The organism is Paraburkholderia sp. JPY419 (assembly GCF_050435705.1).
Lineage (GTDB): Bacteria > Pseudomonadota > Gammaproteobacteria > Burkholderiales > Burkholderiaceae > Paraburkholderia > Paraburkholderia youngii.
Genome location: NZ_JBNDKV010000004.1, coordinates 1322171 through 1783543, shown reverse-complemented (window position 1 = coordinate 1783543; position 461373 = coordinate 1322171). Strand labels below are relative to the sequence as shown.

Annotated in this window: 410 protein-coding genes, 3 tRNA genes and 14 pseudogenes (2 of these 427 only partly in view); 254 read left to right on the top strand and 173 right to left on the bottom strand. The window is 62.6% G+C overall.

The genetic code is table 11. The annotated features are described in order from the left end of the window. On the bottom strand, positions 1-73 hold the start of the coding sequence (locus tag QFZ91_RS36690; protein ID WP_429570267.1) for a cytochrome ubiquinol oxidase subunit I. Its footprint begins 1334 nt before the window's first position; the window shows 73 of its 1407 coding nt (coding positions 1-73); the start codon lies at positions 71-73; its stop codon lies beyond the left edge, outside the window. Positions 74-500: 427 nt separating this feature from the next. On the opposite strand from QFZ91_RS36690, the gene QFZ91_RS36685 reads away from it, so the two are divergent. Then, a complete protein-coding gene (locus tag QFZ91_RS36685; RefSeq protein WP_368598401.1) occupies positions 501-1253 on the top strand; it encodes a response regulator in 753 nt (250 codons plus the stop codon). A gap of 194 nt (positions 1254-1447) precedes the next feature. Then, the gene (locus QFZ91_RS36680; protein ID WP_429570266.1) at positions 1448-3898 is read left to right on the top strand and encodes an ATP-binding protein; all 2451 of its coding nucleotides are present in this window, start codon (positions 1448-1450) and stop codon (positions 3896-3898) included. Positions 3899-3935: 37 nt separating this feature from the next. On the opposite strand, the gene QFZ91_RS36675 is transcribed toward QFZ91_RS36680, so the two are convergent. The 10 genes from QFZ91_RS36675 to QFZ91_RS36630 all read right to left on the bottom strand — a co-directional run bounded on the left by QFZ91_RS36675 (position 3936) and on the right by QFZ91_RS36630 (position 13668). Further along, positions 3936-4325, bottom strand: coding sequence for a response regulator (locus tag QFZ91_RS36675; RefSeq protein ID WP_429570265.1), 390 nt, complete (start codon positions 4323-4325; stop codon positions 3936-3938). Between the two features lie 59 nt (positions 4326-4384). Further along, positions 4385-5164 carry a twin-arginine translocase subunit TatC gene (gene tatC / locus QFZ91_RS36670; protein ID WP_429570264.1) on the bottom strand — a complete coding sequence of 260 codons (780 nt, stop codon included), beginning with the start codon at positions 5162-5164 and terminating at the stop codon, positions 4385-4387. Positions 5165-5192: 28 nt separating this feature from the next. Further along, on the bottom strand, positions 5193-5705 hold the full coding sequence (tatB, locus tag QFZ91_RS36665) for a Sec-independent protein translocase protein TatB (protein WP_429570263.1): 513 nt from the start codon (positions 5703-5705) through the stop codon (positions 5193-5195). A gap of 51 nt (positions 5706-5756) precedes the next feature. Continuing rightward, the gene (tatA, locus tag QFZ91_RS36660) at positions 5757-5957 is read right to left on the bottom strand and encodes a Sec-independent protein translocase subunit TatA (protein WP_429570262.1); all 201 of its coding nucleotides are present in this window, start codon (positions 5955-5957) and stop codon (positions 5757-5759) included. A 70-nt stretch (positions 5958-6027) separates the two neighbouring features. Next, the gene (locus QFZ91_RS36655) at positions 6028-6696 is read right to left on the bottom strand and encodes a YoaK family protein (protein WP_429570261.1); all 669 of its coding nucleotides are present in this window, start codon (positions 6694-6696) and stop codon (positions 6028-6030) included. 88 nt (positions 6697-6784) lie between these two features. Further along, positions 6785-8296, bottom strand: coding sequence for a class II fumarate hydratase (gene fumC / locus QFZ91_RS36650; RefSeq protein ID WP_429570260.1), 1512 nt, complete (start codon positions 8294-8296; stop codon positions 6785-6787). Between the two features lie 830 nt (positions 8297-9126). Next, positions 9127-9597, bottom strand: coding sequence for an acyl-CoA thioesterase (locus QFZ91_RS36645; protein ID WP_429570259.1), 471 nt, complete (start codon positions 9595-9597; stop codon positions 9127-9129). Between the two features lie 89 nt (positions 9598-9686). Beyond that, positions 9687-11012: an NAD(P)/FAD-dependent oxidoreductase gene (locus QFZ91_RS36640; protein ID WP_429570258.1), complete on the bottom strand. Its 1326-nt coding sequence runs from the start codon at positions 11010-11012 to the stop codon at positions 9687-9689. 73 nt (positions 11013-11085) lie between these two features. Continuing rightward, a complete protein-coding gene (locus tag QFZ91_RS36635) occupies positions 11086-12738 on the bottom strand; it encodes an NAD-dependent malic enzyme (protein WP_429570257.1) in 1653 nt (550 codons plus the stop codon). Positions 12739-13353: 615 nt separating this feature from the next. After that, positions 13354-13668, bottom strand: coding sequence for a DUF4148 domain-containing protein (locus QFZ91_RS36630; RefSeq protein WP_429570256.1), 315 nt, complete (start codon positions 13666-13668; stop codon positions 13354-13356). Between the two features lie 208 nt (positions 13669-13876). Between QFZ91_RS36630 and QFZ91_RS36625 the strand changes: the two genes are divergently transcribed. After that, complete coding sequence (locus tag QFZ91_RS36625; RefSeq protein WP_368598390.1) at positions 13877-14098, top strand: hypothetical protein; 222 nt, start codon at positions 13877-13879, stop codon at positions 14096-14098. Positions 14099-14103: 5 nt separating this feature from the next. After that, entirely contained in the window at positions 14104-14244 is a 141-nt protein-coding gene (locus QFZ91_RS36620; protein ID WP_429570255.1) for a hypothetical protein, read from the top strand. Between the two features lie 433 nt (positions 14245-14677). Here the strand turns inward: QFZ91_RS36620 and QFZ91_RS36615 are convergent. The 5 genes and pseudogenes from QFZ91_RS36615 to QFZ91_RS36595 form a co-directional block, all read right to left on the bottom strand. After that, positions 14678-15085: pseudogene (locus QFZ91_RS36615) on the bottom strand (filamentous hemagglutinin N-terminal domain-containing protein); the annotation flags it as partial. A 245-nt stretch (positions 15086-15330) separates the two neighbouring features. Next, positions 15331-15846: a YMGG-like glycine zipper-containing protein gene (locus tag QFZ91_RS36610; protein WP_429570254.1), complete on the bottom strand. Its 516-nt coding sequence runs from the start codon at positions 15844-15846 to the stop codon at positions 15331-15333. A 609-nt stretch (positions 15847-16455) separates the two neighbouring features. After that, positions 16456-16770, bottom strand: a complete 315-nt coding sequence (locus QFZ91_RS36605; protein WP_429570253.1) for a hypothetical protein — start codon at positions 16768-16770, stop codon at positions 16456-16458. A gap of 222 nt (positions 16771-16992) precedes the next feature. After that, positions 16993-18090 (bottom strand): annotated as a pseudogene (locus QFZ91_RS36600) (mechanosensitive ion channel family protein); the annotation flags it as partial. 569 nt (positions 18091-18659) lie between these two features. Next, positions 18660-18971 carry a hypothetical protein gene (locus QFZ91_RS36595; RefSeq protein ID WP_368598387.1) on the bottom strand — a complete coding sequence of 104 codons (312 nt, stop codon included), beginning with the start codon at positions 18969-18971 and terminating at the stop codon, positions 18660-18662. Between the two features lie 320 nt (positions 18972-19291). Here QFZ91_RS36595 and QFZ91_RS36590 point away from each other — a divergent pair, with 320 nt between their 5' ends. From QFZ91_RS36590 to QFZ91_RS36575, 4 genes and pseudogenes are all read left to right on the top strand, one after another. Further along, a complete protein-coding gene (locus QFZ91_RS36590) occupies positions 19292-19474 on the top strand; it encodes a hypothetical protein (protein ID WP_429570252.1) in 183 nt (60 codons plus the stop codon). Between the two features lie 57 nt (positions 19475-19531). After that, on the top strand, positions 19532-19942 hold the full coding sequence (locus QFZ91_RS36585; RefSeq protein WP_176369013.1) for a hypothetical protein: 411 nt from the start codon (positions 19532-19534) through the stop codon (positions 19940-19942). A 185-nt stretch (positions 19943-20127) separates the two neighbouring features. Next, positions 20128-21561 carry a hypothetical protein gene (locus QFZ91_RS36580; RefSeq protein ID WP_429570251.1) on the top strand — a complete coding sequence of 478 codons (1434 nt, stop codon included), beginning with the start codon at positions 20128-20130 and terminating at the stop codon, positions 21559-21561. A gap of 741 nt (positions 21562-22302) precedes the next feature. Continuing rightward, positions 22303-22446: pseudogene (locus QFZ91_RS36575) on the top strand (HU family DNA-binding protein); the annotation flags it as partial. A 335-nt stretch (positions 22447-22781) separates the two neighbouring features. Here QFZ91_RS36575 and QFZ91_RS36570 read toward each other — a convergent pair. The 3 genes from QFZ91_RS36570 to QFZ91_RS36560 all read right to left on the bottom strand — a co-directional run bounded on the left by QFZ91_RS36570 (position 22782) and on the right by QFZ91_RS36560 (position 24914). Next, positions 22782-23261 (bottom strand): Lrp/AsnC family transcriptional regulator, encoded by a 480-nt coding sequence (locus QFZ91_RS36570; protein ID WP_008919388.1) that lies wholly within the window; start codon positions 23259-23261, stop codon positions 22782-22784. 76 nt (positions 23262-23337) lie between these two features. Beyond that, positions 23338-24282, bottom strand: coding sequence for a 2-hydroxyacid dehydrogenase (locus QFZ91_RS36565; RefSeq protein ID WP_429570250.1), 945 nt, complete (start codon positions 24280-24282; stop codon positions 23338-23340). Between the two features lie 41 nt (positions 24283-24323). Further along, complete coding sequence (locus QFZ91_RS36560) at positions 24324-24914, bottom strand: amino acid synthesis family protein (RefSeq protein WP_429570249.1); 591 nt, start codon at positions 24912-24914, stop codon at positions 24324-24326. 158 nt (positions 24915-25072) lie between these two features. On the opposite strand from QFZ91_RS36560, the gene QFZ91_RS36555 reads away from it, so the two are divergent. The 16 genes and pseudogenes from QFZ91_RS36555 (at position 25073) to QFZ91_RS36480 (ending at position 45778) form a co-directional block, all read left to right on the top strand. After that, a complete protein-coding gene (locus tag QFZ91_RS36555) occupies positions 25073-26854 on the top strand; it encodes a helix-turn-helix domain-containing protein (protein ID WP_368598382.1) in 1782 nt (593 codons plus the stop codon). A gap of 145 nt (positions 26855-26999) precedes the next feature. Continuing rightward, a complete protein-coding gene (locus QFZ91_RS36550) occupies positions 27000-27980 on the top strand; it encodes a flavin reductase (protein ID WP_429570248.1) in 981 nt (326 codons plus the stop codon). Positions 27981-27996: 16 nt separating this feature from the next. Continuing rightward, positions 27997-29508, top strand: coding sequence for an aldehyde dehydrogenase (locus QFZ91_RS36545; protein WP_368598380.1), 1512 nt, complete (start codon positions 27997-27999; stop codon positions 29506-29508). A 37-nt stretch (positions 29509-29545) separates the two neighbouring features. Beyond that, positions 29546-30613 (top strand): LLM class flavin-dependent oxidoreductase, encoded by a 1068-nt coding sequence (locus tag QFZ91_RS36540; protein WP_429570247.1) that lies wholly within the window; start codon positions 29546-29548, stop codon positions 30611-30613. 19 nt (positions 30614-30632) lie between these two features. Then, positions 30633-31472: an alpha/beta fold hydrolase gene (locus tag QFZ91_RS36535; protein ID WP_368598378.1), complete on the top strand. Its 840-nt coding sequence runs from the start codon at positions 30633-30635 to the stop codon at positions 31470-31472. Positions 31473-31474: 2 nt separating this feature from the next. Further along, a pseudogene (locus QFZ91_RS36530) lies at positions 31475-31832 on the top strand (NIPSNAP family protein). Continuing rightward, complete coding sequence (locus QFZ91_RS36525; RefSeq protein ID WP_368598377.1) at positions 31829-33013, top strand: glycine betaine/L-proline ABC transporter ATP-binding protein; 1185 nt, start codon at positions 31829-31831, stop codon at positions 33011-33013. The pseudogene QFZ91_RS36530 and the gene QFZ91_RS36525 overlap by 4 nt, the downstream one beginning before the upstream one ends. Then, entirely contained in the window at positions 33006-33941 is a 936-nt protein-coding gene (locus QFZ91_RS36520) for an ABC transporter permease (RefSeq protein ID WP_429570246.1), read from the top strand. The genes QFZ91_RS36525 and QFZ91_RS36520 overlap by 8 nt, the downstream gene beginning before the upstream one ends. An 85-nt stretch (positions 33942-34026) precedes the next feature. Continuing rightward, the gene (proX, locus tag QFZ91_RS36515) at positions 34027-35049 is read left to right on the top strand and encodes a glycine betaine/L-proline ABC transporter substrate-binding protein ProX (protein ID WP_429526274.1); all 1023 of its coding nucleotides are present in this window, start codon (positions 34027-34029) and stop codon (positions 35047-35049) included. Between the two features lie 114 nt (positions 35050-35163). Beyond that, positions 35164-35556, top strand: coding sequence for a 4-carboxymuconolactone decarboxylase (gene pcaC / locus QFZ91_RS36510; protein ID WP_008919376.1), 393 nt, complete (start codon positions 35164-35166; stop codon positions 35554-35556). A gap of 422 nt (positions 35557-35978) precedes the next feature. Then, positions 35979-37085 carry an S-(hydroxymethyl)glutathione dehydrogenase/class III alcohol dehydrogenase gene (locus QFZ91_RS36505; RefSeq protein WP_429570245.1) on the top strand — a complete coding sequence of 369 codons (1107 nt, stop codon included), beginning with the start codon at positions 35979-35981 and terminating at the stop codon, positions 37083-37085. 16 nt (positions 37086-37101) lie between these two features. Further along, positions 37102-37539 (top strand): annotated as a pseudogene (locus tag QFZ91_RS36500) (alpha/beta hydrolase-fold protein); the annotation flags it as partial. Between the two features lie 413 nt (positions 37540-37952). Continuing rightward, positions 37953-40379 (top strand): beta strand repeat-containing protein, encoded by a 2427-nt coding sequence (locus QFZ91_RS36495; RefSeq protein WP_429570244.1) that lies wholly within the window; start codon positions 37953-37955, stop codon positions 40377-40379. A 1757-nt stretch (positions 40380-42136) separates the two neighbouring features. Next, positions 42137-42544 (top strand): BON domain-containing protein, encoded by a 408-nt coding sequence (locus QFZ91_RS36490; RefSeq protein ID WP_429570243.1) that lies wholly within the window; start codon positions 42137-42139, stop codon positions 42542-42544. 717 nt (positions 42545-43261) lie between these two features. Then, complete coding sequence (locus QFZ91_RS36485; protein WP_429570242.1) at positions 43262-44278, top strand: alpha/beta hydrolase; 1017 nt, start codon at positions 43262-43264, stop codon at positions 44276-44278. A gap of 69 nt (positions 44279-44347) precedes the next feature. Next, positions 44348-45778 (top strand): ATP-binding protein, encoded by a 1431-nt coding sequence (locus QFZ91_RS36480; protein ID WP_429570241.1) that lies wholly within the window; start codon positions 44348-44350, stop codon positions 45776-45778. Positions 45779-45895: 117 nt separating this feature from the next. Here QFZ91_RS36480 and QFZ91_RS36475 read toward each other — a convergent pair whose 3' ends face one another. From QFZ91_RS36475 to QFZ91_RS36445, 7 genes are all read right to left on the bottom strand, one after another. Beyond that, positions 45896-47410 (bottom strand): alginate export family protein, encoded by a 1515-nt coding sequence (locus tag QFZ91_RS36475; protein WP_429570240.1) that lies wholly within the window; start codon positions 47408-47410, stop codon positions 45896-45898. A gap of 92 nt (positions 47411-47502) precedes the next feature. Then, positions 47503-48198, bottom strand: coding sequence for a YoaK family protein (locus QFZ91_RS36470; protein WP_429570239.1), 696 nt, complete (start codon positions 48196-48198; stop codon positions 47503-47505). Further along, positions 48195-49109, bottom strand: a complete 915-nt coding sequence (locus tag QFZ91_RS36465) for a glyoxalase (RefSeq protein ID WP_429570238.1) — start codon at positions 49107-49109, stop codon at positions 48195-48197. Before QFZ91_RS36465 ends, QFZ91_RS36470 begins: the two co-directional genes overlap by 4 nt. Before the next feature lie 40 nt (positions 49110-49149). Continuing rightward, positions 49150-49596, bottom strand: a complete 447-nt coding sequence (locus tag QFZ91_RS36460; RefSeq protein ID WP_176369939.1) for a DoxX family protein — start codon at positions 49594-49596, stop codon at positions 49150-49152. Position 49597: 1 nt separating this feature from the next. Continuing rightward, the gene (locus QFZ91_RS36455; protein ID WP_429570237.1) at positions 49598-51487 is read right to left on the bottom strand and encodes an amidohydrolase; all 1890 of its coding nucleotides are present in this window, start codon (positions 51485-51487) and stop codon (positions 49598-49600) included. A 27-nt stretch (positions 51488-51514) separates the two neighbouring features. Further along, positions 51515-51682, bottom strand: a complete 168-nt coding sequence (locus tag QFZ91_RS36450) for a DUF1427 family protein (RefSeq protein WP_013092658.1) — start codon at positions 51680-51682, stop codon at positions 51515-51517. Between the two features lie 166 nt (positions 51683-51848). Next, on the bottom strand, positions 51849-52535 hold the full coding sequence (locus QFZ91_RS36445) for a hydrolase (RefSeq protein WP_368718689.1): 687 nt from the start codon (positions 52533-52535) through the stop codon (positions 51849-51851). Between the two features lie 284 nt (positions 52536-52819). Between QFZ91_RS36445 and QFZ91_RS36440 the strand changes: the two genes are divergently transcribed. Beyond that, on the top strand, positions 52820-53101 hold the full coding sequence (locus QFZ91_RS36440) for a XapX domain-containing protein (RefSeq protein ID WP_176126488.1): 282 nt from the start codon (positions 52820-52822) through the stop codon (positions 53099-53101). An 83-nt stretch (positions 53102-53184) separates the two neighbouring features. Here QFZ91_RS36440 and QFZ91_RS36435 read toward each other — a convergent pair whose 3' ends face one another. Further along, positions 53185-53580, bottom strand: coding sequence for a hypothetical protein (locus QFZ91_RS36435; protein ID WP_429570236.1), 396 nt, complete (start codon positions 53578-53580; stop codon positions 53185-53187). A gap of 305 nt (positions 53581-53885) precedes the next feature. Then, positions 53886-54881 (bottom strand): alpha/beta fold hydrolase, encoded by a 996-nt coding sequence (locus QFZ91_RS36430; RefSeq protein ID WP_429570235.1) that lies wholly within the window; start codon positions 54879-54881, stop codon positions 53886-53888. A 500-nt stretch (positions 54882-55381) separates the two neighbouring features. On the opposite strand from QFZ91_RS36430, the gene QFZ91_RS36425 reads away from it, so the two are divergent. Further along, positions 55382-56926: a cation:proton antiporter gene (locus QFZ91_RS36425; RefSeq protein WP_429570234.1), complete on the top strand. Its 1545-nt coding sequence runs from the start codon at positions 55382-55384 to the stop codon at positions 56924-56926. Between the two features lie 331 nt (positions 56927-57257). Here QFZ91_RS36425 and QFZ91_RS36420 read toward each other — a convergent pair whose 3' ends face one another. Beyond that, positions 57258-58160 (bottom strand): LysR substrate-binding domain-containing protein, encoded by a 903-nt coding sequence (locus QFZ91_RS36420; protein ID WP_429570233.1) that lies wholly within the window; start codon positions 58158-58160, stop codon positions 57258-57260. Positions 58161-58459: 299 nt separating this feature from the next. Here QFZ91_RS36420 and QFZ91_RS36415 point away from each other — a divergent pair, with 299 nt between their 5' ends. The 12 genes from QFZ91_RS36415 (at position 58460) to folD (ending at position 73948) form a co-directional block, all read left to right on the top strand. Then, positions 58460-61009, top strand: coding sequence for an ATP-binding protein (locus QFZ91_RS36415; protein ID WP_429570232.1), 2550 nt, complete (start codon positions 58460-58462; stop codon positions 61007-61009). A gap of 397 nt (positions 61010-61406) precedes the next feature. Beyond that, complete coding sequence (locus tag QFZ91_RS36410) at positions 61407-62051, top strand: helix-turn-helix domain-containing protein (protein WP_176383717.1); 645 nt, start codon at positions 61407-61409, stop codon at positions 62049-62051. Positions 62052-62518: 467 nt separating this feature from the next. Continuing rightward, positions 62519-63391: a formyltetrahydrofolate deformylase gene (purU, locus tag QFZ91_RS36405; RefSeq protein ID WP_429570231.1), complete on the top strand. Its 873-nt coding sequence runs from the start codon at positions 62519-62521 to the stop codon at positions 63389-63391. 128 nt (positions 63392-63519) lie between these two features. Then, entirely contained in the window at positions 63520-64707 is a 1188-nt protein-coding gene (locus QFZ91_RS36400; RefSeq protein ID WP_255208991.1) for an FAD-dependent oxidoreductase, read from the top strand. Between the two features lie 14 nt (positions 64708-64721). Next, a complete protein-coding gene (locus tag QFZ91_RS36395) occupies positions 64722-64979 on the top strand; it encodes a sarcosine oxidase subunit delta (protein ID WP_429570230.1) in 258 nt (85 codons plus the stop codon). Then, entirely contained in the window at positions 64980-67943 is a 2964-nt protein-coding gene (locus QFZ91_RS36390) for a glycine cleavage T C-terminal barrel domain-containing protein (protein WP_429570229.1), read from the top strand. Then, positions 67940-68614, top strand: a complete 675-nt coding sequence (locus QFZ91_RS36385; RefSeq protein ID WP_429570228.1) for a hypothetical protein — start codon at positions 67940-67942, stop codon at positions 68612-68614. The genes QFZ91_RS36390 and QFZ91_RS36385 overlap by 4 nt, the downstream gene beginning before the upstream one ends. 81 nt (positions 68615-68695) lie before the next feature. Further along, on the top strand, positions 68696-70024 hold the full coding sequence (gene glnT / locus QFZ91_RS36380; RefSeq protein WP_176383709.1) for a type III glutamate--ammonia ligase: 1329 nt from the start codon (positions 68696-68698) through the stop codon (positions 70022-70024). Positions 70025-70074: 50 nt separating this feature from the next. Further along, positions 70075-70983 (top strand): amidophosphoribosyltransferase, encoded by a 909-nt coding sequence (locus QFZ91_RS36375; protein ID WP_176368160.1) that lies wholly within the window; start codon positions 70075-70077, stop codon positions 70981-70983. Beyond that, entirely contained in the window at positions 70971-71669 is a 699-nt protein-coding gene (locus QFZ91_RS36370; RefSeq protein WP_176125245.1) for a protein glxC, read from the top strand. Before QFZ91_RS36375 ends, QFZ91_RS36370 begins: the two co-directional genes overlap by 13 nt. Before the next feature lie 15 nt (positions 71670-71684). Then, positions 71685-73052, top strand: coding sequence for an FMN-binding glutamate synthase family protein (locus QFZ91_RS36365; protein ID WP_429570227.1), 1368 nt, complete (start codon positions 71685-71687; stop codon positions 73050-73052). Beyond that, a complete protein-coding gene (folD, locus tag QFZ91_RS36360) occupies positions 73049-73948 on the top strand; it encodes a bifunctional methylenetetrahydrofolate dehydrogenase/methenyltetrahydrofolate cyclohydrolase FolD (RefSeq protein ID WP_429570226.1) in 900 nt (299 codons plus the stop codon). The genes QFZ91_RS36365 and folD overlap by 4 nt, the downstream gene beginning before the upstream one ends. Before the next feature lie 86 nt (positions 73949-74034). Here the strand turns inward: folD and QFZ91_RS36355 are convergent, their stop codons facing one another. The 7 genes from QFZ91_RS36355 to glyA all read right to left on the bottom strand — a co-directional run bounded on the left by QFZ91_RS36355 (position 74035) and on the right by glyA (position 83782). Beyond that, positions 74035-75018 carry an HpcH/HpaI aldolase/citrate lyase family protein gene (locus QFZ91_RS36355; RefSeq protein ID WP_429570225.1) on the bottom strand — a complete coding sequence of 328 codons (984 nt, stop codon included), beginning with the start codon at positions 75016-75018 and terminating at the stop codon, positions 74035-74037. Positions 75019-75072: 54 nt separating this feature from the next. After that, complete coding sequence (locus QFZ91_RS36350; protein ID WP_429570224.1) at positions 75073-77985, bottom strand: phosphoenolpyruvate carboxylase; 2913 nt, start codon at positions 77983-77985, stop codon at positions 75073-75075. Beyond that, positions 77963-78868, bottom strand: a complete 906-nt coding sequence (gene sucD / locus QFZ91_RS36345) for a succinate--CoA ligase subunit alpha (protein ID WP_429570223.1) — start codon at positions 78866-78868, stop codon at positions 77963-77965. Before sucD ends, QFZ91_RS36350 begins: the two co-directional genes overlap by 23 nt. 11 nt (positions 78869-78879) lie before the next feature. Next, positions 78880-80067: a malate--CoA ligase subunit beta gene (locus tag QFZ91_RS36340; RefSeq protein WP_429570222.1), complete on the bottom strand. Its 1188-nt coding sequence runs from the start codon at positions 80065-80067 to the stop codon at positions 78880-78882. Between the two features lie 61 nt (positions 80068-80128). Then, entirely contained in the window at positions 80129-81085 is a 957-nt protein-coding gene (locus tag QFZ91_RS36335; protein WP_429570221.1) for a D-2-hydroxyacid dehydrogenase, read from the bottom strand. An 82-nt stretch (positions 81086-81167) separates the two neighbouring features. Further along, positions 81168-82415, bottom strand: coding sequence for an aminotransferase class V-fold PLP-dependent enzyme (locus tag QFZ91_RS36330; protein WP_429570220.1), 1248 nt, complete (start codon positions 82413-82415; stop codon positions 81168-81170). A gap of 44 nt (positions 82416-82459) precedes the next feature. Next, positions 82460-83782 carry a serine hydroxymethyltransferase gene (gene glyA, locus QFZ91_RS36325; protein WP_429570219.1) on the bottom strand — a complete coding sequence of 441 codons (1323 nt, stop codon included), beginning with the start codon at positions 83780-83782 and terminating at the stop codon, positions 82460-82462. A gap of 301 nt (positions 83783-84083) precedes the next feature. Between glyA and QFZ91_RS36320 the strand changes: the two genes are divergently transcribed. Both QFZ91_RS36320 and QFZ91_RS36315 read left to right on the top strand, forming a co-directional pair. Next, entirely contained in the window at positions 84084-85007 is a 924-nt protein-coding gene (locus QFZ91_RS36320; RefSeq protein ID WP_176110939.1) for a LysR family transcriptional regulator, read from the top strand. A gap of 39 nt (positions 85008-85046) precedes the next feature. Beyond that, complete coding sequence (locus tag QFZ91_RS36315; RefSeq protein ID WP_176383687.1) at positions 85047-85460, top strand: dihydroneopterin aldolase; 414 nt, start codon at positions 85047-85049, stop codon at positions 85458-85460. Positions 85461-85489: 29 nt separating this feature from the next. Here the strand turns inward: QFZ91_RS36315 and QFZ91_RS36310 are convergent, their stop codons facing one another. Further along, positions 85490-86461 carry a LysR substrate-binding domain-containing protein gene (locus tag QFZ91_RS36310; protein ID WP_429570218.1) on the bottom strand — a complete coding sequence of 324 codons (972 nt, stop codon included), beginning with the start codon at positions 86459-86461 and terminating at the stop codon, positions 85490-85492. Between the two features lie 133 nt (positions 86462-86594). Between QFZ91_RS36310 and QFZ91_RS36305 the strand changes: the two genes are divergently transcribed. The 3 genes from QFZ91_RS36305 to QFZ91_RS36295 are packed head-to-tail and all read left to right on the top strand — an operon-like array spanning position 86595 to position 89445. Beyond that, positions 86595-87746, top strand: a complete 1152-nt coding sequence (locus QFZ91_RS36305; RefSeq protein ID WP_429570217.1) for a class 1 fructose-bisphosphatase — start codon at positions 86595-86597, stop codon at positions 87744-87746. Between the two features lie 14 nt (positions 87747-87760). Continuing rightward, the gene (locus QFZ91_RS36300) at positions 87761-88633 is read left to right on the top strand and encodes a phosphoribulokinase (RefSeq protein WP_429570216.1); all 873 of its coding nucleotides are present in this window, start codon (positions 87761-87763) and stop codon (positions 88631-88633) included. Positions 88634-88677: 44 nt separating this feature from the next. Then, positions 88678-89445 carry an HAD-IA family hydrolase gene (locus QFZ91_RS36295; protein ID WP_429570215.1) on the top strand — a complete coding sequence of 256 codons (768 nt, stop codon included), beginning with the start codon at positions 88678-88680 and terminating at the stop codon, positions 89443-89445. A 60-nt stretch (positions 89446-89505) separates the two neighbouring features. On the opposite strand, the gene narL is transcribed toward QFZ91_RS36295, so the two are convergent. After that, entirely contained in the window at positions 89506-90159 is a 654-nt protein-coding gene (gene narL / locus QFZ91_RS36290) for a two-component system response regulator NarL (protein WP_176383683.1), read from the bottom strand. Between the two features lie 371 nt (positions 90160-90530). Further along, positions 90531-91913 carry a histidine kinase gene (locus QFZ91_RS36285; protein ID WP_368598340.1) on the bottom strand — a complete coding sequence of 461 codons (1383 nt, stop codon included), beginning with the start codon at positions 91911-91913 and terminating at the stop codon, positions 90531-90533. A gap of 498 nt (positions 91914-92411) precedes the next feature. On the opposite strand from QFZ91_RS36285, the gene QFZ91_RS36280 reads away from it, so the two are divergent. Beyond that, positions 92412-94292, top strand: coding sequence for a sensor domain-containing diguanylate cyclase (locus QFZ91_RS36280; RefSeq protein ID WP_429570214.1), 1881 nt, complete (start codon positions 92412-92414; stop codon positions 94290-94292). A 28-nt stretch (positions 94293-94320) separates the two neighbouring features. Here the strand turns inward: QFZ91_RS36280 and QFZ91_RS36275 are convergent, their stop codons facing one another. From QFZ91_RS36275 to QFZ91_RS36255, 5 genes are all read right to left on the bottom strand, one after another. Continuing rightward, a complete protein-coding gene (locus QFZ91_RS36275) occupies positions 94321-94617 on the bottom strand; it encodes a hypothetical protein (RefSeq protein ID WP_176125228.1) in 297 nt (98 codons plus the stop codon). Continuing rightward, positions 94604-95335 carry a hypothetical protein gene (locus QFZ91_RS36270; protein ID WP_429570213.1) on the bottom strand — a complete coding sequence of 244 codons (732 nt, stop codon included), beginning with the start codon at positions 95333-95335 and terminating at the stop codon, positions 94604-94606. The genes QFZ91_RS36275 and QFZ91_RS36270 overlap by 14 nt, the downstream gene beginning before the upstream one ends. Continuing rightward, entirely contained in the window at positions 95332-96726 is a 1395-nt protein-coding gene (locus QFZ91_RS36265; protein ID WP_176125227.1) for an APC family permease, read from the bottom strand. Before QFZ91_RS36265 ends, QFZ91_RS36270 begins: the two co-directional genes overlap by 4 nt. A gap of 181 nt (positions 96727-96907) precedes the next feature. Beyond that, entirely contained in the window at positions 96908-97288 is a 381-nt protein-coding gene (locus QFZ91_RS36260; RefSeq protein WP_368592561.1) for a hypothetical protein, read from the bottom strand. 123 nt (positions 97289-97411) lie between these two features. Next, positions 97412-97747 (bottom strand): hypothetical protein, encoded by a 336-nt coding sequence (locus QFZ91_RS36255; RefSeq protein ID WP_429570212.1) that lies wholly within the window; start codon positions 97745-97747, stop codon positions 97412-97414. 506 nt (positions 97748-98253) lie between these two features. Between QFZ91_RS36255 and QFZ91_RS36250 the strand changes: the two genes are divergently transcribed. Beyond that, positions 98254-99165 (top strand): bifunctional 5,10-methylenetetrahydrofolate dehydrogenase/5,10-methenyltetrahydrofolate cyclohydrolase, encoded by a 912-nt coding sequence (locus QFZ91_RS36250; RefSeq protein WP_176383677.1) that lies wholly within the window; start codon positions 98254-98256, stop codon positions 99163-99165. A gap of 32 nt (positions 99166-99197) precedes the next feature. Here QFZ91_RS36250 and QFZ91_RS36245 read toward each other — a convergent pair whose 3' ends face one another. Then, positions 99198-100871 carry an APC family permease gene (locus QFZ91_RS36245; RefSeq protein ID WP_429570211.1) on the bottom strand — a complete coding sequence of 558 codons (1674 nt, stop codon included), beginning with the start codon at positions 100869-100871 and terminating at the stop codon, positions 99198-99200. A gap of 770 nt (positions 100872-101641) precedes the next feature. Here QFZ91_RS36245 and QFZ91_RS36240 point away from each other — a divergent pair. The 4 genes from QFZ91_RS36240 to QFZ91_RS36225 are packed head-to-tail and all read left to right on the top strand — an operon-like array spanning position 101642 to position 105560. Next, positions 101642-102643: an ABC transporter substrate-binding protein gene (locus QFZ91_RS36240; protein ID WP_429570210.1), complete on the top strand. Its 1002-nt coding sequence runs from the start codon at positions 101642-101644 to the stop codon at positions 102641-102643. Positions 102644-102672: 29 nt separating this feature from the next. Continuing rightward, positions 102673-103698, top strand: coding sequence for an ABC transporter permease (locus tag QFZ91_RS36235; protein WP_429570209.1), 1026 nt, complete (start codon positions 102673-102675; stop codon positions 103696-103698). Then, entirely contained in the window at positions 103692-104483 is a 792-nt protein-coding gene (locus tag QFZ91_RS36230; RefSeq protein WP_429570208.1) for an ABC transporter ATP-binding protein, read from the top strand. Before QFZ91_RS36235 ends, QFZ91_RS36230 begins: the two co-directional genes overlap by 7 nt. 42 nt (positions 104484-104525) lie before the next feature. After that, complete coding sequence (locus tag QFZ91_RS36225; RefSeq protein ID WP_429570207.1) at positions 104526-105560, top strand: ABC transporter substrate-binding protein; 1035 nt, start codon at positions 104526-104528, stop codon at positions 105558-105560. Between the two features lie 60 nt (positions 105561-105620). On the opposite strand, the gene QFZ91_RS36220 is transcribed toward QFZ91_RS36225, so the two are convergent. From QFZ91_RS36220 to QFZ91_RS36210, 3 genes are read right to left on the bottom strand one after another with little or no spacing between them, the layout of a single operon-like run. Continuing rightward, on the bottom strand, positions 105621-106724 hold the full coding sequence (locus tag QFZ91_RS36220; protein ID WP_429570206.1) for an LLM class flavin-dependent oxidoreductase: 1104 nt from the start codon (positions 106722-106724) through the stop codon (positions 105621-105623). Further along, positions 106721-107947: an acyl-CoA dehydrogenase family protein gene (locus QFZ91_RS36215; RefSeq protein WP_429570205.1), complete on the bottom strand. Its 1227-nt coding sequence runs from the start codon at positions 107945-107947 to the stop codon at positions 106721-106723. The genes QFZ91_RS36220 and QFZ91_RS36215 overlap by 4 nt, the downstream gene beginning before the upstream one ends. A gap of 11 nt (positions 107948-107958) precedes the next feature. Further along, on the bottom strand, positions 107959-108915 hold the full coding sequence (locus QFZ91_RS36210; protein ID WP_429570204.1) for an ABC transporter substrate-binding protein: 957 nt from the start codon (positions 108913-108915) through the stop codon (positions 107959-107961). Between the two features lie 191 nt (positions 108916-109106). Between QFZ91_RS36210 and QFZ91_RS36205 the strand changes: the two genes are divergently transcribed. Beyond that, positions 109107-110018 carry a LysR substrate-binding domain-containing protein gene (locus QFZ91_RS36205; protein WP_429570203.1) on the top strand — a complete coding sequence of 304 codons (912 nt, stop codon included), beginning with the start codon at positions 109107-109109 and terminating at the stop codon, positions 110016-110018. Positions 110019-110025: 7 nt separating this feature from the next. On the opposite strand, the gene QFZ91_RS36200 is transcribed toward QFZ91_RS36205, so the two are convergent. From QFZ91_RS36200 to QFZ91_RS36185, 4 genes are read right to left on the bottom strand one after another with little or no spacing between them, the layout of a single operon-like run. Further along, the gene (locus QFZ91_RS36200; RefSeq protein ID WP_429570202.1) at positions 110026-111633 is read right to left on the bottom strand and encodes a rhodanese-related sulfurtransferase; all 1608 of its coding nucleotides are present in this window, start codon (positions 111631-111633) and stop codon (positions 110026-110028) included. Next, complete coding sequence (locus QFZ91_RS36195; RefSeq protein ID WP_429570201.1) at positions 111630-112226, bottom strand: cysteine dioxygenase; 597 nt, start codon at positions 112224-112226, stop codon at positions 111630-111632. The genes QFZ91_RS36200 and QFZ91_RS36195 overlap by 4 nt, the downstream gene beginning before the upstream one ends. After that, positions 112226-113041 carry a class II aldolase/adducin family protein gene (locus QFZ91_RS36190; protein WP_429570200.1) on the bottom strand — a complete coding sequence of 272 codons (816 nt, stop codon included), beginning with the start codon at positions 113039-113041 and terminating at the stop codon, positions 112226-112228. Before QFZ91_RS36190 ends, QFZ91_RS36195 begins: the two co-directional genes overlap by 1 nt. Positions 113042-113052: 11 nt before the next feature. Then, positions 113053-114129 carry an LLM class flavin-dependent oxidoreductase gene (locus tag QFZ91_RS36185; RefSeq protein ID WP_176368189.1) on the bottom strand — a complete coding sequence of 359 codons (1077 nt, stop codon included), beginning with the start codon at positions 114127-114129 and terminating at the stop codon, positions 113053-113055. A 466-nt stretch (positions 114130-114595) separates the two neighbouring features. On the opposite strand from QFZ91_RS36185, the gene QFZ91_RS36180 reads away from it, so the two are divergent. Both QFZ91_RS36180 and QFZ91_RS36175 read left to right on the top strand, forming a co-directional pair. Next, complete coding sequence (locus tag QFZ91_RS36180) at positions 114596-114817, top strand: hypothetical protein (RefSeq protein WP_429570199.1); 222 nt, start codon at positions 114596-114598, stop codon at positions 114815-114817. Between the two features lie 38 nt (positions 114818-114855). Beyond that, entirely contained in the window at positions 114856-115686 is an 831-nt protein-coding gene (locus QFZ91_RS36175) for a CmcJ/NvfI family oxidoreductase (RefSeq protein ID WP_176383650.1), read from the top strand. Between the two features lie 25 nt (positions 115687-115711). Here QFZ91_RS36175 and QFZ91_RS36170 read toward each other — a convergent pair. Further along, a pseudogene (locus QFZ91_RS36170) lies at positions 115712-115891 on the bottom strand (acyl-CoA dehydrogenase); the annotation flags it as partial. A gap of 424 nt (positions 115892-116315) precedes the next feature. On the opposite strand from QFZ91_RS36170, the gene QFZ91_RS36165 reads away from it, so the two are divergent. The 3 genes from QFZ91_RS36165 to QFZ91_RS36155 all read left to right on the top strand — a co-directional run bounded on the left by QFZ91_RS36165 (position 116316) and on the right by QFZ91_RS36155 (position 118816). Next, positions 116316-117566 (top strand): aminotransferase class I/II-fold pyridoxal phosphate-dependent enzyme, encoded by a 1251-nt coding sequence (locus QFZ91_RS36165; protein ID WP_429570198.1) that lies wholly within the window; start codon positions 116316-116318, stop codon positions 117564-117566. A gap of 261 nt (positions 117567-117827) precedes the next feature. Continuing rightward, the gene (locus QFZ91_RS36160) at positions 117828-118349 is read left to right on the top strand and encodes a hypothetical protein (protein WP_176383649.1); all 522 of its coding nucleotides are present in this window, start codon (positions 117828-117830) and stop codon (positions 118347-118349) included. Beyond that, positions 118346-118816, top strand: coding sequence for a DUF4188 domain-containing protein (locus QFZ91_RS36155; protein WP_429570197.1), 471 nt, complete (start codon positions 118346-118348; stop codon positions 118814-118816). Before QFZ91_RS36160 ends, QFZ91_RS36155 begins: the two co-directional genes overlap by 4 nt. Positions 118817-119359: 543 nt before the next feature. Here the strand turns inward: QFZ91_RS36155 and QFZ91_RS36150 are convergent. Further along, entirely contained in the window at positions 119360-119488 is a 129-nt protein-coding gene (locus QFZ91_RS36150; protein ID WP_281375003.1) for a hypothetical protein, read from the bottom strand. Positions 119489-119636: 148 nt separating this feature from the next. Between QFZ91_RS36150 and QFZ91_RS36145 the strand changes: the two genes are divergently transcribed. Then, positions 119637-119939, top strand: coding sequence for a VF_A0006 family four-cysteine protein (locus tag QFZ91_RS36145; RefSeq protein WP_303246658.1), 303 nt, complete (start codon positions 119637-119639; stop codon positions 119937-119939). A gap of 306 nt (positions 119940-120245) precedes the next feature. On the opposite strand, the gene QFZ91_RS36140 is transcribed toward QFZ91_RS36145, so the two are convergent. Beyond that, the gene (locus QFZ91_RS36140) at positions 120246-120680 is read right to left on the bottom strand and encodes a winged helix-turn-helix transcriptional regulator (RefSeq protein WP_429570196.1); all 435 of its coding nucleotides are present in this window, start codon (positions 120678-120680) and stop codon (positions 120246-120248) included. A 109-nt stretch (positions 120681-120789) separates the two neighbouring features. Here QFZ91_RS36140 and QFZ91_RS36135 point away from each other — a divergent pair, with 109 nt between their 5' ends. The 4 genes from QFZ91_RS36135 to QFZ91_RS36120 are packed head-to-tail and all read left to right on the top strand — an operon-like array spanning position 120790 to position 123671. Next, complete coding sequence (locus tag QFZ91_RS36135; RefSeq protein ID WP_429570195.1) at positions 120790-121407, top strand: FMN-dependent NADH-azoreductase; 618 nt, start codon at positions 120790-120792, stop codon at positions 121405-121407. 4 nt (positions 121408-121411) lie between these two features. Beyond that, the gene (locus QFZ91_RS36130) at positions 121412-122065 is read left to right on the top strand and encodes an NAD(P)-dependent oxidoreductase (RefSeq protein ID WP_429570194.1); all 654 of its coding nucleotides are present in this window, start codon (positions 121412-121414) and stop codon (positions 122063-122065) included. A gap of 29 nt (positions 122066-122094) precedes the next feature. Continuing rightward, a complete protein-coding gene (locus QFZ91_RS36125) occupies positions 122095-123006 on the top strand; it encodes an oxidoreductase (RefSeq protein ID WP_429570193.1) in 912 nt (303 codons plus the stop codon). Positions 123007-123035: 29 nt separating this feature from the next. Then, positions 123036-123671, top strand: a complete 636-nt coding sequence (locus tag QFZ91_RS36120; protein ID WP_429570192.1) for a DsbA family oxidoreductase — start codon at positions 123036-123038, stop codon at positions 123669-123671. A 441-nt stretch (positions 123672-124112) separates the two neighbouring features. Here the strand turns inward: QFZ91_RS36120 and QFZ91_RS36115 are convergent, their stop codons facing one another. Further along, the gene (locus QFZ91_RS36115) at positions 124113-125441 is read right to left on the bottom strand and encodes an MFS transporter (RefSeq protein ID WP_429570191.1); all 1329 of its coding nucleotides are present in this window, start codon (positions 125439-125441) and stop codon (positions 124113-124115) included. A 142-nt stretch (positions 125442-125583) separates the two neighbouring features. Between QFZ91_RS36115 and QFZ91_RS36110 the strand changes: the two genes are divergently transcribed. The 4 genes from QFZ91_RS36110 to QFZ91_RS36095 all read left to right on the top strand — a co-directional run bounded on the left by QFZ91_RS36110 (position 125584) and on the right by QFZ91_RS36095 (position 131563). Continuing rightward, positions 125584-126306, top strand: a complete 723-nt coding sequence (locus QFZ91_RS36110) for a GntR family transcriptional regulator (RefSeq protein WP_008922347.1) — start codon at positions 125584-125586, stop codon at positions 126304-126306. Positions 126307-126367: 61 nt separating this feature from the next. Then, positions 126368-127660, top strand: a complete 1293-nt coding sequence (locus QFZ91_RS36105) for an MFS transporter (RefSeq protein WP_429570190.1) — start codon at positions 126368-126370, stop codon at positions 127658-127660. A gap of 51 nt (positions 127661-127711) precedes the next feature. Beyond that, positions 127712-128587 carry an amidohydrolase family protein gene (locus QFZ91_RS36100; protein WP_429570189.1) on the top strand — a complete coding sequence of 292 codons (876 nt, stop codon included), beginning with the start codon at positions 127712-127714 and terminating at the stop codon, positions 128585-128587. 636 nt (positions 128588-129223) lie between these two features. Further along, positions 129224-131563 carry a filamentous hemagglutinin N-terminal domain-containing protein gene (locus QFZ91_RS36095; protein WP_429570188.1) on the top strand — a complete coding sequence of 780 codons (2340 nt, stop codon included), beginning with the start codon at positions 129224-129226 and terminating at the stop codon, positions 131561-131563. 467 nt (positions 131564-132030) lie between these two features. On the opposite strand, the gene QFZ91_RS36090 is transcribed toward QFZ91_RS36095, so the two are convergent. Continuing rightward, positions 132031-132423: a hypothetical protein gene (locus QFZ91_RS36090; RefSeq protein WP_429570187.1), complete on the bottom strand. Its 393-nt coding sequence runs from the start codon at positions 132421-132423 to the stop codon at positions 132031-132033. Positions 132424-132986: 563 nt separating this feature from the next. Next, positions 132987-133820: an NAD-dependent epimerase/dehydratase family protein gene (locus tag QFZ91_RS36085; RefSeq protein WP_429570186.1), complete on the bottom strand. Its 834-nt coding sequence runs from the start codon at positions 133818-133820 to the stop codon at positions 132987-132989. A 157-nt stretch (positions 133821-133977) separates the two neighbouring features. Between QFZ91_RS36085 and QFZ91_RS36080 the strand changes: the two genes are divergently transcribed. Then, the gene (locus QFZ91_RS36080; RefSeq protein WP_429570185.1) at positions 133978-134991 is read left to right on the top strand and encodes a LacI family DNA-binding transcriptional regulator; all 1014 of its coding nucleotides are present in this window, start codon (positions 133978-133980) and stop codon (positions 134989-134991) included. Positions 134992-135005: 14 nt separating this feature from the next. On the opposite strand, the gene QFZ91_RS36075 is transcribed toward QFZ91_RS36080, so the two are convergent. Next, positions 135006-136283, bottom strand: coding sequence for an MFS transporter (locus QFZ91_RS36075; RefSeq protein ID WP_429570184.1), 1278 nt, complete (start codon positions 136281-136283; stop codon positions 135006-135008). A 417-nt stretch (positions 136284-136700) separates the two neighbouring features. Here QFZ91_RS36075 and QFZ91_RS36070 point away from each other — a divergent pair, with 417 nt between their 5' ends. Continuing rightward, positions 136701-138851 carry a hypothetical protein gene (locus tag QFZ91_RS36070; protein ID WP_429570183.1) on the top strand — a complete coding sequence of 717 codons (2151 nt, stop codon included), beginning with the start codon at positions 136701-136703 and terminating at the stop codon, positions 138849-138851. Between the two features lie 1283 nt (positions 138852-140134). Here the strand turns inward: QFZ91_RS36070 and QFZ91_RS36065 are convergent. Together QFZ91_RS36065 and QFZ91_RS36060 are read right to left on the bottom strand one after the other, a co-directional pair. After that, positions 140135-141788, bottom strand: a pseudogene (locus QFZ91_RS36065) (alkaline phosphatase family protein). A 788-nt stretch (positions 141789-142576) separates the two neighbouring features. After that, entirely contained in the window at positions 142577-143536 is a 960-nt protein-coding gene (locus tag QFZ91_RS36060; RefSeq protein WP_429570182.1) for a hypothetical protein, read from the bottom strand. Between the two features lie 1109 nt (positions 143537-144645). Here QFZ91_RS36060 and QFZ91_RS36055 point away from each other — a divergent pair. After that, positions 144646-145128, top strand: coding sequence for a mucin-associated surface protein (locus tag QFZ91_RS36055; protein ID WP_429570181.1), 483 nt, complete (start codon positions 144646-144648; stop codon positions 145126-145128). A 995-nt stretch (positions 145129-146123) separates the two neighbouring features. Here QFZ91_RS36055 and QFZ91_RS36050 read toward each other — a convergent pair. Both QFZ91_RS36050 and QFZ91_RS36045 read right to left on the bottom strand, forming a co-directional pair. Continuing rightward, positions 146124-146612: a hypothetical protein gene (locus QFZ91_RS36050; protein ID WP_429570180.1), complete on the bottom strand. Its 489-nt coding sequence runs from the start codon at positions 146610-146612 to the stop codon at positions 146124-146126. Between the two features lie 483 nt (positions 146613-147095). Then, the gene (locus tag QFZ91_RS36045) at positions 147096-147896 is read right to left on the bottom strand and encodes a helix-turn-helix transcriptional regulator (RefSeq protein WP_429570179.1); all 801 of its coding nucleotides are present in this window, start codon (positions 147894-147896) and stop codon (positions 147096-147098) included. 340 nt (positions 147897-148236) lie between these two features. Here QFZ91_RS36045 and QFZ91_RS36040 point away from each other — a divergent pair, with 340 nt between their 5' ends. Then, positions 148237-149160: a DMT family transporter gene (locus QFZ91_RS36040; RefSeq protein WP_429570178.1), complete on the top strand. Its 924-nt coding sequence runs from the start codon at positions 148237-148239 to the stop codon at positions 149158-149160. A gap of 450 nt (positions 149161-149610) precedes the next feature. Here the strand turns inward: QFZ91_RS36040 and QFZ91_RS36035 are convergent, their stop codons facing one another. Next, on the bottom strand, positions 149611-150213 hold the full coding sequence (locus QFZ91_RS36035) for a phosphatase PAP2 family protein (protein WP_429570177.1): 603 nt from the start codon (positions 150211-150213) through the stop codon (positions 149611-149613). Between the two features lie 401 nt (positions 150214-150614). Between QFZ91_RS36035 and QFZ91_RS36030 the strand changes: the two genes are divergently transcribed. Beyond that, a complete protein-coding gene (locus QFZ91_RS36030) occupies positions 150615-150965 on the top strand; it encodes a NirD/YgiW/YdeI family stress tolerance protein (protein WP_429570176.1) in 351 nt (116 codons plus the stop codon). Then, a complete protein-coding gene (locus tag QFZ91_RS36025; protein ID WP_429570175.1) occupies positions 150965-151537 on the top strand; it encodes a class I SAM-dependent methyltransferase in 573 nt (190 codons plus the stop codon). The genes QFZ91_RS36030 and QFZ91_RS36025 overlap by 1 nt, the downstream gene beginning before the upstream one ends. Positions 151538-151583: 46 nt before the next feature. On the opposite strand, the gene QFZ91_RS36020 is transcribed toward QFZ91_RS36025, so the two are convergent. The 4 genes from QFZ91_RS36020 to QFZ91_RS36005 all read right to left on the bottom strand — a co-directional run bounded on the left by QFZ91_RS36020 (position 151584) and on the right by QFZ91_RS36005 (position 156227). Further along, positions 151584-153533 (bottom strand): M48 family metallopeptidase, encoded by a 1950-nt coding sequence (locus tag QFZ91_RS36020; RefSeq protein WP_429570174.1) that lies wholly within the window; start codon positions 153531-153533, stop codon positions 151584-151586. Positions 153534-153584: 51 nt separating this feature from the next. Continuing rightward, a complete protein-coding gene (locus QFZ91_RS36015) occupies positions 153585-154184 on the bottom strand; it encodes a LemA family protein (RefSeq protein ID WP_176379792.1) in 600 nt (199 codons plus the stop codon). Positions 154185-154480: 296 nt separating this feature from the next. Then, a complete protein-coding gene (locus QFZ91_RS36010; protein ID WP_429570173.1) occupies positions 154481-155227 on the bottom strand; it encodes a DUF1796 family putative cysteine peptidase in 747 nt (248 codons plus the stop codon). A gap of 157 nt (positions 155228-155384) precedes the next feature. Next, entirely contained in the window at positions 155385-156227 is an 843-nt protein-coding gene (locus QFZ91_RS36005) for a Crp/Fnr family transcriptional regulator (protein ID WP_429570172.1), read from the bottom strand. Positions 156228-156390: 163 nt separating this feature from the next. On the opposite strand from QFZ91_RS36005, the gene QFZ91_RS36000 reads away from it, so the two are divergent. The 4 genes from QFZ91_RS36000 to QFZ91_RS35985 are packed head-to-tail and all read left to right on the top strand — an operon-like array spanning position 156391 to position 161137. Further along, a complete protein-coding gene (locus QFZ91_RS36000; RefSeq protein ID WP_429570171.1) occupies positions 156391-157680 on the top strand; it encodes a FecR family protein in 1290 nt (429 codons plus the stop codon). Beyond that, complete coding sequence (locus QFZ91_RS35995; RefSeq protein ID WP_429570170.1) at positions 157668-159533, top strand: CHASE2 domain-containing protein; 1866 nt, start codon at positions 157668-157670, stop codon at positions 159531-159533. The genes QFZ91_RS36000 and QFZ91_RS35995 overlap by 13 nt, the downstream gene beginning before the upstream one ends. After that, a complete protein-coding gene (locus QFZ91_RS35990) occupies positions 159520-160836 on the top strand; it encodes a tetratricopeptide repeat protein (protein WP_429570169.1) in 1317 nt (438 codons plus the stop codon). Before QFZ91_RS35995 ends, QFZ91_RS35990 begins: the two co-directional genes overlap by 14 nt. A gap of 58 nt (positions 160837-160894) precedes the next feature. Continuing rightward, on the top strand, positions 160895-161137 hold the full coding sequence (locus tag QFZ91_RS35985) for a hypothetical protein (RefSeq protein WP_176379786.1): 243 nt from the start codon (positions 160895-160897) through the stop codon (positions 161135-161137). A gap of 40 nt (positions 161138-161177) precedes the next feature. Here the strand turns inward: QFZ91_RS35985 and QFZ91_RS35980 are convergent, their stop codons facing one another. The 6 genes from QFZ91_RS35980 to QFZ91_RS35955 are packed head-to-tail and all read right to left on the bottom strand — an operon-like array spanning position 161178 to position 169185. After that, positions 161178-163598 (bottom strand): glycosyltransferase family 4 protein, encoded by a 2421-nt coding sequence (locus tag QFZ91_RS35980; RefSeq protein WP_429570168.1) that lies wholly within the window; start codon positions 163596-163598, stop codon positions 161178-161180. A gap of 12 nt (positions 163599-163610) precedes the next feature. Then, positions 163611-164642, bottom strand: coding sequence for a glycosyltransferase family 4 protein (locus QFZ91_RS35975; RefSeq protein WP_429570167.1), 1032 nt, complete (start codon positions 164640-164642; stop codon positions 163611-163613). After that, a complete protein-coding gene (locus tag QFZ91_RS35970) occupies positions 164639-165943 on the bottom strand; it encodes a methyltransferase domain-containing protein (protein WP_429570166.1) in 1305 nt (434 codons plus the stop codon). The genes QFZ91_RS35975 and QFZ91_RS35970 overlap by 4 nt, the downstream gene beginning before the upstream one ends. After that, the gene (locus tag QFZ91_RS35965; RefSeq protein ID WP_429570165.1) at positions 165940-167193 is read right to left on the bottom strand and encodes an ABC transporter ATP-binding protein; all 1254 of its coding nucleotides are present in this window, start codon (positions 167191-167193) and stop codon (positions 165940-165942) included. The genes QFZ91_RS35970 and QFZ91_RS35965 overlap by 4 nt, the downstream gene beginning before the upstream one ends. After that, positions 167190-167972, bottom strand: a complete 783-nt coding sequence (locus QFZ91_RS35960; protein ID WP_429570164.1) for an ABC transporter permease — start codon at positions 167970-167972, stop codon at positions 167190-167192. The genes QFZ91_RS35965 and QFZ91_RS35960 overlap by 4 nt, the downstream gene beginning before the upstream one ends. Positions 167973-168018: 46 nt before the next feature. Further along, positions 168019-169185, bottom strand: coding sequence for a glycosyltransferase family 4 protein (locus tag QFZ91_RS35955; protein ID WP_429570950.1), 1167 nt, complete (start codon positions 169183-169185; stop codon positions 168019-168021). Positions 169186-169433: 248 nt separating this feature from the next. Between QFZ91_RS35955 and QFZ91_RS35950 the strand changes: the two genes are divergently transcribed. From QFZ91_RS35950 to QFZ91_RS35930, 5 genes are all read left to right on the top strand, one after another. Beyond that, positions 169434-171272, top strand: a complete 1839-nt coding sequence (locus tag QFZ91_RS35950) for a type I secretion system permease/ATPase (protein ID WP_429570163.1) — start codon at positions 169434-169436, stop codon at positions 171270-171272. A gap of 14 nt (positions 171273-171286) precedes the next feature. Further along, the gene (locus QFZ91_RS35945) at positions 171287-172651 is read left to right on the top strand and encodes an HlyD family type I secretion periplasmic adaptor subunit (protein ID WP_429570162.1); all 1365 of its coding nucleotides are present in this window, start codon (positions 171287-171289) and stop codon (positions 172649-172651) included. Positions 172652-173001: 350 nt separating this feature from the next. Beyond that, complete coding sequence (locus QFZ91_RS35940; RefSeq protein WP_429570161.1) at positions 173002-174120, top strand: TolC family outer membrane protein; 1119 nt, start codon at positions 173002-173004, stop codon at positions 174118-174120. Between the two features lie 190 nt (positions 174121-174310). Continuing rightward, positions 174311-174703, top strand: coding sequence for a hypothetical protein (locus tag QFZ91_RS35935; protein WP_429570160.1), 393 nt, complete (start codon positions 174311-174313; stop codon positions 174701-174703). A gap of 440 nt (positions 174704-175143) precedes the next feature. Then, on the top strand, positions 175144-178659 hold the full coding sequence (locus QFZ91_RS35930; RefSeq protein WP_429570159.1) for a beta strand repeat-containing protein: 3516 nt from the start codon (positions 175144-175146) through the stop codon (positions 178657-178659). 431 nt (positions 178660-179090) lie between these two features. Here the strand turns inward: QFZ91_RS35930 and QFZ91_RS35925 are convergent, their stop codons facing one another. Both QFZ91_RS35925 and QFZ91_RS35920 read right to left on the bottom strand, forming a co-directional pair. Continuing rightward, on the bottom strand, positions 179091-180299 hold the full coding sequence (locus QFZ91_RS35925) for an acyltransferase family protein (protein WP_429570158.1): 1209 nt from the start codon (positions 180297-180299) through the stop codon (positions 179091-179093). Between the two features lie 435 nt (positions 180300-180734). After that, positions 180735-181748 (bottom strand): hypothetical protein, encoded by a 1014-nt coding sequence (locus QFZ91_RS35920; RefSeq protein WP_429570157.1) that lies wholly within the window; start codon positions 181746-181748, stop codon positions 180735-180737. Positions 181749-182370: 622 nt separating this feature from the next. Between QFZ91_RS35920 and QFZ91_RS35915 the strand changes: the two genes are divergently transcribed. From QFZ91_RS35915 to QFZ91_RS35875, 9 genes and pseudogenes are all read left to right on the top strand, one after another. Next, positions 182371-184395, top strand: coding sequence for a hypothetical protein (locus tag QFZ91_RS35915; RefSeq protein ID WP_429570156.1), 2025 nt, complete (start codon positions 182371-182373; stop codon positions 184393-184395). 194 nt (positions 184396-184589) lie between these two features. After that, positions 184590-184774 (top strand): annotated as a pseudogene (locus QFZ91_RS35910) (IS6 family transposase); the annotation flags it as partial. 151 nt (positions 184775-184925) lie between these two features. Further along, positions 184926-185000 (top strand): pyrroloquinoline quinone precursor peptide PqqA, encoded by a 75-nt coding sequence (pqqA, locus tag QFZ91_RS35905; RefSeq protein ID WP_176379822.1) that lies wholly within the window; start codon positions 184926-184928, stop codon positions 184998-185000. Between the two features lie 54 nt (positions 185001-185054). Continuing rightward, positions 185055-185493 (top strand): annotated as a pseudogene (locus tag QFZ91_RS35900) (IS6 family transposase); the annotation flags it as partial. A 381-nt stretch (positions 185494-185874) separates the two neighbouring features. After that, positions 185875-187119, top strand: a complete 1245-nt coding sequence (locus QFZ91_RS35895) for a hypothetical protein (protein WP_429570155.1) — start codon at positions 185875-185877, stop codon at positions 187117-187119. Between the two features lie 150 nt (positions 187120-187269). Then, a tRNA-Asn gene (locus tag QFZ91_RS35890) sits at positions 187270-187345 on the top strand. A gap of 3 nt (positions 187346-187348) precedes the next feature. Beyond that, positions 187349-187424: transfer RNA gene (locus tag QFZ91_RS35885), tRNA-Gly, on the top strand. A gap of 19 nt (positions 187425-187443) precedes the next feature. Continuing rightward, a tRNA-Thr gene (locus QFZ91_RS35880) sits at positions 187444-187518 on the top strand. Between the two features lie 267 nt (positions 187519-187785). Next, a complete protein-coding gene (locus QFZ91_RS35875) occupies positions 187786-188088 on the top strand; it encodes a hypothetical protein (protein ID WP_429570154.1) in 303 nt (100 codons plus the stop codon). A 41-nt stretch (positions 188089-188129) separates the two neighbouring features. Here the strand turns inward: QFZ91_RS35875 and QFZ91_RS35870 are convergent, their stop codons facing one another. After that, positions 188130-188867, bottom strand: coding sequence for a Crp/Fnr family transcriptional regulator (locus QFZ91_RS35870; RefSeq protein WP_429570153.1), 738 nt, complete (start codon positions 188865-188867; stop codon positions 188130-188132). On the opposite strand from QFZ91_RS35870, the gene tnpA reads away from it, so the two are divergent. The 3 genes from tnpA to tnpC are packed head-to-tail and all read left to right on the top strand — an operon-like array spanning position 188857 to position 191231. Further along, on the top strand, positions 188857-189291 hold the full coding sequence (tnpA, locus tag QFZ91_RS35865) for an IS66-like element accessory protein TnpA (protein WP_429569022.1): 435 nt from the start codon (positions 188857-188859) through the stop codon (positions 189289-189291). The genes QFZ91_RS35870 and tnpA overlap by 11 nt on opposite strands. After that, on the top strand, positions 189288-189632 hold the full coding sequence (gene tnpB / locus QFZ91_RS35860) for an IS66 family insertion sequence element accessory protein TnpB (RefSeq protein ID WP_429568717.1): 345 nt from the start codon (positions 189288-189290) through the stop codon (positions 189630-189632). The genes tnpA and tnpB overlap by 4 nt, the downstream gene beginning before the upstream one ends. 30 nt (positions 189633-189662) lie before the next feature. Next, the gene (gene tnpC, locus QFZ91_RS35855; protein ID WP_429568745.1) at positions 189663-191231 is read left to right on the top strand and encodes an IS66 family transposase; all 1569 of its coding nucleotides are present in this window, start codon (positions 189663-189665) and stop codon (positions 191229-191231) included. 317 nt (positions 191232-191548) lie between these two features. On the opposite strand, the gene QFZ91_RS35850 is transcribed toward tnpC, so the two are convergent. Continuing rightward, complete coding sequence (locus QFZ91_RS35850) at positions 191549-193312, bottom strand: Rieske 2Fe-2S domain-containing protein (protein WP_429570152.1); 1764 nt, start codon at positions 193310-193312, stop codon at positions 191549-191551. 257 nt (positions 193313-193569) lie between these two features. On the opposite strand from QFZ91_RS35850, the gene QFZ91_RS35845 reads away from it, so the two are divergent. Further along, on the top strand, positions 193570-194499 hold the full coding sequence (locus QFZ91_RS35845) for a Ku protein (protein WP_429570151.1): 930 nt from the start codon (positions 193570-193572) through the stop codon (positions 194497-194499). Then, entirely contained in the window at positions 194496-195338 is an 843-nt protein-coding gene (locus QFZ91_RS35840) for a tetratricopeptide repeat protein (protein ID WP_176379767.1), read from the top strand. The genes QFZ91_RS35845 and QFZ91_RS35840 overlap by 4 nt, the downstream gene beginning before the upstream one ends. A gap of 28 nt (positions 195339-195366) precedes the next feature. Here QFZ91_RS35840 and QFZ91_RS35835 read toward each other — a convergent pair whose 3' ends face one another. The 3 genes from QFZ91_RS35835 to QFZ91_RS35825 all read right to left on the bottom strand — a co-directional run bounded on the left by QFZ91_RS35835 (position 195367) and on the right by QFZ91_RS35825 (position 197383). Continuing rightward, positions 195367-196512, bottom strand: a complete 1146-nt coding sequence (locus QFZ91_RS35835) for an alpha-hydroxy acid oxidase (RefSeq protein WP_429570150.1) — start codon at positions 196510-196512, stop codon at positions 195367-195369. A 52-nt stretch (positions 196513-196564) separates the two neighbouring features. Continuing rightward, complete coding sequence (locus tag QFZ91_RS35830; RefSeq protein WP_176379765.1) at positions 196565-197017, bottom strand: universal stress protein; 453 nt, start codon at positions 197015-197017, stop codon at positions 196565-196567. Between the two features lie 180 nt (positions 197018-197197). Further along, complete coding sequence (locus QFZ91_RS35825) at positions 197198-197383, bottom strand: hypothetical protein (protein ID WP_429570149.1); 186 nt, start codon at positions 197381-197383, stop codon at positions 197198-197200. 312 nt (positions 197384-197695) lie between these two features. On the opposite strand from QFZ91_RS35825, the gene QFZ91_RS35820 reads away from it, so the two are divergent. The 3 genes from QFZ91_RS35820 to QFZ91_RS35810 are packed head-to-tail and all read left to right on the top strand — an operon-like array spanning position 197696 to position 200540. Beyond that, positions 197696-198469 (top strand): ATP-binding cassette domain-containing protein, encoded by a 774-nt coding sequence (locus QFZ91_RS35820; protein ID WP_368367220.1) that lies wholly within the window; start codon positions 197696-197698, stop codon positions 198467-198469. Continuing rightward, a complete protein-coding gene (locus QFZ91_RS35815; protein ID WP_368367219.1) occupies positions 198466-199506 on the top strand; it encodes an ABC transporter permease in 1041 nt (346 codons plus the stop codon). Before QFZ91_RS35820 ends, QFZ91_RS35815 begins: the two co-directional genes overlap by 4 nt. 29 nt (positions 199507-199535) lie before the next feature. After that, entirely contained in the window at positions 199536-200540 is a 1005-nt protein-coding gene (locus tag QFZ91_RS35810; RefSeq protein WP_429570148.1) for a substrate-binding domain-containing protein, read from the top strand. Positions 200541-200637: 97 nt separating this feature from the next. On the opposite strand, the gene QFZ91_RS35805 is transcribed toward QFZ91_RS35810, so the two are convergent. The 4 genes from QFZ91_RS35805 to QFZ91_RS35790 all read right to left on the bottom strand — a co-directional run bounded on the left by QFZ91_RS35805 (position 200638) and on the right by QFZ91_RS35790 (position 204461). Beyond that, positions 200638-201486, bottom strand: coding sequence for a cation:proton antiporter (locus tag QFZ91_RS35805; RefSeq protein WP_429570147.1), 849 nt, complete (start codon positions 201484-201486; stop codon positions 200638-200640). Between the two features lie 2 nt (positions 201487-201488). Then, on the bottom strand, positions 201489-201929 hold the full coding sequence (locus tag QFZ91_RS35800) for a cation:proton antiporter (protein WP_429570146.1): 441 nt from the start codon (positions 201927-201929) through the stop codon (positions 201489-201491). 142 nt (positions 201930-202071) lie between these two features. After that, positions 202072-203079, bottom strand: a complete 1008-nt coding sequence (locus tag QFZ91_RS35795; protein WP_429570145.1) for an aldo/keto reductase — start codon at positions 203077-203079, stop codon at positions 202072-202074. 371 nt (positions 203080-203450) lie between these two features. Next, positions 203451-204461, bottom strand: a complete 1011-nt coding sequence (locus QFZ91_RS35790; protein ID WP_429570144.1) for a dienelactone hydrolase family protein — start codon at positions 204459-204461, stop codon at positions 203451-203453. 404 nt (positions 204462-204865) lie between these two features. Here QFZ91_RS35790 and QFZ91_RS35785 point away from each other — a divergent pair, with 404 nt between their 5' ends. Continuing rightward, the gene (locus QFZ91_RS35785; RefSeq protein WP_176120497.1) at positions 204866-205339 is read left to right on the top strand and encodes a carboxypeptidase regulatory-like domain-containing protein; all 474 of its coding nucleotides are present in this window, start codon (positions 204866-204868) and stop codon (positions 205337-205339) included. A 63-nt stretch (positions 205340-205402) separates the two neighbouring features. Here the strand turns inward: QFZ91_RS35785 and QFZ91_RS35780 are convergent, their stop codons facing one another. From QFZ91_RS35780 to QFZ91_RS35745, 8 genes and pseudogenes are all read right to left on the bottom strand, one after another. Beyond that, positions 205403-207703 carry a molybdopterin cofactor-binding domain-containing protein gene (locus QFZ91_RS35780; RefSeq protein ID WP_429570143.1) on the bottom strand — a complete coding sequence of 767 codons (2301 nt, stop codon included), beginning with the start codon at positions 207701-207703 and terminating at the stop codon, positions 205403-205405. Further along, positions 207700-208182 (bottom strand): (2Fe-2S)-binding protein, encoded by a 483-nt coding sequence (locus tag QFZ91_RS35775; protein WP_176379759.1) that lies wholly within the window; start codon positions 208180-208182, stop codon positions 207700-207702. The genes QFZ91_RS35780 and QFZ91_RS35775 overlap by 4 nt, the downstream gene beginning before the upstream one ends. Further along, the gene (locus QFZ91_RS35770) at positions 208179-209483 is read right to left on the bottom strand and encodes a c-type cytochrome (RefSeq protein ID WP_429570142.1); all 1305 of its coding nucleotides are present in this window, start codon (positions 209481-209483) and stop codon (positions 208179-208181) included. Before QFZ91_RS35770 ends, QFZ91_RS35775 begins: the two co-directional genes overlap by 4 nt. A gap of 108 nt (positions 209484-209591) precedes the next feature. Further along, positions 209592-211182: pseudogene (locus QFZ91_RS35765) on the bottom strand (aspartate:alanine exchanger family transporter). A gap of 25 nt (positions 211183-211207) precedes the next feature. Then, positions 211208-213001, bottom strand: coding sequence for a PTS glucose transporter subunit IIBC (gene ptsG, locus QFZ91_RS35760; RefSeq protein WP_429570141.1), 1794 nt, complete (start codon positions 212999-213001; stop codon positions 211208-211210). 22 nt (positions 213002-213023) lie between these two features. Then, complete coding sequence (ptsP, locus tag QFZ91_RS35755; RefSeq protein WP_429570140.1) at positions 213024-215570, bottom strand: phosphoenolpyruvate--protein phosphotransferase; 2547 nt, start codon at positions 215568-215570, stop codon at positions 213024-213026. A gap of 770 nt (positions 215571-216340) precedes the next feature. Beyond that, on the bottom strand, positions 216341-216559 hold the full coding sequence (locus QFZ91_RS35750; protein ID WP_246391999.1) for a hypothetical protein: 219 nt from the start codon (positions 216557-216559) through the stop codon (positions 216341-216343). A 59-nt stretch (positions 216560-216618) separates the two neighbouring features. Continuing rightward, on the bottom strand, positions 216619-217377 hold the full coding sequence (locus tag QFZ91_RS35745; RefSeq protein ID WP_429570139.1) for a hypothetical protein: 759 nt from the start codon (positions 217375-217377) through the stop codon (positions 216619-216621). A 374-nt stretch (positions 217378-217751) separates the two neighbouring features. Here QFZ91_RS35745 and QFZ91_RS35740 point away from each other — a divergent pair, with 374 nt between their 5' ends. Continuing rightward, positions 217752-218990 carry an MFS transporter gene (locus QFZ91_RS35740; RefSeq protein ID WP_429570138.1) on the top strand — a complete coding sequence of 413 codons (1239 nt, stop codon included), beginning with the start codon at positions 217752-217754 and terminating at the stop codon, positions 218988-218990. Between the two features lie 93 nt (positions 218991-219083). Here the strand turns inward: QFZ91_RS35740 and QFZ91_RS35735 are convergent, their stop codons facing one another. From QFZ91_RS35735 to QFZ91_RS35725, 3 genes are all read right to left on the bottom strand, one after another. Beyond that, a complete protein-coding gene (locus tag QFZ91_RS35735) occupies positions 219084-219422 on the bottom strand; it encodes a ribbon-helix-helix domain-containing protein (RefSeq protein WP_429570137.1) in 339 nt (112 codons plus the stop codon). A 129-nt stretch (positions 219423-219551) separates the two neighbouring features. Then, positions 219552-220130, bottom strand: a complete 579-nt coding sequence (locus QFZ91_RS35730; protein WP_429570136.1) for a DJ-1/PfpI family protein — start codon at positions 220128-220130, stop codon at positions 219552-219554. A 230-nt stretch (positions 220131-220360) separates the two neighbouring features. Further along, a complete protein-coding gene (locus QFZ91_RS35725; protein WP_176107409.1) occupies positions 220361-220846 on the bottom strand; it encodes a MarR family winged helix-turn-helix transcriptional regulator in 486 nt (161 codons plus the stop codon). Between the two features lie 223 nt (positions 220847-221069). Here QFZ91_RS35725 and mhpT point away from each other — a divergent pair, with 223 nt between their 5' ends. Beyond that, entirely contained in the window at positions 221070-222299 is a 1230-nt protein-coding gene (mhpT, locus tag QFZ91_RS35720; RefSeq protein ID WP_176120509.1) for a 3-(3-hydroxy-phenyl)propionate transporter MhpT, read from the top strand. 72 nt (positions 222300-222371) lie between these two features. Here the strand turns inward: mhpT and QFZ91_RS35715 are convergent, their stop codons facing one another. Together QFZ91_RS35715 and QFZ91_RS35710 are read right to left on the bottom strand one after the other, a co-directional pair. Continuing rightward, positions 222372-223256, bottom strand: a complete 885-nt coding sequence (locus QFZ91_RS35715) for an amidohydrolase family protein (RefSeq protein WP_176120510.1) — start codon at positions 223254-223256, stop codon at positions 222372-222374. A 33-nt stretch (positions 223257-223289) separates the two neighbouring features. Then, on the bottom strand, positions 223290-223799 hold the full coding sequence (locus QFZ91_RS35710; protein WP_429570135.1) for a MarR family winged helix-turn-helix transcriptional regulator: 510 nt from the start codon (positions 223797-223799) through the stop codon (positions 223290-223292). Between the two features lie 109 nt (positions 223800-223908). Here QFZ91_RS35710 and QFZ91_RS35705 point away from each other — a divergent pair, with 109 nt between their 5' ends. The 5 genes from QFZ91_RS35705 (at position 223909) to QFZ91_RS35685 (ending at position 230967) form a co-directional block, all read left to right on the top strand. Further along, a complete protein-coding gene (locus tag QFZ91_RS35705) occupies positions 223909-224736 on the top strand; it encodes a p-hydroxycinnamoyl CoA hydratase/lyase (RefSeq protein WP_176107413.1) in 828 nt (275 codons plus the stop codon). A 38-nt stretch (positions 224737-224774) separates the two neighbouring features. Continuing rightward, complete coding sequence (locus QFZ91_RS35700; protein WP_429570134.1) at positions 224775-226226, top strand: aldehyde dehydrogenase; 1452 nt, start codon at positions 224775-224777, stop codon at positions 226224-226226. Positions 226227-226388: 162 nt separating this feature from the next. Beyond that, positions 226389-228269, top strand: coding sequence for a feruloyl-CoA synthase (locus QFZ91_RS35695; protein ID WP_429570133.1), 1881 nt, complete (start codon positions 226389-226391; stop codon positions 228267-228269). A 17-nt stretch (positions 228270-228286) separates the two neighbouring features. Beyond that, a complete protein-coding gene (locus QFZ91_RS35690) occupies positions 228287-230071 on the top strand; it encodes an acyl-CoA dehydrogenase family protein (RefSeq protein WP_429570132.1) in 1785 nt (594 codons plus the stop codon). A 143-nt stretch (positions 230072-230214) separates the two neighbouring features. Next, positions 230215-230967, top strand: a complete 753-nt coding sequence (locus tag QFZ91_RS35685; protein ID WP_176107417.1) for an SDR family NAD(P)-dependent oxidoreductase — start codon at positions 230215-230217, stop codon at positions 230965-230967. 28 nt (positions 230968-230995) lie between these two features. Here QFZ91_RS35685 and ppk2 read toward each other — a convergent pair whose 3' ends face one another. Continuing rightward, entirely contained in the window at positions 230996-231811 is an 816-nt protein-coding gene (gene ppk2 / locus QFZ91_RS35680; RefSeq protein ID WP_429570131.1) for a polyphosphate kinase 2, read from the bottom strand. 233 nt (positions 231812-232044) lie between these two features. Here ppk2 and QFZ91_RS35675 point away from each other — a divergent pair, with 233 nt between their 5' ends. From QFZ91_RS35675 to QFZ91_RS35590, 18 genes are all read left to right on the top strand, one after another. Continuing rightward, the gene (locus QFZ91_RS35675) at positions 232045-232725 is read left to right on the top strand and encodes a hypothetical protein (protein ID WP_176120517.1); all 681 of its coding nucleotides are present in this window, start codon (positions 232045-232047) and stop codon (positions 232723-232725) included. 298 nt (positions 232726-233023) lie between these two features. Beyond that, complete coding sequence (locus QFZ91_RS35670; protein WP_373685684.1) at positions 233024-233611, top strand: BPSL1445 family SYLF domain-containing lipoprotein; 588 nt, start codon at positions 233024-233026, stop codon at positions 233609-233611. 778 nt (positions 233612-234389) lie between these two features. Then, positions 234390-235838: a PAS domain-containing sensor histidine kinase gene (locus tag QFZ91_RS35665; RefSeq protein WP_429570130.1), complete on the top strand. Its 1449-nt coding sequence runs from the start codon at positions 234390-234392 to the stop codon at positions 235836-235838. A gap of 5 nt (positions 235839-235843) precedes the next feature. Continuing rightward, entirely contained in the window at positions 235844-236467 is a 624-nt protein-coding gene (locus QFZ91_RS35660) for a response regulator transcription factor (protein ID WP_429570129.1), read from the top strand. 150 nt (positions 236468-236617) lie between these two features. Next, the gene (locus tag QFZ91_RS35655) at positions 236618-237007 is read left to right on the top strand and encodes a response regulator transcription factor (RefSeq protein WP_018437393.1); all 390 of its coding nucleotides are present in this window, start codon (positions 236618-236620) and stop codon (positions 237005-237007) included. A 155-nt stretch (positions 237008-237162) separates the two neighbouring features. After that, the gene (locus tag QFZ91_RS35650) at positions 237163-237555 is read left to right on the top strand and encodes a hypothetical protein (RefSeq protein ID WP_429570128.1); all 393 of its coding nucleotides are present in this window, start codon (positions 237163-237165) and stop codon (positions 237553-237555) included. A 16-nt stretch (positions 237556-237571) separates the two neighbouring features. Beyond that, the gene (locus QFZ91_RS35645) at positions 237572-238819 is read left to right on the top strand and encodes an efflux RND transporter periplasmic adaptor subunit (RefSeq protein ID WP_429570127.1); all 1248 of its coding nucleotides are present in this window, start codon (positions 237572-237574) and stop codon (positions 238817-238819) included. Between the two features lie 12 nt (positions 238820-238831). Continuing rightward, positions 238832-242065, top strand: a complete 3234-nt coding sequence (locus QFZ91_RS35640; protein WP_429570126.1) for an efflux RND transporter permease subunit — start codon at positions 238832-238834, stop codon at positions 242063-242065. A 1-nt stretch (position 242066) separates the two neighbouring features. Then, entirely contained in the window at positions 242067-243581 is a 1515-nt protein-coding gene (locus QFZ91_RS35635) for an efflux transporter outer membrane subunit (protein ID WP_429570125.1), read from the top strand. Further along, positions 243578-244858 carry a paraquat-inducible protein A gene (locus QFZ91_RS35630; RefSeq protein ID WP_429570124.1) on the top strand — a complete coding sequence of 427 codons (1281 nt, stop codon included), beginning with the start codon at positions 243578-243580 and terminating at the stop codon, positions 244856-244858. Before QFZ91_RS35635 ends, QFZ91_RS35630 begins: the two co-directional genes overlap by 4 nt. Then, positions 244842-246461, top strand: a complete 1620-nt coding sequence (locus tag QFZ91_RS35625) for an intermembrane transport protein PqiB (RefSeq protein WP_429570123.1) — start codon at positions 244842-244844, stop codon at positions 246459-246461. Before QFZ91_RS35630 ends, QFZ91_RS35625 begins: the two co-directional genes overlap by 17 nt. Then, on the top strand, positions 246458-247069 hold the full coding sequence (locus QFZ91_RS35620) for a PqiC family protein (RefSeq protein WP_429570122.1): 612 nt from the start codon (positions 246458-246460) through the stop codon (positions 247067-247069). The genes QFZ91_RS35625 and QFZ91_RS35620 overlap by 4 nt, the downstream gene beginning before the upstream one ends. Positions 247070-247247: 178 nt before the next feature. Beyond that, positions 247248-249584 carry a DUF3141 domain-containing protein gene (locus QFZ91_RS35615; protein ID WP_429570121.1) on the top strand — a complete coding sequence of 779 codons (2337 nt, stop codon included), beginning with the start codon at positions 247248-247250 and terminating at the stop codon, positions 249582-249584. Positions 249585-249702: 118 nt separating this feature from the next. Continuing rightward, positions 249703-250638, top strand: coding sequence for a phosphate acetyltransferase (locus QFZ91_RS35610; RefSeq protein ID WP_429570120.1), 936 nt, complete (start codon positions 249703-249705; stop codon positions 250636-250638). 4 nt (positions 250639-250642) lie between these two features. Further along, complete coding sequence (locus QFZ91_RS35605; protein WP_429570119.1) at positions 250643-251818, top strand: acetate/propionate family kinase; 1176 nt, start codon at positions 250643-250645, stop codon at positions 251816-251818. 12 nt (positions 251819-251830) lie between these two features. Next, positions 251831-252613, top strand: a complete 783-nt coding sequence (gene fabI, locus QFZ91_RS35600) for an enoyl-ACP reductase FabI (protein ID WP_176120531.1) — start codon at positions 251831-251833, stop codon at positions 252611-252613. Positions 252614-252633: 20 nt separating this feature from the next. After that, the gene (locus tag QFZ91_RS35595; protein ID WP_176107432.1) at positions 252634-252891 is read left to right on the top strand and encodes an RNA-binding protein; all 258 of its coding nucleotides are present in this window, start codon (positions 252634-252636) and stop codon (positions 252889-252891) included. A 19-nt stretch (positions 252892-252910) separates the two neighbouring features. Further along, positions 252911-253927, top strand: coding sequence for a hypothetical protein (locus tag QFZ91_RS35590; protein ID WP_429570118.1), 1017 nt, complete (start codon positions 252911-252913; stop codon positions 253925-253927). A gap of 15 nt (positions 253928-253942) precedes the next feature. On the opposite strand, the gene QFZ91_RS35585 is transcribed toward QFZ91_RS35590, so the two are convergent. Together QFZ91_RS35585 and QFZ91_RS35580 are read right to left on the bottom strand one after the other, a co-directional pair. After that, the gene (locus QFZ91_RS35585) at positions 253943-254530 is read right to left on the bottom strand and encodes a hypothetical protein (protein ID WP_429570117.1); all 588 of its coding nucleotides are present in this window, start codon (positions 254528-254530) and stop codon (positions 253943-253945) included. Positions 254531-254548: 18 nt separating this feature from the next. Next, entirely contained in the window at positions 254549-255022 is a 474-nt protein-coding gene (locus QFZ91_RS35580) for a glycine zipper family protein (RefSeq protein ID WP_176107434.1), read from the bottom strand. Between the two features lie 347 nt (positions 255023-255369). Between QFZ91_RS35580 and QFZ91_RS35575 the strand changes: the two genes are divergently transcribed. The 8 genes from QFZ91_RS35575 (at position 255370) to QFZ91_RS35540 (ending at position 264577) form a co-directional block, all read left to right on the top strand. Next, positions 255370-256851, top strand: a complete 1482-nt coding sequence (locus QFZ91_RS35575) for a DUF3300 domain-containing protein (protein ID WP_429570116.1) — start codon at positions 255370-255372, stop codon at positions 256849-256851. Between the two features lie 9 nt (positions 256852-256860). Continuing rightward, positions 256861-257820 carry a DUF2950 domain-containing protein gene (locus tag QFZ91_RS35570; RefSeq protein WP_429570115.1) on the top strand — a complete coding sequence of 320 codons (960 nt, stop codon included), beginning with the start codon at positions 256861-256863 and terminating at the stop codon, positions 257818-257820. An 82-nt stretch (positions 257821-257902) separates the two neighbouring features. Next, on the top strand, positions 257903-259654 hold the full coding sequence (locus QFZ91_RS35565) for a SulP family inorganic anion transporter (RefSeq protein WP_429570114.1): 1752 nt from the start codon (positions 257903-257905) through the stop codon (positions 259652-259654). An 18-nt stretch (positions 259655-259672) separates the two neighbouring features. Next, positions 259673-260101 carry an RT0821/Lpp0805 family surface protein gene (locus tag QFZ91_RS35560; RefSeq protein ID WP_429570113.1) on the top strand — a complete coding sequence of 143 codons (429 nt, stop codon included), beginning with the start codon at positions 259673-259675 and terminating at the stop codon, positions 260099-260101. 87 nt (positions 260102-260188) lie between these two features. Then, positions 260189-261061, top strand: a complete 873-nt coding sequence (locus tag QFZ91_RS35555) for a VOC family protein (protein WP_429570112.1) — start codon at positions 260189-260191, stop codon at positions 261059-261061. 488 nt (positions 261062-261549) lie between these two features. Then, on the top strand, positions 261550-263283 hold the full coding sequence (locus QFZ91_RS35550) for a pyrroloquinoline quinone-dependent dehydrogenase (RefSeq protein ID WP_176379727.1): 1734 nt from the start codon (positions 261550-261552) through the stop codon (positions 263281-263283). After that, positions 263280-263900, top strand: a complete 621-nt coding sequence (locus QFZ91_RS35545) for a c-type cytochrome (protein WP_429570111.1) — start codon at positions 263280-263282, stop codon at positions 263898-263900. Before QFZ91_RS35550 ends, QFZ91_RS35545 begins: the two co-directional genes overlap by 4 nt. A gap of 14 nt (positions 263901-263914) precedes the next feature. Further along, positions 263915-264577 (top strand): ankyrin repeat domain-containing protein, encoded by a 663-nt coding sequence (locus QFZ91_RS35540; RefSeq protein WP_176120541.1) that lies wholly within the window; start codon positions 263915-263917, stop codon positions 264575-264577. A 9-nt stretch (positions 264578-264586) separates the two neighbouring features. Here the strand turns inward: QFZ91_RS35540 and gph are convergent, their stop codons facing one another. The 5 genes from gph to QFZ91_RS35515 all read right to left on the bottom strand — a co-directional run bounded on the left by gph (position 264587) and on the right by QFZ91_RS35515 (position 268288). Then, the gene (gene gph, locus QFZ91_RS35535) at positions 264587-265279 is read right to left on the bottom strand and encodes a phosphoglycolate phosphatase (RefSeq protein ID WP_429570110.1); all 693 of its coding nucleotides are present in this window, start codon (positions 265277-265279) and stop codon (positions 264587-264589) included. Continuing rightward, positions 265270-266097: an HAD family hydrolase gene (locus QFZ91_RS35530; RefSeq protein WP_429570109.1), complete on the bottom strand. Its 828-nt coding sequence runs from the start codon at positions 266095-266097 to the stop codon at positions 265270-265272. Before QFZ91_RS35530 ends, gph begins: the two co-directional genes overlap by 10 nt. 148 nt (positions 266098-266245) lie before the next feature. Continuing rightward, positions 266246-266668, bottom strand: coding sequence for an ExbD/TolR family protein (locus QFZ91_RS35525; protein ID WP_176107445.1), 423 nt, complete (start codon positions 266666-266668; stop codon positions 266246-266248). Beyond that, entirely contained in the window at positions 266659-267429 is a 771-nt protein-coding gene (locus QFZ91_RS35520) for a MotA/TolQ/ExbB proton channel family protein (protein ID WP_429570108.1), read from the bottom strand. Before QFZ91_RS35520 ends, QFZ91_RS35525 begins: the two co-directional genes overlap by 10 nt. A gap of 67 nt (positions 267430-267496) precedes the next feature. Next, a complete protein-coding gene (locus tag QFZ91_RS35515; RefSeq protein ID WP_246392001.1) occupies positions 267497-268288 on the bottom strand; it encodes a TonB family protein in 792 nt (263 codons plus the stop codon). A gap of 179 nt (positions 268289-268467) precedes the next feature. Here QFZ91_RS35515 and QFZ91_RS35510 point away from each other — a divergent pair, with 179 nt between their 5' ends. The 5 genes from QFZ91_RS35510 to QFZ91_RS35490 all read left to right on the top strand — a co-directional run bounded on the left by QFZ91_RS35510 (position 268468) and on the right by QFZ91_RS35490 (position 272002). After that, positions 268468-269595: a beta-propeller fold lactonase family protein gene (locus QFZ91_RS35510; protein WP_429570107.1), complete on the top strand. Its 1128-nt coding sequence runs from the start codon at positions 268468-268470 to the stop codon at positions 269593-269595. Between the two features lie 357 nt (positions 269596-269952). Next, on the top strand, positions 269953-270384 hold the full coding sequence (locus QFZ91_RS35505) for a hypothetical protein (protein WP_176379722.1): 432 nt from the start codon (positions 269953-269955) through the stop codon (positions 270382-270384). A 39-nt stretch (positions 270385-270423) separates the two neighbouring features. Then, entirely contained in the window at positions 270424-270987 is a 564-nt protein-coding gene (locus QFZ91_RS35500) for a lysozyme (protein WP_429570106.1), read from the top strand. Next, positions 270971-271471, top strand: coding sequence for a lysozyme inhibitor LprI family protein (locus QFZ91_RS35495; RefSeq protein ID WP_429570105.1), 501 nt, complete (start codon positions 270971-270973; stop codon positions 271469-271471). The genes QFZ91_RS35500 and QFZ91_RS35495 overlap by 17 nt, the downstream gene beginning before the upstream one ends. Positions 271472-271531: 60 nt before the next feature. Then, positions 271532-272002, top strand: a complete 471-nt coding sequence (locus tag QFZ91_RS35490; protein WP_429570104.1) for a lysozyme inhibitor LprI family protein — start codon at positions 271532-271534, stop codon at positions 272000-272002. A gap of 204 nt (positions 272003-272206) precedes the next feature. Here the strand turns inward: QFZ91_RS35490 and QFZ91_RS35485 are convergent, their stop codons facing one another. Further along, positions 272207-274591 carry a TonB-dependent receptor gene (locus QFZ91_RS35485; RefSeq protein WP_429570103.1) on the bottom strand — a complete coding sequence of 795 codons (2385 nt, stop codon included), beginning with the start codon at positions 274589-274591 and terminating at the stop codon, positions 272207-272209. Between the two features lie 179 nt (positions 274592-274770). Here QFZ91_RS35485 and QFZ91_RS35480 point away from each other — a divergent pair, with 179 nt between their 5' ends. Then, entirely contained in the window at positions 274771-275769 is a 999-nt protein-coding gene (locus QFZ91_RS35480) for a histidine kinase (RefSeq protein ID WP_176107451.1), read from the top strand. On the opposite strand, the gene QFZ91_RS35475 is transcribed toward QFZ91_RS35480, so the two are convergent. The 12 genes from QFZ91_RS35475 to QFZ91_RS35420 all read right to left on the bottom strand — a co-directional run bounded on the left by QFZ91_RS35475 (position 275739) and on the right by QFZ91_RS35420 (position 287316). After that, positions 275739-276401: a response regulator gene (locus QFZ91_RS35475; protein WP_013091038.1), complete on the bottom strand. Its 663-nt coding sequence runs from the start codon at positions 276399-276401 to the stop codon at positions 275739-275741. The genes QFZ91_RS35480 and QFZ91_RS35475 overlap by 31 nt on opposite strands. After that, the gene (gene pqqE / locus QFZ91_RS35470) at positions 276398-277636 is read right to left on the bottom strand and encodes a pyrroloquinoline quinone biosynthesis protein PqqE (RefSeq protein WP_429570102.1); all 1239 of its coding nucleotides are present in this window, start codon (positions 277634-277636) and stop codon (positions 276398-276400) included. The genes QFZ91_RS35475 and pqqE overlap by 4 nt, the downstream gene beginning before the upstream one ends. 4 nt (positions 277637-277640) lie before the next feature. Continuing rightward, entirely contained in the window at positions 277641-277919 is a 279-nt protein-coding gene (pqqD, locus tag QFZ91_RS35465; RefSeq protein ID WP_429570101.1) for a pyrroloquinoline quinone biosynthesis peptide chaperone PqqD, read from the bottom strand. After that, positions 277916-278674 carry a pyrroloquinoline-quinone synthase PqqC gene (pqqC, locus tag QFZ91_RS35460; protein WP_368621895.1) on the bottom strand — a complete coding sequence of 253 codons (759 nt, stop codon included), beginning with the start codon at positions 278672-278674 and terminating at the stop codon, positions 277916-277918. Before pqqC ends, pqqD begins: the two co-directional genes overlap by 4 nt. A 76-nt stretch (positions 278675-278750) precedes the next feature. Continuing rightward, positions 278751-279665: a pyrroloquinoline quinone biosynthesis protein PqqB gene (gene pqqB / locus QFZ91_RS35455; protein ID WP_429570100.1), complete on the bottom strand. Its 915-nt coding sequence runs from the start codon at positions 279663-279665 to the stop codon at positions 278751-278753. Then, positions 279662-280702 (bottom strand): alpha/beta fold hydrolase, encoded by a 1041-nt coding sequence (locus QFZ91_RS35450; RefSeq protein ID WP_429570099.1) that lies wholly within the window; start codon positions 280700-280702, stop codon positions 279662-279664. The genes pqqB and QFZ91_RS35450 overlap by 4 nt, the downstream gene beginning before the upstream one ends. After that, complete coding sequence (locus QFZ91_RS35445) at positions 280699-281283, bottom strand: cytochrome b (protein ID WP_375792153.1); 585 nt, start codon at positions 281281-281283, stop codon at positions 280699-280701. The genes QFZ91_RS35450 and QFZ91_RS35445 overlap by 4 nt, the downstream gene beginning before the upstream one ends. Positions 281284-281362: 79 nt before the next feature. Next, positions 281363-282199: a formylmethanofuran dehydrogenase subunit C gene (locus QFZ91_RS35440; RefSeq protein WP_429570098.1), complete on the bottom strand. Its 837-nt coding sequence runs from the start codon at positions 282197-282199 to the stop codon at positions 281363-281365. Beyond that, positions 282196-283167, bottom strand: coding sequence for a formylmethanofuran--tetrahydromethanopterin N-formyltransferase (gene fhcD / locus QFZ91_RS35435; RefSeq protein WP_429570097.1), 972 nt, complete (start codon positions 283165-283167; stop codon positions 282196-282198). The genes QFZ91_RS35440 and fhcD overlap by 4 nt, the downstream gene beginning before the upstream one ends. 10 nt (positions 283168-283177) lie before the next feature. Further along, positions 283178-284887, bottom strand: coding sequence for a formylmethanofuran dehydrogenase subunit A (locus QFZ91_RS35430; protein WP_429570096.1), 1710 nt, complete (start codon positions 284885-284887; stop codon positions 283178-283180). Continuing rightward, positions 284884-286263 (bottom strand): formylmethanofuran dehydrogenase, encoded by a 1380-nt coding sequence (locus QFZ91_RS35425; RefSeq protein ID WP_429570095.1) that lies wholly within the window; start codon positions 286261-286263, stop codon positions 284884-284886. The genes QFZ91_RS35430 and QFZ91_RS35425 overlap by 4 nt, the downstream gene beginning before the upstream one ends. A gap of 294 nt (positions 286264-286557) precedes the next feature. Continuing rightward, entirely contained in the window at positions 286558-287316 is a 759-nt protein-coding gene (locus QFZ91_RS35420) for a HisA/HisF-related TIM barrel protein (RefSeq protein WP_429570094.1), read from the bottom strand. A 16-nt stretch (positions 287317-287332) separates the two neighbouring features. Here QFZ91_RS35420 and QFZ91_RS35415 point away from each other — a divergent pair, with 16 nt between their 5' ends. From QFZ91_RS35415 to QFZ91_RS35405, 3 genes are all read left to right on the top strand, one after another. Continuing rightward, on the top strand, positions 287333-288376 hold the full coding sequence (locus tag QFZ91_RS35415) for an ATP-grasp domain-containing protein (RefSeq protein ID WP_429570093.1): 1044 nt from the start codon (positions 287333-287335) through the stop codon (positions 288374-288376). After that, positions 288373-289482 carry a hydantoinase/oxoprolinase family protein gene (locus tag QFZ91_RS35410; RefSeq protein ID WP_429570092.1) on the top strand — a complete coding sequence of 370 codons (1110 nt, stop codon included), beginning with the start codon at positions 288373-288375 and terminating at the stop codon, positions 289480-289482. Before QFZ91_RS35415 ends, QFZ91_RS35410 begins: the two co-directional genes overlap by 4 nt. 162 nt (positions 289483-289644) lie before the next feature. Continuing rightward, on the top strand, positions 289645-290235 hold the full coding sequence (locus QFZ91_RS35405) for an aspartate kinase (RefSeq protein WP_368596980.1): 591 nt from the start codon (positions 289645-289647) through the stop codon (positions 290233-290235). Between the two features lie 7 nt (positions 290236-290242). On the opposite strand, the gene QFZ91_RS35400 is transcribed toward QFZ91_RS35405, so the two are convergent. The 3 genes from QFZ91_RS35400 to pqqA (QFZ91_RS35390) form a co-directional block, all read right to left on the bottom strand. Then, positions 290243-290986 (bottom strand): (5-formylfuran-3-yl)methyl phosphate synthase, encoded by a 744-nt coding sequence (locus QFZ91_RS35400; RefSeq protein ID WP_429570091.1) that lies wholly within the window; start codon positions 290984-290986, stop codon positions 290243-290245. Between the two features lie 41 nt (positions 290987-291027). Then, positions 291028-291627, bottom strand: coding sequence for a DUF447 domain-containing protein (locus tag QFZ91_RS35395; RefSeq protein ID WP_429570090.1), 600 nt, complete (start codon positions 291625-291627; stop codon positions 291028-291030). A gap of 105 nt (positions 291628-291732) precedes the next feature. Next, positions 291733-291807, bottom strand: a complete 75-nt coding sequence (gene pqqA / locus QFZ91_RS35390) for a pyrroloquinoline quinone precursor peptide PqqA (RefSeq protein WP_113062024.1) — start codon at positions 291805-291807, stop codon at positions 291733-291735. A gap of 67 nt (positions 291808-291874) precedes the next feature. On the opposite strand from pqqA (QFZ91_RS35390), the gene QFZ91_RS35385 reads away from it, so the two are divergent. The 8 genes from QFZ91_RS35385 (at position 291875) to rpe (ending at position 299327) form a co-directional block, all read left to right on the top strand. Beyond that, positions 291875-292117, top strand: a complete 243-nt coding sequence (locus QFZ91_RS35385; RefSeq protein ID WP_429570089.1) for a hypothetical protein — start codon at positions 291875-291877, stop codon at positions 292115-292117. Between the two features lie 178 nt (positions 292118-292295). Further along, on the top strand, positions 292296-293795 hold the full coding sequence (locus QFZ91_RS35380) for a form I ribulose bisphosphate carboxylase large subunit (RefSeq protein WP_176107485.1): 1500 nt from the start codon (positions 292296-292298) through the stop codon (positions 293793-293795). Between the two features lie 117 nt (positions 293796-293912). After that, on the top strand, positions 293913-294341 hold the full coding sequence (locus tag QFZ91_RS35375; protein WP_176107487.1) for a ribulose bisphosphate carboxylase small subunit: 429 nt from the start codon (positions 293913-293915) through the stop codon (positions 294339-294341). A 58-nt stretch (positions 294342-294399) separates the two neighbouring features. Next, on the top strand, positions 294400-295395 hold the full coding sequence (cbbX, locus tag QFZ91_RS35370) for a CbbX protein (RefSeq protein ID WP_429570088.1): 996 nt from the start codon (positions 294400-294402) through the stop codon (positions 295393-295395). 27 nt (positions 295396-295422) lie between these two features. Continuing rightward, positions 295423-296526 (top strand): class 1 fructose-bisphosphatase, encoded by a 1104-nt coding sequence (locus QFZ91_RS35365; RefSeq protein WP_429570087.1) that lies wholly within the window; start codon positions 295423-295425, stop codon positions 296524-296526. Between the two features lie 66 nt (positions 296527-296592). Further along, on the top strand, positions 296593-297465 hold the full coding sequence (locus tag QFZ91_RS35360) for a phosphoribulokinase (protein WP_176107493.1): 873 nt from the start codon (positions 296593-296595) through the stop codon (positions 297463-297465). A gap of 94 nt (positions 297466-297559) precedes the next feature. Further along, the gene (fba, locus tag QFZ91_RS35355) at positions 297560-298597 is read left to right on the top strand and encodes a class II fructose-bisphosphate aldolase (protein ID WP_429570086.1); all 1038 of its coding nucleotides are present in this window, start codon (positions 297560-297562) and stop codon (positions 298595-298597) included. Between the two features lie 22 nt (positions 298598-298619). After that, on the top strand, positions 298620-299327 hold the full coding sequence (gene rpe / locus QFZ91_RS35350; protein ID WP_429570085.1) for a ribulose-phosphate 3-epimerase: 708 nt from the start codon (positions 298620-298622) through the stop codon (positions 299325-299327). A gap of 13 nt (positions 299328-299340) precedes the next feature. On the opposite strand, the gene QFZ91_RS35345 is transcribed toward rpe, so the two are convergent. The 3 genes from QFZ91_RS35345 to QFZ91_RS35335 are packed head-to-tail and all read right to left on the bottom strand — an operon-like array spanning position 299341 to position 303382. Further along, positions 299341-300723, bottom strand: a complete 1383-nt coding sequence (locus QFZ91_RS35345) for a DUF6513 domain-containing protein (protein WP_429570084.1) — start codon at positions 300721-300723, stop codon at positions 299341-299343. Then, positions 300702-301322 carry a flavoprotein gene (locus QFZ91_RS35340; RefSeq protein ID WP_429570083.1) on the bottom strand — a complete coding sequence of 207 codons (621 nt, stop codon included), beginning with the start codon at positions 301320-301322 and terminating at the stop codon, positions 300702-300704. The genes QFZ91_RS35345 and QFZ91_RS35340 overlap by 22 nt, the downstream gene beginning before the upstream one ends. Next, complete coding sequence (locus QFZ91_RS35335; RefSeq protein WP_176379700.1) at positions 301319-303382, bottom strand: sigma-54-dependent Fis family transcriptional regulator; 2064 nt, start codon at positions 303380-303382, stop codon at positions 301319-301321. The genes QFZ91_RS35340 and QFZ91_RS35335 overlap by 4 nt, the downstream gene beginning before the upstream one ends. Before the next feature lie 385 nt (positions 303383-303767). Here QFZ91_RS35335 and QFZ91_RS35330 point away from each other — a divergent pair, with 385 nt between their 5' ends. After that, positions 303768-304274: a dihydroneopterin aldolase gene (locus QFZ91_RS35330; RefSeq protein ID WP_176107505.1), complete on the top strand. Its 507-nt coding sequence runs from the start codon at positions 303768-303770 to the stop codon at positions 304272-304274. 47 nt (positions 304275-304321) lie between these two features. Here QFZ91_RS35330 and QFZ91_RS35325 read toward each other — a convergent pair whose 3' ends face one another. The 9 genes from QFZ91_RS35325 to QFZ91_RS35285 form a co-directional block, all read right to left on the bottom strand. Then, positions 304322-304699 (bottom strand): hypothetical protein, encoded by a 378-nt coding sequence (locus tag QFZ91_RS35325; protein WP_368586122.1) that lies wholly within the window; start codon positions 304697-304699, stop codon positions 304322-304324. Positions 304700-304836: 137 nt separating this feature from the next. Then, positions 304837-305346, bottom strand: a complete 510-nt coding sequence (fae, locus tag QFZ91_RS35320; protein ID WP_176107508.1) for a formaldehyde-activating enzyme — start codon at positions 305344-305346, stop codon at positions 304837-304839. A gap of 185 nt (positions 305347-305531) precedes the next feature. Next, on the bottom strand, positions 305532-306434 hold the full coding sequence (locus QFZ91_RS35315; RefSeq protein WP_429570082.1) for a triphosphoribosyl-dephospho-CoA synthase: 903 nt from the start codon (positions 306432-306434) through the stop codon (positions 305532-305534). Between the two features lie 5 nt (positions 306435-306439). Further along, a complete protein-coding gene (locus QFZ91_RS35310) occupies positions 306440-307438 on the bottom strand; it encodes an ATP-grasp domain-containing protein (RefSeq protein WP_429522940.1) in 999 nt (332 codons plus the stop codon). After that, positions 307435-308472, bottom strand: a complete 1038-nt coding sequence (gene mch, locus QFZ91_RS35305) for a methenyltetrahydromethanopterin cyclohydrolase (RefSeq protein ID WP_429570081.1) — start codon at positions 308470-308472, stop codon at positions 307435-307437. Before mch ends, QFZ91_RS35310 begins: the two co-directional genes overlap by 4 nt. Then, the gene (locus QFZ91_RS35300) at positions 308438-309658 is read right to left on the bottom strand and encodes an ATP-grasp domain-containing protein (protein WP_429570080.1); all 1221 of its coding nucleotides are present in this window, start codon (positions 309656-309658) and stop codon (positions 308438-308440) included. Before QFZ91_RS35300 ends, mch begins: the two co-directional genes overlap by 35 nt. An 11-nt stretch (positions 309659-309669) precedes the next feature. After that, positions 309670-310596, bottom strand: coding sequence for an NAD(P)-dependent methylenetetrahydromethanopterin dehydrogenase (locus QFZ91_RS35295; protein WP_429570079.1), 927 nt, complete (start codon positions 310594-310596; stop codon positions 309670-309672). A 114-nt stretch (positions 310597-310710) separates the two neighbouring features. Next, positions 310711-311736, bottom strand: a complete 1026-nt coding sequence (locus QFZ91_RS35290) for a beta-ribofuranosylaminobenzene 5'-phosphate synthase family protein (RefSeq protein WP_429570078.1) — start codon at positions 311734-311736, stop codon at positions 310711-310713. A 283-nt stretch (positions 311737-312019) separates the two neighbouring features. Next, positions 312020-312418 carry a 4a-hydroxytetrahydrobiopterin dehydratase gene (locus QFZ91_RS35285; protein ID WP_429570077.1) on the bottom strand — a complete coding sequence of 133 codons (399 nt, stop codon included), beginning with the start codon at positions 312416-312418 and terminating at the stop codon, positions 312020-312022. 417 nt (positions 312419-312835) lie between these two features. Here QFZ91_RS35285 and QFZ91_RS35280 point away from each other — a divergent pair, with 417 nt between their 5' ends. From QFZ91_RS35280 to QFZ91_RS35225, 12 genes are all read left to right on the top strand, one after another. Next, positions 312836-314653, top strand: coding sequence for a methanol/ethanol family PQQ-dependent dehydrogenase (locus tag QFZ91_RS35280; protein ID WP_176107519.1), 1818 nt, complete (start codon positions 312836-312838; stop codon positions 314651-314653). 164 nt (positions 314654-314817) lie between these two features. Further along, a complete protein-coding gene (locus QFZ91_RS35275) occupies positions 314818-315237 on the top strand; it encodes a c-type cytochrome (RefSeq protein WP_176379694.1) in 420 nt (139 codons plus the stop codon). Positions 315238-315268: 31 nt separating this feature from the next. After that, positions 315269-316180, top strand: a complete 912-nt coding sequence (locus QFZ91_RS35270; RefSeq protein WP_429570076.1) for a substrate-binding domain-containing protein — start codon at positions 315269-315271, stop codon at positions 316178-316180. Then, positions 316177-316953 carry a hypothetical protein gene (locus tag QFZ91_RS35265; RefSeq protein WP_368596958.1) on the top strand — a complete coding sequence of 259 codons (777 nt, stop codon included), beginning with the start codon at positions 316177-316179 and terminating at the stop codon, positions 316951-316953. Before QFZ91_RS35270 ends, QFZ91_RS35265 begins: the two co-directional genes overlap by 4 nt. A gap of 7 nt (positions 316954-316960) precedes the next feature. Further along, the gene (locus QFZ91_RS35260) at positions 316961-317965 is read left to right on the top strand and encodes a LysR family transcriptional regulator (protein ID WP_176120585.1); all 1005 of its coding nucleotides are present in this window, start codon (positions 316961-316963) and stop codon (positions 317963-317965) included. A 261-nt stretch (positions 317966-318226) separates the two neighbouring features. Next, positions 318227-319249, top strand: coding sequence for an AAA family ATPase (locus tag QFZ91_RS35255; protein ID WP_429570075.1), 1023 nt, complete (start codon positions 318227-318229; stop codon positions 319247-319249). A 19-nt stretch (positions 319250-319268) separates the two neighbouring features. Continuing rightward, positions 319269-320168 (top strand): DUF58 domain-containing protein, encoded by a 900-nt coding sequence (locus QFZ91_RS35250; RefSeq protein ID WP_429570074.1) that lies wholly within the window; start codon positions 319269-319271, stop codon positions 320166-320168. Next, positions 320165-321091, top strand: coding sequence for a calcium incorporation protein MxaA (locus QFZ91_RS35245; RefSeq protein ID WP_429570073.1), 927 nt, complete (start codon positions 320165-320167; stop codon positions 321089-321091). The genes QFZ91_RS35250 and QFZ91_RS35245 overlap by 4 nt, the downstream gene beginning before the upstream one ends. Then, on the top strand, positions 321088-322074 hold the full coding sequence (locus QFZ91_RS35240; RefSeq protein ID WP_429570072.1) for a vWA domain-containing protein: 987 nt from the start codon (positions 321088-321090) through the stop codon (positions 322072-322074). Before QFZ91_RS35245 ends, QFZ91_RS35240 begins: the two co-directional genes overlap by 4 nt. After that, positions 322071-322616: a tetratricopeptide repeat protein gene (locus QFZ91_RS35235; protein WP_429570071.1), complete on the top strand. Its 546-nt coding sequence runs from the start codon at positions 322071-322073 to the stop codon at positions 322614-322616. The genes QFZ91_RS35240 and QFZ91_RS35235 overlap by 4 nt, the downstream gene beginning before the upstream one ends. Then, positions 322613-323608 carry an MxaL protein gene (locus QFZ91_RS35230; RefSeq protein ID WP_429570070.1) on the top strand — a complete coding sequence of 332 codons (996 nt, stop codon included), beginning with the start codon at positions 322613-322615 and terminating at the stop codon, positions 323606-323608. Before QFZ91_RS35235 ends, QFZ91_RS35230 begins: the two co-directional genes overlap by 4 nt. A 322-nt stretch (positions 323609-323930) precedes the next feature. Then, positions 323931-324461 (top strand): hypothetical protein, encoded by a 531-nt coding sequence (locus QFZ91_RS35225; protein ID WP_368716037.1) that lies wholly within the window; start codon positions 323931-323933, stop codon positions 324459-324461. Between the two features lie 32 nt (positions 324462-324493). Here the strand turns inward: QFZ91_RS35225 and QFZ91_RS35220 are convergent, their stop codons facing one another. Beyond that, the gene (locus tag QFZ91_RS35220) at positions 324494-325468 is read right to left on the bottom strand and encodes a GlxA family transcriptional regulator (protein WP_429570069.1); all 975 of its coding nucleotides are present in this window, start codon (positions 325466-325468) and stop codon (positions 324494-324496) included. A 646-nt stretch (positions 325469-326114) separates the two neighbouring features. Here QFZ91_RS35220 and QFZ91_RS35215 point away from each other — a divergent pair. The 5 genes from QFZ91_RS35215 to QFZ91_RS35195 all read left to right on the top strand — a co-directional run bounded on the left by QFZ91_RS35215 (position 326115) and on the right by QFZ91_RS35195 (position 328970). After that, positions 326115-326570 carry a hypothetical protein gene (locus QFZ91_RS35215; RefSeq protein ID WP_429570068.1) on the top strand — a complete coding sequence of 152 codons (456 nt, stop codon included), beginning with the start codon at positions 326115-326117 and terminating at the stop codon, positions 326568-326570. Continuing rightward, a complete protein-coding gene (locus QFZ91_RS35210; RefSeq protein WP_429570067.1) occupies positions 326570-327145 on the top strand; it encodes a lysozyme in 576 nt (191 codons plus the stop codon). Before QFZ91_RS35215 ends, QFZ91_RS35210 begins: the two co-directional genes overlap by 1 nt. Next, positions 327129-327572, top strand: coding sequence for a hypothetical protein (locus QFZ91_RS35205; RefSeq protein ID WP_429570066.1), 444 nt, complete (start codon positions 327129-327131; stop codon positions 327570-327572). The genes QFZ91_RS35210 and QFZ91_RS35205 overlap by 17 nt, the downstream gene beginning before the upstream one ends. A gap of 171 nt (positions 327573-327743) precedes the next feature. Further along, positions 327744-328421, top strand: coding sequence for a DJ-1/PfpI family protein (locus tag QFZ91_RS35200; RefSeq protein ID WP_429570065.1), 678 nt, complete (start codon positions 327744-327746; stop codon positions 328419-328421). 108 nt (positions 328422-328529) lie between these two features. Continuing rightward, the gene (locus tag QFZ91_RS35195) at positions 328530-328970 is read left to right on the top strand and encodes a zinc-finger-containing protein (RefSeq protein ID WP_429570064.1); all 441 of its coding nucleotides are present in this window, start codon (positions 328530-328532) and stop codon (positions 328968-328970) included. Between the two features lie 19 nt (positions 328971-328989). On the opposite strand, the gene QFZ91_RS35190 is transcribed toward QFZ91_RS35195, so the two are convergent. Genes QFZ91_RS35190 through QFZ91_RS35180 form a run of 3 tightly spaced genes read right to left on the bottom strand, consistent with a single transcriptional unit; the run spans position 328990 to position 331689 of the window. Further along, positions 328990-329727 carry an ABC transporter ATP-binding protein gene (locus QFZ91_RS35190; protein ID WP_429570063.1) on the bottom strand — a complete coding sequence of 246 codons (738 nt, stop codon included), beginning with the start codon at positions 329725-329727 and terminating at the stop codon, positions 328990-328992. Beyond that, positions 329724-330590 carry an ABC transporter permease gene (locus tag QFZ91_RS35185; protein ID WP_429570062.1) on the bottom strand — a complete coding sequence of 289 codons (867 nt, stop codon included), beginning with the start codon at positions 330588-330590 and terminating at the stop codon, positions 329724-329726. The genes QFZ91_RS35190 and QFZ91_RS35185 overlap by 4 nt, the downstream gene beginning before the upstream one ends. Before the next feature lie 28 nt (positions 330591-330618). Further along, on the bottom strand, positions 330619-331689 hold the full coding sequence (locus tag QFZ91_RS35180) for an aliphatic sulfonate ABC transporter substrate-binding protein (RefSeq protein WP_429570061.1): 1071 nt from the start codon (positions 331687-331689) through the stop codon (positions 330619-330621). A 234-nt stretch (positions 331690-331923) separates the two neighbouring features. Between QFZ91_RS35180 and tauA the strand changes: the two genes are divergently transcribed. The 24 genes from tauA to QFZ91_RS35060 all read left to right on the top strand — a co-directional run bounded on the left by tauA (position 331924) and on the right by QFZ91_RS35060 (position 354812). Next, complete coding sequence (gene tauA / locus QFZ91_RS35175; protein WP_429570060.1) at positions 331924-332973, top strand: taurine ABC transporter substrate-binding protein; 1050 nt, start codon at positions 331924-331926, stop codon at positions 332971-332973. Further along, the gene (locus tag QFZ91_RS35170) at positions 332970-333749 is read left to right on the top strand and encodes a taurine ABC transporter ATP-binding protein (protein WP_429570059.1); all 780 of its coding nucleotides are present in this window, start codon (positions 332970-332972) and stop codon (positions 333747-333749) included. Before tauA ends, QFZ91_RS35170 begins: the two co-directional genes overlap by 4 nt. After that, positions 333749-334633: an ABC transporter permease subunit gene (locus QFZ91_RS35165; protein ID WP_429570058.1), complete on the top strand. Its 885-nt coding sequence runs from the start codon at positions 333749-333751 to the stop codon at positions 334631-334633. Before QFZ91_RS35170 ends, QFZ91_RS35165 begins: the two co-directional genes overlap by 1 nt. Positions 334634-334781: 148 nt before the next feature. After that, a complete protein-coding gene (locus QFZ91_RS35160) occupies positions 334782-335600 on the top strand; it encodes an ABC transporter substrate-binding protein (RefSeq protein WP_176379673.1) in 819 nt (272 codons plus the stop codon). Positions 335601-335689: 89 nt separating this feature from the next. Then, entirely contained in the window at positions 335690-336418 is a 729-nt protein-coding gene (locus QFZ91_RS35155; protein ID WP_429570057.1) for an amino acid ABC transporter permease, read from the top strand. Next, positions 336418-337161 carry an amino acid ABC transporter permease gene (locus QFZ91_RS35150; RefSeq protein WP_429570056.1) on the top strand — a complete coding sequence of 248 codons (744 nt, stop codon included), beginning with the start codon at positions 336418-336420 and terminating at the stop codon, positions 337159-337161. The genes QFZ91_RS35155 and QFZ91_RS35150 overlap by 1 nt, the downstream gene beginning before the upstream one ends. A 27-nt stretch (positions 337162-337188) precedes the next feature. Beyond that, positions 337189-338208: a succinylglutamate desuccinylase/aspartoacylase family protein gene (locus QFZ91_RS35145; protein WP_429570055.1), complete on the top strand. Its 1020-nt coding sequence runs from the start codon at positions 337189-337191 to the stop codon at positions 338206-338208. A 289-nt stretch (positions 338209-338497) separates the two neighbouring features. After that, positions 338498-338812 (top strand): DUF4148 domain-containing protein, encoded by a 315-nt coding sequence (locus QFZ91_RS35140; RefSeq protein ID WP_368596934.1) that lies wholly within the window; start codon positions 338498-338500, stop codon positions 338810-338812. A 632-nt stretch (positions 338813-339444) separates the two neighbouring features. After that, positions 339445-339963, top strand: coding sequence for a DUF2778 domain-containing protein (locus QFZ91_RS35135; RefSeq protein WP_429570054.1), 519 nt, complete (start codon positions 339445-339447; stop codon positions 339961-339963). After that, a complete protein-coding gene (locus QFZ91_RS35130) occupies positions 339944-340198 on the top strand; it encodes a hypothetical protein (RefSeq protein ID WP_368596933.1) in 255 nt (84 codons plus the stop codon). Before QFZ91_RS35135 ends, QFZ91_RS35130 begins: the two co-directional genes overlap by 20 nt. A gap of 659 nt (positions 340199-340857) precedes the next feature. Next, complete coding sequence (locus QFZ91_RS35125) at positions 340858-341409, top strand: GNAT family N-acetyltransferase (RefSeq protein WP_429570053.1); 552 nt, start codon at positions 340858-340860, stop codon at positions 341407-341409. 40 nt (positions 341410-341449) lie between these two features. Then, complete coding sequence (locus QFZ91_RS35120; protein WP_429570052.1) at positions 341450-342379, top strand: ABC transporter substrate-binding protein; 930 nt, start codon at positions 341450-341452, stop codon at positions 342377-342379. Positions 342380-342422: 43 nt separating this feature from the next. Continuing rightward, the gene (locus tag QFZ91_RS35115; protein ID WP_429570051.1) at positions 342423-343424 is read left to right on the top strand and encodes an LLM class flavin-dependent oxidoreductase; all 1002 of its coding nucleotides are present in this window, start codon (positions 342423-342425) and stop codon (positions 343422-343424) included. A 38-nt stretch (positions 343425-343462) separates the two neighbouring features. Next, positions 343463-344824, top strand: a complete 1362-nt coding sequence (locus QFZ91_RS35110) for an LLM class flavin-dependent oxidoreductase (protein ID WP_429570050.1) — start codon at positions 343463-343465, stop codon at positions 344822-344824. A 19-nt stretch (positions 344825-344843) separates the two neighbouring features. Then, the gene (locus QFZ91_RS35105) at positions 344844-346646 is read left to right on the top strand and encodes an amino acid ABC transporter permease/ATP-binding protein (RefSeq protein WP_429570049.1); all 1803 of its coding nucleotides are present in this window, start codon (positions 344844-344846) and stop codon (positions 346644-346646) included. A gap of 20 nt (positions 346647-346666) precedes the next feature. After that, a complete protein-coding gene (locus QFZ91_RS35100) occupies positions 346667-347620 on the top strand; it encodes an ABC transporter substrate-binding protein (RefSeq protein WP_429570048.1) in 954 nt (317 codons plus the stop codon). A 152-nt stretch (positions 347621-347772) separates the two neighbouring features. After that, entirely contained in the window at positions 347773-348669 is an 897-nt protein-coding gene (locus QFZ91_RS35095; protein ID WP_429570047.1) for a TauD/TfdA dioxygenase family protein, read from the top strand. 54 nt (positions 348670-348723) lie between these two features. Continuing rightward, entirely contained in the window at positions 348724-349767 is a 1044-nt protein-coding gene (locus QFZ91_RS35090; protein WP_429570046.1) for an ABC transporter substrate-binding protein, read from the top strand. 85 nt (positions 349768-349852) lie between these two features. Further along, a complete protein-coding gene (locus tag QFZ91_RS35085; RefSeq protein WP_429570045.1) occupies positions 349853-350683 on the top strand; it encodes an ABC transporter ATP-binding protein in 831 nt (276 codons plus the stop codon). Next, positions 350680-351558, top strand: a complete 879-nt coding sequence (locus QFZ91_RS35080; protein WP_429570044.1) for an ABC transporter permease — start codon at positions 350680-350682, stop codon at positions 351556-351558. The genes QFZ91_RS35085 and QFZ91_RS35080 overlap by 4 nt, the downstream gene beginning before the upstream one ends. A 217-nt stretch (positions 351559-351775) precedes the next feature. After that, positions 351776-353182, top strand: a complete 1407-nt coding sequence (locus tag QFZ91_RS35075; protein WP_429570043.1) for a selenium-binding protein SBP56-related protein — start codon at positions 351776-351778, stop codon at positions 353180-353182. Continuing rightward, a complete protein-coding gene (locus QFZ91_RS35070; RefSeq protein WP_429570042.1) occupies positions 353179-353862 on the top strand; it encodes a hypothetical protein in 684 nt (227 codons plus the stop codon). The genes QFZ91_RS35075 and QFZ91_RS35070 overlap by 4 nt, the downstream gene beginning before the upstream one ends. Before the next feature lie 107 nt (positions 353863-353969). Further along, the gene (locus tag QFZ91_RS35065; RefSeq protein WP_368716016.1) at positions 353970-354122 is read left to right on the top strand and encodes a DUF6496 domain-containing protein; all 153 of its coding nucleotides are present in this window, start codon (positions 353970-353972) and stop codon (positions 354120-354122) included. Between the two features lie 27 nt (positions 354123-354149). Further along, positions 354150-354812, top strand: a complete 663-nt coding sequence (locus QFZ91_RS35060; protein WP_176107561.1) for a UdgX family uracil-DNA binding protein — start codon at positions 354150-354152, stop codon at positions 354810-354812. Here the strand turns inward: QFZ91_RS35060 and QFZ91_RS35055 are convergent. From QFZ91_RS35055 to QFZ91_RS35045, 3 genes are read right to left on the bottom strand one after another with little or no spacing between them, the layout of a single operon-like run. Next, complete coding sequence (locus tag QFZ91_RS35055) at positions 354804-355715, bottom strand: DUF72 domain-containing protein (RefSeq protein ID WP_429570041.1); 912 nt, start codon at positions 355713-355715, stop codon at positions 354804-354806. The two genes, QFZ91_RS35060 and QFZ91_RS35055, sit on opposite strands and share 9 nt — an antisense overlap. Beyond that, positions 355712-355912 (bottom strand): hypothetical protein, encoded by a 201-nt coding sequence (locus QFZ91_RS35050; protein ID WP_429570040.1) that lies wholly within the window; start codon positions 355910-355912, stop codon positions 355712-355714. Before QFZ91_RS35050 ends, QFZ91_RS35055 begins: the two co-directional genes overlap by 4 nt. Positions 355913-355957: 45 nt before the next feature. Continuing rightward, entirely contained in the window at positions 355958-356191 is a 234-nt protein-coding gene (locus QFZ91_RS35045; protein ID WP_176107563.1) for a DUF2795 domain-containing protein, read from the bottom strand. Between the two features lie 156 nt (positions 356192-356347). Here QFZ91_RS35045 and QFZ91_RS35040 point away from each other — a divergent pair, with 156 nt between their 5' ends. Then, positions 356348-357286, top strand: a complete 939-nt coding sequence (locus QFZ91_RS35040) for an NADP-dependent oxidoreductase (protein WP_429570039.1) — start codon at positions 356348-356350, stop codon at positions 357284-357286. Positions 357287-357314: 28 nt separating this feature from the next. Here the strand turns inward: QFZ91_RS35040 and QFZ91_RS35035 are convergent, their stop codons facing one another. Beyond that, complete coding sequence (locus QFZ91_RS35035; RefSeq protein ID WP_176107565.1) at positions 357315-357815, bottom strand: MarR family winged helix-turn-helix transcriptional regulator; 501 nt, start codon at positions 357813-357815, stop codon at positions 357315-357317. Positions 357816-358002: 187 nt separating this feature from the next. Between QFZ91_RS35035 and QFZ91_RS35030 the strand changes: the two genes are divergently transcribed. Together QFZ91_RS35030 and QFZ91_RS35025 are read left to right on the top strand one after the other, a co-directional pair. Beyond that, positions 358003-359103 carry a Rieske 2Fe-2S domain-containing protein gene (locus tag QFZ91_RS35030; protein WP_429570038.1) on the top strand — a complete coding sequence of 367 codons (1101 nt, stop codon included), beginning with the start codon at positions 358003-358005 and terminating at the stop codon, positions 359101-359103. Beyond that, positions 359100-360065 carry a PDR/VanB family oxidoreductase gene (locus tag QFZ91_RS35025; RefSeq protein WP_429570037.1) on the top strand — a complete coding sequence of 322 codons (966 nt, stop codon included), beginning with the start codon at positions 359100-359102 and terminating at the stop codon, positions 360063-360065. Before QFZ91_RS35030 ends, QFZ91_RS35025 begins: the two co-directional genes overlap by 4 nt. A gap of 38 nt (positions 360066-360103) precedes the next feature. Here the strand turns inward: QFZ91_RS35025 and QFZ91_RS35020 are convergent, their stop codons facing one another. From QFZ91_RS35020 to QFZ91_RS35010, 3 genes are all read right to left on the bottom strand, one after another. Continuing rightward, positions 360104-362560, bottom strand: coding sequence for a penicillin acylase family protein (locus tag QFZ91_RS35020; RefSeq protein ID WP_429570036.1), 2457 nt, complete (start codon positions 362558-362560; stop codon positions 360104-360106). 176 nt (positions 362561-362736) lie between these two features. After that, positions 362737-363012 (bottom strand): hypothetical protein, encoded by a 276-nt coding sequence (locus QFZ91_RS35015; RefSeq protein WP_368716011.1) that lies wholly within the window; start codon positions 363010-363012, stop codon positions 362737-362739. Beyond that, positions 363009-363482 (bottom strand): DUF2778 domain-containing protein, encoded by a 474-nt coding sequence (locus QFZ91_RS35010; protein WP_429570035.1) that lies wholly within the window; start codon positions 363480-363482, stop codon positions 363009-363011. The genes QFZ91_RS35015 and QFZ91_RS35010 overlap by 4 nt, the downstream gene beginning before the upstream one ends. Before the next feature lie 257 nt (positions 363483-363739). On the opposite strand from QFZ91_RS35010, the gene coxB reads away from it, so the two are divergent. The 5 genes from coxB to QFZ91_RS34985 are packed head-to-tail and all read left to right on the top strand — an operon-like array spanning position 363740 to position 369202. Then, on the top strand, positions 363740-364762 hold the full coding sequence (gene coxB, locus QFZ91_RS35005; RefSeq protein ID WP_429570949.1) for a cytochrome c oxidase subunit II: 1023 nt from the start codon (positions 363740-363742) through the stop codon (positions 364760-364762). A gap of 28 nt (positions 364763-364790) precedes the next feature. Continuing rightward, positions 364791-366788, top strand: a complete 1998-nt coding sequence (gene ctaD, locus QFZ91_RS35000) for a cytochrome c oxidase subunit I (RefSeq protein WP_429570034.1) — start codon at positions 364791-364793, stop codon at positions 366786-366788. 1 nt (position 366789) lies between these two features. Further along, complete coding sequence (locus QFZ91_RS34995; protein ID WP_429536230.1) at positions 366790-367431, top strand: cytochrome c oxidase subunit 3; 642 nt, start codon at positions 366790-366792, stop codon at positions 367429-367431. Further along, the gene (locus tag QFZ91_RS34990) at positions 367428-367844 is read left to right on the top strand and encodes a hypothetical protein (protein WP_429570033.1); all 417 of its coding nucleotides are present in this window, start codon (positions 367428-367430) and stop codon (positions 367842-367844) included. Before QFZ91_RS34995 ends, QFZ91_RS34990 begins: the two co-directional genes overlap by 4 nt. Further along, the gene (locus QFZ91_RS34985) at positions 367844-369202 is read left to right on the top strand and encodes a c-type cytochrome (protein WP_429570032.1); all 1359 of its coding nucleotides are present in this window, start codon (positions 367844-367846) and stop codon (positions 369200-369202) included. Before QFZ91_RS34990 ends, QFZ91_RS34985 begins: the two co-directional genes overlap by 1 nt. A 16-nt stretch (positions 369203-369218) precedes the next feature. Here the strand turns inward: QFZ91_RS34985 and QFZ91_RS34980 are convergent, their stop codons facing one another. Beyond that, positions 369219-369626, bottom strand: a complete 408-nt coding sequence (locus QFZ91_RS34980; protein WP_429570031.1) for a Fis family transcriptional regulator — start codon at positions 369624-369626, stop codon at positions 369219-369221. 174 nt (positions 369627-369800) lie between these two features. Beyond that, the gene (locus tag QFZ91_RS34975; protein WP_429570030.1) at positions 369801-370541 is read right to left on the bottom strand and encodes a 3-ketoacyl-ACP reductase; all 741 of its coding nucleotides are present in this window, start codon (positions 370539-370541) and stop codon (positions 369801-369803) included. 378 nt (positions 370542-370919) lie between these two features. Here QFZ91_RS34975 and QFZ91_RS34970 point away from each other — a divergent pair, with 378 nt between their 5' ends. Beyond that, positions 370920-372611 (top strand): Na/Pi cotransporter family protein, encoded by a 1692-nt coding sequence (locus tag QFZ91_RS34970; RefSeq protein WP_429570029.1) that lies wholly within the window; start codon positions 370920-370922, stop codon positions 372609-372611. Positions 372612-372911: 300 nt separating this feature from the next. Here the strand turns inward: QFZ91_RS34970 and QFZ91_RS34965 are convergent, their stop codons facing one another. The 4 genes from QFZ91_RS34965 to QFZ91_RS34950 all read right to left on the bottom strand — a co-directional run bounded on the left by QFZ91_RS34965 (position 372912) and on the right by QFZ91_RS34950 (position 375335). Next, positions 372912-373331, bottom strand: a complete 420-nt coding sequence (locus QFZ91_RS34965) for a hypothetical protein (RefSeq protein ID WP_429570028.1) — start codon at positions 373329-373331, stop codon at positions 372912-372914. Positions 373332-373413: 82 nt separating this feature from the next. Further along, positions 373414-373815 (bottom strand): DUF3597 domain-containing protein, encoded by a 402-nt coding sequence (locus QFZ91_RS34960; protein ID WP_176379642.1) that lies wholly within the window; start codon positions 373813-373815, stop codon positions 373414-373416. A 114-nt stretch (positions 373816-373929) separates the two neighbouring features. Beyond that, positions 373930-374220, bottom strand: a complete 291-nt coding sequence (locus tag QFZ91_RS34955) for a hypothetical protein (RefSeq protein WP_429570027.1) — start codon at positions 374218-374220, stop codon at positions 373930-373932. A 20-nt stretch (positions 374221-374240) separates the two neighbouring features. Beyond that, entirely contained in the window at positions 374241-375335 is a 1095-nt protein-coding gene (locus QFZ91_RS34950; protein ID WP_429570026.1) for a porin, read from the bottom strand. A gap of 1016 nt (positions 375336-376351) precedes the next feature. On the opposite strand from QFZ91_RS34950, the gene QFZ91_RS34945 reads away from it, so the two are divergent. The 6 genes from QFZ91_RS34945 (at position 376352) to QFZ91_RS34920 (ending at position 382514) form a co-directional block, all read left to right on the top strand. Continuing rightward, a complete protein-coding gene (locus QFZ91_RS34945; protein WP_429570025.1) occupies positions 376352-376576 on the top strand; it encodes a hypothetical protein in 225 nt (74 codons plus the stop codon). Between the two features lie 19 nt (positions 376577-376595). Further along, the gene (locus QFZ91_RS34940; RefSeq protein ID WP_429570024.1) at positions 376596-378119 is read left to right on the top strand and encodes a tannase/feruloyl esterase family alpha/beta hydrolase; all 1524 of its coding nucleotides are present in this window, start codon (positions 376596-376598) and stop codon (positions 378117-378119) included. A gap of 534 nt (positions 378120-378653) precedes the next feature. Further along, a complete protein-coding gene (locus QFZ91_RS34935; protein ID WP_176379639.1) occupies positions 378654-380009 on the top strand; it encodes an MFS transporter in 1356 nt (451 codons plus the stop codon). Positions 380010-380080: 71 nt separating this feature from the next. Beyond that, positions 380081-381106: an amidohydrolase family protein gene (locus QFZ91_RS34930; RefSeq protein ID WP_429570023.1), complete on the top strand. Its 1026-nt coding sequence runs from the start codon at positions 380081-380083 to the stop codon at positions 381104-381106. Positions 381107-381108: 2 nt separating this feature from the next. Continuing rightward, positions 381109-381792 carry a 4-carboxy-4-hydroxy-2-oxoadipate aldolase/oxaloacetate decarboxylase gene (gene ligK, locus QFZ91_RS34925; RefSeq protein WP_429570022.1) on the top strand — a complete coding sequence of 228 codons (684 nt, stop codon included), beginning with the start codon at positions 381109-381111 and terminating at the stop codon, positions 381790-381792. Positions 381793-381797: 5 nt separating this feature from the next. Continuing rightward, entirely contained in the window at positions 381798-382514 is a 717-nt protein-coding gene (locus QFZ91_RS34920; RefSeq protein ID WP_429570021.1) for a substrate-binding domain-containing protein, read from the top strand. Between the two features lie 64 nt (positions 382515-382578). Here QFZ91_RS34920 and QFZ91_RS34915 read toward each other — a convergent pair whose 3' ends face one another. Beyond that, positions 382579-383595, bottom strand: a complete 1017-nt coding sequence (locus QFZ91_RS34915; protein ID WP_429570020.1) for an ATP-grasp fold amidoligase family protein — start codon at positions 383593-383595, stop codon at positions 382579-382581. Positions 383596-383655: 60 nt separating this feature from the next. Further along, entirely contained in the window at positions 383656-384588 is a 933-nt protein-coding gene (locus QFZ91_RS34910) for a helix-turn-helix domain-containing protein (protein ID WP_176379635.1), read from the bottom strand. A gap of 881 nt (positions 384589-385469) precedes the next feature. Here QFZ91_RS34910 and QFZ91_RS34905 point away from each other — a divergent pair. The 6 genes from QFZ91_RS34905 (at position 385470) to QFZ91_RS34880 (ending at position 394023) form a co-directional block, all read left to right on the top strand. Beyond that, positions 385470-387719, top strand: a complete 2250-nt coding sequence (locus QFZ91_RS34905; RefSeq protein ID WP_429570948.1) for a polysaccharide biosynthesis tyrosine autokinase — start codon at positions 385470-385472, stop codon at positions 387717-387719. 59 nt (positions 387720-387778) lie between these two features. Next, positions 387779-388894 (top strand): glycosyltransferase family 4 protein, encoded by a 1116-nt coding sequence (locus QFZ91_RS34900; RefSeq protein WP_429570019.1) that lies wholly within the window; start codon positions 387779-387781, stop codon positions 388892-388894. A 5-nt stretch (positions 388895-388899) separates the two neighbouring features. Continuing rightward, on the top strand, positions 388900-390369 hold the full coding sequence (locus QFZ91_RS34895; RefSeq protein WP_429570018.1) for a hypothetical protein: 1470 nt from the start codon (positions 388900-388902) through the stop codon (positions 390367-390369). 69 nt (positions 390370-390438) lie between these two features. Beyond that, a complete protein-coding gene (locus QFZ91_RS34890; protein ID WP_429570017.1) occupies positions 390439-391449 on the top strand; it encodes a glycosyltransferase family 2 protein in 1011 nt (336 codons plus the stop codon). A gap of 15 nt (positions 391450-391464) precedes the next feature. Then, positions 391465-392781: a lipopolysaccharide biosynthesis protein gene (locus QFZ91_RS34885; RefSeq protein WP_176379630.1), complete on the top strand. Its 1317-nt coding sequence runs from the start codon at positions 391465-391467 to the stop codon at positions 392779-392781. A 51-nt stretch (positions 392782-392832) separates the two neighbouring features. Next, a complete protein-coding gene (locus QFZ91_RS34880; RefSeq protein ID WP_176379629.1) occupies positions 392833-394023 on the top strand; it encodes a glycosyltransferase family 4 protein in 1191 nt (396 codons plus the stop codon). On the opposite strand, the gene QFZ91_RS34875 is transcribed toward QFZ91_RS34880, so the two are convergent. Further along, a complete protein-coding gene (locus QFZ91_RS34875; RefSeq protein WP_429570016.1) occupies positions 393999-395306 on the bottom strand; it encodes an O-antigen ligase family protein in 1308 nt (435 codons plus the stop codon). The genes QFZ91_RS34880 and QFZ91_RS34875 overlap by 25 nt on opposite strands. A 636-nt stretch (positions 395307-395942) precedes the next feature. On the opposite strand from QFZ91_RS34875, the gene QFZ91_RS34870 reads away from it, so the two are divergent. Genes QFZ91_RS34870 through QFZ91_RS34855 form a run of 4 tightly spaced genes read left to right on the top strand, consistent with a single transcriptional unit; the run spans position 395943 to position 400346 of the window. Then, the gene (locus QFZ91_RS34870) at positions 395943-397463 is read left to right on the top strand and encodes a mannose-1-phosphate guanylyltransferase/mannose-6-phosphate isomerase (RefSeq protein WP_429570015.1); all 1521 of its coding nucleotides are present in this window, start codon (positions 395943-395945) and stop codon (positions 397461-397463) included. Positions 397464-397504: 41 nt separating this feature from the next. Continuing rightward, the gene (locus QFZ91_RS34865) at positions 397505-398887 is read left to right on the top strand and encodes an undecaprenyl-phosphate glucose phosphotransferase (protein WP_429570014.1); all 1383 of its coding nucleotides are present in this window, start codon (positions 397505-397507) and stop codon (positions 398885-398887) included. A gap of 2 nt (positions 398888-398889) precedes the next feature. Further along, on the top strand, positions 398890-399975 hold the full coding sequence (locus QFZ91_RS34860) for a sugar-transfer associated ATP-grasp domain-containing protein (RefSeq protein WP_429570013.1): 1086 nt from the start codon (positions 398890-398892) through the stop codon (positions 399973-399975). A gap of 35 nt (positions 399976-400010) precedes the next feature. Further along, positions 400011-400346, top strand: a complete 336-nt coding sequence (locus QFZ91_RS34855) for a hypothetical protein (RefSeq protein WP_368596892.1) — start codon at positions 400011-400013, stop codon at positions 400344-400346. 22 nt (positions 400347-400368) lie between these two features. Here QFZ91_RS34855 and QFZ91_RS34850 read toward each other — a convergent pair whose 3' ends face one another. Both QFZ91_RS34850 and QFZ91_RS34845 read right to left on the bottom strand, forming a co-directional pair. Beyond that, complete coding sequence (locus QFZ91_RS34850) at positions 400369-400782, bottom strand: hypothetical protein (protein WP_429570012.1); 414 nt, start codon at positions 400780-400782, stop codon at positions 400369-400371. A 59-nt stretch (positions 400783-400841) separates the two neighbouring features. Continuing rightward, positions 400842-400943: pseudogene (locus QFZ91_RS34845) on the bottom strand (RraA family protein); the annotation flags it as partial. A gap of 210 nt (positions 400944-401153) precedes the next feature. Here QFZ91_RS34845 and QFZ91_RS34840 point away from each other — a divergent pair. The 3 genes and pseudogenes from QFZ91_RS34840 (at position 401154) to QFZ91_RS34830 (ending at position 402601) form a co-directional block, all read left to right on the top strand. Then, positions 401154-401602, top strand: a pseudogene (locus tag QFZ91_RS34840) (hypothetical protein). Continuing rightward, complete coding sequence (locus QFZ91_RS34835) at positions 401602-402165, top strand: lysozyme (RefSeq protein WP_429570011.1); 564 nt, start codon at positions 401602-401604, stop codon at positions 402163-402165. Before QFZ91_RS34840 ends, QFZ91_RS34835 begins: the two are co-directional and overlap by 1 nt. After that, positions 402149-402601, top strand: a complete 453-nt coding sequence (locus QFZ91_RS34830; RefSeq protein WP_176379623.1) for a hypothetical protein — start codon at positions 402149-402151, stop codon at positions 402599-402601. The genes QFZ91_RS34835 and QFZ91_RS34830 overlap by 17 nt, the downstream gene beginning before the upstream one ends. Before the next feature lie 106 nt (positions 402602-402707). Here the strand turns inward: QFZ91_RS34830 and QFZ91_RS34825 are convergent, their stop codons facing one another. Next, positions 402708-403643 carry a LysR family transcriptional regulator gene (locus QFZ91_RS34825; RefSeq protein ID WP_429570010.1) on the bottom strand — a complete coding sequence of 312 codons (936 nt, stop codon included), beginning with the start codon at positions 403641-403643 and terminating at the stop codon, positions 402708-402710. A 136-nt stretch (positions 403644-403779) separates the two neighbouring features. Between QFZ91_RS34825 and QFZ91_RS34820 the strand changes: the two genes are divergently transcribed. Together QFZ91_RS34820 and QFZ91_RS34815 are read left to right on the top strand one after the other, a co-directional pair. Then, entirely contained in the window at positions 403780-405123 is a 1344-nt protein-coding gene (locus QFZ91_RS34820) for an MFS transporter (protein ID WP_429570009.1), read from the top strand. 31 nt (positions 405124-405154) lie between these two features. Continuing rightward, on the top strand, positions 405155-406330 hold the full coding sequence (locus QFZ91_RS34815; protein WP_368715991.1) for an L-rhamnonate dehydratase: 1176 nt from the start codon (positions 405155-405157) through the stop codon (positions 406328-406330). Positions 406331-406392: 62 nt separating this feature from the next. Here the strand turns inward: QFZ91_RS34815 and QFZ91_RS34810 are convergent, their stop codons facing one another. Continuing rightward, on the bottom strand, positions 406393-407409 hold the full coding sequence (locus QFZ91_RS34810; protein ID WP_429570008.1) for a LacI family DNA-binding transcriptional regulator: 1017 nt from the start codon (positions 407407-407409) through the stop codon (positions 406393-406395). Positions 407410-407613: 204 nt separating this feature from the next. On the opposite strand from QFZ91_RS34810, the gene QFZ91_RS34805 reads away from it, so the two are divergent. The 6 genes and pseudogenes from QFZ91_RS34805 to QFZ91_RS34780 form a co-directional block, all read left to right on the top strand. Next, positions 407614-408753, top strand: coding sequence for an ABC transporter ATP-binding protein (locus tag QFZ91_RS34805; protein WP_429570007.1), 1140 nt, complete (start codon positions 407614-407616; stop codon positions 408751-408753). Positions 408754-408830: 77 nt separating this feature from the next. Further along, on the top strand, positions 408831-410084 hold the full coding sequence (locus QFZ91_RS34800) for an ABC transporter substrate-binding protein (RefSeq protein ID WP_429570006.1): 1254 nt from the start codon (positions 408831-408833) through the stop codon (positions 410082-410084). A 102-nt stretch (positions 410085-410186) separates the two neighbouring features. Next, positions 410187-411092, top strand: coding sequence for a carbohydrate ABC transporter permease (locus QFZ91_RS34795; RefSeq protein ID WP_429570005.1), 906 nt, complete (start codon positions 410187-410189; stop codon positions 411090-411092). A 27-nt stretch (positions 411093-411119) separates the two neighbouring features. Beyond that, positions 411120-411971: a carbohydrate ABC transporter permease gene (locus QFZ91_RS34790; RefSeq protein ID WP_429570004.1), complete on the top strand. Its 852-nt coding sequence runs from the start codon at positions 411120-411122 to the stop codon at positions 411969-411971. A gap of 60 nt (positions 411972-412031) precedes the next feature. Next, complete coding sequence (locus QFZ91_RS34785; protein WP_429570003.1) at positions 412032-413996, top strand: beta-galactosidase; 1965 nt, start codon at positions 412032-412034, stop codon at positions 413994-413996. 30 nt (positions 413997-414026) lie between these two features. Further along, positions 414027-414357: pseudogene (locus QFZ91_RS34780) on the top strand (glycosyl hydrolase 53 family protein); the annotation flags it as partial. 24 nt (positions 414358-414381) lie between these two features. Here the strand turns inward: QFZ91_RS34780 and QFZ91_RS34775 are convergent. Together QFZ91_RS34775 and QFZ91_RS34770 are read right to left on the bottom strand one after the other, a co-directional pair. Further along, positions 414382-414714 carry a hypothetical protein gene (locus QFZ91_RS34775; protein WP_429570002.1) on the bottom strand — a complete coding sequence of 111 codons (333 nt, stop codon included), beginning with the start codon at positions 414712-414714 and terminating at the stop codon, positions 414382-414384. A gap of 164 nt (positions 414715-414878) precedes the next feature. Beyond that, positions 414879-415331 (bottom strand): Lrp/AsnC family transcriptional regulator, encoded by a 453-nt coding sequence (locus QFZ91_RS34770; protein ID WP_176110538.1) that lies wholly within the window; start codon positions 415329-415331, stop codon positions 414879-414881. 90 nt (positions 415332-415421) lie between these two features. Between QFZ91_RS34770 and QFZ91_RS34765 the strand changes: the two genes are divergently transcribed. Beyond that, positions 415422-416069: a LysE family translocator gene (locus tag QFZ91_RS34765; RefSeq protein ID WP_429570001.1), complete on the top strand. Its 648-nt coding sequence runs from the start codon at positions 415422-415424 to the stop codon at positions 416067-416069. A gap of 120 nt (positions 416070-416189) precedes the next feature. On the opposite strand, the gene QFZ91_RS34760 is transcribed toward QFZ91_RS34765, so the two are convergent. Together QFZ91_RS34760 and QFZ91_RS34755 are read right to left on the bottom strand one after the other, a co-directional pair. Further along, the gene (locus tag QFZ91_RS34760) at positions 416190-417548 is read right to left on the bottom strand and encodes an MFS transporter (protein WP_368596874.1); all 1359 of its coding nucleotides are present in this window, start codon (positions 417546-417548) and stop codon (positions 416190-416192) included. 372 nt (positions 417549-417920) lie between these two features. Then, positions 417921-418907, bottom strand: coding sequence for a M14 family metallopeptidase (locus tag QFZ91_RS34755; RefSeq protein WP_429570000.1), 987 nt, complete (start codon positions 418905-418907; stop codon positions 417921-417923). Positions 418908-419310: 403 nt separating this feature from the next. On the opposite strand from QFZ91_RS34755, the gene QFZ91_RS34750 reads away from it, so the two are divergent. Beyond that, positions 419311-419577, top strand: a complete 267-nt coding sequence (locus tag QFZ91_RS34750) for a hypothetical protein (RefSeq protein WP_429569999.1) — start codon at positions 419311-419313, stop codon at positions 419575-419577. Between the two features lie 36 nt (positions 419578-419613). Here the strand turns inward: QFZ91_RS34750 and QFZ91_RS34745 are convergent, their stop codons facing one another. Then, complete coding sequence (locus QFZ91_RS34745) at positions 419614-420696, bottom strand: tartrate dehydrogenase (RefSeq protein WP_368584616.1); 1083 nt, start codon at positions 420694-420696, stop codon at positions 419614-419616. A gap of 243 nt (positions 420697-420939) precedes the next feature. Between QFZ91_RS34745 and QFZ91_RS34740 the strand changes: the two genes are divergently transcribed. The 5 genes from QFZ91_RS34740 to QFZ91_RS34720 all read left to right on the top strand — a co-directional run bounded on the left by QFZ91_RS34740 (position 420940) and on the right by QFZ91_RS34720 (position 424749). Then, on the top strand, positions 420940-421692 hold the full coding sequence (locus QFZ91_RS34740) for a hypothetical protein (protein WP_429569998.1): 753 nt from the start codon (positions 420940-420942) through the stop codon (positions 421690-421692). 1 nt (position 421693) lies between these two features. After that, the gene (locus QFZ91_RS34735; protein ID WP_429569997.1) at positions 421694-422002 is read left to right on the top strand and encodes a hypothetical protein; all 309 of its coding nucleotides are present in this window, start codon (positions 421694-421696) and stop codon (positions 422000-422002) included. Positions 422003-422326: 324 nt separating this feature from the next. After that, a complete protein-coding gene (locus QFZ91_RS34730; RefSeq protein WP_429569996.1) occupies positions 422327-422809 on the top strand; it encodes a hypothetical protein in 483 nt (160 codons plus the stop codon). A 143-nt stretch (positions 422810-422952) separates the two neighbouring features. Further along, positions 422953-423228, top strand: coding sequence for a hypothetical protein (locus QFZ91_RS34725; RefSeq protein ID WP_429569995.1), 276 nt, complete (start codon positions 422953-422955; stop codon positions 423226-423228). A gap of 219 nt (positions 423229-423447) precedes the next feature. Next, on the top strand, positions 423448-424749 hold the full coding sequence (locus QFZ91_RS34720; RefSeq protein ID WP_429569994.1) for a lysozyme: 1302 nt from the start codon (positions 423448-423450) through the stop codon (positions 424747-424749). A 33-nt stretch (positions 424750-424782) separates the two neighbouring features. Here the strand turns inward: QFZ91_RS34720 and prpR are convergent, their stop codons facing one another. Continuing rightward, positions 424783-426741: a propionate catabolism operon regulatory protein PrpR gene (gene prpR / locus QFZ91_RS34715; RefSeq protein ID WP_429569993.1), complete on the bottom strand. Its 1959-nt coding sequence runs from the start codon at positions 426739-426741 to the stop codon at positions 424783-424785. A gap of 242 nt (positions 426742-426983) precedes the next feature. Here prpR and prpC point away from each other — a divergent pair, with 242 nt between their 5' ends. The 4 genes from prpC (at position 426984) to QFZ91_RS34695 (ending at position 433573) form a co-directional block, all read left to right on the top strand. Continuing rightward, positions 426984-428153: a bifunctional 2-methylcitrate synthase/citrate synthase gene (prpC, locus tag QFZ91_RS34710; RefSeq protein WP_429569992.1), complete on the top strand. Its 1170-nt coding sequence runs from the start codon at positions 426984-426986 to the stop codon at positions 428151-428153. Positions 428154-428337: 184 nt separating this feature from the next. After that, positions 428338-430935 carry a Fe/S-dependent 2-methylisocitrate dehydratase AcnD gene (gene acnD / locus QFZ91_RS34705; RefSeq protein ID WP_429569991.1) on the top strand — a complete coding sequence of 866 codons (2598 nt, stop codon included), beginning with the start codon at positions 428338-428340 and terminating at the stop codon, positions 430933-430935. Between the two features lie 109 nt (positions 430936-431044). Next, complete coding sequence (gene prpF, locus QFZ91_RS34700; protein WP_429569990.1) at positions 431045-432241, top strand: 2-methylaconitate cis-trans isomerase PrpF; 1197 nt, start codon at positions 431045-431047, stop codon at positions 432239-432241. Positions 432242-432331: 90 nt separating this feature from the next. Next, positions 432332-433573, top strand: coding sequence for an MFS transporter (locus tag QFZ91_RS34695; protein ID WP_429569989.1), 1242 nt, complete (start codon positions 432332-432334; stop codon positions 433571-433573). A gap of 13 nt (positions 433574-433586) precedes the next feature. Here the strand turns inward: QFZ91_RS34695 and copM are convergent, their stop codons facing one another. After that, on the bottom strand, positions 433587-433982 hold the full coding sequence (copM, locus tag QFZ91_RS34690) for a CopM family metallochaperone (protein WP_429500198.1): 396 nt from the start codon (positions 433980-433982) through the stop codon (positions 433587-433589). A gap of 190 nt (positions 433983-434172) precedes the next feature. Between copM and QFZ91_RS34685 the strand changes: the two genes are divergently transcribed. Together QFZ91_RS34685 and QFZ91_RS34680 are read left to right on the top strand one after the other, a co-directional pair. Continuing rightward, complete coding sequence (locus tag QFZ91_RS34685) at positions 434173-434487, top strand: antibiotic biosynthesis monooxygenase family protein (protein ID WP_429569988.1); 315 nt, start codon at positions 434173-434175, stop codon at positions 434485-434487. Positions 434488-434557: 70 nt separating this feature from the next. Then, complete coding sequence (locus tag QFZ91_RS34680) at positions 434558-435565, top strand: zinc-dependent alcohol dehydrogenase family protein (RefSeq protein ID WP_429569987.1); 1008 nt, start codon at positions 434558-434560, stop codon at positions 435563-435565. 48 nt (positions 435566-435613) lie between these two features. Here the strand turns inward: QFZ91_RS34680 and QFZ91_RS34675 are convergent, their stop codons facing one another. Together QFZ91_RS34675 and QFZ91_RS34670 are read right to left on the bottom strand one after the other, a co-directional pair. Then, on the bottom strand, positions 435614-436237 hold the full coding sequence (locus QFZ91_RS34675) for an ABC transporter ATP-binding protein (protein WP_429569986.1): 624 nt from the start codon (positions 436235-436237) through the stop codon (positions 435614-435616). Positions 436238-436343: 106 nt separating this feature from the next. Continuing rightward, positions 436344-437192, bottom strand: coding sequence for a shikimate dehydrogenase family protein (locus tag QFZ91_RS34670; RefSeq protein WP_429569985.1), 849 nt, complete (start codon positions 437190-437192; stop codon positions 436344-436346). Between the two features lie 198 nt (positions 437193-437390). Here QFZ91_RS34670 and QFZ91_RS34665 point away from each other — a divergent pair. The 7 genes and pseudogenes from QFZ91_RS34665 (at position 437391) to QFZ91_RS34635 (ending at position 446785) form a co-directional block, all read left to right on the top strand. Next, positions 437391-439179 (top strand): annotated as a pseudogene (locus tag QFZ91_RS34665) (FAD-dependent oxidoreductase). A 100-nt stretch (positions 439180-439279) separates the two neighbouring features. Then, positions 439280-441064, top strand: a complete 1785-nt coding sequence (locus QFZ91_RS34660) for an FAD-dependent oxidoreductase (protein ID WP_429569984.1) — start codon at positions 439280-439282, stop codon at positions 441062-441064. Then, the gene (locus QFZ91_RS34655; RefSeq protein WP_429569983.1) at positions 441064-441675 is read left to right on the top strand and encodes an NIPSNAP family protein; all 612 of its coding nucleotides are present in this window, start codon (positions 441064-441066) and stop codon (positions 441673-441675) included. The genes QFZ91_RS34660 and QFZ91_RS34655 overlap by 1 nt, the downstream gene beginning before the upstream one ends. A 15-nt stretch (positions 441676-441690) precedes the next feature. Beyond that, positions 441691-442542, top strand: coding sequence for a sugar phosphate isomerase/epimerase family protein (locus QFZ91_RS34650; RefSeq protein ID WP_429569982.1), 852 nt, complete (start codon positions 441691-441693; stop codon positions 442540-442542). Between the two features lie 275 nt (positions 442543-442817). Next, entirely contained in the window at positions 442818-443672 is an 855-nt protein-coding gene (locus tag QFZ91_RS34645; protein ID WP_429569981.1) for an IclR family transcriptional regulator, read from the top strand. A gap of 294 nt (positions 443673-443966) precedes the next feature. Next, positions 443967-444209, top strand: coding sequence for a hypothetical protein (locus tag QFZ91_RS34640; protein WP_176120688.1), 243 nt, complete (start codon positions 443967-443969; stop codon positions 444207-444209). Between the two features lie 677 nt (positions 444210-444886). Next, positions 444887-446785, top strand: coding sequence for an ATP-dependent metallopeptidase FtsH/Yme1/Tma family protein (locus QFZ91_RS34635; RefSeq protein ID WP_429569980.1), 1899 nt, complete (start codon positions 444887-444889; stop codon positions 446783-446785). Between the two features lie 16 nt (positions 446786-446801). Here QFZ91_RS34635 and QFZ91_RS34630 read toward each other — a convergent pair whose 3' ends face one another. Both QFZ91_RS34630 and QFZ91_RS34625 read right to left on the bottom strand, forming a co-directional pair. After that, on the bottom strand, positions 446802-447062 hold the full coding sequence (locus tag QFZ91_RS34630; protein WP_429569979.1) for a hypothetical protein: 261 nt from the start codon (positions 447060-447062) through the stop codon (positions 446802-446804). An 86-nt stretch (positions 447063-447148) separates the two neighbouring features. Further along, entirely contained in the window at positions 447149-448297 is a 1149-nt protein-coding gene (locus QFZ91_RS34625; protein ID WP_429569978.1) for an acyltransferase family protein, read from the bottom strand. A 329-nt stretch (positions 448298-448626) separates the two neighbouring features. Between QFZ91_RS34625 and QFZ91_RS34620 the strand changes: the two genes are divergently transcribed. Both QFZ91_RS34620 and QFZ91_RS34615 read left to right on the top strand, forming a co-directional pair. Continuing rightward, positions 448627-449742: an OpgC domain-containing protein gene (locus QFZ91_RS34620; protein ID WP_176379588.1), complete on the top strand. Its 1116-nt coding sequence runs from the start codon at positions 448627-448629 to the stop codon at positions 449740-449742. Next, positions 449739-451433, top strand: coding sequence for a tannase/feruloyl esterase family alpha/beta hydrolase (locus QFZ91_RS34615; protein WP_429569977.1), 1695 nt, complete (start codon positions 449739-449741; stop codon positions 451431-451433). Before QFZ91_RS34620 ends, QFZ91_RS34615 begins: the two co-directional genes overlap by 4 nt. Before the next feature lie 100 nt (positions 451434-451533). Here the strand turns inward: QFZ91_RS34615 and QFZ91_RS34610 are convergent, their stop codons facing one another. Then, positions 451534-451998 carry a hypothetical protein gene (locus QFZ91_RS34610; protein WP_429569976.1) on the bottom strand — a complete coding sequence of 155 codons (465 nt, stop codon included), beginning with the start codon at positions 451996-451998 and terminating at the stop codon, positions 451534-451536. Between the two features lie 71 nt (positions 451999-452069). Between QFZ91_RS34610 and QFZ91_RS34605 the strand changes: the two genes are divergently transcribed. From QFZ91_RS34605 to QFZ91_RS34590, 4 genes are all read left to right on the top strand, one after another. Beyond that, entirely contained in the window at positions 452070-452354 is a 285-nt protein-coding gene (locus QFZ91_RS34605; protein WP_429569975.1) for a hypothetical protein, read from the top strand. Beyond that, positions 452351-454282, top strand: a complete 1932-nt coding sequence (locus tag QFZ91_RS34600) for a hybrid sensor histidine kinase/response regulator (protein WP_429569974.1) — start codon at positions 452351-452353, stop codon at positions 454280-454282. Before QFZ91_RS34605 ends, QFZ91_RS34600 begins: the two co-directional genes overlap by 4 nt. A gap of 220 nt (positions 454283-454502) precedes the next feature. Continuing rightward, positions 454503-455429 carry an ABC transporter ATP-binding protein gene (locus QFZ91_RS34595; RefSeq protein WP_018437181.1) on the top strand — a complete coding sequence of 309 codons (927 nt, stop codon included), beginning with the start codon at positions 454503-454505 and terminating at the stop codon, positions 455427-455429. Further along, positions 455426-456187, top strand: coding sequence for an ABC transporter permease (locus tag QFZ91_RS34590; RefSeq protein ID WP_176107643.1), 762 nt, complete (start codon positions 455426-455428; stop codon positions 456185-456187). The genes QFZ91_RS34595 and QFZ91_RS34590 overlap by 4 nt, the downstream gene beginning before the upstream one ends. 64 nt (positions 456188-456251) lie before the next feature. Here QFZ91_RS34590 and QFZ91_RS34585 read toward each other — a convergent pair whose 3' ends face one another. Next, a complete protein-coding gene (locus tag QFZ91_RS34585) occupies positions 456252-457253 on the bottom strand; it encodes an autoinducer binding domain-containing protein (protein WP_429569973.1) in 1002 nt (333 codons plus the stop codon). A 182-nt stretch (positions 457254-457435) separates the two neighbouring features. Here QFZ91_RS34585 and QFZ91_RS34580 point away from each other — a divergent pair, with 182 nt between their 5' ends. The 3 genes from QFZ91_RS34580 to QFZ91_RS34570 all read left to right on the top strand — a co-directional run bounded on the left by QFZ91_RS34580 (position 457436) and on the right by QFZ91_RS34570 (position 460209). Then, positions 457436-458347 carry a helix-turn-helix domain-containing protein gene (locus QFZ91_RS34580; RefSeq protein ID WP_429569972.1) on the top strand — a complete coding sequence of 304 codons (912 nt, stop codon included), beginning with the start codon at positions 457436-457438 and terminating at the stop codon, positions 458345-458347. A gap of 280 nt (positions 458348-458627) precedes the next feature. Next, positions 458628-459053: a DUF3830 family protein gene (locus QFZ91_RS34575; RefSeq protein WP_429569971.1), complete on the top strand. Its 426-nt coding sequence runs from the start codon at positions 458628-458630 to the stop codon at positions 459051-459053. A gap of 121 nt (positions 459054-459174) precedes the next feature. Beyond that, complete coding sequence (locus QFZ91_RS34570) at positions 459175-460209, top strand: SGNH/GDSL hydrolase family protein (protein WP_429569970.1); 1035 nt, start codon at positions 459175-459177, stop codon at positions 460207-460209. Between the two features lie 75 nt (positions 460210-460284). Here the strand turns inward: QFZ91_RS34570 and QFZ91_RS34565 are convergent, their stop codons facing one another. Both QFZ91_RS34565 and QFZ91_RS34560 read right to left on the bottom strand, forming a co-directional pair. Continuing rightward, complete coding sequence (locus QFZ91_RS34565) at positions 460285-460413, bottom strand: MFS transporter small subunit (RefSeq protein WP_018437177.1); 129 nt, start codon at positions 460411-460413, stop codon at positions 460285-460287. Between the two features lie 10 nt (positions 460414-460423). Further along, on the bottom strand, positions 460424-461373 hold the 3' portion of the coding sequence (locus QFZ91_RS34560; RefSeq protein ID WP_176120700.1) for an L-lactate MFS transporter. The gene runs 454 nt beyond the window's last position; 950 of the gene's 1404 nt are visible here — the last part of the coding sequence; its start codon lies beyond the right edge, outside the window — the gene reads right to left on this strand; the stop codon is at positions 460424-460426.

Genomic DNA, 461373 nt, shown 5'->3' with positions numbered 1-461373 from the left:
ACGGAAAGATGATGTGAAACGAAACCGTCGCGGCGAACTGTATCCGCGATAGCAGGAGTGCAGAGGTTTCCACGCGCTCGCTCCAGTGAAGTAGTGTTGGCTGGAGTTTGGGTCTCGCATGTTGCTAGTCGGTTTCGAGGCGGCGCTGGAGCGTTACAGCTGTAACGTCGGGTGAAGCAATCTACGGTCGCGGTGGCGCGTAGCTACATCGCGCACGCGGCCATTCCTTCCGACATAGTGAACAGCCCGAGCAGGGGGCTGTTCAGTTCAGTTCCGTTTTTCGGTGGTTTTCCTGGAACGCTGCTTTCAGTGCCCAGTGTCGTTTGTGCGGTCTTCGGTCTATAGCATTGTCTCTACCGATTCCGCCCCGAGCCGTTAAAATGTGCGTACGATCAAACCGATACGCCGACTTTTCCCTTACAGGACGGTCGCCGGACTATCGGCAATTCGAAATCGCTTGAGCTAGCTGCCAGGCCTTTACTGTCGCGAGGTTTCCAGTCATGGCCGACATCACCTTGCCTCACATACTCGTCGTCGACGATGACCCCGCAATTCGTGACATAACGACCGAATACCTAGGACAAAACGACTTTCGCGTGTCCGCCGTGGCTAGCGGAGCAGAAATGGCGGCCGCGCTCGGAAACGGTGCCGTCGATCTGATCATCCTCGATCTGCGCATGCCGGGCGAAGACGGTATCCAGATAGCCGGCCGCATCCGTGAAAAATCATCGCTCCCGATTTTGATCCTTTCGGGTCGCCACGAAGAGGCAGACCGCGTGATGGCGCTGGAACTGGGAGCGGACGACTACATGACAAAGCCGTTCAGTTGCCGCGAGCTGCTGGCGCGTGTTCGTGCCCTTCTGCGCCGATCCAGGAACACGCAGGCTGCCACCGGGCGGCAGGCAAAACCGCGAGGCTACCGTTTCGCAGGTTGGGAACTGAACATCAACACGCGGCGCCTTGTCTCCCCAGCGGGCCGCACGGTGGGATTGACCAACGGCGAGTTTTCGCTGCTTGCCGCGTTTCTCGCGGCGCCCGGCCAGATCCTGACGCGTGACCAACTGCTCGAATCCAGCCGACTCTACGACGAGGTCTACGACCGCGCCATCGATGTGCAAATCCTGCGGCTGCGCCGAAAAATCGAGGAAGACCCATCTAACCCGCGTTACATCAAAACCGAACGCGGCGCGGGCTATGTCTTCACCGCGCAAGTTGAAAAGCTGGCCCCGCCGGTCGAGTGGGAAATGCGCTGACCCGCAGCTTTCTCGCCGCGTCCCCTGCGCTTAACATGCAGTACGCGATTAGCGGGACTTTTCGGTCGCAATTGATGTAGCCCGAAACGGAAACGGCTAGGTCATTGCTGGTAATTGTCCCCATCGAAAATGCTCGCGGCAATACGGCGCGGCCACGTTTGTCCGATCGTCGCGAACTGAACACAAGAGCCTCGATGAGCAAGGAAAGAATCAGGCGCAGGTTTGCATGGCCGCATCAGTACAGGTTGTTGGCAGCAGGGTGCCTGCTGGTACTCCTTTTGTGGATCGGCGCGGTCACAGAGAGCTTTCGATCGCGCCAACTGGTGCTTCAGTCCAACGCCAGGGAACTGTCGAGCCTCGCGAGCGCGCTCGCAGAGCAAACAGCCCGATCGCTGCAGGGCGTCGAATTCATACTCCGGCGCACTTCCGGCTGGTCGCACGACGCAAAGTACCCAGCGGACGGGCAGGCGGTGAACCGCTTTCTTCGCGAGGAAATCGCCGGCGTACCCCAGATCAGGCAACTTGACATCGTCGATGCCACGGGCCAGCGGATAGCGACGACCCTCCCGGGCAACCCCGCCGCCAATGTCTCACAACGGCCCTACTTCAAGGCTGTGCAGCGCGCATCTGGCAACGCGATGGTGGTGAGCGAGCCGCTCGTCAGCATGGTCGACGGGCGCCCTACGTTTGCGATGGCTAGCCGTCTCGAGGACGCAAATGGCCGATTCGAAGGCGCCGTTGTCGCCCTGATTGAAGACGGCTACTTTCGCGACTTCTACAGGCGGGTCGATGCAGACGAACGCACCGGCATCACTCTCCGGCGTGAGGACGGCGCGCCGGTCGTGGCGTCCATAAGCGGGAGGCAACCGGGCGAGCGCGAGCGGCCGTTACTCTCCGCCCGCAAACCGGTGCCCGGATTCCAGTTGACGGTCGACGTCACCCGCGACGAAGCGCTCGCGCTTCAGACATGGCGCATAACTACGATCTACGACTTCATCGGCACCAGTGCGCTTTCGCTACTCGTGGCGGCGCTCGGCCTCGCGCTCATGAGGAGGCTGCAGCAACTCGGACGCTTCACGCGCCGGCTCCAGTTGAGCCAGCGACGCTGGAGAGCCGTGTTCGACAACGCGCCGGCGGGAATCATGCTGTTGCGGCCGCGCGGGCGCTACCTCGCCGCCAACCCCGCGTTTCAACGCATGGTCGGTTACTCGTCAACGGAGCTCAAGAATCTGACCGACACCGACATCGCCCATCCCGAGGACGTCGAACTCACCCGGCAGCATGTCGAGCGGCTGCTGCGAGATGGCTTGCCAAGCATTCGCTTCGAGAAACGCTACCAGCACCGCGACGGATACACAGTCTGGACAGACGTGCGGCTCGCGCGCGTTACTGTGTCGGACGAGACGACGGATAAAGACCCGGAACGCCAGGAAGATATCATCGTGGCGACCGTTGAAGACGTCACGCAGCGCCGCGAGGACGAGCAGGCGCGCCGTCAGCTCGAAAACCAGCTCAGGCAATCGCAGAAGCTGGAAGCGCTAGGCACGTTCGCCGGCGGCATTGCCCATGACTTCAATAACATTCTTGGCGCGATCGTCGGCTATGGCGAGCTCGCGATCGAGGCACTCGCGGACCAGACGCCAGAGCACCACTATGTCGCGCAGATGCTCAAGTCGGCGGACCGCGCACGCTCGCTGGTCGAGCGGATTCTCACCTTCAGTCGCAGCGGACTCACCACCCGGCAGCCCGTACAGGTTCAGCCCGTCGTTCACGACTCGATCGAAATGCTTAAGGTGCGCCTTCCAGCCGGCATCCGGCTGGAAGTCGAACTGAACGCACCGGAGGCCCACATCGAAGGCGATCCGGCGCATCTCGACCAGCTGGTGACCAACCTTTGCGTCAATGCGATCCACGCCATGCCGGGCGGCGGAACGCTCAGCGTGGTCCTCGACACGCTCGAGCTCGACGCAGCATGCTCGCTGTCGCATGGCGCCGTGGAAGCGGGGCATTTCGTGAGGCTCGCCGTATCGGATAGCGGTGTAGGCATGACGCCCGATCTGCTCGAACGCATTTTCAATCCGTTCTTCACGACGCGCAAAGCCGCTGAGGGAACCGGGTTGGGACTGGCGCTCGTCGACGGGATCGTTCGCGAATATGGCGGCGGCATCGACGTCCGGACGGTGGTCGGTGCAGGCAGCCAATTCACGCTTCTGCTTCCGACAATCGATTCGCATGCCAGTCAAGCACCCGGGGACAAAGAGGCTTGCCCCCACGGTGAAGGGCAGACCATCCTGCTCGTCGACGATGAAGAAGCGCTGGTGCGGATCGGCGAGGAGCGCCTCGCGGAACTGGGCTACGAGCCGGCAGGCTTCGTCTCCAGCGACGCGGCGTGGCAGGCCTTCCGCGCCGATCCTCAGCGCTTCGACGCGGTCGTCACGGACCAGACGATGCCGGAGATAACCGGCGTCGAACTCGCCCGGATGATCCGTTCTGTACGCGCCGAGATACCCATCGTTCTTGTCAGCGGATTCAACAGCCCCGCGCTGGAAAGCCAGGCGCGCGAGGCTGGCGTCAACGCGCAATTGCGCAAGCCGTTGCCTAAGGCAGAACTTGCGCGCACGCTGAAGCATCTACTGCCCGACTAGGCGCTCGCATCGCCACAGCCGTCGGCGCCACGCGTCGTCACCCAGAGCCATTCGCGACCCGGCCGACCAACGCCGCAGCGGCTTGTAACAACGCTTCGCGCCTGAACGGCTTGGCCAGCGCCCGTTCTACGCCCAACCGGCTGGCAAGCATCGACATGGCATGAGCCTGTGTCGGGAAATAGCCCGAAATCGCGATCACTGGCACCGAGGGAAAGACAGTCCGAACGAGAGCGATCCGCTCAGGATCCATCGCCTTCGGCTGATTGATATCGACCACCGCAAGATCAATCGGGCTTACTATGAAATCCGGAACGCTCGCGCCCGCTGACTCCAGCACGTCATAGCCCGCATCCCGGAACGTGAGGGAGAGCAGCGCCCGCATTGATGTGTCGTCCTCCATCACCAACACCCTTTTTCGATCTTCCACAATCGATCCTTTTCGGTTGTCACGAATTGGCCTGAGTGCGCCATCGACCTACCTGCGCGTCACTGGTCAGCCGATTTCCCGATGCTGCCAAACATCCTTGCTGCCACGATCCCGAGCTCGTAAAGGAGCACGAGCGGGCCAGCAAGGAGCAACTGCGATATGACATCGGGCGGCGTCACGACTGCGGCGACGACGAATGCGCCGACGATTATGTAAGGACGAATCTGCTTCAATTTGGCGATATCCACGAGCGCACTGCGGACCAGCACGACGATGACGACCGGCACCTCGAAAGCCACGCCGAACGCGATGAACAAGCGAACGGTAAAGCGCAGGTAATGGTCTATGTTCGTCATCATCTGAGCGCCGAGCGGCGCGTTATAGTGCGCCATCAGATGAAGGATCGCGGGAGATACAAGGAAATATGAAAAGGCCATCCCGGCGAGAAACAGTGCATAGCTGCAGACCACGAGCGGCCCGATGAGCTTCCTTTCATGCCTGTAGAGGCCCGGCGCCGCAAACGACCACAACTCATGCAACACGACAGGCAACGCGACGACGAATGCCACCATCATCGTGACTTTCATGGGCACAAAGAACGAGCCCGTGACGTCCGTGACGATGAGCTTGCCGTTTTGCGGCAGGTTGTCGGCCAGAGGCCGCACTACTAGGCGGAAGATTTCCGGCGCCCAGTATACGAGTCCCACGAAAGCCCCGAGGACCGCTGCGGCTGCTCTCATCAAACGCCGGCGCAGCTCCACGATGTGGGTCAGATACGGCTGGTCGGTTTGGACGGCTTTCTCATCGGCTCCGTACGGGAGTTTTCGTGTACTGCTCATCGTGTGTCACCTTTTGCGTTTCCCGCTGTCACCGGGCGATTCCCATCAGGATGCGGTTCCTTCTTCTGGCGGCCGCATGGCGTAGCGGACGCGGCTGCGCAGCACCGTTGTGTCGGCGGTTCCGGCGCGGAGGGTGCCCATCGCCTGCGCCTGTCGTAGGTGCATTCGCACGCCATGATTCCGTTGCACGACGTGATAGCCGCGCGCGCCTAACCGCTTGATCGTGCTCGGGTAGAGCGGCCATCGGGGTCTCTGACGTGTCCGCGTCCAGCAAAGTCACGGCGTTGCGCGCAAGCGACCCGCCTCGGTCCGCGAGCGCGGCGAATTCCTGTACGCCCGACTCGATCTGCGATTTCATTGCGCGCAGTTGCCCGAGCTCGAGATCCTCGGTGACCTGCGACCTGAGATCATCGAGGTATCGCCGCGAACGCCCAATGAGGACACCCAACGCGCGCGCAGCAAGCGGCAGGCGCTCGGGCCCAAGCACGACGACTGCGACCGCCGCGATCAACAGCAATTTCGAAAAATCCACGTCTAACATCGACTGCTCTCCAAAATGGTGAAACGGCGGGCAACGAAGCGTCGCTGAAGATCAATGGCCGCGTCCGCCGCGCTCACCCGTGAGCTCCGCGTTAGCGCTTCGCGAAAGTGACTCGGCTTCTCTGACGCCATCCTTGAAGCCCTTCACCGCAAAGCCAAGGTCGGAGCCGATATTTCGTAACTTCGCCGTTCCGAAGACCAGAGAAACGATGACCAAAACAATCAACCAATGCCAGATACTCAGCGATCCCATGACAATGCTCCTTAAAAATGCGGCCGTTGTGACGAACCGGAAATTGGGCTGGTAGCCCGTATATGTAAAGTTAAGCTTCTTGCCTGCAATTGCGGGTTTTCAGCGCGACAAGACAGATCAGTGCGATGAACGCGAGGGACGAAGGGCCGAGCAACGCGATATCGTGAAACCGTTGCGTCGCGACGGCACCCGCCGTAGCACCGCAGGCGAAGCAGAAACATATTGTTGCGAGCACAGCTGCGCTGCGGATTCCTGCGAAATCGCGCCGCGGTATCGTCGATCGAAAGAAACCTTGCAAGGTCCTCAGCAAGTTCCCTGTCGTCATGACCGACGAGTAAGGCTGTGTGCCGGAATGCGTGAAAATGGTCGTCTGCAAAGCGGCAACGAATGAGATTCCCGGTATCAGCAATAGCTGCGGCATGCCGACTATTGCGGCGGCGAAGAGGAACACAGCTTCGAGCAGCAGCGCAACGATGGCTGAAAGCGATTCGTCTCGTGAAGCAGCCAGACGCAACAGGTGCGCGCCGAACACCCCAACAGCAAATCCGCCCAGAGGCACCAGATGCGCAAGTGCTGCGCCGCGGTTTCCGGCGGCGAGACTGACCGCCGTCACCACGATGTTTCCCGTCATCGAATTCGCAAATATGCGGCCGTGACCGACAAATGTGAACGCATCGAGAAATCCGCCGCACAACGTGAGCAGTATCGCGATTGCCGGATGCGCTTTCACTGATTCCATCTTCGTTTCCTGACGGCGGAAGCCCGAGCACCATCCAGTCCGAGTCGGGGCTCCCCGCTTGTAAATGACATCGCTGATACGTCGCGCCCTATTTGTGCGCAACGTAAGGCGTCACCATTTTGCGCGGATCGACGATCCGGTCGAAGTCCGCTTCGCTCACGTAATTGAGCTTGAGTGCCGCTTCCTTCAGCGTGAGGTCATTGTCGTACGCGTAGTGCGCGATCTTCGAAGCCTTGTCGTAACCAATGACCGGCGACAGCGCAGTCACGAGCATCAACGAGCGGTCCACGTACTCCTTGATCTTCTTCAGATTCGGCTTTGTGCCTTCCACGAGGAACTTGCGGAAGTTCGTGCTGGAGTCCGTCATGATCGTGATCGAGTGCGTGATGTCGAAAATGATCAGCGGCTTGTACACGTTCATTTCCAGGTATCCGCTTGCGCCGCCGATTCCCGTGGAAACGTCGCTGCCCATCACATGCGCGGCCACCATCGCGAGCGCCTCCGCCTGCGTGGGGTTGACCTTGCCGGGCATGATCGACGAGCCGGGCTCGTTTTCCGGAATGATCAGTTCTGCGAAGCCGGCACGGGGCCCGCACGACATCAACCGGATGTCGTTAGCGATCTTATAGAGCGAAACCGCCAGCGTGCGCATGGTGCCCGACAGATGAATCAGCGCATCGTGAGCGCCCTGCACGGTGAACTTGTTCGGAGCGGTCACGAACGGCAGGTTCGTGAGGCGCGCAATCTCCGCCGCGACAGCGGGCGCGAATTGCGGCGTGGTGTTCAGGCCGGTGCCTACGGCAGTGCCCCCCAGGGCAAGGCGATAGGTTCCCTTCAGCGCATCGTCGAGCCGTTCGAGGTTGTCGGTCAGCATGCCCTCGTAGCCGGACCACTCCTGACCAAGCGTGATCGGCGTTGCGTCCTGCATGTGCGTGCGACCGACCTTGACGATGTCCATCCACTCCTTCGCCTTCGCGCCGATGGAATCCCGCAGGTTCGCTATGGCGGGCATCAGGCGGCGCTTCACGTTGATCGCCGCGGCCATGTACATCGCGGTCGGAAAAGAGTCATTGGACGACTGCGACATGTTCACGTGATCGTTCGGATGAACCGGCGTATGACTGCCGAGCGGCGTGCCCGCGATCTGGCAACAGCGGTTGGAGATCACCTCGTTCACGTTCATGTTGAACTGCGTGCCGCTGCCGGTCATCCATACGTGCAGCGGGAACATGTCGGCGTGCTGGCCGTCGATGATTTCGTCGCACACCTTGACGATCAGGTCGTGCTGCTGGTCAGTGAGCCGCCTCTCGGAGTAATTGACGTTGGCCGCTGCCTTCTTCAGGATCGCATACGTGGTGACCATCTCCCTGGGCATCAGATCGGGGCCAATACTGAAGTGCTCGAGCGAGCGCTGGGTTTGCGCACCCCACAGTTTGTCGGCAGGCACATTGACGATGCCCATACTGTCAGTTTCCTGGCGGAAACCCGCCACCGACGCGGATGCCGATGCACCCGCACCAGCCGATTGTGCAAACGCTCCGGTGCTGGCAAGCGCCACCGAGGCAAGAAGGGTGGATTGCATCATTTCCCTGCGATTCATCTGCGTTCCTTTATCTATCCAATTGCGACGCCGTGTCTGGACTGTCGAGAGATTCAACGCCGCTGGACTGCAGCGGCACCCGAGTCGGGAGCGCCGTTTCCGATATTCGACTGCGCTTCCCGATGACAAGCATTTGACCCGCGAGCGGTTATCGGAGCGTTTCGGATTTGAGCGTTGCCATTGCAATTGAAACGCGGGGAATGATGGTAGTTGCAGCCGTAACAAGCGGCGCAATTAGGGAAACGGGAAGGTAGCTGGCGCTAACGAAAGAGCGGCTTTCCGTTTGACTGTGCGGCGATTTGCCTACCGAGGGAACCTGTCGGATGAAAAAGCGAAAGTTGACGATTTTTTTTCAGCGACGAATTTGCCGTTTGCGGCTCGCACGCAGAGCGGCGTCACGCTGTAGGGTCTTATCGATACGGGCGTCGGGCGGACGTTTGTGGGGAACCGGGGCACCGCGGCTTTGCGCTCGATGACCGGGTGCTCGCTTAGAAACCGTAACGACCCGCACGAATGCCGGCCTTGTCGCCGGTTGCGCTGGCGCTTCAGTCAACCGTTGCTGATCGTCGCTTACGGCCGACAAGTACAGCGGTGGTTTCGAGAGAATCTACCATCGCTCGCTGTAGCATGCAGTGCTGCGGGCGCGTGTTTCGAATCCCGTGAGATAAGGCCAGGATGGGCAGTTCGAACTCCCCCATTGATGGGCGCGTAAATTCCGACCCTCGTAAAGCAGGACGAGATCGATATTTTGCTCTCTTTCGTTTTGCGCGAAAGGCTTTTGGCAGCCTCCTCGGCCGGATAGCTACCGCCATCGAATTCGGGCAGGCCAGTCAGCGCATCGTGTCAACTTCGACACGCGCAGCGGCTTCCTCGACGATCACACTCTGCGCGGCCGGCGCATTGCTCATGCGATACCGCGCGAATGCCTCGTCCGCATCGCGAATGCGTGTGCGTCCGTGCGGTGCCGGCTCGCCGTTCTCGCCGAGGTTCACGAAAACCATCTTCTCGACCGTCAGAATGCTCTTGCGCGTTATCTTGTTGCGCACTTCGCAGCGCAGCGTGATTGACGTACGGCCAAAGTGGGCCGCGGTCATGCCCAGTTCGATGATGTCGCCTTGGCGCGCGGAGCTGACAAAATTGATCTCCGACATGAACTTGGTCACCACGCGCTGGTTTTCCAATTGGCAAATCGCGTAAATGGCGGCTTCTTCGTCGATCCAGCGCAGCAGACTGCCGCCGAACAGCGTGCCGTTCGGGTTCAGGTCTTCCGGCTTGATCCATTTTCTGGTGTGGAAATTCATAGCTTCTGTGGAGCTGAAAGTGGGTCCGGCACCGTGCCGAACCTGGGGTTAGCGCTAGGGAATATAAGAATGCTGGTCGGGTGTCATCATCAATGCAGCTTGATGCGAGGGCTCGTCGCCCGGCGCAGCCAGTTCGCCATGGTGTCGAGCACCATGCGCCGGATGCCGTACAACGCCGCCACGTGCATGCGCTCGAGCAACGCGTGCAAGCCGCGCGCAATCAGGCCGGCGACATACAGGCCCTCACCGCTGCCCGCGACGAGGTTTCCAACCGCGCCGAATCGGCTCAGCGAAACCAGAGACCCGAAGTCGCGATACCGGAACTGTGGCAGCGTCTTGCCCTCAACGCGGGATGTGAGCGCTTCGACTAGAAAAGCGGCCTGCTGATGCGCCGCTTGCGCGCGCGGCGGCACGCCACCGCTTTTTCCCGGCCATTCGCATGCTGCGCAGTCGCCGAGCGCGAAGACGTCTTCGTCGGTTTCGGACTGGAGCGTATCGCGCACAACCAGTTGGCCACGCCGATTGATGTTCAAGCCGTCGAGCAGGGAAAGCACGGGCGGCGCGGTCACGCCAGCGGACCAGACCGTCAAGTCCGCGCGTATGTGCTTGCCGCTGCCCGTGACGACACTGCCGGGGAGCACGCGCGCGACGGACTCTCCAACCATCAACGTCACGCCCAATTGGCCGAGACGTTCGGCCGTTGCGCGTGCCACGCGCTCTGGAAGCGCTGGCAGGATGCGCGGCCCCGCCTCGATGACGACGATTCCCACATCGTGCGTCGGGTCGAGATCGTGAAGTCCATATTGCGACAACTCGTAGGCGGCGTCGCGCAGCTCCGCCGACAGTTCGACACCCGTTGCCCCTGCACCGACGATGACCACCTGCATGCGCGGCGCGACGGCGGCGTTGTCACTGCCGCGCGCGCCGCCGGCCCGCCTGCACGCTTCGATGAAGCGCCTGCGAAAGCGCTCGGCCTGGGCGACCGAATCGAGCGCGATCGCATGACGGGCCGCGCCCTCTACGCCGAAATACTGAGTCGTACTGCCAATCGCAACCACCAGCGTGTCGTAGTCGAGCGCGCGCTCCGGCAGCAACTCGACACCGTGATCGTCGCGCACGGCCCCGAGCATCACCTGCCTGGACGAACGCGAGAGCCCGACCAGTTCGCCCTGCTGGAAATCAAATCCGTGCCAGCGACCTTGGGCGGCATACGAAAGCTCGTGGGAGGCCGGGCTCATACTGCCAGCTGCCACCTTATGCAGCAGGGGCTTCCAGATATGGGCGGGTTGACGGTCGACCAGCGTGACGCAAACATTTCGCTCGCGTTGACGCTTGCGCAGGCCGAAGCGGTTACTCAGCCGGGTCGCCAGCTCGAGGCCGCCGGCTCCACCGCCTACGATAACTATGCGATGCATTCAGGCACCTTCGTTTCAGTGGGCTTGATGTCGGTGCGCCGAACTGCGCCGCGCGGCGCAGTTTGAGACGCGGTCATGCGGCGGCGCTGAAGTCCACGACGCCTGGATAATCCGGACGATATGCGCAGGCGCGGATGTGAGCCGCCATGTCGGCCGGGCGCGGGGCACGGGCAAAGCCTCGGTCATGGATGAAGTTCGCCACGCGCGTGGCGACGCGCAGCGAAGCTTCGAGAATCGATTGCTGAGGCGGATAGATCAATCCCTTGTCCAGGTCGGCGGCGGATACCTGTTCGGCCACTGCCTGCGCGGCAATGATGAACATTTCATCGGTCACGCGCGTGGCCTCGGTCGCGTAGATCGCCATGCCGAGTGCAGGGAAGATATAGACATTGTTGCCTTGCCCCGGGACGAAGGTGCGGCCGTTGAACGTCACCGGCGCGAACGGGCTGCCGCTCGCGAAGATCGCACGACCATCGGACCAGCGATAAGCCTCTTCGGCCGTGCATTCGGAACGCGAGGTCGGGTTCGAGTAGGGGAAGATGATGGGCCGCTCGTTGAGCGCGCTCATGGCCTCGATCACATCCTTGTCGAACAGATGGGGCACGGTGCTCACGCCGATGATGCCCGTCGGGCGCAATGCCTGGATCGCGTCGACGAAGCGGTCGACCGGAGCGTGGTCGAGCGCGAAGGGGCGCTGGAAGTCAGCCAGATCGTCGCGCGAACTCACCAGCAGGCCGTTCACGTCGAACAGCGCAGTGCGTTGCAGCGCTTGTTCGCGCGACAGGCCTTCCTGCATCATCGCCTGCGCGATCAGGCCCGCGATACCGGTTGCCGCGGCGCCTGCGCCGAGGAACAGAAAGCGCTGCTCCGAGAGCTTCTGACCGGTGATGCGCAGCGCGCCGTAGATGCCGGCGAGGCCGATCGCGGCTGTGCCTTGAATGTCGTCGTTGTACGTGCAGATGCGATCCCGGTAACGGGCGAGCAGCGAGACCGCGTTGAAGTTCGCAAAATCTTCCCACTGAATACAGCACTTTGGAAAGCGCAACTGAACCGCTTCGACGAATTCCGCCAGAAATGCGTCGTATTGTTCGCCGCGTACGCGCCGACGGCGCAGGCCGAGATATAGCGGGTCGTCCAGCAGTGCCTGGTTATTCGTCCCTACGTCGAGCATGACCGGCAGGCAGGCTTCCGGTGGCACACCCGCGCACGCGGTATAGAGCGCGAGCTTGCCGATCGGAATGCCCATGCCCCCGACGCCCAGGTCGCCCAGTCCCAGGATGCGCTCGCCGTCCGTCACTACGATAAAGCGAACGTCTTCGACCGGCCAGTTGGCGAGCAGTTCGTCGACACGGCCGCGAGCCGTGATGGGAAGGTACACGCCTCGCGTCGCACGAAAGATATGGTCGAACTTCTGACACGCCTCGCCAACGGTCGGGGTGTAGACGATCGGCATGAACTGGGCGGGATCGGACATTACCGTCGCATAGAACAACGTGTCATTGCGCGCCTGCAGATCGGAGAGCAACAGGTATTTCTGCAAGTCGTTGTCCAGTGCTGCGACTTCGGCCTTGACTCGGGCAATTTGCCGATCGAGCGGCAGCACCGCGGGAGGCAGCAGCCCCTCGAGCCCATAGCGGCGGCGCTCCTCTTCGCTGAACGATGTGCCGCGGTTGCGGCGGGGATCCTGAAGGATTTGACGTGCGGTCAGTGCGTTACTCGTGCTCATAACATGCTCCACAATTTTTCCAGATGACATCGGCGGCAGCCGTTCGCAAGCGCGCGGTGGTTGCGCTCAGGCAATGTCCGGTTGGTTCTTGCCTGCGTTCGGGGCTAATTCTTGTTCCCCTTGAGCAGGTTGTCCATATCTCCCGATTTACAATTGAAATCTGCTTGATGTCATCGATTAAAAAACGCCTGCTGGTAAGCGGTTTTCGACTTGCAACGGATTGCCAATTAATCGGGCAGAGCCGTGCTTTGCCTGGGCCGCGTGAGAAAAGCAGGAGACATCTTCGCAATTGTTACGATTGAAACCGCGCACGTGCCGCGCTGAAACGTGTCATCCGCCACGGAGGCGCAGGGCGCAAGTGCGTCCACCTCTATCGTGGTTTAGAGGCACGCACTTAACCGCGCATCGGAACTTCGCTCCACCGCCATGAAGTGTGGGCGCGAGGCCATCTCGGGCCAATGTCCGACAGGCATTCGATGCGAGGTTGGCCCGCTGCCGGACATTGCCGCGCTAGCGAGCCGGATATTTATGTAGGAACGCGCCGGGTAGTGCGCGCCCAGACTGGATGCTCAAGCCAGAAGCTTTAGCGTCTGCCGTACATCCCATATCGATGCGTCACTGATGGCTGTAAATCGTGTCCACGCTCTCGCTCGACACTGCGGGGCGTCCTGCATCGGAAGAACCACTCGCAGCACCACCGTAACCGTCGTTCGCTTTGGCTTGCTGCGCCGCCACCTTCGCTTCAGCTCCCTGGATGTCGGCGGGGTAGAACGGGTCTGTGCCGCGAGCCGGGTTATAGCCGACCTTTTCAAGCTTGACCAGTTCGGCGCGCACCTGCGCGCGGGTGACTGGCTGGTTCGATCGAGCGAACACAGCGACAGGAACAGCAAGGGCAGCAGCAACGACAACAGCTTGAATAAGGGACTTCATGGTACTTACCTCCAGACTTTGGTTGGTTTCCTTTACGAACAGCCCTGTTCGTAGATCAGTGAACACAGTCTAGTCAAACGGGTACCTAAGATTAAGCCGCATCTCTGAAGGGACTTTTTCAAGAAGCAAAGGAAACCGTGGTAGGCGACGAAGGTGCCGCTGGCCGCTCTGCAGAGTGGTCCGCGCTTATCGACTAGTCCGAGTAACGTTGGCGATGCACGATGGCGATGAAACGGGTTCGAGCGCCTATCACGGTTGGGTGATCACGCCGAGCCAGAATGGTTGTCATCTTCTGACCGGAGAGACGCAGCAATGCCAGTTCTTCGTGGAGCTGTCGGCAGCAGGAATCCAGGCGCGCTCTATCGCTGTGACGCAAGGATGCGTTGAATTCCTCGGCCGAGCCGCCGAAGCGGAAGTCGAACGGAGATAAGTGCCATGAAGGTCAAATTGAATGGCAAGGCGATCGTAACGGATTCCACCGCCAGCATCGGTCGCCCGATTGCGAAAGGGCTGGCGCGCGCAGGCTCTGTCGTCGTAGTGAACGGCCGGACCTGGGAACGGTCGATGCCGCGCTGAGCGAAATGCGTCCAGCCGCTGGCCGATATTCTCGTCAACAACGCAGGGACAGAGCGCCCGAACGACTTCTTCGCGCAGGACGATAGTGAATGCCTAGACTTCCTCCAACTCAACCTGATTAGCGGCGTTCGACCCGCGCGCGTTACGTGCCAAAAACGGCGGAGCTGGACTGGGGGCGCGTCGTATTTATCAGCAGCGAGTCGGGCCATCCATGGGCAACCGACCAAAGTCCATAACTTTCGGCTAAATGTAAGATGTCTCTTTGCCTCAACTTCGGTCGCTTGTTTTGTGATATGCGAGTGGCATACTCGTGCGATGCTCGACTGACTCCGTACGATTGCTTATCTGATTCGATCAATCAGGGCGAAGCTTGGAAGATGATCGCGTTTTAGCGATAGACGAGTCAAATCGATTCTGGAGAGACGCAATATTGATTCCCTGAATGCCCGGCGTCGTTGCAGATGTCCAGCGTCAACGCGACGAAACGTCCGCCCGTTGTGATTACGCCCGAAGACCCCACGACGATGCCCTACGGATTGGTCACATAGAGGCTTCCCGTCGCACTGAGGCTGCCGGGAATGGCCGAAGGTGTGCCACCCGTCACCCGGTTCAGGATCGCGCCCGAACCGTTGTCGAACGTCACGCTGTTGTGCCTGCCGATCGAGAAACTGTTCCAGTCAATCACGCCGCGCGTCGAACCCGGTTGCGTGATCAAGAGACCATTCCCCTGGCTGGCTATCGTGCCCGCGCCGGCAACGTAAGTGCCGCCTTGTGGAAGGACGCCCCCTGCGAGCGTCGCATGGGCAAAGAACAGTCCGGTGACAGAAAGAGTTATCTTAATGGGAGCATTTCGATTCGCGTTTCACGGGAAAAGTCGCGTCGCTCACACAAGTAGTTGTGTCTAAATTGCAAGTAACTTATCGCAATAGGTTGATCTTGCGTCGATCTCTGGAGAAAACCAACAAATCGAGCACGCGCCCGCGAAGACCGGGAGACGCGCTGTCCCGAAAGTGGCTGGAAACGGTTCAAGGCAGCTGTGCGCCACGGCGGGGAACGCGTGCCAGGCCGCTAGCCTCAACAGGAGACTCACAAGTAACCCGGTGGCGGGGGCGTGTCGTAGGCCGGCGGAGGTGGCGCATTGTAGGCCGGCCGAGGTGGCGGTGCTTCGTCGCGAGTCTGAGATACAGCGGCGGCGCCCGGGACTGGCACACGCCCGCCATTTGCGTACATGCATTGAATGTACGCCTGGTCATAGCGAGTTTGAAGGCAGGTGGCGGCACGCTGTGCTATGCCGGCGCCGATCATGCTGCCACCGAGCAAGCCCATACCTGCACCGACTGCCGCGCCACGGCGGCCGTTGAACACGGCACCGGCGGCGGCACCAAGCGCGGTGCCGACGGCCGTACCGCCGAGCGCGCTGCTTCCTGAGGCCGATTGAGTGTTGGCGCCGCCTGTCTGCCCGGAAGCGAATTGCTGGCACATCGCGTCATCGCTGCGGAATTGTTCGAACGATTTGCCGATGCCGGGCAGCGCCATCACTGTGGGGGCCATCGGCGTGGCAGCGCAACCGGCGAGCGCGACGATACCGGTTGCGATAGTCATTGCAACTACGACGAATAAGCCCCGTTTCGCGCTCGGAATCAGGGAAATCAAATTGTTCCTAGTCATGTCATTTCGTCCCGGCCGGTTTCGCAGGCACCTCTACCCAACCGCTCGAACATTCCTTGACGTATGGGTAATATTTCTTCGTCGCTGGGCAATACCGCCACGAGCCCACCGCCGGACTTTCCTGGGCCTTTTCAACATACGCGGTCGTCGGCGATGGCTGGATCGATTGGACGACGACGGGGGATGGCGCTGCGTAGAACATCGGCGCGGGCGCGATCATGACCGGAGGCGGCACCCCTACCACTACCCCGATGCGCGTATGCGCTTGCGCACTGCCACACAAGCATGCGGTTATAGTTGCCAAAAAATGTATAACTATCCTCAATCGCACAGCAGTGTCCCTATTCAATGAAGCGGATTTAGTCGCGATCCGGCGCACAACGGCTGGCGATTCCAGACAGGAACGCGAAGGACCACTAACTTGCCGACGTACCGATGCAGCTGACGGAAGCACAGTTTTGTTCGACGTCCTACACCGGCGTCGCGTTACGCAAGACGTGACAAGACTGGAAAGGTTTGCCTATAGCGCGCTTCGACGTCCAATCAACTTTCCTGATAAATCGAACGATAGGAGGCCAGGCGCGACGCAGTTGTTGCGCCGGAAACCGATGAATCGTATTTCACTGCGCTGGCTCTGCTGAACGCCTGCTGTCGAGCCGCCAGGCTCGCCAAAGTCACGTGCATGTCCGCAGGACTGGGCGAATAGCCATCGATGCGTTCGCAGTCCGCCTGCTGCAGTTGAACGCTGGCTTTGCGCGCCAGTTCACGCGCCAAAGGATCGTTGTTCTCTGCGGATCTGACAGTGGAAAGAGGGAGGACTGACACGACCGTGAAAACGGGCATGGATGCGTTCGCCATGATGAACTTCCTATATTGGGCGTCGGAGACAATGGCGCGGATTATCTGGAAACGACCTCGGGAGAATCTGGGGATCTTTCTGCCTATGGTCTCGAGGAGCGTAATCTTCTTATCCGCGTATTTCAAACGGCTTACATAAATTCATTGTTTCCGGGTATGCAACGTTCGTCGCCAGATAGTGAGGGAGCCGTCGTCGCTGCGCCTTAGCCGGAAAGACCGGCGCTACGCCTCGACGCCGCTCCGCAGTATTCCGGGCGTTCGCCGATACGCTCGTTGCGCCTGAAGAACTGCCACGGGACGGCCCGCCCGCAGCCCCGCCACGCCCATTGCGGAGGCACCCCGGTGCGGTGCATGGAGCAAAACCGTTCGCAGGTTCGACAAAGGGATATCCGCGGCACGGGGCCGCTTCAGGATGGCGAACATGAGTTCACTTTTGATGCCGGGAGCGTTCCTAGGACTCCTTAAATGCCCCGTTGACCGTGAGCGTGATGCCTTCGGGCGTCAACTGACTGAACATGACGGATGGCGCCGGATGCGCCAGAACCGAAGGGTGATCCCTGCAAGCATCGAGAAGAATGTGGCAGGACCTGCTCCGGCTCGACGCCGAGGGCGAATATGAGCACTAGGGAGGCGATACCCTGTGTGGTGTTTCCCATCGTGACGTTGCGCACGTTCTGCGAGATGAGCTGCGAGTTCGGCACGATCACGGTTGACCTGTCTGCAAGCTGGATCTGAGTGGCACGCACACTAATGCGCCGTATGTCCCCCTCGATGCCGGCGATACTGATCATGTCGCCCCACCTTCACCGGCCACTCCGCGAGCAAGATGAGTCCTGAGATAAAGTTCTTTGCGATCTCCTGTAGACCGAAACCGATTCCCACCGACAACGCACTGACTATCCATGCAAGGTTGTGCCATCTGACGCCTAGCACAGACAAGGACTGCAGCACGACGAGCACGTAACCGATGTTCGCAAACAACGTGAGCAACGACGCCCGCATGCCGGGACTCATTTCTGTTTTGGGCAACAACTCCCTGTCGAACCATCTGCGCACGGACCCCACCAGATATATTCCGACGCCGCATGTGAGCAGGGCGCTGAAGATATGAGCGGGGATGATAGTGAGCGCACGCAGCCGGTCGCCGCCCAGTGCCAGGGCGTCTATTGCGACAACGCAGACGGCAGCGTGAATCAGACCCGCAAGTGTCGACCGACCTTCCGGTGAATTTCCGGCTGCGGCCATTGCAGTACGTACCCGGTTCGCATGAAACAACGAAGCGCCGATGGTCAACGCGACGATCAACGCGACTAGACCGCGAGTGCAATGTGGAAGAAATCGCGACTGCTATCAGTCAACGCCAGGCGCGGCCACAGGTCGTCGCCGTGTTGCCACGTCTCGTTTGCCCCGCCGGTGTTCGTCGGGTGGTCGATGAAAGAGGCAACTGCAAGACAAACATCCATAGCGGCCGCGAGTGTCGTGCGCATTTGCGCAGGACTTCGCGGCCGCGAGCAGCTTCTATCAGTTCTATTGGGGGAATTGCGGAAGCGGTGACGAGGGGGGCGTCGGCAGTTTAGGGAGCTGTCTCGGCAACTGTGATGGAAGCTGGCTCTGGGCTTGAGACGTTCCCTGCGCCAGCTGCTGCGACGAAGGCTGCTGTGACGAAAGCTGGCTCCGGGCTTGAGACGTTGCCTGCGCCAGCTGCTGTGACGAGGGCTGCTGCGAAGCGAGCTGCTGATACGTTACGCTTTGGGCGAATACTGAGGAGCTGCTAAGGATAACGAACGCCGCCAAATAAAGTTGTTTCATGGTTATCTTCGGTTTTTGAGGAATCACGTTAACTTCGCCGGCCTGCGAAACCGGCCATCTCAACTGTCGCGCCGCTAACTTCAAATATCCGATAACACGCTGCTGCCGGAAACGGGTTGCACTGACGAATGCTTTGCGGACGAACCTCTCACGCCCCCATATTGTTCAAACGCCTGTTGTTGAGCCTGCATCCGCGCCTTGGCGCACGCAAAGTCCATCGGATAGCCGGCGGCGGCGGTTGTTCTGTCCAAATAGCTTGGACCCTGCTGCCGAACCGGAACGCGCACTTGTTCGCTCATTGGCGAGCCAGTGCTGTGTGCGAATGAAACAGCCGGTACGGATAGCACAGACGCGAGAACGGTACTTGGGATGAACTTTCTTGCCTTTGCCATGATGGTCTCTCCACTAGCGCGTCGGATACAAGAGAACGCGGATTTCTGAATAACGTGCTGGCGCAGCACAGTGTCTTGCCGCCAGTTCGTTGAGCGAGAGTCTATCGAATTACTAACCACTGACAAGCAACTGCGCGGCAACGAACAGTTCCTCCGGGCGCAACGTCAGAAGCTCGCACGGACCAGCCCATCGCCGCGTTCGTTGGCAAGATGGAAACAGACAATTTCGAGCGGCGATTCAAGGTCTGCGGCGCATATACTTCCCGCCGTCACCTCATCCATCAGGTGCCGGATTCTTATTGTCCAGAGAAGGATTACTTATGGAAAAGCAATTCATCGCGAGGATCGGTAAAGCAAGACCAGAAAGCGCTCACCGGATCGTACGGGCCGCGCTTCGCAGTGCTGCTACGGCGTCCACGCCCAACGGCGCCATTGACCTGCTTCGCGAGGCCCTGCTGGAACTGGAGCGCCTGCTCGCACTGAATAGCGAGCAGATGCACTGAACTTCATCGGTTCACGTGGCCGCCCCAGAACAGATGCAACCCTCCAGTGAGGTATCAATGAAGAAGTCACTTGCCGCGCTGCTCCTGCCGATAATGGTCCATGCCAATGCGGCTACCGATGCGTCAATCGAGACCACAGTCGTGGGCGCTCCGGCCACTGACTCGAACGGTGGTTTCATGGTACTGGCGTCGGTGGATCAGAAATGTCGCTACTACGGCGACCTTTGGGAAAGGCCGCGGGAACCCCGCGGCCTGGTTGAACAGATCAAGGCGATGCCGCGTGGCGGGAAAATATACGAATGGGTAGCTGTCGTCAGGTATTCGGCATGCGTGCAGCCGGACGGGAGGGAGTTCAGTAAACCGGTTTCACTGGTTTCACCGGCTGGCAAGCGGTTCCATATCGGAGATAGTGCGGTCCTGCGAGCGGCAACGCATGCCGCGGAAGAGGGCAGATCAGACCATAGTTGACGACTCTAACCAAGAGTGATGAGAATATCACATATGTGGACTGCGGGTGTGTTGCCGCTGTCGCCATGCGGTGCCCGCAAATGCGTGGTGATCAGGGCAGGGTAAAGGCAGCGCATGCGAGTCAACCCAGTTTGCGGCGCCGCTCGCGTGCCGAACAGATGCTTTAACGCCGAAAGGTCGTACCTATGATTGCCTCATCGCCAATCATTGTTCTGGGGAGCCGAACGCTTTCAGGAAGCTCGGCCGGAAAATTCCGTAAGGTCTTGCGTGAGTTTTACACATTCAGCAAGGGATCCATTTTTTCCGGGCAAGCTCACTTCACTACCCGCCCTGAATGGAGCAGCGACGGCGAGTCAATGTGGATGCGGCTGTCGAAATTCTCGCTGTTCAACCGGCTGACGCAGCACGCGTTGGCAGCTCTCATTGCCGTACGATCCGACGACGCATCTTCTGAGGGCGTAGACCTCCGGCGAGCCGATCGATTTGTACTGTCTCGTCTCTCCAGCATTCTTCAGATTCCGGAAGCTTCGGCCCTTAAGGGATTCTGCTTTTTAACGGACCACCCCGCCCTGGCATGGGCAGCTACCGAATTGCGTTATTGTTCCGCGTGCCTTGAGTTGGGGTTCCACGCCGCGTGGTTTCAGTGGCGATTCATCGAACGCTGTCCCGTGCATGGATGTCGTCTGCGACGAGGATGTCTGAAATGTGCCGAGGCCATACCGTATGCCCTCGACCGCAGTATGGCAATGCACCCACTGTCGTGCGCACGGTGCAACACACCCTGGGTTCCGGTGCTGGATCGGCCTGCCGGACGTTGCGTGCCGACGATCGGGCGTTCAGCCCGAATCCTCGGACGCTGGCAGAGTCACGTCGCCGAAACGCTGATGTCAATCGCCACCACGCCGTATCGGCCTCGTGATCAGGTAACCGGCAGATTCGCATTTCGGCTGCCGCGAGAAATTGAAACCCGGATGACGCGTCTGGCCCGGCATACGCGGCTACTGAACCAGCTTTACGATGTATCTCCGCCTTCGCCGTTAATACTCCTAGGGCGGCACAACACTGTGGCGGAGGCGGTACGGACACGCCGCATCGTTCCGTTTCCATGCGAAGATCAGCAAACTGGCGACATGCTCTATGCCCGACGCGACTGGCCACATTTCGGTGACGATTTTTTGGCATACGAACACCTTTTGAAGCGCGTTGGGCACAGACTCTTCGGTGATACGCAAGGAATTGCCTCTGAACGTGGTTGCTCCGTGGTAAATGAACCCAATGAAGTTGTCGTCCACGCCCGGGAAGCAAGCGCAGATCAGGCAGCCGCGCTCGGTTGGTCGATCAGTTGGTACGGCTTCTCGCGTACGTGCGCGCCGGATAATGCGCTTTCGATGCCAGCCGTTGGTCTGACTGGCTGGCTTGCTAAGGTGCCGCATCGTCCGGTTGAAATCTCACATGGCCAATGGCGGGACCAGATGTCCGTCTGGCCATCGGAAGACCTCGCGAGATCCGCGCGGGCATGGTCGCGCATTGTTCAATTCATGCGAGTCAGGGGGAAATATCTGCTGCACGGACAACTTGTGCGGCCTTCGGAACTGGCGGCACTGCGACGGCATGTATAAGTCGGTCCGTGGCACTTGTAGCAGATCAAAAGCATAACCGCATTTCGACTGACACTCCCGGGCTTAGCCGTCGGTGTTGACGCGCGTTGTCAACCGGACAGGCGTTCTTTCGGTTCGTGAAGGAGTTTCCGCCTTATATAAAGCTTCACATAAGGCCGATTATGCAAAGTTGATGATTATGGAAAGTAGCCAGGCCAGTTCGCGATAAAGCCTTGGAATTGCGGGGCTCGGCGACGGACAGAGCTACGGCGCACTCAACATAATTTCAGCGCTGATTTGGGTAACGGACCTACCGCAGGGGACCGTTAGCCACGGTGCGTATTGCCTCTTACCATCTGTCACTCCTCGCTCGGTCATATCCTGCCGGACCGCGTGGGCATGTGCGTCATCATGCTTGTGGCCGGGAAATGCGGAAATAAAGGTAGGCCCATCGCAACACGGACCATATCGAAGCCGACCCGCGCATGAAGGAACGCCCACTGACTGGCCCGCGCCAACGGAAGACCCGGATCCAGCGCTATCGCGCGCTCGACTCGCTGATCAATTTCCGAAAGGCACTGTGATTATGAAAAGCCCGGAATTTGCGCCAGCACTACCCGCCAGTTTTCCATCCGGATTCGTGGCAAGCGACGCCATCAAATTGACCAATAACCAGCTTCCCGCCCTCACGTCATGAATTGCGGGAAGAAGAGCGGCCTGATCGACCCATAAAAGCGACGCTAGTGCGATGCTCGCTATCAGGGCTGTGAAGCGTTTTCGACGGGCGCGCGTGCTACGCGGGTCGGCCGCAATCCGGCGACCGGCGCCGAGATCCAGATCGCTGCGGCGAAGACGGTCAAGTTCACTGCGGGCAAGGCGTTCAAGGAGGCAGTGAACGGTGCGTGAATTGGCGCGTCGCGTCGCCCGGCTCCCGTGCGGCGGTACGCTTGCCCGGGGGACGTTGGCGCGCAAGTCCGAGGTATGCGGGCACAGTTGATGTGTGCACTGGACATGTTCCGATAATCAACGATGCTCTGAAAATGAGTTAAGCCGCGTTTTCTTACCAATGTAGTGTTGGCGAGAAGTTCCAAGATTCTGTGTCTCAGCGTCTGTCCAACGCGTCCGCGATCTTGCCCCCTGTTTTCGTGAGCGGCCTACTTGCTGCCGCGAATGCAACCGTGAAAGCGATATTGACGTGCACGAACGGCATGCCGAGTCCGATACCCCTCGCCCACACGAGATCAATCCAATGCGATCCACTCAGGCACGTTGCAGGTGACCTGTTTGACCATCTTCGTCACGACGTAGGTAAAGTAGCGCTCAATGCCGAGATCATCCAAAAGCATTGCGTCGATGAAGCGCTGATAATCATCTATGTTTCGTGTGACCGTGTGCACGATGTAGTCGATGCCACCCCCCGTCGCATAGCACTGCACAACTTCTGGCGCGGAACACATGCGTGTCTCGAAGCGATGCAGGTCGTAAGCGGTATGCCGCGAGAGTGTCACCTCGACGATGATATGGCTGATATCAACTGCGCCAACCCAATCGAACTCTGCCCGGTAGCCGCGGATAATTCCACCTTCTTCGAGCCGACGGACGCGTTCCCAGGCAGGCGAAATAGAGAGATGGATCGCTTCGGCCAATCGCGATTTGGTTATGCGCCCTTCGCGCGCGAGGATCTGCAAGATTGCGATATCGTAGCGATCAAGCTTCAGCATGTGCGGCCTTCGGTCGACAAAACGGAAATACGCGATGTCATGGCAAGGAGCGGAGGTGGAGACGCTGCATGCCAGGTCAGTAACCGCGAGTCAAGTCGACATTGGCGGGGATGCGCCCGCCACTCCGATACGCGCGAACATTGTCGGCGAACACGGTGGCGGCTGTTTCGTTGTCCGTCGGCGCTGAAATGTGCGGCAGCACAGTGACCGATGAATGGCGCCACAATCCGGATTCTTGCGGCAACGGTTCGACACTGAAGACGTCCAGCACTGCGTGCGAGATATGTTCACGCTCGAGCATCGTGAGCAGATCGTTCTCGACAAGAATTGGCCCGCGCGAGAAGTTGATAAGCGCAGCGCCTCGCTTCATTTGAGTCAGTCGCTCGATATTTAGCAAGCCCTGCGTCTGCGGTGTGAGAGGCAACAGGCACACGACGATGTCGCTCTCGCGCAGTATGAGATCGAGCCCGCTCTCGCCGGAACAGGTCTCGATGCCAGGCAGGCGCTTTGTCGAGCGACTCCAGCCGCGCACCTTAAACCCTGCGTCCGCCAGCCGGACTGCCGCAGCGGTTCCAAGTTCACCCATACCCAGTAGACCGACGCTGACTTGAGATGGTTTGCGGTATGGCAACTGCCTCCAGAGCAATCTCGCTTGCTGGCGGGCGTACGCGGACATGTCCCGTTGAAGGAAGTACGTCCATGCGAGTACGGCTTCGGACATCGTTCGCGACATTTCCGGGTCGATCAATCTCACGACTGGCGGCGCTTTGCTCCCAAGCGCGGGCAGGAGTTGGTCGACGCCTGCCCACATGCTCTGGATCCATGCGAGCTTGGGCAGGGCGGCGACTTTGACAGGATCGGGTCTCGCGACCACCGCGATGTCGACCCGTCGACGCTGCGCGTCCGTGAGCAGATCAAAGGGAACGATGTTCTCACCCGGCATGGCCGCGCGGAGCGATGCGAGGTAGCTGTCCTGTACCTCGGACGGCATGCTGCTAATAAACGCAATCGGGCCTGTCATGGTTGATCTCTTTCGCGTGGGCGTTGCGATGCGACGTAAGCTCAGGTGGACGCCTGTTCGTTGGCCATCTCTTCCATATCCTGGAAGCGGTCTGCGATTCGGGGATGGACCCGTCCGCCGTCGGAGGCGCCGATCGCGATCACGATTTCGTCTGGGCCGGGCGCATCTGCAATCTGGAAGGTGCTCGTAATGAAGTGGGAGCGCTTACCGGTTTCCGATTTGTGAATCATCGGCACTGAAATCAGGGCGCCTGGTCCGACACGCGTATTGGTGAAGCTCAGAAAGGCGGTGCCTTCGACGGCGTGGCGAAACACGTTGCCGAAGCGCAGTGTATGGATCAACGCCGAGGCGTGCTCGATTTCGCCGTTCACGCCGACCACGGCCGCTTTCCCATACGCCTGCACCCCTTCGGCGGGTATGAGGTCTGTCAGTTGTCGCGTCAGGGTTTCCCCGAGAGAGGGTGCCGACGCGAGAATTTCGGCCCGCAGGTCTTCAACGAAACCCTGTCCTGCCCACGGGTTGCGAATCACTGCCGCCACGATGACCGTCGTGACGGGCTTTCCCGCTGCCTTACCCCCTTCGACGTAGGTTGTCTCGATGAAGGTCGCGATTTTTCGAAGTTCGGCGCTCACTGGAAGTCTCCTGGTGCATTGGGCTTGAGATCGGCTCGGGAACGAGCACGCATCAATGCTATGCATCGTGGCGCGACGTGTCTTCCTCTCAACGCAGGAAGATTCTTTTTTCCTTCCTACGGTTTCGTGTAATTTCCTCGGAAACACAGGAGGGGACGATGTCCGATCAGCAGAAACAGGTCATGGCGCTGAGCCGGGTTGCCAGCCAGATCAGTGCGGACGAGAACATCGACGAGCTATTGGCCGGTTTGATTCGGTCCGCCTGCGAGCAGGGCGCATGGCATCTTGGCTCGATCATGTCTGTCGACCTCGCTCACGGCTATGCGCTTGTTCTGACCCGGTATGAGTCGAGCATGCTGCCGCAGCAGACCGAGGATCGCTGGGAGCTGGCGACGAGTCCTTGTCTGATCGCATTGCAGACGCGCGAGCCCGTCTATATTCGCGACGCACTCGAGACGACACAATTCCCGGGCTATCGACGCGAAGCCAAGGTACGCGGTTACCGCACCGTTCTGGTCTTGCCGATGACCAGCAGCGATACGGCAGGTCGGCCAATGGTACTGACGGTTGCGTCGCGCGCCGTACGCGAAGTAGGCGAGGAGGACCTCGCGTTCATGTCGGCGGTTGTGCAACTCGGCGCGATCGCGGTCGAGCGGGCGCATCGTCATCGGGCGCAAACGCAGGCCAATGAGCAGCTTCAGCGCATCATCGAATCGCAACGCACGTTGCTCAGAGAGGTTCTGGCGGGTGAGTCATTGGCGACCTTGACCGTGTCGCTCGGCGACCTCCTTGACGGGCCTGTGGTGGTCGTGGATTTCTTCTCGAACTACCTCCTCGGATCGGGATCGCCTCTTCCCTCCATCTACGACGACGCAGCGTGGGCCAAATGGCTGACGGGTGCCAGAGGCCGGGAATTCGTTCCGATCGTGCGTGATGCGATCGAGTTTCAGCGCAAGTCATCCGTGGTGCTGCCGATCGGACAGGGAAGCTCTGTCGAAGCCACGATCCAGCCGCTCACCATCGACGATGAACTGGTGGGAGCCCTGCTGACGTTCGGCGAGGGCAAACCGTCGGACCTGCAGAAGCTGATGCTCGAGAGCGTCAGCTTCGCCCTGAGCGTTCAACTGATGCGCAGCGTGATCCGCTTCCGCATAGAGACGCGCACGCTCACCGAACTGTTCTTCGAAATCGTGGAGCGTCGCTGGCGCAGTGAGGACGACGTATTGGGGCGAGCACGGCATCTTGGTCTCGCCCTCACCGCGCCGCTTCGGATGATCGTGATCGACTTTCCGGGCCCCGCTGGTCAAGGCACCAATCTCACCGTCGAGGGCCATAGAACGGTCACCTTGCTCGCAAGGCAGCAGAACATCACGATGCACGTCGTGATGGTTGGTAGTGGACTTGTCTGCCTGCTCCCCGACGAAGAAGATTCCGACGCTACCGCATTGACGAGGCTCGGGCAGCAAATCTCGGATGCGGTCTCCGGGACTTTTGGGTGTGCGCCAATCGTCGTACTTGGCGAACGCTTCGAGGGAATGGAACCTCTGGCGCAGGAATGGGAACGCTGCTGGCGGATGATCCGGGTTGCCCGCAACTATGGAAAAACCGGCTTCCTGCGGATGCCTGATCTCGGCCCTGTTCCCATCCTGATGGGTGCAGCGGATTCTGCAGACGTTCGGATTTTCGTAGACGGTGCGATCGGCAAGCTGATCGAATACGACAAACGCACCCGCTCGGATTATCTGCAAACACTCTCGGCTTATCTGCGCTCGGGATGTCGCAGTCAACTCTGCGCCAACGAGATGGGCTTGCACGTCACGACACTGCGCTACCGCCTGTCACGTATCAACGAGCTTTTTCACATCGACGTCGAGTCGCCTGACCGGCGGTTCGCCGTCGAACTTGCGATTCACCTTCATCAACTGACAGGAACCCACTGAGTTGATCGGACGATATGCGTCCGTGAAAACCCTGCCTACAAAACAATACTAATTAATCGCGGTTTTCCTACGGGACGGAGGAAGAAGCTCGGAATTTCATCACATATCGTTCACCTCAAGACAAACACGTTTTGAGGTGACGGGAATGCAAAAGGACGCCGGAGAACAGGTCAAACGAATCGATCCCGTGGCGTTGCGCCGTGCTTTCGGCACCTTCGTCACAGGGGTGACGGTCATCACGACGCGTGATGCGGAAGGCCGTCCGCGCGGCATGACGGCCAATTCCTTCACGTCTGTCTCTCTTGACCCGCCGTTGCTGCTGGTGTGTATCGGCAAGGGTGCATCGAGCTACCCCGTGTTCCAGCAGAGCGGGCATTTTGCAGTCAACCTTCTGCACGACGGGCAGGTCGATGTCTCGAATCTTTTCGCGTCCAAATCTGCCGACAAGTTCGCATCGGTTGTCCACGACGCCGTGCACACAGGCGCGCCCGTACTCACCGATTGCCTGACGTGGTTCGACTGCACGGTTCATAGCCTCGTCGATGCCGGTGATCACGCCATCCTGGTGGGTCGCATTCAGGCATTCGGCACGAGCCCCGCGGACCCGCTCGGTTTCTGTCGCGGTCGATACGCGCAGGTCAAGGATCCGCTGCCGCCGGGTTGGTTGTCTTCGCACGACATGATCGTCGGATACCTCATCGAGGCCGACGGCAGTCTGTTGCTTGCACGAGATGGCAAGGGAGGCTGGGTATTGCCAAGCGCCACGAGCCGCATCAGGGAGGGGCGGCTTCCTCTCGCCGGCGGCGGAGAACTCGCGCTCGAGCCCTATGACACGTTCCTGTACTCGGTGTTCGACGTTGCCGATAACGATCCCGGATACCTGATCTATCGCGCGAGGATTGCCCGTCCGTATGGAAGTTGCGGACTGCCGGAGCACTTCTGCTTCTTCCCGATGAACCAGCTTCCCTTCGAGGACATCGCGTCGCAAGAGATCCGCGCGATGTTGCGACGCTACGTCCATGAGACCGAACGCGGGAGATTCGGCATCTACATGGATTCACTCGACGGCGGTCGCGTCGCCATGGTCGGCGACACGCAGCCGTGGCTTCAATCTGCTCATTCTTGATACGTGGAGTCAACCGATGCAAACGACCATCCAACGTCTGCAAGGGTCCCGCCTGGGACTGTTCATTGACGGGGAATTCACCGCGGCGCACAGCGGGGAATTCATCGCCAGCTACGACCCATCGACAGGCAAGCCGTGGTACGAGTTCTCGCAGGCGGATTCGGCCGATGTCGATAAGGCGGTTCGCTCGGCGCAGGCTGCATTCGTCAATCCGGCCTGGCGGCGCATGACGCAAACGGAGCGCGGCAAACTGGTGCGGCGCCTCGGAGAACTGGTGCTCGCCCACGCGGACGAGCTTGCGATGATCGAGTGCCGCGACAACGGCAAGCTCCTCAAGGAGATGCGGGCGCAAATGCGCGCGATGCCCGACTCGTATTTCTATTTCGCCGGCATGGCCGACAAGCTGCAGGGCGAGACGATCCCTGTCAACAAGCTCGATACGCTCAACTACAACGTCCGCGAGCCGATCGGCGTCGTCGGCATGATCACGCCTTGGAACTCGCCGCTGATGTTGCTCACGGGCACGCTCGCGCCCTGCCTTGCCATCGGCAACACGGTCGTCGTCAAGCCGTCCGAGCACACGACGGCGTCGACCCTCGCACTGGCCGAACTGGCGATCGAGGCCGGTATTCCACCGGGCGTATTCAACGTCGTCACGGGCGACGGGCAGACCACGGGTGATGCGTTGACCCGTCATCCGGGCATTGCGAAATATGTCTTTACGGGCAGCACCGCCACGGGGCGCAGGATCGCCGGGAATGCCGCGCAAAACCTCGTGCCGTGTCAGATGGAGCTGGGAGGCAAATCTCCACACGTAGTATTCGGTGACGTCGACATCGAGCGTGCTGTGAACGGTGTCGTCTCCGGTGTATTCGCTGCAGCGGGACAGACGTGTGTAGCGGGTTCGCGTTGCTTCGTCGAAGCACAGGCGTACGACGATTTCGTCGAAGCGCTGGTGGAACGCACGCGTCGGATCACGATCGGCCACCCGGTCAGCGAAGGAACCGATATCGGACCGCTCGCGCTGTCGTCGCAACTCGACAAGGTTCAAAAGTACGTGGGCTCGGGCGTACACGAAGGCGCAAAAGTTGCCGTGGGCGGACAACGCCCCAATGATGACGCGCTGGCCGGCGGCTGGTACTTCGAACCCACGGTCATGACGCATGCACGAAACGACATGCGCTTCATGCAGGAAGAGATCTTCGGCCCCGTAGTCGGCGTGATGCCGTTCTCGAGCGAAGAAGAACTGATTGCGCTCGCCAACGCGACCGAATACGGATTAGCTGCCGGCATCTGGACCCAGGACATCAGCCGCGCCATGAGATTTGCGCGTGACGTCGATGCAGGCACCGTGTGGATCAACACGTATCGCTCGGCCGCCTACATGTCCGCAAACGGCGGCATGAAGCATAGCGGCTATGGAAGGCGCGGGGGATTCGAAGTGATGCGCGAATTCTCGCGTCTCAAGAACATCGTCCTCGATTACTCCGGCGCGATGCAGGACCCCTTCGTCATTCGCCTGCGCTAAGCGTGACGCGTTCAACACATGTTCTCAGGAGCTTGATATGAAATTCGCGGTTTCGCTCAGCATGGAACGCTTTTCGCCGAACGATACGATGAATGACGCAGTGACCCATATGCTGGCACTCGCGCGAATCGCCGATGAAGGCGGCTTCGAAACACTCTGGACGGCAGAGCATCACACGATCGAGTGCACGATTTCGCCCAATCCGTTCGTGACCCTGACCTGGCTTGCGCAGCACACGGAAAATATCCGGCTGGGTACCGCTACATTGGTGGCGCCCTATTGGTCACCGATTCGGCTCGCTGGCGAAGCCGCATTGTGCGACCACCTGACCGGCGGCCGACTTGAATTCGGCATCGCACGTGGCGCATACCAGTACGAGTTCGACCGCATGGCGGATGGCATCCCGCAACGGGAAGGCGTGGGTTATATGAAGGAGCTGGTTCCTGCCGTCATGAAGCTCTGGCAGGGCGACTACGCACACGATGGCCAGTACTGGAAATTTCCGCTCGCGACCTCGGTGCCGAAGCCGTTGCAAAGACCGCATCCGCGCATCTGGGTGGCAACCCGTGATCCTGGAAGTTTCGACTGGGCGGTGGGGGTGGGCGCAAATATCCTGTCGACGCCGCTCTCGGCACCGGCTTCAGAGGTCGCCGTTCTCGGTGAGAAATTCCGCAAGGCGGTCGCGGATCATCCGGAGCGCGCGCGTCCGCGGTTCATGATGCAGCGCCGAACCTGCCTCTACGACCGGCCGCAAGACTGGGAGGTAGCCGTGCGGCACAGCGTCGATTACGGACGAACGTTTGAGAATCTCATGCAGAACATCGGCACCGTCACCAACGGCTTTCCGGAAGCCGTTCCATACGAGAGCGTGGTCAATCGCGCCAATTACGATCCCGCGGCCATCCGCGAAAACCTGATGTTCGGCACCCCGGATGAGGTCATCCGCAAACTCGAGGTCTACGAAGCGCAGGGCGTCGACCAGTTTTGCCTCGGACTCACGTTCAACCTTCCGTTTGAACTCCAGGTCAAGACGTTGCGACTGTTCATCGATGAAGTGATGCCCCATTTCGCCGCGCGCACACGCGAGGCACAGTACGCAACCTGACACTCGCAGGCGGACCAACATGCTGACTCGCAAACCTGTCAATGACGACGTCGTCACGCAAGGTCGCCTGAAAGCCGGCAATGTCGAACTCAACTACCGGCTGCAGGGACGTGGCGCACGGCAACTGATCTGTATTCATGGTGTCGGCTCCTATCTGGAGGCATGGGAGGGCGTTGCCACGCATCTGTGCGATGACTTCCGCATCTTGACCTTCGACCTGCGTGGCCATGGTGAGTCGTCGCACATCCTGGGCCGCTACGAGATCGATGAGTTTGTCGACGACACGCTGGCACTCGCCGATCACGTGGGGTTCGAGACGTTCAACCTCGCGGGATTCTCTCTCGGAGGACTGATCGCGCAACGCATGGCGCTCTCGCATCCGCAACGTTTGCGTGGGCTCGCTTTGCTCGCGACGGTGTCGGGCCGTACGCGAGAAGAGCGCAGCCGGGTGCTGGAGCGGCTTGCCGCTTTGCAGAATGGTGAGCGTGGCGCGCACTACGACGCATCGCTATCACGCTGGCTGACGGAAGATTTTCAGGCGAGAAATCCGGAGATGGTCGCCTATCTGCGCAAGCGCAATGCAGAGAACGATCCGCATTGCTATGCGGCCGCATACCGTGTTCTGGCTGAGACGGATTTCGGTGGCCTCATCGACCAGATTCGCGTTCCGACTTTGATCGCCACGGGTGAGGACGACCAGGGCTCGAACCCAAGGATGGCGCGGTACATGCACGAATGCATAGAAAACTCACAACTGGAGATCTTGCCGGGCTTACGTCATTCGATCCTGATTGAAGCGCCAGAGGTTGTTGGAACCTTGCTGGGTCGTTTCTTTGCAGAAGCTATGTCGAGGAGTTGACCATGGTAGTGGAAGAGCGCATTTATAGCATCCGAAGCGGCGCCAATGCTGCGCTACCTCGATCTTGTGCGCAACGAGGGGATTGCAATCCAGCAGCGGATACTGGGCCGACTGATCGGATACTTCACGACAGAAATCGGCACGCTGAGCCAGGTTACACACATGTGGGCCTATGCGAGCCTCGAGGACAGAACCCGCCGACGCAGCGAGTTGGCCGAAGACCCTCAGTGGCAGGCGTTTGTGCCGCGACTCGCGCAATACATCGAGCGTGCGGAGAACCGCATTCTGGTGCCGACCGATTTTTCCCCGCGGCCCGGATTCGCACATCATGCGACGACACTCGAGGAGACGCAGTCATGACCGAGCGCCTGGTAATCGAACATCTCTACAAGATTTTCAGCGACAGGCCCGAACCTGCACTCGCCATGTTGCGCGCCGGAAAATGTCGCGCCGATGTGCTGGAGAAGCTGCGGCACGTCGTCGGTCTCGATGACGTCTCGCTAAGCGTTCCTTCCGGAGCGATCTACATGATCATGGGTCTGTCGGGTTCAGGAAAGTCGACGCTTGCCCGTTGCATCAATCGGCTTCACGAACCGAGCGCGGGCAGGATCCTGCTCGATGGCGAGGATCTCTGCGCGCTGGGAGACAAGGAGTTGCGTGAAGTACGGCGAAACCGGATTTCGATGGTTTTTCAGCATTTCGCGTTGCTTCCGAACAGGCGCGTGATTGAGAACGTCGAGTTTGGTCTCAAGCTTCGGCGGATGCCAGCGGCACAACGTCGAAGACGTGCTGAGGAGGTACTCGCTGTGGTGGGGCTGTCGAAGTGGGCGTACCACATGCCGCATGAGCTAAGTGGCGGTATGCGCCAGCGTGTGGGTCTTGCCCGCGCGCTCGCGACGGAAGCCGACATCCTGATCATGGATGAAGCGTTCAGCGCGCTCGATCCACTGATTCGCACGGAAATGCAGGAGGAACTGCTTCGCCTGCAGCGCACCCTCAACAAAACGATTCTCTTCATTACGCACGACTTCCAGGAGGCGCTCAAGCTCGGTACACGCATCGCCATCATGTCAGAGGGACGCGTGGTGCGTGAAGGTTCACCGCAGTCGATCGTACTGGATCCGGGAAGTGATTACGTCGCCGCATTTACGCGTGAGGTGGACCGTGCGCGACTGTTCGACGCGCGCTCCGTCATGACGGTGCTATCACCCGTGTGGCGAGATGCGGGCCGGATCCTCATGGCAGCGAGCCCGCTTGGGCAAGGGCCAGGGTTCGTGCTCGACGCCGAAGAGCGCGTGCTTGGGGTCCTGACAGGCTCCGAAATGGCGCAGGCGCGTGACGGTCGAGCCATCCCTGAACCAGACAGGCGGTTTGCATGTGTTTCCGCATCGACGCGCTTGGTGGACGTGGCACACCAGTGCGGTCAGGGGAGTCCGGTCGGGGTAACCGACACAGACGGCAAACTCATCGGACTTCTGGACGCGAGCCAAGTTCTCGCAAGAATTGGCGCCGGCAGTGGCGCAGAGGTACATCATGCTTAGTGCTGACCAGCTTGCAATTTTCCCGGTGGATCAGTGGATTCAGGAATGCGTCCACTGGATGGCCACTCACTTGCGGCCTTTGTTTCTGACGATTCGATGGCCAGTCGAGCAATTGCTGAACTTCAATGACAGCATTCTCCATGCCGTGCCGTTTCCTGTGCTCGTAGCGCTCACCTTTGCCGCGTTCTGGCGTTTGGCGGGTTTGCGCGTGGCTTTATTTGGTTGTGTGGTCCTTGTTGTCATCGCCATGCTCGGAGTGTGGACCGAGGCGATGACAACACTGTCCCTTATCGCGACGGCCATTCTTTTCTGCGCGTTACTTGGCATTCCGATCGGAGTTTTATGTGCGCGCAGTCCACGCGTGTGGATGGTGGTGCAGCCTGTACTGGACATCATGCAAACCACGCCAACCTTTGTTTATCTCGTGCCAGTCGTGATGCTCTTTGGTGTCGGCACTGTGCCGGGAGAAGTTGCCGTCGTGACAGCGGCCATGCCGCCACTGATCCGTTTCACACATCTTGGAATCAAGATGGTTGAAACCGAAATCGTCGAGGCGGGTAAGGCCTTTGGTGCGGACAAGTGGCAGCTCCTATGGGAAGTGCAATTGCCGCTCGCGATGCCGACGATTCTAGGGGGACTCAACCAGACCGTACTGACAGCCATGGTGATGTCGGTCGTTGTATCGATGATCGGCGCGGACGGATTGGGACTCGTGGTGTTGCAAGGTCTGGGGCGGCTGGACGTAGGACGTGCAGCGGTAGGAGGGATCGCAATCGTCCTGCTCGCGATGATGCTCGATCGCTTTTCGCAGAAGATCGCCAAAAAACAACCTGACAAGCAGCGTCATTTTCGCACTGTCCTCAAGCGCTTTTTCCGGGGTGGTCACGAGGAGGCACATACGCCCGGCGATGCGCGTGAAGCGCTGTAAGGGCGTGCATCAGTGCAGCAACGGGTTTCCCGGGAGCATGTTGTGTCATTCGACGAATGAACATTTGAACGATGGAGGAGTATCAATGAACGCATTGGTAAAAGTGATCGCTGCGGTTGCGACCGGTTTTTTGTTCGCAGGTACGGTGGGCGCGCAGACACTTCCGGGTAGTGGGAAGACCATACGCTACGCGCAAGATGACAGTCTTGGCGGCAACTACGTAGTCGCGCAGATAACATCGCAGGCTCTGAAGAAACTCGGCTACGACGTCCGGCTGAGCACCATGGATACGACCTTGTTTTTTCAAGCGGTCGCGCAAGGCGACATGGACCTGGCGACAGACGTGACCTTGCCTCAGCGCGAGCCGGGTTTTCGCGCGATCTCGCAGCAGGCGACGGTGGTCGGTGACGGCATGATCATCGGTGGAGGAATCAACGGCTATCTCGTCGACAGGAAAACTGCGCTTGCTCACAACATCACGAATCTGGAGCAGATGAAGGATCCGAAAATCGCGGGGCTGTTCGGCCGCGATGGCAAGGCGGAAATGATCAGCTGCGATCCTGCCTGGAGTTGTGGCGTCGTCGTGGACTATCAGCTCGACAAATTCGGCTTGAAGCAGACAGTCAGCCCCGTGCGAGGCAAGTACGAAGCCCTCATGGCAGACGTCATTACGAAGGTGCAAAACGGGAAGCCTGCGTTTTACTACGCATGGAGTCCATCGTGGATGACCAATGCTTTGAAACCCGGCACCGATGTCGTATGGTTGCCCACTCCACAGGACGCGCTTCCGCCCAATATCCCGAACCGCGGTACGGCATTGGTCAATGGAGTGGTCGGCTGCGCTGGCGGAGCCAATCCGTGCCGAATGGCCATGGGCTCGTGGAACTATGACACGGTGGCAAACAAGGCATTTCTGGCGGCGAATCCCGCGGTCAAAGCCCTGATCGAGCAAATCCGGTTTCCACTCGCGACGTGGTCTGAATGGGAAGGCGTGATCAGTAAGGATGGCGGGTCCGTGAGCGTTGTGAAGAAGCTTTCGGATGCGTGGATCGCGAGCAACCAGTCTCAATTCGATCAATGGGTCGCCACAGCAAGCAAGGCTCATTGATTTTACGCATCTCCTCATCAACGATTCGAGAGGTTTGGCGCAGATTTCGATAACGGGGGCAGGGCATTAGAAGTCGTGAGACTGCCACGCCCCATATTCGAACAGGAGATTCGCATGATTCAGGAATTATTTGAAACCGGTATGAAGATCCGGCGAGAGGTGCTGGGTGACGCGTATGTCGACTCGGCCATTGCGAATGCGGATGACTTCAACATGTCGATGCAGACACTCGTCACCCAGTATTGCTGGGGGGCAGTGTGGAGTAGGCCAGGGCTGGATAGGCGGACACGCAGCCTGCTCAATCTGGCAATGTTGACAGCCCTTAACCGTCCGCATGAGCTGAGGCTTCATATTCGGGGGGCTCTCAACAACGGGGTAACAAAGGAAGAGATCCGTGAAGTCTTTCTACAAACGGGAATCTACGCGGGGATCCCCGCGGCGATCGACAGCTTTCGGGTTGCGCGAGAAGTATTCAAAGACGACTTTGAGAATTCTCAGGTTTCTTGATACGTTTTCCGACGCCTCGAAGATCAATTGCAGATTGGAGCTGTCGAATCTATCGAAAGTAAGCAATGCCCGCCCACCACGAGCAGATCGACGGGAAGCCCGCTTCTTCATGTGTGTGTTCTCGGCAATCATCCTCTGATGCTCCTCGAACTGATCCCACGTGATGTACCCTGAGTGATGGTCGCGCAACAGGACGCTCCAGTCTGGGCGGCGAGAATCATTTTGGCCGGTCGTGTATAGCGGCGAAGGTTTTGTCCGGTAGGGAGGAGGATTCCCAGTCGCGATACCCGGCCTGCCTCGTGGCGGCCACCGACTTTCGGCCAATTTGCACTGTATTTTCGTCAACACGCGGAAAACTAACCTCGTTGCTCATGATCGTGGTCGATGATTCCGACCAGTCGTAACGTGAGTGACGAGGACATATGAAGACCAAAGCAGCAATCGCATGGAAAGCCGGCGCCCCATTGACGATCGAGGAAGTCGATCTCGAAGGTCCGCGCGCCGGTGAAGTCCTGATCGAAGTGAAGGCGACGGGCATCTGCCACACGGATTACTACACGCTCTCGGGCGCCGATCCCGAAGGCATCTTTCCGGCGATTCTCGGCCACGAAGGCGCCGGCGTGATCGTCGATGTCGGGCCGGGAGTCGGCACGCTGAAGAAGGGCGATCACGTCATTCCGCTCTACACGCCCGAGTGCCGCCAGTGCAAGTTCTGCCTGTCGCGCAAGACCAACCTGTGCCAGGCGATCCGCTCGACGCAGGGCAAGGGCCTGATGCCCGATGCGACTTCGCGCTTCTCGCTCGACGGCAAGCCGCTGTTTCACTACATGGGCACGTCGACGTTTTCGAACTACATCGTCGTGCCGGAGATCGCCGTCGCAAAAGTGCGTGAAGACGCGCCGTTCGACAAGATCTGCAACATCGGCTGCGGCGTGACGACCGGCGTTGGCGCGGTTGTGTATTCGGCGAAGGTCGAGGCAGGTGCGAACGTGGTCGTGTTCGGGCTCGGCGGCATCGGCCTGAACGTCATTCAGGGCGCGAAGATGGTTGGCGCGGACAAGATCATCGGTGTCGACATCAATCCGGGCCGCGTCGAGCTCGCGAAGAAGTTCGGCATGACGCATTTCATCAACCCGAACGAAGTTGAGAACGTCGTCGATCACATTGTGCAGTTGACCGATGGAGGCGCCGACTACTCGTTTGAATGCATCGGTAACGTCAAGCTGATGCGCCAGGCGCTCGAATGCACGCACAAGGGCTGGGGCCAGTCGTTCATCATCGGCGTCGCGGCGGCGGGCGAGGAGATCAGCACGCGGCCGTTCCAGCTGGTGACGGGCCGCGAGTGGAAGGGCTCGGCGTTCGGCGGCGCGCGCGGACGCACCGACGTGCCGAAGATCGTCGAGTGGTACATGGAAGGCAAGATCAATATCGACGACCTGATCACACACCATCTGCCGCTCGAGCGCATCAACGAGGGCTTCGACCTGATGAAGAAGGGCGAGTCGATCCGCTCGGTCGTGCTGTACTAAGAGATGGAGCGTCGCGATGCTTGAACTACTATCGTCGCACGCCTGTCATGGCGGCGAGCAGCGCTTTTACCGGCACGAGTCGCGCACCATCGGTCTGCTGATGCGCTTCTCGGTCTATCTGCCGCCGCAGGCGTTGCATGAGAACGCGGGACGTGTGCCGGCGTTGTTCTATCTGGCCGGACTGACCTGCACGGAAGAAACGTTTCCGATCAAGGCCGGCGCGCAGCGTTTCGCGGCCCAGCAAGGCATCGTGCTGATCGCGCCGGACACGAGTCCGCGCGGCGCGGGCGTGCTAGGCGAGAGCGATGCGTGGGACTTCGGCGTTGGCGCGGGCTTTTACGTCGACGCGACCGAGGAGCCGTGGGCGCGGTACTACCGCATGTACTCGTACGTGAGGGACGAACTGCGCGAGACGGTCGTGAGCGAATTACCGGTCGATGGCGCGCGCCTCGGATCGACCGTATAACGCTTCGCGTCAAATGCCATGAGGTACGGCTTGACGCCGTACACGTCCTACGATGGGTTCCATTGCAGCGCATGTGAGCACTGAACCGCTGCAAACCGCCCTTGGACCTTGAAACAGAAGCGGCGCTAGTTGCCATCGCCCTCCGCTGTACAAAGCTTATGAACCGACAGAAAAGGCCGCAACGTCCTTGAGCAACTCGACCTCAGATTTCGTGAGCGCATCATGGATGCAGCAACACGACGAACGGCCAAAAAAGCCCGACAAGCAGGCACAAAACGACGAAGTATCGGCATCCATCCGCGGCTGCAACGGCTATTCTTCAGACACTGCGACCAGCGCGTCTCCGCTCGGCGCCGCGGTCGTTAGTGGCTCATCCGCCCCTACGCGGAGAGGGGAAATGTATGTCACGACCCAAATTACGTCCGGCTGCGCGTCACGCACCACATCGTTGGCAGTCCAGACGCATCTGGATAGCCTTAGGCATCTCGCTTGCTGGACCGTCTTTCACCTCCGCTGTGCTTGCCGCGGGCGTTCTTCCGCAAGGCGGTCAGTACGTCGCCGGGGCCGGCACTATCTCAGGTCAGGGTAACGCGCTGCTGGTCACACAGCCGGGTTCGACGCGCGGCGTGATCGACTGGAACAGCTTCTCTATCGGTGCCCAGAACCGCGTGACGTTCGATAACGGCTCAGGCGCGACCTTGAATAGGGTCACGGGCGGCTCGCCGTCGGCCATCCTCGGCAGGCTCAGTGCAACGGGCAGCCTCTATGTGATCAATCCGCAAGGCGTGGTCGTAGGCCCGTCGGGTGTCGTGACGACGGGCGGCCGTTTCGTCGCGTCCACGCTCGATGCCGACAACTGTGCGTTCATGGATGGCGGCGCACTCACGCTGTGGGGCAACTCGAATGCGAGCGTGATCAACCTCGGCGAAATCAGTTCGAGTGGCGCCGATGTCTTCCTGATCGCGCGAGGCGCGGTCGTCAACGGAGGGACGATCAAGGCGCCTGACGGTACGGCCGAGCTGGCCGCAGGCGAACAGGTGCTGCTGCAGGACTCGACCAGCAGCAAGCAGGTGTTCGTGCAGACAGGCAGTGAAGGTACGGTCGTCAACAGCGGACGCATCAGAGCCGCGCAGATCAGCCTGCAGGCCGCCGATGGCAACGTGTTTGCGCTCGCCGGCGGTGGTGCGCGCATCCGGGCCACGGGCACGGCGAACCGCGACGGCCATGTCTGGCTCGTCGCTGACGGCGGCCGGGTCGAGCAGGCGGGCGTCGTCACGGCCACGAACGCAGACGGCAGCGGCGGGACGGTCGACACCGACGCCGCGCAACTGGCGTTCGACGCAAAGGCCGCCGTCCGTGCCGGTGAATGGAATCTGTCGACGCCCGCCTTCACGATCGATCAATCCGCTGCACGCGCGCTGCGCCGAAGCCTGAATGCTGGCACCTCCGTTGATGTCGCCACGACCGGCGCGATGGGCGCAACGGGCGACATCGACGTCGCATCGAACCTGCGCTGGCGCGGTCCCGCTTCGCTGACGCTCGCCGCGTACCGCAACGTGTCGGTTGACAGCGGCGCGACGATCGCGAACAACGGCGCGGGCAATCTGAACTTGCGCGCCGACGCGAGCGGAATCGACAATGGCGGCAGCGTCACAAACAATGGCACGCTCGACTGGTCGAAGAGCGCGGGCGCGCTGAGCGCTTTCTACGACATGAACGGCAGCTACATCGCCGGCACGCAGCTGAGCAACCCGGCGTGGACACCTCCCCCATTCAGCGGGCTGGTCACGCAAATCACCGCATACAAGCTGGTGAACTCGCTGACCGATCTGACGAACGTCGCCAACGATCTCACCGGTAACTACGCGCTCGGCAGGAACATCGATGCGAGCGCGACGAGCAGCACGCCATTCGTTGCGATCGGCACCGTCTTCACACCCTTCATGGGGCAGTTCGACGGACAAGGCAATACGATCGGTTCGCTAACGGTCGCGCAGGTGGTGGCTTCCGAGTTCTCACGCTTGATGGGTATGTTCGGTGTAATCGGCCCCCCGGGCGTCGTGCGCAACCTCGACATTTCGGGCACGGCGAGCACGACTCCCCTCCAGATGGCCGTCGTCTATATGGGCTTGCTGGCCGGCATCAACAACGGCACGGTCGTTCGGGTCAACACGTCCGGCACGGTTCGTACCGTCGCATTCAGCAATGCGGTCGACTTTTCGATCGCCGGTGGGCTCGTAGGCACCAACGCCGGCTCGATCCTGCGTTCTTCGAGCAGCGCCGCCGTGTCAACGGGGGGTGGGCTCGGTGGTCTGGTGGGCACCAATAGCGGCCTGATCAGCCAGTCCTTCGCCACGGGGCCTGTCGATTCGTCGGGTTATATCGCTGAGGGCGGTGGCGGCCTGGTCGGCGGTAACAGCGGCACGATCAGCCAGTCTTATGCAACCGGCTCGACATCGTTACCTTTCTTTTGCCGAGGCGCTGCCGGTACGCCATGCGGCGGCGCGGCACTCGTCGTCATTAACTCAGGAACGATCACCCAGTCATTCGCAACCGGCTCTGTGACAAACCCGACCGGCTATGGGCCGATTGGCATCGCGCGATCCAATACAGGCACGATCGGCAACGATGTGTACTGGAACTCCGACACCACGAACGCCACAGTCGGCGTCTTGTATGGCACGCCGATTCCCGCGGCGAACGGGCTGACGACCGCTCAGATGAGCACGCCGGCCTCGTTCGTCGGATATGACTTCAGTCCGACGGGGGTGTGGTCGATGCCTGCCGGCGCGACGCATCCGGTACTGCGCTGGCAACTGGCGCAATGACACACGCGGAGTCAGTGAATAGCGCGGTTAGCGAGCTATCGGCGCGGGATGACTTTGCCCACGAATTTGCGTCAAGGCACGCGTCCGCAAAGGTCGTGAACACGCCAACGATTTCGCCTCACGAATGTCCACTGTACTCGGAGAAGAGCCGCGCAGGTCGCAACCGGGCGACTGGCCGAATCGGGTCGACAGTACGCATTCGTTGAACTCGGTAGCGGCCGTTCGTAGCCCCGTCTCGGCGAACGGCCGGTGAGCGCCCGTAAGCACGCATGTCGGCGTCGACACACGAGCGTCAGCATTGGCCGAGAACACGCCAACGAGGTCAGCCGCTGACCTTGTCGCTTTGAGGCCCGAAAAAGCCCTACAGAGCGACGCAGAGCCGCAACGGATATGCAATTCGTGTCGCCTCGGCATGGTTGTCATTAACTCGGGCCGTCCGCCGTTGCGCCGTATCGGGGGCGTGACTGGTGAAAAAAAGGGACGGCTCATCGATTTTTTAAGCATGCGCATGTCAAGGCGACACGAATTGCATGTCCTTGGCGGTTTCGCATCGTTCCTATGGTCGGTTTCGGGGCTCAAAACGACAAGAATTGGTTGGAAAACAGCGACATCAATTGCTGAACTCCACACCTCAGTGTGGAAGAAACCATAAAACTTCCGTTTGGAAGCGATATGGTGTTTTCTGTGCCGCAGGATGTAACACATGATAGACGCCAAAACCCTCCAGAGCACAGTGCTCCCACGCAGTGAAGGAGAGGGTTGGGCGACGCCAGTTCAAGTCGCACGTCCGGCGCAGCGTCGTTCCTGCGTCTGCGACCGCTGCCGGGGATGCCCGCAAGTGCTCCGAGCTGTGCCTGCCGGATGCACGAGCGGTCCGCAGGTTTATCCGCGCCCAGACCATGCTGTTTCGCGTACGTGATCAGTCGGTCGACGCTTGGGTACTGTCCCGTCGAGATCATGCGGGCCGCCTCGATCCGGATCGCCTTATCAAGCCGGTCTTTCTGCTGCTCGCGGGCGGCCCTGACAGCTTCCCGACGTCTTTCCCGCACTGCTTCCGCTATATGGCAACACAGATCCGGAAATCGGGCATACGCCTCATTGGGCGACAGGGCGCAGGGTAGTACGTGAAAGGATTGGGGGCAGGGGAAGGGGACAACTGCCGCTGAAGACGTCCCTTCCCGGCAGAAGATCACGAACTGAAATCTGCAGGATGCTCAATGCGCAGTTGTCGGCCATTGCGGACGTTGGAGTGCCGGCCACTGTGAGGCGGCTGGGAGGCGCTTTACCGCCGTTCGCTCCGTCGTAGCCTCGAATGTCAGGTAGGAGCGTACAAAGCAGCGTTGAGAAATCCACTACACCGACAACCGGAAAAACATCAGCGCGCGCCCGCTCGTCCTCGCGGCGACGGCGACCAGATCGTGCCGATCGACGGCTCCGCCAAGCTAACCACGAAGATCGTCAAAAACGCCGCTGAACGGCTAGGCTGCGCCCCCAACATGGCATGCTCGGCACGCATGTCGACGAACCCAACGCAGATCTGCTTACCCCTTCGGAACTGCCGTGCACTCCAGCGTACTCGCATGGGGATGATCTGAGCTATTCATAACACTTCAGGTTTTATCAAGGACTTTAAGGTGCGCGATCCATAAGCTGCAACGGTTCGATGACCGCTCTGACGCGGCATCATTCGCGCGGACGCGCGACCATCAAATTTTTAACGGCGGACAAAAGCTTCGCCAAACAAGGAGATCGACCAGATGAAACTGTATTCGAGGCTCAAACCGGCCGCAGCACTCGCTACCATCGTTCTGTTGACGGGCTACGCTGGCAGCGTGTTCGCCGATGACGCGGCGGTCTCATACTTGCCGCCCGTTCAGGCGCATCCCGCCGTGCCGAAGGATCCGGTCAAGGCGCAGCGTAAGACAGAGCAGAAGGCCGAGCGTGCTGCCGACCGTCATTTCGCCACCAACGTTCGTAAAGCAATCATCAAGGCAGGCGGGGTGGACGCTTCGCATATGTCGGTCGTCGCCAAGTCTGGCGCCATCACGCTGGAAGGCTCCGTGCCCGAAGCGGCGCAGATCGACCTCGCGCAGCAACACGCGCAGCAAGTCGCGGGCGTCACCGGCGTGACGAACCGGCTGAGCCTGGCAACTGCGGGACATTAAGCCGCCATCTGCATAGCGTGTGACGCGAAGCACGAGGCGTACGGCTACTCGGCTTTCCGGCACGCGCACACACCGCCCGAGACCGTCATTTCATTGCGATTTCTGCAACGTGGGGTTGCGTGGCGTCTGGCTTCCGGAGGGCAGGCGCCTCTTCTAGCCTTCCGATCTGACAAGTGTTGCCCTTCATCCGCGCCAGTGTTCGGCGGCCGCGAATACGGGGTGACCGGACCCCGCCTCGCCAAACCATGAGGCCTTCCCGACGGGGATCCGCAACCAGATCGAAGGCGCCGGCCGGTTGCTGGAAGTGCTGGCCGACTTCAACACGCCGCAGCGGCCGGTTTCCGTGGTGTCTCCGCCCACTCGCCATATGCCGCCCAAACTGAAGGTGTTCATCGAATGGCTCTCGGGCGCTCTACGAGGGCATTCCGGCGTTGCAGCGGCAGCGTCTTTCATCAGCGGGTGCGCGCTCAAGCGTGCAGTGGCGTGCTGCTTGCGATGGTGGGGCTCGCGGCGGCGCCTGATGCGGGCGCGCTGCCGGGTTTGCATCTGCGGCTAACGCTTCTTAGCAAACTTTAACTGAGCGGTCCGGCCCCGTCGCCTGGACAATAGCGGTTATCGGGACTCGGCATCGTTTCAAACTCAGCAGGTGCGCTCGGCACTGTGTGTGGCACGAGCGGGAGTCCCCGCCAACCGCTCAACTCTCCTACGTCGGCTTTTATGGACCACGTTCAGCCTGCAAGTACCGTCGATTCCGCGTCACCGCGTCTCGCGACGCCGTGGTCGTCCCACCCGGTCCTGGACCCCGACACGCAGCAGTTTCTCGATCTGGTCTCCGAAGCCGGCATGCATCCGGATTCGCTGCTCGCCCAAGAGCCATCGTTCCCCGGCCGCGCCGACAGTGACGACAGTTGCGCAGACGAATATGCCGTCATCACCGAAGCGCTGACCTTCAAGACCGGACCGACGGGCGCCATTGACGTGCACATCGTGCGACCGGCCGGCGCGCCGGGCTCACTGCCCGTCGTGCTCTACTATCCGGGCGGCGGCTGGCGCATGGCGAGCTTCGCAACCCACCGCAGGCTCGTCTCACGCCTTTCCGCTGAAGCAGAGGTGGCGGTTGTCTTCGTTCGTTGTTCGCCCGCGCCTCAGGCGCTGTTCCCGACACAGAACGAAGAGGCATACGCCGCGCTGCAATACGTCGTTGCACATGCCGAAGTGCTGCAGCTCGATGGTCGCACGGTCGCGGTGGCCGGCGATGGTGCAGGCGGAAACATCGCTGCAGTCGTGGCGCGATGGGCGAGAGACCGGCATGGCCCGAGTCTGCGCCTGCAAGCGCTGTTTTGCCCCATCCTGTCGGCAGACGCCACCACGCAGTCATATCGTCAGTTTGCGACGGGGCCCGGCATGACGGCCAGGGCGCTGGAGCGCTTCATTGAGTCACAGTTTCCTGAGAGATCGCGGTCACTCGCGGCGGCGATGCCGATAAAGTCGAAACCCGCCGAACTCGAAGACCTGCCCGCCGCACTCGTCATCACGGCAGAGAACGACATTACGCGAGACGACGCCGAAGAATACGCCCGCAAGCTCATGCGCGCAGGCGTCAGAGTGAACGCCGCTCGTTATATCGGCACGATTCATGACTTCATGGTTTTCGACGGGTTGGCTGACACCTGCCCGACAGACGCTGCGTTCAGACACGCCAGCAGCGTTATAAAGCGCGCACTCCGTCGGTAGCCGACATAACTTCAACACTCACCGCTGGGGAAGAAACGCGTGTCTATTTCCCTTGCTGGAGGCGACCTTATGAAAATCGGCCGGATCGAACTCGACATGAACGCGCGATGTTTGCGGCGCGATGGCCAGGACCTGCGACTGGGCTCGCGCGCCTTCGACTTGCTGGCGACGCTCGCCTCGGCAAACGGTCGAGTGGTGTCGCGGTCCGAGCTGATGCAGACGGTCTGGCCCGGCACCGTCGTCGAAGACTGCAATATCGACGTCAACATCTCTGCGCTGCGCAAGGCGCTGGGCGATGACCGGGACCTCATAGTCACGGTGGCACGCCGTGGCTACCGGTTGGCCCCGTCTCGGGACATACAGCCGAAACTCCGTACTGCCGCCAGTCCGCGGCCGCTCCCGCGCCGCGTAGGGAATCTCGTCGGGAGAGACGTGGCGGTGGCCAAGGCAGCCGAGGCATTGGTCGACTCCCAGGTGCTTACCTTGACGGGCACAGGTGGTGTCGGAAAATCGAGTCTTGCACTTGAACTCGCCTATCGGATAGCGCCGTCATGCCCGGCGACGGTGGCCTTTGTCGATCTTTCATCCGCAGCCACGATCGACGAGGTGCTGAGTGCGATCGCGTACGGTTGCGGTATCGACATGCCGGAGGACGTCGTCTGTTCCGAGCGTCTGGGCGCAGCGCTGTCGAATGCGCCGTGGTTGTTGATACTCGATGGTGCGGAGCACGTCATCTCAGTGGTTGCACAAATCGTGGAAGCATTGTTGGCGCCAAGCCTGAATATCCAGTTGCTGGTGACGAGCCGGGAGCCGCTGAAGATTCGCAACGAGACGGTTTTCCGGGTGAACCCGCTTGGCGTTCCCAAACTTACGGACCGTTGCGACGAGATGTTGGACAGCCCGGCTGTCCAGCTCTTTGTCCACCGTGCGCAGCAGATGCATCCGAGGTTTGTCCCTAGCATCGGCGAGATAGCGAGCATCGCAAACATTTGTCAGCGCCTGGATGGTATTCCACTCGCAATCGAGTTGGCCGCCGGCAGGGCGGAATTGTTGGGCGTCGAAGGCGTGCAGCGCCTGCTGAGCGATGGACTGTCCTTCCTATCCGGGGGATACCGCACTGCGACGGCGCGGCATCGCTGTCTACGGGCGGCCTTCGATGTCAGCTTCGACCTGTTGAGCGACTCGGCCCAGTCCCTGCTCGTTCAACTTTGCCGGTTCGTCGGACCGTTTAGCTTCGATTCGCTGCGTGGAGTCGTCAACGACATGGCGTTGACGACAGGCAGCTTGATTGAAAACATCGATGAGCTTGTCTCGAAGTCGCTTGTCAATGTCTGTATCGACGGGCCGGAGGCGATGTACAGCCTGTTCGAATGCACCCGGACGTACGTCGCAGAGAAATTCCAGTGCGCGTCGAATGAGCACGTCGCCAGCAGGGCAGTTCAAATACCTCTCGAAGGCGATGTAAGCTTTCCCGGCGAGCTGTTAGCCTTGAGCGCCTGAACAACGAGCCCGTTCGTCCATCGGGCCAGCCGGAGTCGAAGCCCGAGCGACGTAGACACATGGCGCGGTCCCGGCAACGCTCCTGACGCCGTCGGGATCGGCGATAGCCGGCAAGTCCTACCACCCGTACTTGAGTTCGACGCCCGCGTAATCGGCATTGCGGCCGCCCGCCTTACGAATCGAGTCTCCCACCTGGAAGTGCACGGCTTCGACCGAACCTACCAGGTTCGCCGCAATCGTCCAGTCCGCGCGCAATTGCACGTACATACCTGTCCACAGGCTGCCTTTTCCCGCCGTGCCCGGCACAGGCTGATTCGGCTGCTGGTACACGGCGTCGCCAGTCGTCTCGCGCCACTGGAAGCCCAGCGCGCCAAGCAGCGTGAGATTGGCCGAAGGCTTGAGCGTCATCGACGGTTTGATATGGATCAGGTTCGCGTAGCCCGTATAGCCTGCCAGCGTGAAGTAATAGCCGTTCGGAAATAGCGGATTGAAGGTCTCGAGCCGACCATCATGCGGGTGCCGGTCGCCGGACGCCGCATCGATCTGCAGTGCGACGCGCGGCGTCCACGGCATGTCGAATTTGTAACCTGCGAGCGAGCCAACCGCCCACGCGAGAACCGTACTATTACCGACCGTTCCCGTCTGCAGCATCGCCTCCGCATCCCAATCGACGCCGCCGCGTGTGCCGAAATAGTGCAGGTCCCAGACGTCGCGGTGCTCAGAACCCTGAGCGTCGAGGTATCGCGCATTGGCGTTGTTATAGCGGGACCAGTACCCGGACATGTCACCCGGCCCGACGGATTGCCGCTCGAAACGCACGCCGCTGAAAGTGAGATTGCGGTTCGATACATCGTCGAACACGGTCGCGTTGCGGTACTGCACGGGCTGCGTTGCGTAGGCGATAAAGCGCCACTTCTGGTATTCGTAGTCTGCCCAGATGGCATCGAAGGCCTGTCGTACGTTCGGGCCATCCCGTACGGCAATGAAACGCTGCAAGTCGAATGCCATTTCCTGGCGGCCAACGCGAAACTTGAACGTACCGCCACCGAGCGCTCCAGTGTAGGCTACGAATGCCTGCTCGAGATCGAGCGGATTCTTGTCCACCGGCGTGACCACGTCTTTGCCAAATGCTCGCGCATCCTCAAGTTGGACGAAAAACTGCCAGTGCTCGGCGAGATGTGCGTCGGCATGCACTTCGATGCGCTGAAGCAGATAGGTATCCGACTGCGCAGAGCCGACCCCGAACAGCGGGGCGTCATTGGTTTCGATACGCTCACGCAGGTTCGCACCAAGCGACAGATATGACGCGGGGTCGCCGCCGAGCGGAATGTACTTGAGGCTGTCGAGCGGCTTGCGCGGAACGCAGGGGTTCGAAAGCACCGACCAGTCCTCCTGCCAGCGGTTGAACATGACGGCAGGACGTTTGACGTTACACGCGTCGCTCGATGCGGCGTCGTTCACTGCCGTGCCTGCGGTCGCGCCGACCGGGTCAGCCGCGAGGTTCGCATCTGCAACCGGTTGCGCAGCCATTTGCGCGAACGCCGCGCCGGCGCCCGCCAGCAGCAGCCCGGCGATGGCCGTCAAGCGCGCGGCCTGCGCGCATCGGCGCGCGCGCATCCTACTCGATACCATGGATTTCCTTGCCTTTGTCGGCTTATGTTTGTGTTGGCCCGTCCCACTCACGCGCCGAGCCTGCACAGGATGATTCCCTGCACCGCCTGGATTCATGAGTGCCCCGGTGCAATCGCGCGCTCATGTTCTCCCGTGGTCGCCGCGAGCCCGACGAGGGCACACGCCGGCGCAAGCAGCGCCCAGAAGCCCATGTAGACCACCCCTAGTGCCCCGGCCACCGCGCCGACTGCGAACGCGACGATGGCCGGCATCATCGAGCCGAAGCGCGAGCGCGCCGCGGTGCGCACGCTGTCGGGCGTGCCCGGCGACAGCATGTCGATCACATCCAGAACGGCTTGCGTGACATTGCCCGTCATGACGGTGTTGGGCACACCAAGGCGTTGGACCAGGCGCGGATGCGCATTCTGCACACCCATCGCGAACGCCCCCACGACGCCCGCCAGGATGACAGGCAGGCTATCTGGCTGGTTGATCGGCGTCGCCCATACGCCGGCGAGGGAAAAGCCGAATATCAGCACGGCCTGCACCGCATAGAGCAGGCGTGCGCCCTGACGTGCCTGCCGCTGCGGGAGCCAACGCACGAGCAGGCTGCTGAGAACGACCCCGCCGATAAACGCGGGGAACACGATCAGCTTGAGCAGAACGCCCTGACCGGAGCCGGCGATGCCGGCGCCGATCAACACGAAGTTGCCCGTCACGTGTGCGGTGAACAAACCGAATAGAGCAACGAAGCTCAGCGTGTCGACGAAGCCGGCGATCGCGGCAAGGATCGTGTCCTCGGACTTCATTGCGCCGCGCCCGTGTGAATTTCGGCGATATAGCCGCCCGGGAACTGCACGATCGCGGCATCACGGCCGGCCGAGGTGAATGGCGGCACGAGCACATTGACGCCAGCGGCCTTCGCCTTTTGAAGCGTATCGGTCAGATTCGCTACTTCGTAGCCGGTCACTTCGCGCCCGAACGGGTAAGGCAGATGACCGTCCGTCACGAGCACGGTCATCTTGCCGAACGGCGATTCGATACGAATGCGGCGATAGCTGTCTTGAGGCCTGCCGATCTCGACACCCGGCGCCTTCAGGTCATCGGACACCACCTTGCCGTGCGAGAATTTGACGAAATCGTGAACCAGCTTGTGCACGCTTTGCGGCGACACGTACACCCGATTCTCGGGAATGGTCTGCAGCTTGTCGTAATGCGGGGCCTCGGTGTGCCAGTAAAGCTGCATGTTGGTGCCGCCCGGCCATGTGATGATCGCGTCGCGGCCGATCGGGTCGGGGAACGTATCGACGATCACATCCGCACCGAGTGCGCGCGCCGACTTCACCGCCGCGTCCATGTCCGTCACGAGGTAGCCCGTGCGCTCCGCGCCGAACGGATACGGCATGGGCGTCTTGAAGCCGAACACGGAGATCGTGCCTGCCGGGGTAAAGACGAGCTGCGACATCGTCTGGCTCGGTGTCGGCGTGACCTGGAACACGCCCTGCTTCGACTTGCTGCCGCCAAACGTCGCCACGAAGCTGTCGGTGAAGCGGTCGAAGTCCTCCGGTGCCACGTACACGTGCGTCGTGTCGTACTGCGGACCGACGGCGACCGACGGCGATTCCATCGGCATCACGGGCGGCTTCGCTAAAGCAACGGGCGCGGCAACGAGACCGCCCGCGATCATCAGGGTAACTAAGGCAGTGCGAATGGCTTTCATAGCGGAATTTCCTTGATATTTCATCGTACTGATCAATCGGTCAGGCGCGGCTCTCGCCGGCCGGACGCTGCGTATCGTCGAGCAGGGTCGCGAGCACGAGCCCCGCGATCAGTCCAAGATGCTCGAAAAAACTGTTGAGCGCGATGAAGCGCTCGACGCCGGCATGGTTCCAGAAGTCGTTGGCAACCAGCATCGCAACGACGGTCAGCATGCCGAGGCCGCCTGCGCCGATCCACGTGAAGCGGCGCAATACCACGCACAGCGAGCCGACGATCTCGACCGCCACCGCGAGAGCGGCCCACAGGGCGGCCGGGTGCAGGCCGAAATGCGCCTGCTCCGCAATCGCGCCCTCGAAGTTCAGCGCTTTGCTGATACCGCCGATAAGGTAGGCGGACACGAGCGCAAGACGCACGAGCGGCCCAACCCAAGGCTGCGATAGCACCGCGCGAACCCATGCGGGGTTGCCACGGCCGTTCCATATCGTCATGTCAGATCGCCCAGCAGGAACAGCCGAATGCACCCCAGAAGCCCTTTGCATCCGAAGTCGGCAATGCACTGGCCCACGCGCTCGCGTGCGCATGGCCGTGCAAACCGCAGGCGCTCGCGCAGGCGCACATCGCGGCGGCGGCGGCACCTGCGAGCGGCGCGCAGTCGCGCTGCGTCGCGCCCCAGCCGCCATAGCCGCCGTATTGGCGCACCGGCGACCAGTCAGGCATGGCAGGCGGGATCGGCCGATCGTGTTGCGAGAACGGGCCCGCGCCCCAGACGATCTTTCCGCCAACCACCGTGAGCAACGCGGTGGTACCGGCAATGTCGTCCTCCGCGCACGAGAAGAAGTCACGGTCGGGAACCATCAGGTCGGCGAGCTGCCCCGCCACGATGCGCCCCTTCTTGCCCTCTTCGTTCGAGAACCACGTCACGTACTCGGTCCACATGCGCAGCGCCGTATCGCGATCGAGCAGGTTACGTTGCGGATACATCCGCAGACCGCCAACCGTCTTGCCGCTCACGAGCCATGCGAGCGACACCCACGGGTTGTACGACGCGACGCGCGTCGCATCGGTGCCGGCCGAAACCTTAAGGCCCTTCTCCAGCATTCTCGCGACGGGCGGGGTGGCTTGTGCCGCTTGCGCGCCGTAGCGCTCGACGAAATACTCGCCCTGGTAGGCCATGCGATGCTGAACCGCGATGCCGCCACCGAGCGCTGCGATACGATCCATCGAGCGCTCCGAAACGGTTTCCGCGTGATCGAAGAACCAGTTGATACCGTCGAGCGGAATGTCCTTGTTGACCTTCTCGAACACATCGAGCGCACGGCTGATGGTTTCGTCGTAGGTCGCATGCAGGCGCCACGGCCAGCGGTTCTGTGCGAGCACCCGCACTACGCCTTCCAGTTCGCCTTCCATTCCAGGCGGAAGTTCGGGACGCGCCACGCGGAAGTCCTCGAAGTCGGCCGCCGAAAACACCAGCATTTCACCCGCGCCGTTGTGGCGGAAGTAGTCCGAACCATCGTGATACTTGACCGAGCCGGTCCAGTTCACGAAGTCTTCCTTTTCGGCCTGCGGCTTTTGCGTGAACAGGTTGTACGCGATGCGCACCGTCATTTCGCCGGCATCATGGAGCTTGCGGATGACTTCGTAGTCGTCCGGATAGTTCTGCGAGCCGCCGCCGGCATCGATCGCGCCGGTCACGCCAAGGCGGTTGAGTTCGCGCATGAAATGGCGCGTCGAATTGTATTGATACTCCAGCGGCAGCTTCGGGCCTTTCGCGAGTGTCGCGTACAGGATCGACGCATTGGGGTTCGCCAGCAGCAGCCCGGTGGGGTTGCCAGCGCTGTCGCGCATGATCGTGCCGCCCGGCGGCTCCGGCGTGTCCTTCGTATAGCCGACGACGCGCAATGCGGCGGCATTGAGCAGCGCCCGGTCGTACAGATGCAGGATGAACACGGGCGTATCGGGCGCGACGGCATTCAGCTCGTCGAGCGTCGGCAGCCGCTTCTCTTCGAATTGGTGCTCGGTGAAGCCGCCGACCACGCGCACCCATTGCGGCGCGGGCGTGACCGCAACCTGCTGCTTGAGCATCTCCATCGCAACGGCGAGCGAACGCACGCCGTCCCAGCGCAGCTCCATGTTGTAGTTCAGACCGCCGCGGATCAGATGCAGGTGATTGTCGATCAGGCCAGGCAGCACCGGCCGGCCACCGAGATCGATAACTTTGGTCGCGCGGCCCGCGAGCGGCATGACGTCCGCCTCGCTGCCGACCGCGACGAAGCGGCCGTCGGCAATCGCCACGGCACTGGCGACCGGGTTCGAACGATCCAGTGTCGCGAACCGTCCGTTATGCAAAATCAGATCGGGATGGGTAGCGGTTGCGCCCATTGCGTTTCCTCGTTTCTATCAGTTCGATTAAAAGCCCAACAACTGCCTCAGGGATGGCACGGCCTGCGCGCCGATCAACATGCCAAGCAGGCCGATGAGGGCAACGAGCGGAGGCGCGGGTGAGCGGACCTTGATCACGCTGTAGATCACGCCTATCAGCATCCCTGCAGCGAGGGACAGCAGATAAGATTCCATTCGATCAGTCTCTCTGTGAGGTTGGAATGCTGATGCGAGACCTCGCGGTTCAACCCGAGTACCTCGCGGGAGATGCACTGCAGCGCAGAGATTGGTAGATCGCATGCGCTGCCGCCGCCTTCACGCGGAGCGCATCGCCCCGGTTTCGGCGATCGCGACGACGCGATCAGCGTGCCGGTACAGCCGGCAGCACCTCGTGCGGCGTAGCCGTGCGCTGCGCTGCCTTGTGGACCATCGTGTAGGCGTAGTCGACCCCCATGCCGTACGCGCCCGAGTGTTCCTTCGCGATCGCCATCACAGCGTCGTAGGTCGCGCGGTGGGCCCAGTCGCGCTGCCATTCGAGCAGGACCTGCTGCCACGTGACGGGCACGGCACCCGCCTGGACCATGCGCTGCATCGCGAAATCGTGCGCGTCTTTCGACGTGCCGCCCGATGCATCGGCCACCATGTAGATCTCGTAGTCGCCTTCGAGCATCGCGGACAGCGCGAATGTGGTGTTGCAGACCTCGGTCCACAGACCCGCCACGACCACCTTCTTGCGGCGATTCGCCGCGAGCGCGTCGCGCACCTTCTGGTCGTCCCACGAATTCATCGACGTACGTTCGAGCACTTTGTGCTCGGGGAACACGTCGAGCAGTTCCGGATACGTGTAACCCGAAAAGCTTTGCGACTCGACCGTAGTGATCGTGGTCGGAATGTCGAACACCTTGGCCGCCTTGGCCAGACCGACGACGTTGTTCTTCAACACCTGGCGGTCGATCGACTGCACGCCGAACGCCATTTGCGGTTGGTGATCGATGATGATCAGTTGGCTGTTCTGCGGTGTGAGTACTTCGAGCTTCGAATTGTTCATGACGGGTATTTCCTTTGAACCGGAAAGAGGAGGGAGTCGCCGTGCCGGCATGGCCGGTGGGCGTCCGATGTGCATTGGCGCTGGGCGATTCGGCATCCAGCTGCGGTTATTTGACACGCGAAGACCGGGCAGCAACAACTAAAAATCGATTAAATTTTTTTCTCAAATAATTAATCTTAAAAACGCTTAATTGGGATTTTCTTAATGCAGAGTAGCCGGTAGTCTTTTCACGAATTCGCTGGGTAAATCCTGTAATGGGACAGGTCTTTAATGAGACTCGCACTATGAAACCGTATATCTTTTCCATGTTGGCCGGCATCCTTGCCGGGGTCGTCTACGGTGTGATCGGCGTGCAGTCGCCGGCGCCGCCCACCATTGCGCTGATGGGCCTGCTAGGCATGCTTGCCGGTGAGCAGATACTTCCGCTCGCGCGCAGGGTACTGTCCGGTTCCAGGTTGGGTGCCGCATGGCGCGAGGCGAAATGCAGCCAGCATATGTTCGGCTCGCTGCCGGGTGCTCACGGCTCCAACGCAGCCGCAAAGGACCCGCAGTCATCCTCATTCTGATCGGCATCTCTCGGGCATCGGCCTCGAATGCCCGAGAGAACCCCTGGGTTACCTCGCCCGATCCCTCAAGTCACCTCGCCGCTTCACCTAAGCTGCGGCAAACTCGAGCCGATCGTCTTCACAGTGGTGTTGCCGCGGCGGAGCAGCTTGACCTGAGACTGCGCGATGTCACTCCATGTCTGCTCCGCTCGACGCACGGCGCAATCGAACGACTCGTCTTCCACCGTGCAGCGACCGTCTACAGTAATCAGCCATCCCTTGCGCGTACGCGTGCAACTCACGCGCCCGTCTTCCATGAGGTCGGCGTACCAGCGCCAGACACGCGCATCGTCAGCGTTCGCGCGAACGGCGGCAGCCAGACGCGTGATCTCGAGGCTATGCGGGTGCGAGCCTTGCAGTTTCAAACCCATTTCATTCCCTTTTCGAAGCCCCTCAAAACCGGGCGCCAGGCGCAAAAGGCCTGTTTCGCGTTCGTTCAAAACGCGAAGCGACTACAGCCGGGAGCGCCCCAAGCAAACCGTTCAGGTCCGACGCAGGCACGTTACTGCGCCATGCCAAGCCGTGCGCGTGCCGGCGTATGCCGGACAGGGTCGCGCGCGGCAGTGCGCGCGTGAACCGCAGCGGGGCGAACTCACGCATGTCCCGCCGCACGGCGGAGCATGGTGGCCGCGATTGGCATCGAGCTTAGGCGGCGCGCGGCTGATGGTCCTTGTGACAGGCCGAAGAGTTCCGAACGGACGCGCGTTGCCTCGCAAGCGTGTCACGCAGATCTCGTCGTGGCGCCTCAGGACTTGAGGAACTCGAGCAGGTCGGCATTGACCTGATCGACGTGCGTGCTGCACATGCCGTGCGGCGCGCCTTTGTAGACCTTGAGCGTCGCGTTCTTGACGATCTTCGCCGAGAGCTTCGCCGAATCGTCGATCGGCACGATCTGGTCGTCGTCGCCGTGCAGAATCAGAGTGGGCACACTGATCTTCTTGAGGTCGTCGGTGTAGTCGACTTCAGAGAACTGCTTGATGCACTCGTACTGGCCTTTGATCGAACCGGCCATGCCCTGGCGCCAGAAGTCCTGCACGAGGCCCTGCGAGACTTTTGCGTCGGGGCGGTTGAAGCCGTAGAACGGTGTGGTTAGGTCCAGATAGAACTGCGAGCGGTTCGCCGCCACGCCGGCGCGGATGTTGTCGAACACCGACATCGGCAGACCGTTCGGATTGTTCGCGGACTTGACCATTTGCGGCGGCACTGCGCCGATCAGCACGGCCTTCGCCACGCGCTTTTCGCCATGGCGGCCGATGTAATGCGCGACCTCGCCTCCGCCCGTGGAATGGCCCACGAGCATCGCGCCCTTCACGTCGAGCGCGTCGAGCACAGCGGCGAGATCGTCGGCGTAGGTGTTCATGTCGTTGCCCTCCGACGGCTGGCCCGAGCGGCCATGGCCGCGACGGTCGTGCGCGATCACCCGGTAGCCCTGGTTCACCAGGAAGAGCATCTGCGCGTCCCACGCGTCAGCCGAGAGCGGCCAGCCGTGCGAGAAGACGACCGGCACGCCAGTGCCCCAGTCCTTGAAGAAGATTTGCGTGCCGTCCTTCGCGCTCAGGTAGTTGCCGCCGTGATGATGCGAGGTGCCGTGCGTATGCACCGAGCCGCCCGTCACGGACGCCGCTGCATTCGCGGACAGGCTCGACATGGCGGCCACGGCGCCGGCCATGCCCGCACCTGCCGAAAGCAGCCTGCGGCGCGATGCCGAAGGTCTGGTCGAATCGATTTGCTGCGTGTTCATGCTGGATCTCCGTCGTTGCATCGCTGCGCGCGGGCGTGGCGACGACCTTGCGTGTTGAGTTGGACAGCGATGCGGCGACCAGCGAGAACTCGCTGAATAGCGCCACATGCCGGCTGGCACTCTAATAACGCAAGCGGCCGAAGTCCTTGGCACAAACTAAAAAGTCCTGAAATGAAGCCGTCATTCCTTTTGCGCCCAGAGAGACCTAAAAGCTTTGCGCTACGATTCGGCGCCGTCTTCGCGCTTACGCACGTCCCCAAGCTCGATCGAACGGATATGCGGCATGTGCCAGAGATTAAATGTTCTCAATCCGACTCTTGGTGATCCAGACGAACCTATACTCTTTCCGCGAACCTTTTCGCGTAGTTCCTGCTCCTGTCATGCCACGCTCACCAACCAAGACTCGCATCATGAGACTGTCCATCCTTTCGCTGTTCGCCGGTGTTCTCGCCGGCGTCGTCCACGGTGTGATCGATGTGCCATCCCCGGGGCTCTAGCGGATGAACAACGTCGAGTTTTTTCATTACCTGCTGCTGTTGATCTGCGGCGCGGGCGCCCTGACCTGGCTCGCTGAGCGCATCGCGATCCCGCCTGCCGTCGTTCTGCTGCTCGGCGGCTGTGTGATCGCGGTCGCCGGCAGGCGCGTACCCGACGTGGACCCGAACCTGCTGCTCGCGGCCATGCTGCCGCCGCTGCTGATGTCGAGTTCGTTCTATACGGCGTGGAAGGAATTTCAACGCGGCATCGGCACGATCGTTTCGCTCGTGCTCGGGGCCGTGACGTTCACCACCGTCGCGGTCGCTGTCGCCGTGCATGCCTTCAACCCGCACCTGCCGTGGGCGGCGTGCTTCACGCTCGGTGCGATCGTCTCGCCGCCCGACGCGGTCGCCGCCAAGGCGATCCTTCAGCGCCACCCGCTGCCCGCCAGGCTCGTGGCGGTGCTGGAAGGCGAAAGCCTCGTGAACGACGCGTCGGGCCTGCTGCTCTATCAGATGGCGGTCTCGGCAGCTCTAGCCGCGACGATTACCGTCACGAGCGGAACCGTGCTGTTCTTCACGCTTACGCTGATCGGCGTCGCGGTCGGTATCGTGTGCGGCCAGGCCATGTGTTGGGTGTTGCCGCGTCTGCGCGATCCGATGCTCGGCATCGTCGTGACCTTCGTGATGGCGTGGGCCAGCTACGGTATCGCCGAGGCCGTCGGCGGATCGGGTGTGCTGTCCGTCGTGACTTGCGGTCTCGTGCTCGGCATCCGCCAGCATCGGGTATTCGACGCCGGTATGCGCATAAAAGCCAAGGCGACCTGGGAAGCGGTCGTGTTCGTGCTCGAGGCGCTGGTGTTCATCCTGATCGGCCTCACACTGCATGCGTTGCTGTCACGGGTGAATCACGAATCGGGCGTGTTGACGGCCGGGCTGCGTGTCGCGTTGCCGGCAACTGCCGCAGCCATCGTTGCGCGCCTCGCATGGGTGTTCGCTGCGATCTGGCTGCCCGACCAGTTGCGCACGAAACGCTCGGGTCGCCAGCCGTGGACCTTCAAGGAAGCGGTCGTGCTCGGCTGGGCGGGTATGCGCGGCGTCGTCAGTCTGGCGGCCGCGATCGCGCTGCCCGCTAATTTCCCTGGCCGCGACCTCATCGTTTTCAGCACATTTCTGCTGATCATCGCGACGCTTGTGGTGCAGGGCGGCAGTCTCGCGCCGCTGATCCGGCTGCTGAAACTGCGCCCGACGGCCCGTCACACCATGTCCGAGCACGAGGCTCGCGCCCGTACGTTCGGCGCCTCGCTGGCCGCGCTCGAGGAAATCGACCACCGTTCGTCCGGCATCGAACGCGCGACCTTCGAACGGCTGCTCGCCGAATACCGGATTCGCGTCACCGCGAACGAAAGCGCCAGTGATTCGAGCGTGCATCTTGCGCAAATCGACGCGGAAACATTTGGTGCTGCCGATACTCAAGGGACGAAAATGGAGGTTCAGCGTCGACTGGGCCTGCGTCCGTATTACCTGCGTCGATCATATTTGCCTCGCCCGTCGACCAAGTTGAGTTAGAGGCAGGATGTTAGCGATAGGGAGCCTAAAAGTTCTTGTCGCGACGCTGAATAGTTCTGAAAAGAGCAGCAACCGGTTTTGTCAGCGACGCGAGCATCTGGGAAATCGCAATGGATTCAGGAATCGGGAAGCTGGACGCAGATGTAAACGAGCTAGTCGCCCGCATTTGAAAAAGCGGCCTTTCGCGACCTGCCCGTGACGGCGGGCGCACGCTGCGGCAGTTCGCGATCTGGCCGATATTCACCGCGATCCGTTTGAGCGGTTACCGGTTGCGCAGGCCATTACCGAGCCATTGCGGCTGCTAACCGCCTGAAGGTCACGCGGGCCTCTATTAGGATTCGAATTCCGAACCGCGCACTGACTCCACCAGATAATCGACGAACGACCCGATGCGCGACGAAATCGCAGTATTGCGGTAGTACACTGCGTTGATCGGCTGCCGGAGATCAAGCGTCTGGCGAGGCAGAATCTGCACCAGCGCCCCTTCGCGACGGTCGCGCGCCGTCATGAAGTCGGATAGACACACAATGCCGGCACCCGCAAGGGCCAACTGCCGAAGCGTCTCGCCACTCGAGGAGTGAACGGCGGGCGAGATGCGGTAAGGCTCATTGTCGGGCCCGAGAATGGGCCAGACATTCAACCCTTCTGGTTTAGTGAATCCCAGCAGTGAAAGTTTCCTTAGATCCTCCACCCGCCTCGGCTGGCCATGCGCGTCCAGGTATTGCGGGCTCGCGAGAATACGCATACGGCTGCTGCCCACCGGTCTGCTGTGCAGGGTCGAGTCCTTCAACTGGCCGATCCGGATGGCAACATCGGTGCGATGCTCGAGCAGATCGATGATCCCTTCGTTGCTATTGAGCTCCAGTTCCACTTGCGGATAGCGAGTTCGATAACCCGGCACGTTCGGCACGATGACGTGCAGCATGAATGGCGTTGCTGCGTCGACACGCAAGCGCCCCGACGGTCGCTCGCGGCGGGTTGCCATCTGCTCCTCCGCGTTCTCCAGAAGCGAAATAATCGCCCTCGCGTCGCGGAGAAACGCTTGTCCTTCTTCCGTCAATTCCAGCCGGCGTGTCGTCCGGCGCAACAACGTCGTCCCGAGCTTGTCTTCGAGCCGCGCCAACGTTCGGCTCGTTGCCGAAATGGTTAGATTTAGCTGATTCGCGGCTGCCGTGATGGATCCCGTGTCCACCACGGAAACGAATGCCTCTAACTCATCGAACGTACTCTTCATACTTGTTTTCGGAACCAAATCGAGTCGTTTTTGAACAGGTTTAGGGTCGAGATTCTGACACGCCGACCGCCAATATTTGATCTTTTTTCAAATATCTTTCTCGCTAGCCGCAGTTTTTCGCCAGGATATGAATGCGTAGAATCGCGCCGTCGATCCAGGAGGCCAGTCCGCGACCGAAGCCACGGGGATAGAGCGATTCTAATCACCCGCGTGTATCCGACTTTGCAGGGACGGGATTTGCCGGACAGCTTGTTTTGACCGCAACGGATAATCGTACCGTTGACCCGCATGGTGCTTTGATGGTTACCAGGTATAGCCTGACTTTCGGCCCGTTCCGCATCGATTTCCCGCAGCGTGTCCTCACCAGAAATGGTGACGAAGTCCGCATCGGCAGTCGTGCGCTCGATATTCTTATCGTGCTAGCCGAGCACGGTGGCGAACTGGTCTCGACTCGTCAACTGCGCGACCAGGTCTGGAAAGAAAGCGTCGTCGACGATGGCGCGCTTCGTGTGCACGTTTCCACCCTTCGGAAAGCGCTGAGCGATGGACAATCGGAAAGCCGGTACATCGTGAACGACAATGGACGCGGCTATCGGCTCGCGGTGCCGGTCCATTCCACGAGGGCTACGCAAGTCAGCGCCCCCGCGCCGACTGCGCCGACCAGTACCCCCGATGAAAGTGCGCGAGCGTTGCCCGTGACCCTCGCCCGGGTCATCGGCCGGGAGGATGTCATTGACGGCCTGACCGATCAGCTTCCCGAGCGCAGGCTATTGACCATCGCCGGTCCCGGCGGCATCGGCAAAACCACGGTCGCCGTGGCTATCGCGCATCGCTTTTCCGGGCGTACCGGTATCCGCGCACTATTCGTCAACTTCGCCCCTGTTTCCGACAAGGCGAGCGTCGCCAGTACCGTGGCGTCGACGCTCGGCGTCGCCGTATTCAGCGGCAATCCAGTCCCCGACCTGATTGCCTCACTGGGCGACACCCCAATACTCCTGGTGCTCGACAATTGTGAGCATGTCGTCGAGGCGGTTGCGCAGGTCGCGGAACAGTTGCTGCAAGGCGCGTCAGGCGTGCACCTTCTGGTAACAAGTCGGGAGCCGTTGCGCGCGGATGGCGAGTCGGTGCATCGGCTTTCGGCCCTGCCGTTTCCCGACGTCGGTGCGCGGATCGGCATCGAGGCGGCCGGAAGCTATCCAGCCATCTCGTTGTTTCACGACCGCGCAAAGGCTGCCGACGACGCCTTTCAGTTCACGGTTTCGAACATCGGCGCCGTGGCCGACATTTGCCGACGCCTGGACGGAATTCCTTTGGCGATCGAATTTGCCGCGGCGCGCGTCGCGCACATGGACGTGCGTGCGATCGCCGCGCGCCTGGACGACCGCTTTGCGCTGCTCACACAAGGGCGCCGTACCGCACTGCCGCGGCATCAGACGTTGAAAGCGACGTTTGACTGGAGCTACGAGCTGTTGGACCCGCGTGAGCAGCACGTCCTGCGCCGGCTGTCGGTGATGCGCTCTTCGTTTGGCATGCGTGAAGCCGTTGCGGTGGCACACTGCGGGCAGATCGACGAAATGGCGGTATTTGACGCAATCAGCGGCCTTGTCGCCAAGTCGCTTGTAGCACGTGATATCGGTGACGCCGACAACCCCTATCGGCTTCTCGATACGACGCGCCAATACGCACACCTTCGATTGCTGGAAGCCGGCGAAGCGAACGCGAACAGGCGCCTCCATACCATACATTGCTGCGAGACCTTCGCGGACTTGGGCGCCGCCTGGGACGGCAAGGCGCAACCCCAATGGCTGGCCCAGCTCAGCAAGCGAATTGACGATATCCGCGCGGCGTTCGAGTGGGCCTCCCATCAGGAAGGCGATCCGGAGCTCGAAATCGATCTCGTTATCGCCACGGCGCCGCTTTGGCTCCATCTGTCGCTGCCGCACGAGTTCCTCAGCATGGCCGAACACGCCATTGCAGCGGTTGAGCGCTCCGAGCAGGCCGGCAGCACGCGGCACGCCGAACTGCTGGTGGCCTACGGACACTCGCTCTGGCATACGCGTGGGCCAACCATCGAAATGGCACGCGCTTTTGAACGTGCCTACGCGTTGAGCCGACGACTGGGTGACGAGGCGTTGGAATTCCGCATTCTGTGGGGTGTATTTGCGCATCGGCTTGTCACAGGTCGATACCTGGAAGGTCTCGCACTGGCCGAGGCGATGCAGGCGTTCGCGGATCGTTCCGCAGACTTGACGCTCAATCAGATGTCGGGCCGCAATCTCGCCTATGCACACCATTACCTCGGCGATCAGGCGAAAGCGCGTACGCTGATCGAGAGGGTCATCGCCCTAGAAGCTGGTCCCACGCGGGAAAATCTTGCAAAGGCGAACGATGCGCAGATGGATGGCCGGATCGCGAGCATGACGGTGTACATGCGAATTCTCTGGCTGCAAGGTGAGACTGAGCGCGCTGTCAGGTTGGCAAGGGACTGTGCCGAACTCGTCGCTTCGATCGGGCACGACCTGTCGATCGTCTACGGCCTCGCCCTCGGTTCAATACCCATCATGATCTGGGCCGGCGAGCATGACTCCGCCCGGCAGCTCACGCGCATGCTTCGCGAGTGCACGAGCCGGCGCGGATTGGCGCATTGGGACGTCTACGGCGAAGGATTCGAGAACATCCTTGGCGGCAAGCCGGTAGCCCTTTCCCGAGCAACCGTTCCGCAACTGGAAGCGTTTGCCAGCGCCGGGTGCAAAGTCTCCATGAATGCGCTGATTCTGGCGGATCGCGTTGCAGAGCCGTGCTGGGTGAGCGAGACGCTTCATGAACACGCGCGCTCAAGCGTGCAATGACCCGCACCTTGCACGGATGGGACTCGCGGCGGCGCCTGAGGCGGGCGCGCTGCCGGGTTTGCACTAACTAACCGGTCCGGACGCGTCGCTTACGACTGCGGAGGTGCGCACGTGCCGTCAAGCCGACCGACCAAAGCCATCACTTGAACGTCTGCCTTATGGAGAGCTTTACATAAGGCCGACGACTTGCCGGCCGATATTCCGCGCGAATGGCCGTTCCAGTTTGCAACCGGCCATAGACCTCGCGTTGGGTCTGTCCCGCGGCTGACATCGCACGTCGATAGCCAGACGGAAAGAACTCGTCCTTCCTTCGCCAGCCGCTGGTACTATGCGAGTGCGGGCCGTTACGCATGGGTCTCCGCATCCGGTTGTCGATAGTCACGTGTAGAGCCGAGCGATGAAAAGCGAAAAAGATTCCGAGTTGTTTGCCAGTGAGTCTGATGAGACTGGCGACGGGAGGTCTATCGAGGCATTCCTTGGGAAGGTCGTCAAGGAGCACCGGACGAATCAGGGACTGACGATTGCCGACCTCGCGGAGCAAAGCGGTCTGTCGCGCAGCATGGTGTCGAAGATCGAGAATGGGCAGGTGTCGACCAGCCTGGACTCTATCGTGAGCCTTGCGCGCGCACTGGGCATATCGATTTCCACGCTATTCAAGAACTTCGAGCATCGCCAGGGGAATGCGCAGCACGTGAAGTCGGGTACTGGAATGGAGGTAGTGCGGCGCGGTACCACCAAAGGGCACACGTATCATCTGCTCGCCTATGACCAGGGGCCCGTCAAGCTGTTCGAACCGTTCCTCATCACGCTGGACGACGAAGCCGAGGTATTTCCGACTTTCGAACACCCCGGCACCGAGTTCATCTATATGCTGCAGGGAAAAATGGAATATCGCCATGGTAATCGCAGTTATCTGCTGCAGCCCGGCGACGCACTGACCTTTCAAGGGTCGGTTGCGCATGGCCCCGAACGACTAATCAAATTGCCCATCCGCTTCATTACCGTCATCATGTACGGGCACTCGCCCGACGCGAGTGAATAGCATTTCACCTGCGTTCTGGCATCACGACCTTCCACAAACTGGCGCGCTGGCGGGACAACTGCCTTTCGCGCGCTACGGCATCAACTAGCGCACGGTCGAACTGACAGCGATTGAGCGCTGCGTCGACCGAGCGCACATCGACAAGTTCGACGCCTCGCGCAAATCCGCACCTGATGGTCGGGGGTGCGCATTCATCCCGCTCTTCGCATTCACGCTATTCAAAAGGCAAGCTTTCGACCGATAGGTCGCGAGCATAGATGCACCTCGGACGCCGGATGGGGATTGCAGAGCATTTTTGGGGTAAGCGGGAGCGATTTTCTGGGCGGTGGGATTACATGCATCGCGATACTCCCCGATGGGTAGAAAAGTCGTACGGGTGTTTCCTGACAAGAAAAAAAGTTGATTCACGTTGACGGTGGCATTTTATCTGGCTACTGTTGTGCTCAACGACTTCCCACTTCGGCTCGATGCGCACCATGTCCTCCACCATGCACCGCTTCACGCTTACCCTCTCGTGTCCCGACCGCATCGGGATCGTCTCTGCTGTAAGCACGTTCCTTGCCGAACATCACGCGTGGATCATCGAGGCCACTCATCACGCGGACGAGATCGAAAAGCGCTTTTTCATGCGTCATGAGATTGCCGCGGAGTCGCTGCCATTCGGCATCAACGCGTTTCGCGAGCGCTTTGCCAACATCGCTCGCGAGTATGCGATGGACTGGAAGATCTCCGACAACTCGGTCAAGAAGCGGGTCGTGATACTCGTATCGAAGCTCGAGCACTGTCTCTACGATCTGCTCGCGCGCTGGAAGGCGGGTGAACTGGACATCGAGATTCCGTGCGTGATCTCGAATCACGAGACGTGGCGCAGCTTCGTCGAGTGGCACGGGATTCCGTTCCACTACGTGCCCGTCACCCCCGACAACAAGGCACAGGCGTACCACGAAGTCCAGCGCCTGTTCGACGATGCGCGCGCCGACACGATGGTGCTCGCGCGCTACATGCAGGTTCTGTCTCCGACCCTGTGCTCGGCCTATCCGGGGCGAATCATCAACATCCATCACTCGTTCCTGCCGAGCTTCGTGGGCGCCAAGCCTTATCACCAGGCATACGGGCGCGGCGTGAAGCTCACGGGTGCCACCTGTCACTACGTGACGGAAGAACTGGACCAGGGGCCGATCATCGAGCAGGACGTGATTCGCGTGCGCCATTCGGACCGGCCAGACGATCTCGTGAGGCTTGGCCGCGATATCGAAAAGGCCGTACTGGCGCGGGGCTTACGCTATCACCTCGAGGATCGTGTGCTGATCCACGGCAACAAGACCATCGTCCTGCGGTAGTTGCGCGGTCATCTTTGGTTTGTCCAGGTCGCAGAGCCGCCCCCTCGCGGGGGCAACACAAAGGAGTGTGTGTTATGCCATGGCGTCTTGTCCGCTTCGCTCTCTCGAAGAAACACCCGGAACCGAGGATGTTCACCAGACACGACACGTTGCGTCGTTCATATGACGTGGTGATCATCGGCGCTGGAGGCCACGGTCTTGCGTCGGCGTACTACCTTGCGAAGGAGCACGGCATTACGAATGTGGCAGTGCTGGAAAAGGGGTATATCGGTGGAGGTAATACCGGGCGTAACACCACGATCATCCGCTCGAACTATCTGACGCCCGAAGGGGTGAAGTTCTACGACGAGTCCGTGAAACTTTGGCAGGACCTCTCCCAGGACTTCGACCTCAACCTGTTCTATTCGACGCGCGGCCACTACACACTTGCCCATACGGATTCCGCGATGCGCACGATGCGCTGGCGCGCGGAAGTCAACAAACACTACGGGGTGGATTCGGAAGTCGTCGGGCCGAACGAAATCAAGAAAGCCGCACCGATGATCGATATTTCATGCGGGGGTGTCGCGCCGATCATGGGAGCGCTGTATCACGCGCCAGGCGCCGTTGCACGGCATGATGCGGTGGCTTGGGGTTACGGGCGCGGGGCGGATCAGCGAGGCGTCGAGATTCATCAGCAAACCGAGGTGCTCGGCATCGACGTGGTGGGGGGCAAGGTCAAAGGGGTGAAGACCTCGCGCGGCTACATCTCGACGAACAAGGTGCTGTGCGCCGTCGCGGGCTCGACCCCTCGCATGACGGACATGGTAGGCGTGCGCACGCCCATCTTCATCCACCCGCTTCAGGCGATGGTGAGCGAGCCGCTCAAGCCCTGGCTCGATCCGATCCTCGTGTCCGGCAGCCTGCATGTCTACATCAGCCAGTCGGCACGCGGAGAACTCGTGATGGGTGCGTCGCTCGATCCGTACGAACTGCATTCGACCCGCTCCACGCTGGATTTCGTGGAAGGCCTCACTGCCCACATGCTCGAAATGTTCCCGTTCCTGTCGCAGGCGAAGGTGATGCGGCAATGGGCGGGGATGGCCGACATGACGCCTGACTTTGCGCCAATCATGGGCAAGACTCCCGTAGAGGGCTTCTACCTCGATGCGGGATGGGGCACCTGGGGCTTCAAGGCCACACCCGTATGCGGCAAGACGATGTCGTACACGGTGGCGAACGACACCAGCCACCCGCTGATCGAGGGTTTCTCGCTTGACCGGTTCCGCCGCTTCTCGCTGACGGGCGAAAAGGGTGCGGCATCCGTTGGCCACTGACCTGGAGAATGACGATGAAGATCATGACCTGTCCGGTGAATGGTGCGCGCCCGATGTCGGAGTTTACGTACTGGGGCGAGATACGGCCGATGCCAGATCCGCTGGTCGCGGACGATGCGCAATGGGCCGACTACGTGTTCTGCCGCAACGGCGCTGCGGGCGTGAAGCAGGAGTGGTGGTGCCACACCTCGAGCAACACGTGGTTCATTGCCGAGCGCGATACTGCGAAAGATCTCGTGCTGTGTACTTACCTTGCCGGCGCGGAGGCCTGAATGCGTCTCACACCTCATCGCGGCGAATGGATCACACGCAATACGCACATCGGCTTCTCGTACGAAGGCAAGCACTATAGCGGCCTTTCAGGCGATACGATCACGAGCGCACTGTGGGCATCCGGCGTGCACGTGCTCGGCCGCAGCTTCAAATACCACCGGCCGCGCGGCGTGCTTTCGCTCGCCAATCACGATGTCAACGTGATGCTTCAGGACGGCGCGAGATTGAATGTGCGCGCAGATGTGACGGCCCTGACGCAGGGCAACTGGCATTCGGTCAACACGTTCGGCGGCGTGGACGCGGATCGAGGGCGCGTCATTGGCAAGCTCGCCGCGTTCCTCCCCGTCGGCTTCTACTACAAGGCGTTCCACAGCAAGCGCTGGTTTCCGCGTTGGGAACGCATGTTTCGCGCGATGACGGGCCTTGGTACCGTCGACTTCAACGCGCCGCATATTCGCACACCGAAACGCTATGGCTTCTGTGACGTCCTCGTGATCGGCGCGGGTCCGTCGGGTCTTTCGGCGGCGCTCGCTGCGGCTCAACAGGGCGCCGACGTCGTCATCGTCGACGAGAACGCGCGCATCGGCGGCAGCGGCGGCTATCAACTGGGTGGCGACGAGAAGCGATTCGAGCGGACCCGCGAGCTGGAGACGGCGGCGCTTGGACACCCGCGCATCCGCGTGATGACGGAAACGCTCGCGGCGGCGTATTACGCCGACCTGTGGGTGCCTCTCGTGGAGCCGACGCGCATTACGAAGATGCGTGCGAAAGCGGTGATCGTCGCGAGCGGTGCATTCGAGCAGCCGGCAGTGTTTCGCAACAACGACCTGCCTGGTGTGATGCTGGCTTCGGCGGCGCAGCGACTCGCGTATCGCTACAGCGTCGCGCCCGGGAAACGGGCCGTGGTGCTCACGGCCAACGCCGATGGCTATCGCGCGGCGCTGGACATGCTCGCTCGCGGCATCCCGGTCGCTGCGGTCGTGGACCTGCGCGCATCGCACAAATGCCAGGAGCTCGAACGCGTTCTGAGAGCGAAGGGTGTCGACGTGCTGATGTCGAGCTGTGTCGTCGAGGCCGTGCCGGACGCCAAGGGCAGCCAGTTGACGGGCGTACGCGTCGGCGCGTTCTCGGCGGAAGACGGTTTGCGCGCCTCGACGGCCGCGACGCGCCTGATCGAATGCGACACGTTGCTCATGAGCGTGGGCTGGGCGCCCGCGGCGAACCTTCTGTACCAGGCCAACACGAAGATGCGCTTCGACCATGACGTCGAGCAGTTCGTGCCGGAGCAGTTGCCGCCCGGTGTCTTCGCGTGCGGCCGTGTCAATGGCGTCTATACGTTCGAGAGCAAGCTGCTGGACGGCGCGCGCGCCGGCATTCAGGCGGCGGCGCACAGCGGCTTCTGCGATGTGAAGACGGCGAGCGCGACCCGGTCGCGTCTCGCGGAGCAGGAATCGCCTTCTCATCCCTGGCCGATCGTGGGCCATGATTCCGGCAAGAACTTCGTGGATTTCGACGAGGACCTGCAACTGAAGGACTTCGCGAATGCGGTTCAGGAGGGTTTCGACAACATCGAACTGTTGAAGCGCTTCTCGACCAACGGCATGGGGCCGAGCCAGGGCAAGCACTCGAACATGAACGGCCTGCGCATCCTTGCGCGGCTCACCGGCAAGAAGCCGCAGGAAGTCGGCACGACTACGGCGCGGCCGTTCTTCCATCCGGTGCCGATGTCGCATCTTGCCGGCCGTGGTTTCAATCCCGAGCGGCGCACGCCGTTGCACGCGCAGCATCAGTCGCTCAATGCAGTCTGGATGGCGGCAGGGGTCTGGCAGCGGCCGGAGTACTACGCGGTCCCGGGCAAGGCGCGCGGGACATGCATCGAGGAAGAGGCGCTCGCGGTGCGCAATGGCGTGGGCGTCATCGACGTGGGCACGCTCGGCAAGATCGAGGTGCGCGGGCCGCAGGCCGCCGAGTTTCTGGAACGCGTGTACGTGTCGAAGTACGCAGGCCTGAAGCCGGGCATGACGCGCTATGCGGTGATGTGCGACGAATCGGGTGTGGTGATCGACGACGGGGTGATCGCGCGTCTCGGGGATGATCACTTTTACTTCACGACGACGACCTCGGGCGCTGCCGCCATCTATCGTGAGCTGTCGCGGCTCAACACCATCTGGCAACTCGATTGCGGCATCGTCAACGTCACGGGCGCGTTTGCGGCGGTCAATCTCGCCGGCCCGGCGTCGCGTGCGGTGCTGGCCAGGCTCGTCGATCTGGATCTGTCGTCCGCCGCGTTTCCGTATCTCGGTGTGCGCGTGACGGGCATCGCGCTCGATCAGCATCGCGTGCCAGCACGGCTCATGCGGGTCGGCTTCGTCGGCGAATGGGGCTACGAAATCCACATTCCCGCCGAGTACGGCGCAGCGCTCTGGCGCACGCTTCTCGAAGCCGGCAAGGAACACGCCATTCGTGCATTCGGTGTCGAAGCTCAGCGTCTGTTGCGGCTGGAGAAGGGCCACGTGATCGTCAGCCAGGACACCGATGGTCTGACGACGCCGCGCGACGCGGGCATGGAATGGGCCGTGAAGATGGACAAGCCGTTCTTCGTCGGCAAGCGCAGCCTGCAGATCATCGACAGGGCGCCGGCCAAACAGCGCCTCGTCGGCTTTGCTTTGGACGCGGGTCAACGCGAAACCGGGCTGCGCGAGTGTCATCTCGTGATCGATCGCGGCGAGATTGCGGGGCGCGTGACGAGCGTCGCATGGAGCGCAACCCTGAAAAAGACGATCGGTCTCGCGTTCGTGCGGCCGGACCAGGCCGAGCCCGGCACGCGCATCAGCTTCCGTTTGACGGATGGCCGGATGGTTCCCGCAACTGTCGTTTCCACACCGTTCTACGACCCGGAGAACGAACGTCAGAAGGACAGCGTCACGACCGAAACCGCTTCGCCGAAAAAGGAGACCGCATGAACGCGCCACTTCGAATGAGCCCGGTCAGCGATGCACGCAAGCCGGCGAGCCTGCAATGGAGCGTGCGCGACGACATGCGCATCGACTTGCAGATCGATGACGCAGACAGCGCACGGGCGCAGACGCTCGGGATTGCCGACGTCTCGTACCTTGCCCGCACCGGCTTCAAGGGCAACGGCGTGGCCGCCTGGCTGCAGGCACAGGGCATTCCCGTGCCGGCGCAGCCCAATAGCTGGGCGCCGCTCGCCGCCGGTGGCGTGGTGTTGCGGCTGGGCCTCGCCGAGTATCTGATCGAAGACGGACTCATTCAAGGCAGCTCGGTGCGGATGTCGCATCTCGACACGCCCGTGCACGTGTATCCCGTGCTGCATCAGGATGTCGCGCTCGTGCTATGCGGCGAAGCGGTGCACGAGTTGTTGCTGCAAACCTGCAATGTCAACTTCCGCGCGCTCGATCTGGCGGCCCGGCCAGTCGTGCTGACCTCGATGGCGGGAGTCGCCGTCACCGTCATGCCAGGCGCCCGGGCAGGCAGGCCTTACTACCGGATCTGGGCCGACGGAACGTACGGGCTGTATCTGTGGGAAACCTTCTCGGGCATCGCTGCCGAGCTTGGCGGCGGCCCGGTCGGGATCGCCGCGATTACGGATATCGATCAGTCGCCGCCCCGGTAGTGAGCACGTGGTCGACGCGGGCGCGAACACGGGCCAGCGTTCTCCGAAACCCCTGGACTTATTACGTTTGAGGACATTCACATGACCCCCGAATTCGCCCGCAAGTTTCTAGCAGAGAACGAGGTAAAGTACATCCTCGCCCAGTTCGTCGACATCCACGGAGTGGCGAAGACCAAGTCCGTGCCCGCCGCTCACCTGGACAGCATTCTGACGGCAGGCGCCGGTTTCGCAGGCTTCGCAGTATGGGGGCTCGGTATCGATCCGCAGGGGCCTGACTTCATGGCCGTCGGCGACATCGACACGTTGCAACTCGTGCCATGGCAGCCGGGCTACGCCCGCATCGTGTGCGATGGGCATGTCAAGCGCGAACCCTGGCCGTTCGAAAGCCGCGTGACGCTCAAGAGGCAGGTGCGGCGTCTCGAAGAACAGGGCTGGATTTTGAACACGGGCCTCGAGCCCGAGTTCTCCCTGCTGCGCAAGGGCCCCGACGGCGCGATCGTGCCGTGCGATCACACCGACGCGTTGCCCAAACCCTGCTATGACTACAAGGGGCTCTCGCGCTCGCGCGAGTTCCTCGAACGCCTGACGGATGCGCTCATCAAGGCAGGCATCGACGTCTATCAGATCGACCACGAAGACGCCAACGGCCAGTTCGAGATCAACTACACGTACACGGATTGCCTCAAGTCCTGCGATCACTACGTATTCTTCAAGATGGCGGCCGCGGAGATCGCCAACGAACTCGGCCTGATCTGTTCGTTCATGCCGAAGCCCTTCGCGAACCGGCCCGGCAACGGCATGCATATGCACATGTCGATTTCGGACGGAAAGAAAAACCTCTTCGCCGACGACCACGACGAGAATGGTCTTGGCCTTTCGAAGCTCGCGTATCACTGGACGGCGGGCATTCTCAAGCATGCCGCGGCGCTCACGGCGATCTGCGCCCCGACGGTCAATTCATACAAGCGTCTTGTCGTGGGCCGTTCCTTGACCGGCGCGACATGGGCACCCGCCTACGTGAGCTATGGCGACAACAATCGTTCGTCGATGGTGCGTATTCCGGGCGGCCGGATCGAACTGCGCCTGCCCGACGCCGCCTGCAACGCATATCTCGCGACTGCCGCCGTGATCGCGGCCGGGCTCGATGGCGTCGAGAACCGTCTGGAGCCAGGCAAGCCGTGTAATGCCAATCTCTATGAAATGTCCCCGCAGGAACTCAATGAGCACGGCATCAGCATCCTGCCGCAGAACCTCTCGGCCGCGCTGCATGCACTGGAGCACGATGAAGTGATGCTCGAAGCGCTGGGACCGGCGGGCGGGGAATTCCTGCGTCTGAAGAACATGGAATGGATCGAGTACATGCGCCATGTGTCGGACTGGGAACAGAAGACGTACCTCGAATTTTTCTGACCAACACCAGGACAGTTTGTCGATTTGAATGTGATCGCGAGGAGAAAACGATGTGCGGAATTGTGGGACTACTGGTTAAAAAGCCGGAGCTGCGGGGCCGGCTCGGAGAATTGATGGTGCCGATGTTGCTGGGCATGACGGAGCGGGGGCCCGATTCGGCAGGGTTGGCCGTGTTCACGGAGCCCACCGCGGATGGCGTGCGCAAGATAAGCCTCTACTCGGGCCTCACCGATGAGGGCGCCGACTTCAACTGGCAGGGGCTCGCGCATGAGTTGAACGAGCATCTCGGCGCGAAGGCATCGGTGCATGCGAAGGACAATCACGCGATCCTGAGCGTCGCCATCGATCCCGAGACGGTCAAGCACTGGATCCGCGAAACACATCCCCGGCTGCATGTGCTGTCGACCGGCCGCATGATCGACCTGTACAAGGACACGGGCACGCCCGGCATGGTCGCAGACCGCTACGCATTCAGCGGGCTGACGGGCACGCATCTGGTCGGCCATACGCGTATGGCGACGGAGTCCGCCGTGACGCCCGATCGGGCACACCCGTTCACGGCTGGCGAAGACTTTTGCCTCGTGCACAACGGCTCGCTGTCGAACCCCAACGGCGTGCGGCGCATGCTCGAACCGCATGGCATTCGCTTCGACACGGACAACGACACGGAAGCGGCATGCCGTTTTCTCGAATACCGGCTGCGCGAGGGCGACGATCTCGAAACCGCCTTGCAAAAGGGCTTCGAGCAGCTCGACGGTTTCTACACGTTCCTGATGGGCACGCCGGACAAGCTCGCACTGATCCGCGATCCGTTCGCGTGCAAGCCGGCCGTCGTGGCCGAGACGGACGACTTCGTCGCCATTGCTTCGGAGTTCCGCTCGCTCGCGCACCTTCCCGACATCAAGCACGCGCGCGTTTTCGAACCGGCCCCAGAGGAGATGTACGTATGGACAGTGTGAACTTCGACCTGGCGTCCGCGTCGGTGACGGACGTGAATGGCTTCCTGCATCGCGAGGCCGCGCAAGCGGGCACGCGCAAGGTGTTCATCTCCAATCCCGATGGTGCGCACAACATCGCCGTGGGACTCGATTTGCCCATCGAGGTGGAGATCGACGGCCACGCGGGCTACTACGCCGCCGGCATGAACAAGGAAGCGAAAGTGACGATCTCGGGCAGCGCCAGTACGGGTGTGGCCGAGAACATGATGAGCGGGCGCGTGCACGTGAAGGGCTTCGCCTCCAATGCGGCGGGTGCATCCGCGCACGGCGGTCTGCTCGTCATCGAAGGCGATGCAGGCCTGCGTTGCGGCATCTCGCTCAAAGGGGCGGACATCGTCGTGAAGGGATCGGTCGGAAGCTTTTCGGCGTTCATGGCGCAGGCCGGCCGGATCGTGATCTGCGGCGATGCGGGTGATGCGCTGGGCGACTCGTTGTACGAGGCGGTGATCTACGTGCGCGGCAAGGTCAAGTCGCTGGGTGCGGATGCGCGTGAAGAGCCGATGCAAGGCGCCGACGTGGAAGCCGTTGCACAGCTGTTGCGCGCAGCCGGCCCAGCATTCGCCGAATTCGACCCCAAGGAATTCAGACGCGTAGCATCGGCTCGCTCGCTGTACCACTGGAATGCCGACGCGAATCAGGAATATTGAACCAGGGACCCCGCCATGGAAATCAAGCCCGTACACATGAAACACATCGCCACTGAAGAGTCCTGGGGCTTCGACCGCAAGACGATCGACTATATCCAGAACGCCGCGGCACACGGACTGTATGAGATCCGTGGCCTGGGGGCGAAGCGGCGCGTGCCGCACTTCGACGACCTGCTGTTTCTCGGAGCATCGCTGTCGCGCTATCCGCTGGAGGGATACCGCGAGAAGTGTGTGACGAAGACTGTGCTCGGCACACGCTTCGCCACAAAGCCGATCGAACTCGCGATTCCCATCACGGTTGCGGGCATGAGTTTCGGTGCGCTGTCGGCCAATGTGAAGGAGTCGCTCGGCCGTGCGGCCACGGAGATGGGCACCTCGACGACGACCGGCGACGGCGGTATGACACAAGAAGAGCGGATGTCGTCGAAAACGCTCGTCTATCAGTGCCTGCCGTCGCGCTACGGCTTCAATCCCGACGACGTGCGCAAGGCGGACGCCATCGAGGTCGTGATAGGACAAGGCGCGAAGCCGGGTGGCGGCGGCATGCTGCTCGGCCAGAAGATCTCGCCGCGTGTCGCGAAGATGCGCACGCTGCCCGAGGGTATCGACCAGCGCTCGGCATCGCGCCATCCGGACTGGACGGGCCCCGACGATCTGCAGATCAAGATCCTCGAACTGCGCGAAATGACGGACTGGGAGAAGCCCATCTACGTGAAGGTTGGCGCGACGCGCACGTTCAATGACGTCAAGCTTGCGGTGCATGCCGGCGCGGACGTGATCGTCGTCGACGGCATGCAGGGCGGTACGGCTGCCACGCAAACCTGCTTCATCGAAAACGTCGGCATTCCGACGCTTGCTGCCCTGCGCCAAGCCGTCGACGCGCTCGAAGACCTCAACATGAAGGGGCAGGTGCAGCTCATCATCTCCGGGGGCATCCGCAGCGGCGCCGACATTGCGAAGGCGCTGGCGATGGGCGCCGACGCCGTCGCAATCGGTCAGGGGGTGCTGGTGTCGCTCGGCTGCAATAGCGCTTCGTACGTCGAGGACGGCCACCATGTCAACGCGCTCGACGACTATGCGCGACTCGGCACGGCGCCTGGTTTCTGCCACCATTGCCACACGGGCAAGTGTCCCGTGGGCATCACGACGCAGGACGCCGTGTTGCAGGAGCGGCTGAAACCCGATGTCGGCGCGAAGCGCCTGAAGAACTATCTGAAGACGCTGAACATGGAGCTGACGACGATCGCGCGAGCCTGCGGCAAGCAGAACGTGCACCACCTGGAGCTGGAGGACCTCGTGGCGCTCACGGTCGAAGCAGCGGCGATGGCCCGTGTGCCGCTTGCCGGGACCAACTGGATCCCCGGCGTGAACGGCGCACGATGACGGCGCAACTGATCGACGGCCGCCACCTCGCGCGACGTCTGCGCACGCGCTTTCGCGAGCGCGTGGCGGCCTTGTCCGTGCGAGGTGTCGTGCCCGGTCTCGCGGTGGTGCTGGTCGGCGACAACGCCGCGTCCGAGCTGTACGTGGCGAACAAGGTGAAGGCGTGCGCGGACTGCGGTGTACGCTCGTTCATGCATCGCTTTCCCGCGGACTGCCGCGAGGCGGAACTGCTCGACCGAATTGCCGCCCTCAACGTCGAGCGCAGCACGCACGGCATTCTCGTGCAACTGCCGTTGCCGCCGCAGATCAACGTGCGGCGCGTTCTGGAAGGCATCGTGGTCGACAAGGACGTCGACGGTTTTCATCTGTACAACGTCGGCGCGCTGGTGGTGGGCAACTCGATCTTTCCGCCTTGCACGCCGTATGGGGTCCAGCTTCTGCTCGAGACGACGGGCATCGACGTGGCGGGGAAAAACGTCGTGGTAGTCGGCGCGAGCAATATCGTCGGCAAGCCGATGGCGCTGATGTTGCTGCAGAAGGAAGCGACGGTCACCGTTTGCCACGTGAAGACGCGGGACCTCGCACAGCACACGATACACGCCGATATTCTCGTCGTCGCGGCGGGCAAGCCCGGACTCATCAAGGCCGAAATGGTCAAGGAGGGTGCGATCGTCATCGACGTCGGGATCAACCGGATGCAGGACGGGCGCATCGTCGGCGATGTGGACTTCGAGCCCGTGCGCGAGCGGGCGGCATGGATCACGCCGGTGCCGGGCGGCGTGGGTCCGATGACGGTCACGATGCTGATCGAGAACACGCTGCGCTCCGCCGAACGGTTTGCGGACGGGGAGGCGTTTCACCCGCCGCAGCCGTTCTGGCAGGTGCCGGCAAGTTAGGCGGCAAAGTATTCTCCTTGATTCAGTGTGTTTCGGGCGCCCTGCGGACGCCCTTTTTGTTTTCCGCCACCCACGTCCCTGGATCGCTAACGGCTGCTGTCGTTGCCGATCGCGCTGGCCGTCGCAAGCAGCGCCTCGGCCATCCGGATGCTGGCGGCATCGATCAGACGGCCATCCAGCGATACCGCGCCTTTGCCTTCCTTCGCGGCCTGCGCCATGGCTTCCATGATGCGGCGCGCCTTCGTCACTTCCGCTTCGGCGGGCGTGAACACCTGGTTCGCGTGTTCGATCTGCGACGGATGAATGGCCCATTTGCCTTCGAAGCCGAGCACGGCGGCGCGGCGGGCTGCCGCAATGTAGCCATCGGGGTCGCTGAAGTCGCCGAACGGTCCGTCGATGGGACGCAGACCGTACGCGCGGCAGGCGACCATCATCCGCGTTTGTGCGGCATGCCACTGATCGCCCCAGAAGTAGTCGCGTTCGCCGCGCTCATTCTTGTCCGCGAGCACGCCGTAATCGCGATTCACGCCGCCGATCACCGTCGTGCGTGCGCGCGTCGAGGCCGCATAGTCTGCGACGCCGAACGACATGGCTTCGAGCCGCCGGCTCGACTGAGCGATGCTCTCGACGTTCGCCATGCCGAGCGCGGTCTCGATCAGCACCTCGAAGCCGATCCGTCGTGTGCGATCGCGTGCCGTTTCGATCTGCGTGACGAGCATGTCGACGGCGTACACGTCGGCAGCCACGCCGACTTTGGGGATCAGGATCATGTCGAGGCGCGGGCATGCCTCGACGATATCGACGACATCGCGATACATGTAATGCGTGTCGAGTCCGTTGATGCGCACCATCATCGTCTTGTTTCCCCAGTCGATGTCGTGGAGTCCTTCGATGATGTTCTTGCGTGCGTGCTCCTTGTCGTCCGGCGCGACGGCATCTTCGCAGTCGAGGAAGACGATGTCCGCGGCCGAACGTGCGGCCTTTTCGAACATCGCGGTGTTCGAACCGGGGACGGCTAACTCGGAACGGTGCAACCGTGCTTTGGCCTGCTCGATGACAGTGAAACTCATAGTGAAATCTCCTGGGTTGTCCAATAGGCGCGGCGCGGACCGGCGCAAGGGCGCTCAGCCCGTCGCGCCGAAGCCTGACGCAATGCAGTTGATGGAAAGCAGCAGAGGCACCTGATAGGCCCGGCGCTGCCGTTCGGTCGCCGCCGTGCGGTAGAGGCGCAGCAGTTCGATTTGTTGCCGGCTGATGAGGTCGATGGCGGGCACGCGCCGCTGCAGGCGGGCGCTGAACTTCGGAAAGCGCGTGCCCAGACCGGCCGAACCCGTGACGGCCTGCACCATCTTCACGGTGAGCCGGTATTCGGCTTCGACTTGCGAAAAGATCGTGTCGCGGATGTGGGCATCCTGCACGAGGCTCGCGTATTCGCGCGCGATAACCAGGTTCACCTGTGCCAGCGTTTTCTCGACTTCATCGATGACGAGCCGGAACACCCGTGACTCGTCGAACATCCGCCGCAGCAGCTCGGCGCCGCGCTCCTGCCGTACCGAGAGAAAGCCCTCTATCGCGCTGCCGACGCCGTACCAGCCAGTGAGCGCATGCCGGTTCTGCGCCCATGCGAACACCCACGGAATCGCACGCAGATCCTCGAGGCTCTTTGCGCCAAACCGGCGGGCAGGGCGCGAGCCCATGTTGAGCATGGACAGTTCTTCGAGCGGACTGGCGGCCTGGAAATACGCAAGCATGCCAGGCTGTTCGATGAACTTCACGTACGCTGCCCGCGACGCGCCGCTGAGCGCTTCCATCGCCTCGTCGAATTCGCCCTTGGGCAACAATGCGTCCTCCCGCTCGGACTTCAGCGTATGTTCAAGCACGCTCGATGCAAGCAATTCGACGTGATACTGCGCCGTGCCGCGATTCGCATATTTGAACGAGACCACTTCACCCTGTTCGGTGACGCGAAAACGTCCATTGACCGAACCGGCGGGTAGCGCGGCGATGGCGCGGCCAGCGGGAACGCCGCCGCGGCTCACCGATCCACCGCGCCCATGAAAAAACGCGATCGTGACGCCAAGCTCGTCGCCAAGCCGCTTGAGCTTCGTTTGCGCCTTCGACAGTTCCCAGTTGCTGGCGAGAAAGCCGCCATCCTTGTTTGAATCGGAGTAGCCGATCATGACTTCCTGCACGCCGCCTTGCGCGCGTATGCTGCGACGGACCATCGGCACTGCCAGCAACTCGCGCAGTATCTCGGGTGCCCGCCGCAGGTCGTCGATGGTTTCGAGCAGGGGCACGACGGGCAACGTGCAGCTCTCGGTGCCGAGCCAGTCGGAAAAGAGGCCGGCCTCCTTTGCCAGCAGATAGACGCCGAGCACGTCGCTCGCTCGATGCGTCATGCTCAGAATGAACGCGCCGAACGCATGACGGTCCACCCGTTGACGCATTTCGAGCACCGTACGGAACATCTGCAGTGTCTGCGCTTCGTCGGGCGGCAGCGATTCGAAACGGCGGGTCCTTTGCGCTTCGCTCTCCGAGGGCTTTCCCAGTTCGCCGATCAGCCATGCTTTCCATTCGGGCGAGTCGCTCGCGGGCGGTTCGCCCGCGGTCGCGCATGTCGCGCGCCACAGCGCGCGCAGCGTTTCCCCGACGACCGTTGTGTTCTGGCGCAGGTCGAGTTGCACGGTGCTGAAGCGAAACGTCTCGACTTCATGACGCAACGGCCGCACGAGCATCCGTGCGAGCTGCTGGCTTTGTGTCGCGAGTAGCGCCTGCTCGATCACGAGCAGATCGGCCGCCAGATCATCCGCGCTCGCGTATGCGCCCGGAACCGGCGAACCGTGGCTCGCCTGATTGGTGTCGGCGAGCGTCGCATCGAGGCGGCGCAGGATGCAGGTCAGGTATTGCCGGAACAACTCCCCAGGATTGCGCGATGCGATCGGCCCGGGTTCGCCGCTGCGCGTCAGCGCGCGAGCCAACGCTGCGTGGAAACTGTCCGGTACGGGCAGCGCTTCGGACGTGATGCTGAGCATCTGCGTCAACTCGACGAGACGTAGCCGGTATCGCTTGAGAGACGCAGCCCGGTGCTCGTGCAAGGTGGCGCGTGTGACGCTGTCATCGACGAATGGATTGCCGTCGCGGTCTCCGCCTATCCACGAGCCGAACTGGAAAAAGCGCGGCATGTCGAATCGCTCGCCCGGATAACAACGCTCGAGCGCGCTCTGCAGTTTGTCGATGAGTTGCGGCACGGCTTCGAAAAGCGTTTCGCCGAAGAAGTGCAGTCCCCATGCGACTTCCTGCGCAACGGTGGGCTTTTCAAGCCGCAATTCGCCGCTCATCCACAAGAGCTCGATGTCGTTGCGGAGCGCGAGGACGAGCGTATAGCGCTCTCGCGGCGTCCAGCGCGGGGATTCGAGTTCCATTAGACGCCGGTAGATGCGCCGGTGGCTTTCGAGCACGGTGACTCGCTTCGCTTCGGTCGGGTGAGCCGTCAGCACCGGCCGCACTTTCAGATGGCTCAACGCGTGGCGTACTGCGGCGGCGGGGACGCCGGCGCAGGCGACTTCGGCGATGACCCGTGCAAACGAGTCGGGCAGCCGGTCGTAGCCGCCTTCGATCTCGATCTCGCGGCGCCGGCGCATCGCGGTGCTCTGCTCGGCGATGCTGAGCAACTGGAACCACATGCCCTGGGCTTGCAGCATGCGTCGCAGGACGACGCGCGCGGTGCGATCGTTCATCCGTTCGTGCATCAGTTCGCTCATCGACTCGTGTGCGGACTCGCCGCGCAAAGCACGTTCCACCTCGGGCTGACGGGCGCGCGCGACGTCGCACAACAGTTGCGACAGGAGGTCGATCACTGCGTGCTCATAGTTCTCCGCGCTGAGCGTGGGCAAGGACGCCGAGGCCGTTGCGAGCTTGTGCAGCCCGTCGTCGGCGGTGTGTCCGAGCGCATGGAGGGGGCGCACAGTCTCGACGCGCGGCGAGTCGGACTGTGTGTCTGTGCCATAGCCCCAGTCAGGCAACGCGGCGCGTGACATTTTGTTCGAGCACAGAGGCAACCGTGAAACCCAGGTCGGACGCGCTGGGCGCAACCGCGAGACCGTAGGACTGCATGATTTGCGCTTTTTCGGCCGCGCTGTCGCCCGCTGCCGAGATGATGGCGCCCGCATGTCCCATGCGTCGTCCTTTGGGCGCGGTCAAGCCCGCTACATAGCCGACGACAGGCTTGGTCATATGCTCGCTGACCCACCTGGCCGCTTCGGCCTCTTGCGGCCCGCCGATTTCCCCGATCATCACGACAGCCTCGGTTTCGGGGTCCTGCTCGAACAATTTCAGGTGGTCGAGAAACGAACTGCCGTTGATCGGGTCGCCGCCGATGCCCACGCTCGTGGTGACGCCGAGGCCGAGCGCATTGAGTTGCGCAGCGGCTTCATAACCGAGCGTGCCCGAGCGCGAGACGATGCCGACATTGCCGCGGCGGTAGATATGGCCGGGCATGATGCCGAGCATCGCGCGTCCCGCGCTGATGATGCCCGCGCAGTTCGGACCGACCACCATGGTGCGGGTCTCCTTCGGATAGCGAAGGAGATAGCGCTTCACGCGCATCATGTCCTGCGCCGGAATGCCGTCCGTGATCACACAGACGAGTTTCAGGCCCGCGTCGGCGGCTTCCATGATGGCGTCGCCGCAGTAAGGGGGCGGCACGAACACGAGGCTCGCAGTTGCGCCTGTTTCGCTCACGGCGTTTTTCACGGTGTCGAACACGGGGCGCTCGAGGTGATGCTTTCCTCCCTTGCCGGGAGTCACGCCGCCGACCACGTTCGTCCCATAGGCGATCATCTCTTTCGCGTGGAATGAGGCCTTGTCACCTGTAAAGCCCTGTACGATGACGCGAGTGGTTTCGTCGATCAGGATGCTCATGTCGGTAGTCCTTATCTGTGGTTGGCCGCGCGGCGCGCACGATGCGCTTTCGAGGCCTCGACGGCCTTTTGCGCCGCTTCCAGCAGCGAATCTGCTGTGATGATGGGCAGGCCGCTGTCCTTGATGATGCGTCGCCCCTCCTCGACGTTGGTCCCCGCGAGGCGTACCACGAGAGGCACCGTCAGTCCCCGGGCCACCCGTACGACGCCTTCGGCGACCCAGTCGCAACGATTGATGCCGGCGAAGATGTTGACGAGCACGGCCGACACGTTGCCGTCCGAGAGCACGAGGCGAAACGCGGCCGCCACGCGCTCGGGCGATGCGCCGCCGCCGACGTCGAGAAAGTTGGCGGGCTCGCCGCCGGCATATTTGATCGTGTCCATGGTGGCCATCGCGAGCCCGGCGCCGTTGATGATGCAGCCGATATCGCCGTCGAGCCCAACATAGTTCAGGCCAAACTGAGCGGCCTCGGCCTCACGGGGATCCTCCTGCGTCGGGTCGCGCATCTCCGAGACGTGCGGATGCCGGAACAGGCCGTTGTCGTCGAACGATATCTTTGCGTCGAGGGCAATGACGCGATCGTCACCGGTCACGACGAGCGGATTGATTTCGACCATCGTCGCATCGAGGTCACGAAATGCCCGATATGCGCCCATGATCGCGGACACCGCGCGGCTCACCTGCTTGATGTTCAGGCCGAGTCCGAAGGCGAGTTCGCGCGCCTGGAATGGCTGCAAGCCGACGGCGGGCTCGACGACTGTCTGGAGCACGGCTTCCGGGTTCGTGTGCACGACCTCTTCGATATCCATGCCGCCGTGCGCGGAAACGATGACGCGCACGCGTTCGGCTTTGCGGTCGAGCACGATGCTGAGATAGATTTCCCTTTCGAATCTCTCCGCGACCTCGATGTAGACACGCTCGACGATCTTGCCATCCGGTCCCGTCTGCGCCGTCACGAGGCGCTTGCCGAAGAGACCGGTGGCCGCTTCATGCACGTCGTGGTAGGTCTCGCATAGCTTGATCCCCCCCGCCTTGCCGCGCGCGCCGGAGTGGACCTGAGCCTTGACGGCCCAATGCCAGCCGCCGAGTTCCGTCGCGCAGTACACGGCCTGGTCAGGGGTGTAGGCGACCGCGCCGCGCTGGATCGGCACGCCGAACCCAGCCAGCAGGTCCTTGGCCTGATATTCGTGAATGTCCATATCGGTGTCTCCGGTGGATTGCGTCGTTTGCGTTGCGAGGTTGTGCGTGGTCCCGTGGCGCTCAGACCACGAGGTTGCGGGGTTCGCCGCGCGCGAATGCCTCGATGTTCTCGATCAGCTGGTCGGCGAGGAACTGCATGGCATTGCCGGAAGCCCAGGCGACGTGCGGGGTCAGGATGAAGTTGGGCAAATCGAGCTCGAGCAGGGGATTGCCCGCGACAGGCGGCTCCTGGCTCAGCACGTCGAAGCCGGCGCCCGCGATCAGTCCTTCCGTGAGTGCAGTGGCAAGCGACGCCTCGCACACGAGCCCGCCTCGTGCCGTGTTGATCAACAGAGCGCTACGCTTCATGAGGCGCAACTCGTCGAGTCCGATCAGGTTGCGCGTGGCGGCGGTGAGCGGCGCATGCAAGGAGATGACGTCCGACGTGCGCAGCAGCGTGTCGAGCGAGACGTATTCGAGGTCCGGCGAGCGGGGGCGCTTCGCGTCGTGAGCCGCGAAGACGACACGCATACCGAAGGCCCGGGCAATCTGTGCGGTGGCCTGGCCCAGAGCGCCGCCGCCGATGATGCCGAGCGTCGAACCGTGCAGGTCATGAATGGGATGATCGAAGAAGCAGAACTGCTTTGCCTGTTGCCAGCGCCCGCGCGACACATCGCTGCGGTAAGCGAGCAGGTTGCGCCGCAACGCGAGGATCAGCGCGAAGGTATGCTCGGGCACCGTATGGGTCGCGTAGTTGCGAATGTTCGCGACCGCGATGCCGCTCGCGCGGCAGTACTCGGTATCGACACAGTCGTAGCCCGTCGCCGCCACCGCGATCATCCTGATCGACGGATGCCTTTCGAGCACATTGGCTCGCAGCGGCACCTTGTTGGTGATGGCGATGGTCGCGCGTTCGAGCCGATGCCCGACCTCGTGCGACGATGTCGACGCGAACTGGACCCACCCATGTTCGAACGCCGGGCGACGGACATCGGCGTTCAATGTCGATCGGTCGAGAAAGACGATTTCGTGTTGCATGATGTCATTCCTGCCATAGAGTGATCGGAAGGACTGCGATCTGACGCGCCTCGGCCTGAAGATTTCATCGAGACCGCCGCAATCAGGCCGCGGCGACACGGCGCAGCGCCGGCTTGGCGACGGGGTCTGCCGCGGCTTGCGTGTGGGTGCGCCAGTACTGTCCGGCTGCACCCACGCCGCTGCCCGGGCAAACGTCGATACCGGCATCGAGCATCGCCATCTCCGCGCCCGCTATCGCGCTGATCAGCATCAGTTCGTTCAGGTCTCCGAGGTGGCCGATGCGGAATACCTTGCCGGCGACCTTCGAGAGCCCGGCGCCGAGCGCGAGGTTGTAACGGCGAAAGGCCGTGTCGATGACCTGTGCGGCGTTGAACCCTTGGGGCACGACGATTGCCGAGACCGTGTCCGAGTGCCACTTTGGCGCTTTTGCACACAACTCCAGACCCCAGCCTTCCGCGACGGCGGCGCGCACGCCAGACGCGAGGTAGTGGTGGCGTGCGAAGACCCGGTCGAGACCCTCGTCGAACAGCAGGTCGAGTGCTGCGCGCAGTCCGTAGAGGAGTGACAGCGCAGGGGTGTAAGGGAAGTAGCCGGTTGCGTTGGCGCGCACCATATCGGCGAGATCGAAGTAGCAGCGGCGCGATTTCGCCTGCGTAATCATCTTCAGCGCCTTCTGGCTCACACACAGGATGCCGAGCCCCGCAGGCAGCATCAGACCTTTTTGCGAGCCGGTCACGGCGAGATCCACGCCCCATTCGTCCATGCGGAAGTCGATGCAGCCGATCGAACTCACACCGTCCACGAACAGCAAGGCAGGGTGGCCCGCGTCATCCATCACGCGGCGCAGTGCGCGGATATCGCTCGTCACGCCCGTCGCAGTTTCGTTGTGGCAGGCGAGGATGCCTTTGATTGTGTGCTGGCGGTCCGCCTTCAGGATCTCGCCGATCCGTTCGACGGGCACGCCTTCGCCCCAATCGACATCGAGAATTTCCACGTCGAGTCCGAGACGCTGCGCCATATCGGCCCAAAGGTGGCTGAACTGGCCAAAGCGCGGGACGAGAACGCGGTCACCGGGCGAGAGCGTGTTGGTGAGAGCCGCTTCCCACGCGCCCGTGCCTGACGACGGAAAGATGAAGGGCTGGCCGTCTGCCGTCCGGTAGAGCGTTTTCAGATCGGCAAGCAGACCATGCGCGAGTTCGGGAAACTTCGTCGAGCGGTGATCTTCCATCGATACGACCATCGCGCGTTGTACGGCGTCGGGAATGTTCGTTGGACCGGGGACTGCGAGGATGTTACGTCCCGGAATGCGCGTGCCTGGCGTGTTCGACATGACTGTCTCCTTGGGTAGTGGTCGTGAAAAATCGTCTGGAGGTTTCAGTGCGCGGTGCGCGCCGTTGCGGCCGATGCGTCGTCGTTCGCAGACGCGCCGGGCGTCGTCGCGACGGGCCCATCGCGATAGACCGGAAACCTCGCGGTGAGGGCGAGCACGGCGTCGGCCGTGCGACGGATGACGAGATCGTTGGCGGGCGCATCCAGCACGTCGGCGATCAGATGGGCAAGCTCGCTCGTTTCGGCTTCGCGCAGGCCGCGTGTCGTGATGGCAGGCGAGCCGATGCGCACGCCGCTCGTGACGAACGGCTTTTGCGGATCGTTGGGAATGGCGTTTTTGTTGACGGTTATGAGTGCGCGGCCAAGCGCGGCTTCGGCCTCTTTGCCTGTCACATTCTTCGCGCGCAGGTCGACGAGGAACACGTGTGAGTCGGTGCGTCCCGACACGATGCGAAGGCCGCGTTGCTGAAGCGTTTGCGCCATGACTCGCGCATTCAGGAGTACCTGTTGCTGGTATTGACGGAATTCGCCGGTCATCGCTTCGCGCAGGGCGGCCGCCTTGCCCGCTATCACGTGCATCAGGGGGCCGCCCTGGATGCCGGGAAAGATCGTCGAGTCGATTGCCTTCGCCGCTTGTGCATTGGCGAGAATCAGCCCGCCACGTGGCCCGCGCAGCGTCTTGTGAGTGGTGGTGGTCACATAATCTGCAATGCCGACAGGGCTGGGATAGAGTCCGGCCGCGATGAGACCGGCATAGTGCGCCATGTCGACGAGCAGCGTTGCACCGACGCTGTCGGCGATCTCGCGAAAGCGTTGCCAGTCAATCACGAGCGAATAGGCTGACGCGCCTGCGACGATCATGCGCGGGCGATGCGTCTGCGCCAGCTTGCGTACTTCGTCGTAGTCGATGACTTCCGTATCCGGATTCAGGCCATACGACACCGCATTGAACAGCTTGCCGCTCACGTTGACGGAGGCGCCGTGCGTGAGGTGCCCGCCATGCGCGAGCGACATGCCGAGAATCGTGTCGCCCGGCTTGAGTGCGGAGAGATACACGGCCTGATTGGCCTGCGAGCCCGAGTGGGGCTGAACGTTTGCATATTCGGCGTTGAACAACTGCTTTGCGCGGTCGATCGCGAGTTGCTCGACCAGGTCGACATGTTCACATCCGCCGTAGTAACGCCTGCCCGGATAACCTTCCGCGTATTTGTTGGTCAATTGTGACCCTTGCGCTTCCAGCACGGCGGGCGACGTGTAGTTTTCGGATGCGATCAGCTCGATGTGGTCCTGCTGGCGCTGAGTCTCGCCTGCGATGGCCCGATGCAGCTCAGGGTCCGTCACCGCAATCGTGTTTTTGTAGCTGAACATGGTTGAACCTCGCTTTAGTTGAGTCGTTCACTCGGCAACCCGCGCGTTCCCTTGCCGCTTTGCTGCGGTCGGCTGGTTGGCATTCCTGTGAAACGATCGTAGCGCCATGCACGCGGAAACACTCATTCGGCTTACTTATTCGACCCATAACCCTGCATGCGAGCCTTGCAGGACGGGCTTTTCGCCTTGCGGAGTACCTCTTCATGGGCATTGCGCGCCCAGGTCCGGCTGATAGAGTTGAGGCGTGAAATCAGGCCGCTTCGAGCGTGCGGCCCAGGCATTGGGGAGGCAAGGAAAAGCGATGCTGCATCTGACTTTGCGCCAGTTACAGGTATTCGAAGCGAGCGCGCGGCATCTGAGCTTTTCGCGCGCAGCCAGGGAGCTTCACCTGACTCAGCCAGGCGTTTCGTCGCAATTGAAGCAGCTCGAAGCGATCGTCGGTATGCCGCTGTTCGAACAGGTCGGCAGGCAGGTGTTTCTGACCGCGGCCGGCAAGGAGCTTTACAACCATACGCGGCTGCTTCAACAGCAACTGTCCGTCCTCGAAGAGTCGCTCGACCAGTTGCGCGACACGAAGCAAGGAAAGCTGAAAGTGTCCCTGGTTAGTGGCACGGCCAACCCGCTAGCACTGCAGTTGATCGCGAAATTTACTCGCGCGTTTCCTGGCGTGACGGTGAGCCTCTCGGTAGGAAATCGGGAGTGTGTTCTCAACGAGCTTGCTACCAACGAAACGGACGTCGCGATCATGGGGGCCCCGCCTGAAGGACAGGGTCTGGTCGCTGTGCATGTGGCGAGCAATCCGCTTGTGATGATCGCGCCACCCGATCACGCGCTCGCACGGGAGCGCCGCATCGCGTTGAGCACGATCGAACGCGAAACCTTTCTCATGCGTGAGTCGGGTTCGGGAACCCGCCGCGCGGTAGAGCGCTTCTTTGCCGAGCATCGCATCAATTTGCGGCCCGGGATGGAAGTGAGCAGCAATGAGGCCATCAAATGGGCCGTCCAGGCGGGAATGGGACTGTCTGTCGTCGCGCTCGCAACGATAATGGCCGAATTGGAAACCTTGCGACTGAAGGTGCTTGACGTCGAGAACTTTCCGATCCTCCGGTATTTGTATCTGGTGCACAGAGAATCCAAGCAGCTTTCTTCAGCCGCGTCCGCGTTCAGGGAGAGCCTGATGAGTGGGGCGCAAGAGGCGGGCGAGCGCGTCGCAATGCAAGCCTAGGCCGCGGAGTTCCCGCGACCATAGCGAAAAGGAAACCACATGAATATGATCGACAAAAACCTCGCGGCGAGGCCCTACCTCGCTTCGTCGGGGATGGACATGATCTTCATCGAAGGCTTTCAGGGCGATACCGTCATCGGGATAGATCCCGATGAACTGACTGCGCTGCAACCCGTGCGAATCGACTTGTGGGCCGGGGTACCGCATAGCCACGCATGCGATACGGACGCTATTGCCGACACGATCGACTACGGCAAGGTTCATGAGGCGCTGCAATTGCAACTCGTGCACCACAGGGTGAAATTACTGGAGGCGCTGGCAGAGTCGATTGCGCAGATGCTATTGGCCGATTTCAACGCGCATTGGGTGCGGATTTCAATTGCGAAGCCAGCGAAGTTCGCAAACGTCAAGGCTGTCGGCGTGACTATTGAGCGCACCATACGATGGCCATAAGCGGCACATCGGCTCGCCTGGTTCTCGCGTCATATCTGCACGAAGGGGCGGGCGGCGGGGTCATGAGGGGTGAGGTCGGCGAACTGCCCTTCGAGCCACGCACCAGACTTCTCGATCAAAAAACGGCGGAACGCCACGCAGGTCGGAGACATCCGCTTCGCCTTCATGTGAACCACGTGCCACACACGGTTAATGGGCGTGCCGTTGACATGCAGGACTGACACTTCGCCCGTCAGCAGTTCGAGCCGTAACGTATGCAGCGGCAACAGACTGACGCCGATGCCAGCGGCGACCGCCTGCTTGATTGTTTCGTTGCTGTCACAGGTGAGGGTGCGGGCTGGAGTGAAAAGATGATGGCGAAACATTTCGTTCGCGACGTCCTCCGTATCGGAACCTGGCTCACGCATCAGAAACGTCTCGCTGCGCATTTCGTGCAAGTCGAAGCATGCCGCGTCGATAAAAGGATGGTTCGTGCTCGCGACGACGACATGCGGGTTGTACGCGAGCGGCTCGCTGTGCGCATCGAGCTCGACGGGAGGCCGACCCATGACGGCGAGGTCGATCTCATTGTCCTGCAACTGGCGCAGCAGTACATCACGCTTGCCGATTGAAAAGTTGATATCGACCTTGGGTTGACGTTCCACATAGCGCGCAATCTGGCGAGGAATGAAATAGCGGGCCGTGCTGACGATTCCGATGGAGATATTGCCGCCATCCGCCGATGAAAGGCAACGCATCGCATCTTCGGCATCCTTGATGTCACCGAGAATCCGCTTTGCGTGGTGAGAAAGCGTCGAACCGGCTTCGGTCAGGGCAATGCGCCTGCCGATGCGCTCGAATAGAGGCACTCCAATCGCCTCCTCGAGCTGCTTGATCTGCATTGAGACGGCGGGTTGGGTCAGGTGCAGGGTGTCCGCGGCGCGGGCGAAGCTCTCGTATTGAGAGGCGGCAGAGAAGATCTGCAACTGACGTAGCGTGAGATTGCGAAGGAGATTGAGCATGATCGGCACTCCTGGATGCGACAGATAAGCATCGCTTAAAACGCAAGTAAAAACATTTGAATTTTCCCCGAGTATGCGCTGGCTTACCGTTCTAGTCAGCAGTCCTGGCGAGCAATGGACGATCGAGGTAGCGATGAATGCACGAATTGAATCAGCTGAGCATGCGCAGGCGGTTGGCGCAGGAAATCGACGCACCGCGGCGATCGTGACCCAACCGACGCTGCCGGTTTTTCTTGCGGCCCACCTCGGCACCGGCCGCGAGCAAGCGCTTGCCATCGAGCAGGATCCGCATGCCGTCTCGCTGCGTAACGTTCTTCAGGGCATCGCGCAAGGGGCGAAGATCATTGCGGCGCGTATCGCACAGGGTACGATCGTCGATTCGCAGACGCTACAGGTGGCGAGCGCCTCGCCAGATAGCGGGTCGTGCCGTGATGCCGCGAAGGAAGCCTTCATCGCGTCGAGCGAGTGCAGGGCGCAGAAAGCGGGCATTGTGCTGCATTGCGAGCAGGCGCGGCTTCCTGCGGTGGCAGGGCCATATGTGCTGTTTGCCAGTTCGCTCGATAGTGTGGCCAATATCGAATCGAACGTTGCGCTCGGAACCGTATTCTCGATACGGCAGACAGAGGCGCGAAGCCATGACGGTGACTGCGAGATCGTCGGCACGAAGCAGATTGCCGCTGGCTACGCTCTCTACGGTCCTTCCACGATGCTGGTGATCACCGTCGGGCGCGGCACCCATGGGTTCACGCTTTGCCGTCAACGGGACGAATTCATGTTGACGCATCACGCAATCCGCATCCCCGAACAAGGCCCTGTGGTCGCCATCAATTGCAGCAATGAGCGCTCGTGGGAGCGGCCTGTGCAGCGTTATGTGAACGAGTGCCGTGACGGAAGCGCGGGCGTGCGCCAGCGCGATTTCGACACACGCTGGAACGATTCGTTGGCGGCCGATGCGCACCGCACGCTGATGCGCGGCGGCCTGTGTCTTTTCCCGTGCGAAAGGCGCCGGGTGCCCATTGCGGCGACACGTCAACCGTTGCTATATCAGGCGCAGTCGCTCGCCTGGATCCTCAAACAGGCGGGCGGACTTGCCAGCTCGGGGCGTGCACGGATATTCGATGTCGACGCCGATGCGCATGCACTCACGCCGCTATTCGTCGGCAGCCAGCATGAAGTCGAGCGTATCGAGCGATACCACTGGGAACACGATCGAGGCGAGGACACGCCATTCACGTCACCGCTTTTCAACGAGCGCTCCCTGTTTCGCCCGGAAGCACGCGTGTAGATGGGGGTGGGAGCATGTCGATCAAACATCCAATCGTTGCGGTAACGGGGTCGAGCGGTGCCGGCACCACGACTGTCATGAACAGTTTTCAGCACATTTTCCGGCGCGAAAAGCTGAACGTGCAGATCGTGGAGGGCGACGCATTTCATCGCTTCGACCGCGCGAGCATGCAGTCTGCAATGAAAGCTGCAGAGGAAAGCCGTCACCAGTTCAGCCACTTCGGCCCTGAGGCGAATCTGCTGCAGGAACTCGCCGAGTTGTTTCGTGAGTATTCGGCGACGGGGCGGGGGAGGTTGCGGAAATACCTCCATGACGACGCCCAGGCTGCGCCTTATGGTCTGGAACCCGGTACGTTCTCGCCGTGGACAGACATCGAGCCGCCCACCGATCTGCTTTTCTACGAGGGGCTGCATGGCGGCTTTATCGGCCGTGGCGTCGACGTCGCACAACATACGGACCTGCTGGTGGGGGTCGTCCCCATCATCAATCTCGAATGGATACAGAAGCTTCATCGGGACGAGGCGCTGCGCGGCTATTCGCGGGAGGCTGTCATGGATACGATCCTGCGGCGCATGCCGGACTACGCTCACCATATCTGCCCTCAATTCAGCAGAACGCACGTGAACTTCCAGCGCGTACCGACCGTGGACACGTCGAATCCGTTTGCAGCCCGCGACATACCAAGCGCCGACGAGAGCTTCGTTGTCATCCGCTTCGCCAATCCGAAGGGCATCGACTTTCCTTATTTACTCACCATGCTGCATGACTCGTTCATGAGCCGGCCCAATGTCATCGTCGTACCTGGCGGCAAGATGGGACTTGCGATGCAGTTGATCTTCACCCCTATGATCCTGCAGATGATCGACCGCCAGAAACGGGCATCGTGACCATCCGCGGGAACACACGTACTCACCAGACAGGAGACACGAACATGCAAGTCATGCCGCGCAATATGCCGATCGATGCCGTGCTATTCGATCTCGATGGCACGCTGTTGCATACGTCGCCCGATATCGGCAACGCGCTCAACCGGGCACTCGCCGAGAACGGTTTTCCCCTGCTCGCGCCTGGCGTCGCGCAAACGTTGATAGGCGGCGGTTCAGAGATCCTCGTCGATCGCGCGCTGACGCTGCTCGGCATCGATGCGCGCCCCGCCACGCTGGATCTGGTCCTGCGCCGCTATGAGGCGTCCTATCATCAGATCTGCCGCGATAAGAACCAGTTGAGCGAGTTTTACCCGGGCGCGGAAGCGACCCTCGACAGCTTGCGGGAGATGGGTCTCAAGCTGGGCCTCGTCACTGACTCGGAGTCGTGCTTCGTCGATCCGCTGATATGGCGTTTCGGCTTGCATGCATGGTTCGACATGGTGGTCGATGCAAATGCCCGCTTGCCGCGTAAGCCCGATCCCGAGCCACTCCTGAAGGCGTGCGAAGCGCTGGGCGTGGACCCGAGCCATACGCTATTCGTTGGCGATTGCGTGACGGATGCGCTAGCGGCACAGGCGGCCAATATGCCGATGGTGTGCGTCAGCTACGGATACAGCCACAATCACCCGGTATCGGAGTTGCCTTGCTTGCGCGTCATTCATCACATCGGCGAGCTGACGGATTTGCTCGGCGGTCTGCACAAGGGGCATAGTGCTACTCATGCTGATCAGAGAATCCCTATGCGGGCGATGCAAGCGCAGCAGCCGAATTGAGTTCAACGAGGCGCTTGACAGCTCGATGTGCCGGCGCGGGTTTCAAGCCGCGCCGCGCCCTCACGAATAAGAGTGCGCGCGCGCGCCGTGGTCCCGCTGCCAGAGCACGGCCTCGAGCCGCGAGTGAAGATCGAGCTTCCGCAGCACATGCTTAACATGAACTTTCACGGTGCCGACGCTGATATCGAGTTTGCGCGCGATGGCCTTATTGCTCAGGCCGGCAACCAGAAAGTCGAAGACCTCGAGCTCGCGCGCGGTCAGCTCGTTCTGTGTGACAGGAAGGCGCTGGCCACCCGACAATGCATGAACCAGCGCGCCCGTCACCGACTCGCTGAGAACGGCAGATCCCCTGAGCGCCTTTTCGAGCGAGAGGCACAAGTCCTCGGGGTCCATGTCCTTTAGCAAATAGCCATGCGCGCCGGCGCGCAACGCGGCCACCACGTCGCGCTCGTTATCGGACACCGTCAGCATGATGAAACGCGCTTCGACGCCGGCTTCACGCATGCGGTCCAACGTTTCGATCCCGTTCATGCGCGGCATGTTCAGGTCGATCAGGATGACGTCCGGCTTCAGGCGCACGGCCATCTCGATGCCGTCTTCTCCGGAAATCGCTTCGCCCACCACTTCGAAGGCGGGATTCATCTGGATGAGTTGCGCGACGCCCTTTCGAAACAACGCGTGATCGTCGATCAGAAGTACTGTGTTAGTGACCATCGGCTCTTCCTGGGCTCATATGCCAGATCGACCAGCTACATCGGCCTGGCTCCGTCAACTGCGATGCGCACGGCAGTGCGATCTCGAGTACATGGAGAAGAGGCTTTTGTTGTTCGAACTTGATGCCTGAATCATTCTAGCAACATGACGCGATGGAAAAAAAGTAGATTCCTGCCCGATGCTGACGCTTTGCGGGTTTTCCTTAGACTCAACCGCAACGATACGGCGCCATTTAACGCGGTATAGAAAGCACGTCGGCAATACCCTTCCTGGCTGCGGAAGAGGATCGCCTTTTGATGGATCGGTGGACGTCTCTACCTCCTGGTGAGTAGGCTGAGCTACTCCCGGGGTGTTAGCTTCACGAATTTACGCTAACGGACACCGGCACCACTGATGGCGCGAGCCTTGTGCGCTGCGGGGATGAAGTTCAATACCACGCGCGAGCCGCGTTCGGCGGGCTTCAGTTCCAGACGTCCACCGAGGCTGCGGGCTCGCTCGCGCATGATCGCGAGGCCGTAGTGATGTTCGTCGCCTCGTGAGCGGGTGACACCTTTGCCATCGTCCTCGATCGTCACCGTCATCGTGAGTCCGTCCGACATGAGTTGCACCTGCGCCGTCGTGGCGCGCGCATGACGGATTACATTTGTCAGCGCTTCACGCACGATCTGCACGACATGCATTTCCTCGTTGACTGAGAGACGCATGCGCGGCACACGATTGTCAATCGAGATTTGTACCTCACTGCGCGATCCGAATTCTTCGGCAAGCTCCTCGAGCGTGGATGCAAGACCGTGCGCATGCATTGGCGCGCGGAAGGTCGTGAGCAGTTCGCGCAGCTGCCGGTAGGCGCTGTCGATGCCCTCGCGAATCGCGCGCGCGATTTCGGCGACATCGCTCTGCGAGAGTTGAGGCGGCAGCACGGCTTGCAGCCGCGCGAGCTGGATCTTCATATATGAGAGCGATTGCGCGAGCGAGTCATGCAACTCGCGCGCAATGGCATTGCGTTCCTCGAAAAGCGCCATACGCCGATCGCGCACATCGCGGCTGACGTTGGAGATCGCGTGTGCGAGCACGCTGGCGATCGTTTCCAGCAGATACAGATGCCGCTGCTCGAAGCGCGTGTCCGGCTCGCCCTCCGCGATCAGCACCCCATAGGTTGCGAGCGGCACGCGTACCGGGGCGGCAAGCACCGGGGGCGACACCCCGCCGTCATTCAGCAAAGAAGACGTATAGTTGCCGGCAAGCGTCATCAGTTCGTTCGTGACGCGTGCCTTGACGATCTGCGGCACGTCGCCGTTCGGCGCTACGACGGGATCGATATCGAGCAGCTGGGCCGTCGATTCGGTGACCACCAGCGCAATACGTTGGGCGCGCAACACACCGACGAGACGCTGCAACAGCGCCTCGAGCGTGCGGCCCGATGGCTCTTGCTCGGCAAGCTGCGCGCAGATGTGGTGAAGCAGCTCGAGCGATTGGTCCGCAAATGCAATGTAGTCTTCGACGATTCGCTTGAGTTGCGCCGACTCGCTTTGCTCGGTGCGCAGTCGAACGGCAAGTTGCGCCTGAAGCTTCAAAAGCCGGTCGATTTCGTCGTCCCCTTGCGGGATTGTCTGCCCGGATTCCGCGAGCGCCTGTAGCGCCGCTGCTGGTCGCGTGACGAAGGCGCGATGCGCACCCCTTGCGAGCGCAACGATGCCAAGAACCAGAAGGCAAGCGGTTGCGCCCTGCAGCAGCCCGAGCACGGCCTTTTGCACCTGCGCCTGGTAAGCGACTTGCGAACGTAGCGCACGTAGTGCCGAAATTTTTGCATCCGGCCCGCGGGCACTATCTGATGTAGACCCTGCAGTCGCGGCTACGAGTGCGCTAGCGAGTTCTTTCGTCGGGGCGCCACGTTGCCTCCAGTCGTTCAGTAGCGTATCGTTGCTGACAAGCCAATCGGCCTGCTCAGTTAGCGCTTGAGCCTTTCCTGGCGAGCCTGGCTGTGGTTTCGCGGCGGCTGTTCGCAGGCGCGCGACTTCGTCGAGAGTAGAGAGGGTCTGCCGGAATCCTTCGTTTCCTTTGGCCTGCATATATCCACTCACATAGAGCAGCGCGATCAAGCCGACGATGCAGGCGAGCAGCGAGCAGACCTTCGCAAAGAGCGGATAGTGGTAAGAGGCCTCAGACCGGGCAGTATTCATGGGTGAATGAAGTAATAACGTGCACCGAACCCGGTCGCGAGCTGTAATCGTGTTTTTCCGAGCGAAAATGTCATGTCGGTTTATCTGTTCGCCACGATACTTCTTGGTGCGGTCGCCGCGCTAGTGTTGCCCCGGCTTGGCTACGGTCCCGGTAATAGTGGTTTATTGTACGTCGCGATTGTACTGGCGGGATGCCTTGCCGCATTTCTGCTGGCGATGGCCTACAGTGCCCGCCGCACGGCGCCACGCGTTGCACGCGCAGTCAAGTTGCCTGATCTGCGCGCATTTGCTGCGAATCTTTCGATGCCCGCCGCGTTACTCGACAACGATGCGCTCGTGTTCGTCAATAGCGCTTTCCTCAAGTACGCGCGTTGGGAACCGTACGCGGATGAAATCGTCGGGATGCCGTTCAGCAACCTCGTTCATCCGCAGTCCTTATTGGATTTGACGGCGCTGCTCACGCAGTCGCGCGACGGGGGCGAGCGCACCTCTGCGTCGCTGCGGATCGCCTACGGCGACGGCAGTTTCCGTTTGCAACCCGTGACGGCACTGAGTGCGCGCGACTCGCGTATGACGCTGCTGCAATTTCCGGCGCCCTACACGAGTACGGACGCTCAGCGCAGCGAGCTGCAAATTCTTCAACATTGCCAGGATGCCGTGCTCCAGTTGCCCCAGGCGCTCTTTCGTGTGGATCGCGAGTTGCGTCTGATCTTCTCGAATCCAGCGTGGCGCAGCCTGGTCCGTGCCGTCGGGAACGACCCGGAGCCGCGACCATTCTCGGGCTTCTTTCATCCAGAGGACGCAGAAACCCTGAATGCCCGGCTCAAAGCGCTGCTCGGCGGACACATGAGCGAAATGGTCGGGGAAGCGCGACTCATTCGTGCCGACAACACGATGGCGCAGGTGGAACTGCGTTGTCATGCAGTGTCCGATCACGAAGGCGCGCTCGTCGGTGCCGTCGGACTTGCGATCGACGTCTCGAACCGCGAACGCCACGAAGAAGCTTTGCGCGCCAGCCGACGCAGCCTGCGCACCTTGTTGTCCAATTTGCGCGCGATGATCTATCGGGGGCAGAATAATCGTGACAGGTCGATGGCTTTCGTGAGTGAAGGCTGCTTCGAACTGACTGGCTATGAGGCTTTCGAGCTGATCGATGAAAGCCGCCTGACCTTCCGTTCGCTGATCCACCCCGATGATCGCGAATTCGTCTGGAACGAGGTGCAGACGCAGATCGTGGCGCGAAAGCCCTATGAGCTGACTTACCGGATTGTCGACCGCGCTGGGCAAACCAAATGGGTTTGGGATCAGGGATGCGGTGTCTATTCCGCCCGGGACGAACTGATGGGGCTGGAGGGATTCATCGTGGAAGTGGCGCGCAGGCAGATGATCGAAGAAGACGCCCGGCGCAGCCAGACTTTTGAGAAGTCCACGGGCCTCATGAGTCTGCCGCTGTTTCTCGGCCGCCTGGAGTTTTCCCTGGCACTGTCGTCGCGAAACCCACTGCCGTGTGCAATCTTCGCGATCAATGTTGGAGAACTGGAGCGTGTTGCGACGCGCTTTGGTCAGGATTACGCCGATCGCGTGTTGATCGCCATCGGCAGAAGGCTCGAAGCGATTCAGGGCCAACTGAACTGCGCTGCGTTGCTGGATTCTCACGTATTCGCGGTGTTGCTGGTCGACTTCGGCGCAGAAGCACTTGCCCACTGTGGCGGTGCGCAACACCTCGCCGAACGGGGGGTGGCAGACCCCGATGCGGCGCTGGAGGAGCTACGGAACAGCCTGCAGAAACTCCTTGATGATCCGGTCAAGGTAGAAGGCCACGAATTCAAGGTTCCAACGCAGATTGGGTGCAGTTGGATCGAGGCGGGCGTGGCCGACACCAGAAAGATCCTCGACCGCGCACTGTCCGCTTCAGGTTGGGAAGGGGCGAGTGAGCGCAGCAAGGGGGAGTGAAAGGTGGTTGGGAAGACACGGGCGCGGGTTACCCGACGGCGCGCACGCGAAACGCTTCCCACCTGTACCGTGCGATGAAGTAGGCGTCCATCACTGAAATTGCATAGACGAAAATCCCCCCGGCATTTCGCCCAATGAAAGACCGACCGGGTGCTGCAAGCTGCACTGTCACGAACCCTAGCGACAGCATGAAGAACATCATGATCAAGGCACGCGTGGGCATCCGGTTGATCACCTGACCGGCTCCTGGCAGAAGGGCTCCCGCTACCAGCACTAGATAAGGATGCACGGGACGCCGCGCACGCGACGATTCAGGTTTGTCCATAAACACCTCCTCTGGTTACATCTGCACACACTTGCACGGCCTGGTCGAGCAGCGATTCAACGAGCGTTGTGGAAAGCCTCGCTTCGCGAAACACGGCCCGACGCAGTACGAGATACTCACTGCGGTCCGCACCTTGCGCCTGATAGACGATCCGCACGCCATGTGGCGTGACGAGCATCTCCTTCGCACGCGGATCCGCGAAGAATTGCCTAACGTGAGGGTCCAGTACGGAAAGGGGTAACTCGGTGGCGGGTTTGTCGGCTTTGATCGTCGTCTGGCTGGGCCACTCCTCGGGGGGCACGAGGCGTAATGGCAAGCTGTCGGCAGGGGAGTAGAACTCGGTGTTCTGCGCGCGGGCGAGGAGGTCTACCGCTCCCTTTATCGGCAATTTGCGCTTCACCGTGACGAGCAGCCAAAGCGAGGGCACCTTGCGGAAAGCAGCATCGTCGACGAGGGGAGCGACATGGACCTCGTATCCATCGTAGGACCCCGCCAGCACGGGCCAGGAGACACCGTCCTGGGTCAGGCGATGCTGCTCGAATAGCGCGAGGCATGCGTCGAACAGCCTGCCTCGCTCCGCTCGTAGTACCTTGCTGTTACGCAGGTACATCAGTGCGAGCACGATCACGAACAGAAACGCAAGGGCAATACCCGTTGAGTGCATATCGGCCGCTCCACGTGGGTTCACGTCGGCTTTGGCAAGGAGAATGTCGATCAATAGTCCTTTGGACGCGGCCAGTCCATCGTGAACTGCTCGCCGCGCTTGACGTATTTATAGCGATGCAGCGCAAACCAGATCGACGCCGTGATATAGAAGGCCATGATCGACAGCAGAGAAGTGCCGTACCCGAGATAGGTCGCGAAGTACGTCGCGGAGCAGAGTATGGCCAGCACGATCGACGGAATCGGATGGAACGGGTGAATGTAGCCGCGATTGATGATTCCGAGCGGCCATTTCCGACGGAACCTGACGATGTTGATCGACATGAATGTATAGCCGAGCAGGCCGGAAAGAATCGAGAATGTGATCACCTGGTCGAGCAGGCCCGTGAACGCGAAGGAGATGGCGATCGGCACGAGAAAAATGATCGCGCGGTATGGCGTACGGTAGCGGGGGTGAACGGCGCCGAACCACATCGGCATATAGCGGTCTCTCGACATGGAAAACCATGCACGCGAGGCATCGTTGATACAGCCATTCGCCGACGCAACGGCCGAGAATAGTGTCCCGACGAACAACAGTACCTGCAACGACTTGCTGCCGGTAAGCCGCGCTGCGTCGTAGAGGGGCGTGACCGCCTGGCCGAGATACTCCCAGGGCATGAGGCCCGTGGCGACATACCATGTCATGGCAGCTGCGACGAGCAGCGTGATCATGCCCGACATCGTCCCGAGCGGAATCGAGCGGCCTGCGGAGCGAACCTCCTCGGCAGCCTGGCAAGTGCCTTCGATGCCGAGGTAATACCACATGCCAAATTGCAGGGCTGCGACGACCCCGAGCCATCCATACGGCAACTGGGTCAGTAACTCGTGATGAAGGAGTGTTTGTCCCGGATGCCAGGGGGCGACGCCAAGGAACAGCATGACGATCGCGAGGAACGCAATGGCCGTGATGACGAAGTTGACCGTGAGCGTGACGAACACGCCCCTGTAATTGAGCAAGGCGAGACAGGCGATCGTGACGAGTGTAAATGGCCGTGAATCGAAATTCGCGTAGCCCGAATCCGTGGCGACTGCTTTGACCAGATCGCCCACCACGAGCGCGTCCGCAGCCTCGAGCATCGTGTAAGCCATCACCAGATAGAGCCCGACGTTGAACGCCATCAGCGGCCCGATGATGTGTTTGGCCTGGGTATATTGCCCGCCCGCTGCCGCGACAGTCGAAGTCACTTCCGAGTCGATCATCGCGACGCATGTGTAGAGCAGACCGATGATCCAGCATGCAATCAGCGATCCGTATGCGCCGCCTTTCGCGACCGAAAAGTTCCAACCCATGAACTCGCCGACCAGCACGATGCCGACGCCAAGCGCCCACACGTGAATTGGGCCCAACACCTTCAGCAAAGCGATGCGCTCGCCTGTCTGTGCAACTCCTGCTGCGTCACTCATGAGTGGCTCCCTGTGGTTTATGCCAACACTGTGTAGCTATTCGTTCCCTTCCGTGGAACTCATCAGGAAGTCATCGTCGTATTCACGGCTAACCCTGAATGCGTCGACAAGAATCCAAGCGAAGATGAGAACGGACAGGCCCCATGCGGCATTGCTCGACCATTGCCAAAGATTCATGACATCACCTCCCAAATTTTTCCGCGATCACCTGACGGTATTGCTTGTCGGATACGCGCAGCACGAACACGAAGTACCCGACGATGACGAGTGCCGTCGCAATCAGCGAGACGGGTTCAATCTGATAGTCGAAACGTTGGGTAATGATCGGCTTCGCTTGTTGCACGTCGAAACCCAGCTTGCGCCATTGCCCTTCCATAGTGGCGTTTTGCCCCAAATCGCGCCACGTTACCTGCTTGCTCTCAGCCTGCGTTGCAGGAGCCTGGTCGGGGGCCTTCAGCAACAGAGGCGCGAGAAGGCTGCAGTACACGAGAACGAGCAGAAAGATGCTATCGATAAGCTGTCCGAATCCTTTCTGCACGGGAGGTACGTAATCGGCTGCCATGATGATTCTCCTCTTCAGGCGGTATTGTGGATTGCGCACGCAGGCAAATACCGTTCGTCACAGTTGCCGGCCAGGGCAACTGTGTGACACGGCCGTGCGCAGAAAAAAGTGAAAAAGGCAGTCCTAGTCGGCGGCAGGACTAAACGATCCATCGCCGCGTCCCGCCAACTCCGCCTTGGCAGCGCGGTTTGCGTCCAGGTGACGGATGTCGAGGCCGTAGATGTGATCTTTGTCTTCCCTGTAGTGGCGAATCATCGCGATGATCGACGCGGAATTGAACACCAGTACGGCACCTGCGCCGATCGATAGTGCGAGCCGAACCGCCGCGTCGGCAGTCTGGGTGGTGACGGCAAAGTACACATAGCCCACGGTCGCCCACAACAGGAGGAGAGCGATTTGCGCCATACGCTTGTCGCGGGAAAACATTCGATCAATACGCTTACGGATTGCGTGTTCCATGTCGTCCACTCCTTCCTGGGGTTACGCCGGAGACTCCGGCAAAGATCACTGATCGGGCTATCTTCCTGGTTCTGTGGGGTCAACAGAGTTTCGTGACAATATCTGTGTGTCCGGGTGGCCTTGTCAACAACGGGCAAGGGGTAGCCCGTTCAAGGGTGACTACGCCTACCTTTTTGGAGGTACTCGCGTTTCGTACTGCTCGACGGAGTTCGCGGCCGATGCGCGTGATGGTGAGGCGAATCGTGGGGACGGGAAAAATATTCCTAAGGTCGTGGTGGGGCAGGCTTTAGACCTGCCTGTCTGGGAGACGGCAGCGCTTGTGCGAGTGAGCGGCAATTCGAGGCGATACCCCTTCGGGTGTACACGTGTTCCCTGACGAGAAAAAAAGGTGATTGGCGTTGACGCTTTGGGTGTGCTTCGCTACTGTTGGTCTCTGCCATTTCTCATTGATTCGCGTGACAGCGCAACGATGATGTTTCTTCATCCACGGACACGGAAACCGGCCAATGAACAGCAACCGAGCGTCTTCTATTGAACAGCCTCACATCATCGATGGCGTAGCCGCGGCCTCGAATGTCGTCGAGTCAGTCAAGGCGAAAGTGCAGGCCGAAAAGCTACGGCCCGGTCTGGCCGTGGTTCTCGTGGGAAGAGACCCGGCAAGCAGCGTCTACGTGCGGAACAAAAAACGCCGTGCCGAAGAATGCGGATTTCTGTCCCGTCAGTACGATCTACCCGAGGCCACCAGGGAGGTCGAACTGCTCGCGCTCATACGGGACCTCAATCAGGATCCCGAGATTCACGGCATCCTGGTGCAGCTCCCCCTTCCACCGCAAATCAATCCCAATGCTGTTATCGAGGCGATTGCCCCAAACAAGGACGTCGATGGATTTCATTATTCAAATGCGGGTCGCTTGGGAACGGGAGACATCGAACAAGCCATTGTTCCTTGCACGCCACTTGGTTGCCTGCATTTGCTAAAGCAGGTGCTAGGCGATGGTCTGCGCGGCAAGCATGCGGTCGTGATAGGGCGCTCCAACATCGTCGGCAAGCCGATGGCGAACTTGTTGATGCACAACGATTGCACGGTCACCATCGTCCACAGTCGTACGGTCGAGCCGCAGAACATTTGCCGTCAGGCTGACATCGTCGTTGCCGCGGTCGGTATCCCGAAGCTCGTGAAAGCGGACTGGATAAAGGAGGGAGCGGTCGCAATTGACGTAGGTATTAACCGGGTCACGAGAACCAATGGCGAATCCGGCCTCGTCGGCGACATCGACTACGACAACGTGTTGCCGCTCACCACCGCAATTACGCCGGTGCCGGGCGGGGTTGGCCCGATGACCATCGCGATGTTGATGCTGAATACGCTGAACGCTGCGGCGCGTTCGAACCAACCAGCCGCAACGTTGACAGTTTGAGTGGGACAGTGTCTTGAACGTGTATATCGTCATTAGACCGCGAGACTGCGCGTGATAGCGACCACGAGGACCCCCGCGATGATCGTCCAATAGGGCAGGAGTCCCGCACGCCTGCTCGAATTGCCTTCTTCTGTCCGATGCATGTCCTCCATCATCGTTTCGGGAAAAATCCCTTTATCAGTGATGTAATGGCGATAAAGAAAAACGGGAATAATTATTGCGGCGAAAGCGAGGCCAGAAATGAGCGTCCCCGAGCCCCAGATGTTCGACCCCATGCCGAGCAGTCCGAGATTGACGAATGAGAATAACGTTCCGAGCGCCAGCAGCCAGTTAGGAGCGCGGAACGGCCGGTGCCAGTCCGGGCGGTCGCGCCGGTGAATCCAGGCAGCGTTCAGATTCAAAAAAATGAAGATGATATAGCCAACGTTGGACATGGCCAGCACGAATACATAGTCCGACATCAAGAGGAGGATCAGGTTGAAGCACAGGTCTGTCCACATCGCCCGGGTCGGAGCACCGTCTTGATTGACGTATGAGAGGTATTTCGGCAGCCAGCCTTCCCGCGAAGCCTGATAGAGCGTCCTGGAGGACCCCGCCATCGCTGTCATGATGGCCTGCACGAGCGCCAGCACCAGCATGACCGCGAGCACGCGTTCTACAAGCGGGCCACCGTGGATCATCGGTGCCATTGCCTTCGCGATGCCCAGACCGCTATAGATGTCGGGGGCCAGCATGCCGCTATAGACGGCCGGTGTCACGATGTGCCCGGCTGCGTCCTTGACTTCAGGGGTGACCAGGTGGCCCAGCCCGAGCACACCCTGAAAGGACAGAGGCAACACCGTGAATACGAAGATGCACAGCAGGCCCGAATAGAGATTGGCCTTAAACGTATCGACCTTCGGATCACGGAATTCGCGCGTATAGCAGATGGCTGTTTCGAATGCATAGGTCGAATAGCCGGCGATGAAAAGTCCACCCGCCATCAGGGTGATCCCGGCGCGTCCCCATGTGCCATCTACGATCTGTCCGCTCGCGTCTCGCGCGAACGGAAGGAGCGGCAAAAGGTTGTGAAGCGGCAGATCAGCATGCAGAAGGGGCACGGTGCCAACGATGATCAGCGGTATGAGCGCAAGGACGCCGAGCGTCATCTGGATGCGCGCCGTGCGCAGGATGCCGCGATTCTGCATCGCAAAGGTGACAAGCAGAATCGCCGCACCTAGTATGAATGTCGCGTTGATCCGGAGGCTCAATCCGCTTCTCAACCAGTCGAGATTGACGAGTGTGATCTGCCAGGTATTGATTGCGGCTTCCGGCGGGAACATGATTGTCAGGACATAGCCTGCCCCAAGTCCGGATCCAATCGCAATCACCGGCGACCATCCGAACCAGCTGCACCACACAGATAGCGGTGCGAGCAGTTTTGCGTAGCGCACCCATGCGATTGCACCGTAGACCGAGGCACCGCCAGACTTGTGCGGGAACAGCCCCGCAATCTCCGCATAGGAAAACGACTGGATAAAGCCGAGACCTATCGAGATCATCCAGACCGCCCACGAGAGCTTGCCGACTGTGGCGGCAATCGAGCCGATTGAGAAAAGGACCAGCGCCGATGCGCCGCTTGCCACCCAGAATGCGCCCGTCCACGTTATGCTTCTTTTTAACGAACCTTGCGGTTCGAGGGCGTGGGGTTCGGGAATCGCGCTCATTGCTGTCTTCCTTTGCCGATGGGACACCTCGTGGGATGCCCCTTTCCATTGGTCGATTGAGGGAAAAAACGATCGCGCGAGTGCGCTACGGTTCGTGTGCGCCTTATGGCACAGCGAGCGCTTGTCGGTAACCGAATGTAGCACGCATGCCGATGGAAAAAAATGATGCTTCTACGGCGCGAGCCCATTCGACAGCGAATCGGGCCTTCAGTCACTCTGACTGCCAGACGGACGTTGGCTGGGGCGCCGGTCAACTTTGCGTGTTACAACGTCTTCCGAGTGCAGTTAAGCTGCTATACGGGCCGTTTCGCTCGGGCGACGCGGCGACGAGAACCCCGTCTGATGAGTGGCTTCCATCCGCTTTCAGGAGCGGGCCGGTTGCCGCTCCGCGAACGCTTCTCTGCCATGTCCGACACTACGGCGTGTCTTGGACAGCGCGAAGCTGCGCCTGCCGGATGCAAGGACGAAGCTCCAGCTGCCCGAACCGGCGAGGCGTGGCCGAAGTGCGTTCGCCAAGGCGTTGGAGTGTTCAGACGCAGTTCACCAAGGCCCATCGGCGCGCTGATCGTCAATCTGCCGACCGGTCGAAGGCCACAGTCCGGGACAAGCAGTCGGTAGACGGTGAACGTCGATTGATTTCCACCGTGCCCGCATACCCCCGAGAAAATGCGAACGATAAATATTGAGTCGATATAAACATATCGAAATTGAATAATTCTCAAGGCGGACAGTCGTCGTTACGCTGTGCGTAATATGCACAGCGAGGACTTATGACCGCCTCTGTTCCAACGTCTTTATCAACGTCGGTGCACTCGCGCCGGCGTGTGCTGCGTTCGCTTGCCGCCGCGCCGCTTGCAATGGCGAGTGCGTTGACAGGCGCACGTAACGCCCGTGCGGCAGACGATGTAACCATCGTGCTCGGCGATCAGGCGGGCGGCACGCGCGCGCTCGTCGAAGCGGCGAAGGTACTCGACGGTGCGCCCTACGCGTTCCGATGGGCCAACTTCCAGGGCGCCGCGCCGTTGTTCGAAGCGCAGCGCGCGGGCTCCGTCGATCTCGCGCCAGCGGGCGATCTGCCAGTGCTGGCGGCCGCCGTCGGCGACCCGACGCTGAAGATCGTGGCGACGCGCATCGGTTCGGGCGCTCAACTCGGCATTCTGGTGGCACCGAAATCGACCATCCGCACCATCGCGGATCTGAAAGGCCGCACGGTGTTCGTTTCGTCGGCACGCGGCAGCATTTCGCAGTTTCAGCTATACGGTGCACTCGCGGAAGCCGGACTCACGAAAGACGACGTGACGGTGCGCTTCATCCTGCCCGTGGATGCATTTGCGGCCTTCGCATCCGGCGCGATCGAAGTGTGGGCGACCTTTGATCCGTACTACGGCATCGCTGTGCAACGTGGCGGCCGCATCCTGCGCGACGGCTCGGGCATCAACAGCGGATTGGGCTTTATCACCGCTTCGGGCGCATCGCTGGCTGATCCGCGCAAGCATGCCGCTATCGCTGACGTGCTCGTTCGCTATCAACGTGCGGGCGACTGGGCGCTCGCGAATCCCGACGCCTACGCGCAAATCTACGCGATGCTCACACGCACGCCGCTCGATGCCGCCAGGCAGATCACGCAACGCGCGTCGCTCAAGCAGCATTTCGTCACCGACGCCGATATCGCAGCACTGCAAAAAGTAGCGGATCGTGCGCATCAGGATGCGATCCTGCCGCGCCGCATCGACGTGCGCGCGATCTCGGAGACGCATCTTGCCAGCGCATGAACCTGGATTGATCGACGGAGCACGATGACATGTCCACGCAAACACAAACGCTTGAGCTTGCTGGTGTCGCAGAAGAGGGCAAGCGCGACGGACGCGAGCACGGCAAACGCCTGGTCGCGTTGGTGGCCGCGCTCGGCTGGCTCGGCGGCGCGGCCGTCACACGATGGTGGCCCGCGCTCGACGACTGGCCTTATACACGCGAGCTGTCGATTCTCAAGCTGCTGTTGGCGGCATTGTCGCTTGCCATAGGCATCGCGGGTTGGCGTACGAGCAATACGCGAAGCGCGCGCGTCGAAGCATGGCTCAACGGTGCGCCGTGGCTGCTCGCGCTATCCATCGGATTGACCGCATGGGAAGTCGTCACCGCGCAACTCGAATGGCTGCCGCGGCCATTCTTTGCGCCGCCTCAAGCGTTGATCGCCGTTTATGCCGACGACCTCCCACGCCTCGCCGCGAGCGTCGCACATTCGTTCGAATTGCTCGCATATGGCTACGTGCTGGGCGCGCTGACGGGCTTCGTGATCGGCGTGAGCATCGGCTGGTCGAAGGCAGTCGGCTACTGGCTGCATCCTGTGCTGCGGCTGATCGGTCCGCTGCCGGCTACTGCGTGGCTGCCGCTTGCGTTCTTCTTCTTTCCGTCGAGTTTCAGCGCGAGCGTGTTCCTGATCGCGCTGGCGACGGCGTTTCCCGTTGCGGTGCTCACGTGGTCGGGCGTCGCGAGCGTCAATTCCGCGTTCTACGACGTGGCGCGCACGCTCGGTGCGAAGCCGTCGTTTCTGATCCTGCGAGTCGCGATTCCCGCTGCATTGCCGTCTGTGTTCGTCGGGCTGTTCATGGGACTTGGTGCCTCGTTCGCGGTGTTGATCGTCGCGGAGATGATGGGCGTGAAAGCGGGCCTCGGCTGGTATCTGCAATGGGCGCAGGGGTGGGCTGCCTATCCGAACATGTACGCCGCGCTGCTGGTGATGGCGTTGATGTGTTCCGGCCTGATCACCTTGCTGTTCCGCGTTCGTGACCGATTGCTCATCTGGCAAAAAGGAATGCTGAAATGGTAGCCGCTTCTTTGTCTCACACGTCTCACGCGAAGCGGGGCGCGCGCATCGACGTGCGCAACGTCACACATCGGTTTGCGCTGCGCGGTGAAGCGCTGCCCGTGCTCGACGACATCAGTCTGACAATCGAACCCGGCGAATTTGTCGCGCTGCTCGGACCGAGCGGTTGCGGGAAGTCCACCTTGCTGCGGCTCGTGGCGGGTCTCGATGCGCCCGCGCAAGGCGTCATTCATGCGGACGGTGAAACCGTCACAGGACCCGATCCGTCGCGCGTGGTCGTGTTCCAGGACCCGACGCTGTTTCCATGGCGTACGGTGCGCGACAACGTGGCGCTCGGTCCGCAGGCTCAGCGTGCGCAGCGCGATGCGGCAGCAAAGCGTATCGATGCCGCGCTCGAACTCGTGGGTCTGTCGGCGTTCGCGAAAGCCTTTCCGCATCAGCTCTCGGGAGGGATGGCGCAGCGCGCGGCGCTCGCGCGCGCTCTTGTCAACGATCCGCAACTTCTCGTGCTCGACGAACCATTCGGCAAGCTCGACTCGTTGACGCGCATCCGGATGCAGTCCGAGCTGGTACGTCTCTGGCAGGCCGAAAACTTTTCGGTGCTGCTCGTCACGCACGACGTCGAAGAAGCGCTGTTTGTCGCTAACCGGGTGATCGTGCTGAGCGAACGCCCGGCGCGCATCGTCTCGCAAGTGCACAACGACGCGCCGTATCCGCGCCATCGCGACGACCCCGATCTCGTCAGGTTGCGCCGCGAAGTGCTGGGGCTGCTCGGTCTCGACACCTGAACGGCGCGTAACCAAAACAACTTCACTTAGGGGAATCACGCGATGAAGCATTCAGGCGACAACACACCATCGAACGCCGCGCGCCGCACCTGGCTGCGCAACACGGCATGGACAATGGGCGCTGCGGCGCTCGGCGGCGCGACGTTCGGACTGCCCGGCGTGCGCGCATCCGCCGACGAAGCATTGAAACCGCTCAAACTCTCATGGAATGCAGGCGCCATCTGCACGGCGCCCGTGCCCGTCGCCGTGCAGCAGGGGTTTTTCCGCAAGCATGGCTTGCAGGTCGAACTGATCAACTTCGCGGGTTCGACCGACCAGCTACTCGAAGCGATCGCTACGGGCAAATCCGACGCGGGCGTCGGCATGGCGCTGCGCTGGATCAAGCCGCTGGAGCAGGGATTCGACGTCAAGCTGACGGCGGGCATCCACGGCGGCTGCATGCGCCTGCTCGCGACGCGCGCATCGGGCATCGTCGATCTGCAAGGGTTGAAGGGCCGCACTGTCGGCGTGAGCGACCTGGCGAGCCCGGCAAAGAACTTCTTCGCGGTCTCGCTGAAGAAGATCGGCGTCGATCCCGACAACGACGTGCACTGGCGTCCGTATCCGGCGCCGCTATTGGGTGAAGCCCTGAAGAAGGGCGAGGTGCATGCGATCGCCGATGGCGACCCGACTATCTGGACGTTGCGCGAGGCGGACCATCTGCAGGAAGTGTCGAACAACCTGTGCGGCGAGTACGCGAACCGCGTGTGTTGTGTGCTAGGCGTTCGTGGCTCCCTCGTCCGCAAGGACCGCGCGACGGCTCAGGCGCTGACGCAGGCCTTGCTGGAAGCCACCGAATGGACCGCGAATCATCCCGCCGAGGCCGCGGCGATCTTCGCGCCGAATGCGCCTGGCGCGAACGTCGCGCAACTGACGGAGATGTTGAAGAGCCACACGGATCACCATCATCCCGTGGGCGATGCCTTCAAGAAAGAGATCTCGCTGTACGCCGACGATCTGAAATCCGTAGGCGTGTTGAATTCGGGGACGAACTCGGACCGGTTTGCCACGCGGGTGTTTGCCGACGTATTGGCTTGATGGAGGAACGCAGCGCGCCGGCTTCGGCGCGCTGCGTTTGCGCAGAGTGCGGAAAATGAGCTAAGCGGGAAGGGCTTCTCGCGTCCTGTTCCTCTCTGCGACCGCGTTGCGTACGAGCGGCAGTAGATCACGCCCGTAGGCCAATGCATCCTCGAGCGGATCAAATCCACGAATGAGGAAGGTCGTTACTCCAAGTTTGTGATATTCGACCAGCGCGTCGGAAACCTGTTGCGGTGTGCCGACAAGCGACGTCGAATTTCCCGCTGCCCGCGTGAGTGCAGTGATTCCCGTCCACAGACGCGTGTCGACCACGCTTCCCTTGTCCGCCTCAGCGAGCAATCGCAATGCGCCGACATTCTTCGGCTCCTTTGGCCTGCGCGTGAAATTCGGCGAGGCAGCGACGACACCCTTCGCACGCTCCAGAATCGACTCGGCGCGCGCCCATGCGGCCTCTTCCGTCGCGGCGATGATCGGGCGAAGCGACAGGCTGAAGCGGATGAGCTTTTCCCGTCCATGGCGCGCAGCAGACTGGCGCACCTTCGCTATCGTTTCTTCGACGGCGGCGAGCGATTCGCCCCACAGCGCATACACATCGGCATGCTTGCCCGCGACCTCGATTGCGGCGTCCGACGAGCCGCCGAAATACACGGGCAAATGCGGCTGCTGCAACGGACGGATCTGCGACTTGTGACCCGCGACACGATAGTAACCGCCTTCGTGATCGAACGGTGTTTCACTCGTCCATGAACGCCTGACGACGTCGAGATATTCGTCCGTGCGCCGATAGCGCTCCTCGTGCGACAGAAAATCGCCGTCGCGCTGCTGCTCGACGTCGTCGCCGCCCGAAATGATATGGACGGCCGTGCGTCCCCCGCTGAAATGATCGAGCGTAGCAAGCTGACGTGCCGCGAGTGTCGGCGCGACGAAGCCCGGACGATGCGCGAGCAGGATGCCGAGGCGCTTCGTCTGTTGCGCGACGAACGAGGCGATCTGAAAGCCGTCGGGCGACGCGCTCGAATGCGCAATCAGCACACGGTCGAACCCGCCATATTCATGCGCTTGCGCCACGGCGGCAATGTACGGCGGATTGACGGCGGGTCCTTTCGGCAAATGAATCTCGCTCGCTTCCTGATGGCTCACATAGCCGATGAATTCGACGCTCATCTGGGTTCGCTCCTCGTGGGTAAAGTGGTGGTGAATGCGGCGCGGCCCAGATTGCCGAGCACGGTGTCATTCTGCGGGGTGTGAATGCGCGCGCACAGCACGTCGCGGTAGTGGCGCTCCAGTGCGTTGTTGCGACTCAGGCCGGGATTGCCGCTCGCTTCGAGTGCGAGTTCGACGACATCGATAGCGTGCTTGCTGACGAGATACTTGATGGTCGGCGCTTCGACCGCGCCGATCTGGCCGGCTGCGCCTGCATCGAGCAGGACGCGGTTGTTGAACAGCAGCGCGTCGATGCGCCCCACCGTCTGCTGAAAACTGTCGAGCGTCGATAGCGGGGCGTTCAGTCCGGAAGGCACCCGGTGCGCTGTCCACTGCACGAACCAGTCGCGCGCGGCGCGTGCGATGCCGTCGTAGGTCGAAGGCAGCAGCACATTCATCCACAGGCTTGTCACCAGGTCCATGCCGTTGGTCGGACCGGGCGGTTGAAGATCGACGGCCTGGTCGAACGGTACGCGCACGTTGTCGAAGATCACTTCATGGCTGCCCGTCGCGCGCATGCCGAGATGATTCCACGGCTCGCCGAAACGGATGCCGGGCGTGTCGCGATGAACGAGCCACGTGCCGACTCGCAGCGCCGCTTCGTCCGTGCGTCCCCACACGGCGAACCAGGTCAGGCCGGGACTGCCCGTCGAATACAGCTTGCGGCCGTTCAGTATCCAGTGATCGCCTTCGCTGCGGCCAACCGTGGCGGGCAGGCCACCACGCGACGGCGAGCCGAGTTCGGGCTCGACGCGCAACGAGTTGATCAGCGCGCCGCGTTCGACGGCATCGCGCGCAACGCGTTCTTTCAGCGCTATCGGCCAGTTCGGATTGGCCTGCAAACGCAGATGATAGAGATATTGCATCACGAGAATCAGCGCCGTTGAAGCTTCGCCGCGTGCGACCGCGCGAATCACCTTGAGCGCTTGTGCAAGTGTGGCCTCGCGTCCGCCGAGCGCACGCGGCACGGTCAGCGAAAGCAGCCCCGCGCGACGCAGACGGGCGAGGTTCGCATGCGGGAAGATCGGGCCGGCGTCGAGCGCGGCGGCGCCTGCGCCGAATTCGGCTGTCAGCGCGGCGAGCCACGCATCGGCTTGCGGACTGTCGAGATCGGCGAGTGCTTCGAGCGCTTCGCCGTCGCGCTCTGCATCAGCAAGCGCGCCTTCGGGTTGACGGCTGGTCATGGTCGGTCGGTTCACTGTGCGGTAAGCGGAAATTGCCGATCGAAACTCTTCGTGACATCGAGCGGTGTCTTGATCACATCCGCACGGTGATAGAGATCGGCCGTCTTTTGCTGTTCGGCGATGAGGCCATCGTCGATGACGACGGGATGCAGTTGCGCGCGCTGATAGACGGTCATCAACACTTCGGGCGGCAAGCCCGTCGCTTTCGATTGCATCGCGGCCACTTCGTCCGGATGCGAGAGCGCCCAGCGCTGGCCGGCCGCGACGCGCTTCAGGAAATCGGCGATTTCGGCATGCTTGTCCTTGATGGACGTTTCCGTCGCAGCCTGGAAGCTAAGGCCAGAAGACAGATTGACGCCATTCGCGATGCTGCGATCGTGATCGCGCTGCTCGGCAAGCGCGACATACGGATCCCACGTGGACCACGCGTCGACGTTACCGGACGCGAGCGCAGCTTTTGCGTCGGCGGGCTGCATGAAGCGCAGCGACACATCCGAGAGCTTGATGCCCGCGCGTTCGAGCGTTGCAATCGCGAGGTAATGGCCGATCGAGCCGCGCGTGGTCGCGATGCGCTTGCCCTTGAGATCGGCGGCCGTTCTGATCGGCGATGCGTAGGGCACGATGATCGCGAGATCGGTCGGCGTCGAGCGCGTTGCGGCTACCGCACGCACTCGGGCGCCCGCCGCGTACGCGAAGATCAGCGGCGCATCGCCGAGGCCGCCGACATCGATTGCCCCCGCATTGAGCGCCTCTCCTAGCGGTTGCGCAGCAGGGAAGTTGAACCATTCGATCTTGTACGGCACGTCCTTCAACTGGCCTGACGCTTCGAGTATGCCGCGCGTCTGCAACTGCTGGTCGCCGACTTTAAGCGTCGTGTCCGCCAGCGCGGCAGGCGATGCGCTCGCGACGATCGCGCAAATCAGAAGGCCGGAAAATCTTTGCAGAAATCGCTTGAGAAGGAAGGGCATGAGGGAGCGCAGCATGAGGTAGTTGGATAAAAACACACGATACGGTCGCAGGTTTTATAAGGCAAACGCATTGTTCTTCTTTGTTAATATGCGTGAGAGGAAAACGGAAAGCTGGAAATACCGCTTGAGCGTGCGGGCGGTTGCAGGCTAATGTCGCTCCGTCAATACTTCATTTGAAGACAAGACCATCCATGAAACTCGATGAAATCGAGGCCTTCATTGCCGTCGTGCGCAGCCAGTCGCTGAGTCAGGCCGCCGATTCTCTCGCGCTGACGCAACCTGCCGTCACGCGCCGCATCCAGAACTTCGAAGAGGCGCTCGGCGTCGAGCTGCTCGATCGCAATACGAAACCGCTGAAGACGACGCCGATGGGTCGCGTCGTTTTCGAGCAATGCCGTGCCATCGTGCGCGAGGTGGACGCGCTCAGGCATCTGGTCTCGGACGACGCACCACTCGCGGGCGTGTTGCGACTCGGCGTCGCGCAGACGGTCGCCGATGTGGCCATGCTGAAGGCCCTCCATGCGCTGCGCGGTGCGCATCCCGAGTTGCAGGCGCGCGTGTCGACTGGATGGGGCAATCCGCTGCTACAGAGAGTCGATGAAGGAGAGCTGGACGCCGCGATCGTGCTGCTGCCGGCCAACCGTACGTTGCCCGATACGCTAACGGGCGAAACGCTTGGCGAATTGAAGCTGGCTGTTGTCGCGCAAAAGGGCAGCCTGAAGAAGCGCGCGCATACGCTGGCGGAATGCCAATCCTATGGCTGGGTGCTGAATCCCGATGGCTGCGGTTTTCGCGCGGGTTTGCAGCAGGCGCTCGCGTCACAAGGCTACACGTTGAAGCTCAACCTCGAAACGCTCGGCACCGAATTGCAGCTCGGGCTCGTCGCAGATGGCGTTGGCCTGGGGCTGGTTCCGCTGCCGCTGCTGCGCAATAGCTCGCACGCAGCGCAGCTCGACGTGATTCAGATCGCCGACTTCAAACCAGAAATTGCAGTGTGGATAGTACGTTCGCGCGCGTTGGGCAAGCTGCAGTCAGCGCTCGGCGTGCTCGCGGAAAGCGTCGAACAAAGCTTCAAGGCGGCACGTCTGTCGCGCGCCGCCTGATCCGCGATCAGACCACGAAAAAGCCATGCGTGCCGTCGCGATCGAGTTGCGCGACGAGGCCGTATTCCCATTCCAGATAGGCGTTCATCGCTTCGCGCGCATTGTCGGTGCCTTCATACGGACGACGATAGCGATCGATACGCGGCGAAGCGAGCCGGGACTCTCCCGATTCGGTCAGAAAGCCCGCACGTATCCACGCCGATGTGCCGCCCTCCAGCACATGCACGGGCTTACCTGTCAGCGCGGCGACTTCAGGCGCGGCGAACGGTGCGAGCGCGTTGGTCGCGCAGGCGACCACATAGCGTCTTGCGTCGGGCAGCGTGCGCAGATCGTCGGCATCGTTGAACAGAGACGAACGCACGATCCAGTGCGCACCCGGAATATGCTCGTTCACGTGATTGGCGCTCGACGTGACGTCGATCACGACGGTGCCGCTCGATGGATCGGCGAGCAGCGCGGCGAGTTCGTCGGCGGATAGGGTAGGTGTATGCGCGGGCTCGGGTTTTGCGCCGCGCCAGGCGCCGCTGTCCGTCAGATCCTGGTCGGCAGCATCATCGATTACATAGACGTCGATGTTCATCTGCGCGAGCCACGAGGCCGTCATGTTGGCGCGTACTCCGTCATCGTCGAACAGCACCACGCGCGCGCCGCGCACGGGCGCGAACATGTCCGTCTCCTGCACGAGCTGGCCGCCCGGCGCGCCCTGAAACCCCGGTGCATGCGCGCGTTCGTATTCGGCTGGCGTGCGCACATCGAAGCGATACGTGGTGCGCGACGGATCGGATGCCCAGCGAGCGGCTTCATCGAGCGTCGTGCGTTGGACGCCCGCGCGGTCGGCGAGCGCGCGCGCTGCGGTGCGCGATGCATCGAGGTTCGTCTGATCGAGACCGGCCTCGGCATCGAACCGTCGGCTGCTGCCGTGCTCCAGCGTCTGCCCCGCGAGCGTCCAGCCGATAGTGCCGTTGCGCAGCGCCGCGACGGGATTCGGCAGCCCTGCATTGACGAGCGATTGCGTGCCGATGATGCTGCGTGTGCGCCCCGCGCAATTGACGATCACACGCGTCCTAGGGTCCGGCGCGAGCGCTCGCGCGCGCAGCACGAGTTCCGCGCCGGGCACGCTGATGCTGCCGGGAATGTTCATCGTCTGATATTCGTCGAAGCGGCGCGCGTCGAGCACGACGACGTCGTCACCGTTTTCAAGCAAGGCTCCGACCGCCTCGGCGGAAAGCGAAGGCGTATGCCGCTGGGCTTCGACGAATTCGCCGAAAGCCTTGCTCGGCACGTTGACGTCGCGAAACACTTCGCCGCCGGCGCGAATCCATCCGTCGAGTCCGCGCGCCAGCAGCGCGATCTGTGTGTATCCGAGGGACGTGAGCTTGTCCGCGGCGCGCGTCGCAAGTCCTTCGCCTGCATCGAACAGCACGATCGGTACGTCGCGGCGCGGCAAGCGTGTGTACGCATCGAGTTCGATCTTCGACAACGGAAGGTTCGCGGCGAAGAGCGGATGAGCCTGCGCGTGCGGGTCTTCTTCGCGGACATCGAGCAGCGCGATTTCGCGGCGTGCGAGCAGCGCTTCACGCACGTCTTCAGATGTGCGGACGGGATATGACGTCATGAAAGATGCGATTCCTTGCTGAGATCCCACAGGTTGGGGAGTGTGTCGTTCGAGTAGCCTGAAATAAAGGGCTTCGGCCGCTCGCCTGGCGGATAGGTGGAGCGGCGCACCGCGCCGATGTTGGCACCATAAACGTGGATGCTGACGGACGTGCGGTCGTCGTACGCATTGCGCACGCGATGAATGTCGCCGATGGCGGGCGACACCGCTTCGACATCGCCCGCTTCGAGACGCACTTCGGCACCCGCCGCGCGTAGCGGGCCGTCGTTGTTGCGCGCATAGGGTGCCGCAAGTTCCGCGCCGCGCAGCACACCGATGAGTCCCCACACGGTGTGATCGTGAATCGGCGTCTGCTGGCCCGGGCCCCACACGAAGCTGACTACGCTGAAGCGTTGCCGCGCATCGGCGTAGAGCAGAAATTGCTGGTAGCGTTCGAGGGACGGCTGCGCGTAGGCATCGGGCAGCCAGTCGTCAACGCGGATCAGTTCGCGCAGCGCAAGCGCGCCCCGATGGAGCAGCGCGGCTTCATCGACGCCGGCATCGACGAGTTCTGCAATCTCTTCGACGAAGTGCCGCAGTTTGTGAATGGCCATCAGTCGAGCAACTCCCGTTCGCTTTCGATCAGCCCTTCATACAGGCTGTCGAATGCATGACGCGCACCGTTTGCGCGGCCGACCTGCTGATGCGTGAGATCTGCCATATCGTGAGGGATCGGCTGCGGCGTGCCTGCCGCTTCCGCGAGCAGTTGCGCATGACACGCGTTGTCGAGCGCGATGTACCACCATGCAGCCGCTTCGACTGTCGGACCCGCTGTCAGGATGCCGTGATTTTTCAGGATCACGGCCTTGCGAGAGCCGAGCGCATCCGCGATGCGCGCGCCTTCCGTCGTATCGAGCACGACGCCGCGAAAATCATCAAACAGCGCGTGGTCCTGGTAGAACGCGCAAGAGTCCTGTGTCAACGGATCGAGCTTGCGGCCGAGCGTCGACCATGCCTTGCCATACAGCGAATGCGTATGAGCGGCCGCGACGACATCGGGGCGCGCCTCGTGAATCGCCGCATGAATCGCAAATGCAGCCTGATTCACGGGCCCATCGCCGACGACGATCTCGCCGCGGCGATTCACCAGCAGCAGATCCGACACGCGCATGCGGCCGAAGTGTCGGCCCAGCGGATTGACCCAGAAGTGATCGGTCCATTCGGGATCGCGCGCGGTGATATGGCCCGCGAGCCCTTGCGCGAAGCCATATCGTGCGAACAGTCGAAACGCGCCCGCGAGACGTTGCTGGCGATGCAGACGTTCTTCGGCAAGCGAGCGCTGAGGTTCCTGTTCATCGTCGAACCAGAACTTGCGCACGGGCGTGTCGTGCCGCGCGAGCGACGGTCGATCGGCGAGTACGGTGCTCATGATCGCTCCTGTCAGGCGGCGCGGCGTGCGCGGGACGTAAGTTCGCGGGTCGCGGGAATCAGTTCGCGGCCATAGTCGATGGCGTCTTCCAAGGGATCGAAGCCGCGAATCAGGAAGGTCGTGACACCGAGTTCATGATATTCGGCAAGCGTCTGTGCAACCTGAGCAGGCGTGCCGACAAGTGCCGTCGAATTCGAGCGTCCGCCGATTTCTTTCGCCACGGCGGTCCAGAGACGCTCGTCCGCGCGCACGCCTTCACCTGATGCAGCGAGCAGGCGGCGCGCCCCTTCGCTCTGTTGCGGACCGCCGCGCGAGAAGCCCTGTTCGACACGCAGGCGACGCGTCTCTTCGAGGATGTGTTCTGCGCGCTCCCATGCGGCCTTTTCCGTCGCGGCGAGAATCGGGCGGAACGACACGGAGAAGCGCACGCTGCGGCCATGCTTCGCTGCTTCGGCCCGCACGCGCGTCACCTGTTCGTGGACCTGCTGTTTCGATTCGCCCCACAGCGCGTAGACATCGGCGTGCTTGCCAGCGACGGCCAGTGCTGGCTCGGATGCGCCGCCGAAATAGATCGGCACATGCGGCGACTGCTTCGGCTTGACCTCGGAGAAGGCCTTTTCCACGCGGTAAAAGCGGCCTTCGTGATCGAACGGCTGATCTTCCGTCCACATGCGACGCAGAATCTGCAGATATTCGTCGGTGCGTGCGTAACGGTCGTCGTGACTCAGGAAGTCGCCGTCGCGCCGTTGATCCTCGTCGCTGCCGCCGGAGATGAAATGCACGGCGAGCCGTCCGCCTGAGAAGTGATCGAGCGTGGCGATTTGCCGGGCCGCGAGTGTCGGGGCAACAAAGCCCGGACGATGTGCGAGCATGAAATGCACCTTCGATGTCACGCTCGCCGCGTAAGCGATCGTGATCGTCGCGTCGGGGCTCGTCGAACTGTGCGGAACCAGGATGCGATCGAAGCCGGCGTTCTCGTGCGCCTGCGCGAAGGCGCGCACATAGTCGGTGTCGATAGCGGGACCTTGTGGAAGATGCGTTTCCGATACCTTGCGCTGTTGGATCATGCCGATGAATTCGACGCTCATGTTAGCTCCTTGCGGAAATCCGTTTCGATGGAGAAATGCATGCCGCAACAGACGCAGCGATGAACGCGCGTCAGCGGACGAACCCGTCGAGGCTAACACTGCGTTATGCGGGCGCTAAATAGTAAATTCAGATAAACATATAGGATGCGCATGTTGTCCCGCAGCGGGCTTTGGCGTCGAGCGCTTAATGATTTTCATGCAATACCATATCGGTAGAAATTCATGCTTCAGTTCCAACCGTTCGAGGCGGATATGCGCAGCTTCGCGGAAGAAGTCGTGCCGCGAGTTCGTCGCCTGTTGTGGGCTTAGGCCCCGACCGCTCACGCCGATCCATACCGACCGGTTCCGTCCTTGAGTGCTGCTGCCTAAGTGCGCGCCACGCTAAAAAGCATTGCATAAATGCTTGTTTGTGGAAGCGCCTTTGGGTGACTAGATTCAATGAACGTAACGAACAGGAGGGCGCACCATGTTGATGGATCACGCCATCTTCCGTCGATTTGCGGTGGTCCAGCAGCGCACGGATATCGGCTCCAGTCACGCAGCAGCCCCAGGAAAAAGCCCGCATGCTGCCGTCGGCAACGACCCGCAACGGCTCGAACGCATTGCGAATTACGCGCGCGCAGGGTACTTCAATCTGGGATACACGCTAGACATGTTTCATGCACTCGGAGAAATCGCGCCTGAGTGAATGGGCGCGTGTCGAATCTCTGTTATGGAGCGCAGGCGATGAACGATATCGTTATCGAGCAGCCGGCCGTCGTCGAGGCCGCGTTGAACTATCTGGTTGCGAACGGCGAAAAGCCCGCCACCTATGCGTACGAGCCGCCCGATGGTGCGCCGTTGCGTAGCGGCGTCTACCGGACGCAGCGCGTGAATGTCAGCAACGCGCGCATAGCGCCGCCGCCGGGTGGTTTGTCGCTCGATCGTAACGGCTTCGAATTACACCATCACGCAAGTGCATTGAACGATTTTTCCGATCCGACGGCGATCGAACGCGTTTATTACCCGGAGTCTGAAACGCTGCTCAAACGGGCGACGGGCGCAAAGCGCACCGTGATTTTCGATCACACGCTGCGCGATGGCCGGACCGAGCGGGCCGACGGGGTGCGCGAACCCGTCAAGTTCATCCACAACGATCAGACTTTCCTGTCGGGCCCGCGCCGCGTGCGCGATCATCTTCCACCGCATGAGGCGGAAGATCTGCTGAAAGGCCGCGTCGCGATCGTCAATCTGTGGCGGCCGATCGGAGGGAGAGTCGAGTCGTCTCCGCTCGCACTGTGCGATTCGCGCAGCATCTCGCTCAATGACCTCGTGCCGTCGGACCTCATCTATCGCGACAAGGTCGGCGAGACGTATGCGTTCGTGTTCAACCCGCGGCACCGCTGGTACTACTTTCCGCTGATGTCGCCGGACGAAGTGCTGCTGCTGAAAATCTACGATTCGGCGGGCGACGATGTCGCGCGGCTGACTGCACACACGGCGTTCGATGATCCGTCCTCGCCGCTTGATGCGCAGCCACGCCGAAGCATCGAACTGCGCGCGCTACTGTTCTTCTGAGCGTTTGCGGAACCGCCGTACGAGTTCAAACGAAGAAGAAGCCGCCCGTCGGACGAAGCTGACCTGTCAATGCGCTTTGCCCGAGCGGCTTCTCCTTGTAAAGGCGTGGATTGTGCGAAGCGATGAGCTTGATATTGCGCCAGTGCCGGTCCAGCCCGCCCGCGCGGGGGACGACGGAGCCTGAGCCGAGATCGATGAGCCAGCTGACGGCGAAACAAGTCGCAGGCCGCCGTTAGCCATTTTTATTTCGCCCATGCGCGAGCCTTTTTAAACCTTGACGCTGTAATCTGCGACCTTCATGCGCGAGTTGGAAGTGGCCAGGCGCCTGCATGATGCGATGAATTCGCGCGACGATGGGCGAAACTGCCCGGCTAAGGCAGGGCTTGCTGCATTGCCTCCATCTTTTCACTTGCTCATCTGCAAAACCGCCCATCTCCCCTAGGCACCGTGCCTGCGGGTTTATGCCCGTAATATTCTGTAGGAAATTTTGTTTACAATACGCGCGCCTCCCGGCATATCGCGACGCCTGTCCCGTCGACGACAACAATACAAGGGGCACGACTAACGTTGCCGCCGCGCGTAAGCAGAGACCACCCGCCTCAGCGACAACGACGAGGCGCCGCGCGTCTATGCGCACACGCAAGATCTGTGGCGGCGCCGAAACGAAAAATATCATGCATGACTTAAGCGAAATCGCCCAATGGCTGGAGAGCCACACTATTCACCACGTATCTGACGTTCACGCAACACTGCCGGATCCCACCTTTATTTCAAATGGGCGTCAATTCGTTTCGTTCAGTTCGAACAATTATCTGGCACTGGCGAATCATCCCCGATTGGTGACTGCCGCCAAGCAGGGACTTGATCGCTATGGCGTCGGTAACTGCGAGTCGCGCCTTCTGGGCGGCGATCTGGAGGTCTACCGCGAACTCGAGGCACGCCTGGGTGCACTCAAGCACAAAAGTGACGCAGTACTGTTCGTGACTGGCTACATGACCAATCTCGGCGTGCTCTCGACGCTGGTCAAAGCCGCTACGCTGGCGCGCTTACACGGCTACCGCCCCAAGACTCGCCGGAAATATGCTTACTACTCGGATGAGTTCAATCACGTCAGCATTCGGGAAGGCATCCAGATGTCCGGCGCACTGCGGCACAGCTACCGACACCGCGACCTGAATCATCTGGAGTCGCTCCTGCAGAAGGGGGACCGCACCACACCAATCATCGTCAGCGACGGCGTGTTCAGCATGGAAGGGACGATTACCCCCCTGCCGGACCTGGTGGCGCTGGCCGAGCGCTATGGCGCCATCCTGTATATCGATGATGCGCATGCTACCGGCGTACTAGGCGAGCATGGCGGGGGCACCTCGGAACATTTCGGTTGCTACAGCCCCCATATCATCCAGATGGGCACGTTGAGCAAGGCATTTGGCGCCATTGGCGGGTTCGTGGCAGTCGATCGCGATATGGCTGACGTGATCCGGCTTACTAGTTCCGCCTATGGTTTTACCTGCCCGCCGCCGCCGGACCAGGCTAGCGCCCTACTTGCTGCGCTCGACCTGTTGGCCGAAGAGCCGCAACGGCGGCAAAAACTGTGGGACAACCAGCGTTATTTCATTGATCGTATCCGCCCGCTCGGATACCAGCTGTTGTCGACCGAGACGGCAATCGTCCCCGTGCTGATCGGCGAGACGGAACTGTGCGCGCGTTACGTCAAGGTGCTGCGTGAAGAAGGTGTCCACGTCGACTCAGTCCAGTTTCCGGCCGTGCCACTCGGACAAGCACGACTGCGTTTCATGATGAATGCTGCACATACCAAGGTGCACATCGATCATGCCATCGCGGTAATGGAAAGCATCGGCGCAAGGGCGGTGTCGTAGCTTTCTCCCGCGGTGCCTTTCCCAATGCCCGATGTGCGCGTTATTGCGGCCGTTTGATCCATGAAATGGTCAACGGCGGAAGCGGGTCGGCTTGGTGCATTCGCCGACGGGACGGCGGCGGCCAGGAGCCAGCGTTCGCTAGCGGCAGGACCCGGCCAATATGAGACGTTCGACACCGCCACACGAATCATCGACAGTCACGAGATTCGATGCCAAGACGAACGCGATGAGAATAATGGCTGATCGACTTCCGGCAATGCAATGGCCATTGGCAGCCGCGGTGGAGAGGGAGCGCATTTTGGGGGCGAGGACGCTGGTTTTGGCCGCTATGGTCGTCGCGGCGAGGCAGATGCACTTCATGACGGCACAGGCAACCGTTTGCCGGGCGTGGTCACTGCACAGGAAGAGGGAGGCAGGATCGCTGGCCACGACTACGATCGGGATGGGATCGATCTCAGCGAGCAGAAGATCTATCCCGATGAATACCTGGTTGTTTCCGGCTGCCGTCTTACCGGCTGGCAATCCCTGAGCGACAGACATGCAAGCCGGGCGGCTTGGCGTGATGCTCATCGTGTTCGCACGCTTTTCATTCTCGTCGGCCTTGTCGCGCTTGGCGTTGCTGTATCTTTGTTCGCATTCAGCCAAACCATGCGTGACCTGCTAAAGAGACGCCAGTCGGCCAAAAGCAGACCTCAACGCGCAATCTTCCGTACACTGACCTTGTCACGGATCGGTACGGACAAAAGCGCACGTTTTAACTTTCTCCAGGGAGCCGGAGCATGATTCACCGTGAACGCCTGACTGCCGCAATCGACGGAGACTTTGTGGTGTTTCTGATCGGTATGCGAATCAATCAGCCTTGGAAAGTACATAAGTGGTGGCCAGTCGCTGCTGCCATGCCGCGCATGATCAGCGAACTGCGGAGCCAGCCCCAACTGGGCTTCTTGCATGCGGAGACGTGGTTTTCAAAAACGATCATCATGGTCCAGTACTGGCGTTCGGTCGACCAACTGATGGCCTACGCCACCAGTAAGCACGCAGCTCATCTCCCGGCATGGAAGGCGTTCAATCAATCGATTGGCATCGATGGCTCAGTTGGCATCTGGCACGAAACCTTTGCCGTCGCTGCCGGGGCCTATGAGAGCGTATACGTCAATATGCCTGTTTTCGGTTTGGGCCGCGCCGGCAAGCTGGAACCAGCAACCGGGCGCAAGCAATCCGCTGTGGACCGACTCGGGCGTGGTAAATAGCGCAACTAGCGCAGGTGCGGATAGTCCGCTTCGGGTCGCTAGATGCGTTTTGCATGAGTCGCGTCCAAGACGATCATCGTGCTCGGTCGTGGGGCGCGGTGCGGACACGAGCGGTCGGTCGACAACAGGCTCCAGATCGTCGACAATTTCATGCCGTAAATCAACCGGGAAGGAATTGGCGATGACCATTTTTTGGACGCTCAGAAGCATTCCAGAACTCGCGAATTTACCGGCGAGCGATCGACGCAAAAATTGGAGGCGGGCCTATCGCTGCACATGGCGCCATTGGCAGACATGGGCTGGCCTGCTCGCATGCATCATATGCACCGGATTGGGTTTGGCACTCGGTGCATTTGCCGCTCAAAAGGTCGTGGGGGGAATGATCGGGGCAGGCGTTGGCGGATTCGTGTTTGGACAAACGACCGTACTTATCGCACGATCTCATTACAAAAGTCTACTTCTGGGACGCGAACGCTGATTGAAAGCACACGCGAAAGCTCAAAGCACGATATCGGTTAGACGGGATAGATCCCACATTATTGGCTAACGGATGCAAACGAATCTGCCGCCTTTGCCGTTGCAGAAATTCACGCCTTGCCAGTGGAATTGATAAAGCCCAAGCATCACCAGCAGGACGCTCAAGACCAATAGAAGCATAAGTGCCTTGTTCATTCGGTTCTCCAGGAACACGTGCTTGACATCTTAGCGTGAAGTGAACGTGGGGCAGCGGCCGGCCAGTCTGAGACGTTCGACATTGGGGCCTGAATCGTCGACAATCGGTGGCTGCACCCTGTGATACCTCCGGGCCTCGGCTACAAGCATGCTCAAACTCGCTTATCTCTTTCTCTCGATCACGCTCGCTACCCCGCTCTCGGCCTTGGCATACGGTGGTGATAATTCAGACTACGATCAATGCATTCTGCATTCGTTGGCAAATAGTCAGAGCAGCTTTGCGGCTCGCGAGATTAGCAACTCGTGCGACGCGCTTTACCGAAATGGCGCAATGCTTCTGCCGCGCGAAAGAGCGTATCACTTGTGTGTTCTGCAAAACGTGCAAACCGTGAGAGGAGCGTTCGCGGTCAACGAGATACTGCATGCATGCCGACGTCAAAATCAGATGTAGCACCGACGTCCTTGACGATCGCAGCGCTGAGATTCGCAAGACTCAGTTTCGATTGTTTCGTTGACCTCGCCCCGTCGTGACGTAGCGTGACCGTGGCATGGACGGCTGCTTTCGGAAGGTCCCAAGGTCCGCAACAGGTCGTCCTGAACCGGTCGCCGTCGGGCTCTGTGCGGCCATTAAGCGTCATTGGTTTGCGTCGATGGAGAGACGTTGAGGCGTCCCGTTTGGCTCAGGGAACGGACACCCAAGTCATGCTATGCGACTTTTTCGCCGCTGTGTTTGCACAAGCCTACGGCCTGGACTCGTTTATCGACGCTGGTACACAACGCCCTGAATCAAGACCTGATCTGGCTCCGGCTCCTCGTCAAAACGTTTATGCGCCTCGGCAATGGCGACTTGATTTTCGTTCGCCCAGTTGACCAACGCCATGACAGGCTTCAACAGCGTTCTTCCCATGTCAGTGAGTTCGTAATCGACGCGAGGAGGAATCGTTGGATACATCGTTCGCGTTATCAGTCCGTCGCGTTCCAGTCCGCGCAAGGTCAGTGTCAGCATCCGCTGGGAAATGCCGTCGATGCCGCGCTTCAATTGGTTGAAGCGCCGCGGGCCATTGGCCAACATAGCGACAATGTAGAGGCTCCACTTGTCGCCGATGCGATCCAATATGTCGCGGGTCGCCACACAGCCGCCGGCATCAGGTGCATGCATATCGGCAGGTAGCTCGATGTGACTAAGTGACATGCGTGTGCCTTCTTGTGGGGAAACGGCAGGAGCCATACCATCCTTCGTATCAATTGATAAGTCAGGATCAGCCTATGACTTAGTTCTCATTTTATACCTAGGAGCCGCCATGAGCCACACCCTACTTGTCACTTCCAGCCCGCGCGGGACTGACAGCCTTTCCACCCGCTTTGCCACCGAAATCGCCGAGGGCGTCCACGCCTGCTTGGGCGGCCCGCTGACCGTGCGCGACCTCGCCGCGAATCCGCCGCCGCACATCACGCCAGCCTACATCCAAGGCCGGATTACGTCGCCCGAAGATCGCACACCGGAACAGGTCGAGGCGGTGAAGGTCGCGCAAGAGTTGGTCGATGAGTTGAAGGTCGCCGATGTGATCGTGCTCGGTTCGGGCATGATCAACTTCGGTCCGTCCTCGCAGCTCAAGGCGTGGTTCGATCACGTCACCTGGCCGCGCGTCACCTTCGGCTACGGCGATACTGGGCCGAAAGGGCTGCTGACCGGCAAGAAGGTCTATCTCGTTACCGCTGCCGGCGGCGTGTTCTCGGAAGGTGCGTGGGCACCGTTCGACTTTCAGACCAACTATTTGCTGCACCTGCTCGGTTTCATCGGCCTGACCGACGTTGAAGTGGTGCGTGTCGAAGGCACGGTTTTCGGCCCCGATGCGGCGAAGGCCGCAATCGCCAACACCGAAACGGCCATCAAAGCCTTGTTGGCGAAGGCTGCGTGACATCATGGCCGGGAAAAAAACCATCGCGCTGTTCGGCGCGACCGGGCCGACCGGAAGGCACATCATCGAGGAAGCCTTGAAGCAGGGCTACAACCTGTCGGTCTATACGCGCGACGCAAAGAAACTCGCGTCGTTTGCGGGAAGGGTAGAAATCGTTGTCGGCGACCTGCAGGACCAGAGCGCCATTGCGAAGTGCGTCCAAGGTGCCGATGCGGTCATTAGCGCCCTTGGCCCCAACAGTCTCAAGGTGCAGGGCGATAAGCCGGTCACGCACGGCTTGACCAACATCATCGCCGCGATGAAGCACGCAGGGGTGCGCCGTCTTATCCAGATTTCTACGGCTGCCTATCGCGATCCCAAGGACGGCTTTGCCTTCAAACCCCATGCGTTCGCGCTGTTGTTCAAGGTTATCGCGCGCAAGGGGTATGAGGACATCAAGGCGACTGGCGAATTGGTCGCCAATTCCGACCTGGACTGGACACTGGTACGCATCCCGAACCTAAAGGATGGTCCCGCCGATGGCGATGTGGATGTCGGTTGGTATGGAAAGGCCAAACTCAGCATGAAGCTCTCCAGAGGCAATCTTGCGAAGTTCCTGGTTGACCAGGTGACCGACAGGAAGTTCGTGCGTGCCGCGCCAGCCATCGCTAACCATTGACGCGGCAACGTCTCGACAAGGTTCACACCATGAGCGGATTCACCCATGCTGATGTACCCGATCAATCGGGAAAAACCTTTATCGTCACCGGTGCCAACAGCGGCATAGGTTTTGAAATAGCGAGTACGTTGGCGGCGCGGCGAGCCAGGGTGCTTCTCGCGTGCCGTGACGAGGCGAAGGCGGAAGCTGCTATTAGCCGGATCCGTCTGAAGACACCTGCAGCGAATCTCGCATTCCTGCCGCTTGACCTCGCAGACCTGGCGAGCGTGCGGAACGCGGCAAAACTGGCCGAAAAGGAGCCGCGCATCGACGCGCTCATCAATAATGCGGGCGTGCAAGGCCCGAAGTTAAAGCACACGGCGCAAGGCTTCGAACTAACGTTCGGCGTCAATCACCTTGGTAGCTTTGCGCTCACTGCGCTCATGTTGCCCAAGCTCATGGAAACACCCGGGTCGCGCATCGTTGTCACGAGCAGCGGTCTGCACAAGAACGCGAAGATCGAGTGGGACGATCTTAATGCGGAGAAGAGCTACAGGTGGATGCCTCGCTACGCAGCCAGCAAGCTTGCGAATCTGCTTTTTATCTTTGAGTTGGATCGGCGACTGCGAGCGGCGGGTACACCTGTTACGGCAGTGGCCTGCCATCCGGGCCTTGCTGGAACCAACCTTGCGCGCGATAGCTGGTGGGGCAGCATCGCAATGTCATTGATCGGCCTTTTCTTCAACACGCCGGCTCAGGGCGCGTGGGGTGCATTGCAAGCGGCGACCGGACAGATAAAGTCTGGCGGCTATTACGGGCCGACGAAAACTTCCGAATTGCGAGGCCCCTCTGGCGAATGCACTCCGTCCCAGGACGCCCGGAATCCAGAACTCGCAAGACGACTGTGGGACGTATCGGTTCAACTGACCGGAATCGATACCGAGCTACCTTCAAATTCATAGCGCGCGGATCAGATCGCCAGAACATGGTTATGCAAATAGACCTCTATACTGAAATCACATGCCCGTGGTGCATCGTCGGGCATCACCGTCTCGACAAGGTGCTGGCGGAGCGTTTCCCAAACCTGACCGTTGACATTCGGCAGCATCCAGTGCTGCTACTGCCAGATGCGCCGGCAGATGGCCTCTATATTCCCGACTTGCTGCGTTCGCGCTACGGCATCACCGATCCGAAGGTCGCCTTTGCTCGCCCCGAGGGAGAGGCTCGCGTTTCGGGCTTCGACCTGGATCTTGGTCGCCAGCTCTGGGCCTATCCGACCCAGGCGGCTCATGCCGTGATTCTGGCAGCCGCTGGGCTCAACACGCAGCACAGGCTTGCAGTTGCAATCACCGATGCTTACTTCATCGCAGCGAAGAATATCTCCGATGCGGATGTGCTGGCCGACATCGCAGCCGACTACGGTTTTGACCGCGACCAGGCTCGTGCTATCGCACTTGATCCTGAACAGCACCGCCGCGTCGAGCAGGAAGCGGCCAAGTCGGCCGGTGCCGGTGTCCGTTCGGTTCCTCACTTTGTCTTTGGGGAAAACATTGCCATCAATGGGGGGTGCAGCGAAGACGAGATTGCTGCGGCAATACAAGCAGCTTCCGGCGCGATCTCTCTCTGACGCGGCATCCTCAAATCCAATGACGCGGAACTCGGCGTACGCCAGGTCGATAAGGTTCTGCGGAGCTGTTGACTGTGTTGGCCGATGCCCGACCAAAAAGACCGGCCGTCGGATGACCGCAGTACTTCAGAAAGCGACGGAGGGACCGCGATTTTACGACCGACCGCAAGGGGTCGGCTTGGTGCATTCGCCGACGGGACGGCGGCGGCCAAGAGCCAGCGTTCGCTAGCGGCAGGACCCGGCCAACTACGGTCGTTCCTCCGACGCGCAGATCGCCATTCAAGCGTCGGCTTCGCACCCGGCACGATTCCGTCGCGGTTGGAGTCATCTCGACAACATGTCGGACTTTATGGGATTTTTTTCTCGTGTTGCTGACCCAACCGTCGACGCTGTGAACGACGCACGCCCATGCACCATCCAGCACCTGCGTCGCAAGATGGTTTACTGCCGCGCCGCTATCCGCACGCGCTCGCCCGCTTTGGTTCGCGCCGACGCGATCGACATGCCCAGGCCGAGCAACGTCAGGCAGACGACGGGCACCAGCATCGGAGCGCTTGCGTTGCCCGCGACCTTTCCAATGTAAGGCATCAGGTTCTGCGCGAAGAAGCCTCCGAGATTGCCAATCGAATTGATCGCCGCGATGCTGGCTGCGGCGCGGGCGCCCGTGAAGTATCGCGGGGGCAGCGACCAGAAGCATGGATAGAGCAGCGGAATGCATGCACCGCCCAGCACGAGCGCGGCAAATTGCAGCGGCAGGCCCGGCAGCACGAGACTTAGCGCGAAGCCGATCACGCCGACGCCCGCAACCAACGCCATCGCCCTGAGCACCACACCCTCGCGTTTCAGCTTCGCGGGCAGCCACAGCAGAAGCAGCGCGGAGAGCATCCACGGAATCATGTTGAGCAGGCCATTGAGCGACGAATGCGAGACGCCGCCGCTTTTCAGCAGCGTGGGCAACCAGTACGTCACGCCGTAGAGCGAGGTGGACATCAGCATGTAGCCGCACGCGAACATCAGCACGCGTTTGTCGACGAGCGCCCGCCACGGATGCCCGGCGGCCGCTTGCGCCGGCGCCTCGCGCCGCAGCGCCGCGATCATCAGGGCTTTTTCTTCGTTCGACAGGAACGGGGCGCGTTCGACGGACTCGGGCAGAAAGCGCAACGCGACGAGCGCGACGAGGACAGCAGGTATCCCGGTTGCCACGAACACCCATTGCCAGCCGGCGAGACCCAGATTGCCATCCAGCGACAACAGCAATCCGCCCGCGAGCGAGCCGAGCATGTTGGCGAGCGCGCTGCCGAGCGTGAAGAAGCCGAGCATGCGTGTGCGATGACTCTGCGGAAACCAGAGCGTCAAATAGAAGATCACGCCCGGATAGAAGCCAGCTTCGGCGACGCCCAGTGCGAACCGGAACACATAGAAGAGTCCCGTTGAATGTGTGAATGCCATCGCCACGGTAATGGCGCCCCAGGTCGCCATGATGCGTGCGAGCCAAAGGCGAGCGCCGAAACGATGCAGCGCAAGCGTGCTCGGCACCTCGAACAGCAGGTAGCCGATAAAGAAGAGCGACGCGCCCAGACCATATGACGCCTCCGACATTCCCAGCGCATGCACCATCTGCAGCTTGGCAAAGCCGACGTTCTGCCGGTCGATAAAGGCGATCAGGAACATCACGATCAACAGCGGCATGAGCCGCCAGGCGGTCTTTTTCACGACCGCCTGCTCGGCAATTATGGTCTGGCTCACAATCAATCTCCGTTCAAAATTCATATATATGTTTATGTGAATCTGTTTTCTCGACAATGGGTACAAACCCGCTGGAAGCTAAATTTCGAGGCATACACAGGGTTATCACTGATCTACCGCCGGCCCTGATCATGAAATCATATAGATGAATTGAACGGAGACTACGATGCCTGCCGATGACCGGTTGCCCCGTTACCAGCGTTTGCGCGACGAAATGGTCGCTCTGATCGCGGCCCGCCATTGGCGGCCGGGTGAAGCGATCCCTACCGAGCAGGCGCTCGCCAAAAGCTACGACGTGGCGGTCGGGACGGTCCGCAAGGCCGTCGATCTACTCGTCGCGGAAGGCCTGCTGGAACGCTTTCAGGGCAGAGGGACGTTCGTGCGCCGCGCGAGCTTCGACAGCTCCCTGTTTCGTTTCTTCCGTTTCCAGACACGGCAAGGCGAACGACGCATTCCAGAGAGCCGCATCTTGCGACGCGAGGTCGTCGATGCGCCGTCGGCTGTCGCCGCGATCTTGCAGATTTCGAGTAGCGCGCGCGTGATCCAGATGACTCGCCTGCGGCTGATCGACGGCGTGCCGATGCTCGCTGAAGAGATCTGGCTGCCCTATGTCCGTTTTGCGGCGTTTGCGCAGATGGACCTGAATGAAGTCGGTGACCTGCTGTATCCCGTGTACGAGGCGCAATGCAATCAGGTCGTGGCGTCCGCCACGGAAACACTGACCGTCGAAGCCATCGGCCCGTTGCATGCTCGACTATTGCGCATCGAGCCGGGTACGCCCGCCGTCGTCATCGAGCGTCTTGCATACGGCTACGACAGACAGCCGCTCGAATGGCGCCGCTCACGCGGACCTGCCAGCGAATTCATCTATCAGGCCGAGATCCGCTAGCGATCGCGTGCCCGCACAAACAGGTTGTTCCCACGCAGGAACGACGACGTAGGAGACAGCAATGTTCAAGTGGTTCAGCCAGATTTCCGGCAATGAACGCCGGACTTTCTGGGCGTGCTTCGGTGGATGGGCGCTTGATTCGCTCGATGTGCAGATGTTCAGCCTCGTGATTCCGGCGATCATCGCCGAGTGGTCGATCAGCCGCACGCAAGCGGGGCTCGTCAGCGGCGTCACGCTGGTGGCGTCGGCGCTGGGTGGCTGGCTCGCGGGCATGATGTCGGACCGGCTGGGGCGCGTAAAGACGCTGCAATGGACGGTCGCGTGTTTTTCCGTGTTCACATTCCTGTGCGCGTTCGCGCAGAACTATCCACAGTTCCTCGTGCTGAAGACACTGCAGGGGTTCGGCTTTGGCGGAGAATGGGCGGCGGGCGCCGTGCTGATGGCCGAGACCATCCGCAATGAGCATCGCGGCAAGGCGATGGGCAGCGTGCAGAGCGCATGGGCGGTCGGCTGGGGCGCAGCGGTGCTGCTGTATGCGCTGATGTTCTCGCTGCTGCCTGCGGATACTGCGTGGCGCATGATGTTTGGGGTTGGCATCGTTCCGGCGCTTCTGATTCTGTACGTCCGACGCGGCGTGCAGGAGCCTGCCGCGCCGGCCCGCGCAGCGCGCGATGCGCGGGCGCGTCAGCAGCCGACGCCAGGCCTTGTCGTCGGCATCTTTTCTCCGCAAGTGCTGCGCATGACGCTGATCGGCGCACTGCTCGGCGTTGGTGCGCATGGCGGCTACTACGCGCTGATGACCTGGCTGCCGACGTTTCTGAAAAGCGAGCGCCATCTGTCGGTCTTGAGTACGGGCGGCTACCTCGCCGTCGTGATCGTCGCGTTCTTTTGCGGGTGCCTCGTGAGTGCGCAGCTGCTGGATCGCATCGGACGCCGCAAGACCATACTCACGTTTGCGATCTGCTGCGTGATAACGGTGATCGCGTATCTGTTCCTACCGCTCGGCAATACCGCGATGCTGTTCTTCGGCTTTCCGCTAGGCTTTTTTGCAGCGGGCATTCCGGCAAGCATGGGCGCGCTGTTCAACGAGCTGTATCCGCGCGGGATGCGTGGCACTGGCGTCGGGTTTTGCTACAACTTCGGCCGCGTCGTGTCGGCGGGATTTCCGGTGCTCGTCGGGCACATGTCCGCGACCATGTCGCTTGGAACGGCGATCGGCATCGATGCGGGACTCGCATACGCAATTGTCGTCCTGTCCGTGCTGATGCTGCCCGAGACACGCGGCCGCACGCTGGGCGAAGCCACGTTCGAGCCCGAACACACAGGCGCGCTTTCTCACGCGCAAAGGCATTGACGGGCAAGGCGCTCGCCGTAGCCGCGCAAGACTGGTGATGAAGGAACGTCCATGATGGAGAAGTCGAGGATAGAGGCGAGCCACCGGCAGGCTGTGTATTGTCCAGCCCACATTGCATCTGTCGATACTCATGCTCATGTATTCGAGCGCGGCCTGCCGCTCGCCCAAAAGCGTCGCTACGTGCCCCACTACGACGCCACGCTCGACGCATACCTTGCCCAACTGGACACGCACGGCGTATCACACGGCGTGCTTGTGCAGCCCAGCTTTCTCGGCACCGATTGCAGCTATATGCTCGATGCGTTGCGCCGCGCGCCGCAGCGGCTACGCGGTGTCGCGGTGATCGAGCGTGATTCTCGGATCGACACACTGACGGAGATGGCGAATGCGGGCATTGCAGGGATTCGGCTGAACCTGATCGGACATGCCGATCAGCCGCTCGACAGATGGGTGAGCGCGCATACGCTCGCCCATGTCCGCGATTTGAAATGGCATGTCGAAGTGCATGCGGAAGCTGCGCGGCTGCAGGGCATCGTCGAGCCGCTTCTGGACGCTGGCATGAATGTCGTCGTCGATCACTTCGGCAGGCCCGATCCGGATATCGGTGTAAAAGACGTAGGCTTTCGCCGTCTTCTTCAACTGGCTGACACGCGGCGTGTGTGGGTGAAGATATCGGCCGCGTACCGGAATCGACGGCAGCTTCGCCCGGATGACCATGATGCGCAGGAGGCATTTCATTTTCTGAAAGCGGCCTTTGGCGTGCATCGCCTTATGTGGGGCAGCGACTGGCCGCATACGCAGTTTGAAGCGGACGAGGATTTTGCTCACGCGCTCGAACATCTGCGCGCGCTGCTCCCGGTTGAAGAAGAGCGCAGCGTTGTCCTGGCAGACACGCCTGCAAGACTTTACAGGTTCGACATTGCGTGATTCACATCGCGCATTGCAACGGCAGCGCTGGGTAAACGGGTTGGCTAGCCGCGCAGCGGCGATAAGGTCTCAGTGCGACGTACACCCGCCATAGTCATACGCGCCTTCGGAACCGGCGATACGGCTCAGGCATTCTGCCTTTCGGCGTTGCGGCCTCAACGGCTCAACCATGTCCTCGCTTTGAGCAAATGCAGTTATGGCTTTAGGGAGGGCTGCAGCCGGGCGGCCTCGAATGCGTCTATTCCTCGTTGCCGCCGCTGTCCGATGACGTTCGCGACAAACCTGTCGTTGCATCGGGGCTCTCAGCCATTAGACGATGCAGCCGCTCCCCTTTTCCTAGCTAAACATTTCCGGCCGCAAGTCGCTTACCTCGATGATCACATCGGCCGGCAGATTGGCCACGACTAAGAGAACAGATTCCCTGTGCGCAGTTTCGCGTCGATTTCGCAAGCGCGTCAGATGGCCCCCCACTACAAGCGGCCACAAATGCCGGGCCAGAAGGCGCGAGAAGCAGAGGTATCGGCATGCATTGGCGACGCCAGCAACTGCTCTTGAGACGCTACGACCGACGCGTTTCCAGGTCGACTCTGCGGGTCGTCGGCAGCCATTCCGCGCTCGACGCGGAAAGGGGGATGTATGTCACGTCCAGAACTACATCGGCCCGCGCGACGCGCACTGCGTCGTCGGCAGTCGCGCGGACACATCTGGCTCGCCATCGACATGTCGCTGACTGGACTGTCCCTGACACCCGTGGCGCTCGCGGCGGGTGTCCTTCCGCACGGCGGCACATACGTCGCCGGCACGGGCACGATAGCCAGCCAGGGAAAGGGTCTTGTGATCACGCAACCAGGTTCGACGCGCGGCGTGATCGACTGGAACAGTTTCTCGATCGGCAGGCACAACAGCGTGACGTTCGACAACGGTTCGGGCGCGACGCTGAACCGGGTGACGGGTGGCACACCTTCGGCCATTCTCGGCAGCCTCAGTGCGACGGGGAGCCTCTATGTGATCAATCCGCAGGGCGTCGTCGTGGGGTCATCGGGCGTAATCACAACGGGCGGACGTTTCGTCGCGTCGACGCTGGACATCTGCAACGACGCGTTTATGCAGAACAGCGGCTCGCTCACGCTGTCGGGCAACTCGAACGCAGCCGTGATCAATCTCGGCAGGATCAGTTCGAGCGGCGGCGATGTGTTCCTGATCGCACGAGACGCAGTCATCAACGCCGGCACCGTGTCAGCGCCCAACGGCACGGCGGAACTGGCCGCAGGCGGACAGGTGTTGTTGCACGACTCGGCGAGCAGCCGGCAGGTGTTCGTGCAGACAGGCACCCAGGGTACGGTCGTCAACAAGGGGCGAATAACCGCCGCACAGGTCACCCTGCAGGCCGCCGACGGCAACGTGTACGCGCTCGCAGGCGGCGGCACGCGCATTCGCGCAACCGGCACGGCCAGCCGCGACGGGCACGTCTGGCTCGTCGCCGACAGCGGTGGTGTCGAGCAACTCGGCAAGATCGCCGCAAGCAACGCGGACGGCAGCGGCGGAACCGTCGATACACAAGCGGCACAACTGACGTTCGGCAGGCACGCGGAGGTCGATGCAGGCCAATGGAATCTCTCGACGCCCACCTTCACCATCGATGATGTCGCAGCGCATGCGTTGCAGCGCAGCCTGAACGCGGGCACCTCGGTCGACGTGACCACGACGGGCGCGAACGGCGCAACGGGCGACCTCGGCGTCGCGTCGAGCCTGCGCTGGTCCGGTCCGGCTTCCCTAACGCTTGCCGCATACCGCGATGTCTCGGTAGCGACGGGTACGACCATCGCGAACGCCGGTGCGGGCAACCTGACGTTGCGCGCCGACGCGTCGGGAATTGACAACGGTGGCAGCGTCATCAACAACGGCACGATCGACTGGTCGAAGAGTACGGGCATCGTTAGCACGCTTTACGATATGAACGGCAGCTACAGCCCCGGCACGCTCGTCGCCAATTCGGCCTGGACCGCGCCGCTCTACAGCGGGCTCGTGACACAGATAACTGGATATCAACTCGTCAATTCGGTCACGGACTTGCAGAACATCCAGAACAATCTGGCCGGCAATTACGCACTTGGCAAGGACATCGATGGGAGCAATTTCGCATTCGTAACACTCGCCAATCCTCCCTACCCTGGGTATTCGATCATGTTCACTGGCCAGTTGGACGGTATGTGGCATACGATTTCCAACGTCCTGCCGAGCGATGTCGCGATTTTTGGTGATATTGGCGCAACCGGTGTCGTGCGCGACGTGAACGTCACCTCGAACGTCAGCCTCACGGCTCCCCCTGCAACCTTACCCCTCGGCGCCGGGATACTGGCCTTTTATAACTACGGAACGATCGCCAACGTCTTTACCTCCGGGGCCTTTGGCACACCGGTCAGCAATTCATACACCGAGATCGCCGGACTTGTCGCTGAGAACGACGGGCTGATCGCGCGCTCGGGCAGCAGCGCAACCCTCCAGGGGGGTAGTGCCGCCGGGCTGGCCCTCACTAACGGAGGCACGATCACGGAGTCATACACGATCGGATCAGTCACCGGATCTGAACGTGCTTTCGTCTCCGCGGGAGGACTTGTGCTGGGCAACGAAAGTGCAACGTACGTGGGACACGGAGAAACGATCAACCAAGGAACGATCACTCAGTCTTTCGTTGCGGGTCCCGTGAGTTCGGGCACGACCGGCGGTTCGACCACGACCGGCGGCATCTGCGCACCCGCTTGCGGTGGCATCATTGGGAGCGACGTTTACTGGAACGTACAGACGACCGGACAATCGTCGAGCGGCGGCAACCTGCCAGCGTCGAACGGGCTCACTACGGCCCAGATGAGCGACCCGGCCAGTTTTGTTGGCTGGGACTTCGGGCCGAACGGCGCATGGACGATGCCGCCTGGAGCGACGCACCCCGTTCTGACCTGGCAAGTCACCGGGCACTGAATCTTAGCCACCGCACCGACGCTTGCATGAGCGTCTGCCGCGTCGCGAGACGCGGCAGACAGATCTTTCGCCAGGTTCGTCCTGAGCCGATATATTCTGCTTGGACGCAGGCATAAGGCTGCGAGGAATTAAATGGCAGATAGGAGTCGATCTGGTGCATTCACCGACGGCGTGGTGGCAGCTAACTGTCCCCGGTCGTCAACGGGGAGAGCCCGGCCAGACTGAGCCATTCCGGTATGACCGGCGAGCGTCGGCTTCCCGTCAGACTTCAGACCGAAGAGCGACATTTGAACAGCACGAAGAACTACGCGTTTCACTAATTGAGCGGTCTCGCACTTGCGTGGAAGTCGTTCGTGTCTTCCTCGGAGCGAGCAAGGAGTATCCTTCCAGTGAGGCCGACGCATTTCGGTTTCGTCTACCGGAAGTACAACTGCCTGCAAGGCAGGTTTCAAGCGTCGAAGCACCCTTCAATGGAGAGTAGGCAGGTGGCCGTCGAAGGTTGCCGTGCGGCCAGACGGAAAAAGGAGGCAGGCATGAGCACTTGCAGCGAACCGCATCACGCACACCATGACCATCAACATGGCCCGGGCTGTGGACACACCGCGATCAAGCATGGCGATCACATAGACTATCTGCACGATGGCCATTTGCACCATCCGCACGGCGATCACGTGGACGAACACAAGATCGACGTTAGCGCAAAAAATCCGGACCAATGCACACCAGACTGCGGTGGCCATGAACCGGGCCACATCCACGGCCCAGGCTGCGGACACGACCCAGTACCGCATGGCGATCATGTCGATTATCTGGTTAACGGCCATCTTCATCACCCGCACGGCGACCACTGCGATGACCACGGTCCAGTGGAACTCGCCTGAGCGTTATTGAAGCGCGGGCGGGTCCGGGAGTACGCTCGCGCCAGCCTGAATCGCTCCACGTTTTCCCGAGGCTGTTCAGCCGGTCCGGTCACTCGCACCTTCTTGACCGGACTGCCCCGCCGTCAGCGCGAGGGCCTGAATGAATCAGCCACCGATAGGACTCTTCCGTTGTTCTCGCTTCAATTCCCGAGCTTCATCTGCGCCTTGCGGTCGACGCGTCCTTGTAACCATGTCGTCGCCGCGGCCGCAATCGAAGTGCCGACTGTGGGCCCACGGGCTTGTGGAAACTCGACGACGGTTTGAAGTTGTATGCTGTTTATCGCGAGTTGGGGATGCACGATCTTGCCTGCCTGCGACTCCACTACCGTCACAAGCTACTTCAAGTCACGTGCATATTGCCTGCCCTGGCCGTCAAATGGGTCGTCATCTCAAGAGGAGGGGCAGGGCGAGTTGCGGCCGATCGGATGAATCCACGCTGGCGTCCTTTACGCGCGGTAACCCGCTTCTTGTATCGCGCTTGTCAAGTAGGTGCGAGCGCTGCTTCACCGCTTCGCCTCCATCGGCTCGCCGAGCACGAATGGGCCGCCCTGGAAGCGTTGCGCGGGGTAGTCGTGCGAGTCGCCCGGTGCAGTCGCGGGGAAACGTTCTGCAAACTGCGCGGCGCTGTCGCGCGGGTTGAAGCCGAGGAAGCTGGCTTTCGTATTGTCCCACCACTTGACCGGATTGTTCGACGCGCCGTACACGACCACGTGCCCGACGCGGTTCGTGAACAGCGAACACCGCACCAGTTCGATGAAGTCGCGATAGCTCAGATACGTGACGAGCATGCGTGGATTCTTCGGCTCTTCGAACGACGAGCCGATTCGCAGGCACACCGTCTCGATGCCGAAACGATCGTAGTAATACCGCGAAAGCGCCTCGCCGAAGCACTTCGTCACGCCGTAGAGGCTGTCCGGGCGCTGCGGCGCGTCGGTGTCGAGCACTTCGGTGACCGGATGAAAGCCGATCGCATGATTGGAGCTCGCGAACACGACGCGCTTGACGCCGTGCTTGCGCGCGGCCTCATACACGTTGTATGTGCCGGCAATGTTCGCTGCGAGCAGATCCTCGAACGGGGCGTCGATGGAGATGCCGCCGAGATGCACGATCGCATCGACGCCCTCGACGAGCTGCATCACCGCCCGCCGGTCCGCCAGATCGACGATGGTCGTTTCCTCATGTGGCGCGGGTTCGCTGAGCTTCGCGATGTCACTCACGCGCACGACATCGGCCCAGTTGGCGAGCGCGCCGCGCAACTGGCGGCCCAGGTTGCCGGCGGCGCCGGTCAGAAGCAGACGCCGGAAGGGCTTGAGCGACGCTGTGGTTGTTTGGTTCATCAAGAAATATTCCTGAAAAAAGATAGTTTGGAAAACGTTTTCCAAAACGACGGGCGATATGCAGCGCCAATGGTCGCACGCATCGCCGGCATCTGGTCGGTTTAATCTGGTGGCATTTGCCCGTTGCCGGCGTTTCCTGCGACAATCTGTTAACAAAATGGAAAACGTTACCTTCCGCATGAAAAAAACCTTTCCAACGATTCGTGACGTCGCCGCTGCGGCTGGCGTGTCGGTCGCCACGGTGTCCAAGTACATGAACGGTGCGCAGCGCTTCTCCGCGCCGGTTGAGGCGCGCCTGAGGGCGGCGATCGAGGAACTCGGCTACCGCTCGAATCCGCTTGCGCGATCGATGATCACCGGCCGCTCACGCACCATCGGGCTGACCATTCTTGACATCAGCAATCCACACTTCACGAATGTCGTGAAGGGCGCCAATCGCGTCGCGCTGCGCCACGACTACACGCTTCTGCTCGTCGACACCGACGAAAACCAGGCGCGCGAGCGTCCGCTGATCGAAGCGCTTGCGCAGCGCGTCGACGGCCTGATCGTCAGCTCGCGGATACCCGACGACGAGGCGCAGTGGCTGCTCGATCTCGACAAGCCACTTGTGCTGTTGAGACGTAGCGATGCGCTGCCGCTCCCGAGCGTCGGCATCGATAACCGGCTCGCAACCTACATGCTCGCGCGGCATCTGCTGAACCTCGGGCATCGTCATATCGCCTACCTCGGTTTCGGGCAGGCGCGCATCAACGACGAGCGCATTCGCGGTGCGCGCGAGTGTCTCGAGGAAGCCGGCCTCACGCTCGACGTGTACGACGCTCACGCGCCGACCGCGCATGCAGGCGAGGACGCGTGCTCGCGCGTGATGCTCGGTCCGCGCAGGCCGCAGGCGGTGATCTGCTACAACGACCTGATCGCGCTCGGCTTCATGAAAGAGGCGGCGTCGCTCGGCATCAGGGTGCCGCACGAGCTGTCGGTGACCGGCGTCGACAATGTCCCGTACGGCGAGTACGCAGCGCCCGCGCTGACCACCGTCGACATCCAGAGCGAGAAGATGGGCGAGCTCGCGATGCAAAAGCTCATCGACGCGCTCGCGGGCCACGCGGCGGCCGGGCATTCGACGTTCGAGCCGAGGCTCATCGTCCGTGAATCGACCGCGGCCTGCGGCTGACACGCATCGCGCCTTCACGCGTCGAGCTTCGCGGGCGTCATGCGCGGCGTCAGCATCTGCATCACGGCCAGGGCGACGAGGTAGGCAAGTGCGCCGATCGCGAACAACACCCAGTAATGGCCGGTGCGTTGCAGGACCTGCCCGATTACTTCCGAAAACAGCACCGCGCCGATCGAGCCCGCCATCCCGCCGATGCCGACCACCGCGCCCAGCGCGCGCTTCGGGAAGAGATCGGACGCCGTGGTGAAGAGGTTCGCGGACCAGCCCTGATGCGCTGCCGCCGCCAGTCCGACGATCGCAACTGCGCCCCAGAGGTTGTCGACTTGTGAGACGAACGCGATCGGCAGCACGCAGCACGCGCAGATCAGCATCGCCGTCTTGCGCGCGGCGTTCACGCTCCATCCTGAGCGCAGGAGCGCCGAAGAGAGCCAGCCGCCGCCGATGCTGCCGAGGGTCGTCATCGCATAGATGCAGACGAGCGGCAAGCCGATGTGCTGCATGTCCATACCGCGCGACTCGTTGAGCCACTTCGGCAGCCAGAACAGATAGAACCACCACACCGGATCGGTCAGGAACTTACCGATCAGGAATGCCCACGTCTGGCGCTTTCTGATCAGTACACGCCAGCCCGGCGCGCGGGCATTCACGTTGGCGGCATCGAGCACCTCGACTTCGTCCTGCCCCTCCTCGAGGGAGCGCGGGTCGGCGGATCGGTAGAACGCGAACCATACGGCCAGCCAGACGATGCCCATCGCCCCGATGATCACGAACGCCGCGCGCCAGCCGAACGCCAGCGCGAGCGGCGGAATGATGGCGGGCGCGAACACCGCGCCGATATTGGCGCCTGAGTTGAAGATGCCGGTCGCAAGCGCGCGCTCGCGGCGCGGGAACCATTCGGCAGTCGTCTTGATGGCGGCCGGGAAGTTGCCGCCCTCGCCGATGCCGAGCAGCGCACGCACCATGGCGAAGCCGGTCACCGAGCCGACCGCCGCGTGCAGGACTGCAGCCACGCTCCATATCAGCATGGCGAGCGCGTACGAAATGCGCGTGCCCAGCCAGTCGACGATGCGGCCGAAGCACAAGAGGCCGACTGCGTAGAACGCTGAGAAGGCGATCACGATGCGGCCGTACTGCACCTGGGTCCAGCCGATGTCGTGCTGCAGCACTGGCGCGAGCAGACCGAGAATCTGACGGTCCATGTAGTTGATCACGGTCGCGAAGAAGAGCAGCGCGCACACCGCCCAGCGGTAGCGGCTGGCGGTGCGGGCGAGCCCGATGACGGCAGTTTGCATGTAAGTCTCCGTTGCGCGGCGTCGCTCGTCGCGCCGCGCTATGTGTGATTGATGCCGGGGAGCGCCGGGCCCGCGACGCATGGCACTGCGGGCGGAGTTAGTCACGAGCAGGTGCAGTTAGGAAAACGTTTTTCTAAGATAGAAGATCTGTGACGCTTTTACTAGCCCCGTGGTTTACCTCGTCTTGCGCTTTAGGCAGCAACGGTGTGACCATCCTGTCCTGACATTTAGTTAATCGTTTTCTTTGACGCCCGCAGCAGCCTGACTCAAGCCGAGATGGTGCGACGTCGACGGCGATCGAGTTTTCCGACTTCCGTCGAACTGGTACTCAGTTGCAAACCCAAGAGAACGAATAGCCAGATGCGTTGGTGAGATTGCTAATTTCGGCGTCGATCCACTTACAATCAGGAGACAAAAATGCGTCCATCGCGAAAATCACCCGTTATATTTGCGTTCAGTGCACTGACGCTTCTTCTCGTCAGTGCCTGCGGAGGCGGCGGGATTGACGCTGTGAAAAATCCGGTTTCTTCTGCACCTACAGTTTCTCTTCATGGAATTGTCTATGGAGCGACGGATACGAGCGTCCCTTCAGGCGCAGGGGTGCCTATCACCATGATGGGACAGATGAGAGCGCTTTTTGACCTCATCAGGAAGGCACCTGATTTCACGCAAGTGGTCATGGACTTGGGCGACGGCAGCCCGGTGCACGTGCTCGATACCAACACGGGCGATAAATTCCTGCCTGGCAAACTGGCGCTCGGTCTGTCGTACATATTGATCGATATGAAGGCGAAAGGGGATCCGAAATACGCGGATTACCTCGCGACGTATCAAAAGATAACGACCGCGATGATGGCGCAGACGAGCGGCGCCAGTTACACGTACGCAAATACGTCATGGGGCGAGTACTACTACCTCGTTGCGCTCAATAATTTCAAGGCGCACGGTATGCTCAACGAAGTCTTCAGCGACGCCATGCTGGCTACGCTGCAGAATCGCCTGACCTTCTGCGATATGTTCGGCGCGGATGCAAGCGGCACGAAAAATACGTGCCCTGCCGCAGGTGTGCCGATCGACGTTGCATCGCTTAATACCGCACAGAATTACTATGCGGTTTCTTACGGTATTGCGGGGCTGAGACAGAAACTTGGATGGACCAATCCGACTTTCTCTTCCGCCACCGACCCGGCTGTGGCATCGATGGGCGCGCGGGACGCACTGCTGTACACACTCACGAATCACATTAGAAGAGACTCGTCCGGCGGTTTTTCCGACGAGGCCTCGAATACACATACGACCTATTTTGATCAGGCACGCTTCGATCGATACAGCACGCTGCTCATTGGAGAAGTCGTTGAGCGAACGTTCGAAATGGGCAATGAGGCCAACCTAACACCTGAATTGAAATCCTATCTGCGCAAGTCAGTCGACCTGATTCTTCCCCAGCTCAACGCAGACGGGCAGGGTTTCAATTATGGCCGCTCCATCGGCCCATACGGCGATACAGCCTTCATGGAAATCCTGACCGCGGCGGCCAATGCAGGCGTGTTGACCGCGCAGGAAATGCAGGTCGCCTATTCGTTCATCTATAAGGCGGCTTACCGCTTTGACACTTTCTGGTACGACCCGACCCTGCCGACGCCGTCGGTGAATATGTGGGTCAAAGGGCGCGGAACCGATGCGTATCGCGGCAAACCTCGAGTCATGGGTGAGAATTTCAGTCTTTTACACCAGTACATGTATGTGAATGCCTGGTGGAACAAACTGGGTTTTGGCGGCAGTGCACCCATGGCTGATTCCGACCTGCAAGCTTGGCTGGATGCGAGACCGCATTACACGCTCACGTGGTACAACCTGCCCACGGACACGGCTCACCCATACAGCGCAGCGCTCATCACGGTGCGCGACGGCAAGCGCGTCATCAATCTCAACCTGAACCAGGCACCCGACTACAATTCGTACACGCCCTATTACCCGACGCCGTTCTCCGACAACCTGATTTATGGCACAACGGATCAGGGTTATGCGTTGCTGATCCCGCAAGTTTCCTATAACGGGAAGACTTACATTCCGGTCACGTATTATAGGAACCTAAGCGTTCAGGAAAATAACGGTCAGGTGATCGTCTCTTTCGACACGACCAAGTTCCGGCAGGCCGTTAAGAATGCAACCTATGCCACGGATATCGACCTGCAGGTCCACACGGTCCTAACGTTTGGTCAAGGCACACTGACGCGAGCCGATACGCTGAATTCTGGGACGTTGACCGGCAACATCGCGGTCGAGACGGACTTCACGTCTTTTGCAGATGTCCAGCACGCCACAGCGGGTAGCGATGGTTACTCGGTTCGCTACTCCAATAGTAATGCGACCAGCTATGACACTACGGGTTTTGACAGTTGTGTCCTGTCTAACTTCGAGATGGCGGGCGGGGTCACCAATCCGCTGTCGACAACGCCGATTGGGCAACTGCATTCGAATTTCGCGTGTACGACGCGCCCCTTCGCACTCAACGCGGGCAGTAGTCGTACGTTCACCTGGACTCTGAAGTACTCCGGTTTGAATTGATCCTGCGAAGTGGGCCGGCCCTTATAAGGGCCGGCGTTGCCCTGCAAGGATGTTTATTAGCTGAAAAGCTTGCTATGGTCGAATTTTCCTGATTTGTAATTTGATGTTCAACTTTCCTCTCACACAAAAGGGAGTGCTGTGCCAGTTAGTGAGTCATTCGCAGACGACTCATTGGGATCTGCCTGAAATATTGATGTCGTCCAGCCCACTTCCAGATGCAGTTCGGGCAGCCCAAAGCCCGACGAAGGACTGTTCGTTACTCGAAAGCGGTCAATGGTCCGAGCGGTTCGACGGGCTGCAATGGGGCGACTCCTGCCGGATACCTCCGGATCGACGACAGCCCCGATTTTCGGTTCGGCGTCGGACTAGGTTCGGCCACTTTCTGCCGTTCGCCTGAGTCATGCGGTGGCCGAGACCCGCCCGATGCTCAACGCGCAGTTGTCGGCCAAAGCCGGCATTGGAACGTGCTGGGTTTCAGGTCAGCAATGCGTCCGATTGCCGACCATGGCGGCTTTCAACATCTGTGAACTCGAGGGACATCGGCATCTGGCACACCCCCATCCCCGCGACTGCAGCATGCCTCACGGATCTGGGATAACCTGAAGGCACGCGTCACCTGAGATGCCAGATTCCCCATATCGCAATGGCTGTGCCGATTGCTATAACGCCGCCGAAAAGTACGTAAGTTTCCACGGATCCCTCCAGGGATTGTTAAACGCAGCCACGCTATCAAGCGCATGGGCTAGCGATCCTACGCGATGGTTCTTTCAGTTCCGCTACAGTGCATGGTGCATCTCTGCAGTACACCACCCGACCCGTGTGTTCGGTGTCGGCGAAAGGCGCGGTGGTCCTCGCCCGGTTGCGAAAAACAGGTGGCATGCGGGTAGTTGTTGTGCAACGCTTCCCGCAAGCCTGCCGTGGGGCTGGTCGCATTACTCCACAATGTGACGGACGAGCTACGCACAGAATTCGGCCAATATTAATTGGCCGCCGTCGCTTCACTGACGTTCACAACGGGTATGGATCAACGAGGACATTCGCAAGTGCAAATGCGTCAGAACATCAAGAACCCTCCCTGTGGCATTCAAAGTCACAGGAAAAAGTTGGGGCGTTCAAGCGACCGGCAATCGTGCTCGGTTCGAAGCCGAACTATGAAAACGCTTGCTAACGATATCGATCGCTGTTCCTTCTCCACTGCATTCATCAACCTGGTGAGCGGACCTCGAACGCTCACCAGGAGATGAAACACGAAATGCTATTGATCGAAGACTTCCATCAAGACTTTAGAAGCCCAAGCCCGGCAACACTTGCGTGCCTTCCGCCGCGACCGAATGCAGGAGCGACGGATCCAGTGCCAGCGACTTCAGAACCGTAGGCGCGACCTGGGTCAAGCTGACGGTTTCTGTGTTCGTGGCCGCCTGGAGCGTCGGGTACGAAACGAGCAGACCGACATGGCTATCGTCCGGCGCGTTGCCGCCGTGTTCGGCATCTTTCTTCGTACTGCTCGTATAGATGACGCCCGGATTAGGCTGCACGATGATATCGGGCGTGCGACCTTGCGCCGGATCGCCGAACTTCGCTACCAGTGCGGCGCCGGTTAGGATCGAAGCCTGCGGACCGTCGGCACAGATTCCCGTGGAAGTACACGAGAGATTGGCCTGAAGTGTCGCCACGACCTGAGCCGCTTGCGCTGGGTTACGTAGCCAGATCAGCCCGACATCGTCGGTCTGAGCCATGCCAGTGCCAACGAGCCCAGTGCCATCGTTAAGCGAGCCGCTAGTCGTCGAAAACTGGCCGAATTTGCCGTTCGCATCAAGATAGTTGTTCGCCTCAAGCAGCGCAGTCAGCGTGTCACCGTTTTTGACCAGCTTCGTATGGTCAGACGGCGACTGGCCGTGTTTCGCCGTGACGACGACTACAGTCGACGCGTACAGGTTCTTTGCTTTCAGCTCCGTGACCATCTTACCGATCGCTCCATCGACGTAAGCGATGGCGGCGCTGACTTGCGGACCCGGCGTGAAATTGGCATCCGTGTAGCCACCGCCCGATGCGTTCGTCGCTTTCTGGGCAACGCTCAGCGTTTGGAAGTTTGTGCCGAACACGGTCGGTACACCCGGCGTGGTCGCCCCCGTCGAATCCTTGCCGTCGATCTGATTGAGAATCACCTGCACATGCAGATTGTCAAAAGCTTCTGTGTGGGTGTAGATGTCGGTGTAGTCGCTGTTCGTCGTCGGGTCAATCGAATTGATTTCGGTGCGGGCGAGGTCGTCGACGCCCTTGCCTGACGGCCCATTGACCCAGTCATAACCCCATGCGTGCTTGTCGGCCCACGCCGTGCGGGCGTTCGCCATCTGTGACTTGACGACTTCGAACAGGGTGTTGGTTTTGATGTAATTGTGAGGATAGACTGGCGTACACACGCCGTTCACTTTCGCGTTCGGGATTGCCTGCGGGTTAAAGCCGCCGCCTCCGTTAAGGTGCGTCAGCGCCCCACCGTTCATCGCGTCGATGCCGGTCGTTTCATCGAACACCACGTTCCATCCCTGCGGGCCTGCGCATTGCGTATCGCTCGGTGCGTAGAGCGTGCGGTCATAGGAGACGTCATAAAAAAGGCCGGCGGTTTTCGGTGATCCGCCGGTTAGCAAAGCAGCTAGGCCTGGGAAACGAATCGGAGAGCCCGGGTGTCGACGCACTTGAGTATGTGACGCCGGTTTGCGCGAGTGCCGCGATGTTGGGACAGGTCTTCGCGGCAACGCAGTTGGCGAGGTCCTGCTGATGCATTCCGTCGATACTCACTAGCAGCACGTGCTGCGCGTTCGCTATTCCGCTCGCTACTGCTGGCGTACCTGGATTGCTGTTGTCGTTGCTGCCGCATGCGGCGAGCACTGCGGCGGCGATCAAGCCTAAAGGCAGCGCATAGCGAAAGGGAATGCTCATCAAAGTTCTCCGGACGACATAATTGTTGGTTTAGGGGTGCGCCTGCGTTCGCATACGCGACACGCGAGCGGCCCGCCATTCTGCAGACGGAATAAGTCGTCCACGTTACAGGGGGATTCAACCGGACGATGCCCTCTTTTTTGATGTCGGATTAGAGAATCAGAGGGTGAAGTGTAGATTGGAGTACCCCCACCGATGCCCCAAACACTCAAGCCGATCACCGACGCTTTCCGAATCAGAGGGGATATCTCCCAGGGTGAGTATGGCCGTGTCGGCGCGTCAGATCGCGCGGCGCCGTGACGGTAGAAGTGAATCCGACGCGTGCCGGCGCCTGAGACTAAGCGATGGCAGTCATAGCACCGTGCGTCGAGGTATGCGCTTCCGACGGTAAAACCGAACTATGCATCGGTTGCTTTCTTTCGAACTCGAGAAGAAATTCGGGATTGGAAGAAGCTGACGGACTACCGGCGGCGCCAGATCCTGAATGAGAAGCACCGGCGACGGGCGAAGGTGATACGGGGCGCACCGACGGCCCAAGCGGAATGCTGAAGAGGTGCGTGTGTGGCCTACACCACTTGAGTGTCCGTTCTGCAGCGTCTTGTGGTCCGTTGGCGGGGAACCGGTCAACGGCGGAGGTACGGCCGATCGCTTCAGGCAGTCGGGCATGAACGATCGGCCGCACTTTTCATGCTTGTATATGAACCCCTTTACCCCGTAGCGTGTATTGCGCCTGCCGCGGCGCGAGTCGGTTCAGAGCGGCACCGTTTCAGATGGCACCGCCGGATCCGTCAACGGTCCTCAAACGGCAGGTTCCAGTCCGTGATTGCGTTCGTATTGTCATCGACCGCGGCAAAGTGCACGTGCTCGTTCATCACCCGACCAAACGCGATGCCGAACGCACCGTCTGGCGCCGGATCAATCGGCAGTTGCGCAACGAATTGCCCTTGCGGCGTGAACTCGACAAGTTCACTCGGCTGTGCCGGATCGGGGTTGATCGCGTCGCCGTTTGAGGTGAAGAGATGGCCGTTCGGTCCCGACGCTAAACCGAGCGCTCCATGCAGGTGCTTGTTGTCCGCGTAGATCACCACGCCCTTGCCGCCGTCATGCTGTGAGGTGCCCGCACCGAACACTGCGAAGACCGCATTGTCGACGATCGACGCAACGTAGAGCACATCGCGTAACGGATCGTATACGAGCCCGGCAGGCCCGATCTCCACTGCTGCCGGGTCGCCGCGGAACTGGTAGCCGGATGCGACCTGGGTTGCCCTCACGAGATGCACGCCGCTGTCGTCGACCGTGACGTCGAGCCGCACAACGGTTCCGTTCAGCACGTTCGAGACGAACACTTTCGCGCGATCGCCCTGGTCGAAGACCGTCATACCCCACGGTCCATCGATCTTCGCGGCGGTCGTCCACTGCGCGATCATGTTGCCGCTGCGGTTCACGATGATCAGCGAGCCGGGTTTGATCGTGTGGAACGTGCCGTCAGTAGTGGGGGTGTTACCGACCAGCACGAAGCCGCCGCGCAGCACATTGAGCGCCATGGTGAGGCCAAGCCCGGGGGGGCCCTGGAAGAACGTCGTGGCCTGCTTCGCGCCCGGCACGATCTTGACGATGGTAGTGCCGGTGCCCTGCACGTTCTGCGCATTGTTGAAGTTAGACACCAGCAGGTCGCCCGGCGCGATGGTGCCGTAGGTGGGAAAACCGGTCGGCACGAACGCGACGCCCATACGGATTGAGGTCACCATTGGCCGGCACGGTGGTCGATGTGACCGAGGGTGGCGGCAACAATGGGACGAAATCTTCGGCGTACGCAAAGTTTGCTGCGCCGAGCGCGACGCCGATGCCGCACAGCGCGAGCAGCAGACGGCGCCACGGATGGCCGCGTGCGCTGCGCGCGGGACGGCCCGAACGGGCAGTACTTCGCGCGAGCATGGGCTGAGTTGCTTGCGCGGGGTTGGCAGGCGCCGCAAGACGCGGAGCCAGGCGTGTGATGACAGTTTTCATGACTCGACTCTCCACGAAAGCTGCGGCAGCCTCCATCCACGTACGCGCGAACGCCCTGTGGGTGGTGTGCTGGCTGTCGCGAGCGATCCCGCCTGATGCGTTGCATTTGCGCCACGGCGAGCGCGCGAAGGCCCCTCACCGGCGGGTGATGCATCAGGCGATACAAAGGCGGCGTTGTGGCAAGGTGCGCGGCAACACCGTTCTTGCCGGCACGACCGGTCCGGCAGTCACGGCGGCCCGGCCGGGAGACGGAGGGGACCGCACGTACGCACTAAACGGCTGCGCGCGGCAAATATTCCGGCGATAGCAGTCGAAATGCGCTTGCCGACGCCTCGGCTCAGCCGCCTTGCTCCTGACGACCTGGACAGGATCAGGACGAGGCAGCACCGCTTGACGCCGATGGCCCGCAGCGACGATTGGCAGCGGCGGGAACGAGTATTCGCATTGCATTCGCGGTGCGCGAGTCGGCCTTCGTTCGAGCGTCTCCGTTCGTCAAAGGCAAACTGCGACCAGGCGCTGGCAGACGAGCTGGAGCTTAGCCAGCGACGATGCGCCAAACTTCAGGTCGCATTGCCGGCATGACGCACGCCATTTCCAGGCAGAAGATCAAGCAGGCCGTTCGGCGGAACACTTAAGCTTTTATGCGCGTCACGCGATGTGTTCGCTTGCGAACACATCCAGATCGAATGCGTCCATGCTGTGATCCATTATCGGGCTAGCGATGTGAGACTATGTGCTCTCCCACGCTGGCCACGCTGCCTGCGATAAAAAAGTCGACCGTAGGAGACGCGCATTTCATTGGGAATCCTTTGGGGGTTTCTACCATTAACTCGACCATATGAGGATTTCGATGACACTGAACGTGGACGGCACGGCTGGCGTGCCGGATGAGATCGTTACGACGCCGACCGATGAGTCAATCCAGGAGCCCAATGCGTCAGGAGACGTTGCGGATCTCGCGGTAGCTGAGTCAGCCGACGTTGCAGATGAGGCGGTAGCTGAGACAGCCGACGTTGCAGATGAGGCGGTAGCTGAGACAGCCGACGTTGCAGATGAGGCGGTAGCTGAGTCAGCCGACGTTGCAGATGAGGCGGTAACTGAGTCGGGCGACGTTGCGGATCTGGTGGAAGCTCAGTCAGGCGACGTTGCAGAAGTTGCGCAAGCTGGGTCAAGCGACGGTGCAGTTGTGGCGGAAGTTGCGTCAGGCGACGCCGTTGATGCGCAGGTAGCTGAAAGTGCGGGGGCGGATGCCGGCGCACCCGCTGATGAGAACCCAGCGGCCGATCCAGTAGATCCGGCCGTCGATCAGGACGGCGAAGTCAACGAGGATTGACGATCGGCACTCCGGGCAATCCTTGTACCGCCCCGTTTCGCACCCGGCACCGGGAGTTGCGTAACCGGTGCCGGAGCCACAGCCGGGGACTTATCGCGCCACGGACGGCGGCACGATCGGTGCGGGAGGCATAAGACTGCAAGCGGCCAACTTCTGCCGTTCACCTTTGGGCTTGCTCGGCCATTCAAGCGGCAAATGCCCCTCAAAGAACGGACCTTCGTGCCGCGCGTCCCGACGACGGCGGACACGTTGCGGGAATCAACGTGCGACAGCCCGGCAGGTTAAAGTGTCCGCTCGCCTGCCTGGCCGCCGGGAGTATGTGGCGGTTGGCGGCACATGTTGCGCCACCTTTTCGAAACACGTACCTCGCTTGACAACTCTCATTTTCGAAGCCAGTCGTCCCTCCCAATCTGGAAGATAGTTGTATTCCAAGCTGGACCTTTGAAGAAGAGGTCGTCAACACGTTCCGTATAAACGCTCACGGTCGACGTGCCTGTGCCCTCTGCACGCCTGCTTGCGGATTGGGAAAGCGAGGTTCCCATCGAAGACGCCCCTTGTTCCGCGCGCACTTAAGGTGGCATTCGACGTCGACACTTCGACATCGCTGCAACGGATGAAGAGCAAGTCTGGTTGAACGGCGCACAATTCGCTGTGTGTCCAGAATCTGGTCGCTGGTACGTCAAGAGTCTGCGCAATCACGTTTTTCGGATAGTGACTCTCACCGCGCTGTTCACAAACCCTCGATATCCACCCGTACTCTTCGGCGTTGACCTTGGCGTGCATGACAGGACCGGATGATGCAGCCTGCGCGAATGCGGAAGTTGCGCAGAACGATGAGCACACTGCTGTTAAGTCGGGAGGCGAAATACATGATGGGATTCCTTATAGATCAATTGTCGTTTTCTTCTTCTCTGCAAGTAGACAGTCATTCCGCATGTTGCGGCCCACCGATGCAGGTCGAGGGAGCAGTCGTAGATCGCGTCACCCTCAGAGCATCACGTGGGTCGATCGTCAATGACGAACCATCGGAGCGTGCGAGCCGGTTGGTCAGGCACGGCAATTAGCGTGGGCAGGCTGCCGATCACGCCCTTCACCTGGGCGACAAACGCGTCACCCTTCATTGACGCGCGGGAGACGGTCTCCAGGCCGCACTGCGCCGCCGTGTTCAAGCGTGAGTGATAGATGGTGAGCCACCGGTCCGTCATCGTGTAGCCCGTGTCGTGGGCTTCGATGCACGTCCGATAGTTCGAAGCGACAAACTTCCCCGCGTCACCCGAGGCCGCAACCACCGCCCACGCCTTCTCGTAACTCCCGCCAGCCCGTCCCGCAGCGCGCCCCTCCATCGACTGCGCTTGCAGCCCATAGGCCACGGCGACGCCTGCAATTGCAACGAATCCAGCGAGATGCACGGCAAGACGCTTCGCTGCCTGACGGCCCGATTTCGGTACTGAAATCATGACGTGATCCCCTTCGTTCGACGACAAGGTCGGATCCCCGTATCTGTGGTTGTTATGGTCGCCCTGCAATACAATTGCGGGCTGGACCTTCTACGGGATCGTAGATTATTCGCTGACGCCCGAACATAACCTGAATAGGTGATCGCGTGAGCCCGGCCAGTGCCGACGGCGCCGCTCGCGTTCACTTCGGAAAGACAGCCTGACGGCGCGATATTCGCACTCTGGAATGAGCTCGCGGACTTCGCGGTCGGTGACGGCGAAGCCGCCGTTGGGCACCTGCTGTCGCGGAACTATTCGGCGTAGTACCTGACGGACACAGTTGAGGGCGCGCCGGGGGCCAGCGGCGCGCCACTGCCGGGCTCAGGCGGGTGATATGGGTCTGGAATTCCCCGAATCCTGGGCATTGGATATCGTTCATCCAGGTCGTCAGGGCGAGGTGTGAATCGGGAGGTACATCTGACTGACTGCCCTAAGGCCCGCTGCTTGCAACGCCCCAGCGCCTGCAGTTTGCTATCGCAACTTGCCGAGCCACAGCGCTGTCAGCGTCGAGCGATTCCGGACGTTGAATTTGGCGTAGATCGACTTGATGTGGACATGCGTCGTGTTCGGACTTTGGTCGAGTTTCTGCGCGATCTGCTTTTCCGTGAATCCGTCGAGCAACCCCAGCAGCACCCTTCGCTCGGCCGTCGTCAGGGGAGCGTCGGCGATGAGCAGGCCATGGCTGAGCAGTTGCTGCCGGTTGAACCATCTCAGCCCATGCATCACGAAGCCCAGACGCTCGAGATCCGGCGCAGAGAAACGAGGTGCCCGCACATCGCGAAACACGAAGAGATGAATCCGCACATCGTCGTTGAGCGAGCAACGCACCTGGATGCTGTCGCCGTGGCCGACTTCGAGGTAGTGGCGCCGATAGTGCTCACCTTCAAACCATTCGGCGGGCATCGCCTCGAAGAGCAGGTTGGCGCAGAACGGCTCGTGCCCTGACGCGGCCACGACATGTGACGAGTCGACGTGGCCGGACCAGAGCGTGTCGTACTGCTCCTGCACCGAAGCGACCATCGCCGGTACCGGATGCAGGAGCCGAACCAGTCGTGGACGCCAGCCGAACAAAGGATCCTTTGGCGCGAGCGAAGGCAATCGCACAACAACGGCCCAAAGCGCATTCTGTGCCTTGACCATAGCACAGAGCGTGGTTAGCAGATGGGGCAGCGCGACATCGCCATCACCTGCTGAGAACTCGGCCAGCCGATCCCAGAGTGCATAGACGTCATCTTGGACCGGTGGATTGGTGGAATCCGCGAATGGAAGCATGTCGTCCTCAAGAAAAATGTGCGGATCACCGATCTTCGGTGAGCATGAGGGTACCACCTTTTTAGGTAGTACCCACGCGCATCACGGTGCTCGATACTGATGTGCCGCTCACAGCCGCGACCGTCATCAACTGGAACTAAACAGCACTGGGTCGCCGCGCGCACCGTGGCGAGCCCGAGAAAGATCACCTTGAATCTTGCGCGCATGGCACAACAGCGGCAACTGGAGAAGGGCAGTCTGAAAAACATCTGCAACCTGGCGGCATGGGACACCGTCGTGCGAGAGTCGACTCGCGCCGGACGAACGCCCGCCCGCAATGTGGTCGCGCTGATCGCCCCGCATGTTTGCGGTGCTGAGGAAAGGAACCGTGATGAATGCATATCTGGATCCCGCAGACGCGAGTGCAATCACACCTTCTTGCGCCTTGCAGGGCGCGGCCGCTATCGCTGCATTTGCCTCGAACGCTCTGCTGTGTCGCGTCGCGCTATTCAGCAACAGCATCGACGCAGCTACGTTTTCCGATATCCGGCTGCTGGCCGGAGGTGCGACATTGCTGGCCGTGACGAAACTGAGCCCGGAAGGTGCTCGGCAATCCAGTCCTGACTGGGTTTCGGCGACTGCGCTAGGCACTTTCATGATCCTGTTCTCGTTGTCATATCTATCCCTCGGTGTCAGCACCGGTGCGCTTGTCCTGTTCGGGACGGTACAACTGACGATATTGACTTCTTGTCTCCTTAAAGGCGAACGCTTCCACCGCGTGGCGCTAATTGGGTATCTGGTGGCTATTGCCGGACTGCTATGCCTGACAGCTCCTGGCGCCGGCGTTCCGGGATTATCTGGCTTGCTTATGATGGTCGGGGCGGGCGCTGCATGGGGGCTCTATACCCTGAGAGGCAAGCGCGTCGCGAGTCCACTATCAGCAACGACAGGAAACTTCCTTCGGGCGACACCGATCTGCATCGTCTTAGGATTGTTCCTTCACGCCCCTGCGCATGCGAGCGCAGCCGGAGTTGCCCTCGCTGTGGCTTCTGGTGCCGTGACATCAGCAATTGGCTTTGTAGTGTGGAGTTCGACGATCCGAAGACTGACTGCAATGTCCGCGGCTGCCATCCAACTGCTAGTGCCGCCCGTTGCGGCGCTCGGCGGCGTTCTGTTCCTACATGAACCGATGAGCACGCGTCTCACTTTCAGTTTTGTTGCCGTCCTTGTCGGCATTTCGCTGACAGCTTCGGCCGGCGCCAGACGCAACGGCAAAGCTCGATAAGCGCGCGGCCTATTCGCGGAAGATGCGTCCTGCTGTTTTCGTTGACGTGGTCATCTGGGTAAGGGCCGGCCTGGGTCTGTGCATCCCTCCGCGAGATTTCGATCACCTGCCATTGCCCCGACAGCGAAGTGTCACCATGAAACAAGCTATTGGCTTTGCCATCGCCTGCTGGCTGTCTGCTGCAATCCTGCTTCTCGTGGATTCTACGGCCGCAATAGCGCTGAGTGTCACGCTGGTCCTAGCGGGGATGGATCTGTTCGCGCCTTAGCAAACCGCTGCGATCCTCGGTGCAATCCACGCTTCAATTCTTGCGCAGACCGTTTGTGTGGCCTGTGTCGTGAGGCGTGGATGCAATGTCGAGTCTCGATTGCAAATGGCAGAGGTGGCTCCGGATATCCCAGACTGCCAGCGTCTTCCCCCGGCGGGGCGGCGAGCGTCGCAGACAGGCAATCACGGCCTCAGCCAGCCTCGGCTGATCGGCCATGCGAGCAGCATACGATAGAGCGTGACCACCAGATCTGTCATCGCCGTGCCGCCCGTTTGCCACAGCCGCGCAATTGCCGCGTAGGCGATGCACGCGACGGCCACTGCCCCGATCATGTCGAGCGGAAAATGCACGCCGAGAAACACGCGTGCCCACGCGACGATGATACCCACGACGAGCGTCATGCCACCGAGCCAGCACATCCGCCCGAAGAGCAGCGGCAGCGCGATGCTCGCAAAGAGGGTGGCGTGATCGCTTGGGAACGACGAATCGGGCACATGCGCCAGGAACGTGTGGCCGAGCCCGATCATGAACGGGCGGGGGTGCTGCCAGACGAGACCGATCAACTGGTTGACGCCGAGCGCCAGCAGCGCGACGCAGCAGGCACGCAGGGCCAGCTCGCGCCGCTGGCGGTCCCCGGAAAGCCACATCATGACCAACATGAGCGGGACTAACCAGATCAGATAATTTGCAGAGACGAGCGCCGTGCTGACCAGCCATCCCGGCGTTGCCGGTGTGCCGTTGATCATCAGGAAGAGCGCGTGGTTGAATGCTTCGATTGTATTCATTGCGTCGTTTTGTGCTGAAGATGAAGAAAGCGTCAGCCGCCGTGCGTCTGCGGCTGCGGCGCCTGGCTACACATGACAAGCGGCACCGCAGCGAGCGCGCCCTGCTCGCGAGATTGGACACGCCGAAAGCCGCGTAGGGTAGTGCGGCGAAACCTTCCCGGCGCAGGCCGAGTCTTAGTCCATTGCCGATCAGCGGATCGTCCTTGGCCAGCAGTATTCGCCTCCGTCGTCATCCTGTTCCCGCCGGTTCCCTGACGCGGCGTCGCAAGCTTACCGGCCGGAAGGTTAACACTGCATTAAGTGGCGGACACAGCGCAGCGTCGCCTTCGCTCTGGCTTCAGCCTCGGGTCTGTAGACTGATTTCTGTCGCGACCACGATGTCGCCCGTTCAAGGAGAACCAATGAAGAAACTCATTGTTGCCTGCCTGATCGCCGCGTCCGCCGCAGAGGCTCACGCGGGATGCACAGGCCCTGGTGCCGAAGCGACGGCCACGACGGTCCAACAGCTTCGCGACGCAGGCAGGGAAGACCAGCGCATCGCACTGCGCGGCCATATCGCGAAATCCATCGGCGACGAAAAGTACCAGTTCGCGGACAGCACGGCAGAGCTCCCGGTCAAGATCGACCACAAACGCTGGCCGGCCGCACAGCCGGTGAATCAGACGGGCACCATCGAGCTGACCGGCGAGTACGACAAGGAAATCGTCGGCGCATCAAAGGCCAAGGCCTATGACATCAAGGTGGTGCAGTAATGGTTGCCGGCCCCCTGCACACGTCCCGGCTGTTTGCACGGGAATGGGCGACGGCGCCCTGGTCGGTCGGCGCCATCTGCCCGAGCTCACGGCGACTCGCCGCGCGCCTCGCGCGGGAGGTGCCGGCAGGCAACGGTGTGGTCATCGAACTCGGTGGCGGTACCGGCGCGGTCACGCACGCGTTGCTCGAAAACGGCGTGCAAACCGACCGGCTGATCGTCGTCGAGCGCTCCCCTAGCTTTGTGCAGCATCTGCGCAGGCGATTCCCGGATGTGCCAGTCATGCACGCCGACGCTGCCCGCCTGGCCTGGTGCCTGCCACTGGACCTGCGCGTCGACGCGATCGTGTCGTGCCTTCCCTTGCGCTCGTTGCCTCATCGCGAGGTGGATGAGATTGTCGACCAGTGGCGGCAGGTCCTGCGTCCTGGTGGTGTCGTGATTCAGTTCACCTACGATATCCGGCCGGACCGAAACGTCGTGAATGCCGGTGGGATGGGCGACTTTGTGATGCTGTCGAGCCGGATCATCTGGGCTAACCTGCCGCCGGCCCGTGTGGTGACGATGCAACTATGAGCGGCACAACACTCGGCGGGAGCGCCTCGCACCTGCATTGCCAGGACTACTCTTGTTCCGCTTCTCGCACGACGAGCGGCGGTAGCGGGCAGCCGAGCGTATCGCAGATGGCGCGGAGCAGCTCCGCTTCGCGGACGGTGACCTGCTGGTTTGCCAGGATGCAGGCCGCGCAGGCGGCGACGATCCGGCGCTTGATGGCCGGGATCGATTGATTGAGCGTTTGCAGGGCCGCGTCGAATCCGGCGAGGGAGCACTCTTCGCGAGGCCGCAAGCGGTAGGCGTGCTCGCCGCCGATGTAGCCGCGCATGCCCGCATCGAAAGCCCGCGCGGCCGGGTCGGTTTCCGGTTGGCCTTCCCAGGCCAGTAGCGCCAATACCGTTGCCACCGGGTGCGCGAGGCTCTGCAGGGAACTGCGCATTGCACGCGCCGGGCGCTGCGGGAGGAATTGGGCGTCGAGATGGCGATGCAGTACACAGCGAAGCGTGTACTCGAACAAGCTCAGCCGCTGGTCGGCGATCATTAGCATCTCGACCTGAGCGCGGAATGAATGATGCTGCCGCGGCGACATCTGCCGCAGTGCTGGCAGGCTCAGGTCCAGAAGGGGCAGCCGATGCGTGTCCGGCAAAGCCTGGACAGGGGCGATCAGCCGCAGGGTTTCGGCAAAGTCCTGAAGCTCAGCGCCGGCTTTCAGCCGGGTCAGCTGGAGTTCCCGCAGGTCCGACCCCGGGTCCATGAGGAGGGCGTAGACCAGGGCGCGAGCACTGAACGGCTCCTGGGCGGCGACCCGGAGCACGTCTGGCATATCGTCGTGTAACCCCTGCGCATAGCTAATCAGTTCCGGATCGATGTGGCCGACCCGGGATGCTGTTTCGTCAGCGAGCCCCAGCACCGGCACCGGCACCTGCGGAAGTCCCGGTAACGTAGGAGCCCCGCCGAACGGCGGGGCACGGCTGGGCCGGGGGCCTTCAGGTTCTTCCCGATCGACACCTACCGGCCGCACCTCCGGGAACCGGCCGTCGAACTGGGGATTGAGCCGGCGGATGCGCTCGACGAGGGGCGGGTGGGTAGCTAGCATTCCGGCGAGTCCCTCGCCAGCGAAGGCGTTGGCGAAAAACATGTGACCGGCCTCTGCGGCTTGGGGGTTGCCGATGCGTGAGCCCTCAGCCAGCCCACCGATCTTCTTTAGCGCCCCGCCGATTCCGTCGGGGTTGCGCGTGAACTGGACGGCACTGGCGTCGGCCAGGTACTCGCGCTGCCGCGACACCGCCGCCATGATCAGCCGACCGAAGAACGCTCCCACGAGGCCCAGCACGAACACGCCCAAGCCCAGCAGCACCATGCCGCCCTGGGCATTCTGCCTTCCCGACGAGCGTCCTCTGGAAGCGAACATGAGGCTGCGGCCGATGATGGACAACACCATGATCCCGAAGATCAGGCCGATTAGCCGGATGTTGAGCCGCATGTCGCCGTTGAGGATGTGGCTGAACTCGTGGGCCACCACGCCCTGGAGCTCGTCGCGGGTCAGGTAGTCGAGGCAGCCCTGCGAGACGGCGACCACGGCATCTCCCGGAGCATAGCCGGCCGCGAAGGCATTGATCCCTGGCTCGTCCAGAATATAAACGGGGGGTACCGGCACTCCCGCAGCGAGGGCGATCTCCTCGACGACGTTGAGCAGCCGTTTCTGCCGCGGGTCGGTGGTCGTGCCGGGCACCTCCACACCGCCCAACATCAGGGCGACGGCCTGGCCGCCGGAAGCGAGCTGACTCACCTTGAATGCGCTGGCACCGCCGACCACAAGGCCCACCCCCAGCGCCGCGAACAGGAGCATCTCCGGCTGCCACCAGGACACGGGTGCGTGGGCGTCATACGTGCTGAACGCCACGAGCAGCCCGTAGACCAGGGCGATCAGTATCAGGATCGCCATGACGAAATAGACCACCAGCTGAAAGGTCTTGCGTCGGGCCGAATCCTGCTGCTGAAAGAAATTGGTGGTCACGGTCAGAGCGGCTTGGGGAGCATGAGACGCATAGAGCGATGGGGGCCCGGCTTACCGGAACGACACCTTGGGCGCCGCGCGCTCGGTCTCCGCGGTTTCCAATAGCGTCGCCTGCTTGAAGCCGAACATGCCGGCCACCGTAACAGCCGGGAACACCTCGCGCCGGATGTTGTACTCGGTGGCGGCATCGTTGAACGCTTGCCGGGCGAAGCCGACCTTGTTCTCGGTCGAAGTCAGCTCTTCCTGCAAGGCGAGCATGTTCTGGTTGGCCTTGAGGTCCGGGTATGCCTCGGAGAGGGCAAAGAGCCGGCCCAGGACGCCGCCCAGCTGAGCCTCGGCCTGGTTGAACCCCTTAATGGCCTCCGGGTCGCTGGGGTTGGCGGCGACTTTCTGCTCGGCAGCCATCGCGCTGTTGCGGGCCTTGATGACGGCGTCGAGCGTCTCCCTCTCGTGGCCCATATAGCCCTTGACCGCTTCGACCAGGTTCGGGATCAGGTCATAGCGCCGCTTGAGCTGCACATCGATCTGCGCGAAGGCGTTCTCGAAGCGCTTCCGGGCAACCACCAGCCCGTTGTAGATGCCCATTAGCCAGAGCGCAAGCAACAGCCCGATGCCCAGGAGCACGAGCAGGGTGACGATGACGGGACTCATTGGCCGTGACCTCCGACGAGAGCACTGCTGGTTCGGACCACCGCATGACTATGGAAACAGGATAAACGAAATGGCGTTCAATTCAATCAAGTCGGCATGCCGATACAAGTAAAACGGCGGAGATTCATGCGCTGCCGCTCGCCGCCAATCCAGTTGCGGCGAGGCCAGAACAGCATCGCCGGTTAGGGCGGTGCATGTATTCAGTCGTCCCGCCGATCCGCCGGGAGATTATGGTTAGTTATCGTCGATCTGGCTAACTGGTCACGAACTCGACCTGACGATATGTGCTTTCCGGGTCAAACTGTCAAGGTGCTCGTCGATGCCTGATGACCCGCGCGAAGAACAATGCGGTTGCGCTCGAACATCTCCGCCCAACCTTTGGGCGACACCATATAGTCGCTGCAATCGCCATACTCGACGATCGAGTCGCTGAAGATTTCGGAGCCGCGATACGAAAAAGCCTCGAAACCTGGCTTGTTCGTCGCGAACAAATCGAACTGCGTGCGCGGCAGAAGCGCCGAGAGCACACGGTGAATCTCGATGCATTGATCGGGTTGAATGTCGCCGTAATCGCCATTCAAATACACCGGATCGTTGCCGCATCTGTTTCGAACGAACAACACCTTTTTGCCGTCCAGTTCGTTGACGAAGCGATCAATTCTCCGGGCATATTTCTTCCGCAGATCCGGAAGCTGCTTTTCGACGTCGTCCACAATCACGCGACCTTCTTCATCTCTCGCGAAATCGTGGTGATACATGAGATTGAACCGCGTATCGACGACGGTGCCTCGATCCGCAGGAATAGCCAGATGCGACGGCTCGAAAAGGCCGCTGAATCGCGCATCGAGAACGTCGAGCAGAGCTTGGAAGGGCGTCATCCACCAATCGAACGGAAAAGCCGTTCGCGTCTCGAAGTGATGGCGGATATTCCAGGTCACTTCGCAATTCGAGCCAATGCTTATGACCCGATCGTACGATCTGGTGCGCGGATTCTTTCGGTTAAAGACGGCGAATTTCTCGAGGAACTTTAGCTTGGCTTGCATGAAAGTTTCGGCGGCAATGCATATCGCACCGGAACTCTAAGTAAAGCAAACCAACGGGGCTGAGTGTGTGATGGGCGTCACAAGTCGTGACGCGTGGATTGGAATGCTTAATCGGTGCAGCGTCGCTCCTGCCAGGGCCTATCTCGAACAACCGGTTTCAGGAGGGGCGCGATTGCCCGACCGTAGCGCCTTCGCCCATCGCTTTCGCACGTAGTTGCAATTCAGCCTCGCCCCTCGCAAGCTTGGCCAGCATTTCCGCATTGCGGACGATCAGGCGTCGATAGTCACGTTCGATCACCTCTCCGTCGATAAGAGAGCGGATCGCGCGCGATACTGTTTCGCGGCTCACGTTGGCCATGATCGCAATGGCCTGCTGGTTGGGTAGATTCTCGATGGTCAACAGGCCGCCTGCACTCGTTTTCATCGAAGCCTCGAGCACTGAATAGACCCTGGCGTAAGCGCGCGTCAGACCGAGCATCGACCGGTAATTCGAAGCCTGGCGAATCGTGCGGCACAGCCGTTGCAACAGCGCCTCCACCACTGCGGGATTACGGTAAAACAGTGTTTGCGCCTGATGCTTCGGCAAAAAGCCGACCACTGATTCCGTGATCGCAATGATCGAAGCCGAGCGAGGACCGCCGTCGATAATCGACAGCTCGCCAAAATAGTCACCCGGCTCCACGAAATCGAGTCCCACCTCGCGGCCGTCTTCCGACAGTGCGATCACCTGCAGGCGGCCGGACATCAACATGAGTAGCGATGAACCGGCGTCGCCCTTATGAACGACGAATTCCCGCTTCGAGAAGCGGCGATAGCGAATGTGGCGGCTGGTCTCTTCAATGACTTCGTTCGCAACGTTGCGCAGCAGCTTTTGTTGTTTCAAGAGATCAATGGCCTTTAATGGGCCGCCATTGATCCTTTCTTCTTCGGTCGACATCTCTCTCAACTGTAATTTGCTGACACGGGCACGCAGGACGATATGCGTATCGAGCGCTGGCATCTGTGACGGCCGTCACATCCTAATTACAAAATTTCGCTAATCATTACCGGATTATTCGATCGCAGTGCCGTGAGGATCTCGGGGAAAAGATCAGATGCAGGAACGCATACTTCGAGGGGGTCGTTCGGCCGCATTGCAGTTCGTTGTTTGCACGGCGTTTCTTGTGCACCATGACGCGCATGCGGAGTCCGCGACGATTGGCAATGCAGTCCTCGTGATTGGACAGGCGTGTGCACAACGCGCGCAAACGTTTTGCACCCCGCTTGCCAAAGGCGCCTCCATTGAGCAGGGCGACACCGTCGAGACGGGCAAAGATGGCTATGTGTACATCACCACGGTCGATCACGGCTTTATCAGTGTGCGACCCAATTCATCGCTGACATTCGAACGCTACGAATACAACCCGGCCGATCCACGCAAGACGGTCATCAAGCTGTCGCTGACGAGGGGCATGGTGCGCGAGATATCGGGTACGGGTGCTCAGGCCGCGCGCGACCACTATCGGATGAACACGCCGGTCGCCGCGCTCGGCGTGCGCGGCACCGATTTCACCGTGTTCACCGACGAAAACGTGACGCGCGCAGACGTGCTTAGCGGCGGCATCGTGATGACGCCGCTGGGCGCCGGCTGCTCGGCGACGGGTGTGGGTCCTTGCGAGGGCTCGGCTGCGGCACAGCTATTTGCTGGCAAACCGAACGAATGGCTGCAGGTGTATCGCGGCAGCGCTCGCCCAGTCGTAATCGACTCTGGACCGTCGCTGGTGATGTCCGAGCAGGCAGTGGCCGAGTTGAAGAGCGAGGAAAGCAGCGCTCGCGCGGCGACCGCCCAGGCACCGGTCAGTCCGGGCGTTGCGCCCGCGGAGTTAACCTTCCCGCTGACGACACCTCCCCCCGCCGATCCGCCGACGCCGGCAGCACCAGCGGTACCCGTCGTCGACCCAGCGCCGGAGGCGCAGATCTTCTGGGGACGCTATAAGTCGCTGGGTTCGTACGGCGCGGACACGACGTTGACGGCGCTGGTGCAGCAAGGCAGCGAACAGGTTAGCCTGACGGGGACGGGGCCTTTCGCGATGACCCGCGCGCCGCAGACGGAGATGGTGATGCCCACCTCCGGTAACTTCAAGTTCGGGCTTCAGGCGGCGCAAGCGTTCGTGGTCAATGCAACGACGGGCGCGGCGACAGAGGCGCAGATCAGCAATCCGCTACTGTCGATCGATTTCGGCACGCGTGCTTTTCAGACGAGCATGAACCTCAGCGCAAACGGCGCGAGCTATGCGATTTCGGGAAGCGGCAGCGTGACTCCGGACGGCAAGCTCGTCAGCGAATTCGGCGTTTCGCGGGCGCTCGTCAGAGGTGTGCTCGCCGGCAAGAATGCCACGCAGGCGGGCTATCTGTTCACGCAGTCTCTCGGCGGGAGCAATGCGGCCTATGGAGCGACCCAGTGGTCCCGGTAGCAGGCCTTGGCACGCTGGACCAAATTCGCCTCACGATATTCGCCCTGATCTCACTGCTAGGCTGCTTGCTGGCGACCGGAGCATGGTCGCCTGAACCATATAGCCGGCTCGGCTATGCGCTCGACGACTGGCAGCAGAAGCAATTGATCACGGCCGCACCGGACCCGCGCATCGCTCTCGTCGACATCGACGAGCGCTCTCTCGATGCGATCGGGCCGTGGCCCTGGCCACGCGCCGTGATGGCGCGGCTCGCGCAGACGCTGTTCACGCGTTATCACGCGAAAGCGGTCGGCCTCGACATCATGTTTCCCGAAGCAGGACCGGACGACGGCGATCGCGCACTGCTCGACATCGCGCATCAGTATCCGCTCGTGTTCGCGCAGGCATTCGCGCTCTCGGAGGGAGCGGGGGCGCCTCATGCCGGGCATGTCGGCGGCGCGCTGCCGACAGGCACACACGTTGCCCATGCGCCGGTGGCGTCGGGATTCGTCGGCAATTTCTTTAGTGATCCACAGGTCTGCGTCGGGCATGTGACACCGCACGCCAGTGTGGACGGGGTGGTCCGTTCCGTCGCCCCGGTGATCCAGTACGCAAACGCCGTCTATCCGATGCTCGCATGGCAGTTGATCCATTGCCGCAATGCGAGCACTTTGCCGCTCGCATCGCTCGCCAGCCTGCCGATTGACTCGCAAGGCCTGATGCATGTGCCGTTCCGGCATTCGCTTCAGTCGCTCGACGTGGTATCCGCTTTCGATGTGCTCACGCAAAGGGTGCCATCTTCCCTGCTGGCGCACCGTTATGTGCTGGTCGGCTCGTCGGCGCTCGGGCTCACGGATCACGTCGCATCGCCGATCGAACCATGGTTGCCGGCGGTCATCGTGCATGCCGAACTGCTTGGCGAACTGCTCGATCTGGGCTCGCACGACGATACGCAAGCGCAGGCGGCATGGCTACCGATCGTCTGGGCGGCGTGCTCGATCGTGATCTTCGCGGTGCTGTTCCGCCAGCAACGCGCGACGATCGCGCTGGTGTTGATCGTCGTGACGACGTCATTGTGGCTTGGCCTGCTGGCTTCGACACGCAGTGTGCCTACGCAACTGGCCGCACTGCCGTTGATTCCCGCGGCGGTGTTCCTGCTGGTGCAGGCGCCCGTCGAGTGGATTTATTCGCAGGCGGCGATGCTATCGTTCGAGCGCCGCTTCAGCCACTATTTGCCGCCGACGGTGCTGCGCGAAATCATCCGCGAGCGGGGACTCGCGACCTTCAGGCCGGAGCGTCGGCTGATATCTGTGTTGTTCGTCGATATCGAAGGCTACACGCGGCTCGCCGAGCAGATGCCACCCGAGCATCTGCTCGCGATGACGGAAGTCGTGCTGACGCGTCTGACCGGCTGCGTGCACGACACGGAAGGAACGCTGGATAAATACATGGGCGACGCGCTGATGGCATTCTGGGGCGCTCCGCTCGGGCAGCCCGACCATGCGGACCGCGCTCTCGATTGTGCGAGCGCGATGCTGCGCGAGTTGGCGGCGCTCAATCATAGTGGGCTGCCTGTGTTCGACGGTAGGACGATTCGCGTTCGCATCGGCGTGAATAGCGGACCCGCGGTGGTCGGTGAAATCGGCTCCAGCTCGCGCAAGTCCTACACCGCGATTGGCGACACGGTCAACGTGGCGTCGCGGCTCCAGGAGTATGCGAAGACGCTCGAAACCACATTGCTGATCGGCCACGAAACTGCGCGGCAGAGCGAACGTCATCGCCTGAAAACCTGCTCTCAGGTCGCACTGCGTGGGCGCGACACCGCCGAATGGCTTTATACGATGCACGAAGGCGATACCCATGCGATTCATTGAGCGGCGCATTCACGCGCTGCCGTCGCGTGGTTCAGGGCGGGCAATCGTCGGAGTGGTGCTGCGTGCGCTCGGCATCGTAGTGACAAGCGCACTGGTATCTCACGCAATGGCGCAGACCCCGGAAGGTCTCTTCGATCAGACCATCGACGAAGATCTGCAAGCGCAGGCCGAGGTTGCGATCAGTGACGGAGATCGCCAGCGCGCGCTATTGCTGCTGAATGAAGTGGTACGGCGTGACCCCCGCCAGGCAGGCGCGCTACTCGATGCGGCGATTCTGTATTGCCAGCTGGGGGAGCGCACGCGCTCGCTAGAAACGCTCGCGCGTATCGAAGCAAAATACGACGTGCCACCCGCCATCGAGAAGCTGATCGTCTTCTATCGCGCGAGCGCGTGCACGCCGAGTGACCCGCGGCCGCAGTTGATCGTGAGCGTCGGAGCGGGCGTCACGTCGAACGCGAATTATGGACCGTCGAATTCCGTCGTGACTTTCGCGCCCAGTGCGCCGGTCAATTCGCTGATCCTCGCACCCGAAAGCCTTGCGCACGGTGACCAGTACATTGAATCGGCGGTGCAGGGCGAGTTGCCGATCTCGTCCGTGCCAGGTCTGGAACTGCTCGCTGGACTAACCAATCGTCAGTACCGCAGTCAGCACAGCTTCGACCAGCGCTCCGCGACGATCGGTCTGGCCGACAGAACTAGTGTGATGCGTGGCGAGCTTTATAACCAGCTCACCGCGGACATGCTGTGGCTCGGCACACGCGTCTATCAGCGCGATATCGGCTGGCACGCGAATTTCTGGCTGCCGCCGTCGGCATGGCGGTCGATGCTCACGCGCGGCGGCCTTGATCTTACGGTGCTGGATTCCGCGTATCCCGGCAACTCGCTCTATGACTCGGTGTATGTCGAAGTGCGTGCGGCGTTCCAGGCTCGCATCGGCGAGCGCGCCTCGGTGCAAATATTCGTCGGTCCAGCATGGGACAAGCCGTTGAACGGACGCCCCGGCGGATCGCAGCACGGTTATTCAGCCTGGCTGTCGGCCGATTACGACATCGCCCGTCATGGCCAACTCGAAGCAGTCTTGCAGCAGCGAACGCTGATCGACGCCGATGCGTATGACCCAATATTCTTCGGTACGCTGGGCCGGCACCAGACCATACGGGCGGCATCGCTGCGCTACACGTATCCAGTGGTGCGCGGCTGGTCGGTGTATGCCCAGGCATCGGCAGCGCGGGTCTCCGATTCTATATCGCTCTTTGCGTACTCCGTGTACAGCGGCTCGCTCGGTCTGTCGTGGAAGTACTAACGCGACAAGCGCCGCGCTAATCGCTAGAATAGATCTACTTCACCGCCAGGTTCGCGCAATGAAAAGTCCGATCATAATTTCTGAGTCGAATACCGCAACTAGCCAGGACCAATCCGTATGTCTGGAATGGCAAGGGTTCCAGCATCAGTCGTATGACTCGGTCGACAATCTGCTGCGCGAGTTCACGCATGCCGCATCGACCCATGCATCGACCCATACAACGAACGAGGCCGCCGCAGTCGAGGTCACGGTGGTGGGCCAATTCGATGGCTTGCTGCCGCTGAGCCACTATCTGTTGTAGGGCGTACCGCTGCCCACGGATACGCCTTTCCCATACCCCTCTACGCCAGCACCTGCGCGAGCGACTTCGAGTAGGCCGCGGCGATCGCGGTCCAATCTCCCTCTGCTTCAACACGGCGGCGCGCATTGCGCGTCATCGCATCACGCTCCGCCTGCGTCAATTGCAACATCGCTTCAATGCCATCGGCGAAGTCGTTGGCTTCTGCGCACAGATATTCATGGCCGGCGCGATAGCCGAGGCCGCGCGCCCCAAATTCGGTACTCACCACCGGCAGACCCACAGCGGCGTATTCGAGCAATTTCAGGTTGGTTCCTGAGCCGGAAACTACCGGGTTCAGGCCCAGGTCGCTGATTTCAAGCCACGTGGCCTTTTCTGCATCGCTGACCACATCCACGAGACCGACGTTGGACGGCAGCTCCCAACTCTGGACCGAGTGGCATACCGAACCCAGCAACACGAAGTGGACCGAAGGCAAGCGCGTGGCTGCTTCGACGATCAAGCGCGCGGCATCGATGTTCGGGCCGTGCGCGCTGCCCATGAAGAGGGCCAGCGGATGCGCGACACGCAGCGCCGCGCGGCGGCGCTCTATCTGCGCGCCTGCGCGCAACCGCGTCGCCGCAACGTCGATGCCGTTGGGAACGACGATCATCTTCGCGGCATCGCCTGCCGTCCCGTAGAGCTCGCCCATGCGTTCGCGATCCCGCTCCGAGCAGGCAGTGACGAGCGCCGCGTCGAGTACGGCACGGCGCTCCAGCGCGAGGACCTGATCGACGGCCCATTGATGTGGGCCGTAAATGTCGGCCTTCAGATCGGCTTCGACATTGTGCGCTTCGTAGACGAAGGGTTTGGACGTGACTTCGCGCAATGCGGGCATTGCGTACGGATGAGAGCACACGATCAGGTCGGCGCGTCGCGCGAGTGCGTCGATCGCGTCTAGCCATTCGGGGGCCGTGGTTGGGTGCATGGCGGCCGCGATATCTTCAGCGGAAGCGCCCAGTGAGCGTTCGAGCTGATACTCGGCCTCAGTGAATTCCTGTGACTTCGGCACCAGTTCCTCGGTAAAGCCATCCGCGAGATTGCGCGTACCTCGCATACCCACTGGCGCCAGATTGACGAACTGCACGTCGAAGTGTTCGGCGACCCGTTTGTACAGCCCATGCAGGCGCAGTTTGCCGCCACTGATCACCGGGGTGATCGGATAGGTATTGAGCACGCCAAGCACTGGCTTCGCGCGCCTGGCGACGATCGCTGGGGCGGCGACTGTTGCGTCGGCTGCCTGACCGTCGGAAGCCACTTGTCGGCCGGCAGCGAGCAGCGCATCGCACAGCGTGGTCCAACTCAGATGCTCAACGCTCTTGCGCCCGGCCAATCCCATATTCCGCGCTTCGGCAAGATCGCCGCAAACCCGCCGCAACGCGCCGGCGAGCGCAGCCGCATCCGGTTCGACGACCAGTCCCGAGCGCTGATGCTCGATCAGTTCGAGCGGACCGCCCGAATCGGTAGTGGTGATGACCGGCTTCGAGGCCAGCATCGCTTCGAGCGTGATAAGCCCATAGTCTTCATCACGCGGCACGAACGGCACGCAGACTGCGCGCGCATACTCCTGCGCGAGCTGAACATCGGTAATCCGTCCGAGAAAATGAATCCCGCGATGGCCAGCGGCGGCCGCGCGCAAGCGCGCTTCATCGGGTCCGCTGCCGGCAATATGCAGTGGCACCTCCACCTTGCTCTGCCGGTAAGCCTCGATGATCAGATCGATACGCTTGGCCGGGTCCAGACGGCTGGCGCTGAAGATGGCTTCCTGCGGGCCAGGCGCGAGCCCCTTCAGACCGGTCGGATGATGATGGACCGCGACTTTCACGCCGGCGGGGAAATAGCCTTCCCGCGCCGCGACCACCTGCGAAATCGCGGCATAGCGAACGATCTTGTCAGGCCGCATCGCGATTGCGTCGAGCAGGCGTATCACCGCGCGCGTGACGGGCCCTGGAAACGCCCAGCAAGCCGCTTGCGGCGCGCGCTGCCACGCTGCGTCGAGCGCGTCGAGCAGTTCGTCGAGTTCGAGGTTCCCCGCATCGCGCTTGACGAGCGCGTCCACGATACGCGCCGGCATGCCGAGCGCGAGCAGTGCGTCGGGTTCGAACTGCGTCGGCATACCCGATGGGTAGCAGTCGTACAGGCCGCGCAGCGTGTGCTGGAGATAGACGACGTGATTGCGATGTCGAATCGCCCAAGCGGGGTACTTGGTGCTGATCACCATGTCGAAGTGATCGAGATCCAGTCGCAAGAACTGCCGATAGCTGGCCAGCAGTTCGCCCATGTTGCCTTCGCGGGTTGGCAGTTTCATCAGTTCCGCCACGGTTCCCGGCCGTGCGTTCAGCGCGTCGAGCAGGCCCCACCACAGGTTTTCAGCGCCGCCGATCACAAAAGGGACCGGGCTCGGCGCGACAATGGCAATTCTCATGGGGAGATCAGGTTAGAGAGGTTGGGTAAGCTGCTTGATCACGCCGCGCCACGAAATGTTCGCCGCCCGGTAGGCTTCGAGGCCGCGCACGCCGGCGTCGGCAGCTTTGCGCGGATGTTGCGCGAGCCAGTCGAGGCGCTGGGCGAGCGCCTTGGCGTCGGGTGGCTCGATCCAGCCCGTTTCGCCGTCACGAACGAACTCCAGCGGTCCGCCGGAGTCGGTGCAGGTAATCACGGGTTTCGACGACAGCATTGCTTCGAGTGTGATGTATCCGTAGTCTTCATCGAAAGCCGGAAACACCACGGCCAGCGCGCGCGCGTAAAAGGCGCGCTTTTCTGCCTCGGTCACATGTCCGATCAGCGCGACGCGGCTACCCACGTCATGTTGTTCGATAAGCCGGGCAAGCACCTCGCGCTGACCGCCGTCGCCTGCCAGCAGGATCTTCAGCGGCGAGTGCATATGACGCGCCGCTTCGATCAGCAACGATTGCCGCTTCAGCGTTTCCAGGCGACTCGGGAAAAATACATACGGCAAAGCCTGTTCGCAGCGGAACGACTCCGCGTCTGCGGGCGGATGATAGAGCGGCGTCGCTTCGATCCGGTTGAAGTCGCGCAAGCGCGCGGCGACGCGCCGCGAATTGGCGAACACCAGGTTCGCGCGCGAGAGCGCGGCGTTGTCGAACGCAATCACCTGAGCGCGCAGCTGCCTGAGTTCAGCGGTTGCCTGCGCGGCATCGTACAGTTCATAAACCGCGCGATGCTGGTGCATGACCCATACCCGGTGATTCGGGTGGCTGATTCCATAGCCCGGAAATTGCAGGCTGATCACCTGATCGATCGTAACGCCGTTCGGACGGATGAAGTCGAGCGACTGCGCATGTTCCATCGCTCGCGCGACGTCCCGTTCCGGCGAAAAGCGAAAAGGCAGACGCAGCAGCTCCACCTCATGTCCCGCCTGTTGCAACTCACGGACTACGCCGGCAATGTGATACGAAGCGCCACCGTGCATGAATGGCACCATGTTCGCCGTCACGAGAATCTTCACGCCGGCGCTCCTGCCGCGGTCCGTTTGCGTCCGTGCACCGCGAAGTCCTGCGGACCGCAGAGATGGCCGTTGACGCGCTCGGTCAGCGGATCGTTGCCCGGCACCTTCGCTTCTTCCGGGTATGGGCTGCTGCGAATGATGTCAATCGCTTCGAAGTGGTGATACTTCAGCAGGAACGTAATCGCGCTCGGCGTTATCGGGTTGCGGTGCGTGAAGTCGTGATAGAAGGTGTGACTGCCAACCAGTATGTTCTCCGGGTTCGGCGTTTCGAACAGGACCGAACCGCCTTCCACGAGCACCCTGTAGCTTTCCTGCACGAGCGCGAACAGATAGTCGAATGGCAGATGCTCGATGATATGAAAACCGGTGACCGCGGCGACCGAGCCTGTCGGCAAACTGCGCAGATACTTCAGTGCGTCCGTATGGCGGGCGTCGAAGCCTTGCGCGACGCAGGCTTTGACCATGACCGGGCTGACGTCGATACCGATTGCGTCGTGGCCTCGCTCGCGCACATACGAGAGCCATTCCCCCCGACCGCAGCCGATATCCACGATCTGATGCGTGAGTCTGCCCGCGCGCGGAACGTTCGTTGCGAGCCAGTCGTCGTAGATCGCCAGCTTCGCGCGCACGTTCTCACGCGTGCCGCGATTGGCATCTTCGAATGCAAGGTAATAGGCGTCGATGATTTCCGGCGCCACTGCGAGGCCTTTGGGAAACTGTACCTGCAGATCGTCCACGCGTCGTGATAGTTCTTCGGACCGCGCGGCCTGGCGCATAACGGCACCGACAGTGTTCTCGAAGCGGCTCCGCCACGCGACCAGTGAATGGGAGAGCAGGCGCCGCGCATAGACGCCATCGGCATATCGTCCGACTCGTGACGCCAGCGCGCTGAGTCCCGCGTGGCGCAGCACCCGCTGCGCGAGCGTCACGCCAATCCCGACGCGAAGCCCCGGCACCTGCACGCCAGTGCGCCGCCCTTCTTCCGACATGCGCAGCTTCGCCAGCAGCACGAGCCGGCTGGCGCCGTTCTTCAGTTGACCGACGTAATTGGCCCGCCCCGCAGGATCGGACTCGCGGCGTAACACGAGCCGATAGGCGCCATCGACGAAAGCCTCGTCCTCGGCAATCATCAGCTGTTCGATCGATGCGGGAGCGCAAAGGCCGGCGACATCCAGTCCGGCTCCGGCGGGCGATACGGCATGTCCCAGCGCAGCCGTTGCATTTGTGTCGCTCGGGCCGGCATGGGCAGCTGCTTCCGCCTTGACACGCGCAATCAGATCTTGAAGTACTGCGTTGGTCATGATTCTCGTAACGTGGGTTGTTCCAATTCCCGTACAGGGTATTGAGCAAATTGCGCCGGCACGTAGCACAGTCCGGAGAAGGGCACATGCTGAAAGCCGGCGATTTCGAAAGTCGCGGCGGCATCCCACCAGTGCTGGCAATCGTGCACGTGGGTGTCGTCCGAATGCAGGGCGACCGTGACCGTATATTTGCCAGGCGCGAAATTCAGCGGCAGCGAGAAGCGGCAACAAACGCCATTGCCCGCGGAGAAATGCGCTTCCTTGCGCAACAACGCGGTATTGGTGCCGAACACGTCCTGACCAAAACGATCGCGAATCAGAATGCCGACTGATAGCTGGACATCCTGGTCAGACTCGCATTCGAGGTCGATCGTCACTTCTTCGCCGGACGCAAATCGCATCGCCGGTCCGAAGCGACCTGATAGCATCACGTTGCGCACGCGGGTGCGCAACGCACCGTACGATTCCGGCGTCGACTGGTTGGCTTGCGGCGCGTCGCTATCGATGCCCGCAATCAGCCGGTAATAGATCTGTGCGGCGTCTTCCGGCAAACCGTCGTAGACGACTTCGCCGCCCGAAAGCAGGATGGCCCGATCGCATAGCAGCTTCACGGAGTTGATGTCGTGCGACACATACAGGATCGAGCCACCAGCGTCGCGAAACTCGCGAATGCGCTTCAGACACTTCTGTTGAAAGCGCGCGTCGCCGACCGCGAGCGCTTCGTCGACGATGAAGCACACCGGGTCCGCGTGAATCGCCACCGCGAAGCCGAGCCGCATGATCATCCCGGACGAATAGGTACGCAGCGGCGCGTCGATGAAGTCAGCCAGTTCGGAAAAGGCGACGATCGCGTCGAAACGTTGTTCGATCTCTTCGCTCGTCATGCCGATCAGCCGCGCATTCACCGCGATGTTCTCGCGACCCGACATCTTGCCGTCGAAGCCGGTGCCGAGTTCCAGCAGACCCGCGATTCGCCCCCGCCGCACGATCGATCCGGCATCGGGCAACAGCACGCCACTCACGAGCTTGAGCAAGGTCGATTTGCCCGCGCCGTTCTGGCCGAGCACGCCGATCGCCTCGCCCTGTCCCAGTGAGAACGAAACGTCCCGCAGCGCGGCATGCACGCGATGCCGCGGCTTGCGGGAAAAGCTTTCTATCAGGCGGTCAGCGGTGCGGTTGTAGATCTTGAAGCGCTTCGAGAGCCGTTCGATCTCCAGAACTGGTGGACCGTTCTGCGCGCGTGTCGTCACAACGTATCCCTCAGTTCAGATTGCAGACGGGTCAATAGAAGGCGCCCCGCGAGCAGGCTGAGCACCGCAGCGCCGAACAGTGCGAGCAGTTCCTTCAGCTGCGGGTATTGATGCCATACGATGATCGCGTGCACCGAGTCGATGGCCCAGAAGATCGGACTGAAGTGCAACCCCTTCGCGGCCCACGGTGGCAGGATCGAAGCGAGGTAGACGACCGGCGTGAGCCAGAAGCCGAATTGCAGCACCACGTTCAGCACGTTCTTGATGTCGGGAATGAACACGTCGAGTGTACCGAGGACGATGCCAATGCCGTACGCGAACGCGCTTAGAAGCAGCGCGATGACCGGCAGCATCAGCCATTGCACGCCGATCGGATGGCCGATGACGAGCAGGAACATCGCGAAGAACGCCATCGTGATCGCATACACCGCCCACTCGGCGAGCACGATATGCATGGGCATCACCCACAGATCGACGCTGATCTTGCGGATCAGATGCGCCTTCGAGCTATAGACGGGGGTGAGCCGGTTCAGCAGGTTCGCGAACAGGTTCCACGTGAGCAGGCCGCCGATCAGATAGACGGTGTACAGATACGGATCGGCATCCGCGCCGATGCGCGTGCGCATGAATTGGGAAAACACCGTGCTGAACAGCACCACGAAGGTCAGCGGCTGAATCAGCAGCCAGGCGGCACCCAGCGTATTTTCCCGATGCCGGTCGATGAGATCCTGACGCGACAGCAGGAGGACATGCGCGAGGCTTGTTCTTAATGTATGCATGAAACGGATTCGAGGTGGATCGCGGCGCTCGTCGGAACCGGCTGTGTCAGGCGACGACCTGCCGGTAGACGGCGAGCGTTTCCTCGGCAGTGCGCTGCCAACTGAAGGATTGCGCACGGGCGATGCCGGCCGTGGTCAACCGCTCACGCAACGCGCGATCGTCGATCAGCGCCTGCATCGCTTCGGTAAATCCTTCGACATCGGTCGGCTCGCGCATGATGCCGGCATCACCTGCCACTTCCCGAAGCGCGTCGGCGGTCGAGCACAATACCGGCACGCCAGCCGCCATGCCTTCGATGATGGGTAACCCGAACCCTTCATAGACGGATACATAGACGATCGCGAGCGCGCCCGCGGTCAGCAGCGGAATGTCGTCGTCGGACACATAGCCGAGCTTGCGCACGGAGCCTTCACGTAGACCCGGTTCGAGTGCGCGGTGCAACGTGTCCGTCAGCCATCCTTCGATGCCGATCAGCACGAGCGGGAACTGGCGCCGGACCGCGGCCGGCAGGCGCGCATGCGCGGCCAGCGCGGTTTGCAGATTCTTGCGTGGCTCCAGCGTGCCCACGGCCGCGAAGTACTGGCCATGTGCGAGACCGTGGCGGCTCAGTACTTTACTGGTCGCTTCGGAGGAATACGGCTGGAAACGCGTCGACACGCCGTTATACACGACCTTGATCTTCTCGGGCGCGACTGGAAAGCAGGCCTGTAATTCTTGCCGAACGAACTCCGATACCACGATGACGCGATCCGCGCGTTCGAGCGCGCGCGGAAAGTTCGCCCGCAATAGCGCGAGACGCTGGGCAGGGTGGTACTCCGGATAACGCACCCACGAGACATCGTGAGCGGTGATCACTGTCGGCCCGCGAAAGCGGAACGGAATGAAGTTCGGATCGTGATAGACCTGCGGAGAGCGCCGCCGCCGGATGCCCGAATCGAAACGATACTGCTCGACGTGTGGCATGAAACGGTATGCGGAGGGCAAATACTTGCGCGCAAAACGTTTGGCACCGGCTGCCGCGATGGTGCGCCACGACTTCGTTGCTCGTGCATCTCCCGCGGAGGGCTTTGTCGTGCCGTTCTCATGCGACGAAGACCAGTGCGTGCCGTAAAAGAACCGCACGCTATGTCCACGATGGACGAATTCGCGAGCCAGATTTGACGCGTACTGGCCAATACCCGTAAGCGGCGTGAGTAAAGCGCGCCCACCCATTGCGATGTCGAGCTGAGCGTCGGAATAGTTGTTGTCGAGCAAGGTACTGTCTGCAATAAGGATTCTGGGAGCAGCGCAAGTATCGGGTTTGTTTTCGCGAATAGATGTGACGGCCGTCACATTTCACGCGCAATTGATCGAGCAGAATGAGCGCCTTCAGAACGGACCGGCGCACGGGGTGTCGGCCAAAGAATGACCACACTAGAAGTGAATCGAGAGGCGTTGCGAGACCGGCGTAACGAGCAAAGATGACCAGTAAAGTCAGAGTGCCGTCGAATGAAATCATTCAGGCGTTGTTAGGCTACCGCCGCGTGTTTCGCACGCTAGGCGCATTTAGCATGCTCATCAATCTTTTGATGCTCGTGCCGTCCATTTACATGCTGCAGGTATATGACCGCGTGCTGCCAAGCCGTAATGGCGTCACGTTGGCGATGCTGACGCTGATGATGCTCGGCATGTACGGGTTCTCGAGCGTGCTCGAATATGTGCGCAGCTTCATCGTGATCCGCATCGGCGGCAAGTTGGATATGCACCTGAACAGCCGCGTATATACCGCTGCGTTTGAAACGAATCTCAAACAGCAGGGCGTCAATGCGGGGCAGTCTCTCAATGACCTGACCACGATCCGGCAATTCGTGACCGGCAATGCGCTGTTCGCATTCTTTGATGCGCCGTGGTTCCCGATTTATCTGGCGGTTATCTTCATCTTCAACGTCTGGCTCGGCGTGTTTGCATTGGCGGGCTCGGCGATCCTGATAGCGCTGGCAATCGCCAACGAACGTGTTTCACGTCGTCCGCTGTCGGAGGCGACCAGCTTGTCGATTCGCTCCACCACACTCGCCACCGCGAATCTGCGCAATGCCGAGGTCATCGAGGCAATGGGCATGCTGCCCAACCTGATGGCGCGCTGGTCAGTCCTGAATGCGGGCTTTCTATCGCGCCAGGCTGAAGCGAGCGAGAAAGCGGCGCTGGTCGGCAATGTCACGAAGTTCTTCAGGCTCTCATTGCAGTCCCTCGTACTGGGGATCGGCGCGCTGCTCGCGATCGACGGCAAGATTTCTCCGGGCATGATGATCGCGGGTTCGATCCTGATGGGCCGCGTATTGGGTCCGCTGGAAATGGTGATTTCGGTCTGGCGTCAGTGGAGCGGCGCTCGCAGTGCGTACGACCGCCTCGTCGAACTGCTCAAAAACAATCCGGTGCGCCGTATCGGCATGTCGCTGCCGCCGCCGACCGGCCGGCTGACGCTCGAAGGCGTGAGCGCAGCGCCGCCGGGAATCCGTGTGCCGGTGGTGCAAGGCCTGTCATTCACGATCGATGCCGGCGATGTGGTCGGCGTGATCGGACCCAGCGCGTCCGGGAAGTCGACGCTCGCACGGCTGATGGTCGGCGTGTGGCCTGCGGCGGTCGGCACCGTGCGGTTGGACGGCGCGGACATCTATCAGTGGGACAAGGATCAGCTTGGACCGCACATCGGCTACCTGCCGCAAGACATCGAACTGTTCGGCGGATCGATCGCGGAAAACATCGCCCGCTTTGGGCAGATCGAATCGGAGAAGGTCATCGAGGCGGCGAAGCTCGCCGGGGTTCACGAGATGATTCTGCGTCTGCCGCAAGGCTATGACACCTTGGTTGGCGATCGCGGCGCCGGGCTCTCCGGTGGCCAGAAGCAGCGCATTGGTCTGGCGCGTGCGCTGTATGGCAATCCGTCGTTTATCGTGCTCGACGAACCGAATTCAAACCTCGACGAAACCGGCGAGGCGGCGCTCAAACTGGCAATCGAGCGCTTGCATGCAGCCGGCAAGACCGTCGTGCTGATTACGCATCGGACCAGCATCATTGCGGCTACGACCAAGCTGCTGCTGCTTGTCGAAGGCCAGCTCAGGATGTTCGGGCCCACCGCGCATGTGCTGGCGGCGTTGCAGAATGCGCCCGCGAATACGGCGGCTGCGCAATCGGCTGCTGCAAAAACGACCGCCACGGCTCAACCTGCCGCGACGGCTCAACCTGCCGCCTCAAACCCGGCTTCGTCCAACCCTCATCAGCCATCCGACGCTCAAACAGCGGATGCGGATGCCACCGTCTGACCCGCAGATTTTCCATGGTTAATTCCACAAGCAAGAAAGCGGCGGCGCCTGCCATCGAGGTGCTCGGCACAGCATTGCCGCCGGTCGTCAATGTCGATGAATCGCGCTACGTCAAGATTGGCTGGACCGTCGTACTGGTCGGCATCGTAGGCTCGTTGCTGTGGGCCGGATTCGCGCCCCTCAGCAAGGGCACAGAGGTTCAGGGAACGGTGGTGGTGGCCGGCAATCGCAAGACGATCCAGCACCCGACCGGTGGCATCATTCGCGACATCCTCGTTCAGGATGGCGATCAGGTGAAGGCCGGGCAAGTGCTCATCAGGATGAACGACGTGCAGGCGCGCTCGCAGAACGCGACCATCCGCTCGCAATATCTGACCGAGCTCGCCACCAAGGCGCGCCTCGTCGCGGAGGCGACCAATGCGAAGACCATCGCCTTCCCGCGTGAGTTGACGGATGGTATCGCCGCACACGACCAGGAGGCCGAGGCCGACGTGCAGCTGCAGGAGCAACTGCTGAGCGCGCGCCGGCTGGCACTGAAGGCGTCGATTGGCGCGCTACAGGAGAGCATCGCCGGATACCAGGCCCAGCTGGCTGGCGAAAACGACGCGCATGCTCAACGGCTGCTCGAGCACCAGGCGCTGCAGGACCAGTTGACCGGCGTTCGTGAGCTGGCGATCGAAGGTTACGTGCCGCGCAGCAAGCTGAAGGACCTGCAACGTCAGGAAGCCGTGCTGAACGGCGAGATCGCGCACCAGGCGGGCGCCGCCGGGCAATTGGCGAGCCAGTCGGCCGAGGCGCGTCTGCGTATCGCACAAGCGCAGGAAGACTATATGAAAGAGGTGCGCACGCAGTTGAGCGACGTCCAGCGTGACACCGAGGCATTGCGTAGCCGGCTGGACGAAAGCGAATTCAACCTTGCCAACAGCGAGGTCCGTTCTCCCGTTGACGGCACCGTCGTCGGGATGAGTGTCTTCACCGAAGGCGGCACGATCGGCCCCGGCGCGAAGCTGATGGATGTGGTGCCGACTGGCGAACCGCTGGAAGCGGAAGGGCACCTCGAGGTGAACCTGGTCGACAAGGTTCGCACGGGAATGCCGGTCGACATGATGTTCACCGCATTCAACCAGAACACCACCCCGAGAGTGTCCGGCACGCTGACGTTCGTGTCCGCCGACCGCCTCGTGGACGAACACTCCGGTGCGCCTTACTACAGGGTGCGCGCCAAAGTGACCGAGCAGGGCATGAAACAGTTGCGCAAGCTGGATATCAAGCCGGGCATGCCGGTCGAGATATTCATCAATGCAGGTCAGCGTTCGATGCTGAGCTATCTGCTCAAGCCGATCTTCGATCGCGCACACACTGCATTCACGGAGGACTGAAGTGCAGCGCGTTTTTTCACTTCGGTCGTCCAACGCCGGTTCTACCGGCACGGCGCAGGCCGTTCCACGCCTGCGTACGTTGTTGCTGGCGATGTCGGTTGGCGCCGCACTGATCGCGCCGCGTCCAGCGCTTGCACTCGGCCTCGTCGATGCGTACGAAGCCGCGCTGGGCCATGACCCGATTCTCGCGGGCGCGGCGAAGCAGAAGGAAGCCGATGACGCGAATGTCGGGATTGGCCGCTCGTATCTGTTGCCCAACGTCTCGGCGAATTACGCGCGATACCGCGACGTAACCGGTACGACGTACCTAGGTACGCAGTATGGGGATGTTTCCACACATCAGGTCTACGGTGCCTATTCCCAAAGGCGTTTCGCTGCGTCAGCCGCTAATCAACTTCGAAGGCATTGCGCGCTATCGCTACGGCAAGGCAATCGCGCTCGCCGGGGACGCGACGTTCGACGATAGCCGGCAGGATTTGCTGGTGCGCGTGTTAACTGCCTATACGGATACGGTCTTCGCGGAAGATCAGTTGTCGCTCGCGCTCGCGCAGAAAAACGCGTTCGATGAACAGTACGCCGGCAATCAGGCGATGTTCAAAAACGGCGAGGGCACCCGCACGGACATCCTCGAAACGAAATCGAAGGCCGCGCTGGCAGCGGCCGATGTCGCCGACGCCCGCGATAGCCTGGATAACGCTGCGCATGCGCTGGAAGCGTTGACCGGTTTGCCGGCGTCGCTCGATGTCGCGGGTCTTGACCGTCTGAAGGACGACTTTCAACCGGTGCTGCCCGAGCCGCTCAGTTTCGATCATTGGCACGATATTGCGTTGGAAAACAACGCGAGGTTGATTGCTGGCCGACACTCAGTTGAAGCGGCGCAGCAAAAGATGAAGATCGTGCAGGCGGGCTTTTATCCGCACGTGGATCTGGTGGCGAGCGTTGGTCAGAATCAGTCGACCCAGACCAATGCGATCGGTACTCGCTATCTGACAAAATCGGTCGGTGTTGAAGTCACGATACCGCTCTATTCCGGTGGACTCGTGCGCGCGTCGACCCAACAGGAGCAGGCTAATTACGAACGTGCGCAATTCGAATTGCAAGACAAGACCGACAAGGTGTTGCTCGACCTGCGCAAACAATACAACCAGTGCGTGAGCAGTATGACGCGCATCGACTCCCTCAAAAGCGCCGTCGAATCCGCGATGCTGCAGATCGTGGCGACCCGCAAAAGCGTTCAGGCGGGCGTGCGCACCAATGCCGACGTATTGACGGCTACACAGCAGCTGTATTCGGCCAAACGCGATCTGGCGCGCGCGCGTTATCAGTTCCTGCTGGCAGATCTGCAACTCAAACACGCTGCCGGGATATTGACCGAGCAGGATCTGGTGGAGATCGCGCAGTCGTTCGTTCCACCTGCCCAGGCGGCGCCGCTCGCCAATGCGGTGGTGCCGACAGCTCGGGTTCATTGATCGATACCGTGCGCCACGCCCGATCACGTGTGGGCGTGGCATTGGCGTGGCGGTTCTTTTTACCTACTTTTACTTAAGGATTGTGCTGGCACGCACAATCTTGTTTGGGCATCTGCACTAAATTAGGTGGCATCGTGGTCCGGCAGCATTACCAATTGCCGAGTGCCGCGCAATCTCACCGAAACAGATCATGAAGCCCGATTCAATCACAAAGCGAAAGGCCACAAGCGGCAAAAGACTCGGTCTACGACGCTGGATCGTGGACTGGACCATCGAGCCGGCTGCGGCCTCAGGCCATATCAGCCTGTCGTTATACGTGGCGGGCGAGTCGGACGACAACGTTGGCTCGTCGACCACCCGGCATTTCCTGCTCCGACAGGATCGGTTAAGCGAATTGATCGATGCGCTGAACGGGACGCTGCAGCATTCAAATGCCAGCCGCCTGCTCGAAGAACAGGCGCGCGCAGCGGATCCTGCCGTGGGTAATGACGCGGACACTGCCGGGGAGCTTGCGAAAGGGGATCAGCCGGATTTGACGTCGAATCACTTCTCGCTCGGCGCTTATGGCCTTGTGGGTAATTGACGGCAGCGGGATGCGATTTCTTTCGGCTCATGCTTGGTTTTAACGTTTGCGTCTCGCATCCGGCCGTGTTGGCTGTTCCTTCCGTTTGGCAAGGTCGGTTCTAGCCGGAGAGGGGAAACAAGCGCTCATGCGCTACCGCGCCCAGCGCTCGGATTCTTTGCAAGGCTTTTGGACAAGGTCTTTCCCGCATCAATTGCCCCTTTTCAGGTCTGAGTTGCCCGGGAAAAAAGCAACTCTATCGCCGAACCTCCAACTATTTGCGCTTTTGTGCGCGCCATCACAATTCGCGAACAACCCGACGTTGAAAATCCATCTGCGTTGTAGCTTTGTGGAAAACCGTCGGGTGATTCAAGTCCAATGAATCTGACGCGTCGCCTCCCTAACGGCTCATGACGTATCACACATGTGTTGATATTCGTACTCTATCGGAGAAGAATCAAATGGCTGCAGCACAATATTACGAAGAAGTACAACAGGCGTATCTGGCTTATTATGGCCGCCCGGCTGACCCCGCAGGTCAAGAATATTGGGCAATGCGGTTGGACAGCGCCGGGGGCAACCTGAGCTCGATCATCAACGAGTTCGGTACGTCGACTGAATCGACCGCCCTGTACGGTGGCTCGAACATGGCAGCGCAAATCACCGCGATCTATCAGACGCTGTTCGGCCGTGCTCCTGACGCCGAAGGTCTGAACTTCTATCAACACGGCATTAACAGCGGCGAATTCACGCTGGCTTCGGTCGCGCTGAACATCTACTACGGCGCGACGGGCACCGACAAAGCTCAACTGGATGCCAAGCAGGCCTACGCGGACGCATTCACGAATGCTCTGTCGGCATCGGTATCGGCGCAAATCGCCTACTCGGGCACGACCGCTTCGAACAATGCTCGCGCAGCAGTCGCAGCGGTGACCGATACGGCTTCGGAAGGCACTGCAGTCGGGAAACTGGACACGACGCTGGCGAACATCAATGCGGGCGCTGTTGGACAGACGGTTACGCTCACTACGGGTGTGGATAACATCACGCTGTCGGGCAACAACAATGTTGTCAATGCCACCGATGGTGGCGCGCTCGGCGCTACGCAGACGTGGTCCGCGCTCGATTCCATCAACGGTACGGGCACGGGCAATACGTTCAACGTGACCAGCGCGAGCGCCATTTCGCAGCCCGCAGGCGCTACAGTCAACGGCATCGCGACGCTCAACGTCACGGAATCTAATACGGCCGCAGCTGCAGTTACCCTGGATACGACGAAGGGCGGCTGGTCCGGCCTGAACTCGGTGAACGTGACTCAAGCGGGCACGGGCCAAGTTACGGTGAATGCTGCTGCCTCGACGAATGAGAGCGTGACCGGTCTCAGCACGGGAGCGGTTCAGGTTGACGGTGGCAACAACGTCACGGTGAGCTCTGCAGGCGGCAATGTGGCGGTTGGTGGAGCAGTGGGCACGGTTACCAGCCCGGCAGGCGCCATTTCGGTTACGGAAACCTCGCAAGCAGCCGCTACCATTGCTGTCGATGGCGGCTCGTCGGTTACCGTGAATGCAAGCGGTGCAACGACAGGCTTGGGTACCATCACTGTCGGCGCCAATGTGGCGACGACGGGCGCCGTTGTTGTTAACGAAACGACGGCAGCCGCTAGCGGCAGCATCAACGGTGTTATCAACGTCACAGGCGGTTCGACTGTCACGGTGACGGAGTCGGCAGGCGACGTGGCCAAGACGGGTACGAACGTGACCATGAATACCGTCAACGTGACGGGTACTTCTGCCACGACCTCGGTTGTCGTCAACCAGGCAGCCGCAGCAGTTGGCGCAACTGCAGTGACCGGCGTGGCTGGTGTGGTGGGCGTCGCTGGTGTTACTGCAGCGCCGGGCACGCAAGGAGTCTCGGCTGTTACCGCCGTTGGCCCGGTGGCCGCGCAAGCTGGTGTGGTCGGCGTTACTGCTGATGGCGCTGTTCATATCGCGGACGCAAACTACAACACGACGAAGGCGAACACCATTGCGAGCGTTACGCTCAATAACTATGGCGCCGGTTCGACCATCACTGACAACGCCCTGACGAATCTGTCTCTGGCTGGTACGGCCGGTACGCTCGCGATTACAAACGCGACCGCCGCCGGTGCTACCCCGACGTCGAACTCGACGCTGAACCTGTCGGTCAACGGCCTGTCGGCAAGTGTTCTGAACGGTGGTGACAACACCATCACCGATACGAACGGCGAAATCACGACGCTGAATGTGACGACGGGCGCAACTGCCTCGACGCTGACCGGTTTCGGCGACGCTAACCTGAAGACGTTGAATGTGGCGGGCTCGTCGGTCCTGACGGTGACCAACGCAACATCGGCTACTGCCATCAACGTGACGGGCGCAGCTGGCTACGCAGGCACGGTCAACGACACGACGACGACGTTCAACGCGTCGGGCTCGACTGGTGCAAGCACGATTACGATTGGTGCAGATGCGACCAAGGCCATCACCGGCGGTTCGGGTGCCAGCGACGAAATCGTCCTCAACGCAATCGGTGGGACGTTCACGGCTGCTAAGTCTGGCGCCAACGTGACTGGCTTCGAAATTTTGGGTATCACGAACGCCACGACGGGCACGCAAGATGCGTCCGTCTTTGGTTCGTCGATTCATGCAATCGACGTGCGCGGAGCGGCCGTCGCATCGACCCTGACAAATGTCAACACGAACGCGTCCGTCAACTTCGCAGCAGGCGCAGGCGGCACCTTGGCAGTGAATTATGTCGACGCAAATGGCGCGGCAGATTCGGCTACGGTGACGTTGCAAGGTGGGACCGCTTCGGCATTGGCAGTGGGCGTCGCTCAGACCGTTACGTCGTTGACGCTGGCAGATTCGAACGGCAACGGTGTCGGCACGTTGAATCTGGTAGATAACAACCCGGCGTTCAACTACGCTAGCGACACTATCGCTACGCTGGTTGACAACGCAGTCTCGACGCTGAATTTCAGCGGTGCTGGGGGCTTGACGATTGGTGCCTTCGCCAACAACGTAACCGGCATGACCATCAACAACACTGGTACCAACGTTGCTGGTCTGAATCTCACGATGACGGACAACTCGCTGGGTAGCCTCACGTTCTCGGGCACCGGCGCGACGCATCTGAACTTGACCGACTCGGTTGCAGGCACGCTGTCGCTGACGAATTCGGGTACGGGCTCGGTGACGGTGAATGCTGGTACGTTGTCGGCGGCTCACCTGTCTTTGACCGGCGCGATGACGCTGACCGCGACCGATAACAACGTTTCGTCGCTCGCACTGTCCGCTGGTCAGAACGTGACCTTCTCGGATAGCCTCGCAACGGGTGTCACGGTTTCGGGCGCCAGCGACAATAGCCATGTGACGCTGAACTTGGCTGGTGCTGCAGCAACTTATACGGACAGCATCACGCTTGGTAACGCCAACAACAGCATTGTCGACACAAGCACGGCTGGCACGGTCAACATCACCGTCGGCACGGGCTCGAACCTGATTGACGTTTCCGGTGGCGTAGCAACGAATTCTGTTGCAGGCTATCTGGCAACCATCAATCTGGGTTCGCATACGGCAGCAAGCGGTAGCGACTCGATTAAGGTTGACGGCGTCGCAGCGAACGCAACTGCACCGAACACGGTCATCAACGGTGCGGTCGCGGGCGACATCATCACGCTGAAGGATGCTGGCTTCACGGTCATTGCGAACGCGACGACTGCACAGCAGACCGCGATTAGCGCAGCAGCGAATCTTGCTGGCGCGATTTCGGCTGCGGACTCGGGTCTCGCTGCTGGTCACGCAATGGCATTCCAATACGGTGGCAATACGTACGTTGTTGAGTCGGTGGCTCTTGGCACTGGCACGATGGCGCAAGGTGACACGGTTATCGAGCTGGTCGGTGCCCACACCGTCAATACGACGGTTGCAGGCCACGCGTTCACGCTGGCTTCGTAAGCTAATCGTAGTCGAAGGTAGTACGTAGCTCCGCACCCGCCCGTCGCAAGATGGGCGGGTTTTCGCCTTCTTGGATAAGTAGGTGAAGTTTTCCGGCCGTGTCCACCGAGCCGTGCTTCGCCTGTGCTGACGGATAAAGGTCCGATCCGGCGCTGCGCGAGATGGAAATCTCGATCAATAGGAGCTGGATCTAACCAGCTAAACAGGAGCGGCAAAGGTGCGGCACTCCAACGGGGCAAGTAAAGTCACGGTTAAGAGCGGTTCATATGTAAAACTCTGGACCGGATCGGACAGACGATGTCAGATCGTTCGGTTCAGTTCGGCCAGGAAGCGTCACTCGCTCGCCGCCGCGCAGCCACTGGAGATTGCCCCACATCGGACCCTGCCCCGCGACGGCTGAGGCTGGATACGATTTGGCATCACAGCGGTAACTAAAGGAATCCCCTCATGCCCGGCACTTTAAGCACGACCCCAGCAATCAAATAGCACGCAACGCAACTCAAAGCGCCGGTCACGCCAAACTTGACCAAGGGATTGGCATGCACGCTGCTCCATGAGAGTGCGATCGCCACCAAAATCGGGGGATGCAAGATGTATATCGTGTAGGCTCGTCTCGACAGGCGACGCATCAAGTGGCCTAGTCGTGAGAAATTCCGCTGAAAAAAGCGGAGCAAGAAGAGAATGATGCCCCATGCGACAAACGGTTCCCAAAGCGCATACACGATGTGCATCGTGTCGTGGTGCGATTTCGGCGATGCTCCTGAGAGATAGTAGGCGAACGGCAAAATCGGCAACGTCACGAGGCTGACAAGCGACCAGAACTTCACCTGTCGGGCTGGGAGGAATTCCAGCCGCCGCCCTCTTGCAGCCGCAAATCCGGCAGCGAATAGCACGACGTAGCTCGCGAAATACCCGAGCTGAAGGTCCCACACATTGACGCCGACCGGCCACCTGATCCTCAGGATGAATGCCGCCGCCGCAGTCAATAGTGCGCCGACGCCAAGCGTCAAGTTTGTCGGGAACGAGACCTCGCGAACACGAACTGGATGACCTACGTAGCGGAGGAGGGCCATGCCGACGGCGAGCAACAAGGTGAAAATCAACAACGCCTGAGCAAACCACATTGGACCGGAGTCGAATGTTCCTCTCGATACGAGCGTCCTGAGCGTCGCTCCAAAAGGAAGTCCCTTGCTGGTTTGCGCCAATGCAATGGTAATGGGACCAAGCACCACCCCGTAGAACAACAATGGCAAGCCCAACCTGAAAAAGCGGTCAAAAAGGAATTGAGGCAGTCCTTTTCTGGCCAGAGACGATCGTGAGTAATAGCCCGCGAGAAGGAAGAACAGGCCCATGAAGAAAGCCTGGTTGACGGTGCAGAACAACACAAGGCAGATGGTTGCGACGTCCCGGCTCGGCGCGACCTCGTGGTAATACCAACCGCCAATCGCCCCGTAGGTAATAGCGCAGTGATGAAACACCACCAGTAATGTCGTAAATGCACGTAGCGCATCTAGGCCGACATTCCTGTCGGTCTGAATGAAGTTCGCCGGGGAAACCTCGCTCCCCGAAGCCAGATCGTTGGCCGCTATGGACACGGTTCGTATCGGTGATTTTGCTGGTACGCCAGAGAAGGTGGTCAATCTACTCCGAAAATATTACAGAGTGCCAACCAGCAATGGCTGACCTCAAACTTGCGATGCCAATGTCCGTAAGCTGAAGCACCTCCGATATTCACGTCAGGGGAGCGAGCGTCTGCGCAGGGTCGACTGCGGTCGACTAGGCGGGGCAGCAGTCGGGCATCTACGGACATTCGCACCAAGCGCAGACGGCCACTTAAACGTCCGATCCATTACATGAAGCGGTCTTTCGCGAATAGAGGTTTTTTGCTCTGATTCGTTGATCCTCGACGGAACATCCACCATTGGCGCGAGCCCGGTGTTCCATCAGCCCGCATAGATGGCGTCATGGCAGATCGATGGGGACCCCGAACTTGTGCGCAGCAGATATCCATCATGAAAGCGGGCGTCGTGCCGCGGCGGGGTTTAAACCCGCGCCGATATGGGACCGCCATGCGGCTATCGGCAGCGACCGGAGGACTGGACCGCGATCCCTCCCTGGTCGGCTGGACCGGGGGTGGAATCCTCGATGACTTGAGACGGCGCCACATTGCCGGTCGCTCCCGGCGCGAACACGAGAATGCGCCTGTTCGGCTCGGCAACAAAGAGTCGCCCGTCGGAGGAGACGCTGATCTTGTTGGCGCCCGGAAAGCCAGGTCCAGTGATTCCCGTGGCTGGACCGCTGATCGTCCGCGCCGGCGGCACATTGCCGCTCGCCCCGGCGGCAAAAACGCTCACCTGGATCTGCGTGTGGTCTGTGGTCGTGTTGTAGACGAACAATTCGTTCGTACGAGGATCGACAGCGATCGTCAGGTTGTCGGATGCTGCCCCACCTCCCCCACCCGGCAGCAGGCCGGTGTTGCTACCCGTTAGGCTGCGCAGAAGCGCCGGGGAGGTGAGGCTCCGGGCCGTGCCAAGCGTGTCGATGATCGCCGCTCCCCGGTCGTCATAACCCGCAAGCAGCAGATTGTCCTCGTTATCGACGGCAAGGCTCACGTACACCCGGAGATTTGGAGTTGGATCAGAAATGACAATCGGATGAAGCAGCAACCCAGTGCTGTTGACGGGGGCTACAAAGAGCGGGCCAGCCCCGGCGCGAATGCTCAAGATGAAGTCGTTGAGGTGGGAATCCACCGCGATGCTCACCAGATCATTCCCCGGCAACGTGAACGAGCGACTGGGCGCCGCATTGTCCTCGGCCTTCGGCGGAAAGATGGCGACGGTGCCGTTGGTGAGAAACTGCGCGACGTGAAAGAAGTCGTTCTTGCTGAAGGCGATCGCCCGAGCGGTGCCGAAGGTGGTGCGCGGCCCTTCCAGCACCTGGCAGGGCTTGGTTGCTCCGTTGGCGCGCAAGGAGTAACCGCGAATCTGATCATTCAGACCGATGAAGACGGCGTCGTCGGGGCAGGCGGCTTGCGCCAGCCGAACCCCGAACAGCGCACTGAAGATGGCGACATATAGCGCGAGTTTCATGATAGGCCCCCTCAGCAAGTTCCTCGGCTGGGTTTACGGAGGAGCGTTTCGTACTCCTTGAGCATAGACCAGCTCAGCGGGAGCCGAAAAATAAAGTTGCGCGAATTGGAACCGGTAGTTCTGGCGGGCGATGCGACGGATTGCCCATCGATATCGAACGGTAATCCAGGCGCATTCGGGCGTCTTGACTAACAGACTGCTGAAATACAGCCGCGCAGGAACGGCTTACCACCACCTGCGCGGCTGACGGCGCGATCTTTTCGCAGGTGCAATTTCAACGTGAATCCAGCGACGTGAGGCCAGTTTTGAGAGAAATGCGATTGACCCCGCGAGGGCTTGCATGTGGGACGCAAGCGCGTGGCGCTGATGCGCCTTGCCGGTTTGTGCCGCGTAAGGCGGCGGCGCTGGCCCGCACCGCGCGGCAGCACCCGGGTGCGCGGCGCGCGCCCGATCCGGTGCGCCGGCAATTCAGCGCGGAAGCCCTCACGTACGGTGGATGGCGGACGCCACCTATGTCCTGACTGGCGCAGGATTGCTTACGAAATAAGTTTAATCAAACGCGAAGATTTTCGCGTCTAGCGAACTGCTGCATAACGTCCTTGGAAAGAAGGCAGGACCTGTCATGAAAAACGCGAAGCTCAATGCTAACAACGAAGAATCCGGCGCAGTTTCGGCAAGGCATTTTTCGTTCCTATCCTATCTGTTCGCCGCCGTCTTTTTAGGTGCCTGGATGTCGGTCGCGTCCGGGCAGTCAGACGGACAGCCTTTGTCTCCAGAAGTCCCCGACTTAGCTCCTGCCGCGACGGCATCTCCGATCAATACGTTGGCGGCCACGTCCGCGAACGTGTTGACCTATCATGGCGACACGAATCGTACTGGTTGGAATTCGAACGAGACGACCCTTACCCCTTCCAATGTCAGAGCCGGTTCGTTCGGCGTCTTGCATGCAATCAAGCTCGGCGACCCTGTGAACGACTGGGTCGACGCGCAGCCATTGGTTGTTTCAGCGTTGAGCGTAAGCGGGACAACGCAGGATGTCGTATACGTCGCCACTGAAGCCAACAACATTTACGCCTACTCGGCTTCCACCGGCGAGCTGCTCCTCCAACGGAACCTCGGAACTCCGGTACCGAAATCGAGGCTTCCCGGCGGCTGTGGCAACAACGGCCCCACCGTGGGAATCAACTCCACGCCGGTGATCGATCTGAGCACCCACACGCTATACGTGGTCTCGTACAAGCTGGTAAGCGACACGCCGAGCTTTTGGCTCCACGCTCTTGACATCACCACCTTGGCTGATAAAGCGGGTTCTCCGACCTCGGTCTCGGCTTCGCATACCCTGACGGACGGCACGACCCACCATTTCGCCGCACAGTTCAGCCGGCAGCGTGCCGGTCTTCTTTTGGCGAACGGAAACGTCTACGCCGCTTTCGGCAGCTTTTGCGACATACGCGCCGATGAGTCGAGAGGCTGGTTGTTGGGATGGACGGCGAGCACGCTGTCACCGCTGCCTGCGAATCAGTTGATGGACAAGCTGTCGACTTCACCCAACACATTTTTTCTGTCATCCATCTGGATGTCCGGGTATGGCATTGCCGCAGGTCCGTCGGGGGTGCTGTACGCTGTCACCGGGAACTCAGACCCGTCTGGTACGACCTACGCTCCTCCAAAGAACATCCAGGAAAGCGTGGTGAGGCTCTCTACCGACTTGACCACCTTGCAGGACTATTTCACCCCTTCAGGTACTAATGGTGTCGCATCGCTAGATGAAACGGACGACGATTTCGGTTCCGGTGGGGCCATGGTTATACCGGACATCCCTGGACAATCGGCTTCTACGCTCGTTGCCGGCGGAAAGCGCGGCCGTCTGTACCTCATCAACCGGGCCTCGATGGGTCACAACGACTCCGGCAGAGCGGTTTCCATCGCCGATTTCGGTTCCTGCTGGTGCGGCCCATCGTATTTTATGGGATCGGACGGCGTCCGCCGCGTTGTCAGCAGCGGCGGCAGAAGCATCAAACTATGGAAGGTTCCGGCAACGGCGACGCTGCAACTGGAAAAATCGTTTTCTAGCATCCAATCCGGCCAGGATGGTGGCTTTTTCACGACGGTTTCATCGAACGGCACAACATCCGGGTCCGCGATCATCTGGGCCGTCGGTCGCCCCACCAGCACTGCTGCACCGGCCAACGTGACCCTATACGCCTTCGACGCCTCAGGTGGCACAACACCGATCTTCTCGTCCGTCGCCGGCTCCTGGCCTCGCAACGGCGCCAACGCCAACATCGTGCCCACTGTCGCCAACGGCAAGGTCTTTGTGGCCAGCTTCGCAGCCCTGAACATCTTCGCTCCGGGCGGGACGCTCGCCCCCGTCGTAGTCCCGCCCCCGACTACTCCGCCGGGACCTCTGCCCAGCCAGATCTACGGAATTGTCACTTCGGTAGGCACGTTGCAAATGACGATCCAACCTCAGACCGGAGCCCCTGTGCTCGTTGACACTTCGGCTGCCGACCAGGCTCACCTGAGCGTTCCGCACGTGGTCGGAAAGGCCGTCCACGTTTTCGGCCCATTCAGCAGTGGAGCGTGGCACGCGGAAAGAATTCTTCGTGCCAAGGACGACCCTGAATCCTGGGTGCCCACGAACTGACGCCTTTGCCAATTCCAGTTTGTGCCGAAACCGATTGGCGCTAATGGAAGAACTGCTGCAATCGGTTTCAATCTGAACGAGGCAAGGAAGACAGACATGGCCGAAAAGGCTGATAGGTCGTACATGAAATAACTGAGGGGAGGTTGCCAAAACTTTGCTTGTGCCCACGATGAAGAAGACCGCAAACGCCACGAATGGCCCTTGCAGCTGGCGTTGCCAAGGTGCTGCAGCGGTTGCACTATCCGCTGGACGTGACGTTGTTGGCGTGCGGCGGTATGTGGCCTATTCGCTAAGTCATCGGCATCTTGAGGAGATGATGGCTGAGCGCGCCATTGGCGTGGATCGTTCAACAGTGCATCGATGGTCCATCAAGTTGGTGCTTTGTTAACGCACGCCCACCTGGCTGGCCGGTAAACGTGGGCATCGAGTTTGCGTGATGCCGGCTCCTGTCGAGACCGGGCACGAAATTTCGCCGGGCCGCCGGCGCAACGCTGTTCCGACCGCTGTTCCAACCGAAGGAGAAAGCACGTATGCAATGGACGACTCCGAGCTACACCGACGTACGCCTCGGTTTTGAAATCGCAATGTACGTCGCTACGCATTAAGCCCGCAACCGGGCCGCACGCCGCGGCCCGGTTGCGGTTTCGGTTAGTGTTTGACCTCTGCTTCAAAAGACATTTCGCAAGCACAAGCGCCCGGTGGGCAGGAGTTGGCGCATGGATGAAAGTTATATCAAGGTCCAAGGCTCGTGAAAATATCTTTATAGCGCCGTGGACAAGGCGGGCAACACCATCGACTTTCTGTTTAGAGCCAAGCGGGACAAGACTGCTGCCCGGTGGTTTTTTGAAAAGGCAACGGGTCAGAACGGCTCGCCCGAGACGGTGACTATCGACAAGAGCGGCTCCAATCTGGCAGCGCTTCATGCGGTGAATGCCGAGCGCGAGACGCCCATCAAGATTAGTCAAGTCAAGTATTTGAACAACGTGGTCAAACAGGACCGTCGGGGCCATCAAACGCATCACTCGGCCGATGCAGGGATTCAAGGACTTTGACTGCGCTCGCGTTATTCCCAGTGGCATTGAGACCATGCACATGATCCTTTGGATATCGCATTTTCTCGTCGCTCCCGCTCGATCGAATTCAGCCGAACGCCGTCGGACTCAACACGGCCAGTCCATCGAAATGCACACCCAGACCGTCGACAATCTGAAGGAGCATCTTGTACGATCCGTCCTTCCTGATTGCATTGAGGAGTAGCGCGCTCGGTCGATTTATCAGAAGTGGATCGGGGCCTCGCGCCAACATCGATTTCCATGGATACCGACAAAGCCACACCCTCGGACCCGAATAACACCTATAAAAACTAGCCACATGACCTCAGCGAGTTCACCCAGACTGCACCAAAAATCCAGCTGTTCGCCCCTGCTTCCGTTCGACTGTGTCGCCGCAGCGATCCTCGGGACGCTGTTATGGTCGGTATTGTCGAACAAACAGTTCTCCGCCGATGGCGCATCATTTTTCATCGAAATCCTGCGTTCACGCGATGTGAACCATATCGCATGGTCGCGGCAGTTTTCGTACGACCTGGGTCAATGGCCGCTAGTGCTGGCCCTGCACTGCGGCTTGTCGAATGCCGCACTGCTTCGCTTCATTTTCGGGCTCGGCTATGTGCTGCCTTTCATAGCCGCCTACCTGATTGTGCGCATGCAGGTGACAAAAGGCGCAGTCCCCGCGCTGCTACCAGGCTATCTATTCGGCATGCTGTCGATTGCGCTGCCGAGCGACTTTCTGTTGGTCGGCGAAAGTCAGTTCCTATTGCCGCTTGCGTGGCCGATGCTCGCATACTTACTGCAGCCTGGCCGATTTTCTTCGGCCGCATGGCTGTTACCGATTGCGCTATCTGTGCTTCTCACGCGCATGTACGAAACCCAGGCCGTCACACTTGCGCTCTTCGGTTTGATCCTGGTACTTCGTTCACGTGCGCAATTGACTGCTCTCGCACGGCAGCGACGTTATCTGGTGCTGGGCCTTATTTGTCTCTGTATTGCACTATGGGTGCTCGGTGCTGCAATTGCAGCGTATTGGATCGTTTATCCGCGTGATCCGGCCAACCGGGGCGCGTTTCTGCATGGGCTCGCTCATACGGTGCAAAACGCAGTATTTGACATGAGTATGCTTGCAGCGCTGTGCTTTTTTATCGGACTGCGAGTACCCAAAACACGTGGGGTGCTGGTCGTGGTGCTGCTTGCGATCAGTTATCTATGCTGGCGTGAACGGTTCGATTTCTTCAATGCGCAGATCAGCTTCGACTCGCGCGTGCTGACCCTGCTTTGGTTGCCGCCGCTCATTGCTCTCAGTGTATGGAGGTTTGAAGCGTACACCTTGACGTTCAGCGTAGCGCTGTGGTTTGCCGTGGTGTCTGTTGCACCATTGGCCGTCGATCTGGCCAGCACGAATGTGTGGCGCGACTATGCAAGCCAAGTCACGAACTGGGTAGCCAGGGGAGACGACGGACTGGTGCCGGCCAGCGTGCATCGACTGGACCGGCACCCCGCCAGTTGGAACTGGACATTCCCATCATTGAGCATCGCGCTTGGTGCTCCACACGTCGGTTCGGTGCTTGAAAACGCGCCCGGCGTTGCATGGCAGCCCTTCAACCCAGCCACGGAATTGCCGCTTGCTTCGTTTGCTGGTTATCGCGGCACGCTGGCACGCCGACCGTAACAACGATAGTGGCTGCTGCCGGAACGCAGCAGCTCGGCTGTTTCGTGTTGGGCGAATACCACGAGCCGAACTTCTCGCTCAGAAAGATCATGTCGCTGCTCCTTTTGCATAACCGATGTTGTACAATCCGGTCCGCTTCTTAAAGCCTGATCCCCGATAGCTCAGTCGGTAGAGCGCCGGACTGTTAATCCGTAGGTCCCTGGTTCGAGCCCAGGTCGGGGAGCCAAATGCGGGAGTAGCTCAGTTGGTAGAGCGCAACCTTGCCAAGGTTGAGGTCGCGAGTTCGAGCCTCGTCTCCCGCTCCAGCGTTACGTCATCCAGGCGGCCCATGTGGCTCAGTGGTAGAGCACTCCCTTGGTAAGGGAGAGGTCGGCAGTTCGATCCTGCCCATGGGCACCATCAATATTCGCACCGGCAATCAATCTGCCGGCTTCTTCGCGATCAATCGCCACGCTCGCTTGTAAATGACCAGTCACGTCGCTTGAGCGGCCGGATATTTCAGACATTGACGTCCATCGAAGGTCATCCCATTCGGTCAATGATGACCTGTTTGTGATTGGGATCACAGCTTCTGTCGAACACTGACGTATATTCTGCGCACTGACAGAAGCCCTTTGTATGCAACAGGTAAAGAACGGTACGTCACACGACGAACACGCACGAGATATGCCGCTTGCAACGGTACAGCGATGGCGCATCGATTCGACGAGCTTTAACGTGACGGTCCACCTCGACGCGGACGGGTTTCCCGCGAGCCCTGTCGCGCCCAATCAGCGTGGCTTCGTACTTGAGGCGGAGCAGGCACGTCAGATGATCCGTGACCTGAGTGCGGCGGTGCTGGCACTGAAGCTTCAGCGACACGTCGAACAAGCAGTCGATCTCCCTGATCCTCTTCAAAGCGACGAGACGCCGCGCGGAGCACGCCGCGGCCGCCGCGCCGCCGACAAGGCGCAATTTGCTTTGCAGTGACTCAAAAACCGGTAGGGATCTCTGCGCGAGCCTGAGTCGCTTCAACTTGGCGTCCGGCCGGTTGCGAGATGGTGCAACGCGACACGATCACGAATGCGGATCGCCTTGCCTTCCCGTTCGACAATCCCACGCTTGTCGAGCGACGTGATCACACGCGACACCGTCTCGCGGCTCACACCCGCCATGGCCGCAATCGTGACCTGACTGGGCAGTTCGACAAGCGGTGAATCGAAGGCCTGACTCTGGTTGATGGCCGCCTCGATCACGGCGGTCACACGCGCATCCGCACGCGGCTGGCTTCGCGAGCTGCGCGCCACGAGTAGCGTTTTGGCGCGACTCGCGATCAGGTTATTCAGCGAGCGCGCCACATCCGGGTCGCTGAGAAGCCGTCGGGCGTGCGCCCGGTCGAGCAGGCCGACGGTACTGCCCTTCGTAGCAATAACATTGCCCAAGGTCGGCGCGCTGTTGAGGATCGAAATCTCGCCCGTACACTCGTGAGGATTGACAATGTACAGCGGGATCTCGACACCATCCTCGGAGTATGTCGACGCACGGAGCTGTCCTTCGACGAGGAAGATGAGCGGCGACTCTATGGCCCCCTGATAGCAAATGTGATCGCCCTCTTTGACCTGCACAACCTTGGTGAGTCTGTTCGTGTTGCCGACGACTTCGCTTCGTGCCTCGCGAAGCAGAATTTGCTTACTCAACATTATTGTAAGCGGCTCGTGCCGGCCGTTATAGACGGTGGCTGAGGTCGACATCAAAGTGATGTCCATCATTTCCGATCTGATGGGCACCACTTTGACACAGTCTGCAGAGAAGAAGCCAGGTACACGAACGGGGCGCCCGAATTACCCCCGGGAGCTTCGTGAGCGACTGGCAGCGGCAGCTTGCGAGCCTGGCGTATCAGTCTCAAAGCTGGCCCGGGAGAATGGCATCAACGCGAACATGCTGTTCACCTGGCGGCGGCGATATCTGGACGATCAGCAAGCTCGATCTGCCGGGCTCATTCCGGTCGTATTGCTCAGCGACACGCCAACAGAGGTCATTGCATCAGCTCCGGTAGAAGCGCAAGCGCTGGGCGCGAAGCCTGTCTCACCGGTCGGCACGATCGAGATCCGGATCGGTCGTGCGGTGGTTAAAGTGGACGGCCTGGTTGATGCCGATATGTTGCGGATCGTGCTGGGCAGTCTGCGCTCATGATCTCCCTACCGGCAGGCACGCGCATCTGGATCGCTGCTGGCGTCACCGATATGCGATGCGGGTTCCAGGGGTTGGCAGCGAAGGTGCAAACAGCGCTTGAGGAGAATCCTCTGGGCGGCAACGTCTACATCTTCCGGGGCCGTCGCGGCGATCTGATAAAAATTCTCTGGGCCACGGAGGACGGAATCTGGCTTCTCGCGAAGCGGCTTGAACGAGGCCGTTTTATATGGCCCCAGGCCGACGGTGGCAAGGTGCATCTGAGCTCTGCACAGCTGTCGATGCTGCTTGAGGGCATCGACTGGCGACAGCCCCGTCGCACCGCCGCATTATCGATGTTGTAAACCGCGCGGCAGACTCGTAAACTACGGCGCATGTCGAGCGGCGCCGATCTTCCTGACGATGTCGAACTCCTGAAGGCCTTGCTGGTCGAGGCTCGTAGTCTGCTTGCCGAACGCGATGTCGAGATTGAGCAGCTCAAGGCCCAGATCGACAAGCTCAGGCGCATGCAGTTCGGTCGCAAGTCCGAGCAGCTGCAGCGGCAAATCGAGACGCTCGAGACTCAACTCGAGGATCTGGCCGCCGGGCGCGGCGTTGCGGATGTGCAGCGTGCGCAGGCTCGCGGTGCAAATGCGTCCGCCTCGATTGCGAGGACGGACGAAGCATCTTCGAGGCAAGCGCTTCCCGCGCATCTGCCGCGCGAGGATCATGTACTCGGGCCCGAATCGAGTTGCCCGGACTGCGGTCAACCAATGCAGGTGCTCGGCGAGGACGTGTCCGAACAACTCGCCCGGGTCGCAGCTGCGTTCAAGGTCATTCGCACGATCCGGCGCAAACTGGTTTGCCCCTCCTGCAGTACTATCACCCAGCCACCGATGCCCGGCCTGCCGATCGAGCGCAGCATCGCCCATCCGAGCTTGCTGGCAGACATCCTCGTCTCGAAGTATGCAGACCACCAGCCGTTGTACCGGCAATCGGCGATCGCGGCGCGCGACGGCGTGACGCTTGACCGGGCCAGCATGGGCCGATGGGTCGGCCAGTGCGAGGCACTGTGCGCACCGCTAACAGAGGCGCTGCGCCGCTATACCGTGTCCGCCACCAAGCTGCACGCGGATGACACGCCGATCCCGGTGCTCTCACCGGGCAACAGGAAGACCCGCACCGGCCGGCTATGGGTCTACGTGCGCGACGATCATCGCTCCGGCTCGGCGCAACCTGCTTCAGTCTGGTTCGCGTACTCGCCGAACCGGCAAGGCATCCATCCTCAAACCCATCTCGCCAGCTTCAAAGGGATTCTGCAAGCGGACGCTTACGCGGGCTTCGACGAATTGTTCCGCGATGGCTTGATACGCGAGGCGGCATGCCATGCCCACGCGAGGAGAAAGTTCTACGACATCCATGTGCGCACGCCATCTGACACAACACAAAAGGCACTCGAATATATTGGCGGGCTCTATGACATTGAGGCCTCCATTCGCGGCAAGCCCGCCGCCGAACGGCTGCGAATACGGCAGGAGAATGCCAGACCTCTGCTTCAGATCTACGAAGCGTGGCTCAGGGCAAAGCTCGAAACGCTGTCGTCGAAGTCCGATACGGCCAAGGCGATCAACTATACGCTGAACCAGTGGAGCGCACTGACGTTGTATTGCGAAGACGGTACGCTCGAGATCGACAACAACATCGCGGAGAACGCGCTGCGTTGTGTAAGCCTGGGTCGGAAAAATTTTTTATTCGCCGGCTCAGACAGCGGCGGCGAACGCGCAGCCGCGATGTACGCATTGATTGGCACTTGCACACTGAATGACATCGATCCGCGTGCCTACCTCGACTATGTGCTAACCCATATCGCCGGTCACAAAATCAATCGCATCGACGAGCTCCTGCCTTGGCGTGTGGCCGACAAGCTGCACACGCCAGCCAGTTCGCCAAAGCCCTCTACCTGACCGGCAGCTCCAGTTCACCATCATGCTTTACGCGCACCGCGAATGGACGAACGGCCCAGCTGAGCCGCTTACACATTATTTGAATTACGTATTGTTGGTCTACTGAGATAAAGCTGAAAGCTCGGCCCGGAGGGTACCGGTAACTAAATGTAACGTAAAGTAAAAGGAAGTAATTAAGGATCTGGGAAAGGTGCATAAGAACAAATTGCTTGATGTTTTCTGCGCGGCGCTGCGCCGCTTTTATGCGCGCTGAATGAACTCGTGGGGCCTCCCCCTGAAAACTTGTCCAGACGGACACCATTAGCGAGATTGGCAGGTCAATGCAGTTCGCTTCCCAGCATCAGCCGCCGGGCGATGTCGGCCGTCTGCAGCATTCCACGTTCAGTCGGTGAATGCGCCGCGAGATAGCGGACGACTGCAATGAGAATGTGCCGTCCTTCGGCAGTATTGCCCCATGCAGCAAACTGCCGAACGCCTGCCTCCAGCATCTGATAGGCATGAAAGCCGGCGTCTTCACGCAACACGGCAAGCGCAAGTGTGGCGATGAGCGCCTGCGGCGGATGACCGAGCGTAAGATGGCGCGCCACCAGCTTCGCTGCAAGATCGACCTGACGCTGCCGGTCGAAAGTGTCGAGCAAGGCCGTTCGGATCGTCCCCTCATCGGCAGGAAGGTCGTCGAGCGGATCATCGTCCTCGCCCGGGATGCGGGCGGGCGGAACGTTCAGATATCTCGCCAGGTAGAGCGCCATGGCTCCGTGCAGTACGCCGCGAACGCCGATGACTCGAGTGTCGAAGCTTGCGTCCCCGACACGCCTGAGAATCTGATGGAGCGCGTTGGCATGGGTAAACACATGATGCGCGGTCTCCCAGTCGGAGTACTCGTTGGCATTGCCGAAGCGGGCCACGCGCAACGCCGCTCCGTAAGCGAGGGCTTGTCCCAGGTCGGCAGACGCAGCGCCTGCGCGGATCGCCTCCTTCAGCGAGTCCATGATTCTCGCTGGATCGTCTGAGAGCAGTTCCCAGGCAAGCGCCGCGTGATCCGACCAGCCTTGCCCGCTGCGCCCGGCAGCGAAGAGGTTCGAGATCTGGCTGGCCGCTTCGTCGCACATCGCGACGAGATCGAGGGGCTGGCGCCACGCGGTCGATTCCTCGGCACCCCGGGCGCTCACCATTTGGGCGATGACAGTGGGCAGCACAGCTGACGCGTGCTCCCAGCCGATCAGATCGAGGCATTCAAACGCCTTGTTGATGAAGTCGAGCAAATGCCCGGAGTCCGCGAAGGCCCGCTCCGTCCCGGCGGACAGCAACGCATCCGCGAGCACGGCGGGTGCGAGACCGGAGGCAATCGAAGTCAACAGCGTGCGCTCGGCCGCCTCGCGGTGGCGCACGTTTGTCCACAGGCGCAGCCAACGATCGAGCGTGGCGGGCTCCGGCCGGCTCGCAAGCGGCGTACGTTCGCGCCGCGGCGCCTCGCCGTTGCAGTCCGCCGCTACACGGCGCGCGCCGTGGAAGAGGGCGAGATAGGTTTCGTCTGCGGGCAGCACGGACAACAGGTTGCCGAGTGCTGTGAGTACCGTGAGACCAACGCCCCAGCCGTCACGGTTTTGCGCTCCGAACAGCGCGACCTGCCGCACGATATCGACCTTTGGCACATCGGCGGCGAGCTGGCCATGCACGGCTTTGGCGATGACAAGTCCAAGATCATGTGTGAGGCCATCCGCAAGCCGTTGACGCCAGTGCGCGGCGGCATCGGGATGATCAGACCTGGTTGCGACCCAGACGTCGCCATTGCGTATTTGGACCGCGTAGCTGGGGACATCATCAGCCCAAAGGTCGAACGTGCAGCCGCTTTCGAGATCGAAGCGGGCATGGTGCCAGTGACAGGTCAGGATGCCGTCTTCGACAGTGCCTCGCTCGAGCGGGAATCCCATGTGCGGGCATCGATTATCAAGGGCAAAGACACGCTCGCGGTCGCAGATCACGACGATCGGACCATGTCCACCCTGGACAATGCACCGCCCTTTCGCTCGCAGCTCTTCGAGGCTTCCAGCGAGCACGAATTCTTCGTCCCGGGGATCCATGTGCGAGCCTCCCGCGTTAGTCCTACAGGCGTTTCAGATGCGACCGCTTCCCCCAGACATAAGCATACTCTCCGGACAAAATGCCAAAGGCGCGGGTAGCGGGCCCAGATCTATACCGATAGGCACAACCTATGCTTTGCGATCTCACCGGGCGTTAGCGCGTTAAAACGCCGTAGAATTCCCCAAGCACTGTTCACCTTCGTGCGATCCAACCGAGTTTTGTGCGACCAGCGGTCGCCGGTCATCGGGAGACAGTCATGGCTGCGCGTTCAATTGCGTCTCTGACGCTTTCCTTCGGTCTGGTATCCATTCCGGTCAAGCTCTACTCGGCGACCGACAGTGCTTCAGGTGTGGGATTCCATCTCCTGACGCCTGACGGCGGGCGGGTCAAACAGCAGTACATCTCCGAGGCGACAGGCGAGGTCGTGGCGCGAGCCGACATGAAGAAAGGCTATGAGTTTGAGAAAGGCCAGTTCGTCGTTTTCACGCCAGACGAACTGAAAGCGCTCGAGGAAGGCGCGACGCATGTCGTTGAGATCGTTTCCTTCGTGCCGGAGAAGTCAGTCGACCCTCTGTATTACGACAAGGCTTATTTCATCGCGCCAGACAAGCGCGGCGGCAAACCGTACAGTCTGCTTCAGCAGGCGATGCGCGAAAGCGAACGGTGCGCGCTCGCAAAATGGTCATACAAAGGGAAGACGCGCATCGTCCAGATTCGCTCAGCCGAAGATGGCATGGTGTTTCAGCAACTGTTGTTCGCGGACGAGGTCCGCTCGCTGAGCGAATTGCACATCGAGCATGTTGCAGTGACGGGCACCGAGCTGCAGCTCGCGCTGCAAATAATCGACCAGGTTTCGGAAGATTCGTATGACCCAACGGCATACGAAGATGAGGAGAAGAAGCGGATTCTGGCAGCGATCGACCAGAAAATCGCCGGCAAGCAGATCGTGTCTCCGGCCGAACCGGGCATGGAGTCGGGCGCCGAAGTGATTGACCTGATGGAAGCCCTTCGTGCGAGCCTTGGCCGCAACAAGACCAAACAGGCCGCGCCCGCAAAAGCCGCGCCCGTAAAAAAGGCGCCCGCAGCCGCTTCCGATGAGCTCGCATCCAAACCGAGGCGACCGGCGAAGAGGGCGCCCGCCAAGGTTGAAGAAGCGGCTCCGGCCAAGGTCCGGGCGCGCAAGTGAAAAGGCGCAATGCCTCGCACGACTACTCGTTGCGCAGTCTCCAGTCGCTGCTGGGTGTCTCACGACGAGTGCTGTCCGGCCTGATAGACGCTGGATTCGTGCAGCCGTCGCGCGGTCGTCGTAACGAGCTCCGGTTCACGTTCCGCGACGTCGTGTTGTTGCGCACAGCTTTCCAGCTTCAGTCGGCCAAAATCGCGTCACGAAAGATTCTGCGAGCGCTTGCGCGGCTCAAAGCGGAATTGCCTGAAGAGCTTCCACTGACCGGCATCCGCATTACGGCTGTGGGTGACTCGGTGGTCGTCAAGACAGGTGAATCACAATGGGATGCGACCTCGGGCCAGCTTCTGCTCGATCTGGAAGTGGCGCCTGTCAAGGGCGAAGTCGCGTTCCTCGACGCTGCGCCCCGGAACATCGTTGGCCGGGAAAAGCAAACCGAGGAGTGGTTTGCTCTTGCGGAGGAACTTACCGATAGCGACGTCATCGGTGCTGAGCAGGCCTATAAAAAGGTGCTCGAGTTATCGCCGACTCCGCACTACGACGCCTATAACAACCTGGGCGTCCTGCTTTGCGAGGTCGGAATGAAGTACGACGAGGCATTGTCCGTCTTCGACCGGGCGCTGGAGCATTTTCCGCAGGACGCTCTGTTGCACTTCAATCGCGCGGTCGCTCTGGAAGAACTGGAGCGCTACGACGCAGCGGTGCAAGCCTATGAACGATGCATCGAGCTCAACCCCACTCATGCCGACGCTCACTTCAATATTGCACGCCTGAGCGAGATCCGAGGCGACAAGCAGGGACTTCTGAGGCACCTGAGTGCGTATCGCCGTCTCAGCAGGTGACGCGCACTCAACTGCTTTGCGGGGCAGGCTATCGAAAGCGAAGACTTTCGCGAGAGAGCTCGCTCACCGAGCTACATCCCATCAACTTCATGCCCCGCTCTAACTCTGTTTTCATCAAGGCCAGCGCCCGCTCAACGCCAGCCTGCCCAGCCGCTGCCAGCGGGAACAAATAGTAACGTCCGACGCCAACGGCTTTAGCCCCTAGAGCCAGAGCCTTCAGAACATGGGTTCCGCGTTGCACTCCTCCATCCATGATGACGTCCAGCTTGTCGCCCACCGCATCTACAACCTCCGCAAGCTGATCGAACGCGGCTCTCGATCCATCCAGCTGCCTGCCACCATGATTGGACAGCACGATGCCGGTACAGCCAATTGCGGCCGCACGCTTCGCGTCCTCGACAGACATCACGCCCTTGAGGCAAAACTGGCCATCCCAGTCCCGGACCATCTCGGCGACGTCGTCCCAATTCATCGAAGGGTCCAACATTTCCGTGAAGTAGCGGCCAATCGACATCGCACCGCCGCCAAAGTCGACGTGGGTCTCCAGTTGCGGCATGGAAAAGCGCTCATGCGTGACGTAGTTCAAAACCCACTGGGGCTTCAGCGCGAATTGAAGCATACCGCCCAAGGTGAGTCTGAAAGGGATGGTGAAGCCTGTTCGCAAGTCGCGCTCGCGGTTTCCACCAGTGATACTGTCGACCGTCAGCATCATCACATCGATGCCAGTCTCTTTGGCGCGTTGCATCATTGCACGGTTTAAACCGCGGTCCTTATGGAAGTAGAACTGGTACACCTGCGGTGTCGGGAACGCTTTGCGTAACTCTTCCATGCTGACCGTGCCGAGCGAAGAAACGCCGAACATCGTTCCGTACTTCGACGCCGCGGCGGCCACTGCGCGTTCGCCTTCATGGTGAAAAAGGCGTTGCAGTGCGGTCGGGGAACAATACACAGGCATCGCCAGCCGCTGGCCGAGCACGTGCACCGAGAGATCCACGTCACCAACTCCCCGCAACACATTGGGTACCAGGTCACATTGCTGGAAGCTCGCGGTGTTCCGGCGATAGGTCACTTCGTCGTCGGCGGCGCCATCGATGTAGTTAAAGATCGGGCCCGGCAGTCTGAGCCGTGCCAGTTCACGGAAGTCGTGAAAGTTATGGCAATCGCTTATTTGCATATTGCGAGGCAGCCGCCGATCTGGCCTGCTGGAAGCCAAATTTCACGGACGGTCAATTCTCATGCCGCGTTTTTTTCATGGTCGCCGGATCGCGCACGATGGTGACCGCGCATGGCGCGTAGGCGAGCACCTGGCGGGCGACCGAGCCGATCAGCCAGCGATCGAACGGCGTATGTCCCCGATGCCCCACCACGAGATGATCGATAGCATGCCGCTCCGCGTACAGCACGATCTCTTTCGCCGGCGGCCCGACCACGAGATCGAACTCCACGGCCCCGTTCGAAGCGGCGAGCTTCGCCTTCACGTCGTCGAGGATCTCGTTGGCATGGCGTACTTCCAGCTCGATCAGATTTTTTCGCTCGACTTCGATCGCGCCCCAGTCCGGCGTGCGCGCGACGACGAGCACATGCAAGCGCGCGTCGAAACGCTTGGCCAGATCGACCGCGAAAGTCACGGCATATTGCGCGGATGCCGACCCGTCATAACCTACCAGCACGTTCTGCATGATCTGCTCCTGTGCGGTTCCCACCGGGTCGCGACTTCGTCTGACGAAATCCATCGGGCCGTTTGAGGGAACCGCGAGCTTCCCCGACTTCGCGGCGTCGGCGTGAAAGCATGTGCGATCCACTCGCGAACCCGCGGCGTGGATCGTCACGCGGACGGCGTCGGCACCTGTCGTGTTGAATCAGTTGTCGTCGCTTCTGGACGGGAGATGCTCGTGAGGCTCGGGCTCTGCCGCGTCCGCGTTAGGAAGGTCGTCTAGGGTCGGTTTTTGCGAACCCTTCGGATCGGGATGGCCAGTCGTGCCGGCGGAAGATTGCGCGGGATCGCGAGAGGTGCCGGTCGGCTCAGCGGATGGATTGGAGGTCATGATGTGCTCCTGCGCTGATGAATGCAGCTTCTATCATCATAGTCCCCTGGCCAGTTCGGGTGATAGACGCCGTGACGCCCGCGCTGTCACGCCGCCGGCACTTTCTAGCCACGGTCGGGCGATTCTTGAACTAGACTTTAAATCTTGCTGAATTGCATAGACAGTTTCAATGTAAGTTGATGCGGCGATCGATAAGCAAAAGGAAGGTTTTATGGCTATCGTCGTACACAACATCACTGTGGGTCCTTCGAGCTGGGGCGTAGCGTGACGGCGAGCGATGCCGCGCCCGCTACGAGCGCCTGGCGACATATCGTGCGCGCGCAGGGCATCAGCCTGTCCTACGGCAAAATACGCGCGCTTTCTGGCATCGACCTCGCCATTGGGCGCAACGAGATCGTCGGCCTGATCGGCGACAACGGCGCGGGCAAATCGACGCTCATCAAGGTGCTGACCGGTGTCGTGCGGCCGAGCACGGGCAAGCTGTTCATCCGCGACGAGGAGGTCGACTGGAGCCGCTTTTCCGTGCGCGAGGCGCACCGATTGCGCTTCGAGACGGTCTATCAGGAAAAATCGCTGGGCGAGAAGCAGCCGCTGTGGCGTAATTTTTTTGTCGGCCGGCAAATCACCAACCGGTTCGGTTTCATCAATGTTGCCGAACAACGGCGCATCGCCAACGAAATCTTGAAGCACCAGCTCGGTTTCCGCGGCGTGGGGATCGACGCGGATTCGTTGATTGCGAAACTCTCCGGTGGCGAGCGCCAGGGCATCGCGATCGGACGGGCAATGTATTTCGAAAGCGATCTGATCATTCTCGATGAACCAACGGTGGCGCTAGCCATCAGCGAGGTGCGCAAGGTTCTCGACTTTGTGCGTTCGATCAAGGAATCCGGCCGCGCTTGCATCTACATCGAACATAACCTCGCCCATGTGCACGAGCTCGCCGATCGACTGGTCGTGCTCGATCGTGGCCGGATCGTCGCGGAATTCAAGTCCGGTGAGATGAGCCTCGAGGAACTCACCCGGTTCCTGATTTCGCTACAGCAGAGCGGGCACGGGCCGGCGCCTGTTGCGGGGACACGGACGTGAGCGATCCGATAAAAGAAAAACGGCCGGCGCGGTTAGTGTTTTTTCGCCTGCCAGCTTTTGCTCGCGTAGAGGGATTGCCGAGCGTGGTCGTGTTTGCGTTGGTGGTCGGCCTGTTCATGGCGACCGCACCGCGGGTCTTTTTAGGTTGGCCAATCTACTTCTCCTTCCTGACGACCGTGCCGCCGCTGGTGGTGTTGGCGATCGGGCTGACTCTGGTGATTGCGGCCGGCGAGATCGATCTGTCGTTCCCGTCGGTAATGGCATTCGCGGGCTTTCTGTTCGCCTGGTGCGTGAACACCACCGGATCAGCGTGGCTTGCCGTCATTGCGGCGTTGGCTGGCGGCGCGCTGGTCGGCGTGGTGAACGGGGTGCTGGTCGCGGTGGTCGGTGTGCCGTCGATCATCGTGACGATTGGCACGCAGTTCCTCTGGGCCGGTGTTGCTTCGATCCTTTCCGGCGGGCTTTCCAATGCGCTACAGCAACTCGCCAGTGGTTCGGCTTATGCAGTATTCGCGGGCACGCTGTTCGACGTGGTCCCGATGCAAGCGCTCTGGGCGCTCGGGCTCGCAGTATTCATGTGGTTCATCCTCAATCGCCACCGTTTCGGCGAGCACGTGCTGTTCATCGGAGACAACCGCAACGTGGCGAAGGTCGTGGGCATCAACGTGCCGCGTGAAACGGTGAAACTGTTCACGCTGATGGGTGTGCTGGCCGGATTCGCAACGGTTCTGCTCACGCTCGAGAATCTGAACTACTTCTCGACCCAGGGGCAAGGCTACCTGCTGCCGGCGCTGGCCGGTGTGTTCATCGGCGGAACCTCGGTGTTCGGTGGCACGGCGACGATCGTGGGTACGTTCTTCGGCACCTTCGTGATTGGCATGCTGGAGGCGGGAATCGTCGCGACAGGTATCGCCGGCTTCTGGGTACAGGCGATCGAAGGAGTGGTGTTCATCGTCGCCGTGATCCTGCATCTGTTGGTCGAGAATCCCGCCAGGCTGCGTGTATTGCGCGAAAAACTCAGGTTTGGCGGGAGATAACGCCGTTAAATCAGGAGATAGGAGCAGAAATGATCAAGATCATGACGGGATTCCTACTAGGGGCGAGCGTTGTTGCGTTCGGCCTCGCGCCAACCGCCGGTGCCACCGAGCCGACCACGACGGGGCCGCTCGGCGCCGGTATGACGATGTATATGCAGATGGGCGGTAACCCCGGCGACGGCGCGACGCTGCCACGTCAGACCGGCGCTGCGGACGCGGGACACGCCCTCGGCATCAAGGTGATCGAGCAGTTTTCGGCCTGGAGTCCAGAGACGATGCTTGCGCAGTTTCGCCAGGCGATGGCGGCGCATCCGACGTGTATCGGCATCATGGGCCATCCTGGCGATCCAGCCTTCGCACCTCTGATCAAACAGGCGGTAGACCAGGGCATCATCGTTACCGTCGGCAATACGCCGCTGCCCGAAAACCAGAAGCTCTACGACGCGAAGGGGTTCGGCTACGCCGGCGTCGAACTCTACATCGGCGGGCAGATCACTGCTCAGGCGATGCTCAACGCCGGCCTAAAGAAGGGCGACGAGGCGCTCGAATATGGCGTCTTCAACGAGAGCGTGCGCAGCCAGTCTGACCGTGGCCTTTCCGAGACGCTGGAAAAGGCCGGTGTGAAGGTGACGAGGCTCAATATCTCACCGCAGGTGGATGCCGATTCATCGCTCGCCGTGCCGATCCTGGTCGCCTTTATCCAGGCGCACCCTGATCTGAAGGCGATCGGCACGCAGCACGGCGGCGTGACCGGGTTCATTCCGCAGGCGCTCCAGCAGGCTGGCAAGAAGCCGGGGCAAATCATCGTGGGCGGCATCGATCTGGCGCCCGCCACGATTTCCGGGTTGCAGAACAAGTACATCACTGCGACGCTCGACCAGCAGCTTTATCTGCAGGGTTTCCTGCCGGTCACGCAATGCGTGCTCTCGGCTGCCTATCATTTCGCGGGACTGACCATCAACACCGGCGCAGGTGTGCAGACGCCCGCGACGATCGACTCGCTGATTCCGCTGATCAAGCGCGGGATCCGCTAGAAACTCGTGCCCTCCAGACGCGGACCGGTTACCTGCGCACCGTGTCCGCGAGCATCAAGAAGGTCTCCTTAAAGGGCGTTCTCCGCTCGTCAGGACGCTATGACGGCGCGTTGCCGCCAGCGGACAGTTCAGCCCAGTCCAGCTCTTGTACGAGTGTTCGGTACGCGTGATCCCCGATGACGTCTCTATTACGAAGGTCGATAGCCTTCGCGCGCGCGGCTGCAATGGCACGCCGCCTCAGTGGGCCGCCGGGGACTTCGCTCAGCGGTTGCGCACGATCGCGGATCGCGTTCAGGTCGACGACCGCCTGATACTCCTTCTTGAGCAATTTCGCGTGAATGGAGTCGTCATCCTTGATCGAGTCAAGTAGCGCTTGATAGATCAGCGTCCGGCCACTGCGCACTTCCGCTGAAACCAGATCGTCATCGGGAAGGTCGAGCAGGCCGATGACTGCTTTCATGGTCAGCCCCTGCATCACCAGCGTTCCGAAAACTACGGCGAAAGCGCAAAGGATGAGATCGCGGTACGGAAAGGGCGATCCGTTGGGCAATGTGTGCGGAACGGAGAATGCGGCCGCGAGTGTGACGATGCCTCGCATACCCGCCCAGGAGATCGCCAGGCCACTGCTCCACGAGCCCTTGGCGCGCTTTGCTGGCTCGATCTTCCTGTTCCGATAGATCACGAGCGCACTGTAGCTCATCACCCACAGGAATCGCGTCGCGATGGCCACGGCTAGCACGACCGCGGCGATAACGATGGCGTCGATCCGTGCTGATCCGCTGCCGAGGCGCTCCCAGATCGGCCGCAATTGCATACCGATCAGCACGAAGGCGAGCGGATTCAGCACGAATACGACAGTTTCCCAGACAGCAAGGATCGGCACGCGCATTCGCGCCGGAATGCGTGGCCCGCCTCCGCGCGCCATTGCCATCGCAAACACCACCATCGTCAGGATGCCGGACAGGCCGATCTTCTGGCCAGTATCCAGACTCCGAAGGTCATCGCGAACTGCAGGATCAGTGAGGTGGGTACATGGTCTGGCGCGCTTGTGAGTGGCCGCATAGGGAACGCCAGACCGATCCCTACCGCGATGCTGCCGAACACCGTGAGCGGAAACACGGGCAGGTAGTCGTGAAAACCCAGCGGCCCCACAAGCACCGCCATCAGCGCCAGACGGTAGACAAAGAGCGCACTGGCGTCGTTGAGCAGGCTCTCGCCTTCGAGGATGCTCATCAAGCGGTGCGGCAGTCCGAGCTGACGCATCACGGCTGTTGCCGCCGCTGCATCGGGCGGCGCCACGATAGCGCCCAGGACTACTGCGTCAGCCCATGGCATGTCGGGTACCAGCCAGCGGCAGGCCACGGCCACGCCAATCACCGTGGTGCCCACGGCGGCGATCACGAGCCCCGCAACGTGCCGGCAGGATGCGGCCGATTGCGGACGCCTGGCGCAGTCGCCGTGGCGTTCGACCGTGTCGGGGTGAACGTCGAACGCCGTTGCGCCGGCTAATCCTGACGAGCCGCCACGTTACCTAACCGGCGCCTTTCTCGCTGTCCAATTGCGACATCTGCGCGGACGCATAACGCTCGCCTGCGACGGCGCCCTTTGGCACGGCACGCTCGATCGCGGCGAGATCGTCTGCGCTCAGTTCGAGGTCGACCGAGCCGAGCGCCTCCGCGAGCCGGTCGCGCTTGCGAGCCCCAACGAGCGGCACGATATCCGCGCCTTGTGCGGCTACCCATGCGATCGCGAGCTGGGCGACCGTCACGCTCCGCTGTTCGGCCGTAACCCGCAAGGCCTCGACCAGTGCAAGGTTATGCGCCACGTTGGCCCCCTGAAATCGTGGACTTACGGCGCGGAAGTCGTTCGTTTTCGCGCCCGCTTGCCAGTGGCCGCTGATCAATCCACGGGACAAAACGCCATACGCCGTGACGCCGATGCCAAGTGATCGGCAAGTCGGCAGGATTGCTTCCTCGATCCCGCGCGAGACGAGCGAATATTCAATCTGCAGATCGCTGATTGGATGCACGCTCGCCGCGCGCCGGATGGATGCGGCGCCAAGTTCAGAAAGACCGATTTGGCGTACATAGCCCTCCTTTACGAGATCGGCGATTGCGCCAATCGTTTCTTCGATCGGTACCTGCGGATCGAGCCGCGCGGGCCGATAGATATCGATGTGATCGACGCCTAGCCGTTGCAGCGAATACGCGACGAAGTTGCGCACGGCCGCCGGCCGACTGTCGTAACCATGCCAGCCGCCGGCAGGATCGCGCAACGCGCCGAACTTCACGCTGATGATTGCCGCGTCACGCCGCGACGGCGGCAGGCCTGCAAGCGCCTCGCGGATCAGCAGTTCGTTGTGGCCCATGCCGTAGAAGTCGCCGGTATCGAGCAGCGTGACGCCTGCTTCGAGCGCCGAGTGCAGCGTGGCGATGCTTTCGGTGCGATCCGCAGGACCGTAGAAATCCGACATGCCCATGCAGCCCAGCCCAAGTGCCGAAACCGTGGGGCCATTGCGGCCCAGAGTACGCATCCTCATGCTGTTTCTCCGTGGTGTATTGGTTAATGAACGGCGTCCACACCATCAATGCAATACACGCACGATGCTACTCCTGAATGTTATGGTTAAAAATTGCCAACCCCAGAAGATCTGGTTAATTGTCCGGAAGGCGAAAAGACATCCGACAGGTAAAGCGAGCTCTCCGCACACCTGGACGGACGAATTGAAATAGCGGCCCAAAAATGGGAGCCGGGAAAGCAGCGAGTGTTATGGCTATTACAGCGCCGATGTGCGCTTCATACTTGAAACGCGCATAAGGACGCATTGAAAGTGAAACTGGCTCTTGTCAGGAGACGGCCGTTCGTTGAAGCTCAGGACAGCCCGAGTTCGCGAACGAACCGGCTTCCGGGTCACGGAGCGGGCGCGACAAGTTTGAACGTGCCCGTCACGAACTCGCGGACGATCTTCCTGGCATTGATCGCGGCCTTTTCGTCGTACGCGAGGGTTGCTCCATACTCGACGCAGGGATCGCTGTAAGTAAAAAGCTGGCCAGTCGCTGCGTCCATGATTTGGCCGTTCTGTGCTTCGCTCAGTTGACAGCTTTTTATGGTCTGCGCCTTGGCGAGAACGATTGGCTTCGCGGCGGCTTTCCAGTCGAACATATGCTGGGCGCCCGAGTACTCGACGAACTTGATGTCTTTTCCCTTGGCGCGCAGTCTTTCGACGTATGCGCGGCATGACGCGACTGGAGCAAACTCATCTGCACTGCCATGAAAAACGAGCACGGGCTTGTCGTCGAAATCGTCATCGGCTCTAAAGGTCGTGTTGCAGTTCGGATAGAACGCGATGTACCCGGCGAAGCCGTTGCCGGAAGTGGAGCCGTGCAATTGTTGAAACCGTTTGAGGTCGGCATATAACGCTGGTTGTCCGCCGCGTGATTCGCCCATCAGTATCACCCGCTCCGGATCGACTCCTGGATGCTGCTGGAGCAGGTCGAGTGCGCGATACGCGTCCTCGAGCTGAACGAGTCGGCCCAGTTGCCCCTGGTCGTTGAGCGTGCTGACGATACCGCGCCCCGCGAAACTGTCGACAACGAACGTGGCGACGCCCATCGCAAGGAATTCCTGCTGCCAGTCGGTGATACCGCTGTTGATGCCGCCCGATGGATGAAGCATGACGATCGCAGGAAGACGACCCGAACCCGCCTTGGGTAGGCTCAGCACCCCGGCAACGGTGACCGGCTTGCCCGCTTCGTGTCCGCCGAGGAACTGTTCGTCGGTGAGTGTGACCGACTGCAGCGGTAGAACCTCTGTCCGCACTACCTGCGCAGCGATTGAAGCGGGAAAGGCCGCAGCCACACTGATCGATGCGACCAGGCATAGGTGCCGCAGTCCAGCACCGGATTGCGCGAGTAATGACATGGCGACATCCTCCTGACCGCAACGGCGCGTCTGCCCAATAGCGTCTCTTTGAACATAGACGATTGAATGGGCTTCTCAAGATCGAGGCGGCGCCTAGCTCCGGCGTTCTGAAGAATGTCTTATAAGTTCTGGTCCGGGACTGGCTCAAACATTGCTGACCGATGCCGTGGATCAGTCGCGCGGTGTGCATGGCAGTGACCCATTGGCGTATCTGCACTCTGCTACGGGCCCTATGTCGTATTATTCGTGATAAGTCCGCTGCTGACCGTGGTCGTGAGGTGCCCTCGCTCGTGGCCGGCCCCCGGCGCGCGATGCGTTTCCAACCTGGTGCAAGCGTTCTTCCACCCGACGAACCGGGCACGCACTCTAACCGGCAGTCGGCAATACTGTAAGGAGCAGTCACGATGAAAATGCAACGAAACGCTCCCCGGATCGCGTCGACCCTGCTCGCCGCGGCGTTCACACTGGTTCAGGCAGGCGTCGCGGTCGCGCAGACGGCTGCTCCGCAGAGCGCCAGCGAGATCCACAGGACCGGCATGCCACCGACGCAGCAGCAGGGCGACATATCGTTCGTGACCGGCGGAGTTGGTCGCGACGAGTCGACCGCGCTGCGGCAGGCACGCAGGCAGTGGCCGCTGTCTCTGCAGTTCACGGGACCCGGTGCGAGCTATGTGGCCGACGTCCAGGTGCAGATCGCCAAAGGCGGCGCTTCCGTGTTCGAGGCCACGTCGAAGGGGCCGTACATGCTCGTGCGGCTGCCTCAAGGGCGTTATACGATCAGCGCCACTTACAGCGGCGTGACCAGAAAGCAGACGGTGAACGTCCGCGGCAATGGCAGCGCGCGCGCGACGTTCTCGTTTCCGTCCGGCGGCCACTGAGCGCAGTCCCGGCGCCGCGCCGAAGATCGCGCGGCGCGTTCGTTTGTTAACGCGAAAGCCCCGTCACGCCTCGAGCATCTTCTTGCCGTTCGCCCCGAGCAACGGCAAGTCGCGGATCCGCACACCCGTCGCGTCGTCGATCGCGTTCGCGAGCGCCGCGGCGGCCGGGCCTTGCGCCGCTTCTCCGACACCCAGGAATGGCAAGCCAGGCCGGTCGATCAACAGCACGTCCACGCGTTTGGGTACGGACGAGAAGCGCATGATCGGATAAGTGCTCCAGTCATAGCTCGTGATGCGTTGCGGATCGAATTGCGTTTCTTCATAGAGCGTCCAGCTCGCGGTTTGCAAAATGCCGCCTTCGATCTGATTGCGCACACCGTCCGGATTCACGATCTGTCCGCAATCGACGGCTGCGACGACGCGCTCGATGCTGAGCTCGCCGGTATCGCGCATCACCGTCACGTCCATCGCGACGGCAAAGTAGGCCATCAGGTTCTTGTATTGGGCAAACGCAAAGCCGGTACCGTGTGAACGCGGGCTAGCGTCGCCCGTTAGCGTGCTGTGAGCATGCCAGCCGAATTGATCGGCTACGGCGCGAATCACGCCATGTGCGCGCGGATCATCGAGATGTTTGAGGCGAAACGCAACGGGATCGGCGTGCGCGGCTCTGGCTAGCTCGTCGATGAAGCTCTCGATCGCGAACACGTTCATGTGCGCGCCGAGCGAACGCATCGCGGAGACGCGGATCGGCATCGTGGGCACGAAATGATGCTGCACGTGCAGGCTGGGCACGCGGTAGAGCGGAATGCTGTTGCGGTCGCCTCCGCCTTCCGGCATCGGAATCGGCTTCGGCGGCGCGGGGGTGAACGGCTGCGCAAGGAGCTGCGCAGGCAGCAAGCGGCCCGCATTCTCGATCCGGTTGTTATGCGTATTGCTCCATAGCTCGTAACGCCAGTCGGCAATCATGCCTGCCGCATCGAGCGTTGCCTTTGCGTCGACTGTCATGGCCGGGCCGAACGGCTCCCACATGTGTTCCTGTTCGCGCATCAATTGCACCCGCACCGGTCGACCAGGCAACTCGCGTGCGATCAGGGCGGCGTCGGCCGCGACATCGTCCGCGCCGTTGTGTCCGTAGCAGCCCGAACCTTCCACATGCACGCAGTGCACGTTGCCGGGCGGCATCGCGAGCATTTCGGCGATGCCGGCATGCAGCGGATAGACGCCTTGCGTATGCGTCCAAACGGTCATCACATCGTTGTCGAGTCGCGCGACCGCGCACGATGGCCCAATCGAGCCATGCGTCAGATACGGCCTCGAATAGCGCGCCCGCAGCGTCGCCATCGGTGCGGCCGCGCCGGTCGCCGCGCCCCGATCGGCCACCGCGATTTCCTGTGCGGGCAGGCTCATCAGCAACGCGTGGACGTTCGCCGGATCGGGCAGCGGCGGCCCGGGCCGCCACTGCGCGGCGAGCGCCAGCTCACGCATCGCGAGGATCGCGCGCCATTCGTCGTCGGCGGCCACCGCGAGGTAGTTGCCGTTGCGCACGACCTTGACGACCCCGGGCAGCGCCTCGACACGCACGCGATCGACTGCAACGAGGCTCGCGCCATAAGACGGCGGCCGCACGACGCGGGCATGCAGCATGCCGGGCAGCCGCAGGTCCTGGACATAGCTCGCACCGCCCGTCACCTTGCCCGGGATATCGACACGCGGCAGCATATGGCCAATCAGCGCGTAGGCCGATGGCGGCTTTCTCGGCGCGTCGGGCTGGGCGTTCTGATGCAGGTCCGCGTGTTGCACGGCTTCGCCATAGCTCACGCGTCTTCCGTCGGCGGCAATGACGGCGCCGTCGCGTGTCGTCAGGGTCGCTGCGTCGAGGCCCAACTGCGAGGCCGCGCTCGCGACCAGCAGCGCGCGCACCTGAGCCGCGGCGTTGAGGATCGCGGTGCCGCTGTCGGCCATCGTGTGACTGCCGGCGGTGTAGCCTTCGTTTGGCGTTCTGGTGGTGTCGGCGGTGATCAGCTCGATCGCATCAGGCGCGAGATCCAGCTCTTCCGCGGCGACCTGCAGCAGCGCGGTGCGAATGCCCGTGCCAAGCTCCGCTTTGCCCGTGAATACGGTCACGCGGCCGTCGGGGGCGACCTTGATCCACGCATCGAGCAACGGCGTGGTCTTGAGACTGCCCGGCAGCTTCGGGGCGCTCGCGTTGAAGGTGCCCGCTTCGGTGGTGGTTTGCGCGAGCGCGGCCATGACTGGCACGATCGCGAAGCTCACCATCAGCGAGCCGCCAACGAGGAAGCGGCGCCGCGCGGGGTCATCCGGACCGCTGCCGTGGGCGGCGGACAATGGGCGGCCGTCGCTCACGATTGCGCTCCCCCGCCCGTACGCGGCGAACCGCTCGCGACTTGCCGGATCGCCGCGAGAATGCGCATGTGCGTGCCGCAGCGGCACAGGTTCGGCTGCATGTAGCGGCGGATCTGTTCATCGCTTGGGTGCGGGACTCGGTCCAGCAGCGTTTGCGCTCGCATGATCATGCCGGCGATGCAATAGCCGCATTGCGCGGCCTGTTCGTCGATGAAGGCTTGCTGAAGTGGTCCGGGATGTTGCGCGCTGCCGAGTCCTTCGACGGTTCGCACTGGCCGCTCGCCCACGGCCACGACCGGCATGAGGCACGAGAACACCGGTTCGCCGCCGACGCTGACCGTGCATGCGCCGCATTGACCGAGACCGCAGCCGAACTTCGCGCCGTCGAGCTGCAATTGGTTGCGCAGCACATAGAGCAGCGGCGTGGACGGGTCGACATCGACCGTCTGACTGACGCCGTTGACGTTGAGTGTGATCATCGTGGCAGGCCGTCCCTGCGAAATTGCGCGACCGCACGGGCGTCGAGCGTGGGCCACGCGTCGCGTGCGGTGAAGCGTTCGCGCGTGTAGTTGGCGAGCTCCGCTATCTGCGCATCCGTGAAGGTGTTGGCAAATGATGGCATGAAGGGCTCGCTATCGCTTTCGTGCCAGTCGATGCCATCGAGGATGAAACGGACCATGTTGCGAGGGCTGTCGGCGTTGACGGCCGTGGAAAGGGACAGCGACGGTCGAGCGCCCCCGTTCGACATCGGCGCGCCTTCGGCATGGCACGATGCGCAGGCCGCGGCGAACAGATTCGCGCCGCCGCCGGGCGCGGGGGACACGGGCGCGGAGGTAGCGGAGGGCGAGGCGACCGGATGCTCCGGCGCGCCTCGGCCCCCGGATGGCAACGCCAGCAGATACGCGGCCATCGCCTCGACGTCGGAGGCGGATGCGTCGGCGAGCGTGCGCGTGACGGGGCGCATCGGACCCGCCGCCGCGCCGTGGGCGCTGGCGAGGCCCGTGCGCAGATAGCCGACGAGCTGAGCCTGCGTCCAGGGCGTGGGGCGTGAAGCGAGGTCCGTCAGCGCGGGCGCGTCCCATCCGTCGATCGTGCCGCCTTGCAGCGCGTGGTCGCGGCGCTCGGCGCCGAGGTGGTCGAGCGGCGTGTGGCACGCACCGCAATGACCGAGGCTTTCGACCAGATAACGCCCGCGTGCGAGCTCCGGCGCTCCGGTCGGCGACGGTGCGGCTGCGCTGCCGGTATGCAGGTAAAGAAGGTTCCACACGGCGATGAGGGGCCTGAAGCCGAGCGGGAAGATCAGCTCGTTGTGCGGCGCAGGCGCGTTGACCGGAGCGCGGCTCATCAGCCATGCATACAGCGAGCCGATATCGGCATCGCTCAGGTGCGTGAAGTGGGGATACGGGAACGCGGGGTAGAGCAGATGACCGTCGCTGGACACGCCGCGCCGCATCGCACGTTCGAACGCGTCGAGCGTCCAGCCTCCGATGCCGGTTTCGTTGTCCGGGGTAATGTTGGTCGAGTAAATGATGCCAAAAGGTGTTTGCAGCCGCAGGCCGCCCGCGAGGGGCTGGCCGCCCGTCGCGGTGTGGCACGTGACGCAATTGCCAATGGCGGCGAGCTTCGCGCCGCGCGCCGCGGCCGCGGTATCGCTGTTGGCCGCGAGCGGCGCAGTGACGGCACCCGGCGCGGACTCCCGTGCATGCGCAGTGGGGCCGTGCGCGGCCATGAGGGCGACCAGAACCACGGCCACGCCCGCACTTGCCACCCGTCCTTTCATCTGGCCTCCATCGCCGAACCGTCCGCGCATCGTTGCGGAATGCGTCGCGCGGCTCTGAGTTGCGCAAGCGGCGTTCCCGATTGCGGCGGGTCGCAATAACGGCTTCTTCTAGCCGGCAGCGACCGCGATGGCGATCTGCACGAACAGCACCTTGACGATGGTCATCGACGGAAAAATCATCGCGTACATGACGTCGGGCTGATCCGTCGGCGCGATGCGGTTGGCGAAGGCGAGAATCGCGGGATTGCCGGTCGCGCCGCAGATCACGCCGACCGATGTATCGAAAGACAGTCTGAAGATCCACAGGCAGCACACAGCCGTGACGCCGACGAGCACCAGCAGCGTGATCACGCCATACAGCAGCAGCAGCGGTCCGGCGGTGCCGACGGTCGCAACGAACTTCGGTCCGCAAGACAGGCCCACCTGCGCGAGAAAAATCGTCAGCCCGAGATTGCGCAGCACGAGATTGGCGGAGAGCGGCATCACCCACACGAAAGGTCCGCTGCGGCGAACCTTGCCGAGGCACAGCGCGACCAGTAGCAACGCCGCGAGACCCAGGCTGAACGCGCCGAGACCGGGCGCGCGCAGCGGGATCGCACCGACCAGCAGCCCCGCTGCCGCGCCGATGCCTAGACAGATGAAACTCAGCTCGGCCGTGCCCTTGATCGAATCGCCGAAGAACGCGCGGACCGTCGCCCGATGCGCGTTGTCGACGAGCAGGCCGACGCGGTCGCCTGCCTCGAGAATCAGATCCGGGGTCGACAGCAGATCGGTATCACCGCGCCGCACGTGCGCGATCGCGCAGTTCACGCCGTCCGGATAGCGCAGATTGCCGAGCGCCGTGCCGACGACCGCCGGGCTAGACGCGAACACGCGCAGATAGTCGAGGTCTTCGCGATGACTCGAAATACGCCCGGGCTGCGACTCGCCGCATAGTGCGGTTGCTTCGTCGAGCGGGCGGCGCTCGGTGGCGGTGGCAAGAAGGACGTCGTCGGCGCGCAGCGTGAAGTCGTCGCTGGGCAACTGATTGTGATGCGCGCGCCGCACGGCCGCTATCGCCACGCCGGCAGGCAGGCGGGTCGAGAGCTCCGACAGCCGGAGACCGAAGAGACTGGCATTGCGCAGCGCGATTTCCGCGGTCTCCAGCACCTTCGCGGTCGGCTTCGGTATTTTGGCTTTCAGGGCCGCGTTCAGCACATAGAGGAACAGGATCGGCCCAGCCACGCCGAATGGATAGGTGACGCTATAAGCCACGGCGGCATTGCTGCTTTTCATTGATGCGATGGCAACCTGCAGGCTCGCCGTGCTGGTGCCGCTGCCCGCGAACATGCCGAGCGCATCGGCGAGCGTGATGCCGAAGTGGATGAAGGCGCACGCCACCAGACCCGAAGCGATCACGCCCACACAGGCGGCCGCATTGGCCTTCATGCCTTCCCGGCTCGTCAGTCCGCGGAAGAACTGCGCGCCGTACTGAATGCCGATGCCATACAGAAACAGCAGCAGACCGAGCGTGCCCAGCAACGCCGGCGGCGGCGGATTTCGGCGCGAACGCGCCGAGCCCGAGTCCAACGAACAGCACGGCCCCCGAGCCCAGAGCCACGCCCTTGATAGTGATTTCGCCGACCAGGTAGCCGAGCGCAATCGTCAGAAAAAGCGCGAGCAGCGGCTGGGTTTCGAGGAAAGTTCTGACTGCTTCCATGCGGCCCCCTATGTACGCGTCGCTCCTATCGCATTGCGCCTGCGAGGCTGCCCGAGCCGAGACCCACGATCAGATCGAGTGCACCGTTCTTCAATGCTTGCGTGGCGGCCACGCCCGCCGCTTTCAAGCCGGCCGCGTCGATGCGCGACGCATCCAATAGCTCGACACGCAACCGCGTGGCCGCCAGCGCGTCGAGCTTCAGGATGTTGGCCGCGCCGCCCAGCGCCGCACGAATCTTTTCAGCGCGCTCCGTTTCCTGCGCAGAGTGTTGCGCCGAGGCGGCCACGGCCGCTGGAGCCGCGGCAGTCGCGGCTGCTGCGCCTTCCACGCCGGGTGCGCCGGCCGCCGGCAGATCCGCTTCTGCGCCCGCTGTCTTCAGGTAGTCCTGCATGTCGGTTTTCATGTTCTCCGACAACGGCCCGAAGATCGCCTGCACGCCGTTGCCCACGCGCACCACACCCGCCGCACCGAGCGCCTTGAGCTTGTGTTCGTTGACGCGCGCCGGGTCCTTCACGGAGATGCGCAGCCGCGTGATGCAAGCGTCGAGACTGGTGATATTGGAGCGGCCGCCAAAGGCGAGCACGAGTTCGCGCGAGCGTCCGCCCACGCCGCTCGCGGCGACCGCCACGGTATCCGCCGTGTCGTCCTCGCGGCCGGGTGTCTTGAGGTTGAAGCGCGTGATGACGAAGCGGAACACGCCGTAATAGATCACCGCGTAAATTGGACCGAGAATGAAAACATACCAGGCGTGCGTGGCCTTTCCGCCGATCAGGTTGAACATCAGAAAATCGATGCCGCCTTGCGAGAACGTGAAGCCCATGCGCATGCCCAAGGTGTTCGCCACGAACTGCGCCGACGCCGCGAGGCATGCGTGAATCAGGTACAGCACCGGCGCGACGAACAGGAACGCGAATTCGATCGGCTCGGTGATGCCGGTGAGAAAAGAAGTCAGCGCGGCCGAAACCATCATGCCGCCGACGGCCACCTTCTTCTCCGGCTTCGCGCAATGCCAGATCGCGATCGCAGCGGCCGGCAGGCCGAACATCTTGAACAGGAACGCCCCCGCGAGAATGCCGGCGGTGGGGTCGCCCGCGAAATAGCGGGTGATGTCGCCGTGAACCTCCTTGCCGGTCGTCGGGTCGACGAAGCTGCCCATTTCGAAGAAGAACGGCACGTTCCAGATGTGATGCAGACCGAACGGAATCAGCAGACGTTCGACGAAACCGTAGACCGTCGCGGCGGTGCGCGGGTCCGAAACCGCCGCCCAATGCGAGAAAGCCTTGATTGCGCTGCCGATCGGCGGCCACACGAAGGACAGGATCGCGCCGAGCACGATCGAGCCGATCGCGGTTACGATGGGCACGAAGCGCTTGCCGGCGAAGAAGCCGAGATACGGCGGCAACGTGATCCGGTAGTAGCGGTTGAACATCCAGGCCGCAAGACCACCGGCGAGGATGCCGCCGAACACGCCGGTCTGGATCGACGGAATGCCCATGATCGTGTCGGTTTCGATGCCCCCTATCTTCGCGATCACACCCAGCGTGGCCGTCATCACCAGATACCCGATCGTTGCGGCGATACCCGAGACGCCATCGTTCTCGGTGAAGCCGAGCGCGACGCCGATCGCGAAGATCAGCGGCAGGTTGGCGAAGATCACGTCGCCCGCGTTCTTCATCAGCGCGAGCACGACGGTCGGCACGTAACCGTGGAAGTCGGTGGCGCCGAGACCGAGCAGCAGGCCGGCCACCGGGAGTACGGCGACGGGCAGCATCAGCGATTTGCCGATCTTCTGCAAGACTCCGAACGCATGCGAGAACATGGCTGATCTCCTGTTGATCCGCTCAGTCGGCAAAGCGCGACAGATGCGCGCGGACTTCCGCGGCGGTGCCCAGACGCAGCACCTCGGCGGCGAGCTTCTTTGCTTCGTCGGTCGTGATACGTGCAAGCTGGGCCTTGATCGAACCGACTGCCGGAATACTCACCGATAGCTCATCAATGCCAAGGCCGACGAGCACCGGCACCGCCATCGCATCAGACGCGATGCCGCCGCAAATGCCGACCCATTTGCCGTGCTGATGCGCGCCGTCGACCGTCATGCCGATCAGACGCAACACCGCCGGGTGCAGCGCGTCGGCCTGCTTCGCGAGTTGCGGATGGCCCCGGTCCATCGCGAGCGTGTATTGCGTGAGGTCGTTCGTGCCGATCGAGAAGAAGTCGACTTCGCGTGCGAGCGGCTCCGCGATCAGCGCGGCCGCCGGGACTTCGATCATGACGCCCACTTTCGCGCTCGCCGCGCGATCGCCGGATTCTTCCAGCAGGATCTTGCGCGCCGCCCGCACTTCCTCGACCGTCGTGATCATCGGGAACATCACGTGCAGGTTGCCGAGCGGCGCCGCGCGCAGGATCGCGCGCAGTTGGGTGCGGAAGATGTCGGGACGCTCGAGGCTCACGCGCACACCGCGCAGGCCGAGAAACGGGTTGTCTTCCTTCGGCAGCGGCATATACGACAGCGGTTTGTCGCCGCCGACATCGAGGGTGCGGACCACGAGCGTGCGCTCGCGGCCGAGCGCTTCCGCGACGGCGCAATATTCGGTGGCCTGTTCGTCTTCGCTTGGCGCGGTGTCGCGCGCGTCGAACAGGAACTCGGAACGCAACAGTCCGACGCCTTCCGCACCGCCAGCGACCGCGTCGCGCGCTTCCTGCGCATTGCGGATGTTCGCGACGACTTCGACGCGGTGGCCGTCGGCGGTCATTGCGATTCTGCTTGCCGCGAGCTTTTCGTCTTCGCGTTTGGCGGCCTGGCGCCTGATGCGTTCGCGCGCCTTTTCCAGTTCCTCGGCGCTCGGATTGCGCCGCAAGCTGCCGCGCGAACCGTCGAGCACGACGGGCGTGCCGTCGGCGAGTTGCAGCGCGCGCGCGTCGATACCGCAGATCGCCGGAATGCCGAGCGAGCGCGCGAGGATCGCGACGTGGCTCGTCGCGCCGCCGGTCGTCGTGCAAAAGCCGAGCACCTTGCTGCGATCGAGCGACGTGGTGTCGGACGGCGACAGTTCCTCAGCGATCAGGATCGACTCTTCCGGCACGTCGATCTGCGCCTGCTTCACGCCGGCGAGCAGCGCGAGCACACGGCGGCCGACGTCGCGGATATCGCCGGCGCGTTCGCGCAGCAGCGGATTGTCGAGCTTTTCGAGCATGCTTGCCTGGTTCTGGAACGCATCGCGCCACGCGAACCCCGCGCCCTTTCCCTCGCTGATGCTGCTGATGGCGGCGTCGTTCAGGTCGGGATCGTCCAGCAGTTCGAGATGCGCGTCGAGAATCTGCGCTTTCGACGGATCGGTGAGCGTCGCCTTGAGCCCCTCGATCTGCTGACGCGCCTGATGCTGCGCCGCTTCGAGTTGCGCCCGTTCGCGTTGCGGCGACTCGCCCGCTTCGTTCACCTCGATCACTTGCTGGCGGAACTGCACGATCTTGCCGACCGAAAGCCCCGGCGAAGCGGAGACGCCGATGAATTCGTTGGCGTCGGCGGGAGCCGCCTCGCTCGGTGCCGGCACTGGCGCAGCCGGCGCGCTTGACGCGGCCGCCGCGGGTGCCGGCGCATCGCCGGGCTTTTCGCCCGATCCCTCGGCAAGCAGTCGCGCGACGGTGCTGGCCGCCTCCGCCGCGTCGGGACCGCGGGCCTCGACGCGCAGCTTGTCGCCGAACTTCGTTGCGAGCCCCATGAGCGCGACGACGGACTTGGCATTTGCGCTGGCGTCGCCGCGCAGCAAGCGGATCTCGGACTTGAATTTCTTCGCCTCGACCGCGACGACCGCGGCGGGCCGCGCATGCAGGCCCGCCGGATTCGGCAGCGTGATCTCGCCGGAGAGGATCGCGCCGGTGACGCTGGCCGTATCTTTGTTCTCCACGCTGCCGACCAGTTCGACGTACAGCGCGACGTCGGTGCCGGCGACGACGAGCCCTTTCGCGGGAACGTAGCGCGTGACGAGATCGCCGTTGGCGATGACCATTTGCGTGAGCAGGCTGGTTGCTTTTGCGCCGACCGCGATCGGGTCGAAGCGGATCAGCGGCGTGCCCGCCGCGACGGTGTCGCCTTCCTTGACCAACGGCATGAAGCCCTCGCCGCGCAGCAACACGGTGTCGAGCCCGATGTGCAGCAGCACTTGCAGACCGTTGTCGCCGGTGATCGTTGTGGCGTGGCACGAGCTGTGGAGTTGCGTGACCTTGCCGGCAAGCGGCGATAGCAGTTCATCCGAGGTCGGATCGATCGATACGCCATCGCCGACCATCTTCTGGGCAAAGACCGGATCGGGCACGCTGTCGAGAGGAACCAGTACGCCCGACAGTGGCGCCATCAACTCGATGCGCTGAGGACGCTGAGGAGCTTTCATCGCCAAGACTCCCTGTACATTGACGCTCGCCTGCGGTGGTTCGACTCGAGCCGCGTGAGCGCGACATTCATCCGTGCGGTCGGCATCATTGCCGGTTACGCCGCTCACCCAGTTGTGAGCGGCGCACGTTACAAAAGCTCGGTGACAGAAACTCGGGAAACCCAACTAGGTCGCGCACGTCGCCCGTATGCGCAAACTGCTGGTTACCCCTCGATGCGATTGCTCTCACCGGAAAGACTCGGCAGTCTGATTTCGTTTGTGCGTGACATGTCGGCTTTCAGGATGGTTGCCGCCCACGCCTCGACCGGGGGGTGGGCGGAGAAACGTCGGGCGCGCGGGACGGCGTTGTTTGCGTGTGTCGGCCGCCTCGCGCCTGACGGCGACCGATCGCACCGTTGTTCCGGAAAAGGACCCAGAAAGCGCTCTGAAAGAGAGCATATGTTACTGAGCGAAGATTGCAAGACGAGACGATTTCGGAAAGGGGTCTCCTGAGTTTTCCGAATTCGCGGCGGGAGACGGGCGCTGCAATTTATTAATTGGCGTGTGGCGCAGTTTTACTTCTGTGTTTTATACGCTTAGCGAAGCGCGGCGTCTGCTTCGTCTGCAATCACCTTCACCGCATGTCCGTTGAGATGCCCATCAAATACCAGTCGTGGAATGCGTTGAATTTCTTGATCAGGTCCATACCGAGCAAAACGGAATTGTTACGCTGACGCGGGGTGCCAAGCGAGCTTTGAGGTGCCTGGGCGCAGACTTGCCGTCTGGATGCGTTATTCCGGTCGTTTCTGCGGCTCTTGCGTGACCGACGACATGAGCGGCACTAATTCGGGTTTGTATCGAGCCAGGCAGTTGAGGATGGCGACACCGAAACGGCGAGCGATTTCGTCGTCAATCTTGTCGCCAAAGTCTGACAACAGAATGGGGAAGACCGTCCCGGTCAAAAGTGGCTGGAGAGCCGCCTCATCAACCATCTGAATGGTCAGTTCCATGTCCTCAGGAACGAAGCCGACAACGATTGATTTAGGTGGCTGGGGTGAGCGTGGAGTGTTCATATTGCTTGAGTGAATCCCATGCAAATGTTGTAGTTGTAGCGCGCACGGTCCATGCACGCCTGGACTGTTCCGTATCCGCCCATTGGCTTCCCGATAGCCCAACACAAATTGTGATCGTCTTCCCATCGTTGCATGCACTCGGTCTTTTCGGCCGGAGAAAGCCGAAAGGAGGCCGCCTCCTGGTTGATGTCACTAGGGGAAGATTCGAAGTACTCGAATGGCTGCGCATCGCTAAGCGGCGTCGAGACCGGCGTGGCGATGGTCCCATCGGGTAGCACGTCGCCGGGGCGAGCGAACCAGATCGCGAGACCATCGTCGGCGGCCACCCGCGGTAGTGTGGGACGCTTGAATGACCGCGCGGCAGGCACGGCGTCGAGCGCGCGCCGGAAGAGCTGCGAAGGCGTGACGGTTACATAGTACGGTCGGATCATCTGCTCGACGGGCGAACTGCATGCGCCAGAGCCTCGCGGTTTAGAGGCGACTGCAATCACATCGCCGCTCTCGACGGCGCACTTGAGCGCTCGAGCGAGTTGCTGAGGCGCGGAGCCGCTTGCATATGCGCCGCCCTGAGCACGGCGCATGAACCTGGCCAGCGGGGCTAGTTGGCTCGCGTCGCGCGTGAGCTCCCATGAACTTGCTGAAGCAATGAGCTGGCGGCCGGTGCGCACCTCGTCGCTGGACGTGCTGCCGCGATATTCGTGCCGCGTTTGGAGCGTGCAACTGCGGTGGGCTCCCACTTTCAAATCAATCGCCATCCGTCTCCCAGGTACTGATCAGGCCAGTCGGTATAACTATCACGGAGCCCTATTGGACACGGCAAAAATGAAGTCCTCGAGCCGCCGCGAACAATGCAATACCGCGTTGGCAGCCCGATGCAAGCACTGCGGCGCGACTTACGAGATCTTGTAACATCGTGGAAGACTGTCAACGAAACGCGTCACGCCGCTGATGACGAACGCTTTCCTGCTGGCGCATATGAAAGAGGCTACGCGGTCGTTTCGGCCGTTAGCGGAATATTGCCGCCCGCGCATTGTTCAGCCACACCTTCTAGTCTTTTCATCGGACGACTCTTTTTCCAACGTGAGACCCCGCCTAAAGTGTCAGGCTTCAATCTGGCATCAGGGTCATCATGCAAATCGATACACCTACGACTTCTGCGTCCCTGCAAGGGAATTCAACGTCCGCAGGTCAATGGCTATCCGTCATCGCTGTTGCGGTAAGCGCGTTCGCGTTCGTCACGGCCGAGTTTTTGCCCGTCGGGCTGTTGCCACAGATCGCACACGACCTCGGCGTGTCGACTGGTGTCGCTGGTCTGATGGTCACCACGCCCGGCGTAATGGCCGCAATATTGGCGCCGACGCTGATAGTCAGCGCGGGCCGCATGGACCGCCGGTACGTCTTCCTGCTCCTCACCGCGGTACTGTTGATCGCGAACGTCGTGTGCGCGATCGCACCGAACCTCGCGATCATGCTCGTAGGACGGGCTTTGCTCGGCGGCGCGCTGGGTGGCTTCTGGACTCTGGCGACGGCGGCGGCTCCTCGACTCGTGCAAGCAAAGGATGCCGCCAAAGCAACCGCGACCATTCTGACCGGCGTGACCTGCGCAACCGTGATCGGCGTGCCGCTCGGGACGTTCATCGCGTCGTTTGCATCGTGGCGCCTCGCGTTCGCCGCGACCGCGGGCCTCGTGTCGCTCGCCTTGCTGGCGCAGGCGTTCCTCGTGCCTTCGTTGCCGTCGGCATCGGCATTGCGGATCGCCGATTTCAAAACACTGCTTCGCCGGCCTCATACGAGGCTGAGCATGGTGATGGTCGCGCTCGTCTTCGGCGCGCATTTCTCGACCTACACCTACATTGCTCCGCTGCTCGAACACGACTTCTCGTTGAGCGCCATCACACTGTTGCTGTTCGGATTCGGTCTGATCGGCTTCTTCTCGAATGCATTGGCGTCGATGGTGATTTCGGACCATCTGAAGAAATCAGTCGCCGCGATGGTTCTGCTGCTATTGGGCGCGATGTCGTCGATGTTGCTGCTCGAGCATTCGCCGATCGGCGAGACTGCGGGGATGCTGCTGTGGGGTATCGCGTTCGGAGCGCTGCCGCTTTGCTTCAGCGTATGGATTCAGCGCAGCACGACAGACCTGCCCGAAGCGGGCTCGGCGATGTTCGTCAGCATCATCCAGGTCGCGATTGCGGCGGGTTCGGCAGTGGGAGGCACTATTGTCGACCGCGCGGGAATTCACGCTGACTTCACGCTGGGACTTGGACTCGCACTGCTCGGTCTCGTGACGCTGCAACGGCTTGCTGTGCTGGAACGGCCGGCCGCTGCGTCTTCTCTTGATTGCGCATGCGATGCGTCGGTTGACTGACGCAACGGAACAAAAACAGAACAAATACGGCGCGAGACCGCACTCGCGATACCGGGCCGAGGCGACGCCGCGGCCCGCCATGCGACGAATGCGTCACACAGCAGTCTTCACGACTCTGGGTTGAAACGGGGTGTTGAGCTGCACGTCGCCAGCGGCCTCGTTGCGGGCAGCGCTCGTCGACAGATAGCGCAAACAGCACACGCGCAGAAACGACGCGAAATTCAACGGCTCTTCGCCGCGCAACGCGATCAGTTCGTCGTGAAGCTTCACGACGAACTGGGTCGTCGTCACGTCCTCGCGGTTGGCGATTTCCTGAAGCACGTCCCAGAAGAGATTTTCGAGCCTTACCGTGGTCACGACGCCGTGAATGCGCAGCGCGCGCGTACGCGACTCGTAGAGGATCGGATCAGCGTTGACATAGACGTTGCACATTCGGCCAGCCCTTCTCGCAAGTGTTGACGTCGCAGGACGCGAAGCGCGCGGTGCGGTCGCTCATGCCGTCGTGATCGAGCGTAACATGGTTGCTCGCCCGCGATGCCGCGCTTCGGTCCTGGCGCTCCTTCAATGCGCGATGCGCGTGCCGAGCAGCGCAAGGAATTGCGCGATCCAGTTCACGTGCGAAGTCCATGCGGGTGCGGTGACGAAGTTCTCGTCGGTGATCGCGTCGGGCCAGTCGAGCGCCACGTACTCCGCGCCCGCCAGCTTCACCTCGGGCGCGCAGGCCGGATACGCGGAGATGCGCCGGCCTTCGATCACGCCCGCCGCAGCAAGCAGTTGCGCGCCGTGGCAGACCGCGGCAATCGGTTTCTTCGCTTCGGCGAATTGGCGCACCCAGCCAATCACCTTGTCGTTGAGCCGCAGATACTCGGGGGCGCGGCCGCCGGGCACGAGCAGCGCGTCATAATTCGCGGGGTCCACCGATGTGAAGTCGGTGTTCAGCGTGAAGTTATGTCCGCGCTTTTCGGTGTAGGTCTGATCGCCTTCGAAGTCGTGGATCGCGGTGCGAATCGCGTCGCCGGCGCGCTTGTCGGGCGCAACCACGTCCACCTTATGACCGACCGCCCCCAGTGCCTGAAACGGCACCATCAGCTCATAGTCTTCGACGAAATCACCGGCGATGATAAGAATGCGCTTTGACATGCTTCGTGTCCTCTCGAATCGGGTTGGGAAAGGCGAGGCGGGCGCGCTATCGCGGTGTGCGCAGCGGCCGTTGAAAGCAATATAGCGATTGACGCTGTTGGCGGGGTAATACGCGGCTAAATGCCGACCAGGGATTTCACCGAGCTGAACGCGATTCAGCCCTCAGGCGAAAGAAAAAGAGTCGCGCTCGATTCGAGCGCGACTGCTCTTTTGTCATTGGCAAGATCCACTCAACCACGCAGATTCGACACACATCGCTGCAGCACCTTGCGCAGCGTATCGACCGGGATTTCCGTTACTCCGTCCAGCATGGACGCTTCGAGCGTGTCGATCGCGGAATCGCATTCCTTCAGTACCCGGCGCCCTTCGTCGGTCAGAAACAGATGAATCAGCCGGCCGTGCGTAGGATGTCCAGCGCGACCGACCCAACCGTTGGCCTCCATCGTCTTGACAACTTCGTTGGCCGACTGCGGTGTGATGAACGAGCGTTCGGCGAGTTTAGCGTTGGTCATCGCGCCGCTGGCGCTGATTACGGAGAGCGCGGTGAATTGAGGCAAGGTCAGCCCGAATTCACCCAGCACATCGATCAAACTGCGTTTGAGCAGGCGGTCCAGTTGGCCGACCACATAGGAAACGCGGGCAGGTGGCGCACCGGTTTTCGTTGAACCGGCCTGTTTGGCAAGGGGCGTTCGCCGCTTCTCCATTGTCTTGGTCATTATCAGGTTAGCTTAGGTGTTTCTACCAGGCATATCATATTCTACTTTCAATATCAGGTGTCCTGAGACTAGACTCATCACTAATTCCGGGGGTGCTGTGGGACGGGTTCTGATAAGTGACGCAAAGATCATTGTCAGAAATCTTCTCCTTCCCATGGCCGCTTCGTCGAACGACGAAGCGTAGCTGGCCACTGGTAATTCAATCAAAGGTCAAGGAGACGTCATGTCAAGTGTTGCTAATCGGTCGAGTGCCGTGGGCTCAAGTACTGCACTAACGTTGGCATTGTGCTTTCTCGTCGCGGTGCTGGAGGGTATCGACCTGCAGTCCACCGGCGTTGCGGCGCCTCGGATGGCGCACGAGTTCGGCTTGTCGGTCGGCCAGTTGGGGCTCGCTTTCAGCGCCGGCATGTTGGGGCTTTTGCCGGGCGCGATGATCGGCGGCAGACTCGCCGACCGGATCGGCCGCAAGCGCGTCCTAATGATCTCAATGGCGGTATTCGGCATCTTCTCGATTGCGACCGCGCAGGTCTGGAGCTTCGAAAGTCTGCTGATTGCTCGCCTGCTGACGGGCATCGGGCTCGGCGGCGCGATGCCGAACCTGATCGCGTTGTCTTCCGAGGCGGTCGATCCGCGTCACCGCAACACGGCGGTCAGTGTCATGTATTGCGGTATGCCGGTCGGCGGCGCGCTTGCCGCATTGATCGCCGTGCTGAGCGCGGGTGCTACTGCGTGGCGTCATATCTTCTACGTAGGCGGAGTCGGACCGCTGCTCATCATTCCGCTGCTGATCGCGTTGCTGCCTGAGTCACGCGAATTCGCCGCCGAGTCGCGGGAATCGACCGAAGCGGACAAACCGCTGCTTTCGACGCGCGCAGTCCTGTTCGGCGAGGGGCGCGCCGCGGCGACGATCGGTATCTGGATCAGTTTCTTCTGTACGCTGATCGTTCTTTATTTCCTGCTGAACTGGTTGCCTTCGTTGACCGTGGGGCGCGGCATGAGTCGTTCGCAGGCCGGGATTGCACAGATCTTTTTCAACGTCGGCAGCGTGATTGGCGTGCTCGGCATCGGTCTGCTGATGGATCGCTTCAGACAAGGCCTGTCGGTCACGGCAATCTACGCGTGCATCGTCGGTGCGTTGGTCGCGCTTTCGCAGGTCGCCAGCATCGAGACGTTATCCGTTGCCGTGCTGTTCGCCGGCATGGGCGTCGTCGGCGCGCAGTCGATGCTGTATGCGCTGTCCGCCGCGAGCTATCCGACCAGCGTGCGGGGTACAGGCGTCGGCGCCGCGGTGGCGGTGGGACGCGTTGGCTCGATCGTCGGCCCGGCCGCCGCAGGGCAATTGCTGTCGATGGGAAAAAGCTCGGCCCTCGTTATCGGCGCGAGCGTGCCGGTGACCATCATCGCGGCGATTACGGCATTGCTCGTCATTCGCTCCAACGCCGCGAAACGCTAAGTATTCGTTGATGGACCGAGATGGCCCGGCGCTTTCGCGCCGGGCCATTTTTCATGCGTCATTCGCGATTCGTCATGCGTCGGCCCGCAAACCCAGCAAGCTGACGGCATTCTCTTTCAGAACGAGCGGCTTCACTTCGGGCTTGATGTCGAGCGTGTCGAAGTCCTCCAGCCAGCGGTCCGGCCGGATCAGCGGGAAGTCGGACGCGAACAGCACCTTGTTGCGCAACAGCGTATTCGCATACTTGACCAGCTCGGGCGAAAAGTACTTCGGCGACCAGCCCGACAGATCGATATACACGTTCGGCTTATGCAGCGCGATCGACAGCGCCTGCTCCTGCCACGGCCAGGACGGATGCGCGATCACGATCTTCATGTCTGGAAAGTCGACGGCCACATCGTCGAGATAGATCGGCTCCGAATACTTGAGGCGCAGGCCGCCGCCACCATGCATGCCCGAGCCCATGCCCGAATGTCCGCTGTGAAAGACCGCCGGCAGCCCGTACTCGGCGATCACTTCATATAGCGGGTACGCCATGCGGTCGTTGGCGAAAAAGCCCTGCATCGTAGGGTGAAACTTGAAGCCGCGCACGCCGTGCTCGTCGATGAGCCGCCGTGCTTCGCGCGCGCCGAACTTGCCTTTATGCGGATCGATGCTGGCGAACGCGATCATGATGTCGGCGTTGTTCTGCGCGAACTGCGCGACCTCTTCGTTCGAAATGCGACGGCGCCCGACGTTCGCTTCGCAGTCGACGGTAAACATCACGAAGCCGATCTTGCGCTCCCGATAGTGCTCGATCGTTTCGGGAATGGTCGGGCGGCGCCCTTGTTTGAGCACGGTGCCGAAGTACTTGTCGGCGGCTTCGTCGAATTCTTTGGCAAACAGGTCTGGCGGTTGACAGCACGACACCTCGGCATGCACGTGGGTGTCGATGGCCTTCAGTTGATCGATGTTCAATGGCGTCTCCTATGTGTGATTAAGGCTGATGCGTCAGGCTGCGCGAAGATTGCGCACGCACGTCAGCAGCAGGTCTTTCAGCATCTGTGAACCGTGTTCATCGATTTCGCCAAGCATCGATTGCTCGACCCTGTCGGCGGCACCGTCGCACTGATCCAGCAATGTTTCGCCGGCCTGCGTCAGCGACAGCAGCCCGACGCGACGGTTGAACGGATCGGCCACGCGCGTGACCCATCCGTTCGCTTCCATCGATTTGACGACCGCGCTGGCCGCTTGCGGCGTGATCAACGAGCGCTGCGCGAGCTGCGCGTTCGACGAACGCGCGCGCGCCCGCAGCACCGACAGCGCCGTGTATTGCGGCAACGTCAGACCGTGCGACGCGAGCGCTTCGGAAAGCTGCCGCGTGAGAAACTTGTCGAGCTGCCCGGCCAGGTAGGTCAGACGCACCGGGGCGGCAGCATGCCTTCGATCGCGCAGGTTGCGCCGCACCGTGGCGGCTGGCGTGGTTTCGGACCCTGACGGCTTTCTCTTGATCGTCGGCATAGGCGGTTAGGGGTTTGTACCAAGACCTCTACATTGTACTTTACTTATCAGGTCGCCTGATATTAAATTGAGCTCAGGCCGCGAGGGCGGCATTGATACGGAGATGCAGATGAGTTACGAAGGACGCTGGAAAACGGTCAAGGTCGCGGTGGAAGGCGGAATCGCCTGGGTCACGTTCAATCGTCCGGAAAAGCGCAACGCGATGAGCCCGACGCTGAACAAGGAAATGATCGACGTTCTCGAGACGCTCGAACTCGACGCCGAAGCCCAGGTTCTCGTGCTGACCGGCGAGGGCAGCGCGTGGACGGCCGGCATGGACCTGAAGGAATATTTCCGCGAAGTGGACGCGGGTCCGGACGTGCTGCAGGAGCGGATTCGCCGCGACGCGAGCCGCTGGCAATGGCAATTGCTGCGCATGTACTCGAAGCCGACCATCGCGATGGTCAACGGCTGGTGCTTCGGCGGCGGCTTCTCGCCGCTCGTCGCCTGCGATCTGGCGATCGCAGCGGACGAAGCCGTGTTCGGCCTGTCCGAAATCAACTGGGGCATTCCGCCGGGCAACCTCGTGAGCAAGGCGATGGCCGATACTGTCGGGCATCGTGAAGCGCTGTACTACATCATGACGGGCGACACCTTCACGGGTCCGCAAGCCGCGAAGATGGGTCTCGTGAACAAGAGCGTGCCGCTCGCGCAATTGCGCGACGAAACGATCGCTCTCGCGGCGAAACTGCTGAACAAGAACCCGGTCGTGCTGCGCAACGCGAAGCATGGCTTCAAGCGTTCGCGCGAACTCACGTGGGAGCAGAACGAGGACTACCTGTACGCGAAGCTCGACCAGGCGAACTACCGCGATCCGGAAGGCGGCCGCGAACAGGGCCTGAAGCAGTTCCTCGACGACAAGAGCATCAAGCCGGGCTTGCAGACCTACAAGCGCTAAGCGGCGCACTTCACCGCCACGACTGAGGAGACGAACACATGCATCAAACGAACCTGTTGATTGGCGGCGCGAAACGTGCCGCGTCGAACGGCAAGACTTTCGAGCGCATCAATCCCGCGACGGGCGCGGTGGCCACCCGCGCCGCGGCGGCCACCGTCGAGGACGCCGATGCGGCCGTCGCCGCCGCGGCGCACGCGTTCCCGGCATGGGCGGCGCTCACGCCGACTGAACGGCGCAAACGCCTGCTCGCCGCCGCCGACCGCATGGACGCGCGCACGGCCGAGTTCATCGCGATCGGCGCGGCCGAAACGGGGGCGATGGCGAACTGGTACGGCTTTAACGTGATGCTCGCGGCCAACATGCTGCGCGAAGCCGCGGCGATGACGACACAGATCGACGGCGCGGTGATTCCTTCGGACGTGCCGGGCAGCCTCGCGATGGCCGTCCGTCAGCCGTGCGGCGTCGTGCTCGGCATGGCGCCGTGGAACGCGCCCGTGATTCTCGCGACGCGTGCGCTCGCGATGCCGCTCGCGTGCGGCAACACGGTCGTGCTGAAGGCGTCGGAAGGGTGTCCCGGCGTGCATGCGCTGATCGGCGAAGTGCTGAACGACGCGGGTCTCGGTGAAGGCGTCGTCAACGTGCTCACGCATGCGCCGGAAGACGCGCCCGCGATCGTCGAGCGTCTGGTCGCGAATCCCGCCGTGAAGCGCGTGAATTTCACCGGATCGACGCGGGTCGGCCGCATCGTCGCCGAGCTTTCGGCGCGCCATCTGAAACCCGCGCTGCTCGAACTGGGCGGAAAGGCGCCGGTGCTCGTGCTCGACGACGCGGACCTCGACGCCGCGGTCGAAGGTATCGCCTTCGGCGCGTTCTTCAATCAAGGGCAGATCTGCATGTCGACGGAACGCGTGATCGTCGATCGTAAGGTTGCCGATGCGTTCGTCGAGAAGCTCGTCGCGAAAGCGCGCACGCTGAAGGCAGGCGATCCGACGCAGCCGGGCTCGATTCTCGGCACGCTAGAGAGCGAAGCCGCCGCGCGGCGCATTCGCGCGCTCGTCGAAGATGCCCGCGAAAAGGGTGCGAATCTGCCGCTCGGTTGCGAGGTGAACGGCGCGATCATGCAGCCGGTGATCGTCGAGAACGTTACCCGCGAGATGAAGCTATATGCTGACGAATCGTTCGGCCCGGTGGTGACGGTACAGCGCGTGGACGGCGACGAAGAGGCGCTGACGGTCGCCAACGATAGCGAGTACGGCTTGTCGGCGGCCGTGTTCAGCCGCGATATTGCGCGTGCGATGAACGTCGCGAAACGCATCGAGTCGGGCATCTGCCACATCAACGGCCCGACCGTGCACGATGAGGCGCAGATGCCGTTCGGCGGCGTGAAGGCGAGCGGTTATGGGCGCTTCGGCAGCAAGGCGTCGATTCCCGAGTTCACCGAGTTGCGCTGGATCACGGTGCAGACGAGCCCGCGTCATTATCCGATCTAGACGTCGGCTTCCGGCCGCAATGCCCTACGGGTAGGAAAAGCGATACAACCAACATGGGACCAGAGTAAGCGCTAAAGCGCTAACTCTGGTCGACCGCGATAGATCGCATGGGACCAGAGTAAGCGCTAAAGCGCTAACTCTGGTCGACATAGGAGACAGGTTTTGGAATCGGAGCACAGCCACGCAAGCTCTCTGGCGACCGGATACCGGAGCGTCGCCATCGGAGCGCCTTCCTCGCGGATCGAGAAACGCGGCGACTGCTGGTACCTCGAGTCACTTGAACCTCTGGGCCCGTTTCCGGAGCGCTTTACCGACCGCTTGCTGAGCGGCGCACGCGCGCATCCCGACCGGCTGCTCGTCGCGCGACGCGATGCCAATGGCGCGTGGCAAGGCATCACATATGCGCAAATGCTCGAGCGCGCGCGTGCGATCGGGCAGGCGCTGCTCGATCGCGATCTCAGCGCCGAGCGCCCGTTGGTGATCCTGTCGGGCAATAGCGTCGAACATATGCAGCTCGCACTCGGCGCGATGTGGGCCGGTATCGCTTATGCACCGGTGTCGCCGGCCTATTCGTTGATGTCGGGCGATTACGGAAAGCTGCGCCATGTCCTCGAACTGCTCGAACCGGGTCTGGTCTACGCGGACGATATCGGCGCATATACAACCGCGCTCGATGCCGCGCTGGATGGCGAAGTTGAACGTGTCAGCGCGGCGCCCGCGCCGAACGCGTCCAGGGTGACGCGCTTCGACGCATTGCTCGACACCGTCCCGCGCGACGTCGACGCGGCCAACGCGCGCGTGAATGGCGACACGATTGCGAAGTTCCTGTTCACGTCCGGCTCGACGAACCTGCCGAAAGCCGTGCCGACCACGCATCGCATGCTCGGCGCAAACCAGCAGATGCTGCTCGAAACCTTTCCGCAGTTCGGCATCGAGCCGCCGGTTCTCGTCGACTGGCTGCCCTGGAATCACACGTTCGGCGGCAGCCACAACGTCGGCATCGTGCTGTACAACGGCGGCACGCTCTATATCGACGACGGCAAACCCATCGCCGGCAAATTCGACGAGACGCTGCGTAATCTGCGAGAGGTCGCGCCGACCATCTACTTCAACGTGCCGAAGGGTTGGGAAGAACTGACCATCGCGCTGGAAAAGGATGCGGTGTTGCGCGAGCGGTTTTTCTCGCGCGTGAAGATGTATTTCTTCGCGGGCGCCGGTCTGTCGCAGGCGGCGTGGGAGCGTCTAAAACGCGTGACGCTCGAACATTGCGGAGAACGCATCCGCATCATGGCCGGCCTCGGCATGACCGAAACCGCGCCGTCGTGTCTGTTCACGACCGGACCCGTATCGTGCGCCGGCTATATCGGCTTGCCGCCGCCGGGGTGCCAGGCCAAGATCGCGCCCGTCGATGGCAAATTCGAAGCGCGCTTTCGCGGCCCTCACGTGATGGGCGGTTACTGGCGCGCATCGCCGGCGCTTCAGAGCAGCGTGTTCGACGACGAAGGCTACTACCGCACCGGCGACGCCGTGCGTTTCGTCGACCCGCAACGTCCGGAACTGGGCCTGATGTTCGATGGCCGCATTGCGGAAGACTTCAAGCTGGCGTCGGGAACCTTCGTCAGCGTTGGGCCGATGCGCGCGCGCATCATCAGCGAAGGGGCGCCCTACGTTCAGGATGCGGTCATTACGGGGATGAACCGTGACGAAGTCGGCGTGATGATTTTTCCGCGCCTCGACGCGTGTCGCGCATTGGCGGGTTCGCCCGCGGATGCGAGCGCGGAGGAGGTGCTCAACACGACCGCCGTGCGCGATTTCTTCAGCGAACTCGTCGCGCGGCTGAATCGGAGTGCGACGGGCAGTGCGTCGTTCATTGCCCGCATGCACCTGCTGAGCGTGCCGCCGTCGCTCGACCTGGGCGAGATCACCGACAAAGGCTCGATCAATCAGCGCGCCGTGCTCCAGCACCGCGCCGCGCTCGTGGAAGCCATGCACGAAGCCGACGCAGCCGACGCGACGGTGATCCATGCGCGCAAAGGCAGCTAGTCCGGGGACACGAAGAAATGACGTTGGCTTATAAGGCGCCGCTGCGCGACATGCGCTTCGTGATGGACGAGTGGCTCGATGCCGCGTCCTGGTGGCGAGATGTGCCCGACTGGCAGGATCTCGACTCGCAGACGGCGCAGCAGGTGCTGGAGGAAGCGGCGCGTTTCGTCGAGGAGCGCATCGCGCCGCTGAACGCGAGCGCGGATCTCGAAGGATGTCGTTTCGACGCAGGCAAGGTGACGACGCCCGCGGGCTTTCGCGAGTCCTACGCGGAGTTCGTCGAAGCGGGTTGGCCGACGCTGTCGCTCGACGCCGAGCACGGCGGACAGGGCCTGCCGCAGCTTCTCGACGTCGCACTGCAGGAAATGCTCGCGGGCGCCAATCATGCGTGGTTGATGTCCCCTGGGCTTACGCACGGCGCGACTGCCTGCTTGCAGATGCATGGCAGCGAGCGCGTGAAAACAGAGTTGCTGCCGAAAGTCGCGAGTGGCGAGTGGCTATCGACGATGTGCCTGACCGAGCCCCAGGCCGGCAGCGATGTCGGCCTGATCCGTTCGCGTGCGACAGAAGCACCGGGCACCGACGGGTATTTCATCGACGGCAGCAAGATCTTCATCAGCGGCGGCGCGCACGACCTGACGGAGAACATCGTTCATCTGGTGCTCGCCCGTTTGCCCGATGCGCCATCCGGTACGAAAGGGTTGTCACTGTTCGTCGTGCCGGAATGGCTCGAAGACGCCGATGGTGGGCGCTCGCGCAATGGTGTCCATTGCGAAGGCATCGAAAAGAAAATGGGCCTGAAGGGCAGCCCGACCTGCACGATGCGCTTCGAACGCGCATCCGGTTGGCTCGTCGGGGAGCCGCATCGCGGCCTGGCCTGCCTGTTCGTGATGATGAATGCGGCGCGCCTGCAGGTTGCGATGCAAGGCCTCGGCCATGCGCATACCGCGTGGCAACGCGCGCATGCTTACGCGCAGGAACGCGCGCAGATGCGCGCGGTCAGCGTGCCGTCCGGCGCGACCGTCGCGGCGGGGCAGGCTGCGCCGATCGCGTTTCATCCGGCCATGCGACGGATTCTGATGGAGCTGCGGGCGATCGTCGAAGGCGAGCGCGCGATCGGTTACTGGACCGCGCATTGGCTCGACATCGCCGCGCATCATGCCGATGCCGACGAGCGAGACCGGGCGGCGCAGCTCGCATCGTTGCTCACGCCGGTTGCGAAGGCGTTTTTTACGGCCAATGGTTTCGACGCCGCATCGAAGGCATTGCAGGTGTTCGGCGGTTACGGCTACATCCACGAGTACGGCATCGAACAGACGTTGCGCGATAGCCGCGTGTCGATGTTGTACGAAGGCACCAACGAGATTCAGGCGATCGATCTGCTGGTTCGGAAGGTGCTGCCGGACGGGGCTGGAGCCCTCGATATGCTGCTTCGTCACGTGCGCGCCGAAGCGCGGTTGTGCCAGGAATCCGATCCGCTGGTTCGTTCTGCGGGTGCGAAGCTCGAACAACTCGCGGAGATAGTCGGGAACACGACGCGGGTGATCAAGGCACGCCATGCGCAAGACCCGGAGACGGCCTACCGCGTCGCGGACGACTATCTCGCGATGCTTGGCTGGATGCTGCTGGCGTTCGCGTGGGCGCGCACGCTGCGAATTGCGACGCCGCAATGCGAGGCCGAAGCGTTCTACGTGGAAAAGCGCGACACGGGCCGCTTCTTCTTCGACTACCCGCTCGCGGGCTTCGCTTACCGCCGCAGCCTCGTTGAAGCCGGTTGCGAGGCAGCGCTGCCCTTCGTTTGAAGGTCAGCGGCAGCTCGACAACCCCGACGATTCGATTCGCCAGCCGATCCGACGAAGTTCGCCTAAGCTGATGACACCATGCAAGCATGTACTTGGTGCCGTGAAGCCTGTCGTGCCACGGCTACGACCCAAAGGAGAGTGCGATGACTGAAGCTGTCGGAAACGCGGCGAACGCGCGTGTCGCGTGGATTGCCGGAGTGGGCGCGAGCGCTGGGCTAGGGGCCGCGCTCGCGCGTCGTTTTGCTCGCGAGGGTTTGCGCGTCGCGGTGACGGGCCGTTCGCGCGACCGGCTCGATACGATCGTCGACGAAATCCGGCGTGCCGGAGGGCAAGCCGATGCGTTGCCCGGCGACGTGACGAGCGAGAGCGAACTCGCCGCGATTGCGCGCCAGCTCGCCGACCACGGCACGCTCGAAGTCGCGATTTTCAACGCTGCTGGCGCAACGCGTGGACCGACGCTCGAATTGAGCGCCGAGCAGTTCGAGGCGGCATGGCGTGTGATCACCCTTGGTGGTTTTCTGTTCGCGCGAGCGTCGTTGCCGGCGTTACTGGCAGCAGGACGAGGCTCGCTGCTGTTCACGGGCGCCACCGCGTCGCTGCGCGGGCGGCCGCCGTTTGCCGCATTCGCCGCGGCCAAAGCCGGCTTGCGCTCGCTCACGCAGAGCCTCGCGCGCGAGTTCGGGCCGCGCAATATTCATGTAGCGCACGTGGTGGTGGATGGCGGCATCGACGGCGAACGTCTGCGCACGTCCGCGCCGCAATACGTGGCCGAACGCGGCCCGGACGGCCTGCTGAACCCCGACGACATCGCCGAAGCATACTGGCACCTGCATCAGCAGGGACGCAGCGCGTGGTCGCAGGAAATCGACCTGCGCCCGTTCAACGAGTCGTTCTAGCGAGGTGAGGCGAACTACACCTGCCTCATCAATACCGCTCGGCCACGTATTTAAACGGATAGTCTGGCTCCTTATAGCCGTCCGGCTTTTGCCGTTTCGGCAGCGAGACCTTCTTGCGGGCAGACTGCTTATACGGAATCCTCTGCAGCATGTCGCTGATGATGTTCAGCCGCGCGCGGCGCTTGTCGTTCGAGTTCGCCACGTACCACGAGGCGAAGTCGGTGTCCGACGCCGCGAGCATCTCATCGCGGGCGCGCGAGTAGTCATACCAGCGGCTATAAGATTTCAGGTCCATGTCGGTCAGCTTCCAGAGCTTGCGGCCGTCGTTGATGCGTGCTTCGAGCCGGCGGGTCTGTTCGTCGGGGCTGACCTCCAGCCAGTATTTGAGCAGGATGACCCCGGAATGAACGATCGCCCGCTCGACGAGCGGCACCGCCTTGAAGAAGTCCTGCACGTCATCTTCGGAGCAAAAGCCCATCACGCGCTCCACGCCCGCGCGGTTGTACCAGCTACGGTCGAAGATGACGACCTCGCCCGCGGCCGGCAAGTGCGGCACGTAGCGCTGCATATACATCTGGCTTTTTTCCCGTTCGCTCGGCGCCGGAAGCGCGACCACGCGGAACACGCGCGGACTGACGCGCTCGGTCATCGCCTTGATCGTGCCGCCTTTGCCCGCGCCGTCACGACCCTCGAAGACGATGCAGATCTTCGCTCCGGTTTGCACGACCCATTCCTGCAGCTTGACGAGCTCGACATGCAGATCGAACAGCGCCTTGCGATACTCCTTATACGACAGCGACCTGTCTTGCACGGGCTGCCCGTTTTCCGACTTCGTTTTGGCCATACTATTCTCCCCAGCGCGGACTGTTCCAGGGTACTGCGCAATGATCCATTCCCAAGGTAGAGCGCGGCGCGAAGCAGGACCATACGACCTTGGTCCAATATCGTCGGTACAGGGCGCGCTGTATGCTCTGGGCGTCTGCTCGCGCGAGCCCGATCCGACTGTCCTCGCGGTACCTCGTCCATCTGCCGGCAAGGCGCGCGGGATAGTTCGACGCCATCGCCACGGGAGGCCTCATGGATGCCACCGGTCACACGGAGCGGGAAAACGTCGGCGATAGGGAGCCGGTCCTCGATGTCGTCGATCGAGTGTGCGAGTTATGTTTCGGCCTCTTCATGGCGCTGACGTTCGTCGGTACCGTCTCGGCCGTCGGCGCGGGTGCGGACGCGGGGCACAAGATGTTCTACACCGCGCTCGGCTGCAATCTCGCCTGGGGCCTCGCGGACGCGGTGATGTATCTCGTGCGTACGCTGGTGTCTCGCGGCAGACGTATGACGGTTGCCCATTCCGTGCGAAGTGAGCCGGATGCGGCCGCGGGCGTTCGGGCGCTTCGCGATGCGATGGCGTCATGGCTCAAGCCGTTGATCGGCGATACGGAGCTGGAGTCGATCCGCAGGCGTGTTGCCGCGCGGCCGGATCTGCCGCAGCGAGCCATATTCGTGCGCGACGATTTCGTCGCCGCCGCGGCTATCTTCGTGCTCGTCGTTGCCTCGACGTTCCCGGTCGCGTTGCCCTTCGTGCTGTTCGCGCACGTCCCGACCGCGCTGATCGTCTCCCGTGTATTGACCATTGCGATGTTATTCGGCAGCGGCATGGCGCTGGGCCAATACGCGGGATTTCGCGGCTGGCAAGCCGGCCTTGCGATGGCGGCGGTCGGCGTGCTGCTCACGATGGCGATCATCGCGCTCGGCGGATGATCGATGTCCTCTGGCTTCGCGTTTCGCCCAGCATCCGCATTGCGCTACCTGTAAGACCAAGGTCCGATTCCGCAGCGGTTTCAGCGTGACATCATGTATCTGCAAGCGTTGTAGTCGTCGCTCCGGTTACTTGAGAGCGACGCTTCCAATGCTCGCTACATGCGCTCGGAAGATCGACGCGCGGCGGTGGCATTGATGGTTCCTTGGGCGGCTATGCCGCTTCACGGCAGAGAAAAAAGATCGAGGCTTCCAGACATCACGACTGGCGACTCGGATCGTAACCAGAACGGAGTCGAAAGTGAACAGACGGAACTTTGTGCACACGCTCGCGCTAACATCCATGGCAGCGAGTCTGGCTTTGGCGGGTTGCACGACGACCGGAGGCAGTGGCGAAAGCGCCACTACCGACGCCGCCAAACGGCAGGAGATCGACGCGGCCGTGAACGGTGCGCTGTCGAAATTGTTCGATACGGTGCAAGGCTCGCATGAGCTAGTATCGAAAGCGCAGGGCGTGCTGGTGTTTCCTTCGGTGAAGAAGGCGGCGTTCATCGTCGGTGGCGAATACGGTGAAGGCGCATTGCGCGTCGGCGGAGCGACGGTCGGCTACTACAGTACCGCCGCGGCTTCGTTCGGATTGCAGGCCGGCGCGCAGTCGACCGCCGTGTTTTTCCTGTTCATGACGCAGGCTTCGCTCGACAAATTCCGCAACTCGAAGGGCTGGTCGGCGGGCGCCGATGCGTCGGTTTCGCTGCTGAAAGTCGGGGCTAACGGCGCGATCGATACCTCGTCGGCGACCGCCGAGGTCGTGGCGATGGTCTTGACCAATACGGGCTTGATGGCCGACGTGTCGGTAGCTGGCACCAAGGTTACGCGGATGAATTTGTAACCGGACGCGGCAAGCAGCGGCATTCGATCGATCGTCATGACGCTGTCATCCGGCGGCGCGTCGCATGGTTTGGTACGGCGACGCGCCGAGCATGGGTTTTGGCGGACCCCTCAGCCGGCCTCCCTATCATCCCTCCCGCTGTTCTCACGAAACGCTGCGAACCGGATGCGCTCTTGCCTCGCAGCGACGCTGCCTTTGATCTGCGCTGACCGTCCTGCTTATTCAATACCAGTAGAAAAGACGACGTTAGTCATCTGCCTGGCATAGGTTATTTTTTCTCGATTGCTGAAAGCAAATGACTCACCGCAAGAATGGCGATAAAACGTTGACTCGCATCAAAGACATATTTCCAGGAAATTAATTAAATTAGAGGACTGGCATTGCGCATACCCGCGGGCTCTGTGATTCGCATTGCATGAAAATTTTACCGTTGAAGTTTCCATTTGAAAGCGCTATCGCGCAGAGAGCATCGCGGCGCGAAACGGCGATGTTCCTGGTTTGCTAACCTTTGCCTCGCGCCGCAATAATTAACTGCCTAACAAACTCAGTCGCCATTTGCCGGTTGATGGCGGGCCATGCAAAAACCGTTGAGTATTTTCCCGAGTAAGTGGCATGAATTACGGTCTACTGTCGGTAATTGATTCTGGATATCCTATACTGACTTCCAGCCACCAGAAGTGCGAAGTACCGATTGTGAAGTCAATTATTTGGTTCGAAGCCCAACGATAAAGACGTCGCAGTTGTACAGAATCCGTTCGCACTGGACCCGGAGGTGCCAATGATTAATCTGATCGCGCATGGCAGACACCTGGCGATCGGGGTAGCGGGAATCCTCACGGCACTGCACGCGCAACCGCGCCATATGGGCCAAAGCAACCCGTCGCAGATCGACAATGCGCGCAACGACGGTCCCCCGCTATCCGGGCACGACCGTTCCAGACAGTCTTCACCCCGGCATCACCGGTTTCAGCGCGCTCGCGGTATCACCGGCGTGTCGAGCCGGCAGAGTACCCGCGATCCCCACGAGCCGCCGTCCGGCTTGCCGGCGTGGCGGCGCTATGTCGCCGCTTGCTCGTCATGGTTGCGAGGCGACGGCGATAGCAGCACGCGGCGCATGCTCGACGCGAGAGTGCCGCTGTGCGAGACACTCGAAATGTTGCCGGTCCCGATCGTCACGATCGATCAGCGGGACCAGATCATCTTCGCGAACGCGCGGGCGACGCAACTATTCGGCTACACGGCGGAAGAGCTGATCGGCGCGCCGAGCGCCAAGCTGTTTCCGATCGACGGCTTCAACGCCGATCGGTCGGGTCCGGGCAATCGTGGTGCGAAGCTGCAACTCGGCGTCACGACCACGCAGAGTCTGATCGCGCGGCGGCGCGATGGCGGCGGCTTTCACGCGGAAGCGGAAACCACCCGGTGCCGCGTGCACGATCAGGAGTTGCGGATCACCGCGATATCGGATTGCAGTGCATGCGGCGAAGTCGATGGAAATACGAGGGATCTCGCGCATCTCGCGCGCGTTTCTTCCTTGGGCGAACTGGCCGGATCGCTCGCGCACGAGTTGAAGCAGCCGCTCACCGCGATCCTCTTCAACGCGCAGGCCGCACGCAAATTCCTGGATTCGGAGGCCACCAACGCGGTGGAGCTGCGCGAAGCGCTCGAAGACATCGTGGCCGACAATTGCCGCGCGAACGACGTGCTGCAGAAGATCCGCGCGTTGGTGCGCAAAGGCGATGTCGAATTGCAGTTGCTGGACGCCGGCAACGTCGTGCGCGACACCGCGATGCTCGTGCATAGCGATGCGTTGACACGCGGCGTGCGCACCAGCTTCGACATTCCGGAGAATCTGGCGCTGATTTGCGGCGACAAGGTTCAGCTTCAGCAGGTGATCCTGAACCTGCTGCTGAATGCTTTCGACGCGGTCAAGGCTTGCCCTGCCGCGGACCGCCGCGTCGAAACGACGGTGCGCGAGGAAGCGGACGGGCTGATACGGATAACGGTAAAAGATTGCGGCCAGGGCCTCGACGTCGACAGCATGGAAAGGATTTTCCGGCCATTTTTCACCACCAAACCGCAGGGGCTCGGGCTGGGCCTGTCGATCAGCCGCACGATCGTCACGGCGCACCGCGGCCGGCTGTGGGCGGAAAACAACGAGGGCAAAGGGGCATCGTTTCACGTCACGCTTCCCGTCGCGACCGATATCCGACAGAGGCTCGTGCCCTGATCATCATGAACCAGACCAACACTCGCGTGTTCATCGTCGACGACGACGGCAGCGTGCGCAGCGCGCTCGCCCGCTTGCTGCGCGCGTCCGGCTACCAGGTCGAATGCTTCGACAGTCCCGAGGCCTTTCTCGAACGAGCCGATTTGACGAGCATGCCGGCCTGCCTCGTTCTCGATCTGCAGATGCCGGGCATGACGGGACTCGAAGTGCAGCGCAAGCTCGATCAGCTGCTGCCGATCGTCTTTCTGACCGGCCACGGCGACATCGGCTCGAGCGTCGACGCGATGAAAGGCGGAGCCGTCGACTTCCTCCCCAAGCCGGTGCACGACTCGCTGTTGCTCGCCGCGGTGGATCGCGCGCTCGCGCGCGCATGTGTGGAAAGCAGGCGGCGCCACGAACGCGAGGAAATAGAAGAGCGCATGCGGCATCTGACCCGCCGCGAGCGCGAAGTGATGGAGCTCGTCGTGACCGGCCGTCTGAACAAACAGGTTGCGAGCGATCTGGGCGCGGCCGAAAAAACGATCAAGATACATCGGGCCCGCGTGATGGAGAAGATGAAGGCCCGATCGATCGTCGAACTCGTTCGTCTGGTGCGAAAGGGCGGCCTTTGTACGGCCGACGAAGAATAATCGCCCGGCTCCCGCGTTGCGCCGCCACTTTCAGCGGCGCTGACCGACACCGCTAGTGGACCAAAGTCTTATATCTCATTGGGGTTTCAACCAGTACGCTAAGGCATCAGAGGTCCCCTTTCCGGAGCGGCCGCGCGTTCGCGCTGTCATATGGTCAACCCTAACCAATTCGTTGCGGTGGTCGACGATGACGAGTCGGTGTGCCGAGCTATCAAGCGTTTGCTGCATTCCGAAGGTATCAGGGCGGAGACGTTTTGCAGCGGTGACGAGTTCTTGAATGCGCTTGCGGCAATTCCGTCGTATCGGCCTGCCTGCGTGATTCTGGACGTCCAGATGCCGGGAACCAACGGCCTGGAAGTCCAGCGTCAGCTCGCGCAAATGGGCGTGCCGGTCATCATGATTACCGCCTACGAAGATCTCTCCGTCCGCCAGGCCGCGCTCGCGGCCGGCGCGGCCGCATATCTGCGCAAGCCTTTCACCAGCGCGATTCTGTTCAAGGCGGTCGAGGTGGCCATCGGCGGTCCGCCGCCGACACCCTGAACGCGCGCCTTCGCACCGGAAGATATGAGACCAAGGTCCGATTGCCGCCGTTTCCTCGGACCACCAAACTGAACTCAGTCCAAGCGTCGAACCGAACGCCGCCTGCGCCGCGCGTAGCGCGGCAGCGTTCAAGGATAAAAGCGGGAGCGCAAGTGATGAAATCAATTTCGGTTTGTCTCGCGATTCTTCTCGGTACCGCTGCGATGCAGGTGGGCGCGGCGGACTTCGACGGCAGCAAGCGGCTGATGTGCGCGACGATCGACGCGCACGCCTGCGATCCGGGGATCGCCTGCACGCGCGCGTTGCCCGCGGATCTCGGTCTGCCGAAATTCCTGACGCTCGACTTCGACAAACGCGCGGTCGTCGGCCCCGCGCACACGACGCCGATGCTCTCGGTTACCAAAGAGGCGGATCAGCTCGTGATGCTTGGCAATGAGATGGGCTTTGGCTGGACGCTGGCCGTCGATTCGACGGACGGCGAGATGACGCTGATGGTCGCGAACAGAAACGATGCCTTCGTGCTGTTCGGCAACTGCACGCCTTTGTAATCAGGCGGAGTGCGCGATGAAAACCGTACCCGTGTGTTTGGCCTCGCCGCGGCCGGATTCTCGCGGCCCTCTCCCGTTGCTCGCCGTCGTCGCGGCACTGACGCTGCTCACGCTGCTCGCGTCGTGCAAGAAGGAAGCGCCACCGCAGGTGGCCGCCGTGCCGGAAGTGACCGTGATGACGGTCGTCCAGCAGGACACGCCGGTCGACTTCGAATTCACCGCGCAAACCCAGAGTTCGCGCGAAGTCGAGATCCGCTCGCGGGTGGACGGCTTTCTCGACAAGCGCATGTACACCGAAGGCACGTTGGTCAAGACGGGACAGACGCTGTTCCAGATGGACCGCAAGCCGTTCGAGGCCGCGCTGCAGACCGCGAAAGGGCAACTGGCCCAGCAGCAGGCGCGTCTCGAAGTCGCCAAGGCCAATCTCGCGCGCGTGCAACCATTGGCGGCGCAGAACGCGTTGAGCAAGAAGGATCTCGACGACGCTGTCGGCAACGAGAAGCAAAGCGCCGCGGCGGTGTTCGCCGCGCAGGGCGAAGTCGATACCGCGCAGCTGAACCTCGGCTACACGACGATCAAGTCTCCGCTGAACGGGCTGTCGAGCTTCGCGCGTCAGCAGGATGGCAGCTACGTGACGGCAACCGGCAACAGCAGCTTGCTGACCTACGTGTACCAGCTCGACCCGATGTGGGTGAACTTCAGCATTTCCGAGAACGAGATGCTGAAGTACCGCGACGAAATCGCGGCCGGACGGCTGCGCTTTCCGCCGAACAACAATTTCTCCGTGCATCTGATTCTCGCCGACGGCACGCCTTATGCCGAGCAGGGCCAGATCGACTTCGCGAACCCTGCGTTCAACACGGAAACGGGAACCTTCCTCGTGCGCGCGACCTTCGCCAACCCGAAATACACCTTGCGTCCGGGGCAGTTCGTGAAGGCCCGCGTCGGCGGTGCGATCCGGCCCAACGCGACGCTGGTGCCGCAGCGCGCGGTGTTGCAGGGCGCGAAGAGTCACTTCGTGTGGGTCGTGGGTAACGATGCGAAGGCGCATCAGCGGGTCATCGAAGTCGGCGAGTGGCAGGGCGACAACTGGTTCGTGTCCGATGGACTGAAGGCGGGCGAGCGCATCGTCGTGGATGGCGCGCTGCGCGTCACCGCGGATTCGCAGCCGAAGATCGTCAAGGAGCTGCCGGCGGCCAAGGACTCGGCGGCCGTGGCGACGGCTGCATCGCAAAGTGGCGCGGCAGCGGCGCCCGCCGAGTGACGGGGCGCCCACATGAATATCTCGCGCTACTGCATCGACCGGCCGATTTTCGCGTCGGTCATCTCGATCGTCATCACGCTCGGCGGCGCGATTGCGATGTTCGCGCTGCCGGTCGCGCAATACCCGGACGTCACGCCGCCGCAGATCACCGTGTCTGCGACTTACCCGGGCGCGAGCGCCGAGGTCGTCGCGAACAACGTCGCCGCGCCGATCGAGCAGCAGGTCAACGGCGCGGACAACATGATCTACATGAACTCGTCCAGTTCGTCGACCGGCAGTTTTACGCTCAACGTGTTCTTCAACATCGGCACGAATCCCGAACTGGCCCAGGTCGACGTGCAGAACCGCGTGAATCTCGCACTGCCGCAACTGCCGAGCTCGGTGCAGTCGCAAGGTGTTCAGGTCCAGAAGAAGTCGTCGGCATTCATGATGGTGATCGCGGTCTATTCGCCCACCGACCGCTACGACGCGACCTACATCGCGAACTTCACGAACATCTACGTACTCGACGCGATCAAGCGGATTCCCGGCGCGAACCAGTCGGCCATATTCGGTAATCCAGACTACGCGATGCGAATATGGTTGAAGCCGGATCGAATGGCGCAACTGGGCGTGACGGCCGCCGACGTGCAAAAGGTCGTCTCGAACCAGAACCAGCAGTTCGCGGTCGGCAGCATCGGACAGTCGCCAACGGGCTCGGCGGTGCAGCAGTCGTTCGCGGTCACGACCACGGGGCGCCTTGCCGAGCCGTCGCAGTTCGACAACATCATCGTGCGCGCGGCGAGCGGCGGCGCGGCGATCGTGCGCCTGAAGGACATCGGCCGCGCCGAGCTGGGCCAGAAGGACTACTCGATTCGCAGCCGCTTCCAGGGCAAGCCGGCCACGGTGTTGGCCGTGTATCAGCAGCCGGGCGCCAATGCGCTCGAAGTGTCGAAGCAGGTGCGCAAGACGCTCGCGGAGCTGAAGAAGTCGTTTCCCGAAGGCATGACCTACGAGATCGCGATGGACACGACCGAGTTTACGCGGGCGTCGATCTCGGACGTGATCCACACGTTCTTCGAAGCGCTGGTGCTCGTCGTGATCGTCGTGTTCGTGTTCCTGCAAAGCCTGCGTGCCACGCTGATTCCGATCGTCGCGGTGCCGGTGTCGATCGTCGGCACCTGCATGTTCATGCTGCTGGTGGGCTTTTCGATCAACATGCTGACCCTGTTCGGCATGGTGCTCGCGATCGGCATCGTCGTCGACGATGCGATCGTGGTGATCGAAAACGTCGAGCGCAACATGACGGTGCACAAGCTGTCGCCGAAAGAAGCCTCGAAAATGGCCATGGACGAAGTCGCCGGACCGGTCGTGGCGATCGTGCTGGTGCTGTGCGCGGTGTTCGTGCCGGTTGCGTTTCTCGGTGGCATCACCGGGCAGTTGTACAAGCAGTTCGCGATCACGATCGCGATTTCGGTGGTGCTGTCCGGCATCGTCGCGCTGACCTTGTCGCCGGCGCTCGCCGCATTGCTGCTGAAGAGCGCGCACCACGAGAAGAAGGGCTTTTTCCGCTGGTTCGACAATCAGTTCGCCCGCATGACGGCGGGCTATACGCGCGCGGTCAAAGTTATCATCAAGCGCTGCATCATGGGGCTCGTGTTCTTCGTGGCGTTGATCGCGCTCTCGGTGCTGATGGTGCGCTCGATTCCGTCCGCGTTCCTGCCGCCCGAGGACCAGGGCTATCTGCTTGGCGCGGTCATCATGCCGGACGCCGCGAGCCTCGACCGCACCGGCCAGGTATCGCAACGCATCACCGACTACTTCAAGGAGCGGGAAGGGGTCGGCAGCATCACCACGATCGATGGGTTCAGCCTGCTCGACAGTCAGAACAAGAACAATGCCGGCACATTCTTCGTCGGTCTGAAGAGCTTCGACGAACGCTACACGCGGGACAACATCAGGACGCAGAATGCGCGCGCGCTTCTGCTCGACGCATATAAGTACTTCTCGAACGTGCAGGAGGGCATCGTACTGCCGGTCAATCCGCCGTCGATTCCAGGGCTCGGCACGACGGGCGGCACCGAGGTGTGGATCCAGAGCAAGGGTGACGGGAACATCTCACAGCTCGCGGGCGTGGTCGACCAGTTTTTGCAGAGAGCGCGGGCGCGTAAAGAACTGACTCGCGTGACGTCCACATTCAATGCGTCGTCGCAGCAACTGATGGTGAACGTCGATCGCGACAAGTCGGAGACGCTCGGCGTGCCGGTGGAAGACGTCTATAGCGCGATGCAGACGATGTTCGGCTCGCTATATGTGTCGCAGTTCAACCGCGCGGCCCGACTGTGGCAGGTGATCCTGCAGGCGGAGCCGTCATATCGGCTGAAGCCGACCGATCTCGATCAGATCTTCGTGCGCAGCACCAACGGCACGATGGTGCCGATCAAGGCGTTGGCGACCTACCGCTATGTGACGGGCCCGGACCTCGTCACCCGGTTCAATAACTTCCCGGCCGTCAAGATCACCGCGAATGCCGCGCCGGGCTATAGCTCCGGGCAGGTGATCTCCACGCTCGAAGAGCTCGCGGCGCAGATGCCCGACGGTTACGACGTCGCGTGGAGCGGCGAAGCGTTCGAAGAGCGGCAGTCGGGCGGCACCTCCGGTCTCGTGTTCGTATTCGGTCTCGTGATGGTGTTCCTGATCCTCGCCGCGCAGTACGAGAAATGGACGCTGCCGTTCGGCGTGCTGATGGCGGTGCCGTTCGCGCTGTTCGGCGCGCTGCTCGCGATCATGCTGCGCGGCCTGTCCAATGACGTCTACTTCCAGATCGGGCTGACGATGCTGGTCGCGCTCGCCGCGAAGAACGCGATCCTGATCTTCGAATTCGCGGTGCTCAACCGCGAGGGCGGCGCATCGGTCCTCGACGCGACGATGACTGCCGCGGAAGAACGGCTGCGTCCGATCGTGATGACCTCGCTCGCGTTCATTCTCGGCTGCGTGCCGCTCGCGATCGCGACGGGCGCATCGGCGAACAGCCGCCATTCGATCGGTACCGGTGTGATCGGCGGGATGCTGGGCGCGACGGCGATCGCGGTGTTTTTCATCCCGATGTTCTATTACCTGCTCGAATCGATGTCGTCGCGCTCGAAGGGAGGAAAAAAGTCGAAGCCGGACGCGCAGCACAGTGGCGGCGAGGGACGGGAGCCCTCGGCGGTGGCCGGGCCCGGTGCGTCGAGCGAGGCGCCGTCCGCGCCGCGGAAAGGTGAATGACATGCGCGGCACGGCACCGACCCGTCTGCTCGCCTCCGTCATGCTGCTCGCGCTGAGCGGATGCCTGCTAGGCCCCAACTACCAACGCCCGGCGGTCGAGGTGCCAGCCACCTATCGTTTCGCCCAGGGCGAGGCCGCGGGCATCGCCAACGCCGTATGGTGGGAGCAGTTTCAGGACCCGGTGCTCGATCAGCTGATCGCCACCGCGTTGCAGGACAACCGCGACGTGAAGGTCGCGGCCGCCCGGGTCGACGAGTTTCGCGGGATGTTCGTGACCACGCGTTCCGGGCTGTTCCCGCAAGTCTCGGCAGGCGCCGAGGCGTCGCGCCAACGCGTCTCGCAGGCCGAAGCCGTGACGGTGCCCAAGGGCGTGAGCCCCGTCTACAACCAGTTCGAAGCGACCCTGGCGGTGTCCTGGGAACTCGATCTGTTCGGCAAGGTGCGCCGCGAAACCGAGGCGGCGCGCGCGAATCTGCTCGCCAGCGAAGAGGGCCGCCGCGCGACGATTCTGACGCTGGTCAGCTCGGTCGCTTCGGCCTATATCAATCTGCGCAGTCTGGACCGGCAGCTCGAGATCGCGAAGGAGACCGTGCAAAGCCGCGCGGAATCGGTGCGCGTGTTCGAGGCGCGTTTCCGCTACGGCGAGGTCTCGCAGATGGAACTCGCGCAAAGCCAGTCGGAGTATCAAGCCGCGCAGGTCACGGTGCCGCAGCTCGAAGCGCAGATCGGCCAGCAGGAAGACGCGTTGTCGGTGTTGATCGGCAGGAATCCCGGCGCGATTCTGCGCGGCCGTGAGCTGGCGCAGATGGGCACGCCGCCGATTCCCGCGGGGCTGCCGTCCGAACTGCTCGAACGCCGTCCCGATCTGCTGGAGGCCGAGCAGACGCTGGTCGCGCAAAACGCGCTGATCGGCGCGGCGCGCGCGTTGTACTTCCCGTCGATTTCGCTGACCGGGCTGTTCGGTTCGGTCAGCGCGCAGTTCTCGAATCTGTTCACCGGACCGGCGCGCGCGTGGTCGTTTGCGGGCAGCGTCACGCAGCCGATCTTCACGGCGGGCAACATCACCGGCCAGGTGCATCAGGCCGAAGCGCGCCAGCAGGAAGCGCTGTACTCGTATGAAAAGGCGATCCAGGTGGCGTTTCAGGAGGTCGAGGACTCGTTGCTCTCCGTGCAGAAGACACATCAGGCGCTCGATGCGCAAAACCTTCAGGTCGAAGCGCTGGTCACGTATGCGCACCTCGCGCGGCAGCGTTACGAAGGCGGCTATACGAGCTATATCGAAGTGCTCGATGCGGAGCGCAGCCTGTTCAACGCGCAATTGAGCTATGCGCAGACCCAAGGCGCGGTGCTGGCCTCGTACGTCACGCTCTACAAGGCGACGGGCGGCGGCTGGGTGGCCGAGGCGGAAAAAATGACTGCACCGCCGGCCGGGCCGCAAGCGTCGCCAGCGATGGCGCCGGTCTCGCAGAACTCGACCGCGCCGGGTGGAACGTCGGGTGCAGTGGAGGCGAGATGACGGGCAACGAGCTGATCGCGTGCGAAGAGTGCGACCTGCTTCAGCTCGGCGCGCCGCCCGCCGCCGGCAATGCGTTGCGCTGCCAGCGTTGCCGCGCGGAGCTCAGGCGCGGACGCTCGAACGGGCCCGAGTATGCGCTCGCATTCTCGTGCGCGTCGGCGGTGCTGCTCGTGATCTCGAACGCGTTTCCGATCGTCGGTCTGTCGCTGAACGGCAATATCGTACAGACGACGCTCGCGGGTTCGGTGCGCATGCTGTACACCCACGGCGCGTGGCCGCTCGCGTTGCTGGTCGGCCTCACGACGATCGTCACGCCGGTGCTGCAAACCGCGGCGATGCTGTGGCTGCTGCTGCCGCTGCACTTCGGGCGCGCACCGTGGCGCCCGGTCGAGTTCTTTCGCGTGTTTCAGCTCGCGCGGCCGTGGGGCATGACCGAGGTGCTGATCCTCGGTCTGCTGGTCGCGCTGGTCAAGCTCGCGCATATCGCGAAGGTGGTGCCGGGCACCGCGCTGTGGTCGTTCATCGCGCTGATGCTGCTGCTCGCGGCCGCGGCGGCGACGTTCGATCCGCGCGAAGTGTGGGCGCGCATCACGGCGGCGCGTGGCGCGCAAGCTTGGCAATTGCCGCCGATCCGCGTGCGCCGCAACGCCATCACGGCGTCTGCCTACGGGCTCGTGCTGTGCGAAGAATGCGGCCTGCTGCTCAAGCAGCCCGGCGGCGCGGGCAAGCATGTCTGCCCGCGCTGCAAGGCGCCGTTGCATCAGCGCAAGCCCGCGAGCCTGTCACGCACGTGGGCGTATCTGGTCGCCGCGATGGTGCTCTATATTCCGGCCAACGTGCTGCCCGTGATGGACACGAGTTCGCTGTTCGGTTCGCAGAAGGACACGATCCTGAGCGGCGTGGTCTATCTGTGGGTATCGGGCTCGTGGCCGCTTGCGGTGCTCGTATTCATCGCGAGCATCGCGGTGCCGATGCTGAAGATTCTCGGCATCGGCTATCTCGCGTTGTCCACGCAGCTTCGTTGGCAATGGCTGCCCGGGCAGCGCACGCGGATCTATCGGCTGATCGAGCTGATCGGGCGCTGGTCGATGCTCGACATCTACGTGATCACGATGCTGGTCGCGCTGGTGCAGTTCCAGGCGCTCGCGACGATCAAGGCCGGCCCGGCGGCGGTCGCGTTCGGCGCGGTCGTCGTGCTGACCTTGCTCGCCGCGATGGCGTTCGATCCGCGACTGATGTGGGACGCTATGGAGACCGAACGTGTCCACTCCGACTGAAGAGCCCGAGCTGCCCGCCGCCGAGCCGGTGCCGCGCTCGCGCTGGCGGATGCAACTGGTCTGGCTCGTGCCGATCGTCGCGATCCTGATCGGCGGTTGGCTCGCGGTGAAGGCGGTGATGGAGCGTGGCGAGCAGATCAGCATCAGCTTCAAGACCGGCGACGGTCTCGAAGCAGGCAAGACGAAGCTCAAGTTCAAGGACGTCGACATTGGCGTGGTCGAAGCGGTATCGCTGACGCCGGATCACAAGCGCGTGGTGGCCAAGGCCGAGGTGACGCGTGACGTGTCGGACCTGCTCGTCGACAACACGCGCTTCTGGGTCGTGCGTCCGCGCATTTCGGGCGGCACGGTGTCGGGGCTCGGCACGCTGCTGTCGGGCTCGTATATCGACGTCGATGTCGGCAATTCGCCGAAAGCACGACGCAGTTTCGTCGGCCTCGAGGAGCCGCCCGCGATTGCGAGCGACGTGCCGGGGCACGAGTACACGTTGCACGGAGTTGGACTCGGCTCGCTCGACGTGGGCACGCCGGTCTTTTTCCGCAGAATCCAGGTGGGCCAGGTCTCGTCGTTCCACCTGGACCCGGACGGCCGTGGCGTCACGGTGAAGGTGTTCGTCAACGCGCCCTACGACCGGTTCGTGAGAACCGACACGCGTTTCTGGCACGCCAGCGGTGTCGACATGTCGTTCGACAGCAACGGCTTGCGCCTCGAAACGCAGTCGATCGTGTCGATCATCATCGGCGGGATCGCGTTCGAATCGCCGCCGGGATCGCAGGTGGAGACGAGCGCCGATAGCGGCACGCGGTTCGAGCTGTACCCGAGGCGCGCCGACGCGATGGAGCAGCACGATCGCATCGTCGACAAGTACGTGGTGAATTTCACCGATTCGGTACGCGGTCTGACGGTCGGCGCGCCTGTTGATTTCCGCGGTGTCGTGATCGGCGAAGTGACGGCGATCTACACGCGCTTCGATCCGAAGACGCGCCAGTTCAGCATTCCGGTCGAGATCAATCTCTATCCGGAGCGGTTCACGTCGCGCTATCGGAACGACGGCGCTGGCGACGGCGGACGGCTTGCCGCGGACCCGCGCGCGCTCGCGGACTTCCTCGTCGAGAGAGGCTTGCGCTTCCAGTTGAGAAGCGGCAATCCGCTGACGGGCCAGCTCTATCTCGCGGTAGATTTTTTCCCCGACGCGCCGAAGGCGTCGATCGACTGGACCAAGACGCCGCCCGAAATGCCGGCGACTCCGCGCACGCTGCAATCGCTGCAGGACTCGGTCACGCGTCTGCTGACCAAGATCAACAACATCCCGTTCGAGGATATCGGCAAGGACGCGCGCTCGACGCTGCGCACCACCAACGCGATGCTCGGGCAGCTCCACACCCAGGTCGTGCCGAAAGCGCTCGACACGCTGCTGTCGGCGCAATCCACGCTCGATTCGGCGAATGCCGCGTTGCAGCCGGACTCGTCGCTGCAGCAGTCGACCGAGGACGCGATGCGTGAGCTGACCCGTACCGCGGCGTCGCTGCGCACCTTGTCCGACTATCTGGCGCAGCATCCGGAGTCGCTCGTGCGCGGCAAGTCGGAGGGTAAGAAGCCATGACAGATTCGATGGTCCGCTTTTTAGCCCGCCTCACGGCCTGCCTGATGCTCGCGCTCGCCGCCGCTCTGCTCGGCGCCTGCAAGTCGCCGGCGACGAACTTCTACACGCTGAGCCCCGACGAATCGCTGAGCGGCACCGGCGCGAGCCGGCCGATCGCGGCCGTGATCGGACCGGTCACGATTCCCGAGATCGTCGACCGGCCGCAGATCGTCACGCGGATCGGCAACAACGAGGTCGAGGTCAACGAATTCGACCGCTGGGCGCAGCCGCTCGGTGGCGACATCGGCCGTGTGATCGCGGCCGACCTCGGCGCACTGCTGAACTCGCAGCAGATTTCGGTGTTCGATGCGGTACGCGATCCGTCCGTCGTCTGGCGCGTGCGGATCGACGTGATGCGCTTCGAGTCCGTGGCGGGGCGCGACGTCACCGTCGACGTGCTGTGGGCCGTACGCCCGCCCGGCAAGCTCCGCGCCGTCACCGGCCGCTCGGTCGCTCGCGAGAGCGTGTCCGGTCCCGGCTTCGAGCCGATCATCGCCGCGCATGATCGCGCGCTCGCCTCGGTGAGCCGCGATATCGCCGCCGCAGTGCAGGCGAGCCCCGCTCAATGACGCGTCGCGCTGCGTCACTTCGACACGCACAGCGCCCGAGGCCGGGTGCAGCGTCGGGTCGCGCGCATAATAAGACCTTGGTCCGATTGCCACAGGCCAGGGCCAAATCCACGATTCAATCGATGCACGGCGCGTGCGTCCGCAGCGATCGTGACGCGCACCTTTCAGGAGTCTTCCGATGGACGCTGAAACGCTGTTGTCACAAAGCCAGGACATTGCCTCGAAAATCACTCGCGTGCTGCAAAAGCGCACGCAAATCGCGCAGCAGCATCTGAACGAACGGGTCACCGAAACGCTCGGCCTCGATCACGATGGCGCGCCGACTGCAAGCCCGCTGCCCGCGCCATTCGATCCGCTCAGCGCGTGGCAATACACGGTGGATGCCGCGCAGCGTTCGCTGCTCTTCTGGGACACGCTATACCGGCGCGGCAACGAATTCGTCGAACGCAGCGTCAGCGGTCCCACGCCGGTGCTGCATTTCGAGTACGACATGCTGCTCGACGGCCGCACGTTCGAGCGGCCGGTCAACTATGCGCTGCTGCAACTTCGTCCGCTCGAAGGCGTGGGCGTCGACGTGCGCAAGCGCCCGTATCTGATCATCGATCCGCGCGCGGGCCACGGCCCGGGCATCGGCGGCTTCAAGGACGATTCGCAGGCGGGCATCGCGCTGCGCGCGGGCTATCCCGTCTACTTCGTGGTGTTCTTTCGCGACCCCGAACCCGGTCAAACTCTGCTCGACGTGTGCAATGCCGAGCAGCGATTCGTGCGCAAGGTGCGCGCGCTGCATCCGGACAGTCCGAAGCCCGCGATCATCGGCAATTGCCAGGGCGGCTGGGCGGCGATGATGCTCGCCAGCTCCGACCCCGAGGAGACCGGCCCGATCGTCATCAACGGTGCGCCGATGTCCTACTGGAGCGCCGCCTGGAGCGAAGGCGAGGGCGACAACCCGATGCGCTATTCGGGCGGCATGCTGGGCGGCGCGTGGCTCGCGTCGTACGCGGCGGATCTCGGCAACGGCAAGTTCGACGGCGCGTATCTGGTGCAGAACTTCGAGAACCTGAACCCCGCCAACACGTTCTGGGACAAGTACTACCACCTGTACTCGAACGTCGATACCGAACCGCCGCGCTTTCTGGAATTCGAGCGCTGGTGGGGCAGCTACTACCTGATGAATCGCGAAGAGATCGAATGGATCACGCGCAACCTGTTCGTCGGCAACAAGCTGTGGTCGGGCGGTGTGACGAACAGCAGCGGCCAGGCGTTCGATCTGCGTGAAATCCGCTCGCCGATCATCCTGTTCGCGTCGATGGGCGACAACATCACGCCGCCTCAACAGGCGTTCAACTGGGTGGCGGACCTGTACGGCAGCACCGAGGAGATCAAGGCGCGCGGCCAGGTGATCGTCGGTCTGACGCACCAGAACATCGGGCATCTGGGTATTTTCGTGTCCGGCAAAGTCGCGAAGAAAGAGCACAGGCAGATCGTCTCCGTGCTCGAGACCATCGAGACTTTTCCGCCGGGACTCTACGGCATGGCCATCAACGAGACCCGCAACGCGGCCGGAGAGATCGAATACGAGGTGGAATTTCATGAGCGGCGGCTCGAGGAGATTGCCGCGCGCTACAACCGCTTCGGCCGCATCGACGAAAAGCCGTTCGAAGCGGTCGCCGTGGTGTCCGATGTGAATCAGCGCATGTACGAACTGTTCGCGCAGCCGTTCGTGCAGGCGATGTCGAACGAAACGAGCGCCCGCATGCTGCGCCAGTTCCATCCGTTGCGCTGGCAGCGCTGGGCCGTTTCCGCGATGAACCCGTGGCTTGGCTGGCTGCCGGCGGCGGCGCAGTCGGTGCGTGAGAATCGTCAGCGGACCGGCGCGGATAACCCGTGGAGCAAGCTCGAACGCAACGGCTCGCAAATGATCAGCGCGTCGCTCGACTATTACCGCGCGATGCGCGACGCGGCGACCGAGGCCTGCTTCTTCAGCGTGTACGCGAACCTGTATGCGACGTATTTGAGCAAGCCCGCGGCCGATGGCGCGCCCGCGCAGGCCGGCGCGATCGATCCGCGCGAGCTGCCGTTCGTGCGCACGGTGTTGGAGGCGATCGGCGACGGCGGCTACACGGAGGCGCTCGCGCGCGCGGCCTTCCTGTTGTCGCGAAGGGGCGAGTCGTTGCCGCTCGCGCGCTACGAGTTGCGCAAGGAGATCGCCGAAAGTTACGCGGAGTACCTGCCGGACATCAGCAGCGATCACTGGCGGCGCATCCGGGGCGAGCAGGAAATCATCGTCAGCCTCGAACCGGACCAGGCGATTGCGACGCTGCCTAAGCTGCTTTCCCATAGCGAGGACCGCGAGCGCTTTCTGCAACTGCTCGACAAGCTGGCGAGCGATGAGCGCGTGTTGAACGCGTCGCCCGACGCCGCGCAAAAGGACGCGTTCGAACGCATCCGCGCGGTGCTGGGTTCGCGGGTGAACCGCAAGCGCGATGCGCGTTTGCCTGACCCCACGCGCATGTGAACGACTTGCACGATGCGCGGCCGGACGCAAGCGTGACGCAACGGTAAGCACGGCGCAGGCAAGCCGGGCGCATCGCGCGTCACGAATCTAACGCGTTGTACACACGAGGAATAAGCCGATGGAAAAGCACGCGAAGTATCAGCGCCTGATCGAGTTCTGCCAGACGCTGCCGGCGATGCCGACAGCGGTCGCGCATCCGTGCGACCAGAGTTCGCTGCAGGGCGCGGTGGAAGCGGCGGGCATGGGCCTGATCGCGCCGGTTCTGGTCGGGCCACGCGTCCGTATCGAAGCGGTCGCCGCCGAGCACGGCATCGACATCTCGGACTTCACGATCGTCGATGCACCGCATAGCCATGCCGCTGCCGCCGCAGCCGTGCAACTGGTGCGCGAAGGCAAGGCCGAGGCCATGATGAAGGGCAGCCTGCACACCGACGAGCTGATGGCCGAGGTGATTCGCCGGGACACCGGCCTGCGCACCGAGCGGCGCATCAGCCATTGCTTCGTGATGGACGTGCCCGCGTACGAGAACGCGCTGATCATCAGCGACGCCGCGATCAACATCGCGCCGACGCTCGAAGAGAAGGTCGACATCCTGCAGAACGCGATCGATCTTGGGCACGCGCTGAAATTTGAAGAAGTCCGCGTGGCGATCCTGTCCGCGACCGAGAGCGTCAATCCGAAGATTCCATCGACGGTGGAAGCGGCGGCGCTGTGCAAGATGGTGGACCGCGGACAGATCACCGGCGGGCTCGTCGACGGTCCGCTTGCACTCGACAACGCGATCAGCCTCGAAGCCATGCGCATCAAGAAGATCGAGTCGCGGGTGGCGGGACGCGCCAATGTACTGGTGGTGCCGGACCTCGAAGCGGGCAACATGCTGGCGAAAAGCCTGTCGTTTTTGGCCGGCGCGGACGCGGCGGGCATCGTGCTAGGCGCGCGCGTGCCGATCATTCTGACGAGCCGCGCGGATTCGCTGTCGACGCGTCTCGCGTCGTGCGCGGTCGCAGCACTGGTGGCGAAGGCAAGGCGCGAGGCCGCCAAGGTGGTCGGGTGACGCCATGTCGGATGTGATCCTCGTATTGAACGCAGGCTCGTCGAGCCTCAAGTTCCGAGCCTTCGACGCGCAACACGCGCAACTCGAGCTGATTCTGCGCGGCCAGATCGAAGCGCTTTACACGAACCCGCGTTTTCGCGCGACCGATCGCGACGGCAACGTCAGCTCGCACGAATGGGGCGACGGCCATCGCCTCGGCCATCAGGGCGCGATCGAATATCTGGGCGGCTTCTTGCGCGAGCACGGCAGCGGCAATCAACTGAAGGCGGTCGGGCATCGTGTCGTGCATGGCGGACAGCGCTTTGTCGGCCCCGTCCTCGTGACCCCCGAGGTCATCGACCAGCTTGACAGCCTGAGCCCGCTCGCGCCGCTGCATCAGCCGCATAACCTCGCGCCGATCCGCATCCTTGCGCAACTGCGTCCCGACCTTCCACAGGTCGCGTGCTTCGACACCACGTTTCATCGCACGCAGACCGAGACCGCCCAGGCCTATGCGCTGCCGCCGTCGATTACCGACCACGGCGTGCGGCGCTATGGCTTTCACGGGCTTTCGTACGAATACATCGCAAGCGTGCTGCCGCAGATCGCACCGGACGCGGCGGCGGGGCGCACCGTGGTCGCGCATCTGGGCAACGGCGCGAGCATGTGCGCGATGGTCGCGGGCAAGAGCGTGGCCAGCACGATGGGCTTCACGGCGGTGGAAGGCCTGCCGATGGGCACGCGTTGCGGCAGCCTCGACCCCGGCGTGATTCTTTATCTGCTCGACGAGCTGCAGATGGATTCGCAGGCGATCGCGGACCTGATTTACAAGGGCTCGGGTCTTCTCGGCCTGTCGGGCATCGGGGGCGACATGCGCGTGCTGCTCGACAGCGACGACCCGCGCGCGCGCTTTGCCATCGACGTCTACACCTACCGCATCGGGCGAGAACTCGGCAGTCTCGCGGCGGCGATGCAAGGTATCGACGCGCTGGTGCTGACGGCCGGCATCGGCGAGCACGCGGTCGAGATTCGCGAGCGCATCGTGCGCGACGCCGCGTGGCTCGGCGCCGAACTCGACGACGCGGCCAATCGGGCGAACGGGTCGCTGATCACGACCGCTTCGAGCAAGCTGGCGGTGTGGGTCGTGCCCACCAACGAAGAACTGATGATTGCCCGTCATACGCGCGCTATCGCCCCATAGAGGAGTTTCATCATGTCTGTCGAGCAACCGCGTTTGATTCTCGAAGGTGCGAAGGCCCTCGTGACCGGCGTCGCCAACGAGCATTCGATTGCCTATGGATGCGCGAAGGCGTTTCGCGAGCTCGGCGCGAGCGTCGCGCTCACCTATGCGAACGACAAGGCGCTTCCTTATGTGGAACCGATCGCCAAAGCACTCGATGCCGAGATCTTCATGCCGCTCGACGTAACGGGCGAGGACGAAATGGAGGCCGTGTTCGACCGGATCGAGAAAACATGGGGAGAGCTCGACATTCTCGTTCACGCCGTTGCATGGGCGCCCAAAGCGGATCTGCAGAGCGGCTTGCTGCAATCGTCACGCGAGGGCTTCCTGAGCGCGATCGATATCTCGTGTCATTCGTTCGTGCGGATGGCGCGCCTCGCCGCGCCGCTGATGAAAGACGGCGGCACCATGCTGACGATGAGCTACTACGGCGCGAACAAGGTGGTGCCGAATTACAACCTGATGGGCCCCGTCAAGGCGGCGCTCGAAGCCTGCGCGCGCTATCTGGCGTTCGAGCTGGGACCGAAGGGCATCCGCGTGCACGCGATTTCTCCCGGACCGCTGCAGACTCGCGCCGCTTCGGGCCTGAGGGATTTCGAGCTGCTGCTCAACGAAGCGGTGCAGCGCGCGCCGCTCGGCGAACTGGTCGACATCATGGACGTCGGCTATACCTGTGCGTTTCTGGCCACGCCGTATGCGCGGCGGGTGTCCGGTTCCACCTTGTATATCGACGGCGGATTGAACATCGTCGCTTAGGGTCTGGAGGAGTAAGCATCATGGCTGAACTGTTTCTTGGAAACGTCGAGGAAAGCGTCTCCGACGAAGAGATCGGCGAGTTCCTGATTCGCTACGGATTCCCGCGCTTCAGCTCGATCCAGCGGGTGCCCGGCACGGGTTCGCGTCCGGGTGCGGTGGTCGTCTTCGACGACGTGCCCACGGACGGGCTGCGCATACTGCAAAGCCGCGTGCATAACCTGTTCTGGAAGAACCACACGATCGTCGCGCAACTGCTGCCGGAGCGCGACGAGTCGTAACGGGCGACGGGAGCCGGAGATGGGTCTGTTGTCGTGGCTGACGAAGCGCAGCGCTGACCAGGAGAGCGACGATCAGCAGGCGCAGGAAATCGTCGAGCGGATCGTCGGGCTCTGTCCGTCGTTGCGGCTCGCGCGCAACTATGCGTCGCGCCTGCGGCCCGCCGTGCAACACACGCTCGCCTATCTGGACCGGCTCGCCGATGAAGTGCCCCCCGCGCGCGAAGCGAGCGCGGCGGCGTGGGCGACCGACCCATACATCCACGCCTTTTTCGCCACACCCGACGACGTCTGCCCGGTCTTCAACCGCTCACACGAGCTGAATCAGTTCTTCAGCGACCATCCCGTTGCCGATCCGGTATTCGCGGTGCTCGGCATGGCCTTCGACGAGCGGCGCGTTTTCGGCGTCGGCCAACGAGGCGAGACGACCCAGACCGACCTCGCGCAGACGACCCTCAACTTCAGCGATCACCAGGTGCGCGTGTGCGGCGAGTCCGAAGCCGCGTTGCGGCATGAAATCCTGTTGCGGATCGTCGATCAGCTCGTGCTCGAAGGCCTCGGCAAGATCGAGGCCGAGACGTCGCGGCAGGACGAATTGGAACGCGAAAGAGCGCTGCTGAAAACGCGTCTGACGATTCTCGAACGGCAAGGAGCTGGAGTGCGCTCGCTGCTGGGTAGCGATGCGTCGTCGAATTACGCGGAGGTGGCGAAGCTGCAGGCGCAGATCGAAGAGAACGATCAGGCTCTAGCGCAACTAGGCCTGAAGACCGAGGCGCTGGAGCGGCATCTCGACGTGATGTGCGGTGTGTTGCAGGCGCCGGACGCGCATGTCTACGTGCGCAAGAGCAAATACCGGCTCGACCGGATGAACGTCGTCGTGGAAGAGGGAGATGCGCGTCCCGCGCACGAAATCGAGTTTCGCCTTGCGCATCTGCCGGCAAGTCCCAATGCAATGCGGGTTTTCTCGACGGTGCGTTTCCGACGCGCTGATTTTTCGCCGCCCCGCAGCGACCTCGCGCAAGCGCACCGCCTGATCTGATGCGAGCCATGCCCGCTATTTGCCGGCAACCCGCTCCACGGCGATGGCCACGGCCTCGGTATAGACCGCTTGCATCTGGTCGCCTTTCTTGATCCGCTTCAGCTGTTCAGGGTCCTGCACGACCAGATCCACCAAATTGCCTTGCGGGCCTTTCAGCGTGACCACGCCGCTCTGGTGATCGACCGCGATCACGTTGGCCATGATCGTGACCTGGCGTGAGGCCGAGCCGCCGGGTTTCGCGCCTGCCGGTGTGCGATCGAGCATCTGCGTTTCGTTGGCGGTCAGCGGCGCGTTGCCTTTTTTCAGCATGAGGGTCAGCGCCTGCGAATACTCGGCCTTGACCACGTCGCCGACCTTGATCTGATCGAAGTTGCGCGCTTCCTCGCCGACCACGACCTGCACGACCTTGCCCTTCGGGTCCTTCAGCAGGACGGTGCGCGTCTCCGGCTCGATGCCGACGACCGTCGAGGTGGTTTTGACCGTGCCCGACACCGTGACTTTGCCAGGCTCGCTCTTGACCGTGACCGGTGCCTCCGTCTGACCGAACCCCGTATTCGCGACACACACGAGCGCCGCCGCGATGATCAGTTTGCGGTTAATCATTCTGTTCCCCTTGCGTGGTCAATTGACGGTGTAACCCCGGCCCGACATGCATGCGGCGAAAGCGCGATTGAACGTGTCCATCGCGCCCTGTGTTTGCGCCTGCGAATTTGCCGCGGCCGCGCGCCGGTTCTGCCGCGCGCGCGATCCACCGACCATCGTGCCGGTCGCCGCGCCGATCGCCGCGCCCTTGCCGGCGTCTCCCGCAATCGCGCCGATGATTGCGCCGCCGGCCGCGCCGCGCGCGGCGCCCTGCACGCGCTCGCCGCCTCCCACCGCGGGGCCGGAAGGCGGGGGCGGGGCGTTGGCGACCTGGGTCGGATCGATGCCGGTATTGTTCTTCGCCCACGCATAGCAGGCCCCTTCGTCCTGCTGCTGTTGCTGCGGGCTTTGCCCTCTGGCCGGATACGCTATCGGCCTCGATTGCGCGATGCCTTCGAGCGATAGCGACGCAGTCAACGCGGCAATAACGGCATATTTCGTCGATTTGTTCACGACAGCTCCTTGCGTGGGCACACGCGGGTGCGAGTCGCCGGCTGCCTCTGGTTCAGGCGTGAGGGCGCAACCGGCACCCGTGAATGGGAATTCTGATGGGACCGGTTGCCGCGCGGTGGATGCGCAGCAATGGCAGGTTCGCTTTCATCATGCTGTCGCGCGCCTGTCGCGCGCAATCGGACCAAGGTCGTATTTGCAATATCGTTTGTGATTTCCAAACTGTATTCATGCAACAGGTGCAGGTCGTTTCCATTGCTTCGGAGAACTGTCTGTCGAAGATTATGGCCGTGGACTGCCGCGTAGCGATGCAGCCCGAGGCCGCTGACGAAGCGCAAGGGGAAGCATCGATGGACCGCGATTCGCGTGCGCGTGCACGCACCATCCCGTTTGCAACGGCGCTCGACGACGAGCCGAGGCGCGCGCGACGCGTCATCCATGTGCTGGGCGCCGCGCTTCTGGCGTGCTGCGGCGCGTTCTCCACTACGGTGTCGCTGGCGCAGGCGCCGGCCGCGAACGCCCCCGCGAACGCGGTAAACGCGCCCATTCCCGCGGCGACACTCGACAAGCTCGTCGGACCGATCGCGCTGTATCCGGACGATCTGATCGCGATCATCCTGCCTGCATCCACCTATCCGGTGGAAATCGTGCAGGCCGACCGGTTTCTCGACCAGTACAAGAACAACAAGTCGCTGAAGCTCAACGACGCGTGGCACGATCCGGTGAAGGCGCTGCTGAATTACCCCGACATCGTCAAGAACATGAGCACCGATCTCGACTGGACGATCGATCTCGGCGAAGCCGTCGTGGCCGATCAGGGCTCGGTGCTCGAAGCGATTCAGCGCTTCCGGCGGCAAACGCAGTCGGCGGGGCATCTGAAATCCGACGACAAGCAGGTCGTGGTCGTCGAGAAGGAAGTGATCAAGATCCAGCCGGCCGATCCGCAGGTGATATACGTGCCGCAGTACAACCCGCAGACCGTCGTGGTGGCCAGTGCACCCGTGACCTACGCGTATGCGCCCACGCCATATCCGGCCTACTACTATCCGTACGCGCCCGGCGCCGCGCTCGCGACGGGGCTGATCTGGGGCGCGGCGATTACCGCCGCCTGGAACGGCGGGCACTATGAAGCGCATTACGGGGGCGGCGGCAACAACAACATCAACATCAACCGCGAAAGAAACGTCGAGCGCGGCGATAGAACCGTTAACCGGGGCGATAGGAACGTCGAGCGCGGCAATATCAACAGCGGCAATGTCAACACGGGCGACATCAACCGCGGCGGTGGTCGCGGGCAGGGAGGCGGTACCTCCGCGTGGACCCCGGACAAGAAGCCGGGTCAGGTCAGCGGTATCTCCGATCGTTCGGCGCGCACGCAGCGGGTCGGCGATCCGCCGTCGCGCGGCGGCGGCGCGGGTGCGGGTGCGGGCGGTGGGTTGGCAGGCGGCAACCGCGGCGGAGCGGGCGGCGTTGCCGGCGCGAACTTTGCGGGTGGCGGTGCTGGCGGTGCTGGCGGCGGTGCGGGCGCCAACTTCGCAGGTGGCGGCGCTGGCGCGCAAGGGCGGCCGCAGCCGTCCCAGCGTCCGACGGCGTCGACGGGCGCGCGCGGCGGCGATGCGTTCAGCGGCTACGGCTCGGCGCGCGACGCGCAGGCCAACAGCGCGCGCGGCGCGGCGAGCCGCCAGTCGGCGGCGCGTGGCGGCGGAGGCGGATACGCCGGTGGCGGTGGATTTGGCGGCGGTGGCGGCGGCGGATTTTCCGGCGGCGGGCGCGGGGGTGGCGGATTCACGCCGCGGGCCGGTGGTGGCGGCCGCGGCGGCGGACGGCGATAAGGAGCAGCCATGAGCGGGCAGAGCATCACCGGAAAGCGCGCACGCGACGTTTCGCGGCGACGCGTGACCTCATCGCGGCGGCTGTGCGCGATGGTGCTCGCGCTGTCGGCTCCGTTGGCGGCGTTCGCCGCAGGGCAGCGCACTTTCGCCACCCCGGAAGACGCGGTCGCCGCGCTGTCCAGCGCGCTCAAGACCGACGACGAAGCGTCGCTCGTCGCGATCTTCGGCGAAGCGCACAAGAGCCTCGTGGTGTCGCCGGATCAGGCGGAGAACGAGGCGAATTGGGCCAAGGCGAGCAAGGAGCTCGACGCCTATCACGTGCTCGACGACAGGGGACCGAACAAACGGATTCTGCTGGTCGGCGACGAGGCGTGGCCGATGCCGATACCGATCGTCAAGGATGCCGGCGGCTGGCGCTTCGCCACCGAAGAGGGCGAAGAAGAACTGATCAATCGACGGATCGGCTCCAACGAACTCGAAGCGATCCGGGTGCTGGAGGCTTATCTCGACGCGCAGCGCCAATATGCGTCGCGCGACCGGAACCACGACGGCCTGCACGAATACGCGCAGAAACTGGCCAGCACGCCGGGCAAGCAGGACGGTCTCTACTGGCATACCGACGAAAACAGCGACGAAGAGGAAAGTCCGTTCGGCCCGCTCGTCGCGGCCAGCTCCGAATATCTGAAAGGCCACGCGGCGGGCGATCCTTACCGGGGCTACCACTTCCGCATTCTGACGCGGCAAGGCAAGAACGCGCCGGGCGGCGCGTTCAGCTACGTGATCAACGGCCACATGATCGCGGGGTTCGCGATGGTCGCTTATCCGGCGCAGTACGGCAAGAGCGGCGTGATGACCTTCGTGGTCAGCAACAACGGCGTGATCTACCAGAAAGACCTTGGCCCGCATGCGCCGCCGGTGACCGAATTCAACCCGGATCACACGTGGCAGCGCGTCAAGGATTCGCTTTGAGCCGCCCGGGGTCGGAAGTGGCCATGCCCACGCCGCGCGCCCGTGCTTCCGTCGGCACCGCTTTCGTGCTCGAGGCGCTACGTTGAACCACCCACCTGGCGTCACCGGCCTCGCGTCAGCCACGCCACCCGCGCGCGGGTGGCGCTGCGCGTTTCCGCCCGCGCAATGGCTGCGAAGCTATCAGCCGCGCTGGCTCGCGAAAGACGCGGTCGCCGGTGTGACGCTCGCGGCCTATGGGATTCCGGTATCGCTCGCGTATGCGTCGCTCGCCGGCGTGCCGCCGCAATACGGCATCTACGGCTATCTGGTCGGCGGCCTCTGTTACGCGCTGTTCGGTTCGTCGCGCCAGCTCGCGGTCGGCCCGACCTCGGCGATCTCGATGCTGGTCGGCGTGACGGTTGCGACGATGGCCGACGGTGATCCGGCGCGCTGGGCTTCGATCGCCGCGCTCACGTCGGTGCTGATTGCCTGCATGTGCGTGATCGGCTGGCTGCTGCGCCTAAGTTCGCTCGTCAGCTTCATCAGCGAGACGATTCTGCTCGGCTTCAAGGCGGGCGCCGCGCTGACGATCGCGATGACCCAGTTGCCGAAGCTGTTCGGCGTGAAAGGCGGCGGCGAATTTTTCTTCGAACGGATCGCCGTGCTGTGGGGGCAGCTTCCGCTGACCAATGTCAGCGTGTTCGCCTTCGGCCTCGTTTGCATCGCGTTGCTGCTGCTCGGCGAAAAGCTTCTGCCGGGGCGTCCGGTGGCGCTCGCCGTGGTCGCTGCGTCGATCGTCGCGCTGTCCGTCACGTCGCTGGCCAGCCGCGGCTTTACGCTGGTGGGTGCGCTGCCTCAGGGCTTGCCTGAATTCCGTCTGCCGGGGCTGCGGGTAAGCGATGTCGATGGCATCATCCCGCTCGCGTTCGCGTGCCTGTTGCTCGCCTATGTCGAGAGCGTGTCGGCCGCGCGCGCGCTCGCGCAGGCACATGGTGACGAGATCGACGCCCGCCAGGAATTGCTCGGTCTCGGCGCGGCCAATCTTGCCGCGGGATTGTTCCAGGCGTTTCCGGTCGCGGGAGGGCTGTCGCAATCGTCGGTCAACGACAAGGCCGGCGCGAAAAGCCCGCTGGCGCTGGTCTTCGCGTCGCTGGCGATCGGCTTCTGTCTGATGTTCCTCACCGGACTGCTCGCGAATCTGCCCAACGTCGTGCTGGCGGCGATCGTGCTCCTGGCCGTGAAAGGCCTCGTCGATGTCCGCGAATTGCGTCATGTGTGGCGCGTGAGCCGCTTCGAATTCGCGATTTCGATGGTGGCGTTCGCGGCGGTGCTGCTGTTGGGCATCCTGAAGGGCGTGATCGTCGCGGTGCTGGTGTCGATGCTGCTGATCATCCGCCGCGCCGCGCATCCGCATGTCGCGATGCTCGGGCGTATTCCCGGCACGCGCTATTTCTCCGATCTCGAACGTCATGCCGAGAACGAGACGATTGCGCATGTGCTGGCGGTGCGGGTCGAGGCGTCGCTGCTGTACTTCAACGTCGAGCACGTACGCGAGACGATCTGGCGCATGATCCGCGCCGCGCCCGAGCCGGTGCGGCTCGTGATCTGCGATCTGTCGGCGTCGCCGGTCGTCGATCTGGCGGGCGCGCGCATGCTCAAGGCGATGCACGTCGCGCTGCAGGCGGTGGGCACCGGGATGAAGGTCGTCGGCGCTCACGCGGACGTGCGCGACCTGCTGCGCGCCGAGGGGCTCGAGGTTCGTGTCGGCCACATCAGCCGACGCGGCTCGGTGGCCGACCTCATCGACGCATTCCAGCAAAACGGCGATCTCGCGGACGAAGCGGGTCGCGGATGATCTCGAGGAGAAAACCAGATGTCACGTCAATTGCTTCCCGGCGTGCGCGCGCTCACACACGACGCCGTGCACTCCCTCACGATCACGCAGTGGTTGGCGGCAGCGGCGCTGCTCGCCAGCCCCGTCTTGTGCCATGCAGCGAACCTGAACTTTCTGAAAGACACGCCCGTCACCTACATGCACGAAGCCGACCGTAAAGCGCTCAACGATGCGGCGCAAAAGGCGCTCGATACGAAAAAGGATGGCGAATCGTACGAGTGGAGCAATGCGGGCACCGGCAATTCCGTTTCGATCAAGGGCACGGTGACGCCGCAGGATACGACGAAGGACGGCGATCGAACCTGCCGGACCGCGACGCTGACCGCGGTTGCGAAAGGACAGACGCAAACCTGGACGCCGATCGTCTGCAAAACCGGCGATGGACCGTGGAAGGTACTGAAGAGATAAGCGGCTGCGCGTCGCTCGATACGAACCATTTGCGCTGTTGATGCATAATTTGCCCAGCGTTTCGCGGCTCATGCACAAGGCAGACACATGGAACACTCTTACGCTAACGACGATACCGGCAATCTGATCCTGCTCGAACACGTCAACCTGAAAATCCCCAACCAGATTCTCGCGACCGCCTTCTACGTCACCGGCCTCGGGCTCACGCGCGATCCGTTCGTGATGACCGGGGTCGAGAATATGTGGATCAACATCGGCCGCTCGCAGATTCACTTGCCGCACGGGGCGGCGCAACGTTTGCGCGGCAGTGTCGGTCTCGTGGTGGGCGAACTCGACGCGCTGGTGAAGCGTTTGCGCTCGGTCGAGCCGCTGCTCGCCGGCACCGGGTTCGGCTGGACGGAGCGCGCAGGCAGTGTCGAAGTGACGTGTCCCTGGGGCAACCGCTACGAGTGCCTCGATCCCGTCGATCGATCCGCGTCGGCTCCGTGGTCGCAAATCGATCTGGGCATCGCGTTCGTGAAGATGGATGTGCCGGTCGGCAGCGCGCTGCCTATCGCACGCTTTTACCGCGATATGTTCGATGCGCCCGTCGACATCGAAGAGAAGCATGGCTTGCACCGCGCGATCATCGACATCGGCACGCATCAGCAACTGCTGTATGCGGAGACAACCGAGCCCGTTCCTGAATACGACGGACACCACATCGCGATTTACACGGCGGCTTTTTCGGAGCCGTTCAGGCGGCTCGCCGAAAAAGGCCTCGTATATGGAGAGGAGCCGCATCAATACCGGTTTGCCGACCTCGTCGATCTGGCGTCCGGGGAGCGTTGCTTCAGGCTCGAGCACGAAGTGCGCAGCCTGCATCACCCGCTTTACGCGCGACCTCTGGTAAACCGCAATCCGGAACAGAGCAACCGAAACTATCTGCCGGGTGCCGATTGGCGCGGCGGGCGGTTCTGATCCGGCTCAATGCGCGGTCTATTCAGTGGTAAAACTCATGAGCGTATTCGACGAAGACAAGATCGACTGCCATTGCCACGTGTTCGATCCGACTGCGGCGGCAGATCCAGTGGGAAACGCCACGCCGGCTGTTCGGTTTCGACGCGTAGTCCACTCGTCGCAACGTAGGTGAAAACGATGACCAGCGCGGCAGTGACTGGGGACAACGATGCGCGCCGATCGCTTGCTACTCGTTAACGCTTTACTCTAGAAAATCCACAACACATCGCCTACCCTTAATCGAGCCGGTTTGCCGCGGACCCGTGCATCACTTCTCCCCCTCTGCGAAGCCGACCCGTCCTGACAGAGCTAAACAACGATTCGAAGCCGTACGCTTTTGTTGTCTGCGAGGGTTGCGCCACCGTGTTCTTTCACGCTGTCGTCCGCGTGGATCCATGTCGCACTCCTGCCCTGCAATTCATAGGAATATAAAAAGCTAGGAGACGCTCATGCCATTCAACCGTATTCAGGGAATTGTCGGCCTGCCACTGCTCGCCATCGCGTTCGGCTTGCCCGCGGCTCATGCCGCCGACGAAGTACAGAACAGCACGACCACCACCGCCGCGCCGGTGCCATCGACGCTTCAGCCCGTCACCCAGGATCAGCTCGATCGCGCCGGCAGCATGACGGCGGTCTGGCTGCATTCGAACGGCTCGTATGCGCAGACGCGCTATTACCCGGGCTCGCAGATCAACAGGACGAACGTCGCGAAGCTCAAACCGGTGTTCATCTTCCAGACGGCTGTCAACGAATCGATGGAAACGGCGCCGATCGTGAAGGATGGCGTGATGTTCCTGACCACGTCGTTCAATCATGTGTACGCGATCGATGCGAAGACGGGCAAGGAGTACTGGCATTACAAGCACAAGATGGGTCCGGTCACGACGTTCTGTTGCGGACCCAACAACCGGGGCGTAGCGATTTCGGGTGACCGGCTCTATATGGGCACGCTCGACTCCAAGCTCGTCGCGCTCGACGCCAAAACCGGCAACGTGCTGTGGCAAACCCAGATCGCCGATCCCGACCAGGGCTACTCGGAAACGATGGCACCGGCGGTCGTCGACGGCAAGGTGCTGATCGGCACGAACGGCGGCGAGTACGGCATTCGCGGCTTCGTGAAGGCGTACGACGCGAATTCCGGCCAGTTGCTGTGGACTTTCTACACGATTCCCGAAACCGGCCAGGAAGGCGTGTGGGCGACCAAAGACGCGACCGGCCGCGACGAGAAGCGCGACATCGACGCAGAGAAGAAGCAGCTGGCCGACAAGGGCGGCGACTTCTACAAGACGCTCGGCGGCGGCGTGTGGATGACGCCGGCGATCGACCGGAAAACGAACACGGTGTACTTCATGGTCGGCAATCCGTCGCCGGACCTGTATGGCGCGATCCGGCCGGGAGACAACCTCTATACGGACTCGCTCGTCGCGATCGATCTCGACACCGGCAAGTACAAATGGCACTACCAGTACGTGCCGCACGACGTCTGGGACCTCGACGCGGTGAGCCCGCCGGTGCTGATCGACGTGCGCGACAACGACGGCAAGATGATCCCCGGCATCGTGCATGCGGGCAAGACCGGTCACGTGTACGTGCATGATCGTGCGACCGGCCGTCTGATCCGCTTCTCGCAGGCGATGATTCCGCAGGAAAACATGTGGACGCTGCCGACCGCGGCCGGCGCGCGCATGTTGCCGGGCGCGAACGGCGGCGTCGAATGGTCGCCGATCGCGTTCGATCCGCAGACGCGTCTCGTCTACGCGGCCAACCTGCATCAGCCGATGACGTACCAGGTCGAGGACGCCGCCTATCCGGGCGGCAGCAAGCTGTGGCTCGGCGGCGCGTTCAAGGTGATCCCGTCCGAGGCGCAATGGGGCCAGCTGTCGGCCGTCAACGTCGACACCGGCAAGATCGCGTGGGACTACAAGACCGACCAGCCGCTGATCGGCGGCGTACTCGCGACGGCGGGCGGCCTCGTGTTCAACGGCGAGGGCAACGGCCTGTTCCGCGCGTTCGATGCCGCGAACGGCAAGAAGCTGTGGGAGTTCCAGTGCGGCGCGGGCGTCAACGCGCCGGCCGTGTCGTACACGCTCGACGGCAAGCAATACGTGGCGGTCGCGGCGGGCGGCAATACGCAGCTCGACTACAAGCGCGGCAATAGCGTCATCGTGTTCGCGGTGCCATGAGGGGGCCGGCGCCGCGGGGAGCGCCGGGTGGGGCGCGCGCTGCATGGGTGGCGCTGCTGTGCGGCGGATTGATCGCCGCCTGGCTGCCGTCGGGCGCGCGTGCCGACGCCGAGGCGGGCAAGGCGAAAGCGCAGGTGTGCGTGGCCTGTCACGGACCGATGGGCAATTCGACCAATCCGGACTATCCGATTCTGGCCGGCCAAACCGCGCGCTATATATATCTGGAACTGAAGGACTTCAAGCAGGGACGGCGCAGCGATCCGCGCATGTCGCCGATGGCGGCGAACCTGTCGGCCGAGGACATGCAGGACCTCGCCGACTACTTCGCCGCGCAGAAGCCCATATCGGTGCAGTTCAAAGCGGATGGCGCCAGCATAGAAGCGGGCAGCAGGAAGGCCGCCGAGGTGCTGTGCACGATGTGCCACCTGGGCGGCTTTTCCGGGCAGAACGAGATTCCGCGCGTCGCGGGCCAGCATTATCAGTACATCGTCAAGGAGTTGCAGGACTTTCGCTCGCACACGCGCACCAACGATGCGGGCAACATGACCAGCGTGACGCGTAATCTGACCGACGACGACATCCATCATCTGGCCGCCTATATCAACAATCTGCAGTAGCGGGGGAAGACACGATGACAGACATGATCACTCGGCCACTTGTGGCCGCCGTTCTGCTCGCCGCCGCGTTCGGCGCTTGCGTGCCGGCGCTCGCACAGGACCAGGGGGAAATCAACCGCCAACTGCTCGCGGCCGCGAAGGACGACGATCAGCAGTCGGTCGTCGCGGCGCTGCAGCGCGGCGCCTCGGTCGATGCGATGAACCGGATCGGCGACACCGCGCTCGTCACCGCGTGCAAGAAGGGCGATACGGCGATGGCGCGCACGCTGATCGAGCGCGGCGCGAACGTCCAGCATGCGAACGCGCCGGGCGATACACCGCTGATGGCCGCCGCCTACGGCGGCTTCGACGAGATCGTCGCGCTGCTGCTCGCGCATGGCGCCGATCCGCTCGCGACCGATCGCGTCGGCAAGACCGCGATGGAATACGCGGCGGGCGAGGGGCACACGAAGGTCGTCGGTCAATTGCTCGATGCCGGCGTCGACGTGAACCGGACCTACAAGAACGATCTGACCGCGCTGATGTGGGCGGCCGGCTACGATCGCGCGGAGACTGCCCAGCTGTTGCTCGCGCGCGGCGCGAACCGGTCGTTGAAGGACAACCGGGGAATGACGGCGAAAGACATCGCGGTACAGACGAAGTCGGCGCGGGTCGCGGGGTTGTTGTCGGCGAGTTAGCGGCTGGAATCAAGCGCGCAATGCCGGCCGCGCTTGCGCCAGAATCGCCGGCAACGCCTCGAACGAATCGATCAGCGCGTCGCCGCGCGGCATGTCGGCGCCGCTCGCGCTGCCATAGCCATAGCTGACGATGAAGACCGGCAGACCGGCCGCGCGCGCCGCCGCGACATCGACCGATGAATCGCCGATCAGCACACAACGTTCGGGCTCGGCGTCGAGCAGCCGGCACGCGTGCCAAAGCGGTTCGGGCGACGGCTTCATGCGCGCCACGGTGTCGCCCGCGACCAGCCCGTCCAGATGAGCGGCGAGCCCCGTTTTGTCGAGCAGCGCCGCCGCCAGCGCCTGCGGCTTGTTGGTCACGCACGCGCAGCGGTACCCGTGCTGCCGCAACGCGTGCAGCCCGGCCATCACGCCGGGATATACCCGACCCAGCTCCGCGTTGGTCACCGCGTAATGCCGCTCGAATACGTGCTGCGCGTGCTCCAGTTCGACATGCTGGCCGAGGCCCGCCGCGTTCAGCGAGCGTTGCACGAGCTTGCGCACGCCGTTGCCGATGAAGCCGGTCACCATGCCTGAAGGCAGCGGCTCGGCGCCGAAGTCTTTCAGCATCAGGCCGGTGGCCGCGACGATGTCCGGCGCGGTATCGACCATCGTGCCATCCAGATCGATCAGGACACCGTGGTAGCCGCGGTTCATCGCCATGACGCGCTCGCGTTCGCGTTCGCCTGGTCCGCGTTCAGTGCGCCGCGCGCGGCCGAATCGGGACGCCGCGTGGCGTCTTCATGCCAGCGACGCAGTGTCGCCAGATCCACCCAGCGATGCCATTCGCCGCGCACCATCGGAACGATCGGCGCATGCGGATCGCCGAGATGAGGCAACACGGCCAGCGCGCCATCGAAGTCCTCATGCGCGGTAAAAGTGCTCGGCGTGACGACGACCGGCACGCGCGCGGCGCGCGCCGCGAGCAACCCATTGCGCGAGTCCTCGAAGGCGAGGCAGGCTGCGGGCTGCAAGCCGAGCTGTTCGAGCACGTGTCGATAGACGTCGGGGGCGGGCTTTTTCGCCGGCGTGGTGCCGGCATCGCCGATCGCCGCGAAGCGATGGCGCCAACTGGCGCCGAAATGCGCGTGCAATAGCGCGTCGAGGTTGGCGGGCGTCGTGGTCGTCGCGATCGCCACGCGCAGGCCGGCCTCGTTCGCCTCGTCGATCAGACGCGCGATGCCGGGTCGCAGCGGCACGCCACGCTCGCGCACGCGCTCGGTGTAGTGGCGCGTCTTCAGTGCGTGCAGCGCGTCGACGGCCTCTCGCGCTCGCGGGCCCGCGGCTTCCTCGCACGCGACCGTGCGCCAGTAATGCAGCAGACGCTCCTTGCCGCCCGCCACTTTCAGCAGGCCCGCATAGAGCGCTTCGTCCCAGAACCAGTCGAGGCCCGCTTCCGCAAATGCGGCGTTGAACGCTTGCAGATGAGCGGTCTCGGTGTCGGCGAGCGTGCCGTCGACGTCGAAGATCAGGGCTTGCATCGTGCGGTCCTCGCGAGGGTGGGGTGCCGTTCAGACACGCACCACGATAGCCGAGCCATCCGCCGATTCAAATTCAGAGATTCTTTCGCCGTCGATAAGCATTGCATTAGGTGCCGACGAGCACGCCGCAACATGCGCGCCGCTTGCGTCATTTGCCCAGCTGCGGATCGGTCACGAAGCCCAGCTTCGTCAGCCCGCCGCTTTGCGCCGCCGACATCACGATCGCGACCCGCTCGTACGGCACCTTGCGATCGGCGCGCAAATGCAGCTCCGGCTGCGGCGTCGCGAGGGCGGCCTGCGCGATGCGCGCGCGCAAGCCGTCGTCGGTCACGGGCTGACCGTCCCATAGCACCGTTCCGTCCGCTTGCACCGCCACGTCCACATGCGCGGGCTTGACCGCTTCCGGCTGACTGCTCGCATGCGGCAGATCGATCCTGACCGCGTGCTGCAGCGCCGGAATGGTGACGAGAAAAATGATCAGCAGGACCAGCATCACATCGACGAGCGGCGTCATGTTGATCTCGTTCATCAGACCTTGATCGTCGTCGTCGGAGAAAGGGCTCATTGCCATTCGAGGTCTCCGTCGCGGGTTGCGTTCGTCGCGTTGGTGCCGCGCGGCACCACGCGCATCTGCGGCCCGGCGCTCGACGGCAATTGCGCACCCGTCACGAAGTACGCATGCAAGCCGTGCGCGAAGCGCTTCAGGCGCGCGACGATCGAGCGGTTCGCGCGCGTCAGGCCGTTGTAGCCAAGCACGGCCGGTATCGCGACGAAGAGCCCGAACGCCGTCATGATCAGCGACTCGCCGACCGGACCGGCGACATGATCGATAGAAGTCTGACCGGTCTCGCCGATCACGATCAGCGCATGGTAGATGCCCCATACGGTGCCGAACAGCCCGACGAAAGGCGCGGTGCTGCCGATCGAAGCAAGGATCGCGAGGCCGCTTTGCAGACGTGCGATCGTTTCGTCCATCGTGTCCTGCAGACGCCGGGTGATCCAGTCGGACACGTCGATGCGGTCGTGTAACTGCTGCTGCGTCTGCCGATGATGCGTCGCGGCTTCATGGCCCGCCAGCGCGAGCGCGAGCAGCGGGTTGTCGTGCGCGCTCGAATCCGGGTAGCCGAGGGCGTGCAGTCCGTCGTCGAAGCGGTCCGCGCTCCAGAAGCGCGCGTCGCTCTGGCTGGTCACGCGCCTGAGGCGGACCACCTGCCACAGCTTCACGATGATCACCGTCCACGACAGCACCGACATGATCGCGAGCACACACAGAATGCCGCGCGTGACGAAATCACCCGAATCCCAGACGTTTGCGAGTCCGTAATGTTGCATGGCGAGTTCCTTCGGTTGGTGTCGGTGGTCTGTTTGGCGGTTCGGTTACATCGGTTCGGTCACTCGGTCACTCGGTCAGTCCGAATACGAACGACTGCGAATACGCGGCGCGCACCGGCGTGCCGTTTTCGGTGTAGGGCTGGCAGGCACCCGCATGCACGGCGGCGAGCGCCGCGTCGTCGAGCCGAGCCGAGCCGCTGCTGGATTGCAATTGCGCTGTTTCGATATGCCCGCTCAGACCGACGACGAAGCGCACGATCGCCGTGCCATGCTCGCCGCGCCGCTTCGCGACGTCGGGATAGTCGGGCTTCGGAATCGAGCAGTCGACATGCGCCACGTTGCGCGGCTCGGTCGACGCGGGCACCGCCGGATGAGCGGCGGGAGCGGATGCGGCCGACGGCGCGGCGGCCGTTGGCGTGGCGGGCACGGCGGCCTGCGGCGCCGCCGATGGCGCGGCGGTTTGCGTGACGGGCTGCGTGGTGCTTTCGCGTGTCGGAGACGGTGTCGGCACAGGCTTTTCCACACTATGCGGCACCTGCGCGCGCGGCTGCGGCGCCGGTTTGGGGTGCACGGCGGGATGCGTGACGGCTGGCGTGGGTGCCGGCGGGACGACAGCGGCTGGCGGGGGCGGCGTGGGTGATGAAACAACCGGAGCGGGAGGCTCGGGGCTCAGCAGCAACGCGGTGATCGTGCGTGGCTCGACCGGACGCTCGACGATCCGGTTGCGTGCGCTCAATGCGATGGCAAGCAGCAGCAGGTGCGCGACGATCACGGCGCCCAGCACGATCGCCGCGCGACGGTAGCCGGCCGCGGGATTCGCGGAACTTGCTGGGTGCACCACGGCAACTTGCAGCATCATCGTCACCTCCGCGGTCATTGTCCTCCGTGGACCCCGCTTTTCAAACCCGCGACGGCCGGCGCGAAGCAATTCGGGAAAATCTCCCGCCGATCCGCGTTGTCAAACAATCACCCGGTGGGCTACCTTGAAACGATGACGCGAACCATCGCGGCGCCGCCATATCAACACGGAGTACAACGATGCTGGAGACACGGATTCCCCCCCGACCGCCACGCCGTTCCCTCGCGCTGGCTTGCGCGCTCGTGCTGGCCGCGAGCGCCGCGCATGCCACGGCCGCGCCGCTCGCCTACGTGACGAGCGAGAAGGCCGGCGTCGGCGTGATCGATCTCGACCAGATGACGCTTGCACAGACCTTTCCGGTCGGCGCGGACGGCCCGCGCGGCCTGAGCCTGAACGCCGACGGCACGCGTCTATTGGTCGCCAACAAGAACACCAACGATCTCGCGGTGATCGACACCGCCACCGGCAAGGTCGTCAAGCGCGTGAAGATCGGCAAAAACCCTGAATATGTGCGGGTGCGCAACGGCTACGCGTACGTGACCTACGAGCCCGGCGAGGACGGCGGGCCGCCGGGAGCGAAACCGGAAGGCAAACCCGACGCGAAAGGGGACAACAAGCCCGAAGCGAACGCGGGCGGCAAGCCCGGCGCGGACGACGACGACGCGAACAAGCCGCCCGCTGAAATCGCGATCATCGATATGAAGAACTGGCACGTGATCCGCTCGGTCACGAGCGGCCACGAAACCGAGGGCATCGAATTCTCGCGCGACGGTCAGATGATGCTGGTCACCAACGAAGGCGACGATACGGTGTCGGTCTATCACGCACGAACCGGCGCGCCGATCAGAACCGTGAAGCTCGCGGCGGGCGGCCGGCCGCGCGGCATCCGGCTGTCGCCCGATGGCAGACACTATGTGGTCACGCTGGAGTCGCTCAGCAAGCTCGTCGTGATCGACGCGCACACGTTCGAGGTGGTCAAGACCGTCGATACCAAACTTGGGCCCTATGGCGTCGCGTTCGGGCCGGACGGTCATCGGCTTTTCGTGGCTGCTGCGCGCGACAAGGTCGTGCAGGTGTTCGACGGCCACACCTTCGAACATGTCGCCGATGTGCCGGTCGGCCAGCGCTGCTGGCATTTCAGCTTTACGCCGGACGGCTCGAAGCTAATGGTCGCGTGCGGGCGCTCCGACGCGGTGTACGTGCTCGACGCGAAGAGCTATCAGCCGCTCAAGCGGATCGGCGAGCTGCCGCTCGCGTGGGGCATCGTCACTTATCCGCATAGCGACGGGTCGATCGAATCGCATTGAGCGAGATGCTGGCGAAGAGGCTGTTGCAGATCTTTTCGAGGTCTGTTGGCTTTGCGTTGCTGAGTTGGTATTGACTTCCTGTCTTGTACCGCTGTACGAGAACGGGCACAAATGAGCCGCCTGAGATGGGCGGCTTTTTTACGTCTGCCGGGCATGCTCAACAGCTCGGGGGCAAGTCTCCTGTCCTGCCTAAATCCCGATTCCGCACACGCAGAAATATGCAATAGAAACGAGTTATCCGAAACCAATAGCGTCAATTTTTGTAAAAACGGGCTTATCCCGAATTAAAGTCGTTGACCGTGGTCCGTTTCGATGGTTAATTCTCGTAGCAATGCCAGAAAACTCATGAGGAGTGCAATGGAGGAACAGATGCAGCAAAGCAGTGGGACGGATTGGACAGTCGAGGAAGAATGCGGAGTTTGCAGCATTATCTTTTCTATTTATTCCAAGTTCCCGCCGATGCCGTCCGCACAGGCCTTGAACATGGAAACCGGGGAGTTCTTTCCGTTTGAGAGGGTTCGTAAGCTGAAAAGCGGGTATGCCATGGCCGAAGCGCTGGGCGTTGCATGGGCGTGCAATTGTCGCAAACGATCAAAGAAGCGTTTCGATGAACAGTTCACGCTTCGGGACCCGAACGGGCGCGCGCTTTCCGATACTCTCTATACGGTGCGATTCCCATCGGGCGAGTTGAAGCATGGGGTCACCGATCACGCGGGACGTACACAGCGGCACAAGACAGACGGCGCGCAAGCGGTGCGAATCTATCTTGGACATCGCCAGTCAGCGTAACAATTTGTCTATCCAGGTAACTCATAAAACGGGGTAAAAATGACTCATCCGCTGCACGAATGCGTGACCAATGCAAACGCTAATTCAAACGTCAATGTTTATGTGACACGCTACTGCAAGCCTTGGAAGTTATCGGCCGGAGGTATTGAATTTCTGAAGGGTTGGGAGAAATTCAGTGCGGTCATATATGACAAGGATGGAAGCGGAAAAGGCAATGCGACTATCGGTTACGGTCATCTTGTTCATATGGGGCCGATATCAGGAGCAATATCTGAGAAGCATTTTTCAAATGGAATTGCGGAGGCAGATGCCGATAACATGCTCCGCGCTGATGTTGAAAAGGCTGAGCGAATTGTCAATAACTCGATCAAGGTCCCTTTACATCAGTACGAGTACGACGCCCTGGTGTGTTTTATATACAATCTACAAGGCCATGGCGCCAACCTCCTCGATTTCGTTAACACTGGTGATTATGACAAGGTCGGCGACAAGATGAGAACTTACAGCCATGACCATCAGGGTCGCTTAGTTAAGGGCTTGCTCAGGCGTCGTCACCGTGAGGCAGAAATGTTCGAGGCAGGGATCTATGACTCATCACACTAAACTTATCGCGGCGATTGCATTTTGGCCGATCTTCTCGATAGCGGCCACCGTTTATTCGGGGGGGTTCGATTACAAGCAGATCCAATCATCGGCGACGTATTTCTCCGGCCACTCGGAAAAGGAAATTGATCATTTGTGCAAGAGCGGAGAGCATGCGACGAATGATGATCTAGCTCAATGCCAACACCGGGAATTTGAGCGTGCAAAGGTGCGGCTGGATGACAAGCTTAAAGCTGTTACGGCGCGATTTGAGCGGGGAGATAATTTTTTAAAAACCTATGATGAGAAACCATTGGCGATGCCATATTTCGTTTCGGCGCAAGTTTCCTGGATGAAGTTTCGTGACAGTCAATGTTATGCCGAAACATATATGATGGGCGAGGCGGCAGAGCGCGATATATATTTTTGGGGATGTATGACTGACATTACGCAAACACGCGTAAACGAGTTGGCTAAATTGCTCAAGGATTGGAGTGTTCGCTAAAAAGCAGTTCCGTTTCGGCGAAGCTATTTGAAACGGGAATTTATGATGCGCAGCACTAGTATGTTTTTTCTGCTGCTTTGTATGTCGCAGGCGACCTATTGTTCACAGTCCATCTATGGATCGCAGTTCGATTATAAAAAAGCGAAACCCACGAGCGACTATTTTTACGGGAAAAGTCGTAAAGAAATAGAATTATATTGCAAGCGGGAAATGCTCGGAACGTCAGATTTATCTGCCTGCGCTCAGTTTCGGTACGAGCGCATTATGGATGCATTTGACAAGAGGGTGTCTGAAGTCGAAAAAATTCTTGAAGAAGATGACAACGCGAATGGTGCATATGGGCAACCCGCAGCATTACCGTATTTCAAAAAGGCACAGGCGAACTGGCTGCTTTATAGAGAAAACGACTGCTATTCGAACGTTTATTCCGTGGGTCAGGCATCGTTACGATTTGTAGACTTTTGGGATTGCATGACTGGAATCACAAAACACCGGCTCGATGAATTGACCAAACCCAACTCAGATGATTGAGCGTTGACATGCTCCGCGTGGGCGGCGTTTTGCCGAGATTTTTGTCAGTGGGCATACGCGGCATTGCCAGCACGACGTCACGGGGGCGCGTTGCCATTATTCAATTCGCAAGCAGCAAAACGAATTCCTACACGACCTCTGTTCGATCAAAACGGGGTGAACGTCATAACCACCACGACTGCGACTCCGCCACGCAATCCACCACTACTTCCACCCATATCTCATCCCCACCCAAAACCCCCTCGGCGCCCCCGGCCCGACGAACTGCTCGTTGACCGGATTCACGCCGTTGAACGTATTCCCCGGCCCGGTAAAGAAGTTCGCCCCCAGCGCGCCGAAGCTCGCATAGCGTTTATCGAGCAGGTTCGACACCGATGCGAACACCTGCAACTGTTTCGTCACCTGATACGAGGTGTCCATATCGATCAGCAGATAGCCGGAGATCTTGCCGTTCACGTCCTGATTGTTCTCGTCGCCCTGCGCGTAGATGCTGCCGCGCCACGTCAGGTTCGTGCCGATTCGCCATTTCGAGGTGGCCGCGTAATCGAGCCGTAGTTTGACGGTCGTCGCCGGAATGCTCGGGATGTGGTCGCCGGGATGCACGGTGATGTTGCCGTTCGCGTCGGCGCTCGAATTGCTGCGGCTGCTTTCGACCCATGTCGACTGGTAGGTCGCGTTGACGTAGCTATAGCTGCCGGTCACCGTGAGCGGACCATATTTCGTCTGCCCTGCCAGTTCGACGCCTTGCCGGCGCGTGCGCCCGACGTTCTGGAAAAAACCCTGCGAACTGCCCGCACCGTTACTGCTGATGAACTGGATGTCGTTGTCGAGCGTCGTGCTGTAAGCGGCGGCGCTCCATGTCGTGTTGCCGCCGATCCTGCCGCGCGCCCCGACTTCATAGGTCTTCGAAATGACCGGCTGCAACGGCGGATCGGAGATGAAGTCGTTCGGCAGCGAACATGGCGCGTTCGGATCGGCGCAGGCCAGCTCGATCGCGGTCGGCGAGCGCATGCCCTCGTTGTAGGTCGCATAGGCGGTGAAGGCCGGCGTCGGATTCCAGTTGATGCCGACCGCCGGATTGAAGCGCGAGAACGTATGGTGGCCGTTGAGCTGCGGCTGCGTGCCGGATTCGTCGCCGATCGTCGCATCGGCCCAGTTGTAGCGGCCCGACAGCGTCAGCGACCACTGCGGCGTCAGCGACAGCGTGTCCGTCAGGTAGATGCCGTAGTTCGTGTTGTGCGTGTTCGCGTTGGTCTGCGGTTCGAAATTGCCGATGCCGACCGTCGCGCGCGAATCGGTGAACATCGCGTCCTGCGACGCCTGCGTGAAGTGCGAATTGGCGGCATCGACGGCCATGCCCGCGATGAACTGGTTCTTCATGCCGCCGAGTTTGTCGAGCAGCGTCAGTTGCAAGCTCGCGCCGTAGCTGTCGGTCGTCACGGTCGATTGCAGGTTGGTCGCCTGCAACGTATCGACAGCGCCGTCGTCCCCGATCTCGCCGAAGTTCTCGTTGACGTTACTGCTGGTGTTGGCATTGCGAAAGTGCCGGTAGTACGCGTTGCCGCTCAGCTCGACGTTGTCGTTGAAGTAATGATCGCCCGACAGCGTCAGGTAGCCGACGCTATTCTGATTCCGGTCGGGATACGTATACGGTTGCTTCGGGTTGTTGAGGAACGAGCGCGGAAGGGTTTGCACGCCGTGCAGATCGTTGTCCGCGCCACCGGCCGACAACGACAGCGTGGTGTCGGCGTCGGTATAGCGCAGCTTGCCGAACGCTTGGCGGATGCGGCTCTCGTTCTGCTCGGCCCAGCCGTTGTCGTTCGCGGCGTTGGCGGTGAAGTAGTAATCGAGGTTCTGGCCGATCGTGCCGCCCTGTTCGATCTGCGCGGCCTTGCGTCCCCACGAGCCGCCCTGTATTTCGGCCTCGCCGACCGGGTTGTCCCTGCCGTTTTTCGTCGTGATCGCCAGCGCGCCGCCGAGCGTGTTGAAGCCGAAGGTCGGATTGGAGCCGGGGATCAGCTGCATCGTGTCGATTGCCTGTTGCGGTATCAGGTCCCAGTTCACGACGTCGCCGAACGGCTCGTTCACGCGCACGCCGTCGACGAATACCGACAAGCCCTGCGGCGTGCCCAGCAGCGGTGACGCGGTGAAGCCGCGATAGAACAGGTTCATCTGATACGGATTGCCTTGAGCGTCGGAGATCGAGACGCTAGGCAGATTCGCCGCGAGGTAATCGGTAAGCGTCTGGCGTCCCTGCCGTTGAATATCGGCCGCATGGACCGTCTGCACGTTGGCCGGCACTTGCGTAAGCGGCGTGCCGATGCCGAGCAACGGCGTGGTGCCTACGACGACGATCGGTGCGAGGGTCGTGGTGGGTGTCGTGTTGTTGGCGTTGTCGTCGGCGGCCTTGGAAGGGGCAGCGGAAGACGCCGAAGCCGGCGCCGACGCCGACGCCGCGACCGGCGGCTCGGCTTGCCCCTGCGCCCATACGCCCGTGGACAAACCGGCGAGCGCGCCACCCACACAGAAGGTGATGCCGGCGCGCCGCTGAAGCCGGCGTTTGCGGCGTGCTTGAGATCGCATGCTCATCGTTGTTGTCTCCTGCCGGCTTGTTATGCGCGCGTGTCGCGCGTTGTTCGACGTTGGTGTAAAGCTTCGCATACACATCTGTAAGCCGCGCGGGAGCTTTTCCCGATCTGCCGGGGAAGCGTTCCCAAACTCGCGCGAAACCCGCTGCGCGTGCCGGCGCTGAGTAGAATGCAAGCGTCATGTCAAGCGAACCGATCCATTCCTCCTCTGCTGGCCGTCCACCGCCATCGTCACCGATATGGCGCGACCTCGGCTGGGTCGTCGCCGTGACCGTGCTCGCGGCGGCGCTCGGCGCCGCCTTCGATCTGAGCGAAAAGATCTACCGGTTCACGCGCGGCATGGAGCGCTTCCAGCTCGACGAGTTGCCGGGCACGCTGTTCGTGCTTTCGATCGCGCTCGCATGGTTCGCGTGGCGACGCTATAGCGATGCGCGCCGCGAAGCGCGCCATCGCCGCATGCTCGAGGAACAGGCCGAACGACTGCTCGCCGACAACCGGCGCCTCGCCAGTCAGGCGCTGCAGGCGCAGGAACTCGAGCGCCGCCATATGGCGCGCGAGCTGCACGACGAGCTGGGTCAATACCTTAACGCGATGTCGCTCGACGCGGCGCGCATCCGCGATCTATCGGGCGAGCGCGAGCCGGAGATTCATCGCATCGCGCTCGGGCTGATACAGAGCGCGACGCATGTGTACCGCGAGATCGGCGGCATGATCCGCCGCCTGCGGCCGATCGGTCTCGACGAATTCGGCTTGCCGACCGCGCTCGAACATTGCGTCGACGGCTGGCGCGAGCGTTTGCCCGAGGCGTCGTTCTCGGTGACGATCGAAGGCGATTTCAGCGGCCTCAGCGATGCGTTGACGATCACGCTGTACCGGCTCGTGCAGGAAGGACTGACGAACGTGTCGAAGTTCGCGCGCCGCTCGCGCGTCGAACTGTTCATGGTGCGCGCGCCGCGCGAAGACAACGGCACGCAGATCGACGAGATTGTCGTCACGATGGCCGACGACGGCCCCGGCACCGATCTGACGAAGCCGCGCAGCGGGCTCGGGCTGATCGGCATGCGCGAGCGCGTCGAGGCGCTCGGCGGCGAGTTTCACGTCGCGAGCGAGCCGCAGCGCGGTTTTCTGTTCTGCGCGCGCGTATCCGCTCAAGCGGGGCTGGCCGAGCCCGTGAACTGAAGTCCGAGGCGGCTTGCCATCTGCGCGAGCTGCACGCCGTTGTCGGCGCCGAACTTCTGCCGGATCACCGATTGATGGTTGGCCACCGTCTTTTGACTCAAGCCGAGCTTTTCGGCGATGCTCGGCAGCGTGTAGCCCTGCACGAGCAGCCGCAGCACTTCGAACTCGCGCGCGGACAACTGACGCCCCGGCGGCCCTTCGTTGAACGCGGTGCGCAGCGCGAGCGCCTGCGAAATGTCCGGGCTCAGATAGCCGGCGCGCCGGGCGATCGAGCGCACCGCTTCGACCAGCACGTCCGGCGCGCTCGCCTTGGTCACGTAGCCGAGCGCGCCTGCGTCGAGCGCGCGGCGCACGAAGATCGATTCCTCGTGCACGCTGAAGATCAGCACGCGCGCATCGGGCTCGCGCGCGAGCATGCGCCGCATCGCTTCGATGCCGCTCGCGCCCGGCAGCGACACGTCCATCACGACCACATCGGGCCGCAGCGCGCAAAAACGCTGGTAGGCCTGCGCGGCGTCGGCCGCTTCGCCGCACACCTCGACGTCGTCGTTCAATTCGAGCAGACGCCGGTAGCCTTCGCGCACGACCGCATGATCGTCCACGAGCAGAACGGAGATGGTGTCGGCACTCATGATTGGGCTCCGGGTGATGCTCGGTTGTTGCCGGCGGTGTCGGGCTCGCGGGCCGCCGCCGCGAGCTTGCGCGAGTTGGCGTCGTTGCGGAACAGGATCGGCTGTTCGCGCGCCGCTGCTGTCGCCGCGGATTCCGACGCCGCGTGCCGCACGATCTTGACCACGTTCTCGTGAAACGGCGATTTGTCGCAGACAGGGTCGGCGTTGGCCGCATCGCCGGTCAGCAGGAATGCCTGGCAGCGGCAGCCGCCGAGGTCGTGTTCCTTTTCGTCGCAGCTGCGGCACGGCTCCTTCATCCACTGCAAACCGCGAAAGCGATTGAATGCGTCGCTGTCGTACCAGATCTCGCGCAACGGTATGTCCTTCACGTTCGGCAGTGTCAGGCCGGGCAAGCCGCGCGCCGCGTGACACGGCAGCGCTGCGCCGTCGGGCGCGACGCCGAGGAACACCGCGCCCCAGCCGTTCATGCAGCGCTTCGGGCGGCGCTCGAAGTAGTCGGGCACGACGAAGAAGATCTTGCAGCGCTCGCCATGAGTCCGGCGATAACGCGCGACTACCGCTTCGGCTTCTTCGAGCTGCTCGCGCGTCGGCATCAGTTGCGCCTGGTTCTCGCGCGCCCAGCCGTAGTACTGCGTGTTCGCCAGCTCCAGATATTCGGCGCCGAGAGCCAGCGCCATCTCGATGATCTTGTCGACGTGCGGCAGGTTGTAGCGATGCAGCACGCAGTTCATCACCATCGGAAAGCCGTGCCGTTTCAGCGCGGCGGCGACGCGCTGTTTCAGCTCGAACGTGCGGGTGCTGCTGAGGAAGTCGTTCAGCTGCTGCGTCGAGTCCTGGAACGACAACTGGATGTGATCGAGCCCGGCGGCCTTAAGGTCGCCGAGGCGCTGATCGGTGAGACCGACGCCCGACGTGATCAGGTTCGTGTAGAAGCCGAGCCTGTGCGCTTCTTCGACCAGCACTTCGACGTCGTCGCGCACCAGCGGCTCGCCGCCCGAGAAGCCGAGTTGCACCGCGCCGAGCGCGCGCGCCTCGCGCAGCACGTCGAGCCATTGGCCGGTGGTCAGTTCGCGGTTGTGATCGGTGTAGTCGAGCGGGTTGTAGCAGAACGCGCAATGCAGCGGGCAGCGATAGGTCAGCTCCGCGAGCAGCCACAGCGGCGGCGGCACCGCGGCGGCCGCGCTGCTTTGCGGTTGCCCGCCGGGTTGAGAGCCTGGTTGAGAAAGATCGGTCATCGCACTACTCCAGCCAGCCGCGCCCATGCGCGTTGGCGATGAAAGCCCGCACCTCGTTGCCGATGCCGGTCGCGTTGAACGCCTGTTCGAGCTCGGCGATCAGCGTATCGATATCGCGTGTGCCGTCGCAGCGTTTGAGGATTTCTCCCGCGCTTTGGTTGAGTTTCACCATGCCTTCCGGGTAGAGCAGCACGTGCGCGTTCTGCGCGGGCTCCCATTGCAGGCGGAACGGCTTCGCGATCGTGAGCGGCGTGGCGGGGTCGGCGCGTGTGGTGTCGTTCATTGCGGAAACGCCTTCTCGATCGAGTCGAGCATGGTCCACAGAATGTCGAGCTTGAACTGCAGAATTTCGAGCGCGCGTTCCTGCTGATCGCGTCGCGTGAAATGCGCGAGCGTGACTTCTAGTCCGTGCTGCACGTCGCGCTGTGCGAGCGAAATGCGCGAGCGGAAGTACGCGAGACCCTCGGGTTCGATCCACGGATAGTGCTCGGGCCAGCTCGCGAGCCGGTCGCGATGCACCTGCGGCGCGAACATCTCGGTCAGCGACGAGCACACCGCTTCCTGCCACGGCGCACGGCGCGCGAAATTCACATAGGCATCGACGGCGAAGCGCACGCCCGGCGTCACGTGTTCGAGCGACCACAATTCGTCGCGCGTGAGGCCGACCGCGTCCGCAAGACGCGCCCAGGTTTCGATGCCGCCTTCCGCGCCTTCGTAGCCGTCGTGATCGAGAATGCGCAGCACCCAGCGGCGGCGCGTCGCGCGGTCCGGACAGTTCGACAGAACGGCCGCATCCTTGAGCGGAATGTTGATCTGATAGTAGAAGCGGTTCGCGACCCAGCCGCGAATCTGCTCGCGCGAGCAGCCGCCGCTATTCATCTTCACGTTGAACGGATGGTGGATGTGGTAGGCGGTGCCCTTCGCGCGCAACTGCGCTTCGAATTCCTCACGGCTCCAGGCGGGTCGGTCGATCACCTGGGTTCCCGCTGCACTTGCGTCGCGTGTCGGTATAGTGTCCTGAATGTCTTTCGCGTTCATGCCGTCCGTCTCCGTTTTATCGTCGTTTACAGCCGCGCCTGGCTACCTCATCTCTTCGCACTCTTTACTGCGCACTTCAAAGCTCGAAGCTCATTCCGTCGTACGCGACCTCGATTCCATGCTCGCCTAGCATGCGCCGCTCGGGGCCGTCTTCGATCAGGATCGGATTCGTGTTGTTGATATGGATCAGCACTTTGCGTTTCGCGCCGAGCGAATCGAGCGTTTCGATCATGCCGCCCGCGCCGCTCTGCGGCAGATGGCCCATATCCGCTGAGGTCTTCTTCGACAGGCCGAGGCGGATCATTTCGTCGCCGGTCCACAGCGTGCCGTCGACGAGCAGCAGATCGGCCTCGCGCATCGCCGCGAGCACGTGCGGCTCGATCGCGCCAAGGCCCGGCGCGTAGAACACGCGCTGGCCCGAGTGCAGGTTCGTCAGCACGAGCCCGATGTTGTCGCCGCGCTCGGGCGCCTCGCGATGCGGCGAGTAGGGCGGCGCCTTGCTCGATAGCGGCAGCGCGTCGATGCGGATGCCGGGCAATGCGTCGACGACGAGCGGCGCGCCGTCTAGCGCGATGCGGCGATGCTCGACACCGCAGTAGTGCGACAGGATCGGCGCGACCGGAAAGCCGGAGCGCAGGTCTTGCCAGACCGCATCGGTCGCGTACAGCGGCAGCGGTGTGTCGCGTTCGCGCAGCATCAGAAGGCCGGTCACGTGGTCGATCTGCGCGTCGATCACGAGCACCGCGGCGATGCCGCTGTCGCGCGCGCGCCGCGCTGGCTGAAGCTCGGGATGCGCGGCGATCTGCGCGAGCAGATCGGGCGACGCATTGACGAGCAGCCAGTCCTCGCCGTTCGCGCTGACCGCGATCGACGACTGCGTGCGGCGCGTCGCCTTCACCGTGCCGCGACGCACGCCGTCGCAATTGCGGCAATTGCAGTTCCACTGCGGAAAACCGCCGCCCGCCGACGAGCCGAGCACCTTGATCTTCATGCCGCGTGACGCATGCTGCTGCGCTCCTCGTCGATGGTGGGAATGAACATCGCGGCGAGCGCGCTCGCGACGCGTGCATGCAGTGCGGGGTCGCTCGACAGATGGCCCGCCGCGCTCACGGACTCGACACGCGCGGAAGGAACCGCGCGCGACAGACGCCGCAGATTGCCGTGCGGACACACCGGATCGCGCGAGCCATGCACGGCCGCGATCGATACGCCGGCCGTGGCCGCCTGCCGCGCGAGCGACAGCAAACGCGTTTCGCCGAGCCAGCAGCGATGCGCGAGGTAGTGCGCCTGAATCCGGTATTTGCCGATCAACTTGCGAGCGGCATGGCGTTCGCAATCGTGTGCGTTTCGCTGGGCCCCGCGTTGTTGTGCCGCGGCGCCTCGCGGCGATGCACTCGCCAGCACCGCGTTTTCATAACCGCGCCAGGCCAGCGCGACCGCACGTTGCCGCGCTTCGCTCGCGCCGTATTGCAAGCCGGAGCCGCATCGCGCGGCCAGCGTTGCGGGCTCGTCGCAGCGGGCAGCGGCACGCAGTCTCGACCACGCGCGCGGCGCGCGCTTGCGCGACGCGATGAACAAACCGCGCACTTCGCGCGCGGATGTTAGAAACAGGCCGCGCAGCACGACGCCTGTGACCGACTGCGGACACCGTCCCGCATACGCGAGCGCGAGCGCCGCGCCCCACGATCCGCCGAGCACGCCCCAGCGCGCGAAGCCGAGCTGCACGCGAATCGCTTCGAGATCGGCGATCAGATAGTCGGTGCGGTTGTGGCGCACGCTGCCGTGCGGCGTCGATGCACCGGTGCCGCGCTGGTCGATCAGCACGACGCGAAAACGCCGCAGATCGAAGAGCCGCAGCACACCGGGCTGACTGCCGCTGCCGGGGCCGCCGTGCAGCACCGCGACCGGCACGCCGTCGCGCGCGCCGGCGAGCGCATACCACACGCGATGGCCATCGCGCGTGCGCAGCGTATGCACTTCGAGCGCCGCGGCTGCCTGCGTGCGGTGCGACGAGCTTCGCATCGTCATGGCAGCATCCTCGCGAGCAGGTTGTCGCGATCGATCCACTGATGCTTGAACGCGCCCGCCACGTGCAGCACGATCAGCGCGATCAGCGCATAGCCGATCGCATGATGAAGGCCGAAGAACAGCTCGCGCAGATGCGCGTCGTCCCAGCCCCACTTCGGCAGCAGGATGCCCCAGAAGCGCGTGCCGTAGCGGTTGAACGACGAGCCGAGATACCCGGCGAGCGGCATCGCCACCATACAGACGTATAAAAGACCCTGCGTAGTGCGCGCGGCGGCGCGTTGCCACGGTGGCATCGGCGGCAGGGCAGGCCGGTGAAGGACCACCCGCGCGACGATGCGCAAAAGCACCAGCAGGAAAACCGTCAGTCCGAGCGACTTGTGCAGATTGATCAGCGTCGCTTTGACAGGCAAGCCCTTCGGCAATCCGACCATATAGAGGCCGAGCGCGAGCAGACCGATGATGCCGAGCGCGATCAGCCAGTGCAGCGCGATCAGCAGCCCGGCATAGCGCGGGCCGCCGGCGCTGGCAGTTGCGTTGACGTTGATATCAGGCTTCGCGTTTCGAGAATCCGCTGTCGTCATGCCCTGTCTCCATGCAACATCGTGGCGGGACGTTTCTTTTTTGCCGAATAGCGTTTCGGTCCTGGGCGACATAGCTGCCTTAGCCGGCGATCAGTATTTCGCCGCGGCCGTCGACCGCGAGGTCGCCCGTGAAACGAACCGGCAGACGGTCCGCGCGCCACCGCGAAAACGGCGCGATTTCGGCCGCGAGGCTGCGTATGAGCAATGACCAGAATACGTCGAAACCGTGCCCGCCGCCGGTGAACGTCGGGGGCGGCAAACCCTCGGGTCGTTGCGCGAGCAGCAGCGTGCCGCGCCTCATTGCATACGCATAGTGTGCGCCCAGTTGCCCCGCCACGCCGACGGTCCCCGCCACCAGCCGCGACGCCGCGAAGTCGCCCGCGTTGCCGCCGACCAGCACGACGCCGCGCCGCATCCGGTCGGCGAGCCGCGCGCCCGCGTTGCCGTGGATCGTCAGCGTGCCGCCGCTCATGCCTTCCATGTCGCCCGTCAGCGGGCCGGCGGCGAAGTCGCCGCTGTCACCGCGCACCGTCACGCGTCCGCCGCGCATTTCGCAACCGGTGAAGTGCCCCGCGTCGCCGACGATTTCAAGCAAGCCGCCGCTCATCCTGAAGCCGCTGTAGTCGCCGACCGGGCCGCGCGCGACGAGCCGTCCGCCGTCCATCTGCGCGCCGAGCCGGTCGAGCCACCGCGCGGCGCCGTCGATCAGCAGCGTGGCCATGTCGTCGCCGGATGCGGGCGCGTCATCTCGCGAAACCTCGAATACGTCGCCGACCACGCAGCGCTCGTTGCCGGCCGGCAGCACGATGCGCTCGATCTCGGCCATGCTCATGCTCGCCAGCGCCGCCGGTGACAGTGCGGCCGCATCGACGCGAAAGCCGGGCGGTGTCTTCACGCGCAACGTGGTCGTGCTCATGCGCGTCCCCCGTTGAGTCCCGCCGCCAGCTCGTGCAGATGAAAGTGGTACGGCCCGAGCTTGCCGCCGTAGTTGCCCGCCGAAATGCGCAGCACGCCGGCCACGCGCCCGAGTCCGGTCGCCGCGCCGATACCGGCCGTCATCGCCGCGCCGACGTCGGCGTCGGTCAGACCGTCGATGACGATCTCCAGCACGCAGCCCACGTCCGCGCTCAACTCGCTGCGCGATGCGAGGCCGATCAGGCTCGGACAGAACGCGTCGTTGGTCGATGCGGTCGCGCCCGCGTACTTCGAGCCGATCTTCGAGCCCGACCGCACGATGCCGCCGGGAAACGGCATGATCACGTTCGGCAGCCGGCGCATCGCTTCGACCGCGGCTTCGGCGGCGGCGAGCGCCGCGCCCTGGTCGCGCGCGAGCAGCAGCAGGTTGCCGCCGCCGACGGCCTTGACCGTCGCCGCCGTGTCTTCGCAGACGAACTCGCCGTCCATCACCGGCACGCGCCAGTAACGCGTGGGGCCGTTCCCCGTGTCGATCATCTTGGCGATCTGCCAGCCGTCGCCGAAAAAACGCAGCCCGCTGCCGAGCGGCGCCGGGTCCGACAGCGGCGCGCGGCTCGTGGCCGGATCGATGCCGCTGTAGACGGCCGTGCTCGGACAGGTGAGCACGCACTGGCCGACGCGCCGTCCGATCTGCTTCGCCAGTTCCTTCGTCGACACCGCGAACAGCAGCACCGCCACGCCGGGACGGCCGTCGGGCGTTGCCTCGGGCGCGAGCGTGCGTTCGATGCCCGCCTCGCAGCCGCAGCCGATCACCGAGGTCGCGAAGCCCGACAGCGAGTTCGCCGCGTGCATCGCCCAGGTCGGCGTGTGCGCGGTAATTACGAGCCGGGTCGCCTTCATCGGGAAGGCTTCGGCGAAGGTCGCGTCGATCGCGGTGCCGTTGATTTCAAGCGGGGCGGGAGCGTTCATCGCGGCCGCGTCAGGTTAGACATTCGACGGGCAACAGCCGCCCGCCGCGGCAGCAGCGGCAGGCTTCGTCGTCGCTGATCGCGGCGTGCGCGAAGTTGCTCGCGAGATTCGTGTCGCTATACGCGCGCAGCGTTTTCTCGATACCGCGATCGAATTCGGGCGCGACGAAATGGATGCCGCCGGTCGGCGTCGCAACCAGCGTGCCGTCGCGCGCGACCAGTTCGCCGTCCTTGAACACATAGGCGGGCGACGTGAACATCCGCTCGCGGTCCGGCTCGTCGCGATAGACGGCGATGTCCGCCGCCGCGCCCGCGCCGAGATGGCCGCGATCGCGCAGACCGAGCAGCCGCGCGGGACCGGCGCGCGTGATGATCGCGATCTCGTACAGCGAGAATTCGCGCTTGAGTTCCGGCAGCGCGCTGGCGACCTGCGCTTCGGGATGCAGCTTCGCCAACTGCTCATCGCGAAACGCTTTATCCATCAGCAGGCGGATCAGATGCGGATAGCTCGTGAACGGTCCGCCGTTCGGATGATCGGTGGTCATCGCGACGCGCCACGGGTCGTCGACGAGCAGAAAGACTTCGAGGCCGATGATCCATTGCAGCGCGTTCACGTAGCTCTGTTCGCGATAGCGGAACGGCAGGACGCCGCAACCCGCGTCGCACTCGATATCGCCGACCATCCACTTGTGCGGCCGCGCGAGCGGCGCGTTGCGGAACTGCATCATCGTGTCACCGGAGGCCGTGACGGTCTGTCCGAAGATGATCTGGCCGACGTCGATCGACACGTTCGGCCGCGCGTTCACGGCCTCGGCAATCTGTCGCGCGCCCGACGAAAACTTGCGCGAGCCCTCGGTACCGTAGCTGTGAAACTGGATATGCGTCAGATGGATCGGCAGCCCGTCGGCGGCGTCCATCGTCGCGATCGTCGATGCGAGGTTGCCGGGCACGCCGAGGTTGCTCGTATGCACGTGCAGCGGATGCGGCACGCGCAGTTCGGTCAGCGCGCGCGTCAGCGTGCGCAGCACGTCGCGTGGCGTAATGCCGTAGTGCGCGTGCGGTTCGTCGACGTTGAGCGAGCGCTGGTTGAACTTGAATGCGGAGATGCCGCCGGGGTTCACCACCTTGACGCCGAGCGCCTTGCTCGCGTTGATGGTCCAGCCGACGTAGTCGCGCAGACGTTCGAAGTCGTCGCGTGCGGCGAGCATTTGCAGGAACAGTTCGTCGTTGCCGAGCATCACGTACGCGCCGTGATCGATGATCGGCGTGTCGCCCATTTCGAGGTGCGTGTGGCGCGCGTTCGACGGCATCATCGCCGGTTCGAACGCGGCCGTGTAGCCCATTTCGGCGTAGCGGTAGCCGGTCGCGAGCGTGCCCGGCGTGCAGACGCCGCACGAAGGCAGACGCAGATAGCGGCCGTTGTCGTCGCGCGCGGCTTCGTAGGCGGCCTCGCGAGGCGCATGGGCGCCGCGCGCGTCGGCACGATGATCCTCGGGCAGCAGCAGGCGCGACAGATTGGTCTTGCCGCCGCCGATATGCGAATGCAGATCGATGCCGCCCGCCATCACGATCATCCCGGTCGCGTCGTATTCACGATCGACGGGTGTGGCGGAGGGAACATCGACGATTCGGCCGTCGCGAAACGTCAGATCGCGGCGCTCGCCGTTGACGTTGTTGATCGGGTCGAACAGCGTGCCGCCCTTGAGCCGAACGAGAGTCATGGCTGATCCTCGCGCGGATTCAGTCGGTCGCTCACTCGTTCGTGCAACTGCGCGGCGATCGACGCCACCGTTTCCAGCGCCACCCCACGCGCGGCGGTGAGCGGCATCACGACGGTACCGTCGACGCGAAACAGATGCCCGCCGCTATCGATGCCCGGAGTCGCGACCGGCACGAACACGGTGTTCGCGCCGCGTGCGCTGGCGGCAGCCGCGAGCGCCGGATGACCGAGCACGATCAGCGGAAGCGCGGGATCGAGCGACGCGGGCCACGCGTGCGGTGCGAAGCCCGCGATCCACAGCAGCGCGTCGACCTCGCATTCGGTGAGCAGCCGCGCCGTCCGATAGCGGTACGGATCGTGATCGAGCGGCGCGGCGCCGGTGACCCGCGCCGGCATCGACACGCGCGTGCGCAGCGGCAAGCCTGACAGCCACGTGACGGTCTGATTGACCGTCAACGCGCCATCGTCACCGCCGAGTGCGACACATGCCGCGCGCGTCGTGCGATTCACAGCCTTGACGATCCGGTTCAGCGCTTCGATCAACAGCGCCGCGTGCGGCGCGGGCAGTGCGGCCGGTTCATAGACGACCACCGTGTAACGCGCGCTGGCGATGCGTGCCTGAAGTGACGCGAGCGCGGTTGCCACGTTCGCCTGGCTGCCATCGCCGTGGCTTAGCGCGGCCGCGTCGCGTCCTTCGGCGAGCGCCGACCACAGCGCAAGCGTGTCATAGGGATCGGCGTCGCGCAGCAGCGAGTCGATACGCGTTTGCGCGAAGCCGGCCGCCGCCGGGTCCGCTTCGCAGCCGACGAAGACCAGTTCGCGCGCGAGCTCGGTGTCCGCCAGCGCGCGCGTGAAGAAGCGCGGGTAGCGCCGCGACGGCTGACAGCCGAAGAACACCAGCAAGTCGGCGCGCGCGCGCACTTCGGAGAGCGTCGTGAAGAACGCGCCGCGATCCTGCAGCGCGAGCGTCGCGGGCGTCAGCGCATCGCCGTGCAGATGATCGAGGATCGCGCCGCAGGAGGCGGCAAGCGGATACAGCGCGCGGGTGCCGGCGACGTCGGTGGCGAGGCCGCCGAATAGCGGGCGGCGCGCGTTCGCGAGCAACTGTGCGGCGCTCGCCAGCGCGGTATCCATGTCAACTTCGTTGCCATCGACCACGCATCCGCATTGCGCATCCGCCGCGCCGTACTGCGCGAGTGCGTGAGCGAGCCGCGAACATTCGGTGTCCGGTACTCCGAGCGTGCCGTCGTCGTGGGAAGCGGCGACCAGGTCGTCGCACAGCAATGGGCAGAACGGACAGATCCAGTCGCGTGTGAGCGTCGCGGCGCGCGTTGCGCTCGGGCTAGGGGTCGATGGATCGGTGGCGGGACTATGCATGGGCCAGGTTTAGCAAGCTCCATGCCGATCTTTGGACGACGCATCGGCAGGCGACGCCGCGCTGAAGCGGGCCGCGCTGACGGTGATGCTGCTTTGCATTCAGCGGATCGACCTGCGCGAAGTCCCGGCGGCAAGCGTGTCCGATCGTGCGTCGGCGCGCGGGTTCAAGGGCCCGCTGCGCCATACAAAATGTGTGCCGTTCTGGAGCAGAGTGTCACACGCAAACTGTCCGGCTTGTGTTGCGTTTACAGACAGCGCTGTCAGAACGCGTGGCATGGAAATTGTATGGAAGGCCTACGCTGAATCGGAAGGCGCGCAGTCGATCTGCCGGTCGTGCAGCGCGGACGCCACCAGCCAGGCGCTTGCGCCGGTGGCGGCCGCGGCGGCCAGATCGGCCTGATTGCGGATGCCGCCCGCGCCGATCAGCGTGGTGTGCGCGGCGGCTTGCGCGCGCAGGCGCTCGAATGTCGCGAAATCGGGGCCGGCGTAGCTGCCGACCTGGTCGAGCGTCATCGCGATCACGCGCGACGGCCACCATGCCGACGAGCAATCGAGCGCGGTCGCGGCGAGCAGTTCGCCGGCGCGATGATCGAGCGACAGGATCGGCGCGAGGCCGGCGCGCTGCGCCGCGTGCACGGCATGGATTTCGCGAAGCGTCTCCGAGCCGAACACCGGCACGACGGTCGCGAGGTTGGCGAGGTTGGAATTGGCGGCCCGTCGGTCGGGTTGATCAACAGCAGCGTCGATGCACTCGAACAGCGCGCGCATCGAGGCGTAGTCCGCGAAACCCGCGTCGAGCCACAGCTCGATGCCAGGCAGCGCGGCGCGCAACGCGGCGAGCGTCGAACCATGCGCGCCGCGCTGCAGGATGGCGCCGAGATCGGCGATATAGAGCGTGCGCGCGCCGCTGGCTTCGAGTAGCGCGCGGGCGGTAGCAAGTGGGTCGCTCGTCGCGACGAGGCGGGAGTGGATGGGCCGATAGGCGCTCCGCTCGCCGCGTACCGCGCGGACGACCTGGCCGTCGAGCAGATCGAGAACAGGTATCACCTGCATAGAGGGGCGCTTTCCTTTGACCAAGATCTTCGTTTATGAGTATCTCACCGGCGGCGGCATCGACCCCGCGCTCGCCGGCACAGGCAGTCTCGCCGATTTGAGCGCGCTGATCGTCGAAGGACGCGTGATGCGCGACGCGCTGGTCGCTGCTCTGCGTGAACTGGACGGCGTGCAGGTCACGTTCGCGACCTCGCGCTTCGAAACACCAGCGCCGGGCGACGCTCATTGTATGGCCGCGCCCGGCGAATCGATGACGGCGTTCGTCGCGCGCGTGGCGCGCGAGCACGACTACGCGTGGGTCGTCGCGCCGGAATGCGACGGCCTGCTGCTGCGCTTTCACGATGCGGTCGGCACCACCCGGTGGCTCGGCTGCGCGAAGGAAGCGATCCGCGTCGCGTCGAGCAAGAGCGCGACCGCGGCATGTCTTGCCGCGCATGGCATTGCGACGACGCCGGCGCTCGAACCCGGCGACCCAGCCGCGCAGCACGGCGGCCGCTGGGTCGTCAAACCGGACGACGGCGCGGGCGGCCTCGACACGATCGTCTACGAGCGCTTCGCCGATGCCTGCGCCGAGTACGAGGCGCGCGCGGCCGCGGCGCGCAATCCGGTGCTGCAGGCGTGGGTCGACGGCGAGCCGTTGAGCCTGTCGCTGATCTGCCGCGGCGACGCGACCAAGCTGCTCAGCATCAACCGTCAGCAGATCGGGCTGAGCGGCGGCGACGCGCCGGGCGAGGTTGCGCGGATCGTCGAGTTCGACGGCGTGCTGGTCGATCAGATCGACCAGCACAGCGACATGGGCCGCGCGCTCGACACGCTCGCGCATCGCGTCGCGCGGGCCATCCCGGGTTTGCGCGGCTTCGTCGGCATCGATGTCGTGTGGCATCCGCAACGCGGGCCGGTCGTGATCGAGGTGAATCCGCGTCTGACAGTCGCTTATGCGGGGCTGTCGGCGGTGCGCGGCAGCGGTCTGACGCGCGCGCTGCTGGCCGCGCACGGCGTGCGACTCGAGCGCCGCGGGGCGGCGCGCGCCAATCCGCTCACATTCGAGGTGCGTCCTTGAGCCCCGCCCGTTCGAACCCGGCGGTGCGGTTCGGCTGGGACGTCGGCGGTGCGCACGTGAAGGTGTCGCTCATCGACGGCAGCGACGCCGTGCTCGACGTCGTGCAATGGCCGTGTCCGCTGTGGCAGGGGCTCGACCATCTGCAACGGACGATCGACCTCGTCTTCGAGCGCTGGCCGCAGGCCCGCACGGACGCCGCGCAGCATGCGGTGACGATGACCGGCGAGATGGTCGACCTGTTCGCGGACCGCGCCGAAGGCGTGCGCGCGATCGTGGCCGCGCTCGCGCAGCGGCTCGGTTCATCACTGCGTTTCTACGCCGGCGACGGCGGCTGGCTCGCTGCCGACGACTGCGCGGCCGGCTGGCGCCAGGTCGCGTCGGCGAACTGGCTCGCGACCGCGAGCTGGGTCGCTACCCGCATGGCGAACGCGCTGCTGATCGACATCGGCAGCACCACTACCGACATCATTCCGATCGTCGACGGCCGGGTCGTCGCGCGTGGCGCGACCGATGCGGGCCGGCTCGCGAGCGGCGAACTCGTGTATCACGGCGTCGTGCGCACGCCGTTGTGCGGCGTCGCGCATCGGATCGAATTCGGCGGCGCCACGCTGAACGTAATGAACGAATGGTTTGCGACCACCGCCGACGTCTACCGGCTGACGGGCGAACTGGACCCGCTGCACGACGTGCAGCCGAGCGCGGACCAGGGAGCGAAGACCCAGGCGGCGAGCCGCGCGCGGCTCGCGCGCATGATCGGGCACGACGCGCACGACGCGTCGGACCTCGAATGGTTGCAGTTTGCGCGGCGCTGGCGGGCGCTGCAGGTGCGCGAAATCGGCGCGAACCTCATGCGCGTGGTCGCCGCGCAGCCGGCGCTCGCGGCCGCGCCGCTGGTGGGCGCGGGCTGCGGCCGCTTCCTCGTCGCCGCCTTGGCGCGGGACGAAGCGCGCGGCTATATCGACTTCGGCGCGTTGGCGGGCGTGCCCGATGCCAGCGCGGCGTGGGCGGCGACCTGCGCGCCGAGCGTGGCGGTTGCGCTGCTCGCGACGCGCGAACCGGCAGCGCAGCGGCGAAGCGCGCGTGGCGTCGCCGCGCGCGCGGCATGAGTCGACCGGCGCGGCGCCGCCCGAAGACCCGGCGCCAGCGCACGAGTAGCGCAAAGAGGGACAGTGGGGACGATTGGGCGAGCGGGACAAGTTCGGTGATGAACGAGGTTGCGAAACGACGCGACCCAGCCGGGCACTCAACTGGACGCGAGGACAACAGTCATGTGGGTGGTCAAGATCGGAGGCAGCCTGAGTCACGACCCGGCACTGCGCCACTGGCTCAGCGAGCTATGCGAAGTCGGCGGCGGACGCGTGGTGATCGTGCCCGGCGGCGGCGATTTCGCGGACAAGGTGCGCCAGTACCAGGGCGAATGGAACTTCGACGATCTGGCCGCGCACAACATGTGTCTGCTCGCGATGACGCAATACGCGCTGCTGATGCAAGGTGTGTCGCCCGAACTGGTGATCGCGTCGAGCGAGGCGAAGATTCGCCGCACGTTGCGCGACGGCCACGTCGCCGTGTGGGTGCCGACCGCGCTGATGCGCGACACGCCCGACGCGATGAGCAACTGGGACACGACCTCCGACAGCCTTGCCGCCTGGCTTTCGACGATGCTCAACGCCGAGCGGCTGATCGTCGTCAAATCCTGTCCGATCGCCGCCGACGATCCGCTCGAAACGCTGGCCGCGTCGGGCGTAGTCGACCGCAAGTTCGTCGACTACGTGACGGATGCGAACTATGTGGTCGAACTGCTCGACAAAAGCAACGTCGCGCTGATGCGCGACCGTTTGCTGAACATTCCGGTGATGTGAGCGGTGGCTACAGCCGCGTCGCGCTCGTCGAGCCCGGCAGCGGCGCACCGCCATCGACGCGGATTTCGCCAGCCGGCCGATGCAAAGCGCTCGCCCATTGCGCGACGCGCTCGGGATCGAGCCGCGAGCGGCGCCCGTCGGCGCACAGCGCGGTGCGAAAACCGGCCACGTCGGGCGCCAGCGCACGGATCTGCGGCAGTTGCGCCCAGCCGAGCGCACCGGCGATGCCCACCATCGCGCCGCGCTGACGCGCGAGCCGCAACCAGCGTGCGAGCGATTCGACATCGACGTGATCGAACAGCGTGCCGCCGTCCTTGCTCGCGGTATCGAACATCAGGCCGGCAAAGCCGAGCGCCGCGGTGTGGCTGACGAGGTCGTCGTCCATGCCGCCGTCGCACAGCAGCACCGGCACGACGGTGGCCGGCAGATTCGCGAGCTGCTCGATGCAGCGGCGCGCGGCTGGTCCGCGCGCGACCCCGACCTTCACATAGTCGACGCCGGCGTCGCTGACGTCGATCACGCGCGTGGCGATCTCGTCGAACGCATCGGCCGGCACGTCGCCGATCGCCGCGCTGATCGGCTTGACCGGATAGCGCGCCCGCAGCTGTCGCGCGATATTCGTAATGGCGCCGACCGACAGGCCGCCGAGCGCGCCGTCGTTCGGTTCTTTCAGGTCGATCAGCTCGGCGCCGGCGCGTGCGGCATCGAATGCTTCCTCATCCGAGCGGACGCTCGCAAGCAATGCGGTCATCGGGATTCTCCGCGGCAAACGGGTTGAGGGTCTAACAGACCCTAATGATGGGCGGAAGCGGCGGCGTGATTGGCCGCCCCTTCCAGATTCGCGCGGTATCGCGCGACCGCGGCGACGAGCCAGCCCCATGCGGTGCGCTCGTTGTCGCCGGCGGTTTTGTCGATCGCGATCTGCAGATAGGCCATTTCGCGATCGACCTTGTCGGCCGGCAGCATGAAAAGCCGGCTTACCAGAATCGCGCCTTCCACGACCGCCGACTGCGCGCGATTGAAGCCCGCGAACGGCGCGTGGTTTTCGCGGTGCACGCATTTCATCACCAGTACCGGGCGCTCTTTGTCGTCTTGCAGTTGGTCGAGTTCGAGTTCGGCGTGGGCCAGCGATTCGGCCAGCCGCACGCTCGCGACACGGCTTGCGGCCACGGTCGGCCAATCGGTCGCGCAGTGCGTGACGCAGCCCGCGAAGATGCGCACGTCGGTCGTGAAATTCAGCACGGCCGCGCGCGTCGCGACGATGTTGTCGAGCGTAACCGACGGTCGGAAAGGCGCAAGGATGATGCGCTCACCCTCGTAGCGCGCGCCCATCGGCGCGATATGAGGACGGCCATCGCACGCTGCCGTGGTGACGATCGTTTCGTGGATCATGGTTGGGAACGTTTGTCCCGACAGCGCCGGAAGGCCGGCCGTCAGCAGAGGTCAAACACCAACGGGAACCGCAAAGGGGCCGCGGCGTGCGGCCCGGTTGCGGGCTTAACGCGTAGCGACATACATCACGATTTCAAAACCGAGGCGTACGTCGGTGTAGCTCGGAGTCGTCCATTGCATACGTGCTTCCTCCTTCGGTTGAAACTGCGGTTCGAACTGCTCTGAGCCGCCGGCCCGGCGAATTCTCATGCCCGATCTCGACGGCAGCCGGCATCACGCAATCTCCATGCCCGTGCGTGTGCCGGCCGGCCAGGCGGGCGCGCATTCGAGAGCTAATACAGCGCTCGGCGAATTGCGCCACGCCCTGGCGCTCGCGCGGCTTGCCAGACGCAAGCGTCCGCGCGGTGTGGCGGAAACGAAGCAAAGTGTTCCATCGCGATTCGCCAATCCGATTGCGCTGTCACCCGTGCCCGTCTCCCACACTAGCTGATTCTGCTCCCATTGCCGTTTCATGGCGTGAAAAAGAAACTAAGGATGTGATAGCGATAATCGATCCATTAAGTCTGCCAAATAAAATCGTGAATTCCCCTTGGGCGTGTCCGTGCCTACAGTGCAACTCAAGCGCTTGGTTCTTCCGGCAGTGCGCTTGCCACCTTCGAGGACACGTCATGAACGATTTCAGTCAACCGCCGATCCAGCCCGGACATCAAGCGCGCGATCCGCACAATCCGCGCGAGCGGTACGCGGCAGGCGTGATGAAATACCGCGAGATGGGTTACTGGCAACCGGACTACGAACCGAAAGAGACCGACGTGATCGCGCTCTTTCGCATTACGCCGCAACCCGGTGTCGAACCCGAGGAAGCGGCGGCCGCGGTGGCCGGAGAATCGTCGACCGCGACGTGGACGGTCGTGTGGACCGACCGCCTGACCGCCTGCGACATGTATCGCGCGAAGGCGTATCGCGTCGAACCGGTGCCGGTGTCGCGCGCCGACGAGCCGCAGTACTTCGCGTACATCGCGTATGAACTCGATCTCTTCGAAGAGGGCTCGGTCGCGAACCTGACCGCGTCGATCATCGGCAACGTGTTCGGCTTCAAGCCGCTGAAGGCGTTGCGGCTCGAAGACATGCGCATCCCCGTCGCCTATCTGAAGACGTTTCAGGGACCGCCGACCGGCATCGTCGTCGAGCGTGAACGGCTCGACAAGTATGGACGCCCGCTGCTCGGCGCCACGGTCAAGCCGAAGCTCGGGCTGTCGGGCAAGAACTATGGGCGGGTGGTCTACGAGGGTCTGCGCGGCGGCCTCGATTTCCTGAAGGACGACGAGAACATCAACTCGCAGGCGTTCATGCATTGGCGCGACCGCTTCCTGTTTTCGATGGAGGCGGTGAACCGCGCGCAGGCGGAAACCGGCGAGGTCAAAGGGCATTACCTGAACGTGACGGCCGGCACGATGGAAGACATGTACGAGCGCGCCGAATTCGCGAAGGAGCTTGGCTCGTGCATCGTGATGATCGATCTGGTGATCGGCTGGACCGCGATCCAGTCGATGTCGCGCTGGGCCCGCAAGCACGACATGATCCTGCATCTGCATCGCGCGGGGCACAGCACCTACACGCGGCAACGCAATCACGGCATCTCGTTTCGCGTGATCGCCAAATGGCTGCGCATGGCGGGCGTCGATCATGCGCATGCGGGCACCGCGGTCGGCAAGCTCGAAGGCGATCCGCTGTCGGTGCAGGGCTACTACAACGTGTGCCGCGACGCGCACAACGCGGTGGACCTGTCGCGCGGCCTCTTCTTCGATCAACCGTGGGCCGGCTTGCGCAAGGTGATGCCGGTCGCCTCGGGCGGGATTCACGCGGGGCAGATGCATCAACTGCTCGACCTGTTCGGCGACGACGCGATCCTGCAGTTCGGCGGCGGCACGATCGGCCATCCGGCCGGCATCCAGGCCGGCGCGACTGCGAACCGCGTCGCGCTCGAAGCGATGGTCAAGGCCCGCAACGAGGGCCGCGACATTCTGCGCGAAGGACCCGACGTGCTCGAAGCCGCCGCGCGCTGGTGCACGCCGCTCAAGCAGGCGCTCGATACGTGGCGCGACGTGACTTTCAACTACGCGTCGACCGATACGCCCGATTTCGCCGCCACGCCGACTGCGGCTTAAGAGAGCCGAGCTTCACCCGCCAGCGCTTCACGAGCGCATCCGCAACGTGGTGCTACGGCACCGCGCGGGGCACCGTCGACGCCGTTCTGAACGCGACATCCATCAACGAGGTTCGTCATGCGTATTACTCAAGGAACGTTTTCATTTCTGCCCGAGCTGACCGACGAGGAAATCGGCCTGCAGATCGACTACGCGCTGCGCCAGGGCTGGGCCTGTTCGGTCGAATTCACCGACGACCCTCATCCGCGCAACACGTACTGGGAAATGTGGGGCCTGCCGATGTTCGACCTGCACGACGCGGCAGGCGTCTTGCAGGAGGTCCGGGCCTGTCGCGAGGCGCGGCCGCAGCATTACATCAAGGTCAACGCATTCGATTCGGAGCGCACCTTCGAGACGATGCGCCTGTCGTTCATCGTCAACCGGCCGGACGTGGAGCCGGGCTTCCGTCTGTCGCGCCAGGACGCGCAGGGGCGCACGCAGCGCTACAGCATGACGGGCTATGCGACCGACCGGCCGGCGGGCGAGCGCTACGGCTCAACGGGCTGAGCCGCTGATCGGGCACGAGGGCGCAAGACAGGCACACGACAACCCGCAAGGAGGAGCAATGATTGACGCCGCCATCGTGGACGCACTGCCCGCGTCCACCGCGCACAGCGACGACGCCACGCCCCACATCGACCTCGCGGCGCTGTACCGCGACTCGGGCATCGGCGACGTGCTCGGCGAACTCGAACGCGATCTGGTCGGGCTCGCACCCGTGAAGACGCGCATTCGCGAAGTCGCCGCGCATCTGCTGGTCGAACGCGCACGCGCTTCGCTGGGTCTCGCGGGCGGCGCGCCGACCTTGCATATGTGCTTCTCCGGCAACCCCGGCACCGGCAAGACCACGGTCGCGCTGCGCATGGCCGAGGTGCTGCACCGGCTCGGCTACATCCGCCGCAATCATCTGGTGTCGGTCACACGCGACGACCTGGTCGGTCAGTACATCGGCCACACCGCGCCGAAAACGCGCGATGTGCTGAAGCGAGCGATGGGCGGCGTGCTGTTCATCGACGAAGCGTACTACCTGTATCGCCCGGAGAACGAGCGCGATTACGGGCAGGAAGCGATCGAAATCCTGCTGCAGACGATGGAGAACCAGCGCAGCGACCTGGTCGTGATTCTGGCCGGCTACGCGTCGCGGATGGAAGTGTTCTTCGAGAGCAATCCGGGTTTCCGCTCGCGCATTGCGCATCACATCACGTTTCCCGATTACGAGGAAACCGAACTGCTCGAAATCGCCGAGCGGATGCTCGACACCATGCATTACCGCTTCGATGCCGCGTCGCGCCGCGCGTTCGCCGACTATCTGGCGCGCCGCATCCGGCAACCGAATTTCGCCAACGCGCGCTCGGTGCGCAATGCGCTCGACCGCGCGCGGCTGCGCCAGGCGAACCGCCTGTTCGCGAGCGCGTTACAGGGCGGCGAGCCGATCGATGCCGCCGCGCTGACGCTGATCGACGCCGCCGACGTGCGCGCGAGCCGCGTATTCGACGAGCCAATGCAGCCGTCCTCGCCACCGCCTTCCACCGCGCGCGCCGTCACGGCGCCGCCGGGCTGAATCACGACACCATCGAAGGAGAACGCCATGCAGGACGGACGCACGACACTTTCGAAGTTCCTGATCGACACGCTCGATCGCCCGCCGTGTACGCACGACATGCGGGACACGGCGGGACTCTCCGCGCTGCTCATCGACGTGGCGGCCGCCATCAAATCGATTTCGGCGATGCTGACCAAGGGAGCGCTAGGCGGCAACTACGGGTCCGCGCAAACGCTCAACACGCATGGCGAGGAGCAGAAGAAGCTCGACGTCTCCACCAACGAGATTTTCGTGCAGCAATGCGAGTGGGACGGCTTGCTGGCCGCGATGGTGTCGGAGGAAATGGAGCACGTGTACCCGATTCCGCCCGAGTATCCGCGTGGCGAGTATCTGCTTGCGTTCGATCCGCTCGACGGCTCGTCGAATATAGACATCAACGGCGTGGTCGGCTCGATCTTCTCGGTGCTGCGCACGCGCGACCCCGCGGAGGATGCAAGCAGCGAAGCCGCGTTCCTGCGGCCGGGCTGCGAACAGGTGGCGGCCGGCTATGCCGTGTATGGACCCTCGACGATGCTGGTGCTGTCGGTCGGCAACGGCACGCATGGCTTCACGCTGGAGCGCGACATCGGCAACTTCGTGCTCACGCACTCGAACATCCGGATTCCGGAAGAGACCGGCGAGTTCGCAATCAACGCATCGAACGAGCGCTTCTGGGAGCCGCCCGTGCGCCGCTACGTGCAGGAGTGCAAGGACGGCCGCAGCGGCTGCCGCGCGCGCGACTTCAACATGCGCTGGATCGCGTCGATGGTCGCGGAAGTGCATCGCATCCTGATGCGCGGCGGGGTGTTCATGTATCCGCGCGACTCGAAAACGCCGGCGATGGAAGGGCGCCTGCGCCTGCTCTACGAGGCGAACCCGATGAGCTTTCTGGTCGAGCAGGCGGGCGGCCTCGCGACCACCGGACGCGAGCGCATTCTCGAGCTCGCGCCGCGCGCGCTGCATGGCCGCGTGCCGGTGATTCTCGGCTCGAAGAGCGAGGTGGAGCGCATTGCGCGCTATCACGGCGAATACGACCGCGGCGAGGACAAGCCGTTCTCGTCGCCGCTGTTCGGCACGCGCTCGCTGTTCCTGCCGGATTTCACGGCGTGATCGGCGACTGAGCGCACAGACGTACAGCGCACCGCACCAGAAACACAGTCATCCGGAGACAAGCGCATGTCAGTCAAACATCCGATCATCGCGGTGACCGGCTCGAGCGGCGCGGGCACCACCACCGTCATGAAGAGTTTCACGCATATCTTCAGACGCGAGCACATCAATGCGCAGATCGTCGAAGGCGACGCGTTCCATCGCTACGACCGCAACGGCATGCGCGCGGCGATGCAGGAGCGCGAACGCGACGGCGTGCCGAATTTCAGCCACTTCGGGCCGGAAGCGAATCTGCTCGAAGAACTCGAAACGCTCTTCACGCGCTACGGCGAAAACGGCAGCGGGCAGTTTCGCCACTACGTGCACGACGCGGCCGAAGCGCAGTTGTACAAGCAGGACGGCGGCACCTTCACGCCGTGGGAGGACGTCGCGGCCAATACCGACCTGATGTTCTACGAAGGGCTGCATGGCGCGGCGGTGACCGACAAGGTCAACATCGCGCGGCATGCGGATCTGCTGATCGGCGTCGTGCCGATCATCAATCTCGAATGGATCCAGAAGCTGCACCGCGACCAGACGATGCGCGGCTACACGCACGAAGCGGTGGTGGACACGATCCTGCGCCGTATGCCCGACTACGTGAACTACATCTGCCCGCAGTTTTCGCGCACGCATGTGAACTTCCAGCGCGTGCCGACCGTGGACACGTCGAATCCGTTCACCGCCCGCGAGATCCCGCAGCCGGACGAGAGCTTCGTGGTGATCCGCTTCGCGCGGCCGAAGGGCATCGACTTCCAGTATCTGCTGACGATGCTGCACGACTCGTTCATGTCGCGCCCGAACGTGATCGTCGTGCCGGGCGGCAAGATGGGACTCGCGATGCAGCTGATCTTCACGCCGATGATCCTGCAACTGATCGACCGACGCTCGCGCGCCTGACGTTTTTCGAAGCGCACCCGACGCGACGCGTCGCGGACGGTGCGCGTTGAGCACGCCGCTCGACAAGATTTCATTTCATATCGAGGAGCACGCAATGGCCTTCATCACCCTGCGGCAACTGCTGGATCACGCGGCCGAACACGACTACGGCGTGCCCGCGTTCAACGTCAACAACATGGAGCAGATTCACGCGATCATGCGCGCGGCCGAGGCGACCGATAGCCCGGTGATCCTGCAGGCGTCGGCCGGCGCCCGCAAGTACGCGGGCGAGCCGTATCTTCGCCATCTGGTGCTCGCCGCGCTCGAGGCGCACCCGGACATTCCGCTCGTGCTGCATCAGGATCACGGCGCGAGCCCGGCGGTGTGCCAGCAGGCGATCCGCTCGGGCTTCACCTCGGTGATGATGGACGGCTCGCTATTGCCCGACCAGAAAACGCCGGCCGCGTATAACTACAACGTCGAGGTGAGCCGCCGGGTGGTGGACGCCGCGCATGCGGTCGGCGTGTCGGTGGAGGGTGAGTTGGGCTGTCTCGGCTCGCTCGAAACGGGCACCGCGGGTGAAGAGGACGGCGTCGGCGCAGAAGGCAAGCTGACGCGCGAGCACCTGCTGACCGACCCCGACGAAGCGCGGCGCTTCGTCGATGCGACCGGTGTCGATGCGCTCGCGATCGCGATCGGCACTTCGCACGGTGCGTACAAGTTCAGTCGCGAGCCGACCGGCGACATCCTCGCGATCGACCGGATCGCCTCCATTCATTCGCGGATTCCGGACACGCATCTGGTGATGCACGGTTCGTCGTCGGTGCCGCAGGAATGGCTCGCGGTGATCCGCGAGTACGGCGGCGAGATTCCGACCACCTACGGCGTGCCCGTCGACGAAATCCGCCGCGGCATCGCGCACGGCGTGCGCAAGGTCAATATCGACACCGACATCCGTCTCGCGATGAGCGGCGCGATGCGCAAGTCGCTCGCCAATGCGCGCTCGGAATTCGATCCGCGCGCGGCCCTGAAGGCGGCCACCGCCGCGGCTAGCGCGATCTGCATCGAGCGTTTCGAAGCGTTCGGTTGCGCGGGGCAGGCGGCGCGCATCAAGCCGCTGCCGCTCGACACGATGGCGAGCCGCTATCACTGAGGCCACTGGTACGGAGAACGCAATGCGCGAATTCCTGATTGCTCCGTCGCTGCTGTCGGCGGATTTTGCCCGCCTCGCCGACGAGATTCGCGACGTGACGGCGGCCGGCGCGGACTGGATTCATCTGGACGTGATGGACAACCACTATGTGCCGAACCTGACCGTAGGGCCGCTCGTGTGCTCGGCGATCCGGCCGTACACGTCGCTGCCGTTCGACGTGCATCTGATGACCACGCCGGTCGATCCGCTGGTGTCGGCGTTTGCCGAGGCCGGCGCGAACCTGATCAGCTTTCATCCGGAGGCGACGCTGCACGTGCATCGGACCATCGAACTGATCCGCTCGCACGGTGCGCGCGCCGGGCTCGCGTTGAATCCGGCGACGCCGCTCACGGTGCTCGATCATGTGCTGGAGATGCTCGACGTCGTGCTGGTGATGTCGGTGAATCCGGGCTTCGGCGGCCAGGCGTTCATTGCCGAAACGCTCGATAAGCTGCGGCTGCTGCGCGAGCGCGTCGATACGACGATGCAGCGCACCGGCCGGCCGTTGCTGATCGAAGTGGACGGCGGCGTGAAGGTGTCGAACATCGCGCGTGTCGCCACGGCGGGCGCCGATGTGTTCGTCGCGGGATCGGCCGTGTTCGGCGCGAGCGATCGCGCGCAGGCGATTCGCGGCATGCGCGGCGAACTGGCTACTGTCGACGAGCCCACGAGCGTAGCGGCCATACAGTGACGGCGCGGCGGGTTCAGCGCTTTTTCATCGTCTCGCCCGGCCCGCACCAGACGCTGAGATCTTCTTCCGGCCGGTCGCTCGCGCAGCCCCAGTCGAGCGGCTGGTCCTGATGGAAGCGCTTGCCGAGCCGCCACGCGATTTCCGCGCGGGCAAGCTGCACGCCCATATAGAACGCGTGGGCGCCGTCGGTTTCGAGGTTCAGCTGCGGGTACAGCGCGAACGGATCGTCGCCGCGTCGATGGCCGTCGCGGTTGTACACGTGAATGCCGTCGGCGCTGATTTGCACGCGGAAATTCGGATCACGCACGGCGCGCGCGAATTCGTCGATTTCTTCGGCGCTGTACGGAAACGGCCGTTTCGCGTGGACCGTCGCGAGTTCGCTGCTGATGCCCTTCGGCAGCACTTGCGCATCGCGCGCGGCATGCATCACGCGGCGTGCAACATCGGCTTCGCGCAGCGCGCGCCGCGCATGCAGACTCACCGACGTCGTCAGCACCGCGCTAACGCGCAATTCGGACCCCATGCCGAGCAGCACCGCATTGATGCCGCTCGTGTCGGCCTCGGTCAACTCGGTCACGTTGCCGATGCCCATCATGATCGCGATGTCGGGATAGCGCTCGCGCAAGCGCACGTAGCGTGCGATCGACGTGGCCAGTCCGAACGGAATCGGATCGAGAATCGGATCGGCGAGAAACGCGCGGCCGCGCGCGCTTAGCGCGTCGATCGCGGCGTCGAGCGAGGCTGGGTCAGCGGGTTCGCGCGCGACGAGGATCGGCGTCGACGGCACTTCGTCGGCGATCCACAGCGTATCGACGTTCAGGCTCATCAGATAGTCGGCGCCCGCGCGGCCGCCGCGCAGCAGTTCGTCGTTGCGCATCGAATCGACGCTGACGCGATAGCCTTCGGCCTTCAGGCGCCGCACCGCGTCTTCGAGATGCGGAAACGGCGTGTCCGGCAGACAGCCGATGTCGATCACGTCCGCCCCCTGGGCCGCATACTCGCGCGCCCTTGCCGCGATGCCGTCGAGGTCGAGCCGCGGCGCATCGACGATCTCCGCGAAAATCTCCGTGTCGTAGCGGCTCAGATCGAACGGCTTCGCCTTGTGGCCGAAAAACTGCGGCAAGTCCTTGACCTCCTCGGGGCCGCGTTCGAACGGCACGCCGTAGTGCGCGCTCAGCGAGTCGAGATCGCCGCGGCAGCGGCCCGGCACGATCACGCGCTGCGCGGCAAGCGGCGTGGGCACGCGGCGCTGGATCATGTCGGCGGTCATCAACGCGGCGACCTGCAGGCCGATTTCGCGCACCTCCCAACTGAACGGCGCCGGCGCCATGCCGTCGAGCACGCGCCGCAGGCTCGGTTCGGCAAGCCGGCCGGTCAGGAAGAGGATGTGGTCCATGCGAGATCGAGGGTCGCGAGGCGTTGGGCGAGTGCCGCTTCGAGTTCGTCGAGCGAGCGCGCGAGCGTCGTGTATTCGAAACGTGCCAGACGCTCGACGTTGTCGAGCTCGATCGCCCGTGGCCGCAGTTCGACCCATTCGTCCGGGCTATGCGTGATCACGCTCGGTTCGGTGTCGCACGCAAAGACGATGCCGGGGATGCATTGCTTGCCGGCCTGCGCGTACATGTTGGTCGGCAGCGTATCGGAGATGCCGTAAGCGCATTTGGCGACCGTGTTGCTGGTGGCCGGCGCGATCACGACCGTGTGATAGACGCCGTGATACAGCATGCCGACCGGCACGCCGCTCGCGCTGTTGTCGCGCAGCACGCGGAAGTGTTCGCGCAGCTTGTCGAGCGGCCAGCCGTACAGCGGCAGCACTTCCTCGGCCGCCGCGGACAGAAACAGATCGACGCGCGGCAAGCGCCGCGCAAGCGCGATCGATTCTTCGAGCATATGACCGGAGCCGGTCACGCACCACGCGAAGCGCGCATCCGGCTTGAAGTCGGTGAGATCGCGGGCGGCCTTGGGCGCTGACTCGTTGGGGGACGACTGGGTCATGCGTCGAGATCGAGCGGCATGCCGTCCGGCGGCGAGCCTTCGTGCGACAGCCGGATATGCAGCCGGCGCATCTTGCGGTACAGCGTGTTGCGGCTGATGCCGAGCGCCTTCGCGACGTTGCTGACGTTCCAGCGATGCTCGTCGAGCAGCGACAGCACCGTCTCGCGCTCGTTCAGCTGGATCGCGTTCAGCGAAGAAATGTCCGCTTCGTCGGCGAGCTGCCCGTCCATGTCCGCGTTTGCGAGGCGCAGTGCGGTCGGCAGATCGACCGCCGACGTGCGTTGCGTGACCTCGGGCGGCAGATGCTCGCAGCCGATCGGCTCGCCGTCGGACAGCGCAATGGCCATCTGCAACACGTGACGCAGCTGACGGATGTTGCCGGGCCACGCGTAGGTGAGCAGCGCGTGTTCGGCTTCCGGCGTCAGATCGGGCGGATCGTCGGTTTCGTTGGCGAGCAGATGATGGATCAGCGGCAGCTTGTCGACGCGCTCGCGCAGCGCCGGCAGATTCAGCTCGACGCCCTTGAGCCGGTAGTACAGGTCCTCGCGGAACTGGCCGCTCTGCACGAGTTCCATCAGATTGCGGTGGCTCGCGCTGATCAGCTGGAAATTGACCTTGACGGTGGTCTCGGCGCCGAGCGGCGTGACCTCGTGTTCCTCGATCACGCGCAGCAGGCGCGCCTGCAGCACGAGCGGCATGTCGCCGATCTCGTCGAGGAACAGCGTGCCGCCGTTGGCCTGCACGATCTTGCCGCGCCGACCTTCGCGCTGCGCGCCGGTAAATGCACCGGCGCGATAGCCGAACAGCTCGCTCTCGATCAGGTTCTCCGGCAGCGACGCGCAGTTCACCGGCACGAACGGACCGTCGGCGTGCGGGCTGATGCTGTGCAGCGCCTGCGCGAAGACTTCCTTGCCGGTGCCGGTCTGGCCGCGCAGCACGATCGGAATCTTGCGCTGGATCACGCGCGCGGCCAGCTGGATCTGCGAGGCCATGCGCGGGTCGCCGAATTCGAGGTGCGCGATCTCGTCGAGCTTCGGCACCGGCGCGTGCTTGTCGTGCTTCTCGTGTTTTTCCGGGGCGCTGCTGCGGATCGCAGAGTCGGTGACGATCACCCGCGTCACGCGCCCGCTGCCGTTCTGCGGCGTCTGCGCGACGAGGAAAAAGCGGTTCGTCGCATTCGCGCTGTAGACGGTGACAGGATGGAACGAGCCGCGAATGCTGCGCGCGATCATGTCTTCGAGCGACGCGTTGAACGCTTCCTCGATACGCCGGCCGCGCAGCTCGGCGAGCGAGCGGAAGCCGAGCTGGAACAGCGCGCTGCGGTTCGCGGCGAGCACCGTGCTGTCGTCGCCGACCGCGAGCTTGCCGCCGTGCAGCGTGCCGACGAATTCCGGGCGGCTGTGGAAATGAATCATGTTGGCGTGCCGGTAGCGCGCATCGAGCAGACGGTTTTCGATCATCTGCCGCGACATGCCGACCAGTACCAGCGAGTGCTGCTGCAGCAGCTTCGAGCGGCTGGTGACGTCGAGCACGCCGGCGATTTCGCCGCCGTCGTCGAAGATCGGCGCGGCCGAGCACGTGAGCGACGTATAGCGCGGATAGAAATGCTCGTGCTGACAGACGGCGATGCAGTCGCGCTCCGCGAGACAGGTGCCCATGCCGTTGGTGCCGGCTTCGCGTTCGCTCCACAGCGCGCCGACGCGAAAGCCGTCGACGGCGACCGCCTCGGCGAACGGCACGGACGACACCTGATGCACGATCACGCCGCCGGAATCGACGAGCACGACCGCGAGCTCGGGATCGGCGAGCTGCTGATAGAGCGTCGTCATCTCGAGTTTCGAACACGCGATCAGATCGCCGAGCGCCTCACGGCGCGCGCTGAGTTCGTATTCGGTGAGCACCGGCGGCGGCACGAAACGCGCGGGGTCCAGCTGGAATTCGTTGATGCAGCGCGTCCACGACTGAGCCACCGGTTCGCTTGTCGGGCGCGTGGTCAACTGATGGTTGACCACGTTCAGAACTTCCCGGACGTGCGTACTGCTGTCAGCGAGCAACGACATGGGATTCGTCTCCGTTGCGTCATTTCGCAAGCGTGACTGCATTGCACGCTGCGAATGCCGCTTTATCAAGCCTGTCTGCCCTTGGTGCGGCGGGTTCTGGGTCCGCCTGCTCCCTCGCGACCGGCCCTGCTACGAGGCGGGTATTTAAAACTGTACGCTCGATGCAAGACAGGTTCAACAGAAAGTGACTGTGGGTTTACCTCACCGTGCCCGGAATTTGCTTTTCTCGATGCGCGATGCGTTAAACGTTTTGCAGGTTGCATGCCTGTCGCAGCTTCGACACAGAGTGTGCCGCGCGTCGCTCAGTTCTGTTGTTCTACTGTTGCATCGTTCGCTCTTCATCACAGGCTGTTCAATCTTGAGCCGCGCCGCGGCGGAGACCATCATGGATCGTATCGATACTGTTCGCCTTGCCGCATTTTCCAGCCTCGGCGCCAATCCCGGTTCGCAAGCCGGCGCGTTGCCCGAGCGCCTCGACATCGTCTTCATCGAGAACTTCATCGGCCAGACGGTCATCGGTATCGACAGCAGCGAGTTGCATGTTGCGCAACCGGTGCGCGTGAATCTGGCGATCGGCGTACCCGCGATCCGCGCGTGCGCGACGGACCGGATCGAAGATACGGTCAACTATGCGGCCGTGCGCGAGGCGCTGCTCGAGCTATTCGCGTCGCATCGCGTGCGGCTGCTGGAGGCGCTCGCCGAGACGATCGCGCAACTGTTGATTGCCGACTTCGGCGCGCACTGGGTGCGGGTGTCACTCGCGAAGCCTGCCAAGTTCGCCGACCTCGCGGCCGTCGGCGTGCAGATCGAGCGGCGTCGCGGCGATGGCCCGGCGGCCGCCGTGGGTCTCGCGTGTTACGCGTCGCTGGGCGCGGGGCTGGTGCCGAATTGACGGGGAGAGCGGGGCGCGCCGGACGCCCGGCGCGCCTCGAACCGTCGTCATTTCGCCACGGTCGACGTTTTCTGCGGACCGAGTCCGCACGCCTGATACGCGCTCGTTTGCAGCGCGCGGAATTTCCTGGTTTGAGCCTTGGCGTGATCGACGCGGAATTCCGCGCCGCCTTCGCCGCCGAGCGTCGCGTACTTCGAGAAGGTCGACTGGTCGACGAATTCGTCGTACGGCAACGACGCGGCCATCTTGTCGATCACGCACGAGCACTTGTAGACGTTCGCGAAATCGTGGCCGTTATCGTCCATGCAACTGAGCACGTATTCGACGCGGCCCTCGGTCGGATAGTTGTAGCCGCTCGCCCACGCGAGCGGCGCGGCGAGCATGAGCGAGGTAAAGGCGAGAAGCGCGCGACATCTGTTAGTCATTGAATGCCTCTGCGAGAGCATTGAACCCGCTTCGCGAACCGCTGCGCGAGGGCCATGCCTTGCGGCCGCGAGGCGACGGGATGCGCGAGGAGGCGGGGCCGCGAGCGGCGCCGCGTCTCCTGCGCTGCCATGCACCGTCAGTTCGGCGCGAACGGATGCGCGACGGTGCCCTTCTTGGATACTACTTCAGCCGCGCTCGGCTCGCCGCTGACCGCGCGCTTGATCGCCTCGCGCGTCGCCTGATAGTTGAACTGCTGGATCTTCTTGTCGTCCTCCGCCTGCCAGTGGATGAAGACGCCGACGCAGAGGAACAGATCGTCGGCTTCTTCCTGCGGGATCGTGCCGTCCTCGACGCTGTCGGCCACTGCTAGCGCGACCGCGTGCTGCGCTGGGCCGAACATCTGCACGGCCTGCTTGGCGCCTTTGATCGTCACCTTGTTGAACAGGATCGTATTGGGCTTCGTGATGAGATTCGGCGCGACGACGGCGAGCAGCGACGTGAAGCCGTCCTTGTTGTTGGTGAGCGCGTTGCAGAACGCGGTTTCCGCAGCCGAACCTCGCGGTCCGATCAGCAAGTCGATATGCGCGACCTCGTTGCCGTCGCCGACTAGCGACTCCCCGATCATGACGCGGTTGATCTTGGCCATTCTGTTCCTCCAATGAGTAGGTATGGACCTGCTGACGAGGCGCCGCCCGCGATCGTGTCCAGATCAGCATCGCGAGAGCGGTGCGGGATTGCACGGCGGTACTAACTAACAGGTTCCGTGCCAGTTCTGGCACCCGGCATGCTGACGCGCCCGTTCGGCGCGTTTTCAGTGCAGACGATTCAGGGTTAACCGCGTCCTTCGACGCAGCGCGCAACGAACAGCGTGGCCACCGCGAGGTCCGCGCTGGTGCCGGGATTGATCGCGCGGGCCTTCAATTCGGCGTCCCAAGCATCGAGTTGCGGATCGCTTGCCGAGCGGCGCGCGGCGGGTCGCGTTTGGCGCCAGCGCGCGTGCTGTTCGCGTGCCACGAGCGTGACACTCTGCGCCAGCGCGAGGCCGTGCTTGCGCACAATGTGAGAGTCGGGCCAGCCGGCGAGGAACGCGAGAAACACGTTGAGCATCGCGATTTCGCCCGGATCGACGGGCGCGGCTTCGGACGCCGGCGTCGAGGCTTCGAAGCAGGCGGTGAGGCCGGTGTCGAACAGGTCCGCGAAGCCGTTCGCGTACTGCCGCGCGATGCTGTCGCGCTCGCTGGCGAGTCGCATCGCGTCGCGCAGGCCGATCGTCGGCGCTGCGTGGACCGATTGCTCGGGCGCGTCGCCGAGGCCGCCGGGATTGGCGAGCGCGATCGCACGATAGGCGAGCCGCGCATCTTCGACGTCGAGCCGGCTCAGCACGTCGCCGACGGCCGCGCGCCACGCTGGCGCCGTCAGCGGCCGTTCGCCGGTTTCGTCGAGGGCCGCGGCGAGCGGCGCGATCAACAGCACGATGCCGAGATTCGTATTGCAGCCGACCGCCGCGCGCGTGCGCGTGACCGCGTCGAGAATGCGCTGTCCGACGCGGGCGCCTCGTGCGAACAGCGCGTCGAGCGATGCGGCCGCGCTGGCGAGGAACTGCGCCGCGTTCATGCCGTGGCCGGGGCTTTGGGTGCTGACGTTGCCGGGTTTCGGCGTGGTGACGTCGAGCGCGCAGGCTTCGAGGAAGGCTACGCGCGCATGCTCGACGGAGATTGCATGAGGGATGGGCATGACGCTCAAGCCCGGCGCTGCGGAGACTGCACGGGCAACCCGGCGCTAGCGGCTTGCTCGGCTTGCTCATGCGCGCGCCGCTGCGCGGCGAGCTTGCGATCGAGCAGATCGTCGACCAGCGCCGCGGCGACATCGAGCGGCACGACCGACTGCAAACCGCGCCATGCGGCCACGCCGTTGACTTCGAGCACGAGCGGCAGCGCGGCGTCGTCGGGATTCGGGATCAGGTCCACGCCCGCGTAGTCGAGCCCGAGCGCGGCGGTGGCGCGAACGGCGGTCTGCGCGAGCGGGACCGTCAGTTCGTCGGCCTCGCAGCGCGCGCCTTGCGCAACGTTGTGAATCCAGCCCTTGCCGCCGCTGCGCCGCATCGCCGCGACCGCCTTGCCGCCGATCACGAGCACGCGCCAGTCGAAACCGGGCCGGGCGCCGGCAACGAAGCGCTGCAGATAAGCGACCTGCCGATAACGCGCGAGCGACGGCAGCGGCGCGAGCAGCCCGCCGCGCGCGCCGAGCCGTTTGAGCCCGTGGCCTTGCGAGCCGAACAGCGGCTTGAGCACGACCTGGCGACCGGCGGCCGCTTCGCGCATCAGGACGCGTTGCGCGAACGCGGCGGACTCGCCGGCCCAGGTGGCCGGTGTCGGCACGCCGGCGCGATGCAGCAGAAAGCTCGTCATCGATTTGTCGACGCTGCGCTCGATCGCGCGGGCGTCGTTGTAGACCGGTACGCCCGACTCGCGCAGCGCGTGCAGGATGCCCAGGCGCAGCGTCACCTGCTCGAAAGTGCCGCCGGCGATGCCGCGCACGAACACCGCATCCGGCAGCGTGCGGCCGAAGCCCGGGATCACGAGGCCGTGCGGCAGCCACGTGGTGTCGATGCGGCAATCCGCGAGATCAACGCAACGCGCTTCGGCGCCGCGCGCGCGGAACGCTTTCTTCAGCCGGCCGGTGTGCCAGCCGGTTTCGTCGCTCATGATCGCGATGCGCAGGCCCGCTGTAATCATCATCGCGCGACGGGCTCGCCGCCCCACTGTTGGCGCAGCAGGCCGCCGTCGAGCTGGCCGCCATGATAGGTCGCGCCGCTTTCGAGGCTGCTGACCCATACCTCGGCGGGCGCGAACAGCGCGGGGTCGATCTGATAGAAGTCGAAGTTGACGGCCGTGAAGACGTCCGCGAACGGTCGGCCGTAGTCGCGCGAATGGGTGGACGGCAGGGTGTCGGCGAGACGTCGCGCGATCTCGTCGTGCCGGACCGTCAGATGCACGCGGCCGCCGTACAGGATCGCGTCGTTGGTGCGGCCCATCGCCTGAATGCCGTCGGGCGCGGGCGGCGGCAGCGGCGCCGAGCCCGTGCCGGCGACGATCTCGTCGAGCGGCACGCCGAGCACGTGCACCTTGTGCAGCGCCACTTCGACGACGCGGGCCACGACCTGTACCGTTCCCGCGACAGAGTGTGTCGGCGTGACGATCAGCGTCAGGTGGTCGGGCGCGAGGCCGCAGTCGTGCAGCACCTTGTCGATCACGACCTGCGGCGGCAGGCGGTCCACTTCGAGCACCAGCGCGCCGCGTTCGTGGCGGTCGCGATAGCCGAGTTCGTCGAATAGCGGTTCCTTGACCGCGAGCGCGCGCGCGGGCCCTGAGCCGAGCGAAAAGAACTTCTTGCCGCCGGTCTGCTCCCTGGTCGCCGACAGGCTCCAGCCTGCGTACTGGCTGCCGAGGCAGGCGAGCACCGGCGCCGAGGTGCTGACCTCGAGCATCGTCGGCCACAGCGGCGCGGCGTCGAAGTTCGCGCGTACCGCGACGCGGCCCAGACCCCCCATGCAGATGCGCGCGATCAGCACGCCGGCGTCGAGGCTGCCGCGTGCGTCGACGCCGGCGTCGGCGATCACGGTGCCGGCGGGCGTGCGAGTGAGCGCGACGCCGAGATGTGCCGCCTGATCGACGAGCCGGGCGACGAGGCGCTCTGACAGCGCATTCACGCTCGGCGGCGCGGTGGGCGGGGATGTCTCAATGGGCGTGGAGGCAGGCATGGTCTGGCTCATCGCAGGTTTCGATTCGTTGGACGACGCGTTCGTGCTGCGCATCGAGCGCGGTGCGCACCGCGTCCGTCGACGCCGCTCGCACGAGCAGCGTGCAGACCGGCTGCCCGACGTCGATGCGGGTGCCCGGCATCGGCACGTCGCCGCATTGCGGATCGCGCAGGCAGGCGTCGGAGAACGCCGCGGAGACGTTGAACGGCCGCTGCGCGAACAGCACCCGCTGGCCGGCGCGCCAACGCGGCGCGCGGGCGAGCGCGAGGCTCGCGGCCGACGGCGCGCGGCCGTGGCGGCAGGCGTCGAGGTGGCGGGCGAGCAGGCCGGCTGGCCACGCATCGGGCGACGCGGTCTCGTAGAGCGCCATCGTCGACGAAGGGCGCGGGTTGATTTCGAGCACGTCGAACGAGGTGCCGTCCGACAGAAAATCGCAGCTGTTGATGCCGACGAGGCCGGTGCTTGCGCATAGCGCGTCGAGCGCTTGCTGCACGAGCGCAACGAACGCTGGCGGCAAGTCCATCGGCCCGATCGAGCCCGCATGCACGAAGCGCAGATCGCCGATAGCGCAGGTGAGTTGCTCGGCGAAACCGATCAGATGCGCGCGGCCGTGCGCGCCGATGAACAGCGCCGACAGCGAGCGGCCCTGGCCAAGGCGCTGGAAGTAGCCGTGCGCGGAGGCGGTCGTCAAGTCGATAGAGTCGGCGGGCTGGATATGCGTGCCGCCACAGCCATCCGCCTGCTTGAATAGCCAGCCCTCGGCTGTCGTGGGCCTCTCGAACGACACAGCCGGATGCCCGATGCGCAACGCGTCGAGCAGCGCGAAGAAACGCCGCGGCTCGCGTACGGCCGCGATCGCCTTGGCATCGTTGCCGAGAAAGCGCGGCAAGCCGGGCTCCCGGCACAAGTCAGGCATCAAAGGTTCGAGCCCGCTGCCGCCGATCCAGCCAAGCAATCCTGGCAACCGCGCGACGCGCGCAAGCGCATCGACGAGCCGCGCCCGGTCGATCCCGAGCGCGCCATCACCGCCGCCGATGTCGAACCACAGTTCGGCGGCCTCGCGCGTGTCGCGGTCGCCGAAGATATCGAGCGCGGCGACATGCAGGCCGGCGCGCGCCGCGGACTGCGCGAGCAGGCGCGCCGACTGCCCGACGACCGCGACGATGGGCGCATGCATGAGCGGCCGGTGCGGCTTCATGGCGGCCGCTCTCAGCCGAGACCGGCCGCGACCGCGCGGGCCTCGTCGTAGGCTTCCGGGAAGCCGAGGTAGACCGGCTTGCCGCCCGTGCGCATGCGCATGAACAGGCGATGCTCGACCTGATACTTGACGTTGCCGATCGCCAGCGCGCCGATGCCGACCGCGCCCGCGTTCGGCACGCCGTCGATCGGCTTGCCATCGTTCATCACGTTCACGCCGGCGATGCCTTCGGGCGGCACCGCGTTGACGTCAGCGGCGACGAGCAGGCGTTTTGCATGCGCGAGGTCGTCGCGGCCGACCACCTGCACGCCCGCGACCGTGGTGGCAATCGCGATTTCCGCTTCGGCGAGGGCGCCGCGCAGCTCGTCGGACGTCGTGGTGCCGATGCCGTTGGTGACGATGCCGAAGCGCTCGTTCAGTTCGGCCGACGCGGCGAGTGCGCGACTGCGGTCGGTGTGGCTCGCGATCGTCACGTCGGCGCCGCGCGACGCGGCGATCGCCGCCGCGATGCGCCCGACCGCGCCGGCTCCGCCGAGAATCAGCACGCGCTTGCCGCCGAGTTCCACGCCGTGCTGCTTGCCCAGGTGCCGCTCGACCAGCGCGATGAGCGCGGCCGCGGTCGTGTACGAACCGCTCGGATCGGCGAACACGGAGACCTCGAACGGCGGGACCATCGCGCGGCGAGCGGTGTCGAGCATGGCGACGGCCTGCATCACGTCGCGCCCGCCGATGAAGATGCCGGTGCGCGACACCCCCTTCGGGCCGCGCGAGAAGATCGCGTCCTGCGTGAGGTTCGCGACCATGCCGGCTTCGACGTTGCAATACGGCACGATGACCTGGTAGCCGGCGTCGGCGGCCATATTGACGTCGAACGGACTCATCTGCGGCGTGGCCGTGAACATGTGCAGGATGTAGGGCCTTTCAATGGTTTCTGACATGGCAGGGGCTCGTTGTAGTGGCAGTCTCGGGAAGGCGCGGGGCAACGCCGCGCCGCGCGTGGCAGCGCGTCGGGTGAGCGGCGGCCTGAGCGGCGACCTGAGCGGGGCCGCGCATCATGCGGCGTCGATGTGCGGCGCGCGCACCTCGGCGCCGCTGATCGCCGCGCCGCTATTGCGGCCCGCGACGACGCTGCATTCGATATGCGGCAGCGCGCTTGCGACGGCGCGCGCGGTCGCGAGCGCGCGCTCGGCCTCGCGCGCGTTCGCGAGCACCGCGAAGCCCGTCGGGCCCCACGAGGTCTGGCCGATGCCGGCGGTGCGCTCGGCGGCGACCGCGCGCAGCACGCGCTCGACGTCGGGACTCGCGAACACGCCGCCTTGCGCGCTCGCGAAGTATTCGCCGATGGTCTGCTGCAGTTCGGTGAGGCCGTGCGCGAACGGCGCGAAGTTATGTTCGGCGGCGCCGGGCAGGATCTGCATCAGCACCAGATGGCACAAATGTGCAGCGAGCCGCTGCGGAAACGGTGCGAGCGATGCGAGCGCGCTGCGTTCCTCGGCGCCGTGCAAGCCCTCGCGGCTGTTGTCGCTGACGAGCAGCACGCGCCACGGCTGCGGAAACGGCTGGCGCGACAGCAGCGGCGGCATGCTCTGGCGCAGATCGCCGGGCGGGCCGCCATCGAGCAGCAGGCCGCCGCACTCGAAGCCGAGTATGCCGATGCCCGAGCGCGCGCCGCGTCCGAGCAGACTGGCGAGCTCGGCGCTCGTCGCCGGCTGGCCGACGAGCCGCGTGAACGCGGTGCCCACGGCGAGCGCCAGTTGGGTGCCGGAACCGAGGCCAGTATGGGCGCGTGGCGCCTCCAGCACGTCGATCGCGAGGGTCGCCGGCCCGTAGGCGGCCTGCAGCCGCGCGAGACTCAGCGCGATCCGTTCGCGCTCGGCCTCGCTCGCCACCCCGCCGATCTGCTCGCGCTCGGCGAGCCGCGCCTGGATCCGCGTGCCGTGCGTATCGATGACGAGCCCCAGGCTGCCGAACGCGCGCCCGAGCGACGCGTTCGGATCGAGAAAGCCCAGATGCAGCCGAGCGGGCGCATCGATCGTGATGGGCGCGCGTGGCGGCAGGCGGCGGAGCTGAAGCGGCATCTCGAGGGTCCTCAGGTGTCCTTGCGGGTGCGCGAAACCGGGTTCGGCCGCGGGGTGCGCGCAACACGTCGTATCGCGTCGCGGGTTCCAGCGACAGTGCGCCCGGCGACGTCAAGCGAAAGCCGTACCAGGCGCGCGCAACGGCCACCGCAGCGGATCCGGCCCACTGCAACCTCTGAACGGGCGCGCCGCGCGCCACCCGGTTTCGCCGCTGCATGGACGCTGTGTGACGCCGAAGGCGCACTGTGTCACGCGCTGTTTCATCCGGCGGCAGGCGCGCGCGTCAACTGCCTTGCGCGGCTTTCGGCGCGTCGTACTTGATATAGCGGAAGCGCTGATCGTCGGACGGCGTGCCTTCTAACGGGCCCTCCTCGTGGCCGGGCTGCCAGTGGACCACCGATTCGATCTTCGTCGCGAGCGCGAAGTCCTTGTCGGTGATGCCCTTGGCGGTGTGCGTTTTCAGCTTCACGATCACGAACGCATACGAGACCGTCAGATCGGGGTGATGCCACGCGGCTTCCGCGAGGTGCCCGACGGCGTTGACCACCATCAGCGTTCCCTTCCAGCCCTCGGTGCGGTATTTGCGCCGCAGCCAGCCATCTTCCAGATACCAGTGCTGCAGCGGACCGACGAGGCGTTGCTGGATCTCTTCGTCGGTATAGACATGCTCGGTGTTTGCCATGGCGGTTAGCTCCTCGAATGCGCGAATCGTTCGCCGAACGAAGCTTCGTTGCAGTGACAGGCCCGTGCTGCGGTGCACGATTCGCAAAGGACACGATTCGTATCACGCAAGTGACACAGTATGTGCCGCATCGCGTGACGCAACGCCTTCAGCTTACCGCGGTGCAAGCATCGGCGTGCAACGCCCGTGTGCCGCGACAGGTCGCGCGTGCCGGGTCGGCGGGCCACCGCACGCGAGAGCGGCAGCGTTGCCGCTATTCCGGCATGGAATATGCGTTGGCCGTTCATGCGTCGCGAAGCCCGACATCGAATCGGGATAGCGCGTTAATCGTTACCTGCAATCGAGAAGGCGCGCACGATGCGATGAGGTAGCGTGGGTCATTCGTGAGTTGAACAGCAGGACAATTCTGGAGGAGACATGAACTTACGCACTGTAGTTCTTGGGCTCGCGATCCTCGCATCCGCAGCCTTTAGCTCTCTGGCTGCGCAGGCCGATTCGCAGCTCGACGGACTGATGAAAAACCCTTCCAACTGGGCGGCCCAGGCGGGCGATTATGCGAATCACCGCTACAGCCCGCTCAAACAGATCAACGAGAACAACGTCGGCAAACTGCAGGTCGCATGGACCATGTCGACCGGCGTGCTACGCGGCCATGAAGGCGCGCCGCTCGTGATCGGCGACACGATGTATATCCACTCCCCGTTTCCGAACAAAGTCATTGCAGTCAACCTGAAGGATCAGACGTTCCTCTGGCAGTATCAGCCGAAGCAGGATGAACAGGTCGTCTCCGTGATGTGCTGCGACACCGTCAATCGCGGTCTCGCATATGGCGACGGCAAGATCTTCCTGCAGCAGGCCGACACCAAGCTCGTCGCGCTGAATGCAAAGACGGGCGAGGTGGTGTGGACCGCGCAGAACGGCAATCCGAAAGCTGGTGAAACCAACACCAACGCGCCGCACGTATTCGGCGACAAGGTGCTGACCGGTATTTCGGGCGGCGAGTTCGGCGTGCGCGGGCGTCTGATCGCGTACGACATCAAGACTGGCAAACCGGTCTGGACTGCGTACAGCACGGGCCCCGACAACGAAATGCTGCTCGACCCAGAAAAGACGATGACGTACTCGAACGGCCAGATGGTGCCGGTCGGCGCGGATTCGTCGGTGAAGTCCTGGAAGGGCGATCAGTGGAAGCTCGGCGGCGGCACCACGTGGGGCTGGTATGCGTGGGACCCGAAACTCAACCTTGTTTACTACGGTACTGGCAATCCGGGCACATGGAACCCGACGCAACGTCCGGGCGACAACAAATGGTCGATGTCGATCTTCGCGCGCGACCTGAATACCGGCACGGCCAAATGGGTCTACCAGATGACGCCCCACGACGAATGGGACTATGACGGCGTCAACGAAATGATCCTGTCCGACCTGACGATCAACGGCAAGAAGGTGCCCGCGATCGTGCACTTCGACCGTAACGGCTTCGGCTACACGCTGAACCGCGAAACCGGACAACTGCTGGTCGCGCAGAAGTACGACCCGGCGGTGAACTGGGCCGATCGTGTCGATCTGCAAAGCGGCCTGCCGATTCGCAACGCGGCGTACTCGACGCAGGCGGCCGGGTCCGACCACAACGTGAAGGGCATCTGCCCGGCGGCACTCGGTTCGAAGGACCAGCAACCGGCGGCGTTCGATCCGAAGACGAGTTTGTTCCTCGTGCCGACCAACCACGTCTGTATGGACTACGAGCCGTTCGATGTCGACTACGTGTCGGGACAGCCGTATGTCGGCGCCACGCTGTCGATGTATCCGGGCCCGAACGAGGGCAACGCGATGGGCAACTTCATCGCGTGGGACGCGAGCAAGGGCAAGATCATCTACTCGAAGCCGGAGAGGTTCTCGGTATGGTCGGGAGTGCTGGCGACCGGCGGCGGCATCGCGTTCTACGGCACGCTGGAGGGCTACCTGAAGGCGGTTCGCATCTCGGACGGCAAGGAACTGTGGCGCTTCAAGACGCCGTCGGGAATCATCGGCAACGTGTTCACGTATGAGTATCAGGGCAAGCAGTACGTCGGCGTGTACTCGGGCATCGGCGGCTGGGCCGGCATCGGCATGGCGGCGGGTCTCGAGAAGCCGACCGAAGGTCTGGGCGCGGTCGGCGGCTATAAGGATCTCGCGAAGTACACCGCGCTCGGCGGCACGCTGTTCGTGTTCGCTATTCCTAACGAAAAGAGCTGAACGAACGGCTGAAATGAAAGGCTGAACGAGCGGGGCGGCTTGAACAGGCACGGCCGCCCCGTCAGCCTCGCGCAAGCATTGAATTACCCCCAGATCGCGCCCGTTGGTGGATGCGTCGCTGACACGCATCGGGGCGCGGCTTTTTCCCAGATGGAGACATGTGCATGAAAGGCCGATCTATCCTGTTGCTCACCGCGTTGCCCATAGCGCTCGTCATGCTGCCCGTCGGATACGCGCAGAACAATCCTTCGATTGCGCAGGTCGCGTACAAGGTAGTCGACGGTAACAAGGTCGACAGTAATACGCTGCAGGGCTGGAAGACGTGGCGCGCGCTCGCTTGCGAACGCTGTCACGGCGCGCAGCAGCAGGGCATGGTTGGGCCGTCGCTGATCGACGCGTTCAAGACGCTGGACAAGAACGAGTTTCATCGCACGGTGTTCGGCGGCCGCGTCGATAAGGGTATGCCCGATTTCAGCGCGAGCCAGATGATGCAGAAGAACTGGGAAAATCTCTATGCGTATCTGAAAGGACGCTCCGATGGACAGATCAAGCCGGGCGATCTGCATGCCATCGACTCGAATTAACGCCGCGCCGTCATTCTTCCGGAGGCTCACGATGCGTGATAAGAGAAGCATGTCCGTGCATGTCAGCGTGATCGCGGCCGCGTTGTGTGGGGCGGCGCTCGCGAGCGCCGCGGTCCGGGCGGATGGCCCCGCGCTGCCGAACAACGACGGCGCGGACGGCGTGCTCAGGGTATGCGCGGACCCGAACAACATGCCGTTGTCGAACGACAAGGGCGAGGGCTATGAGAACCGCATCGCGGCCCAGATGGCGAGCGACTTCGGCTACAAACTCGAATACACGTACTTTCCGCAGCGCATGGGCTTCGTGCGCCACACGTTGCGCGAGAAGGCGGAGGGCAGCGACCGCTATCGCTGCGACCTGATCATCGGCGTGCCGAAGGGCTATGACATGACGTCGACGACGCAGCCATATCTGCGCTCGACCTACGCGATGGTGCTGCCGAACCGCCCCGAGTTCGCCGGCATCAAAACACCCGACGACCTGCTGAAACTGCCGCCCGATCAGCTGCACAAGCTGCGTTTCGGGATCTTTTCGCAAACTCCGGCGGTGGACTGGCTGCTCGCCCACAACCTGATCGACCAGGCGGTATCGTACCAGGTGCAAAGCGGCGATCCGGGCGTATACCCTGGCCAGATGATCGAACACGACCTGGCCGCGGGCAACGTCGACGTGGTGTTCCTGTGGGGGCCGATCGCCGGCTACTTCGCCAAGCGCGCCGGTGATTCGGTCAGGCTCGTGCCGTTCCCGCCGCAGCCCGGCATCCGCTTCGACTACACGATATCGATGGGTGTGCGCTACGGCGAGAAAGACTGGAAGGACAAGGTGGATCAATGGATCGGCGCGAATCACGACAAGATCGACAGCATCCTCGCGACCTACCAGGTGCCGATGCTCAAACCGGTCGACGCGCCGGCGGGCAAGCCCGGCGACGCATCGCAATGACGCGCGCGCGCGGCGCCTGGCTGCGCGCGGCACGCGCTGCGCTGATGGGGACGCTGTGCGTGCTGTGCCTCGCGCCGGCCGCAAGCCGTGCGGCAAGCCCTGCGAGCGCCGCGTCGGCGCCGGGCGGCGACGATATCACGCCGGCGGAGCGGCTGATTTTCCTGACCGATCATCTGCACGGCGTCGCCGCGCAGACCGAGCTCGACTACGCGCTGATCGATTCGGAGCAGCCGTCGCGCAGCACCGATGTCGTCAAGGTGCTGGTGGTCAGTGAGAACAACGCGAAGGGCGACGCACAGGTGACCGACCATACCGGCAGCGTGAACCTGCCGATCGGCGGCCTGCAGTGCAATCCGGCGATCATTTATTTCCTCGAACGCGACATCGCGGAGATGCAGGGTCTCACCGGCGGGCAGCGCCGCTATTTCCAGCAGCGTCTGCGTCTCGCGCTCGCCGCGGGGCCGCAGATCGAGAGCGTGCCGGGAGAGCTTGGCGGCAAGCCGGTCAGCGCGCGGCGCATCGTCGTGCAGCCTTATCTGAACGATCCGAACGGGGCGCGCTTCGCGCAATACACGGGCAAGCGCTACACGTTCGTGCTCGCCGACGGGGTGCCGGGCCAGGTCCTGCAGATTCGCACCGACGTGCCGGGCCCCAACAACGACTTTGCACATCCGGCGCATTCGGAGTCGTTGAGTTTTCAATCCGCACTGAACAAGTTGCCATCGGGCAAGGTGCCGGCGAAGCCGTCGAATGCGCCGCGGGCGAGCCGTTGAGTCTTCGATGCAGAACGCGAGTTTCGCGACGAACCGGGTCAAGCTGAACTTCGTTCGCACGCTGACCCTGCGGCAGTTGCAGATCTTCGTCGTCGCGAGCCGCTATACGAGTTTCGCGCGCGCGGCCGAGGAGCTGCATCTGACGCAGCCGGCCGTGTCGATGCAGATTCATCAGCTCGAGGAGGCGGTCGGCCTGCGGCTGTTCGAGCGCGTCGCGCGCAAGCTCACGCTGACCGAAGCGGGCGAGGTGCTGACCCATCACGCGAGCCGCATTCTCGGCGAAATCAAGGACACCGAAGACGCGATGATGTCGCTGAAGCAGGCCGACAGCGGCTCGATCAACGTCGGCATCGTCAGTTCGGCGACCTACTTCGCGCCGAAACTGCTGGCGATGTACTCGCATCTGTACCCGAAGGTCGACGTGCATTTCTCGGTCGGCAATCGCGACGCGCTGCTGCGCATGTTGCAGGACAACGCGATCGATCTCGCGATCATGGGCCGCCCGCCGCCCGAACTCGATACGACGGCCGAGCCGCTTGCGAGCCATCCTCAGGTGGTGATCGCGCCGGTGCAACATCCGTTGTGCGGCGCGCGCCGCTTCGATCTGCAGGAGTTGAGCAACGACACCTTTCTGCTGCGCGAGCCGGGCTCAGGGACGCGCATGGCCGCCGAGGCGATGTTCCGTCAGCATCTGTTCACTCCCGCGAAAACCGTCACGCTCGGCAGCAACGAAACGATCAAGCAGGCGGTGATGGCGGGCATGGGCGTGAGCCTGATCTCGCTGCATACGCTGCAGCTGGAGTTGCGCACCGGCGAGATCGCGCTGCTCGACGTGAACGGCACGCCGATCGTACGAACGTGGCAGATCGTGCATCTGCGCACCAAGCAGCTTTCGCCGACCAGCGTGATGTTCCGGCAGTTCCTGCTCGAACATGCGGCGGTGCATCTGGAGCAGGAATATGCGCAGTTTGCGGGGGTGTTTGCGAAACGGCAGGTCGGGGCGCAGCGGTAGCGTGATGCGTGCGTTGCGTGCGGCGCGAGCGCGCTCGTCGGCTTGCTGATTAACGGTGCGTGATAGGCGGCATCGATGGCACAGTCTGTACCCGTCTGTCGTGACAGGCTGCCAACTTTTCGCATTCGATTTAACTCTTGCGTCCCGCGCGTGCGATCGGCATAAACCATGCTTGAACGTAAGGCTGGCGAGTCTTGAAGCGCGTCGACGTTCGGGCGTCGCGCAAATAAACGCCAGCCACCACGGAAGGGGATCGAAGCGATGGTTTCTGGCGAGCAGCTTCAGGACTGGCGTTCTCACGCCCAGCAGATCGAAAACGAAGTGGCGAGAGTCGTCGTCGGTCAGCAGCAAACGCTGAGGCTCATCAATGTCGCGCTGTTCGCACGCGGCCACGTGCTGCTCGAAGGCGGCGTCGGGGTCGGCAAGACGACCGTGTTACGGGCGTTCGCGCGCGTGGTCGGCGGCGATTTCGAGCGCGTCGAAGGCACGATCGATCTGATGCCGGGCGACCTCGTCTATCACACCTATGTCGACGCCGACGGCAAGCCGCGTATCGAGCCCGGCCCGTTGCTGCGCCACGGCGAGCAACTGACCACCTTCTTCTTCAACGAGATCAATCGCGCCCGCCCGCAGGTGCAATCGCTGCTGCTGCGTGCGATGGCCGAGCGTTCCGTGTGGGCGTTCGGCCGCGAGCATCGCTTTCCGCACATGACCGTGTACGCCGACCGCAACAAGGTCGAGAAGGAAGAGACCTTCGAGCTCGCGTCGGCGGCGCGCGACCGCTTCCTGTTCGAGCTGAACATGCCGACCCCGACCGACGAGGAGGCGCGGCGCAGCCTCGTGTTCGACACGAGGTTTCATGACGTCGACGGCCTGCTCGCGCAACTGACGCCGTCGATCGTGGCGTGGGAACAGTTGAACCGGATCGGCGCGGCGATCCAGCAGGGCGTGCAGGCGAGCGAGACGATCGAACGCTACGTGCACGACATCTGGCAGGCGACGGAAACGCCGGCGCGCTTCGGCATCGCGCTCGACGGCGTCGACATGGAGCAGCTGATTCTCGCGGGCGCGAGTCCGCGCGGCATGAGCGCACTGGTGCGAGCCGCGCGCGTGGTCGCGTGGCTCGCGGGACGCACGCATCTGCTGCCGGAGGACATCCACGAGGTGTTGCTGCCGGCGCTGGGTCATCGCGTGTTTTTCACGCCGATCTACGAGCTGCGCCGCCAGGAGCTGGCCGAGGCGCTGATCGCGCGGATCGTCGCGAACGTCGCCGTGCCTCGCTGAACGCCGGCGCGCTTACACGATGAACGGCATCGCTGAATTCCACTATCGTCTGCCGATGCGCGCGGCCGGTGCGCGGCCCGGCTCGCATCCCGGCTCGAGTTTTGGCTCGGGCCAGCAGTTCGCGATGCACGGCCGGCTGTTCGACTATCCGGACCCGCGCCGGCTCGATCTTCGCGCGAGCTTGCGCGCGGCGCGCGACGAGTGGCTCGTGCGCGTGCATTTGCAGCGCGTCGCGGTTTCCGTGTTCGTGATCGTCGACGTGTCGGCGTCGATGCAATTCGGCACCCGTAAAACGAAGCTGCAGGTCGTCGCTGATTTTGTCGAAGCGCTCGGCCATAGCGCGTTCCGAGTCGGCGACCGGCTCGGCATGCTGGCCTTCGATAGCGGCGAACGCGACGATCTGTTCATGCCGGCGCGCACGGGACGGGGCACCGGCTCGCTGCTCGCGAGCATGTTGCGCGAAGGCGTCACTGATATCGCTGATCGTCAGGCGAATGGTCACGCCGAACGTCACGCTGAACGCGGGGCCGCCGAAGGATTGCGGCGTTGCGCGATCCGTATCGCCGGACGCCAGGCGCTCGTGTTCGTGGTATCCGATTTCCACTGGCCGCTCGCGCGACTGTCGCCGGTGCTCGACATGCTGGTGCATGCGTGCGTGGTGCCGATGGTCGTATGGGACGCGGCCGAGACCACGCCGCCGCAGCACGCGTCGCTGCTGGCCGTCAACGATGCGGAGTCGGGCGAAGAGCGTCGCGTGTGGCTCTCGCGCGGCCTGCGCGAGCGCTGGCGCGAAGGCGTCGCGCGCCGTCGCGACGAGCTCGCCGCAGTGTTCGGCGCACGCGGCATCCAGCCGTTCTTTGTCGAAGGCGCGTTCGATCCGGAAGCGATGTCACGCTACTTTCTGGAGCTGACGGTATGAGCGCGCGCGGGGTGCGCGGCGGCTGCGCGCGTCGGGCGGCGCTGCGCGCGCTGATCGCGTCGCTATGCGGCGGCGGCGCCTGCGCGATGGCCAGTGCCGCCGAGGTGGCCGCGCTCGTTCAGGAGCCGCGCGCATTCGGCTATGTGCTCGGCGATGTGCTGACGCAGCGCGTGCTGCTGGAGGCCAACGGTCGCGACCTCGGTACGGTCACGCCGCCTTCGGTCGGACGCACGGGCGTCTGGCTCGAACGCCGGCCCGTGACGCTAGAAACCGATGCGAACGGCCGCAAGTGGATGGTGATCGGCTATCAGGTCGTCAATGCGCCGCAGACGCTCACGCAGATCACGTTGCCCGCGTTGACGCTGACGTCGGCGGCGGGCACGCAGTTGCAGGTCGCCGAATGGCCGGCGAGCATCGGACCGCTGACGCCGCAAACCGCGTTCGCCGCTGGGGACTTGCAGCCGCTGCGGCCCGACCGGCAGGCGCCGATGCTGGGCACGGCCGGCTGGCGCCGGCAGATCGCGTGGGCGCTCGGCCTGTTGCTCGCGACGCTGCTCGTGTGGGCGAGCTGGTGGTGGGCGCGCAATCGGCGCGAGGCGGCGCGGCTGCCGTTCGCGCGGGCGTGGCGGCAGATGCAACGGCTGCCGGAGGCGTCCGCCGCTTCATCGAACGATGCGTGGGTCTGCCTGCATCGCGCGCTGAACGAAACCGCCGGCCAGGTCGTGCACGCGGCTTCGCTATCCGCGTTGCTGGCGCGCGCGCCCTATCTGCAACCGCTGCGCGCGCAGCTCGAACGTTTCTATCTGGCCTCGGCCGAGCGCTTTTTCGGGCCGGCGCCGCATGCCGTCGAGAATGCCGGCGAGCTTTCGCTGCACGCGCTGTGCCGTGCGTTGTATCGAGCGGAGAGGCGCCATCAGCGATGACCATGAGCTTCGATTTCGCCCTTCCGTGGATGCTGGTGCTGCTGCCGCTCGCCGCGCTGCCGCTGCTGCGGCGGCGCAGCGACACGCTGGTGTTTTCGAGCGTCGCATGGCTGCCCGCTGACGACCTCGGGCGCGTGGCGGGCTGGCTCGTCCGCGGCGGCGCGGCGCTGGCGATCGCGGCGATCGTCGTCGGGCTGGCGGGGCCGGGGCGCTCGCAGTTGCAGGTGCTGCGCACCGGCAGCGGCGCACAGATCCTGATTCTGATGGACCGCAGCCAGAGCATGGACGAGCCGATAGGCAGCAAGGGCGTCGAGGCGCCGCGCGGCGACTCCAAGAACCACGTGGCGCGCGCGGCGCTGACGCGCTTCGTCGAGCAGCGGCCGAACGACCGCCTCGCGTTCATGATGTTCGGCACCAACCCGGTGCTGGCGATGTCGTTCACCTACAACCATCGCGTGATCGAGGCCGCGGTCGCGGCCACGGCGATTGGCCGCGGCATGCCGGACACCGAGCTCGATCGCGGCATGCTGGCGGCGATCGCGCAGTTCGACGAGCGCTTGTCGTCGGGCCGCCGCGCGATCGTGCTCGTCTCCGATGGTGGCGCGTTGCTCGACGAAACGATGCGACGGCGCATCGAGGAGGGACTGCGACGCAACCGGATCGCGCTGTACTTCATCTACCTGCGCAGCAGCGTCTTCAGTCCCGATCTGAACGCGACGCAGCCCGCCAGCGGAAGCTCGGCGGAAGCGCAGCTGCATCGCTTCTTTCTGACGCTGAAGACGCCTTACAGGCTGTTTCAGGCCGAAGACCCGAAGGCGATGATGGCGGCGATCGCGGAGATCAACCGGCAGCAGAACGCAACGACGACGTTCGTCGAGCATCTGCCTCGCCAGGATCTGAGTCCGTACTGTTTCGCGCTCGCGCTGTTCTGTGCGGCGCTGCTGGTGCTGTTGCAGCAGTTGCAGGTCAGGAGCTGGGCATGAAGCGCGCGCTGATCCACACGCTGTTCGGCACCGTGGCGATCTGTTGCGCCGCGTGGGCCGGGTATGGCTTCGTTCGTCTGCAGCACGCGGAGCGGGTCAATCAGGCCATCGTCGCGACGAACGCCGCTGCGCGTGACCAGCAAGCCGGCGGCGACGCGCGCGAGGTTCAGCTGGCCCGTGCGATAGCGCTATCGAAAGCGGGCTCCTACGACGCGGCGGCGCGGCTCTATAACGGTCTGCTCGCCGAGGGCAGCCCGCCTGATGAAGTCGGCCGCGCGGCGCTGTTCGATCTCGGCAATCTGTACCTGCGCGAAGGCAGCGGCGACAACGCGCAAACAGTCAGGTCTCTGGCGATGATCGGCGAGGCCAAGGCGCGCTACCGGCTCGCGCTGCGCGCGGCGCCCGACGATTGGGACGTGCGCTACAACCTCGAGCGCGCGCTGTGGCTCGCGCCGGAAACGCCGTCCGCGCTTGCCGGACCCGACGTGAAAGAGCAGCACAACGTCACAGTGCGCGACGCGCGCAGCCAGGACCTGCCATGAGCGGCGTTCGGCGCGAGCGTGGCTTCGCAAAATGGCGTCATGCGTTGACGCCGCTCGCGCTCGTCGCGTTGATCGCGGCGGTCGCGATGCCGGACGTCACGTTGCCGCGCAACACGTTTAGCTACATCGTCACGTTCGACATCACGCAAAGCATGGACGTCGAGGATGTGGTGCTCGGCGGCGCCCCGGTCAGCCGGCTCAAGTTCGCGCAGGCCGCGATGCGCGACGCGCTCGAGCGTTTGCCGTGCGGCTCGAAGGTCGGCTGGAGCGTGTTCACCGGGCAGCGGGTGTTGCTGCTGATGGCGCCGGTCGAAGTCTGCGGCAACTACGACGCGCTGCTGGTGTCGCTCGACGGCATCGACGGGCGCATGCGCTGGACCAACTGGAGCCGCATTGCCGAAGGCGGTGTGTATTCGGCCGTGCGAGTCGCGAAGGATGTCGGCGGCGGCGCGGCCATCGCGTTCGTCACCGATGGGCAGGAGGCGCCGCCGCTGTTGGCGTCACGTCCGCTGATGGAAGGCATCAATGCGGCGCGAATCAGGGGCTGGCTGATCGGCGTCGGCGGCGACCAGCCCGCGGCCATTCCGAAGACCGATGCGAATGGCAACCGGATCGGCGTCTGGCAGGCCGACGACGTGATCCAGGTGCCGCCTACGCCCGGCTCCGGTGTGGCGGCGCAAACGCACGAGGAATTGTCCGAATTGCGCGGTGAGTACCTCGCTTCGGTGGCTCGGCAGACGGGCCTCGACTACCGGCGTCTGCTGAACGTGACGTCGTTCGGCGATGCGCTGCTCGAAGCGCGCTTCGCCCGCCGCGAACCCGTGCCGACCGATCTGCGCTGGTGTCCCGCGCTGCTCGCGTTGCTGCTGCTCGTCGCGCGCTTCATGCCCGACGCCGTTCTCGCATGGCCGCGAGCCTGGCGAAAGCGCTTTCAAACGATCGCTTTGCGCATCGCGCCGGCATTCAATGGCCGACCGACACGCGCCGACTGACTACCACGAGCGCGACCGTTGACGCTGCAACGGTTGAAGATGCAGGTATCCGATCTGACCGCGCAGTTGCCTGGGAAACCTCGCAAGAGTTGCCGGGGATCGTTTGATTCGCGACGCTCGGACCAGAAGCTTTTGCCGGTCTTCGCCACACTCGCGAGAGACCTCACACATTGACCTACCGGTACGCAAATCACTGACTACAATGTCTGAATGCAAGCGACGCTGCGAGGCGCGCGGTTCGAGTGACGCGCCGTGTCATGTGACGTTTCAATTCCTTCATGGAGGCATGCCGATGACGTGCCAAAGCGAGAGGATTGTCGGAGTGGTACTCGTCTTGATGAGCGGCTACGCGTTTGCGGGAGGCCCCTTCGGCGATGTGCCGCAAGCGATGATGGTCGCCAACATCGTCGCGTCGCCCGTCGAAGTCGTGCCGCCCATTCCCGAGCCTCGGCGCTACTTCGAGCAGCAGCGCTATGCGATGGAGTATCAGGGGGATCGGGGCAAGCCGTTCTACGCGCAAATGGAGAATTACTATAGCGTGGACCTTGCGCGCGATACCCAGCTCGGCACCGCGAAGGCCCTGGTGTCGTCCGGACCGGAGTTCGCACCGGTGTCCGAACCGGGCGCAAATGCCGCCGCGCAGAGTGCTTCGAATGCTCTACGTATGGGTCCATCTACCGCACCGCAAATATCCATCGTTCAGATGAACAGTTCAGTGTTGTCGATTGGCCAGTCACCGCAGCGACGCTTGTCCTTGACGGTCGACAACTGGGTGTTCTCCGGCACCGCGCGCGTCGCGGTTCTGCATTCTCACGATACGGGCGCGACGCTGATCGTCAAACGCCGCTACTGAGTGATGTCGAGCGGCTGCGCCGCCCGCGCATGTCACGTCGACGAAAAGCGCTCGCGATACACCTGCGGCGCCACGCGCAGCTGACGCACGAAGCTGCAGCGCATCGTTTCCTCGCTGCCGAATCCGCATCGCGCCGCGATCCGTTTGATCGACCAGGATGTTTCGCTCAGCAAGCGTTGTGCCGCTTCGATGCGTAGCTGCTCGACCGCGCGCGCGGGCGTGCGGCCGGTTTGCGCCTTGTAGTGGCGCATGAAGCTGCGCTCGCTCATATGCAGCCGTTGCGCGAGCGCGGGCACTGACAGGTCGGCTGCGAGGTGCGACGTTATCCATGCGTGCAATTCGCCGAAACGGTCGTCGGCATGTTGCAGCGACAGCGTCGCGCTGAATTGCGACTGACCACCCGGGCGCTTCAGAAACACGACGAGTTCGCGCGCGACGTCGAGCGCCAACGCGCGCCCGTGATCGTCCTCGAGCATCGCTAGCGCGAGGTCGATGCCGGCGGTGACGCCTGCCGAGGTCCAGATATCGCCGTCGCGAATGAAGATCGGATCGGCTTCGACTTGCAGTTGCGGATAGGCCTGCGCGAGTTCGTCGCAACGCGCCCAATGCGTGGCGACGCGCCGGCCGTCGAGCAGGCCCGCCTCGGCGAGCAGGAACGCGCCCGAGCAGACCGACGCGACGCGTCTGCAATGCGGCGCGTGGCGTTGCGTCCAGCGGATCAGGCGTTGATCGGCCGACGCCTCCCGAATGCCCCGGCCGCCGGGAACGATCAGTGTATCGAGCGGCGTCTTCAGCGAGCGCAGTGAGGCGGCAAGCACCGCGAGTCCCGACGACGATGTGACGGTCCCGGCTTCGGCCGCCACGACGCGGGGTGAGTAGAGCTTGCCGAGCCCGCGCTGCGCGACGAGTTCATTGGCCGACGCAAATACCTGCAGCGGACCGCTCACGTCGAGCAGTTGCATGTTTGGGAAGGCGAGCAGCACGATAGAGCGAAGAGCGCTGGACATGTGAGCAAATCGGTGGCAGAAATCAAGGGGACAATGGAAGTCTTGCCAAACACTACGCGCATAGAATCGATCCGTCCAGTTGGAAGAAATGACAGATGACCTAGTTCGATTTCTTCTTCGATAAGGTATCCGGCCTCGTACTTTGACTTATCTAACCAGACGGTATTACCAGCGTTGTACAGGTCGGATAATTTTTGACAACTGGCTTGCCGATGTCGCTGGAAGTCCTGCGTCTGATCGCAATTGACAACGACCCACGGGGCCGGAGTCGCAAGGTCTAGTAACCGCTGCGATCAGGAACTGTTCGCGGTGCTTGCGCTCGACGCAAGGGGCTACGCCAGCGCCAACTGTCACGGGAAGACGCGTCAGCGATTCTCGCTGACGTCACGGAAGGCGTGAACGCGAAACTGGCGGCTATGGATGCTTCATGGACCCAACACTAACCAGTTTCGATCCCTGACGATAAAGGCGGCTCAGTGCCGCCTTTTTTGTCCAGCGCCGGCGGGAATATGCAATAGAAATTGAGATAACCGACTCAATCGTAAATAGTTGTCAAAACGGGCTTATCCCGAATTAAAGCGATTGACCATGGTCCGTTTCGATGATTAATTCGCGAGGTATCGCCTGAAAACTCGTGAGGAGTGTAATGGAGCAACTGAAACAGCAAAGCGGTGGAAAGGATTGGACAGTCGAGGAAGAATGCGACCTTTGCCGTATCACCTATTCGATCTACTCAAAGTTCCCGCCGATGCCGCACGCACAGGCCCTGAACGCCGAAACCGGCGAGTTTTTTCCGTTTGACAGGGTTCGTAAGATGAAATCCGGCTACGCCATGGCCGAAGCGCTGGGTTACGCATGGGCGTGCAATTGTCGCGGGCGCAAGGCAGCACCAGCATTAACGTCGAAGGATCGCACTCACGACCAGCAATACATACTCAAAGACGGTGACGGCCGGGTTATGCGCGACACGTATTATACGGTTCGTCTGCCGTCTGGTTCGCTCGTCCATGGCGTGACAGATGGTTTGGGGCGCACTAAACGCTATAAAACAATCGGCGCTCAATCGATATATATTTATCTTGGTCACAGGGAGGAGGCGTAATGCCGGACGCACTTGGAACGGCGGTAACGAACACGAATCCGAATTCATGCGTGACAGTCCAATCGGGCAGACTCTGCAAACCTTGGCATGTTAGTCAGGAAGGACTGTCCTTTACTGCCGTATGGGAGTCCGGTGTGTTAAATGGCATATACCAGGGGCACCAAGTGACAGAGGGGTTCATCTTAAAAGCCTATTTGGATAACGTTGGAATTCCCACGGTTGGATGCGGCCATCGCATTATTGCTGCTGATCATATTGAGGTTGGACAGGTAATTAGCCTCGAAAGCGCAAGAGAATTTAGGCGGCGCAATGTTGCTGAGGTCGAAAGACGACTGAATTCCGGTATTCATGTTCCCCTGTTTCAATACGAATACGATGCTCTTGTCAGCATTGTATATAACAGCGGGCCAGGTCGCGGTGCGGACGTGATTATTCGAAAGATTAATACAGGTAATTATCGGAATATGCATGATTTTATCCTTACGTATCGAATTGGAGACAACCGCGGCGTGAGAAATCGCCGTGTTACGGAGGCTCGCTTATTTTCGTCGGGGATTTATGATGCGTCGCACTAAAACTCGGTTTTTCTGTTTAATCGCAGGAATGCTATTTCCTATTTTTGTGGCGGCAAAATCAAATTATGATTTTTCGGTGACAATTTCAAATTCTGATTGTCTGCAACATTTGGGAGGCGGCTATGGAGACGTTGAATGCTATTCGGGATTGCAAAAAAAACTGGTGACCGATAGCCAAATCATATATAAAAAACTGCGCGCAACCATACCAAAAGGCAATATTCATGCGAAATTGCTGGACAAATACATGGCAACGCAGAATGCGTCTGTCAAGTATTGTGAATTGCCGCGCAATGCGGGGGCGGAGTGGGAAACCGAGCACGGGGGCTCCATGTTTCCTGCCTTGCAGGCGGAGTGCATTTACAACCTACGCAAGGCACAAAACGAATTCTTAAAGGGCTTGCTTGATATGGCGGAAGGAAAATAACGAATGCACGAGCAGCACGATAGAACGCGGAGCGCTGAACATGCTAAGACGTGGCAGAAATCAAGGGAACAATGGCAGTCTTGCCAAACACTACGCGCCTAGAATCGATCCGTCCAGCTGGAAGAAATGACAGATGGCGCGTTTCGATTTCTCCTTCGACAAGGTATCCCCATGAGCCTCCAAATCGGTTTTGTGGTGTTTCCGAAAGTACAGCAACTCGATCTGACCGGCCCGCATGACGTGCTCGCATCGGTGCCGGGCGCCACGATACATTTGGTCTGGAAGACGCGGGAGCCGGTGGTGTCGAGCAACGGCCTCGTGCTGACGCCGAGCGCGACGTACGAAAGCTGCCCCCCGCTCGACGTGATCTGTGTGCCGGGCGGAAGCGGCGTGACCGCGCTGTTGCAAGACGAGCAGACGATCGACTTCGTTCGTCGGCAGGCCGCGAGCGCGCGCTATGTGACGTCGGTCTGCACCGGCGCGTTGCTGCTGGGTGCGGCCGGTCTGCTGCGCGGGCGGCGCGCGACGACTCACTGGGCGTTTCACTCGTTGCTGGAACCGCTCGGCGCGATTCCGACGCATGCGCGTGTGGTCCGCGACGGCAATCTGATTACCGGCGGCGGCGTGACGGCTGGCATCGATTTCGGGCTGACCGTGGCTGCCGAGCTGGCGGGCGTCGAAGAGGCGCAGGCGATCCAGCTTGAACTCGAATACGCGCCAGCGCCGCCGTTCGACGCGGGCGATCCGGCGCTGGCGCCGCAAGCGGTGGTGGAGCTGGTCCGGCAGAGGTCGGCGGAAGGACTGGCGGCGCGGCGTCGCGTCGTGATGGAGATCGCAGAGAGAAGCTAGGTCTTGCTTGCGGGTGCGGGCCTTCCATTAAACTGTGAGGCTCCACCCGTTTTCCGCCAGTCGGATCGATGCGATGAAGTACCGCGAATTCTCCCGGGGGCACTCCCCATGCGTGTAGGCAAGCCCGTCAAGGCACTGCCGCAGCCGTCATGCGACTACTGCGGCAACCGCGCTTTGCTCGCGCGTTACGGCGACGAGTCCTACCCGTATCGCAGCGATCAAGGCCCGCTGTGGATCTGCACCGGCTGTCAGGCGTGGATCGGCGTGTATTCGCGCAGCAAACACAACCTGCCGCTCGGCCGCCTCGCCGACGCGACGTTGCGCGAGTCGAAGAGCAAGCTGCACGACGCGCTCGAACCGCTCGTCGCCGCGAAGGTGCGCCGCGATGGCGTCAACGCATTCGAAGCCCGCGCGAAAGCGATCCGGTGGGTCGCGACCGAGCTTGGCTTCGATCCGGTTCCTGCGAGCATCCACGCGTTCACACCCGAGCAGTGCGAACAGGCGCTGCATTATGTCGAGGCGTTTGTCGAAGCCCGGCGTGCGAGATAGCGTGATTTTCCGCAGCCCGCTACATCTCCAGCAAAACATCGCGCAGCACATTCAACGACGCATCGCGCGGATTCCTCGGCCGCTGTAACGCAATCGGCAGTTCGCGCGCGATGCGGCTCGGGCTGCCAACGCCCGCCGGGGACAACAGCAGCACGCGATCGGACAGACTCAGTGCTTCGTCGAGATCGTGCGTGACGAGCAGCACCGTTGTGCCGCGCGCGTGTTTCAACGCCAGCAGCAACTGCTGCAGTCGCGCGCGCGTGATCGCATCGACGGCGCTGAACGGTTCGTCGAGCAGCAGCAGTTCCGGCTCGTTGAACAGACCTCGCGCGAGCGCGACGCGCTGCGCCATGCCACCGGATAGTTGCTTCGGCAGCGCGTCGCGCACGCCAGCGAGACCCACCTCGGCGAGCAGCGCATCGACGCGCGGATCGTCTCCCGCATGCGGCCCCGCGGCAAAGGCAATGTTGTCGGCCACGCTGAGCCACGGCAGCAGGCGCGGTTCCTGAAAGATCATACCGACGCGCGGCGACGGCGCGAGCAAGGGCACGCCGTCGATCAGCACGGCACCCGTGGCTGCGCGATCGAGTCCCGCCACCGCGCGCAGCAGTGTGCTTTTACCGCAGCCGCTAGGACCGACCAGACTGACGATCTCGCCGCGCGACAGCGCGAACGATACCTTCTCGAACACATTGCGCTCGCCAAAGCGCCGCGTCAGTCCACGTACTTCGAGCAACGAAGCAGGTGCCCGATTCATCGCGCGGCCTCCGACACCCGGTGCGCATCGCGCCACGACAGCGCGCGTACCTCGATCGCTTTCAGCATGCCGTCGCTCAGTTTGCCGAGCAGCGCGAGCAACAGGATCGCGCCGAACACCAGATCCGGGCGGCCGGTTTCGCGGCCATCGCTGAGCAGATAGCCGAGCCCGCGCGTCGCCGCGATCAGTTCGGCGGCCACCATGAACATCCACGCGAGGCTGAGCCCCGTGCGCAGTCCGGTGAAAATCTGCGGCATCGACGCGGGCAGCAGTATGCGCGTGAACAGCGCGCGCCGGCTCAGCCGGTTCAACTCGCCGAATTCGATCAGCTTGCGGTCGACGCCGCGAATGCCTGTCACCACGCTCAACTGCACCGGGAAAAACGCGCCGATCGCGATCAGCGTGATCTTCGGCGCTTCGTCGATGCCCATCCATAGCAGCAGGATCGGCACCCACGCAAGCGACGGAATCGCGCGCAAGGCCTGAAACGCGGGGTCGAGCAAGGCATCGACGCGCCGGCTGAGGCCCATCGCCGCGCCGATCAGCAGCGCGAGCACGGCGCCGATCGCAAAGCCGCCGTACACGCGGATCACGCTCGCGCCGATGTGGCGCGCGAGCCGCGCCGCGCCGATATCCCATAGCGTCTGCGCAATCCCGCTGGGCGCGGGGACCAGATGCATCGGCAGGATCGACGCGCGCACCAGCAGCTCGATGACAGCCAGGAACACGACCGGCAGCGCGAGACCGGCATAGCGCCACAGTCGTAGCGGGTCGATCGCGCGCGGCGGATGCGCGAGTTCGCTACACGACGGACAGGACGAATCCCTCCGTGCGAGTGTGAAAAAGTTCTTCGCGGTGCTCATCGGCAGGCTCGGGTCTGGTGCGTGTGCTTCATTTGGAGCCGTTGCTCGCCGTCGCGATCGCCGGCTGCGCGAGTTTAGCGTCGACCAGTGCATCGATGATCGCGTTCAGATCGGTGCCGCCCTTCACGAGTTGCTCGTCGACCAGGATCGGCGCGGCGGCTTTGAGCGCGGCAATCTGCCGGGCGCCAGGCTGAGGCTGGCTGAAGTCGTTGCGGCTCAACTGCAGTTTGGCGACCGGCAGCGAAACTTTGGATTCCTCCGCGACGATCCTGGCGGTGTCATCAGGGTGTGCGGCGATCCAGACCCGGGCTTTTTCATAGACCTTCAGCACGCGCGCGAGCGCGTCCTGATGGTCGCGGATGAAGTCTTCGCGCGCATTCAGGAAACCCCAGGTGTTGAAGTCGACGTTGCGATACAGCAGGCGCGCGCCATCGTCGATCTGCGCGGCCGCCATGTGCGGATCGAGCCCGGCCCACGCGTCCACCTGGCCATTGGCGAGCGCGGTGCGGCCATCGGGATGCTGCAGGTTGACGATCTCGACATCGTCGCGCGACAGCCCCGCCGTATGCAGTGCGCGCAACGTGAACAGGAACGGATCGGTGCCCTTGGTGGCCGCGATCTTCTTGCCCTTCAGATCGGCGACGGTTTTGATCGGCGAGTCCTTGCGCACGACGAGGGCGGTCCACTCGGGCCGCGAATAGATGTACACCGCGCGAATCGGATTGCCGTTCGCCTTGCCGAGCACGGCGGCGAGGCCCGCCGTCGAGCCGATGTCGATCGCGCCGCTGTTCAGGTATTCGAGCGCGCGGTTGCTGCCGAGGCTCAGCACCCACTTCACTTGTGTGTGGTCGGCGGCGAACTCCTGTTCGAGCCAGCCGTTGCGCTTGATCACGAGGCTTTCCGGCGAATAGTACGCATAGTCGAGTTTCAGCTCGTCGAGCGGCGCGGCGTGGGCGGTGTGGGCTGCGCCGAAGACGCCGAGTGCGAGCGCGGCCGCGGCGGTCTTCAGCCAACCGCGTCGGCTGCGGTTGCGCTCGCCGACGGTCGCGATTGCGTTGCGCGCGGTCGTGAAGAATGAAAATCCCCGGGTCGGTGTCATCGATTGTCCTTATGGTCGCGTGTGGTGGTCGCCCCAATGTAACCAGGACGGTGGCGCGAGCGAACCAACAAATGCTCAGAATCAAAGCAGTTTTGGCGCTATGGCGGATAGTCGCGACGCAAAAGCAATGCTGCGTTCCAGTGATTAGCTATGCATGATTCGTTGGAACCGCGCCGGTCGAAAGTGCCTATAGTCGGAAGCTTCTTCGTATCCAGACCAACCCGAAGGCTTCCGATGAATCACTCCCTCCGTCAGCTGCGGCGTGCGTTGCGCGCCGCTGTCTTCGTCGCGGCGTCGGCCGGCATTGCCGCGTTTTCGCCGTTCGCTTCATCCGCGCACGCGCAAAGCCGAGAAGTCGTGATCGGCTATCAGGACATGGTCGTGCCGTGGCGTTACGCGCAAGCCACCGGCGCCGTCGAAAAAGCGACCGGCTACAAGGTCACGTATCGCAAGCTCGGCAGCGGCGCGGATGTGGTGCGCGCACTGGCGTCAGGCTCGATCCAGCTGGGTGAGGCGGGATCGAGCCCGATCGCGGCGGGCCTGTCGCAAGGCGTCGACCTGTCGCTGTTCTGGATTCTCGACAACATCAACGACGCGGAAGCGCTGGTCGCGCGCGACGGTTCGGGCGTGACGAAGATCGCTGACCTGAAGGGCAAGACGATCGGCGTGCCGTATGTGTCGACGTCGCATTTTCATGCGCTGGTCGCGTTGCAACAGGCGGGTGTCGATCCGTCATCGGTGAAGATCCTGAACCTGCGTCCGCCAGAGGTCGCCGCCGCCTGGCAGCGCGGCAATATCGATGCGACCTACATCTGGGACCCCGTGCTCGCGAAGGTCAAGCAGAACGGCAAAGTGCTGATTACGTCAGGCGAAGTCGCGAAGGGAAGCGGCAAGGCAACCTTCGACGGCTTTGTCGCGTCGCGGCAGTTCGAGCGCGACAACGCGGCCTTCATGGCGGGTCTCGTCAAGGTGCTCGCCGATACGGACGCGCTGTACCGCGATCACAAGGCCGACTGGACCGCGGCTTCGCAGCAGGTGCAGGCGGTTGCGCAGGAGTCGGGCGCGGCACCGGCCGACGTGCCCGCGAGCCTCGCGCTGTACGCGTTCCCGAGCGCCGCGGAGCAGGCGTCGCCGACCTGGCTCGGCGGCGGCAAGCAGTCGGGCGCGGCGCAATCGCTCGCGGCCACGGCGGCGTTCCTGAAGACGCAGGGCACGATCCAGAACGTGTTGCCCGACTACTCCGCGGCCGTGAATCCGCGCTTCGCGCAGCAGGCCGCGCGATGAGCATGCTCGACATCCGCGGACTGTGCGTGACCTACGCCGGTGCGAGCGAGCCCGCGCTCGCGGGTGTCGATCTGCGCATCGAGCGCGGCGAGTTCGTGGTCGCGCTCGGGGCGTCGGGTTGCGGCAAGACCACGTTGCTCAACTGCATCGCGGGCTTCGTCGATCCGAGCGAAGGCGAGGTGCGACTCAACGGCACGCCCATCGACGGACCCGGTGCCGAGCGCGGCGTCGTGTTCCAGAAGCATGCGCTGATGCCGTGGCTCGACGTGCTCGACAACGTCGCGCTCGGCTTGCGGTTTCGCGGCATCGCGCGTGCGCAGCGACACGAGATCGCGCGGCGCACGCTGGCGCTCGTCGGGCTCGAACGGCATGCGAACGCGAAGATCCATGCACTGTCGGGCGGCATGCAGCAGCGCGTGGGTATTGCGCGCGCGTTGGCGAGCGATCCGCAGATATTGCTGATGGACGAGCCGATGGGTGCGCTCGATGCGTTGACGCGCGAGACGGTGCAGGAACTCCTGCTCGACGTGTGGACGCGCACGCACAAGACCGTGTTCTTCATCACGCACAGCGTCGAGGAAGCGCTGTTTCTCGCGACGCGTCTGGTACTGATGACACCGGGGCCCGGACGCATCGCCGAAGTCCACGCACTGCCATTCGCGCGCGAATATCTGGCGACTCGCGATGCACGCGCGGTCAAGTCGTCGCCGGCTTTCATCGAGTGGCGCGAGCGCCTGACGCGGCGGCTGCACGATACATTGCGTGAGGCCGCCTGATGAGCGTGATCGATTCGTCGCAACAACACGCGCCGACACGTCCGGACACAGCGCGCAACGCGACCCGGCTACGCAGCGCGGCGCACGGCCGCAGACCTTATCGCGGCATGCCGGGTGAAGGCCCGAGCGCGTGGCTCAGTGTGACCTGCGTCGCGGTGTTTGCGCTGCTGTGGTGGACCGCGACTCATCTGCACTGGATACCACCGCTGTTCCTACCCGCACCGGACGCGGTCTGGCATGCGTTCGTCGATGCATGGCACGGCCGCATTCAGGGCGGCTTGCCGTTGTCCGAGCATCTGCTGTGGAGCGCGATCCGCGTGTTCGGCGCGTTCGCGCTCGCGAGCATCACCGCGATACCGGTCGGCATTCTGATGGGCGTGAGCCGCGTCGCGCGTGGACTGCTCGATCCGCCGCTGGAGTTCTACCGGCCGCTGCCGCCGCTCGCGTATCTGCCGCTCGTCGTGATCTGGTTCGGCATCGACGAGACTGCGAAGATCGTCGTGATCTGGCTCGCGTGTTTCGCGCCGATCGCGATGGCCGCGCGTGCCGGCGTGCGCAGCGCGAGCGTCGAGCAGATCAACGCGGCGTGGTCGCTGGGCGCGAATTTCCGCCAGGTGGTATTGCACGTGGTGTTGCCTGCGGCGTTGCCCGAAATCCTGACCGGCCTGCGCATCGCGATCGGCTTCGGCTGGACCACGCTGGTCGCGGCCGAAATGGTCGCCGCCACTGCCGGGCTCGGTCAGATGGTGCTCAACGCGTCGAGCTTCCTGCGCACCGACGTGGTCGTGATGGGGATCGTGCTGATCGGCCTGATCGCGTGGCTGTTCGATCTCGGCATGCGCGCGCTCGAACGCAGGCTGGTGCCGTGGAAAGGCAAGCAATAGGCACCTCCCGCATATCTGAATCGCCGCTTAGCTCGTGACGTTTAGTTGGTTCGCCATTGCGATGCGCGTTGTTACAGTCTGTGCGTCGTTGTCGTGAGGCAGTCGTGAATCACGTCGTACATAAAACATCCAATACAAAGGCCTAACCATGAAAATCAAATTCGTCGGCGCAGCAGTGATGGGGTTGCTGCTCGCGATTTCCGGCGCAGCGCACGCCGATCGTCTCGACGACATCAGGAAGGCGGGCGTGCTGCGCGTCGCCACCTTCGACAGCAACGCTCCTTTCGGTTTCGTCGATCCGAAGACCAATCAGATCGTCGGGCTCGACGTCGACTATGCGCGTGCGGTCGCGAACAAGCTCGGCGTGAAGCTCGAAATCCAGCCGACCAATCCGGCGAACCGCATCGCGTTCCTGAAGTCGGGCAAGGTCGACCTCGTGTTCGCGAACTTCACGATTACCGACGAGCGCAAGAAGGAAGTCGATTTCAGCACGCCGTACTTCGCCTCGGGTACGCAGTTCATCGCGAAGAAGGGCGTACTGACGTCGCCGCAGCAGGTGAACGGCCTGCGCGTGGGTGCCGACAAGGGCACGACCAACGAACAGCAGGTGCGCGCGCAATTCCCCAACGCGACGATCGTCGCCTACGACGACACGCCGTTCGCGTTCGCCGCGCTGCGCGCGGGCAACGTGCAGGCGATTACGCAGGACGGCCCGAAGCTCGTCGCGCTGCTCGCGAACGTGCCCGATAAGGCGAACTATGAGATCCCGCCGTTCACGATCTCGAACGACTATGAAGGTGTCGGCGTGCCGAAGGGCGAGACGCGTCTGTTGAACGTCGTCGACGATACGCTGAAGGGCCTCGAAGCGGACGGCAGCGCCGCGAAGATCTACGACCACTGGTTCGGACCGCAGAGCCGCGCGCCGTTGCCGCGTCTGTTCAAGATCGGCGATCCGCAGAAGAGCTGATCCGACGGAAGTTTTGGAGCCGGCCTGTCGTGTGAAAACGGCGGCCCGCTTTTCATTGCGCAACGAAAGCGCTTGAGTAGAAGAGCAGAATGAACGGCTGGCTGGAACCGAAGTACCTCGGGTGGATCGCGCATGGCTTTCTGATGACGCTGGTGTTGTCGGCCTGCGCGGGCGCGGCGGCGACGTTCGCCGGTTTCGGGCTCGCGCTCGCGCGTAACGCGCGCAACGGCATGCTCGCGCGCGCGGCCGCGCTATACATACTGGGGTTTCGCAATTCGCCGTTGCTCGTGCAATTGCTGTTCTGGTATTTCGGGGCTGCGACGCTGTTGCCGCAGCCGTGGATGGAATGGCTCAATGCGTCGCACACGGTCTCGCTATTTGGCTGGACGATGGCGTGGCCGTCGTTCGAATTCGTCGCGGGCTGGGTCGGGCTTACGTGCTATACGACCGCGTTTGTCGGCGAGGAATTTCGCGCGGGTATGCGCGGCGTGAAGGACGCGCAGCATCAGGCCGCCGCGGCGCTGGGCCTTACACCGCTCGCGGCGTTCCGTTACGTGATCCTGCCGCAGGCGGTCCGGATCTCGACGCCGCCTCTTGCTGGGCAGTACATGAACCTCGTGAAGAATTCGTCGCTTGCGATGACGATCGGGCTCGCGGAACTGTCGTATGTATCGCGGCAGGTCGATACGGAAACCTTCAAGACGTTTCAGGCATTCGGCGCGGCGACGGTGCTCTATATCGCGATCATCGCGGTTATCGAAGCGGTGTTGCTGGTATGGAAACGCGGCGCTCTGCGGCTCTGGCAAGGAGGGCATTGATGAGCGCGCTCGAATGGCTGCCGTCGCTGCGTTATCTGCTGCTCGGCACGTTCCCTGATGGGCCGCTCGGCGGCGCGGCGCTGACGGTCGTGATGTCGATCGTCTCGGCGTTGCTGTCGGCTTTGGTCGGTCTCGCCGGCGGCATTGCATTGTCGCTGACGCGCGGCGCCGCGCATCTGGCGCTCACTGCCCTGGTCGGCTTCTTTCGCGCGATCCCGGTGCTGATGCTGATCTTCTGGACCTTCTTCCTGATGCCAATGCTGCTGCACATCGACGTGCCCGGCCTCGCCACCGTGGTTTGCGCGCTCGCGCTGATCGGCGGCGCGTATCTGTCGCATTCGGTGCAGGCAGGCATCGCCGCGGTCGGCGCGGGGCAGGCGCAAGCGGCCGCGTCGCTCGGCATGACGCGCTGGCAGGCGCTGCGGTACGTGCAACTGCCGCAGGCGATACGGATCATGATGCCGTCGTTCGTCAATCAGTGGGTCACGCTGATCAAGGACACGTCGCTCGCTTATATCGTCGGCGTGCCCGAGTTTACGTTTCTCGCCAATCAGGTCAATAATCGGCTGATGGTGTATCCGGTGCAGATCTTTCTGTTCGTCGGCGTCGTTTATCTGCTGCTGTGTTCGACGCTGCAGTACGGTGCGACGTGGCTGCTGAAGCGCCGCTTTCGTTCGGGCCATGCGGCGGCGAACGGCGAAACAAATGGCAGTTTCCGTTTGGCGTCTAGCTGCAACGGCTAGAAGGCCGTTACTTGCGCGAGCGAAGCAATGAGTTCAACCGTTACGCCGAGCAATCCGATTCGCAGTGAAATCGATCTGGATGCTCAGGGCAAGCATGCGGGCTATCTGCGGCTGCCGCATTCCGTGCATCGGTCCGCGTATGGCTGGCTGCCGATTCCGATCGCTTCGATACGCAATGGCACGGGTCCGGTCGTGCTGATCATGGCCGGCAATCATGGCGACGAGTACGAAGGACAGATCCTCGTGTCGACGCTGATCCGCGAAATCGACGCGGCCCAGATTGCCGGTCAACTGATCCTGTTGCCGCAAGCGAATGCGCCAGCGGCAGAGGCCGCCCTTCGCACGTCACCGCTCGACGACGGCAATCTCAACCGCACGTTTCCGGGCGATCCGCAAGGTTCTCCGACGCAGGTGATCGCGCATTACATCGAGCATGTTCTGCTCGCGCGCGCGGACTATCTGATCGATCTTCATTCCGGCGGCAGCTCGCTGCTTTACCGCGGCAACAACATGCTCGCGATCGATCCGCGCGACGACGCAGAGAATGAGCGGCTGCAACGCGCATTACGCGCTTTCGGGTTGCCGAACGCGTTTTTGCATGCGGAGAACCCGGTGCATGCCGCGACTGCCGCGCGCCGGCAAGGGGCGCTGTCGATCACGGCTGAGCTGGGCGGTGGCGGGACAGTCGATGCCGCGCTGCTTCGCGAAGCGCGCCACGGCCTGCTGCACTTTCTCGGCGCGATCGGCGCATTGAGCGGTCCGCTCGTGCCCGATGCGCCGCCTGCCGACACGCGCTTCCTGCGCGTCGCGGGCGCGCGTCACTATGTGTACGCATACGACAACGGTCTGTTCGAGCCGCTGGTTGAACTCGGCGAGCGGGTGGTCGCAGGGCAGCCGGCGGCGCGCATTCATTTCCCGGACACGCCGCTCAAAGAGCCGGTGACCTGTCATTTCGCGAGCGATGGCGAAGTCGTATGCAGGCGGGTGCCCGCGCTTGTCAGGCGAGGGGATTGCCTATTTCATCTCGCTGAAGAAGTGGTCCGCTGAAGCGGGTGGGGGCGCATTTGGATCGCTCGACGCTATCTCGACCGACGTCCGCGAGACGCCGGCACCTGCCAGGGCGGCACGCGCTTGGCGTTCGTGCGATAGCCAGTTGCCCTCACTAAGGCCGCTTCGCGTCGCCGGTAGGGCATTCGCGCGAAGATGCCAGCATTCTGCTGCCAATTGGAACAATGCCTTCGAATACTAGGGGTTAACCCTCGGACGAAAGGCTCCTAGACTTTCGCTGTCGGTGCAGACACGTTGTCGCACCACTAACAAAAGTCGATGGAGCATCATGAAGTCCCTCATCCAAGCCGTTGCAGTTGCCGTTGCAGTCGTAGTGCCGGTTGCCTCGTTCGCCCAGTCGAATGGCCCGATTACCCGCGCCCAGGTGCGCGCGGAGCTTGTTCAGCTTCAGAAGGCGGGTTATCGCGGTGGTGATGGCGATCAAGCGCACTATCCAGACGCGATCCAAGCCGCGGAAGCGAAGGTCGCCGCGCAGCAAGTTGCAACAAACGGTGGTTACGGCGGTGCCGCAAGTGGTTCGTCGGACGAAGGTCGCCCGGCGGTTTCGAAGGCTGACTGGAACGCGATGTACAACCACCCGTAACTTGACGGTGTTGAGCGCCTGGGCGGACGTGCGCATGTGCGCGATTCCGGATTTCGCACGGCCCTTCCGCTCTGCGTTGTCGGAGTCGGGTTTAACGTCTGTATTCCGCGATCATTGGCGCTCACACACGCTAAAGAAACGGCGGCAATGGGTCCTTGCATTGACTGCCTCGCGTGATACCACTGCGATAGCTTCATGATCGCCGCACAAGACAGCGCCGCCACGATCAGTTCAATCGTCTGCCTCCAGACCTTCGCAAGTGCTCCCCAAAGCTTCACGATTTTCCCGCGACGAACCTTTATCCGCCCAGGAGAGTTGACGACCATCACCCTCGCCCCGGGCTTTTCGGAGTTGTCTGAAGCCTGCACCCGGCACATACACCTAGCATTGAACTGTCGCCACCCGGTATGTCGTTCCCGCTGAGGTGGCGGTTCTATTGGCTAATTTATCTGTGATGCAAATGTTTTGCGCGCCCCTGTGGCGCGTTTTTTTTGCCCCGGCGAAAGCAGCGGCCAATCCGGAATCGACCTGTAGCGCGCCAGCGGCACGCGCTTACGGTCAGGGTTCACCAACGGGAGGAACCTATGCAGCACGCAATGACCTACATCCAGCCCAATCAGGAGGCGTGACACATGGCCTATCACGGCAAGTTTTTGGTGAATAACGAGCATTTCTCACCGCTAACAATTTTCGGTCTGGGCACGTTCAACGCGTATTCAGGCAACAACCAGTATCGCAATCGGGGCGGCTGTACGGCGGTGCCCTCTAACGGTCCGATTCCTGCAGGTAAATACAGGATCGTCGCACGCCCTACCGGCGGCGTACGCTCCAAGGCCTTATCGTGGTTACTAGATGAATGGAATTTCTATAAGGGGAATCCGACCGATCACGCTGAGTGGTTCGCGCTGTATCGGGACGATGGGAGGATTGATGATTGGACGTGGGTCAACGGCGTTAAGCGAGGACAGTTCCGGTTGCATCCGGCAGGTGGTCGGGGTGTTTCGTTAGGCTGCATTACCCTGCCGAGCCGTGTTGACTTCCTGAGAATCCGCTCGGGGTTGCTGCACACGAAAACAATCCGCGCCGGTAACTCCGGGCTTGACGCATACGGAACTATTGAGGTCGCAACGTATGGCAACACTTGCCCGTAAGGTGTTAAAGATCGCGCTGTTTATCGGATTGTTTCTGATTTCAGTTCGTTATATCCCGCTATCGAATGAGTGGTCAGCAAGCGAAGCCCGTGCGTGGTGGCGCGCTTCGGATTGGCTCGGTGTCGGCGATCCCGATGATCTGTATTTCGTGTTCTGGGTGACGATCGAACTAATCGTCGCGGCGCTGGCCTATCTGGCAATTATCAAGATATGGCGGTGGTATCGCACGAATTAGATGAAGCTACTTCACGGAAGCTTCTTTACCCCAAACCAAAAAAAAGCCCCTCCGAAGAGGGGACGATGAACCGCTTGCAATGCGTGCCTTTCTAGTGGCTCAAAGCGCCATCAATGGTCCTCACAACGAAACTTGAGGGGATCCCCGTGAACCTTGCCGTCACCCCAGCTTGATCGATGTCGGGTCGGCGGTCAGATAACCGACCGCCGAGCCGAAGCGGTTCGGGTAGTTCGCGCGTAGGAGCGGATCGAGCGTGGCACCTGAATCAGCTCATGCGAAATGCGGCCGAGGCAGTAATGCTTCTTTACCGTACCCGTGCCATCAGGGTGCACGGTCAGTTCCGGCCTTGTTGTGGGGTGCACCGGGGACTCAGTATCGGGATGACCATGGCGCGCCGGATTGACGCGTTGCTTTATGGAATGACATGAAAAATATTGGACAGCAGCTTGTAATATTTACGGCAAGCTGTTGTCACCGTGTTTCGACCGGAGCATCTCGGCGTGACACGGGCGTTGCGCTACGCAATTGCAGCGCGTTTGCCGCAATCGCAGCCAATCGCGAGACCAGATAAAGATAGAGAAATTGCTTGGTTAGCGGCAACGCGGCTGCACGCTATCGTATGAGCTCCTGACTATCCGACGACCTCGTGTCGATCGTTCATGAGCACTCTCGTCGTTGACACCACGCCACTCGATCCCCGCGCGCAACCGCTGCTCGACGCGCTGCTGCACGAATACGCGACCCGCTACGAAGATTATCGAAAGGACGGCGGCGCGGCCGCCGCGCAGGAGATGGCGCGCTATCCGGCCGACCTGTTCGCACCGCCGCACGGCGCATTCATTCTGCTGATTCGCGACGGCGAGACGATCGGCGGCGGCGCGTTCAAGCGCTACGACACGCGTACCGCGGAACTCAAACGCATCTGGACGCGCGACGATCTGCGCCGCCAGGGACTCGCGCGACAGGTCGTGCGGGAACTGGAAGCGCGTGCGCTCGCGCAGGGCTACTCGCGCATCTATCTGACTACCGGTTTCAAGCAGCCCGAAGCATGGGCGCTTTACGAACGCACCGGCTATACGAAGCTGTTCGATACCGCGTTGCCTCCCGAAGTGCACGTGCATCTTCGCTTCGGCAAGAACCTGCTCGCGCCGCAACGCAACGACACGCTCGACGACCTGCGCGCGAAAGACGCCGATCTGGTTGTCCGCTAAACGCCGCACTCCTATCTCCTCACACTTCGACGGATATCTCATGAAAACAGATCTGCAGTTGTCGTCGCTCGTATTGGCGGCCATGTTCTATGTCAGCGGCAACGCGTTCGCCGCGACGGGCTTCGATCTGAGTCCCGACCAGCACGGCCGCGTGCGCGCCGAACAGGATGCAGCCGCGGCCAAGGCGGTGCCGGCGAACTTCCCGTTCGTCGCGAAAGACGAACTGACCGTCGGCATCGTCGTCGCGCATCCGCCGATCAGCACCTATGCCACCGATGCGAAGACCGTGGTCGGCTTCGATCCCGATCTCGCGCAACTCGTCGCGGACAGCCTCGGCCGCAAGCTCAATGTCGTGATCCTCGCGTGGCCTGACTGGCCGCTCGCGCTCGCTTCCGGCAAGGTCGACGCGGTGATTTCGAACGTGACCGTGACCGAGGAGCGCAAGGCCAAGTTCGACTTCTCGACCTACCGGCGCGACGAGGTCGGCTTCTTCGTGAAGACCGACAGCCCGATCAGATCGATCCGCGAACCCAAGGATGTCGCGGGCCTGCGCGTGATTACCGACGCCGGCACGAACCAGGAAAAGATCCTGCTCGAATGGGACAAGCAGAACGTCGCGCATGGATTGAAGCCGATCCAGGTGCAGTACTACGACGACGATGCGGTCAAATCGGTGGCGCTGCAATCGGGGCGTGCCGACGCGATCTTCAGCGTCAACGCGGCGCTGCTGTACGACTCGGCCACGCATGGCAAGACGCGCCAGGTGGGCACCGTCAGCGGCGGTTGGCCGCGTACCGCCGAAGTCGCGGTGACGACGCGCCGCGGCAGCGGTCTCGCCGCGCCGGTAACGATCGCGCTGAACGATCTGATCGGCAAAGGCCAGTATCGCGCGGTGCTCGAGCGCTGGAATCTCGGCTCCGAAGCGATCGACAAGGCCGCGACCAATCCGCCGGGATTGCCGAAATCGTGAGTGCGTCAGCGCTTTTTCTCTTTCTTCGTCGATCTGCCATCCCATGACCTTTTCGCTATCGCTGCTGGATAAAAGCCCGATTGCCGCGGGTGCGAGCGCGGCCGAAGCGTTGCGCTTCACGGTGTCGCTCGCGAAGCGCGCCGAAGCGCTCGGGTTCAAGCGCTTCTGGATCGCCGAGCATCACGGCGCGCCCAACCTCGCGAGTTCGGCGCCGGAGATCGTCGTCTCGCATGTGCTCGCACATACGTCGCGGATTCGCGTCGGCTCGGGCGGTGTGATGTTGCAGCACTACAGCCCGTTCAAGGTCGCGGAGACCTTCAGGCTGCTCGCGGCGCTCGCACCCGGGCGCGTCGATCTCGGCATCGGCAAGGCGCCCGGCGGACTGCCGCAGACCACCCGCGCGCTGCAATGGCTGCACGACAAGAAGAGCAAGCCCGGCTTCAACACGCAGTTCGCGCAACTCGATGCGTTTCTCGGCGCCGGCGTCGAACCGGACCATGCGCTCGCCGGCGCGATCGCGTTTCCGGCGCCGCCGACGCTGCCTGAGCGCATTCTGCTCGGAGGCAGTCCGGATAGCGCAGCGCTCGCGGCAAAGCAGGGCTGGCAGTTCTGCTACGCCGGACACTTCAACGGCGACGAGGCGAACATCGAGCGCACCGTGCAGACGTACCGCGATGCGAGCGGCCGCGCGCCGCTGCTCGCACTGTACGCGGTCGCCGCGGCGACGCGCGACGAAGCCGAGCGGCTCACCGGGCCGCTGCGCATCTTCAGGCTGCAACTGGCCAGCGGCCAAAGCCTGAATCTGGCGACGCCCGAAGCCGCGGAAGAATACGCGCGCCAGGCGGGCGCGAGCGGCTACACGATCGAAGAGCGCCATCCGCACGTCGTCAAGGGCACGGCCGACGATGTACGCGACCAGCTCGACGCCTTGAGCCGCCGCTACGGCATCGACGAATTCGTCATCGATTCGCCGTTGCAACACTATCCGGCGCGCCTGCGCTCGGTCGAACTGCTCGGCAGCACGATCGAGCCGGCCTACGCGTGATCTCTCCAACGAACACTCAACGATTGGCGGACTATCCGATGAGCCATCGCAAACTCGATTTCGGCATCATGCTGCAGGGCGCCGGCAGCCATATGAATTCGTGGAAGCATCCGGCCGGCCCCGCCGATGCGAGCGTGAACCTGAATTTCTTCGTCGATACGGTGCGCAAGGCCGAGGCACACGGCATCGCGTTCGCGTTCGTCGCCGATGGTCTGTACATCAACGAGAAATCGATTCCGCACTTTCTGAACCGCTTCGAACCGATCTCGATCTTGTCGGCGCTCGCGACGGTCACGTCGAAGATCGGGCTTGCGGGCACCGTATCGACGTCGTATAGCGATCCGTTCACCGTCGCGCGCCAGTTCGCGTCGCTCGATCTGATCAGCGGCGGGCGCGCGGGCTGGAACGTCGTCACGACGCCGCTCGAAGGCACCGCGAAGAACTACGGCGGCTCGCACCCCGAGCATGCGCTGCGCTACGAGATCGCCGACGAATACCTGAGCGTCGCGCAAGGCCTGTGGGATAGCTGGGACGACGACGCGTTCGTGCGCGACCGCGAGCGGGGCGTGTTCTTCGAACGCGACCGGCTGCACACACTCGATCACGAGGGCAAGTTCTTCCAGGTGGCGGGGCCGCTCAATATTCAGCGCTCGGCGCAGGGTCAGCCGGTGATTTTCCAGGCGGGCTCGTCGGATGCCGGCATCGCGCTCGCCGGCAAATACGCGGACGCGGTGTTCACGCATTCGGTGTCGATCGAAGAAACGCGCGCGTTCGCGCAGCGCGTGAAAGACAGCGCGGTCGAACATGGCAGAAGCCGCGACGACGTGAAGATCTTCCCCGGCATCAGCCCGATCGTCGGCGCGACACACGAGGAAGCGGAAGCGAAATACCGCGCGATTCGCGAGCTATTGACGATCGACGAAGCGCTCGCGTATCTCGGCCGTTATTTCGATCACCACGACTTCACGCAGTATCCGCTCGACCAACCGTTCCCCGAGCTAGGAGAGATCGGCCGCAACAGTTTCCGTTCGACCACCGACCGCATCAAGGCCGAAGCGCGCAGCAAGGGTTCGACATTGCGTGAGGTCGCGCTCGAAGTCGCCACGCCGCGCACGCATTTTCTCGGCACGCCCGCGCAGATCGCGGACGAACTGATCCGCTGGCTCGACGCCGGCGCGGCCGACGGTTTCATCCTCGGCTTCGCGGTGCAGGCGCAGGGCCTGGACGATTTCGTGCGCTACGTGGTCCCTGAACTCGAACGACGCGGGCGCTATGAGCGCACGTTGACGGGATCGACGCTGCGCGATCATCTCGGCTTGCCGCGCAAGGCGAGCCGCTATGCGGTGGCGGCAGGGTTGGCAAACCCGGCAGACACGGCCAACGCGGCTGCCGTGGCCTGAAAGCGCGGAGCAGACGACGATGAACGACACCGCTGAACTCGCGAATCCGCAACTCGCCGCCGCGCACGCCGACGCGTTGCGCGAGCGCGCCGACTATCGCATCGTGCCCGCGAAAAACCGTGCACGCCTCGCCGGCACCGTGGCGGCCGTGGCGCTGATCGGCATCGTGCTCGAATCGGTCTTGGGCAATCCGCGCTGGGGGTGGAATGTCTTCGCGGAATGGTTTCTGTCCGAGCCGGTATTGTCCGGGCTCGGCCGCACGCTGCTGTTGACCGCGCTCGGCGCGGTGTTCGGCTTCGCGCTCGGCATTCCGATCGCGCTCGCGCGCGTATCGCGTTCGCCGCTGCTTGCGGGCTGCGCGTGGGCGTTCGTGTGGCTGTTCCGCTCGATTCCGCTGATCGTGCTGCTGTTGATCCTGAACAATCTCGGCTATCTGTACGAGACGGTACATCTAGGCGTGCCGTTCACGAGCCTCGTCGTTCTCGATGTGCCGACCACCGAGCTGATCAGCCCGTTTCTCGCCGCGGTGCTCGGCCTGACGCTCAATCACGCGGCGTTTTCGGCGGAAGTGATTCGCGGCGGCATTCAGTCGGTCGACCACGGCCAGCTCGAAGCGGCCGCCGCGCTCGGCTTGCCGCGCGAGCGCCAGGCCCGGCGCATCGTGCTGCCGCAGGCGATGCGCGCGATCCTGCCCACCGCGTTCAACGATCTGATCGCGCTCGCGAAGGGCTCGTCGATGGTCTATGTGCTCGCGATGCCGGAGTTGTTCTACACCGTGCAGATCATCTATCGACGCAATCTTGAAGTGATTCCGCTGCTGATGGTCGCGACGGTCTGGTATCTGATCATTCTGACCGTGTTGTCGGCGATACAGGTTTATGTGGAGCGGTATTTCTCGCGCGGCGTCAGGCGTAGCGCGGTGCCGTCCGCTTTCGGCGCGCTGCTGAAAAGCGTGGGTATTGCGCGCGGTGGCGACCTTGCGCCCGCCGAGCCGCTTGGAGAAGCAAAAGACAATGCACGTGCAGGCGCCTCTCTGGATCAACGCTGGGCCGATCAACGCGACGGCGCGCGCATCGCGATCCAGCAGGTATCGAAGAGTTTCGGCACGCTGAAGGTGCTCGACAACGTGTCGCTGACGCTGCGCCCCGGCAGCGTCACCGTGATTCTCGGCCAATCGGGCTCCGGCAAATCGACGCTGCTGCGCACGATCAATCATCTGGAGCGCGTGGACGGTGGCCTGATCGATATCGACGGCGAGCTGATCGGCTATCGACGCGATGGCGATACGCTGTACGAGCTCAAGGAGACGGAGATCCTGCGACGCCGCGTCGAGGTCGGCATGGTGTTTCAGAGCTTCAATCTGTTCCCGCATCTGACCGTGCTGGAAAACATCATCGAGGCGCCGGTCGCGTTGGGACGTCTGTCGCGCGCAGAAGCGGAGAGTCTTGCGCTCAGTCTGCTCGCGCGTGTCGGTCTCGAAGCGAAGGCGCATGCGTGGCCGCGTCAGTTGTCGGGCGGGCAGCAGCAGCGCGTGGCGATTGCGCGCGCGCTGGCGCTGAAACCGAAGGTGCTGCTGTTCGACGAACCGACCTCGGCGCTCGATCCCGAACTCGTCAACGAAGTGCTCGACGTGATCAAGGCGCTCGCGCGTTCCGGCACGACGATGGTCATCGTCACGCACGAGATCGGCTTTGCGCGCGAAGTGGCCGACACGATCGTGTTCATGGATCGCGGACGCGTGATCGAGTCGGGCCCGCCCGCGCAAGTATTGAACGAACCGCGCCATGCGCGCACGCGCGAGTTTCTGTCGCGCGTCCTGTGATTGCAGACTGATTCCTATCAATGACCAATCGACGTCAATTCATTCTGGCCGGTACGGCGCTCGGCGCGCTGCTCGTGCGCCATGCGCTCGACGTAGCACATGCGGCGCAGGCGCCGCACGGCACGGTGGACCTGAGTCCCGAGCAGTCAGGCCGCATTCGCGTGCCGAAGAATCCGGCAGCGATCGCGGCTATCGGCAACCACTACCGCTTTGCGAACGACGGCAACTTCACGGTCGCGATTTCGCCGCACCTGCCGCCGACTGCGACCTATGCGACCGATGCGCGTACCGTCGTCGGTTCCGATGCCGACTACGCGCAACTGATCGCCGATTCGCTCGGATTGAAGCTGAACCTCGTGCCGATCGCATGGGCCGACTGGCCGCTCGGCCTCACCTCGGGCAAGTACGACGCGGTGATCTCGAACGTCGGCGTCACCGAGCAGCGCAAGGAGAAGTTCGATTTCACGACGTACCGGCAAGGACTGCACGGCTTCTACGTGAAAACCGCGAGTCCGATCAGGAAGATCGCTCAGCCGCCGGATATTGCGGGCCTCCGCCTTATTACGACCTCGGGCACGAACCAGGAAAAGATCATCCTCGAATGGAACCGGCAGAACGTCGCGAAGGGTTTGAAGCCGGTCGAGTTCCAGTACTTCGACGATGACGCCGCGAGCCGCATTGCGTTGCTATCGGGCCGCGCCGACGTCGTATTCAATCCGAACGCGCCGCTTGCCTACGATGCGGCCACTACCGGCGCGATCCGCGAGGTAGGTACGCTGAACGCCGGCTGGCCGGCGCGCGCGGATGTGGCGATCGCCACCCGCAAGGGCAGCGGCTTGATGGATGCGCTGACGGTCGCGACGAACGGACTGATCGCGAATGGCGCCTATCGGCGCTCGCTTGCGCACTGGGGCATCGAGTCGGAAGCGTTGGCGCGCTCCGAAAGCAATCCACCGGGTCTGCCGAAGTTCTGATGCGCCGAAAGACATTGCAGCATCGGGTTTATCACTCCAGCAGATAACCGTATCGGATTTGCTTCGTTGGCATCGCGCGCGCGGGCCGGTACATTCGTCGCACTGACCGCGCCGTTAGGCGCCCGCTGAATAGTTTCGACGAAGAGACGCCTGTGACGACTACCGCCGCTGCTTTTACCGCTCCCGCTACTGCGACGCAATCCTTCGAGATTCGCGCGTTCGATGCGCCGCTCGGCGCCGAAGTGCTCGGCCTCGATCTCGGCCAGCCGCTCGGCGACGACGATTTCGCGCGCATCCACCGCGCGCATCTGGACCACCACGTTCTCGTGTTTCGCGACCAGCGCATCACGCCGGAGCAGCAGATCGCGTTCAGCCGCCGCTTTGGCCCGCTGCAGATTCACGTGCTGCATCAGTTTGGCCTGGCAGGCTATCCCGAGGTGCTGGTCGTATCGAACGTGATCGAGAACGGCAAGCCGATCGGTCTAGGCGATGCCGGCCACTACTGGCACTCCGACCTGTCGTACAAGGAAAAGCCGAGCCTCGGCTCGCTGCTGCACGCGCAGGAGTTGCCGGCCGAAGGCGGCGATACGCTGTTCGCGAACATGCACCTGGCGTGGGATACGTTGCCCGCGCATCTGCGCAGCGCGGTGGAAGGACGCAGCGCGGAGCACACGTACCTGGCCAAATACGCGGAGTTGCAGAAGCGCAGCCCGTGGCGGCCGAATCTGTCGGCCGAGCAGATCGCGCAGGTGAAGCCGGTGGTGCATCCGATCGTGCGTACGCATCCGGAGACGGCACGCAAGGCGCTGTTCGTCAGCGAGCACTTCACGACGCGCGTGATCGGTTTGCCGGAAGACGAGAGCCGCGCGTTGCTCGACGAGCTGTTCGCGCACAGCGTGCGGCCCGAGCATCTGTACCGGCATCGATGGGCCGAGCACGACATGGTGTTCTGGGACAACCGCTCGTTGATGCACCTCGCCGCCGGCACGCCCGACCATCTGCGCCGCAAGCTGTATCGCACGACGATCGAGGGCGACATGCCACGCTGAGCGACGCTTTCCATCACAACGACACCGTCACACCGCACGCCGACTGGAGTTTCAATGCTGAGCCGATTTCACCCGACCGCCGCACGGCCGTCGTTTGTCCGCCGTTTGACGGCACTAGTGCTGAGCCTGTCGATGGGCGCCGTCGTCAGCGCTCCCGCGCATGCCGAAGGCGAGATTCGCGTGGCCGAACAGTTCGGCATCGTGTACCTGCTGCTGAACGTGGCGCGCGATCAGCATTTCATCGAAAGCGAAGGGCGCAAGCAGGGCCTCGACATCAAGGTCGATTGGGTCAAGCTGTCGGGCGGCGCGGCGGTCAACGATGCGTTGCTGTCGGGCGCGGTCGATATCGCCGGCGCGGGCGTCGGCCCGCTGCTGACGATCTGGGATCGCACGCACGGCAAGCAGAACGTGAAGGGCGTCGCGTCGCTCGGCAATCTGCCGTACTACCTGGTCAGCAACAATCCCGACGTGAAGACGATCGCTGACTTCACGCAGAAGGACCGCATCGCGCTGCCGGCGGTCAACGTGTCGGTGCAATCGCGCGTGCTGCAATACGCGGCGGCGAAGCGCTGGGGCGACAAGGAATACAACCGGCTCGACAAGTACACGCAGGCGTTGCCGCATCCGGACGCGGCCGCGGCGATCATCGCGGGTGGCACTGAAATCACCGGGCATTTCGGCAATCCGCCGTTCCAGGAGCAGGAACTGGCCGGCAATCCGAAGGCGCATATCGTGCTCGATTCGTACGATGTACTCGGCGGCCCGAGCTCGGCGACGGTCCTCTATGCGACCGAAAAATTTCGCCATGACAACCCGAAGACGTATCGCGCGTTCGTCGATGCGCTCGCCGATGCGGCGAAGTACATCAACGCGAATCCGCAGGGCGCGGCCGATATCTATATCCGCACCAATCAGTCGAAGATCGATCGCGACCTGCTCGTGAAAGTCATCACGAACCCGCAGGTGCAGTTCAAGATCGTGCCGCAGAACACCTTCGGGCTCGCGCAGTTCATGTATCGCGTCGGCGCGATCAGGAACGAGCCGTCGTCGTGGAAGGACTATTTCTTCGACGATCCGGCGACGGCGGCGGGGAGCTGAGCATGGCGTTGCGCGTTTTCGTGGCGCTGCGCGGTACGCGGCAACACTCGCCGGTCGATCCGGTTCACTCGCAGGGAGCGCTTTGATGGTGGCCAATCCCACGCTTCTGTTTCCCGACGACGCCGCACGGAAAGCCGCGGCAAGCAGCGGCAAACTGCTCGCGGTCAAGAACGTCAACCTCGAGTACCGCACGCGCGAGCGAATCGTGCGCGCGACGCACGACGTCAGCTTCGACGTCTACGGCGGCGACCGCTTCGTGCTGCTCGGGCCGTCCGGTTGCGGCAAGTCGACGCTGCTGAAGGCGGTGGCCGGTTTCATCGAGCCGAGCGCGGGCAGCATTTCGCTCGACGGTCAGCGCGTGCGCGGACCGGGCGCCGATCGCATCGTCGTGTTTCAGGAGTTCGACCAGTTGCCGCCGTGGAAGACGGTCGTGCAGAACGTCGTTTTTCCGCTCCGAGTCGCGAAGAAACTGTCGAAGGCCGAAGCTCGTGAACGCGCGCTGCATTACCTCGACAAGGTCGGGCTCGCGGGATTCGCGCACGCGTATCCGCACACGTTGTCGGGCGGCATGAAACAGCGCGTCGCGATCGCGCGTGCGCTCGCGATGCAGCCGCGCGTGCTGCTGATGGACGAACCGTTCGCCGCGCTCGACGCGCTGACGCGCCGCAAGATGCAGGAAGAACTGCTGCGGCTATGGGAAGAGGTGAACTTCACGCTGCTGTTCGTCACGCATTCGATCGAAGAGGCGCTGGTGGTCGGCAACCGGATTCTGCTGCTGTCGCCGCATCCGGGCCGCGTGCGCGCGGAACTGAACAGCCATCAATATTCGCAGGACAGCTTCGGCCGCGCCGATTTTCAGCGCAGCGTCGCGCGGATTCATCACCTGCTGTTCGAACAGACGGAGACAGTGCAATGACTACCCCTGTCACGTTGCCGCCGCCCGTGCGCGACGAATACGAACGTCCGCTCGAAGCACCCGGCGACCTCGCGATCGAAGCGCCGTTGCCAGCGACGAGGCGGATCTTCGCGCACGGCTGGCTGCGCAAGACACTGATCGCACTCGTGCTGATCGCCGCGTGGGAAATCGCCGCGCGCGTGATCAACAACGACCTGCTGCTGCCGACCTTCGGCGCGACCCTGAGCGCGTTCGTGCAAGGCGTGTGGTCCGGCGAACTGCTCGCGAAGACGGCGGTATCGATGTCCGTGCTGCTGCGCGGCTATCTGCTCGGCGCCGCGTTTGCGTTCGTGCTGACATCGCTCGCGGTGTCGATGCGCGTGGGCCGCGATCTGCTGTCGATGCTGACAGCGATGTTCAACCCGCTGCCGTCCATCGCGTTGCTGCCGCTCGCGTTGCTGTGGTTCGGGCTAGGCACTGGCAGCCTGCTGTTCGTGCTCGTGCATGCGGTGCTGTGGCCGCTCGCGCTCAATACCTATTCCGGCTTTCAGTCGGTTCCCGCGACGCTGAAGATGACCGGACGCAATTACGGTCTGACGGGTCTGCGTCATGTGTTGCTGATCCTCGTGCCGGCGGCGCTGCCGTCGATCCTGGCCGGCCTGCGCGTGGGCTGGGCGTTTGCATGGCGCACGCTGATCGCCGCGGAACTCGTGTTCGGCGCGAGTTCGGGCAGCGGCGGGCTGGGCTGGTACATCTTTCAGAATCGCAACGAGCTGTATACGGATCGCGTGTTCGCGGGGCTCGCGGCCGTGATCGTGATCGGTCTGCTGGTCGAGCATCTCGTGTTCGATACGCTCGAACGCGTGACCGTGCGGCGCTGGGGCGTGCAGCAATAACGCGTTGCGTCGGCTCGAATGCGCGCTTCGCGGCGTCGGCGCGAGCGGTTGCGGCGCGGTGCGCTTAGCTGTCGGATCGCATCCTGCGTTCGGGTGCAAATATCCGGTTGCGTCCGTCGCTGTCGTGAACTACAAATGTAAGGCTACGCGCTGGCTCGATTTTTGGCGGGCCGGGCTTCCGTTCAGAACCGTTCAGAACGACAGGGAGAGTGCCGTCATGGGAATGCGCCCCGATCCTACCTTTCATGCATCGCCGAAGCTCGCGATGGATGCGCCTGCGGAAGAATACGCGTACACGGTGCTGCTAAGTCCGGATTCCTCGCAGCCCGACGCGCTCGCCGTGATCGACGTGAAGCGCGGTTCGCCGACCTATAGCCAGGTGGTCCACACGGTGCCGGTGCCGAACAAGGGCGACGAATTTCATCACTTCGGCTGGAACGCGTGTTCCTCCGCGTTGTCGCCATTGACGGGCCACGCATTTCTCGAGCGACGCTATCTGATCATTCCGGGCATGCGCTCGTCGCGCATCTATATCGTCGATACGAAGCCGCATCCGACCCAGGCGAAGATTCACAAAATCATCGAGCCAGAGGAAATCTTCCGCAAGACCGGCTATTCGCGTCCGCACACCGTGCATTGCGGACCGGAGGGCATCTATGTGAGCACGCTCGGCGGTGGCGGCAAGGACGGCACCGACGGGCCGCCCGGAATCTTCATCATGGATTGCCAAACGTTCGAGGTGTTGGGACGCTGGGAAATCGAGCGCGGCGCGCAAGAAAAGCATTACGACTTCTGGTGGAATCTGCCGCGCGATTACATGGTATCGACCGAATGGGCGCTGCCGCCGCAATTCGAAAACGGCATCGTGCCTGAAGACCTGCTTTCGAACAAATATGGCCACCGCGTGCACTTCTGGGATCTGCGCGCAAGGCGCAACGTGCAGACGCTCGATCTCGGCGCGAACCATCAGATGGCGCTCGAAGTGCGGCCCGCGCACGATCCGAGCCGCGAGTACGGATTTATCGGCGTCGTGGTCGATACCACGAATCTGGAAGGGTCGATCTGGACCTGGTGGCGCGAAGGCGGCCACTTCCACATCGAAAAGACCGCGACCATTCCGCCAGAGCCCGCCCACGCCGACGAGTTGCCGCCGTTGCTGCAAGGTTTCGGCGCGGTGCCGCCGCTCGTCACCGATATCGATCTTTCGATCGACGACAAATTCCTCTACGTCTCGTGCTGGGGCACCGGCGAGATGCGCCAATACGACGTGACCGAACCGCGCAAGCCGAAATTGACGGGCTCCGTGCGCATTGGCGGCATCGAACGTTGTACGCCGCATCCGAACGGCAAGGCTTTCGCCGGCGGTCCGCAGATGGTCGAGATCAGTCGCGATGGCAAGCGCGTCTACTGGACCAACTCGCTCTATTCGACGTGGGACGACCAGTTCTATCCGGACGGTGTGCCCGGCGTGCAAGTGATGGCGCATGCCGATCCGAATGGCGGTCTCAAACTCGCCGAAGATTACTTCGTCGAATTTCCCGCTGGCTATCGCGCGCACCAGATCCGTCTCGAAGGCGGCGACTGTTCTACGGATTCTTTCTGCTATCCGTCGGTGGGCGTTTGAGCGGCTCGGTGTCGCCGCAAGCGGCACTGTGGCTCGCCGTCGTCGCGAGCGGCGTGTACCACGGGCTCAATCCGGCAATGGGGTGGCCGCTCGCGGTGTCGAACGCGCTGATGCAGCGACGCTCGCAAGCGCTGGTCGTCGCGCTTCTTTACCTCGCGGCCGGGCACGCGCTCGCAATACTGCTGATGATGCTGCCGTTTGCGATGCTTGCAAGCTTGCTTGCGTGGCAGCGTCAGATGCAGATCGGCGCAAGCGTGCTGGTGATCGGCTTCGGTCTGGTGTTGCTGATGCGCCGCCGTCATCCGCGCGTGCTGGCGAGAATTCCGCCGTCTCGGCTCGCGCTATGGTCGTTCGCGGTGGCGATCGCGCACGGGGCCGGCTTGATGCTGGTGCCGATCTATCTCGGTCTGTGCCGCGCCGACGCGATGGACAGCGCGCACCAAGCCGCCCAGGCGCTGATCGAAACGAGTCTGCGCATGGCGCTGTCGGTCGCCGCGGTGCATGCGGCGACGATGACGATCGCCGGCGGCGTGCTCGCGTGGCTCGTTTATCGCTATCTCGGACTCAGGTTCGTGTCGCGCAGCTGGTTCAATCTCGATGCGGTGTGGGCGTCGAGTCTGATTCTGGTGGGGGGTGTGTCGCTGGCGTTGAATGCGTCGGCGACGGGTGTTCCCGGGTGATTTCGACGAACTCGCGGGCACAGCGTATGCTGCGCAGTTTCGGTGCAGGAACGCCATTCCGTGCGGGTCCTGATTTTTCCTTTCGTCATTTACACCCGGAGAAGATCATGCCGCTGAAGAAAGGTACATCGAAAGAGACGGTGTCGCACAACATCAAGACCGAGTCGAAGCATGGCAAGCCGCACAAGCAGGCTGTCGCGATCGCATTGAACCAGGCGCGCAAGTCGGGCGCGAAGATTCCGAAGAAGAACGAGAAATAAGCTGCTTCAGCACGCGCGGTCGTACCCATGACCGACAAACCGCAGAAAAAGCGCGCGCATGGCGACGCGCAATCGGAGCCAGCGGATGTCGAACCCGATCAGCATCCGGCAAAGCTCGGCGATTGCCGTCGCTGCGCGCTCTGGCGCAACGCGACTCAGGCCGTGCCCGGCGAAGGGCAGCGGCATGCGTCGATCGTGCTGGTCGGCGAGCAGCCCGGCGATATGGAAGACCTGCAGGGCAAGCCCTTCGTCGGGCCGGCCGGCGCGTTGCTGGACAGAGCGCTCGAAGAAGCCGGCGTCAAGCGTAACGACGTATACGTGACGAACGCGGTCAAGCATTTCAAGTGGATTGCTCGCGGCAAGCGTCGTTTGCATAAAACGCCCGCTCAGCGCGAAGTCGAAGCATGCAGCTACTGGCTCGAACAGGAACTCGACATGCCGGATGTGCGCGTGGTCGTCGCACTCGGGGCGACCGCGTTGAAAGCGGTTGTCGACGATCCGCACGCGCGTTTGCAGGACGCGTTCGACAAAACGCTCGAACGCGGCGAGAAGCGTGTGGTCGCGACGTACCATCCGTCGTATGCGCTGCGCGCGCCGGACCCTGAAACCCGTCGCGAGGTGTACGAGCGCATCGTCGCGGCGCTGCGTACCGCGCAGAAGCTGGCCCACGGCGGCAAGCGATCAGGGTAATGCTGGCGCTGGCGTCGCTTGGATTCCGAGGTCTTTCATCAATCGTTGCGCGTCGAACGGCGCCCGTGCTTTTACGTCATTGTCGAAGTAGCAGTAGACGTCTCGCGTGGCTCGGCGACGCGGCGCGAGTTGCGGCGCGATCAATCTCGCGTCGGCCGGTTGTGAGCCGCCGCGCCATGCATCGATTCGCTCGGCCCATCGTTGCAAAGCTTCGTCCCCATATGAACCCGAGTATTTGGCTTCGCTGCCGTGCAGGCGGATATAGACGAAGTCCGCCGTCAGATCTTCGGCGACGGGCCACGGTTCGGTGGAATCGGAAACGACGAGCCCGACGCCGTATTGCCGCAGCAAGGCCACGAACGCCGGATCGACGAAGCTCGCGTGGCGCACTTCGACCGCGTGACGCAACACTCGCTTGCGATCGATGTCGACGTAGGGCGTCTTGACCCGCTTATCGTATTGACTGGCGAGCGCCGATGCGCTCGCGGTGTCGGGCGGCAACACGTGCAGAAAGCGCTCCATTGCGTCGGGCTCGAATCGGAAGGACGGCGGAAATTGCCACAGGATCGGACCGAGCTTTTCGTTCAACGCGAGCATGCCCTGCGCGAAGAAGTTCGCGATGCCGACGCGCGCGCTCGCATCGCGAAAGCGCAGCATATGAGTCAGATAGCGCGCCCCTTTGATGCCAAACACGAAGCCGTCAGGGGTTTGCGCATACCAGCGCTGCCAGCTATCGAGCGATTGGAGGCTGTAATGCGTGCCGTTGATTTCTATCGTGCCGAATCGCGCCGACGCGTACTGCAATTCCGCTGCATGTTTCAGATCCTCGGGGTAAAAGCTGCCGCGCCAACCTTGATAGCGCCAGCCGGAAATGCCGATACGCACATCGCCGGTGTTCTTCATTCGCGGGTCGAGTGCGGCGCAATGGGGTTCTTGTTCTGCGCCGACTCCAGTTCGTTTTCCGAGGCGGCGTGCTTGCGCTTATCCTGCTCGTCCTTCCTGCTTTGTAGCGTGTCCGTCGGCGTCGCGGCGGGCCTGCGCCGGCTCGACGGGGCGTCCTTGATGCCAGAGCCAAGCGAATGTTTTGAAGTGCTTTCCATGATGCTCTCCTGCGGAGTCCGGTTCCGACTCGATGGATCGCGGCGTCATTGAATACGCGCGATTTCCTTCGCGACCGAGGCCGGGCTGTCGAAATTGTGATCGGGCAGACGGTCGACCAGATCGACGATGTCGGTATTCGCGTGATTCTTGCGCGCCTGCGCGACCAGCTTTTCGCGCGTGGTCGGGTAATTCACGCCACTGAGTGCCTTTTCGATGTCAGCGGGATTCGGCTGGCCGGGATGACGATGATCCTGGGAATGAGCGGGGTGCTGTGACATGGTTCCTCCTTGAATGAGTACATCACGACTGCGCGCCTATCGTTACGTGTCGCATATGTCGTGCCGCGGCTCGGGGGCTCGTTGAGGAACGCGGCTTGCGGCCAGCCTGAAAACGCAGCGCCGCTGACACACGACCTTTCAAGGAGAAGGCTCATCATGAGCACGATGCTCGCTTATCGCATTCACAGCTTCGGCGGTCCCGAGGTGTTCAAGGCCGAGGAGATCGAGATCCCCGAGCCAGGCGCCGGCCAGGTGCTGGTGCGCGTGCGCGCGGCCGGCGTCAATCCGGTCGACCTGAAAACACGCGCGGGCCAGTACCCGTTGATCCGCGAAGAACAGCTGCCCTATACGCTGGGGCGCGATTTTTCCGGTGTGGTCGAACGGATCGGCGAGGGCGCCGCGCAATGGCGCGCGGGCGAGCAGGTGTATGGCTTCGTTGGCCAGGGGCAGGGTGCGTACGCGGAATTCGTCGTCGTGCCCGCGAGTGCGCTAGCGCATGCGCCCGAAAAACTGGACGCGGGGACCGCGGGCGCCGTGCCGCTCGCCGCGTTGACCGCGTGGCAGGGCCTGTTCGAGCACGGCTGCCTCGAAGCGGGCTGCCGCGTGCTGATTCATGCGGGCGCAGGCGGCGTTGGACATTTCGCCGTGCAGTTCGCGAGGCAGAAGGGCGCGCAAGTGTACGCGACGGCGTCCGGCGACGGCATCGAGTTCGTGCGCTCGCTCGGAGCGGATCGCGTGATCGACTATCACGCGCAGCGTTTCGAAGACGTCGCGCGAGATATGGACCTCGTGTTCGATCTGGTCGGCGGCGATACGCAGCGCCGCTCTTGGTCGGCCGTCGCGACCGGCGGCGCGCTGATCTCGACGCTCAACGAGCCGTCGCAGACCGAGGCCTCAAGTCATGGCGCGCGGGCCGCGCGTTATACCGCGCGGCCCGACGGGCGGCAATTGACTGAGATCGCGTCGTTGATCAATAACGGCAGCGTGCGTGTCGTGGTCGCCGAACGGTTTTCGTTCGATGTCACGGCCAGGGCGCTGGAACGGCTCGCGAAAGGCCACGTGCGCGGCAAGATCGTGGTGGACATCGCGCCGTAGCACGGACCGCGCGCAGGACGCTAGCGGGCTAGTCCGGAGTCGCGTCGTCGCTCGCACTGCGCAGCGGCGCGCGGCTCTGGTCGTTATTCAGATGCACGAACTTTCTCAATAGCCTCAATAGCTCTCGCGCATCCTCGTCGCCCATGCCGTCGAGCAGGCCGTGATTGAGCGCGTTGACGCCGGGGATCAATTCATCGAGCAACTGCTCTCCTGCCGGCGTCAGTAACAGACGACGCTGGCGGCGCGGCAGAACTTCGCGCACGATCCAGCCTTTCGCTTCGAGCCGCACCGCGATATCGGCGGTGGTCGACGTGTCGAGACCGACTCGCTGCGCGAGCGTGACCTGATCGAGTCCGGGCAATTCCTGCAGCATTCTGAGCACCGCATATTGCACGGGCGTCACCTCGCGCCCGATCAGATCATGAAACATGGACACGGAAATCTGATGCGCGCGTCGGATCAGATGGCCGGGCTGGTCGTACAGATCGATGCTGATCGCGGAAGTGCTGGTATCGGTTGAAGTGACCATATTAGTTCTGAAGACCTGGTGCCCTTTCGTAGCGAATGGAAATGGCAAATTGATCTTCGTGTTACCTGAATGAAAGTTGGTCTAGGGGAAAACCTTCATTTAATCATTAAAGGCACATTGAGTACACTGAATCTCAATGAGTAGACTGAATGAAGTGGGCGAACTAACAACAAGGAGCGAGACTGACATGTTTCCCAAGAACGCGTGGTACGTCGCATGTATGCCCGATGAAGTCGCGGATAAGCCGCTCGGCCGGCAGATCTGCGGTGAGCCGATGGTTTTCTATCGCAACGCGGAAGGTGCCGTGGTCGCGCTCGAAGACTTCTGTCCGCATCGCGGTGCGCCGCTGTCGCTCGGTTTCGTGCGCGACGGCACGCTCGTGTGCGGCTATCACGGCCTCGAAATGGGCTGTCAGGGCAAGCCGACCGGCATGCCGGGCCAACGCGTCAACGGCTTTCCGTCGATTCGCCATTATCCGGTGATCGAACGCTACGGCTTCGTCTGGGTGTGGCCCGGCGATGCGACGCAGGCCGATGCCGCCAAACTGCATCATCTGGAATGGGCCGAGAGTGCCGAATGGGCATATGGCGGTGGTCTTTATCACATCCGCTGCGATTACCGGCTGATGATCGACAACCTGATGGATCTGACGCACGAGACCTATGTGCACGCGAACAGCATCGGGCAAAAGGAAATCGACGAAGCCGCGCCGAAAACCGTGGCCGAAGGCGATACCGTGCGCACGAGCCGTTTCATGGAAAACGTCGCGGCGCCGCCGTTCTGGAAGATGGCGTTGCGCGGCAATGGTCTCGCCGACGACGTGCCCGTCGACCGCTGGCAGATCTGCCGCTTCACGCCGCCGAGTCACGTGCTGATCGAGGTGGGGGTCGCGCATGCCGGGCATGGCGGCTATCACGCGCTCGCTGACAAGAAGGCGTCGTCGATCGTGGTGGATTTCATCACGCCTGAAACCGAAACGTCGATCTGGTATTTCTGGGGCATGGCGCGCAATTTCCGTCCCGACGATGCCGCGCTGACCGCCAGCATCCGCGAAGGACAGGGCAAGATCTTCAGCGAAGATCTGGAGATGCTCGAACGTCAGCAGCAGAACCTGCTGCGCTGGCCCGAGCGCAATCTGCTGAAACTCAATATCGATGCGGGCGGTGTGATGTCGCGTCGCGTGATCGATCGGCTCGTCGCGCAGGAGCGCGCGGAGACCGGCGCGCCGCAGGCCGGTGCGCCCCGGGTTGAAGCGACGCGCGTCATTCCGGTGCGGACGGCGACATGAATCATCCCGTGCTGAATGTGGTGGTCGCGCGCCGGCGCGACGAAGCGCCCGGTATCGCCAGCTTCGAACTCGCGAGCGAAAGCGGTCAGGCGTTGCCCGCTTTCGACGCCGGCTCGCACGTCGACGTGCATTTGCCCAACGGGCTCGTGCGTCAGTACTCGTTGTGCAACGATCCGCGCGAAACGCATCGCTATCTGATCGCTGTGCTGCGCGACGAAGCGGGGCGCGGCGGATCGAAAGCGGTGCACGATTTGCTTCGCGAGGGCGATCGCCTGCAGATCAGCGCGCCGCGCAATCATTTCGCGCTCGCTGACGATGCGGCACATCATCTGCTGCTCGCGGGCGGCATCGGTGTCACGCCGATTCTTTGCATGGCCGAGCGGCTTGCCGCCACGGGCGCTTCGTTCGACATGCACTATTGCACGCGCTCGAAGGAACGCACGGCGTTCCTCGAGCGTCTTGCACAAGCTGGCTTCGCGAAGTCGGTCCAGCTTCATCACGATGACCATCCTGGCGGCTCGACGTTCGATATCGAACAGACGCTAAGCGATGCACCGCCCGGCACGCATCTGTATGTGTGCGGTCCGCGCGGCTTCATGGATTTCGTGCTCGAGACCGCGCGTGCAAAGGGCTGGCCGGAAAACAGGCTGCACTACGAGTTTTTCGGCGCGGCCGCGAATCAGCCGGCGACGGGCGGCAGCTTCCAGGTGCGCATCGCGAGCAGCGGCGCGACGATCGACGTGCCGCCCGAATGCACGGTGGTTCAGGCGCTGGCCTCGCATGGCGTCGAAGTGATCACGTCGTGCGAGATGGGCGTGTGCGGTACCTGTTTGACGCGAGTGCTGTCTGGTGAGCCAGATCACCAGGATTCCTATCTGACCGACGAGGAACGCGCGGCGAACGATCAGTTCCTGCCGTGCTGCTCGCGCGCCAAATCACCGCTGCTGGTGCTCGATCTGTGATCTTCTGCGGACGACGGGCGGGTCGCCCGTCATACCGCTTATTGCCCTTTCCCCTCGGAGTCCGACGAACTAACCGTGCGGACATTCAACGCCGGGTCGTGCGCAATCGCTTCTTCGGAGAACGGAAAAATCGTCCAGCGCTGGGCCGCGTAATCGCGCGTGCCGTCGGCATAGTGCGGCGACGCCGGATCGTCGGATTCAGACGGCGCGAGCAGCGTGCGGGCGATCACCCGACCGTCCGAGAACCACACGATCTGCAGATACGTGTCGCCCATCGGCTGGACGTTCATCGAATAGCCGCTCGCGTCGAATGGATGCGCGCCACACGCGGAGGTGAAATAGCCACCGGCGTCGCAACCGCCGAATAGCGGAATGCGCTCGTCATTGCGTTGCACGTAGAGGGCGGCGCTACGCGGCGCATCGATCGCGATGCCAGCGCGTTGCAGTGCCGCGAGCGCGTCATGCAGCGCGGCGGCGAGCTTCGCCGGATCGGCGGCGATGCCCGCGGGTGTGGTCAACGGCTTCGCGGGATCGAACGGCACCGCGTATAACTGCGCGGGCGGAATCGTCAGCAGACGTCGCCACAGTTCGTCCCACAAGGTTGCACCCGCTGCGCCAGCCGCGGCCGTATCGTCCCATGCGGCCAGTACTTTGCACGCCGCGCGCTGTTGCTCCGGGTTCGGGTCGGCCGGCAGGGCCGCGAGCGCGCTGCTGTTGCACAAACGGTCGAGCACGGGCTGCTTGAACAGCAACGCCGACATCGAGCGACTGTCGAGCGCCGCGCGGCCGAGTGCATCGGCGGAAACGCCATGCGGATCGTTCTGCAATTGCGCGGCGATCGTATAGCCGAGCCGTGTGCGCAGCGTCTGCGGCGTCTCGGTCGCGCCGATGATCTTCGCGTAGCCCGTCATTGGTGCGGCCGGGTTGGTGAGCCAGTAGCTGTCGTTGAAGTTGCCGACATAGTCGCGCCGAAGCAGCGACGGCATCCGCGCGACCGGCAACGCACGGTGCTGTACCGCGCCAGGCTCGTCGCGCCAGTCGCAGTCGCTGCGCGAACCGTCGAGGACCGGCGCGGCGGGCATGATCTGCGCCAGTGCCCGGCCGACCGGCGGCGTGCAACGTTGCGCCAACTCGTCGGGCACGTCCGGGATCGCGCCGATGTCCGCGTACCACACGCGCGGATCGTCGCGGCCGATCGCGAGCGTGTTGACCCACGGCACCGCCGCGTTCTTCTTCTGGATGCGGATGAAATCGCCGAGCGAGGCCGCCTGATTCCATTCGAGGAAGTTTTCGAACGTGCGGAAATTGTCGGTATTGATGTCGCGCAGCGCGAAGGCCTGCTGCGCATTCCACGCTAGCGCGGGCGACATCGCGCGGAGGTTGACGAGCGGCCCGAAGCGCGAGCGATACAGCGTGCGCGACACGGTATGCAGCGAACCGTCGGCGGCGCGCACTTCGACGTTCACGCGCGTCGGCGTCATCGCTACGCTGTTGCCGTCGACCTGATACCGGGTCGGCGCGCCAGCTTCGAGCGTCAGCTTGAACAGGCCGAAGCGCTTCGCGGTGGACACGGTATGCGTCCACGCGACGTTGTCGTTGAAGCCGATCACGATCAGCGGCACGCCGAGAAACGACACGCCGCTGACGTTCAGCTTACCGGAAATAGTGAGTTGAGCCTGGTAGAAGCGATCAGGGCCGGTCCAGAACCAGTGCGGATTGCCGAGCAGCAGCGCGCTGCCGGTGTGCGTCGCGTCCGCGCCGAACGCGAGGGCGTTGCTGCCGATGCCAGCATGGCCGCCGAAGTCGGCGAGCGGTGCAGCGACGGCGGCGTCACCGTGCAACCCGCTTTGCGGCGGGCTCGGCATCGCCTGTGGCGGTTGCGCGGTCGCGATCGCATTGATGAAGCGGGCCTCGCCACCGGCCAGATTCGCCGCGATCTGACGCCGGTAGACGTCCGCGTTGCTGATCTTGCCGAGCCACGGCGCCGCGCGGCAGGCCGCATGCGCGCCCGGAAAGTCGCCGTGCGCCAGATCGGCCACGTAGCGGTTATAGCCGGCGACGAAGCCGTCGATCAGCGCGCGCATGTCGTGGGTCTGGCTTTTGCGGTAGCGCGCGACGGTCGCATCGTCGACGATGAAACGGAAGAAGAAATCCGAGTCGAGGTTGTCGGGCTGGCCGAACGTCGCGCCTAACGCGGGGCGCGCGTCGGCGCCGAAGAAGCGCGAACGTTCGCCACGATAGGTGACGAAGCTTTCGGTCATCGTGCACAGATTGTCCTGGGCTTGCGCGTAGCCGTACCCGTAGCCGAGGCTGCCCCAGTCGTCGGCTTTGATGTGCGGAATGCCGAGCGCGGTGCGGAGGATATCGGCGCGATAGGGGCCGGTACGCGCGACCTCGTCGGTGTCCGGACTCGCGCAGCCTTGCAGAGCGGCGGCGAGGGGCAGAGCGACCAGCAGGCCGGCGAGGCGGCGGAGCAGCGAGACATTCGAACGCATGGCTTTTTCGGTCGGGCGGACGTTGATTGGTGATGCGCGTGGCGCTCTCGCGAGCTTAGCGGGTAGTTGACGGTGGGTCACCGTGGTGAAGCCCAAAAACGACAAAGCCCACTGGTCGGCGGGCTTTGGGTGCAACTTTTGATGCGGAGTTAGCGATTATTTCCACCGCGAGATGGCTAGTCGTCGAGCTTTCGCTGACCACGCTTCTTGCTTCGCCAAACAAGCAGAACTGCTGCGGCGAAACCTAGCACGATAGCGGCCGACGACATGAGGAAGGCGAGGTCGGATTCCTGATATGCCGTCTTGACCCCGTACACACGAACCGCCAATTTCCATATCGGATTCGAAAAGTTCAAGGGCGCTTCTGGATTCATCATCCACCACAGCGCATTGGCAAAGATTGCGAGCAGTAAGGCGAAACCGACCGCGAGACAAATTAAGACTTTTTTCATCTCACAATCACCTCACCGTACGCTTTAAATTCCGATCCAGGCACTGATACTTTTGGCGTGTGGGTAAATATCGAACGAATATGATGCCAGTCTGCGAGTCGGTCGATAGTTATGCAGCCCTCGCTTCTCCCCAATCGGCCCTTCGGATGCAATCGGAACTGGCCACGAATAATGCCGTCGCATAAGACTTTATCGTCGTCGATATTAGCGTCGATAGCGTAGAGCGCGAACCATTCGCTCTTGTTATTGCCATTCAGGTTAAGCCGATCTTTCCATGGTCCAAGAATGCCGCCGGATCTACGGTCAAAAATATAGTATCTGCCGACGGGAATGGCGCCGATCCTCGGCGTGCACATTCCAGCCGCCTTGTTGATATGACTCCCCTGCCCAGAGTATGCAGGAAACGATAGAGCGCCAATCCTGAATTCGCTCATCGGCTTACCATTCAATTCGAACGTGCATTGAAACACCTGTCCTCCAGATTGTCCGATAACAATGAACTCGTAAATAATTAACTTATGCAGAGCGGCATTCTATAGGCGGTTTTTTTTGAGAAGGAAACTATTAAACTAAATTATTCACGGCAACAGCTCGACACACGAGGCCTGATTTTTGCTGACCTGCTTGGGCGTCGTCTCGTTCGCAGGGGACGACGCGTGTTGAAAGCTCATCACCAGCGGGGTCCCCAGTGGCAGCAGCGCAAGCATCCGGAACGTCAGGACGGCGCATCAGGCGGGGCAGCGTCACGTCGTTAGCGGCGCTGGCTAGCGCGTCCGCAAACTCCGCGCACGCCAACCCGGTGGCACCGCTGAACTACTTCCTGCACGCGGCGGGCCCGGCGGCCCGTCCGACGCTTTACCTCGGCTGGGTTTTCACCGCGATCGTGACGCTGGTCACGCTGATCGTCGCCGGTCTGTTGATCGGCGCGATGGTCCGCAAGCGTCCCGCGGCGCGACCGGATGCGCTGAGCGCCGAGCCCGGTGGCATCCGCTGGGTGTTCATCGGTACCGCGGTGTCGTCGGTCGTGCTGCTGGCGATGCTGGTCTATGCCCTGATCACGCTCGAATCGGTGGCGTCGCCCGCGTCGTATCCGCAATTGACGATCACCGTGACCGCTTACGACTGGTGGTGGAAGGCCGATTACAGCGACGATCCGAACCCGGCCCGCAACTTCAGTACCGCGAACGAGATTCACATCCCGGTCGGTGAACCCGTGAAGATCCAGCTCAAAAGCGCGGACGTCGTGCACGCGTTCTGGGTACCGCAACTGGCGGGCAAGACGCAGACGATTCCGGGGCAAACCAACGAGCAGTGGATTCAGGCGGACCGTCCCGGCATTTATCGAGGGCAGTGCTCGCAGTTCTGCGGCGCGCAGCACGCGCATATGGCGTTCGAAGTGATCGCGCAGGACGCCTCGGCATTCAACGCGTGGCGCGACGCGCAGGGACGCGCGGCCAGCGTGCCAACGGGCGACGCAGCGGTCGCGGCCGGCCACCATCTGTTCGAAGAGCGCTGCGCGGGCTGCCACACGATTCGCGGCACCAAGGCCACCGGCGTGCAGGCGCCCGATCTGACGCATCTCGGCTCGCGCCGGATGATCGCGGCAGGCGCGCTCAGCAACACGCCCGACCATCTGCTCGAATGGATCGAGCAGGCGCAGCGAATCAAACCCGACGGATTGATGCCCAGTATCGCGCTGACCACCAGCGAGGCCGCCGCGATGTCGGCGTATCTGGCGACGCTGCATTGAAGCGCATCGCACTCGAGGAGCCCGTTCAATGTCCGATCATCCCGCTTCCGCTTCACTGCCCGCACTGACCCGCACGCCGCGGCGCGGCCGCGTCGAGCCCGGCAGCGAGCAGGAAAAGCGGCTGCGCGAAATCTGGGAGTCGCGGCCCGGCTGGCGCGGCTGGTTCTCGACGGTCGATCACAAGACCATCGGCCTGCGCTACCTGGTGACCGCCTTCGTCTTCCTGCTGATGGGCGGCGTCGAAGCGCTGATCATGCGCGTTCAACTGGCGCGTCCCAACGCAACGGTGCTCACGCCCGAACAGTACAACCAGCTGTTCACGATGCACGGACTGACGATGATCTTTCTGTACGCGCTGCCCGTTCTGTCCGGCTTTTCGAACTATATCTGGCCGCTCGTGCTCGGCGCGCGCGACATGGCCTTTCCGCGCCTTAACGCGCTGTCGTATTGGGTGTTCCTGTTCGCCGGCATCTTCCTGTATGCGAGTTTTCCGACCGGCCAGGCCCCCGACGCAGGCTGGTTCAACTACGTGCCGCTGTCCGGGCTCGAATACAGCAACGGCCCGAACATCGACGTGTATGCGCTCGGCATGGTGCTGCTCGGTATTTCGACGACGGTCGGCTCGATGAACTTCGTCGTCACGCTGCTGAGGATGCGCGCGCCGGGCATGTCGCTCGATCGCGTGCCGGTGCTCGTGTGGGGCACGCTGACCGCGTCGGGCGGCAATCTGTTGGCGGTGCCTTCGGTGAGCCTCGCGTTTCTGATGCTGTGGATGGACCGCCGCATCGGCACGCATTTCTTCGACGTGCTCAATGGCGGGCGTCCGTTGCTATGGCAGCACCTGTTCTGGATCTTCGCGCACCCGTGGGTCTACGTGGTCGTATTGCCGGCGATGGGCATCGTGTCGGATGCGCTGCCGGTCTTTTGCCGCCGGCCGCTGGTCGGCTATGGGCCGGTCGCGTTGGCGACGGTCGCGACGATGGTGCTCGGCTTTGCCGTGTGGATCCACCATATGTTCGCGACCGGCATCCCCGCGCTCGCGCTGTCGTTCTTCGGCTCGGCCAGCATGGTCATCGCGGTGCCGAGCGCGGTCGCGACGTTCGCGTGGGTCGCGACGATCTGGACCGGCCGCCCCGTGTATCGCGTGCCGTTCCTGTTTTTCGCGGGCTTCGTGCTGCTGTTCGTGATCGGCGGCGTCTCCGGCGTGATGACGGCCGCGGTGCCGTTCGACTGGCAACTCACCGACACCTACTTCGTCGTCGCGCATCTGCACTACGTGCTGCTCGGCATCAACGTGTTTCCGGTGATCGGCGGCATCTACTTCTGGTTTCCGAAGTTCACCGGCAGGATGACGAACGAGCGTCTCGGCAAGCTCGCGTTCTGGGTGCTGTTCATCGGCTTCAACGTCGCGTTCTTTCCGATGCATATCGCGGGACTGCTCGGCATGCCGCGCCGCATGTACACGTATCCCGCCGACATGGGCTGGAATACGGTGAATCTCGTCACGTCGCTCGGTTCGTTCCTGTTTGCGGCCGGCGTGCTGCTGTTTCTGATCGATATCGCGGTGAGCCTGAAGCGCGGCAAGCTCGCCGGCAACAATCCGTGGGATGCGCCGACGCTCGAATGGTCGGTCAGCTCGCCACCGCCGCCGTACAACTTCGCGGTTGTGCCGACGCTCGCGAGCCGGCATCCATTGTGGGAAGGACGCGTCGAAGAGCCGGGGGAGGCGGTTCAAGCGCGCTCGCAACTCGACGAAGGCTATCTGCTCGCGCAAGGTCGCGAAGCGTTGGGCACGACCGCACTGGAGGCGAGTCCCGACGTGATCCTGAAGATGCCCGAAGATTCATACGCGCCGTTCTGGCTCGCGGTCTTTGCCGCGCTACTGTTCGCGGGGCTCGCGTTGACCGCGTGGGTTTTCGTGGGCGCGATGCTGGCCGGTTGCGCGGTGTCGATCATCACGTGGCTGTGGCCCGAGCGCGCGCTGATCCAGCGCGAGCCGGTCGCGGTCGAGGACGCGGGAGGCTGACGTGAGCGATGCACTGAATTTCAATCGCGCGTCGAGCGAACCGGACCAGACCGCGCGAGCATTGCCGGTTGGCAGCGCGGGCGAGCGGTCGAGCGGCTGGTGGGGCTGCTTCACGCTGATCGCGACCGAAGGCGCGCTGTTCGGCTATCTGATCTTCTCGTATCTGTATCTGGCGTCGCAGAGCCAGCAGCATTGGCCGCCCGAGGGCTTGCCGGAGCTCGGGCTCGGCAGCGCGAATACGGTCATTCTACTGTCGAGCAGCGTGTTCGTCTGGTTCTGCGAGCGCTGCGTGCGCCGGCGGCGGTTGCGGCTGGGGGTCGCGTCGATGGCGGTGGGCATCGTGCTGGGCTGCATCTTCATGGGCATTCAGTTGCGCGAATGGCATAACCACCCCTATGGCCTGACCTCGCACCTGTATGGCTCGCTGTACTTCACGATTACCGGCTTTCACATGGCGCACGTGCTGGTCGGAATCGTTGTGCTGACCTTGCTGGCGATCTGGACCGCGCTCGGCTATTTCGACGACAAGCGCTGCGCGGCGCTATCGATCGGCGGGCTGTATTGGCACTTCGTCGATGTCGTGTGGCTGTTCATTTTCAGCACGCTGTATCTGACGCCGTATCTGTTCCGGGAGTGGTCATGACGACGGTGTCCCGAGACTCGCACATCTCGATGCGCTACGTGCTGATCGGTCTGCTCGCGGCACCGTTCGCGTGGCTGTTGCAGATGATGCTCGCGGAAACGCTCGCCGCGCAGGCCTGCTATCCGCACGACCATCCGCTCGGCGCGCCGCTCGTGTCGTGGATGCGTCCGGCGATCGTCGCGCTCGGCACGGTGTGTCTGGTCGCGGGCGCGTTCGGCACGTGGGTCGCATGGCGCAATCTGCGCCGCGTCGCGCAGCTGAAACTCGGTGCGCTGAACGGCGAGCGTCGCACGCGCGCCGAACTCGACTGGTTTCTGACGCACGTCGCGGTGATGACCAGCATGCTATTTCTGTTCGCATTGATCGCGACGGATGTCGCGGTCGCGATCGTGTCGCCGTGCAGGTGGTGGTGATGAAGCGCGGCGTTCTCGACACGGTTAGATACGGCATCGTGGCCGCATGCGCGCTGACGTTAGCAGCGGCGGCAAACGCCGCCAGCGCGGCCGACGCGGCGGCACACGCCGCCAGCCCCTCGACCGACGCCGCGCAGATCGCCCGCGGCGCATATCTCGCCAAGGCCGCCGATTGCGCCGGTTGCCACACCGCCGCGCCGCGCGTCCCGCATCCGGGCGCGGCGCCTGAAGCTACGCCGCCGTTTGCCGGCGGGCTCGGCATGGGGTCGCCGTTCGGCACGATCTATACGTCGAATATCACGCCGGACCCGCAATACGGCATCGGCCGTTATAGCTATGACGACTTCGCGCGCGCGTTGCGCGAGGGCATCGCGCCCGGGGGCAAGCAGCTTTATCCGGCGATGCCGTACCCGTCGTTCGCGAAGATCACTGACGACGATATGCACGCGCTCTACGCCTACTTCATGCACGGCGTGCAACCGGTCGCGGTGCCGGCCCCGCAAACGCGCTTGCCGTTTCCATTCAATCAGCGCTGGGTGTTGATGTTCTGGGACTGGGTGTTCGCACCGAAAGGCCAGTTCAAGGCCGATGCGAAACATGACGCGCAGTGGAATCGCGGTGCGTATCTGGTGCAATCGCTTGGCCATTGCGGCGCCTGCCACACGCCGCGTGGACCCGCCTACGAAGAGCGCGGCTATGACGAGTCGGCATCGGCCTATCTGACGGGTGGCACCAACGACCACTGGTTTGCGCCGAACCTGAGCGCCGACCCAGGCTCGGGGCTCGGCCGAAGTTCCGCGGCCGACATTGTCGACTTCCTGCGGCACGGTCACGGCGGCGGACTCATCACGTTCGGCAGCATGGTGCAGGTCGTCGAAGACAGCACGCAGTACCTGAACGACGACGATCTCGCGGCGATCGCCGCGTATCTGAAGAGCCTGCCGTCGCATGCGCCGAGCGGCAATTTCAACGCACGTTCCAGCGCCGCGCAGCAAACCGTGCAGGCGCTGAAAACCGGCGATGTGGAAAGACCCGGCGCGGGCATCTATGCGTCGTATTGCGCGCGCTGTCATCAGATGGACGGCGCCGGGGTGCCGCATAAGTACCCGCGCCTCGCGGGCAACCCCGCGGTGCTGTCGGCATCGAGCGCGTCACTGGTGCGGTTGCTGGTCGAGGGCGGCGGCAGTCCGCATACCGAGTCGGGACCGGAGCCGCACAAGATGCCGTCTTTCGCCGGCAAGCTCACGGACACGGAAATGGCCCGTGTGCTCACCTTTGTTCGAACCACATGGGGAAATGCGGCCGGACCGGTCACGCGAAACGATGTATCTAATGTGCGCGGCGCATTGCACAAGTAAATGCCAATACGCGTCGTTATGCGGTGTTCTCGCTGTCGACGTCACCGTGGCCATTGGCGGCGCTGAACAGGGTCTTCAGTTTCGCGTTGACTGCGATCAACGCCCCGACTGGCGTCACCGCGAGTTGCTGATCGAAGAGCGTGAGGACCTGACCGAGCAGCGCGTAGGCGTCGTGATCGACCACGCAGATGCCAGTTTCGAGTCCCGCCTCGCGGCAGCGCAGAATCACGCCCTCCGCGTCGCGAAACAGCTCGGGTACGGCGGAACCATAGCCGCGCTGATTCAGCAGCATCGCCATGTAAATGGCCTGCGCCATGCTGCCGACGTGATATTGATTGGCGACGCCGCTGCGTAATGCTTCGAGCGTCATGTGATAGTCGAGCGAGATTTCGCCTGCTTTGGCAGGCACGATCGGGCGCAGCATCGCCTTCGGGCGGGTGCGCGGCGACTTCGCGGGTGCAGCGCGAGTAGGGCTCGCTTTTCTGGTCATATGCTCACTGAGGCGGCCGGCTCGCGCCGGGCCGCTAAACCATCACGGAACCTGACAACGTCGATAACGGAACACGGCTGCGCCGCATCACACGCGGCGCCGTTCCCGTTAGCCCATATGCAGACCGCCGTTCAGCGAGAAATCCGCTCCGGTCGCAAAGCCCGCTTGATCCGACGCGATCCACGCGACGATCGACGCAATCTCTTCCGGCGTACCGAGACGCCGTACCGGAATCGTCGCGACGATTTTTTCCAGCACCTCCGGACGGATGGCCTTGACCATGTCGGTGCCGATATAGCCGGGCGACACGGTGTTGACCGTCACGTTCTTGGTGGCCACTTCCTGCGCGAGCGCCATCGTGAAGCCGTGAATGCCGGCCTTGGCGGTGGAGTAGTTGGTCTGCCCGAACTGGCCTTTCTGGCCGTTGACGGACGAGATGTTGATGATGCGCCCAAAGCCCCGGCCGATCATGCTCTCGATGACCTGTTTGGTTACGTTGAACAGACTCGTGAGATTGGTGTCGATCACCGCTTGCCAGTCTTCGTAGGTCATCTTGCGGAACATGCCGTCGCGCGTGATGCCCGCGTTGTTGACGAGCACGTCGACTTCGCCCACTTCCGTCCTGACCTTCTCGAACGCTTTCGCGGTGGACTCCCAATCCGCGACGTTGCCTTCCGAGGCGATGAAGTTAAAGCCGAGCGCCTTCTGATCTTCCAGCCATCGGGCTTTGCGCGTCGAGTTCGGTCCGCAGCCCGCAATGACGGTGTAGTTCTCTTTGTGCAAGCGCTGGCAGATGGCGGTTCCGATACCACCCATGCCGCCGGTTACGTATGCAACACGATTTGCCATAAGTCCTCCTTCTTGTTTGGGGTGAGTTGAGCAAGTTTGATTGGAGGATGGACCTATTATTGGCAGCGGCAAACGGCCGGGACGATGGGCATTTTCACCTACGGGTTAACTGCCAAATCGGATGCCGGAATCGTTGTTTGACGAGGCAATGAATTATCTTGATTGACGGTTGAATGCTTTGCGAACTCCGCGGTCCGGATGCCGCCGGCCGCTTTCCTGTCCTTGCCTGCGCGCCGTCTTCCTCATACCCTTAGCGTTAGCCTTAAGTAGCTGCCCCGGACACAGCGCGGCAGACCGCCGGCACGGTCGTCGATCCCGGGGAGCGAAGCCGTCCCTTGCTCCCGCATCTATTCGTGTGATCATCAGAGGCACATCAGGATGACTGATTATCTTGCTGACATCGATCCCGACAAGTTGAACATCCTTGGGATCTTCGGGCTGTTGATCGGCGGCCTCGCGCTGTTTCTTCTCGGGCTGGAGTTCTTGACCGGCGGGCTTAAGGCGATCGCGGGATCGAAGTTGCAGTCGTTGATCGGCGTGCTGACCGCGAACCGGTTTCGCGGCGTGTTGGCGGGTGCCATCGTGACCGCGCTGCTGAACTCGTCGACCATCACGACGGTGCTGATGGTCGGCTTCGTGTCCGCCGGGCTGATGACACTTGCCCAGTCGGTGCCGATGATCATGGGCGCGAACATCGGCTCGACCATCACCGCGCAGATCATCGCCTTCGACGTTTCGCGTCTGACGCCCTACATGCTCTCGATCGGCTTCGTGCTGCACGCGTTTGCTCCGCGCGAACTGCTGCGGCAGATCGGCCGCGTCGTGATGGGGCTGGGCCTGCTGTTCATGGGCATCCAGCTGATGGGCGAGTCCACGCATCCGTTGCGCACGTACCAGCCGTTCATCGACGCGATGCAGGATATGCGCAATCCGCTCGTCGGCGTCATCGTGGGGGCGGTCTTCACCGCGATCGTGCAAAGCTCGGCGGCGACGCTCGCGGTCGTGATTGCGCTGAGTGGGCAGGGCCTGATGCCGCTCGAAGCCGCCATCACGCTGATTCTCGGCGCGAATGTCGGCACCTGCGGCACGGCCTTGCTCGCATCGATCGGCAAGCCACCGGAGGCGGTGCAGGTGGGCGTCGTGCATCTGGTGTTCAATGTGCTTGGCGTCGTGATCGCGCTCTTCCTGATTCCTCAGATGGCGGAATTCGTGCGCTGGATATCGCCGTCGCATCCAGACCTGCAGGGCGTCGAGCGCCTCGCGGCCGAGGCGCCGCGCCAGGTAGCCAATGTGCATACTTTGTTCAGCGTCGCAAATACGCTGCTGCTGATCTGGTTTACCGGTCCCATCGCGCGGTTCGCGCAACTGGTCGTGCCGCAGCGCGCGAAGCCCGCCAAACCCGCGGGCGATCCGCAGTATCTCGACGAGTCGGTATTGACGGTGCCGGCGCTTGGATTGCAGCGCGTGCGCATCGAGCTGACCCGGCTCGGCATGCAGGTGCTCGAAGTCGTGCAACGCGGCTCCCAGATGGTGTCGACGGGCACGATGGAAGAGATCAATCAGATGCTCGATAAGGACAAGGAGAGCGATCGGCTCTCCTTCGAGATTCTTCAATATATCGGCCGCCTGTCGAAGGGAGAACACTCGGAGGAGGAAGGTCAGCAGATGGTCGGCTATACGCAGGTCACGAGTCACCTCGAGAGCATCAGCGGCATCGTCGGCACGACGCTGCTGAGCGTCGCGCAGCAGCGAATGACGCAGCAGATCGACCTGTTGCGCCTGCGCGATGCGGCGACCACGCAATTTTCCGAGGCGGTGATCCGCAATCTCGAGCAGGCGGTCCGCACGATCGAGGCGCCCGACCCGGCGGAGGTCGCGAAGGTCATCGACGCGAAAGCCGGCATCGAGAAACTCGCCGCGACCGCGCGTCAGGTCGTGCTCGCGAAGCTTCAGTTGGCCGACAAGACGGACGTCGTCACGTTCCGACTGGCGATGGATCTGATCGAGCAGGGCCGGCAGATCGCGCAGTTTGCGCGGGCCATTGCGAAAAACGTGGCGGCGCTTCAATAGATTCAATGGCGATCGATATATTCGTGCGGAACTGATCGCCAGCACACGTAGGTGCGGGTTGCATGACGGTTAAACTTGTGGCGTGTCATCCTCGTGACACGCTTTCAAAGAGAGTGGGATTGCCCGCCTTTGCTGTGCGGGCTTTTTTCTTGTCGCGCGGGTTGTGGTATCAGTAGTGAAGCTTGCAACGCCTGTAACGATTTAACACACGCCGCGTCCATTATTTGATAGCCTTTGTCGCAGCAGAGCATTGAACTCAAGGAGGGATTCACCATGATAAGGTGGCTTGCTAACTGGGCTTCACAACATGCTCCTACTCCCGAGAAACAGGCCGAACGTGCGCTGAACAACTTGCGCATGGAACTGTTTCAGGCCGAACAGCTGGTGCTCGACGCACAGCTGCGTGCCGATTACTATCGGGCTCGCCTGACCTTCCTCGAAGAAGTTACGAGAAAGGGAATCGAACAGGTATCGGACGAACGCAAGGCTCCTCTGGAGCCCCCCCAGCCACTGCGGCCGGGACTCAAGCTCACGGCGGCGCAATAGCCGCGGATATTCCAACTCAATCTGTTCGGTCAGCCGCGTTTGAATACGTGGGCTGACGGCAATCGTGCTGTCCAGGGCGCGTGCAATGCGCGTTTTTTGCCAGCCGATTGCGCGAGCATTGATTGCCGCGCCGAGAAGGTTCGAGTTGCCCGGTTCAGTGATTCGACCGGGCAACTTCGTTTGAGCGATTGATTTTTACTGCGGGGCTTCCACTGCGCTGCGCTTCGCTTTCTGCGAGACGCCTGCTTTGTCGTGCCTAGCTTGCCAGATCGGGCGGCAGCTTGCCGCCGTTTGCAGCGAGCGCCTGCATCACCTGCTTGTGCAGCCAGATGTTCATGCTCGCTGAATCGTTCATATCCCCGCTGTACTTCAATTCCTGCGCAAGCTGCTTGCGGTGTTCGAGACTGCTGTCGACGCCGAGCGCCTTCATCGTGTCGACAATCGACGTACGCCAGTTCAACGTCTGTCCGCTTTCGCTGACGAGTTGATCCATCACGGCGGCCACGTCGACGTCGGTCAGCGGTGCGGGTGCGGCGGGCGCGTTGGGCGTCGCGGCTTGCGCGGCGGCCGGGTCGGGGGTGGCTTCCGTCGCGGGGGGAGGTTGGTCCGGCTTCGCTTTGCCGAACAGCTTGTGCACGATGTCACCAAAAATACTCATTTCCGAAATCTCCGCGGTTGAATGACAAATGCGAGTGGGGGCGCTCGCGGGACATGCCCCCGATATGCTACGCGTCTAGCACGGCAAAAAACGTAATATTTTGTCAGCCCGTCGTCATTCGGCGTGCTCACGGTCGAACTGCCATACCGCTGGGAAGCCCATCAACTTGCACATTTCGGAGAATGGGTACATGGTATTTTCCACGTGCCTGGTGCCGCGCTGCGCCTTGATCTGGCCGTAGACATCCTGCAGCGCTTTCGCGACCGCCAGAAAGCCCGATGCCGGATAAATCGCAATCGAAAAACCGAGCTTCTGCAATTCAGCCGGCGTCAGTTGCGGCGTGTGCCCCCCTTCGACGATGTTCACGAGCAGCGGCGTATCGAACGTGCGTGCGATCGTCTCCAACTCTTCGACGGTTTCCGGTGTCAGAAGTGCGTATGCAAGCCGACCCGTGCGATAGCCTGGGTCTGGCCGCTCGATGCGCCGTCCGCGCTATTCATGCCGTTGATCTGCGCGAAGCCGCCGGAGCTTGCGCGCTGATACAGACCCATCACGTAGACGCTCGTGCGCTTCGACAGCGAGTAGTCGACGATCGCCGCGATCTGATGCGCGTGATTGTTGTCGACGACCGAATTGCCCTTCATGTACAAATACGACGCGCCGGTGGCGAGTGCCGATGTGAACTGGTACTGCACCCCGACGGAGCCTCCATAGACCGAGCCGCCGTTCGCCGAGTTGTGCACGGTCGTGAACAGCGCGTTGGTGAACCATGAGCCGAATACGTAGTGCGCGCCGAGCCCCCAGTTGCGCACGCTGACCTGCGGGGAACCGGCCGTGTAGTACTTCACGTTCGTGTAGGCGGCGTTGGCGCCGAAGGAATTCGCCGCGTAGTTGAGCGCGAAGCTGGTCGAATTGCCCGCGCCGATAGAGCCCGCCACGTTGCCGAAGCCATACATCGCGCCCGCGCTGAATCCACCGAACGCCGGCGACACGTACTTGACTGAGTTATTGAGGCTGACGCCGGCCATGCGATCCCAGTCGAACGCGCCGGTCGGATTCTGCGGCAGAGCGAGTTTCTGGAACGGACCCGCGCGGAATGCGTAGAAGTGGCCGGAGACGTTGGCAGGATCGTTGCCGCCTGCGAATAGCGAGTCCGTCATGAAGTCATACTGATTACCGAGCGTGAACTTGCCGAGGCGATCGTCGACGAGCCCCAGGTACGAAAGACGGCTGAACAGGCTCGAATTGGGCATGAATTGCCCGTTGTTCAGCTGGTACTGGTTCACGAGCTCGAAGATGGCCTTGGTGCCGCCACCGAGATCTTCGGTGCCTCTCATGCCCCACAGGTTCGGGCCATTGACGCCGTCATCCATCTTCACGCTGTGTTTGCCACCCTGGTTACTCACATACGTAACGCCGGTATCCACGAGGCCGAATAGCGTGACGCTGCTTTGCGCGTGTGCTGCCGTCGACATCAAGGCACCCGCGAAAATGGCGAGCGCGATCTGCGTCTTCTTCATTGAAATGATCTCCTTTTTATATTTCGTCGTGCCAAGCGAAGTCATGTGGCTATGGCCGTATTGGTGAAGGGGAGGTGTGAACGGCGCTCAATATAGTCGGAGCGATGTTGCGGAGGAAGTAGCGCAGCCGGACCGAAAAATGCAGCTGATTGAAATGCGAGCTGTCCGACATAGCGGGGTTTACGCGAACTCGCGAGGCGGCGCTCTGACTATCTCATTTCCGACTATGCGTGATAGCTCATTGAAAAATAACAGCTTTGCGGTTGCGTCGCGGCAACGTGATGTTTGTTTGTCGTAAAGCAGGAGAATGGAAGGTGTAAGAAGCGCAAATGTCACGACAACGCGTCAATAAACAAAACAGAAAGCTCTTCGCGTTGATTCGCAACGCGAGTGGAAATGTCGTTGGGTTCATGCCACAACCTGGCAATAGCCGAGATTGACGTCTTGTTCTTCTCTATGAGATCACGCGCGCGGAGGCTGTCGTTGTCGTTGCAATACGCATAGAAGCAGTACTTTTCTGCTTTCCCGCGTCATCACATCGCGGAAGTCGTTGGCGACTCATAGTGCTAGTGACTCCCGATTTCAATTTGTTTCTTTTCGCATCTAAAAAAATTATTGCGTGCGACCGTGGGAGCTAGCGGCACACGGTCGAATCGGTTTGCGGCGCCGCCCGTCATTCCTTGTGCCATCGGTTCGAGCGCGGTGTCGAGCGTCATCGAGTTGGACGTGCGAGCGCATCGGAGAGCCGCCGATATCGCTGATCCTTGTGGTTAACCCGCGATTTCCTGTCAATCACCGTCTGGCTAACGTCGCGTCAAAACCCGGCGAGCCTGTGCGAGCGCGCCGCCGCGACCAGAAGAACGAAGACGTTTCTAAAAGCCGAAGTAATAAAAGAGGAGATTTGAATCGATGAAGGTGAAGAAGACATGCGTCACGCATCGTGAATGCGTGATGCGCACCGCGAGCACATGCACGGGCCCAATAGTGGACCGTGACAACCACGCAGGAGAACAAGTATGAGAACACTGCAACCGCTGAAGTTGCTGTCGCGCATCAAGGCGCGCGGCGTTTCACTGCTGACGTTCGTCGGCGTTTGCGCGACGGCCGCGATCGTCGCCGCATGCGGTGGCGGTAGCGGTGGCGGCACGCTCACGTACACGCCATTGGCAGCCGTGCAACGCGGTCGTCGATTGCTCGAAGCTCGCTTCAATCGATATCACCGACATCGGTGGCGCCGGTAGTTCGATTACCTCGGCGACCGTGACCAACGCAACGGTCAACGGCGCGACGGTCGCGTTCTGCACGGTGAAGGGCACACTCGCTCCGTCGAACACGTTCGAAGTCGCGCTGCCGGTCAGCACATGGACACAGCGTTTCGCGGAACTCGGTTGCGGTGGTTTGTGCGGCAATCTGAGCGACCCGACCAAGCAAAGCTCGTTCAGCTTCTCGTACCAGTGCCCGCTCGTGCAGCAGGGCGGCTTTGTGACGGCGGCGACCGACATGGGTCACTCGGGCCAGGATTCGAGCTGGACCACGGACCCGCAAAAGCAGGCTGACTTCGCGTATCGCGGTCAGCACATCACGACGCTCGCCGCGAAAAAATTGATCAAGGCTTACTACGGACAGACGCAGAAGTATTCGTACTTCATCGGTTGCTCGGACGGCGGCCGCGAAGCGCTGATGGCCGCGCAACGTTACCCGACCGACTACAACGGTATCGTCGCGGGCGCGCCGGCTGCGCACTTCCAGATCCAGAACTCGCTGTATCACGGCTGGAGCGTGAAGTCGCAAAGCACGACCGGCACCAGCGCCGGCAATGCGATTCTGTATGCCGACAAGGCGACGCTGCTGCACAAAGCTGTCGCGGCGGCGTGCGGCGGCGGCAGCGGCGCGGCCGATGGCCTGATCGCCGATCCGCGTACCTGCCATTTCGATCCCGCGACGATCCAGTGCGCGAGCGGCGCGACGAGCACCAGCAACTGCCTGACCGCGGCTGAAGTCACGACAGCGAAGGCCATTTACAGCGGTCCGACCGATGCGACGACCGGCGAGTACATGCTGGCGGGTTCGCCGCAGTACGGTTCGGAAGCGAACTGGGTTGGCGTCGAAGTGCCGACGTCGAACTCGACGGATGCACCGGTTTCCGTGACGAAGCTGTTCAGCTATTCGATCGTGACGGGCGCGTACAACCTGATCTTCACGGGCTCGCCGACGATGCCGACCATCGACACCTTCGGCTACCAGGACGCCAGCTTCTACCCGACTTATCTGAAGGCGAACCATCCGTTCATCGACGCGACGAGCCCGGACCTGTCCGCGTTCAATGCTGCCGGCGGCAAGCTGATCCTGTGGCATGGCTGGTCGGATCAGCACATCTCGCCGCTGTTCACGATCCAGTACTACGAAGCGATGCAGAACACGATGGGCACGTCGAGCGTCGACCAGTTCGCGCGGCTATATCTGGTGCCGGGCGTCGGCCACTGCGGTGGCGGCGAAGGCAACCCGAATATCGACCTCGTGTCGAAGATCGCCAACTGGGTCGAAGAATCCAGGGTGCCGACTTCGGTGATGACGTATCAGACCGATTCGTCGAACAACGTAACGGCCTCGCGTCCGGTCTATCCGTACCCGGCGGTCGCGAAGTACACCGGTTCGGGCGACTGGCACGACGGCGCGAACTACACGCAAGGCGCACCGCTCTACACGGCAGCCTCGCGTACGTGGGCGGGTTCGAGCTTCTACACGCCTTATACGCCGGCGACGCGCGGTGTCGCGGCGCCCTGAACCGGGTCTCGCGCAGCGCTAACTGAGTACGAGCCGGTCCGCCACGCCGGCTCATCCCGAAGCTGCATGGCTGTGACACGGTCATCCGCTTTTTCTTTTGAGCCCCTTTTTCGTGGGGAAAATCCGCTGGCAGCGCGGCGCATTCACGTCGATCGCAAAAGCGGGGTGTCTCGCTGCCGTTCTATGCGAGTTCGTTCGCGCGTCATCTGTTTTGTTTATCAGTTGGTGTACCAACTGGCGTCCGGCGAGGCCGCTCCGAAGGGCGGTGGGCCTAGGTCGAACGCCGGTCCAGCGCCGCTTTGCGCGAATCGGACAGACTTCGACGATGCTATGCGGAACGCTGAAAATGCGGATACTCGCTTCGACCATATGGTTAACCCGCGCTTTGGCCCGCGAAGGACGAAACGTACCGTCACGCCAGTTGTTTGAGTAGGGCGTGTAGGGGCCCCATCGCCACGATGGTTACGACGCACTTTGCGAAGCAACCCGCGTCGAGCGCGCGATGAGGCCATTGAAGGAGACAGGAGAGTTTTGATGAGTACTACCAGCGGTAACAGAATTGATATCAAGAAGTTCATCGATGAACGGCCGATCTCGCCCTACCAGTGGCTGCTGGTAGTGCTGTGTTTTCTGATCGTGACCGCCGATGGCATGGACGTCGCGATCATGGGTTTCGTCGCACCGTCCATCATTCATGATTGGGGTATTTCGCGTCCCGAATTCGGTCTCGTGATGAGCGCGGCGCCGATCGGTCTCGTGATTGGCGCATTGTTCGCGGGTCCGGCATCGGACCGCATCGGCCGCAAGTGGGTGCTGATTACGTCGGTGTTTCTGTTCGGCGTGTTTACGATCGCGACTGCGTTCACGCAATCGCCGTTTTCGATGGCGGCACTGCGTCTGTTGAGCGGTGTCGGCCTCGGCGCGGCGATGCCGAACTCGACGACGCTGCTGTCCGAGTACGCACCGCAACGCAAGCGCGCGCTGCTGATCACCGTGATGTTCACGGGCTTCAATCTCGGCTCGGCATTGATCGGCTTCGCGGCCGGCTGGCTGATTCCGGTTCACGGCTGGCGCTCGGTGCTGATTTTCGGCGGCGCGCTGCCGCTCGTGCTGATCCCGTTCCAGATCTGGCTGCTGCCCGAGTCGGCCCGTCTGCTCGCGGTGCGCGGCGCGCCTGCGCAGCGTATCGGCAAGGTGCTCGGCCGGGTGTGCGGCGTGCATTTCGCCGGCAATGAAGTGTTCGTGTCGAACGAACCGCCGCTGCCGACGCGCAAGCCAATCGGCGTGCTGTTCTCGCAAGGCTATGGCTCGATGACGATCGCGCTGTGGGTCACGTATTTCATGGGCCTGCTCGTGATCTATCTGCTGACCGGCTGGCTGCCGACGCTGATGAAGGATGCGGGTCTGTCGGTCACCACCGCGGCCAACATCACGGCGATGTTCCAGATCGGCGGCACGATCGGCGCGGTGCTGGTCGGCTGGGTCATGGACAAGGCGCGTCCGGCGCCGGTCATCAGCGCCGCGTATATCGGCGGCGCAGTGTGCGTGCTCGGGCTCGGCTACATCGGCGCGATGTCGTCGTCGCTCGCATTGCTGGTGTTTGCCGCGGGCTTCTGCATGAGCGGCGCGCAAACCGGTCTGAACGCATTTGCGCCCGGCCGCTACCCAACCGTTGCGCGTGCGACCGGTGTGAGCTGGATGCTCGGCATGGGCCGCTTCGGCAGCATCTTCGGCTCGGCGATCGGCGGCGCGCTGCTCGGCTTCGGCTGGCAGTTCGGCGCGATCCTCGCCATGCTTGCGATCCCCGCTACGCTCGCCGCGATCGCCATCCTGGTGAGCCAGCGCGCGGGCGGCACCGGTACGGCGGCGCAGCCGAATACCGCGCATTGACGCACGCAGGTACGTGGCGCGCGTGCGGTTCGCGCGCGCCGCTGGTTAAATTCATCTACTGAGGAATCACGGTGATCATCGACATTCACGGCCACTACACCACCGCGCCCAAAGCGTTGGAGGCGTGGCGTAACCGCCAGATCGCAGGCATCAAGAGTCCGTCCGAGATGCCGGCGGTGTCGGAATTGCAGATCAGCGACGACGAGCTGCGCGAGTCGATCGAAAACAACCAGTTGAAACTGATGCGCGAGCGTGGCCTCGATCTGACGATCTTCAGTCCGCGTGCGAGCTTCATGGCGCATCACATCGGTGACTTCGAAGTCTCCAGCACGTGGACCGCGATCTGCAATGAACTGTGCTATCGCGTGAGCCAGCTGTTTCCCGCGAACTTCGTGCCGGCCGCGATGCTGCCGCAAAGTCCGGGTGTCGATCCGGCCACCTGTATTCCTGAACTCGTCAAATGCGTCGAGCAGTACGGCAATGTCGCGATCAACCTGAATCCCGATCCGTCGGGCGGCCACTGGACCAGCCCGCCGCTGTCGGACCGCTCGTGGTACCCGATCTACGAGAAGATGGTCGAGTACGACATTCCCGCGATGATTCACGTGAGCACGAGCTGCAATGCGTGCTTCCACACCACCGGTTCGCACTACCTGAATGCGGATACCACCGCGTTCATGCAATGTCTGACCTCGGACCTGTTCCGTGATTTCCCGACGCTGCGGTTCGTGATTCCGCACGGCGGCGGCGCGGTGCCGTATCACTGGGGTCGTTTCCGCGGCCTCGCGCAGGAAATGAAGAAGCCGTTGCTGAAGGACCATCTGCTGAACAACGTGTTTTTCGACACCTGTGTCTATCATCAGCCGGGCATCGATCTGCTCACGCGCGTGATTCCCTTGGACAACATCCTGTTCGCGAGCGAGATGATCGGCGCGGTGCGCGGCATCGATCCCGAAACCGGCCACTATTTCGATGACACGAAGCGCTACGTTGAAGCCGCGGATATGAACCCGGAGCAGCGCTACAAGATCTACGAAGGCAACGCGCGGCGCGTCTATCCGCGTCTCGATGCCTTGCTGAAAACGAAGGGGCTGTAATCATGTATGAAATCGGAGTCGTGTATCGCAACATCCAGCGCGCGGATGCGGACGTGGCCGCGAAACTCGGCGCGCTCGGTTCGGCCACCGTGCATGAAGCCATGGGCCGCACGGGCTTGCTCCAGCCGTATATGCGTCCGATCTATACCGGCGCGGGCGCGAGCGGCACGGCCGTCACGGTGCTGCTGCAACCGGGCGACAACTGGATGCTACACGTCGCGGCCGAACAGATCCGGCCGGGCGACGTCGTCGTCGCGGGTGTCACCGCGGAGAGCACCGACGGCTACTTCGGCGATCTGCTCGCAACCAGCTTCCAGGCGCGCGGCGCGCATGCGCTGATCATCGACGCCGGTGTGCGCGACGTAGGCGTGCTGACCGAAATGAACTTCCCGGTCTGGAGCAAGGCGATTTCCGCGAAGGGCACGGTCAAGGCGACGCTCGGCTCGGTGAACATTCCGGTCGTGTGTGCGGGCGCACTGGTCACGCCGGGCGACGTCGTCGTTGCCGATGACGACGGCGTGGTCGTGGTGCCGGCGGCCGCCGCGCAAGTGGTGCTCGACAAGGCCGCGGCGCGCGAGGCGAACGAAGCCGAGAAGCGCGCGAAACTCGCCTCCGGTGTGCTGGGTCTCGATATGTACAACATGCGCGGGCCGCTCGAGCAGGCTGGACTGCGTTACAAGGACTGACAGGCGTGGTCGCAGAGATCAATGGTCAAGCCGTGCGCGCGCCGATCACCGGCATTTCGTCGATGGCCACGCGCCAGGTGCTCGCCGAACTCGCCGCGTCGTACGAGCGGCGCACCGGGCAGGGCGTCACGATCGAATCGGTCGGCGGCGTCGATGCGGCGCGCCGGGTCGAGGATGACGAAGTCTTCGATATCGTCGTGCTCGCAGCAGACGCGATCGAGCGGCTCGTGGTGACGGGTTGCGTCGAAGCGGCGAGCCGCGTCGGGCTCGCGCGCTCGGGCATCGCGGTCGCGGTCGCGGCCGGAGCGACACATCCGGACATCGCGACCGAAGCGGCGATGCGCGACGCGATTCTCGGTGCGCGCAGCATCGGTTACTCGACGGGGCCGAGCGGCACGCATCTGCTGAAGCTGTTCGAACGCTGGGGCATTGCCGGGCAGATCGCTTCGCGTATCGTGAAGGCGCCGCCGGGTGTGCCGGTCGGCACGCTCGTCGCGCGCGGAGAAGTCGCGCTCGGCTTTCAGCAAATGAGCGAATTGATTCACGTACCCGGTATCGACGTGCTCGGCGAGCTTCCTGCCGCCATCCAGTCCACCACGACTTTCACCGCCGCGATCTGCACGGCGGCGCGCCACCGGGAAGCGGCGCAGGCGTTGCTGACGTTTCTGGTCTCGCGCGAGGCCGACGGCGCAAAGCTGCAAAACGGCATGTCGCCGGCTTGATGGGGAGCGGCGCTCGGCGCCCCGGCTCGATGGTGGAATCCAAACGCCGCGAATGAAAGCGGATTCAAGCCATCAGCTTGCCCCACTCGTAATCGATACTGTCCGGCGTGAAGGGCAGCACCCCTGCACCGGGCGTAAATGTCAGTTCGCCGAAATAAACGCGCTCGTCCGGCGCGTACAGGTCCACTCGCACATAGTCGAAGTCTTCGCACAGACGGACCGCGATATCGAGCACGGCATCCAGATTCGGCGGGCGCGGACCTGGTGCCGCACTGCGCTTGTAGTCGCCGATTGCGATATCGAGGTGATTCCAGTCGACGTCGTACACGTCGCCGTGCGTCGCGGTGCCGAACCGGTCGGAGATCACGAGGATATAGATGATCGGCCCCCCAGGCCGACCGCCGAAGCAGTGCATCTTGAGATCCGCCGGAATCTGGCCGCGCTGATCGAGCAGCAGCTTCTCGAAGAAGACGCGAGGCTCGATCGACCGATAGTGCCGCTCGCGCCCAACGTAATAGAATTCGGTGCGCAACCACTGGTCGGCAAGCTTCTTCAGCTTGTCGAACGAGGTCTCCGATTTGTTTCTCACCACTTCGACGAAGCTGCTGCCGTGATTGGCTTTCATTACGAAAGCATCGGGCAGCGCGTCGAACACTTCGGGCGTGAATACATCGGGCGCTGCGATCAGCGGTATCAAATGCTTGTCACCGATCTTCCGGGCAATATAGTCCCGCACCAGCAGCTTGTCGGTCAGCTCGATATAGCGAGGATCAGGGTGAAGATTGCGCTGCAGGATCTTCTCATTGAACGTCACTGGACGAATCAGATTAGGATAACGGCCAGTGCGTTTGTGATGTAACAGGCTTAGGAAAAGGGCATCCGGCAATAAGGTTTTCGCCGCTTCCTTGATCTTTCTCACGGTAGATGGCGCTTGCCCTTGCGCGAAATGCGCGCCTGCGCGCAGGCCCGGCATCTCACAGCGCGCAGCCACGGCACTGTCAACGGATTGTAGGGAGGCCATGTTTTCCGGCGCGACGGCCGCGTCCTCCGCGGCCAGTTCGGCGGTTTTGATGATCGTCATGTTCTTATCCCTTTTGCGGTCGAGCCGACGAGTCGTGCTCGGAGTAACAGGGAATTGAAATCAAAGCGTCAGCGGCGCTTGCCGCAACATCTCGGTCGCGGCACTCCAGCTTTCCTCCGGTGTCAGCCAGCGTTCTTCCGCGTCCACATGCTGTTGCGCGCGGAATTGCGTCGGCGACATGCCATAGCGCTCCTTGAATAGCCGGCCGAGCCGATTACCGTCGCCCATTCCGCAGCGACGCGCGATCTTATCGACCGGCAAATCGGTGTTCTTCAGCATCGAGCGAACGATCTCGAAGCGTGTGCGCAGCAGATATTCGAGTGGCGTCATGCCGAACTCGCATTTGAAACGGCGCTGAAAGTTGCGCTTGCTCATCGCCACCGACTCGGCCGCCTGGGCAACCGAAATAGCCTTGCTGTAGTTCTCCTTGATCCAGCGCGCCGATTCGCGAATCTTCTCGGTCGTCGTCGTGATATTGACGTCGTCGAGCTCCGAACGTCTATTCTCGGCGTAGCCGGTTTGCAGGATGCGGCCGATTTTGCGGGCCGTGTCGGTATTGATGTCGCGTTCGATCTGCGCGAGCGCGAGATCGGTCGGCGTCACATTGCTTTGCGTGCGCGCGGCATCACCGCTGTCGTCGAACAGAAAAATCGGCACGATCGATTGCAGCGGATCGTTGCAGACGACCGCGAGATTCGCACCCTGTTGCATGCCGAAAGATGCGATCGATCCTTGCAGTGAGATCCACGACAGAAACCGATCGTTGGATTCCGCCACTTCGCTGACGTCGCGGCAGGCCACGAAGAACGCGTGGAAATCCGCGAGGCAATAGCGTTCGAGGCCTTGCGTCCAGATCGATATGCCCGAAGAACTGGTCACCAGACCACCGCCATCGGATACCACGGTAAACCGGTATGGCGCCTCTTCGCCAGCCGTTCTCTTGAACTCATTGGCAAGCCGGAACGCGTCGCCGATCGCGCCGGTACTTGCCATCGAACAATCCTGAAAGACGAATAGACCAATGTGCTTCATCACGCCAGCTTCTCCAGACAGGAAAATCTACGCATTGAGATTAGCGCATCGAATTCTGTCAGACGAGCTTGGCCGGCATGCGCGGGTGTTTTGGCGTAATCGTCAGGATTCGAGAAATTCTTACCTCACTATTCGCTAAATTGCGTGCTACTAATTAACGTTGGGCGGAATTTTTTTCCAGCACGATTAGCGCGATTTTTGCAGGCGAGAAGCCAGGGCATCGGCGGAATGCGCCGAGCAGCGTGGATTCGGCACGATTTGCGGGATATCAACGGCATTCTTTGCACACCAACCGCCCATTTGGCGTTCTGGCGCGATGTTCGGCGGCTATCGTATAACTCTGTTACAGCAATTGCAGATCGCAACAAGGCTTTCCAGCTTCTGTTTCATTTGTAAAAGGCTCCGCATTATCGGCCAATAGCACCTTACTTTGGGCCGCCTGCGAATGCCCCGATCCTTTGCGGACTATGCTTCACCGCAACATCGAGAGAGAAATTGTCAATCGCGGATTACGTGAATGGCGGGCACCGCATTCGCTGATTCGTGAGAAGAACAATCGGCAATGCCGCGGTGGATAAGCAATAGGTGTGTAGCCTTCCGTGGTTCGAGAGGTCCCGAACACGGCTCCCCGACCTAACCCGACACAGCACGTCGCTTCGCCGTGCTGCCAGCCAATCCAGGGTCCATCCGGCCGGCGGCATAAATAGCGACGTGGCGACGCAGAGCGATTGCCGATCGCTTTGTTTCATCAACCTGCAAGGATCAGACCGGTGGATTACTATCCGCAAAACTCGCTCTATCCCGCTGTTGATACCGAGCGCAGACAACTCAGTGCCAGCGGGATGCTTACGCTAATGCGTGACCACATCTGGGAGATCGTGGTGACGACGGTCGTCGTCCTCACGCTCGCGGTCGCGTATCTTCTGATTGCCACCCCCATCTATTCCGCTGACGTAATCGTTCGTGTGGACCCGCCCGAGCCGAATGCGCTCGGACTTGCGTTGCAGAACCAGGAACTGTTGCCGCCTCCGACGCCGTCGTCGGTAACGGAAATGGCGGTGATGGAAAGCCGGTCGGTTTTGCAGCCGGTAATCGACCAGTTCCGTTTCGACATTTCGGTAAAGCCGCACAAGCTTCCGGTGCTCGGCGACATCGCCGAAAAATTTGCTACACCGGGACAGCCTTCGGCGCCGTGGCTCGGCCTGAAATCGTATGCATGGGGCGGTGAGCGCGTGCAGATCGCGGCGCTCGACGTGCCGCGCGAACTCGAGGAAGAGAAGCTGACCTTGACCGCGCTCGACAATGGCGGCTTCGAATTGCACGGCCCGTCCGGCGAATTGCTGGCGAGTGGCACGGTCGGCATGCCGGTCAAGCAGAACGGCGTGTCGATGCTCGTGAAGGAACTCGCTGCGCGGCCCGGCACGAAATTCGAAGTGATCCGCTGGAATGAGCTCGATGCGATCAAGCGCTTCGAGAGTCTGATCAAGATCGGCGACAAGGTGAAAGACTCGGGGTTGCTGCAAATCCAGTACCGCGACAAGAGTCCGGACAAAGCCGCTGCGGTCGCCAATGCATTGGGACAGCAATACCTCGCCTCCGCGGTGGCGAGCCGACAATCGAACGACACACAGACGCTCGCGTTCATTAACGGCGAACTCCCGCGTCTACTCGCCGATCTGCGAAAAGCCGAGGAAGCGCTGAAGAGCTTCCGCTCGAACTCGCAATCGATGCAGCCGACCAACGAGGCGCAAGCCTATTTGCAGGGCGGCCTCGATCTCGACAAGCAGATCGCGACGTTGCAATTGCAGCGCACGCAAATGCTCGAGCGCTATACGCCGCAGAGCCGCTGGGTGCAGAACATCGACGAGCAACTGGCGCAATTGAAAGAAGCGAAAGCGAAATTCTCCGACCATTTCAACGGCATGCCGGCGTCGGAGCGCGAGAGCGTCGATCTGATCCGCGCGCAGAAGGTGGCTGAAACGGTGTATCTCGGCATGGTCCAGAAGGCTGAGCAATTGCAGGTGCGCCGCGCCAGCACGACGGGCGGTGCGCATATTCTCGATCCGGCGATGAGACCGCATATGCCGGTCATGCCGCAGCCGATTCTCGTGCTCGGCGGCGGATTGGTGCTCGGTCTCGTGTCCGGCGTCGTGTTGGTCTTCATGCGCCGTCACGTGATGATCGGCGTGACTGACCCGCGCTACGTCGAGCGCCAGATGAGCGTGCCGGTGTTTGGCGAGATTCTGTTCAGCCATCAGCAAGTGCTGCTCGATCGCGATGCGACCGCAGGCCGAAAATCTCTGCCGCCAGCGACCGGGCGTGCCCATCCGCCGTTGCAGAAGAGTCTGCACGAGATTCAGCTCGATAAGGGCATTCCGAACAGGATTCTCGCCGCGCGCTTTCCACACGACGCGTCGGTCGAAGCGCTGCGCAGCGTACGGACCGCCGTCACGCGCGATCTCGCGCACGCACGCAACAACATCGTCATGGTCATCGGCCCCACGCCGTCCGCCGGCAAGAGCTTCGTCGCCGCGAATCTGGCGATCCTGCACGCGGAAGTCGGTCAGCGTGTGGTGCTGATCGATGCCGATATGCGGCGTGGCCATCTCGCCTCCCTGTTCAACGAGAGTAATCGTGGAGGCCTATCCGAAGTGCTGTCCGAACGCTTGCCATTGCGCAATGCGTTGCGCTCCACCCGCATCGACGGATTGACGTTCCTGTCGTGCGGCGTGCGCCCGGAGAATCCCGCCGCGCTGCTGATGAAGCCGCGCCTGAAGGATGTTCTTGAGCGGCTGTCGAGCCAGTTCGATCTGGTGATCATCGATACGCCGCCTTTCCTCGCGGTCACCGACGCCTCGATCGTCGCGAACGAGGCGGGCGCATCCCTGCTCGTGCTGCGCTCTGGTATGCAGAGCGAGGACGAGATCGCCGACACGATCAGAAAGGTGGAACGCGCGGAAGGGCGCATCGCGGGCGCGGTGTTCAACGGCATACCGCTGCGTCGAAGCACGAAGAATTACGGCTACGAAACGAACTATGCCAGCGATTTCGGCGAAAACGACGCCGGGCAGCAAGCGCCGCGAGGCGCCTGAGCGTGTGGGGACCTCAACGCGGTAACGCGCGTTCGCGATGGCGTAAAACGGAGAACCAGATGGCCTTTGCAATCAACGGAAAGTTTACTTCGCAGTCCATCACGGGGGTTCAACGCGTGGCGTATGAGCTGACGAGGGCCATGCAGATGCGTGCCGCGCCCGGTGACGAACCTGAATTGTTCGTGCCACAAAATGCAGTCGAGCCCGGGGCGCTGCTCAGACCGCAGCGGCGCTTTCCGTGGCTGCGTGGCACGTTGTGGGAGCAGATCACGCTGCCGATCGCTGCTCGCGGGATCACGCTGCTCAGTCTGTGCAATACGAATCCGCTGTTCAAGCACAGTCAGGTCGTGATGGTTCACGACATGGCCGTCTTCGACGTGCCGCAAGGCTTTTCGAGGAAATTCCGGCTCTGGTATCGCATCGTCTTCACGCTATTGCCGCGCACGCATCCGATCGTTCTGACGGTGTCGACGTATTCGAAAATGCGGATCTGCCATCACCTGAAGATCGACGAATCGCGTGTGAAAGTGGTGGCGCCCGGCGCGGATCATCTCGACCGGATCGTGGCCGACCCGTCGGTGCTGCAACGGCTCGAATTGAACAAGGACGCGTATTGCGTGATCGTCGGCAGTCTCGACCCGCGCAAGAATCTGCGCGGCGTGCTGGACGCAATCGCGCGGCTCGGGCATCTGCGCGACGTGAAATTCGTCATCGTGGGAAAACAGTATCCGCGCATCTTCAGCAGTGCAGGCGTCGAGTATCCGCTGCAGTCGCGGCAGGTGGTGTGGGCCGGATTCGTGTCCGACGAGGAGCTGAAGGGGCTCTACGAGAACGCTGGATGCCTCGTGTTTCCGTCGTTGTACGAAGGCTTCGGCCTGCCGCCTCTGGAAGCGATGTATTGCGGCTGTCCGGTGATCGCGTCGGCGCGTACGTCGATACCGGAAGCGTGCGGGAATGCCGCGATGTACTGCGACGCGGCCTCCGCGGACGACATCGCCGCAAAGATCGAGCAGATGATGAGCGACGCCGATCTTCGCCAGCAATACCGCAGCGCTGGGCTGCTGCATGCGCGCGAGTTTCGCTGGGAGCGCGCGGCGCAACAGGTGCTCGAAATCCTCGATGTAAAGACCGGCGAGCGGCTGCGTGAACTGGCACCGCGCGCGTCAGCGAGCTAGCGTGGATGGGCACGAACATGGATCGCATGAAGACCCGTGCTGGCAGAAGACGTGCGTTGCGCACACTCGCCGCGTTGGCGGCGGGCGCGGCCGCGCCATTGTCGGATATCAGGCCCGCTCTCGCGTTGGTACAGGACCCTGCGCACGCGCGCGCGCGCGGCCGCATGATGAGCGATCTGATCGGCGTGAACGGCTGGGCCGGATCGGTTGCCGACATCGAGATGTGGCGAGCGATGGGCATCAGCTGGGGTCGCGACTCGGTCGGCCCGGGTCAACCTGATCGGCGCGGCGAGCCGATGCGCATCGACAAAACCAGCTCGGCGTACGATGTCGACCTGCCGTCCAGACTGTTGCGAAATGAACGCAATGGAATCGGTTCGCTGCTGATGCTCGGCTTTACGCCGAGATGGAATGCGAGCGTGCCGGGCGAAAACAATTCGGCACCCGTCGACGTGGATGCATGGAAGCAGTACGTCGACGCGGTGGTCCGCAAGTATTCGGCGCCGCCTTATAACCTGCGCTATTTCCAGATCTGGAACGAGGCGGCTGGAAAATTGTCCGGCGGCTTGCAGCAGTCGGTGTTCTGGCGCGGCCCGGGGTTCAGCAAGGACGAAAAACGCTCGAAACCGTATGAACGCGCGATGCAGGATTACGTCGAGCGGGTTCATATTCCGGCCGCCCGCATCATTCGCAGTTATGGCGCGTACGTGGTGTATGGCGGCTGGCCCGACCAGGGCGGCCTCGATAACTTCTACCGCTGGCTCGAATATCGCAGTCCGGAATTGAAAGAGCGCATGCTCGATTGGGTCGACTACATAGACACGCACTATTTGCCGGTCGCCGACATGGAACCGCTGTACCAGAGGTACGTGAAGAACGGTCCCGCGCGCGGCATCTGGCAAACCGAGATCGGCAACGAGTACATCAAAGACCCGCACTATTTGCCGCGCTATTTCTTCGACTTCGCGGTGTGGGCGCTCGGGAGGAATTGGGACGATCCGAACAAGTACGTCTCGATGATCTATCACTGGGAGGGCTATGAACCGTATCGTCTCACGCACCCCGGTCCGCCTGAACGAACCTACAACGTTTCCGGTCGAAGCTTGGTCGTGTTGCGACAAACCGTGGGTGGGCATCTGGCGAGTTTTTCGAAACCGCTGCAATGCGGTCCGGGTGTTGCCGCAAATGCTTTGGTTTCCGGCAACGACCTGGTGATGCAGGTGAGCAGCAGCGCGGGCTGGCAGAACATTTCCATCGGCGGGCTGCAGGCGCTGCGCTCGCATGCGATAAAGGCCGATTTCATCGACGCGGTGAGTGGCGAGGCGAGCGTACCGGACAACGTTGCATTGAGTTGGGACAACGATTTGATGAACGTGCGATTCAAGGTACCCGACAAGGTGAATGGTGCTGGTAACAATCCGCCCAAACATCTGGCTTATCTGGTGGTTCGGAGTGCGGCGCAGGCAGTGGCATAGCGAGATTTCGCGAACTTTACGGCCGCCGGGAGCCGGCGGACCGAACCTGATGGATAGCGTTGACACATCATGAAACAGGTCACCATTGCGATTTGCAATTACAACTACGAGCACTATCTGGCGGCGGCGATCGACTCGGCGCTCGCGCAGGACTATCCGGCGACCACGGTCATGATCGTCGACGATGGATCGACCGACGGGTCACGCGCGATCATCGAAGGCTACGGCGACCGCGTCGTGTCGGTGTGCAAGAAAAATGGCGGACAGGTGTCCGCCTACAACTATGCAATCGCGTCGCTCACCACCGAGTTTGTGATCTTTCTCGATTCGGATGACGTGCTGTACCCATCCGCAGTCACCGAGGTCATGCGCTTTTTCCGGAGCGGCGAGTGGGCAAAGGTGCAATTCCGCCTCGACGTGATGGACAGCAATGGAGAGTTGACGGGTGCCTACGTGCCGAATAGCGAGCCGCCCCCCGACTGCAGCATTCTGTTGCGCGGCGGTTGGCTCTATCCGTCGCCGCCCGCGTCTGGCAACGCTTACCGGGTGAGTGCGCTCAAGCAGATCTTCCCCGTCCCCGAAGAGGGCGTGAATCGCTATGGCGCGGACTTTTACGCGATCTATGGCGTCGCGCTGACTGGACCGATCGCGACCTTGTCGAAGTCGCTAGGCGGCTACCGTGTGCATAACGCGGGCAGTGAAACGGTGTCGTTCGCAAACTCGGAACAACTGACGAAAGCGCCGCGGGCGTTCAACATGCGCTGGGCCATTCTGCGCAATATTGCAAAAGACCGCCTCGACATTGAATTGCCGGCCACATTTCTCGATTTTTCACACGAGAAAGCGACATTCTGCTCTTCCGTTTATCGCGCGACGTTTTTCAGGCGTTGGCACTGGATGCTCCGCGATTCGCGCAGCTATCTGCACACGATCATTGCAAACCCGTTTTGGAGCCTGAAGAAGAAGCTCGGCACCCTCGTACTGTCGAGCCTGTGTCTCGTGCCGTACTCGCCGCTGTCCGATTTCGCGGTGCGTTATATCGCGAACCCGCTTGCGCGCCGTCGCGTCGCAGGACGCTAGGCGAAGGAGGACGGCATGGATAGACGAACGAGCACCAACCTGATCGTATTTGTGTACGCCGGCTATTTCATGAGGTACGTGTACCTCATGATCGTGGTGCCGTTCTATGGCAGGGTGCTTGGCGTGGCCGAATACGGGCGGGTACTCGCGTCGATGTCGCTGATGAACGTGATATGGATGTTCGTCGGCTTCGGCTTCACCTTCGTCGGCATGCGCGAGGTGGCGAAAGCGCAGTCGACCCAGGAATGCAATGCGATCTATTCGCTGCATGTCAGCGCGCGGCTGGCACTCGCCGTGATTGGCGCGGGCATAGGCATCGTTGCGACGTTCTGCTCACCGTTGTTGGCGGAGCAGCCTCTGATCGGCATGCTCGCAACCCTGCTAGGCATCGTGTCGGCGTGCAATCTGGGCTGGCTATTTCAGGGGCGGCAGCAGATTCGCACGCCGATCATAATCGAAGTGTTCGGCTTTGCGCTGAGTCTCGTGTTGGTGCTGGCGCTCGTCAGAGGACCGAACGACGCCGTATGGGTGTTGGCGAGCCTGCTGATTGCGGGCGCCGTGTCCTTGGCCATTGCCTACGGTTTGACGACGTGGCAGCTCGGTTGGCCGCGTCTGGCGTTTTCCGGCGTCCTGCCGCTCATACGCAGGTCGACGATGCTGTTCTGCTATTCGTCCGGCTCCGTCGTGCTGACGGCGTCGTCGACGTATTTGCTGACCTTGTTCTCCACCCCCGCTGAGGTCGGCTATTTCGGCGCGGCCGAGCGTTTCGCGACGATCGGTCTGAGCCTGATGGCCCCCGCGGCGCAGGTCTTTATTCCGACGATAACCCGGCAACTCGCGCAGGGCGACAAGGCGGGCGCGCATGTAACGACACGGCGCGGCGCCCTATTGCTGCTCGGCTATGGCGTGCTAGTGCTGTGCGGCGCGTTGACGCTTTCGCCTTTCGTGTTGCCGCTGATTCTCGGCGCCGCGTTCGAGCCGAGTGTGCACGTATTGCAGGTATTTGCATGGATGTTCCCGTTCGCGGCCTTCAATGAGTTCGTGGCGTTCTATGTATTCGTACCGCGCAGGAAAGACCGGGTACTCGCAATTGCCGGCGTCGCCTCGGCGCTGGTCAATCTCGCGGCGGCGCTCATTCTCGCGCCGCGTTTCGGCGCGATTGGCATGGCCTCTGCTCGGGTGATCGGCGAAGCCGCGCAGTCGGTGACGCTGCTCAGCGTGCTGATTCGTCTCGAACTGATCGGGCTATTACCCGGCGCCGAGCGGGCGCTCGCGCGGGTGCGGGTGGTGTGTGGGCTTCGTACCCAGGCGGGCGGCGCAAAAGACGATTGAAGTGGCCCGTGGGTGTGCGGGAGTTTGGTTGGATTGTCACAGGAGGTCGAAGTGAAAGTCGCTATTGTTCACGATTGGCTGGTAGTGTCCGGCGGCGCCGAGAAAGTATTGAAGAACATCATCGAGTGCTTCCCGGATGCGGACGTCTTTTCGATTGTCGATTTTCTCGAAGACCGCGATTGCGTGAAGGGGAAGTCCGTCAATACGTCCTTCATCCAGAAGATGCCATTTGCGCGAAGACGATACCGCGCCTATTTGCCGTTGATGCCGATTGCTATCGAGCAGGTGGATCTGTCCGGCTACGATCTCGTCATTTCGAGCTCCCACGCGGTTGCCAAAGGCGTGTTGACCGGGCCGAACCAGGTGCACATCAGCTACATTCATTCGCCGATCCGCTATGCGTGGGATCTGCAACATCAGTACCTGCGCGAATCCCATCTCGACAGGGGACTGCGCTCCGCGTTGGCGCGAGTGCTGCTTCATTACATTCGCGGCTGGGATTCGCGTTCTGCGAACGGCGTCGATCATCTGGTTGCTAATTCCCAGTTCATTGCACGGCGAATCAGAAAGGCCTATCAGCGTGAAGCGACCGTGATCTATCCGCCTGTCGATCTGGCGAATATGTCCATTGGTACGGAGAAAGAGGATTTCTACGTAACGGCGTCTCGGATGGTGCCTTATAAGCGTATTGATCTGATCGTTCAGGCTTTTTCGCAAACGCCCGAGCGCAAGCTGGTCGTGATCGGCGACGGTCCCGATATGAAGAAAATCAAAGCGGTGGCCGGCGACAACGTCAAGATCCTCGGGCATCAGCCGTCCGACGTGCTGGTCGATCATTTGCGGCGCGCGCGTGCATTCGTGTTCGCGGCGGAAGAGGATTTCGGCATTTCCGTGGTCGAAGCGCAGGCATGCGGTACACCGGTGATTGCGTTCGGCCGCGGCGGCGCGCTTGAATCGGTGGTGGGATTGCCGCTCGAGCGGCCCACCGGGGTCTTCTTCGGCGAGCAAAGCACCGCGTCCTTGCTCGAAGCCGTTACCCGTTTCGAGAGCAACGCCGCCTTATTCGATGCACGTGTGTGCCGCAAGAATGCCGAGCGTTTTTCGTCTGAGAACTTCAAGAAGGCGCTGATGGGCTTCGTCGATGCCCGGCTCCCCTATGCGTGCGTCGAGCAGTTCCTTCCCTATGCGCCGAGTCAGTCGCTGCCGGCCGAAGAACGTCATCTTGCCGACGTTGCGCCGTGAGTCGGGCGCCGGGGCACGGGCTGTGTAGCTCGCGCACCCACGACGCCCGCCTTGCGCGCACCGCGCGGGCCGGGCCTGAATGCAGTGGCCGCCAGCGGACGCGCGGCTAGCAGCAGCGAGATTACAAGAGAAAGAATCAATACATTCGACGGCGTGACCAGCCGATGTTCGGTTGCCGACATCACCAGCAGGCATACCGACGAAATCTCGACGAAGCGGAACGCCGCGAAGTGGCGGCCCCCCTCGACCAACGCGGCATACGCCGCCCCCTGCTTGCTCCATTCCACCAGTTTCCAGAAGAACGCGAGGATCAGCGTCAAGCCCACGACGCCGAGCTCGGCGAGGATATTCAGGTACGAGTTGTGAGCGTGCGAGTCGCTGTGCTCGATCACGATGTCGGACGGTACCGCGAACAGATGGAAGTACGAGGTGAGGCTGCCGATATGGTCGTCGAACGAGCCGAAGCCGAGACCGACGAGCGGGCTTTGCACGAAATACGCGAGCGCTCGTGGCCATAGCCACTCGTAGCGGATGTTGAGGTTGTTGACCTTTGCGTCGTTGGCGTGAATCGCGAACGTATAGCCCATGTAGTCGACGTTCGGCTGCGTATGGTAGATCGCGATGGCGGCCGAGGCGATCAGCAGCACGGCGATCAGCGTACCGAGAATCCAGCGCTTGCGGCCAAAGTACAGGTAGGGCAGAACGGCCACCGCGCCGAGCAGCGAGCCGCGGCTATAGGTCGAAAACAGCATCAGCGTAGTGCAGAACAGCAGCGCGATTATCAGCTTGCTGCGTTTTTGCAGGTAGCACGCTACGCCGAGACAGAACAGCATTGCCAGGAAGCCGCCGGCCGCGTTACGGGCAATGAAGTAGCTGCCGAAGGTGTCGTCAGGGTGAATGAAGATGCTGAACAGCCCGTTCGTGGCGATGTAGTACGCGTACATTGGCAGGTTGATGACGACTGCGAAGATGAACAACGAACGCAGCACCTTGTTCAGATCCCAGCGGTGCGCATATACGCAGCCGGCAAAAATGGGCAGATAGGAGATGAAGAAATTGCCGTCGCGCCGATAGAAGTCGAATTCGAGGAACGACTGCGGATCATAGAGCAACGTCGAGATGATCGCGAGCACCGTGAAAGCGGTAAGCGGCGTGATGAACGCGGGATAAGTGCGGCCGTAAAAGCGCCATGCCAGCAATAGCAGCGGGACGAAGCCGATCGCACTGAGGGGCACGAAGTTCGTGACCGTCATAAAAAGTGCGAGTAGCGAAAGATAGGCCATTGCAGCTCCAGAAAAACGGATGGCGCGCCGGTTGGGGGTTGTGCCCATGCGCTGGATGATGGCGAGATTGGGAACAGCGAAAGACTTACAGTGTGGCCGTGCGGGATCACACAGCTGTTTGTCTTTGACAGGAATGCCACGGGACGTTCATTAAACGGTAGCACGTGTCGCTGCTTATTTCCATCGTGCGCACTGCAATAGAAGTGCAAGCTCGTTCGCAAGCTTGCGAAATCCGGTCCCCGAGCGCCGCCAAAACTTCCGCGCTTCGCGCCAGATGCCCTGTGTCGCAAGGCGCTCTCACTATGATGAATCCATCGGGGCACGACGTCGACCAGATCCGATGTACGTCGTTGCCACATTCGTTCTTTCGTTTTCAAATCGTTTTCCGGTCGTCGTTGTCGAGCAGACCACTGCGATTCGGCCAGTCAGTTTCTGTACTTCCAGCTCGCGCCGGATTTGTCGTCGGCGCGTGCCTCTATCACTGTGAACTGAACTACTGGTTTGGTCCGTTTGACGCGGACGCCCTGTCGATAAATCACATCAGACGGTATTTGCGTGGATCGCGGCACACCGCGTTGTTCGGTGTCGTCCAGGAAGACGCGTTCCCGAGCCGGTTTCAATGCGAAGGAGTTTGCGATGGGTAAGGTTACCGCGGCAGCAGCCGCAGCGGATGTCGAAACGATGCGACAGGACGCCGCCGAGTCGGAGTTCCCGACGCTCGTGCAGGTGATTCTCGCCGGTGGTTCCGGCACCCGGTTGTGGCCGGTGTCGCGCGAACAGTTTCCCAAGCAATTGATCGACGTGATCGGTAAGCAGACTTTGCTGCAAGCGACCATGGGGCGCATGGCGGGCTTCGATGCGGCATGGAACGTCGCGGCCGATCCGGTGATCGTCTGCGGCACCGAGCATTATTTCGCGACTTACGAACAGGCGCGCGAGATCGGCGTGAACGCGCGGATCGTGGTCGAGCCCGCGCGTCGCGATACGGCGCCGGCACTGACGCTTGCCGCGCTGACGGCATGCACGGAAGACGAAGACGCGATCCTCGTCGCGATGCCAGCCGACCATGCGATCGCGAATCTGGACGCGCTGCATCACTCGCTCGACATCGCCGCAACGCATGCGCGCAACGGCGCGATCGTCACGCTAGGCGTGCCGCCCGAACGGGCCGATACGGGCTTCGGTTACATCCGGCTCGGCGATGCATTGCCCGACGGCGCGCGTCGCATCGAGCGCTTCGTGGAGAAGCCCGCGGCGGAACTCGCGGCCCAGTACGTCGCGTCGGGCAATTACTGGTGGAATAGCGGCATCTTCGTCGTGCGGGCGTCGGTGTGGCTTTCGGTCATCCAGCAGTTTCAGCCGGACATGCACACGGCCTGCATTCAGGCGTATCGCGACGCGAAGAAGACTGAAGAATGCATCATGCCGGACGCCGACGGGTTTCTCGGTTCGCCGTCCGACTCGATCGACTATGCGGTGATGGAACAGCTAGGCAAACCTGAGTCGGCGTTTTCGGGCGTAGTGGTGCCGCTCGAAGCGGGGTGGTCCGATCTCGGCTCGTGGGATGCCGTGTGGCAAGCGATGGAGAAGGACGAGTGCGGTAACGCGGCCAGCGGCCGCGTGCTGTTCGAAGGGTCCACCGCGACCTACGCACGCTCGCAAGGAGGCAGGCTTCTCGCTTGCGTCGGCACCGACAACATGATCGTGATCGAAACCGACGACGCGGTGCTCGTCGCGGATCGCTCGCATGTGCAGGACATCAAGGGACTCGTGTCGCGGATCAGGGCCGAGAAGTCACCGGAAGCCGATGCTCACAGAAAAGTCCGTCGCCCGTGGGGTTTCTATGACTCGATCGATCATGGCGAGCGCTTTCAGGTGAAGCGCATCGTCGTGATGCCGGGCGGCCGTCTGTCGTTGCAGATGCATCATCATCGCGCCGAGCATTGGGTGGTGGTGTGCGGCACCGCGCTCGTCACGCGTGGAGAAGAGCAGTTTCTCCTCGGCGAAAACGAATCGACCTACATCCCGCTGGGTGTTCGCCATCGGCTCGAAAATCCGGGCCGCGTACCGCTGCAGATCATCGAAGTACAGTCCGGCACTTATCTCGGCGAAGACGACATCGTGCGTTTCGACGACAAGTACGGGCGTTGTGGCTGATGCGACGAAGTCGACCTGATACGTCCTATGAGGGGGCTGTGATGCGATTGCTGACTGGTCTGCTGGCGAGAGCGTTCGACGTCGCGATGATCGTGGCTGGGGCCTTCGCGGCCTCACAGGTGCGCTTCGACGGCGGCTCGCAACGGAGCTTCTATTTCGCGTTCGTCGCATTTGCCGCGGCGTTTGCTCTTGCGGTCTTTCCGGCGCTCGGCGTATACCAGTCCTGGCGGGGCCGCTCGAAAAGAGTGCTGGCGAGCCAGGTGGCGCTCGGCTGGCTCGTCGTGCAGGCGTGCGCGATGGTGCTGATGTTTTCGCTGCACCGGATCGACATCGTGTCGCGGCTCTGGTTCGTGTACTGGACCGGCATTTCGGGCGCCGCGATGATGTCCGGCCGGCTGGTCACGCATGCGCTGCTCGGCCGCATGCGCCATGCGGGGATGAACTTGCAGCAGGTCGCGGTGGCGGCGTGCGGCGATCATTGTGACGAGATCATTCGCAAGATCGAGACCTCGCCCGCTGCCGGCTTTCGCGCGAATGCGTTGTATAACCTGCACCCCGACTGTTGCGTGCCGCCGCACCCGTCGGTGCAGATGTTCGAAGAACAGTCCGCGTTCGCTCGCTACGTGCGCGAGCAGCAGATCGGCGAAGTGTGGCTGGCACTGCCGCTCTCCGAGGAGCGCGCGATTCTCAGCCTGGTGGCGGAGTTTCGCAACGACCTGATCAATGTGCGCTTCATGCCCGACGTGCGCTCGCTTGCGCTGTTCGAAGGCAGCATGACCGAGTTGCTCGGCTTGCCGACGATCAATCTCGCCGCGTCGCCGCTGCCGCCCAACGCGTTGGTGCAGAAAGACCTGTTCGACCGTCTGTTCGCGCTGGTCGCTTTGATCGCGATCTCGCCGATCCTGCTGGGCTGCGCGATAGCGGTCAAACTGAGTTCGCGCGGGCCGGTGTTCTTCAAGCAGCGCCGCAAAGGCGCCGACGGCCGAGTATTTACGATCTACAAGTTCCGCACGATGCGCTTGCACGAGCAGAAGCCGGGCATTCTCGAACAGGCGACGCGCGGCGATCCACGCATCACCAGCGTCGGTGCGTTCCTGCGCCGCACGAGTCTCGACGAACTGCCGCAGTTCTTCAACGTGCTGCGCGGCGATATGTCGGTGGTAGGGCCGCGTCCGCATGCGCTCGAACATGACGATCTCTATCAGAACATCGTGTCGGGCTATATTCAGCGTTATCGGATCAAACCCGGCATTACCGGCTGGGCGCAGATCAACGGATATCGCGGCGAGACCGATCGCCTCGAAAAAATGGAAGGCCGTGTTGCACACGATCTGTACTACCTGCGCAACTGGTCATTCTGGCTCGACATGAAGATCATTCTGGCCACGATTTTCAAGGGGCTTCATCATCCAAACGCGTACTAAGCATGATGCTATCCGGAGTTGAAAACGTAGTGAGACGATCAGCAAAGCGGGTCTCGCTTTACCGCTTTCACCACGATCACGGCATGCAGGCGAGAAGAATATTGGAGCGACTGGAAAGCAGATATGGCAAGGCCGACCCGAACAACCTGCGGCTCGCGGACGCCTATGCGCGGGACGTGTTCGGCGACCCGGTCTACGCGCCTTGGCTGCGCGTTTATACCGCGTTTTGCGGCACATTCAAGGAAGGCTGGATTCCGGACAATTACTATGGGATCGTCGTCGTGCCGCATCTGAAAGGCTGGTACGGCAAGATTTCGAGCCTTAAGCCGATTTCACGGCTGATCTTCGACGGCGACGAATTGCCGGACCTTGCGTACTATGCCAACGGGCTGTTCTTTACGGACAAAAGCGTCGTGGTACCCGAGCGCGACCTGAAGGACGTCGTGTTCGAGCATACCGAGCGCGTCGCCTTCAAGCTCGACGGTTCCGGACAGGGCAATGGTGTCTACTTCTTCGACCGTGCCAACTTCGACCCCGTGGTCATCAGGTCGCTCGGCAATGGCGTGATTCAGACTTTCATCGACCAGCACAGTTTGTTCACTGCGTTTGCTTCGAAACCGGTGGCGACGTTGCGCTTCACGACCGTGGTCGACGACGCCGGCCGCATTTCCGTTCGAGCCTGCTACTTGCGCCTCGGCAGAGCCGAAGATACGCATGTGCTGGCGAATCGCGAAATATGCGTGTCGGTCAATCTCGAGACGGGCGAACTGTGCGACTTTGGGTATATGAGCGACTGGGGCGCGGTGGAGGCGCATCCGGACTCGGGCGTGCACTTTGCAGGCGTGAAGATTCCGTGTTTCGACAAATGCATGGCGACGGTGCTGCGCCTGCACAGGAAGATTCCGTTTGCGCGCTGCATCGGCTGGGATCTCACGGTCGACGCGAACGACCAGGTCAAGTTGATGGAGTGGAACGGCAAGCACAACGACGTCAAATTCAGCGAGGCGACGCAAGGCCCGTGCTTCGCGGATCTGAACTGGGAACGGCTCAGGGCCGAACCTGACTTTGGACGGCTGCCACCGGTCTGACCGGGCAGGACAATAAACGCAGCGGGAGACGCGACGTGAGCGAACAGTTATGGTGCGTCCACATCGAAGGGCTGAACGACTTCATCGCCGTCGATTCGGAGGAATCGGCGCGGCACGAGGCGTCGGAGATCAATGCGTATATCGATCGCGCCGACAGAAGCTCGCGTGCCGCGCGTTTGCGCGCGGTGGTGGTCGAATGGCCGTTCAGCGCCGACGGTCACGCCAGAGCGCTCGATACCGACTGGCACGATTTGCAGCGTATGCCGCATAGACAGCAGGCTGCGGCGCGCCCCGACAGCGTGCTGTCGAATCTCGCGCGGCGCGTCAAGGAACTGCTGGGTGTCGCACGCGCGGACAGGGACGATGCCTGAACCGTGGCGATGGCAAACCGCGTTATGCGGGCAGCGGCACGTCCTCGATCAGATCCGCGTTGACCGCGCGAATCCTGCGGTCGACAAAGTAACCGCCGCCTTCGACGTAGCGCAAGTACAGTCGCCCGCACGTCGAGCATTGCCATACGCCGCAGCGGTTGTACGGGAAATAGCGCGGCGCGATCGGCGCATCGGCCGACCAGTAGCTCGTTTTATTGGGCAGATATTCGCTGAAGGTCGGCTCCGGATCGTCTTCCGGCATCAGCGTGCCGATCTCCTCCAACAAGGTTTCGTCGAGTGAAAGCGGTTGCGATTGCCAGCCGTCGAGGGGAGTGCGCGTGCATTCGCAAGGCGCGGCGGCGGGTTGTTGTTCCAGGCGCCGCTGCGCCGCGCGCGCGAGCTCGAGAAGGGTTGCAGTGTTCAGGTAGTGCGCCATGTAGCTAGTAGCAAGGGGTTCATGAGCCGTTCATCATCCGGTCGCGCTGCGTCGCGAATCGCACCGGCGATCACGAGCAGGTCGCCGGGGCGGCAGAATTCGAACGCGCGATGAATCGCGGGATTGTCGCCGGGGCGTGTATGGGTCGTCAATGTGGTGCCGGGGCCGTCAATTCCTGACGATCAAGGGGCGGCTCAATGCCGCCTTTTTCTAGTCACCCCGCCTAGGCAGGATATGCAATAAAAATAAGATACGCGACATCATTGTAAATAGTTGTCAAAAACGGCTTATCCCAATTTAAAACGGTTGACCGTGGTCCGTTTCAGGTGTCAATTCTCGGGGCATCACCCCGAAACCTGATGAGGACTTCAATGGAGCAACAGAGACAGCAAAACACTTGGAGCGTTGAGGAGGAAGTATGCGGGGTTTGCCGCATTACCTATTCGATATATTCCAATTTTCCCCCAATGCCATCCGCAAGGCCTTGAACGCCGAAACTGGGGAGTTCTTTCCATTCGATAAGCTCCGCTCGCTTCCAACCGGTTACGCCATGGCCGAGGCCCTGGGATATGCATGGACGTGCAATTGTCGCGAACGCAAGGCAGAGTCAGCGCTAACGTCGAACGATCGGACTCACGACGAGCAATACACACTCAAAGATGCTGGCGGCCGGATTATCCGCGACACGTATTACACGGTTCGTCTGCCGTCTGGTTCGCTCGTACACGGCGTTACAGATGGTTTGGGGCGCACTAAACGCTACAAAACGAACGGCCCTCAATCCATATCTATTTATCTTGGTCACCGAGAGGACGCGTAATGCCCGACGCACTTGGAACAGCGATAACGAATACCAATCCGAATTCATGTGTGACTGTCCATTCGGGCAGACTCTGCAAGCCATGGAAGATATCGCAGCAAGGGATAACTTTCATTGCAGGCTGGGAAGCTTTCAAGCCACATGTTTACGACAACGACGGTGCAGGTAAAGGAGGTAATGCAACTATTGGGTATGGACATCTGGTTCATATGGGGCCAATATCAGGGGCGGTGTCTGAAGCGCAATTTCGCAATGGCATAACAATTGCCGAGGCCCGAGAATTGTTGCTGCTTGATCTTGATTACCCTGAGCACATTCTAAATAGAAAGATTCGCGTTCCACTATATCAGTACGAGTACGATGCGCTCGTTTGCTTTGTATATAACCTTCCAAGTGGTAACGCTGGCTTGTTGAGTCTTGTTAACTCGGGTCACTATGACCGCGTGCCGGCCAAATTTTTGGAATATACGATGGCTGGCGGTGTGCGGCCGCGGGGACTGATCAAGCGTCGTCGCTCAGAAGGCAGTCTTTTCAAAGAAGGAAATTATGACCACAGCCATTAAAACCATCGGGGCGGTACTGATGATATCGGCGTCTATTTCAGCGTTGGCGGATACGGCATGTGAAGAGAAGGCAAAAACGCGAAACGATTTTCTTGCCTGCACCAACGCCGACACAGAAAAAATTCTCGCGAACGCAGAGAAGCTGTATCGAGGCATCAGGAAAGGTACGACTGGAGATAAACAGATTGCTCTCGACAAGAATTTTGGAATCTGGAATGAAAGAATGTCATCGGACTGTACATTGATTGCTTATTCGTTTAACGAGTGGAGTGATCGCTATGCTCCCGATACGGGTTTTCAGGTTGCGGAATGCCGCTTAAATATCGCTTCGCAGGAACTGGAGTTCTATAAATGGCTGTCTTGTCCCGAAGATATGGAAACGTCAAAAATTCCAAAATGTGCTGCAGTCAATCGGTTACTTCGAAGAGGTCGGTAACAAGGATTGCTAGAGTGACGTGATGAATTTGTGCCGACCGTGAACACCGACGATGAAATAGTTCTTCTCCTCCGAGACGTCGAATAGCAGCGTTTCACAGAAGCCCTCACCCCGCACGAATCGAATCGATGACCAGTTGCATCGCCGGCGTGACGCGCCGGTTTCTGCGCAGAATCAGCCCATACGGTGCGAGCCGGCCGCGCAACGGCGTCGCGACCGCGGCAATCGCATCGAGCGCGACGTAGTACTGCGCGACCGAACTCGGCAGCACGGCGAGCATGTCCGAATCGCGCAGCAACGACAGCGTGGTCAGAATCGACGACGTCTCGACCGTGCTGACCGGCGGCGCGACCCGCGACTCGCGAAACGTTTGATCGATGACCTGGCGCATCGGGCTCGGATGCGGCTGGACGATCCACGGATAGCGCGCAAGGTCCGCCAGCTTGGGCCGCGTGCCCGTTTGTTGGCCTGTTTTGACGGCTGGATGATCGGGCCGCACGACGATCGACAGCGCCTCTTCCGCCAACGTCTCGAAGCTCAGGTCGAGTGCCGGAAAACCATCGGGAATCCGACCGATCACTATATCGAGCTGATCCTGTTGCAGCGACTGCACCAGCACGTCGCTGGTGTCGATCGTGACCGCCATCTGCAGGCGCGGATGCGCCTCCTTCAGCTTGACGATCGTGTGCGTCAGCAGTTCGGGCGACGGCGCCATCACCGCGCCGATGCGGACCTTGCCGATGTCGCCGGCCTCGATGCCGGCCAACTCCTCGCGCAGTTCGTCGAGATCCTCGAACACGACACGCGCATAGCGCATCACGGCCTCGCCGAAGATCGTCGGCTCCATGCCGCGCGCATGTCGCACGAACAGCGATACACCGAGCGTGTCTTCGAGTTCCTGCAAGGCCTTGGTCGCTGCGGGCTGGGTCATCGCGAGATCGTCCGCGGCGCGCCGCAGCGATTCGGTTTCCGACAGCGCGACCATCAGTTGCAGATGACGTAGGCGCAGACGCTTGCGGATGGTAGAGGCGGGCGGGATCATGAGCGATAACTTTAAGGAATCGGCCGATACGAATTATTCAGTGGTCAGTTATCGGATAGTTTCGCACACTAGCGCTTATCGCAGAACGGCGATCGCGACGCCGTTCGCGTTGACAAGACCAAACTGGAGACGACGCATGACGATGACCGCGAGCCCCGCGCTCGACAGCGCGATTACCAAAGCGCGCACGAGGCTGCTGCCTTTTCTGATCCTGATGTACGTACTGGCGTTCATCGACCGCGCGAACGTCGGCTTCGCAAAGAACGTGCTACAGGCCGACACCGGCTTGAGCGACGCGGCGTTCGCCTTCGGCGCCGGCATTTTCTTCGTTGGCTATGCGGTGTTCGAAGTGCCGAGCAATCTGCTGATGTACCGCTTCGGCGCGCGCGTCTGGATGAGCCGCATCATGGTCACGTGGGGCATCGTGTCCGCGTGCACCGCTATCGTCGACAGCGCCGCGAGCTTCTATGTGCTGCGCACGCTGCTCGGCATCGCCGAAGCCGGTTTCTTCCCCGGCATCATCCTGTTCCTGTCGAACTGGTTTCCCGCGAAAACGCGCTCGCAGACGATGGGGATGTTCTATTTCGGCTTCCCCCTCGCGCTGTTGCTCGGCAGCCCGATATCGGGTCTGCTGCTAGACGCGGGCAATCCCTTTGGCATGCATCCGTGGCAGTGGCTCTTTGTCGTCGAGGGGCTCGCGGCGTCGGCGGTGGGTGTCGTCGCTTACTTCTATCTGACCGACCGGCCCGTCGAGGCGCGCTGGCTCGATGCCGACGAGCGTGATGCGCTCGATCACGCGTTGCGCCAGGAAGACCGCAAGAAGCTCGCGCATGGTCCGGCTTCGGTGCTGGCGGCGCTGCGCGATTCGCGCGTGCTGTTCTGCGGCCTGATCTACTTCGCGGTACAGATGAGCGTGTACGGTGTCGTGTTCTATCTGCCGACGCGCATCGCCGGGCTTGCGAGCGGCGGCCATGTCGGCGTCGAGGTCGGACTGCTGACCGCGATTCCGTGGATCGCCGCGATCATCGGCACGTTCTGTGTGACGCGCTACGCCGACCGTCACGGTCATCACCGTATCTGGGCCGCGGCGATGCTCGCGCTCGCGGCGTTCGGCATTGCCGCTTCGGCGATGACGTCTTCGGTGACGCTGGCGATTGCCGCGTTCTGTTTCGCCGCGATCGGTTTCGTCTGCGTGCAGCCGCTGTTCTGGACGCTACCCACCGGTTACCTGGGCGGCGCCGCGGCCGCGGGCGGCATCGCGTTGATCAATTCGATCGGCAATCTCGGCGGCTTCGTCGCACCGAACCTGAAGGGGCTGGCCGAGCGCGCGATCGGCTCGTCGCAGGCGGGGATGTTCTCGCTCGCGGTGGTCGGCCTGATCGGCGCATTGCTGCTGCTGACGTTCCGCTTCACGTCCGCTGCCGCTTCCAGTTCCATCTCTCATCGCAATAGCCCGCTCGGCGAACGCACGGGCCACTGACTCACCGACTCTCAGAAGGAAATCGTCGAACATGAAGATCAAGCATATCCGTACACGTGTTTTCGAGTGGAAAGGCAAAGTCGTCCCGCCGCAAGCGCATTTCTGCACGAACGCGGTCGATATTCTGTACGAGCGCGGCGACGCGATGGGTTCATTCCGCTTTCACGGCTGGCTCGTCGTCGAAGTCGAATGCGACGACGGCACGGTGGGCATCGGCAATTGCGCGCTCGCGCCGCGCATCGCGAAGCAGATCATCGACGAATACCTTGCGCCGATCGCGATCGGCGAAGATCCGTTCGACAACGAGTACATCTGGCAGAAGATGTATCGCCGCACGCTCGCCTGGGGCCGCAAAGGCATCGGCATGGCGGCGATCTCCGCGATCGATATCGCGCTGTGGGACATCATGGGCAAGGCCGTGAAAAAGCCGGTGTTCAAGCTGCTCGGCGGCCGCACGAAAGAAAAGATCTGGTGTTACGCGTCGAAGCTCTATAACAACGACGACCGCGATGCGTTCCTCGGCGAAGCACAAGGATACCTGGACAGCGGCTTCACCGCGATGAAGATGCGCTTCGGCTACGGCCCGAAAGACGGCCCGAAAGGCATGGCGAAAAACATCGAACAAGTGCGTCTGTTGCGTGAACTGGCCGGCGACGAAGTCGACATCATGCTCGAATGCTATATGGGCTGGACGCTCGAATACGCGCGCAGAATGCTGCCGCGCCTCGCCGAATTCAATCCGCGCTGGATCGAGGAGCCGGTGATCGGCGACGACATCGAAGGCTATCAGGAGCTGAAGAAGATGAACTTGATGCCGGTGTCGGGCGGCGAGCACGAGTTCACGAGCTACGGCTTCAAGGATCTGCTCGAACGCCGCGCGATCGACGTGATCCAGTACGACACGAATCGCGTGGGCGGCATCACGGCGGCGCGCAAGATCAATGCGATGGCAGAAGCGTGGTCGGTGCCGGTTATCCCTCACGCGGGGCAGATGCACAACTATCACCTGACGATGTCAAGCACCGCGAGTCCGATGTCGGAGTTCTTCCCTGTGTTCGACGTCGAAGTGGGCAACGAATTGTTCTACTACATCTTCGAAGGCGAGCCGCAACCGGAAAATGGCTATCTGCAACTGTCGGACGACCTGCCGGGCCTGGGCATCCAGTTGAGCGACAAGTATCTTGCCGATTTCAACATCGTCGAATGAATCGACAGACCTGAGGAAAGTATCGTCCGCTGACGGCGATGGAGCGAGCTAGCTAAGGCGCGTCAGCGTTTCCTGCGCGGCCCGGTCGAAGCACGCACCACCAGCTCGGGCGGCGGCCCGAGCACCATCGACGGCTGCCGCTCCGGCGTCTGGATCAAACGGATCAGACTCTGGATCGACAACTCCGCGACAGCCGCGGTTTGAATCGCGACCGTGGTCAGCGCCGGATGCACCTGATGCGCGAGCTGAATGTCGGTGATGCCGATCACCGACACGTCGCCGGGAACCGAGCGGCCGAGCGTGATCAACGCCTGGATCGCGCCGATCGCGAGCAGGTCGTTGGTCGCGAAGATCGCGCTCAGTTGCGGGCGGTTCGCCATCAGCTCCATGCAGGCGGCGAAGCCGGCGTCGATCGAGTCGCGAATTTGCAGCACCGCGGCGGCGTCGGCTTCGATGCCGGCCGCGCGCATCGCCGCCCGAAAACCGTTCGAGCGCGCGTCCTGCAAGCCGCCGCAGCCGTCGCCGATCAGCAAGCCGATCTCGCGATGGCCGAGTCCGAGCAGATGCCGCGCGGCCAATTCGCCCGCGCGCGCGAAGTCGACCGCAATGCACGGCAGCGCGGGCGGCGACTCTGGGTGCTCCCACATCGCAAGCAGAATCGGCGCGCTAGGTGTCGCCGATGCGCACAGGTCGTTGATCGTGATGTCCGTGTTCATCACGAGCACGCCGTCGGCTAGCGTGCCGGCGATCTGATTCAGATACGCGCGGCCGATTTCGGCGTCGTCGTCGGTATTGCAAACCATCAGGAAATGGCCGGTCTTGCGCGCCGCGCGCTCGGCGGCGAGCACGAACTCCGGATAGAACGGGTTCGAGATGTTCGACAGCATCAGTGCGAGCGTCGACGACCGGCCTTCGGCGAGCGCTCGCGCATTCAGGTTCGGCCGATAGCCGAGCTCGGCGATCGCCTGCAGCACGCGCTCAGCCGTTTCAGGGCGGACTTTCTCGCGATTGCGCAGCACGTTGGAGACGGTGGCGGCGGTAACCTGCGCGCGTTTCGCGACTTCGGACAACGTGACCATGTTGGGTCATCCCAGATTGAGGGAGGTCAATTCAAATCTTGCAAACGAACGGCGACATTGCTAACTTTCTCAAAAACGTAACGGAGACACCTGCCATGACTTTTTCCGTTGCACTCGAATTTAAGCGATTAAATGCCGCCCGCACAAGGCCCGGGCGTTTTATTTCGGCGAAAATTTAAGCGGTTAAATGCAGGCGGAAACAGCATGGCGACGATTCGTTTGAGCGATGTGCAAAAGGCTTACGGCGAGCATCCGCCGGTGATCCGGCGCGTGAATCTGGAGATCGCGCAGCATGAGTTCTGCGTGTTCCTGGGCCCGTCGGGCTGCGGCAAGTCAACCTTACTACGGATGATCGCCGGTCTCGAGGACCTCAGCGAAGGCGAGCTGCATATTGGCGGCCGACTCGTCAACGACGTGCCGGCCGCCGAGCGCGGCGTCGCGATGGTGTTCCAAAGCTATGCGCTGTTTCCGCACATGACCGTGTTCGACAACATGGCGTTCGGATTGAAGCTCGCGAAGCAGCCGAAGGACGTGATCGAGCGCAAGGTGCGCGAAGCCGCGCGGATTCTGCAACTTGACAGCCTGCTCGATCGACATCCTAAAGCGTTATCGGGCGGTCAGCGGCAGCGCGTCGCGATTGGCCGCGCGATCGTGCGCGAGCCGGGCGTGTTTCTGTTCGACGAGCCGCTGTCGAATCTCGATGCCGCGCTGCGCGGTCAGACGCGCGTCGAGATTGCGCGTTTGCATCAGAGGTTCGCGAACGCGAGCGTGGTGTACGTCACGCACGATCAGATCGAAGCGATGACGCTCGCCGATCGCATCGTGCTGCTGCATGCGGGCGCGGATGCCGAGCGCTTCGGCAGCATCGCGCAGAGCGGTGCGCCGCTCGAGCTGTATCACCAGCCGAAGTCGCGCTTCGTCGCGGGCTTTATCGGCTCGCCGCGCATGAACTTCATCGATGCAGCGGTCGAATCGATCGAGCCGGGCCGCGTGACGGTGGCGCTGGCGGCGGGCGCGCAAAAGCTCGTCGCGGACGTCGATGGAGAACGGCTGCAACGCGGCCAGCGCGTCACGCTCGGCGTGCGCCCGGAGCATCTGCGGCTCGACGGCGACGAACAGTTCATTCAGTGCGCGACCGTGCTGTCGGAGCGGCTCGGCGAGCACAGCTATATCCACGCGGACCATGCAGGCGGCACGCTGATCGCGAAAGCGCCCGGCGATACGCCGCTCGTCGCTGGCGAACGCATCCGCGTTCACGTGCCGCCCGCTGCTTGCCATCTGTTCGACGAACAGGGACTCGCGCTGCGGCGTAGCACGTTCGAACCGGAACGCGCGGCCGCCTGACCGAATTCCGCCATAGAGCGGGTTACATCGCCGGCCACGCTGCGTAGCCGGTCAACAAGGTAGACAAGGAGACATGGATGATTGCTCTTCGCCTTCGCCGTCTTGCCCTGGTGTCGATCGCCGCCGCCGTGGTGGCCGGCGCGCTCGGCAGTGCCGTGGTCGACGCGGCTACGCTGAACGTCAACGTATCGGCGCGCGGTAATCAGCGCTCGACCTGGCAGGACGCATTCGATCAGTTCAAGAAAGCCAATCCCGACATCGACCTGAAAATCACCTACGTGACCGAGGAAGCGTACAAGGTGCAGATGGGCGGCTGGCTCGCCACCGATCCGCCCGATGTCGTGTCGTGGCACGACGGCGAGCGGATGGCCTATTACGCGCAACGTGGTCTGCTCGAAGATCTGAGCTCGGACTGGGCGAAGAACGGCTGGTCGCAGCAGTATGCGTCGGTCAAGGACGCATCGACGTACAAGGGCAAGCAGTATGCGGCGCCGCTCGGCTATGACGCGTACGGCTTCTTCTATCGCAAGGATCTGTTCGAGAAGGCCGGCATCAAGAGCGAGCCGAAAACGTGGGACGAACTGCTCGAAGCCGACAAGAAGTTGAAGGCGATCGGTGTCGCGCCGATCGCGGTGGCCGCACGTGATAGCTGGACGCTGGCCGCGTGGTTCGACTATCTGGATCTGCGCATCAACGGCAACGAGTTCCATCAGAAGCTGATGGCCGGCGAAATTCCGTACACCGATCCGCGCGTCAAGAAGGTCTACACGACGTGGAAGACGCTGCTCGACAACAAAGACTTCATCGACAACGCGCTGTCGTACGACGTCGATTCGATCGGCCCGATCCTGAACAACGGCAAGGCCGCGATGATGCTGATGGGCACGTTCTTCTCGGCGAGCTTCCCGCCGTCCGTCAAGGATCAGATCGGCTTCTTCCGCTTTCCGGTGATCGACGCAAACGTGCCGATGGCAGAAGACGGTCCCGTCAACGTGCTGCTGATTCCGGCGAAGGCAAAGAACAAGGCCGACGCGCGCAAGCTGCTCGCGTTCATGGAGACGCCGAAGATCAACGCGGAACTCGCAAAGGGCTGGGGACAGTTGCCGTCGAACAGTCAGGCCGCTCCGCCTGAAGATGCGATTTCGAAGGTCGGCTTCCAGACGCTCGCGAACACGAAGGGCGGCATCGCGCAGTTCTACGATCGCGACATGCAGAAGGAAATGGCCGACGAAGGCATGAAGGCCATGCAGCAGTTCTACAGCGATCCGTCGCAACTCGACAGCGTGCTCGCTCATCTCGAAGCGACCCGTAAGCGCATCTACCAGAAGTAAGTCCCACGGTGCCGGCCGCGTGAGTGCGGCCGGCTTGCGGGTCCTGCTTCTGGGTCCTGCTTCCGGATCAACTCCGCCTTCGATTTCCGACGAGGCCGTTCCATGTCTCATACCGCAGCGCGCCGCCTGCCCGCGGCGCGGCACCGTCGCGTCTCGACGACGCGCCGTCATCAGCATCGCGCAGCGTTTTTCTTTCTGCTGCCCGGCTGTGCGTTGTTCACGCTGTGCGTGATCTATCCGATCATCAACAGTATTTCGCTGAGCTTCTACAACTGGGACGGCATGACGCCGAAGACCTTCGCGGGTCTTGCCAACTACGTCGAGCTGTTCCAGTCCGATACGTTCTACACGGCGCTGAAGAACAACCTGATCTGGCTTGCGCTGTTTCTGCTCGCGCCGCCTCTCGGTCTGCTGTTCGCGCTGTATCTGAACCAGCACGTGCGCGGCATGCGCGTCGTGAAATCGCTGTTTTTCGCGCCGTTCGTGCTGTCGGGCGTCGTAGTTGGCCTTGTGTTCAGCTGGTTCTACGATCCGACGTTCGGGCTGCTGCGCTTGATCGTCGGTCGCGGCATTCCGGTGCTCGGCGATCCGCACACGGTCACGTTCGGCATCATCTTCGCCGCGCTGTGGCCGCAAGCACCGTTCTGCATGATCCTGTATCTGACCGGACTCACCGGCATCAATCCCGAGGTGGTCGAGGCGGCGCGCATGGAAGGCGCAAAAGGGCTGCGACTGCTGTGGCACGTGATCCTGCCGCAACTGCGGCCCGCGACCTTCATGGCGGTGGTGCTGACCGTGATCGGCGCACTGCGCAGCTTCGATCTAATTGCGGTGATGAGCGGCGGCGGTCCGTTCGACAGTTCCACCGTGCTCGCCTATTTCATGTACGACGAGGCGATCAAGTATTACCGCGAAGGCTATTCCGCTGCGATTGCGGTCGTGCTGTTCGCGATCATGCTCGTCTATATCGTGTTCCATTTGCGCCGCATGCTGCGCGAGGAACGCTGATTCTGTGTACGTCAGGAGTACCAGCTCATGTATCCGCTTCCCGTCGAACGCTGGAAACCGCTGAATCGCACGCTTTACAAGGCCTCGCTGCCGCTTGCGCTGTTTATCTGGCTGCTGCCGATGCTCGCCGTTTTGCTGACCTCGATCCGTTCGACGGACGAGTTATCGCAGGGCGACTACTGGACATGGCCGAAACACTTCGCGCTGCTGGAGAACTATGGCACCGCGCTCACGCAAACGCCGATGCTGCATTACTTCGCCAATAGCGTGCTGATCACGGTGCCTTCGGTGATCGGCGCGATCGTCCTCGCGTCGATGGCGGGTTTCGCGTTGGCGACGTATCGCTTTCCGGGCAACACGGCCGTGCTGTTGGCGTTCGTCGCCGGCAATTTCGTGCCGATCCAGATCCTGATGATTCCAGTGCGCGACATGATGCTGAAGTTCGGCCTGTTCAACACCGTGTGGGCGCTGGTGATCTTTCATGTGTCGTTCCAGACCGGCTTTTGCACCTTGTTTCTGCGCAACTTCATCAAGCAGTTGCCGTTCGAGATGATCGAGGCCGCGCGCGTCGAAGGGGCGAGCGAGTGGACGATCTATCTGCGCATCGTGCTGCCTTTGATCCGCCCCGCGCTCGCCGCGCTGGCGATCCTCGTGTTCACGTTCGTGTGGAACGACTACTTCTGGGCGCTGTGTCTCACGCAAGGCGACGCCGCCGCGCCGATCACAGTCGGCGTCGCCGCGCTGAAGGGGCAATGGACCACCGCGTGGAACCTCGTCGCGGCAGGCTCGGTGCTGGCCGCGCTGCCTTCGGTGCTGATGTTCTTCGCGATGCAAAGGCATTTCGTCGCCGGACTGACCTTCGGGGCAAGCAAGGGCTAAACGGCGCTTGAAACACGATTGAAACGACGGCTCGACGTCAACTCACCACGAGACTTTCACATGCAATTTGGTGTCTGCTACTACCCGGAACAATGGCCGCGCGCGATGTGGGCCGACGACGCGCAACGTATGGTCGAACTCGGCATCACGCATGTGCGGATCGCTGAATTCGCGTGGAGCCGCATGGAGCCGCGCGCCGGCGAATACGACTGGCAATGGCTCGACGAAGCCGTCGACACGCTGGCCAAAGCGGGCCTGAAACTCGTGCTCGGCACGCCGACCGCTTCGCCGCCGAAATGGCTCGTCGACGCGCATCCGGACGTGCTGCCGGTGCGCGCGGACGGCACGCGCTGGAATTTCGGCTCGCGGCGTCACTACGATATTTCGAGCGACACGTACCGGCGCGAATGCGTACGCATCGTCACCGCGATGGCGCAGCGCTACGGACGGCATCCGTCGATCGTCGCGTGGCAGACCGATAACGAACTCGGCTGCCACGATACGGTGCCGAGCTATTCGGCCGCGGCTTTGCAGCGCTTTCACGCGTGGCTGCAACGGCGCTATGCAACGATCGGCGCGTTGAACGACGCGTGGGGCAACGTGTTCTGGAGCATGGAGTACCCGTCGTTCGACGCGATCGGTCTGCCGACGCTGACACCTACCGACGCCAATCCGATCCATCTGCTCGACTTCCGCCGCTTCATGTCCGACGAGGTCGCGAGCTTCCATCGCGAACAGATCGACGTGTTGCGCGAGCATGCGCCGAACGCGGATCTGCTGCACAACTTCATGGGCTTTTTCACGACCTTCGATCACTATCGCTTCGCCGCCGACAACGCGATCGACATCGCCGCATGGGATAGCTATCCGATCGCGCGCACCGAATCGATCGCATTGCCGGAGGAGCAGAAGGCGCGCTTCGCGCGTACCGGACATCCCGACGTGTCCGCGTTCGATCACGACCGCTACCGCGGCATTGGCGGCGGGCGCTTCTGGGTGATGGAGCAGCAGGCCGGTCCGGTGAACTGGGCGTCGTGGAATCCGGTGCCGGCGTCGGGCATGGTGCGGCTGTGGGCTTACGAGGCGTTCGCGCATGGCGCGGAGCTGGTGTCGTATTTCCGTTGGCGCCAGTGCCCATATGCGCAGGAGCAGATGCATTCCGGGCTCAACCTGCCGAATAACGAATTGTCGCCGGGCGGTCTCGAGGTGCAACGGGCCGCGCGTGAAATCGCGGGCAGCACGGCGCTGTCGACGCTCGCCGCGCCCGCACGAGCGGCCACCGCGCTGGTATTCGACTACGAGACGCAGTGGATGTTCGAAATCCAGCGTCACGGCAACGGCTTCGACTATCAGACGCTCGCGTTCGACTACTACGAGTCGCTGCGCGAACTCGGGCTCGATGTCGATATCGTGTCGAGCCGGGCGGATCTTTCAGGCTACCAGCTAGTCGCGGTGCCGAGTCTCGCGGTGGTCGACGCCGCACTCGTCGAGCAGATCGCGCGTTCGAACGCGCAATGGGTGTTCGGCCCGCGCAGCGGCTCGAAAACCGACGCGTTCGCGATTCCGGGCAATCTGCCGCCCGGCGCATTGCAGCGCGTGCTGCCGATCCAGGTGCTCGAAGTGGAAACACTGCGCTCGACGCTCGCGCCCGCGCTGTCGCTCGACGGCACGACGGGTCGCGCGCTGCACTGGCGCGAGCATGTGCGCGCCAATGGCGAGACACGCATTGCCGCGCGCTTCGACGATGCGTGGCCCGCGCTGCTGATGCACGGCAACGTGCGCTACGTGGCCGGCTGGCTGTCGCATGAACTGCATCGCACGGTGTTGCGGCAGGCGGCGCGCGACGCGGGACTCGATACGCAGCTGCTCGCCGACGGACTGCGGCTGCGCCGCCGTGGCGGCCTGACCTTCGCATTCAATTTCGGCGCGCAACCGGTGCAGGTGCCGGCGCCGCGCCATGCGACGTTCGTGCTCGGCGAGCCGCGCCTGAATACCTGCGACGTTTGCGTGTGGAAAGACGCGTGAGGTGGTGCGGATGTCACGTCATTGTTCAGCGACCTGCAGGGCAATGTGAACGATCTCGCGACGCGCTACGACAAGGATCTGGTCGTCGTCGAGACCGCGTATCCGTGGACGACCAGCGACGGCGACCTCGCCGTATCCGCAGACGCCCACCGGCCAGGCGCAGTTCCTCGGCCAGGTGACCGACATCGTGAAGGCGATCCCCGACGGCCACGGCAAGGGCGTGTTCTGGTGGGAGCCGGAGTGGATTCCGACGCCGAACGTCGGCTGGAAAGTCGGCGCCGGTGATCAGTGGGACAACAACACGCTGTTCGATTTCCACGGCAATGCGTTGTCGTCGCTGGAGGCGTTCCGGCGGCGTTAGCGGATCGCGGGCGACACACCGGCATTACTGTGCCGGCGCTGCCTGCCCCTTGTGCTGGTTCACGCACTCCGACGTGATCGCCATGCTCGCCTGATCGGGGGTCATGTGGGGCGCGTCGGGGCGGTAGATCTTTTCGATGATCGCATCGACGGCCGCGCGGTCGGACGGGTCCTTGTAGTAGCGGGCGGCCTGGTCGAGCGCCTGAGCTTCGGTCTTCTTGTGGGCGCGCCACGACGCGACCTGGCCGGCGATATCGCCGAGCGCGAAACATTGATTGCTGACGGTCTGCGCAACGGCCTGAGGGGCCGGCTGCGCGACGCACAGCGCGACGAGCGCGGATACGACTACGCGTTTCATTACCGGAATCCTGAAATGAGACGGCGGCGGCGCGGAAGCGGCGGTGGTCGCCGCGCCGGGCCGCGCGCGAAAAATTGTTGCGTAGTGTATCGGGAAGTGGGCTGGGGCGCTTTTTGCCGCGATGGATCACAACGCCGCAGGCGAACGGGCGTGACGTCGTTGCGTCACAACGGCAGCGGCCGATCCTCGAAAATGCTCTTCATGACCAGCGTCGACGACAGTCGCAGCACGCAGGGCAGCGTCAACAGATAGCGGTCGTAAAGCACCTGGAACGCCTTCAGATCGCGGGTGACGACGTGCAGCATGTAATCCGGATCGCCAAACAGGCGCTCCGCCCGGGTGATCTCCGGGATGTCCGACAGCGCGCGTTCGAAAGACTCGATGTTTTGGCTACTGCCTTCCCGTAACGTCGCGAACACGATTGCCGAGAAGTTCAAACCGATCGTTGCCGGATCGATAACCGCGCGATAGCCGCTGATGACCCGGGCTTTCTCCAAAGCCCGCAGGCGCCGCTGGCACGGCGAAAGACTCAGACCGATCCGCTCACTGAGTTCAGTGACGGTGAGTCGTCCATCTTGCTGCAATTCAGCAAGAATCTTGCGGTCAATTTCGTCCATATGAAAAATTCTAGCGCAGACCGCTTTGTGGCGGCAAGAAAGAGGGAGCACCTTCGACAGCCAAAGCCGTAACATTCCCTCCGTCCAAATATGCTCGTCGGGGAGAAGAAGGCTGTGGAAGTGAGCTTGTTGACGGCCTTTTGGCTCGTGTCTTTTTCGTTGGTGCCGGTACCCGGCGCGGACTGGGCGTACGCGATCTCGGCTGGATTGCGCGAGCGGGCGATTGCGCCCGCCATCGCCGGCATGTTGTCCGGCTATCTGGCGATCACCGTGGTGGTGGCGGCCGGTGTCGGAGCGCTGGTCGCCAAGGCGCCAGCGGTGCTGGCCGTGTTGACGTTCGTCGGCGCGGGCTATCTGCTGTGGGTCGGCGGCAATATTCTTGCTCGCCCCGCGGTGCCGACGGTAGCGGCCGAGCGCGCACCCGGCGCGGCGTTGGACTGGTCTATCCGCGGCTTCGCGGTGAGCGGCCTCAATCCGAAAGCGCTGCTGCTGTTTCTCGCGCTGCTGCCGCAATTCACGCGTGCGACCGACGCGTGGTCGATTCCGGTGCAGATCGGCGCGTTGGGCCTGCTACACATGGCCAATTGCGCGGTGGTTTATTCGGTCGTCGGACTCGGCTCGAAGGCGGTTTTGCGCACGCGTCCGAGCGTCGCGCGCAGGGTTAGCCAGGTTTCGGGCGCGGCGATGGTTCTGATTGCCGTGCTGCTGTGTGTCGAGCAGCTCCTCGCGTTCAAATAGGCGCGAGGTTCCATGCGTTCAGCCAAATAAAAAGCCGCCCTGCGAATCGCAGGGCGGCTTCTGGGTCACCACTCGATCGAACCGTTACCGGTCCGCTAGCGGACACATTTCATTGCACGCTCAATGGCCGAACGATTGCGTCTTCGACGCACCCGCTTCCGACGCATGCGGGCGTGCCGCCTGCTTGATCAGCAGCGCGACGCACGACAGCGCACCCGCGGCCGCGATCGTCGTGAAGATGCCGCCGAACGAGAAGTGGCGGCGCGTCAGCTCGGCCACGAGGAACGAGCCCGCGATGCCGCCGAAGCGGCCGACGCCGAGCATCCACGCGACGCCCGTGCCGCGGCCCGCGGTCGGGTAGAACGCGGCGGCGAGCGCCGGCATCGACGATTGCGCGGTGTTCATCAGCACGCCGGCGATGAACACGATCAGCACGAGCGCGCCGACGTTGCCGGCCGCCTGACCGATGAAGTACACGCTAATGGCGGTCAGCGCATAGCAGACCGCGATGACGCGGTTCGCGTTGAAGCGGTCCATCAGCACGCCGGCCAGCACCGCGCCGACGCCGCCGAGCGGGAACAGCGCGGAGATCAGCGTCGCGCGTTGCGGCGTGAGGCCGGCGTCCTTCAGCAGGATCGGCATCCAGTTGATCGACGCGTAGAAGATAACGAGGCCCATGAAGTACGCGAGCCACAGCATCACCGAGCCGACGATGTACGAGCGCGACAGCACGACGCCGAGACCCTTGCCGCCGGTTTGCGGCGCGGTTTCGGTCATCGTGAAGCCGACGGCCTGCACCGCGTCGCCGGAAATGCGAGCAAGCGCCGCGCGAATCCGGTCGGCCGGCTTGTTGTTCGCGACCATGTAGCGGACCGACTCCGGCATCTTCGCGAGCAGCAGCACCAACAGGAGCAGCGGCGTGACGCCGCCGAGGATCAGCACGCTGCGCCAGCCCAGGTGCGGAATCATCCACGCGGCGAGGAAACCGCCGAACGCGGCGCCGAGCGGGAAGCCGCAGAACATCAGGTTGATCACGGTGGCGCGGCGGTTGTCCGGACAGTATTCGCCCATCATCGTGACCGCGTTCGGCATCGCGGCGCCGAGGCCGACGCCGGTGATGAAGCGCAGCACGGTCAGCTGGTCGATGCTGGTCGAAAACGCCGACGCGAGACAGGCAAGGCCGAACAGCAGCACCGAGCCGACCAGCATCGAGCGACGCCCGAGGCGGTCGGACAGCGGGCCCGAGCCGAGCGCGCCACACGCGAGGCCGAACAGCGCGGCGCTCAGCACCGGCGCGAGCGCGGGCTTCGCGATGCCCCATTCGGTGACCAGCGAAGGCGCGATGAAGCCAATCGCAGCAGTGTCAAAACCGTCCAGCAGGACGATGACGAAGCACATGAAAAAGATCAGCCACTGGAACGGCGAAAACGGATGCTCGTTAATGAAGGTTTGAACGTTCACAGCGGGGCTGCGGTTCATGATGGTCTCCTGACAGCGAAAGGCCCGACACGACGAGCGATTCTTCTCGAACTGTACGCCGTCTGGCAACGGCGCACGATGCCTGCAGCGGCCGAATTGGCCATGCATCGGCAATGAATCATACCCGGACGGATCGGCTTGACGGAATCGCGCCGGGCGAGGAAGGTTGTTCGTATACAGAACGATGATTCTCTACGCGAACGCGCGCCACTGTAAGGAATGAAACCAATCCGGTCAACGGGGGAATACCCGAGTTTTCGCGCTGTCGATGCGTGGCAGGGCGGCGCGCTGCAAACGCGCCGGAGAAAGGGCCAGGCGCGCCAAGCTCAGCGCGCCGAAACAAGCGGCAAACGGCTTCGAGACACCCGCCGGTCAGCTCGTCACCGCGGGATGAGCCACCGTCCGCTCGATTCGTCCCAGCCGCACGACGGTCACACCGGGGCGCAACTGCCGCAGCGACGGCATCACGAGCATGCAGTTGTCGTAGGGGGTGCGCACCTCTTCGCCGTTGGACCAGCCGATCACGGCGCCTGCCTTGGCGAAAACCTCGAGGCCGGTGTACGCCGCCGCGAAGCTGAAGTCCATGCTGGTCGCGACGACCGGCTGTGTCACGCGCACGATGCTCTGCTCGGGCGGCAACGGCGCGAGCCACCCCGGCGGCAGATCCGTCTCGTCCACCACGCCGGCCAGCAACAGGAAACGCGCGGTCGTGTCGCGTGCGACCGCCACCGCACCGCGCTCCCAATGCTGGCCGCATTCGATCAGCAGCGCGTTCTTCGGGCTCGCGGCATCGCCGAACCCTTCGTAGTCGCGCATGCGGCGGCCTTCGGGATGCCCTTCGTCGCAGATCACCGTGGCGGGCGTACCGAGCCGCACCGCGAGGTCGATGCCTTTTTGCAGCGGTCCCGCGACGATCAGCGGCTTGCACCGCTCGTGCATCGAATGCAGGTCGAGCAGCGCGTCGACCGTGTCGATCACCGGGCGCATCGCACGCGCGCGCTTCAGTTCGCTCGACGTGCGCGATCTGTCGTCGAGCACCGCCGCCGTCCACACGCGGTTCAAGTCCTGATCGACGAAGCGCGCGGCGTCCGGATTCGCGGGATCGAAACGCCGGTACGCGGCGACGTTCGCGAACGACAGCGTGAGCTGCCCGCGTCGCGGCCGCAGCGCGCGGCGCAGCAACTCATCGACGACAATCGCGCCGCACACTTCGTTGCCATGTGTGAGTGCGTTGATCATCACGTGCGGGCCTGGCACGCCCGAATCGAACGTGTGAACGTATGCGATGCCCGACGACGACTGCTCGTGCTGCGCAATATCGGGGAATTCGACTTCGATCGGATAAGCTTCTCGGCTCATAGCGGCGTCCCTGGTGAATGGCATGGGTAATCTTTCCTTAAGACGTCGCTATGTTCGGCGCCTTGCGCAAAAGACAGTAAATATTCTTCCGATATGTGCTCACCGTATCCCGCGACATCGACAAAATCGTGAACAGATATCAATGAGGTGTGGATACGATGCGCATTTTCAGCGTGCGCGTTCGCGCATCGCGCAATACCGGTTGCCGAGAAAGCCCGCAATCACGTAGATGGGAATGCCGCACAGTCGCGCGAGGTAGGGCGCGTGCGTGAAATGCAACACTGAAACCATCGTCGCGAGTTATGAATTCTCCCATCGATCGTCCGGCGCCTACGAGTTCCGACGCCGATGCGAACTCGGCAGACGCGCTGTTTGCGCGCTCCGGCCGGCTTGTCACGGGCTCGTGTTTCTGCTCGCGATGGCGGTAGGCGTCGGCTTCGTGCTGTTCAAACAGAAGACCTTCGTCCGCAAGGTACTCGCGCTCGCGCCGTTCGGCGTAGACGTATTCAAATGGGGCTTCGACTTGCAGCGGGTGCTGTCGCTGCCCGTCTACGTGTGGGGCTTGAACAAAAGCGCGGCCGTGTATTTGCCGCTCGTCGAGCTGATTCGTGGCGCCCTGGTGACGCACAATGGCGAATGGTCGCTCTGCGAGCGGCGCAACTGTCGATGACGGCGCATCTGCGCGCTGCGCCGTCTTTGCTTCATATCACGCGAGTTTCGCAGCAATCGCCTTGCCGACTTCGCTCGTGCTTGCGTTGCCGCCGAGATCGCCGGTGTGCGGACCCTCGATCAGCGTCGCCTCGATCGCTTTCAGGATCGCGTCGTGCGCCTCGCGTTCCTTGCCGCTGGAATGACCGAGGAAGTCGAGCATCATCGCGGCCGACCAGATCATCGCGATCGGATTCGCGATGTGCTTGCCGGCGATGTCGGGTGCCGACCCGTGCACCGGCTCGAACAGCGACGGAAACTTGCGGTCCGGATTCAGGTTGCCCGATGGCGCGAGGCCGATCGTACCCGTGCACGCGGGGCCGAGATCGGACAGGATGTCGCCGAACAGATTGGTCGCGACGACCACGTCGAAACGGTCGGGGTTCAGTACGAAGCGCGCGCACAGGATGTCGATGTGCTGCTTGTCCCACGTGACGTCCGGATATTGCGCGGCGATGCCGGCCGCGCATTTGTCCCACCACGGCATGCTGATCGCGATGCCGTTGCTCTTCGTCGCGACGGTGATTTTCTTGCGCGCGCGGCGCTGCGCGAGATCGAACGCGAACTTCAGCACGCGCTCGCTGCCGTGCCGTGTGAACACCGACTCCTGCAGCACGAACTCGCGCTCGGTGCCTTCGAACATCACGCCGCCCACCGACGAATACTCGCCCTCGGTGTTCTCGCGCACGATCCAGAAGTCGATGTCGCCGGCCTTGCGTCCCGCGAGCGGCGACGGCACGCCTGCAAATAGGCGCGCCGGACGCAGATTCACGTATTGGTCGAACTCTCGGCGAAACTTCAGCAGCGAGCCCCACAGCGAGATGTGATCGGGCACGGTGTCGGGCCAACCGACCGCGCCGAACAGGATCGCATCGGCCGATTGAAGTTGCGCTTTCCAATCGTCCGGCATCATCTTGCCGTGCTTCGCGTAGTAGTCGCAGCTCGCCCACTCGATGTGCTGATACTCGAGTTCGATACCGAAGCGTTGCGTCGCGACCTCGAGTACGCGCAGCGCTTCGGGCATCACCTCGACGCCGATGCCGTCGCCGGGGATGACGGCAATCCGGTATTTGTTCGACATGCTGGTCTCCTCCTTGGGGAATGGGTTAGGGATTCGGTGACGGATATTTTATTCGTGGCGCGTTCGTTCGTGCGGTTTGTCATTCCGGCGGAGGCGGGGATGGATGTGCATATTGATCCGATGACTTGAGAATCTGCGCGACGAGGAAGGCGCGGCACGCATCTCATGCGAGGCTGAACGAGGGGTTTTTTGGGATGGGGTCTTGTTGCACAATCGGGCCTCCTTGACTGACTGTGAGGCGCGATGACTTCACTTTCCCTCGGTTCTTTCCATGAGGTCCGTGAAAGGCGGCACGGACATTTCTTCTCGATCAGCCTTTACAGATCGTTCAACCTTCACATCGAATCTTCGTGGCTGTTTGACGTCGACCGGTGGTTCCATTTTGCGTTGCCGGCAAGCGTACCCCGCGAAGCACACGACGACATCGTGGAGGGCATGGAGGAAGCGCGCGCAGCGTGGCTGCGATACAGCCCATCCATGCTGCTGTCGCACCAGTCGTACGAGTTGCGCGATATGCTCGGCCGGAGTCACAACCGCTTTCATATGTACAGGATGAGAGACGATGAGGTTGCCAAAGCCCTGTACAGCGAGGTGAAGCGCGGTAGTCTGATCTTTGTCCCTGAGCGGGACGAGATGCGCGAGTGCGTGCAGGCGATACGGGAGCAGCGGGAAAGGGCGTCCCGGTCGGGCTCCGTGCGCGAGCAGCAATCGAGCGACGTGGACATGCTAAGGTCGATCTACGGGAACCGCCCGCGCGTGCCGCAGAATCTTGGCAACGCAAAGCCGTTTGAGTACACACCGGACGCGTTAAGCGACGATGTGCAAACCATTGCGGCGCGCGGCGTCAGTGAGGCCCACGAGGCTGAATGTTTTGCACTCTATGATCGGGACATCGAGCAATGCAATGTCGCGCGGGCGATATATCAGGATCCGCGCACATACGCCCTATGCACCCAGCGCGCTTTTTTCAACTATCAAAGCTGTCGAGGATACTGAGATGTCGAAGCACCCACGCGCAACTATCATTTTCTACGACGAACAAACACAGCAATTGAAAATGTGCACGGTATTCAGGAGAGAAGTGCAGACCGTCATTGACCGTGAAATAGCCAGAAGCGGCGGTATGACCATTCCGCCCGGGGCAGAGGAGTATGGGACGGAGCCAATCGGGGATGAAGACGCCCGTAAGCTTGGTGCGATGGCAATACTCATGCAGGCAGGGGTGCATGTAGAACTTCGTGAGCGACTCCAAATCACGACCGCAGAGCCAGTCAATTGGGATAAGCAGAAGCCATCTGCAGACTAGTGCTACCAACGCAAACGCAAATCAGAACGATCCGATGCACAATGCGGCGCCGGTCCGTATGTTGATCGGCCTGTTGCTTCGATGACTGGCTGTCTAGCTAGTGCTATGGCCATTGCCGCCTCGTTTGGGGCGGATTTTTTGGGATGGTGTCTTGTTGCACATTCAGGCCTCCTTCATTGGCTGTGAGGCACGATGACTTCACTTGCCCTCACTTGGACTGAACACGGATCAGACACGCCGCCTTCGTTGCGATATCCAGAAGGACGATCTTGAGTATCACGGCATGATGAAGCGCGCCCTGGACTTGTTTGGAGACAAATCGGAATGATCGATACAAAAGAGCAGGTAGCACGTCACCTTTCCATTTTGATCGGGCTTGACGTTAGCGGAGTGGCGCACGCGACTGACATGCTCACGTTACAGTTCGGGCCGCTTCGGGAGGTAAGAACAAGCAGAGGCACCATCAAGCGTCTGGGCGATTGGGCGCTACATATTCAGTGTGACTGGCGCATCGAGCAAGGAAGCGCGATCGTTGCGTCTTACTCGGACTTTGCAGCAGCAGAAGAGAGTACGAGAAGAACAACACAACGAATCCGCGATCTCCTTGTGACTCAAGGCCCAATAGCTGTTTTGGATATCGAGGCGGGCGAGGGCGGTGATGCCGTCATTTTGCTGGCGAGAGGTATGCGTCTAGTAATTCTTGCGGATGCGATACCAGACGATGAAGACTGGCGCCTATTCCCGTCGAATCCCGATGCGGAGCACTTTGTGATCGAAGGCGGCAAGTTCGATCCCTCGTCCTTGTAGTGACTCGGCGGCGAGCGGCAGCAGGTCGTTCGGCGGCTCGCGCGTCGGTGGTAGCGCGATGCCAAGGATAGTCGTAGCCCGTACTGCATCTCGCTTTGCAAAACGCAGGCATTCCAGAACTATCAATAGTGCAGAGGTTATTGATGGCTACTCATCCGCCGTATTCCGTGGTTTTAACCTATACAGAGGAGCGTCAACGGCTCACAGTGCAAACCGTTGACCCCGCCAGGCTAGCTCCTCTGCTGGCCGGGAAAATCGAAATGCCGATCCTTCTCGATGAGTACGATTTCAAACTCGACGACGAATTTGCGCGCAGGCTCGGCGTTGCAATACTCAACGTGATTGCGCTTGGCCAGCCTGACATCAAGCAGTACATGTCGGTTACGCAAGAGCCGATCGACAAGCCTTCACAGACGTAGCCTGCCGCCAACGGACTCGCGCTGTGCGAGAAACGGTCAGTCGCGAACTATCAAACCTGCTGCTGCGCGTCCGGTGCGCGCGTCAGGAACGATCAGCTCACGGCCTGAGCCGTGCCGGGCACGTAGCCAACGTGTATTCCAGTGGAGGGGCTGAAATCGCGGTGGAGTTTGACTTCATGAACGTTGAATCATTGTGATGCCTTATTGCCGCAACGAAAGATGATAGACAGGCTCAAGGACTTCGGCCATTTCCACGACTGGTATATCAAAGCTCTCGTGGTTCCGGATAGGCATAAACTAATTGTTATGTTGGAAGATGAAGGGAAGCGAGCAACGGCAACTTTTAGCGGAACGAGTCGCTGCACCGTTGAACATTTCAGCGTGGCCAATAACATTGTCTTTGAGATAAGGATTCTCACGCCGGGGGACACGAATTACGATCTCGCGCGCACCATGCTTTCTAAAAGCGAGCGATTTTCGAAGACACCCGGGTCGCAAGTAGATTCTCCTTCCTCTTGCGGGCGGCGAGCACATTGTCCACCGCGCTCGCTTGGGCATTTTTTCAGGGAGATGACATGGCAGCAGATATGCCGCGCAAACGACGCAATGAAGACGAGCCCAGAAGGTTATGCTGCACTGAGGGTCAACGAGGGCGTGGTCATGCGCTATTACAACGATGCGCCCATCAACGGAAACTGCACATGGGGCGTGGGAACACTGGCGCACTTCGGACCCTGCACACCTGCGGAGTTGCAGCGCGCGGTGTTACCTGAGCAGGTGAACGCTATCTTGACGGCGCGCGTTCACGACGCCGAGCGGCTCGTAAGGGCCACGGTCACAGAGTACGCACTGACTCAAGCGCAGTTCGACGCGGCAGTCTCTTTCGCATACAACTCGACGAATCGAAATACACGCGAGGCGTTGGACCCTGCAAACCGGGGCGATATGGAAGCGGTTGCGCAGCATATGTCTCTCAATGTGATGGTAACCCCACGCGATCGGCGGGGGGCGCCCGATTGGCTCGCCGCGCAGGAGCCAGGGACTTGCGAATCGACGAGTGCGGGAATCGGCGCCCTTCAGGAAGCAGCGGCCGTGATGCTCAGACCACTGTACCTGGCGTTAGCAATTTGCCTGACTGCCACCACCTGCTTCGCGGCCGGACCCACGACCACCCGGTCATCATTCAACGGAACATGGACCGTTACCGATGTGGTCGGATACAGTGACGTTTCCGGTGGCATACCCGAGGCAAAAAGACTGCTCGGCAAGGTGCTGAGCATATCGACCGATCAGATGGAATTCGCCGGCGAGCGCTGTCGTTCGCACGGCGGTTTCAGTGTCCGCACCGTCGATACCGCGCCGAAGCTCAAGGACTATTACGGTATCAACCTCGACGATACGGGCTTGCCCCAAAAGACCCTACTGCTGGACAGCGACAATTGCGCGGCCGTATTCCGCATGGATGCGCATCGCGTGGTATTCGGCTGGAACGGCGTGATCGTGCGGGCAGTGCAGCCGTAGCTCCGGCGCACCGTTGGCAACCACGCCCCACACCTACCGCCCCCCATTCAACTTGCGCCACAACGTCGTCTTGCTGATGCCCAACGCGGCGCAAGCCGCATCGCGATCGCCTTCGTGAGCCGCGAGCACCGCGCGGATTTCATCGGCCTCGACATGACGGCTGCGCTCGCGCAGCGTCAGCGCCGCCGGCTTCGCGCGCGCGATGGGCTCGACGACTTCCGGCGCGATCACGCGCAGCATGTCGCGCGTGACGAGCGCCGCGCTGGCATCCGTGCCCGCGTCGCTATCGGCGAGTTCAACCCCGATCCGCTCGATCACGTTCTGCAACTCGCGCACATTACCCGGCCACGCATAGCGCCGCAGCGCAGCACCCAACCCCTCGAGCATGCGCGCGGCGGTCTGCGCGTCGGGCACTCGCGCGGCCAGCCTCGGCTCGCGCGCGGCCGCCTGGCGCAACAGTTCGGCGGCGAGCGGCAGCAAGTCGTTCGGCCGCTCGCGCAGCGGCGGTAGCGCGATGCTGAGAATGTTGAGCCGGTAGTACAGATCAGCGCGGAAACTGCCGGCCGCGACGGCGTCGGTCAGCGCGCGATGCGTCGCCGCGACCACGCGGATATCGACGCGCATCGGCTCCGTCGACCCGAGCCGCACCACCTCGCGCTCCTGCAACACGCGCAACAGGCGGCTCTGCAACGGCAACGGCATCTCGCCGATCTCGTCGAGAAACAGCGTGCCGCGATGCGCGACCTCGATCAGCCCCGCCTTGCCGCCCCTGCGCGCGCCGGTGAACGCGCCTTCCTCGTAGCCGAACAGCTCGCTTTCGAGCAGCGCCTCCGGAAACGCGCCGCAATTGATCGCGACGAACGCGAAGTCGCGCCGCGCGCTCAACTGATGCATGCTCTGCGCGACCATCTCCTTGCCGGTGCCGCTCTCGCCGAGAATCAGCACGGTCGCGTCTGACCTCGCATAACGCGCGACCAGCGCGCGCACCCGTTCGATCGATTCCGACGCGCCGACGATATCGTCGAGCCGGTAGCGCGCGGTGAACTGCTGCACACGTTGCCGCGCGCGCAACGTGCGATCGAGCCGCTCGACCGCGCGCGATTCCTGAAACGTCAGCACGGTGCCCGGCGCCGCGCCGCTGCTCGCGAGCGGCCCGCGATGCACGACATAGCTCGCGCCGCGTACCGTGCAGAAGCTGTCGCCCTCCGCGTCGGGCAGACTGCCCGCGAGGTCGGGCGCGAGTTCGAGCAGCGCGCGGCCGACGGCCTTCGCGGGATCGATGCCGAGCACGCTCGCGAGACGCTGGTTCATCAGTTCGACGCGGCCTTGCGCATCGAGCGCGACCACGCCGTCGCGCAGATGCTGCAGCAACGTGTCGAGCCGCTGACGTCGCACGGTTTCGCGGCGCGTCGCCTGCGCGACTTCGAGCGCGGTGTCGAAGCCGGCCCGCACCGACGCGCGCGAATACAGAAACACCGCGTCCATGCCCGCGTTGGCGGCGAGATCGGTGACCATGCCCGGGCCGACCACGACGTCGATGCCGCGATCGCTGAGATCGAGCACGACGCTCTCGGCGTCCTGCGCGGACTGATACGACGCGAACGTGACGTCGAGCGCGTACGCGGCGGTGAAACGGCGCACTTCGTCGGGCGTGTCGCCGTGCGTGACGAGCGCGACGCGCGCCCCTTCGCGACGCGCGCGCGCGAGCGCATGCATCACGTCGTAGCCGGTCGGGCTGATGCGCACCACCGGCACCGACACGCGCGTCTTCAGATAAGCGCCATTCGAGCCGCCCGCTAGCACGACATCGGGCCGCGCGGAGCCTGCGCCTTCGATTTCGCGCACCGCGTCTTCGAACGCGTGCGACACGATGCGAACGTCCGCGCGATCCACGTATTCGCCGGCGATGTCGAAGAACAGATCGCGCAGGCGGCTGATGCTCAGCGCCCAGACGCGCGGACGCTGCGGCGGTTCGTAAAGAGAGGTGCTCAAGGTGGGCGGCTCGCGACGGCGGTTGGTTCGGAGGCTCCATTATGCGAGCATTCGTTCCCAATTTGAAATTGGCAGTTTCATTAATGAAATCGAGTGTGTGCGAGCCCGCGTGATTGGTTCGCCGCACTTGCGTCAAATCAGGCACTTAGCAGGCGGGGCGCGCGCTGGCCCGTTCCTTGCGTTCTAGGCAGCCCAGTCAAGGCAATGCGCCAAATTCCAATCCTTTCCCGGAGACAATCCAAATGAGCGAAGCAGACAACAGCACGCCGAACCCAGGCGCTTTCAAGCCGAAAAAATCCGTCGCGCTGTCGGGCGTGACCGCGGGCAACACCGCGCTGTGCACGGTCGGCAAGACGGGCAACGATCTGCACTATCGCGGCTACGACATTCTCGACATCGCAGGCGCGTGCGAATTCGAGGAGATCGCTTACCTGCTGGTCCACGGCAAGCTGCCCACGCAGGCCGAACTGACCGCCTACAAGACCAAGCTGAAGTCGATGCGCGGCCTGCCCGCCAACGTGAAGGCCGCGCTCGAATGGATTCCGGCCGCCGCGCATCCGATGGACGTGATGCGCACCGGCGTGTCGGTGCTCGGCACGGTGCTGCCCGAGAAGGACGATCACAACCTGCCCGGCGCGCGCGACATCGCCGACAAGCTGATGGCCTCGCTCGGCTCGATGCTGCTGTACTGGTATCACTACTCGCACAACGGCAAGCGCATCGAGGTCGAAACCGACGACGATTCGATCGGCGGCCATTTCCTGCATCTGCTGCATGGCGTCGAGCCGTCGAAGGCGTGGGTCGAGGCGATGCACGTGTCGCTGAACCTGTACGCGGAGCACGAGTTCAATGCGTCGACGTTCACGGGCCGCGTGATCGCGGGCACGGGCTCGGACATGTATTCGGCGATCACCGGCGCGATCGGCGCGCTGCGCGGCCCGAAGCACGGCGGCGCCAACGAAGCCGCGTTCGACATCCAGTCGCGCTACCAGACACCCGACGAAGCCGAAGCCGACATCCGCCGCCGCGTCGAGAACAAGGAAGTCGTGATCGGCTTCGGCCATCCGGTGTACACGATCTCGGACCCGCGCAACAAGGTCATCAAGGAAGTCGCGAAGAAGCTGTCGAAGGAAGCAGGCAACATGAAGCTGTTCTCGATCGCCGAGCGGCTCGAATCGGTGATGTGGGAAGCGAAGAAGATGTTCCCGAACCTCGACTGGTTCAGCGCGGTGTCGTATCACATGATGGGCGTGCCGACCGCGATGTTCACGCCGCTGTTCGTGATCTCGCGTACGGCCGGCTGGAGCGCGCACATCATCGAGCAGCGCATCGACAACAAGATCATCCGGCCGAGCGCGAACTACACCGGTCCGGACGACCTGCCGTTCGTGCCGCTGGCGAAGCGCGTTTGACGTGAGCCTGGAGCAGCCGCGCATCGCGCGGCCGCTCCGCTGGAAGCATCGATCAATCGCAAATCAGCAACCCGTCAGCAGCGAGCTAAACTACCTGCACTGACTGTCCGGCCGCGCGAGCGACGCGCTCCCGGAGGCCGCCGGCACACCGTCCGGCGGCCGATAACCGTCCTGTCCCTACGTCATGAATACTGCCAACCGCAAACGCCTTCCGGGCACCGAACTCGACTTCTTCGATACGCGTGCCGCGGTCGACGCGATCGAAGCCGGCGCCTACGACAAGCTGCCCTACACGTCGCGTGTGCTCGCCGAAAACCTGGTGCGCCGCTGCGATCCGGCGACGCTGACCGCTTCGCTCAAACAGATCATCGAACGCAAACGCGAGCTCGATTTTCCGTGGTTTCCGGCGCGCGTCGTGTGCCACGACATTCTGGGCCAGACCGCGCTCGTCGATCTGGCGGGTCTGCGCGATGCGATCGCCGCGCAAGGCGGTGATCCGTCGCTCGTGAATCCGGTGGTGCCGACGCAGCTGGTCGTCGATCACTCGCTCGCCGTCGAGTGCGGCGGTTTCGATCCGGACGCGTTCGCGAAGAATCGCGCGATCGAAGACCGCCGCAACGAAGACCGCTTCGACTTCATCAACTGGACCAAGCGCGCGTTCCGCAACGTCGATGTGATTCCGCCGGGCAACGGCATCCTGCATCAGATCAACCTCGAACGGATGAGCCCGGTCGTGCAGGTGAAGGACGGCGTCGCGTTTCCCGACACGCTGGTCGGCACCGACTCGCATACGCCGATGGTCGATGCGCTCGGCGTGATCGCGATCGGCGTCGGCGGCCTCGAAGCGGAGAGCGTGATGCTCGGCCGTGCGTCGTACATGCGGCTGCCCGATATCGTCGGCGTGGAGCTGAGCGGCAAGCCGGGCGAGGGCATCACCGCGACCGACGTGGTGCTCTCGTTGACCGAATTCCTGCGCAAGCAGAAGGTGGTCGGCGCGTACCTGGAGTTCTATGGCGAAGGCGCGGCGAACCTGACCTTGGGCGATCGCGCGACGATCGCGAACATGGCGCCCGAGTTCGGCGCGACCGCCGCGATGTTCTACATCGACGAGCAGACCATTCGCTATCTGAAGCTGACCGGCCGCGACGACGAACTCGTCAAACTCGTCGAAACGTACGCGAAACACACCGGCTTGTGGGCCGATACGCTGAAGCATGCCGAGTACGAGCGCGTGCTGAAGTTCGATCTGTCGACCGTGGTGCGCACGCTCGCGGGGCCGTCGAATCCGCATCGCCGCTTGCCGGTGTCGGAGCTGGCCGCGCGCGGCGTCAGCGGCAAGGTCGAGAACGAGCCCGGTCTGATGCCGGACGGCGCGGTGATCATCGCCGCGATTACGAGCTGCACCAACACGAACAATCCGCGCAACATGATCGCCGCGGGCCTCGTCGCCCGCAATGCGAACCGGCGCGGACTCGTGCGCAAGCCGTGGGTCAAGAGCTCGCTCGCGCCAGGCTCGAAGGCGGTCACGCTGTATCTGGAAGAGGCGGGGCTGCTGCCGGAACTCGAACAACTCGGCTTCGGCGTGGTCGCGTATGCGTGCACGTCGTGCAACGGCATGTCCGGTGCGTTGGACCCGGTGATCCAGAAGGAAGTGATCGAGCGCGATCTGTATGCGACCGCCGTGCTGTCGGGCAACCGCAACTTCGACGGCCGCATCCATCCGTATGCGAAGCAGGCGTTTCTCGCGTCGCCGCCGCTGGTGGTCGCTTATGCGATCGTGGGCACGATCCGCTTCGACATCGAAAAGGACGTGCTCGGCGTCGATGCGGACGGTCATGCGGTCACGCTGAAAGATCTGTGGCCGTCGGATGCGGAGATCGATGCGATCGTCGCGGCGAGCGTGAAACCGGAGCAGTTCCGCAAGGTATATGAACCGATGTTCGCGCTGTCCGCCGACACCGGCGCGAAGGCCGACCCGCTGTACGACTGGCGCGCGCAAAGCACTTACATTCGCCGTCCGCCGTACTGGGAAGGCGCGCTCGCCGGCGAGCGCACGCTCAAGGGCATGCGCGCGTTGGCCGTGCTCGGCGACAACATCACGACGGACCACCTGTCGCCGTCGAACGCGATTCTGCCCGACAGCGCGGCCGGCGAGTACCTGACGAAGATGGGCCTGCCCGAAGAGGACTTCAACTCGTACGCGACGCACCGCGGCGATCACCTGACCGCGCAGCGCGCGACCTTCGCGAACCCGACGCTGAAGAACGAGATGGTGATCGAGAACGGCCGGGTGAAGGCCGGTTCGCTCGCGCGCATCGAGCCCGAGGGCAAGGTCACGCGCATGTGGGAAGCGATCGAGACGTATATGGAGCGCAAGCAGCCGCTGATCGTGATCGCGGGCGCCGACTACGGCCAGGGTTCGTCGCGCGACTGGGCCGCGAAGGGCGTGCGGCTGGCGGGCACCGAAGCGATCGTCGCGGAAGGCTTCGAGCGGATTCACCGCACGAACCTCGTCGGCATGGGCGTGTTGCCGCTCGAATTCAAGCCGGGTGTGAATCGCCTGACGCTCGGCATCGACGGCACCGAGACCTTCGACGTGATCGGCGAGCGCAAGCCGCGCGCCGATCTGACGCTGGTGATTCATCGCCGCAACGGCGAGCGCGTCGAAGTGCCGGTGACGTGCCGGCTCGATACGGCCGAAGAAGTGTCGATTTACGAAGCCGGAGGCGTGCTGCAGCGTTTCGCGCAGGACTTTCTCGAGTCGGCCAGGGCGGCGGCTTGATGGTTTGAAGCGAGTTTTGCACTGAACGTCACAGCAGAAGAGGGCGATGCGGCTTGATACGCCGCATCGCCCTTCCTCATCAAAGAACAGGTCACATCAGGACACTTTCATGCACTCACCACAGATCAGGATTCCGGCCACCTACATGCGCGGCGGCACCAGCAAGGGCGTGTTTTTCCGTCTGCAGGATCTGCCCGAGGCCGCGCAACGGCCGGGCGCCGCGCGCGATGCGCTGCTGATGCGCGTGATCGGCAGTCCCGATCCGTACGGCAAGCAGATCGACGGGATGGGCGGCGCGACGTCGAGCACCAGCAAGACCGTGATCATCTCGCGCAGCAGCCGGCCCGATCACGACGTCGACTATCTGTTCGGTCAGGTGTCGATCGACAAGGCGTTCGTCGACTGGAGCGGCAATTGCGGCAACCTTTCGGCCGCGGTGGGACCGTTCGCGATCAGCGCGGGCCTCGTCGATGCGAGCCGCGTGCCGCGTGACGGCGTCGCGATCGTGCGGATCTGGCAGGCCAATATCGGCAAGACGATCATCGCGCATGTGCCGATGACCGATGGCGCGGTGCAGGAAACCGGTGACTTCGAGCTCGACGGCGTGACCTTCCCGGCCGCCGAAGTGCCGCTCGAATTCATGGACCCGGCCGCCGACGAAGAAGGCGCGGGCGGCGCGATGTTTCCGACCGGCAACCTCGTCGACGACCTGGAAGTGCCCGGCGTCGGCACGCTGAAGGCGACGATGATCAACGCGGGCATCCCGACGATTTTCGTCGACGCCGAAGCGATCGGCTACAAGGGCACCGAGTTGCAGGACGCGATCAATAGCGATGCGAAGGCGCTCGCGATGTTCGAGACGATCCGCGCGCACGGTGCGTTGCGCATGGGGCTCATCAAGAATCTCGACGAGATCGCGACGCGCCAGCACACGCCGAAGATCGCGTTCGTCGCTAAGCCGGTCGACTACGTGGCGTCGAGCGGCAAGCCGGTGCGCGCGGGCGACGTCGATCTGCTGGTGCGCGCGATGTCGATGGGCAAGCTGCATCACGCGATGATGGGCACGGCGGCGGTCGCGATCGGCACTGCGGCGGCGATCGCCGGCACGCTCGTCAACCAGGCGGCGGGCGGCGGCGAGCGCGAGTCGGTGCGCTTCGGGCATCCATCGGGCACGTTGCGCGTCGGCGCACAGGCGAGCCTGAAGGACGGCGAGTGGGTCGTCACGAAGGCGATGATGAGCCGCAGCGCGCGCGTGTTGATGGAGGGTTGGGTGCGGGTGCCGCAGCCGTCGCATCCGCCGCTGTGAACCGACGCGTCATCTACAATGGCCGCTCGAGACGGCCGCTCCCAAAACGACTCCCAGCGGCCGGCTCAGACCCGACGCAGAGGAGGCACGATGCAGAACAGGCTGGACGCCGACGCAACGAATTCCGCCGGCGCGGCGCGCGATAACGCGCGTGCCAAACGCGCGGTGCTCGTGATCGCGATTGCGCAATTGCTCGGCACCTCCTTGTGGTTCAGCGCGAACGGCGCGATGGGCGATTTGCAGATCGCGTGGCAATTGAGCGCGTCCGGTATCGGCTGGCTGACGAATGCGGTGCAGGCCGGCTTTATCGTCGGGACCTTGCTGTCGGCGACCACCGGACTCGCGGATCGCCTGTCGGCGAGCAAGGTGTTCGCCGTCTGCGGCGTGCTCGGCGCGACCCTGAATGCGCTATTCGCGCTGTGCAGCAGCGGCCTCGCGTCGGCGCTCGTGTTTCGCTTCGGCGTGGGCGTCGCGCTCGCGGGCATCTATCCGCTCGGCATGAAACTGCTCGTGACGTGGGACCCGCGCCGCGCCGCGCAGACGCTTGCGTTGCTCGTCGCGATGCTGACGCTCGGCACGGCGTCGGTGCATGCGATTCGTGCGTTGCTGTCGGGCGTGCCGTGGCAAACCGTGGTGCTCACCTCGTCGGGGCTCGCGGTGATCGGCGCGCTGCTGGTGTTCGTGCTCGGCGAGGGACCGCACGCGCGGCGCGCGGGCAACCGGCGCTTCGGTCTGTCGGCGGGCGTTGGACAGGTCGTGCGCATCAGCGAGTTTCGCTCGGCCGCGCTCGGCTATTTCGGTCACATGTGGGAGTTGTACGCGTTCTGGACGCTGACGCCTCTGCTCGTGCAGCGCGCGTTCGCGAGCGGCGCGCCGGCGGCACCGGGCACCGTCGCCTTGTGGTCGTTCCTGATCATCGCGATCGGCGCGCTCGGCTGCCTGTTCGGGGGCAGGCTCAGCCAGGCGGTCGGCAGCGCGCGCACCGCCGCGCTTGCACTATCGATATCGGGCACGCTGTGCGCGATTTATCCGCTGACCACCGGGCTCGGCACCGCCGCGCAGCTTGCGCTGCTACTCGTGTGGGGCATCAGCGTGATCGCCGATTCGCCGCAGTTTTCTGCGCTGTCCGTGAAGGCCTGTCCCGCCGACAAGATCGGCGGCGCGCTGACGCTGCAGAACAGCTTCGGCTTTTTCCTGTCCGCATGCTCGATCCTGTGGTCGACGAGCGTGTTTCACGCGCTCGACGTGCGCGTCGCGTGGCTGCTGCTGCCGGGGCCGATCATCGGTCTGATCGCGATGTCGCCGCTGCTGCGCAAGCACCCACGCTGGTGACGCTCGCGGCGCGTTACTTGCCGCCGTGCTTTTCCTGCCAGCGCCGCATGAACGCGATCTCGTCGTGCTGCGCCTTGATGATGTCGCGCGCGAGTTTCTTGATCTCTGGGTCCTTGCCGTATTTCAACTCCGCCTGCGCCATCTCGATCGCGCCCTGGTGATGCGGAATCATGTGCGCGACGAAATCCCGATCCGCGTCGCCGGTGTATTCGGGGGCGCTCATGTCATGCATCATGCGATCATCGGCGGCCTTGAAGGCTTGCGTCGATGCGCCCGCGTCCGCATGCGCCGAATCCTGCATATTCATGCCGGGCATGCCCTGATGTTGCGCGTGAGCGGGCAGAGCCGCCGCCGCGAATGCCAAACCGCCGAACACACAGAGAGCGCGCGCCGCGCGAAGGTTTTTCATATTCGATTTCCGTTGTTGAAGAGAGTGGCGACGTGATCCGCGCGATTCTAACGGTCACGTCGGACATCGTGGGGCTTCCCACCCTGGTAAGGTCAAGCGAAGGTAAAGCAATGCACGCCTATAATGAAATGTCACCGGATCACCAATCCAGCATCATTGGCAGCATCACTCACTCGACGAGGCTGACCGTATGTACATCGCGATGAACCGCTTCAAAGTGGCGCCGGGCTCCGAGGACGCCTTCGAGCATCTGTGGACCACGCGCGACACCCATCTGAAAGAGGTGCCGGGCTTCGTGGAATTCCATTTGCTGAAGGGACCGCGCAAGGACGATCACGTGCTCTATTCGAGCCATACGATCTGGCGCGACCTGGCGTCGTTCGAGGCATGGACCAGGTCCGACGCGTTTCGCGCCGCGCATCGCAGTGCCGGTAACGAAAGCCGCATACTGTATCTCGGCCACCCGGAATTCGAAGGCTTCGAGGTCATCCAGACCGTCAAATAGCGCAGCGTCGCGGGCATGGCGCATGCGCGTCCGACACCTATCACGCATCACTCATCGAGGAACGAAAAACATGAAAGCCGTCAGAATCGGTTCGCCCGCCACCGTCGATAGCCTGCAGGTCGTCGATCTGCCCGATCCCGGTCAGCCCGGGGCCGGGCAGATTCGCGTGCGCATTCGCGCGAGCTCGTTGAACTACCACGACTACGGCGTCGTCAGCGGCAATCTGCCGGCCGAAGCGGGCCGCATTCCGATGGCCGATGGCGCAGGCGTCGTCGAAGCGGTCGGCGCGGGCGTGCGTGAGTTCAAGCCCGGCGATCATGTCGTGTCGTGTTTCTTCCCGCACTGGGAAAACGGCTCGCCCGCAGTCGGCGATTTTTCGACCACCCCTGGCGACGGCATCGACGGTTACGCGCGCGAAGCCGTCGTGCTGCCGAGCCACTACTTCACGCACGCGCCGGCCGGCTATAGTCACGCCGAAGCGGCGACGCTGACCACGGCGGGGCTGACCGCGTGGCGCGCGCTGGTCGTCGATGGTCAGTTGAAGGCGGGCAGCAGTGTGCTGGTGCTCGGCACCGGCGGCGTGTCGATATTCGGCTTGCAGATGGCCAAGGCGATGGGAGCTTCGGTGATCGCAACGTCGTCGTCGAATGCGAAGCTCGCGAAGCTGCGCGAACTCGGTGCCGACCATACGATTAACTATCGCGACAATCCCGAGTGGGGCAAAGAGGTGCGTCACATCACCAACGGGCGCGGCGTCGATCACGTGATCGAAGTGGGCGGTCCAGGCACGCTTCCGCAGTCGATCACCGCATGCCGCATCGGCGGGCATATCGCATTGATCGGCGTGCTGACCGGCCGCTCGGGTCCGGTGCCGACCGCGCAACTGATGGCGCGGCAACAGCGTCTGCAAGGGCTGATCGTCGGCAGCCGGCAGGATCAGATCGACATGGTGCGCGCGCTGGAGACAACCGGCATCAAACCGGTGATCGACAGCACGTTCGAGCTGGACAAGCTCGCCGACGCGTTCCGGCACGAGGCATCGGGTGCGCACTTCGGCAAGATTTGCGTGGCGATCTGAGGATGGAATGCTCGCGCGCCGCCGGGCATGGCGCGCGACCGTTCTAGCTCAAGAGTGCCTCGCGAGGTCCGCGAAACAGACTCGCGTCGCCTCGCAGGCCTGCGTGAACCCTTCGTCGTAACTCGTGAAAAACACCGTGCGCGTCGTGCCGAGCGTTCTGAACAGTTCCGCGAGCACCGTGCGCGCGGACGCGTCAAGTCCGCCGGCAGGTTCGTCGGCGATCAGCACTCGGGTGTCGCCGAGCGCGGCCGCCGTCAGAAACACCTTTTTGCGGCTGCCATACGACATCTGCTCGAAGCGTTTGTCCAGATGCGGCGCGAGGCCGAAGCGTTCGGCGAGCGCGAGCACGTCGTCGGTCAGCGCGGTGTGTCGCGCCGACGCGATCTGCCGCAGATAATCGCGGCCGGTCTGATCGGGCCAGCTCATGCTGTCTTCCGGCACGTACGTGAGCAGCGCTTGCGCGGCATGCGGCGCGGTACGCAGCGAATGGCCGCCGATCCATACGTCGCCGCTATCGGCTTCGAGCGCGCCGGCGAGGATGGCGAGCAACGTCGATTTGCCGCTGCCGGATTCATCGTTTAACGCGACGCAGCCGGACGTCGTGTCGAAGTGCAGTCCTTCGAACAGGACTCGGTCGCTGTAGCGCTTGCTGAGGTTGTCGAATCGAAGCATGGGTTGGCGCGCAAAGGGCGATGTGAACGCGGTGCAGGATTGCGCCGCATTTCGTGCGGGTAATTTCGCGCCAGTGTAGCAGCGCGCGCCTGCTTCTTTTGCGCCGTTACGCAGCCGGCGATGTCTCCAGCAAGAACTCCACCATCCGATCGCATACGCGTTCGAACATCTGTGTGCCCGTCACGGTCGGGCAGCCGCGCGCGCGTGCCGCGTCGATCAGCGGCGTGAGCGGCGGCTTCGTGACGACATCGCCGACGAAAGTCGTGGCCGGCAAGCGCGCGACGTCGATCGGCAACGGATCGCCCGCGCGCATGCCGAGCGGCGACGCGTTGACGACCACGTCGTACCTGGTCAATTCCAGTTCGGCCGCCGCGCCACGTGCCGTGCCGCGGCCGAGCGCATTGAGCCGCGCGGTCAGCGACCCGGTGCGTTCGACGTCGTTGTCGCGCACGTCGAGCGAGCCGACGCCGCTCCGAATCAGCGCATGGCCGATCGCCGAGCCCGCGCCGCCCGCGCCGATCAGCAGCGCGCGTTTGCCCTGCAACTCGCAGCCCGCGGCGACGAGCGCCGCGACGAAGCCGGTGCCGTCGAACATGCCGCCATGCCAGCCGCCGTCGGCGTTGCGGCGCAGTGTGTTGACCGCGCCGAGGAACGCGGCTTCTTCGGCGAGCGTCGCGCAATAGCTGGCGGCGCTGAATTTGTGCGGCACCGTGATGATCACGCCGTCGACATTGCGCATCGGCGCGATGCCCGCGAAAAACGCGGGCAGATCGGCGGGCGCGACGTGCGCGGGCACCACCAGCGCATCCCGGCCGGCCGAACGCAACGCGGCGGTCACACCGGACGGCGAACGCACCTGCGCAATCGGATCGCCGACGATGAAATACACGCGCGTCGCGCCGCTCAGACCCGCGTCGAGCGACGCCGCGAACGAAGAGTTTCCAGCCTGCTGCATAGTCGAATCTCCTGAGATGGGTGCCCGTTCGCATCGTGCCCGATGCGGGGTTCGATGTGTTGCAGTTGTCGAGTGGGTTCTTTGCTTTTTCTCAATACTGGAATAGTATTCCAATAACAAAGCAAATTCTAGATATTGCGAAGAATCAGGAACCGCCGCTGCGGCTGGATGCAACGACGAGCACACAAGGAGCAGCAGATGGGGGAGACATTGAGCGATTTGCAGCAGAACGAAGCCTTCGACGTCGCGGTGATCGGCGCGGGAGGGGCGGGCATGTCGGCGGCTCTGTTCGCGGCGATCGACGGCGCGCGCGTGCTGCTGGGTCGAAAGCACCGAATACGTGGGCGGAACGACCGCGTACTCGGCCGGCACCACCTGGATACCGAATTCGCCGCACGGCCCGTCGATCAATCCCGACGACAGCAGCGCCAACGCCGAGGGCTTTTTACGCCGCGCGGTCGGCGAGCGCAGCAGCGAAGCGTTGCGTCGTGCGTTCCTGCAGGCGGGGCCGCAGGCGGTCGCGCATATCGAGGCGAATTCGGACGTCAAGTATCGGGCGCGGCCGTTTCATCCGGACTATCTGTCGGAGCTCGAAGGCTCGACGCTGCGCGGTCGCGCGCTCGAACCGCTCGCGTTCGACGGCCGCAAGCTCGGCCGTCACTTCGCGCTGATCCGTCCGCCGATCCCCGAGTTCACGGTGCTCGGCGGCATGATGGTCGATCGCGACGACGTCGGGCATTTGCTGAATATGACGAAGTCGTTCCGGTCGCTGCGCCACGCTGTGAAACTGCTTGTACGGCATGCGCGCGACCGCATCAGCTGGCCGCGCGGCACGCGTCTCGTGATGGGCAATGCACTGATCGGCCGGCTGCTCTCTTCGCTGCTCGCGCGCGACGTCACAGTGCTCGTGAGCACGAAGCTCGAAGCGTTGCGCACGAACGCGTCCGGCGCGATCGACGGCATCACGCTGAGTCAGAACGGGCAGCGCCGGCAAATCTCGGTCACAGGTGGCGTGATTCTCGCGAGCGGCGGCTTCAACCGGCATCCGCAAAGGCGCCGCGCGATGCTGCCGGGGGCGGACCTCGCGTGGTGCCCGGGTGCGCCGGGCCATACCGGCAGCGCGCAGGATCTCGCGCTCGCGGCGCGCGCGCGCTACGGCGAGGGCGCGCTCAGCAACGCGTTCTGGGCGCCGGTGTCGATACGCCAGCGCGCGGACGGCACGACCGCGGTGTTCCCGCACTTCATCATGGATCGCGGCAAGCCCGGCATGATCGTCGTCAATCAGCAGGGGCGGCGCTTCCTGAACGAAAACACGTCGTATCACCTGTTCGGCATCGCGATGCAGAAAGCACATCGCAAGACCCCATCGGTGCCTGCCTACCTCGTCACCGACGCGGACGGCCTGTGCAAATACGGTCTCGGCATGGTGCGGCCGGGCGGCAAGGGCCTCGCGCCGTTTCTCGCGGACGGCTATCTGACGCAAGCCGCGACGCTCGACGAACTCGCTGCCAAGCTCGGCATCGACGCGGCCGGTCTCGCCGACAGCGTCGCGCGGATCAACGACTACGCGAAAACCGGCGTCGACCAGGAATTCCAGCGCGGCACGACCGACTATCAGCGCGCCAACGGCGACGCGAACTGGCCCGGCCCGAATCCGTGCCTCGGCCCGATCGTGCGCGCGCCGTTTTACGCGGTGCGGCTTTATCCCGGCGATATCGGCGCCGCGACCGGCCTCGTCGGCGACGACAAGGCTCGCGTGCTGAATCGCGACGATCATCCGATCGGCGGCCTGTACGCGTGCGGCAACGACCTGCAATCGGTGATGGGCGGTGTCTACCCGGCACCCGGCATCACGCTTGGACCGGGGCTCGCGTTCGCGTATCTGGCGGCGCGCGATGCGGCGATGCGCGCCAAAGCCGCGCGAGGCGATGCGGCGTCGTTCGTTGCGCGCGGCACGACTGAGACCGCCAACGAAAAGATCGTCTGACGAACCGGGGGCACGCATGGTTCGAACCCGATTAAAAAGTGGAATAGTATTCAACAAATGCAGCATCACGGAATTTTCCCAACCGACGAAGCGAATGGCGATGAAGCGCGAACCGATCCTCGAATGCGATGTACTGGTGCTGGGTTCCGGCGCGGCGGGACTGTCTGCCGCGGTGACGGCAGCCACGCAACGTCTGCGCGTGATGGTGGCCGAGAAGGCCGACGTGTTCGGCGGCACGAGCGCATGGTCGGGCGGCTGGATGTGGATTCCGCGCAATCCGCTCGCGACGCGCGCGGGCATCGTCGAAGAATCCGAAGCATCGCGCACCTATCTGCGCAACGAACTCGGCGCCCACTATGACCCCGACAAGGTCGACGCGCTGCTCGATCGCGGTCCGGAAATGATCGAGTTTTTCGAGCGCGAGACGGCGGTGCGTTTTATCGACGGCAATCGTATTCCCGACTTTCATACGACGCCGGGTGCAATGACAGGTGGCCGATCCGTCTGCGCGATGCCGTTCGATGGCCGCGAGCTCGGTTCGCTGATCGAGCGCTTGCGTCCCCCGCTCGATGTGGTGACGCTGAAGGGCATGGCGATCGCGTCGGGCCAGGACCTCGCGCATTTCTTCAATGCGACGCGCTCGCCGCGTTCGGCCGTGCATGTGCTGCGCCGGCTCGCCGCGTTCGCGAGAGACAGGTTGCGCTATGGCCGCTCGATGCATCTGGTCAACGGCAATGCGCTGGTCGCGCGTCTGCTGAAATCGGCGCATGACCGCGCGGTCGATTTGCGTACCAACGCGAAAGCGGTTGCTTTGCTGCGCGAAGGCGGAGCCGGGGGCGGGCGCGTCACTGGAGCGCGCGTCGAGATCGACGGTGTCGCTCACGAGGTGCGCGCCGCGCGCGGCGTCGTGCTCGCATGCGGCGGTTATCCGCATGACGTCGCGCGGCGCGCGCAAACCTTCGCTTATACGCCGTCGGGTCGCGAGCACTGGTCCGCCGCACCACTGACCAATACCGGCGACGGCATTCGTCTCGGCGAAGCGGTCGGCGCGCATTTCGACGCATCGCTGGAAACGCCGGCGGCGTGGGCACCGGTGTCGCTGGTGCCGCGCAAGAGCGGCGAGGCCGTCGCGTTTCCGCATCTGATCGAGCGCGCGAAGCCGGGCGTGATCGCGGTCACGCGCGCGGGTCGGCGCTTCGTCAACGAGGCGTCGTCGTATCACGACTTCATTAATGCGCTGATAGGCACGACGCCAAAGGGCGAGGAAGTCTGCGCATGGCTGATCTGCGATCACCGCTTCCAGCGCCGTTACGGGCTCGGCTTTTCGAAGCCGTTTCCATTCCCGACCGCGCCATATCGCCGCTCCGGTTATCTGCGGCGCGCGCACAGCCTCGCCGAACTCGCAAGCCAGTGCGGCATCGATCCCCAAGGACTTCAAACGACGGTCGCCGCCTACAACAGCTACGCGAAAGACGGCTTCGATCCGCAGTTTCACAAAGGCTCGACGCCATACAACCGCGTGCAGGGCGATGTACGCCACGAGCCGAACCCCTGCAACGCGCCGCTCGAACGCGGTCCGTTCTATGCGGTGAAGCTGCTGCCCGGCAGCCTCGGCACGTTCGCCGGTCTCGCGACCGATGCCGCCGCGCGCGTGCTCGACGACGCAGGCCAGCCGGTGCCGGGTCTGTACGCGGTCGGCAACGACAGCGCGAGCATGATGGGCGGCTGCTATCCAAGCGGCGGCATCACGCTCGGACCCGCGATGACTTTCGGGTATCTGGCGGGGCTGTCGCTCGCCGGCGCGGCGCAGGCCGATGGTACGGCCCGTGCCGCGCGCACCGAACCCACTCCGAATTCCTCCATCCCGTCACAAGGACGCATCTGATGACTCTCTACGACCTCGTTACGCTCACCGTCAAGATCGGCGCCAACGCACAGGTGTTCGAAAACATCCAGGCCCACGGCGACGCACCGGGCTCGAAGCTGCTCGGCTGCTGGTACTCCGATATCGGCACGCTCGGGCAGGTGCTGGTGCTGCGCGGCTTCGATTCCGAAGCGTCGCTGATCGCCGGGCGCAAGCGTATGCTGCTCGAAGGCGATCCGTTCGGCTGCGGCGAATTCATCACCGACGTGAAGATCGACAGCTATGCGCTGTTCCCCTTTCTGCCGCCGATCGAGCCGGCTGTGCATGGCGGCATCTACGAGATGCGCGTGTACGGCATCAAGCTCGCGAGCTTGCAGCACACGATCGACGCATGGGAAAAGGCGGTGCCCGAGCGAGCGCGGCGCTCGCCGCTCGTCGGCGCGATGTATGCGCTCGATGGCGCCGTGCCGCGCTTCCTGAACATCTGGCCGTATGCGAGCGTCGACGAACGTTCGCGGATTCGCGCCGAAGCGGTGAAAGACGGCATCTGGCCGCCGAAGGGCGGCCCGGCCCATCTGACGACGATGGAGTCGACGATCTGCGTGCCGGCGCCGTTCTCGCCGCTGCGCTGAACTCGAGGAAACGACATGACCCCGCCCAACTCGCGCGAGCTGTCGCTGTCCGCGTTGACCGTGCTCGAACTGAGCCCGCCGCAGATGGTCGAGTGCGCCGCGCAGGCCGGCTACGACTGCGTCGGCCTGCGCCTCGTGCCCGCCACCGATCACGAAGTGCGCCACGACATCATTAGCCCGGGCGCATTGAAGCGCGAAACGCTCGCGCGTGTACGCGACACCGGCGTCAAGGTGCTCGACGTCGAAATTCTGCGCCTGAAGCCCGACACCGACGTAAACGCGTTTCTGCCGATGCTCGACACCGCCGCCGAACTCGGCGCACGCTACGTGCTGGTCGCGGGCAACGATCCCGACGAAGCGCGCACCGCCGAGCGGCTTGCGCGGTTGTGCGAGCTGGCCGAACCGCGCGGCCTCGCGCCGTCGCTCGAACCGATGCCGTGGACCGACGTGAAGGACGTCACGCAAGGTGCGCGCATCGTGAAGGCGGCCGCGCGACCCAATACCGGGCTGATCGTCGATCCGATCCACTTCGATCGCGCGGGGACGCCGACGGATACGTTGCGCGCGTTGCCGCGCGAGTACTTCGGCTATGTGCAGTTCTGCGACGCGCCGGCCGAACGGCCGGCCGATCTCGACACGTTGCTGCATCAGGCACGTTGCGAGCGCATGATTCCGGGCGAGGGCGGCCTCGATCTCGCCGGCATTCTGCGCGCGCTGCCCGACGATCTGCCGATCAGCCTCGAAGTGCCGATGCAGCAATGGGCGAAAGCCGCCTCCGCGCTCGAACGCGCACGCAGGCTGCGCGAGGCGACACTCGCTCTGCTCGAACGGACTTATGCGGCGACGCCGTCATCGATCACGTCATGATGTAACCGCAAACCGCAGTTCACCCCCGGCTGGTCCTTCACGAAAGCGCGCGCCAAAGAGGCGCGAGTGACCGGCTCGGCCAATCGATCACGATAAAAGATCTGGAGACAGCAGGCATGGAACCTTCGAGCAAGGCGCCGCGGCATGGCGGGCCGCTGCTGCGCGTGAGCGCGGCATCAGGCATTGGGCGCGCCGGAACCGGCGCCCGCCGTGCCCTTGAATTCCAATGTGGAATCATGTTCTCATGTGCGATTCGAATCGAATGAGAGTGGATCATGGCAGGGAATCTCGAGCGGGCGCTGGCCATCATCGAATTGCTGGCGAAGCAGGGCGGCAGCATGCAGCTGGCCGCGATCGCCGACACGCTGAACATCCCGCGCAGCGGCACGCATCGGCTGCTCGCGGAGCTGAGCGACGAAGGCTACGTGCGTCAGGATGAGCACGGCGAGTACGTGCTTGCGCTGAAGCTGGTGTCGCTCGGGCTGATGTGGCTGTCCACGGCTGGCGTGCTCGATATTTCGCAGCCCGTGCTGGATCGGCTCGCGAACGCGTCGGGCGAACTCGCGCGTCTGGGCGTGATCGAGGACGATCACATTACGTTCGTCGGCAAGGCGCAGGGCGCGCGCTCCGGGCTGCGCTACGACCCGGACATGGGCAGCAGTCCGCCGCTGCATTGCACCGCGAGCGGCCAGGCGTGGCTCGCGACCATGAGCGACGAGGAAGCGCTCGAACTCGTGTCGCGCCAGGGCGGCATCGGCAAGGCGGGCCCGCGCGGGCCGAAGGCGCCGAAGACGATCCAGCAGTTTCTGCAGGACCTGGCCGGCGCGCGCAAGCGCGGCTACGGCATCGCGAGCGAAACCTACGAGGCGGGCATGACGTCGATGGCGGCCGCGATCCGCCATCCGGTGACCGGGCTGGTGGTCGGCACCGTCAGCCTCGCGGGGCCGACGAGCCGCCTGCCGGACGCGCGGCTGAAAGAACTCGCGCCGGCGCTGCTCGAAGCCGCGTCGGACATGAGCGCCGCCACGCTCAGCTCGCCGTATTTCAAGCGCACGCCGCGCGTCGCGCGGCCAGTGGCGGTCGTGCGGCCGGTCGAGCCGAAGCGCAAGGGCCGGCCGCGCGCGGCCTGAGCGCTGCCCATCCGAATCCATTCGCGAGTTCCACGATCTGAAGCAGCGGGCAGCGCACCAGCTCGTCCGCCGCTTCGCGCAGCCGGGCAATCCCGTGCGCCGAGCCGTTTGCGCATGCAAAACGGCCGTACCAGTCGGCATTTCTGACGCAAGCGCCCAATTTTGAGACGCACGGTCAAGCCGTGCCCCAAAACTGCGCTAACGTCACACGCGTAGATTGCAGATTGCTTTCGGTTTGAGCGATCGATGCGGCGAGGTCATCGGGCCAGCAGGCAGGACGCGGTGGGAGCGAAGATGAGCCTTACGAGCAGGCAAACAGCCGCGCAACGCGGCGGGCGGCTACCGGCAAGGTTCGCGGATAGCCATTTGCAGCATCTCGAGAGTGTGCTCGGCTACGCGACGCGCAAGCGCGCGACGCAATCCGGTGAACTCGACCACGTCTATTGGGAGCGGCGCATCCGCGCGCTCGAGGATACGCATCATCTTGTCGAGAGCCAGCGCTCGCGCATTGCGAAGCTGCGCGGCATGTTGCGCTAGCAGGCGCAGGCCAGCGGCGCACGGCGCACGGCGGCCTGAGATGTCGGGGTGGTCCGCGAGGACCGAAGTAGTGCAGTGGAGGAGAGTACCGTCGGCGCCGCTCGGCGCCGACGTCAAAAAAGCAGAACCTGAGAGAAAAGCGGCGATGACGCGAACGGGCCCGCAGAGGCCCGTCGCGCATCCGCCCGATGTGGCCGCCGGATTTCAAAATCCTGACTTAATCGCGAGCTATTTTTTCAGATCAATTATGTCTTTCTAAATCGCGGTTTTCCCAGTAATTCTGACTGATCTTAATTGGGGTGCGGTTAGATATAGACATTGAAAACACGCGCCGCTTTTTACACTGATAAACTGTGCGCCGGAGCCAATGCGGCGACGCCTTTCGCGCGCTCACCGCATTCCCCTTCCGGCGTGTCGACGGCCGGATAGACGGTACAAATAGGCCTTTTCCGCGAATTTGACAGACGCGTAACCTGGGCATACTGCCTTCGGCAACCGCGGCTCACCGGGACGCACTTCTCGTCGTCCTTCTGGATTGTCCTTTAAGCCACGCGCCCGTGTGGCGCTTCGCCTCAGCCGATTTTCCGCAGACTCCACCTTGCGCTTTCGACAGGTAATTTTGACAGACAGCTTGATTCAGTAAGGGCTTGTTCAAGTCCTCATTTTGGAAATGACTCATGAAGCCGGGAAATAATTCGCTTAGGAAAAAGCGCGCACGCAAAATTGCGTTGGGCGCTGTGGCGGTGCTGATCGCGGTGCTGGTCGGTTGGGGCGGCTGGTGTGTCCAGCATCGCGCCGTGCCGCAGGCCCCGGCGCTGAACGGCATTGCGAGCCAGATGCGTCACGATGCATCCGCGTGGACGCATCAGGAGAAGGACGCGTCGACGATGCTGCGCGACATTCACGATGCGAACGTCGCGGCGATCGGCGTGAGTCCCGACGCGATTCTGGTGTCGCTGCGCGACGGCTCGAAGTACTTCGTCACCGATCACAACGCCACCTTCTCGCACGCGCTGCTGCTCGGCGAGCGCTCCGACGCCGCCGCGTATCAGCTCGTGTGGCTGCCCGACGTCGACATCCACAGCGATGGCGCGCGCTGGACGCAACTGTTCGAGCAGTTGCGCGACGTGCTGAGCGTATTGCTGCCGCTCGCGCTGATCGGCGGCATGGCGTGGTTCATGCGGCGCGAGATGAAGGGCGGCGCGACGCTGCTCAGCGAAACGCCAACGCTGCGTTTCGACGACGTGATCGGCGCGAACGAAGCGAAGGCCGCGCTCGCCGACATTCGCGGTTACCTGTCCGATCCGAAGCAGTTCTCGTCGCTGGGCGTGCGCGCGCCGTGCGGCATCCTGATGGTCGGCGCGCCCGGCGTCGGCAAGACGCGGCTCGCTCAGGCGCTGGCCGGCGAATGCGGCGCGAACTTCATTTCGATCACCGGCAGCTATTTCAGCGCGAAGTACTACGGCGTCGGTATTCAGAAGGTGCGGCACCTGTTCGAACTCGCGCGCAAGAACGCGCCGACGGTCATCTTCATCGACGAAGCGGACGGTCTCGCGAAACGCACCGACACCGGCGGTGGCCCGGTCGAGGCGGAAAGCAACCGGATCATCAACCAGTTGCTCGCGGAGATGGACGGCTTCGAATCGAACGAGGGCGTGATCGTGGTGGCCGCGACCAACCATCCCGACAATCTCGACGAAGCGTTGCGCCGCCCCGGCCGTTTCGATCGCACGGTGCAGGTGCGTCTGCCGGACCGCGAAGACCGCGCGAAGATTTTCCGTTTCTACGCGCAGCGGCTGAAGTCGAAAGCGGCGGATATCGACTACGACCAGCTCGCGCGTTTGACGACTGGACTGTCGCCGGCCACCGTCGCGATGGTCGTGAATCAGGCGGGGCTGATCGCGCGCAAGGCGGGCGATAACGAAATCGCCGCGAAGCACTTCATGGAAGCGATCAAGATCGCGCGCATCGGCGACGTGAGCGGCGCCGAGCGCGCGCTCACCGAGGACGAGCGCAAGCGCATCGCGGTGCATGAGGCGGGTCACGGTCTGGTCGCCGCGCTGCTGGGCACCGGCGTGCTCGAGGAGGTGACGATCCTGCCGCGCGGCGGCGCGCTCGGCGTCGCGCTGATCACGAAAGCGCAGGACAAGCACCTGTACCGCGAAACGGAGATCCGCAATGAAATCCAGGTTCTGCTCGGCGGACGCAACGCGGAGATTCTGATGTTCTCCGAAGCATCGAGCGGCGCCGCATCGGACTTGCAGGAGGCCTCGCGTATCAGCCTCGACATGGTGTCGAAGTTCGGCTTCAACAGCGACGGCGATCTGTTCAGTCTCGCGGCGCTGCCGTCGCAGTACGCGGGCCTGCAAATGAAGAGCGCAATCGAGCATGCGAACGTGCTGCTCAGGGAGCTCAACGAACTTTGCTACGGGCTGTTGCACGCGTACGAACCGGTACTGCGCGACATTTCAGAGCAGTTGCTCGAGCATGAGACCGTGCCCGGCGATACCGTCTATCGGCTCATTGCCGAGCACAAGAGCACGTTGAAGATCGTGCATGAGCCCGCCGCGGCTTGACGGTCGCTTCGAAGCGCTACGCGAAGTGGGACGGTCCCGGATCGGGCACGCCCGGCGGCGCATCGGTATCACCTGACGGGTCGCCGCCCCCTGGGCCGGATTTGTTCGGGTCGGGTTCGGGGGTGTCGCCTTTTTTCGGCAGAGGCTGGTCGAGGCCCGGTTCGACCGGAGTGGGGAGTGCATCGCCGACGGGCTTCGAGACCTCGGCGGGTGGACTGCCGGGATCGTCGTCCGCCGGGCGATCAGGCTCGCTCGGGGAGTTCGCGGTGTTCGACACAATGCTCTCCAGTTGCTGAAGATAAGCCCTCGGGCAGCAAGGCGCGTGCCACGGTCCCGTGGCGGATGTTTGAAGCAGGCGCGCTTCTATCGTTTGGCCGGTTCGGTCCCGCGCAGTGCCTCAGGTGAGGGGCGGCCGGATGGTGAGGCCGAACGATGGCGTGATCCGCGTAGCCGCAAAATCGGCGCCTCGATCAGCCGCCACGACAGCGACGCGATGCCTAGCGAAATCGCAAACGATGCGACGATGCCAAGCATATGCGCCCACATCGGCACAGTGCCGCCGAACAACGCTTCGGCGTGACGGTTGCGCGTCAGATCGGGGATCAGGTTGTGATACAGATAAAAGCCGTAACTGATGCGCCCAAGACCGGCGAGCCAACGCGTCTGCAGCAGACCCATCACGGCAGCATTGCGGCAGCACGCAATCGAAGCCACTAGCGCCGCGATACCGATCCCGTACATTGCGCTGATCGAGGTAAACAGCAACGGATCGTCGAGCGTGCTCCATCCCGGTTCGGCCGCGCACAAACCGATCACGACGAGACTCAGCGCGAACAGCGTCAGGCCATGACCGAGCCAGGCATGCACGCGGCCGCGATCGTCCGCGATCATCAAGCCACCGATACCACCTAACGCGAGCAGCCAGACATTGCTCAACGGGTGCGTATAGATCGCGATCTCATCCCAATGCGCGGCACGCATCGCGAACAACCCAGCAAGGCCGAGGGCCACGATCGCCCAACATGCCGCTCGATGTCGCCGCGCGGCAAGCAGCAGCAAAAGCGGCGCAACTACGAGATAGAACTGCTCCTCGATCGCGAGGCTCCACAAGTGCGAATAGCGGCCCGGCCAGTAGCGCAGCACCGAGCCGATCCAGAAGTTGGACAGATACGCAAAGTGAAACGGCATGCCGCTCGCGAGTTCCGGATTCGCGAGGCCGAACGCCATCAACCCGCACATCACGACGAGCATCAGGTAATAGATCGGAAAGATGCGCACCGTACGACGAAACAGAAAGCGTGCGAGTTCGACGCCGAAACGGCTGTCGCCCGATTCGATGCGCGCGCGTTGCGACGACAGGATGCCGATGATCAGAAAGCCGCTCAGCGCGAAGAAGATCCACACGCCGAGATGCCCGATCTCGCCGATGCCGCCGAATAGACGATGCTGCAGAAACACCATGAGCACGGCGATCGCGCGCAGCCCATCGAATCCGGCAATTCTGTTTTTCATAAACCTCTATTCGCAAAACGGCTGAAAAGCACGAAAACATCGTACGGGGAAAAAATGCGAAAAAAATCGCAGCGCGCGTTCGATGATTTTTTTCGAGGCTTGCGTTCGCCCATCAATGCGGGCGTCCCTGTTTCGTGCACCAAAAGCCGCAAAACTTTCCGCGCGTTCGTTAAAGACGCACCGAGTATTACCAGTCGCCAACGACTCGATTTCAGATAGGCGATGCGGGGAACGAATTAGCCTTTTGCAGTTCGCACGGCATTGGCCGCTGACCCGTGGCCATTCACGTTCTTGCGTGCCGTCGGCGCGCGCATTCTTCGAGAAGACGAATGGAAACATCTGGCCGTGGTCGTGGACGATCGGTCGAAGTCGATTTCTTTCGCGGTATTGTGCTGATCGTCATCGTGCTCGATCACATTCCCGGCAGCACGCTATCGCATCTGATGCTGCACGCGTACGCATTGTGCGATTCAGCCGAGGTGTTCGTGTTTCTCGGCGGCTATGCATCGGCGGCGGCGTATACGGCGGTGCTTGCGCATCGCGGCGAACACGCGGCGCAGCTGCGTTTCGTCAAACGCTGCTGGGAAATCTATCGCGCGTATCTATTGACGGCGATGCTGATGCTCGTGTCCGGCGCGGTTCTCGCGCGGCTCGATCTGAATCGGGCGATGGTAGAAATGACCGGCTGGCCACCTTTTGCGTTGCAGCCGTGGCGGGAGGCATTCGATATCGCGCTGTTACGACGGCAGCCGTATCTGTCGAGCGTGCTGCCGATGTATGTGCTGTTCGCGCTATGTGTGCCGGTGATGGTGCCGCTCGCGCGCCGCTCGGTATCGCTTGCGCTTGCCGTGAGTCTCGCGCTGTGGGCCGTCGCGCGGCCGCTTGCCGCGTTATTCAGCATTGACGATGTTGCCGGCTGGGCTTTTAATCCATTTGCGTGGCAACTGATGTTCGTGCTCGGCATGCTGTGTCGTATGCAGCCGATCAGCGAACGTTTTCATGCGAGCTGCGCCGCCCGGTGGCTCACGCGCGTCGCGGTCGTTGCGGTGCTTGCCTTCGCGATCGTCAAACTTTTCGTGCTGACGCAGCCTTTGCCCGGCACGCACAAACAGAATCTTTCAGTGGAACGTGTGATCAATTTCATCGTCATCGCCTGGCTCGCCGCCCAGTTCGTGCGGATGGGCAGCATCGCGTGGCTCGCGAGGCGGCTGCCCGTCGTGGTGACGGTCGGGCGCGCCGGGCTCGTGTGCTTCGTCACCGGCACGCTGGTGTCGTTGATGATCGACACGGCGACACCGCACACCTTTCATGGTTTTCGCGCGGTGCTGGTCGGGCTCGGCGGCGACCTCGCGGCGATCGGCGCGCTGCTGATGATCGCGCGCGGGTGGAGCGGCTGGAAGGGGCAGCAGCCGCGCGCGCACGCGAAAGGCGCGGGTTGCGGATGACACGACGCGAGCGCCGTGGGCGCGTCACGACTACGATGCGCACCACGCACAAGCTCGTTGGACTCGCAACCGTGATGAGCGTCGTGGTGCTCGCGTGGCTTGCGATACATCGCACGGCCGCGCAGGCCAAAGAAACACCGTTCGCGATGCACTGCGCGGAGTTCGCGGGCGCGGTGCTGTCGCCCGAACTGATCGAGATGCCAACGGCCGGCGCGCTGATCGAAAGTGCGTCGATGATCGGCGCGACCGCGCAGGGCAATCAGCAAGGCGGCGAGTATTGCCGCATCACGGGCCGCATCAAGGCACTGAATCCGACCACACCCGACATCCGCTTCGATCTGAATCTGCCGCGCCGCTGGAATGGCCGCGCGTTGCAGATCGGCGGTGGCGGGTACAACGGCGTGGTCGTCAGCGGCATTGGCGTGATGCCGTTCTCGCCGGATCGCGCGCCGCTCGCGCAAGGCTATGCGACGTTCGGCGACGACTCGGGGCATGTCGGCGATTCGGCGCTCGCGCAGTTCGGTCTCGTCGATGAAGCGGTGACGAACTTCGGCTACGCGCATCTGAAGAAAACCCACGACGTTGCGCTCGCGCTGATCGCGAACGCGTACGGCAGGCCGCCGCAGCGCATGTATTTTGCCGGCGGCTCGACGGGTGGCCGCGAAGGCTACACGGTGATGCAGCGCTTTCCCGACGACTATGACGGCGTGATCGCCAATTCGCCCGCGCTGAATTTTTCCGGCGTGCGGCTGCTCGGCGTGAAGCTCGGCCACGCCGAATATGGCACGCCGGGTGGCTTCGTGCCAGCGGCGCTGCTCGAAGCCGTCCATCAACGCACGCTCGAGGTATGCGACCGGCTCGACGGCACGGAGGACGGCATCGTCAGTGATGTCGAAGCGTGCCGCGCGCACCAGGCGCAGATTATCGATTCGCTGCGCTGCGCGCTGCACCCTTCATCGCACGATGCGTGTCTGACCGACGCGCAATTGGCCACCTTGCTGGTGATGCGAGATGGACTGTCGCTGCCGTATCGGCTCGCGTGGGGCGTGAGCGGCTATCGCGGCTACAACGTGTTCCAGGGCACGCAACTGACCGGCGCGCTCGGGCTCGCGCATCAACCGCGGCGTCAGCCGGTGCCGACGTTCGGTGCGAACGGTTATCTGTTCGCGCAAGGCGACGGCTATCTGCGCTACTTCGTCACGCGCGATGCGCAGTTCGATTCGTTGACGTTCGATCCGCAACGGCCCGGTAAATATCGCTCGCAACTGATCGCGCTGTCGGCCACGATCGGCTCGATGAACCCGGACCTGTCGCGCTATATCGCGCACGGCGGCAAGCTGATCACGCTGCAAGGTCTCGCCGACGAAGTGATCAGCCCGAACCAGACGATCGCGTATCACGACGCGCTGGTCGCGCGTTTCGGCAAGTACGAGGTCGATCGTTTCATGCGGCTCTACATGGTGCCTGGGTTCCAGCATGGCAACGGCGTGTTCATTCCCTCGGTCGATCTGCTCGGCGCGCTCGACGCGTGGGTCACGCGCGGCGTCGCGCCCGAAACGCTGACGGCCACCGATCTCGCCGCGGCGACGAATGGACGTTCGCGGCCGCTGTGCCGCTATCCCGGGTTTCCGCGTTATGTCGGCAAAGGCAATGTAAATCTGGCGAGTAGTTTTGTCTGTGCGCAGCCTTGAGGTATGAGTCGTCGCCGCGCCTGTGTGGACGGGCGGGCCGCACAAAAAAACGGCGACGCGGCAACTCGATGCCGCGTCGCCCGCTGAACCTCAACGGCCGTTACTGCCCGTTCTGCATCCTGCCGTTGTTCATGTCGTTGTTCATGTTGTTGCCGGTTCCGCTGCGCATGCCGTTGTTCATGTCGTTGCCCATGCCGCCTGTCGAACCACCGGTCGCCGGGCTATTCGGGCTCGCGCCGGTACCGGTGCCCATCCCGCCGCCGGTGCCGGTCACACCCGGCGAACCATAGCCGGAGCCGGTGTTGCCCGGCGTGCGGACCGAGCCCGGGCCAACGCCCGGAGTGGCCGTACCGCCCGCGCCGCCGGTCGTGCCGCCACCGGCGCCGATGCCGGTGCCACCCGCGCCACCGCCACCGCCGCTCGTGCCGCCGGCAGCACCGCCGCCCGCGCCTCCTGCACTACCGCCGCCGCCCGCGCCGCCCGCACCGCCCGCCTGCGCGTATATGCCACCCGACAACGCCATCACGAGCGCGGAAGCCAAGATCGTACTGGTCATGCGTTTCATGATTTACCTCCACGAAAAGGGTTGGTGTCATGTGAACCTCGCAAGGGGTGTGCCTCGGGGTTCATCGGCCGATGATCGACGAGACCGCCGCGATGGTGCGCGTGCTCGACGCTGAAGCGGTGAGCCCGGCGAGCGAACTCGCGCGCAACACGCCGACGTATGGCCGCGGCGGCGACGTCTACTCCTGCACGGTGCAACGCAATGGCCGCATCGGTTCGCGGCTCGCCTTCATCGAACGGGGTCCGGGAATTGCTGATCTTCAGGAGGCGTTGACCGACGGTTTCACGAGCCGCAACGGATTGGGCGTGGGTCTGGGCGGCGCGCGAGCATTCTCCTACGGACACGCCTTTTCATGACCGATGCAAACGCGAATCTGATCCTCAACGTCGACGATAACGAAGGCGCTCGTTACGCGAAGACGCGCATCCTGTCGCGCGCGGGCTTCGTCGTGATCGAGGCCGGCAACGGCGCGCAAGCGATCGAGCGCGCGCGCATTTCGCAGCCAGACCTTGTGCTGCTCGACGTCAATCTGCCCGATCTGAACGGCTTCGAAGTGTGCCGCCGCATCAAGGGCGCGCCCGAGACCTCGGGCGTGCTCGTGATCCACACGTCGGCGGCGGCGGTGCAGAGCATGGACCGGGTGCGCGGCCTCGAAGGCGGCGCGGATAGCTATTTGACCGAGCCGGTCGAGCCGGCCGAACTGATCGCGCAGGTGCGCGCGCTGCTGCGCGTGCGCCGCGCGGAGGGCGCGTTGCGCGAGAGCGAAGAACGCTTCCGGCAGATGGCCGAGAACATCGACGACGTGTTCTGGATGCTCGACCCGTCGAGCGCGCAACTGCTGTATGTGAGCCCCGCGTATCGACGTCTGTGGGGCGACGCGGCGCACGAGCCGACGCCGAGCGGGCGCCACTGGGCCAACCACATTCATCCGCAGGACGAGGCCGCGGTCGAGGCCGCGTATCGCGCGCTCGCGACCGGTGTCGCGTACGAGATCGAATACCGTATCGTGCGGCCCGACGGCGAGACGCGCTGGGCCGTCGAGCGCGGCTTTCCGGTGCGCGACGCGCGCGGGCGCATCTACCGGCTCGCCGGCATCGTCAACGATATTTCGGATCGCAAGGCCAACGAGATGGCGTTGCGCGACGCCGATCGCCGCAAGGACGAGTTCCTTGCGATGCTCGCGCACGAACTGCGCAATCCGCTCGCGCCGATTCGCAACGCGATCGAACTGCTCGACCCGAGCCGTGCGCCGTCGCAGCACAGCTTCGAGGCGATGCGCGCGGTGATCGGGCGCCAGGTCAAGCATCTGAGCCGGCTCGTCGACGATCTGCTGGACGTCGCGCGCATCACGCAGGGCAAGATTACGCTGCGCCACGAGATCGTCGAGCTGGCCGCCGCGCTCGAAGCCGCGATCGAAACCGTGCGGCCCGCGTTGAATCGCAAGGGCCATACGCTCACCACCGATCTGCCCGGCGAGCCGCTGTTCGTCGTCGGCGACGGCGTGCGGATCGCGCAGGTGCTCGGCAATGTCCTGTCGAACGCGGCGAAGTACACGCCGCAGCGCGGCGACATCCGCATCGAAGTCCGCGAAGCGGGCGATGACGTGCTGATCAGCGTACGCGACAACGGCGTGGGCATCGGCGCCGAAACGCTCCCCCACATCTTCGATCTGTTCGTGCAATCGGAAATCTCGATCGAACGCTCCGAAGGCGGCCTCGGCATCGGCCTGCCGCTCGCGCGTACGCTGGTCGAGTTGCACGGCGGCCGGATCGAGGCGTTCTCGGCGGGATTGGGGCGCGGCAGCAAGTTCGTCGTGCGTTTGCCGCTGACGCGGCTTGCCGACGCCGCGCAAGCGTCGACGACGGCGCCCGAAGCCGTGCCGGATCACGGCGGCGAGGCGCTGCGCGTGCTGCTCGTCGACGACAGCGTCGATGCCGCGCTCGCGTTGTCGCTGGTGCTGCAGGCGGACGGGTACGAGGTGCGCGTCGCGCATGAAGCCAACACCGCGCTCGAACTGGCCGCGCACTTCCAGCCGCAGATCGTGCTGCTCGACCTCGGCCTGCCCGGCATGGACGGCTTCGAACTCGCGCAGGAGATGCGCCGCCGTCCGGCCACCGCGGGCGCGCTGCTGATCGCGGTGACCGGCTATGGTCAGGCCACCGACCGGCAGCGCTCGCGCGAGGCCGGCTTCGATCATCATCTGGTGAAGCCGGTGTCGGTCGAGGAAATCCAGCGGGTGATCGCAAGCCGCTTTCCGGGCGCGCAACGCAGCACGTCGGCGTAAAAGGCTGCCGGCGCACGTCGCGCGCGCCCGGATGGCCGCGCCGGGCGTCGGTCTGCATCCGAACCCATCAGTAAGCCGAACTATCTCGCGCCGCGGCGAATCCGCGGACGCGTGGTTCCGTGCTCTGCAGGCTTTCCCACTTTCCATTACATTGCGGATGCGGCGGGTCCGTTCACGCCGGTTTCCCTCATTCAACAGCGGTGTCGCCTCTATCGAGTCCATGCAGCCTATCGTTTCGGTCACGAATCTGTCGAAAACCTATGCCAGCGGTTTTCGGGCACTGAAGAACATCAATCTGGCAATCCACCGTGGAGAAATCTTCGCGCTGCTCGGGCCGAACGGCGCGGGCAAGACCACGCTGATCAGCATCGTCTGCGGTATCGTCAACGCGAGCGAAGGCAGCGTGACGGTGGACGGTCACGACATCGGCGCCAACTATCGTGCGGCCCGCTCGCTGATCGGCCTCGTGCCGCAGGAGCTGACCACCGACGCGTTCGAAACCGTCTGGGCCACCGTGTCGTTCAGCCGCGGCCTGTTCGGCAAGCCGAAGAACCCCGCTTACATCGAAAAAGTGCTGCGCGACCTGTCGCTCTGGGAGAAGCGCAACAACAAGATCATCACGCTGTCGGGCGGCATGAAGCGGCGCGTGCTGATCGCCAAGGCGCTGTCGCACGAGCCGCGCGTGCTGTTTCTCGACGAACCGACCGCCGGCGTCGACGTCGAGCTGCGGCGCGACATGTGGAAGCTCGTGCGCTCGCTCGCGGCGAGCGGCGTGACGATCATCCTGACCACGCATTACATCGACGAAGCCGAAGAGATGGCCGATCGCATCGGCGTGATCAATGCGGGCGAGATCATGCTGGTCGAAGAGAAGACCGAGCTGATGCGCAAGCTCGGCACCAAGCAGTTGACGCTGCAACTGGAGTACCCGCTCGACGATGTGCCGGCTGCGCTCGCCGGCTACGGGCTGGCGGTCGCGAACGGCGGCAACGAGCTGATCTATACCTATGAAGGCGAGGGCGGCCGCACCGACATCATCGCGCTGCTGAAGTCGCTCGACGATGCCGGTATCCGCTTCAAGGACCTACACACTACGCAGAGTTCGCTCGAAGACATTTTCGTCAGCCTGCTGCGGGGGAACCCATGAACATCTACGCAATGCGCGCGATCTACAAGTTCGAAATGGCGCGCACGTGGCGCACGCTGATGCAAAGCATCATCGCGCCGGTCATTTCCACTTCGCTGTACTTCGTCGTGTTCGGCTCGGCGATCGGGTCGCGGATCAAGGAAGTGGAGGGCATCAGCTATGGCGCGTTCATCGTGCCGGGGCTGATCATGCTGTCGCTGCTGTCGCAAAGCATCGCGAACGCGTCGTTCGGGATTTACTTTCCACGTTTCACCGGCACGATCTACGAGCTGCTGTCGGCGCCCGTATCGTATCTGGAGATCGTCGTCAGCTATGTGGGCGCGGCGGCCACCAAGTCGATCCTGCTCGGACTCATCATCCTCGCGACCGCCGCGCTGTTCGTGCCGTTGCAGATCATGCATCCGTTCTGGATGGTGCTGTTTCTGGTTCTGACGGCGGTCACGTTCAGTCTGCTCGGCTTCATCATCGGCATCTGGGCGGACAGCTTCGAGAAGCTGCAACTGGTGCCGCTGTTGATCGTCACGCCACTCACGTTCTTAGGCGGCGCCTTTTATTCGGTGGACATGCTGCCGCCGTTCTGGCATGCCGTCACGCTGTTCAATCCGATCGTCTATCTGGTCAGCGGGTTTCGCTGGAGTTTCTTCGAGTTGGGCGACGTCGGCGTCGGCCTGAGTCTCGGCATGACGCTGCTGTTTCTCGCGGTGTTCCTCGTGATCGTCGGCTGGATCTTCAGAACCGGCTATCGGTTGAAAAGTTGATAGACGAGAGGGCGCGACGGCGAAAAGCCGTCGCGCCCTCTTCATCGATACGCGGTGACGTCGACTACGACAGATACGCCTGCGCGACATTGATCAACTGCACGCGGTTGCGCACGTTGAACAACTGCCGCAAGCGCCGCAGATGATAGTCGACGTTATGCGGCGACAGCCCGAGGAAATACGCGATCTCCTTGTCCCGCTGCCCCTGCACGACCGCCTTCAGCACCGCATACTGCAGCTTGCTCAGCGCGATGCGCTGCTGCTGCGCGGGCGCGATGCCGATCACGCTTTTCGCGTGCGTCCAGATGAACTCGTGAATCGAGTGCGCGAACATCAGCGTTTCCGCGACGATCGATTCGGTCATCCAGCGCGGGTTGCCGATCGCCGAGTTGAAGCACAGGATCGCGCTCAGCTCCGGCTCCGGCAGCGGCATCTGCGCGAGAATGCCGCTCTTGCGCCCGGCGGCTTCCAGCATGTCGATCAAAGCGCCGAGCCGCTCGCTGCGCAACTGCGCGCGCGGCAGATCGGCGCGCAGATCGGCGGTATTCCACAGAAACGGCATGCCGGTCGGCGACGCGTGCGCGACGCGCGGATCGAGCTCGAAATAGCGCTCGCGAAAATAGCGCGTGAGCCATGCCTGCGACTCGTAACTCGTCAATACGAACATCGTCTTGTGATGCGACGACGTGCGCGTGGCGGTATAGCTGAATGAGTCGAAGCCCAGCTGCCTGATGCGCTGGCGCACGAACTCCATGCGGTCCTGCGCGCTGCCGAACCGTCCGAGCGGACTGATCAGCGGGGCGGCGCGGCGCGCCGCGGGCGACGGCGTGCCGATCTCCTCCTCGGTAAACAGAGTCAGAAAGCCACTGCGCCCCGCGCCATTCACGGTACGGGGAGACATCTTCACTGCTTCAGCCGCGTGGGCTGATTGCGCGGCGTGCCGCGCGCCGGCCGGATAAGCCGGTTGGGCGGATGCCGCTCTCGGGTGTGCTGCCGACGCGTGCCCGGCTTCGCCTTGCGGCGAGCCGTTCAGCCATTGCGGCAGCGTATCGCATTCATGTTCCATGAAACGGTAGCTCCGGCGTTCTAAACGCGTGAAATACGACAACCTCAATGATTAGCGATTTCGTGAAATGTCGGTAGCCGGTTCCTTGCTATCATTTTTGTGATCTTGCGCTGACAGTGGACCGGCAATACGGGTACGGCGGCGCTTCTCCTTCCATACGGCACCTCCTTCGAAGGGATGTGATGGCACGAATTCCCAAGCTCACGACGACGCTCGCCTACGACCGCTATATGGCCGGCCAGCGACTCGTGTCGAGCGTGGATCGCGAGTGGCGGCATCTGGTGCTGCGCTCGTATCTCGAACCGGTGCGGCAAGACTTGCTCGAAGCGCCCGGTTTGCGCGACTTCACGCTGATGACGCTCGCGAGCGGCGCCGAGCATCTCGAACGCAACCTCGGCGGAACTTGGGAAAGCGCCGATATGCGCGTGAACGACCTGTGGTTCGTGCCGCCCACGCCGATCTCGTGGCGCTGGCATTCGATCAGCGACGAGCCGTTGTCTACCTTGCACGTGCACATCGAGCGCGCTTTAATCGACAGCGTCGCCCAACAGATGGGGCTCGACGCGTCGCGTGAACTGTCGCTCGGCGACGCGATGCGCTTCAACGATCCGCTGATCGCCGCGATGCTTGCCGCACTGCATCGCGCCGCCCGCGATCCCGCCGATTCGCGTCTGTATGTCGATACGCTGGTTCACGCGCTCGCCGCGCATCTGCTGCAGCACTATTCGAGCGGCAACGGCGCGCGCCGCGGCAGCGCGACGAGGCCCGAACGGCTGGTGCCGCGCCGCATCCGCCGGGTGACCGACTACATCCGCGCCAATCTCGCCGAAGATCTGGCGATCGCCGAACTGGCCGAGCAGGCCGGCCTAAGCAGTTTTCATTTTGCCCGGGTGTTTCGCCGCGAGACCGGGGAGACGCCACACCAGTTCGTCACGCGCTTACGGCTCGAGGAAGCGGCGAGGCTGCTGCGCGCCACGGATCGAACCGTGCTGCAAATCGCACTCGAAGTCGGCTTCGAGAATGCCGGTCACTTCTCCGTGCAATTCAAGCGTGGCTATGGCGCGACGCCGCTCGCCTACCGGCTGCGCGGTTGAGATGGACGAGCCGCAACGGCTTGTTTTTTTCTCCAGTCAGAATCACGCACCTGCGCAGTGTGCGTTGCATTGCGCGGCTTGCAAACTACGAACATTCGTGGCGGCGCGCGCTGCAAACTGGCATCGCGGGTCGAGCAAGGCTTTGCGGCTCGGCCCGCCACCCGCGATCGTATCTGGGCTAACTGGACTGACCGCGACGCGGACAAGTGTACCTGTCGAAACCTTGCATCGGACGACAGAATCGAAGCGCCTTTCAATTTCATACACCGGATAACGCGCCATGACCCGACTCAAGATGACCGCCTGCGGCCACACCTTCATCGCCGAAACGCATCCCGATGCGCCGCAGACCGTGGCCGCGTTCCTGAAGCTGCTGCCTTACCGGCAGAAGCTGATCCACGTGCGCTGGAGCGGCGAGGGCTGCTGGGTGCCGCTCGGCGAATTCAAGCTCGAGAACGACGGGGTCGCGGTCGGCTTCGAGAATCACACGAGCCATCCGTCGGTCGGCGACATCCTGTTTTATCCGGGCGGCTATAGCGAGACCGAGATCATCCTCGCCTATGGCTCGTGCTGCTTCGCGAGCAAGATGGGGCAACTCGCGGGCAATCATTTTCTGACGGTCGTCGAAGGCAAGGAGAAACTGCGCGAACTCGGCACGAAGGTGCTGTGGGAGGGTGCGCAGGAGGTGGTGTTCGAGAGGCTTTGAGCGGGCCGCACTTCCTTGCTGGGCATACGCGATGCTTGGTTGAAGAGCCGCGTGCGGTCGGGTGCCGGCCGCGCACGTCAGGCACGCGGCACCGTCTGGTCCGCCCGGCGAGGAGGAGCAAATGCGAGGCATAAATGACAAAGTCCGCGCTGTAGTTTTTGCCATGTCGATCGTGCTGCTGTCGGCTTGCGGCGGGGGCGGCAGCGGCAGCGGCGGGTCGAGTAACGGCGGCGGCACGGCGACCGAGCCGGCCGGCGGCGTCAAGCTGCAGGTGGTGTCGTTCGGCGACAGCCTGTCGGACGTCGGGACCTATGCGCCCCTCGCGAGTGCGGTGGGCGGCGGGCGTTTCACCACCAACCCCGGCCAGGTATGGGCCCAGAACGTCGCGCAATACTACGGCGATACGCTGAGCGCCGCGTTCACGATCGATCTCACGCACAGGCTGAGTGCGCAGAGCGGCCTCGGTTATGCGGAAGGCGGCTCGACCGTGGCGACACCGGCGAACCAGTACGACTACCTGAGCGACGTCATCGGCAACATCGAAATGCCTGTCAATCAGCAACTGTCGAGCTATCTGGGCGCTCACGGCAGATTCAACGCCAATCAGCTCGTGCTCGTGTGGGTGGGCTCGAACGATGTGCTGCGCGCCGGCAACCTGCCCGCCGCTGCGCCGGTCGTGCAGGCGGCGGCCACCACGCTCGCCCAGCTCGTCGGGCAGATCGTGCAGAACGGCGGCGTGCATGTAGTGGTGATCAATGTGCCGAATATCGGGCTGTCGCCGAAGGGGCTCGCTTCGGCCGATGGTGGCGCGAACCTCACGCAGTTGTCGCAGCTATTCAACGCTACGTTGAATAGCGCGCTGCAAACCGATGGGCTGCAATCGAAGGTGATCGAGATCGATTCGTACACGTGGACGAATCAGGTGATCGGAAACTTTCAGGCGAACGGCTTTACCGTATCGAATACGGGGCAGGCCTGCGACCCGAAGAAAACGCCCGATGACACGTCGCTGCTATGCTCGCCGGCGACCTATGTGAGCGCCAATGCCGATAAGACTTACATGTTCGCCGATGATCTGCATCCGACCACGCATATGCACGCATTGTTTGCGCAGTTCGTCGAGCAGCAGATCGCGCATAGCGGGTTGGGGCGGTGAGAGGTGCACCGCGGCGTGGCCTCTTTTCGGCACCCCGTCCTTCAACCAGGCCGGGGTGCGCACCACATCACATCCTTACTTGAACAACTTCGTCGCCTGCGTCAGCGTATTGATCACTCCCCACGCAAGCGGAATCATCACATACAGCCAGAACACCGCGAGCATCACCTTGTTGGTCGGATGTACGGTTTGAACGGTCGACATATGGATCTCCTCACGCGCCCTTGGCGACTTGAGCATCGGTCATGTGGTGCTTCTCATCCACACGCTTGACCAGCAGGTTGCAGATAAAGCCGATCACGAGCAGCACGGCCATGATGTGTACGGTCATCGTGTACGCGTCCGCTTTCGCTACGCCGTTCGCGACTTCATACGCGCGGATGTAGTTGACGAGCACCGGACCCGCGACGCCGGCCGCGGCCCACGCGGTCAACAGACGTCCATGAATGCCGCCGACGAACGTCGTGCCGAACATGTCGGCGAGATAGGCCGGCACCGTCGCGAAGCCGCCGCCGTACATCGACAGGATGATGCAGTACGTCAGCACGAACAGCGCGATCTGTCCGTTCGCGGCGAAGCTCGGCACCAGGTAGTAGAGCACCGCGCCGAGCGCGAAGAAGATGTAGTAGGTGTTCTTGCGGCCGATCCAGTCCGACGCCGACGCCCACACGAAACGCCCACCCATGTTGAACAGCGACAGGAGCCCGACGAAGCCGGCCGCCGCGGCAGCCGTCACCGTGTTCTTGAAGCTCTCCTGGATCATCACCGAGGCCTGGCCGAGAATGCCGATGCCAGCCGTCACGTTCAGGAACAGCACGAGCCAGATCAGATAGAACTGCGGTGTCTTCAGCGCCTGGTCGATATGCACGTGATTGCTCGTGATCAGCCGGTGCTGCGTCGCTGCGGGCGGCGTCCAGCCGGCCGGCTTCCAGTCCGCCGGCGGCACGCGGATCGCGAGCGCGCCGATCGTCATCGAGATGAAATAGACGATGCCGAGCACGATGAAGGTCTCCGCGACGCCGATGCTCGTCGCGCTTTGAAAGTGCTTCATCAGCGCGACCGACAACGGCGCCGCGATCATCGCGCCGCCGCCGAAGCCCATGATCGCCATGCCGGTCGCCATGCCGCGGCGGTCCGGAAACCAGCGGATCAGCGTCGACACCG

Bases quoted from the DNA above. Each gene is read 5' to 3' on its own strand.
- QFZ91_RS36685 (WP_368598401.1), top strand. From the start codon at position 501: ATGGCCGACATCACCTTGCCTCACATACTCGTCGTCGACGATGACCCC.
- QFZ91_RS36680 (WP_429570266.1), top strand. From the start codon at position 1,448: ATGAGCAAGGAAAGAATCAGGCGCAGGTTTGCATGGCCGCATCAGTAC.
- tatC (WP_429570264.1), bottom strand. From the start codon at position 5,164: ATGAGCAGTACACGAAAACTCCCGTACGGAGCCGATGAGAAAGCCGTC.
- tatB (WP_429570263.1), bottom strand. From the start codon at position 5,705: ATGTTAGACGTGGATTTTTCGAAATTGCTGTTGATCGCGGCGGTCGCA.
- tatA (WP_429570262.1), bottom strand. From the start codon at position 5,957: ATGGGATCGCTGAGTATCTGGCATTGGTTGATTGTTTTGGTCATCGTT.
- QFZ91_RS36655 (WP_429570261.1), bottom strand. From the start codon at position 6,696: ATGGAATCAGTGAAAGCGCATCCGGCAATCGCGATACTGCTCACGTTG.
- fumC (WP_429570260.1), bottom strand. From the start codon at position 8,296: ATGAATCGCAGGGAAATGATGCAATCCACCCTTCTTGCCTCGGTGGCG.
- QFZ91_RS36645 (WP_429570259.1), bottom strand. From the start codon at position 9,597: ATGAATTTCCACACCAGAAAATGGATCAAGCCGGAAGACCTGAACCCG.
- QFZ91_RS36640 (WP_429570258.1), bottom strand. From the start codon at position 11,012: ATGCATCGCATAGTTATCGTAGGCGGTGGAGCCGGCGGCCTCGAGCTG.
- QFZ91_RS36635 (WP_429570257.1), bottom strand. From the start codon at position 12,738: ATGAGCACGAGTAACGCACTGACCGCACGTCAAATCCTTCAGGATCCC.
- QFZ91_RS36630 (WP_429570256.1), bottom strand. From the start codon at position 13,668: ATGAAGTCCCTTATTCAAGCTGTTGTCGTTGCTGCTGCCCTTGCTGTT.
- QFZ91_RS36620 (WP_429570255.1), top strand. From the start codon at position 14,104: ATGAAGGTCAAATTGAATGGCAAGGCGATCGTAACGGATTCCACCGCC.
- QFZ91_RS36610 (WP_429570254.1), bottom strand. From the start codon at position 15,846: ATGACTATCGCAACCGGTATCGTCGCGCTCGCCGGTTGCGCTGCCACG.
- QFZ91_RS36605 (WP_429570253.1), bottom strand. From the start codon at position 16,770: ATGGCGAACGCATCCATGCCCGTTTTCACGGTCGTGTCAGTCCTCCCT.
- QFZ91_RS36595 (WP_368598387.1), bottom strand. From the start codon at position 18,971: ATGGCAAAGGCAAGAAAGTTCATCCCAAGTACCGTTCTCGCGTCTGTG.
- QFZ91_RS36590 (WP_429570252.1), top strand. From the start codon at position 19,292: ATGGAAAAGCAATTCATCGCGAGGATCGGTAAAGCAAGACCAGAAAGC.
- QFZ91_RS36585 (WP_176369013.1), top strand. From the start codon at position 19,532: ATGAAGAAGTCACTTGCCGCGCTGCTCCTGCCGATAATGGTCCATGCC.
- QFZ91_RS36580 (WP_429570251.1), top strand. From the start codon at position 20,128: ATGATTGCCTCATCGCCAATCATTGTTCTGGGGAGCCGAACGCTTTCA.
- QFZ91_RS36570 (WP_008919388.1), bottom strand. From the start codon at position 23,261: ATGCTGAAGCTTGATCGCTACGATATCGCAATCTTGCAGATCCTCGCG.
- QFZ91_RS36565 (WP_429570250.1), bottom strand. From the start codon at position 24,282: ATGACAGGCCCGATTGCGTTTATTAGCAGCATGCCGTCCGAGGTACAG.
- QFZ91_RS36555 (WP_368598382.1), top strand. From the start codon at position 25,073: ATGTCCGATCAGCAGAAACAGGTCATGGCGCTGAGCCGGGTTGCCAGC.
- QFZ91_RS36550 (WP_429570248.1), top strand. From the start codon at position 27,000: ATGCAAAAGGACGCCGGAGAACAGGTCAAACGAATCGATCCCGTGGCG.
- QFZ91_RS36545 (WP_368598380.1), top strand. From the start codon at position 27,997: ATGCAAACGACCATCCAACGTCTGCAAGGGTCCCGCCTGGGACTGTTC.
- QFZ91_RS36540 (WP_429570247.1), top strand. From the start codon at position 29,546: ATGAAATTCGCGGTTTCGCTCAGCATGGAACGCTTTTCGCCGAACGAT.
- QFZ91_RS36535 (WP_368598378.1), top strand. From the start codon at position 30,633: ATGCTGACTCGCAAACCTGTCAATGACGACGTCGTCACGCAAGGTCGC.
- QFZ91_RS36525 (WP_368598377.1), top strand. From the start codon at position 31,829: ATGACCGAGCGCCTGGTAATCGAACATCTCTACAAGATTTTCAGCGAC.
- QFZ91_RS36520 (WP_429570246.1), top strand. From the start codon at position 33,006: ATGCTTAGTGCTGACCAGCTTGCAATTTTCCCGGTGGATCAGTGGATT.
- proX (WP_429526274.1), top strand. From the start codon at position 34,027: ATGAACGCATTGGTAAAAGTGATCGCTGCGGTTGCGACCGGTTTTTTG.
- pcaC (WP_008919376.1), top strand. From the start codon at position 35,164: ATGATTCAGGAATTATTTGAAACCGGTATGAAGATCCGGCGAGAGGTG.
- QFZ91_RS36505 (WP_429570245.1), top strand. From the start codon at position 35,979: ATGAAGACCAAAGCAGCAATCGCATGGAAAGCCGGCGCCCCATTGACG.
- QFZ91_RS36495 (WP_429570244.1), top strand. From the start codon at position 37,953: ATGTCACGACCCAAATTACGTCCGGCTGCGCGTCACGCACCACATCGT.
- QFZ91_RS36490 (WP_429570243.1), top strand. From the start codon at position 42,137: ATGAAACTGTATTCGAGGCTCAAACCGGCCGCAGCACTCGCTACCATC.
- QFZ91_RS36485 (WP_429570242.1), top strand. From the start codon at position 43,262: ATGGACCACGTTCAGCCTGCAAGTACCGTCGATTCCGCGTCACCGCGT.
- QFZ91_RS36480 (WP_429570241.1), top strand. From the start codon at position 44,348: ATGAAAATCGGCCGGATCGAACTCGACATGAACGCGCGATGTTTGCGG.
- QFZ91_RS36475 (WP_429570240.1), bottom strand. From the start codon at position 47,410: ATGGTATCGAGTAGGATGCGCGCGCGCCGATGCGCGCAGGCCGCGCGC.
- QFZ91_RS36470 (WP_429570239.1), bottom strand. From the start codon at position 48,198: ATGAAGTCCGAGGACACGATCCTTGCCGCGATCGCCGGCTTCGTCGAC.
- QFZ91_RS36465 (WP_429570238.1), bottom strand. From the start codon at position 49,109: ATGAAAGCCATTCGCACTGCCTTAGTTACCCTGATGATCGCGGGCGGT.
- QFZ91_RS36460 (WP_176369939.1), bottom strand. From the start codon at position 49,596: ATGACGATATGGAACGGCCGTGGCAACCCCGCATGGGTTCGCGCGGTG.
- QFZ91_RS36455 (WP_429570237.1), bottom strand. From the start codon at position 51,487: ATGGGCGCAACCGCTACCCATCCCGATCTGATTTTGCATAACGGACGG.
- QFZ91_RS36450 (WP_013092658.1), bottom strand. From the start codon at position 51,682: ATGGAATCTTATCTGCTGTCCCTCGCTGCAGGGATGCTGATAGGCGTG.
- QFZ91_RS36445 (WP_368718689.1), bottom strand. From the start codon at position 52,535: ATGAACAATTCGAAGCTCGAAGTACTCACACCGCAGAACAGCCAACTG.
- QFZ91_RS36440 (WP_176126488.1), top strand. From the start codon at position 52,820: ATGAAACCGTATATCTTTTCCATGTTGGCCGGCATCCTTGCCGGGGTC.
- QFZ91_RS36430 (WP_429570235.1), bottom strand. From the start codon at position 54,881: ATGAACACGCAGCAAATCGATTCGACCAGACCTTCGGCATCGCGCCGC.
- QFZ91_RS36425 (WP_429570234.1), top strand. From the start codon at position 55,382: ATGAACAACGTCGAGTTTTTTCATTACCTGCTGCTGTTGATCTGCGGC.
- QFZ91_RS36420 (WP_429570233.1), bottom strand. From the start codon at position 58,160: ATGAAGAGTACGTTCGATGAGTTAGAGGCATTCGTTTCCGTGGTGGAC.
- QFZ91_RS36415 (WP_429570232.1), top strand. From the start codon at position 58,460: ATGGTTACCAGGTATAGCCTGACTTTCGGCCCGTTCCGCATCGATTTC.
- QFZ91_RS36410 (WP_176383717.1), top strand. From the start codon at position 61,407: ATGAAAAGCGAAAAAGATTCCGAGTTGTTTGCCAGTGAGTCTGATGAG.
- purU (WP_429570231.1), top strand. From the start codon at position 62,519: ATGCGCACCATGTCCTCCACCATGCACCGCTTCACGCTTACCCTCTCG.
- QFZ91_RS36400 (WP_255208991.1), top strand. From the start codon at position 63,520: ATGTTCACCAGACACGACACGTTGCGTCGTTCATATGACGTGGTGATC.
- QFZ91_RS36395 (WP_429570230.1), top strand. From the start codon at position 64,722: ATGAAGATCATGACCTGTCCGGTGAATGGTGCGCGCCCGATGTCGGAG.
- QFZ91_RS36390 (WP_429570229.1), top strand. From the start codon at position 64,980: ATGCGTCTCACACCTCATCGCGGCGAATGGATCACACGCAATACGCAC.
- QFZ91_RS36385 (WP_429570228.1), top strand. From the start codon at position 67,940: ATGAACGCGCCACTTCGAATGAGCCCGGTCAGCGATGCACGCAAGCCG.
- glnT (WP_176383709.1), top strand. From the start codon at position 68,696: ATGACCCCCGAATTCGCCCGCAAGTTTCTAGCAGAGAACGAGGTAAAG.
- QFZ91_RS36375 (WP_176368160.1), top strand. From the start codon at position 70,075: ATGTGCGGAATTGTGGGACTACTGGTTAAAAAGCCGGAGCTGCGGGGC.
- QFZ91_RS36370 (WP_176125245.1), top strand. From the start codon at position 70,971: ATGGACAGTGTGAACTTCGACCTGGCGTCCGCGTCGGTGACGGACGTG.
- QFZ91_RS36365 (WP_429570227.1), top strand. From the start codon at position 71,685: ATGGAAATCAAGCCCGTACACATGAAACACATCGCCACTGAAGAGTCC.
- folD (WP_429570226.1), top strand. From the start codon at position 73,049: ATGACGGCGCAACTGATCGACGGCCGCCACCTCGCGCGACGTCTGCGC.
- QFZ91_RS36355 (WP_429570225.1), bottom strand. From the start codon at position 75,018: ATGAGTTTCACTGTCATCGAGCAGGCCAAAGCACGGTTGCACCGTTCC.
- QFZ91_RS36350 (WP_429570224.1), bottom strand. From the start codon at position 77,985: ATGTCACGCGCCGCGTTGCCTGACTGGGGCTATGGCACAGACACACAG.
- sucD (WP_429570223.1), bottom strand. From the start codon at position 78,868: ATGAGCATCCTGATCGACGAAACCACTCGCGTCATCGTACAGGGCTTT.
- QFZ91_RS36340 (WP_429570222.1), bottom strand. From the start codon at position 80,067: ATGGACATTCACGAATATCAGGCCAAGGACCTGCTGGCTGGGTTCGGC.
- QFZ91_RS36335 (WP_429570221.1), bottom strand. From the start codon at position 81,085: ATGCAACACGAAATCGTCTTTCTCGACCGATCGACATTGAACGCCGAT.
- QFZ91_RS36330 (WP_429570220.1), bottom strand. From the start codon at position 82,415: ATGTCGAACACGCCAGGCACGCGCATTCCGGGACGTAACATCCTCGCA.
- glyA (WP_429570219.1), bottom strand. From the start codon at position 83,782: ATGTTCAGCTACAAAAACACGATTGCGGTGACGGACCCTGAGCTGCAT.
- QFZ91_RS36320 (WP_176110939.1), top strand. From the start codon at position 84,084: ATGCTGCATCTGACTTTGCGCCAGTTACAGGTATTCGAAGCGAGCGCG.
- QFZ91_RS36315 (WP_176383687.1), top strand. From the start codon at position 85,047: ATGAATATGATCGACAAAAACCTCGCGGCGAGGCCCTACCTCGCTTCG.
- QFZ91_RS36310 (WP_429570218.1), bottom strand. From the start codon at position 86,461: ATGCTCAATCTCCTTCGCAATCTCACGCTACGTCAGTTGCAGATCTTC.
- QFZ91_RS36305 (WP_429570217.1), top strand. From the start codon at position 86,595: ATGAATGCACGAATTGAATCAGCTGAGCATGCGCAGGCGGTTGGCGCA.
- QFZ91_RS36300 (WP_429570216.1), top strand. From the start codon at position 87,761: ATGTCGATCAAACATCCAATCGTTGCGGTAACGGGGTCGAGCGGTGCC.
- QFZ91_RS36295 (WP_429570215.1), top strand. From the start codon at position 88,678: ATGCAAGTCATGCCGCGCAATATGCCGATCGATGCCGTGCTATTCGAT.
- narL (WP_176383683.1), bottom strand. From the start codon at position 90,159: ATGGTCACTAACACAGTACTTCTGATCGACGATCACGCGTTGTTTCGA.
- QFZ91_RS36280 (WP_429570214.1), top strand. From the start codon at position 92,412: ATGTCGGTTTATCTGTTCGCCACGATACTTCTTGGTGCGGTCGCCGCG.
- QFZ91_RS36275 (WP_176125228.1), bottom strand. From the start codon at position 94,617: ATGGACAAACCTGAATCGTCGCGTGCGCGGCGTCCCGTGCATCCTTAT.
- QFZ91_RS36265 (WP_176125227.1), bottom strand. From the start codon at position 96,726: ATGAGTGACGCAGCAGGAGTTGCACAGACAGGCGAGCGCATCGCTTTG.
- QFZ91_RS36260 (WP_368592561.1), bottom strand. From the start codon at position 97,288: ATGGCAGCCGATTACGTACCTCCCGTGCAGAAAGGATTCGGACAGCTT.
- QFZ91_RS36255 (WP_429570212.1), bottom strand. From the start codon at position 97,747: ATGGAACACGCAATCCGTAAGCGTATTGATCGAATGTTTTCCCGCGAC.
- QFZ91_RS36250 (WP_176383677.1), top strand. From the start codon at position 98,254: ATGAACAGCAACCGAGCGTCTTCTATTGAACAGCCTCACATCATCGAT.
- QFZ91_RS36245 (WP_429570211.1), bottom strand. From the start codon at position 100,871: ATGAGCGCGATTCCCGAACCCCACGCCCTCGAACCGCAAGGTTCGTTA.
- QFZ91_RS36240 (WP_429570210.1), top strand. From the start codon at position 101,642: ATGACCGCCTCTGTTCCAACGTCTTTATCAACGTCGGTGCACTCGCGC.
- QFZ91_RS36235 (WP_429570209.1), top strand. From the start codon at position 102,673: ATGTCCACGCAAACACAAACGCTTGAGCTTGCTGGTGTCGCAGAAGAG.
- QFZ91_RS36230 (WP_429570208.1), top strand. From the start codon at position 103,692: ATGGTAGCCGCTTCTTTGTCTCACACGTCTCACGCGAAGCGGGGCGCG.
- QFZ91_RS36225 (WP_429570207.1), top strand. From the start codon at position 104,526: ATGAAGCATTCAGGCGACAACACACCATCGAACGCCGCGCGCCGCACC.
- QFZ91_RS36220 (WP_429570206.1), bottom strand. From the start codon at position 106,724: ATGAGCGTCGAATTCATCGGCTATGTGAGCCATCAGGAAGCGAGCGAG.
- QFZ91_RS36215 (WP_429570205.1), bottom strand. From the start codon at position 107,947: ATGACCAGCCGTCAACCCGAAGGCGCGCTTGCTGATGCAGAGCGCGAC.
- QFZ91_RS36210 (WP_429570204.1), bottom strand. From the start codon at position 108,915: ATGCCCTTCCTTCTCAAGCGATTTCTGCAAAGATTTTCCGGCCTTCTG.
- QFZ91_RS36205 (WP_429570203.1), top strand. From the start codon at position 109,107: ATGAAACTCGATGAAATCGAGGCCTTCATTGCCGTCGTGCGCAGCCAG.
- QFZ91_RS36200 (WP_429570202.1), bottom strand. From the start codon at position 111,633: ATGACGTCATATCCCGTCCGCACATCTGAAGACGTGCGTGAAGCGCTG.
- QFZ91_RS36195 (WP_429570201.1), bottom strand. From the start codon at position 112,226: ATGGCCATTCACAAACTGCGGCACTTCGTCGAAGAGATTGCAGAACTC.
- QFZ91_RS36190 (WP_429570200.1), bottom strand. From the start codon at position 113,041: ATGAGCACCGTACTCGCCGATCGACCGTCGCTCGCGCGGCACGACACG.
- QFZ91_RS36185 (WP_176368189.1), bottom strand. From the start codon at position 114,129: ATGAGCGTCGAATTCATCGGCATGATCCAACAGCGCAAGGTATCGGAA.
- QFZ91_RS36180 (WP_429570199.1), top strand. From the start codon at position 114,596: ATGTTGATGGATCACGCCATCTTCCGTCGATTTGCGGTGGTCCAGCAG.
- QFZ91_RS36175 (WP_176383650.1), top strand. From the start codon at position 114,856: ATGAACGATATCGTTATCGAGCAGCCGGCCGTCGTCGAGGCCGCGTTG.
- QFZ91_RS36165 (WP_429570198.1), top strand. From the start codon at position 116,316: ATGCGCACACGCAAGATCTGTGGCGGCGCCGAAACGAAAAATATCATG.
- QFZ91_RS36160 (WP_176383649.1), top strand. From the start codon at position 117,828: ATGGCCATTGGCAGCCGCGGTGGAGAGGGAGCGCATTTTGGGGGCGAG.
- QFZ91_RS36155 (WP_429570197.1), top strand. From the start codon at position 118,346: ATGATTCACCGTGAACGCCTGACTGCCGCAATCGACGGAGACTTTGTG.
- QFZ91_RS36150 (WP_281375003.1), bottom strand. From the start codon at position 119,488: ATGAACAAGGCACTTATGCTTCTATTGGTCTTGAGCGTCCTGCTGGTG.
- QFZ91_RS36145 (WP_303246658.1), top strand. From the start codon at position 119,637: ATGCTCAAACTCGCTTATCTCTTTCTCTCGATCACGCTCGCTACCCCG.
- QFZ91_RS36140 (WP_429570196.1), bottom strand. From the start codon at position 120,680: ATGTCACTTAGTCACATCGAGCTACCTGCCGATATGCATGCACCTGAT.
- QFZ91_RS36135 (WP_429570195.1), top strand. From the start codon at position 120,790: ATGAGCCACACCCTACTTGTCACTTCCAGCCCGCGCGGGACTGACAGC.
- QFZ91_RS36130 (WP_429570194.1), top strand. From the start codon at position 121,412: ATGGCCGGGAAAAAAACCATCGCGCTGTTCGGCGCGACCGGGCCGACC.
- QFZ91_RS36125 (WP_429570193.1), top strand. From the start codon at position 122,095: ATGAGCGGATTCACCCATGCTGATGTACCCGATCAATCGGGAAAAACC.
- QFZ91_RS36120 (WP_429570192.1), top strand. From the start codon at position 123,036: ATGCAAATAGACCTCTATACTGAAATCACATGCCCGTGGTGCATCGTC.
- QFZ91_RS36115 (WP_429570191.1), bottom strand. From the start codon at position 125,441: ATGAATTTTGAACGGAGATTGATTGTGAGCCAGACCATAATTGCCGAG.
- QFZ91_RS36110 (WP_008922347.1), top strand. From the start codon at position 125,584: ATGCCTGCCGATGACCGGTTGCCCCGTTACCAGCGTTTGCGCGACGAA.
- QFZ91_RS36105 (WP_429570190.1), top strand. From the start codon at position 126,368: ATGTTCAAGTGGTTCAGCCAGATTTCCGGCAATGAACGCCGGACTTTC.
- QFZ91_RS36100 (WP_429570189.1), top strand. From the start codon at position 127,712: ATGATGGAGAAGTCGAGGATAGAGGCGAGCCACCGGCAGGCTGTGTAT.
- QFZ91_RS36095 (WP_429570188.1), top strand. From the start codon at position 129,224: ATGTCACGTCCAGAACTACATCGGCCCGCGCGACGCGCACTGCGTCGT.
- QFZ91_RS36085 (WP_429570186.1), bottom strand. From the start codon at position 133,820: ATGAACCAAACAACCACAGCGTCGCTCAAGCCCTTCCGGCGTCTGCTT.
- QFZ91_RS36080 (WP_429570185.1), top strand. From the start codon at position 133,978: ATGGAAAACGTTACCTTCCGCATGAAAAAAACCTTTCCAACGATTCGT.
- QFZ91_RS36075 (WP_429570184.1), bottom strand. From the start codon at position 136,283: ATGCAAACTGCCGTCATCGGGCTCGCCCGCACCGCCAGCCGCTACCGC.
- QFZ91_RS36070 (WP_429570183.1), top strand. From the start codon at position 136,701: ATGCGTCCATCGCGAAAATCACCCGTTATATTTGCGTTCAGTGCACTG.
- QFZ91_RS36060 (WP_429570182.1), bottom strand. From the start codon at position 143,536: ATGGTGACCTCAATCCGTATGGGCGTCGCGTTCGTGCCGACCGGTTTT.
- QFZ91_RS36055 (WP_429570181.1), top strand. From the start codon at position 144,646: ATGACACTGAACGTGGACGGCACGGCTGGCGTGCCGGATGAGATCGTT.
- QFZ91_RS36045 (WP_429570179.1), bottom strand. From the start codon at position 147,896: ATGCTTCCATTCGCGGATTCCACCAATCCACCGGTCCAAGATGACGTC.
- QFZ91_RS36040 (WP_429570178.1), top strand. From the start codon at position 148,237: ATGTTTGCGGTGCTGAGGAAAGGAACCGTGATGAATGCATATCTGGAT.
- QFZ91_RS36035 (WP_429570177.1), bottom strand. From the start codon at position 150,213: ATGAATACAATCGAAGCATTCAACCACGCGCTCTTCCTGATGATCAAC.
- QFZ91_RS36030 (WP_429570176.1), top strand. From the start codon at position 150,615: ATGAAGAAACTCATTGTTGCCTGCCTGATCGCCGCGTCCGCCGCAGAG.
- QFZ91_RS36025 (WP_429570175.1), top strand. From the start codon at position 150,965: ATGGTTGCCGGCCCCCTGCACACGTCCCGGCTGTTTGCACGGGAATGG.
- QFZ91_RS36015 (WP_176379792.1), bottom strand. From the start codon at position 154,184: ATGAGTCCCGTCATCGTCACCCTGCTCGTGCTCCTGGGCATCGGGCTG.
- QFZ91_RS36010 (WP_429570173.1), bottom strand. From the start codon at position 155,227: ATGCAAGCCAAGCTAAAGTTCCTCGAGAAATTCGCCGTCTTTAACCGA.
- QFZ91_RS36005 (WP_429570172.1), bottom strand. From the start codon at position 156,227: ATGCCAGCGCTCGATACGCATATCGTCCTGCGTGCCCGTGTCAGCAAA.
- QFZ91_RS35990 (WP_429570169.1), top strand. From the start codon at position 159,520: ATGCGATTCATTGAGCGGCGCATTCACGCGCTGCCGTCGCGTGGTTCA.
- QFZ91_RS35985 (WP_176379786.1), top strand. From the start codon at position 160,895: ATGAAAAGTCCGATCATAATTTCTGAGTCGAATACCGCAACTAGCCAG.
- QFZ91_RS35980 (WP_429570168.1), bottom strand. From the start codon at position 163,598: ATGAGAATTGCCATTGTCGCGCCGAGCCCGGTCCCTTTTGTGATCGGC.
- QFZ91_RS35970 (WP_429570166.1), bottom strand. From the start codon at position 165,943: ATGACCAACGCAGTACTTCAAGATCTGATTGCGCGTGTCAAGGCGGAA.
- QFZ91_RS35960 (WP_429570164.1), bottom strand. From the start codon at position 167,972: ATGCATACATTAAGAACAAGCCTCGCGCATGTCCTCCTGCTGTCGCGT.
- QFZ91_RS35955 (WP_429570950.1), bottom strand. From the start codon at position 169,185: ATGGGTGGGCGCGCTTTACTCACGCCGCTTACGGGTATTGGCCAGTAC.
- QFZ91_RS35950 (WP_429570163.1), top strand. From the start codon at position 169,434: ATGACCAGTAAAGTCAGAGTGCCGTCGAATGAAATCATTCAGGCGTTG.
- QFZ91_RS35945 (WP_429570162.1), top strand. From the start codon at position 171,287: ATGGTTAATTCCACAAGCAAGAAAGCGGCGGCGCCTGCCATCGAGGTG.
- QFZ91_RS35935 (WP_429570160.1), top strand. From the start codon at position 174,311: ATGAAGCCCGATTCAATCACAAAGCGAAAGGCCACAAGCGGCAAAAGA.
- QFZ91_RS35930 (WP_429570159.1), top strand. From the start codon at position 175,144: ATGGCTGCAGCACAATATTACGAAGAAGTACAACAGGCGTATCTGGCT.
- QFZ91_RS35920 (WP_429570157.1), bottom strand. From the start codon at position 181,748: ATGAAACTCGCGCTATATGTCGCCATCTTCAGTGCGCTGTTCGGGGTT.
- QFZ91_RS35915 (WP_429570156.1), top strand. From the start codon at position 182,371: ATGAAAAACGCGAAGCTCAATGCTAACAACGAAGAATCCGGCGCAGTT.
- QFZ91_RS35875 (WP_429570154.1), top strand. From the start codon at position 187,786: ATGCCGCTTGCAACGGTACAGCGATGGCGCATCGATTCGACGAGCTTT.
- tnpA (WP_429569022.1), top strand. From the start codon at position 188,857: ATGTCCATCATTTCCGATCTGATGGGCACCACTTTGACACAGTCTGCA.
- QFZ91_RS35870 (WP_429570153.1), bottom strand. From the start codon at position 188,867: ATGATGGACATCACTTTGATGTCGACCTCAGCCACCGTCTATAACGGC.
- tnpB (WP_429568717.1), top strand. From the start codon at position 189,288: ATGATCTCCCTACCGGCAGGCACGCGCATCTGGATCGCTGCTGGCGTC.
- tnpC (WP_429568745.1), top strand. From the start codon at position 189,663: ATGTCGAGCGGCGCCGATCTTCCTGACGATGTCGAACTCCTGAAGGCC.
- QFZ91_RS35850 (WP_429570152.1), bottom strand. From the start codon at position 193,312: ATGGATCCCCGGGACGAAGAATTCGTGCTCGCTGGAAGCCTCGAAGAG.
- QFZ91_RS35845 (WP_429570151.1), top strand. From the start codon at position 193,570: ATGGCTGCGCGTTCAATTGCGTCTCTGACGCTTTCCTTCGGTCTGGTA.
- QFZ91_RS35835 (WP_429570150.1), bottom strand. From the start codon at position 196,512: ATGCAAATAAGCGATTGCCATAACTTTCACGACTTCCGTGAACTGGCA.
- QFZ91_RS35830 (WP_176379765.1), bottom strand. From the start codon at position 197,017: ATGCAGAACGTGCTGGTAGGTTATGACGGGTCGGCATCCGCGCAATAT.
- QFZ91_RS35825 (WP_429570149.1), bottom strand. From the start codon at position 197,383: ATGACCTCCAATCCATCCGCTGAGCCGACCGGCACCTCTCGCGATCCC.
- QFZ91_RS35810 (WP_429570148.1), top strand. From the start codon at position 199,536: ATGATCAAGATCATGACGGGATTCCTACTAGGGGCGAGCGTTGTTGCG.
- QFZ91_RS35805 (WP_429570147.1), bottom strand. From the start codon at position 201,486: ATGGTGGTGTTTGCGATGGCAATGGCGCGCGGAGGCGGGCCACGCATT.
- QFZ91_RS35795 (WP_429570145.1), bottom strand. From the start codon at position 203,079: ATGAGGATGCGTACTCTGGGCCGCAATGGCCCCACGGTTTCGGCACTT.
- QFZ91_RS35790 (WP_429570144.1), bottom strand. From the start codon at position 204,461: ATGTCATTACTCGCGCAATCCGGTGCTGGACTGCGGCACCTATGCCTG.
- QFZ91_RS35785 (WP_176120497.1), top strand. From the start codon at position 204,866: ATGAAAATGCAACGAAACGCTCCCCGGATCGCGTCGACCCTGCTCGCC.
- QFZ91_RS35775 (WP_176379759.1), bottom strand. From the start codon at position 208,182: ATGATCACACTCAACGTCAACGGCGTCAGTCAGACGGTCGATGTCGAC.
- QFZ91_RS35770 (WP_429570142.1), bottom strand. From the start codon at position 209,483: ATGAAAGGACGGGTGGCAAGTGCGGGCGTGGCCGTGGTTCTGGTCGCC.
- ptsG (WP_429570141.1), bottom strand. From the start codon at position 213,001: ATGTTCTCGCATGCGTTCGGAGTCTTGCAGAAGATCGGCAAATCGCTG.
- ptsP (WP_429570140.1), bottom strand. From the start codon at position 215,570: ATGAAAGCTCCTCAGCGTCCTCAGCGCATCGAGTTGATGGCGCCACTG.
- QFZ91_RS35750 (WP_246391999.1), bottom strand. From the start codon at position 216,559: ATGGAACTGACCATTCAGATGGTTGATGAGGCGGCTCTCCAGCCACTT.
- QFZ91_RS35745 (WP_429570139.1), bottom strand. From the start codon at position 217,377: ATGGCGATTGATTTGAAAGTGGGAGCCCACCGCAGTTGCACGCTCCAA.
- QFZ91_RS35740 (WP_429570138.1), top strand. From the start codon at position 217,752: ATGCAAATCGATACACCTACGACTTCTGCGTCCCTGCAAGGGAATTCA.
- QFZ91_RS35735 (WP_429570137.1), bottom strand. From the start codon at position 219,422: ATGTGCAACGTCTATGTCAACGCTGATCCGATCCTCTACGAGTCGCGT.
- QFZ91_RS35730 (WP_429570136.1), bottom strand. From the start codon at position 220,130: ATGTCAAAGCGCATTCTTATCATCGCCGGTGATTTCGTCGAAGACTAT.
- QFZ91_RS35725 (WP_176107409.1), bottom strand. From the start codon at position 220,846: ATGACCAAGACAATGGAGAAGCGGCGAACGCCCCTTGCCAAACAGGCC.
- mhpT (WP_176120509.1), top strand. From the start codon at position 221,070: ATGTCAAGTGTTGCTAATCGGTCGAGTGCCGTGGGCTCAAGTACTGCA.
- QFZ91_RS35710 (WP_429570135.1), bottom strand. From the start codon at position 223,799: ATGCCGACGATCAAGAGAAAGCCGTCAGGGTCCGAAACCACGCCAGCC.
- QFZ91_RS35705 (WP_176107413.1), top strand. From the start codon at position 223,909: ATGAGTTACGAAGGACGCTGGAAAACGGTCAAGGTCGCGGTGGAAGGC.
- QFZ91_RS35700 (WP_429570134.1), top strand. From the start codon at position 224,775: ATGCATCAAACGAACCTGTTGATTGGCGGCGCGAAACGTGCCGCGTCG.
- QFZ91_RS35690 (WP_429570132.1), top strand. From the start codon at position 228,287: ATGACGTTGGCTTATAAGGCGCCGCTGCGCGACATGCGCTTCGTGATG.
- QFZ91_RS35685 (WP_176107417.1), top strand. From the start codon at position 230,215: ATGACTGAAGCTGTCGGAAACGCGGCGAACGCGCGTGTCGCGTGGATT.
- ppk2 (WP_429570131.1), bottom strand. From the start codon at position 231,811: ATGGCCAAAACGAAGTCGGAAAACGGGCAGCCCGTGCAAGACAGGTCG.
- QFZ91_RS35675 (WP_176120517.1), top strand. From the start codon at position 232,045: ATGGATGCCACCGGTCACACGGAGCGGGAAAACGTCGGCGATAGGGAG.
- QFZ91_RS35665 (WP_429570130.1), top strand. From the start codon at position 234,390: ATGATTAATCTGATCGCGCATGGCAGACACCTGGCGATCGGGGTAGCG.
- QFZ91_RS35660 (WP_429570129.1), top strand. From the start codon at position 235,844: ATGAACCAGACCAACACTCGCGTGTTCATCGTCGACGACGACGGCAGC.
- QFZ91_RS35655 (WP_018437393.1), top strand. From the start codon at position 236,618: ATGGTCAACCCTAACCAATTCGTTGCGGTGGTCGACGATGACGAGTCG.
- QFZ91_RS35650 (WP_429570128.1), top strand. From the start codon at position 237,163: ATGAAATCAATTTCGGTTTGTCTCGCGATTCTTCTCGGTACCGCTGCG.
- QFZ91_RS35645 (WP_429570127.1), top strand. From the start codon at position 237,572: ATGAAAACCGTACCCGTGTGTTTGGCCTCGCCGCGGCCGGATTCTCGC.
- QFZ91_RS35640 (WP_429570126.1), top strand. From the start codon at position 238,832: ATGAATATCTCGCGCTACTGCATCGACCGGCCGATTTTCGCGTCGGTC.
- QFZ91_RS35635 (WP_429570125.1), top strand. From the start codon at position 242,067: ATGCGCGGCACGGCACCGACCCGTCTGCTCGCCTCCGTCATGCTGCTC.
- QFZ91_RS35630 (WP_429570124.1), top strand. From the start codon at position 243,578: ATGACGGGCAACGAGCTGATCGCGTGCGAAGAGTGCGACCTGCTTCAG.
- QFZ91_RS35620 (WP_429570122.1), top strand. From the start codon at position 246,458: ATGACAGATTCGATGGTCCGCTTTTTAGCCCGCCTCACGGCCTGCCTG.
- QFZ91_RS35615 (WP_429570121.1), top strand. From the start codon at position 247,248: ATGGACGCTGAAACGCTGTTGTCACAAAGCCAGGACATTGCCTCGAAA.
- QFZ91_RS35610 (WP_429570120.1), top strand. From the start codon at position 249,703: ATGGAAAAGCACGCGAAGTATCAGCGCCTGATCGAGTTCTGCCAGACG.
- QFZ91_RS35605 (WP_429570119.1), top strand. From the start codon at position 250,643: ATGTCGGATGTGATCCTCGTATTGAACGCAGGCTCGTCGAGCCTCAAG.
- fabI (WP_176120531.1), top strand. From the start codon at position 251,831: ATGTCTGTCGAGCAACCGCGTTTGATTCTCGAAGGTGCGAAGGCCCTC.
- QFZ91_RS35595 (WP_176107432.1), top strand. From the start codon at position 252,634: ATGGCTGAACTGTTTCTTGGAAACGTCGAGGAAAGCGTCTCCGACGAA.
- QFZ91_RS35590 (WP_429570118.1), top strand. From the start codon at position 252,911: ATGGGTCTGTTGTCGTGGCTGACGAAGCGCAGCGCTGACCAGGAGAGC.
- QFZ91_RS35585 (WP_429570117.1), bottom strand. From the start codon at position 254,530: ATGATTAACCGCAAACTGATCATCGCGGCGGCGCTCGTGTGTGTCGCG.
- QFZ91_RS35575 (WP_429570116.1), top strand. From the start codon at position 255,370: ATGGACCGCGATTCGCGTGCGCGTGCACGCACCATCCCGTTTGCAACG.
- QFZ91_RS35570 (WP_429570115.1), top strand. From the start codon at position 256,861: ATGAGCGGGCAGAGCATCACCGGAAAGCGCGCACGCGACGTTTCGCGG.
- QFZ91_RS35560 (WP_429570113.1), top strand. From the start codon at position 259,673: ATGTCACGTCAATTGCTTCCCGGCGTGCGCGCGCTCACACACGACGCC.
- QFZ91_RS35555 (WP_429570112.1), top strand. From the start codon at position 260,189: ATGGAACACTCTTACGCTAACGACGATACCGGCAATCTGATCCTGCTC.
- QFZ91_RS35550 (WP_176379727.1), top strand. From the start codon at position 261,550: ATGCCATTCAACCGTATTCAGGGAATTGTCGGCCTGCCACTGCTCGCC.
- QFZ91_RS35545 (WP_429570111.1), top strand. From the start codon at position 263,280: ATGAGGGGGCCGGCGCCGCGGGGAGCGCCGGGTGGGGCGCGCGCTGCA.
- QFZ91_RS35540 (WP_176120541.1), top strand. From the start codon at position 263,915: ATGACAGACATGATCACTCGGCCACTTGTGGCCGCCGTTCTGCTCGCC.
- gph (WP_429570110.1), bottom strand. From the start codon at position 265,279: ATGGCGATGAACCGCGGCTACCACGGTGTCCTGATCGATCTGGATGGC.
- QFZ91_RS35530 (WP_429570109.1), bottom strand. From the start codon at position 266,097: ATGCAAGCCCTGATCTTCGACGTCGACGGCACGCTCGCCGACACCGAG.
- QFZ91_RS35525 (WP_176107445.1), bottom strand. From the start codon at position 266,668: ATGGCAATGAGCCCTTTCTCCGACGACGACGATCAAGGTCTGATGAAC.
- QFZ91_RS35520 (WP_429570108.1), bottom strand. From the start codon at position 267,429: ATGCAACATTACGGACTCGCAAACGTCTGGGATTCGGGTGATTTCGTC.
- QFZ91_RS35515 (WP_246392001.1), bottom strand. From the start codon at position 268,288: ATGATGCTGCAAGTTGCCGTGGTGCACCCAGCAAGTTCCGCGAATCCC.
- QFZ91_RS35510 (WP_429570107.1), top strand. From the start codon at position 268,468: ATGCTGGAGACACGGATTCCCCCCCGACCGCCACGCCGTTCCCTCGCG.
- QFZ91_RS35505 (WP_176379722.1), top strand. From the start codon at position 269,953: ATGGAGGAACAGATGCAGCAAAGCAGTGGGACGGATTGGACAGTCGAG.
- QFZ91_RS35500 (WP_429570106.1), top strand. From the start codon at position 270,424: ATGACTCATCCGCTGCACGAATGCGTGACCAATGCAAACGCTAATTCA.
- QFZ91_RS35495 (WP_429570105.1), top strand. From the start codon at position 270,971: ATGACTCATCACACTAAACTTATCGCGGCGATTGCATTTTGGCCGATC.
- QFZ91_RS35490 (WP_429570104.1), top strand. From the start codon at position 271,532: ATGTTTTTTCTGCTGCTTTGTATGTCGCAGGCGACCTATTGTTCACAG.
- QFZ91_RS35485 (WP_429570103.1), bottom strand. From the start codon at position 274,591: ATGAGCATGCGATCTCAAGCACGCCGCAAACGCCGGCTTCAGCGGCGC.
- QFZ91_RS35480 (WP_176107451.1), top strand. From the start codon at position 274,771: ATGTCAAGCGAACCGATCCATTCCTCCTCTGCTGGCCGTCCACCGCCA.
- QFZ91_RS35475 (WP_013091038.1), bottom strand. From the start codon at position 276,401: ATGAGTGCCGACACCATCTCCGTTCTGCTCGTGGACGATCATGCGGTC.
- pqqE (WP_429570102.1), bottom strand. From the start codon at position 277,636: ATGACCGATCTTTCTCAACCAGGCTCTCAACCCGGCGGGCAACCGCAA.
- pqqD (WP_429570101.1), bottom strand. From the start codon at position 277,919: ATGAACGACACCACACGCGCCGACCCCGCCACGCCGCTCACGATCGCG.
- pqqC (WP_368621895.1), bottom strand. From the start codon at position 278,674: ATGAACGCGAAAGACATTCAGGACACTATACCGACACGCGACGCAAGT.
- pqqB (WP_429570100.1), bottom strand. From the start codon at position 279,665: ATGAAGATCAAGGTGCTCGGCTCGTCGGCGGGCGGCGGTTTTCCGCAG.
- QFZ91_RS35450 (WP_429570099.1), bottom strand. From the start codon at position 280,702: ATGACGATGCGAAGCTCGTCGCACCGCACGCAGGCAGCCGCGGCGCTC.
- QFZ91_RS35445 (WP_375792153.1), bottom strand. From the start codon at position 281,283: ATGACGACAGCGGATTCTCGAAACGCGAAGCCTGATATCAACGTCAAC.
- QFZ91_RS35440 (WP_429570098.1), bottom strand. From the start codon at position 282,199: ATGAGCACGACCACGTTGCGCGTGAAGACACCGCCCGGCTTTCGCGTC.
- fhcD (WP_429570097.1), bottom strand. From the start codon at position 283,167: ATGAACGCTCCCGCCCCGCTTGAAATCAACGGCACCGCGATCGACGCG.
- QFZ91_RS35430 (WP_429570096.1), bottom strand. From the start codon at position 284,887: ATGACTCTCGTTCGGCTCAAGGGCGGCACGCTGTTCGACCCGATCAAC.
- QFZ91_RS35425 (WP_429570095.1), bottom strand. From the start codon at position 286,263: ATGCATAGTCCCGCCACCGATCCATCGACCCCTAGCCCGAGCGCAACG.
- QFZ91_RS35420 (WP_429570094.1), bottom strand. From the start codon at position 287,316: ATGCAGGTGATACCTGTTCTCGATCTGCTCGACGGCCAGGTCGTCCGC.
- QFZ91_RS35405 (WP_368596980.1), top strand. From the start codon at position 289,645: ATGTGGGTGGTCAAGATCGGAGGCAGCCTGAGTCACGACCCGGCACTG.
- QFZ91_RS35400 (WP_429570091.1), bottom strand. From the start codon at position 290,986: ATGACCGCATTGCTTGCGAGCGTCCGCTCGGATGAGGAAGCATTCGAT.
- QFZ91_RS35395 (WP_429570090.1), bottom strand. From the start codon at position 291,627: ATGATCCACGAAACGATCGTCACCACGGCAGCGTGCGATGGCCGTCCT.
- QFZ91_RS35385 (WP_429570089.1), top strand. From the start codon at position 291,875: ATGCCCGATCTCGACGGCAGCCGGCATCACGCAATCTCCATGCCCGTG.
- QFZ91_RS35380 (WP_176107485.1), top strand. From the start codon at position 292,296: ATGAACGATTTCAGTCAACCGCCGATCCAGCCCGGACATCAAGCGCGC.
- QFZ91_RS35375 (WP_176107487.1), top strand. From the start codon at position 293,913: ATGCGTATTACTCAAGGAACGTTTTCATTTCTGCCCGAGCTGACCGAC.
- cbbX (WP_429570088.1), top strand. From the start codon at position 294,400: ATGATTGACGCCGCCATCGTGGACGCACTGCCCGCGTCCACCGCGCAC.
- QFZ91_RS35365 (WP_429570087.1), top strand. From the start codon at position 295,423: ATGCAGGACGGACGCACGACACTTTCGAAGTTCCTGATCGACACGCTC.
- QFZ91_RS35360 (WP_176107493.1), top strand. From the start codon at position 296,593: ATGTCAGTCAAACATCCGATCATCGCGGTGACCGGCTCGAGCGGCGCG.
- fba (WP_429570086.1), top strand. From the start codon at position 297,560: ATGGCCTTCATCACCCTGCGGCAACTGCTGGATCACGCGGCCGAACAC.
- rpe (WP_429570085.1), top strand. From the start codon at position 298,620: ATGCGCGAATTCCTGATTGCTCCGTCGCTGCTGTCGGCGGATTTTGCC.
- QFZ91_RS35345 (WP_429570084.1), bottom strand. From the start codon at position 300,723: ATGGACCACATCCTCTTCCTGACCGGCCGGCTTGCCGAACCGAGCCTG.
- QFZ91_RS35340 (WP_429570083.1), bottom strand. From the start codon at position 301,322: ATGACCCAGTCGTCCCCCAACGAGTCAGCGCCCAAGGCCGCCCGCGAT.
- QFZ91_RS35335 (WP_176379700.1), bottom strand. From the start codon at position 303,382: ATGTCGTTGCTCGCTGACAGCAGTACGCACGTCCGGGAAGTTCTGAAC.
- QFZ91_RS35330 (WP_176107505.1), top strand. From the start codon at position 303,768: ATGGATCGTATCGATACTGTTCGCCTTGCCGCATTTTCCAGCCTCGGC.
- QFZ91_RS35325 (WP_368586122.1), bottom strand. From the start codon at position 304,699: ATGACTAACAGATGTCGCGCGCTTCTCGCCTTTACCTCGCTCATGCTC.
- fae (WP_176107508.1), bottom strand. From the start codon at position 305,346: ATGGCCAAGATCAACCGCGTCATGATCGGGGAGTCGCTAGTCGGCGAC.
- QFZ91_RS35315 (WP_429570082.1), bottom strand. From the start codon at position 306,434: ATGCCCATCCCTCATGCAATCTCCGTCGAGCATGCGCGCGTAGCCTTC.
- QFZ91_RS35310 (WP_429522940.1), bottom strand. From the start codon at position 307,438: ATGATGATTACAGCGGGCCTGCGCATCGCGATCATGAGCGACGAAACC.
- mch (WP_429570081.1), bottom strand. From the start codon at position 308,472: ATGAGCCAGACCATGCCTGCCTCCACGCCCATTGAGACATCCCCGCCC.
- QFZ91_RS35300 (WP_429570080.1), bottom strand. From the start codon at position 309,658: ATGAAGCCGCACCGGCCGCTCATGCATGCGCCCATCGTCGCGGTCGTC.
- QFZ91_RS35295 (WP_429570079.1), bottom strand. From the start codon at position 310,596: ATGTCAGAAACCATTGAAAGGCCCTACATCCTGCACATGTTCACGGCC.
- QFZ91_RS35290 (WP_429570078.1), bottom strand. From the start codon at position 311,736: ATGCCGCTTCAGCTCCGCCGCCTGCCGCCACGCGCGCCCATCACGATC.
- QFZ91_RS35285 (WP_429570077.1), bottom strand. From the start codon at position 312,418: ATGGCAAACACCGAGCATGTCTATACCGACGAAGAGATCCAGCAACGC.
- QFZ91_RS35280 (WP_176107519.1), top strand. From the start codon at position 312,836: ATGAACTTACGCACTGTAGTTCTTGGGCTCGCGATCCTCGCATCCGCA.
- QFZ91_RS35275 (WP_176379694.1), top strand. From the start codon at position 314,818: ATGAAAGGCCGATCTATCCTGTTGCTCACCGCGTTGCCCATAGCGCTC.
- QFZ91_RS35270 (WP_429570076.1), top strand. From the start codon at position 315,269: ATGCGTGATAAGAGAAGCATGTCCGTGCATGTCAGCGTGATCGCGGCC.
- QFZ91_RS35265 (WP_368596958.1), top strand. From the start codon at position 316,177: ATGACGCGCGCGCGCGGCGCCTGGCTGCGCGCGGCACGCGCTGCGCTG.
- QFZ91_RS35260 (WP_176120585.1), top strand. From the start codon at position 316,961: ATGCAGAACGCGAGTTTCGCGACGAACCGGGTCAAGCTGAACTTCGTT.
- QFZ91_RS35255 (WP_429570075.1), top strand. From the start codon at position 318,227: ATGGTTTCTGGCGAGCAGCTTCAGGACTGGCGTTCTCACGCCCAGCAG.
- QFZ91_RS35250 (WP_429570074.1), top strand. From the start codon at position 319,269: ATGAACGGCATCGCTGAATTCCACTATCGTCTGCCGATGCGCGCGGCC.
- QFZ91_RS35245 (WP_429570073.1), top strand. From the start codon at position 320,165: ATGAGCGCGCGCGGGGTGCGCGGCGGCTGCGCGCGTCGGGCGGCGCTG.
- QFZ91_RS35240 (WP_429570072.1), top strand. From the start codon at position 321,088: ATGACCATGAGCTTCGATTTCGCCCTTCCGTGGATGCTGGTGCTGCTG.
- QFZ91_RS35235 (WP_429570071.1), top strand. From the start codon at position 322,071: ATGAAGCGCGCGCTGATCCACACGCTGTTCGGCACCGTGGCGATCTGT.
- QFZ91_RS35230 (WP_429570070.1), top strand. From the start codon at position 322,613: ATGAGCGGCGTTCGGCGCGAGCGTGGCTTCGCAAAATGGCGTCATGCG.
- QFZ91_RS35220 (WP_429570069.1), bottom strand. From the start codon at position 325,468: ATGTCCAGCGCTCTTCGCTCTATCGTGCTGCTCGCCTTCCCAAACATG.
- QFZ91_RS35215 (WP_429570068.1), top strand. From the start codon at position 326,115: ATGGAGCAACTGAAACAGCAAAGCGGTGGAAAGGATTGGACAGTCGAG.
- QFZ91_RS35210 (WP_429570067.1), top strand. From the start codon at position 326,570: ATGCCGGACGCACTTGGAACGGCGGTAACGAACACGAATCCGAATTCA.
- QFZ91_RS35205 (WP_429570066.1), top strand. From the start codon at position 327,129: ATGATGCGTCGCACTAAAACTCGGTTTTTCTGTTTAATCGCAGGAATG.
- QFZ91_RS35200 (WP_429570065.1), top strand. From the start codon at position 327,744: ATGAGCCTCCAAATCGGTTTTGTGGTGTTTCCGAAAGTACAGCAACTC.
- QFZ91_RS35195 (WP_429570064.1), top strand. From the start codon at position 328,530: ATGCGTGTAGGCAAGCCCGTCAAGGCACTGCCGCAGCCGTCATGCGAC.
- QFZ91_RS35190 (WP_429570063.1), bottom strand. From the start codon at position 329,727: ATGAATCGGGCACCTGCTTCGTTGCTCGAAGTACGTGGACTGACGCGG.
- QFZ91_RS35185 (WP_429570062.1), bottom strand. From the start codon at position 330,590: ATGAGCACCGCGAAGAACTTTTTCACACTCGCACGGAGGGATTCGTCC.
- QFZ91_RS35180 (WP_429570061.1), bottom strand. From the start codon at position 331,689: ATGACACCGACCCGGGGATTTTCATTCTTCACGACCGCGCGCAACGCA.
- tauA (WP_429570060.1), top strand. From the start codon at position 331,924: ATGAATCACTCCCTCCGTCAGCTGCGGCGTGCGTTGCGCGCCGCTGTC.
- QFZ91_RS35170 (WP_429570059.1), top strand. From the start codon at position 332,970: ATGAGCATGCTCGACATCCGCGGACTGTGCGTGACCTACGCCGGTGCG.
- QFZ91_RS35165 (WP_429570058.1), top strand. From the start codon at position 333,749: ATGAGCGTGATCGATTCGTCGCAACAACACGCGCCGACACGTCCGGAC.
- QFZ91_RS35160 (WP_176379673.1), top strand. From the start codon at position 334,782: ATGAAAATCAAATTCGTCGGCGCAGCAGTGATGGGGTTGCTGCTCGCG.
- QFZ91_RS35155 (WP_429570057.1), top strand. From the start codon at position 335,690: ATGAACGGCTGGCTGGAACCGAAGTACCTCGGGTGGATCGCGCATGGC.
- QFZ91_RS35150 (WP_429570056.1), top strand. From the start codon at position 336,418: ATGAGCGCGCTCGAATGGCTGCCGTCGCTGCGTTATCTGCTGCTCGGC.
- QFZ91_RS35145 (WP_429570055.1), top strand. From the start codon at position 337,189: ATGAGTTCAACCGTTACGCCGAGCAATCCGATTCGCAGTGAAATCGAT.
- QFZ91_RS35140 (WP_368596934.1), top strand. From the start codon at position 338,498: ATGAAGTCCCTCATCCAAGCCGTTGCAGTTGCCGTTGCAGTCGTAGTG.
- QFZ91_RS35135 (WP_429570054.1), top strand. From the start codon at position 339,445: ATGGCCTATCACGGCAAGTTTTTGGTGAATAACGAGCATTTCTCACCG.
- QFZ91_RS35130 (WP_368596933.1), top strand. From the start codon at position 339,944: ATGGCAACACTTGCCCGTAAGGTGTTAAAGATCGCGCTGTTTATCGGA.
- QFZ91_RS35125 (WP_429570053.1), top strand. From the start codon at position 340,858: ATGAGCACTCTCGTCGTTGACACCACGCCACTCGATCCCCGCGCGCAA.
- QFZ91_RS35120 (WP_429570052.1), top strand. From the start codon at position 341,450: ATGAAAACAGATCTGCAGTTGTCGTCGCTCGTATTGGCGGCCATGTTC.
- QFZ91_RS35115 (WP_429570051.1), top strand. From the start codon at position 342,423: ATGACCTTTTCGCTATCGCTGCTGGATAAAAGCCCGATTGCCGCGGGT.
- QFZ91_RS35110 (WP_429570050.1), top strand. From the start codon at position 343,463: ATGAGCCATCGCAAACTCGATTTCGGCATCATGCTGCAGGGCGCCGGC.
- QFZ91_RS35105 (WP_429570049.1), top strand. From the start codon at position 344,844: ATGAACGACACCGCTGAACTCGCGAATCCGCAACTCGCCGCCGCGCAC.
- QFZ91_RS35100 (WP_429570048.1), top strand. From the start codon at position 346,667: ATGACCAATCGACGTCAATTCATTCTGGCCGGTACGGCGCTCGGCGCG.
- QFZ91_RS35090 (WP_429570046.1), top strand. From the start codon at position 348,724: ATGCTGAGCCGATTTCACCCGACCGCCGCACGGCCGTCGTTTGTCCGC.
- QFZ91_RS35085 (WP_429570045.1), top strand. From the start codon at position 349,853: ATGGTGGCCAATCCCACGCTTCTGTTTCCCGACGACGCCGCACGGAAA.
- QFZ91_RS35080 (WP_429570044.1), top strand. From the start codon at position 350,680: ATGACTACCCCTGTCACGTTGCCGCCGCCCGTGCGCGACGAATACGAA.
- QFZ91_RS35075 (WP_429570043.1), top strand. From the start codon at position 351,776: ATGGGAATGCGCCCCGATCCTACCTTTCATGCATCGCCGAAGCTCGCG.
- QFZ91_RS35065 (WP_368716016.1), top strand. From the start codon at position 353,970: ATGCCGCTGAAGAAAGGTACATCGAAAGAGACGGTGTCGCACAACATC.
- QFZ91_RS35060 (WP_176107561.1), top strand. From the start codon at position 354,150: ATGACCGACAAACCGCAGAAAAAGCGCGCGCATGGCGACGCGCAATCG.
- QFZ91_RS35055 (WP_429570041.1), bottom strand. From the start codon at position 355,715: ATGAAGAACACCGGCGATGTGCGTATCGGCATTTCCGGCTGGCGCTAT.
- QFZ91_RS35050 (WP_429570040.1), bottom strand. From the start codon at position 355,912: ATGGAAAGCACTTCAAAACATTCGCTTGGCTCTGGCATCAAGGACGCC.
- QFZ91_RS35045 (WP_176107563.1), bottom strand. From the start codon at position 356,191: ATGTCACAGCACCCCGCTCATTCCCAGGATCATCGTCATCCCGGCCAG.
- QFZ91_RS35040 (WP_429570039.1), top strand. From the start codon at position 356,348: ATGAGCACGATGCTCGCTTATCGCATTCACAGCTTCGGCGGTCCCGAG.
- QFZ91_RS35035 (WP_176107565.1), bottom strand. From the start codon at position 357,815: ATGGTCACTTCAACCGATACCAGCACTTCCGCGATCAGCATCGATCTG.
- QFZ91_RS35030 (WP_429570038.1), top strand. From the start codon at position 358,003: ATGTTTCCCAAGAACGCGTGGTACGTCGCATGTATGCCCGATGAAGTC.
- QFZ91_RS35025 (WP_429570037.1), top strand. From the start codon at position 359,100: ATGAATCATCCCGTGCTGAATGTGGTGGTCGCGCGCCGGCGCGACGAA.
- QFZ91_RS35020 (WP_429570036.1), bottom strand. From the start codon at position 362,560: ATGCGTTCGAATGTCTCGCTGCTCCGCCGCCTCGCCGGCCTGCTGGTC.
- QFZ91_RS35015 (WP_368716011.1), bottom strand. From the start codon at position 363,012: ATGAAAAAAGTCTTAATTTGTCTCGCGGTCGGTTTCGCCTTACTGCTC.
- ctaD (WP_429570034.1), top strand. From the start codon at position 364,791: ATGTCCGATCATCCCGCTTCCGCTTCACTGCCCGCACTGACCCGCACG.
- QFZ91_RS34990 (WP_429570033.1), top strand. From the start codon at position 367,428: ATGACGACGGTGTCCCGAGACTCGCACATCTCGATGCGCTACGTGCTG.
- QFZ91_RS34985 (WP_429570032.1), top strand. From the start codon at position 367,844: ATGAAGCGCGGCGTTCTCGACACGGTTAGATACGGCATCGTGGCCGCA.
- QFZ91_RS34980 (WP_429570031.1), bottom strand. From the start codon at position 369,626: ATGCTGCGCCCGATCGTGCCTGCCAAAGCAGGCGAAATCTCGCTCGAC.
- QFZ91_RS34975 (WP_429570030.1), bottom strand. From the start codon at position 370,541: ATGGCAAATCGTGTTGCATACGTAACCGGCGGCATGGGTGGTATCGGA.
- QFZ91_RS34970 (WP_429570029.1), top strand. From the start codon at position 370,920: ATGACTGATTATCTTGCTGACATCGATCCCGACAAGTTGAACATCCTT.
- QFZ91_RS34960 (WP_176379642.1), bottom strand. From the start codon at position 373,815: ATGAGTATTTTTGGTGACATCGTGCACAAGCTGTTCGGCAAAGCGAAG.
- QFZ91_RS34950 (WP_429570026.1), bottom strand. From the start codon at position 375,335: ATGAAGAAGACGCAGATCGCGCTCGCCATTTTCGCGGGTGCCTTGATG.
- QFZ91_RS34945 (WP_429570025.1), top strand. From the start codon at position 376,352: ATGAGAACACTGCAACCGCTGAAGTTGCTGTCGCGCATCAAGGCGCGC.
- QFZ91_RS34935 (WP_176379639.1), top strand. From the start codon at position 378,654: ATGAGTACTACCAGCGGTAACAGAATTGATATCAAGAAGTTCATCGAT.
- ligK (WP_429570022.1), top strand. From the start codon at position 381,109: ATGTATGAAATCGGAGTCGTGTATCGCAACATCCAGCGCGCGGATGCG.
- QFZ91_RS34915 (WP_429570020.1), bottom strand. From the start codon at position 383,595: ATGACGATCATCAAAACCGCCGAACTGGCCGCGGAGGACGCGGCCGTC.
- QFZ91_RS34910 (WP_176379635.1), bottom strand. From the start codon at position 384,588: ATGGCAAGTACCGGCGCGATCGGCGACGCGTTCCGGCTTGCCAATGAG.
- QFZ91_RS34905 (WP_429570948.1), top strand. From the start codon at position 385,470: ATGCTTACGCTAATGCGTGACCACATCTGGGAGATCGTGGTGACGACG.
- QFZ91_RS34900 (WP_429570019.1), top strand. From the start codon at position 387,779: ATGGCCTTTGCAATCAACGGAAAGTTTACTTCGCAGTCCATCACGGGG.
- QFZ91_RS34895 (WP_429570018.1), top strand. From the start codon at position 388,900: ATGGGCACGAACATGGATCGCATGAAGACCCGTGCTGGCAGAAGACGT.
- QFZ91_RS34890 (WP_429570017.1), top strand. From the start codon at position 390,439: ATGAAACAGGTCACCATTGCGATTTGCAATTACAACTACGAGCACTAT.
- QFZ91_RS34885 (WP_176379630.1), top strand. From the start codon at position 391,465: ATGGATAGACGAACGAGCACCAACCTGATCGTATTTGTGTACGCCGGC.
- QFZ91_RS34875 (WP_429570016.1), bottom strand. From the start codon at position 395,306: ATGGCCTATCTTTCGCTACTCGCACTTTTTATGACGGTCACGAACTTC.
- QFZ91_RS34870 (WP_429570015.1), top strand. From the start codon at position 395,943: ATGGGTAAGGTTACCGCGGCAGCAGCCGCAGCGGATGTCGAAACGATG.
- QFZ91_RS34865 (WP_429570014.1), top strand. From the start codon at position 397,505: ATGCGATTGCTGACTGGTCTGCTGGCGAGAGCGTTCGACGTCGCGATG.
- QFZ91_RS34860 (WP_429570013.1), top strand. From the start codon at position 398,890: ATGATGCTATCCGGAGTTGAAAACGTAGTGAGACGATCAGCAAAGCGG.
- QFZ91_RS34850 (WP_429570012.1), bottom strand. From the start codon at position 400,782: ATGGCGCACTACCTGAACACTGCAACCCTTCTCGAGCTCGCGCGCGCG.
- QFZ91_RS34835 (WP_429570011.1), top strand. From the start codon at position 401,602: ATGCCCGACGCACTTGGAACAGCGATAACGAATACCAATCCGAATTCA.
- QFZ91_RS34830 (WP_176379623.1), top strand. From the start codon at position 402,149: ATGACCACAGCCATTAAAACCATCGGGGCGGTACTGATGATATCGGCG.
- QFZ91_RS34825 (WP_429570010.1), bottom strand. From the start codon at position 403,643: ATGATCCCGCCCGCCTCTACCATCCGCAAGCGTCTGCGCCTACGTCAT.
- QFZ91_RS34820 (WP_429570009.1), top strand. From the start codon at position 403,780: ATGACGATGACCGCGAGCCCCGCGCTCGACAGCGCGATTACCAAAGCG.
- QFZ91_RS34815 (WP_368715991.1), top strand. From the start codon at position 405,155: ATGAAGATCAAGCATATCCGTACACGTGTTTTCGAGTGGAAAGGCAAA.
- QFZ91_RS34810 (WP_429570008.1), bottom strand. From the start codon at position 407,409: ATGGTCACGTTGTCCGAAGTCGCGAAACGCGCGCAGGTTACCGCCGCC.
- QFZ91_RS34805 (WP_429570007.1), top strand. From the start codon at position 407,614: ATGGCGACGATTCGTTTGAGCGATGTGCAAAAGGCTTACGGCGAGCAT.
- QFZ91_RS34800 (WP_429570006.1), top strand. From the start codon at position 408,831: ATGATTGCTCTTCGCCTTCGCCGTCTTGCCCTGGTGTCGATCGCCGCC.
- QFZ91_RS34795 (WP_429570005.1), top strand. From the start codon at position 410,187: ATGTCTCATACCGCAGCGCGCCGCCTGCCCGCGGCGCGGCACCGTCGC.
- QFZ91_RS34790 (WP_429570004.1), top strand. From the start codon at position 411,120: ATGTATCCGCTTCCCGTCGAACGCTGGAAACCGCTGAATCGCACGCTT.
- QFZ91_RS34785 (WP_429570003.1), top strand. From the start codon at position 412,032: ATGCAATTTGGTGTCTGCTACTACCCGGAACAATGGCCGCGCGCGATG.
- QFZ91_RS34775 (WP_429570002.1), bottom strand. From the start codon at position 414,714: ATGAAACGCGTAGTCGTATCCGCGCTCGTCGCGCTGTGCGTCGCGCAG.
- QFZ91_RS34770 (WP_176110538.1), bottom strand. From the start codon at position 415,331: ATGGACGAAATTGACCGCAAGATTCTTGCTGAATTGCAGCAAGATGGA.
- QFZ91_RS34765 (WP_429570001.1), top strand. From the start codon at position 415,422: ATGCTCGTCGGGGAGAAGAAGGCTGTGGAAGTGAGCTTGTTGACGGCC.
- QFZ91_RS34760 (WP_368596874.1), bottom strand. From the start codon at position 417,548: ATGAACCGCAGCCCCGCTGTGAACGTTCAAACCTTCATTAACGAGCAT.
- QFZ91_RS34755 (WP_429570000.1), bottom strand. From the start codon at position 418,907: ATGAGCCGAGAAGCTTATCCGATCGAAGTCGAATTCCCCGATATTGCG.
- QFZ91_RS34745 (WP_368584616.1), bottom strand. From the start codon at position 420,696: ATGTCGAACAAATACCGGATTGCCGTCATCCCCGGCGACGGCATCGGC.
- QFZ91_RS34740 (WP_429569998.1), top strand. From the start codon at position 420,940: ATGACTTCACTTTCCCTCGGTTCTTTCCATGAGGTCCGTGAAAGGCGG.
- QFZ91_RS34735 (WP_429569997.1), top strand. From the start codon at position 421,694: ATGTCGAAGCACCCACGCGCAACTATCATTTTCTACGACGAACAAACA.
- QFZ91_RS34730 (WP_429569996.1), top strand. From the start codon at position 422,327: ATGATCGATACAAAAGAGCAGGTAGCACGTCACCTTTCCATTTTGATC.
- QFZ91_RS34725 (WP_429569995.1), top strand. From the start codon at position 422,953: ATGGCTACTCATCCGCCGTATTCCGTGGTTTTAACCTATACAGAGGAG.
- QFZ91_RS34720 (WP_429569994.1), top strand. From the start codon at position 423,448: ATGATAGACAGGCTCAAGGACTTCGGCCATTTCCACGACTGGTATATC.
- prpC (WP_429569992.1), top strand. From the start codon at position 426,984: ATGAGCGAAGCAGACAACAGCACGCCGAACCCAGGCGCTTTCAAGCCG.
- acnD (WP_429569991.1), top strand. From the start codon at position 428,338: ATGAATACTGCCAACCGCAAACGCCTTCCGGGCACCGAACTCGACTTC.
- prpF (WP_429569990.1), top strand. From the start codon at position 431,045: ATGCACTCACCACAGATCAGGATTCCGGCCACCTACATGCGCGGCGGC.
- QFZ91_RS34695 (WP_429569989.1), top strand. From the start codon at position 432,332: ATGCAGAACAGGCTGGACGCCGACGCAACGAATTCCGCCGGCGCGGCG.
- copM (WP_429500198.1), bottom strand. From the start codon at position 433,982: ATGAAAAACCTTCGCGCGGCGCGCGCTCTCTGTGTGTTCGGCGGTTTG.
- QFZ91_RS34685 (WP_429569988.1), top strand. From the start codon at position 434,173: ATGTACATCGCGATGAACCGCTTCAAAGTGGCGCCGGGCTCCGAGGAC.
- QFZ91_RS34680 (WP_429569987.1), top strand. From the start codon at position 434,558: ATGAAAGCCGTCAGAATCGGTTCGCCCGCCACCGTCGATAGCCTGCAG.
- QFZ91_RS34675 (WP_429569986.1), bottom strand. From the start codon at position 436,237: ATGCTTCGATTCGACAACCTCAGCAAGCGCTACAGCGACCGAGTCCTG.
- QFZ91_RS34670 (WP_429569985.1), bottom strand. From the start codon at position 437,192: ATGCAGCAGGCTGGAAACTCTTCGTTCGCGGCGTCGCTCGACGCGGGT.
- QFZ91_RS34660 (WP_429569984.1), top strand. From the start codon at position 439,280: ATGAAGCGCGAACCGATCCTCGAATGCGATGTACTGGTGCTGGGTTCC.
- QFZ91_RS34655 (WP_429569983.1), top strand. From the start codon at position 441,064: ATGACTCTCTACGACCTCGTTACGCTCACCGTCAAGATCGGCGCCAAC.
- QFZ91_RS34650 (WP_429569982.1), top strand. From the start codon at position 441,691: ATGACCCCGCCCAACTCGCGCGAGCTGTCGCTGTCCGCGTTGACCGTG.
- QFZ91_RS34645 (WP_429569981.1), top strand. From the start codon at position 442,818: ATGGCAGGGAATCTCGAGCGGGCGCTGGCCATCATCGAATTGCTGGCG.
- QFZ91_RS34640 (WP_176120688.1), top strand. From the start codon at position 443,967: ATGAGCCTTACGAGCAGGCAAACAGCCGCGCAACGCGGCGGGCGGCTA.
- QFZ91_RS34635 (WP_429569980.1), top strand. From the start codon at position 444,887: ATGAAGCCGGGAAATAATTCGCTTAGGAAAAAGCGCGCACGCAAAATT.
- QFZ91_RS34625 (WP_429569978.1), bottom strand. From the start codon at position 448,297: ATGAAAAACAGAATTGCCGGATTCGATGGGCTGCGCGCGATCGCCGTG.
- QFZ91_RS34620 (WP_176379588.1), top strand. From the start codon at position 448,627: ATGGAAACATCTGGCCGTGGTCGTGGACGATCGGTCGAAGTCGATTTC.
- QFZ91_RS34615 (WP_429569977.1), top strand. From the start codon at position 449,739: ATGACACGACGCGAGCGCCGTGGGCGCGTCACGACTACGATGCGCACC.
- QFZ91_RS34610 (WP_429569976.1), bottom strand. From the start codon at position 451,998: ATGAAACGCATGACCAGTACGATCTTGGCTTCCGCGCTCGTGATGGCG.
- QFZ91_RS34605 (WP_429569975.1), top strand. From the start codon at position 452,070: ATGATCGACGAGACCGCCGCGATGGTGCGCGTGCTCGACGCTGAAGCG.
- QFZ91_RS34600 (WP_429569974.1), top strand. From the start codon at position 452,351: ATGACCGATGCAAACGCGAATCTGATCCTCAACGTCGACGATAACGAA.
- QFZ91_RS34595 (WP_018437181.1), top strand. From the start codon at position 454,503: ATGCAGCCTATCGTTTCGGTCACGAATCTGTCGAAAACCTATGCCAGC.
- QFZ91_RS34590 (WP_176107643.1), top strand. From the start codon at position 455,426: ATGAACATCTACGCAATGCGCGCGATCTACAAGTTCGAAATGGCGCGC.
- QFZ91_RS34585 (WP_429569973.1), bottom strand. From the start codon at position 457,253: ATGGAACATGAATGCGATACGCTGCCGCAATGGCTGAACGGCTCGCCG.
- QFZ91_RS34580 (WP_429569972.1), top strand. From the start codon at position 457,436: ATGGCACGAATTCCCAAGCTCACGACGACGCTCGCCTACGACCGCTAT.
- QFZ91_RS34575 (WP_429569971.1), top strand. From the start codon at position 458,628: ATGACCCGACTCAAGATGACCGCCTGCGGCCACACCTTCATCGCCGAA.
- QFZ91_RS34570 (WP_429569970.1), top strand. From the start codon at position 459,175: ATGCGAGGCATAAATGACAAAGTCCGCGCTGTAGTTTTTGCCATGTCG.
- QFZ91_RS34565 (WP_018437177.1), bottom strand. From the start codon at position 460,413: ATGTCGACCGTTCAAACCGTACATCCGACCAACAAGGTGATGCTCGCG.